Annotated in this window: 387 protein-coding genes, 1 tRNA gene and 1 pseudogene (2 of these 389 cut by a window edge); 203 read left to right on the top strand and 186 right to left on the bottom strand. The window is 39.2% G+C overall.

The window, feature by feature from the left end:
* Positions 1-138, top strand: partial view of a hypothetical protein gene (locus LV92_RS10395; protein WP_146613532.1) — the final stretch only. The gene continues 171 nt to the left of window position 1, outside the view; the window shows 138 of its 309 coding nt (coding positions 172-309); its start codon lies beyond the left edge, outside the window; its stop codon occupies positions 136-138.
* Between the two features lie 103 nt (positions 139-241).
* On the opposite strand, the gene LV92_RS10390 is transcribed toward LV92_RS10395, so the two are convergent.
* Both LV92_RS10390 and LV92_RS10385 read right to left on the bottom strand, forming a co-directional pair.
* Positions 242-544, bottom strand: a complete 303-nt coding sequence (locus LV92_RS10390) for an HPF/RaiA family ribosome-associated protein (RefSeq protein WP_111623557.1) — start codon at positions 542-544, stop codon at positions 242-244.
* Between the two features lie 107 nt (positions 545-651).
* Complete coding sequence (locus LV92_RS10385; protein WP_111623556.1) at positions 652-2,202, bottom strand: M20/M25/M40 family metallo-hydrolase; 1,551 nt, start codon at positions 2,200-2,202, stop codon at positions 652-654.
* 171 nt (positions 2,203-2,373) lie between these two features.
* Between LV92_RS10385 and LV92_RS10380 the strand changes: the two genes are divergently transcribed.
* The 4 genes from LV92_RS10380 to LV92_RS10365 all read left to right on the top strand — a co-directional run bounded on the left by LV92_RS10380 (position 2,374) and on the right by LV92_RS10365 (position 6,934).
* Positions 2,374-3,732, top strand: coding sequence for a DEAD/DEAH box helicase (locus LV92_RS10380; protein ID WP_111623634.1), 1,359 nt, complete (start codon positions 2,374-2,376; stop codon positions 3,730-3,732).
* A gap of 53 nt (positions 3,733-3,785) precedes the next feature.
* Entirely contained in the window at positions 3,786-4,001 is a 216-nt protein-coding gene (locus LV92_RS10375) for a VF530 family protein (protein ID WP_111623555.1), read from the top strand.
* 195 nt (positions 4,002-4,196) lie between these two features.
* On the top strand, positions 4,197-5,189 hold the full coding sequence (lpxD, locus tag LV92_RS10370) for a UDP-3-O-(3-hydroxymyristoyl)glucosamine N-acyltransferase (protein ID WP_111623554.1): 993 nt from the start codon (positions 4,197-4,199) through the stop codon (positions 5,187-5,189).
* A 185-nt stretch (positions 5,190-5,374) separates the two neighbouring features.
* Positions 5,375-6,934, top strand: a complete 1,560-nt coding sequence (locus tag LV92_RS10365) for a DEAD/DEAH box helicase (RefSeq protein WP_111623553.1) — start codon at positions 5,375-5,377, stop codon at positions 6,932-6,934.
* A 118-nt stretch (positions 6,935-7,052) separates the two neighbouring features.
* On the opposite strand, the gene LV92_RS10360 is transcribed toward LV92_RS10365, so the two are convergent.
* On the bottom strand, positions 7,053-8,525 hold the full coding sequence (locus LV92_RS10360; RefSeq protein ID WP_146613531.1) for a c-type cytochrome: 1,473 nt from the start codon (positions 8,523-8,525) through the stop codon (positions 7,053-7,055).
* 142 nt (positions 8,526-8,667) lie between these two features.
* Positions 8,668-9,378 (bottom strand): pirin family protein, encoded by a 711-nt coding sequence (locus LV92_RS10355; RefSeq protein WP_111623551.1) that lies wholly within the window; start codon positions 9,376-9,378, stop codon positions 8,668-8,670.
* Between the two features lie 238 nt (positions 9,379-9,616).
* Here LV92_RS10355 and LV92_RS10350 point away from each other — a divergent pair, with 238 nt between their 5' ends.
* The 4 genes from LV92_RS10350 (at position 9,617) to LV92_RS10335 (ending at position 14,395) form a co-directional block, all read left to right on the top strand.
* Positions 9,617-10,177 (top strand): LemA family protein, encoded by a 561-nt coding sequence (locus tag LV92_RS10350; protein ID WP_111623550.1) that lies wholly within the window; start codon positions 9,617-9,619, stop codon positions 10,175-10,177.
* Entirely contained in the window at positions 10,177-11,871 is a 1,695-nt protein-coding gene (locus LV92_RS10345; protein ID WP_111623549.1) for a DUF2207 domain-containing protein, read from the top strand. The genes LV92_RS10350 and LV92_RS10345 overlap by 1 nt, the downstream gene beginning before the upstream one ends.
* 215 nt (positions 11,872-12,086) lie before the next feature.
* Complete coding sequence (locus LV92_RS10340; RefSeq protein WP_111623548.1) at positions 12,087-13,025, top strand: EamA family transporter; 939 nt, start codon at positions 12,087-12,089, stop codon at positions 13,023-13,025.
* 950 nt (positions 13,026-13,975) lie between these two features.
* Positions 13,976-14,395: an OsmC family protein gene (locus tag LV92_RS10335; RefSeq protein ID WP_111623547.1), complete on the top strand. Its 420-nt coding sequence runs from the start codon at positions 13,976-13,978 to the stop codon at positions 14,393-14,395.
* 91 nt (positions 14,396-14,486) lie between these two features.
* On the opposite strand, the gene LV92_RS10330 is transcribed toward LV92_RS10335, so the two are convergent.
* Positions 14,487-17,345 carry a TonB-dependent receptor gene (locus tag LV92_RS10330; protein ID WP_111623546.1) on the bottom strand — a complete coding sequence of 953 codons (2,859 nt, stop codon included), beginning with the start codon at positions 17,343-17,345 and terminating at the stop codon, positions 14,487-14,489.
* A gap of 489 nt (positions 17,346-17,834) precedes the next feature.
* Here LV92_RS10330 and LV92_RS10325 point away from each other — a divergent pair, with 489 nt between their 5' ends.
* The 3 genes from LV92_RS10325 to LV92_RS10315 all read left to right on the top strand — a co-directional run bounded on the left by LV92_RS10325 (position 17,835) and on the right by LV92_RS10315 (position 20,372).
* Positions 17,835-18,290, top strand: coding sequence for a cold-shock protein (locus LV92_RS10325; RefSeq protein WP_085498044.1), 456 nt, complete (start codon positions 17,835-17,837; stop codon positions 18,288-18,290).
* Between the two features lie 209 nt (positions 18,291-18,499).
* Positions 18,500-19,783, top strand: coding sequence for a serine hydrolase domain-containing protein (locus tag LV92_RS10320; protein WP_111623545.1), 1,284 nt, complete (start codon positions 18,500-18,502; stop codon positions 19,781-19,783).
* A 160-nt stretch (positions 19,784-19,943) separates the two neighbouring features.
* Complete coding sequence (locus LV92_RS10315) at positions 19,944-20,372, top strand: FKBP-type peptidyl-prolyl cis-trans isomerase (protein WP_111623544.1); 429 nt, start codon at positions 19,944-19,946, stop codon at positions 20,370-20,372.
* A 168-nt stretch (positions 20,373-20,540) separates the two neighbouring features.
* On the opposite strand, the gene LV92_RS10310 is transcribed toward LV92_RS10315, so the two are convergent.
* On the bottom strand, positions 20,541-22,829 hold the full coding sequence (locus tag LV92_RS10310) for a DNA topoisomerase 3 (RefSeq protein WP_111623543.1): 2,289 nt from the start codon (positions 22,827-22,829) through the stop codon (positions 20,541-20,543).
* A gap of 243 nt (positions 22,830-23,072) precedes the next feature.
* Between LV92_RS10310 and LV92_RS10305 the strand changes: the two genes are divergently transcribed.
* Positions 23,073-23,768: a 3-keto-disaccharide hydrolase gene (locus LV92_RS10305; RefSeq protein WP_111623542.1), complete on the top strand. Its 696-nt coding sequence runs from the start codon at positions 23,073-23,075 to the stop codon at positions 23,766-23,768.
* Between the two features lie 166 nt (positions 23,769-23,934).
* Entirely contained in the window at positions 23,935-24,633 is a 699-nt protein-coding gene (locus LV92_RS10300) for a protein-L-isoaspartate(D-aspartate) O-methyltransferase (RefSeq protein ID WP_111623541.1), read from the top strand.
* A 28-nt stretch (positions 24,634-24,661) separates the two neighbouring features.
* Here LV92_RS10300 and LV92_RS10295 read toward each other — a convergent pair whose 3' ends face one another.
* Both LV92_RS10295 and LV92_RS10290 read right to left on the bottom strand, forming a co-directional pair.
* Positions 24,662-25,264, bottom strand: a complete 603-nt coding sequence (locus LV92_RS10295; RefSeq protein ID WP_111623540.1) for a pseudouridine synthase — start codon at positions 25,262-25,264, stop codon at positions 24,662-24,664.
* A gap of 67 nt (positions 25,265-25,331) precedes the next feature.
* On the bottom strand, positions 25,332-26,633 hold the full coding sequence (locus LV92_RS10290) for an alpha/beta hydrolase family protein (RefSeq protein WP_111623539.1): 1,302 nt from the start codon (positions 26,631-26,633) through the stop codon (positions 25,332-25,334).
* Between the two features lie 263 nt (positions 26,634-26,896).
* Between LV92_RS10290 and LV92_RS10285 the strand changes: the two genes are divergently transcribed.
* A complete protein-coding gene (locus tag LV92_RS10285) occupies positions 26,897-27,310 on the top strand; it encodes a Fur family transcriptional regulator (protein ID WP_111623538.1) in 414 nt (137 codons plus the stop codon).
* 53 nt (positions 27,311-27,363) lie between these two features.
* Positions 27,364-29,346: a heavy metal translocating P-type ATPase gene (locus LV92_RS10280; protein WP_111623537.1), complete on the top strand. Its 1,983-nt coding sequence runs from the start codon at positions 27,364-27,366 to the stop codon at positions 29,344-29,346.
* A gap of 139 nt (positions 29,347-29,485) precedes the next feature.
* Here LV92_RS10280 and LV92_RS10275 read toward each other — a convergent pair whose 3' ends face one another.
* Positions 29,486-30,325 (bottom strand): sugar phosphate isomerase/epimerase family protein, encoded by an 840-nt coding sequence (locus tag LV92_RS10275; protein WP_111623536.1) that lies wholly within the window; start codon positions 30,323-30,325, stop codon positions 29,486-29,488.
* A 393-nt stretch (positions 30,326-30,718) separates the two neighbouring features.
* On the opposite strand from LV92_RS10275, the gene LV92_RS10270 reads away from it, so the two are divergent.
* The 5 genes and pseudogenes from LV92_RS10270 (at position 30,719) to LV92_RS10250 (ending at position 37,501) form a co-directional block, all read left to right on the top strand.
* Positions 30,719-31,741 (top strand): metal-dependent transcriptional regulator, encoded by a 1,023-nt coding sequence (locus LV92_RS10270; protein ID WP_111623535.1) that lies wholly within the window; start codon positions 30,719-30,721, stop codon positions 31,739-31,741.
* Positions 31,742-31,744: 3 nt separating this feature from the next.
* Positions 31,745-33,938 (top strand): annotated as a pseudogene (feoB, locus tag LV92_RS10265) (ferrous iron transport protein B).
* A 160-nt stretch (positions 33,939-34,098) separates the two neighbouring features.
* Positions 34,099-35,205: a nickel-binding protein gene (locus LV92_RS10260; protein ID WP_111623534.1), complete on the top strand. Its 1,107-nt coding sequence runs from the start codon at positions 34,099-34,101 to the stop codon at positions 35,203-35,205.
* A 369-nt stretch (positions 35,206-35,574) separates the two neighbouring features.
* Positions 35,575-36,057 carry a cupin domain-containing protein gene (locus tag LV92_RS10255; protein WP_111623533.1) on the top strand — a complete coding sequence of 161 codons (483 nt, stop codon included), beginning with the start codon at positions 35,575-35,577 and terminating at the stop codon, positions 36,055-36,057.
* A gap of 55 nt (positions 36,058-36,112) precedes the next feature.
* Positions 36,113-37,501, top strand: coding sequence for an FAD-binding oxidoreductase (locus tag LV92_RS10250; RefSeq protein ID WP_111623532.1), 1,389 nt, complete (start codon positions 36,113-36,115; stop codon positions 37,499-37,501).
* Positions 37,502-37,575: 74 nt separating this feature from the next.
* Here LV92_RS10250 and LV92_RS10245 read toward each other — a convergent pair whose 3' ends face one another.
* Both LV92_RS10245 and LV92_RS10240 read right to left on the bottom strand, forming a co-directional pair.
* On the bottom strand, positions 37,576-38,316 hold the full coding sequence (locus LV92_RS10245) for a phytanoyl-CoA dioxygenase family protein (protein WP_111623531.1): 741 nt from the start codon (positions 38,314-38,316) through the stop codon (positions 37,576-37,578).
* A gap of 91 nt (positions 38,317-38,407) precedes the next feature.
* A complete protein-coding gene (locus LV92_RS10240; protein WP_245946335.1) occupies positions 38,408-38,851 on the bottom strand; it encodes a DUF2784 domain-containing protein in 444 nt (147 codons plus the stop codon).
* A gap of 111 nt (positions 38,852-38,962) precedes the next feature.
* Here LV92_RS10240 and LV92_RS10235 point away from each other — a divergent pair, with 111 nt between their 5' ends.
* The 3 genes from LV92_RS10235 to LV92_RS10225 all read left to right on the top strand — a co-directional run bounded on the left by LV92_RS10235 (position 38,963) and on the right by LV92_RS10225 (position 42,951).
* Positions 38,963-41,086 (top strand): M3 family metallopeptidase, encoded by a 2,124-nt coding sequence (locus LV92_RS10235; RefSeq protein WP_111623530.1) that lies wholly within the window; start codon positions 38,963-38,965, stop codon positions 41,084-41,086.
* 205 nt (positions 41,087-41,291) lie between these two features.
* On the top strand, positions 41,292-41,807 hold the full coding sequence (locus LV92_RS10230; RefSeq protein WP_111623529.1) for a nuclear transport factor 2 family protein: 516 nt from the start codon (positions 41,292-41,294) through the stop codon (positions 41,805-41,807).
* A gap of 250 nt (positions 41,808-42,057) precedes the next feature.
* Complete coding sequence (locus tag LV92_RS10225; RefSeq protein WP_111623528.1) at positions 42,058-42,951, top strand: DUF4382 domain-containing protein; 894 nt, start codon at positions 42,058-42,060, stop codon at positions 42,949-42,951.
* A gap of 223 nt (positions 42,952-43,174) precedes the next feature.
* On the opposite strand, the gene LV92_RS10220 is transcribed toward LV92_RS10225, so the two are convergent.
* Genes LV92_RS10220 through LV92_RS10210 form a run of 3 tightly spaced genes read right to left on the bottom strand, consistent with a single transcriptional unit; the run spans position 43,175 to position 45,499 of the window.
* Positions 43,175-43,852, bottom strand: a complete 678-nt coding sequence (locus tag LV92_RS10220) for a type 1 glutamine amidotransferase domain-containing protein (protein ID WP_111623527.1) — start codon at positions 43,850-43,852, stop codon at positions 43,175-43,177.
* A gap of 48 nt (positions 43,853-43,900) precedes the next feature.
* A complete protein-coding gene (locus LV92_RS10215; RefSeq protein WP_111623526.1) occupies positions 43,901-44,896 on the bottom strand; it encodes an NADP-dependent oxidoreductase in 996 nt (331 codons plus the stop codon).
* A 24-nt stretch (positions 44,897-44,920) separates the two neighbouring features.
* Positions 44,921-45,499 carry a TetR/AcrR family transcriptional regulator gene (locus LV92_RS10210; protein ID WP_111623525.1) on the bottom strand — a complete coding sequence of 193 codons (579 nt, stop codon included), beginning with the start codon at positions 45,497-45,499 and terminating at the stop codon, positions 44,921-44,923.
* Positions 45,500-45,918: 419 nt separating this feature from the next.
* Between LV92_RS10210 and LV92_RS10205 the strand changes: the two genes are divergently transcribed.
* Positions 45,919-46,728 (top strand): AraC family transcriptional regulator, encoded by an 810-nt coding sequence (locus LV92_RS10205; protein WP_111623524.1) that lies wholly within the window; start codon positions 45,919-45,921, stop codon positions 46,726-46,728.
* Positions 46,729-46,817: 89 nt separating this feature from the next.
* A complete protein-coding gene (locus LV92_RS10200) occupies positions 46,818-49,328 on the top strand; it encodes an outer membrane beta-barrel family protein (RefSeq protein WP_111623523.1) in 2,511 nt (836 codons plus the stop codon).
* 129 nt (positions 49,329-49,457) lie between these two features.
* Here LV92_RS10200 and LV92_RS10195 read toward each other — a convergent pair whose 3' ends face one another.
* Complete coding sequence (locus LV92_RS10195) at positions 49,458-50,156, bottom strand: dioxygenase family protein (RefSeq protein ID WP_111623632.1); 699 nt, start codon at positions 50,154-50,156, stop codon at positions 49,458-49,460.
* A 235-nt stretch (positions 50,157-50,391) separates the two neighbouring features.
* On the opposite strand from LV92_RS10195, the gene LV92_RS10190 reads away from it, so the two are divergent.
* The 5 genes from LV92_RS10190 to LV92_RS10170 all read left to right on the top strand — a co-directional run bounded on the left by LV92_RS10190 (position 50,392) and on the right by LV92_RS10170 (position 55,681).
* Positions 50,392-51,732 (top strand): DEAD/DEAH box helicase, encoded by a 1,341-nt coding sequence (locus tag LV92_RS10190; protein WP_111623522.1) that lies wholly within the window; start codon positions 50,392-50,394, stop codon positions 51,730-51,732.
* Positions 51,733-51,737: 5 nt separating this feature from the next.
* A complete protein-coding gene (locus tag LV92_RS10185; RefSeq protein WP_111623521.1) occupies positions 51,738-53,051 on the top strand; it encodes a DEAD/DEAH box helicase in 1,314 nt (437 codons plus the stop codon).
* Between the two features lie 47 nt (positions 53,052-53,098).
* On the top strand, positions 53,099-54,649 hold the full coding sequence (locus LV92_RS10180) for an SDR family oxidoreductase (RefSeq protein WP_111623520.1): 1,551 nt from the start codon (positions 53,099-53,101) through the stop codon (positions 54,647-54,649).
* A 271-nt stretch (positions 54,650-54,920) separates the two neighbouring features.
* Positions 54,921-55,115 (top strand): cold-shock protein, encoded by a 195-nt coding sequence (locus LV92_RS10175; RefSeq protein ID WP_031444295.1) that lies wholly within the window; start codon positions 54,921-54,923, stop codon positions 55,113-55,115.
* A 116-nt stretch (positions 55,116-55,231) separates the two neighbouring features.
* Positions 55,232-55,681, top strand: coding sequence for a KTSC domain-containing protein (locus tag LV92_RS10170; RefSeq protein ID WP_111623519.1), 450 nt, complete (start codon positions 55,232-55,234; stop codon positions 55,679-55,681).
* Positions 55,682-55,917: 236 nt separating this feature from the next.
* On the opposite strand, the gene LV92_RS10165 is transcribed toward LV92_RS10170, so the two are convergent.
* The gene (locus LV92_RS10165; protein ID WP_245946334.1) at positions 55,918-56,262 is read right to left on the bottom strand and encodes a DoxX family protein; all 345 of its coding nucleotides are present in this window, start codon (positions 56,260-56,262) and stop codon (positions 55,918-55,920) included.
* 258 nt (positions 56,263-56,520) lie between these two features.
* On the opposite strand from LV92_RS10165, the gene LV92_RS10160 reads away from it, so the two are divergent.
* The 9 genes from LV92_RS10160 (at position 56,521) to LV92_RS10120 (ending at position 64,164) form a co-directional block, all read left to right on the top strand.
* Positions 56,521-57,093, top strand: a complete 573-nt coding sequence (locus tag LV92_RS10160) for a TetR/AcrR family transcriptional regulator (protein ID WP_111623517.1) — start codon at positions 56,521-56,523, stop codon at positions 57,091-57,093.
* A gap of 101 nt (positions 57,094-57,194) precedes the next feature.
* Positions 57,195-58,295, top strand: coding sequence for an MBL fold metallo-hydrolase (locus tag LV92_RS10155; RefSeq protein ID WP_111623516.1), 1,101 nt, complete (start codon positions 57,195-57,197; stop codon positions 58,293-58,295).
* A 14-nt stretch (positions 58,296-58,309) separates the two neighbouring features.
* Positions 58,310-58,516 carry a hypothetical protein gene (locus tag LV92_RS10150; RefSeq protein WP_146613530.1) on the top strand — a complete coding sequence of 69 codons (207 nt, stop codon included), beginning with the start codon at positions 58,310-58,312 and terminating at the stop codon, positions 58,514-58,516.
* A 101-nt stretch (positions 58,517-58,617) separates the two neighbouring features.
* Positions 58,618-59,499 (top strand): carbon-nitrogen hydrolase, encoded by an 882-nt coding sequence (locus tag LV92_RS10145; protein ID WP_111623514.1) that lies wholly within the window; start codon positions 58,618-58,620, stop codon positions 59,497-59,499.
* A complete protein-coding gene (locus tag LV92_RS10140) occupies positions 59,500-60,528 on the top strand; it encodes an agmatine deiminase family protein (protein ID WP_111623513.1) in 1,029 nt (342 codons plus the stop codon). It abuts the gene before it with no gap.
* A 305-nt stretch (positions 60,529-60,833) separates the two neighbouring features.
* Positions 60,834-61,694, top strand: coding sequence for a helix-turn-helix domain-containing protein (locus LV92_RS10135; protein WP_111623512.1), 861 nt, complete (start codon positions 60,834-60,836; stop codon positions 61,692-61,694).
* A 66-nt stretch (positions 61,695-61,760) separates the two neighbouring features.
* Complete coding sequence (locus LV92_RS10130) at positions 61,761-62,309, top strand: carboxymuconolactone decarboxylase family protein (RefSeq protein ID WP_111623511.1); 549 nt, start codon at positions 61,761-61,763, stop codon at positions 62,307-62,309.
* Positions 62,310-62,376: 67 nt separating this feature from the next.
* Positions 62,377-62,799 carry an OsmC family protein gene (locus LV92_RS10125; protein WP_111623510.1) on the top strand — a complete coding sequence of 141 codons (423 nt, stop codon included), beginning with the start codon at positions 62,377-62,379 and terminating at the stop codon, positions 62,797-62,799.
* A gap of 261 nt (positions 62,800-63,060) precedes the next feature.
* The gene (locus tag LV92_RS10120; RefSeq protein ID WP_245946332.1) at positions 63,061-64,164 is read left to right on the top strand and encodes an acyltransferase family protein; all 1,104 of its coding nucleotides are present in this window, start codon (positions 63,061-63,063) and stop codon (positions 64,162-64,164) included.
* Positions 64,165-64,475: 311 nt separating this feature from the next.
* Here LV92_RS10120 and LV92_RS10115 read toward each other — a convergent pair whose 3' ends face one another.
* Positions 64,476-64,841 carry an arsenate reductase family protein gene (locus LV92_RS10115; RefSeq protein WP_111623509.1) on the bottom strand — a complete coding sequence of 122 codons (366 nt, stop codon included), beginning with the start codon at positions 64,839-64,841 and terminating at the stop codon, positions 64,476-64,478.
* Between the two features lie 20 nt (positions 64,842-64,861).
* Positions 64,862-65,077 carry a hypothetical protein gene (locus tag LV92_RS10110; RefSeq protein WP_111623508.1) on the bottom strand — a complete coding sequence of 72 codons (216 nt, stop codon included), beginning with the start codon at positions 65,075-65,077 and terminating at the stop codon, positions 64,862-64,864.
* A 396-nt stretch (positions 65,078-65,473) separates the two neighbouring features.
* On the opposite strand from LV92_RS10110, the gene LV92_RS10105 reads away from it, so the two are divergent.
* Both LV92_RS10105 and LV92_RS10100 read left to right on the top strand, forming a co-directional pair.
* Positions 65,474-66,487 (top strand): zinc-binding alcohol dehydrogenase family protein, encoded by a 1,014-nt coding sequence (locus tag LV92_RS10105; protein WP_111623507.1) that lies wholly within the window; start codon positions 65,474-65,476, stop codon positions 66,485-66,487.
* 12 nt (positions 66,488-66,499) lie between these two features.
* Entirely contained in the window at positions 66,500-66,970 is a 471-nt protein-coding gene (locus LV92_RS10100) for a RidA family protein (RefSeq protein WP_111623506.1), read from the top strand.
* A 66-nt stretch (positions 66,971-67,036) separates the two neighbouring features.
* On the opposite strand, the gene LV92_RS10095 is transcribed toward LV92_RS10100, so the two are convergent.
* Complete coding sequence (locus LV92_RS10095; RefSeq protein ID WP_111623505.1) at positions 67,037-68,143, bottom strand: Gfo/Idh/MocA family protein; 1,107 nt, start codon at positions 68,141-68,143, stop codon at positions 67,037-67,039.
* A gap of 191 nt (positions 68,144-68,334) precedes the next feature.
* Here LV92_RS10095 and LV92_RS10090 point away from each other — a divergent pair, with 191 nt between their 5' ends.
* Entirely contained in the window at positions 68,335-69,636 is a 1,302-nt protein-coding gene (locus tag LV92_RS10090) for an MFS transporter (protein ID WP_111623504.1), read from the top strand.
* Positions 69,637-69,680: 44 nt separating this feature from the next.
* On the opposite strand, the gene LV92_RS10085 is transcribed toward LV92_RS10090, so the two are convergent.
* Positions 69,681-70,565, bottom strand: a complete 885-nt coding sequence (locus LV92_RS10085) for an AraC family transcriptional regulator (RefSeq protein WP_111623630.1) — start codon at positions 70,563-70,565, stop codon at positions 69,681-69,683.
* 166 nt (positions 70,566-70,731) lie between these two features.
* Here LV92_RS10085 and LV92_RS10080 point away from each other — a divergent pair, with 166 nt between their 5' ends.
* The 4 genes from LV92_RS10080 (at position 70,732) to LV92_RS10065 (ending at position 74,425) form a co-directional block, all read left to right on the top strand.
* The gene (locus LV92_RS10080) at positions 70,732-71,406 is read left to right on the top strand and encodes an NAD(P)H-dependent oxidoreductase (protein ID WP_111623503.1); all 675 of its coding nucleotides are present in this window, start codon (positions 70,732-70,734) and stop codon (positions 71,404-71,406) included.
* 65 nt (positions 71,407-71,471) lie between these two features.
* Complete coding sequence (locus LV92_RS10075) at positions 71,472-72,326, top strand: DUF4437 domain-containing protein (protein WP_111623502.1); 855 nt, start codon at positions 71,472-71,474, stop codon at positions 72,324-72,326.
* Between the two features lie 303 nt (positions 72,327-72,629).
* Positions 72,630-73,607, top strand: a complete 978-nt coding sequence (locus LV92_RS10070) for an LLM class oxidoreductase (RefSeq protein ID WP_111623501.1) — start codon at positions 72,630-72,632, stop codon at positions 73,605-73,607.
* A complete protein-coding gene (locus LV92_RS10065; RefSeq protein ID WP_111623500.1) occupies positions 73,604-74,425 on the top strand; it encodes an SDR family NAD(P)-dependent oxidoreductase in 822 nt (273 codons plus the stop codon). The genes LV92_RS10070 and LV92_RS10065 overlap by 4 nt, the downstream gene beginning before the upstream one ends.
* 12 nt (positions 74,426-74,437) lie before the next feature.
* Here LV92_RS10065 and LV92_RS10060 read toward each other — a convergent pair whose 3' ends face one another.
* Positions 74,438-74,827, bottom strand: a complete 390-nt coding sequence (locus LV92_RS10060; RefSeq protein ID WP_111623499.1) for a DoxX family membrane protein — start codon at positions 74,825-74,827, stop codon at positions 74,438-74,440.
* A gap of 556 nt (positions 74,828-75,383) precedes the next feature.
* On the opposite strand from LV92_RS10060, the gene LV92_RS10050 reads away from it, so the two are divergent.
* The 8 genes from LV92_RS10050 to LV92_RS10015 all read left to right on the top strand — a co-directional run bounded on the left by LV92_RS10050 (position 75,384) and on the right by LV92_RS10015 (position 82,582).
* Complete coding sequence (locus tag LV92_RS10050) at positions 75,384-76,226, top strand: TIGR03571 family LLM class oxidoreductase (protein ID WP_211322958.1); 843 nt, start codon at positions 75,384-75,386, stop codon at positions 76,224-76,226.
* A gap of 442 nt (positions 76,227-76,668) precedes the next feature.
* Entirely contained in the window at positions 76,669-78,114 is a 1,446-nt protein-coding gene (locus LV92_RS10045; protein ID WP_245946330.1) for a CotH kinase family protein, read from the top strand.
* A gap of 163 nt (positions 78,115-78,277) precedes the next feature.
* On the top strand, positions 78,278-79,132 hold the full coding sequence (locus tag LV92_RS10040; protein WP_111623496.1) for a helix-turn-helix transcriptional regulator: 855 nt from the start codon (positions 78,278-78,280) through the stop codon (positions 79,130-79,132).
* A gap of 92 nt (positions 79,133-79,224) precedes the next feature.
* Complete coding sequence (locus tag LV92_RS10035; RefSeq protein WP_111623495.1) at positions 79,225-79,626, top strand: DUF5367 family protein; 402 nt, start codon at positions 79,225-79,227, stop codon at positions 79,624-79,626.
* A gap of 4 nt (positions 79,627-79,630) precedes the next feature.
* On the top strand, positions 79,631-80,140 hold the full coding sequence (locus tag LV92_RS10030) for an anthrone oxygenase family protein (RefSeq protein ID WP_111623494.1): 510 nt from the start codon (positions 79,631-79,633) through the stop codon (positions 80,138-80,140).
* 40 nt (positions 80,141-80,180) lie between these two features.
* Positions 80,181-81,026, top strand: coding sequence for an NmrA family NAD(P)-binding protein (locus LV92_RS10025; protein WP_111623493.1), 846 nt, complete (start codon positions 80,181-80,183; stop codon positions 81,024-81,026).
* A 9-nt stretch (positions 81,027-81,035) separates the two neighbouring features.
* Positions 81,036-82,061, top strand: coding sequence for a DUF4405 domain-containing protein (locus LV92_RS10020; protein WP_111623492.1), 1,026 nt, complete (start codon positions 81,036-81,038; stop codon positions 82,059-82,061).
* On the top strand, positions 82,061-82,582 hold the full coding sequence (locus LV92_RS10015; RefSeq protein ID WP_111623491.1) for a GNAT family N-acetyltransferase: 522 nt from the start codon (positions 82,061-82,063) through the stop codon (positions 82,580-82,582). The genes LV92_RS10020 and LV92_RS10015 overlap by 1 nt, the downstream gene beginning before the upstream one ends.
* A gap of 3 nt (positions 82,583-82,585) precedes the next feature.
* On the opposite strand, the gene LV92_RS10010 is transcribed toward LV92_RS10015, so the two are convergent.
* Entirely contained in the window at positions 82,586-83,479 is an 894-nt protein-coding gene (locus tag LV92_RS10010) for a LysR family transcriptional regulator (protein ID WP_111623490.1), read from the bottom strand.
* A 105-nt stretch (positions 83,480-83,584) separates the two neighbouring features.
* On the opposite strand from LV92_RS10010, the gene LV92_RS10005 reads away from it, so the two are divergent.
* The 12 genes from LV92_RS10005 (at position 83,585) to LV92_RS09950 (ending at position 98,723) form a co-directional block, all read left to right on the top strand.
* Complete coding sequence (locus LV92_RS10005; protein WP_111623489.1) at positions 83,585-84,088, top strand: lipocalin-like domain-containing protein; 504 nt, start codon at positions 83,585-83,587, stop codon at positions 84,086-84,088.
* Positions 84,089-84,135: 47 nt separating this feature from the next.
* Entirely contained in the window at positions 84,136-85,344 is a 1,209-nt protein-coding gene (locus tag LV92_RS10000; protein ID WP_111623488.1) for an MFS transporter, read from the top strand.
* A 102-nt stretch (positions 85,345-85,446) separates the two neighbouring features.
* Positions 85,447-85,803, top strand: coding sequence for a 5-carboxymethyl-2-hydroxymuconate Delta-isomerase (locus LV92_RS09995; RefSeq protein ID WP_111623487.1), 357 nt, complete (start codon positions 85,447-85,449; stop codon positions 85,801-85,803).
* Positions 85,796-86,089, top strand: a complete 294-nt coding sequence (locus LV92_RS09990) for a hypothetical protein (RefSeq protein WP_111623486.1) — start codon at positions 85,796-85,798, stop codon at positions 86,087-86,089. The genes LV92_RS09995 and LV92_RS09990 overlap by 8 nt, the downstream gene beginning before the upstream one ends.
* A 4-nt stretch (positions 86,090-86,093) precedes the next feature.
* Positions 86,094-86,513 (top strand): hypothetical protein, encoded by a 420-nt coding sequence (locus LV92_RS09985; RefSeq protein ID WP_111623485.1) that lies wholly within the window; start codon positions 86,094-86,096, stop codon positions 86,511-86,513.
* Positions 86,503-86,955 (top strand): GNAT family N-acetyltransferase, encoded by a 453-nt coding sequence (locus tag LV92_RS09980; protein ID WP_111623484.1) that lies wholly within the window; start codon positions 86,503-86,505, stop codon positions 86,953-86,955. The genes LV92_RS09985 and LV92_RS09980 overlap by 11 nt, the downstream gene beginning before the upstream one ends.
* Positions 86,956-87,104: 149 nt before the next feature.
* Positions 87,105-91,904 (top strand): BspA family leucine-rich repeat surface protein, encoded by a 4,800-nt coding sequence (locus LV92_RS09975; protein WP_111623483.1) that lies wholly within the window; start codon positions 87,105-87,107, stop codon positions 91,902-91,904.
* 2 nt (positions 91,905-91,906) lie between these two features.
* Entirely contained in the window at positions 91,907-92,605 is a 699-nt protein-coding gene (locus LV92_RS09970; protein WP_146613529.1) for a hypothetical protein, read from the top strand.
* Positions 92,606-93,020: 415 nt separating this feature from the next.
* Complete coding sequence (locus LV92_RS09965) at positions 93,021-93,617, top strand: DUF6515 family protein (protein WP_111623629.1); 597 nt, start codon at positions 93,021-93,023, stop codon at positions 93,615-93,617.
* Between the two features lie 337 nt (positions 93,618-93,954).
* On the top strand, positions 93,955-95,982 hold the full coding sequence (locus LV92_RS09960) for a M13 family metallopeptidase (protein ID WP_111623481.1): 2,028 nt from the start codon (positions 93,955-93,957) through the stop codon (positions 95,980-95,982).
* 126 nt (positions 95,983-96,108) lie between these two features.
* Positions 96,109-97,164, top strand: coding sequence for an NAD(P)-dependent alcohol dehydrogenase (locus LV92_RS09955; RefSeq protein ID WP_111623480.1), 1,056 nt, complete (start codon positions 96,109-96,111; stop codon positions 97,162-97,164).
* 263 nt (positions 97,165-97,427) lie between these two features.
* Positions 97,428-98,723 (top strand): transglutaminase-like domain-containing protein, encoded by a 1,296-nt coding sequence (locus LV92_RS09950; RefSeq protein ID WP_245946324.1) that lies wholly within the window; start codon positions 97,428-97,430, stop codon positions 98,721-98,723.
* Positions 98,724-98,741: 18 nt separating this feature from the next.
* Here the strand turns inward: LV92_RS09950 and LV92_RS09945 are convergent, their stop codons facing one another.
* Both LV92_RS09945 and LV92_RS09940 read right to left on the bottom strand, forming a co-directional pair.
* A complete protein-coding gene (locus LV92_RS09945) occupies positions 98,742-98,963 on the bottom strand; it encodes a hypothetical protein (protein WP_111623478.1) in 222 nt (73 codons plus the stop codon).
* 251 nt (positions 98,964-99,214) lie between these two features.
* Positions 99,215-100,075: a sigma-70 family RNA polymerase sigma factor gene (locus LV92_RS09940; RefSeq protein ID WP_111623477.1), complete on the bottom strand. Its 861-nt coding sequence runs from the start codon at positions 100,073-100,075 to the stop codon at positions 99,215-99,217.
* A gap of 352 nt (positions 100,076-100,427) precedes the next feature.
* Between LV92_RS09940 and LV92_RS21895 the strand changes: the two genes are divergently transcribed.
* Positions 100,428-101,219 carry a hypothetical protein gene (locus tag LV92_RS21895; RefSeq protein ID WP_111623476.1) on the top strand — a complete coding sequence of 264 codons (792 nt, stop codon included), beginning with the start codon at positions 100,428-100,430 and terminating at the stop codon, positions 101,217-101,219.
* A 237-nt stretch (positions 101,220-101,456) separates the two neighbouring features.
* Here the strand turns inward: LV92_RS21895 and LV92_RS09930 are convergent, their stop codons facing one another.
* Positions 101,457-103,484 (bottom strand): NADPH-dependent 2,4-dienoyl-CoA reductase, encoded by a 2,028-nt coding sequence (locus LV92_RS09930; protein WP_111623628.1) that lies wholly within the window; start codon positions 103,482-103,484, stop codon positions 101,457-101,459.
* A gap of 310 nt (positions 103,485-103,794) precedes the next feature.
* On the opposite strand from LV92_RS09930, the gene LV92_RS09925 reads away from it, so the two are divergent.
* From LV92_RS09925 to LV92_RS09890, 7 genes are all read left to right on the top strand, one after another.
* Entirely contained in the window at positions 103,795-104,376 is a 582-nt protein-coding gene (locus LV92_RS09925) for a DUF6515 family protein (RefSeq protein ID WP_111623475.1), read from the top strand.
* Positions 104,377-104,735: 359 nt separating this feature from the next.
* Positions 104,736-105,242: a hydrolase gene (locus LV92_RS09920; RefSeq protein ID WP_111623474.1), complete on the top strand. Its 507-nt coding sequence runs from the start codon at positions 104,736-104,738 to the stop codon at positions 105,240-105,242.
* Between the two features lie 408 nt (positions 105,243-105,650).
* Entirely contained in the window at positions 105,651-107,855 is a 2,205-nt protein-coding gene (locus LV92_RS09910) for a hypothetical protein (protein ID WP_111623472.1), read from the top strand.
* 358 nt (positions 107,856-108,213) lie between these two features.
* Positions 108,214-109,485, top strand: a complete 1,272-nt coding sequence (locus tag LV92_RS09905) for an aryl-sulfate sulfotransferase (protein ID WP_211322957.1) — start codon at positions 108,214-108,216, stop codon at positions 109,483-109,485.
* A gap of 574 nt (positions 109,486-110,059) precedes the next feature.
* Positions 110,060-111,793 (top strand): helix-turn-helix domain-containing protein, encoded by a 1,734-nt coding sequence (locus LV92_RS09900; protein WP_111623470.1) that lies wholly within the window; start codon positions 110,060-110,062, stop codon positions 111,791-111,793.
* A gap of 355 nt (positions 111,794-112,148) precedes the next feature.
* Entirely contained in the window at positions 112,149-112,568 is a 420-nt protein-coding gene (locus tag LV92_RS09895; protein ID WP_111623469.1) for a hypothetical protein, read from the top strand.
* A 23-nt stretch (positions 112,569-112,591) separates the two neighbouring features.
* Entirely contained in the window at positions 112,592-113,236 is a 645-nt protein-coding gene (locus tag LV92_RS09890; protein ID WP_111623468.1) for an SDR family oxidoreductase, read from the top strand.
* Here the strand turns inward: LV92_RS09890 and LV92_RS22170 are convergent.
* Positions 113,220-113,441, bottom strand: a complete 222-nt coding sequence (locus tag LV92_RS22170; protein WP_211322956.1) for an FAD-dependent oxidoreductase — start codon at positions 113,439-113,441, stop codon at positions 113,220-113,222. The genes LV92_RS09890 and LV92_RS22170 overlap by 17 nt on opposite strands.
* Complete coding sequence (locus LV92_RS21885) at positions 113,393-113,623, bottom strand: hypothetical protein (protein WP_211322955.1); 231 nt, start codon at positions 113,621-113,623, stop codon at positions 113,393-113,395. The genes LV92_RS22170 and LV92_RS21885 overlap by 49 nt, the downstream gene beginning before the upstream one ends.
* A 175-nt stretch (positions 113,624-113,798) precedes the next feature.
* Here LV92_RS21885 and LV92_RS09880 point away from each other — a divergent pair, with 175 nt between their 5' ends.
* The 6 genes from LV92_RS09880 (at position 113,799) to LV92_RS22065 (ending at position 120,722) form a co-directional block, all read left to right on the top strand.
* Positions 113,799-115,016, top strand: coding sequence for an efflux RND transporter periplasmic adaptor subunit (locus LV92_RS09880; RefSeq protein ID WP_111623467.1), 1,218 nt, complete (start codon positions 113,799-113,801; stop codon positions 115,014-115,016).
* 6 nt (positions 115,017-115,022) lie between these two features.
* Positions 115,023-115,766, top strand: a complete 744-nt coding sequence (locus tag LV92_RS09875) for an ABC transporter ATP-binding protein (RefSeq protein ID WP_111623466.1) — start codon at positions 115,023-115,025, stop codon at positions 115,764-115,766.
* Between the two features lie 9 nt (positions 115,767-115,775).
* A complete protein-coding gene (locus LV92_RS09870; RefSeq protein ID WP_111623465.1) occupies positions 115,776-116,993 on the top strand; it encodes an ABC transporter permease in 1,218 nt (405 codons plus the stop codon).
* Between the two features lie 415 nt (positions 116,994-117,408).
* Positions 117,409-118,506: a pyridoxal phosphate-dependent aminotransferase gene (locus LV92_RS09865; RefSeq protein WP_111623464.1), complete on the top strand. Its 1,098-nt coding sequence runs from the start codon at positions 117,409-117,411 to the stop codon at positions 118,504-118,506.
* Positions 118,507-118,543: 37 nt separating this feature from the next.
* A complete protein-coding gene (locus LV92_RS09860) occupies positions 118,544-119,380 on the top strand; it encodes a transporter substrate-binding domain-containing protein (protein WP_111623463.1) in 837 nt (278 codons plus the stop codon).
* A 541-nt stretch (positions 119,381-119,921) separates the two neighbouring features.
* The gene (locus tag LV92_RS22065) at positions 119,922-120,722 is read left to right on the top strand and encodes a collagen-like domain-containing protein (protein ID WP_111623462.1); all 801 of its coding nucleotides are present in this window, start codon (positions 119,922-119,924) and stop codon (positions 120,720-120,722) included.
* Positions 120,723-120,951: 229 nt separating this feature from the next.
* Here LV92_RS22065 and LV92_RS09850 read toward each other — a convergent pair whose 3' ends face one another.
* Complete coding sequence (locus LV92_RS09850; protein WP_317046763.1) at positions 120,952-121,269, bottom strand: hypothetical protein; 318 nt, start codon at positions 121,267-121,269, stop codon at positions 120,952-120,954.
* A 151-nt stretch (positions 121,270-121,420) separates the two neighbouring features.
* Here LV92_RS09850 and LV92_RS09845 point away from each other — a divergent pair, with 151 nt between their 5' ends.
* Positions 121,421-122,347: a carbohydrate-binding family 9-like protein gene (locus LV92_RS09845; RefSeq protein WP_111623627.1), complete on the top strand. Its 927-nt coding sequence runs from the start codon at positions 121,421-121,423 to the stop codon at positions 122,345-122,347.
* Positions 122,348-122,423: 76 nt separating this feature from the next.
* Positions 122,424-123,023: a DUF6642 family protein gene (locus LV92_RS09840; RefSeq protein ID WP_111623461.1), complete on the top strand. Its 600-nt coding sequence runs from the start codon at positions 122,424-122,426 to the stop codon at positions 123,021-123,023.
* A 758-nt stretch (positions 123,024-123,781) separates the two neighbouring features.
* Here the strand turns inward: LV92_RS09840 and LV92_RS09835 are convergent.
* From LV92_RS09835 to LV92_RS09825, 3 genes are all read right to left on the bottom strand, one after another.
* Positions 123,782-124,120 carry a hypothetical protein gene (locus LV92_RS09835; RefSeq protein WP_111623460.1) on the bottom strand — a complete coding sequence of 113 codons (339 nt, stop codon included), beginning with the start codon at positions 124,118-124,120 and terminating at the stop codon, positions 123,782-123,784.
* Between the two features lie 764 nt (positions 124,121-124,884).
* Positions 124,885-125,667 carry a hypothetical protein gene (locus LV92_RS09830; protein ID WP_111623459.1) on the bottom strand — a complete coding sequence of 261 codons (783 nt, stop codon included), beginning with the start codon at positions 125,665-125,667 and terminating at the stop codon, positions 124,885-124,887.
* 204 nt (positions 125,668-125,871) lie between these two features.
* The gene (locus LV92_RS09825; RefSeq protein ID WP_111623458.1) at positions 125,872-126,951 is read right to left on the bottom strand and encodes a metallophosphoesterase; all 1,080 of its coding nucleotides are present in this window, start codon (positions 126,949-126,951) and stop codon (positions 125,872-125,874) included.
* 172 nt (positions 126,952-127,123) lie between these two features.
* Between LV92_RS09825 and recQ the strand changes: the two genes are divergently transcribed.
* Positions 127,124-129,250 carry a DNA helicase RecQ gene (gene recQ, locus LV92_RS09820; RefSeq protein WP_111623457.1) on the top strand — a complete coding sequence of 709 codons (2,127 nt, stop codon included), beginning with the start codon at positions 127,124-127,126 and terminating at the stop codon, positions 129,248-129,250.
* Positions 129,251-129,568: 318 nt separating this feature from the next.
* Here the strand turns inward: recQ and LV92_RS09815 are convergent, their stop codons facing one another.
* Positions 129,569-131,797 carry a TonB-dependent receptor gene (locus tag LV92_RS09815; protein WP_111623626.1) on the bottom strand — a complete coding sequence of 743 codons (2,229 nt, stop codon included), beginning with the start codon at positions 131,795-131,797 and terminating at the stop codon, positions 129,569-129,571.
* Between the two features lie 214 nt (positions 131,798-132,011).
* Positions 132,012-132,557: a hypothetical protein gene (locus LV92_RS09810; RefSeq protein ID WP_111623456.1), complete on the bottom strand. Its 546-nt coding sequence runs from the start codon at positions 132,555-132,557 to the stop codon at positions 132,012-132,014.
* Positions 132,558-133,365: 808 nt separating this feature from the next.
* Between LV92_RS09810 and LV92_RS21780 the strand changes: the two genes are divergently transcribed.
* On the top strand, positions 133,366-133,506 hold the full coding sequence (locus LV92_RS21780; RefSeq protein WP_170126307.1) for a hypothetical protein: 141 nt from the start codon (positions 133,366-133,368) through the stop codon (positions 133,504-133,506).
* 19 nt (positions 133,507-133,525) lie between these two features.
* On the opposite strand, the gene LV92_RS09805 is transcribed toward LV92_RS21780, so the two are convergent.
* From LV92_RS09805 to LV92_RS09750, 12 genes are all read right to left on the bottom strand, one after another.
* Positions 133,526-134,620 (bottom strand): amidohydrolase family protein, encoded by a 1,095-nt coding sequence (locus tag LV92_RS09805; protein ID WP_111623455.1) that lies wholly within the window; start codon positions 134,618-134,620, stop codon positions 133,526-133,528.
* Positions 134,621-134,987: 367 nt separating this feature from the next.
* Complete coding sequence (locus LV92_RS09800; protein ID WP_111623454.1) at positions 134,988-135,593, bottom strand: nucleotidyltransferase family protein; 606 nt, start codon at positions 135,591-135,593, stop codon at positions 134,988-134,990.
* Positions 135,593-136,603 (bottom strand): XdhC family protein, encoded by a 1,011-nt coding sequence (locus LV92_RS09795; protein ID WP_111623453.1) that lies wholly within the window; start codon positions 136,601-136,603, stop codon positions 135,593-135,595. The genes LV92_RS09800 and LV92_RS09795 overlap by 1 nt, the downstream gene beginning before the upstream one ends.
* A 2-nt stretch (positions 136,604-136,605) precedes the next feature.
* A complete protein-coding gene (locus LV92_RS09790; RefSeq protein ID WP_111623452.1) occupies positions 136,606-137,805 on the bottom strand; it encodes a molybdopterin molybdotransferase MoeA in 1,200 nt (399 codons plus the stop codon).
* A gap of 31 nt (positions 137,806-137,836) precedes the next feature.
* A complete protein-coding gene (locus LV92_RS09785) occupies positions 137,837-138,703 on the bottom strand; it encodes a polysaccharide deacetylase family protein (protein ID WP_111623451.1) in 867 nt (288 codons plus the stop codon).
* Positions 138,704-138,749: 46 nt separating this feature from the next.
* Positions 138,750-139,826, bottom strand: coding sequence for a HesA/MoeB/ThiF family protein (locus tag LV92_RS09780; protein WP_111623450.1), 1,077 nt, complete (start codon positions 139,824-139,826; stop codon positions 138,750-138,752).
* A 47-nt stretch (positions 139,827-139,873) separates the two neighbouring features.
* Positions 139,874-140,470 (bottom strand): NTP transferase domain-containing protein, encoded by a 597-nt coding sequence (locus tag LV92_RS09775; RefSeq protein WP_111623449.1) that lies wholly within the window; start codon positions 140,468-140,470, stop codon positions 139,874-139,876.
* 67 nt (positions 140,471-140,537) lie between these two features.
* Positions 140,538-141,521 (bottom strand): GTP 3',8-cyclase MoaA, encoded by a 984-nt coding sequence (moaA, locus tag LV92_RS09770; RefSeq protein WP_111623448.1) that lies wholly within the window; start codon positions 141,519-141,521, stop codon positions 140,538-140,540.
* Positions 141,522-141,540: 19 nt separating this feature from the next.
* The gene (locus LV92_RS09765; RefSeq protein ID WP_111623447.1) at positions 141,541-141,795 is read right to left on the bottom strand and encodes a MoaD/ThiS family protein; all 255 of its coding nucleotides are present in this window, start codon (positions 141,793-141,795) and stop codon (positions 141,541-141,543) included.
* 1 nt (position 141,796) lies between these two features.
* Positions 141,797-144,025, bottom strand: a complete 2,229-nt coding sequence (locus tag LV92_RS09760) for a xanthine dehydrogenase family protein molybdopterin-binding subunit (protein WP_111623446.1) — start codon at positions 144,023-144,025, stop codon at positions 141,797-141,799.
* A 93-nt stretch (positions 144,026-144,118) separates the two neighbouring features.
* Positions 144,119-144,580: a (2Fe-2S)-binding protein gene (locus LV92_RS09755; protein WP_111623445.1), complete on the bottom strand. Its 462-nt coding sequence runs from the start codon at positions 144,578-144,580 to the stop codon at positions 144,119-144,121.
* A gap of 170 nt (positions 144,581-144,750) precedes the next feature.
* Entirely contained in the window at positions 144,751-145,461 is a 711-nt protein-coding gene (locus LV92_RS09750) for a galactosamine-6-phosphate isomerase (RefSeq protein ID WP_170126306.1), read from the bottom strand.
* A 342-nt stretch (positions 145,462-145,803) separates the two neighbouring features.
* Between LV92_RS09750 and LV92_RS09745 the strand changes: the two genes are divergently transcribed.
* Positions 145,804-146,895, top strand: coding sequence for a vWA domain-containing protein (locus tag LV92_RS09745; RefSeq protein ID WP_111623625.1), 1,092 nt, complete (start codon positions 145,804-145,806; stop codon positions 146,893-146,895).
* Positions 146,896-147,051: 156 nt separating this feature from the next.
* Entirely contained in the window at positions 147,052-147,879 is an 828-nt protein-coding gene (locus LV92_RS09740) for an OmpA/MotB family protein (RefSeq protein WP_111623443.1), read from the top strand.
* 100 nt (positions 147,880-147,979) lie between these two features.
* Here the strand turns inward: LV92_RS09740 and LV92_RS09735 are convergent, their stop codons facing one another.
* The gene (locus tag LV92_RS09735) at positions 147,980-149,794 is read right to left on the bottom strand and encodes an alkaline phosphatase (protein WP_111623442.1); all 1,815 of its coding nucleotides are present in this window, start codon (positions 149,792-149,794) and stop codon (positions 147,980-147,982) included.
* 351 nt (positions 149,795-150,145) lie between these two features.
* On the opposite strand from LV92_RS09735, the gene LV92_RS21775 reads away from it, so the two are divergent.
* Positions 150,146-150,313, top strand: a complete 168-nt coding sequence (locus LV92_RS21775) for a hypothetical protein (protein ID WP_170126305.1) — start codon at positions 150,146-150,148, stop codon at positions 150,311-150,313.
* 2 nt (positions 150,314-150,315) lie between these two features.
* Here the strand turns inward: LV92_RS21775 and LV92_RS09730 are convergent, their stop codons facing one another.
* The 5 genes from LV92_RS09730 to LV92_RS09710 form a co-directional block, all read right to left on the bottom strand.
* Positions 150,316-151,785 (bottom strand): M14 family metallopeptidase, encoded by a 1,470-nt coding sequence (locus tag LV92_RS09730; RefSeq protein ID WP_111623441.1) that lies wholly within the window; start codon positions 151,783-151,785, stop codon positions 150,316-150,318.
* A 4-nt stretch (positions 151,786-151,789) separates the two neighbouring features.
* Positions 151,790-152,449, bottom strand: coding sequence for an N-acetylmuramoyl-L-alanine amidase (locus LV92_RS09725; RefSeq protein ID WP_111623440.1), 660 nt, complete (start codon positions 152,447-152,449; stop codon positions 151,790-151,792).
* A 40-nt stretch (positions 152,450-152,489) separates the two neighbouring features.
* Positions 152,490-152,951, bottom strand: a complete 462-nt coding sequence (locus tag LV92_RS09720) for a 3D domain-containing protein (protein ID WP_245946322.1) — start codon at positions 152,949-152,951, stop codon at positions 152,490-152,492.
* 64 nt (positions 152,952-153,015) lie between these two features.
* Positions 153,016-153,828 carry an FRG domain-containing protein gene (locus tag LV92_RS09715; protein ID WP_111623439.1) on the bottom strand — a complete coding sequence of 271 codons (813 nt, stop codon included), beginning with the start codon at positions 153,826-153,828 and terminating at the stop codon, positions 153,016-153,018.
* Positions 153,829-153,944: 116 nt separating this feature from the next.
* Positions 153,945-154,397 carry a GNAT family N-acetyltransferase gene (locus LV92_RS09710; protein WP_245946321.1) on the bottom strand — a complete coding sequence of 151 codons (453 nt, stop codon included), beginning with the start codon at positions 154,395-154,397 and terminating at the stop codon, positions 153,945-153,947.
* A gap of 745 nt (positions 154,398-155,142) precedes the next feature.
* Between LV92_RS09710 and LV92_RS09705 the strand changes: the two genes are divergently transcribed.
* Positions 155,143-156,933: a carboxypeptidase-like regulatory domain-containing protein gene (locus LV92_RS09705; RefSeq protein WP_111623438.1), complete on the top strand. Its 1,791-nt coding sequence runs from the start codon at positions 155,143-155,145 to the stop codon at positions 156,931-156,933.
* Between the two features lie 42 nt (positions 156,934-156,975).
* Here the strand turns inward: LV92_RS09705 and LV92_RS09700 are convergent, their stop codons facing one another.
* From LV92_RS09700 to LV92_RS09675, 6 genes are all read right to left on the bottom strand, one after another.
* On the bottom strand, positions 156,976-157,842 hold the full coding sequence (locus tag LV92_RS09700; RefSeq protein ID WP_111623437.1) for a carboxypeptidase-like regulatory domain-containing protein: 867 nt from the start codon (positions 157,840-157,842) through the stop codon (positions 156,976-156,978).
* 593 nt (positions 157,843-158,435) lie between these two features.
* On the bottom strand, positions 158,436-159,053 hold the full coding sequence (locus LV92_RS09695; RefSeq protein ID WP_111623436.1) for a DEAD/DEAH box helicase: 618 nt from the start codon (positions 159,051-159,053) through the stop codon (positions 158,436-158,438).
* Positions 159,054-159,304: 251 nt separating this feature from the next.
* The gene (locus LV92_RS09690; protein ID WP_245946320.1) at positions 159,305-160,150 is read right to left on the bottom strand and encodes a 1,4-dihydroxy-2-naphthoyl-CoA synthase; all 846 of its coding nucleotides are present in this window, start codon (positions 160,148-160,150) and stop codon (positions 159,305-159,307) included.
* A 65-nt stretch (positions 160,151-160,215) separates the two neighbouring features.
* Positions 160,216-161,478: a glycosyltransferase gene (locus LV92_RS09685; RefSeq protein ID WP_111623435.1), complete on the bottom strand. Its 1,263-nt coding sequence runs from the start codon at positions 161,476-161,478 to the stop codon at positions 160,216-160,218.
* A 5-nt stretch (positions 161,479-161,483) separates the two neighbouring features.
* Positions 161,484-162,995 (bottom strand): DEAD/DEAH box helicase, encoded by a 1,512-nt coding sequence (locus LV92_RS09680; protein ID WP_111623434.1) that lies wholly within the window; start codon positions 162,993-162,995, stop codon positions 161,484-161,486.
* Positions 162,996-163,188: 193 nt separating this feature from the next.
* Entirely contained in the window at positions 163,189-163,698 is a 510-nt protein-coding gene (locus LV92_RS09675; RefSeq protein WP_111623433.1) for a DUF6155 family protein, read from the bottom strand.
* A 219-nt stretch (positions 163,699-163,917) separates the two neighbouring features.
* Between LV92_RS09675 and LV92_RS09670 the strand changes: the two genes are divergently transcribed.
* On the top strand, positions 163,918-164,781 hold the full coding sequence (locus LV92_RS09670) for a sigma-70 family RNA polymerase sigma factor (RefSeq protein ID WP_111623432.1): 864 nt from the start codon (positions 163,918-163,920) through the stop codon (positions 164,779-164,781).
* A gap of 647 nt (positions 164,782-165,428) precedes the next feature.
* Here the strand turns inward: LV92_RS09670 and LV92_RS09665 are convergent.
* Positions 165,429-167,234, bottom strand: a complete 1,806-nt coding sequence (locus LV92_RS09665) for a hypothetical protein (protein ID WP_111623431.1) — start codon at positions 167,232-167,234, stop codon at positions 165,429-165,431.
* A gap of 29 nt (positions 167,235-167,263) precedes the next feature.
* Positions 167,264-169,051 carry a response regulator gene (locus tag LV92_RS09660; protein ID WP_146613528.1) on the bottom strand — a complete coding sequence of 596 codons (1,788 nt, stop codon included), beginning with the start codon at positions 169,049-169,051 and terminating at the stop codon, positions 167,264-167,266.
* A gap of 126 nt (positions 169,052-169,177) precedes the next feature.
* Here LV92_RS09660 and LV92_RS09655 point away from each other — a divergent pair, with 126 nt between their 5' ends.
* Positions 169,178-170,467, top strand: coding sequence for a dipeptidase (locus tag LV92_RS09655; RefSeq protein ID WP_111623429.1), 1,290 nt, complete (start codon positions 169,178-169,180; stop codon positions 170,465-170,467).
* Here LV92_RS09655 and LV92_RS09650 read toward each other — a convergent pair.
* A complete protein-coding gene (locus tag LV92_RS09650) occupies positions 170,464-170,859 on the bottom strand; it encodes an acyl-CoA thioesterase (RefSeq protein WP_072861373.1) in 396 nt (131 codons plus the stop codon). The genes LV92_RS09655 and LV92_RS09650 overlap by 4 nt on opposite strands.
* A 360-nt stretch (positions 170,860-171,219) precedes the next feature.
* Here LV92_RS09650 and LV92_RS09645 point away from each other — a divergent pair, with 360 nt between their 5' ends.
* Positions 171,220-171,633: a glyoxalase gene (locus LV92_RS09645; protein WP_111623428.1), complete on the top strand. Its 414-nt coding sequence runs from the start codon at positions 171,220-171,222 to the stop codon at positions 171,631-171,633.
* A 5-nt stretch (positions 171,634-171,638) separates the two neighbouring features.
* On the opposite strand, the gene LV92_RS09640 is transcribed toward LV92_RS09645, so the two are convergent.
* The gene (locus LV92_RS09640) at positions 171,639-172,328 is read right to left on the bottom strand and encodes a DUF2461 domain-containing protein (RefSeq protein ID WP_245946319.1); all 690 of its coding nucleotides are present in this window, start codon (positions 172,326-172,328) and stop codon (positions 171,639-171,641) included.
* Positions 172,329-172,418: 90 nt separating this feature from the next.
* Here LV92_RS09640 and epsC point away from each other — a divergent pair, with 90 nt between their 5' ends.
* Both epsC and cysM read left to right on the top strand, forming a co-directional pair.
* Complete coding sequence (gene epsC / locus LV92_RS09635) at positions 172,419-173,213, top strand: serine O-acetyltransferase EpsC (protein WP_111623427.1); 795 nt, start codon at positions 172,419-172,421, stop codon at positions 173,211-173,213.
* A complete protein-coding gene (gene cysM, locus LV92_RS09630; RefSeq protein WP_111623426.1) occupies positions 173,203-174,087 on the top strand; it encodes a cysteine synthase CysM in 885 nt (294 codons plus the stop codon). The genes epsC and cysM overlap by 11 nt, the downstream gene beginning before the upstream one ends.
* A 21-nt stretch (positions 174,088-174,108) precedes the next feature.
* On the opposite strand, the gene corA is transcribed toward cysM, so the two are convergent.
* Both corA and truA read right to left on the bottom strand, forming a co-directional pair.
* On the bottom strand, positions 174,109-175,203 hold the full coding sequence (gene corA, locus LV92_RS09625; RefSeq protein WP_111623425.1) for a magnesium/cobalt transporter CorA: 1,095 nt from the start codon (positions 175,201-175,203) through the stop codon (positions 174,109-174,111).
* A gap of 139 nt (positions 175,204-175,342) precedes the next feature.
* Positions 175,343-176,128: a tRNA pseudouridine(38-40) synthase TruA gene (gene truA, locus LV92_RS09620; RefSeq protein ID WP_111623620.1), complete on the bottom strand. Its 786-nt coding sequence runs from the start codon at positions 176,126-176,128 to the stop codon at positions 175,343-175,345.
* A gap of 253 nt (positions 176,129-176,381) precedes the next feature.
* On the opposite strand from truA, the gene LV92_RS09615 reads away from it, so the two are divergent.
* Positions 176,382-176,864: a hypothetical protein gene (locus LV92_RS09615; protein ID WP_111623424.1), complete on the top strand. Its 483-nt coding sequence runs from the start codon at positions 176,382-176,384 to the stop codon at positions 176,862-176,864.
* A gap of 13 nt (positions 176,865-176,877) precedes the next feature.
* On the opposite strand, the gene LV92_RS09610 is transcribed toward LV92_RS09615, so the two are convergent.
* Both LV92_RS09610 and LV92_RS09605 read right to left on the bottom strand, forming a co-directional pair.
* Positions 176,878-178,347, bottom strand: coding sequence for a magnesium chelatase (locus LV92_RS09610; protein WP_111623423.1), 1,470 nt, complete (start codon positions 178,345-178,347; stop codon positions 176,878-176,880).
* 83 nt (positions 178,348-178,430) lie between these two features.
* Entirely contained in the window at positions 178,431-179,573 is a 1,143-nt protein-coding gene (locus LV92_RS09605) for a vWA domain-containing protein (protein ID WP_111623422.1), read from the bottom strand.
* Between the two features lie 77 nt (positions 179,574-179,650).
* On the opposite strand from LV92_RS09605, the gene LV92_RS09600 reads away from it, so the two are divergent.
* The gene (locus LV92_RS09600; RefSeq protein WP_111623421.1) at positions 179,651-180,466 is read left to right on the top strand and encodes a DUF1853 family protein; all 816 of its coding nucleotides are present in this window, start codon (positions 179,651-179,653) and stop codon (positions 180,464-180,466) included.
* A gap of 127 nt (positions 180,467-180,593) precedes the next feature.
* On the top strand, positions 180,594-180,983 hold the full coding sequence (locus LV92_RS09595) for a hypothetical protein (protein ID WP_111623420.1): 390 nt from the start codon (positions 180,594-180,596) through the stop codon (positions 180,981-180,983).
* Between the two features lie 116 nt (positions 180,984-181,099).
* Here LV92_RS09595 and LV92_RS09590 read toward each other — a convergent pair whose 3' ends face one another.
* From LV92_RS09590 to LV92_RS09495, 20 genes are all read right to left on the bottom strand, one after another.
* A complete protein-coding gene (locus tag LV92_RS09590; RefSeq protein WP_111623419.1) occupies positions 181,100-182,512 on the bottom strand; it encodes a Gfo/Idh/MocA family protein in 1,413 nt (470 codons plus the stop codon).
* Between the two features lie 128 nt (positions 182,513-182,640).
* A complete protein-coding gene (gene hisIE, locus LV92_RS09585; protein WP_111623619.1) occupies positions 182,641-183,261 on the bottom strand; it encodes a bifunctional phosphoribosyl-AMP cyclohydrolase/phosphoribosyl-ATP diphosphatase HisIE in 621 nt (206 codons plus the stop codon).
* Positions 183,262-183,282: 21 nt separating this feature from the next.
* Positions 183,283-184,038, bottom strand: coding sequence for an imidazole glycerol phosphate synthase subunit HisF (gene hisF, locus LV92_RS09580; protein WP_111623418.1), 756 nt, complete (start codon positions 184,036-184,038; stop codon positions 183,283-183,285).
* Between the two features lie 96 nt (positions 184,039-184,134).
* On the bottom strand, positions 184,135-184,863 hold the full coding sequence (gene hisA, locus LV92_RS09575) for a 1-(5-phosphoribosyl)-5-[(5-phosphoribosylamino)methylideneamino]imidazole-4-carboxamide isomerase (protein WP_111623417.1): 729 nt from the start codon (positions 184,861-184,863) through the stop codon (positions 184,135-184,137).
* Between the two features lie 33 nt (positions 184,864-184,896).
* Complete coding sequence (hisH, locus tag LV92_RS09570) at positions 184,897-185,493, bottom strand: imidazole glycerol phosphate synthase subunit HisH (protein WP_111623416.1); 597 nt, start codon at positions 185,491-185,493, stop codon at positions 184,897-184,899.
* Positions 185,494-185,524: 31 nt separating this feature from the next.
* Positions 185,525-186,703, bottom strand: coding sequence for a bifunctional histidinol-phosphatase/imidazoleglycerol-phosphate dehydratase HisB (gene hisB / locus LV92_RS09565; protein ID WP_111623415.1), 1,179 nt, complete (start codon positions 186,701-186,703; stop codon positions 185,525-185,527).
* A 4-nt stretch (positions 186,704-186,707) separates the two neighbouring features.
* Complete coding sequence (gene hisC / locus LV92_RS09560; RefSeq protein WP_111623618.1) at positions 186,708-187,766, bottom strand: histidinol-phosphate transaminase; 1,059 nt, start codon at positions 187,764-187,766, stop codon at positions 186,708-186,710.
* A 68-nt stretch (positions 187,767-187,834) separates the two neighbouring features.
* A complete protein-coding gene (gene hisD / locus LV92_RS09555) occupies positions 187,835-189,118 on the bottom strand; it encodes a histidinol dehydrogenase (RefSeq protein ID WP_111623414.1) in 1,284 nt (427 codons plus the stop codon).
* 2 nt (positions 189,119-189,120) lie between these two features.
* Entirely contained in the window at positions 189,121-189,552 is a 432-nt protein-coding gene (locus tag LV92_RS09550) for a GNAT family N-acetyltransferase (RefSeq protein WP_111623413.1), read from the bottom strand.
* A 7-nt stretch (positions 189,553-189,559) separates the two neighbouring features.
* Positions 189,560-190,417: an ATP phosphoribosyltransferase gene (gene hisG, locus LV92_RS09545; protein ID WP_111623412.1), complete on the bottom strand. Its 858-nt coding sequence runs from the start codon at positions 190,415-190,417 to the stop codon at positions 189,560-189,562.
* 241 nt (positions 190,418-190,658) lie between these two features.
* A complete protein-coding gene (locus LV92_RS09540; protein WP_111623411.1) occupies positions 190,659-191,474 on the bottom strand; it encodes a prohibitin family protein in 816 nt (271 codons plus the stop codon).
* A gap of 12 nt (positions 191,475-191,486) precedes the next feature.
* Complete coding sequence (locus LV92_RS09535; protein ID WP_245946318.1) at positions 191,487-193,523, bottom strand: vWA domain-containing protein; 2,037 nt, start codon at positions 193,521-193,523, stop codon at positions 191,487-191,489.
* A 144-nt stretch (positions 193,524-193,667) separates the two neighbouring features.
* Positions 193,668-194,417 (bottom strand): 3-oxoacyl-[acyl-carrier-protein] reductase, encoded by a 750-nt coding sequence (gene fabG, locus LV92_RS09530; RefSeq protein ID WP_111623409.1) that lies wholly within the window; start codon positions 194,415-194,417, stop codon positions 193,668-193,670.
* A gap of 189 nt (positions 194,418-194,606) precedes the next feature.
* Positions 194,607-195,479: a succinate--CoA ligase subunit alpha gene (gene sucD, locus LV92_RS09525; RefSeq protein ID WP_031444162.1), complete on the bottom strand. Its 873-nt coding sequence runs from the start codon at positions 195,477-195,479 to the stop codon at positions 194,607-194,609.
* A 73-nt stretch (positions 195,480-195,552) separates the two neighbouring features.
* A complete protein-coding gene (locus LV92_RS09520; RefSeq protein WP_111623408.1) occupies positions 195,553-196,485 on the bottom strand; it encodes a UDP-3-O-(3-hydroxymyristoyl)glucosamine N-acyltransferase in 933 nt (310 codons plus the stop codon).
* Positions 196,486-196,534: 49 nt separating this feature from the next.
* Entirely contained in the window at positions 196,535-197,101 is a 567-nt protein-coding gene (efp, locus tag LV92_RS09515) for an elongation factor P (protein WP_111623407.1), read from the bottom strand.
* Positions 197,102-197,107: 6 nt separating this feature from the next.
* Positions 197,108-197,893 (bottom strand): acyl-ACP--UDP-N-acetylglucosamine O-acyltransferase, encoded by a 786-nt coding sequence (lpxA, locus tag LV92_RS09510; protein WP_111623406.1) that lies wholly within the window; start codon positions 197,891-197,893, stop codon positions 197,108-197,110.
* A 5-nt stretch (positions 197,894-197,898) separates the two neighbouring features.
* A complete protein-coding gene (locus LV92_RS09505) occupies positions 197,899-199,299 on the bottom strand; it encodes a bifunctional UDP-3-O-[3-hydroxymyristoyl] N-acetylglucosamine deacetylase/3-hydroxyacyl-ACP dehydratase (protein ID WP_111623617.1) in 1,401 nt (466 codons plus the stop codon).
* Positions 199,300-199,301: 2 nt separating this feature from the next.
* Positions 199,302-200,318: a UDP-3-O-(3-hydroxymyristoyl)glucosamine N-acyltransferase gene (lpxD, locus tag LV92_RS09500; RefSeq protein WP_111623405.1), complete on the bottom strand. Its 1,017-nt coding sequence runs from the start codon at positions 200,316-200,318 to the stop codon at positions 199,302-199,304.
* A 23-nt stretch (positions 200,319-200,341) separates the two neighbouring features.
* A complete protein-coding gene (locus LV92_RS09495; protein ID WP_111623404.1) occupies positions 200,342-201,571 on the bottom strand; it encodes an HD domain-containing protein in 1,230 nt (409 codons plus the stop codon).
* Positions 201,572-201,608: 37 nt separating this feature from the next.
* Here LV92_RS09495 and porX point away from each other — a divergent pair, with 37 nt between their 5' ends.
* The 6 genes from porX to LV92_RS09465 all read left to right on the top strand — a co-directional run bounded on the left by porX (position 201,609) and on the right by LV92_RS09465 (position 206,340).
* Entirely contained in the window at positions 201,609-203,153 is a 1,545-nt protein-coding gene (gene porX / locus LV92_RS09490; RefSeq protein WP_111623403.1) for a T9SS response regulator signal transducer PorX, read from the top strand.
* Between the two features lie 84 nt (positions 203,154-203,237).
* Positions 203,238-203,648: a tRNA (adenosine(37)-N6)-threonylcarbamoyltransferase complex ATPase subunit type 1 TsaE gene (gene tsaE, locus LV92_RS09485; protein ID WP_111623402.1), complete on the top strand. Its 411-nt coding sequence runs from the start codon at positions 203,238-203,240 to the stop codon at positions 203,646-203,648.
* 213 nt (positions 203,649-203,861) lie between these two features.
* Positions 203,862-204,050 (top strand): hypothetical protein, encoded by a 189-nt coding sequence (locus LV92_RS09480; RefSeq protein WP_111623401.1) that lies wholly within the window; start codon positions 203,862-203,864, stop codon positions 204,048-204,050.
* 91 nt (positions 204,051-204,141) lie between these two features.
* On the top strand, positions 204,142-204,699 hold the full coding sequence (locus LV92_RS09475) for a hypothetical protein (protein ID WP_111623400.1): 558 nt from the start codon (positions 204,142-204,144) through the stop codon (positions 204,697-204,699).
* A 57-nt stretch (positions 204,700-204,756) separates the two neighbouring features.
* Positions 204,757-205,956 carry an alanine dehydrogenase gene (locus LV92_RS09470; RefSeq protein WP_111623399.1) on the top strand — a complete coding sequence of 400 codons (1,200 nt, stop codon included), beginning with the start codon at positions 204,757-204,759 and terminating at the stop codon, positions 205,954-205,956.
* 3 nt (positions 205,957-205,959) lie between these two features.
* Positions 205,960-206,340: a DUF4258 domain-containing protein gene (locus tag LV92_RS09465; protein WP_111623398.1), complete on the top strand. Its 381-nt coding sequence runs from the start codon at positions 205,960-205,962 to the stop codon at positions 206,338-206,340.
* Here the strand turns inward: LV92_RS09465 and LV92_RS09460 are convergent.
* Positions 206,337-207,503 (bottom strand): proline dehydrogenase family protein, encoded by a 1,167-nt coding sequence (locus LV92_RS09460; RefSeq protein WP_111623397.1) that lies wholly within the window; start codon positions 207,501-207,503, stop codon positions 206,337-206,339. The two genes, LV92_RS09465 and LV92_RS09460, sit on opposite strands and share 4 nt — an antisense overlap.
* 92 nt (positions 207,504-207,595) lie before the next feature.
* On the opposite strand from LV92_RS09460, the gene aroB reads away from it, so the two are divergent.
* Entirely contained in the window at positions 207,596-208,657 is a 1,062-nt protein-coding gene (aroB, locus tag LV92_RS09455; RefSeq protein WP_111623396.1) for a 3-dehydroquinate synthase, read from the top strand.
* Positions 208,658-208,774: 117 nt separating this feature from the next.
* Positions 208,775-209,101, top strand: a complete 327-nt coding sequence (locus tag LV92_RS09450) for a hypothetical protein (protein WP_111623395.1) — start codon at positions 208,775-208,777, stop codon at positions 209,099-209,101.
* 2 nt (positions 209,102-209,103) lie between these two features.
* Here the strand turns inward: LV92_RS09450 and LV92_RS09445 are convergent, their stop codons facing one another.
* The 3 genes from LV92_RS09445 to LV92_RS09435 form a co-directional block, all read right to left on the bottom strand.
* On the bottom strand, positions 209,104-209,619 hold the full coding sequence (locus LV92_RS09445) for a DinB family protein (RefSeq protein WP_111623394.1): 516 nt from the start codon (positions 209,617-209,619) through the stop codon (positions 209,104-209,106).
* 124 nt (positions 209,620-209,743) lie between these two features.
* Positions 209,744-210,223 (bottom strand): Lrp/AsnC family transcriptional regulator, encoded by a 480-nt coding sequence (locus tag LV92_RS09440; protein WP_031444145.1) that lies wholly within the window; start codon positions 210,221-210,223, stop codon positions 209,744-209,746.
* 85 nt (positions 210,224-210,308) lie between these two features.
* Positions 210,309-211,436 carry a M14 family metallopeptidase gene (locus tag LV92_RS09435; RefSeq protein WP_111623393.1) on the bottom strand — a complete coding sequence of 376 codons (1,128 nt, stop codon included), beginning with the start codon at positions 211,434-211,436 and terminating at the stop codon, positions 210,309-210,311.
* A 299-nt stretch (positions 211,437-211,735) separates the two neighbouring features.
* On the opposite strand from LV92_RS09435, the gene LV92_RS09430 reads away from it, so the two are divergent.
* Genes LV92_RS09430 through LV92_RS09420 form a run of 3 tightly spaced genes read left to right on the top strand, consistent with a single transcriptional unit; the run spans position 211,736 to position 213,359 of the window.
* Positions 211,736-212,116, top strand: coding sequence for a helix-turn-helix transcriptional regulator (locus LV92_RS09430; RefSeq protein WP_111623392.1), 381 nt, complete (start codon positions 211,736-211,738; stop codon positions 212,114-212,116).
* 50 nt (positions 212,117-212,166) lie between these two features.
* Positions 212,167-212,547, top strand: coding sequence for a DNA topoisomerase IV (locus tag LV92_RS09425; RefSeq protein ID WP_211322954.1), 381 nt, complete (start codon positions 212,167-212,169; stop codon positions 212,545-212,547).
* 2 nt (positions 212,548-212,549) lie between these two features.
* A complete protein-coding gene (locus LV92_RS09420; RefSeq protein WP_111623391.1) occupies positions 212,550-213,359 on the top strand; it encodes a TerC family protein in 810 nt (269 codons plus the stop codon).
* Between the two features lie 360 nt (positions 213,360-213,719).
* On the opposite strand, the gene LV92_RS09415 is transcribed toward LV92_RS09420, so the two are convergent.
* The 4 genes from LV92_RS09415 to ychF form a co-directional block, all read right to left on the bottom strand.
* Positions 213,720-214,676 carry a sterol desaturase family protein gene (locus tag LV92_RS09415; protein ID WP_111623390.1) on the bottom strand — a complete coding sequence of 319 codons (957 nt, stop codon included), beginning with the start codon at positions 214,674-214,676 and terminating at the stop codon, positions 213,720-213,722.
* Between the two features lie 136 nt (positions 214,677-214,812).
* Positions 214,813-217,494: a DNA gyrase/topoisomerase IV subunit A gene (locus tag LV92_RS09410; RefSeq protein WP_111623389.1), complete on the bottom strand. Its 2,682-nt coding sequence runs from the start codon at positions 217,492-217,494 to the stop codon at positions 214,813-214,815.
* A gap of 45 nt (positions 217,495-217,539) precedes the next feature.
* Complete coding sequence (locus LV92_RS09405) at positions 217,540-219,402, bottom strand: DNA topoisomerase IV subunit B (RefSeq protein WP_111623388.1); 1,863 nt, start codon at positions 219,400-219,402, stop codon at positions 217,540-217,542.
* A gap of 335 nt (positions 219,403-219,737) precedes the next feature.
* A complete protein-coding gene (gene ychF, locus LV92_RS09400) occupies positions 219,738-220,832 on the bottom strand; it encodes a redox-regulated ATPase YchF (protein ID WP_111623387.1) in 1,095 nt (364 codons plus the stop codon).
* A gap of 169 nt (positions 220,833-221,001) precedes the next feature.
* On the opposite strand from ychF, the gene LV92_RS09395 reads away from it, so the two are divergent.
* On the top strand, positions 221,002-223,677 hold the full coding sequence (locus LV92_RS09395) for a TonB-dependent receptor (protein WP_111623386.1): 2,676 nt from the start codon (positions 221,002-221,004) through the stop codon (positions 223,675-223,677).
* A gap of 160 nt (positions 223,678-223,837) precedes the next feature.
* On the opposite strand, the gene LV92_RS09390 is transcribed toward LV92_RS09395, so the two are convergent.
* Positions 223,838-224,188, bottom strand: a complete 351-nt coding sequence (locus tag LV92_RS09390; protein WP_111623385.1) for a 4Fe-4S dicluster domain-containing protein — start codon at positions 224,186-224,188, stop codon at positions 223,838-223,840.
* A gap of 86 nt (positions 224,189-224,274) precedes the next feature.
* Between LV92_RS09390 and LV92_RS09385 the strand changes: the two genes are divergently transcribed.
* From LV92_RS09385 to LV92_RS09350, 7 genes are all read left to right on the top strand, one after another.
* Positions 224,275-225,336: an acyl-CoA reductase gene (locus LV92_RS09385; RefSeq protein ID WP_111623384.1), complete on the top strand. Its 1,062-nt coding sequence runs from the start codon at positions 224,275-224,277 to the stop codon at positions 225,334-225,336.
* Between the two features lie 215 nt (positions 225,337-225,551).
* Positions 225,552-226,616, top strand: a complete 1,065-nt coding sequence (serC, locus tag LV92_RS09380) for a 3-phosphoserine/phosphohydroxythreonine transaminase (RefSeq protein ID WP_111623383.1) — start codon at positions 225,552-225,554, stop codon at positions 226,614-226,616.
* A gap of 153 nt (positions 226,617-226,769) precedes the next feature.
* Positions 226,770-227,720 carry a D-2-hydroxyacid dehydrogenase gene (locus LV92_RS09375; protein ID WP_111623382.1) on the top strand — a complete coding sequence of 317 codons (951 nt, stop codon included), beginning with the start codon at positions 226,770-226,772 and terminating at the stop codon, positions 227,718-227,720.
* Between the two features lie 82 nt (positions 227,721-227,802).
* Positions 227,803-228,435: a DUF937 domain-containing protein gene (locus tag LV92_RS09370; protein WP_111623381.1), complete on the top strand. Its 633-nt coding sequence runs from the start codon at positions 227,803-227,805 to the stop codon at positions 228,433-228,435.
* A 166-nt stretch (positions 228,436-228,601) separates the two neighbouring features.
* Complete coding sequence (locus LV92_RS09365; protein ID WP_111623380.1) at positions 228,602-229,057, top strand: DUF6146 family protein; 456 nt, start codon at positions 228,602-228,604, stop codon at positions 229,055-229,057.
* 30 nt (positions 229,058-229,087) lie between these two features.
* Positions 229,088-229,408, top strand: a complete 321-nt coding sequence (locus LV92_RS09360) for a DUF6787 family protein (RefSeq protein WP_111623379.1) — start codon at positions 229,088-229,090, stop codon at positions 229,406-229,408.
* Positions 229,409-230,014: 606 nt separating this feature from the next.
* Positions 230,015-232,294, top strand: a complete 2,280-nt coding sequence (locus tag LV92_RS09350; protein WP_111623377.1) for a TonB-dependent receptor — start codon at positions 230,015-230,017, stop codon at positions 232,292-232,294.
* A 69-nt stretch (positions 232,295-232,363) separates the two neighbouring features.
* Here LV92_RS09350 and LV92_RS09345 read toward each other — a convergent pair whose 3' ends face one another.
* The 5 genes from LV92_RS09345 to folE form a co-directional block, all read right to left on the bottom strand.
* A complete protein-coding gene (locus LV92_RS09345) occupies positions 232,364-233,239 on the bottom strand; it encodes a sterol desaturase family protein (protein WP_111623376.1) in 876 nt (291 codons plus the stop codon).
* Between the two features lie 33 nt (positions 233,240-233,272).
* Positions 233,273-233,755 carry a monoheme cytochrome C gene (locus LV92_RS09340; RefSeq protein ID WP_111623375.1) on the bottom strand — a complete coding sequence of 161 codons (483 nt, stop codon included), beginning with the start codon at positions 233,753-233,755 and terminating at the stop codon, positions 233,273-233,275.
* Positions 233,756-234,976 (bottom strand): sulfite oxidase, encoded by a 1,221-nt coding sequence (locus LV92_RS09335; RefSeq protein ID WP_111623374.1) that lies wholly within the window; start codon positions 234,974-234,976, stop codon positions 233,756-233,758.
* A gap of 117 nt (positions 234,977-235,093) precedes the next feature.
* Entirely contained in the window at positions 235,094-235,396 is a 303-nt protein-coding gene (locus LV92_RS09330) for a hypothetical protein (protein WP_111623373.1), read from the bottom strand.
* Between the two features lie 74 nt (positions 235,397-235,470).
* On the bottom strand, positions 235,471-236,070 hold the full coding sequence (folE, locus tag LV92_RS09325) for a GTP cyclohydrolase I FolE (protein ID WP_111623372.1): 600 nt from the start codon (positions 236,068-236,070) through the stop codon (positions 235,471-235,473).
* Positions 236,071-236,275: 205 nt separating this feature from the next.
* Between folE and LV92_RS09320 the strand changes: the two genes are divergently transcribed.
* The 3 genes from LV92_RS09320 to LV92_RS09310 are packed head-to-tail and all read left to right on the top strand — an operon-like array spanning position 236,276 to position 238,259.
* Positions 236,276-236,938, top strand: a complete 663-nt coding sequence (locus LV92_RS09320) for an ABC transporter ATP-binding protein (protein ID WP_111623371.1) — start codon at positions 236,276-236,278, stop codon at positions 236,936-236,938.
* Positions 236,935-237,498: a CPBP family intramembrane glutamic endopeptidase gene (locus LV92_RS09315; protein ID WP_111623370.1), complete on the top strand. Its 564-nt coding sequence runs from the start codon at positions 236,935-236,937 to the stop codon at positions 237,496-237,498. The genes LV92_RS09320 and LV92_RS09315 overlap by 4 nt, the downstream gene beginning before the upstream one ends.
* Positions 237,495-238,259 (top strand): TIGR02757 family protein, encoded by a 765-nt coding sequence (locus LV92_RS09310; protein ID WP_111623369.1) that lies wholly within the window; start codon positions 237,495-237,497, stop codon positions 238,257-238,259. The genes LV92_RS09315 and LV92_RS09310 overlap by 4 nt, the downstream gene beginning before the upstream one ends.
* 115 nt (positions 238,260-238,374) lie before the next feature.
* Here the strand turns inward: LV92_RS09310 and LV92_RS09305 are convergent, their stop codons facing one another.
* Positions 238,375-240,186, bottom strand: coding sequence for a glycoside hydrolase family 15 protein (locus tag LV92_RS09305; protein WP_111623368.1), 1,812 nt, complete (start codon positions 240,184-240,186; stop codon positions 238,375-238,377).
* A gap of 103 nt (positions 240,187-240,289) precedes the next feature.
* Between LV92_RS09305 and LV92_RS09300 the strand changes: the two genes are divergently transcribed.
* From LV92_RS09300 to LV92_RS09215, 18 genes are all read left to right on the top strand, one after another.
* A complete protein-coding gene (locus tag LV92_RS09300; protein WP_111623367.1) occupies positions 240,290-242,497 on the top strand; it encodes a bifunctional alpha,alpha-trehalose-phosphate synthase (UDP-forming)/trehalose-phosphatase in 2,208 nt (735 codons plus the stop codon).
* A gap of 66 nt (positions 242,498-242,563) precedes the next feature.
* The gene (locus LV92_RS09295) at positions 242,564-243,745 is read left to right on the top strand and encodes an MFS transporter (RefSeq protein ID WP_111623366.1); all 1,182 of its coding nucleotides are present in this window, start codon (positions 242,564-242,566) and stop codon (positions 243,743-243,745) included.
* Between the two features lie 70 nt (positions 243,746-243,815).
* Entirely contained in the window at positions 243,816-245,147 is a 1,332-nt protein-coding gene (locus LV92_RS09290) for a M28 family peptidase (RefSeq protein ID WP_111623365.1), read from the top strand.
* A 34-nt stretch (positions 245,148-245,181) separates the two neighbouring features.
* Positions 245,182-245,970 (top strand): dienelactone hydrolase family protein, encoded by a 789-nt coding sequence (locus LV92_RS09285; protein ID WP_111623364.1) that lies wholly within the window; start codon positions 245,182-245,184, stop codon positions 245,968-245,970.
* The gene (locus tag LV92_RS09280; protein ID WP_111623615.1) at positions 245,967-247,589 is read left to right on the top strand and encodes a M1 family metallopeptidase; all 1,623 of its coding nucleotides are present in this window, start codon (positions 245,967-245,969) and stop codon (positions 247,587-247,589) included. The genes LV92_RS09285 and LV92_RS09280 overlap by 4 nt, the downstream gene beginning before the upstream one ends.
* Before the next feature lie 3 nt (positions 247,590-247,592).
* Positions 247,593-248,165, top strand: a complete 573-nt coding sequence (locus LV92_RS09275) for a YdeI/OmpD-associated family protein (RefSeq protein WP_111623363.1) — start codon at positions 247,593-247,595, stop codon at positions 248,163-248,165.
* A 42-nt stretch (positions 248,166-248,207) separates the two neighbouring features.
* Positions 248,208-248,942 (top strand): NYN domain-containing protein, encoded by a 735-nt coding sequence (locus LV92_RS09270; RefSeq protein WP_111623362.1) that lies wholly within the window; start codon positions 248,208-248,210, stop codon positions 248,940-248,942.
* 120 nt (positions 248,943-249,062) lie between these two features.
* A complete protein-coding gene (locus LV92_RS09265; RefSeq protein ID WP_111623361.1) occupies positions 249,063-250,439 on the top strand; it encodes an amidohydrolase family protein in 1,377 nt (458 codons plus the stop codon).
* Between the two features lie 227 nt (positions 250,440-250,666).
* Complete coding sequence (locus LV92_RS09260; RefSeq protein WP_111623360.1) at positions 250,667-251,350, top strand: DUF2490 domain-containing protein; 684 nt, start codon at positions 250,667-250,669, stop codon at positions 251,348-251,350.
* 4 nt (positions 251,351-251,354) lie between these two features.
* Positions 251,355-252,572: a bifunctional alpha/beta hydrolase/OsmC family protein gene (locus LV92_RS09255; RefSeq protein ID WP_111623359.1), complete on the top strand. Its 1,218-nt coding sequence runs from the start codon at positions 251,355-251,357 to the stop codon at positions 252,570-252,572.
* Positions 252,573-252,694: 122 nt separating this feature from the next.
* Complete coding sequence (locus LV92_RS09250) at positions 252,695-253,336, top strand: YceI family protein (protein ID WP_111623358.1); 642 nt, start codon at positions 252,695-252,697, stop codon at positions 253,334-253,336.
* Positions 253,337-253,557: 221 nt separating this feature from the next.
* On the top strand, positions 253,558-254,145 hold the full coding sequence (locus LV92_RS09245) for a superoxide dismutase family protein (RefSeq protein WP_111623357.1): 588 nt from the start codon (positions 253,558-253,560) through the stop codon (positions 254,143-254,145).
* Positions 254,146-254,214: 69 nt separating this feature from the next.
* Entirely contained in the window at positions 254,215-254,748 is a 534-nt protein-coding gene (locus LV92_RS09240; RefSeq protein ID WP_111623356.1) for an RNA polymerase sigma factor, read from the top strand.
* 1 nt (position 254,749) lies between these two features.
* The gene (locus LV92_RS09235; RefSeq protein WP_111623355.1) at positions 254,750-255,538 is read left to right on the top strand and encodes an anti-sigma factor; all 789 of its coding nucleotides are present in this window, start codon (positions 254,750-254,752) and stop codon (positions 255,536-255,538) included.
* A gap of 232 nt (positions 255,539-255,770) precedes the next feature.
* Positions 255,771-256,145 carry a group I truncated hemoglobin gene (locus LV92_RS09230; protein WP_111623354.1) on the top strand — a complete coding sequence of 125 codons (375 nt, stop codon included), beginning with the start codon at positions 255,771-255,773 and terminating at the stop codon, positions 256,143-256,145.
* A 253-nt stretch (positions 256,146-256,398) separates the two neighbouring features.
* On the top strand, positions 256,399-257,679 hold the full coding sequence (locus LV92_RS09225) for a TolB-like translocation protein (protein ID WP_111623353.1): 1,281 nt from the start codon (positions 256,399-256,401) through the stop codon (positions 257,677-257,679).
* A 254-nt stretch (positions 257,680-257,933) separates the two neighbouring features.
* On the top strand, positions 257,934-259,919 hold the full coding sequence (locus LV92_RS09220; protein WP_111623352.1) for a PorP/SprF family type IX secretion system membrane protein: 1,986 nt from the start codon (positions 257,934-257,936) through the stop codon (positions 259,917-259,919).
* Positions 259,920-260,534: 615 nt separating this feature from the next.
* Positions 260,535-261,176: a response regulator transcription factor gene (locus LV92_RS09215; RefSeq protein WP_111623351.1), complete on the top strand. Its 642-nt coding sequence runs from the start codon at positions 260,535-260,537 to the stop codon at positions 261,174-261,176.
* Between the two features lie 254 nt (positions 261,177-261,430).
* Here the strand turns inward: LV92_RS09215 and LV92_RS09210 are convergent, their stop codons facing one another.
* The 8 genes from LV92_RS09210 to LV92_RS09175 all read right to left on the bottom strand — a co-directional run bounded on the left by LV92_RS09210 (position 261,431) and on the right by LV92_RS09175 (position 268,563).
* Positions 261,431-262,186: a LytR/AlgR family response regulator transcription factor gene (locus tag LV92_RS09210; RefSeq protein WP_111623350.1), complete on the bottom strand. Its 756-nt coding sequence runs from the start codon at positions 262,184-262,186 to the stop codon at positions 261,431-261,433.
* Between the two features lie 33 nt (positions 262,187-262,219).
* On the bottom strand, positions 262,220-263,128 hold the full coding sequence (gene menA, locus LV92_RS09205) for a 1,4-dihydroxy-2-naphthoate octaprenyltransferase (protein WP_111623349.1): 909 nt from the start codon (positions 263,126-263,128) through the stop codon (positions 262,220-262,222).
* Between the two features lies 1 nt (position 263,129).
* On the bottom strand, positions 263,130-263,741 hold the full coding sequence (locus LV92_RS09200) for an SPOR domain-containing protein (RefSeq protein ID WP_111623348.1): 612 nt from the start codon (positions 263,739-263,741) through the stop codon (positions 263,130-263,132).
* Positions 263,742-263,921: 180 nt separating this feature from the next.
* Entirely contained in the window at positions 263,922-264,752 is an 831-nt protein-coding gene (locus LV92_RS09195) for a CvfB family protein (protein ID WP_111623347.1), read from the bottom strand.
* Positions 264,753-264,839: 87 nt separating this feature from the next.
* Entirely contained in the window at positions 264,840-265,181 is a 342-nt protein-coding gene (locus LV92_RS09190; RefSeq protein WP_072861289.1) for a DUF2853 family protein, read from the bottom strand.
* 37 nt (positions 265,182-265,218) lie between these two features.
* Positions 265,219-266,973, bottom strand: coding sequence for a 2-succinyl-5-enolpyruvyl-6-hydroxy-3-cyclohexene-1-carboxylic-acid synthase (menD, locus tag LV92_RS09185; protein WP_111623346.1), 1,755 nt, complete (start codon positions 266,971-266,973; stop codon positions 265,219-265,221).
* 56 nt (positions 266,974-267,029) lie between these two features.
* Positions 267,030-268,139, bottom strand: coding sequence for a chorismate-binding protein (locus LV92_RS09180; RefSeq protein ID WP_111623345.1), 1,110 nt, complete (start codon positions 268,137-268,139; stop codon positions 267,030-267,032).
* 1 nt (position 268,140) lies between these two features.
* Positions 268,141-268,563, bottom strand: coding sequence for a PaaI family thioesterase (locus tag LV92_RS09175; RefSeq protein ID WP_111623344.1), 423 nt, complete (start codon positions 268,561-268,563; stop codon positions 268,141-268,143).
* Positions 268,564-268,635: 72 nt separating this feature from the next.
* On the opposite strand from LV92_RS09175, the gene LV92_RS09170 reads away from it, so the two are divergent.
* From LV92_RS09170 to LV92_RS09155, 4 genes are all read left to right on the top strand, one after another.
* Positions 268,636-269,283: an alpha/beta hydrolase gene (locus LV92_RS09170; RefSeq protein ID WP_111623343.1), complete on the top strand. Its 648-nt coding sequence runs from the start codon at positions 268,636-268,638 to the stop codon at positions 269,281-269,283.
* Positions 269,280-269,831, top strand: a complete 552-nt coding sequence (locus LV92_RS09165) for a GNAT family N-acetyltransferase (protein WP_111623342.1) — start codon at positions 269,280-269,282, stop codon at positions 269,829-269,831. Before LV92_RS09170 ends, LV92_RS09165 begins: the two co-directional genes overlap by 4 nt.
* Positions 269,832-270,030: 199 nt before the next feature.
* Positions 270,031-270,777 (top strand): Crp/Fnr family transcriptional regulator, encoded by a 747-nt coding sequence (locus LV92_RS09160; RefSeq protein ID WP_111623341.1) that lies wholly within the window; start codon positions 270,031-270,033, stop codon positions 270,775-270,777.
* A gap of 93 nt (positions 270,778-270,870) precedes the next feature.
* Entirely contained in the window at positions 270,871-271,383 is a 513-nt protein-coding gene (locus tag LV92_RS09155; protein WP_111623340.1) for a hypothetical protein, read from the top strand.
* Between the two features lie 122 nt (positions 271,384-271,505).
* On the opposite strand, the gene LV92_RS09150 is transcribed toward LV92_RS09155, so the two are convergent.
* From LV92_RS09150 to LV92_RS09140, 3 genes are all read right to left on the bottom strand, one after another.
* Complete coding sequence (locus tag LV92_RS09150) at positions 271,506-272,453, bottom strand: hypothetical protein (RefSeq protein ID WP_111623339.1); 948 nt, start codon at positions 272,451-272,453, stop codon at positions 271,506-271,508.
* 260 nt (positions 272,454-272,713) lie between these two features.
* Positions 272,714-273,109 carry an iron chaperone gene (locus tag LV92_RS09145; RefSeq protein WP_111623338.1) on the bottom strand — a complete coding sequence of 132 codons (396 nt, stop codon included), beginning with the start codon at positions 273,107-273,109 and terminating at the stop codon, positions 272,714-272,716.
* A 117-nt stretch (positions 273,110-273,226) separates the two neighbouring features.
* On the bottom strand, positions 273,227-273,655 hold the full coding sequence (locus LV92_RS09140; protein WP_211322953.1) for a VOC family protein: 429 nt from the start codon (positions 273,653-273,655) through the stop codon (positions 273,227-273,229).
* A gap of 592 nt (positions 273,656-274,247) precedes the next feature.
* Here LV92_RS09140 and LV92_RS09135 point away from each other — a divergent pair.
* The 4 genes from LV92_RS09135 (at position 274,248) to LV92_RS09120 (ending at position 281,005) form a co-directional block, all read left to right on the top strand.
* The gene (locus LV92_RS09135) at positions 274,248-274,952 is read left to right on the top strand and encodes a LytR/AlgR family response regulator transcription factor (protein WP_111623337.1); all 705 of its coding nucleotides are present in this window, start codon (positions 274,248-274,250) and stop codon (positions 274,950-274,952) included.
* A gap of 68 nt (positions 274,953-275,020) precedes the next feature.
* Positions 275,021-275,419 (top strand): hypothetical protein, encoded by a 399-nt coding sequence (locus LV92_RS09130; RefSeq protein WP_111623336.1) that lies wholly within the window; start codon positions 275,021-275,023, stop codon positions 275,417-275,419.
* A 71-nt stretch (positions 275,420-275,490) separates the two neighbouring features.
* A complete protein-coding gene (locus tag LV92_RS09125; protein WP_111623335.1) occupies positions 275,491-279,828 on the top strand; it encodes a CusA/CzcA family heavy metal efflux RND transporter in 4,338 nt (1,445 codons plus the stop codon).
* Positions 279,829-279,838: 10 nt separating this feature from the next.
* The gene (locus LV92_RS09120) at positions 279,839-281,005 is read left to right on the top strand and encodes an efflux RND transporter periplasmic adaptor subunit (protein WP_111623334.1); all 1,167 of its coding nucleotides are present in this window, start codon (positions 279,839-279,841) and stop codon (positions 281,003-281,005) included.
* A gap of 160 nt (positions 281,006-281,165) precedes the next feature.
* On the opposite strand, the gene LV92_RS09115 is transcribed toward LV92_RS09120, so the two are convergent.
* From LV92_RS09115 to LV92_RS09100, 4 genes are all read right to left on the bottom strand, one after another.
* On the bottom strand, positions 281,166-282,416 hold the full coding sequence (locus tag LV92_RS09115; protein WP_111623333.1) for an NAD(P)/FAD-dependent oxidoreductase: 1,251 nt from the start codon (positions 282,414-282,416) through the stop codon (positions 281,166-281,168).
* 4 nt (positions 282,417-282,420) lie between these two features.
* Positions 282,421-283,428, bottom strand: coding sequence for a 4-hydroxyproline epimerase (locus tag LV92_RS09110; protein ID WP_111623332.1), 1,008 nt, complete (start codon positions 283,426-283,428; stop codon positions 282,421-282,423).
* A 4-nt stretch (positions 283,429-283,432) separates the two neighbouring features.
* Positions 283,433-285,016, bottom strand: coding sequence for an aldehyde dehydrogenase (NADP(+)) (locus LV92_RS09105; RefSeq protein WP_111623331.1), 1,584 nt, complete (start codon positions 285,014-285,016; stop codon positions 283,433-283,435).
* A gap of 89 nt (positions 285,017-285,105) precedes the next feature.
* Positions 285,106-286,026, bottom strand: a complete 921-nt coding sequence (locus LV92_RS09100) for a dihydrodipicolinate synthase family protein (RefSeq protein WP_111623330.1) — start codon at positions 286,024-286,026, stop codon at positions 285,106-285,108.
* Between the two features lie 318 nt (positions 286,027-286,344).
* On the opposite strand from LV92_RS09100, the gene LV92_RS09095 reads away from it, so the two are divergent.
* The 5 genes from LV92_RS09095 (at position 286,345) to leuB (ending at position 293,149) form a co-directional block, all read left to right on the top strand.
* On the top strand, positions 286,345-287,907 hold the full coding sequence (locus LV92_RS09095) for a M28 family metallopeptidase (protein WP_111623329.1): 1,563 nt from the start codon (positions 286,345-286,347) through the stop codon (positions 287,905-287,907).
* A 324-nt stretch (positions 287,908-288,231) separates the two neighbouring features.
* Positions 288,232-289,641 carry a 3-isopropylmalate dehydratase large subunit gene (gene leuC / locus LV92_RS09090; RefSeq protein WP_111623328.1) on the top strand — a complete coding sequence of 470 codons (1,410 nt, stop codon included), beginning with the start codon at positions 288,232-288,234 and terminating at the stop codon, positions 289,639-289,641.
* A 147-nt stretch (positions 289,642-289,788) separates the two neighbouring features.
* Complete coding sequence (leuD, locus tag LV92_RS09085; RefSeq protein ID WP_111623327.1) at positions 289,789-290,385, top strand: 3-isopropylmalate dehydratase small subunit; 597 nt, start codon at positions 289,789-289,791, stop codon at positions 290,383-290,385.
* A 129-nt stretch (positions 290,386-290,514) separates the two neighbouring features.
* Positions 290,515-292,032 (top strand): alpha-isopropylmalate synthase regulatory domain-containing protein, encoded by a 1,518-nt coding sequence (locus LV92_RS09080; RefSeq protein WP_111623326.1) that lies wholly within the window; start codon positions 290,515-290,517, stop codon positions 292,030-292,032.
* A gap of 61 nt (positions 292,033-292,093) precedes the next feature.
* Positions 292,094-293,149 carry a 3-isopropylmalate dehydrogenase gene (leuB, locus tag LV92_RS09075; RefSeq protein ID WP_111623325.1) on the top strand — a complete coding sequence of 352 codons (1,056 nt, stop codon included), beginning with the start codon at positions 292,094-292,096 and terminating at the stop codon, positions 293,147-293,149.
* Positions 293,150-293,220: 71 nt separating this feature from the next.
* Here the strand turns inward: leuB and LV92_RS09070 are convergent, their stop codons facing one another.
* Positions 293,221-294,060, bottom strand: coding sequence for a DUF4493 domain-containing protein (locus tag LV92_RS09070; RefSeq protein ID WP_111623324.1), 840 nt, complete (start codon positions 294,058-294,060; stop codon positions 293,221-293,223).
* A 298-nt stretch (positions 294,061-294,358) separates the two neighbouring features.
* Positions 294,359-295,555, bottom strand: a complete 1,197-nt coding sequence (locus tag LV92_RS09065; protein WP_146613535.1) for an MFS transporter — start codon at positions 295,553-295,555, stop codon at positions 294,359-294,361.
* Between the two features lie 414 nt (positions 295,556-295,969).
* On the opposite strand from LV92_RS09065, the gene LV92_RS09060 reads away from it, so the two are divergent.
* Together LV92_RS09060 and LV92_RS09055 are read left to right on the top strand one after the other, a co-directional pair.
* Positions 295,970-297,097 (top strand): FIST signal transduction protein, encoded by a 1,128-nt coding sequence (locus LV92_RS09060; protein ID WP_111623322.1) that lies wholly within the window; start codon positions 295,970-295,972, stop codon positions 297,095-297,097.
* Positions 297,094-298,860, top strand: coding sequence for a PAS domain-containing hybrid sensor histidine kinase/response regulator (locus tag LV92_RS09055; protein WP_111623321.1), 1,767 nt, complete (start codon positions 297,094-297,096; stop codon positions 298,858-298,860). The genes LV92_RS09060 and LV92_RS09055 overlap by 4 nt, the downstream gene beginning before the upstream one ends.
* Before the next feature lie 103 nt (positions 298,861-298,963).
* Here the strand turns inward: LV92_RS09055 and LV92_RS09050 are convergent, their stop codons facing one another.
* The 11 genes from LV92_RS09050 to LV92_RS09000 all read right to left on the bottom strand — a co-directional run bounded on the left by LV92_RS09050 (position 298,964) and on the right by LV92_RS09000 (position 312,686).
* Complete coding sequence (locus LV92_RS09050; protein WP_111623320.1) at positions 298,964-300,550, bottom strand: NADP-dependent glyceraldehyde-3-phosphate dehydrogenase; 1,587 nt, start codon at positions 300,548-300,550, stop codon at positions 298,964-298,966.
* Positions 300,551-300,715: 165 nt separating this feature from the next.
* Complete coding sequence (gene ilvA / locus LV92_RS09045; RefSeq protein WP_111623319.1) at positions 300,716-301,969, bottom strand: threonine ammonia-lyase IlvA; 1,254 nt, start codon at positions 301,967-301,969, stop codon at positions 300,716-300,718.
* Between the two features lie 68 nt (positions 301,970-302,037).
* A complete protein-coding gene (gene ilvC, locus LV92_RS09040) occupies positions 302,038-303,513 on the bottom strand; it encodes a ketol-acid reductoisomerase (RefSeq protein ID WP_111623318.1) in 1,476 nt (491 codons plus the stop codon).
* Positions 303,514-303,559: 46 nt separating this feature from the next.
* The gene (gene ilvN, locus LV92_RS09035; RefSeq protein WP_111623613.1) at positions 303,560-304,084 is read right to left on the bottom strand and encodes an acetolactate synthase small subunit; all 525 of its coding nucleotides are present in this window, start codon (positions 304,082-304,084) and stop codon (positions 303,560-303,562) included.
* A 62-nt stretch (positions 304,085-304,146) separates the two neighbouring features.
* A complete protein-coding gene (gene ilvB, locus LV92_RS09030) occupies positions 304,147-305,880 on the bottom strand; it encodes a biosynthetic-type acetolactate synthase large subunit (RefSeq protein ID WP_111623317.1) in 1,734 nt (577 codons plus the stop codon).
* An 84-nt stretch (positions 305,881-305,964) separates the two neighbouring features.
* Positions 305,965-307,641, bottom strand: coding sequence for a dihydroxy-acid dehydratase (ilvD, locus tag LV92_RS09025; RefSeq protein ID WP_111623316.1), 1,677 nt, complete (start codon positions 307,639-307,641; stop codon positions 305,965-305,967).
* A 426-nt stretch (positions 307,642-308,067) separates the two neighbouring features.
* Entirely contained in the window at positions 308,068-308,907 is an 840-nt protein-coding gene (locus LV92_RS09020; protein WP_111623315.1) for a 5-oxoprolinase subunit C family protein, read from the bottom strand.
* Positions 308,900-309,637 (bottom strand): 5-oxoprolinase subunit PxpB, encoded by a 738-nt coding sequence (pxpB, locus tag LV92_RS09015; protein WP_111623314.1) that lies wholly within the window; start codon positions 309,635-309,637, stop codon positions 308,900-308,902. The genes LV92_RS09020 and pxpB overlap by 8 nt, the downstream gene beginning before the upstream one ends.
* Entirely contained in the window at positions 309,634-310,371 is a 738-nt protein-coding gene (gene pxpA / locus LV92_RS09010) for a 5-oxoprolinase subunit PxpA (protein WP_111623612.1), read from the bottom strand. The genes pxpB and pxpA overlap by 4 nt, the downstream gene beginning before the upstream one ends.
* Before the next feature lie 4 nt (positions 310,372-310,375).
* Complete coding sequence (locus tag LV92_RS09005) at positions 310,376-311,569, bottom strand: Nramp family divalent metal transporter (RefSeq protein ID WP_111623313.1); 1,194 nt, start codon at positions 311,567-311,569, stop codon at positions 310,376-310,378.
* 1 nt (position 311,570) lies between these two features.
* The gene (locus LV92_RS09000; protein ID WP_245946315.1) at positions 311,571-312,686 is read right to left on the bottom strand and encodes a DUF2891 domain-containing protein; all 1,116 of its coding nucleotides are present in this window, start codon (positions 312,684-312,686) and stop codon (positions 311,571-311,573) included.
* 216 nt (positions 312,687-312,902) lie between these two features.
* On the opposite strand from LV92_RS09000, the gene LV92_RS08995 reads away from it, so the two are divergent.
* From LV92_RS08995 to LV92_RS08985, 3 genes are all read left to right on the top strand, one after another.
* Entirely contained in the window at positions 312,903-313,346 is a 444-nt protein-coding gene (locus LV92_RS08995) for a hypothetical protein (RefSeq protein ID WP_111623311.1), read from the top strand.
* A 94-nt stretch (positions 313,347-313,440) separates the two neighbouring features.
* Positions 313,441-313,980 carry a hypothetical protein gene (locus LV92_RS08990; protein WP_111623310.1) on the top strand — a complete coding sequence of 180 codons (540 nt, stop codon included), beginning with the start codon at positions 313,441-313,443 and terminating at the stop codon, positions 313,978-313,980.
* A gap of 191 nt (positions 313,981-314,171) precedes the next feature.
* Positions 314,172-315,260, top strand: coding sequence for a Gfo/Idh/MocA family protein (locus LV92_RS08985; RefSeq protein WP_111623611.1), 1,089 nt, complete (start codon positions 314,172-314,174; stop codon positions 315,258-315,260).
* Positions 315,261-315,711: 451 nt separating this feature from the next.
* Here LV92_RS08985 and LV92_RS08980 read toward each other — a convergent pair whose 3' ends face one another.
* Positions 315,712-316,539, bottom strand: coding sequence for a sialate O-acetylesterase (locus LV92_RS08980; protein ID WP_111623309.1), 828 nt, complete (start codon positions 316,537-316,539; stop codon positions 315,712-315,714).
* Positions 316,540-316,900: 361 nt separating this feature from the next.
* Here LV92_RS08980 and LV92_RS08975 point away from each other — a divergent pair, with 361 nt between their 5' ends.
* On the top strand, positions 316,901-318,211 hold the full coding sequence (locus tag LV92_RS08975; RefSeq protein WP_111623308.1) for a serine hydrolase domain-containing protein: 1,311 nt from the start codon (positions 316,901-316,903) through the stop codon (positions 318,209-318,211).
* 117 nt (positions 318,212-318,328) lie between these two features.
* Here LV92_RS08975 and LV92_RS08970 read toward each other — a convergent pair whose 3' ends face one another.
* On the bottom strand, positions 318,329-318,922 hold the full coding sequence (locus LV92_RS08970) for a hypothetical protein (protein WP_146613527.1): 594 nt from the start codon (positions 318,920-318,922) through the stop codon (positions 318,329-318,331).
* Positions 318,923-319,253: 331 nt separating this feature from the next.
* Between LV92_RS08970 and LV92_RS08965 the strand changes: the two genes are divergently transcribed.
* Positions 319,254-320,558, top strand: coding sequence for a hypothetical protein (locus LV92_RS08965; RefSeq protein ID WP_111623306.1), 1,305 nt, complete (start codon positions 319,254-319,256; stop codon positions 320,556-320,558).
* A gap of 128 nt (positions 320,559-320,686) precedes the next feature.
* Here the strand turns inward: LV92_RS08965 and LV92_RS08960 are convergent, their stop codons facing one another.
* Positions 320,687-321,970 (bottom strand): agmatine deiminase family protein, encoded by a 1,284-nt coding sequence (locus LV92_RS08960; protein ID WP_111623305.1) that lies wholly within the window; start codon positions 321,968-321,970, stop codon positions 320,687-320,689.
* 227 nt (positions 321,971-322,197) lie between these two features.
* Here LV92_RS08960 and LV92_RS08955 point away from each other — a divergent pair, with 227 nt between their 5' ends.
* The gene (locus LV92_RS08955) at positions 322,198-323,331 is read left to right on the top strand and encodes a hypothetical protein (protein WP_111623304.1); all 1,134 of its coding nucleotides are present in this window, start codon (positions 322,198-322,200) and stop codon (positions 323,329-323,331) included.
* 259 nt (positions 323,332-323,590) lie between these two features.
* Here LV92_RS08955 and LV92_RS08950 read toward each other — a convergent pair whose 3' ends face one another.
* From LV92_RS08950 to LV92_RS08905, 9 genes are all read right to left on the bottom strand, one after another.
* Positions 323,591-325,144 (bottom strand): M20/M25/M40 family metallo-hydrolase, encoded by a 1,554-nt coding sequence (locus tag LV92_RS08950; protein WP_111623303.1) that lies wholly within the window; start codon positions 325,142-325,144, stop codon positions 323,591-323,593.
* Positions 325,145-325,197: 53 nt separating this feature from the next.
* Positions 325,198-326,733, bottom strand: a complete 1,536-nt coding sequence (locus LV92_RS08945) for a YifB family Mg chelatase-like AAA ATPase (RefSeq protein WP_111623302.1) — start codon at positions 326,731-326,733, stop codon at positions 325,198-325,200.
* Between the two features lie 457 nt (positions 326,734-327,190).
* Positions 327,191-329,587, bottom strand: coding sequence for a penicillin acylase family protein (locus LV92_RS08935; protein ID WP_111623300.1), 2,397 nt, complete (start codon positions 329,585-329,587; stop codon positions 327,191-327,193).
* A 91-nt stretch (positions 329,588-329,678) separates the two neighbouring features.
* Positions 329,679-331,559: a CocE/NonD family hydrolase gene (locus LV92_RS08930; protein ID WP_111623299.1), complete on the bottom strand. Its 1,881-nt coding sequence runs from the start codon at positions 331,557-331,559 to the stop codon at positions 329,679-329,681.
* 115 nt (positions 331,560-331,674) lie between these two features.
* Positions 331,675-333,657 (bottom strand): protein-disulfide reductase DsbD family protein, encoded by a 1,983-nt coding sequence (locus tag LV92_RS08925; protein WP_111623298.1) that lies wholly within the window; start codon positions 333,655-333,657, stop codon positions 331,675-331,677.
* On the bottom strand, positions 333,657-334,961 hold the full coding sequence (gene tilS, locus LV92_RS08920) for a tRNA lysidine(34) synthetase TilS (protein WP_111623297.1): 1,305 nt from the start codon (positions 334,959-334,961) through the stop codon (positions 333,657-333,659). The genes LV92_RS08925 and tilS overlap by 1 nt, the downstream gene beginning before the upstream one ends.
* A 32-nt stretch (positions 334,962-334,993) precedes the next feature.
* A complete protein-coding gene (locus tag LV92_RS08915; RefSeq protein WP_111623296.1) occupies positions 334,994-335,839 on the bottom strand; it encodes an alpha/beta hydrolase in 846 nt (281 codons plus the stop codon).
* 84 nt (positions 335,840-335,923) lie between these two features.
* Positions 335,924-337,222 carry an anthranilate synthase component I family protein gene (locus LV92_RS08910; RefSeq protein ID WP_111623295.1) on the bottom strand — a complete coding sequence of 433 codons (1,299 nt, stop codon included), beginning with the start codon at positions 337,220-337,222 and terminating at the stop codon, positions 335,924-335,926.
* Positions 337,223-337,228: 6 nt separating this feature from the next.
* The gene (locus tag LV92_RS08905) at positions 337,229-337,762 is read right to left on the bottom strand and encodes an NADPH-dependent FMN reductase (protein WP_111623294.1); all 534 of its coding nucleotides are present in this window, start codon (positions 337,760-337,762) and stop codon (positions 337,229-337,231) included.
* A gap of 116 nt (positions 337,763-337,878) precedes the next feature.
* Between LV92_RS08905 and LV92_RS08900 the strand changes: the two genes are divergently transcribed.
* Positions 337,879-339,096, top strand: coding sequence for a heparan-alpha-glucosaminide N-acetyltransferase domain-containing protein (locus tag LV92_RS08900; RefSeq protein WP_245946314.1), 1,218 nt, complete (start codon positions 337,879-337,881; stop codon positions 339,094-339,096).
* A gap of 53 nt (positions 339,097-339,149) precedes the next feature.
* Positions 339,150-339,386, top strand: a complete 237-nt coding sequence (locus LV92_RS08895; protein WP_111623292.1) for a CDGSH iron-sulfur domain-containing protein — start codon at positions 339,150-339,152, stop codon at positions 339,384-339,386.
* 108 nt (positions 339,387-339,494) lie between these two features.
* Here the strand turns inward: LV92_RS08895 and lpdA are convergent, their stop codons facing one another.
* Complete coding sequence (gene lpdA / locus LV92_RS08890; RefSeq protein WP_111623291.1) at positions 339,495-340,901, bottom strand: dihydrolipoyl dehydrogenase; 1,407 nt, start codon at positions 340,899-340,901, stop codon at positions 339,495-339,497.
* Between the two features lie 116 nt (positions 340,902-341,017).
* Complete coding sequence (locus LV92_RS08885) at positions 341,018-341,476, bottom strand: Lrp/AsnC family transcriptional regulator (protein ID WP_072861228.1); 459 nt, start codon at positions 341,474-341,476, stop codon at positions 341,018-341,020.
* Between the two features lie 156 nt (positions 341,477-341,632).
* Between LV92_RS08885 and LV92_RS08880 the strand changes: the two genes are divergently transcribed.
* The 11 genes from LV92_RS08880 (at position 341,633) to ribB (ending at position 352,966) form a co-directional block, all read left to right on the top strand.
* Positions 341,633-342,853 carry an aminotransferase class I/II-fold pyridoxal phosphate-dependent enzyme gene (locus tag LV92_RS08880; RefSeq protein WP_111623290.1) on the top strand — a complete coding sequence of 407 codons (1,221 nt, stop codon included), beginning with the start codon at positions 341,633-341,635 and terminating at the stop codon, positions 342,851-342,853.
* Between the two features lie 60 nt (positions 342,854-342,913).
* Positions 342,914-344,389, top strand: coding sequence for a Na+/H+ antiporter NhaC family protein (locus LV92_RS08875; protein ID WP_111623289.1), 1,476 nt, complete (start codon positions 342,914-342,916; stop codon positions 344,387-344,389).
* A gap of 440 nt (positions 344,390-344,829) precedes the next feature.
* Positions 344,830-345,474, top strand: a complete 645-nt coding sequence (locus LV92_RS08870; RefSeq protein ID WP_111623288.1) for a peroxiredoxin — start codon at positions 344,830-344,832, stop codon at positions 345,472-345,474.
* Positions 345,475-345,549: 75 nt separating this feature from the next.
* Entirely contained in the window at positions 345,550-345,864 is a 315-nt protein-coding gene (locus LV92_RS08865; RefSeq protein WP_111623287.1) for a thioredoxin family protein, read from the top strand.
* Positions 345,845-346,102, top strand: a complete 258-nt coding sequence (locus LV92_RS08860; protein ID WP_111623286.1) for a DUF6952 family protein — start codon at positions 345,845-345,847, stop codon at positions 346,100-346,102. Before LV92_RS08865 ends, LV92_RS08860 begins: the two co-directional genes overlap by 20 nt.
* A 186-nt stretch (positions 346,103-346,288) precedes the next feature.
* Entirely contained in the window at positions 346,289-346,795 is a 507-nt protein-coding gene (gene tpx, locus LV92_RS08855; RefSeq protein WP_111623285.1) for a thiol peroxidase, read from the top strand.
* Positions 346,788-347,153, top strand: a complete 366-nt coding sequence (locus LV92_RS08850; RefSeq protein ID WP_111623284.1) for a diacylglycerol kinase — start codon at positions 346,788-346,790, stop codon at positions 347,151-347,153. Before tpx ends, LV92_RS08850 begins: the two co-directional genes overlap by 8 nt.
* 128 nt (positions 347,154-347,281) lie before the next feature.
* Positions 347,282-349,663, top strand: a complete 2,382-nt coding sequence (locus LV92_RS08845; RefSeq protein ID WP_111623283.1) for an FtsK/SpoIIIE family DNA translocase — start codon at positions 347,282-347,284, stop codon at positions 349,661-349,663.
* A 31-nt stretch (positions 349,664-349,694) separates the two neighbouring features.
* Positions 349,695-350,339, top strand: coding sequence for a LolA family protein (locus tag LV92_RS08840; RefSeq protein WP_111623282.1), 645 nt, complete (start codon positions 349,695-349,697; stop codon positions 350,337-350,339).
* Positions 350,340-350,363: 24 nt separating this feature from the next.
* Positions 350,364-351,827 (top strand): LptF/LptG family permease, encoded by a 1,464-nt coding sequence (locus tag LV92_RS08835; protein ID WP_262511297.1) that lies wholly within the window; start codon positions 350,364-350,366, stop codon positions 351,825-351,827.
* Complete coding sequence (gene ribB, locus LV92_RS08830) at positions 351,824-352,966, top strand: 3,4-dihydroxy-2-butanone-4-phosphate synthase (RefSeq protein ID WP_111623280.1); 1,143 nt, start codon at positions 351,824-351,826, stop codon at positions 352,964-352,966. The genes LV92_RS08835 and ribB overlap by 4 nt, the downstream gene beginning before the upstream one ends.
* Positions 352,967-352,988: 22 nt before the next feature.
* Here the strand turns inward: ribB and LV92_RS08825 are convergent, their stop codons facing one another.
* The 8 genes from LV92_RS08825 to LV92_RS08780 form a co-directional block, all read right to left on the bottom strand.
* Positions 352,989-357,026, bottom strand: coding sequence for a hybrid sensor histidine kinase/response regulator transcription factor (locus LV92_RS08825; protein ID WP_111623279.1), 4,038 nt, complete (start codon positions 357,024-357,026; stop codon positions 352,989-352,991).
* Between the two features lie 153 nt (positions 357,027-357,179).
* Positions 357,180-359,501 carry a GH92 family glycosyl hydrolase gene (locus LV92_RS08820; protein WP_111623278.1) on the bottom strand — a complete coding sequence of 774 codons (2,322 nt, stop codon included), beginning with the start codon at positions 359,499-359,501 and terminating at the stop codon, positions 357,180-357,182.
* A gap of 353 nt (positions 359,502-359,854) precedes the next feature.
* Entirely contained in the window at positions 359,855-361,498 is a 1,644-nt protein-coding gene (locus LV92_RS08810) for a RagB/SusD family nutrient uptake outer membrane protein (protein WP_170126304.1), read from the bottom strand.
* Positions 361,499-361,515: 17 nt separating this feature from the next.
* Positions 361,516-364,593 carry a SusC/RagA family TonB-linked outer membrane protein gene (locus tag LV92_RS08805; protein ID WP_111623275.1) on the bottom strand — a complete coding sequence of 1,026 codons (3,078 nt, stop codon included), beginning with the start codon at positions 364,591-364,593 and terminating at the stop codon, positions 361,516-361,518.
* A 404-nt stretch (positions 364,594-364,997) separates the two neighbouring features.
* A complete protein-coding gene (locus LV92_RS08795) occupies positions 364,998-365,783 on the bottom strand; it encodes a 3-keto-disaccharide hydrolase (protein ID WP_111623273.1) in 786 nt (261 codons plus the stop codon).
* Between the two features lie 72 nt (positions 365,784-365,855).
* Positions 365,856-367,052, bottom strand: coding sequence for a DegT/DnrJ/EryC1/StrS family aminotransferase (locus LV92_RS08790; protein ID WP_111623272.1), 1,197 nt, complete (start codon positions 367,050-367,052; stop codon positions 365,856-365,858).
* A 50-nt stretch (positions 367,053-367,102) separates the two neighbouring features.
* Positions 367,103-367,735, bottom strand: coding sequence for a nitroreductase family protein (locus LV92_RS08785; protein WP_111623271.1), 633 nt, complete (start codon positions 367,733-367,735; stop codon positions 367,103-367,105).
* A 13-nt stretch (positions 367,736-367,748) separates the two neighbouring features.
* On the bottom strand, positions 367,749-368,507 hold the full coding sequence (locus tag LV92_RS08780; protein WP_111623270.1) for a sulfite exporter TauE/SafE family protein: 759 nt from the start codon (positions 368,505-368,507) through the stop codon (positions 367,749-367,751).
* Between the two features lie 109 nt (positions 368,508-368,616).
* Between LV92_RS08780 and LV92_RS08775 the strand changes: the two genes are divergently transcribed.
* Positions 368,617-368,701, top strand: a tRNA-Ser gene (locus LV92_RS08775).
* A 245-nt stretch (positions 368,702-368,946) separates the two neighbouring features.
* On the opposite strand, the gene LV92_RS08770 is transcribed toward LV92_RS08775, so the two are convergent.
* On the bottom strand, positions 368,947-369,327 hold the full coding sequence (locus LV92_RS08770; protein WP_111623269.1) for a hypothetical protein: 381 nt from the start codon (positions 369,325-369,327) through the stop codon (positions 368,947-368,949).
* 266 nt (positions 369,328-369,593) lie between these two features.
* Between LV92_RS08770 and ftsH the strand changes: the two genes are divergently transcribed.
* On the top strand, positions 369,594-371,546 hold the full coding sequence (gene ftsH, locus LV92_RS08765) for an ATP-dependent zinc metalloprotease FtsH (protein ID WP_111623268.1): 1,953 nt from the start codon (positions 369,594-369,596) through the stop codon (positions 371,544-371,546).
* Positions 371,547-371,567: 21 nt separating this feature from the next.
* Here the strand turns inward: ftsH and LV92_RS08760 are convergent, their stop codons facing one another.
* The 7 genes from LV92_RS08760 to LV92_RS08730 form a co-directional block, all read right to left on the bottom strand.
* Positions 371,568-373,016 carry an RtcB family protein gene (locus tag LV92_RS08760; protein ID WP_111623267.1) on the bottom strand — a complete coding sequence of 483 codons (1,449 nt, stop codon included), beginning with the start codon at positions 373,014-373,016 and terminating at the stop codon, positions 371,568-371,570.
* A 3-nt stretch (positions 373,017-373,019) separates the two neighbouring features.
* On the bottom strand, positions 373,020-373,433 hold the full coding sequence (locus tag LV92_RS08755; RefSeq protein ID WP_146613526.1) for an archease: 414 nt from the start codon (positions 373,431-373,433) through the stop codon (positions 373,020-373,022).
* Positions 373,430-374,068, bottom strand: a complete 639-nt coding sequence (locus LV92_RS08750) for a class I SAM-dependent methyltransferase (protein WP_111623265.1) — start codon at positions 374,066-374,068, stop codon at positions 373,430-373,432. The genes LV92_RS08755 and LV92_RS08750 overlap by 4 nt, the downstream gene beginning before the upstream one ends.
* 288 nt (positions 374,069-374,356) lie before the next feature.
* Positions 374,357-375,769, bottom strand: coding sequence for a S10 family peptidase (locus tag LV92_RS08745; protein ID WP_449371722.1), 1,413 nt, complete (start codon positions 375,767-375,769; stop codon positions 374,357-374,359).
* A gap of 264 nt (positions 375,770-376,033) precedes the next feature.
* On the bottom strand, positions 376,034-376,441 hold the full coding sequence (locus LV92_RS08740; RefSeq protein ID WP_111623263.1) for a DUF1398 domain-containing protein: 408 nt from the start codon (positions 376,439-376,441) through the stop codon (positions 376,034-376,036).
* Positions 376,442-376,512: 71 nt separating this feature from the next.
* Complete coding sequence (locus tag LV92_RS08735) at positions 376,513-377,325, bottom strand: helix-turn-helix domain-containing protein (protein WP_211322952.1); 813 nt, start codon at positions 377,323-377,325, stop codon at positions 376,513-376,515.
* Between the two features lie 314 nt (positions 377,326-377,639).
* On the bottom strand, positions 377,640-378,233 hold the full coding sequence (locus tag LV92_RS08730; RefSeq protein ID WP_245946310.1) for a YceI family protein: 594 nt from the start codon (positions 378,231-378,233) through the stop codon (positions 377,640-377,642).
* 374 nt (positions 378,234-378,607) lie between these two features.
* Between LV92_RS08730 and LV92_RS08725 the strand changes: the two genes are divergently transcribed.
* The 6 genes from LV92_RS08725 (at position 378,608) to LV92_RS08705 (ending at position 385,913) form a co-directional block, all read left to right on the top strand.
* Entirely contained in the window at positions 378,608-379,300 is a 693-nt protein-coding gene (locus tag LV92_RS08725; RefSeq protein ID WP_111623262.1) for a LytR/AlgR family response regulator transcription factor, read from the top strand.
* Between the two features lie 815 nt (positions 379,301-380,115).
* Entirely contained in the window at positions 380,116-382,545 is a 2,430-nt protein-coding gene (gene ppsA, locus LV92_RS08720; RefSeq protein WP_111623261.1) for a phosphoenolpyruvate synthase, read from the top strand.
* A gap of 3 nt (positions 382,546-382,548) precedes the next feature.
* Positions 382,549-382,704, top strand: coding sequence for a hypothetical protein (locus tag LV92_RS21770; protein ID WP_170126303.1), 156 nt, complete (start codon positions 382,549-382,551; stop codon positions 382,702-382,704).
* A 409-nt stretch (positions 382,705-383,113) separates the two neighbouring features.
* Positions 383,114-383,725: a flavin reductase gene (locus LV92_RS08715; protein WP_111623608.1), complete on the top strand. Its 612-nt coding sequence runs from the start codon at positions 383,114-383,116 to the stop codon at positions 383,723-383,725.
* Positions 383,722-384,891 carry a M20 family metallopeptidase gene (locus LV92_RS08710; RefSeq protein WP_111623260.1) on the top strand — a complete coding sequence of 390 codons (1,170 nt, stop codon included), beginning with the start codon at positions 383,722-383,724 and terminating at the stop codon, positions 384,889-384,891. The genes LV92_RS08715 and LV92_RS08710 overlap by 4 nt, the downstream gene beginning before the upstream one ends.
* Before the next feature lie 2 nt (positions 384,892-384,893).
* Positions 384,894-385,913, top strand: a complete 1,020-nt coding sequence (locus LV92_RS08705; RefSeq protein ID WP_111623259.1) for a hypothetical protein — start codon at positions 384,894-384,896, stop codon at positions 385,911-385,913.
* Between the two features lie 102 nt (positions 385,914-386,015).
* Here LV92_RS08705 and LV92_RS08700 read toward each other — a convergent pair whose 3' ends face one another.
* Positions 386,016-386,972 (bottom strand): helix-turn-helix transcriptional regulator, encoded by a 957-nt coding sequence (locus LV92_RS08700; protein ID WP_111623607.1) that lies wholly within the window; start codon positions 386,970-386,972, stop codon positions 386,016-386,018.
* Positions 386,973-387,296: 324 nt separating this feature from the next.
* On the opposite strand from LV92_RS08700, the gene LV92_RS08695 reads away from it, so the two are divergent.
* Complete coding sequence (locus LV92_RS08695) at positions 387,297-387,785, top strand: DinB family protein (protein ID WP_111623258.1); 489 nt, start codon at positions 387,297-387,299, stop codon at positions 387,783-387,785.
* A 12-nt stretch (positions 387,786-387,797) separates the two neighbouring features.
* On the top strand, positions 387,798-388,016 hold the full coding sequence (locus tag LV92_RS08690) for a hypothetical protein (protein ID WP_111623257.1): 219 nt from the start codon (positions 387,798-387,800) through the stop codon (positions 388,014-388,016).
* A gap of 326 nt (positions 388,017-388,342) precedes the next feature.
* On the opposite strand, the gene LV92_RS08685 is transcribed toward LV92_RS08690, so the two are convergent.
* Together LV92_RS08685 and LV92_RS08680 are read right to left on the bottom strand one after the other, a co-directional pair.
* On the bottom strand, positions 388,343-389,941 hold the full coding sequence (locus tag LV92_RS08685; protein ID WP_211322951.1) for an amidase: 1,599 nt from the start codon (positions 389,939-389,941) through the stop codon (positions 388,343-388,345).
* Positions 389,942-390,228: 287 nt separating this feature from the next.
* Positions 390,229-391,797 carry a sulfatase family protein gene (locus LV92_RS08680; RefSeq protein ID WP_245946336.1) on the bottom strand — a complete coding sequence of 523 codons (1,569 nt, stop codon included), beginning with the start codon at positions 391,795-391,797 and terminating at the stop codon, positions 390,229-390,231.
* 480 nt (positions 391,798-392,277) lie between these two features.
* Here LV92_RS08680 and LV92_RS08675 point away from each other — a divergent pair, with 480 nt between their 5' ends.
* The 3 genes from LV92_RS08675 (at position 392,278) to LV92_RS08665 (ending at position 395,847) form a co-directional block, all read left to right on the top strand.
* Positions 392,278-394,395, top strand: a complete 2,118-nt coding sequence (locus LV92_RS08675) for a PVC-type heme-binding CxxCH protein (RefSeq protein ID WP_449371721.1) — start codon at positions 392,278-392,280, stop codon at positions 394,393-394,395.
* Between the two features lie 50 nt (positions 394,396-394,445).
* On the top strand, positions 394,446-394,817 hold the full coding sequence (locus LV92_RS08670) for a high-potential iron-sulfur protein (RefSeq protein WP_111623254.1): 372 nt from the start codon (positions 394,446-394,448) through the stop codon (positions 394,815-394,817).
* A gap of 64 nt (positions 394,818-394,881) precedes the next feature.
* Positions 394,882-395,847 carry an amidohydrolase family protein gene (locus LV92_RS08665; RefSeq protein ID WP_111623253.1) on the top strand — a complete coding sequence of 322 codons (966 nt, stop codon included), beginning with the start codon at positions 394,882-394,884 and terminating at the stop codon, positions 395,845-395,847.
* Between the two features lie 150 nt (positions 395,848-395,997).
* Here the strand turns inward: LV92_RS08665 and LV92_RS08660 are convergent, their stop codons facing one another.
* The 3 genes from LV92_RS08660 to LV92_RS08650 all read right to left on the bottom strand — a co-directional run bounded on the left by LV92_RS08660 (position 395,998) and on the right by LV92_RS08650 (position 405,867).
* Entirely contained in the window at positions 395,998-396,984 is a 987-nt protein-coding gene (locus LV92_RS08660) for a family 43 glycosylhydrolase (protein ID WP_111623252.1), read from the bottom strand.
* 358 nt (positions 396,985-397,342) lie between these two features.
* Positions 397,343-398,341 (bottom strand): PorP/SprF family type IX secretion system membrane protein, encoded by a 999-nt coding sequence (locus LV92_RS08655; protein ID WP_111623251.1) that lies wholly within the window; start codon positions 398,339-398,341, stop codon positions 397,343-397,345.
* Positions 398,342-398,343: 2 nt separating this feature from the next.
* Positions 398,344-405,867, bottom strand: a complete 7,524-nt coding sequence (locus LV92_RS08650; RefSeq protein ID WP_111623250.1) for a T9SS type B sorting domain-containing protein — start codon at positions 405,865-405,867, stop codon at positions 398,344-398,346.
* Positions 405,868-406,341: 474 nt separating this feature from the next.
* On the opposite strand from LV92_RS08650, the gene LV92_RS08645 reads away from it, so the two are divergent.
* Positions 406,342-408,003, top strand: a complete 1,662-nt coding sequence (locus LV92_RS08645) for an ArnT family glycosyltransferase (RefSeq protein ID WP_245946308.1) — start codon at positions 406,342-406,344, stop codon at positions 408,001-408,003.
* 133 nt (positions 408,004-408,136) lie between these two features.
* On the opposite strand, the gene LV92_RS08640 is transcribed toward LV92_RS08645, so the two are convergent.
* The 6 genes from LV92_RS08640 to cobA form a co-directional block, all read right to left on the bottom strand.
* Positions 408,137-409,573 carry a rubredoxin gene (locus LV92_RS08640; RefSeq protein ID WP_111623249.1) on the bottom strand — a complete coding sequence of 479 codons (1,437 nt, stop codon included), beginning with the start codon at positions 409,571-409,573 and terminating at the stop codon, positions 408,137-408,139.
* A gap of 11 nt (positions 409,574-409,584) precedes the next feature.
* A complete protein-coding gene (locus LV92_RS08635; RefSeq protein WP_111623248.1) occupies positions 409,585-413,118 on the bottom strand; it encodes a nitrate reductase in 3,534 nt (1,177 codons plus the stop codon).
* A 206-nt stretch (positions 413,119-413,324) separates the two neighbouring features.
* Positions 413,325-413,996, bottom strand: coding sequence for a response regulator transcription factor (locus tag LV92_RS08630; protein WP_111623247.1), 672 nt, complete (start codon positions 413,994-413,996; stop codon positions 413,325-413,327).
* 167 nt (positions 413,997-414,163) lie between these two features.
* Positions 414,164-415,447 (bottom strand): alginate export family protein, encoded by a 1,284-nt coding sequence (locus LV92_RS08625; protein WP_111623246.1) that lies wholly within the window; start codon positions 415,445-415,447, stop codon positions 414,164-414,166.
* A 229-nt stretch (positions 415,448-415,676) separates the two neighbouring features.
* On the bottom strand, positions 415,677-417,095 hold the full coding sequence (locus LV92_RS08620) for an MFS transporter (protein ID WP_111623245.1): 1,419 nt from the start codon (positions 417,093-417,095) through the stop codon (positions 415,677-415,679).
* A 206-nt stretch (positions 417,096-417,301) separates the two neighbouring features.
* Positions 417,302-418,069, bottom strand: a complete 768-nt coding sequence (gene cobA, locus LV92_RS08615) for a uroporphyrinogen-III C-methyltransferase (protein WP_111623244.1) — start codon at positions 418,067-418,069, stop codon at positions 417,302-417,304.
* A 126-nt stretch (positions 418,070-418,195) separates the two neighbouring features.
* On the opposite strand from cobA, the gene nirB reads away from it, so the two are divergent.
* The 5 genes from nirB to LV92_RS08590 all read left to right on the top strand — a co-directional run bounded on the left by nirB (position 418,196) and on the right by LV92_RS08590 (position 424,146).
* Positions 418,196-420,712 (top strand): nitrite reductase large subunit NirB, encoded by a 2,517-nt coding sequence (gene nirB / locus LV92_RS08610; protein WP_111623243.1) that lies wholly within the window; start codon positions 418,196-418,198, stop codon positions 420,710-420,712.
* Positions 420,713-420,802: 90 nt separating this feature from the next.
* On the top strand, positions 420,803-421,180 hold the full coding sequence (gene nirD, locus LV92_RS08605; protein ID WP_111623242.1) for a nitrite reductase small subunit NirD: 378 nt from the start codon (positions 420,803-420,805) through the stop codon (positions 421,178-421,180).
* Positions 421,181-421,204: 24 nt separating this feature from the next.
* On the top strand, positions 421,205-421,792 hold the full coding sequence (locus LV92_RS08600) for a DUF4202 domain-containing protein (protein ID WP_111623241.1): 588 nt from the start codon (positions 421,205-421,207) through the stop codon (positions 421,790-421,792).
* 29 nt (positions 421,793-421,821) lie between these two features.
* A complete protein-coding gene (locus LV92_RS08595) occupies positions 421,822-423,669 on the top strand; it encodes a sensor histidine kinase (protein ID WP_111623240.1) in 1,848 nt (615 codons plus the stop codon).
* A 102-nt stretch (positions 423,670-423,771) separates the two neighbouring features.
* A complete protein-coding gene (locus LV92_RS08590) occupies positions 423,772-424,146 on the top strand; it encodes a DUF7009 family protein (protein WP_111623239.1) in 375 nt (124 codons plus the stop codon).
* Positions 424,147-424,281: 135 nt separating this feature from the next.
* Here LV92_RS08590 and LV92_RS08585 read toward each other — a convergent pair whose 3' ends face one another.
* The 6 genes from LV92_RS08585 to LV92_RS08560 form a co-directional block, all read right to left on the bottom strand.
* On the bottom strand, positions 424,282-425,745 hold the full coding sequence (locus LV92_RS08585; protein WP_111623238.1) for a potassium/proton antiporter: 1,464 nt from the start codon (positions 425,743-425,745) through the stop codon (positions 424,282-424,284).
* A 174-nt stretch (positions 425,746-425,919) separates the two neighbouring features.
* Positions 425,920-429,258 (bottom strand): PVC-type heme-binding CxxCH protein, encoded by a 3,339-nt coding sequence (locus LV92_RS08580; RefSeq protein WP_111623237.1) that lies wholly within the window; start codon positions 429,256-429,258, stop codon positions 425,920-425,922.
* A 79-nt stretch (positions 429,259-429,337) separates the two neighbouring features.
* Positions 429,338-429,748: a cupin domain-containing protein gene (locus LV92_RS08575; RefSeq protein WP_111623236.1), complete on the bottom strand. Its 411-nt coding sequence runs from the start codon at positions 429,746-429,748 to the stop codon at positions 429,338-429,340.
* Between the two features lie 7 nt (positions 429,749-429,755).
* On the bottom strand, positions 429,756-430,616 hold the full coding sequence (locus LV92_RS08570; RefSeq protein ID WP_111623235.1) for a phosphoenolpyruvate hydrolase family protein: 861 nt from the start codon (positions 430,614-430,616) through the stop codon (positions 429,756-429,758).
* A 71-nt stretch (positions 430,617-430,687) separates the two neighbouring features.
* A complete protein-coding gene (locus tag LV92_RS08565; RefSeq protein WP_111623234.1) occupies positions 430,688-431,827 on the bottom strand; it encodes a glycerate kinase in 1,140 nt (379 codons plus the stop codon).
* A 110-nt stretch (positions 431,828-431,937) separates the two neighbouring features.
* A complete protein-coding gene (locus LV92_RS08560; protein WP_111623233.1) occupies positions 431,938-432,756 on the bottom strand; it encodes an alpha/beta hydrolase in 819 nt (272 codons plus the stop codon).
* 675 nt (positions 432,757-433,431) lie between these two features.
* Between LV92_RS08560 and LV92_RS08555 the strand changes: the two genes are divergently transcribed.
* From LV92_RS08555 to LV92_RS08535, 5 genes are read left to right on the top strand one after another with little or no spacing between them, the layout of a single operon-like run.
* On the top strand, positions 433,432-434,397 hold the full coding sequence (locus LV92_RS08555) for a D-2-hydroxyacid dehydrogenase (protein WP_111623232.1): 966 nt from the start codon (positions 433,432-433,434) through the stop codon (positions 434,395-434,397).
* 38 nt (positions 434,398-434,435) lie between these two features.
* Positions 434,436-435,248, top strand: a complete 813-nt coding sequence (locus LV92_RS08550) for an HpcH/HpaI aldolase family protein (protein WP_111623231.1) — start codon at positions 434,436-434,438, stop codon at positions 435,246-435,248.
* 55 nt (positions 435,249-435,303) lie between these two features.
* On the top strand, positions 435,304-437,748 hold the full coding sequence (locus tag LV92_RS08545; RefSeq protein WP_111623230.1) for an alpha-glucuronidase family glycosyl hydrolase: 2,445 nt from the start codon (positions 435,304-435,306) through the stop codon (positions 437,746-437,748).
* Positions 437,749-437,751: 3 nt separating this feature from the next.
* The gene (locus LV92_RS08540; protein WP_111623229.1) at positions 437,752-438,714 is read left to right on the top strand and encodes a metallophosphoesterase family protein; all 963 of its coding nucleotides are present in this window, start codon (positions 437,752-437,754) and stop codon (positions 438,712-438,714) included.
* Between the two features lie 50 nt (positions 438,715-438,764).
* Positions 438,765-439,277: a MepB family protein gene (locus LV92_RS08535; RefSeq protein WP_111623228.1), complete on the top strand. Its 513-nt coding sequence runs from the start codon at positions 438,765-438,767 to the stop codon at positions 439,275-439,277.
* Between the two features lie 95 nt (positions 439,278-439,372).
* Here the strand turns inward: LV92_RS08535 and LV92_RS08530 are convergent, their stop codons facing one another.
* On the bottom strand, positions 439,373-441,871 hold the full coding sequence (locus tag LV92_RS08530; RefSeq protein ID WP_111623604.1) for an ABC transporter permease: 2,499 nt from the start codon (positions 441,869-441,871) through the stop codon (positions 439,373-439,375).
* A gap of 47 nt (positions 441,872-441,918) precedes the next feature.
* Complete coding sequence (locus LV92_RS08525) at positions 441,919-442,608, bottom strand: ABC transporter ATP-binding protein (RefSeq protein ID WP_111623227.1); 690 nt, start codon at positions 442,606-442,608, stop codon at positions 441,919-441,921.
* Between the two features lie 71 nt (positions 442,609-442,679).
* On the opposite strand from LV92_RS08525, the gene LV92_RS08520 reads away from it, so the two are divergent.
* The 4 genes from LV92_RS08520 (at position 442,680) to LV92_RS08505 (ending at position 449,437) form a co-directional block, all read left to right on the top strand.
* Entirely contained in the window at positions 442,680-443,369 is a 690-nt protein-coding gene (locus tag LV92_RS08520; RefSeq protein WP_111623603.1) for an arylesterase, read from the top strand.
* 202 nt (positions 443,370-443,571) lie between these two features.
* Positions 443,572-445,935: a DUF2339 domain-containing protein gene (locus tag LV92_RS08515; RefSeq protein ID WP_111623226.1), complete on the top strand. Its 2,364-nt coding sequence runs from the start codon at positions 443,572-443,574 to the stop codon at positions 445,933-445,935.
* On the top strand, positions 445,919-447,154 hold the full coding sequence (locus tag LV92_RS08510; protein ID WP_111623225.1) for a DUF3999 family protein: 1,236 nt from the start codon (positions 445,919-445,921) through the stop codon (positions 447,152-447,154). Before LV92_RS08515 ends, LV92_RS08510 begins: the two co-directional genes overlap by 17 nt.
* A gap of 432 nt (positions 447,155-447,586) precedes the next feature.
* On the top strand, positions 447,587-449,437 hold the full coding sequence (locus LV92_RS08505) for a Xaa-Pro dipeptidyl-peptidase (RefSeq protein WP_111623224.1): 1,851 nt from the start codon (positions 447,587-447,589) through the stop codon (positions 449,435-449,437).
* 196 nt (positions 449,438-449,633) lie between these two features.
* Here the strand turns inward: LV92_RS08505 and carB are convergent, their stop codons facing one another.
* Together carB and rpmH are read right to left on the bottom strand one after the other, a co-directional pair.
* Positions 449,634-452,486 carry a carbamoyl-phosphate synthase large subunit gene (gene carB / locus LV92_RS08500; RefSeq protein ID WP_111623223.1) on the bottom strand — a complete coding sequence of 951 codons (2,853 nt, stop codon included), beginning with the start codon at positions 452,484-452,486 and terminating at the stop codon, positions 449,634-449,636.
* A gap of 102 nt (positions 452,487-452,588) precedes the next feature.
* Entirely contained in the window at positions 452,589-452,750 is a 162-nt protein-coding gene (rpmH, locus tag LV92_RS08495) for a 50S ribosomal protein L34 (protein ID WP_026809253.1), read from the bottom strand.
* Between the two features lie 206 nt (positions 452,751-452,956).
* Between rpmH and LV92_RS08490 the strand changes: the two genes are divergently transcribed.
* Positions 452,957-453,841, top strand: coding sequence for a DUF6263 family protein (locus LV92_RS08490; RefSeq protein WP_111623222.1), 885 nt, complete (start codon positions 452,957-452,959; stop codon positions 453,839-453,841).
* 1 nt (position 453,842) lies between these two features.
* Positions 453,843-454,358 carry a DUF2892 domain-containing protein gene (locus LV92_RS08485; protein ID WP_111623221.1) on the top strand — a complete coding sequence of 172 codons (516 nt, stop codon included), beginning with the start codon at positions 453,843-453,845 and terminating at the stop codon, positions 454,356-454,358.
* A 48-nt stretch (positions 454,359-454,406) separates the two neighbouring features.
* Here the strand turns inward: LV92_RS08485 and cls are convergent, their stop codons facing one another.
* From cls to LV92_RS08470, 3 genes are all read right to left on the bottom strand, one after another.
* Positions 454,407-455,870, bottom strand: a complete 1,464-nt coding sequence (cls, locus tag LV92_RS08480) for a cardiolipin synthase (protein ID WP_111623220.1) — start codon at positions 455,868-455,870, stop codon at positions 454,407-454,409.
* Positions 455,870-456,826: a lytic transglycosylase domain-containing protein gene (locus LV92_RS08475; RefSeq protein WP_111623219.1), complete on the bottom strand. Its 957-nt coding sequence runs from the start codon at positions 456,824-456,826 to the stop codon at positions 455,870-455,872. Before LV92_RS08475 ends, cls begins: the two co-directional genes overlap by 1 nt.
* A 124-nt stretch (positions 456,827-456,950) precedes the next feature.
* Entirely contained in the window at positions 456,951-457,628 is a 678-nt protein-coding gene (locus LV92_RS08470) for an alpha/beta fold hydrolase (protein WP_111623218.1), read from the bottom strand.
* Positions 457,629-457,784: 156 nt separating this feature from the next.
* Here LV92_RS08470 and LV92_RS08465 point away from each other — a divergent pair, with 156 nt between their 5' ends.
* The gene (locus tag LV92_RS08465; protein ID WP_072861005.1) at positions 457,785-458,078 is read left to right on the top strand and encodes a GNAT family N-acetyltransferase; all 294 of its coding nucleotides are present in this window, start codon (positions 457,785-457,787) and stop codon (positions 458,076-458,078) included.
* 100 nt (positions 458,079-458,178) lie between these two features.
* Here LV92_RS08465 and mtaB read toward each other — a convergent pair whose 3' ends face one another.
* The 3 genes from mtaB to LV92_RS08450 form a co-directional block, all read right to left on the bottom strand.
* Positions 458,179-459,519, bottom strand: coding sequence for a tRNA (N(6)-L-threonylcarbamoyladenosine(37)-C(2))-methylthiotransferase MtaB (gene mtaB, locus LV92_RS08460; RefSeq protein WP_111623217.1), 1,341 nt, complete (start codon positions 459,517-459,519; stop codon positions 458,179-458,181).
* Between the two features lie 126 nt (positions 459,520-459,645).
* Complete coding sequence (locus LV92_RS08455; RefSeq protein WP_111623216.1) at positions 459,646-460,821, bottom strand: GlmU family protein; 1,176 nt, start codon at positions 460,819-460,821, stop codon at positions 459,646-459,648.
* Positions 460,822-460,888: 67 nt separating this feature from the next.
* Positions 460,889-461,140 carry a type B 50S ribosomal protein L31 gene (locus tag LV92_RS08450; protein ID WP_111623215.1) on the bottom strand — a complete coding sequence of 84 codons (252 nt, stop codon included), beginning with the start codon at positions 461,138-461,140 and terminating at the stop codon, positions 460,889-460,891.
* A 167-nt stretch (positions 461,141-461,307) separates the two neighbouring features.
* Between LV92_RS08450 and LV92_RS08445 the strand changes: the two genes are divergently transcribed.
* A protein-coding gene (locus LV92_RS08445; RefSeq protein ID WP_111623214.1) for a DUF4199 domain-containing protein crosses the window boundary here: on the top strand, positions 461,308-461,373 show its 5' end (the start). It continues 459 nt past the right edge of the window; 66 of the gene's 525 nt are visible here — the first part of the coding sequence; the start codon lies at positions 461,308-461,310; its stop codon lies off the right edge, out of view.

Genomic DNA, 461,373 nt, shown 5'->3' with positions numbered 1-461,373 from the left:
AGAAAGGGCATTTTGGATACTATGGATATTTCAGATCGCAAAAGAAAAAAACTAATGAGGGATTTGTATAAAAACCCGTTTTCGGATCGATTGATGAAAACTTTGGCGGATACTAAATTTGAAGATGAAGATGATTGAGCAATGTTAAGTGATGCCTATATTTCTAATATTGGTCAATAAAAATGCCCCAGAAGATTTCAACTCCTGGGGCATTTTTTGTATTCCTATTGCTGGAAATTGGTTAATGGGTTTTCATTTTGCCTTTTCTTTTTTCCAATTGTCGTTCAAGTTCTTCAACAGAAGCAGCAATGGACACTTCAAATTTAGCGTTGTTGGACTCTGCAAACAATCTAGGTCCAGGTGCACTCAGCCTTATATTGCAAATTAAACCGGTATTGGGCGTGGAAGTGTTCTCCTTTTTAAAGAAAACATCGGCACGCACTATAAAATCATATTTGTCTTCAAGTTTTTCCAACTTCTTGGTCGCCAATTCTTCTAAACGGGCACTGGCTTTTACATCATCATATACAAAATTGATATTCATATTTAATTGTTTTTAAGTTAACAGACCCAAGTAAGATCTGGTATAAATTCTGGAATTTAAGTTAGTCTTTATTTTTAATAAACCCAAGGGAAATTTATGGTAAATTCTTACAATCCTCCTTTCCTTTCTGGGGAACGTTGTTCAGGCCAAATGGTTTGTTCCCCAGTTTTAGGATTAACCGGTAATATTCTTTTTTCCCTAGAGGCCATTTCTGGATCTTCACTAGCCATATAGGTCAATATTGCGGTTAGAATTACATTGTTCTTTAAATCGTCAAAAACAATCTTATCATAGGTATCCCTATTGGTGTGCCAAGTGTAATTCCAATAGGACCAGTTTAAGGAGCTTAGCCCAAAAGCTGGGGCTCCCGCTGCTATGAAGGATGCGTTGTCCGACCCTCCACCAGCAGGCATTCCGGGAAATGTGGTCTCTATATGCTGGGTTATTTCTTCAGGAACGGCGGATAGCCATCTGGGAATGTAATCATAGGAATTGGCGAACCCGCCTCCTGAGATTTTAACAACTCTCCCTGTACCATTGTCCTGATTAAAAACAGCTTGTACTTTGCCCACTATTTCCGGGTGGTCTTCCACATAAGCCCTGGAGCCGTTCAATCCCTGCTCTTCGCTTCCCCAATGGCCAACCAAGATGGTTCTTTTGGGATTGGGATATAATTTTTTAAGAATGCGCATGGTTTCCATCATTACCAAGGTTCCTGTTCCGTTGTCCGTGGCCCCCGTTCCGCCATCCCAGGAATCAAAATGTGCTGATAGAATAACATATTCATCGGATTTTTCTGAACCTTTTATCTCTGCAATGGTGTTAAATGTTGGTACGGCACCGAGCTCCTTGGACTCCGCCAAAATTTTAATTTTGGGGCGATTGCCGTTCTCTACCAATCTGTAAAGCATGGTGTAGTCCTCCAATTCCAAGTCTATAAAAGGAATTTTTTCCGTATTCGCACCAAAAATCTTATTGGCACCAAAGCCCTTAGACCAATAGGAACTTACAATTCCCATTGCTCCTGCTTTTTCCAAGGCGAGTGGTAGTGACCACCTGTTATGCCCTATGAGTTGCATATTTTTTGACCATTCATTTTCTTGAACCTCCCTATTTTTTTTCATTCTATCGTAGGACTCCGGCGTTGCAAATTCTTCCCAGTTATAATCTGGTCTGCCGGTAGCTTCTTTCATTGAGATCATTACCAGCTTACCTTTAACGCCTGGCAGCCATTTGTTAAATTCAGCGGAATCGGCAACGGTGGGCAAGACCATTAATTCTGCTGTAATACCTTTACGTCCAGTGCTCGGGCTCCATGCCAATTGGGTTCCCTTTAAGGTTTGTATTCTTGGTGAGACCAAGTCTATATGTGTTATTCCCCGTTCCCAGCCTTTCCATTGGCCCCATTGTTCGTTTTTGGCAGCAATTCCCCAATTGCTGTATTGGGCCAGTGCCCAATCATGGGCCTGCTGCATCTGTGGTGTGCCAACCAGTCTAGGACCAATAACATCCAATAATTCGTGTGCCAAGATTTCCAGTTGTGAATTTACATGGACTTCGGATACTATTTGGGACACAATTTTATCTGTAGTCTGGGTAAAGCTGGTATGGGTAAAACAAATTAAATGTAGGGCCAATAGTAAGTAAGCTTTTTTCATATTTAGGATTTTGGATTATTCTGTGGGTTCAAAATAATAATTATCCCAAAGTTAAACTCGAGAATTAGGTTTTAATTAAGAATCTATTTTATCTACTGATTATGGTCAACTAAGGTCAGATCGGCAAATATGAAGATTATAAACTTTACCTTTGTTACAAAAATAAAGGTAATGAGCACTTTTGCGGATTTTAATATATCTAATCAATTACATTATGCCATAGAGGATTTGGGCTTTTCAGTCCCGACTCCCATTCAGCAGGAAGCCTTTTCCGTAATCATGTCAGGCAAAGATATAGTAGGGATTGCACAAACAGGTACGGGGAAAACTTTTGCTTATATGTTACCTCTATTGCAGGAGTTGAAATTTTCGAAACAAATCAATCCCAGAATATTGATATTGGTCCCAACAAGGGAACTGGTGTTGCAGGTGGTTGCCAATATTGAAGCTTATTCCAAATATATGACCGTTAGGGTTTGCGGTATTTATGGTGGGGCAAATATAAATACCCAGCGGCAGGCAGTGGCCCAAGGTTGTGATATTTTGGTGGCTACCCCTGGCAGATTGTATGATCTTACATTGGATAGGACCGTTAAGCTCAGGGACATCAAGAAATTGGTGATCGATGAAGTAGATGTTATGTTGGATCTTGGTTTTCGTTTTCAGATTACCAATATTTTTGAATTAATGCCACAGAGAAGACAGAATATCATGTTTTCGGCTACCATGACAGAGGAGGTTTCCACATTGATAGAGGACTTTTTTATTGCGCCGGCAAAAATATCGATTGCCGTTAGTGGAACCCCACTGGAAAATATTGAGCAAGTTGCCTATGCCGTTCAAAACTATTACACTAAAGTAAACCTGTTGACCTTTCTTTTGAAAGATAAAACCATTTATAAAAAGGTGTTGATTTTTGTTTCCAATAAGAGAAGTGCCGACAGATTATTTGAAGCCTTGAAAGGAGATTTTGGTGATGAGGCGGCTATAATCCATTCCAATAAAACACAGAATTATAGAATTAGGTCCATCAAGCAATTCGATGAAGGGAAAAATAGGATTCTGGTATCTACCGATGTAATGTCTAGGGGTTTGGACTTGGAACAAATTACCCATGTCATCAATTTTGATACCCCTACATATCCTGAGAACTATATGCACCGTATAGGTAGGACGGGAAGAGCGGAGAAAAAAGGGAACTCCTTGCTGTTATATACCGAGAAAGAGGAGGAGTTTAAAAACGCCATAGAGAAATTAATGGATTATCAAATTCCGTTGATGGAGTTTCCACGGGAGGTAAAAATATCGGAGGAATTGGCACCGGAGGAGCGCCCCAAAAATTTGGAACACAACAATCCCGTGAGTGCCGCCGAACTGGAGGCCCGTGGGGATGCCTTTCATGAAAAAGCGGAAAAAAATAAAAAGGTAAACCAAGGAGGATCCTATAAAAGGGTAATTGCTAAGAAATATAAAAAACCGATTACAAGGGGAGACAAGAAATTAGCTCAAAAAAATAAAAAAAGAAAATAGCAGTTTATTGTAGTTTATGTATATAGTCACTTTTATTTAATGTATTACTTTAAATGAATAACGATAAGAATCCTTTACATGGTATTACCTTGGCCGACATTTTGGACTCCTTGGTGGCCCAATATGGTTGGGAGGAAATGGGTGCTAGAATTAATATTCGATGCTTTAATCACGATCCTTCCATTAAATCCAGTTTAAAGTTTTTAAGGCGCACTCCTTGGGCACGGGAAAAGGTAGAACAATTGTATATAAGGTCGCAAAGGAAATAGCTGGTAAGGGATGAAAGCCATTGCTTAACAGGAGACTAAAAAATAAATGCCAACTCCTAAATTTTTCTTTAAATATAAATTTTGCGCCTGCTTCATTGAAAATTAACAATATAGTTTGATATTTAAAGCTATATTTAAATATTTGGCAGGATATTAATCAATGTTTTAGCAATAAAATAATAACGAAAGTATTAAATGAAATCATTTACCGTTGCAGAAATAAGTGAATTCTTGAATGGAGAGCTTATAGGGGAATATAACAAGCCAATCATTGGTGCCGAGCAAATAGACAGGGCCAAAGACCAGCAGATTACATTTATCTCCAGTAATAAATATGCGCGACAGTGGGAGTCTTGCGGTGCCAGTGCCGCCATAGTGTCCAATGCAGTAAAAATACTGCCAGGTGCGGATAGGGCTTTTATAAAGGTGGCAAATGCAGACTTGGCCATGGCCAAATTGCTGGAGGCTTTTCAGCCAGAACCACCTGAATTATTGGAAGAAATACATCCTAGGGCCGTAGTACACGAAACTGCAGTTTTGGGCAAAGGTTGTAAAATTGGAGCGGGTAGTTATGTGGGTAAAAATGTAGTTTTGGGAGATGGTGTAATCCTTTATCCCAACGTTACTATTTTTGATGAGAGTACTATTGGCCATCATACTGTAGTTTGGTCGGGTACCGTTATTAGGGAGCGCAGCATTATTGGGAATAATTGTATTTTTCATACCAATGTGAGTATTGGGGCGGACGGGTTTGGCTATCGGCCAAGTGAGGACGGTAGGGGTTTGGTGAAAATACCTCAAATAGGAAACGTGGTGATCGGCAATTATGTGGAAATAGGGGCCAATTCCTGTGTTGACCGTGGAAAATTTAGCTCCACAATCGTAGGTGATGGGTGTAAGATCGACAACTTGGTCCAAATAGCCCATAATTGTGTATTGGGAAGGTCTTGTATTATGGCAGGACACAGTGGTTTGGCAGGTTCTGTTACCCTGGGCGATGGTGTAATAATAGGAGGGAGTGCTTCCATTAAAGATCATACCACCATTAATTCAGGTGCCGTTGTAGGGGCTGGTTCCGGTGTAATGAGCGACGTTCTTCCTGGAAAAACCGTATTGGGCTATCCGGCTACGGATTCAAGGGAAATGCTCAAACAATGGGTGGCGCTTAGAAACCTGGCCAAGAACTAGCAATTCTAGGGTCACTTAGTTGAAATGTGGCCGGTTTTTAAATTTAAATTATCATAAAATGTATTCCAATAGTGGCCCTAATTGGCCCTGACAATGATATTTAAAAAAAATAATCCTTAAATTTTCTGAAAATATTCGTTAATCACCCAACAAAGGGCTTAGTTTTGCAATCCAAAAAAGAGATTATGTCGGAGACTTTGATTGCCAATGCTATTGTAGAAAGAAAAACGGATAAGGAGCTGTACAGCTATCAAAAAGGAGCTATTGACCAGATTTTTGATAAATTTGAAACTGCTCCGGATGATTATCATCTTTTGTATCAATTGCCTACTGGTGGTGGTAAAACCGTCATTTTTTCCGAAATAGTAAGGCAATATCTAAAGCACCACAACAAGAAGGTGCTGATTATGACCCACCGAATTGAGCTTTGCAAGCAAACTTCTACCATGCTGACCAGTTTTGGGGTCACCAATAAAGTGGTAGATAGTAAGGCTAATCTAGATGATCAGGAAGAATACAGTTGCTTTGTGGCCATGGTGGAGACATTGAACAACAGGCTTCAGGACGATAAATTGGATATTTCGGACGTTGGATTGGTAATTATTGATGAGGCGCATTATAATTCCTTTACAAAATTGTTCAAGTTTTTTGAGAATTCATTTGTTTTGGGCGTTACCGCAACCCCCTTGAGTTCCAACAAGGACTTGCCAATGAAAGATAATTATGATGAATTGATCGTTGGGGAAACAATAGAATCCCTTATTGAGAATGAGTTTTTGGCCCAGGCGGACTTCTATTCGTACAATATGGGGCTAACTTCTTTGGAGGTAGGTTCCAATGGGGATTATACAGTAAAATCTTCAGAGGATCTTTACAATAATAGTCAGATGCTAAGTAAGCTTTTGGAGGCTTATGAAAAACACTCCAAAGGTAAGAAGACCTTGATTTTCAATAATGGTATTAATACATCCCTGCATGTCTACGAGACTTTCAGGGCCGCTGGCTATCCAATAGCGCATTTGGACAATACCGCTACCAAGAAGCAGCGTAAGACCATTCTAAAGTGGTTTAATATGACGCCTAATGCTGTTTTAACCTCGGTAAGCATTTTGACCACCGGGTTCGACGAACCTACCATAGATACCATTATATTGAACCGTGCCACTAAATCCTTGACCCTGTATTACCAGATGATAGGTCGTGGTTCAAGGATTTTGAATAATAAATCTACCTTTTCGGTAATTGACTTGGGAAACAATTTCCATCGCTTTGGTCCTTGGGGGGCCGATTTGGACTGGCAGGCCATTTTTAAATCACCAAATTTTTATGCGGATAGGCTTTTAAGTGATGAAGAGCTGGAAAGCAATTTTAAATGGGAAATGCCCGAAGAATTGCGTGCAGAATTTGCCAAATCCGAGAAAGTCTATTTCGATATCAAGGAAACTTATGTGGATTCCATTAAAAATGGGGAAACATCAAAGGTGGTGTTAGAGAGATCGATAGCCCAACATGCCAGAATATGCGTGGAAAACAGTGAGGATGTTTATGATGCCCTTGCTCTCTCCAAAATGTTGGGTCCGGATATCGATGATAGAATACAGCGTTATGCAAAGTGTATTAGTAAAAGCACCTATAACTTTCTGAAGTGGTTAACGGATGATTATCATAAAAAACTAAGTACACATTTGCGTCAAAATTTTGATACTATTTACGAAGATATTCACGGTAGGCCACCGGAGGAATAGTAGTTTTCTGTAGTGTATGTGATTATGGAAAACACCAACGAATGTGCTCTGTAAATCTTCTTGCCGTTGTTTTTTAGGTTGTTTTTTTAAATCAAGTAAATAGATATATAGTATTTATTTATAGCGTTTTAAGATATTCTATTAAAGCGATTCTTTCTGAATTCGTCAACTGGTCACCAAAGGTGTGACCTGAATTTCCATATCCTTTTAAAGTAGTGTCGTAAGTGTTCTTGTCAACTTTGGTCTGTTCGATAGAGTAGATCCAACCCACTTTTGATTGATCGTAATCGGTATTGTCAAAAGACCTGCTCCATCTTGTAGGTCTGTTCTTGCTGTTCAAGACGTCTTCCAAGGTAGGTACGGATCCATTGTGGAAGTATGGGGCCGTGGCCCATATACCATCCAAGGGTGGGGCAATATAGCCGCCTTCAGCTTTTATCTGTAAATTATTCCCATAAGTACCAAACCACCCTGAATTGAACCATTCCATAAAATAATCGTTCATGGCGGAAGATTTTGTGTAATGATCGGATAATTCCGGGTCGGTCCCAACGGATTTTAAGGTCACAAGTAAATTTGGGTAGGTGGGGTTGTCCCCATAGGTGCCGTGACAGGTTGCGCATTTATTTTCAAATAATTGTTGGCCTTGTTGTACTAAATCTGAATCTACCGTAAACGGATATTCAGGGGCTTCCAAACTCTGAATATAGGCCAGTACATCTACCATTTTGGAGTCTATTTCAGCGGCCTTTGTTGCGTCACCTAGGGTGAGCAGGCTGGAACCAATAAAAGACTTGCAAAAATCAAGTCGACCAATGGCGTGGTAAAACATGGCATTCTTTTTCTTTAGCAGCCACCATGCAGGCACATCGGACGGGAATACCTCCTCTGGTATGTCTACCAAAGGTGTATCCTGCCATACCAAAGTACTTTTATCCCGGTGCGCTATTAACACTTGGGTAATTTTATCCGCGGGATTAGAACCTCTGGTTTCTGTCATTGTCCTAGGGCCAATGGCAACTATGCTCTTTCTAAATTGGTCGTATGCTTGCCATTCGGCGCTGTCTTCCCCACCATACAAGGCTCTGATACCAGAATTCAATAGGGCTATATTGCTTGCCCGGTTAACCGTAAAATCCGCGTCATGGCTCCCTAGGCCAATAATAAATTCATTGTTTATTGTGGAGGCGTGGCATGCCATGCAATTGGGAGCAACCACTCTTGCTCCATTGGAAGCCGTTATAGTGGTATAATCGTAAGACAGGTTTGCGTTGTCTCCTGTTCTGTTGAGACGGTTGTCAGGGTTTACACTGGTCCCCAGCAAAAATGCATCATAGGGAACTCCCGAACTCATATAATTGCCTGAAATTAAATATTCGTACCCGGCCGAGGCATCGCCCGATCTTTGGGGGTTGTCAGGGAGTGGACTGCTTTCTATCAAAGGTACTTCCGGTTCGGGCTCTTCTTCGGGTTGATCGGTAGGATTTTCATTGACCAAAATGTCTATAAGATCCTCCTTGCTTTCCTTGGAGCATGAAAAGACAAGGGGGAATAGCATGATGGTTACCAACAGAAGTTTAATTTTTTTCAAAATTTAGATTTTATGGAAAAAAAGTACCATTAATTTAGGGATAATATAGCATATATTGCCCTGTGCGCGTACTAAATTCGATAAACCACCGACCACCTCGCCAAAAGGCAGAAGGAAATGGATGGGTTAGTGGGGTTTGGGGTTATGTCATTGGAACTTCCATTAGCAGGACCTTGCTCGGTGTTGCTGCGGTAAGCGTAATTTGGCCGGTTTCCCATATTCCCAATCCGTCACGCCTTTTTAGAATTTGCTCTCCAATAGTAATTTCACCTTCCAATACAAATACATATAGACCATTACTAGGTTTATTTAAAGTATAAGTTGAAGTATTTTTTGTTTCAAAATCACCTAAAGAAAACCAAGCATCCTGATGTATCCAAACTCCCTGCTCCGTTTTTTCGGGAGAAAGGATTTGGTAAAAGGAATTTTTAACGGCCATATCAAGGGTAGAAATTTGATCGTATCTGGGGGTTACATTTTGTGTTTTTGGAAACACCCAGATTTGAAGAAATTTAACCTCTTCATTTTTATTCTTGTTATACTCGCTGTGAAAAACACCGGTTCCTGCACTCATAACCTGAACATCACCTTCTTTGATAATAGTGGTATTGCCCATACTGTCCTTGTGTTCCAAATCTCCTTTCAAGGGAATGGAAACGATTTCCATGTTCTTGTGGGGATGTTGTCCGAAGCCCTGCCCGCCAGAGACGGTATCGTCGTTCAGTACCCTAAGAACCCCAAAGTTCATACGCTCTGGGTTGTGATAATTGGCAAAACTAAAACTGTGGTATGAATTTAGCCAACCGTGATCCGCATGTCCTCTGCTCTCTGCTGTATGTAGTATAGTTTTCATGATATCTTTTTTGTTTGCCCAAAATTAGGACTCATATGTCATTTGCACATTGATCTATGTTAAGTAATTTTGCGTCTTTATGTTATTTGGCATTAAATGCTTTATAAAGACTGATACCAATAAGTTTTTAATTAAGATTTTCCAATCTGTCCCTTAATTTAATAACCGGCCTGCCTTGTGAACAAAAAAATAAAGTAACTTAGTGAAGCCATATTTATAACAACTAAAAAACAAAACCATGATTACGTTAATTATTTTTTTGGGAATCCTAGCTTTGATCGCATTTTTCTTAGTTAATGTTTTCAATCGCTTTGCCACACTTAGAAATCTTGTCAAGGATGCTTGGAGCAATATAGATGTGGCTCTAAAAAGAAGGTACGATCTTATACCAAATTTGGTGGAGACCGTAAAAGGATATGCCAAACATGAAAAATCTACCTTAGAGGCTGTAATAAATGCCCGTAATGCTGCTATGGCGGTCCCATCTGGAGATATCAATGCCCAGATAAAGGCAGAAAACCAGCTCCAGCAAAGTTTGAGAAGTATATTTGCCTTGGGGGAAGCTTATCCAGATCTTAAGGCCAACGCCAATTATTTGGATCTGCAACAAAAGTTAAATGAAATTGAAGAAAATCTGGAGCGTGCCAGAAGGTACTACAATGGTTCTGTGAGAGAAAACAACACTTATGGGGAAAGCGTACCAGGGGTGCTTGTGGCCAGTTTGTTTAAATATCAACATTTTAATTATTTTGAAGCAGAGGAGGCTAGTAGGGCGAATGTAAAAGTAGATTTCTCTTAATGAAAAATAGCTATTACTTACTTCTAATTCTTTTGGCCATAAATACGGGATTGGCCCAGGATTTTACGGTTCAAAATTACACTGTCAACATTACGGTTCATCAAGAAGGTTATTTTGATGTAGTGGAAAACTATGATCTTAACTTTGAAATCCCAAAACACGGTATTTATAGGACCATTCAAACAAAATATGACCTTGTTGATTCCAAGGGTAACGAATCTACCCGAAAGATCAGGATTAGTAAGATAAAGGTTCCCGATTATAAATTTGAAGCTCCGTTCGATTTTGTACAAAAGATGCAGGAAAACATGGAGATCAAAATTGGGGATAAGGATATTACCCTAGTGGGTCCCCAGCATTACGAAATAAAATATCGGGTCCATAATGCCTTTCTTTTTGAGGAATCGCAGATTCGGTTTTATTGGAACATTAAACCGGAGGATTGGCTGGCCGATTTTAATCAGGTCAGTTTTACCATTACACTTCCGGACAATGTATATCCCAGTAAGGAAAATAGCTTTGTGTACGCTGGGGATAGGGGTACTTCAACTACGACTGCGGACATGCAATTGTATTATACGGATAATGAATTTTCGGGAACAAGCAAGGCGGGCTTTGTATCCCATCCGGGACAAAGTGTTACCGTATTGATCAATCTTCCATTAGGATCGGTCAAGGAAGAGAAACCTTTTTGGCCTTTTTGGGATAGCTATGGTTGGGTATTCCTGATTGGGGTAATGCTTTTTGCATTTTTCAGGGTATGGTGGAAATTTGGCAAGGACAAACGTGTCATTGCTGCCACCAGTTATTATCCACCGGACAAATTAGATCCGGCCATGATAGGTTTTTTAATAAACGATAAGGATGACAATTCCGACTTAATAGCATTAATACCATATTGGGGCTCAAAAGGATTGATAAGACTGGAAGAAATTCCCAAAAAAGGCATTTTTGGATCAAAGGACACTAAAATTATACGGCTGCAGTCTTTGCCATTGGATTCACCCTCCTATGAATTGGAAATATTCAAGGGTCTGTTTGGTGACAATAACAACGTTGCTGGTACCGAAGTACTGGTGAGTAGTTTAAAGGATACTTTTTATACCAAGATGATCAAGGCACGCAGCCAGTTGAAGGAAAGTGCACAACCCTATTATGAAGCAGAGTCAAAAAAAATGCAGGGTATTATGTATGTGGCCTTGATTGTTTTGGCGATCGGACTTACTTTGGTGGGGTTGTTTTTCTGGGGCCCTGTGGCAGCAGTAGCAATAGTCGGTTTTTGTGTGATACTGATTTTTGTCAATCGATTTATGGTTAAAAAGAATGCAAAGGGAAATGAGTTGCTGTCGGAATTAAAGGGATTTAAAAGATTTATTAAGGTAGCGGAAGAAAACAGATTAAAAATGCTTTTGAAAGATGACCCGCATTATTTTGAAAATACCCTAGGTTATGCATTGGCCTTTGGTATGTTTGATCAATGGGCCAAAAAATTTCGGGATCTTAATATACCTCCCCCGGATTGGTATACATCCACTTCCAGTAGCAGCCTTACAATGAATCAGTTTTCCAAATCTTTTTCCAATGCCATGGCAAGCACTAAATCCAATATGGTGAGTTCCCCTTCCAGTAGTGGAAGTTCTGGTGGAGGTTCATCTGGTGGTGGCTTTGGCGGCGGCGGCGGCGGTAGCTGGTAAACAGGGGGTTACCCTAGAATTACGACGGAATTTATAAGGGAAGGCCTTGTCGTGGCCTATATTTTTATCTAACCACATATTTCCATAAATATTAAGCGCGTAACTTGGGGATCAGTCATAAAATTAGTGGATTATTAAAATAACATGGCTTCCTATATGGGTATATTTAATAAAAGTTATACTTACTTTTGTGGTTCATTGGAAAAGTTATTTTTATGTCCAAATCCCAGAATGCACTTATAATAGTACTCGCTTTTTTTGCCATATATGTGATTTGGGGATCTACCTATCTTATGAACAAGATTGCTGTTCATGAACTACCTCCCTTTATGTTGGCTTCTGTACGCTTTACGGTCGCTGGAATTTTAATATTTCTGCTATGTAAAATCATGGGCATTCCGCTGACCATCACAAAAAAACAACTATTAAATTCTATTATCGCGGGATTTCTATTCCTTGCTTTTGGAAACGGATTTGTAGTATGGGCACTTAAGTATGTAGACAGTGGTTTTGCAGCTTTGGAAATAGCGGCACAACCCTTGGTAATTCTATTGTTAATGCGGATTCTTGAAGGGAAAAAGATTCAGACCATGTCTGTTGTGGGGGTTATAATTGGCATATTGGGCATCTATTTATTGGTAAGTCAAAACCAAGTTATAAGTCAGGAGAACTCAGTCTTGGGGATGGTCATGATATTTTTCTGTATGGTTAGTTGGGCATATGGCAGTTTGTTTGTTGCCAAGGCGGACCTGCCCAAGAATTATTTTGTCAACACTGGATTTCAAATGTTTACCGCTGGAATGATACTAATGTTAGGAAGTTTGCTCATAGGGGAAACCTGGACCCTTCCTACCACTTGGAGCAGTCCGGTACAATATGCTATGCTGTTCCTAATCGTTCTGGGCAGTATTGTTGCTTTTACGGCATTTAATTATTTATTAAAAGTGGTTTCTCCGGAAAAGGTAGCTACTTCTACCTATGTAAACCCTATAATAGCGCTTTTACTGGGCTGGTTTTTCTTGGATGAACAGATAACCACTCAGTCCACAATTGCGGCTATAGTACTTTTAACCGGGGTCTATTTCATCAATACCAGAAAAAAATTGGTTTTGTTTTCCAGGTTTTCAAGCCGGTATTCGCCAAAAGGGGATTAAGCTGGGTATTGGTTCGGTCCATTTCTAAGGAAGGGGGGAAGGCTGGTATGCACAGATATAGAAAAAAGCAGGTGACTACCACATCAACTGCTTTTGAATATAGAACCTGATTGCCATTGAATAATGGGAATTAATTTAAATAGATTCTGCGCTCGGCCCAACGGTTTCTCTTTATACTTTTAAAATTTACCATTAGAATACTTTCCCCTGTCAACTGAAAATTTGTTGATTCTGATTGTGATTTATGAATGAATGATTTCATGTTAACCGTTTTAAATTTTTTTATTACCTGAAACGCCTCTTGGTGTTCCAAATGTTGCTTTTAGAGTTTTCAATTGTTTGCTTTACAAAGTGTTTGTTAACTGTTTCCATGATGTTGATTTTTAATTGATGTTTAAATTCTGTTTTTATTATTTTTGATTGATTGTGGACTGCTAATTGTATCTTCTTTTGCTATTCCAAATTCTACTTTTTGAAGATTCCAATGTTTGCTTTACCAGATGTTTGTTTAGAGTTTCCATGATATTTAGTTTTATAGTGATTAATTGATTTACTACTAGAAGACGACAGTTGGATACAATTGTTACAGTACTATGTATAAAATAGTACCGTTTTAAGCAATATTTAACATTGTTGCCCTGAATTTTGAAAAAATTTAAAGTGTATTTGATTGGTAATTAGGTATTTATGATAATTATGATTTTATCGACTTTTTTAAAAAAACTTCAGATTGTGTGAAATGAATGTGCAGTTGAAGGAATTGTGTGAATTTTAATGGATTATTATTACCTATTTAATATCTTAGAGGTTGGTGTCCTTAATTATATTTCAAACATATATAAAGTAGGATTTCCAAATTCCCTAACGAAAAGTGATTATGTTGGTCAAGTAAGGGCAGCACGGATCAATGTGGATAAAAAATAAATTGTATTAACTTAAAATTAATAGGTATGAAATTCACTAGAAATGCAAGTGCAAACTGGAAAGGTAGCGGAAAGGATGGTAAGGGTACCTTGAGTACGGAAAGTACCATCTTGAAGGACACCCAATATTCCTTTAAGTCAAGGTTCGAAGATGGTAAGGGTACCAACCCAGAGGAATTGGTAGGAGCGGCCCACGCCGGATGTTTTACTATGCAGCTCAGTTTTTTATTGGGAGAGGCCGGTTTTACTCCGACCAATTTAGATACAGCTGCCAAGGTAAACTTTGAGGATGGGAGTATAACGCAGATCACTTTAAGTCTTAGCGGTACGGTACCGGGAATCAAGTTGGAACAGTTTAAGGAAATAGCCCAAAAAGCGAAAGAAATTTGTCCCATTTCCAAATTGTTAAAAACAAATATAGTGTTGGAGGTAAGTTTAAAGGCATAGGAACCAAAGCTGTTATATCCATATGGGTATCAATAAAAAAAAGCCACTTTTAAAGTGGCTTTTCCCGTTTTTATGAATGTTATTTCAAGTCTTATTTAAGTGTAAAGCTCAGTCTGGCAAAAAGAAATCTACCTCCTATACCAAATTGTTGTGCTCTACGGGACCAATCGAAGCGTCCGTCGCTACGGTTGCCAAATTCATCCTTGGCTCTGTCCGGATATATATCGAACAAATTATTGGCCCCGAGGGTCAAAGTTAGGGCATCCGTTGCTTTATAACCTACAGATAGGTCCGTAACCAATTTTGAACCGAAGACCTGTTGATTGGCTAGCGTTGTTGTTGCTTCGGTTACCTCACCAAAGTATACATTTCTTAGGAAAATGATAAATTTATCAGAGGTAAGGCTGTTAGAAAGGTTTATCTTGGTTCTAGGTACCGCTTCTTCCAAATAAACCCTACTATCTTCAGGGAAATAAGTGTCGATCAACCCGGCATTCCTCAAAACGTCAGAGGCATTTATGTCCCCTACTTTTTTCGTTTTGGACAAAGTACCGGCAAGATCCGATTTTAATCTCCAATTGGCCCCTAGGTCGGTTTTATGGGTAACTACAATATCCAATCCCTTGGATTCGGTGTCTATGGCATTGGCGAAGAAGGAGGCTGCCGTGGCATTGGCTTGCCTTAATAAGTTGTCTAATTCGGTACCTGTTCCTGGGCCTGCAAACTGACCTGTATATACAACACGATCATTGATTTTTACAAAATAACCATCTACAGTCACTGTAATATTGGCATCCGGTATTTTGGCGGTAAGCCCCAAACTAATACTTTGGGAAGTTTCCTCCTTTAATTGTGGAATACCCAGGAGTTTTGCAGCTCTACTATCATTGGCAAAAGTCCCTACCTCCTGTGGATTGCCCTCGTTATCAAAAATAGTAGAGGTGGAATTAAAGTTGATTTGGTGCAGGGATGGCGCCCTAAATCCTGTGTTCAAGGCTGCTCGGATATTTAGATTATCCGTAGCCTTAAATCTTCCTGCCAATTTAAAATTGATGGTACCACCAAAGTCGCTGTAGTTTTCATATCGGGTTGCGAAACTGGCTAAAAAGGCTTCTGAAAAATCGGCCTCCACATCAAAATATCCGGCAACACTACTACGTCCGCGGGATAGTTCGTTTGAGGGAGCAAATCCGGGAAAAACTTGTGAGCCGCCCGGTCTGGAATTCCCGAAGAAATCCTGTGAAGGTTGTTGGGAAGCCAAGGTAATACGTTGACCGTTTGCGGTATATTGTGCATAGGAAGGTTCTTCTCCAGCCACAATGTCATAATTCTCTACCCTATACTCGGCACCAAAAGCAATGTTTAACCCTGACATCACATCCGCAAAGAATTGGGTGATGTCCAAATTGGAGGTGTTCTGCAGAAATGAAAACCCACCAGCATCGAAAAATGTTGGGGAGGAATTTTGCATGGAAGCATTAAAGGTGTTTCCTATGGTATACAAGAAGGAGTTTTTTCCGTAAGTATTACTTAGGTCAACACTCCAATCTCCCACCATACCTTTTATACCAATAGATAATGATTGATCCTTAATATTGGAATTGATCTCTGGTAAAAAGCCATCCATATAGGCCGGAGTGTAGGTCCTACTTTGGTTAGGCAGCCTATAAAATCCGGCGGAGTTACCTGTCCTGGAACTAATCCCGGCAAAGGAGTAAAGCGTAGTGCCTATATCATCTAAAGGCAATGAGAAATTGGCAAATAAGCGGCCGCCACGCAACGCTGATTGACCTACTCTCATATTATAATCGCTTCTTTGTTGTCCCCTGGCCGCCAATTCTGAAGTGGTTGCATCTGCACCGAGAATAGTTCTTAAATCTTCTTTAGTGGTTGCCCCATTTCGGTCAATTCCCGCTTGGTCAGTATATTGGATTACATCGGCCACATCGTCATCCAGAAGGTTGGCAATGTCATATCCATCTGCACCGGCTACTCTTTCAACGGTATTGTACAGATTAAAAATAGTACCTTCCCACTCATTCATTCGGCTATAATCCTCTCTAACGTCAAAATCTCCGGAGAGATTTATAAATCCGCCATTATCACCTAAAGGAATACCATAACTGGCAGATATGTTAGTGGTTGCTCCGTCCACACCACCTGTTTGGTCATTGGCATTTTTGGTAAAATTGGCCCCTGTGGTGACGGTTGTAGTGAGTTCATTAACACTTTTGTTCAATATGATATTAATAACCCCTGCTATGGCGTCTGAACCATATTGAGCGGCCGCACCGTCCCGTAACACTTCTATACGCTGTATGGCAGCTGCAGGGATCGCATTTAAATCTGTTCCTACACTTCCTCTACCAAATGTCCCGTTTACATTGATCAAAGAAGAGGTATGCCTTCTTTTGCCATTGATCAACACTAAAACCTGATCTGGTCCCAAGCCTCTAAGGGAGGCCGGATCAATATGATCTGTACCGTCCGAAATGGTCTGGGTATTGGAGGTAAAGGATGGTGCCACATAATTTAATATCTGGTTTAGATTTACCTGGGGAGCCACATTATTCAGTTCCTTCATGTCTATGACATCTACGGGAACCGTACTTTCAGTAGCAGTTCTATTGGGATTACGGGAGCCAACAATAATTACCTCCGACAAGGCTAGACCCGAAGTAAGACGTATGTCCATTACGGTATTGTTGACCGTGACCTGTAAGGTCTCGAATCCAATATATGAAACCACTAAAATGTCGCCCATGGAAGCCTCAATGGTAAAGTTCCCATCAAAATCCGTGGTTGCACCTGTTGTGGTTCCTTTAATTACTATGGATGCACCGGGCAATGGTGTTCCCTCTTCATCCAAAACTGATCCCGTTACTTGGGCGTTGGTAAAACCAACCATCCCAAAAATGAAAATCAAAGCAATAAAGTAATACTTTTTCATATGTGAGTTTTTTGAGTTAATATGCTTAGAAGTTAAGCAATTTTGAGGTGAATTGTAAGAAAAAATCCCAAAAAATGAAGCAAACACTTAGAAAAGAGGACTATATGAACGGGTTTATTACTGGAAGCAAGGGTATTGCTTTGTGATTTGAAGTAAGCGGTAGCTTATAGTATTGGTATTGGACGAGGTAATTTTAAAGAAGAATTAATACAGAAGTTGCAATTTCTTGTTTTTTATCCCAAAATCCTGAAAATCATGCTCATTTTTCTTTAATGGAGATAAAAAATTGGGGGACTAAATTAAAATATTTGAAATACTAGCCTTATATTTGTTGAAGTTTAAAGAGTTGCGCATTGACCTGTAATCACCATTGCTGCTACTAAATTCTTGGGTAGATAAAATTAGATTCATTTTTCTTTTTCAAACACTCGTTTAGTATTTCAACCGCTGCTCAGACGAGATTTACAATTTATAACCTTAAAAAAAACAATGGCAAAATCGCAACAAACGTATAGTAAAAGTGAAAAAGAAAAGAAGCGTCTAAAAAAGCGCGAGGAGAAACAAAAGAAAAAGGAGGCCCGTAAATTGGAGTCGAAGGAAAACGGACCGGGTATCCAATTTGCCTATGTTGATCACGACGGAAATTTAACGGATACTCCGCCAGATCCCTCTAAAAAAATAAAAATAGATGCTTCTACCATAGAAATAGGGGTACCTAAAAGGGATGATAGCGATGTTGAGGAATTCGATCCTGTTAGAAATGGAAAAGTATCTTTCTTTGATACTTCCAAGGGATTTGGATTTATAATCGACACCGAAAATCAAGAAAAGTATTTTACCCATGTTAGTGGGCTCATAGATGAGATTGCTGAAAATGACAAGGTTTCCTTTGAACTTGAAAAGGGGATGAAAGGTATGAATGCAGTACGTGTAAAGAAAATCTAATATTCAAGTCAATTTCTATAATGGACTTGGGTTATTGTAGATTTTAAGGGATAGTACATATTAATCCAAACGATTATTGGATTTATGTACTATTTTTTTTTGACCCAATTTGTACAAGTTTGTTCTGTTTAAATATGTTTTTTAAAACCAAAAAAAAGAATAACTTTTAGTCTTGTTTAAAAGAGTAACTAATCAAATTTTTAAAAACCATGGTAAAATTATTCAAAGGTCACATTCTATTGTTAGGATTTCTATTCTTGCTATCCTATTCCCAAGCTCAAAATTTAGCTACGGCCCTGCCAGAGGAGGTGGGGATGTCTTCGGAGAGGTTGGAGCGACTATCGACTACGTTGGAGCAGTATGTTAAAGACGGTAAAATGTCGGGAAATGTTGCGCTGGTTGCCAGAAAGGGCAAAGTGATTTATCATAAGGCGTTTGGGGAAAGCGATATGGAGGCAGGGAAAAAGATGACCAATGACGCCATATTTAGGATTGCATCACAAACAAAGGCCATTATAAGCGTTGCAGCCATGATCTTGCAGGAAGAAGGAAAACTATTGATTTCAGACCCAATAGGAAAATATTTGCCGGAATGGAATGAAACAACAGTAGCCAATGTGCGTGATGATGGCGGCTACGATGTGGTTAGGGCAAACCGTTCCATAACCATAAGGGATTTATTGACCCATACAGCTGGTATTGGGTACGGCAATGGTCCGGCAAAAAAAGAATGGGAAGAAGCAGGGATACAGAACTGGTATTTTGCCGACCGTAACGAGCCCATTGAACTGACCATTGCCCGAATGGCCAAATTACCTATGGATGCACAGCCCGGTGAACGGTTTGTATATGGCTACAATACAGATATTTTGGGTGTAATTGTTCAAAAAACCTCAGGTAAAACTTTGGATGAATTTATTAAAGAAAGAATTCTGGAACCCATAGGAATGACAGACACTTACTTTTATTTGCCAAAAAACAAAGCGGACAGGTTGGCAACTTCCTACATGGCTTATGAAGGAAAGCCTTTGGAAAGGTCTCCGGATCCCGGTTTGGGTATAGGCCAGGGCCACTACGTAAAAGGGCCCCGAAAAAGCTTTTCGGGCGGGGCCGGTCTTGTTTCAACTGCTATGGATTATGCCAAATTTTTACAAATGATGTTGAATGGAGGTGAATTTAACGGAAATAGGATATTGTCCCCGAAAACCGTTGAGTTAATGATTGCCGATCACGTTGACGTTCGGGGCATACCTTATGGCAGTAGAAATGGTTCGGGCTTTGGTCTCGGCTTCTCCATAACAAAAAACGTAGGTGAAAGGGGAGAGCCTGGTTCTGTAGGCACTTTTGAATGGGGCGGAGCATACGGGTCCACTTATTGGGCAGACCCCGTGGAAGAGCTTGTAGTTGTTTATTTTAAGCAACTTATACCCACCAACGGAATAGACGATCACGCTAAGCTTAGAAGTTTGGTATACCAGGCTATTTTGGAGTAAAGCACCCACTTCATATGGTTGAAAACAAATGATTTTTAAGAAAAAGTGTTAAGATATTGTAAATTTTAGCGGTTTTAGGTCAAACTATTCTTTTAGAAAATCTATATCCCATAGGTTTGCACCTTATTAGTCAGATTAAAAATTAGAGATACTGAATTTTATGAGTAGAGTTAAGGAAAATGACAAGGTAAAAGTACATTACACTGGAAAATTAAAAACCGGACAAATTTTCGACAGTTCTTTGGAAAGAGAACCTATTGAAGTTACTTTGGGTCAAGGACAACTTATTCCTGGTTTTGAGAAGGAATTGGTGAATATGGTAGTCAATGAAAAGAAGACTATAAACATTCCTAAAGAGGAAGCCTACGGAGATATCATGGAAGAATTGTTTCATGAAATTAAGAGGTCAGAGCTTCCAGAGGATATTAAACCTGAGATTGGAATGACATTAATTGCTCAGAATCCGGACGGAACCGAGAACCAATTGCGAATTACCGATGTTAAGGAAGAAAGCATTGTTATAGATGCCAATCACGTTTTGGCAGGACAAGACCTTACCTTTGATTTGGAATTGGTAGAAATTCTATAAAGTTAATAGTAGGGCATTGGTCCTCTTTTTATGAGGTTATATGCTGTGGGTACAATTAGACCGTCTATTTTGGACGGTCTTTTGCTTTTTATATTAATTGAGTTTCCGGTCCTAAGGGATAATAATGTGATGGCATACATTTCATTCTTGCCTTTCGAGAAGGAAATGTTAGTGATTGCCGCTCAAAATAGAAAGAACAAGAGCTTTGGTCAAGGGCTTATTGGTAGCTTTGGACTTAACATCGTCAAATGTAAATCTGAAATCGCAACCCTTAAGATGGTTGCTGCAACCATAGGCTGTTTTGCCTTTCACGATCTTTCCATCTTTGCATTTGGGACAGTTTGGAGTATTGGTTTCTGGTTTTTTCTTTGGTTCTAGAATCAATCCATATTGCTCATCAAATCGTATTAGGCCTTCAACATCCTCAGCACCATTGTAGCTAAACCCCTTTAAATTTAAAGTACAACCTTTTTGAATTAATCTTGTAAATTGATTTTCAGATATTTTTTTATGGTGAAAGACAAAGGGGAGTAAAAAATCGCAACCATTTTTATATGCACTACATCCATAGGCCGACTTCCCCTTTATTAGCGTCCCATTTTTACATTTTGGGCAGGTTTCCTCGGTTATTCCTCCAGTATTGCTTTTAGTTTTTTGGGTTTCTTTTTTTTGGGTTTCTTGGGTATGGGAGATATTGGCACGTTTGGTCTCACTTCTTACTTCATATACCAATTCGTCTACCATTCTCTTCATGTTGGCAATAAACATGCCGGCACTGAACAAACCTTTTTCTATGTCCTTTAATTGTTTTTCCCATAACCCGGTCAATTCCGCCGATTTCAGCAATTCATTTTGTATCGTGTCAATCAGTTGAATACCAGTTGGGGTTGGCAGTACCAGCTTCTTTTTTCTTTCTATATACTTTCGCTTAAATAAGGTCTCTATAATATTGGCACGTGTAGAAGGTCTACCAATTCCGTTCTCCTTCATGAGTTCCCGCATTTCGTCGTCATCAACTTGTTTTCCGGCCGTCTCCATGGCTCTTAGCAAGGTAGCTTCCGTAAATTGCTTTGGCGGGTTGGTCTGCTTTTCCAAAAATGAAGGCTCGTGAGGACCTTTTTCACCTTTCATAAAATTAGGTAATATTCCAGTTTCCTTTTTTTCTTTGGTACTGGCAGTCTCAAAAACAATTCGCCACCCTTTTTTAAGGATTTCCTTCCCGGTTGTTTTAAAAGAGATGTTGGATGCCTTGCCTATTACCGTTGTGTTTGAGACGTCACAGTCATCGTAAAAAACAGCTATAAATCGTTTAACGATGCTATCGTAGACCTGCTGCTGGGCTGCGCCTAACTTTATTTCAACGCCAGTGGGAATGATCGCATGGTGATCCGTTACTTTTTTGTCATTGAAAACCTTTGTGGATTTCCTGATCTTTTTTAACAGTAGGGTAGAGGTCAACTGTTCGTATTGGGTTAGATTGCGAAGTATTCCTGCTACTTTAGGGTAAACGTCATTAGGTAAAAAAGTGGTATCCACCCTAGGATAGGTAACTACTTTTTGTTCATATAATTTTTGGACAATCTTAAGGGTGTCATCTGCCGTAAATCCAAACTTTGTGTTGCAATACACTTGTAGGCCTGTTAGATCGAACAACTTGGGAGCGTATTCCTTGCCTTTCTTTTTGGTAATGCTGACAATTTCGAATTCGTGTTCCTTTACTTCTTTGGCAAGAACTTCCCCGTCCTCCATTTTCAGGAAACGGCCCTCTTCATAATTAAAAACCGTATCCCTATAAAGGGTCTGTAATTCCCAATAGGGTTGGGGTATAAAGTTTTCTATTTCCTTAAACCTATTAACCACCATAGCCAGGGTTGGGGTTTGGACCCGCCCAACAGATAACATTTGTTTATATCCCCCGTGTTTCACGGTATAGAGACGGGTGGCATTCATTCCTAAAAGCCAATCCCCAATGGCACGGGAAAATCCGGCATAATATAGATTGTCGTAGTCATGGGAGGATCTTAATTTGGTAAACCCCTCCTTTATGGCCTCCGTGGTTAGGGATGAAATCCATAATCGCTGTACTTCGCCCTTATAATCGGCTTGATGAAGCACCCAACGTTGTATAAGCTCTCCTTCCTGTCCGGCATCACCACAGTTGATTACCACTTCCGCCTTGTCAAATAGACTTTTTACAATATTGAACTGTTTTTGGATTCCGGCATTATCCACCACTTTGGTTTTAAACTTTTCCGGGAGCATGGGTAAATTATTCAAGTCCCAACTTTTCCAATGAGGCCTATAATCGCTTGGTTCAAATAAAGTGCAGAGATGTCCAAAGGTAAAGGTAACTGCGTAACCATTTCCTTCAAAATACCCGTCGTGTTTTGTATTTGCCCCCAAAACTTGAGCAATTTCCCGAGCAACACTAGGTTTTTCCGCAATACAGACCTTCACTTTTTTATTGTTTTGAATGGGTGCAAATTACTTAATTTATACTGAACCCGCACATTCGAAGTGTAAGGTATTTTCTTCAACATTTATGTTGGGAATAATAACTAATTGGGTTTTGGGGGATATTAGGAAAAATCCATTAAGACAATCTAGATAGATAATATGTCAATGGAAAATGATACATTTAAGGGATATTGGATTTGAAATTCTTCTATTTGGATAACTATAATCAATAAAAATGAACATATGAAAAGTATAGTGTTGGTCATTACCGCTTTTTTGACACTGATTAGTTGTACTTCCCAGTCCTCCAAAAGTCTTTTTAATGGGAAGGATTTGGAGGGTTGGCATGTAGATGTACCGGAAATGGACAATAATCCCGAGGCCATAAATCCTTTTATTGTAAGGGATGGTATGTTGGTGAGTTTGGGAGAACCACAGGGCCATCTTATTACGGATGCCATTTATGAAGATTTTCGATTGGAAGTGGAATATCGTTTTGCTGGGAAACCTGGTAACTGTGGTGTGTTGGTATTTGCTTCCACCCCTAGATCCCTATATGAAATGTTTCCCAAATCTATAGAGGTTCAAATGATGCATGAAAATGCCGGAGATTTTTGGTGTATTGTACAGGATATCACGACCGATAATATGTTGGAAAGGCGGGGACCTAAAGAAGAATGGGGAATAACCGAAGGTAAATTGCGAAGAATAAAGAATCTAACCGATGGTTCCGAAAAACCATTGGGTGAATGGAATTCCATGACCATTGAGTGCCTTAAAAACTCCATAAAGGTATGGGTAAATGGTGATTTGGTAAATCATGGCTATAATGCTACTGTGAGCAGTGGAAATATTGCATTGCAGGCAGAGGGTTCCGAAGTGGAATTTCGAAAAGTTCTGCTTACACCTATAACGAAGCTCAGTGAAACAGCGCCCTGATTTACAAGGCCTTATTTAATCCTGCCGTGATTCTAATTTTAGTTTTGTTCTATTATAAAATTGCAGCTTTAAAAGGAATATACTTTTAACTTCCAGGTTTAGAATGCCCAGCTTTTATTTTGTACCTTATTAGTTATTAATATGTTACACTTAAAAAGCAAGAGCAATGAATTATGGATCCTTCTTCATTTATAGTCTTACGCTTTGTTTCTCAAGTGTACTTATTGCCCAAAACGATCATGTCATAAAACGGGAGCAGATGGTAAAGACACAGCTTCAAGCCCGGGGAATAAAAGACCCTTTAACCTTATTTTCAATGCTAAATGTACCTAGGCATGAATTTGTGCCTAAAAACTTGGAAGAGCATGCTTATAGGGATGGGGCACTCCCAATAGGCGGCGGTCAGACTATTTCCCAACCTTATATTGTAGCATTTATGACAGAAACATTGAAATTGAAATCGACCGATAGAGTTCTGGAAATTGGAACAGGATCGGGATACCAGGCGGCGGTACTTGGTAAAATTGTGGATTCTGTTTATACTATCGAAATAATAAAAGAATTGGCCATTTCTGCCAAGAGCAGATTGGAAAACTTGGGGTATGATAATATTACTGTAAAGTGGGGCGATGGGTATCATGGATGGCCAGAAAAAGCACCTTTTGACGCTATTATGGTCACGGCAGGAGCAGAGTCGATTCCCCAGCCTTTGATAAACCAACTAAAGGATGGCGGACATATGGTTATCCCTGTTGGGCCAAGTGACAATGTTACCTATTTGGTTAGTGTGTTTAAAAAGAAGGATAGAATAATAACCAAAGATATGTTTCCTGTTCGTTTCGTTCCTTTCACTAGAAATGAGTAGTATTTTGGGATAGTAATTATTAGAAGGACTATTCATTGGTATTTAAAAAAGATAATTCGTTTATGGGGGTTACTCTGCCCGGAATTAATTCCTTCAAATTAATATTCCCAATGCGGATCCGGACCAACCTTAAGGTAGGGAAACCTACAGCAGCAGTCATTTTACGCACCTGACGAAACTTGCCTTCGGTTATAGTGATACTTATCCATGAAGTAGGCCTATGCCGTCCTATTCTCAATTTTTTGTCCGGTTCCGGTAGGGCAGGGAGGGTAGATAGTCTTTGGACGAGGGTAGATTTAGTTATATATTTCCTGCCATGGAATCCAATTTCCACTCCATTCTGTAGAAATTCTATGGCTTCATTGGTTATTTCCCCATCCAACTGCACATAGTATTCCTTTTCAATTCCCGAGCGGTTAACAAGATCGCTGAGTTTCCCATCGGTAGTAAGCAGGAGCAATCCTTCGGATTTTTCATCCAGACGCCCAATGGGCATAATCCCATCCGGAAAATTATAAAGTTCACTTAAGAAGCGTTTGTTGCGTGATTCCTTAGCATCATTGGAGTGCAACTGACTTAACATTTCAAAAGGTTTGTAAACTTTAAAGTGAAGATGTCCAGATTCAGACATTGATATTAGGTGTTTTTAATTAAACGGCATTTAGGCCATTGTTTCAAAAAGACCCTTAGTAAACTCTTTATGGAGTTGGTCTGGCATGGAGGAGCTCCATACCTGTTGAAGATCGCGGCTTAAATCCGGTCCAATCCTTTTCATTGGAATTCTCTTGTAACTCCAAAAATTTTGAATAATCCTTCTGTTTCAGATGAATACCTAAAAAGGCCGTTAAAAAATGTTGGTTTACATTATTAATCTTTCTCTCGTCCCAACTTGGTTCGGCGTACCTATAGTATTCGTCAATATGGAGGCCAGGTGCCAAAGCTTCCACTGGGGGCGGATTAGGGGCTACATTGTGCCTGGCATTTTTATAGGTAAGTAAATATCTGTCAGCATTAACAGCCCCTATGAAGATGGCCTTAATTCCCTTTTCGTACCCTGAGATATCATCCTGGCTCCCTGCTATTAAAAATGTAGGTACCTTTAGCCCTTTTAAGCCTTCGGCATCCCAAATACCCCGCTCCATGCCCCATGGAGCAAAGGCTACAACCGCTTTTATTCTAGGGTCTGCCTTAGGAAAGTCAGGATTGCTCATGGCAAGGTCGACTATTGCTTTGCTACCGCCGGACATGCCTGAAAAGAATCCTACAAGGCCGTCACTATATCCAGCTCCTGCTACATTCAAAACACCGTAACCTCCCATCGAATATCCTATGATGCCTATGTTTTCAGAATCGACCAAGCCCTCTAAAAAGTTTTTATCCCCAGCTCTGCCCAAGTTTACCGTTTGGTTTAGTACGAAGGAAATATCCTTGGCGCGGTTCACCAAAGTACTTGGAAAGGGTGATGCATCCTTAAAAGTAGAATCCGTATGGTCTATAGCCACCACCACGTATCCTTTGGAAGCCAAATTTTCAGTGAGATAGGTCATAAGATATCTAGAACCAACATACCCGTGTGACACTACTAAAAGGGGAAAAGAACCATTTGTTGTTAATGGGGCGGCATCGCGGAAGGCTCTACCTTTAAAAGTAAAGGGAGTCAACGGTCTTAAAGAATCATGGGCGGTTCCCATTACCTCATTGTAAATAACAGTTTCTTGTGCTCCCGTGGCCAACTGTGCTGGATACCAAACTTCAACTTTCAAAGGTCGATCATAAATAGGGTCTATCCCATTTTTTGAATTTAAAACATCTGCCTGCCCCTTATTCACAAAATCCAAAGTGCGTACGCCAACGGCATAGCTTCCACGCGCAGATAACTCGGGTGCGTCCGGAAGCACATCGCCATAAACAAAGGACCCGGTTTGGGCATTTAATGCAAGGTTGGAAATTAGAAAACAAAATATTATCTGGAGATGGGTAAAACGGTTTAAAAGTGGCATGATTTTGAGTTTTGGTTTAGTTTAAAAATACAACAATTAATTGCAATAATTAATTCTATCGGGGTTTTTGGAAAAATAAATTAGACTGTTTTGAACAATTTCATGTTAGGGGCTTAGCCTTTGTCCCTTTATCATTATTTTTAAAAAATAAAACCACCTTGGTCTGTATTTTAAGGCTGCAGTTGAAAATAATATCATTGGTGTCCAGGAGCCACCAATGGCCAATGGAGAAATAATAAAAAACAGGCCAACAGCAACAAATCATGGAAGAAACTGAAAAACAATTAAAGAGATTTGGTGTTAGGCCAACGGCCATGCGTATTTTGGTGCATCGGTTTATGGTTTCCCAGAATTCGGCCGTAAGCCTGAGTGTTGTGGAGGGGAATTTTGAAAAATCCGATAGAACTACCTTATATAGGACTTTAAAGACTTTTGAGGAAAAATGTATTGTCCATCAAATAGATGATGGCACAGGAATTCCCAAATACGCGCTCTGCGATCATGATAAAGGCTTGGCAAAACATTCGGACCTGCATTTGCACTTTCATTGTACTAAATGCAATAGGACTACCTGCTTAACGCAGCATAGAATACCACAAATTAATCTCCCGGACAAATTTATCCCTGAAGATGTGAATATGCTGGTAAAGGGAATTTGTGAGCACTGTAACCAATAAATGCACATACATTGCACTGGTAATAGGGTTAATTTTGCTTACAAATTATATTTATGGAACAGCAGCATGATCATAAAGATCACAATCACAATCATGACCATGGAGGAATTTTTGGCAAAAAAACGGAACTCTATTTCGCCATTTTATGTGGTGTGTTCTTTTTAATGGGATTGATTTTGGCAAGTTTAATGAAGGCAGCCCCATTGGTATCTCTGATCTGCTATATCTCGGCCTATTTTTTCGGAGGATATTTTACCCTGATCGAGGCGATAGACAAGATTAGGAAGGGGGAATTTGAAATAGATTTCCTGATGATAGTGGCCGCAATAGGAGCTGCCTATATAGATAGATGGGGAGAAGGTGCTCTATTATTGTTTTTATTTAGTTTAGGACATTCGTTGGAGCATTATGCAATGAACAAGGCCACAAAATCCATTAAGGCCCTGGGTGAACTTTCTCCAAAGACAGCATTGTTAAAAAATGGCGGGGATTTCAAGGAAGTTCCAGTTGAGGAATTAAAGGTGAACGATATTATTGTGGTAAAACCAAATACCAAAATATCGGCAGATGGGGTTATTATAAAGGGGAGTAGTAGTATTGATCAGTCACCTATAACTGGAGAAAGTATCCCGGTGGACAAAACGGCGATTCAGGAGCTTACCAATCTGCCCAAATTTGAGCAATTGGACCCGTCCCATGTAGTCTTTACGGGTACTATAAATGGGGATGCAATGTTGGAGGTCCAAGTATTAAAATTAAATGTAGATGCAACAATTTCGCGTTTGGTGCAAATGATAAACGAGGTGGAAACCAAAAAATCGCCCACACAGCTAACTACAAAGAAATTCGAAAAATGGTTTGTACCCACAGTAATAGTTTTGGTAGTAGGCCTATGTTTTCTCCACTTGTTTATAGATGAGACCGTTCATGAAAGCCTATACAGGGCCATAAGTGTTTTGGTAGCGTCCAGCCCTTGTGCCTTGGCTATTTCAACACCTAGTGCAGTAATAAGTGCCATAGCCAGGGCTGCCAAAAAAGGTGTGCTTATTAAGGGCGGGCGGGCCCTTGAAGATCTAGGCAGCCTTACTACCATTGCTTTTGACAAAACAGGCACCCTGACCGAAGGAAAACCGAGGTTGACCAATGTACTTCCTTTAAATGGATTTGATGAAAAGGAGTTTATGGAATTGGTCCTGGACGTTGAAAGCTTAAGCGACCATCCCTTGGCAAGGTCGATTACTAAAGATCTTAAGGACGAATATAAGATTGAAAACAATAATCGTTCCTCCAATATGGAGTCCATTCAAGGCAAGGGAGTAATGGCGCACTATAATGGTGGCCAAATTTATATCGGCAATGAACAACTCATGAAGGACGAGGGTGTCGTAATTTCAAGGGAAGTCCAAGACCAAATTGACCAATTGCAGAAAGATGGACAGACTATTATGATTGTAGGCTATAAACAAAAGACGATCGGATTGTTAAGTGTTATGGACTTGCCCAGAAAAACAGCCGCTACCACCTTGCAGCGCCTAAAGGATATTGGTATAAAACATATGGTTATGCTTACCGGGGACCATCAAGATGTGGGCGACTCCATTGCCAAGCAAATTGGACTTACCGAGGCAAAGGGGAATTTACTTCCCGAAGATAAGGTCAAGGCTATTGGGGAATATGTGAAAAAGGGGATTAAAATAGCTATGGTAGGGGACGGTGTAAACGATGCCCCGGCCATGGCGAGCAGCACTGTTGGTATAGCCATGGGAGCTGCCGGGAGCGATGTAGCTTTGGAAACTGCGGATGTAGCCTTAATGTCGGACAAGATAGAGAGTCTTCCCTTTGTGATCGGCCTGAGCAGAAAATCCAAAGCTATTATTAAACAGAACCTCTGGGTAAGCATGGGGATTGTAGCATTTTTAATTCCAGCAACGTTATTCGGATTTGCCAACATAGGTGTTGCCGTGGCCATTCATGAGGGTTCTACGATTTTGGTAGTAATCAATGCACTGAGACTGCTGCGTTATCATCTTGATTAAGGCTAGCACATAGTGTTAATTCATTTGGAGAGTTGAAAAACAAACGGCTGCCATGGATAGACCCTGGCAGCCGTTTAACTAATATGAAACCAACTCTTCATCAACACCAAATTTATGGGAAGTTGAAATGGTTGGATTCTTATTTAAATCCTATTTTGATCAGGCCTTTGTGGCTAATGTTTATGGCTTCCAAAGGTGTCATATCAAAAGTTTTATCTTGCTCTACCATATAATATTTCATCCCGGATAGCTTTTTATTGGCAAGGATTGCAGAAAAATTTATTTGCCCGTTACCCACGGGGGCAAATCTTCCCTGCTCGTCCATATCCTTCACATGCCACATAATAAATCGACCTGGATACTTTGTAAAATAGGCAACAGGGTCTTGATCTGCTTTGGTCACCCAATAAAGATCCATTTGAAAATTTACATATTTTGGATCGGTATTATCCAATAAATAATCAAGGGTTACTACGCCATCTTCCCCTTTCTTTAATTCAAAATCGTGATTGTGGTATAGTAGTTTCAATCCCGCTTTTTGGCATTTTTCTCCAAGGGTGCTCAAGACTGTAGCCAGTTGTTTATAGTCGTCCCTTAATCCCATGGGTGGTACCGGAATTACAAAGTATTTGAAACCGGCCGCTTTCACGTCAGCGATCATGGTGTCTGCATTCTCCAATGTAACTCCGCCCTGATGTGTGCTTATAGGGGTTAATCCTACTTCTTTTAATAGCTTATTAAAATCTTTAGGTGCCATATTATAAAACTTGCCATCCTTATACCCTGCGGCTTCAATATTTTTGTAACCTGCTTGGGCAACTGCCATCAATGTGGCTTTGGCATTAGTCTCCATATCGTCCCTTACAGTGTAGAGAGCCAGTCCACCAACTTTTTGTTGGGCATGGCCAATAAACATGCCGACCATTAGTAGGGGTAGAATCAATTTTTTCAATACAGGGGAAGACAATAACTTTTTCATAATATTTGTAAATAATGTTTTTCTAAAAGTAATACATGTTTTTATAAATATGCCAGAATTAATTTGATAATATATTTCAAATAAACAATGATATAACAACTGTCATATTGAAATGGGATAATCTTGAGCAAAAAAAATTAATGATTTTTAAAATCCAATAATCTATTTGTAATCCAGCTTTTTATACCATTATGTTGGCGTTTAGGTATTTAGATGGGCAAAAATTAGTATTTGGTTTAAATGTAGGCCATATGAAATATATTTTTAGGTTAATCTAAAAATTAATAATTATCTTTATATAAATTATAAAATATAGATTGATATGGGCCTCCACCAACATGGTAAATTTACTGGTACCGATAAGGAGGCTAAAAATATATTTACAACAATCCAATGAATACCTACAATCCTATAACTGCTCTAGCAGTGTTTTTTGCACTTTCCATTTTGGCATACTTACTATTCAGGCCAAATAAGGGATGGTTTTGGCTGATTAGAAATAATTCGGTTTCGAATGATAAAATTGTCGTGGAGGATGTTTTAAAATTGTTATATCATAATGAAAATGGGGATAAGCATCTCAATATCAATGATATTATTAGGACCTTAAAATACAATGACAGGCTCATACTGGAATGTATCAATAAAATGTCCGACCATGAGCTGATAGGTATAAAAGGAGATAGTGTAAAACTTACAAAATCTGGAAGTGATTATGCCTTACGTATTGTTAGGGCCCACAGGCTTTGGGAGAAATTTTTGGCCGAAAAGACTGGGTTCAAGGAAGCGGAATGGCACGAGAGGGCGGAAAGAATGGAACATGAACTCTCCAAGGTGGATACAGATATCCTGGCTTCCCAGCTAGGCAATCCTCAATTTGACCCTCATGGAGATCCTATACCAACAAATACTGGAAAGATTGCCAAGGTTAAGGGAATTCCAGTTTCAGAGCTTCCTATTGGAACAATTGGAAGAATTGTCCACATCAAGGATAAGCCAGAAATAATTTACAAACAGATTTTGGCAGAAAATATCCATATTGGATCTGTGATACGGATAATGGAAAAGACGTCTGCCCGAATTGAATTTCATTCTGAGGGGGAGGCATTTGTATTGGCTCCCATAATGGCGGGTAATATTACCGTATCAGTTTTGGAAAAGGACGTGGTATTTGAAGAAAATTTAGCCAGGTTGTCCATTTTAAAGGAAAATGAAACCGCTAAAATTATAGGAATATCCAAGGAAATTAGGGGAGATAGTCGGAGAAGGTTGCTCGATTTGGGCTTTGTGAAAGGAGCTGAGGTAAAAATAGATCTTCTGAATCCACTGGGCGATCCCAAAGCCTTTTTAATTAAAGGAACTAGTATTGCCCTACGGCAAAATCAAGCATCAAAAATTCTAATACAAAAAGATTAAATCATGGAAGTTAAACCTAAAAGCGCATGTGATACCTGTGCCCAGTTCAATGCGGACGGATTGAAAAAATTAGGGGTAAATACCTCCAATTTTGATTATGTAGTTGCCTTAGCGGGCAATCCGAATACTGGAAAAAGCACTGTTTTTAACGCCATGACCGGTTTGCGCCAACATACTGGAAATTGGCCGGGCAAAACGGTTACCAGGGCGGAAGGCGCTTTTGAGTACAATGGAGAGAAATTTAAGCTGGTTGACTTGCCAGGAACCTATTCTTTGCTCTCTACCTCGGAAGATGAGGAAGTTGCCAGGAATTTTATACTTTTTGGGAAACCCTCGGTGACAGTAATCGTAGTGGATGCAAGTAGGCTGGAAAGAAATCTAAATTTGGTATTACAGATTTTGGAAATTACCAACAACGCGGTCCTCTGTTTAAACTTAATGGATGAGGCCGAAAGAAATAATTTGGAAATAGATACCCGTACTCTGGCCAGGGATTTAGGTATTCCTGTGGTTCCCACCAGCGCTAGATATAATAGGGGAATTCCGGAATTGATACAGACCGTTAGTGAACTGGCCAATGGTAAAATTGTTTGCAAGCCCCATCGCATAAAAAACATACCAAAAAATATAGAGCAGGCCCTGGAAAAATTAAGCGCTGAAATAAAAGAAGTCTATCCTGATATACCCAATAGTAGGTGGATAGCATTGCGCTTGCTGGAAGGGGACAGAAATATTATTGAGACCCTTAAAACGGGTGAATTCGTTTAATTATAGCTTAATGAACACTAACAAAATAGATCATATTATTTCCCTCTCCAATGACCTTCGTTGGCAAATTGGCGATGAATTCCATGATAATCTGGCGGAAGGAATCTATGCTGACGCCGCAGAGATAGTAAAGGACTCTGTACATAAAAAGGACGAAAAAGGGGCATTCAGGGTAGACGCCAAAATAGATAAGATCATTACAAGCAAGGTATGGGGTTTCCCACTTATGTTTTTGATTTTAGCAGTAGTGCTTTGGCTGACGATCGTTGGGGCCAATTATCCGTCATCCATTTTGTCCGGATTGCTCTTGGATACGTTGCATCCGGCCTTAAAAGGATTCGCCTCTACCATTGGAATGCCATGGTGGTTGGACGGTTTTTTAATTGATGGGGTATATTTGGCGGTGGCTTGGGTCATCGCCGTAATGTTACCGCCAATGGCCATTTTCTTTCCATTATTTACATTATTGGAAGATTTTGGGTATTTACCTAGAGTAGCCTTTAATTTGGATCATTTGTTTAAATTATCCGGGGCGCACGGTAAACAAGCCTTGACCATGAGCATGGGCTTTGGTTGCAACGCCGCAGGTATTGTTGCTACGCGTATCATAGACAGTCCTAGGGAAAGATTGATTGCCATTATCACCAATAACTTTTCGCTTTGTAATGGACGTTGGCCTACACAGATTCTGATAGCCACTATATTTGTAGGAGCCCTAGTGCCTGCTTCTTATTCAGGAATTATGTCATTGGTGGCCGTTATAGGAATAGCTGTGTTGGGCATGGTGTTTATGTTTTTGGTTTCATGGGGGCTTTCCAAAACGGTGTTGAAAGGAGAAGTATCTACCTTTAACTTGGAATTACCACCCTACCGTCCTCCGCGATTCTGGAAAACCATCTATACGTCCATAATAGATAGGACTTTGATAGTGCTATGGCGTGCAATTGTTTTTGCTGCTCCCGCAGGAGCCGTAATTTGGCTTATTTCAAATATTTATATTGGGGATGCCAGTGTGGCCGCATGGTTGATAGATTCCTTGGATGGCTTTGGTTTCCTTTTGGGCCTTAACGGTGTTATTTTGGTGGCTTATATTGTGGCTATTCCGGCCAATGAAATTGTGATCCCCACTATTTTGATGTTGACCGTTCTAGTTACAGGAATTTCCGCAGGCGCAGGCGCAGGTGTTATGTTCGAATTGGATTCCGTAACGGCAACTGGGGATATTCTAAGAGCAGGGGGGTGGACATTGTTGACTGCCATTAACCTTATGTTGTTCAGTCTGTTGCACAATCCCTGTAGCACCACTATTTATACTATTTATAAGGAGACAAAAAGTGTTAAATGGACTCTTGTAGCCTCAATATTGCCTGTTATTATGGGATTTGTGGTGACTTTTTTGGTGGCACAGATTTGGAGACTGGGATCATAAACATGGCAATCCCAGAATAAATCTATATCCAGAGAGCTGAGGTAGGGATATAAAACAAAAATATATATACTTGGATAATAATGATATTAGGCTAAAACGAGCTAGGCAATCACTTCTGTAACTAGATTAAAATCACTAACTTGTATAAAATTTTACTGTTATGCCTATTTACATGGATCGTCACGAAATTCCTGAGGAGATCACCGCGGCGCATGTGGCACAAATGCACCGGGAGGATTTAAAAATTGAGCATCTTTACGGATGTAAGGGTATGACCTACTGGTGCGATGAAAAAAGGAGAACGGCCTTTTGTCTAATTCAGGCCCCCAATAAAAAGGCTATTCAGGACATGCACAATCATGCGCATGGAGAAGTTCCCCATAGAATTATTGAAGTGGAGAGTTCAATAGTTGAGTCCTTCTTGGGTAGAATAGAAGATCCCGAAAAATCACAAAAGACAGAATTAAATATTATTAACGACCCGGCTTTTAGAACCATAATGGTCATTGGTTTAAGAAAAGTATCTTTTTTGGGGGTTGATCCCAAACTGATGGACAGAGAATTCCACATTTATAACAAATCCATTTTACAATCCATAGAGAAATTTTTGGGGCGGATTGTAAGGCAGAAATCAGGTTATTTTTTGTTATCCTTTAATTCGGTAACCAACGCTGTACTTTGTGCTCAAGAGATCCATTCCAACATCAACGACACTTCCAAGGGGTTTAATTGGGATTATAAATTGAATATAGGGCTGCATGCCGGTGTTCCCGTAACCGAGAAGGATGGTATTTTTGAAGATACTATAAAAATGGCAGAACGGTTTTGTGAAATGGTTCATGGAAAAATTGTTATATCCCCTGAAGTTAGGGAATTGTATGAGAGTGAAAATATGAACGTTAAATTGAACCATAAGAATATAAAAACTCTTAGTGTTGGAGAGGAGAAATTTGTAAACCTATTAATGGATTACACCGAGAAGGAATGGACCAATGCTGCATTTAACTCCAATGATTTTAGCAAAAATCTGGGATTCAGTAAATCCCAGTTATACAGAAAAATGATAGGTCTTACCGGGAAGTCGCCCAATAATTTCATCAAGGATTACCGATTGGAAAAAGCCTTGCAATTATTGGATAAAAAAGCGAATAATATTTCTGAAATTGCTTTTGGAACGGGATTTAATAGTCCGGCCTATTTCTCAAAATGTTTTATGGATAATTTTGGAATACTTCCATCCAAATATATCCAAAATTATGCTGTATAAGCTATATAGTGTAATTGTACCCATGCTTGAATTTTGTGATTATTTGAATTAAATGTAGAGGTCATTGGGCCTTACTTACTTTAATTTTACTTCAAACAAAAGAAAGCTTCCGCAAATAGATGCTGTTTGTGGTCTAGTCATAAACCTGAGGTAAGTCAATGATCATATTTACTTAACACTTGCTTTAACCCCCTGGATTTAAGTATTTATTAACCAATCGCTCACTATTTCCCCTTTTCAAAATTTTCACCATATATGTGGTCAAAGTTTAAATTGGAAAAGGAATTGGTTAAGCTTTCAATGCCATATTTCTAGGAGGAATGCCTCTTATTTATTAGTAACAATTATTAATCTTAAATCATTTTAGTCATGAACAACACTCTAAAGTATTCCCAATTAAAAGTTGTCATTTTGATTTTGACATTTTTTACAAGTTTTTCCTTTTATGGCCAAGGTGACATTAAAGAAGCAGTGGAAACATCCATGGTAAGGACGCATGAGGATAAGGATCTGCAATGGGGCCCTTGCCCATCTTTTATGCCGGAGGGCTGTACAATATCTGTATTGCATGGTGATCCATCCAAAGCGAATGTAGATGTATTTTTTAAAGTACCCGCCAACTATGAAATACCTGAACACTGGCATAATTCCGCCGAGCGTATGATTCTTGTTTCTGGAGAATTGCGTGTTACCTACGAAGGCGAAAAGGAACAGATAATGAAAGTAGGCTCCTATGCCTTTGGCCCCTCCACAAAACCGCATACCGCAAAATGTGGGGATAAGGATCCCTGTGTAATATTCATTGCTTTTGAGGAACCTTTGGACGCTTTTCCAATGGTACTAAAACAATAATGGTAGATGCAGACCTTAAGGGAATTAGTTAAACAAACATTTAAAAATTAAAATTATGGAAATGGTTATTGGTATGGATGCCGGCCTTGTTGCATCCTTTAAAAAACAAATAAGGGGAGAAGTGGTTATGCCATCCGATGATAATTACAATCGCATGCGAAAGGTGTACAACGCCAATATTGACAAACATCCCGGGATGATTGTCAAGTGTGTGGATGTGGCAGATGTTATGGCTTCCGTAAACTTTGGAAGGGAAAACGATTTGTTGATCGCTGTAAGAGGAGGTGGACACAATGGCGGTGGTTTGGGAATCTGTAATGACGGAATGGTAATAGACCTATCCGGGATAAAATTTATCCGCGTAGACACTTCCAATAATACGGTCCGCGTTGGAGGGGGAAACCTTTGGGGCGAGGTAGATCATGCCACCCATGCCTTTGGACTGGCAATCCCTGCAGGAATAATTTCTACTACCGGGGTTGGGGGATTGACCCTAGGTGGTGGAGTAGGCTATCTCTCCAGGAAATATGGACTTACCATAGACAATTTGTTGGAGGCCGATATGGTTTTGGCCGATGGTTCCTTTGTTACGGTGAACGCAAAGCAAAATACCGACCTTTTCTGGGCCATTCGAGGTGGAGGAGGCAATTTTGGAATTGTAACCTCTTTTAAATTTCAAGCCCATCCTCTAAAAACTGTTATCGGTGGACCTACCTTATGGCCCATTGAGCAGACAGAAGAAATAATGGCCTGGTACGATGAATTTATTAATAAGGCTACGGAAGATTTAAATGGGTTTATCGCTACTTTGGTTATACCTGGACCTCCATTCCCGGAACACCTGCACAACAAACAATTTTGTGGCATAGTATGGTGTTATACAGGTAAGCCGGATAAGTTTGAAGAGATTTTTAAACCTGTCTTGGCTAAAAAACCGCTGTTCGAACATGTGGGCGAAATGCCATATCCGTCTGTACAAACACTGTTCGACGGACTCTTTCCACCAGGATTGCAATGGTATTGGAGAGCCGACTTCTTTAATAAATTAGGTCCTGAGGTGAGGGCTGGCCATTTAAAATACGGCTCTAAAATCCCTACACCACTCTCACAAATGCACTTATACCCTATTAGTGGCGCTGCCTCCAAAGTAGGTGCTACGGATACTCCCTGGGCCTATAGGGATGCAAAGTACGCAGGTGTTATAGTGGGGGTTGATCCAGATCCCAACAATACTGAAAAAGTCACTAATTGGTGCAAGGATTATTACAATGAATTGCACCCACATTCCTCAGGAGGGGCCTATTCCAATTTTATGATGGATGAGGGTCAGGAAAGGGTAATGGCAAGTTATAAGCATAACTACCAGCGTTTGGCCAAGATAAAAAAGCAGTATGATCCCAATAATCGGTTTCGGGTAAATCAAAATATCATGCCAGGTAATTAAGGCATGGCATAGTTTATTGGCTACTAAATGATTAGGACATATAGGGTTTGATTATTCAGGGGGTGATTATGCTATCACAATACATCCAATATTTTTTGGGCTTCCAACCCTATGCGTTGTTTGGTTTCCTCTGTTATATATTTTCTTTGGTCTATCTGTTGGGGTTGGTCAGAGGTACAAAAATAACTGTGGATACTTCTTCTTGGTTTTGTGGTGCGGTTTGTAGTTCCACCGTGCCACGCATGCGAGTTAAAGATAAATACGGATCCCGCAGGAGCCTGAATAATGACTTCATCAGGATGGGGTAGGCTGGGATCCTCCATTTTTTCATGAGGAGAAACTCCAAGTTTGTGGCTTCCGGGTACGATGCGGGTGGCGCCATTATTTTCGGTGAAGTCGTCCAATAACCATATGGAGTTGCAAACTTTATAGACACCTTGGACGGATTTATTTCCCCAATCTATGTGTAAATTCTGATGTCCTAGCCCGGGTTTTGCAGCCCTATAGTTCAGGGAAGATAATTTATAGGAAGGACCTAGAACGGCGGAAATACCGGCCAGAAGCCTAGGGTGGCTATAAAACACATCAAAAACGTCTCCCTTATTTACAAGGTCCGCCAAGCGATCGGCTCCTTCTTCCTTAGGGTGGCGTATATATTTTGACTCAGTCAATTCCGCCCCGGCAGCTTCACCTTCATTAAGCATTAGGCCATCGATCCTGTCGTTTATGGCTTTTACTTGGTCGTCGGTCAGAAGTTTGCCCAGAGATAAATAACCCTGACTTTCCAAAATTTCAATTTCCTCTTCGGTAAGCATGTTAAAGCAAATTTATAATTAATTCAAGAAATTTTTTGTTAAGCAAAAAAGGTACAATAATATTGTGATAACATTGAACAATATAATTGTACTAATATTGATTGGACTTTTTTTTGGATATAAAGTTTACCCAAAGCGAGCACACCAATGCCAAAATTGCCAGAGCCAGGGTCATTGTATTGGTAAGTCCAACACTAGGCAGCCAACCAGTTATCCTTTCCACCAAAAAAGCAATATAACTTGATGGTAGATTGGATTGTCCCAAGCGCTTAAGAACCTCATAATGCCAATCCGTTAAAAAGCAGTAGCCCCATCCTTTCCAAATTCCCAACAAAACCCAAGACCCAAAAGTTAAAAGTAAGGTGATAAGATTAATTTTTCGTATACGTGCAAACAACCACCCGAACAAATTAAAAATAATCAGAGCTGAATGGAAAACAAAGAAAAAAATATTGACTATCCTTAAAAATACATCGTCCATTAGGTACAAGGATTGGTTTTTCTGAAAAGATAGCAAATTTTTCTTGCGTACCATTTTTACGGAATTCGGAGAAAAGCATTATATAGCTTGGGCAAATTGCCCAAAGGAGATCAACTTTCCCAATCACACTGATTTCATTACTTTTACAGATTTAAAATGTTTTATATGAATAAAGTATTTTCTCTGTTCCTTATATCGGTTTTGATTTTTGCATGTAAGGACTCCAAGACAAATAACAATTTAACTTCCCAGAAAACTATGAATATTACCAATAACCCGTTACTTGTGGAAAGTACGCTACCTTATGGTGCTCCTGATTTCACTAAAATAGATAACAGCCATTTTAGGGAGGCTTTATTGAAGGGAATCGCTGAACAAAGGGCGGCAATAGATGAAATTGTGAACAGTACCGATCCGGCAACTTTTGACAATACCGTAATGGCAATGGAAAAGAGCGGCTTTCTTTTGGACCGGGTACGAAATGTATTTTCGGCATTGACCGGTGCCCATACCAATGATACCTTACAAGCTGTTCAAGAAGAAATGGCGCCTAAATTTTCGGAACTTCGGGATGCAATTTACCTCAATGATACATTGTTTCAGAGGGTAAAAACTTTGCACGATAAAAAACAAAGTCTTGATTTAGATGAAGAATCGGTAAAGCTTTTGGAGAATTATTTTGAGGATTTTGAAATCGCCGGAGCCAACTTGTCCCAAGAGAACAAGGAAATCTTAAAGTCTTACAACTCCAGATTGGCTACTTTGAGCAATACTTTCAATAAAACCTTGTTAGAGGCTAATAATGCTGGAGCAGTAATATTTACAGATAAGTCCGACCTCGCCGGACTCTCGGATGCCGAGTTGAAATCTTTGGAGATGGAAGATGGGAAAAGCTGGAAAATTGCGCTTCAAAATACCACCCAACAACCTTTATTGCAATCCTTGGAAAAAAGGGAAACCAGAGAGAAGTTATTTCAGGCTGCATGGTTGCGTGCCGATGGTACAGCTCATGACACCAAGGCCATTATTACCGAAATTGCCGAATTACGGGCTAAAAAGGGTGCGCTGTTGGGTTTTGCAAATTATGCGGAATGGAGTTTACAGAACACCATGGCCAAAGTGCCGGAAAATATATTTAAACTTTTTGAAGGACTTGTTCCTTCAGCTACGGCCAAGGCGGGGCAAGAAGCTAAGGAAATTCAGGAAATGATCCAGAAAACTGGAGGGGATTTTACCCTTGCCCCTTGGGATTGGAACCATTATGCCGAAATGGTGCGAAAAGTAAAATACGATCTGGACGAAAACCAGATAAAACCTTATTTTGAGTTAAAATCCGTACTTGAAAAAGGGGTTTTCTTTGCTGCCGAAAAATTATACGGAATTACTTATAAGGCCAGAACCGATATCCCAACCTATCACAAAGATGTTTTGGTATATGAGCTTTTTGAAGAGAACGGTGATCCATTGGGATTATTCTATGGCGATTTCTTTTCCCGGCCCAGTAAGCGGGGAGGGGCTTGGATGAGCAATTTTGTAGATCAATCCAAACTATACAATAAAAAACCTGTAATCTACAATGTCTGTAATTATCCGAAACCCGTAGCAGGTGAACCGGCACTACTGACCTATGATGAGGTAGAGACCATGTTCCATGAATTTGGCCATGCCCTTCACGGCTTTTTTGCCGACCAGCAATATCCGTCCCTATCAGGTACCTCGGTGGCGCGTGACTTTGTAGAGTTTCCTTCCCAGTTCAACGAAAATTGGGCCTTGTACCCTGAAATCTTGAAAAACTATGCCCGTCATTACCAAACGGGGGAACAGATACCGCAAACGCTTATCGATAAGATCAAGAAATCGGGGACTTTTAACCAAGGTTATAGCCTTACCGAAAATTTGGCGGCCTCCAACCTGGATATGCAGTGGCATACCATTGGTTCCGCTATCAAAATCGAGGATGCCAATGCTTTTGAAAAGGAAGCTTTGCACAGGACCAAATTGGATGTGGTTGCGGCTGTCCCACCACGCTATAGGTCCACGTATTTTGCCCATATCTTTGGCAGCGGCTATGCAGCTGGTTACTATTCCTATTTATGGACCGAAATGCTGCACCACGATGCCTATAATTGGTTTGAGACCCATGACGGACTTAATAGGGAAAACGGTCAGCGTTTGAGGGATATGATTCTTTCTCGTGGGAATACCCTGCCCTTGGAAAAAATGTATAAGGACTGGCGTGGTAGCGATCCAAAAATTGAACCTATGCTAAAAGCAAGAGGCCTACAGTAATTGTTGCTTTTCATAATCTTAGGATTAAATATTAAATAGGGGCCTGTTGTGGGTCTCTTTTTTATTTTGAGCAATTGTGGATAGTCCAATTTTTTCTTTCTTGAAAAAGGAAGCATAAACATGACACAATTCATTGAGAGTGGAATATTTTAGCAAAAGCTTAAGCTTATTATCTTTAGTGGATTAATCCTAAACATTGATTATTATGAAAACCGTTTCTTATGGCAGGATAGCAGTACTTTTTATCTACACATTATTATTTTTCAATACCGGGCAGGCACAAATGGAATCTTCGTCGGAGCTATACCGGACCATATTAAAATTGGACAGTACCTTGTTTGTAGATGGGTTTAATAATTGTGAGCTTAAGAAGATGGAGTACTTAATTGCCCCTGATTTGGAATTTTATCATGATCAAGCAGGACCAAGCACTTCCAAGGAGGAATTTTTTAAGGCTATTAAAGAAAATATTTGTGGTAATGCAGATAAGAAGCCAATTCGTAAAATGGTAGCGGAAAGTATGGAAGTATTTCCATTGTACAATAACGGAGTTTTGTATGGGGCCATACAAAACGGGGTCCACGAATTTTATATAAAGGAGGCCAATAAAGAACTTTACATAACCGGGATAGCCAAATTCTCCCATGTTTATATACTGCAGGATAGTATTTGGCAATTAAAAAGGGTATTGAGCTACGACCACCAATCACCCGAGGAATAAATTGGACCTTTTTGGGCAATGTTGCATAAAAGCAGTTGAAGCTCGGTTTAGAATGGATTCAATTAGCCACTTATTCCTTATGTTAATTTGCTGCTAATCTCCAGAAAATTAAATTTGGGATGCATTTCAACGAATAAATGGTTAAAAATTAAAAATATGGTAGGGTAAAGTCCATCTTTGATTGTTATTGTTTAAGGGCCCTTGATTATGGGGCTTAGCTGACATTTACTAATTTTTAAAATTTATAACTATGAAATTCAGATTGGTAACAATTGCATTATTTTTTGTTTTTATAGTTTTTACTTCTTGTACGGACAATGATGACAAGAATAGTGATTATGGCAGGCTTTCCGTTAACTTAACGGACGCACCTTTTCCACATGATCTGGTAGCAGAGGCAAACGTGACTATTTTTAAGATAGAAGCCCGTTACAAAGGGGATATGGATATTAATTCTGAGGTTGGTGACAATTCTGATTCTTCGATGGAAACAGAAGAAAAATCCTCTTTTATGGTATTAATGGAAGATGAAATGGAGGTAAACCTTTTGGATCTTACCAACGGAGTTACCAAAAATTTGGTCGACCTTGAAGTACCGGTTGGTACTTACGACCTTATAAGGGTCTACGTAAAAGGAGTAAATGTAGTACTAACGGATGGCTCCACATTTGATTTAAAAGTACCTAGCGGAGAGCAAAGTGGTATTAAAATTTTCATTAAGCCCGGACTTGTAGTTAATGGTGGACTAAGTGCTGATCTATTGTTGGACTTCGATGTAAGCAAATCCTTTGTAGCCAAAGGCGGAGGCAGTAACTTTGAAAATATAACCGGCTTTAATTTTAAACCAGTCATTAAAGCTTGCAATATGTCCACCGCTGGCACTTTGTCCGGTATGGTTACAACTCTTCAGGAAGAAGTTGCTGTAGGATTGGAAGGGGCACAAGTAGCCGTTTTTGCAGCCGACACTTTGAATACTACTACTTTTACGGATGCTGACGGAAAATATATGGTTATGGGGCTAATGGCCGGAGAATATGATGTTGAGGTAGAATTATCAACCTACTTAAAAGAAACAGTTACTGGCATAGATATAGTTGCAAGTAATAAGACCTCCCAAGATTTTATTTTGGTGGCAGGGGAATAAGAATATTTTATATGAAGTTAATAAGGTGGGTGTAATAGCCCACCTTTTTTTTGTAAAAGCTTTAAGATTGGCTAGATTTTCAAGACTAGAGGGGATCTAGTTTATGAAGTAATTAGAGATCATTGGTACTCAATTTAAATAAATACCAGACTTAGGCCTTTAACAAAAAAAAGCCGAACAACTATTGCAAGTTGTTCGGCTTTTATAGCCTAAAGATGATTCTCTAATTAAGAAACGCCAATAGTTTTTCCGCTACCAATTCTGAAGATGCCGGATTTTGTCCTGTAATCAAATTGCCATCCTGCACTGCATATGCCGCCCAATCCGCTTTTTTGGAGAAGATACCGCCATTTGTTTTGAGCATGTCTTCCACTAAAAATGGAACTACATCTGTAAGTTGCACAGCCTCCTCTTCCGAATTTGTAAACCCTGTTACTTTTTTACCCTTTACAAGAGGAGTTCCATCTTCGTTTTTAACACCCTTTAGTGCTGCCGGGGCATGACATACAAAGCCAATTGGTTTCTTCTGTTGGTTAAAAGTTTCAATGAGATTTATAGATGTGTTGTCATTGGACAAATCCCATAAGGGCCCGTGACCTCCAGGATAAAACACAGCATCATAATCATTAGGGTCTATTTTAGACAAAGCCAAAGTATTCTTTATTTTTTCCTGTGCCACTGCATCATTTTTAAATCGCTTCGTATCCTTGGTACTGGCTTCAGGGGTATCGCTGCTTGGGTCTATTGGTGCCACCCCGCCTTTTGGTGTAGCCAGGGTAATATCGGCCCCTTTGTCCAGTAAGGTATAATATGGGTTTGCGAATTCTTCGATCCAAAATCCTGTTTTCTTTCCTGTATCCCCCAATTTATCGTGGGATGTTAGTACAAATAATATGTTCATTTTAAGTATTTTTTTAATTAATTCTTAATTAGGGTCCTAATCCAAGCCTTAGACTTTCACGATCATTTTCCCTTTGTTTTTACCCTCAAACAAATCCAAAAATGCCTGGGGGGTATTTTCAAAACCGCTCACAACGGTTTCGGTATAGTTTAGCTTGCCTTCGGCCAACCAGGTGGATAAATGCTTCATGGCCTCTGGGAACTTCTCCGAATAATTGGAAACGATAAAACCTTGCATTAGAGCGCTATTTTTTACCAAAAAGGGCTGAACACTAATACTTTTGGGTATTTCTGTGTTATTGTATACCGAAATAGCACCACAAATGATCATTCTAGCAAATTTGTTGATATTAAATAGAACAGCATCAGAAATAGGACCGCCTACATTGTCAAAATAAATATCTATACCATCTGGACAAGCCGTTTTAAGGGCAGTTCCCATATCCTCAGTGTTATAGTTAATGGCGTGATCAAAGCCGAAATCGGAGGTTAACATTGAAACTTTTTCATCCGTTCCTGCAATACCCACGACATATAGTCCGAGTATTTTTCCAATCTGTCCTACTACGCTGCCCACGGCACCTGCAGCACCGGAAACTACTAGGGTTTCCCCGGCCTTGGGTGTGCCAATTTGGGTGAGCCCACAATAGGCGGTTAGTCCGGTCATACCCAAAATACCTAAATAAGCACTAAGCGGGGCTAGGTCCTTATTTATTTTTAACAGTCCTTCCCCTTTGGAAATTTGTTGGGTTTTCCAGTCCATCATCCCCGAAACGAAATCGCCCTCTTTAAATTTATCGTTCTTGGAAGCAATAACTTTGGCAACTACACCGGAAGTTATAGGTTTACCTACCTCAAAGGGCGGAACGTATGATTTGGCATCGCTCATTCTTCCCCTTAAATAGGGGTCTACGGAAATATAGGTGGTTTCCAAAAGTAATTCTCCTTCTTGGATGTTTAGATTTTTGTCCTCCTTTACAAATTCAAAATCTGATAATGTAGGTTTCCCTTTTGGTCGTTTTTTTAATAAAATTGTCTGTATCATAATGTGATATTAGTTTATCGAGTTTTATTTTTTAATACTGTTCCAGGCCGCTTGATAGGCATCCTCCAGGTGATCCTGGTTTAATTGAAAAACACCTCTTTGTTGCATTACCATTAAAAAAGAGAGAGGGTTTATAGAGTACGCATATAATAGGTAGGGCGACAAAGGTTTTATAATACCTTCCTTTTTCCCTTTTTCCCAAAGGTCAAGTAAAGGTTGAAGGTGTTTTAGGCCTTCCTGTCTACTTGCTTCATCTATTATTGGAGTATTGTCGCACTGGGCCAGAAACATAGCTTCTTCCACTTCTTTTAGTTTAAAATCGGCAATGCGTTTCCAGATTATTTCAAAACCTTTGGCTACAGGTATGTCGTTACTGTAGTTTTTGAAAGCATAAGCGGTATATGCTGCCTTAACTTCTATATACACTTTGTTTACCAGGTCTTGCTTATTGTCAAAATACAGGTAAATAGTGGCAGGTGAGACGTTCGCCATTTTTGCAATCTTGGACATGGGGGTGGCATGGAACCCATTGTTATTGACCAAGTTAATGGTTGCTTTTACCAAGGCATTTCGCTTTTCAATACTTTTTTGGAGTTTTGCCATAATCTTCTAAATGGAAATTTATAAGGTTGCTGTTCAAGGTTGAAAGACATATGAGTACAAAGATAATACTAAAAATGAATGTTCATTCTTTTTTATGGATCTTTAACATAAGTTTACAGGTATAAAAAATTCAAATAAAATGGGATATTGTTATTATAAGTTGATTATTTGGGCGTGATAGGGGATAGTGGTTAATTTGGGAGGACTATGATTAAGGCAAAATGTGAGGAAGATGTAATATGTCAAAATCGATGTATTTAACAAGGTATACCCTTTAGACACGCAATACAGAGAGCACTTTGGAAAGTAAGGTTAATTTAACTTTATTATAAATTTATCATAAAGTTAAGTTTCTAAAATTGAATTTAAAATGTAATATTTACATTTACTCTTATTATACTTCTTAACTGCAGATCATTTTGAACGATTCCATCAGCACATATAACAAAATAAACTCTGAAGTTGGTATAAAAATAGAACCCTTCGATGTCACTAAAAGGTATACCAAGCCTCACAAACACAATAAATATCTCGAAATAATCTATTTTATAAAAGGTAGCGGTTTTCATCATTTGGACATGGAAAGCCACAGTATAGAACCACCCTTGTTGTTTATTGTTAAAAAGGACGAGGTTCATCATTGGGAGATTACCACAAAACCCAAGGGTTATGTGATCATTATCAAGGAATCTTTTTTGGAAAAAACCTTGGACAAATACATCAATACACAATTGATAAAACTGAACAACTGCCAAAAAATAATGGTAGAACAAGACGATAAATCATTAAAGTCTTTGTTTAAGTCTTTGTGTTGGGAGATGGAACAAGGTAATTTGAACCAAGAAGCTGTGGAGGGGGGATTAAAGGCCCTATTGTCAAAAATGGTTAAATATGCCGCTGCCCAAGGTGGGGAAAATACGGATAAGACCATGCAATTTGTAAATCTATTGTCCGAAAATTTAAAAAATAATGTCTCCTTCTATGCGGAGGCATTAAATACTACTTCACAGAACCTCAATGCCGTATGTCATAAAGTGTTCAACAAAACCGCATCGGACGTTATTGCGGAACATATTATTATGGAGGTAAAAAGACAATTGGCATATACAAACAAATCAATCAGTGATATTGCCTATGATCTGGAATTTAAGGACAGCTCGCATTTTACCAAATATTTTAAGCGATACACACAACTTACCCCTTTGCAGTATAGAAAAAACCTAGTTTAAGTATTGGTACCAATCCTTTTTCAAATACACCATTTTAAGTTCTAGGACTAGTATATTTTTGTCAAAATTTTTAGAGATATCAGATATTTATGAATTATAAGTACATTATTATTGTTGTTATATCGTTGTTTGGTGTACAAGCTTCAACTGCTCAAATTTCAGGAAAAATTATTGACGCCACTGATAATTCGCCATTGGAATATGCTACGGCAGCCCTGTATAATCAAACAGACGGCTCCCTGATTACGGGAGTGGTTACTTCTCAGGATGGATCCTTTGTTATAGAAGGGGTAAAGCCCGGAACCTATTATATGGAAGCCTCCTTTATGGGATACCAAACCAAAACAATTGTGGATATTGCGATAGATAAAAGGCAACCCGCCAAAGATCTTACCGTAATTGGCCTATCCCTTGGCAACCAATTGGACGAAGTTGTCATTCAGGGTGAACGGGCTACAGTTCTTCATAAAATAGACCGTCAGGTATTTGATACCAAAAAGTTTCAAAGCAGTCAGGGCGGTAATGCCATTGATGTGGTAAGAAATTTGCCGTCGGTAACTGTTGATGCACAAGGCGGTATCAGTGTCAGGGGGAGTTCTGGATTTGCTGTCCTAATCAACGGGAAACCTACCCAAGGCGACGCCAGTGCCATATTGTCCCAATTACCGGCAAATGCATTGGAAACAGTGGAGCTGATTACCGCGCCTTCGGCCAAATATGATCCAGAGGGTAAAGGAGGTATTTTAAATATAATAACAAAAAAGGGAGCAACCAATGGCGTATATGCCCAAGTAAACCTGCGTGGAGGATTACCCTCAATAGAACCTTATGACACCAAGGTGGCTGCACAAAGATATGGAGTGGATGCCACTTTAAATAGAAGAACGGACAAATGGAACCTATCCTTTGGCACAAGTTACCAACGCAATGACAAAACTGGTAGGAGGGAAGGCGAATTGTTTGTCATTAATCAAGTTGAGGACAAGCAAACTTTTTTGCCTTCCGATGGGGAGAGGAGTTTTGATGATATAAGCTATAATGGACGTTTTGGTGTAGATTTTACACCTAATGATGCTGATATCTATTCTTTGGGTTTCTATGCAGGAAAACATACTGTAGATCGTTTAGCCGATATCGATTATTATGACAATCACGCCATTTCACCTATTGGCAGTGGCAATAGGGAATATACTTTTCAGTATTATAATCATAATTTAAGAACCAGAAAAGGCGATTTTGTACTAGGCAGTTTTGATTACGCCCATAAATTCAACAATGATTCCAGGTTGTCTACCTCCCTGTTGTATGAATACACTTTTTTGGGCGGTCCTACCTATAATGATAATTTGGGAATTACTGATCGCAACATTGTTTATCAGCAGGAATACAATACCAATGACAACCCGTTAAATGGGTATCGGGTAAATGTGGATTACCAATTTAAGCCTTTTTCCTTTGGTACCTTGGAAACGGGCTATCAATTTAGGGATATTGATCACACAGGTGAGTTTGTTTATGAGCGCGATGGCGTTTTGGTACCTGAATTTTCCAGTAATATAAGTCTGCAGCGTACTATCCATTCTGGGTATACCCAACTTACAGGCGCAAGTAATAAATGGGATTATGCCGGTGGCCTACGCTTGGAATCCATGGATCGCACTTATTCAGAGGACTTAAGGACAGCCGATCCCGAACGAACCTATAAATATGACTTTGTTAAGTTATTTCCATCTGCCTCCTTACAATATGCTGTGAGCGATGCTACCAAATTAAAGGCTGCCTATAGCAAAAGGGTAGAACGTACAACTACCCTAAAAATGAACAGTTTTGCAGAAAGGGAACACTCTGAGGTTTTTGAACAAGGGGATAATCAATTGAGACCAGAATTTATAGATTTGGTAGAATTGGGGGTCATCAAAAATTTTAAGGGTGGTAATTCGGTTAGTGCCACTGCCTATTACAGACATGTAGACAATGTAATAAACCGTGTAAATACTTTGGCTTATGAAGCCAATGGTGCGGTATTGGACAGTATTATTAACAGGGTTTATTCCAATGTGGGCAAAAGCAATGCCATTGGCCTTGAAATAGGGGCACAATTAAAACCAAGTCAAAATTGGAGCAATTATATTGGCGCTAATATATATTCCTATGATATTGAAGGTGCCTTTGTATTTAGGCATAGAGACGGTATTTCCAGAAATTACGATGTAAATAGTAGTGCCACCATATATTCTTTTAATGTAAATTCTACCTATTCTTTCTGGGAAAATGCTTCTTTGCAATTTACCTTTAATTATTTATCTGAAACAAATACTGCTCAAGGAGAAGACTCTAGGTTCTATTCCCCCAATCTTAGTTTCCGTAAGGCATTTTTTGACAATAAATTAACGGCAACCCTTCAATGGCAGAATATAGATATGGGAATTTTGGATACCAATGAACAGCGAATCACTACCTATAAAGCCAATGAATTTTACACTACTACCAATTATAGGTATGAGGTAGATATGATATCCATTAATTTATCATATACCTTTAATGCTATTAAAAATAAGGCCAAGTTTATAGAAAGTGAGTTTGGCAAAAAAGAATTCTAAATAGTCAGGTGAAGTAAATTAACACTAAAAAAAGGTCTGGCGATCATATATTGCTGGACCTTTTTTTTGTTCCAACAATTATCGCGGTATTCTGAAAATGGACCTTGTATTCCCGTAGTAGTAACAATTCTAAACAATAACAGTCTTTACCAAGGTGTAACCGTCCGTTGTATTTCCGATTAGCGAGTCTGCCATATTGCCATCCAGACTGTTTATGAAGACATTATCCCTATCATTTAAAGTATCCGCTTCACCTTCATATGAGGAAGTAGCATATACGGTATCACAAATGGACTTAGGAAAGGCAATTTGGGTTATTCTAATCGATTCTCCCATAGCATCCAAAACTTCAAGATGAATGTGAGGGGCCCTACCTTTGTACCAACCAGGGAAAATACTTATGAATGAAGCGTTGCCATTGGTGTCTGTAGTTTGTCGGCCCCTCAAAAAATGAGCGTTTGTAAAATCACTTTGTTGAAGCGCGTTATTCCCATATTCGGAGTAATACCCTTGGGCATCGCAATGCCAAACATCTACATAGACTCCGGAAAGCGGTTTGCATTCATCACTTAGATCAAGTACCTCAAGGGAAATTAGTAAGGCTACACCAGTTCTATCGGAGACAATATTAGCCTTCATTAGATCTGAAGGGGTTTTGATAGGGAAGGGTCCTGCTGTCTCACTAGGGGACAATTCGCATTCCTCCCTACCTACTTCGGTTTCTTTAGGGTCGCTATCCTTGGAGCAGGCATGAACTACCGTAGTAGGGACGGCAACGATTATTCCCATTCCCAAGGCTCCTTTTTTTAGAAAATCTTTTCTTTTCATTATTAATGGATTATAGACCTTACTAAAGTTATTCAAAAAGGAGGTCTTAATGAAGGAAATTGGAAGAATAGTGCAGGCAAGAGGAATATGGATTATTTTTTTTCTATACATTTTGTAAAGAATGCTGCAACCAGTAAAATAGACTTCCAGAGCACTAACCGTTAATATATTGGAATATAAACCAATTACGGGCATTCCCTAGAAAACTGTGGCTATCTTTGCCGAAAATTATTATATGTCAAAGCAGTTTTCTGATTTAGGAATTAACGAACACCTACTTCAAAGTTTAATAGACCAACAAATATCAGAGCCCACAGATATTCAGAAGAAGGTGATTCCTGTGATTTTGGAGCAAAACAAAGACGTGGTTGCTCTGGCAAAAACAGGAACAGGTAAAACGGCTGCTTTTGGTTTGCCGTTATTACAATTAATAGAAACTGAAAATACCAATATCCAAGGTGTAATATTGGCGCCTACACGGGAACTGGGGCAACAGATCTATGCTAATCTGGTTTCTTTTTCTACCCATAGTCCTTCTATTTCCATTGCTTCAATATGTGGAGGAATCCCTATTAAGCCTCAAATAGAACGTTTAAAGAGTGCCACCCATATTGTAGTAGCCACACCAGGTCGCCTAGTGGATTTGGTGAAGCGGGGAGCCATAAACATTAAAAACATCAAGTATTTGGTCTTGGATGAAGCCGATGAAATGGTAACTGCCTTAAAGGTGGATTTGGATAGTATTATTGCAGAAATCCCAAAAGCCAGAAAAACATTATTGTTTACGGCTACCATGCCGGGAGCCTTAAAACAATTGATCCAGAATTATATGTCCAAACATGTAGTTCAGATTGAAGCGGACATGGCTACAGTGGGGCATCAGGGAATAGAGCATAGGTATGTTGTAGTAGAACCCATTGAGAAATTGGACGTCCTGTTGCACTTTTTAAAGTCTAGGGAGGGAGAAAGAGGAATTATTTTTTGCAAGACGAAAGCGGCAGTAAATAAATTGGGAAAAAACTTGGCCATCAATAAATTCCGATCAGGTGCTATACATGGGAGTTTAACCCAGGGTATTCGAGATCGGGTGATGGGACAATTTAGAGAAGGGTTTATAGATATTATGGTGGCGACCGATTTGGCTGCCCGTGGTATTGATGTTAAGGAAATATCCTATGTAGTAAACTATCATTTGCCAGATACTTATGATACTTATGTTCACAGGAGTGGACGTACCGCCAGGGCAGGGGCAGAAGGATTTTCATTAACCGTTATCCAGAAAGAGGAAGTAGAGGATATTGCCGATTTCCAAAAGGAGTTGGGTATAGATTTTAAAGAATTTAAAAAAGCGGATGCCGAAAGTATTGAAGAAAATAACGCTTTGATTTGGGCCAACAAAATATTCAAGACCAAACCCAACCGAAATATTTCACAGGAATTTAGGGAAGAAATAAGAACAGTTTTCCATCATTTGACAAAAGAGGAACTTATAGATAAGATATTGGCGAATTACTTGGCGCAATCTACGGGTCACGGTCCAAAAGTAGAAGCGCCCAAAAAGAAAAAAAATAAATAATAGCCATGGCAAATAATATTAAAGACCAGGAGGATGTTTTAGCAAAACTAAATATCCAGCAGTTGAATCCCATGCAGGAGGAAGCTATTGCCGTAATTGGAAAAACGACCAACACTATTATTCTGTCACCAACGGGTACGGGCAAAACTTTGGCTTTTTTGTTGCCATTGATAGAAACTCTAGATCCCAATATTGACGAAGTACAGGCACTGATATTGGTGCCTACGCGTGAATTGGCTATACAAATTGAACAAGTGGTTAGAAATATGGGGACTGGTTATAAGGTAAATGCCGTTTATGGCGGACGCCCTATGTCCAAGGATAAGATTGAAATTAAACATAATCCTTCTATTTTAATAGGGACACCAGGGCGTATTTTGGATCATTTTGATAGTGACCGGTTCTCAAAGGAAAGTATTAAAACCTTAGTGCTGGATGAGTTCGACAAGTCTCTGGAAATAGGTTTTGAGGAGGAAATGGCGGGAATTCTAAGTGAATTGCCCAATATTAAAAAAAGGATCTTGACTTCCGCTACACAGGGAGTTGAGATTCCAAGTTTTGTAAAATTGGACCAGCCAGTACTTATCGATTATTTAGAGGAAGAAGTTGGTTCAAAATTAACAATTAAGATCGTGTTATCGCCTGCCAAGGATAAATTGCCAAGGCTATTGGAGTTGTTGCAACACTTGGGAAATCAGCCGGGAATCATTTTCTGTAATTTCAGGGATAGTATAGAAGAAGTGAGTTCTTTATTGGAGAAAAATAAAATAGGACACACTTGCTTTTCCGGAGGAATGGAACAAAAGGATAGGGAGCGCTCCCTTATCAAATTTAGAAACGGAACCAGTCAAATTTTAATCGCCACGGATTTGGCGGCGAGGGGAATAGATATCCCGGAGTTAAAATATATAATTCATTACGAGCTTCCACATTCTTCGGAGGAGTTTACCCATAGAAATGGGAGAACGGCAAGGGTAAATGCCAAAGGTACTGCCTACGTGTTAAAATGGGATAAGGAGCGATTGCCTGAGTTTATAAAGGATACTGGCGATATGGATATCTCCAAAAAAGGGGCACCTATGAAACAGTTTTGGGAAACCTTATTTATTTCCGGAGGAAGAAAGGACAAAATTTCCAAGGGTGATATTGCTGGGCTGTTTTTTAAACAAGGGAATATCAACAAGGACCAATTGGGAGAAATAGAGTTAAAACAGGACTGTGCCTTCGTTGCCGTTCCTTTGTCGATTGCCCATCAATTGGTGGAAAAATTGAACAATTCACGTTTGAAAAAGAAAAAAGTTCGGATTGCGATTCTTTAATTTATTAGAATAAAAACAAAATATTTATTCGTTGGAATTTATTAAAAATGAAAGAAGATCTAAAAGGGAATAAAGTTGCAATCACTCCAGAGGAGATCGATAATTGTATTGCACTCTTGCAGCAATTAGTGGACCACACAGATCAGATATTTGATATTCCAAAAGAAAAAAGAACCGCTTTAATAAAAGTATCGGGCCAATTTTCCAGACCCAATAGGGAAGAATTTTCCAGAAGAAAAAAGGACGGTAAGAAAAGTGCCCTTCGTAAAAAAGAAGCAAGGGACAGAAAGGCTCGGAAGGAAACAGGTATTAGAAATGCACGAGAGGCCCACATATTTGTTGCCCCTAAACTTTTGCCTACTGCAGAATTGGTCAATCATAAAAAACAGGAACTGGAGGTATCAAGAAACTGTTATGTTTGTAAAACGGAGTTTAGCGAATTACATCATTTTTATGATACCATGTGCATAAAATGTGGCGATTTCAATTATGCCAAGCGATTTCAAACTGCCGATGTAACAGGTCAGGTTGCCGTTGTAACGGGATCTAGATTAAAAATTGGATATCATATAACTTTAATGTTATTGCGAGGTGGGGCTACGGTGATTGCCACAACACGTTTTCCGGTTGATTCGGCCTTACGTTTTTCCAAGGAAGATGATTTTATGGAATGGGGACATCGATTAAAAATACACGGTCTTGATTTACGACATATCCCGAGTGTAGAAATATTTTGTAATTATATAGAACGGCAATATGAGCGATTGGATATTCTTATCAATAATGCTGCGCAGACGGTGCGAAGGCCTTCCGGGTTTTACCAGCATTTAATGTCCAACGAGGAAAGATCCATAACTTCACTTCCTTCATCAGCCCAAAAAGTTTTAAGTGATCATACCTCATGTTTGATGGAACTAAAAGAACTAAGGTCCGGGGTATCGCCAAATCAGAACATGCCGGTCACCTGGCACGGACCTGAAGCTGGTATCGGCTTAAGTGCTTCTGCCAAATTGTCCCAAATCCCATATAGTTTTGACAATGTCCTAGTGGCCAAGGAAGTATTTCCCGTAGGGGAATTGGATGCCGATTTACAACAGGTAGATTTGCGCAAAACCAATAGTTGGCGACTAAAACTAGGTGAAATTGAAACTACCGAAATGTTGGAAGTTCAATTGGTAAATGCCGTAGCTCCTTTTGTATTGTGCAACCGTTTGGCAGAATTAATGAAGAAGGAGAACACCGGTCAAAAACATATTATTAATGTTTCGGCAATGGAAGGTAAGTTTCATCGTAATTTTAAGGAATCGCGCCACCCACATACCAATATGGCAAAAGCAGCCTTAAATATGCTTACCCATACCGCTTCTGGGGATTTGGCCAAAGTAGGAATATTTATGAATGCAGTGGACACGGGCTGGGTTACGGATGAAGATCCCGCTGAACTATCCAAAATGAAACAGGAAGTCTACGATTTTCAACCTCCTTTGGATATAGTGGATGGTGGTGCCCGAGTGATGGATCCGTTAATAGACGGAATTAATACCGGGAAACATTGGTCAGGTAAATTTCTAAAAGATTACTTTCCTATCGATTGGTAATTTTACTCACTTTTGGGGGCTTATATTTATTTGTATTTTGACCTACATAGGGAATTTGCAGAAGATTTGATGAAAAAATTGATCAACAAGCGTTTAAAGAAGAAAAGGTACAGTTACCAGTCTTTAATTTAGGGTGTAATTCCAGTGGATATTGGAAAATAAAGGCCTGAAAAACAAAGCTTTTTAAATATAATTGAAGTAAATAGCTGTTTTTTAAATTATTAGCGCCATCTTTGCAGCTTAATATTATAATAAATTTAATTACATTACGATGAGTAGTAAAGGAACAGTAAAATTTTTCAACGACACAAAAGGTTTTGGTTTTATCACTGAAGAAGGTGTTGAAAAGGATCATTTTGTACACATTTCAGGTTTAATTGATGAAATTCGCGAAGGCGATGAAGTATCTTTTGACCTTAAAGAAGGTAACAAAGGTTTAAACGCAGTAAACGTACAAGTTATATAATATATACTTCCATGTTTAATGAAAAGCCCATCAAAACTGATGGGCTTTTTTTATTTGTTAAATACAGCGTGTTGTAAGAAATTAGGCGTAGTTTCGCGCCTTGTAAAAATATCATTATGAAGCGCATAAACGAATACAAGAAATTATTTGGAATAGAAAAGGAGATCGATCTAAAGGTACTTAAGAAAAGTTACCGCGATTTGGTAAAGGAATGGCATCCGGATAAATTTCAAGAAGCGGATAGTAAGCGTGAAGAGGCGGAGGTAAACAGTAGAAAGATTATAGATGGCTATCATTTTTTGGTGAGTATTGCTCCTGAAACCAAAGCGGCAAACTTGGAAGCCTATACGGAGACCATCAACAATTCAGGAATAGCGGATTATCAACATAAGGGAATGTTATTGGAAATCACCTTTATGGACGGGTCTACCTACGAATACTTTGGTGTTACCAAACAGATATACACCAAGATGGTTAATTCCAATACGGTGAATCGTTTTGCGAAACGTTCGATCTACCCGAATTACACCTATAGACAATCCAAAAAGCAGCTTCAAGAAGCTTAGAGTTTATAAATATTAAGAGAAACTTCCCAGGCAAAAGGTAAAATACCAAAGCTTAGGACAGATTATTAAAAAGTGAAAGCCACTTCGGCTTTCACTTTTTAATTTTATTTATAAACCATTACTGTTAGCGTTTTTACGATGCCCATATTGGACACACTTTCCCAGTCCAATTCCATGGATTCTACTTATTGAATAGTACTTGATTGTTTTAATTGGGACCAGTGCCCGACTTGGATCTATAAATCCGCCAATACCACTTCGCCAGCAACAATCCCTACCGAAAGTATAAATAAGATCAAGGCAGGAAAAGACTTGATACTGGGATCATCGGCCTTAAAATGCATGGCTATGGCACCCAGCATGAAAATTCCCATGGCGCCTGCCGCAGGGGTGCTTAGATCTTTTATCCAAATAGAGATCAACAACATTACGGCAAGGGAAACTTTAATTGTTCCAATGATATACATTATGGTAGGGGACAGACGATAGGTTTCGAATTCTTCCTTCATGGATTTGGAGTCACCTCCTCTCCATGGCGTGGGCTTGTTGAATCGGAAAAACCAAACATTTATAATACTCATAAAAATGATGATTTTAGCAGCTACGGTAAAGTAGAAAATAAGCATAGGTTACTAGATTATTTAAAATTGGTATGGGTTATCAATTCCTAAGATAAGGATTATCTCCTTGCACCTAGCTCTAGGTAATAAAATATTTAGATAGGACCAAAGAGGTTCTTGAAGTTTATATGCAGCCAAAAAATAATAGCAATAAAAAAATAAATTAGCAAAATCTACATAATCGAATATTTATTCGATTTTAAATTTTACATTTGCACCGTGAGGGTAAAAGATGAAACAAAACAATTGGCGATAGTAGAAAACACTTTGGATGTTGTTTTCGAAAGAGGGTTTGCAGGAATAAAGATGGCGGACCTAGCAAGTCGTGTTGGCCTTTCGGTATCTACACTGTACGTATATTACAGGAATAAGGAAGATTTAATAGTTTCCATTGCTATAGGGCTTATACAAAGGGAAACCCAGAGAAGTGAGCAGGAAATAACGGAGGACTTGCCCTATAAGCTAAAACTTAAAATGCTATGGCTATTTTGGATCAATTTCAGTATTAACAACAAAAAGGAAATGAGCTTTTTGGAGCAGTTGAAAAAATCGCCTTATTACGAAAAGGTACCTATATCCGTTAAGGAGACAAAAAGTAAAATGGCCATGAACCTTATTGAACTTGGGAAGAAGGAAGGCTTGCTCAAAAATATAGACAACAACATTCTAATGGGCATAATAGGGGCCTTAATGGGGGAAACCGTAAAATTAATTATGGATGGAAAAATGGAGTTGAACCAGAAAAATATCGACTTTATGTTCTCTATGGTTTGGGATGCCATTAGAAGCTAGTTTTTTTTGAATAATAACAGAATAAAAATTCGATAATAAATGTATTAAATGCGGCATTCGCTGCGAAAAGTAATTATCCATTGAAAAAAATAATAAAGAAAATGAGTATAGTAATTGGAAGCGGACTTCTATTCGTGATTGTAATAGGGGTTCTATTTTTGTATTTGAGCCCAGAGTTTGGTGGGGCACCTACCTTGGAGCAGAAAAGGATCTATGATAAATCCCCGAATTATATTAATGGGAAATTTATTAATAAGGGTAATGTTAAACTGGACATGAGTATGCGGGATATGGGAAAGAGTTTGGCAGGTTTCTTTGGCCCCACACCACTTACCAAACCTAGTAAGGATATTCCAGTGGCTAAATTGGATTCATTGAATATTGTTGAATATCAAGACAGTACACGGCTTATTTGGTTTGGTCATTCCGCTTTTCTATTGCAAATCAGCAACAAAACAATCTTGATAGACCCCATGTTCGGGAAGGTCCCTGCACCGCATCCCATGTTGGGCTCCAATCGTTTTAGTAAAGAGCTGCCGATCGAGGTGGAAAAACTTCCTAGAATCGATGCTGTTATAATTTCCCACGACCACTATGATCATTTGGATTACGGCTCTATTCAGAAATTAAAGAACAAGGTGAATATGTTTTACACTCCTTTAGGGGTAGGGGCACACTTGCAAAAATGGGGCGTTGAAAAAGAGCGTATTGTTGAGCTGGATTGGTGGCAGGAAGTTACCCATGAGGGATTGGTTTTTAAATGTACCCCAGCCCAGCATTTTTCTGGAAGGGGTTTTTCCGATAGGGCCAACACCTTGTGGAGTTCTTGGGTGATACAATCCGAAAAGGATAATGTTTTCTTTAGTGGCGACAGCGGTTATGGCCCACATTTTAAGGAGATAGGAGACAAGTATGGACCTTTCGATTTTGCGATGATAGAATGCGGACAATACAATGAGATGTGGCCCGATATACATATGTTTCCAGAACAGACGGCCCAGGCCGGATTGGACGTTAAGGCAAAACAAATAATGCCCATCCACTGGGGGGCCTTCAAGTTGGCAATGCATCCTTGGACAGAACCTGTAGAGCGGGTTACCAACAGGGCAAAGGAATTAAACTTGGATGTACTAACTCCAAGAATTGGCGAACCTATCAACCTTAATCGATTGGAAGAAACAACCTCCCATTGGTGGAAATAACCTTGATAAATCTAATGATTACAATTTTTAAGGCCAATATAAGTGAAGATCAGGAGTCCAGAGTCAGACAGTTTTTAAATCTGTTCAAGGAGATATTAAAAGTAGATTTCGATTTTGAGGATTGTGATAATATACTGCGTATTGAAACTGTTGGGAATATTACATCCAATATAGAAATAGTGTTAAATTCCAATGGTTATTTCTGTAAAGAACTACTGTAGATACTTGTTTTATTGTTGAGAAGTTCTTTTTGTGTTCAGCTAAAATGGGCGGAATATTATTTATTATATATTACTTTTGCAACATCTTTTATTATAACAGCATGAAGAAATACAAGATTGCAGTAGTACAGTTAAACCTCAACGATGTTGCTGAAAACAATTTGAAAAAATGCATCGCTTGGGTTAAAAAAGCAGCTGATCAAGGGGCAGAGGTTATATGTCTCCCGGAACTATATAGTAGCCATTACTTTTGTCAGAGTGAGGACACGGACAATTTTGCCTTGGCAGAGCCATTGTACGGTACCTCTTTTAAAGCCTTTAGTGCCTTGGCCAAGGAGCTGGGGGTGGTAATTATTGTGCCATTCTTTGAAAAGCGAATGGCTGGTATTTATCACAATAGTGCTTACATTATTGACACCGATGGCACCGAAGCCGGACTATACCGAAAAATGCACATTCCGGACGATCCTCATTTTTATGAAAAATTCTATTTTACTCCTGGGGATCTGGGCTTTAAGAACAATCCTACCAAAAAAGGGAATATAGGAACCCTAATATGTTGGGATCAATGGTATCCTGAAGCGGCACGGCTTACTGCTCTTAAAGGTGCTGAAGTTTTATTTTACCCAACGGCCATTGGCTGGCATCCACAAGAAAAGGAGCAATACGGGGAAAAGCAATACAATGCCTGGATGAACGTAATGAAAGGTCACGCCGTGGCTAACGGGATATTTGTGGCTGCCGCCAATAGAATTGGCTTGGAGCAATATCTCCCCAATACAGCGGGTATAGAATTTTGGGGAAAGTCGTTTATCGCAGGCCCTCAAGGTGAAATCTTGGCCGAGGCTTCCCACGATAAGGAAGAGATTCTTATAGCAGAGGTGGATCTGGATCTACAGGAAAATGTACGTCAGAATTGGCCATTCTTTAGAGATCGGCGTATAGATGCCTTTGCAGATATCACCAAAAGAGCTTTGGATTAAATGAGAGGGTTTCCTGCAGAATGGGAAAAACAACAGGGCATTTTGCTCTGTTTTCCCCATAACGGTAACGATTGGCCCGGTAAGTACGGTGCCATTCAATGGGCTTTTGTAGAATTCATTAAAAAGGTGGCTACCTATGAGCAGGTCTTTCTGGTAGTAGACAGTTCCCATCATAGGGCAAAGGTTACGGAAATGCTGGAAATGGCCACCGTAAACCTTAAAAAAGTCACATTTATAATTCAAAAGACCAACCGCAGTTGGATGCGCGATTCCGGGCCCATTATTGTTAAAAATGGTCAGAGCCGGGAAGCCTTAAATTTTAACTTTAATGGTTGGGCCAAATACTCCAATTATAAATTGGATAGAAAGGTGCCCAAGGCCATTTCGGAAGTCTTGAAAGTACCCTTGACGCAAGTGGTTTACAAAGGAAAACCCGTGGTTTTGGAAGGTGGGGCGTTGGAAGTGAATGGTAAGGGAACTCTGATCACTTCAGAGGAGTGTCTCTTGCACCCGAAGGTACAGGTTAGAAATGCTAACTTTACCAAAGCGGATTATGAAGCTATCTTTAAGGAATACCTAGGTATAACCAATACCATTTGGGTGGGGGATGGCATTATAGGGGATGATACCCATGGTCATATAGACGATTTGTGTAGGTTTGTGGATGAAGAGACTATTGTAACCGTTGCGGAATCGGACTTAAAGCACAAAAATTATAAGGCTCTCCAAGATAATTTGGAGCGCTTAAAAAAGGCTAAGTTGGAAGATGGTAGATCTCCAAAGATCATAACCTTGCCAATGCCTAAGGATATCTTGTTCGAAGGTTTGACCTTGCCGGCCAGTTACGCTAATTTCTTGATTTTAAACAATTGTGTTTTAGTTCCTACATTCAATGATGCAGCCGATAGAATTGCCTTGAATACCTTAGCTAGCTGCTTTCCCGATAGGGAGGTCATAGGTATTAGTGCCATTGATCTTATATGGGGCTTTGGGACGCTACATTGTTTGAGCCAACAGATACCTGTGTAATATTGTTAGCCTTCAAATAGGTTTCAACTGCGCTTCCTTAATCTGCAGGCACTTTGGACATGAGCCCAATTTCCGGACGTCTCGATAACCGATAGCTAGGAATAATCTCCGTACCGTGCATTCGGTGGCTGAGCGTAGTCGAAGCTACAAGTTCTTATTTGCCTTTTAACTTTTAGAATCTTACCTTTTAAAATGAAAGCCCTATTGTGTTCTTACGACCAACAGAAAGTAAGGAATACTAATTTCTGGCATTGTGGAGCAATCCAATTTGGTATAACAAGTATCTGAAAGACAAGGAGCATTTTATGAAATTTATTGGGCATACCGAAGAATATCTTTTTTTAGATACTATTGACAGTCATAGTTGTGATATCTTAAAGGAACAAATTGAAAGTAGCCTCACTATTTTGTGGTTTCAATCCGATACAAATATTCTTATTATTGATGGAAAGGAAGAAGTGTTTTCTAAAAACCAAATCATTTTTTTAACGGAGTTCCATCAGATTGTTCCTAAGAAAATAGGAGAAATAAGATTATTAAGGTTTAATAGACCCTTTTATTGTATTCTGGACCATGATAGCGAGGTAGGATGTAAGGGAATCCTATTTTTTGGCGCTTCCCAACTCCCGGTGATTGCCCTTGACCAGGAGGATCATGAAAAATTTGATACGCTCTGGAAAATGTTTATTATAGAAATGAAGTCCAATGATAATTTGCAGATAGATATGCTGCAAATGATGTTAAAAAGGTACCTTATATTGTGCGCCAGACTTTATAAAAATCAGGAAAACTATCCAGCGGAGCGCAATGAAACGGACCTTGTTCGGGAATTTAATTTTCTAGTAGAGCAGCATTTTAGACACAAACACAGCGTTGCGGATTATGCCGAATTGCTGCATAAATCTCCAAAAACCATATCCAACGTTTTTTCAAAAATGGATTCTAAATCGCCTTTGAAATATATACATGAACGTATAGCACTGGAAGCCAGACGGATGCTGTACTATACAGATAAGCCCGTCAAGGAAATAGCTTACCAATTGGGATTTGAGGACATCCAGGCTTTTAGTCGATTTTTTAAGAAACAAGAGGGCATTTCCCCTTCGGAATTTAAAGAAAAAGGGGATTTGGGAACAATTGCCAATTCTTCGGGAATTACTACCTAACAAAACCCTTCTTCCCGGTCGCATCTTTGCATTGTTAAATTAAGTACAACAATTAAATAAAAGACAATGGAAAGATTTCAAGTACCTAGTAGAGAAGAAGTATCTATCAACAATCAAGCAATTTTCGACAATTTACAAAAGGCCGTTGGGTTCGTCCCAAATTTGTATGCCTACTACGCAAAGAATGAGACTGCCTTAGGAGATTACCTAACATTACAGAATAGGAAAACAACCCTAAAAGCTAAGGAGAAGGAAGTTATTAATCTAGTGGTGAGTCAGTTTAATGGATGTAACTACTGTTTGTCCGCCCATACCCAAATTGGTAAAATGAACGGTTTTACCGAAGATCAAATTTTAGAGATTAGGACGGGTGCTGCCAGTTTTGACGGTAAACTGGATGCCTTGGCAAGGTTCGTATTGGATACGGTTGAAAATAAGGGAAGAGCCTCTGAAAAAATAAAAGAGGAATTCTTTGAAGCCGGATATTCGGAAGCCAATATGATCGATGCGGTAATTGTTATCGGAGACAAGACCATTAGTAACTTGATTCACAATTTGGCGGATTTTGAAATAGATTTTCCTTTAGTGGAAGAGCTACAGACCACAGCCATATAAATCAGAATTAGTCAATAAATTCCCCATTGTTGATTTTAACTTCGATGGGCATAAAACATGAAATAAAATGAGTACAAAAATAAACATCAAAAATTTACCGGTAGGCTATCAATCAGTTATAAGTAATGGAAAACATGCTATACTCGGGGACGAGCCAATCCCTTCCAAAGGTACCGATTTAGGGTTTTCTCCAGTGGAATTGGTATTGGCTGGGATCTCTATGTGCAAAGTGGCCACAATAAGAAATGTAGCCCGAAGAAAAGGCTGGGAAATTGGGGAGGTCGATGCCCAATTGGAACAAACGGCAGTGCGCCAACCCAATGGCAGCTTTAAAACCATAGTGGAATCCAACATCCAAATCCAGGGAAACCTCACCCAGGAACAAAGGGAGTTATTGATCAGTGAAGCCGATAACTGTTATGTTACACGCCTGGTCAGGGGAGAATGGGAATTTCAAGAATCAGCAAAACTGGAGCCCATACTGGCATAATTTAATATTACAACAGTTGTTCAGTTAAAGTAACCCCGGTGTTTTCATCGGGGTTATTTTTTAGGTTAGTTTAGGTAACAATTCATATTATGGTGTTTGCTGCAGGTTTTTATAAAGTAAACTAGAAGTTTATCCACACAATGTTTTCACATTTTGAGAGTCGTATATCGGAGATTTAATAAGAATCAATGAAAATGGGTAATTAATTTGGTAGAACAATAGTACTGTTTAACTTAGATGCCAAATAAAATGCAATTTATTATGAAAAGATTCAAGGCACTCGACGTGTTCCGCGGATTGACTATTTGCCTGATGATAGTCGTTAATACTCCGGGAGATTGGGAACTTACTTTCGCTCCGTTACTACATGCCAATTGGAATGGGTTTACTCCGACCGACTTGGTTTTTCCTTCTTTTCTTTTTGCGGTAGGAAATGCATTTGCATTTGTTAAGTCCAGATGGGGCGATAAACCCCCTTCGGAAGTTTTTCAGAAAATTATAAAAAGGACCTTAATTATCTTTCTATTGGGATATATGATGTATTGGTTTCCCTTTGTATCATGGACAGACTCAGGGGGTCTGGCCTTGGTTCCTTTTAGTGAAACGCGAATATTGGGAGTGTTGCAGCGAATAGCACTTTGTTATTTTATTGGAGCAACCATGATTTATTTTCTCACCAACCGCCAGCTCATTATCGCATCGGCAATTATCCTCTTGGGTTATTGGGGGTTGCTTAGTGCCTTTGGTGACTATACTTTGGAAGGCAACCTGGTTAGGACCCTGGATAGGTTTCTTCTCGGTGACAGCCACCTTTATGGGGGTGATGGGCTTCCATTCGATCCTGAAGGGCTGTTAAGCACCTTACCCGCTATCTGTAATGTAATAGCTGGATATGTCGTGGGACAGTATGTAATCCAAGGGGGTATTACTTATGAAAAATTGGCCAAAATGCTAATGGTAGCTGCAGGATTATTGGCCGTTGCGTATTTTTGGAATTTAAGCTTTCCTGTCAATAAAAAATTATGGACAAGTTCGTTTGTGATTCTTACAATTGGCCTCGACATCATTGTGCTTTCCATTTTGATTTATGCTATCGAATTTGTTAAAAGGCCCATAAACTTTAATTTTTTCGAAATCTTTGGAAAGAACTCCCTTTTCATATATCTATTGTCAGAATATTTGGCAATAACCTTGCTTTTTGTAAGGGTTAATGAAAATCAAAGTTTGTACAATTATATCTACGAAAAGGGATTCAGTTGGTTCGGACCTTATTACGGGTCTTTCATCTTCGCCTTGGTGTTTATGATGTTATGTTGGTTGATAGGACTTTGGTTGGACAAAAAGAAGATTTACATTAAGGTCTGATCCCTATCTTGTATGTGAACTGGCGAACATTTAAGGCAACTTGTAAAATCAACCTTATCAAAGAAGTTAAAATTAAGAGGCTTCCTTAAAGGACCGGTCTAGCGTAGTATAGGTTTGTCATGTTTAGCGCAGTCGAGGTATGTCAGGTCGAGCGCAGTCGAGACCTTATACTTATCAATGTTTTGAAAAACACTGACCACTCGACTGTGGAATAGGTTAAGAATTACAAATATATAGATGTTAAATGACTGATTTAAAGCAGGATATGAATATTTAGTTAATTTCTGTCATCTAAAGATAAATTAGGAATATTAAATTTTAATAATATCCGTAGGGGTTTCCACTAAAATGGTCATTTTGCCACGTATGGCAATAGGTTGCTTCATAATCTCCGGGTTGTGCCTAATCATTTTTATCCAATCGTCTGCAGAAAATTCGTGGGGATCAAAATGGGCTTTATAGGATGGATGTTCCTGGTTCACCAAATCCTTTACCTCAATACCTAACCTATCCGCCAATTCAGCAATTTGGGTCCCTGTTAAAGGGACTTTAAGGATATCAATTTCAAATATCGGCAATCCTTCAGCTTTGGCGTAGGCCAAGGTTTGCTTGGCTCTTGTGGATTTGGAACTGTAATATAGTGTTATCTGTCTTTCCGAGGTAGCTATTTCTCCCATAGGTTTATTTTAAAATTGTCTTACCCATTTTTTGTATGGGTCTCTAAATGATGTTTTATCAATTGTTTTAAACTCTCCAAATATTCCTTTAAATCTTCCTTGTTTACGTGGGGATGACTTTTTGAAGGAATAGTCAAAGGATTTTCATCCAAGGAACGATATAGCTCTGGATAATTGGTTTCAATATCCGCAGTGAGCTGTGAAATCTCGCCTAATACTTTTCTTAAATCATTCATGGTGAAAAATGTATTGATTGATACTATAAATATAAAGAAGTTTTTAGTTTTAAAACCTGATGACGGTCATGTAAATCGTATTCCTCCCCGGAAAAATTTCATGGAACAGATAGCCGGCCCAATAAAAAAATCTATATGGATTACCACCTATATCCCGTTCTTGGCGAACTAAAGTCTTAATACTTTTGTTTTAAAAGTAATTAAGGACTTATTGAACCTCCATATCGGGTTAATTTTTTGTAACCCTCTTTATTTGGAACAATTCAATTATATTTATGAATCAAGAAGCTTAGGTTGTACAGAAGCACAGGTATATGTTTTTAAATATATGACCGTTGTGCACAGTTGTTAGGGTACTACTAAGCGTTGGGGTAACTAAAAGGAAAATTAAAAATAATGAAAGCAATAGGATTTAAACAATCATTACCCATTTCGGAAAGGAATAGTTTTATAGCCTTTGAGGTAGAGAAACCAACACCATCAGGATATGATCTGTTAGTTAAAATATGGGCCGTATCCGTAAACCCGGTGGACTACAAAATCAGACAAAATGCAGCAAAAGATATGGTATTGGACACTCCCAAAATTATTGGATGGGATGCGGTAGGAATCGTGGAGGCCATAGGTGATAAAGCTACAAAGTTTAAGGTGGGAGACCAGGTGTATTATGCAGGTGATATTACCAGAAGTGGGAGCAATGCTGAATATCAGCTTATAGATGAACGTATTGTAGGTCACAAACCTGCAAACTTGAGTGTTCCCGAGGCCGCGGCAATGCCACTGACGAGCTTAACAGCTTATGAAGCATTGTTCGACCGCATTAGGATAGACCCTGAAAAGGACAAAGGAAAATCGGTTTTGATTATAGCGGGTGCCGGCGGGGTAGGCTCCATCGCCATTCAATTGGCCAAGAAATTGTGCAACCTAACGGTTATCGCCACGGCTTCCAGGGAGGATTCCATAACCTGGTGCAAAGATTTGGGAGCGGATCATGTAGTGAATCACTACAATTTAAAAGAGGAATTGGAGAAAATTGGCCATAGTCAGGTCAATTATATATTGGATTTCGTGGATCTGGAGGGGTATTGGGAATTGGCAGCGGATATAATTAAACCCCAAGGGCACATTGTTTCAATAACCGGAAGCAGTACTCCCTTAAACATCAATTTGTTAAAAAATAAAAGTGTTACCTTTTCATGGGAGTTTATGTACACCCGTTCCATGTTCAGCACGGAGGACATAGAGCGACAGCACGAAATTTTAAACCATATGGCACATTTGTTGGATGATGGTACTCTAAAAACTACGTTGACTACTACGCTTTACGGATTTACTGTTGAAAATTTAAAGGCAGCACATGAAATGCAAGAGTCCGGTAAAACCATCGGGAAAACCGTTATTTTATTTTAAAGGGTTAGACTTATGACCATTAAGGAAAAATTACAAAGTTTAGGGATTGTAGTTCCCAAAATGGCACCTAAAGGGGTGGGAAATTATGTTTCTTGGACAATTTCCAATAATATTCTTTATACTTCCGGTCAGTTGCCATGGAAAAACGGGGAATTCGGTGTTTTGGCGTACACAGGAAGGGTAGGGAGCGATCTAAATATAAAGGAAGGCTATGAATGTGCGCGTATTTGCGCCATTAATGCCATTGCCCAATTGATGGATGCAGTTAAAGATCTGGAAAGAGTAAAGAAAATTATCCGTTTGGATTGCCATATACAGGCCGCCGAGGGGTTCAAGGACCATTCGGATGTTTTGGATGGCGCTTCAGATGTAATGAATCAGGTGTTTGGGGTAAGGGGAATCCACACCCGGTCGGCAATCGGCATTTATCAATCACCATTGAATGTTCCGGTTATAGTCTATCTAATTGCCGAGATAGAATAAGTCAAGCTTCAAATAAGACTAGCCTATGGTTTTAAATGATAGGCTGCAATGCAATAGTCTAAAACATTATAAATCAACCCTCTTTCCAGTTTTTACCGCCTCGTAAATGGCATCTATAATCTTCAAATCCTTAAGACCCTCTTCCCCATCAACCGGAACTATGGGTTGAACCCCTTCAAAAATAAGCTGGGCCATACCATCCATCTGCAAGGTTTGGTGGGTTATATGTGGCTGAGTCAATTCACCTTTATGCGTTCTCCCTTCAATGGGGCCATATCCCGTTGATGGCTGCATTTCTGCGAATCCTTTTTCACCATTTAGGAAAAAACGGTCCAAATTTCTCATAGCATAGGTAGATAGGCATGAGGCTACCGCGCCACTCGGAAACCCCAATTGAAATTGTATGGTTTCATCCACTCCTTCCTTAAATTTAACGGGATCGGTCTTTGTTTCTTGGGCCGTTACCCAAATTGGTTCTTCCCCGAGCATATAGCGGGCACCATTAATGGAATAAATACCAATATCCATCATGGCCCCTCCACCTGCAAGTTCTTTGTTTAATCGCCATTGGGTAGGATCACCGATGGTAAATCCTGATAAGCCTTGAAAAAACTTAAGCTTCCCGAATTCTCCATTCTGGCGCATGCGGATTACTTCTACTGTTTTAGGCTCATAATGCATACGATAACCTACCAATAGTTTTACATTGGCCTTTTTACAGGCATCTACCATTTCCTGACCTTCCTTGGCATTGATGCCCATAGGCTTCTCGCAGATAACATGTTTTCCCGTCTTGGCCACCCTAATAACCTGATCTTTGTGTAATCCGTTGGGGGTTATTACATACACGGCATCTATGTCCGGATTATTTTCGATTTTATCAAAATTATCGTAGTTGTAACAATTCTTCTCTGGAATATTATACTTGGCTCTCCAATCGACTACTTTTGAAGGGGTTCCACTTATGAGTCCCACCAATTTTGCCCTCTTACAGGATTCCATTGCTTTGGCTACCCGCGTACCATAACCTCCAAGGCCCATAATGGCAACTCTTAAAACTGGTCCTTCATAAGGCTCACTGGTAGCAGCGAAAAGCTTAGCGGGACTGTACAAAATAGGTAAACTAATTGCTGAAATGCTCAATTTTTCCAAAAAATCTCTTCTAGAACCCATGCTTATTATATTTGTTTGTTCTAAAATAGTAAAAACGAACTTACATAGCCAACAGATCCTTGTATGTTTTAATATAATTAATGGGCAAGCTCTAGATTTGACCAATAAAAGGTTTTAGGTATTGGTATTTGGAAGGGCGAGGAAAGCTAATCCTATTTAAACCCTTATCTTTGCGGATTTTATTACAACGCATGTCAAACCCGCTTAAATTATCCTTAGTAAATCCCCAAAAGTTTCCTTTTTTTTATGGTTATATAGTGCTTCTTATTGGGAGCATAGGCATCTTGGCAAGTATTCCGGGCCAAACCATTGGGGTATCCGTTTTTACGGACCCGGTCAAGGATGCCTTGGGGTTGACAAGAAATCAATTTAGCAATGCCTATATGATAGGTACCTTGTTGAGTTCTGCCTTGGTGGCAAGGGCGGGCATTTGGTTCGATGCCTATGGAGCCAGATATGTGGCTTTCTTTGCTACCTTACTTTTGGGGGCATCCCTTTTGGTATTTTCTGTTTCCGTGGAAATCAGTGGGGCCATTAAGGCGCTTTTTAATTTTGATTCCTGGTTCATTCCGTTTTTATTGATCACATTTTTATTTTTTTTAATTAGGTTTAGCGGTCAGGGAGTGTTGACCATGGCTTCTAGGAACATGATCATGATGTGGTTTAAGAAAAACAGGGGTAAAATTAATTCCATAAGCAGTATTACAGTATCCTTGGGCTTTTCCAGTGCCCCGATTCTGTTGAATAGCCTTATTGACGAACATGGCTGGGCCAGCAGTTGGCAAATAATGGCCCTATCCCTTTTTATTTTTTGCCTCTGTATTTTACTGTTGTATAGAAATAGGCCGGAGGATTTCGATTTGCTTCCCGATGGACATGATAAGAAGGAAGTGGACCAAGAGGCTGAGGAAATCGAGACCGACTTTACCTTAAAAGAAGCTAAAAAAACCCGGGCCTTTTGGATGTTTGGACTGGTTTTGGCTTTCAATAGTTTTTATGTAACGGGATTTACATTTCATATCGTCTCTATTTTTGGAAGTCAGGATTACACAAAGGCCGAAGCCATCGCAATTTTTTTGCCCATGTCCATAATAGCAATATTCGTATCAACTACCTGCAACATTTTAAGTGATTACATTCAGCATAAAATCTATTTGTTCATTATGTTGGCAAGTGGGGTAGTGGCCTCGTTGGGACTATTGTTTCTCGCTTATCCTATAGGGGTATATTTGTTGGTCGGGGGGCTAGGGACCATGGGCGGTTTATTTGCAGTAATCAATGCAGTTACATGGCCCAGTTTTTTCGGTAGAAGGTATTTAGGTTCCATCTCAGGAAAAGTAATGAGCTTTTTGGTTATAGGTAGCGCCATAGCGCCAAGCTTATTCAGTTACTGCTTTACCGGCTTGGGTTCTTACCGTTATATGGGGTATGTTACGCTGGTCTTTTTATTGTTTTTGATCATTGGTTCACTTAAGGTGAAGAATCCACAATAATAAAATGTACACCTTAAACTACGGGAGTACAGTTGCAGCTAGGTTTATGCCGTACAGGCATTTCGCGTTAAAAGCCTATATTCTCCGTTGTTCTTGAACTCGCGAATGGAGGTGCCTACATACTTTTTAAAAGTTTTTGACAGATGGCTAACGTCCGTAAAGCCCAATTCCTGGGCAATTTCGGTGAGTGTAAAATCGGAATTCAATAAGCGGATTTCCACTAATTTCAACTTAGCCTTAATGATGTATTCCCGTAGGGGCATATTTACTTGCTTTTTAAAATATTCACTTACATAGGTGGTAGACAACATAAAGACATCTGCCAAGTTTTCTACTTTTAAAAGCTCTGTTTTATCAATATTCTCGTTAATATAGGTGAGCATCTTCGAGATTCTATCATCTGCATTGTGTTGTGGTCCCTCAAAATAGTTGGTTTTTTTGATGTTCCTGATCAGTATCTCCAAGATACTGGTCATTAAGCTTGTAATGAGGTTTACGGATTCCTGGCCATAATTCCTGGATTCCTGCAAAATCATGGCAATTAGACTTTCTATATGGCGTTTATCCAAATCGTTCCTAATGATATCTCCCGGTAACTGATTATAGTTGGATAGTATATAGGAAGCTTCCCTAAACCATTCATTTCTATCAATGGACATGCCCTTGGTATTTTTGAAAAAAGAATCCGAGAACTTTAAAAAGACAAAATTGGTTGGTTTTTCTATGGTAAACGAATGACATTTTAAAGGGGGCAGTAAAAATATGCTGCCCTTGCTATAGTTGTATTCGTTGTAGTTTATACACTGTATTCCTTCTCCTTCCCTTATTAGGACCAATTCAAAAAAATTGTTTTTAACGGGCCGTTGTTTCCATTCCGTTAATTCAATTTCTTGTATTTCAAAAGGTTTATAGGTCTGTAATACTTGCATTTTTAACTGTTTTAGGGTCAAAATTAAATAAAATAAGCGTAAGGAATCATTTTTAGGCGCCAATAACCTTTAAAAGTACATAAATACCCAATTGTTTTACCAAAAATAACAGGATAAGGGCAGTTAACTTTGTCCCATAATTTAATCGCAAACAAAAATTAAAAAAATGAATACACCAAACATTTCAAAAAAGGAGATCATAAACGCCTTTCAATTTAGACATGCAACCAAAGAATTTGATGCTAGCAAGAAAGTATCCGATAGCGATATGGATTTTATTTTGGAAACGGCTCATTTATCCCCTAGCTCTTTTGGTTTTGAACCCTGGCATTTTATTGTAGTACAGGATAAGGAGTTGAGGGAGGCCCTAAAGCCAGTGGCTTGGGGAGCACCTGTAAAGTTGGATACTGCCAGTCACTTTGTATTGGGCCTGAGCATGAAGGCACCCATGACCAAATGGGATTCGGATTACATTATGTCCATGATGAAGGATGTAAAACAATTGCCTGGAGAGGTAATAGAAATGTATTCTAAATTTTATAGGGAGTTCCAGGAGCGCGATTTTAACTTGGACGATGATAAAAAGTTGTTCGACTGGGCCTCTAAGCAGACCTATATTGCCTTGGGAAATATGATGACCTCAGCGGCATTGATCGGTATAGACAGTTGTCCTATTGAAGGCTTTCATCAAGAAAAGTCAGAGGCATTATTACAAGAAAAATTTGGTGTGGACACCACTAAATATGGGTTGTCGTATATGGCGGCATTTGGTTATAGGAAAAAAGAACCAGAGTTTGCCAAGTCCAGAAGAAACAAGGAGGATATAGTTACTTGGTTGTAGGTGCAAGGAGTTGAATATAAAAATAATAAGTCAGGGAAACCTGATCTTTAAATGAAGCCACTAATATGAAATTCATTATTTCACTTGTATTGGGAAGTACCCTAGTTTTTTTGGGGAGTGCACAAGAAACTCCAAAAACGGATGCTGCTAAATTCACTAACGAAGTAGTAACAGCAGACAAAGTAGAATGGGGTTCGTTAAATCCGTTGCGAGGCGATAAAAGTCCGGCTGCGGGAAAACTTTGGGGAGATCGTACCAAAAACGGACCAGCAGGATTTTTAGTAAAATTTAAAAAAGGATTTTCATCGCCACCACACATCCATAACATAACATATCGTGGTGTGGTAATAAAAGGGTTGTTGCACAATGATGATGAAAAAGCAAAAGAACAATGGTTACCAGCGGGATCCTTCTGGGTACAACCAGCAGGCGAAGCACATATTACAGCAGCAACAGGTGAAGCTAATTTGGCTTATATAGAAATTCAAGAAGGTCCGTATTTGGTAAGGCCCACAACTCAGGCTTTTGATAATGGTGAGCGTCCTTTAAATGTTGATAAATCGAACTTGGTTTGGTTAAATGCATCTGATATTACCTGGATAAAAGATAATAGTGGTGTGCAAACTGCTTTTTTATGGGGAAGTCATAAGGAGGACGAATTGAATGCTTCGCTCATAAAATTTCCGGCCGGATTTAAAGGTGAAATTATTAATAATAGTCCAAATCTAAGAGCAGTGATCATTCAAGGTAGCATAACACACCAAACTGCTAAAGATGATAAGGTTGATGTTCTAGATGCTGGATCCTATTTTGGTGCGGCGGAAAATTCAACTCATAAAATTTCTTCAGAAAAAGAAAGTATTGTTTACGTCAGAACAAATGGAAAATTTGAAGTTGCCTCTCGTACGCCTCTAGAATAGGTTATTCAGGTCCGATGAAATACTTTGGAGTATTTCATTATATCAACAAAAAGGCGGACAATGGTGTATGCTGGCATTTGGCTTAAGCTTGCCTTGTGCTAATAGACTTATTGGAAATTGCACTTGATTCACTTAAGCAGAAGGGGCATTGGTTGATTTTTTAATATTCAAGCTCTTTCAATTCACACCTTTGCAGTATTAATATTTAGATTCTGAGCATTGGAAGGTAAAGTAGCACCAGCTTTCAACAGGAGCAATAAGCTTTTTAACTAAAGAGGGACTTTGCAGACAAAATAATTTAAGATGAGAGAATTCGAACCCATTAACAATGCATACAACAGTGTATTCAAAGCTGAAGAACTGAGCATTGGAATAGTAGTGCCTATAGAGAACTACGATCAGGGGCTTCTGCCTACCATGGAGCATCACTTGGAGCGTGTAGAACTTATTGAAGATCTAGGCTTTAAATCATTGTGGGTTAGGGATGTACCTTTTAATGTGCCTTCCTTTGGCGATGCGGGTCAAATGTATGATCCATTTACTTATTTGGGATTTTTGGCGGGCAAGACGTCCAAAATAGCATTGGGTGTTTCCAGTATCGCTTTGCCCTTGCACCATCCGGTGCATGTGGCGAAATCCGCTGCCACCATAGATCAATTATCGGGCGGGAGGTTGCTTTTAGGGGTAGCTTCTGGTGATCGATTTGACGAATATCCCGCCATGGGTATAGATTATGATAATCGCGGGGAGTTATTTCGCGAAGCCTTCCATTACATTCGTAAGTCACAGCAGAGTTTTCCTGTATTGGAAACAAAAAACTTTGGCGAATTAAAAGGGCATATAGATATACTTCCAAAAGCCAAAAGCCATAAAATTCCCATGTTGATGACCGGTTTTAGCCAGCAAACCTTGGAGTGGAATGCAGAACAGGCGGATGGGTGGATGTACTATCCCAGGGATCCCAGACAACAGAAATACAGAATTGAGGAATGGCGGGCTTTGGTATCCGAGTCAAGTGAATTTGACAAGCCTTTTATGCAACCTTTATATGTGGATCTTCAGGAAGACGATAATTTTAGACCACAACCCATTCATTTGGGTTTTAGGACTGGTGTTAATTATTTGAATACCTATTTACATCATTTAAAAACTATTGGCGTAAACCATGTAAGTATAAATCTAAGGTTCAATTCAAATGATATGGAACTCACCTTAGAGCGATTAGCGGAAAAAGTATTACCGGAATTTCAATCGAATAAAAAAGAAATAACGTTCTCATGAAAAAAACCATTCTGATCACGGGAAGCACCGACGGCATAGGGAAACTGGCCGCAATACAATTGGCCAAGGAAGGTCACGAAATTTATCTACATGGAAGAAATTCCGTAAAACTTCTAAGTGTTATTTCGGAAATTAAAACCATATCTAAAAATGAAAAAATAAAAGGGTTTGTAGCCGATTTTTCAGATCTGGAGGCAGTTTCCAAAATGGCGGAAAAAGTTGTAAATGAAGTTTCCAAAATAGATGTTTTGATCAATAATGCCGGAATTTATATGAGCAAGACAGCTACCAATAATAACGGATTGGATATAAGAATAGTGGTCAATTATCTGGCACCCTATGTGTTGACCAAAGCCCTTCTTCCCCTATTAAAAAAATCGGAAACAGGACGTATTATTAATTTAAGTTCAGCTGCTCAATCTACTGTTTCAGAGTCGGTTATGATGGGGATGGAGAGGCAATCCGAAAATACGACGTATGGACAGAGCAAATTAGCATTGACCATGTGGAGTTTTGACCTGGCCGCCAGAGAACCGGACCTTACCGTAATTGCAGTGAATCCTGGTTCCTTGTTAAACACTAAAATGGCCAATGAAGCCTATGGGCAACATTGGGCCCCAGCTGAAAAAGGGGCAAATCTATTAGTGGACCTGGCCATTTCAGAAATGTATAATAACGATTCCGGAAAATATTTTAATAATGATAAGGGAGAAGACAGAGGAGTTTTTGCCTCGGCACATCCCGATGTTTATGACCAAGATAAAATAAGACAACTTATAGGAGTTACCAATAAAGTTTTAGGAAATCTAGTCTCCTAAATAATTGTCCGCTCATTTTAATTTGAGGTCCAATGCCCAGCTATTATCGTCAATATAATTCATCAGTGCTGCAAAAAAGACTACATGGAAAAGTTGTGACGGTAATATTGCCCAGTTCTCTATTAAAGTGGTTCCAAAGATCAACATGAGCATGATCAGCGCTCCCAAAAGAATCGCTTGCCTGGTAAATAGGCCTATAAGCAAAAGAAGGCCTGCACAAAGTTCAAGTACGGGAAGTGCATAACTAAAGGGTACAACAATGATCTCCGGTAACATGGAGCCCTCAAAACTTTTGACCATCCATTTACTAAAACCCGATAGTTTGGGCAAACGTACCAATCCGTGCCCAAACATGCTTAACCCTATCGCCAGGCGCAACATTAAATAACTAATATTGTTCATTACTTTTTTGTAGCAAATATATAAAAATGTGGGAGGGTGTATTTATATTGACAGTGTCAAGAACGTTTTTACCTCCTCTTTTAGCTTATGTGCAATTTATTGGTCAATTTTTATTCTTACTACCTTTAAAATTACTATAAAATTGGTTTTTAGTATCTTTGTAAAAAGTACGGCAGGATTGTTTTACACCATATGCTGTGATTTCCAATTAAAATTGGAACCTTTTAATGCTTTATATCCATAAAGGGCAAAAACCTTATACTCAAGTTCAATCAAGTAATTATACCGTTCAAGGCTGTGACTTAGGTAGATATGTGTTCTATAGGTCATTAATGGTTTGGGGTATACGATAGGCGTTCTATCAATATCCAGGAACGGTATGAAAATTGCACAGCAACTTGGAAACGCCTAAAACCCGGATAATAGTTCGCTAACTTATTTTTGGTAAGTGGTACTTTGGACAGCTTAGAAAGTAGGGTAGCTGGTGCCAGAGTAATAATGAAGCTGTAGGACAGATTCATAGAATTGAATAATTTAACCCCCGAAGGAAAAGCATATGAAGGATTTCGAGCCCATTAACAAAGCATACAATAGTGTATTCCGACCCGATGAACTGAGCATTGGAATTTCAATGCCAATAGAGAACTACGATCAAGGTTTAATGCCTACCATGGAGCATCATTTGGAACGTGTGGAATTATTGGAAGAATTGGGCTTCAAGGCCCTTTGGATTCGTGACGTACCCTTTAATGTACCCTCCTTTGGCGATTCGGGCCAAATGTACGATCCCTTTACTTATTTAGGATTTTTGGCGGCTAAAACTAAAAAAATTGCACTGGGTGTTTCCAGTATCGCTTTGCCATTGCACCATCCGGTACATGTAGTAAAATCCGCTGCCACCGTAGATCAATTATCAGGTGGGAGGTTGCTTTTAGGAGTGGCTTCAGGCGATAGATCTGAAGAATATCCCGCAATGGGAATCGAATATGAGAACCGTGGGGAATTGTTTCGGGAGGCCTTTGGATACATTCGTAAGTCACAGCAGAGTTACCCTAAATTGGAAACCAAAAATTATGGCGTTTTAAAAGGGGATATAGATATACTTCCAAAAGCCAAAAACCATAAAATTCCCTTATTGATGACCGGCTATAGTCAGCAGTCTTTGGAGTGGAATGCCAAAAACGCCAATGGGTGGATGTATTACCCCAGAGACCCAAGACAACAGAAATATAGAATTGAGGAGTGGCGGGCACTGGTTGCTGAAACATGTATTTTTGACAAGCCTTTTATGCAGCCTATGTATGTAGATCTTCAAGAAGACGATGATTTTAGGCCAGAACCCATTCATTTGGGCTTTAGGACGGGTGCTAATTATTTGAACACCTATTACATCATTTAAAAACTATTGGTGTAAACCATGTTAGTATAAATCTAAGGTTCAATTCCAATGATATGGAACGCACCTTGGAGCGACTGGCAGAAAAAGTATTGCCAGAATTTCAAAAGAATAAAAAGTCGGCAAAAATATAATGGGCAAAACTACTATTGGGAGAGGATAGCCTAATTATAGATGCAACCACCGTTTTGGCAAGTGCTTTGATTAGGGAATCCAGGGAGATGGAAGAATCCATTCTAAATCAAATTCCAATTAGGAGCAAGTATCCCTAAAACTCTTTTATAAATAGTACCACAACGTATCACTTTTCTGGAGATCCAATAATTTACTCACCCAATAAATATCCTTATTCACTTAAAAGAATAGGCCATTCACTGATTCCTTAAAATTCATGTTGTTCCAATCCACATCTTTGTAGGGTAATAATAGTCCTATAAAGTATATAATGATGAGAAAAGTAAACTTATTGTTTTTATTAATGATGCAATTATTGTTGGTGTTTTCCTGCTCCAACGATGCGGTAGAAAATACGGCAGTAGAGGAAGAGGGGGAAGTGGTAACAGAAAGTGAAACTTATGTAGAAACCTATTCCGACACCGATTTTGAAGCCGTGGACTGGACCGATGATACGCATAGCAAATCGGCCGATCCAAATTTTGATGAAGTTTTTGAGGATGAGGCTGTAAAGCGTATGGATATTGTCATCACAGAAGAGCGTTGGCAGAGTATGTTGGATGATATGACGTCACTATATGGGGCGTTTGGTGGTAGTGGAGGTCCTGGTGGAGGAGGATTGGTAGAGGTCGATGAGGATCCTATTTTTGTACCCGGAGAGGTGTTGTACAACGGCAAGGAATGGTACAGGGTTGGAGTGCGCTTTAAAGGCAACTCCAGTTTACAGTCTAGCTGGAGCAGTGGTATCCTAAAATTATCATTTAAGCTTGATTTTGATGAATTTGAAGATCAATATCCCCAAATAGACAATCAACGTTTTTATGGATTTAAGAAATTGAGTTTGAAAAATAACTACAATGACAAATCCATGCTAAGGGAAAAGGTGGCTACCGATGTTTTCAGGGATGCCGGTATAGCCAGTTCACACGCCGCATTTTATGCCGTTTACGTGGATCATGGCGATGGACCCCAATATTTTGGAGTATATACTTTGGTAGAAGAAGTGGATGACACGGTAATAGATACCCAGTTTTCGGATAATGATGGTAATTTATACAAACCTGATGGCACCGGTGCCAGTTTTGCACAGGGTACCTTCACCGAAGATGTATTTGTAAAGAAGACCAATGAAGATGAAGCCGATTTTAGCGATATACAAAGTGTCTTTACGGCTTTGCATGCAGCGGATAGAACAACGGATCCCGAAACCTGGCGTGCCAATTTGGAAAGTGTTTTTGACACTGATACCTTTTTGAAATATTTGGCTGTAAATACCGTAATTCAAAATTGGGATACTTATGGTAGAATGACGCATAATTATTATCTGTACAATAATCCCGATACGGAAAAATTATCATGGATTCCATGGGATAATAATGAGGCTTTGCAAAATGGTAATAGGGAAGGGGCATTGGCTTTGGATTTTTCAGATCTAAATCATACCCAATGGCCATTAATAGGATATTTGTATGAGGATGCCACCTATAGGGCACAATATGACGCATATGTAAGGGATGTGGTCGACAATGCCTTTAACGTGAGTACTATGCAATCCAAATATGCAACTTATTCGGCATTGGTAGAACCTTATGCCAACCTTGAAGTTTCCGGGTATTCATTTCTAAGTTCCAGTTCGGATTTTCAGGTGGCCATTAGTCAGTTAAATAGTCACGTTAGCGCTCGTGCTACAGCAGTAAATAATTATTTGAACGATTAGTTTTTATGTTGATGAACCGTCAGGTTGATTAATTTTGTTGTTCCCCCGACCGAAATCCGGCTACTTGCAAAAGTGGCTGGATTTTTTGTTTTTTTAAATTATTGGAATCTTACAGCAGTGAAAAATTCAAAATCTAAAATTTTGTAAATTCGCTAATAACTGTATGACAAGGGATATTATAGATATAAACGACTTTATTATTTTGGTAGAAGAAGCCAAAGTAAATGAGGCTACCATAGATTCATGCTCCTTTGAAGAGCCTTTGATCGCCGTTGCTTTTTATGGTTCTGGTAATGTTGATTTAAAGGTAAAATATGGGGACAAACAAAAAGACTTCAATCATACCAAGGGTTTGGCCCTTTCTTTTTTCGCGGATGATAAAGTAGAATTCATACATACTGTCTCCTCCGCCAAGCCATTGGAATGCTTGGTTATAGCCACCTCTATAAAAGCATTGGATAAACTTCCCAACCAAGAGGGGGAGTTATTCGGAGATATGTTGGGAGAGCTGGTCAATCCCTCCGATCATTATGTGGAAGGTCCCCATTTCATTATGACCCCGGAAATGCAAGCCATTGTAGATGGCTTATTCAATATTAAATATGAGGGAAAAACCAAAATGATGTTTTTCCGAAGTCAGATAACAACTTTGCTTTCCCATTTTTTTGGTCAATTGGCCAGCTTAAAAACAGAAAAAATAAATCCCCAGGAACGCAGTAAACTCAATTGGGCCAAAGATATCTTATTGGAAAATATTGATAACCCTCCTTCCCTAAGTGAACTTTCCAAACAAATAGGGTTAAACACCTTTAAATTAAAAAAAGACTTTAAAGCATATTTTGGCGTTCCCGTGTTCAAATACCTTCAAAACGAACGATTGACCTTGGCTCATAAGTTGATCCGCAATCAGGATGCTACGGTACAGGAAGCTGCCTGGCACGTAGGCTATGATAGTCTAAGTTCATTTTCCAACGCCTTCGCAAAAAAGTTTGGCTATAGACCTAGTCAGATCAAGTAAATTCCCTTTCGAACAAATCTTACTCCATTTGGGACAACCCGTCCTGAGCGCACTCCAATAATTTTGGCATGTAACTTTAAAAAATAAAAGTCATGAAAATTAAACGTGCACTACTTATTGGTATAGTCATTTGGATTATTGCCATCCTTTTTTATTCGGTTTCTTACTATGTACCCATCTTGGAAAATAAAGATGCACAGGCAAATCTTGTATTGTTTGTTGTGGTTATTCCACTGGTCTGGTTGGGCTGTACTTTCTACTACAAGAAGGACCTTCAAACCCATGGATATCTGGTGGGGCAAACCATGTTATTGACTGCTGTTATATTGGATGCCTTAATCACGGTCCCCTTCTTCATAATCCCAAAAGGAGGTAGTCATTTTAGCTTTTTTACCTCCTTGGGATTCTGGATCATAGCGGCCGAGTTTTTATTGGTATCAGTATTGTACTGGTATGCCCGTGTATACCCAAAAACTAAACTTCTAAAGAATTAAGGCCATGGATATTACACTTGAAACTATATTGATCAGCGTATTGATAATATTGACCGGTCTATCGGCAGGACTGTGCTTCACTTGGACCAATGCCATTACCCCTGGAATTGGAAGGTTGGATGACCAGGGTTATTTGATGTCCTTTCAACAAATGAACAGAACCATAATAAATCCCCTGTTCTTTGTGGTGTTCTTTGGTCCTTCCATACTAGGGTTTATCTCTTTGTATTGGTTCAAAGGAAGTCCGGGTACACTTATGTGGCTATTGGTTTTGGCCACGGCTACCTACTTCTTAGGGGTAGTGCTGGTCACCATTTTCGGGAACGTTCCTTTAAATGAGATGCTGGATAAAGTTAATTTGAATACGGCAAGCAGGAACGAATTGGGACAATTGAGGGAAAGCTTCGAACTAAAATGGAATCGTTTGCACCTTATAAGGACCATCACCTCGGTTATTTCCTTTCTCTTTCTTCTATTGGCATTAATACAGGCCGCTAAGAACAGTATTCAATAGATGTCCCCAAATTCTAAACAATAATTTTAAACAAATAAAAATGAAAAACAGGAGTAATATTTTAGTCATCGGCGGTACCGGAAAAACGGGCCGCAAAGTAGTAAATAGATTAATTAAGGCGGGCCATAAGGTCAGGATAGGTTCCAGATCGGCTTCCCCGGCCTTTGATTGGGAACAACCAGAAACATGGTCAGAGAGCTTGAAAGGGATAGACAAGGTTTATATCACCTTTCAACCAGACCTAGCAGTTCCGGGAGCTTTGGAGGCAATAGAGGAACTGATCAGAAAAGCCAAACAATCGGGCGTGAAAAAGGTAGTGCTCTTATCTGGAAAAGGGGAGCGCGAAGCTGAACTCTGTGAACAAGTGGTGATCCACTCTGGTCTGGATTATACTATTGTTAGGGCTAGTTGGTTTAATCAAAATTTTAGTGAAAGTTTTTTCCTGGAGCCTATTTTGGAGGGCTTTGTAGCCTTGCCACAGGCAGATGTTAAAGTTCCCTATGTGGATACGGATGACATTGCCGATGTGGCTGTAGCTGCCTTGCTGAACGAAAAGCACAATGGAGAGATTTACCAACTTACCGGTCCAAGACAACTTACCTTTAAAGAAGTGATCCAGGAAATTTCCGAAGCCACTGGAAGGGACATTGCATTTACGCCAATTGCCCTTTCGGCCTATACCCAAGTAATGCAACAACAGGGAGTCCCTGCCGATTATATTTGGCTGATAGAGTACTTGTTTACAGAGGTTCTGGGTAATCCGGACAATGCGGATATTACCCATGATATAGAGAAAGTATTGGGAAGAAAGCCAAAAGATTTCTCGGAATATGTAAAGGAAACTACAGATACAGGGATTTGGAATACTAAGGTTGGGACCCTTTAAAATTGGGTAATGGATAGACGTGTATTGGGCATAATTTTGCTAATTTCTTTATTTCTCTTAGCGGGGTCTGGTATATTGATGTATTTCAGACCCTTTGAGAAAAGTGTGGCGGCCATTCATACCTTTTTTGCCATACTATTCATTTTGGCCATGGTTTTTCATATGGTCAACAATAAGAAGCCTTTGAAGAATTACATTACGGCCAAGCGATTGTCAAAATTTAAAAAGCTACAAAGTCCGTTAATGTTGCTCATTGCAATAATCATTACTCTTGGACTGTATTTTGATTACCCGATATTGAACAATTTATATGCCTTTGGGAATGGGATACGCAATGAACAACTGGGAAAGAAAGAGGCCAACTTCGATTATCAGATTATTGATTTGGAAAATACTCTTGGAGATAGGTCTATAAGTGTGGAATTAAAAAAGGGAGAAGCATTTCAATATCCTTTATTTGCTATTTGGATCGAGGATATGTCGGGTAATTACGTCCAAACCCTATATATTTCAAGGGTCATAGCATCCAGTACCTTTGATTTTGGTGAAAAAATAAATAATGACTGGGAACCGGCAGTGTTACGGCGTCCTGAGTCTTTGCCGTATTGGGCACACAAACGGGGTATTAAGGCGGAGGACGGACTCTACATGCCCATGGGCAACTCGGCAGATATTGATGCCAATTCCGGAGCAACACCTACAGGCAATTTTATAATCCACGCCAATAGCGAAATAGCAAAGGGGAATTATAATATACTGATGGAGTTGAATCAATCCTATGATTGGAACGAGTTTTATACGAAGGACAAATTTCCTGAAGACGAAATTTATTCAGGCTCTGGACAGGTAGGTCAACCATCCTTAATATATGCCACCGAAATAGCTCCCAAGGATTTTGATGCAAAGACCTATAAATTGATGGAGCTCATAGGTCACGGCCATTATTCTGGAAAAAATGGTGGTTTATATGCAGACCTTTCGCAAATAACAACCGCAAAGCAAATTGCCGATCGGATTATAATAACTATACAATAATGAAATTTAACACGATTAAACTAGAGGAAATAGCCATTAGAACTGTAATCTATCCTGGAGATTTAGGTTATATAATATACAGACATGGAGCAATGTATGCCAAGGAATACAATCACGGGGTTTCTTTTGATGTCTATGTGGCAAAAGGAATCTGTGAGTTTTACCAAAATTATGATGCCAATAAAGACGGGGTTTGGCTATGTGAGCATAAGGGCAAGATCATTGGAAGTATTTTTCTGCAGCATAGAGAGAATAGAACAGCGCAGTTACGATTTTTCTATTTGGAAAGTAAGTATAGAGGATTGGGTCTTGGCAAATTATTAATGGGTCTTTTTATGGATTTCTATAGGGAATGTGGTTACACTTCTTCTTACCTCTGGACCACTGATGAATTGGATACTGCTGCAGGATTATACCAAAAGCACGGATATGTACTAGAACAAGAAGTAAAAACAAAGGTATTCGGAAAGTCATTAATAGAACGTAAGTATCAGTTGGGGCAGCTGCTGACAAATAATTAGGATTTAGGAAACGGGAGAGGGTGAGTTTGTATATTGGTCAATAATTTTATAAAATTCGCTTACAGCTCTTTTTTCATAGATGTCTTTGACGGAAATAATCATCCCCTTTCTCATCAAAGGGGGTTGAATAATAGGGACGGCTATTATTGAGTCGTAATCTTGAATAGTTGTTTTTGCTAAAATTGTATAGTATTTGCCTGTTTTTACCAGATCCAAAAGCATAGGGATATCGTTTACTTCTATAGAAATATTTAAATTTAAATTCTTATTTTTAAAAACGTCATCAATGTACTTTCGAGTACTGAATCCTTTGGCAGGTAAAGCCAACGGTAAATTCTCAATATCCTTTACTCTTATCTTTTTAACATTCTTTAAGTCAGATTCAGGGGAACCTATTAACACCATAGGGGAATCAAATAATGGCTGGTATTGGTGACTATTGTTTTTTTCGAACTCTTCAAAGGACAAAATAAAATCCAATTCAAAATTGTCTAATTTTTGTAGAAGTTCTTCAGAAGTACCATAAACAATATGCACCAAAATCTTTGGGTATAAAGCTAAAAATTGTTTTACCGTTGTAGCTATCACTTGCCTTAATGCAAAAGTGACCCCAATTTTCAGTTCGCCGGTTTCCATATTATTTAAATCCCTTAACATTTGAAAACCGTTGTTGGCACTAGTAACACTTTTTAAGGCATAGTCATGAAATAATTCCCCAGCTTCGGTAAGTTTTATTCTCTTTCCAATGCGTTCAAACAACGGAGTACTTAATTCAATTTCCAATTGTTTTATCTGCTGTGATAATGTACTTTGACTTATATGCAACTCTGATGCGGCTGCTGTGAAGTTCAACAATTCTTTAGCTCTTAAGAAATATTTTAGCTGTCTTAACTCCATTTTATTAATCGGTTTTATCGATTGATGTTATCGAAAAATAACGTTTTACAAATTTAGAACTTATCGTGAACTTTGTCTCAAATAAAAACATCTAATATTTAAAAAATGAAAGAAACAATTATTTTATGTCTCATATTCTTCCATGTAGGAGTATTTGGACAGAAAGTGGAGCCCGAAGTGGAAAATGAATTTATTGGCTCTTGGTCCCTCGTATCCATCACCAACATTTATGAAAATGGGAACAAGGTTGAGCCTTATGGTCAAAATCCTGATGGATTATTAATATTTGATGCAGACGGAAACTATGCCATTCAAATATTGAAGAAGAACAGACCACTAATAGCATCTGGCAACAAAAACACCAGTACGGCTGAAGAAAATGCTGCAATAGTTAAAGGTTTTAATGCCCACTACGGCAGATACTCCGTAGATCCCAGTACTGGAATAATAGCTTTTAATATTGTACATGCATCCTTTCCTAATTGGGAAAATAAGATTCAAAAAAGAGCTTTTAGCTGTCATAATCGAGTGCTGACATACAAGGTAACAAATACCACACAAGGCGACAATGCTGTAATAGCAGAGGTGGTTTGGAAAAAGAGAAATTAAAGACTATGGGGGTTCATGGAATACATCCCGAATTTTAATTAGGTATTATGATCAACAATCATTCAAAAGCTGCGTTTGGCATCCTTTATTTTATTGGTTTTGCTCACCTTATCAACGATTTAATTCAGGGTGTTATACCCTCCATTTATCCTTTATTAAAAGAAAAGTATCAGCTATCGTTCATACAAATTGGATTAATAACTTTTGCTTTTCAGTTTACTGCTTCCCTATTGCAACCATTAGTGGGTCGTTATACTGACAAACGCCCCAAAATATATGCGTTGATTTATGGATTGGGCTTATCTGCCTTTGGGGTTTTGTTGTTGTCTTATGCCAATAGCTTTTACGCGATACTTGCAGCCTGTATTTTAATGGGTGGGGGCTCGGCCATTTTTCATCCAGAATCCAGTCGAATTGCCAACCTGGCATCTGGCGGAAAGATAGGAGTGGCACAATCAATCTTTCAAATTGGAGGTAATTTAGGGACCGCACTAGCTCCTTTGATGGTAGCTCTTATTGTTTTACCGGATTCTCAGGATTTAATTATTGTATTTATGTTACCATTAATTTTGGGGTTGATGGTGCTTAAGGAAATTACTGTCTGGTATAAAAGGTATTTGGACGGTGTTAAATCAAGAAAAATAATTTCCCCATTGGTAAGTGTCGGCTTTTCCAAAAGAAAAACAAAATTGGTATTCGGTATACTGTTGGTAATAATTTTTTCAAAATTTATTTATGCGGCAAGCCTATCCAATTATTACACCTTCTATTTAATTGAAAAGTTTGACCTTACCATAGAGCAAGCTCAAATACATCTTTTTGTCTATTTATTTTCCTATATGTTGGGAACTGTCATTGGGGGACCAATTGGAGATAAATTTGGAAGGGTATATGCTATATGGTTTTCTGTTTTGGGGGCTATACCGTTTACATTGATGTTACCTTATGTGAATCTTATTTATACCGATATTTTTATGGTCATTATAGGGTTGATAATGGCCTCTGCATTCCCGGCAATTATTTCATATGCCCAAGAATTGATGCCAAACAAACTTGGGGTAGTTTCTGGTTTGTTTTACGGTTTTGCTTTTGGGGTCGCCGCTATTGGATCCGCAATAATTGGGGTTTTGGCAGACTACACCTCGATTTATTTTGTGTATCAAATTTGTTCTTTCCTGCCTTTAATAGGCGTTGTTTGCTATTTCTTGCCCAATTTAAATCCTAAAAAAGTAAGATTGCTCTCTTCAACTGCTTAGAAGAGATAACAATGCTTTTGGAACAAATAGTTCTCCCTCTAGAACAATATATTTTTACTTTTTAAAAGCATCTTTGCTACAGGAACTAAAAAAATAGAAGATATGCCACATTTTATAATAGATTGTTCGGAAAACATTGTTTCATTAAAATCACCTCAGGAGATTATGCAATATGTCTATGATGCCGCCGAGTCTACCGAACTTTTTGACCCTGGAGACATAAAGGTGAGGATCAATCCATTTAAGTATTACAATATAGGGAACTCTACCAATGATTTTGTTCACATTTTTGCCAATATTATGGAAGGGAGAACGGTACATCAAAAAGCTTTGTTATCAAAAACACTGGTAACCAAATTAAAGCAAATGTTTCCGGAAGTTCCGATTCTATCCATGAACATCCGAGATTTTGAAGAGGCAACTTATTTTAATAAATCGATGATTAAAAAAGATGACTAAAGAAGAAAAAATAAAAATATTGGATATTAGTTGGGAGTTGCATAGTCAAGTTGAAACTAGTTATTTGAATAATCCCGCGAATAAAGGTGATACGGAGTGGTTGGATAAACAGCGTATGCTTCTGGCGGATATGGCACTACATTTATTGCAGACAGCTATCAAACCAGGTGATATTGAATCAGATAGATTGCGTGATAATATGAATGCCATACTTACTATAGCAGATCAGTTTCTACCAAGTGCTGATCTAAAAAAGGCCACTGAAAAATTGTATGATAATTTATAATTACATGAGAAAATCAATAATTACCTTCAGTATCCTTCTTTATGCCATTGTGGTTCCTTTTTTGGAAATTAATGAAACCCATGTTTTCAATCCCAATTGGACTCCCCATGTTAGAATTCATGAGGTATGGCAATTAATTACAAATTCCGGAATAGGGTTGCTATGTCTGTGGTTGGTATGGGTTAAAAAGGAAACCAAGATTAGTGGTATTTTAAGTTTATTGGTAACAGGGGGCTTCTTATTGGCTTATGGCTTAAAGAATGCTTATGGTGGTTCCATGAAATATTTGGATGGAAGTGAAAAAACATTATTGGGAATTAATATTGGTGTTTTAGGATTTGGGATGGCCTTTATATTGGTTTTGTACATATTAATGGTAGAAAAGTTTAAAGAAACAGTTAATAGAAATAAAAATGAAATTTAGAAAAGCAACAGAGAACGATGTTATAGCAATCGTAGAAATGATTGCCGATGATGAGTTGGGAAAAACAAGGGAGAATTTCAAAACACCCCTGCCAGAGGAGTATTATAGAGCTTTTGCGAACATAAATAGCGATAACAACCAGGAACTTATAGTTGTGGAAAATGAAGTGGGGGAGGTGGTAGGCACCTTACAATTATCCTTTATCCAATACCTCACCTATCGTGGTGGTGTAAGAGCCCAGATCGAAGCTGTGAGAATTAGGAAGGATCAAAGGGGAACGGGCATTGGAACCAAAATGTTTAAATGGGCCATAAATAGAGCAAAAGAAAGAAATGCCCATATATTGCAGTTAACCACGGACAAGAAAAGGCCGTTGGCCATAGCTTTTTATACAAAACTTGGGTTTAGCGACAGCCATGAAGGGATGAAGATGCATTTCTGATTATATCATTACTAAAGCGAATCCAGACCTTATGATGTTGATTTATATTGTTGTACATAAGAACATTTAACAGGAAAAAGCAGACAGAATAACGAGAGGTCATTGAAATGTCAGAAACAAAATGTAAGTTGGTACCGTAATACCCTTGCATGAAAAAAATCTACTTTTTAGCTCTTTTGAGCTTTTTCCATTTTGCCGTTTCTGCACAATCGGAATTCATCACGACCTGGAAAACGAATAATCCAGGAATTTCAGAGGATAACCAGATTACAATTCCAACCTATCCCGGAGAAAACTATGATTATTCAGTGGACTGGGGAGATGGCACCTCGGATTTAAATGTTGTGGGGAATATTACCCACACCTATGCCAGTGCGGGAACCTATCAAGTTTCGATTACTGGGGTTTTTCCAAGAATTTATTTTAACTACGAGACGGGAAACCCAATTGCTGCCGATGAGAAGAAGTTACTTGCCATTGAGCAATGGGGTAACATAGTATGGTCTTCCATGTCAGGAGCATTTTATGGGTGTGCAAACATGGATGTCAATGCAACCGATGTGCCGAATTTGTCGAATGTCACCAGTGTCCAAGCTATGTTCCGTGAATGTAGTGATCTGGTAGGCAATTCTTCTTTTAATGACTGGGATGTGAGTAATGTTACGGACATGGGTACCATGTTCTTCGATGCCAAAGAATTCAATAGCCCATTGAATAATTGGAATGTCTCTAATGTACAATCTTTTAACTCCATGTTCAATGGTGCCACCAAGTTTAATCAGCCTTTAAACAATTGGATTCTAAGTTCGGCAACATTTATAGGTGGCATGTTTTCAAGGGCATCTTCATTCAATCAAGATATAGGAAATTGGGATGTGAGTTCTGTAACAAATATGGGGTATATGTTCAGTGGAGCAAGTTCTTTTGATCAAGAAATTGATAATTGGGACGTGTCCAAAGTAACTGATATGCGCAGTATGTTCCAGCAGAGTACATCATATAACCAAAATATGTCCTCATGGAATGTTGGCAAGGTGGAACGAATGGATGCCATGTTTAGATGGGCTACCAATTTTAATCAAAATATCAGTAATTGGAATGTACAGAGCGTAACATTAATGAATTCTATGTTCCGGGGCGCATCATCCTTTAATCAAAATATTTCAAATTGGGAAGTTGGCAATGTAACGAACATGTCGGAACTATTCATGGATGCCGTAGTTTTTGATCAGCCAATCGGGATTTGGGATGTTGGTAAGGTAACCAACATGGCCTCTATGTTTGATGGGGCAAGTAATTTTGACCGGGATTTGGGAAGTTGGAATATTGAAAATGTAGAAAATGTTAATAATATATTCACTGGGGTAAAATTATCTTCAAAAAATTACGATAGTTTAATTCAGGGATGGAGCAGTATACCATCATTAAAACCAAATTTGGTATTTGATGGAGGTAATAGTAGTTTTTGCAAGTCTTTTGCAGAAAGGCAAGCCTTAATATATACCAAGGGTTGGATAATTATCGATGCTGGGGAAGACTGCCCATTTATTAGTACCTGGAAGACCAACAACCCCGGTATTTCTGATAGTTACCAAGTCACTATTCCAACTTTTCCGGGTGAAACCTATAATTATACCATTGATTGGGGGGATGGGTCCTCTAATACCAATGTAACAGGGGACATAACACATTCCTATGCCGCAGTTGGTACTTATGAAATATCCATTACAGGTAACTTTCCACGAATGTATTTCAACTATTTTCCCGTTGATGAAATAAAGGACTATGAGAAGCTTATATCTATTGATCAATGGGGAGATATAAACTGGACTTCAATGGAAGATGCGTTTACAAAATGCTCAAATTTAGATATCCTAGCTACCGATACCCCAAATTTATCCAATGTCAGGAATATGGGTTACATGTTTAGAGGGTGTACCAAATTAATTGGCAATGCTAGTTTTTCCGAATGGGATGTAAGCAATATAACAGGGATGTTTGGTGTTTTTATTGACTGCCCTTTATTTAACCAGGATATAAGCAATTGGTATGTTGATAATGTTACGGACATGGGATCCATGTTTGCAGGAGCTTATTCTTTTAATCAAGATATTTCTTCATGGAATGTATCCAATGTTATTCGTATGTCGGGCTTATTTAACCGTGCCAGTTCATTTAACCAAGACATAGGAGATTGGAATGTATCTAAAGTCAATGATATGGGTTACATGTTCAATTCTGCCAATAGTTTTAATCAAGATATTTCAAATTGGGATGTTTCCAATGTTAAAAGAACTGAAGGAATGTTCTTGGGTAACCAAGCATTTAACCAAAGGCTAGATGGATGGGATGTTTCAAATGTCACTAGTATGGCCGTCATGTTTTATGACGCTCCCCTATTCAATCAAGACATAGGGGAATGGGATGTCTCAAGTGTCACCGATATGGCCAGGATGTTTGGAAGAGCTTTTTCTTTTGATCAAGATCTGGGAAATTGGGATGTAAGTAATGTTGTAGATATGACATCTATTTTATCCGGTGTTACTTTATCAACAAAAAACTATGATAGTCTATTAAAAGGTTGGAGCGCCTTAACCAATCTTCAAAATAATCTGGTTTTTGATGCTGGAAACAGCCAATATTGCAGCTCAGATTGGGCCCGACAAGCAATTATCGATACCTATGGCTGGACTATTTCCGATGCAGGTGCCAACACCGATTGTCATTTTGTAACTACTTGGAAGACAGATAACCCTGGTGCTACCAGTGATGATAGAATACGTATTCCTACAGCTCCAGGTGAAATCTACAATTACTCTGTAGATTGGGGCGATGGTAACACTGATAAAGGGATTACAGGAAATATAACTCACCAATATGCAGTACCTGGAACGTATACAGTATCCATATACGGGAAATTTCCTAGAATATACTTTAATGATTTTTATGGAACGACCCAAGATTCGGACAAAATTGTTTCCATAGACCAGTGGGGTTTAGGGGAATGGACTTCCATGGATAATGCTTTCACACACTGCTCTAATCTAGATGTATTGGCTACCGATATTCCAAATTTGGAAAAGGTTAGTTCTGCAATTGGGATGTTCAGGTTTTGTGAAGCCTTGGTAGGAAATGATTCCTTCTCCGATTGGAAGGTAGGCTCTATTACAAATTTCGGCAATATGTTCGATGGGGCAAGCCTGTTTAATCAGGATATAGGTGATTGGGATGTTTCCAATGCCACTTATTTATCATTCATGTTTTCCGATGCAATTAATTTTAATAGTGATATCTCCAATTGGGATATGGGTAATGTTGAATTCATAGACGGTATGTTTGTTGGTGCCAAAGCCTTTGATCAGCCAGTCGGGAAATGGGAAGTTGATCACCTAACATCAATGCATGCCTTGTTTGGAGGAGCTAGTTCCTTTAACCAGGATATTTCTTCTTGGAACGTTGGTAATGTGCAACATATGGGCGCTATGTTTTCGGGTGCAACGTCCTTTAATCAGGATATCGGAAATTGGGATGTTTCAAGCGTGACATCAATGAACGTAATGTTCGCAGGGGCAGAGGCGTTTAATCAGGATATATCGAGTTGGGATGTAAGTGCTGTTACGGATATGAGTGGAATGTTTGAAAGAGCAACTAGTTTTAATCAGCCTTTAAACATTTGGGATGTTTCCAGTGTAACTCAAATGGCTATAATGTTCGTCGAGGCTACTTCGTACAACAAGCCCTTGAACCAATGGGATGTATCAAATGTTACCGATATGAGCGGTATGTTTGGAAAAGCTACTTCTTTTAATCAAGATATTTCAGATTGGAATATGGGCAAAGTGACTTCTATTGGAGGAATGTTCAATGGGGCATCTTCCTTTGACCAGAACCTAGGAAAATGGGATGTAAGTATGGTTACAACGATGGATCATCTTTTCTCTGGTGGAGGACTATCATTAGAAAACTATGACAAAACCCTTATTGGTTGGAGCAATATACCGGCGTTACAAAGCAATGTTTTATTATTTATGAATAACAGCCAGTTTTGCGATGGAGAATTAGCAAGGCAAAGCCTTATTGATAATTATGGTTGGATCATAACAGATGGCGGTAAAGTTCCTTATTGTAACGAAGACAATGACTTGGATGGAGTTTTGGACCAGTATGATCTATGTTTGAGTACCCGACCAGGCATGGAAGTCAATAGTAATGGTTGTGATATTGTACCTTCAGACGGTGTTAAGGTTTATGCCCTAACGCCAAGTTGTACGGGCAGTAACGATGGGAGTATTGAAATATCTATGAATGAAACAGAATATTTGCTGGATATATCCATTTCGGGCGAAGGAATTTCCAATCAATTTAAAAGCGTTGCATCCCATGAACCCTTTAAAATTGATCAATTGCCTGTCGGTTCCTATACTGTTACCATTGCTATTCCTGAGATTCTCTTTCAACAAACTTATGGCGTTGCCATTAATGGGCTGACTTCTGTAAGTGGAAAAAGAGAAGCGTTGGACCTTACAGCAAGAACTGTTTCCTACAACGTTTCGGGTAGTAAAAAATATGAGGTACTGGTGAACGGACAGCTAATGAATTTCACTTTTGACGATCTTGGAGATCAAACCATATTTATAGACGGTCTATCTGGTAAAACAGATGTTTCCATTTTCGGAGAGAGCGATTGCCAAGGTCACATTACCGACAGTTTCTATATAGGTGACTCCATACAGGTCTTCCCAACGATTTCCTCGGATTACATTCACCTTTTAGGTAAAGGAAATTTCTTTAATGTAATGATTTACAGCTTAGAAGGGAAATTGATCAAAGTAATGGATTACCAACAACAGACAAATATTTTGGATATCTCTTCTTTGGAATCAGGTTTGTATATACTTAAAATAAGAACTGATAATACAGGGGAATCAATAAAGATCATTAAGAAATGAAAATGACAAAATCAATTATAATCAATGCGATTTTAGTTTTATCCTCTCTACTATTTTCCTGTAGTGGTGGCAGTGATAGTGCAAAAGAACCAATAGTCAAAGAAGTTAATCCTCCTACTAAAGCAATTGGAATTTTACCAGTAAACGGCGAGCCTTGTTCCGACTATGAAGCGGTTTCAGGGAACGACGCTCAAGTAAGTATTTCCTTTAGCTGGCAGGAAGCAGAATATGCCCAGAATTATGAATTGGTGGTGAACGAAGGTGGTAATGAGGTTTTTAGAAATATATTTAATGCATTGGTAGCTAAAGTGACACTGAATAGAGGCAAGGTATATACATGGAACATAATCTCAAAAAACAGTGACGGACAAACCAATAGTGATTCCATGTCTTTTGCCGCTCCAGGTACTCCTGTAGGTAATTATGTGCCCTATGCGGCCGAAATTGCCATTATATTTGATGTTACCACCGCCGATCTTAATACCTCATGGATTGGCAAAGATGAGGATGGTGATGTTTTGACATATGATGTTGTGGTGAAGGAAGAGGGAGAGACCATTGCGGAATTTACTGATTTAACTGTTGACACGCTGGATCCCATAGCAACTTCTCCAAATATGCTATATACCGTTCAAGTTATAAGTAAGGACGTTTCTGGGAATTATTCTATATCTGAATTCAGTGCCATATCTCCAGAATAGACGGGAAAGTATATCTAATTTGGATTTCCTAGGGGTAATTTCGTCTTGAGGTTCTTACCCAATAAATGGTATCTCCCTTAAAAAAATATTAAAAAGTTCTCATTACAAGGCTTTCCAAAGCTATTTCAGTTGGGAAGGAAAGGTCATAGTAATTAAAACCACTGATCTTTTAATTCTCTAACAGGAAGCGGTAAGTGAACACTACAACCAAACATTCTTGGTTTACAACTGGTAATACCAAACATTTACTAGTAGCCCTTTCCTTTTAATCTGTTAAATTTTAATATTCATAGATAGAAATCCAGCCATTGTCTATTTGCTTTCATATTTCTATAGCGTACGTATACCTTTGGTCTATCAATACGTTGCAATGACTACGTATTACCAACAATTGGAACCCAAAATCTTAGAGATTATGAAAGCATTTATCAGAATATACATTTTATCAGTTTTACTTGCCCTTGCTTTTATGGCGGAAGCTTCAGGACAATCGGTTGGAAACTCAAATTCCAGATCCACCAGTGTTACCAAGACTGCAACGTTCAAAAAAACGGTTAATAACAGAGTGCCCAGTACAAAAGTCACCTATAAAACTCCAATGCGAAAAGTAGTTTCAGTGCGTTCGGTGCCCGATAAAAAAGTTATTAAGTATAGTGGACAGGATTACTACTATGCCAATAACAAGTATTACACACAATCCAGGGGAAGGTATATTGTAATTGCTCCTAAAATAGGATTCAGGTTAAACAGCTTACCTTCAAATTATAAGCGGGTTAATTATAATAATTACAATTATTATAATGCCCAGGGGGTATTTTATGTTCAAACAAATAATGAATATGAAGTGGTAGAGCCAGAAATAGGCACCATAGTGTATGAGCTTCCAGAAGATTATGAAAAAGTAGCCATAGATGGAATGGAATATTATGAATATGCCAGCATCCTTTATGAGAAAATACAAGTAAATGGCACTAGGGCCTATGGAGTAGTAGGTATTATAGAAATGGAATAAAGATAGTTAGATTAGTTATTTAGTGAAAGGGAGGGTAATTATTTATTATCCTCCTTTTTTTGTGCGTTAGTGGGAGTGGAGTAACAACATCGATCACTTTTGTCACCTGTCTATGTTCCTTTAGGCTTTCGGAGAAAAGGAGGAGAGGTATCTGGGTTCTAGCAGAGGGAATACCTTTCGTTTAAATAACAGGCTTTAAAAAACCTATTCAAAGAGCTTCATCCGATTAAACAAAACCAACTGTTAGGCTTAAGAAGTTTTGTCGTCATCTATAACTTTCCTTTACTAATCAAATCATAAGAAAAACATATCTTAGAGTGCACAAAACAGTTCTGCTATGAAAACGCTATGTTATATCTCTTTGTTTTTTTGGATATGTATTTCCTGTAAAAATGAGACTTCCAATAAAAAGGATTTTCAAACCGATAATAAGGCTGTTGTCTTTGATGGAATTTCAGATTCTATTAAACCCGGGGATGATTTCTTTAACCATGTTAATAAAAAATGGTTCGATAAAGCTGTAATCGCAGAGGACCAGGTTGGAGTAGGGTCGTATCGATTTTTAAATATTCCACAGCAGGAACTGCTTAAAAATGTTTTGCAGGAAGTGTCCCAACGAGAACATCCCAAAGGAAGTATTGAACAAAAGGTGGGCGATTTTTATGCCTCTGGGATGGATACCCTTAGTATAGATTCAAGAGGAATTACACCCATACAACCCATATTGGATCAAATAGAGGCCATTAAGGATATTTCCGGTATGACGGATTTTGTAGCTATCCAGATCAAGTCAGGGGATTATTCCATGGTTGCGCCTTATGTGTCTCCAGATCAGGAGAATAGCTCCCTTAATATTTTACATGTTGCGCAGTCCGGATTGGGAATGCCCGATCGTGATTATTACTTTCAGGAAGATGCTTCAGTGAAAGCTATTCAGGAGGCTTACAAAACCTATCTGACTTCACTGTTCAAATTGGTAGGGGATAGGGATGCCGAAGCGCAGGCAGCTATCGTATTCGAAATTGAAAAACAACTGGCACAATCGCACAAGACACGTATAGAACGACGGGTCATTAAAGAAAACTATCACAAAATGTCCGTTTCCGAACTCGACCAAAAACATCCCAACTTGGGTTGGAAGGCACTATTCACAAATTTGGGAGCCGAGATAGATTCCTTGGATGTCTCACAGCCAAATTATTATGATACCTTGAACAAGTTACTGACGAAGGTACCATTGGCCCATTGGAAATTGTACCTGAAAGCTCACTCCGTGGATTCACATGCCAATATTTTAAGCACACCCTTTAGGGATGCTGCTTTTGAATACAGTAAAGTATTGTCCGGACAGGCCCAACAACAATCGCGGGCAAAGCAAATGGTACGTAGGGTTGATGACCAAATAGGCTTTGCCCTAGGACAATTGTATGTAAAGCGTTACTTTAAGGAGGATGCCAAAAAGCGGGCCCTTGATCTGGTGAATAATTTTCAGAAAGTATTGGAGAAACGTATCGACGACCTAGATTGGATGAGCGATAGCACCAAGCTAAAAGCCAAGGACAAGTTATATGCCATCAACAAAAAAATAGGCTATCCGGATGTGTGGAAAACCTATGATGTGGCTATAGATCGGGATAAATTCTTTGAAAATGCGGTGGCCTTGCAGCAAGATGAATATCAATACGAACTAAAGCTGCTTAATAAGGCCCCCAATCGGGACGAGTGGCATACAACCCCGTCTACGGTAACCGCTTATTACAACCCTGCGTTGAACGAAATTGTGTTTCCAGCCGGTATATTACAACCTCCATATTTTGATCTGTATGCGGATGATGCCGTGAATTACGGAGGTATTGGAATGGTAATAGGTCATGAGTTTACCCATGCCTTTGACGATCAAGGGGCACAATATGACAAAAATGGAAATGTTGCCAATTGGTGGACCGAGGACGATTATACACAGTTCAAGGCCAGAACCCAAAAAATTATTGATCAATATTCAGACTTTACGGTTTTGGATAGTATCCATTTAAAGGGGGCGTTGACGGTTGGGGAAAACACGGCCGATAACGCCGGGATTGCCATTGCCTATGATGCGTTTAAGCTAACCGCTCAGGGGCAGGACTCTACCAAAATTGGAGGCTATACCCCAGACCAACGTTTTTTTCTCTCCTTAGCCAATATTTGGCGGGTAAAAATGCGCGAGGAATTCTTGCGCAATTATGTGATGACCGACCCGCATTCGCCACCCATTTGGCGCGTAAATGGCCCATTAATGAACTTTACGCCATTTTATAACGCTTTTAATGTTGAGCCAGGGGATCGTAATTTCAAACCCGCGGAGGAAAGAATTAAGATATGGTAGGTACCTAAAAGTGATGGAAAAACCATTGTTATTCAAAATAAATGTAAGCCGCTAATTTTCAGATCCGAGTGGTTATGTTTTGTATATTTAATACACAATAATCAATCCTTCTAAGACAAAAATATCATGAGCGCAAAAACTGTTAAAGCATACGGAACAAAATCCGCTGAATCCGATTTGGAACAATTAAAGATCAACAGAAGATCGGTAACTGCAAAGGATGTAGAGATCGATATTCTTTTTTGTGGTGTCTGTCATTCCGATTTGCATTTTGCGCGAAATGATTGGGGCATGACACAATATCCTGTAGTACCCGGCCATGAAATTGTAGGAAGGGTAATCCAGGTTGGGTCTGGTGCCTCAAAGTATAAAGTGGGTGACCTGGTTGCAGTGGGATGTTTGGTAGATTCCTGTAGAACCTGTAGTAATTGTAAGGATGATTTGGAACAATATTGTCCACAATGGGTCGGCACCTATGGCGGTTACGATAAACATTTGGACTCACCTACGCATGGCGGTTATTCGGAGACTATTGTTGTAGATGAAGATTTTGTACTGCGCGTGCCCAAAAATTTGGATCAGGCAGGTATTGCACCGGTATTGTGCGCGGGCATCACGACTTGGTCACCTTTGAGACATTGGAAGGTTGGTAAGGGGAGTAAAGTTGCTGTAGTCGGTCTTGGCGGCTTGGGTCATATGGCCATTAAACTTGCCAATGCCCTTGGGGCGGATGTTACCTTGTTTTCAAGAAGTCCAAATAAGGTTCAGGATGGTTTGGATCTAGGCGCGCACCAAGTCGTTATATCAACGGACGAAAAACAGATGGAGAGCGTTATGAACCATTTTGATCTCATTATAGATACGGTTCCCTATGCACATGATTTGAATCCGTACATTGGTACTTTATCAACCAATGGCACCTTGGTAGTTGTTGGTTATTTAGGACCTCTGGATCCAATGCTGGTAACCGTGCCTATGATTATGGGACGTAGGGCAGTGGCAGGATCTTTAATTGGGGGAATTGCCGAAACGCAGGAATTGTTGGACTTTTGTGGAAAGCATAATATTACTTCGGATATCGAGATCATTAAAATGCAAGATATCAATGTTGCCTATGAGCGTATGCTGAAGAGCGATGTACACTATCGTTTTGTCATAGATATGAAATCGCTCAAGGAATAATTCCTATATAAGGCGACTTGAAGTGGCCTTTTTAATACATAGCACTTGCGGAATAGAGAGTGCACTAAGTGCATAATAAGATTTTTATCAGTTGAGCAAGCACTATTGGAAAGTTAGATCCTTATTGGAAGAACCATGGATTTGTTGTAAATTCATAGAAACCATTATGTTATCCCACCATGAAAGATTCTCGGACTATTTTGACATTGCTTTTTTGCGCACTTATGTCCTGCAATTCGGGCACAAAACAGAAAAAAGAGGAAATGCTGGCAGTAAAAAAAATACCCAAGGTAGTTACCTCGGATATAGAGGCGGGCATTAAGGACAATATTGCTAAAAAGGTAGAAGAAGGTGGCGGTTATTTTAACATGACAACAGAAGACAGGGATCTGCGGCTAAATTTGGTGCGGGTACATACGGAATACTTGTCCAATTTGGGCCCTCAACGGCATTTTGCATGTGTTGATCTGGCCGATATTAGTGGAGATGTCTATGATGTGGATTTTTTCTTGGACGGAGATCCAGGAAGTATGACCGTTACCGAAACCACCTTGCACAAGTTAAATGGCAAACCCTTTTATACCTGGAAACAGCGTGATGATAAGACGTGGTATAGAATGCCAATTTTAAATGCATCTTCAGATTTACTCGGTGTCATTGAGGGAGAAGATAGTTTTGAATTTCATTATGAGGTTACCCTGCCAAAAATTGAGGAGTCGGCAAGAATATGGATTCCCGTACCACAGAGTGATCGCTTTCAAACTGTTGCGCTGCAATCTATCGAGGCTCCCGTGGAACATCGGATACTTGAGGAAAAACAATTCGGTAATTCTATATTATATATGGAACTTTCGCCAGAACAAAGTGGAAAAAAAATGGAATTGGTTTACGATGTAGTTCGGCAAGAGAAAAAGCCCTATGAAGAAGATGCTTCCCCAACAAGATATTTGAACCCTAGTTTATTGATGCCTGTAGGGGACCGTTTTAAGATTCTTGCGGATTCCATTATAGCTCAAAAAAGTAGTGAAGGTAGTATCATGCAGGCACGTGCGCTGTACGATTATGTAATAGACAATATGCGTTACATAAAGGCGGGGAAATACGGTACAGGCGATGCCGTTTACGCTTGTGATGCGCTTAGTGGTAACTGTACGGAATTCCATTCTTTGTTTATTTCACTGGCTAGATCTGCGGGAATACCATCACGATTTGCTGTAGGGGCTGCTATACCATCTGATCGAGACGAAGGAGGTATAGATGGTTATCACTGTTGGGCAGAGTTTTACGCTGAGGGAAAATGGTGGCCGGTGGATATCAGTGAAGCCAATAAATACACGGCTCTCGCAACCTATTATTTTGGTAGGCATCCAGCGAATCGAATCGAATTTAGCCGAGGACGGGATCTTAAAATAGAACCCGGCCCACGTGCGGGAACGATCAACTTTTTGGCATATCCAGTTATGGAAATAGGAAAAAACCCAGCCTTCCCTAAAACATTTTTTTCTTTTTATAGGGAAGCTAAGCCAAAAACCTCAAAAAATATAGTAAATCTTTACTAATACAGAACCCTTAGTACCTTACTCGCTTTTTGGATGTTCGTCCTCTGTTTTTGGATGTTCGTCAGCGTCATTAGTAGGGTGTTCTTCGTGTACTTCCCCTTCTTCAGAAGGATGTTCTGCCTGTTGTTCTGTCTTGTCCTCTTTTTTTGTTTCCCTGCATGAGCTCAATGAAGCAGTTGCAACAAAACCAAATAGGAGCATTACCAAAGTAAGGTATTTTAGTTCTTTTAATCGGCCCATAATAGCTATTGATTTATTACTGATTAATTATGTAAAAAGGATGCTAAATAATTGATTGTCTTAAAGATAACCATTTTTGACCGAAAATTGATAAGTAGACTCATAATTATTGTGTTGAAAAAATTGAGAAAATGGGCATACAGTTTTAAGCCATGGAATATAGGGCGCAACAAGAATTAGAGCGAGGGCACAATAAATAAAGCCGACTTGTTAGAGTCGGCTTTAAATTATATGCTGCGGCTTATATATTTTTACAAATAAGCCTTTAATATTTGGTTACGGGATTTGTTTTGAAGGATCCGTAGTGCTTTTGCCCTAATTTGCCTTACACGTTCCCTGGTGATATCAAAGATTTCGCCAATTTGGCTGAGGCTCATTGGGTTTCGTTCTCCAATGCCATAGTACAGACGAATAATTTCACTTTCCCTGCTGGGAAGTGTTTTTAACACCATTTCAATATCCGTTCTAAGGGAGTCTTTCATCATTTTGGTATCTGGACTATTGGATTCTTGCGACTTTATAACATTGTATAAATTGGAAGATTCCCCTTCTTCAAAAGGTGCGTCCATAGACAAATGCTTGCCCGAATTTTTGATTGCCAATTTCACCTGTGTGGGACTCATATCTAGCTCCCTGGCAATCTCCACGGCGCTTGGGGGACGCTGAAAAGTCTGTTCCAAGGTAGAGAACACCTTGTTTATCTTACTAATTTCACCAATTTTATTCAGGGGCAATCGTACCATACGGGAATGTTCGGACATCGCTTGCAGGATAGATTGTCTGATCCACCAAACGGCATAGGAAATAAATTTAAAACCTCGGGTTTCGTCAAAACGTTGGGCTGCCTTGACCAAGCCAATATTTCCTTCGTTGATTAGATCGGAAAGGCGTAAGCCCTTACCTTGATATTGTTTTGCGGCAGAAACCACAAAACGTAAATTGGCATTTACTAATTTATTAAGGGCAATTTGATCTCCTTCACGAATTCTTTTGGCCAATTCCACCTCCTCATCTGGGGTAATCAATTCAATTCTTGATATTTCTTGAAAATACTTTTCTAAGGATCTGGTGTCTCTGTTGGTAATTTGTTTAGTGATCTTAAGTTGCCTCATATATTTGATTTAATTATTAGTTACATCTTATAATTTAACAATTTTTTGCATAATTCCTAATAAAATTGCAATTATTTTGAATTTTTTTTAAACAAAATGCGAATTACTCTTAAATAATGCTAAGAAACGTGAGTCGACCGATTTTTAGTAGATAATGAGTTATTTGAATTTCCTTTTGAATCGAACTTAGGTTTAGGAATGTTTTTAGTGCACTGATAAGATCTAAAAGAAGACTCACAGGAAATAATCCCTCATACACTCCAAACTAATCGCTATTCACAGAAAGTAGCAAAATCACCTTTTGTTATTCATTAGGTTTGTTCCCAATACTAATAAATAGAAGTCAAAAACAATGAGGTTTATTTTAAATAGGATTAGACTATCGCTTTGTGTTATAGGTTTGTTTGCATTTGTAAAAAGTAACGCTCAATCCCCAAAGGAAAATACCGAAGACCATATTGAATATAATAGTTCTATGGATACCGAAAACATTTATCTACAGCTTAGTACGGATGATCAGCCCACTATGCTTGCTATGTTGCGCCGTGGATTCTATGTTTATTTTGATGTCAAGGGGAAGAAAAAAAAGAAAGTGTCCGTTCAGTACCCTTTAGAAACGGAACAGCAACAGAGATCAGAAGGAAGAAATGATAGAGATGGGGGCAACTGCAGTGCAAAAGAAGACGATGACCATAAAGGGCCGGATATTTTGGTCATGTTGGATGCAATGCCTAAAAAAGCCAATTATATCAAGAATGATTACGAAGAAGAATTTCATTTAGATCTTAATAAATTGGGTATCTCCATTAGTTACAACTATGACGAAGAAGGTAAAATATTGCGATATGAACTTAAGATGCCAAAACAGAACATAGCCGATGCCGGTATTGATTTTTCAAAAATGTCGATTGGTGTGGTAACCCCAAAATTGGAAAAGAATACAGAAAACAAAGGTTCAAATATTAGCTTTGGAGGTGTAGGCCAAGGCGGTGGTCAAGGTGGTGGTCCCAGAGGAGGAGGCCAAGGCGGTGGTGGCCCTAGGGGAGGCCAAGGTGGCGGTCAGGGTGGCGGTTCGTCACAGCAGGATCAACGACCCGAAGAAGTAACGATCGACTTCTGGTTTAGCGCAAATTTGACCAAATAGTTCCTTTAGATTATAAAGCCAGCATTTTAAAAGGCCATAGGTGCATTGAAATGCAATAGACAAAAGAACCCCGCCTTTTGGTGGGGATTCTGTTTTATTGCCGTTTATTATTAGGTCCTCCGCTTAGGCTATGCTAGACAAGGTACTCAGAGCTTTGTGGTCAGCCTTGGTTCTTTTTGGGGCCATACAAAAAAGAACAGAACACCTTGAGATTAAAAGTTGCTTCTATTTAAAGGATTAAATTATGGCCGCCAGCCTACTGGCTTGATCTATAGCGCGTTTGGCATCCAACTCGGCTGCCACATCCGCCCCTCCAACTACATGCACCTTTAAACCTTGAGCCTCCAAGGGTTCCAACAAGTCCTTAAGTGGCAATTGGCCTGCACAAATGATAACGTTATCTACTGCCAACACTTTTTGCGCTCCATTTTGAATATAATGCAAGCCTTCATCATCAATTTTGGTGTATTGCACCTGGTTAATGAACTGTACTTTTTTGTTTTTCAAGCTGGTTCTATGTATCCAACCAGTGGTTTTGCCTAGACCACCGCCAAATTTCCCCTTGCTGCGCTTCAACATAAAAATTTCCCTGGGTGAGGGATGAACTTCTGCCCGTACCCCTTCAATTCCGCTGCGGGCCTTAATGGTTTTGTCAATTCCCCATTCCTTTAACCAGGCGTCAATATTTAAAGCGGTGCTTTCACCTTCGTGTGCCAAATATTCGGAGACATCAAAGCCAATTCCCCCTGCACCAATTACCGCAACACGTTTGCCAACAGTCTTCTTTAACTTTAAAACATCTATATAGCTCAGCACTTTGGGGTGATCTATCCCTTCAATCTTTGGGGTTCTTGGTTTTATTCCTGTGGCCAATATTACCTCATCAAAATTGCTGTTCTTTAAATCTTCGGTAGTTACCCGCGTATTTAATTTTACGGTTACATGGTGCAATTCCAATTGCTTATTAAAATACCGAATGGTTTCATAGAATTCTTCCTTCCCTGGAATTTGTTTTGCCATGTTAAATTGTCCCCCAGTTTCCTTGTCGGCATCAAATAGTGTTACATTATGTCCCCGTTGTGCTGCTATGGTTGCTGCAGCCAATCCTGCAGGACCTGCGCCTACAACGGCAATTTTTTTCTTTTGGTCTGCTGGAAGATAATTGAGTTCGGTTTCATGACATGCCCTTGGATTCACCAAACAACTGGCTACTTTTTGAATGAATACATGATCTAAACAGGCTTGATTACAGCCAATACAGGTATTTATTTCGTCAGACTGATTAGCTTCCGCCTTATTTACCCATTCAGGATCGGCTAAAAATGGCCGGGCCATCGAAATCATATCTGCGTGACCTTCCGCTAATATTTTTTCTGCAGTTTCCGGCATATTTATTCTATTGGAAGTTATTAAGGGAATGGAAAGTTCTTCCTTCATTTTTTTCGTTACCCAGCTAAAGGCAGCTCGTGGTACAGATGTTGCAATGGTGGGTATTCGTGCTTCGTGCCAACCAATTCCGGTATTTATAATAGTGGCACCGGCTTTTTCAATTTCCTTGCCCAAGGCCACCACTTCTTGCCAACTGCTTCCTTTTTCCACCAGATCCAACATGGATAAGCGGTAGATGATGATAAATTCCTTGCCCACCGCTTCACGGGTCTGTTTTACCAAAGCTATGGGTAAGCGCATTCTATTTTCGTAGGATCCCCCATAATCGTCGGTGCGTTTATTTGTTCTCTCCGCAATAAATTGGTTGATCAGATAACCTTCCGATCCCATAATTTCAACACCGTCATAACCTGCTAATTTTGCTAATTTGGCAGAATTCACAAAATCACGGATCGTACGTTTTACGCCTGATGGTTTTAGTTTAAATGGCTTAAAGGGAGTAATGGGCGATTTTATGGCCGAAGGAGCTACGGCAAATGGATGATAGCCGTAACGTCCGGAGTGCAAAATTTGCATACATATTTTACCACCTTCCCTATGCACTGCCTCTGTGATTACTTTATGGTGTTTTGCGTGTTTTTTGGTACTCATGCGTGCCGAAAAGGGCGCTGTCCAACCTTGTACGTTCGGGGCAATGCCACCGGAAACTATCAAACCAACACCACCTTTTGCCCGTTCGGCATAATAGGCCGCTATTTTTTCCATGCCATTTTTTTTCTCTTCCAGGCCTGTATGCATGGAACCCATTAGAATGCGGTTCTTAAGAGTTGTAAATCCCAAATCTAAGGGTTCAAAAATATGTTTATACTCGGTCATTTTTTTATAGTTTTTGCTATGCATGCATAATAACTGGTAAGTTACGGTTTTTTTGGTACCAACTCAACTTAAGCATAGGGCAGAGGTAGGGCATTCTTTTCTTCATAAGATAGTGTTACAGCTTTAAAGTAATGTAGCGAATTCAACAGAATCAATTTTTGTCTGGACAATTCATGTCCTCGTCGAAAGAAATCAACATTTTGTCCAATAATCCATAAATAGGCTTTAAAGTGATTAAACCAAAATTGAAAATATATGTCAAAGGAGTGAAAGTATAAATTAAAGATTAACCTTTTAAAATTTATGACCTATGAAAACAAATAGCAAAATATATTTCATCTTGTCCATATTACTTGTAGGATTTATGTACGTAGGTACGGCCCAGACCCGTACGCGCACCACAACCAAAACAACTAGAACGGTAACTAAAAAAACACCAAATAGGGTGTCCAGTAAAAGAGTGGTTTATAGAACCCCGACCAGAAAGGTTGTTTCTGTAAGAACCGTACCCAATAGAAAAGTGGTGAAATATCAAGGGCAAAATTATTACTATTCCAATAACAGATTTTATACCTATTCCAGAGGTAGATACATTGTAATCGCTCCCAAAATAGGATTTAGAATAAATACCTTACCTACAAATTATCGCAGAATTCATTTTAATAATTATATCTACTTTACTGTGGCAGGCACTTTCTATACACAGATAGGAAACGAATATGAAGTGGTAGAACCGGAAATAGGGACTATCATCTATGAACTTCCGGAGGATTATGAAAGAGTTACCATAGATGGACAGACCTATTACGAGTACGGCAATATTCTATATGAAAAAGTACAGGTTGATGGTACTAGGGCTTATGAAGTTGTTGGTATTATAGATTTGGAATAGGTTGTAGAAATAGCGGCCTTTCTAAAATTAAAAAGCGCTTATCATCCAATGGTAAGCGCTTTTTTGGTTTTGGTATATGGTGTTTTTGTTTTTTGATCTTCAAGGTTGGCGTAGTTGTTATACGGGACCACAGTAGGCGGGAAGTTCCAAGTTAAAACGTTTATTCCGGTATGATGTATATCATTGCCTATAACTGGTGTTAGGTCTATATTAATCTGTATATAACAATCAATCCCAAAAATGAACTGGCATATAGGTTGGATCTTATATCAAGCTGTAGGCAACATACTGTTAGTGCCATGGGGAATAAAGTCTTTGGGATTTTAAAAATTGAAATAGATCTATAAAATTAAAATAATATGAAAACCGTAGCTCCACAAAAAGTAGAGGAATGCTGCCCTACCTTTAATAATGAAAAATGGGATGAAAAAACCTTCAACTGGGATAACAAACCATTTATCAAGGCATCTGTACCCACTTTTTTTCATATTCCTTTTCCACCAATGATCGGCAAGCAGATTACTAGAATGAACAAAATTGCCGAGGATTCCAATCAACTAGATCCCAACAAGGAAGATATTTTGGTCCTGTTCGCAGATCCGCATCCGTTTAAATCTGAAATATATTTATCCGTAATGGCTAAGGTGCCCGAAGCAAAAAACACTTCCCTTACAGGAACATTCATGAGCAAGGTGTTCGATGGGGACTATAATGCCCTACCAAAGTTTATGAAGGAAATGGATGTCTATTTGGGCAGTAAAAATAAAAAGGCCAAGAGGTATTTTGTGCATTATGCCTATTGTCCTAAATGTGTTCAGGAAAAAGGACACAACTATATGGTGCTGTTTGCTGAAATTGACAACTAATCGTCGGTATGAGGTATTGAATATTCAAATTAAGCTAGTCGTTGTTGTTTGCCTAAGGTGATTCTATTTTAGCCCCTACGGCATGTTCCATTTAAATACATAGAATATTAGCCTACTTTCTGATAGACCTTTAATGCTTAAAGCAAAATCCCAATAATCAAAATCAATAGTTTCAGGATGACGATTTTCAGAGTAAACATACTCAATCCAATATATGCTTATATAATTTGGATTAAGCTGCTTTGTTTCCTTTTTTAAGATATTCTCCATCTAACGTTAAACTTTCATTTCAATTTTCTAATAATCAAAAACCCTATAGGTTAAAATTCTATAGGTATTCATCAAGAATAGTGATACTACTTCGCCAACATCTATTTATTTTTATAGATTCTTCAATTGATATATAAAATGAAAAAATTATTCTTAGGTTTTTGTTTACTAGTGGGTTTTGCAACCAAGGCACAAACGGTCGCCGATAAGCCGTTTCTTCAGGATAGGGCTAATAAATTCTCCTTGAAAGAGGGAGAGGAGAATGTGAATTTGCTTCAAGTTGGGAGTGATAGAAATAAGGCTATTAAAGTCCTTAGCAGTCAAGGACTCATGCTTCCACATGAAAAAAATCTTCGACAAGATGTACAATATCGACCTTTGCTCGATATGAATCTTGTGGCCTTAACCGAATACCAAGGTCAATTTGTTTATTTGACGGATAAGGCGGTTTTAAGTAATGCTTGGGCGGGCAAGTTATATATTAACCATAGTATAAAGGCTCCTAGAGCGATGGGCATAGGTCCCGATTTTTTGACCTTGATAGCAGGAGAAAACGATTTTGTTATTTTTAATAACAAACAAGAGGTTTGGAGGTCTTCCATTAACAAGCTAAATCCGATATCCGTCCAATACGACCCAAATTCCGGTCAGTTTTTACTTTTAACGGCAGAAGGACTCTACCAAGTGGATGGTAGTTTAAAGACGTCAAAAAAGGTATTTGATGGCAATAATTTAACGGCATTCAGTTTGTTTGAAGACACCATTGTTCTGGGTACTACCAATGGTATTCAGATTTTGGACCGTAAAACATTTGCCTTAAACAAACTGGATCAAAAACTACCTTGGACAGAAATTACCAGTGTAAAGAATATTCGCGGCAGTCTATGGTTAGGGTCCACCAAAGGAGCATTTAAACTACGTGAAGATGGCAAATACGATTATTACGCCTCAAAGCGATGGTTGTTAGACGATCAGGTGGTAGACATGGCAGAGGGACCGGACAAGAGTGTTCTGGTCTTGACCCAAAAAGGGATAAGCAAAATCGATTTTTTACCTATGACACTGGAGCAAAAGGCGGAATATTTCCAAGAAATTCAAAGGTTGCGACATATACGGTACGGTTTTACCTCCGATCTGGCCATGAGAACCCTGGGAGATCTTTCCACGGGCTATTTTCACGATACGGATAATGATGGACTATGGACTTCGATGTACCTGGCAGGGGAGTTGTTTAGGTATGCGGTAACCAAATCCGAAGATGCCAAGCAAAACGCCTATGAAGCCTTTGAGGCCATGGAGAGGTTAACGGCACTTCCCGATCTAAAAGGGTTTCCTGCAAGATCTTTTGAAAGGGATGGTTATGAAGTTGGGCTACACGCCAACGGATTTTCTGAAGAGTGGAGACAGCAATGGGAGAAAGAAAACGGACGGATATGGCAGTTGTCGGAGGATGAACTGTGGCGATGGAAGTCTACCACCAGCAGCGATGAATCTTGTGCGCATTTTTTCGTGTACGCACTATTTGCCGAATTGGCACCCGATAAGGAATGGCGGGACAGGGCCATACATCAAATAAAAATTGAGATGGACCATATTATGGATAACGATTGGTATTTAATGGACTGGAATGGAAAGCCGACCGCATGGGGAAAATGGAATCCAGAATATGTAAATAGCTTTCCTATCAATGTGGGGGATCGTCGACTGAATTCAACCCTTATTCTGTCTTTCCTTCAAACCGCCTATCATTTTACAAAAGACAAAAAATACAAGAAGGGGGCCGAAAAGCTGATAAAAAAATATGGATACGATGAAAATGCCAACCGCCCAGCTACGGTCATAGGTTTTGTAGAAGGAGAGGACTTAAGCAATAAATGGAACCATTCCGATGATGAAATGTATTTTTTGACCATTCCCGGATTTGTTAATTATTCCTTTTCGGATGAACAAAAAGAAGCACATTTTAATACGGTAAAAAGTCATTGGGAGGTAGAACGCTCTGAAAAAAATCCCTTATGGAATTATCTTTTTGCACTTTCCGGAGGGAAAAATATAGATAGTGAAGAATCCGCCTGGTGGTTGCGCGAGTTTCCAATGGATCTAATCGATTGGAAAATTGATAATGACCATAGAAAGGACCTAACTAAAATAGCACCTAATTTCCGAAGCCAGACATATACAGAGGTGTTGCCCGGTGATGAGAGAACGCTTCATTTGCACAATGGGGCTTATAGGAACAATGGCGGAAGTGATGGTAAACGGGAATACGCCCCCTATATCTATTTGTTGCCCTATTGGGCGGGCAGATATGTGGAAGCCATTAGTGCACCGCAGGCTGACTAAGAAAGGGATTAATACTTTAGAAAAAAGGGAAGACCATTGGTCTTCCCTTTTTTTTTGTGTAAAATGTTGGATATAAGGAGATCCGGGGCCTAGTTAAACTAAATGTCTTTACCCAAAGCAATCTAGCCATATTTGCGAGGTTTATGAAGATCTTAAAAAATACCATTGACCTTGTGCAACAAAGAGATGGTACTATTTCGCTGATAAAAACTATCCATTTACTGAAACTTCGGTATCATTCGCTGATAATCCACATGCCCATTTAAACTTCAGGTATAGTATGGTATCTAATGTCTAAACTCAACTAGGAACTAGTTGTACTTTCTAAAACAATGATAACATCTAAAAACAGTAAGAAATGAGAAGATCAGGATTTAAAATGAGATTTATACCACTTTGTATTGCAGCACTTGCCCTAACCGCTTGCAGTAGTGATGATACGGAAGCCGTAAATCTCACAGAGGAAACTAGTGACAGCGAAACCACAGGAGATGACAGTAGTGGTATTAATTTGGATTCTTACATTTTGGCAGTGGCTCCTGATGACGGGGTATTTTTAATAGACCACGAGGGGGATACCTTGTTCGAGTGGGATATGGATGGTGATAATTTGGGCAACGATGCAAAATTATATAGCGATGGTAGTTTGGTAACTACCATAAAGGTCAATAATCCGTCTATTGATTTTGGTGGCTATGGCGGTCAGTTTAGAAAGATTAATGCGGACCAGACTATAGAGTGGGAGGTAAGCTACTCCAGTTCTAGTTATATAGCCCACCATGACGTTAATTACCTATCCAATGGAAATATTATTTTTCCGGTCTGGGAAGAAGTAAGTTCCAGTGAAGCTGCTGACATGGGATTTTCGGGCAATTTTGATATCTATCCAGATGCCATAATAGAAATGAATCCCCTTACCCAAGAGGTGGTATGGGAATGGCATACCACAGATCATATTGTACAGGATTATGACAGTAGCAAAGCAAACTACGGCGTAGTGGCGGATAATCCGAATAAAATTGATATCAACTACAACAACGATCAGACCGATGGCGATATCACCCACTTTAACGGCATCACCTTGGATGAAACCAATGATCTAATATACGTTACGGTAAATTTTTATAGTGAAGTCTGGGTCATAGACCACAGTACCACTTCCCAGGAAGCGGCAACAAGCGTGGGTGGTAATTACGGCTTGGGCGGGGATTTGGTCTATCGTTTTGGAAACCCTTTGGCCTATGACAACGTAGGTGAAGTAACCTTGAACAGGGTACATTACCCCAATCTTTTTGACGGAAATAAGATGTTGGTATTTGCCAATAATAAGTATAATGGGCAATCTGCGGTTGTGGAGTATGAATTAAACCCTCCTTACTTATTGGTTGCCGGGCAGGATAATGAGCCATCGGTTACTTGGGAATTTACGGATTCCGATTTGTACAGCAACGGACTAGGCAGTGGTGTGCGAATGAGCAATGGTAATACCCTGATTTCTGAAGGGACAGGAACCCTATGGGAGGTAAGCGCTAGTGGAGAGGTGCTTTGGCAAAACAACGATTATAACAGGCCGTGGAGGGCTTATAATTTCCCTGTGGATGATCCGGCCATTAAGGCATTAGGCCTTTAAATAAGAATAAATAGTTTTTCATTTGGTTGATGTTGTAAAAGCTCTGGCTGCTGGGTTGGAGCTTTTATTTTATAAGGTAATCCATTAGGACGGCCTTTATATATGCGATAAATAGAAAATAAATGTTCTCAATATTACTATTGGCAATGTTCTTTCAATTTGTACGACCAAAGACAGGATCAACCGAGCAGCTTAAGTTTGTGCTATACCTTGTCTTTTGATCAAAAAAGATACAAACGATAAAAATGGATACCCTTAAATTAAGTATATTTTTATCATGTATATGGTAAATACCTATTATTGCAACAATTTTAGAAAGAATGAATTCAGAAGAGTAATTATATACTCGGGACATTAAAACCTTAAATTTTCGTAGAGGTATTCACATCTATTTGCTTCAATTTTTAATTCCAGTATCCCTATTCGGTACGGGCGGGCCTGCCTGTTCATCAGACAGGTGTGTGGAGTGGGTTCTTTGTGCAATTAATTTTAAGGATTTAATTTTATAGATTTGTTTTAGCAAATCAACACTTTGAACAATCAAAAATCAATAGCAGTTTTACCATTTGTTAATATGAGCAATGATATTGACAACGAATATTTCTGTGACGGAATCACTGAAGAAATTATAAACGCACTAACAAAAATTGACAAACTTAAGGTTATTGCCAGAACCTCATCATTTGCCTTTAAGGGAAAAGATATAGATATCAGAAAAATTGGGGGGCAACTAGGGGTAAGCACAATTCTTGAAGGAAGCATTAAGAAATCCCGGGAAAGGGTTAGGATTACGGCCCAATTAATAGACGTTGAAGATGGTACTCACTATTGGTCTAAAAAATTTGATAGGCAATTAATGGATATTTTTGATTTAGAAGATGAAATTAGTTTAGCAATAGCCGAAGAAGTTCGAAACAATTTTGGGCATTTTGAAATTCAAGAGCATTTAATAGAACAGCCAACAAGCAGCGTAGATGCCTATCAAATGTATTTGAAAGGACGTTCTTTTCAATTGAAATGGACACCAGAGGGCCTTAGCCAGGCCATACACTACTATAACAAGGCCATTGCATTGGATAAAAATTACGCCAAGGCCTATTATGCCAATTTACAATGCTATGGGTTATCGGCAATGTGGGGTTATATTCCTTATGAAGAAGCAATGGAGTCGGCCATAGACAATTTGCTTATGGCAAAAGAATTAGACGCCTCTTTACCTGAATATCCTTTGTCTTATGTCGGAAAGTTTTTTTGGGAAGAATGGGATTTTAAGAGTGCCTACATTCATATTAAGAAAGTCTTGGCCATTAACCCCAATCATGTTGATGGTTTAGAAGCCTTAACAGAGTTGTTCATAGCGCTTGGTTTTTTTGACATGGCCTTACGATATGCAAACAAACTTTTAGAGGTAGATCCGCTTTCTGCAAACAATCATTACACATTGGCCCATATTCACTATTTTCAAGGCCTATTTGACAAAGCCCTTGAAAATATCGATTACGCGTTAGCACTTAACCCTGAACTAGAATTAGCGCATCATTTAAAATGCTTTTGTTTAATATGGCTGAACAAAAAACAGCAGTTTCAAGAATTTATATGCAACACCTCATTAATAGAAGAGAAAAATCTATTGTTCAGACTTGTTAACGAAAAGCATATTGACGTTCCCCATCAAATTATTGAAAAATGGTCTAGTCTCAGTAAAGATAAAACCATGCTGGTACCTTATGACGTGTTTATTTTGGCCAACTCACATCAAACGGCGACGGCCTTTTCTCTCTTAAAGGAAATGATCGACCAAAGACGCGGTCAAATCATTAACTATAGGCAAGAACCATTCTTGAGGCCCCTGCATAAAATAAATGGTTTCACAGATCTGCACTGGTCAAATTTATCGTCTACGGATATCACATCTACCAAGAAAGATGAAGAGAAAGCAACAGCAAATGTTTTGGATAAAGACCAAATAAAGAAACTAAAAGGCAAATTACTTTCCTATTTTAAGGAAGAAGAACCTTTTTTAAATCCACAATTAAACTTAAATGTCGTTGCTCAGGTTTTGGAGCTGAACAACAATAAAATATCATTTCTGATCAATCAGGCGTTTGATGTTAATTTTAACGACTTTGTTAATTCTTATCGCCTCAAACACTTTAAATTAATAGCACTCGATGCTAATAATTCTCACCTTACCATCCTTGGGTTGGCTTATGATAGTGGTTTCAATTCTAAAACCGTATTCAACACCTATTTTAAAAAAATAGAAGGGGTAACCCCTAGGGCTTGGATGAAAGCCAACTCATTGTAAATCTCGCCTATTTCGTTTCAGATTATAATTTAGAACGATTTACCTAATAATCCGGTGAATCTTTGCTGCAAAATTAATAATCAAAAAACGATCAATTATGAATGCATCCATTTTAGGGCCCAAAACTTATTTAGGGAATATTCTAAATAGCTTTGATTGGCTTTGTGCCAGCACTCGATACCACAATTGTATTGCTGAGCAATCGGCAAGACGATACAGGCTCGCAACGCAATACCATTATCCGTCAATTATTAACGAAAGAATTTAATTAACAATAGAAAACGACCATTTAATCAATAAACATATGAAAAAGTTAGCGTCAATAGTCACATTACTTACATTGTCAGTAGTACATATGTATGGGCAAGAAACATCGAAACAAGTATTTGAGATCAAGGTCATTACAAGTGTAGAATCTATCATTCCGAGCGGGCTGGGACGATCACGTTTAATTTCGTCAAACGACGAAAGGGATTACAAACAATTTACCTCTAGTCGAACAGAAGAAAACAATACCAGAAACAAATCGAAAAGAAAAGATATTAGACTTAAAAATTTTGAAGAAACGAAATTATTGAACTTTTATAACCTAGGCGGAATCCGGTTTCAAAATATAGCCGCCAATGATGCCTTAATTTCTTCAAAATTAACCGAAATGCTTTCCGAAGGTTGGGACCTGATGTTCATAACCAGTGCCGTAGAAAGCGATGCGGGGAAAAACGATGACAACGGTATTTTTATTACCCGCTATATTCTTAAAAGAAAGTTCAACTAAACCGGCGTAATAAATTTACCTAAATGAAAGATACCAACATATTATTAGCGGGCGCCACAGGCTATTTGGGCAATTATATATTAAATGAACTGCTAGAGAAAAAAAATCAGGTAATCGCTATTGTACGCAATCCTGATAAGTTGCAAAATAGTAATGAAAACTATTTGGAGATAAAACAGGCCGAGGTCACAAAGCCTGAAACATTACGAGACATTTGTAAAGGAATAAACACGGTAATATCCACGGTCGGCATTACAAAACAAAAAGATGGTCTAACCTATATGGATGTAGATTATAGGGCCAATATGAATTTGCTCGAAGAAGCCAAAAAAAGTGGTGTAGCACACTTTGTATACGTTTCTGCCATTAATGGCGACAATTATCAGGATTTAAAGATTTTTGAAGCCAAAGAGAAGTTTGTCGCTGCTTTAAAATCTTCTGGGCTCAACTATACCATAGTGTGGCCAAACGGTTTCTTTTCAGATTTGGGCCACTTTTTACATATGGCCAAATCGGGTCGTGTGTTTTTGTTTGGATCTGGCAATCAAAAATTCAATCCTATTCATGGCGCGGACCTTGCAAGGGCCATTGTAGCTACCTTGGATGATTACAATAAGGAATTGACCATTGGAGGCCCCGATGTTCTGAGTCTTAAATTTTTGTCCTAGGGTAGGGCAGGACCGTAATGTTGAATTCCTTCAGGTATTCCCAATATCTTTCATAACCAGGTTTAACAATGTGATCCTGCCCAAAATCCCCATAAAGTCCGTCCGACAATTCATCCCGTGTGGTATATACATGTCCGCCATGTCTAACGGATGCCTCTAAAACAAGAACCTCATGTCCCTTTTCATAAGTTCGTAGGCACAGCACAGACCCCCAATACCTGTACCCCCGATAATTATTTTTTTTGAAGCTGTAGCGGGTTTTGGCCAATCGGACCCTAACTTTTCGCGCATATCATTCGCCGTTAATGAATTAATAGGTAGAACTGTGGCACCAACTCCTGCTGTGACCACATTTTTCATAAAGGTTCTTCTTTTCAGATGGCTCATACAATAAGGGTTTAGAAGATTATTTTGGTAGTATTGAATATACGAACTTTTATAAGGTTTAGGCATCTGTTTCCTCAAGTAGTGGCAGTTCTCCTGATGAATATCATATGTATTGTTGGCGATCCAAACTACTTTTATTCCTTTCTAATTCATAAGACAGGAAAAAGGATCAATTATGAAGCAATTAAAATGGATCATTCCAGGGATTTTAACAATAGCGGTAGTCGGCTACTTTATAATGAAGCCAAAATTGGATGCAAAAAACCTGGAGTACACTTACATCCCCTTGGAAAAAGGGCAGATTGAAGCAGTAGTTTCCAGTACCGGAGCATTGGAAGCCATCAATACCGTAGAAATAGGAACACAAATATCGGGTACCATTAAAAAAATCTATGTGGACTATAACGATGAGGTCACAGCGGGGCAGCTTTTGGCAGAAATGGACTTAAATCTATTGCAGACCAACCTTATAAGTGCCCAAGCAAATTTGGCCGTTGCCCAAGCCCAATTAAATCAAGTCCGAGATACCTACAATAGGAATCAGGTGTTATTTAAAAAATCGGTCATATCGGAACAGGAATATAAGGATTCCCAATATAGCTATGAACAAGCATTAAGCGCCAAAGAGGCATCATTGGCTGCTGTTAAGAATATTAAGGTCAGTATAGAATATGCACATATAAAATCGCCTATTAAAGGGACAGTAACGGAACGGAGTGTTGAGGAGGGTCAAACGGTGGCGGCCTCCTTTGCTACCCCAAAAATGTTCGTCATTGCTGAAGACTTAAAAAAAATGCAAATCTTGGCAGATGTGGATGAGAGTGATATAGGGTATATAAGCAATGGTCTCCAAGTGCGTTTTACGGTACAGACCTATCCTGAAAAAGTGTTTTATGGGAAAGTAAGTCAGATCAGATTACAGCCTATTCAGCTAAACAATGTCGTAAACTACCAGGTGATTGTAGATGTTGATAATCACGAAGGGCGTTTACTTCCGGGAATGACCGCAAGTCTCGAGTTTATAACCCAATCTGCCAAAGATGTTTTGCTGATCAATAATTCGGCCCTGCGTTTTAGGCCCAATGAACAAATGCTCAATGAAATTAGGCCCATCTTGGAACAAAAAGGGAAAATTATGCTTCCTGATTCCTTACAACAGGGTTTTATAAATGCCCTTAACAATGAGGAGCAATTTACCCCTGCCAATTTCAAGAAAAGTCTACCGAGCAATATCAATGGTTTTTTTTACAGGGATACTGCAGGGAAATTGGATTTCAACTTTATTGAAACAGGTATAAAAACAGGCATGCAGTCCCAAGTCATTGGATTTTTGGATGGTTCTCCGCTATCGGAAGGAATCAAGGCCATTAATGGCATTAAATCTAAAAAATAGAGAATTATGCCCTTAAAAAAAGTCATAGAAACCAGAAAATTAAATCGCGTCTTCAAAAATGGGGATATTGAGGTACATGCGTTGACGGAAATCGATTTGGTTATCGAGGAAGGTGAATTTGTTGCCATTATGGGGTCTTCCGGATCCGGAAAATCGACCCTTCTGCATATTTTGGGGTGCCTGGACAAGCCTTCTTCCGGCGAGTATTATTTGGATGGAGTGCATGTAAATAAATTGAACAAGAACCAATTGGCAGATATTCGAAATCAAAAAATAGGCTTCATTTTTCAAAGCTACAATTTACTGTCGCGCACCACGGCACTGGAGAATGTAGAGTTACCCTTGGTGTACGATAGAACGGGCAGGTTTACCAATTCCAAGGAACTCGCAAAAAAAGCATTGGAACAAGTTGGTCTGGAAGACCGTATTTACCATAAGACCAATGAGCTTTCTGGAGGACAACAACAACGGGTCGCCATTGCCAGGGCCCTCATCAATGACCCAGCGCTTATTTTGTCTGATGAAGCTACCGGAAACCTTGATAGTAGAACAAGCATAGACATAGCGGATTTGTTTGTGAGATTAAATAATGAGGGCAAAACCATTTTAATGATTACCCATGAACCCGAAATTGCCCAGTTCGCGAAACGGATGATTTATTTAAGGGATGGTCGTGTGCTTACGGACGAGCTTATAAAAAACAGAAGTACCAAAGAATCGGCCTTAAAAGCCTTGGAATTAATCACTTAATAGGAAAGTATGAAACAATTCCTTAAAACATTTAAGGTGGCTTTTCAAGCTATTTACAAGAATAGGACCCGAAGTTTACTTACGGCCTTGGGCATCATTATTGGTGTTGCCGCGGTGATTATGACCATTTCCGCAGGTCAGGGCGCCACACAGGAAGTACAAAGTCAGATTTCTGGTTTGGGTACCAATTTATTAATGATCAGTACCAAAACGGAACACAGAGGGGGTATGGATGTTAGAATGGGCAGGCCTATAGATGAAAAAGACCTGCTTATGTTACAAAAGAACTCCGTTTGGATGCCAAAACTGTCGCCATTGGTAGCAAATGGAGTAAGGGCTATTGGTCCACAGGGCAATAAATCTACCACCATTTATGGAGTTTCCTCGGATTACTTTGATATCCTAAATAGGGAAATAGTTTCAGGTGATGGTTTTACCGAAGAAGATGTGAAAACGGCCCGTAAGGTCTGTGTCATAGGTGAAACTATAAAGAAAGAACTATTTTCAAGCGCAGATCCAGTAGGACGACAAATTAGAATAGATAAGGTTCCCTTCACTATTGTTGGTATCTTAAAGGAGGAAGGCAAGGGTACAATGGGCCAGGATCAGGACGATATGCTTATTGCGCCCTACACCACCATACAGAATAGGTTGTACGGTAGGCGCAGGGGCTACAATATGATTATGGCCAGTGCCTTGAGCGAAGACCATATACAAGATGCGGAAATAGAGGCTACTGAACTTTTACGGGAAACGCACCGTATCTTGGAAGGGGAGGAGGACGATTTTGAAATTATGACCCAAGTGGAGCTCCAAGAAATAACCGGTAACGTAACAGGAATTTTGACCCTTATTTTAGGGGCTATAGCCAGTATATCCCTTATTGTGGGAGGCATTGGTATAATGAATATTATGCTGGTTTCGGTAACCGAACGTACCCGGGAAATTGGCACCCGACTGGCCATTGGGGCGCGGGAAAGCGATATTTTGACCCAATTTTTGATAGAGGCCATCGTACTGAGTCTTGCCGGAGGTATTTTAGGGATTATGCTGGGAATTCTTGGTAATCAAATTATTTATAAGACTACCAATTTTTATATACCTACCGCTATGGACTCCATTCTCATAGGCTTTGGTTTTTCGGTATTGGTAGGTATTGTTTTTGGTTATTTCCCTGCCAGAAAAGCTGCCAGATTAAACCCTATAGATGCCTTGCGGTACGAGTAGGGACTTTATTGGTAGGTTTATAGGCATTTCGAATGGGCAGAAGGGGAGGGACACCGAGCTTTTTCGTGAGGTGCATGAATTCTTTAATTTAAAATAACTAGCTATGAATAAATGCCCGCCCGAACGCCCGCCATGACCTTCGGGCAGGTATCCGTTTCGGTACGGGCGGGCCTGCCCGACCTTGTCATTCAGGCGGGCTTATTATGCGATCCAAAGCCTGTCCTGAGCGGAGTCGAAGGGATAGGAGGGAGGGCAATCTGCGTGGAAGTATCTTGTAATTTCAAGAATTAATCCAATAGCTATTCGCAATAATTAGGTGTCATATTTCAATAATAAATAAAAATTAAACTAAAGCATTTAACTGTTTTACCCCATATAAAAAAAATACGTAACTTATTTTCAAAATTGTTTGGAAATGAATAGAAGAAACTGGATATCAAAGGCAACACTCGGTTCAACGGGAGTGGTAATACTTCCACACTTAGGAATAGCTATGCCCAAGACCAACCTTGGTGATACCTATCTTAGATTAGCTTCCAATGAAAATCCATATGGGTGCTCGGAACAAGTAAAAAAGTCTTTTTTAACTTCTGCTACAGCTATTAATAGATATGCTTTTCCGGCGATACCTGAATTAAAAATAGCCCTGGCAAAACGTTTTCAACTTACAGCGGAAAACATATTATTGGGAGCTGGCTCCTCCGGTATCTTGGAAGCTGTGGCCCAGTTTATGCTACAAAGGGAAGGTGATGTAACCACCGCCACACCTACCTTTGATATATTGCCTTCAATGTTGGAAAAGTTTGGCAGAAAAACACACTATATTCTCTTAAAACAAGATCATACGCTTGATTTAGATGCTATGTTGGCCAAAACCAAAGAGCATCCGGGTTTGGTATATATTGTTAATCCCAATAATCCTATTGGTACGGTCGTAGCTTCTCAAGAGCTTAGGCAGTTTATTACTGAGGCCACTAAATATTCCCATGTCTTAATTGATGAGGCCTATCTTGAATTTTGCGATAACCCGGAATCGATGATAGATATGGTTATAAACCCAAGGGTCATGGTTATTAAAACATTCTCGAAAGTATATGGTTTGGCAGGACTACGTATTGGGTATGGTTTTGCACATAAAGAGTGGGCCAATGAATTGGAAAAATTTATGATTTTTGCCGGTCTCCCAATATCCTCTCCAGCCTTTTCTGTAGCTACGGCTGCCCTTGATGATCAAAATTTTGTGGATTTTGTGGTACAAAAAAACACAGAATCCAAAGCCATTGTGGTAGAGACTTTACGCAAATTGGAAATTGACTACATTCCGTCGCAGACTAGTTTTATTCTTTTTGATATTTCAAAATATCCAACGGAGTTTATGATGGATATGAAAAATAAGGGAATATTGATCGGGACCCGTGACTATTTGGGCAAGAAGTGGTGTAGATTGAGTATGGGAACGGTGGAAGAAATTAAAGAATTTACAAAAGTTCTTACGGAACTTTGGAAGGCATAAAATTATCGTGTTCAGGCACGTTTTTTAAAATTAGTCCATGTTAAAAATTAACTTCCGAATTAAAAATAGAATTCTTGTATTTGTATTAATTTTACTTACGGCCTGTAGTCCTAAATTTTCCAGTACCAACAAGTATTCTAATTCGGCTGCAGCTAATATATCACCAATAGTAAATACTATACTGGGAAGGGATACCATTAATATTGGTACTACAGGTGATTTTATGCCGTTTTCCTATAAAATAGACTCTAGTAACAACTATTTGGGAATAGATATAGCCATGGCCAAAGATTTAGCCAAGCACCTTGGAGTAAACCTTAAATTTATAGAAACCACCTGGCCTACATTAATGACAGATTTAATGGAGGGAAAGTTTGATGTTGGTATGAGTGGCATCACCATTACCCGTGCTAGAGAAAAACAAGCATTATTTAGCATTCCGGTGTATTCTAGCGGGAAGGTTGCTATAACTAGGGATGAAAATGTTTCTTTATACAATAGTATAGAAAGCATTAACAGAAAAGAGGTTAAGGTTATTTTTAATCCTGGTGGTACCAATGAATCTTTCGCCAGGGAAAATTTTCCAAAGGCCACACTGATATTGAATGAAGACAACATAACCATTTTTCAAAAACTGATAGACAAACAAGCAGATGTAATGGTTACGGATGCTATAGAAACCAGAATACAAGAACAAATACATAAAGAACTAGAAGCTGTTAACCTTAATAAACCCTTTAATTCTTTTGACTTTGGCTATCTGATCCAAAAAGACTCCGTTTTTAAAAGGCTTATTGATGAATGGCTTTTAGTAAAAAAGCAGGATAGTATAGTGGAAAAACTATTACAGCAGGAAATTGCCAAATTGGAATAATTTTTTGTGCAAGGCTATAAACGCTATTTGCTATCTTTCTTGATTTGGATAGCTGCCAACCCAATAATACGGCATAAAAATAGAAGGTCTTGCAGACCTTTTGTTTTTTGAGCGGGTTGGGGCGATAGCCTAGTTATTACTATAACGTACTTGCGCCTACTTGCCAAGGTTTTTTGCACTGGAGGGATATGTAACTTGAGCCTTGGTTACGTCCGAAAAACAAAGATAAGGTAGTGAAAGGGCCAATCAAAAACAGTAGACCTGCAATGAATAAATCGAGCAATTTTGCTAGATTCATGGACTCCTTTTCAAAATAATAAAACTTCGTTAATGAACTCTTTTTTAACTGCCCGCAAGTTGGCGTATAGGAGATTGCTATTTATACAAAAAAAAATAAAAAGCTAAGTATACATGTTTTCAGGGAATTAGCCTTTTACAACAACAATGTGGCATTTTTCTTACAATATAAACATGACTGATACGTTTTTTTCTTCAAGTAAATTTTGATAAAAATATAAACCAAACCAATCAAATCTATTTTATGAAAAAACATTTTAAAATTATTGCGAGTTGTGTATTGTTGTCGTCTATAGCATTGACCTCATGTAGTATAGATGATGGCGTAGATGGAGCTATGGGTCTTCAAGGCATTCAAGGAGAGCAGGGTATTCAAGGAGAGCAGGGACCTAAGGGAGACAATGGAGAAACTGGGGATACCGGAGCCGATGGCCAAAATGGAATTGACGGGGAAGATGGTCTGAACGGAACGGACGGCGTAGATGGAATCGATGGTGTTGATGGAATCGATGGCCAAGATGGTGCCGATGGTCAAGATGGTGTTGATGGTCAAGATGGTGCCGATGGTCAAGATGGTGCCGATGGTCAAGATGGTGCTGATGGTTTGGATGCAACAGTAGTTGCCAGTTCTTGGATCACCCTAACGGAAAGCGATTTCACAATTTCTTCAAAGACAGCGGGGTATGGGGATATGTATGACGTTAATTACAACACTTCCTTGTTAACGCAAGCGGCTTTGGATCAGGATGTTATTTTGGTATATCTTAAATTAAGTTCGGGCCAAATTGTTCAAATGCCCTATGTATATCATGCAGACGAGATGATGGCAGTTGCATATACCGCTATGCTATCATTGAATAGTCTAGGAATCAATGTAACGCCTTCCTATCGTCTAGAATATACCCATTTAACAGATCCGTTGGAAATCAAGGTTAGGTTTGTAATAATTCCGGCTACAACCTTGTCACCTACGGCTAAAGGCATCCAGAAGGATTTTAAGAAAATGAGTTATGAAGAAGTGATTTCTTATTTCGATTTACAATAGGAAAAGTTTATCGAAAAAAAAAGACGTTCTTTCCAACCGTGGGGAGAACGTCTTTTTATTTGTTTAATTTTCATATTGGTTTAAGGTTACTAAAGCCAACTGAGCGTTTTAAAGTCATAGAATTACATAGCCTTCTCCATCTTGGCACGTATTTCCTCTAAACACAAATTACCCAAACTACCCTCATGGGTGTGCTTAATGTCCCGTTTTGGTAAAAAAGCACCTTCGTTTAATTCCTTCCCCAATTTTTATAGGCATCCCGAAAGGGAATACCGCTTAGGACAAGTTCGTTTAGCGTGTCCACACTAAATAGGTAATCGTATTTTGGATCCTCCAAAATATCTGTTTTCACCCGAATTTCCCTTAGACCAAAGGTCGGTAGCTCCAACAATTCTTTGAGATATCGAATAGTGGGGGCGAAGACTTCCTTGACTAACTTTAAATCGCGGTAATAACCACTGGGTAGATGAGGATAGATTCCAATTTCCCGGTACCGGGAGCCCGGGTAAGCGCGTTCAAGTATTTTTTTGGCAGTAGTATAGACCAAGGATTTTTATTATATTGGCTATTGTTGTGGATTTATGCTGTTTATGGTTGAGGCTGGGTTTAATAAAGGTTTCAGCCACTGGTTCTGCGACGTATTTATGCTAAATTTAAATCGTAACAAAGCAAGGTGCTTTTATAAGTTTAAAAAATTCATGAATAAACTCATTCTTCTACCGGCATTATGTATTTTCTTTAGTTTTTGGTCTTCAGCCCAGGTGGTTGCTGGGGATGCCATCCAATACCCGCCCTGCATAGAGGAGGAAATACCGCACTACAATGCCTACAAGGTGAGTAATCCGCCACAGATCGATGGCCGTTTGGATGATTTGGTCTGGCAGACTGCACCAACGTCACCCAGATTTCGGGATCTGATTTCCGGTTCTAAAGCCATCCATGATACAAGGGCCGCAGTATTGTGGGATGATGAATATTTATATATCGCCTATTGGATAGAAGAACCTAATGTTCAGGCTACCTTGACGGAACGCGATGCCTTAATTTATAATGATAATGATGTAGAGCTTTTCATTGCAGGAAAAGATGCGTATTACGAATTTGAGATCAATTCTTTTGGAACCATCTATGAGGTGTTCTTTATATGGGAAGATTCGGATTCCTATAAAAACGGAGTCTATGATTCCATCCCTGAATTTAGTAGCGACCAACCAGGCAGGAAACCCTTTTCGGGAGTAGGTTATCAACCACATCCGCGAGGAAGCCGGATAGGGTATTGGAATTGGGACTTCCCGGAATTGAGAAGTGCTGTTCATATTGATGGGACAATCAATGATGATAGTGATCGGGACCGTGGCTGGACAGTAGAATTGGCAATTCCGTGGTCTGGCATGTCGGCATTGACTTTAGCTGATAACAGGAGTTTGCCACCCAAGGATGAGGATATCTGGCGAATGGACTTCTCACGGTTTAATCAGTATAAGGAAGCTGCCCCCGCAGAAGACAGCGGGGGATGGGTATGGAGTCCACATGGGGTTTGGGATTCCCATGTTCTTGAATGCTTTACTTACATCCACTTTTCACAGAAGGATGTCAGTCTTTTTAAAAGAGAAACTGATAAGTAATTTATATGAAAACTCCGAAAAACTAGAAGAGTTACAGTAATTTTGTATTTCATATACTTTACATAAATTCAGAAACTTGTTAGAGAAAAGACAACAATTACCCCAAGAACAATTTATAGATGCAGATTATTTCATTTATTGTTTAGAAGGGGTTGATGAAATAGAAACGGACAAGGTTACCGAAGCCCAAGAAAACTTGGAACAATTGGCCATGAAATATGGAATAGCAAGTATATATAAAACATGCGACACCATTGAAGGACTAGAAGATAGCCTAAATGCACTGATCTTGGATGATCATCATTTTAAAGACTATGAAATAATCTACTTGGTTATACCAGGTGAGGCAAATAGTATTTGTTTAAATGACTACTACTATAGCTTACAGGAATTTGCCGAAATTTTTGAAGGAAGGTTAAAAGGAAAAATTTTACATTTTTCAAATGCAAAAATTCTAGATTTAGACGAAGAGGAAGCACAATATTTTTTAGATATCACTGGCGCAAAAGGTGTTTCTGGCTATGGAAATGAATTTAATGGAATAAGCAGCTCAATTCTTGACATAGCATTCTTTAACTTGTTTAAGGAAGATGATAATATGTTGGATGTTGTAGAAGAATTGCATCAAAGACATTACAATGTCTGCAAATTACTTGATTTTAGATTGTATTATTAGTGAAACTCAATTCTGAGAAGTCAGTAAGACACACTGAAAATTGAAAGTTGAACTAATCCCGCTTTTTTCGGCGGGATCTAGGTTCAATACCTCGACACTTAGGTCGATTCCTATTATTGGGTTCAGGGCTTGCCCTGAGGATTAATACCTTTTATTAAATCCATATAGCGACTGATATTTAAAAAGAATCTAAAAGTTTTACTTTCCCGCAAGCTACATTCCAGTAAAACGGCTTGTACATACGCGATAAAAATTGCTTACCCTGTGGGTGATCATTTTTTTCGGTGTGCTGATGCGGCTGGCCTGGTGGGTAAAATTTTCTTTTACATAATACCAGATATGGTTCTAAAGAAACCATATCTGGTATTATGCAAAATAGCGGAGCTATACGAAAATTATGCATTTTGGGCAATTTACCAAAACGTCATTAAATGTTCTATAATTTACATTATGTAAAATAGAACTTTTATGGAAGTCCACTCTATCTTGTTCTATAACCTCAATTTTGTGCGAGATGGTGCGCTGGCCACAAATGCAATAAACATTATTTAAGTCGGCCCCTGTTCAAAGGAGACCTTTTAAAATCATTCAAGAATAATTCTAAAATATAATAATTGTATATCTACAGGCAACACTATACCAAAAAAAAAGCTCCGGATATTTTTATCCGGAGCTTTTCTTCCTAATTTTCTGATGCTGTTTTGGTCTTTAGGTGATTGTAGTTGTTTAAACAGTCACAGGAAAATTATAGGAATCTTTTAATACCTCAACATATTGCTGTATTCTTCAACTGACTTTTGTATTTCTAGATAGGAACGAATTTGAGCCATTGTTTTTTCAAAGAGTTCAATCTTTAAATCCTTTTCCCTCTTTAAGGCCTTGATCAATTCTGCATTCGTATTTTTCAGGCTACTTAAAGTTTGTCGGAGGGTTTCAGATTTAATAAACAACGTGTACGTGTTAGGTTCACATACATAAGAGGTCAATTTTCTTTCCAATTGGCACAAATCATTATTGGTACGCTCCAATTTTAGAATACATCCACTGTTGGAAGGCCTGCTAATTAAATTTCTACTAATTTTTGGGGTTGTTTCCATAGTGTAAGCTTTGTTTTTAGGGTTAACGGATTTTTTCTTGGTACACTCTTATATAATTTGATTTTTTTGATTTGAAAATAAAAGATACAACAAAATTCTGATTTTCATGTAAGTAAAACCCTCATTAACATTAGTTTAAACTAAAATTAACACAGGCCTATCCTCGACGAACCGAATAATTTCTCCGACAAACGGGTCAATTTCTCTGAAATCCTTGCTTTTCATTGGTCTCCTACCCTTATTCAAAGTGGTTGCTCCACCTCCACTCCCCTCCTGCCCCTGATCTTTAATTTAACACTAATCCCAATCCTCGTGCTGTAACCTGAGCTGAGCCGAAGGGTTATAGGTAAACATGACACCAATAAACTACCTATTTTCGATTTCGTCTAAATAAAATTGTCGGGGCTATCCTAATTCCCTTTTAGCAACCAATTTTCTATTAACGTGAGTTCGACTTGTATTTAATTGTTAATGAGTTATTTATGATAATTTTGTCCGGTCGAGCCTGCCTACCGCACAGGCAGGCGCATCCCGATGGTTATCGGGAGAGACCTCAATTTAAAGATATAACTGTCAAAAAAACCTCTCGACTCCGCTCGAGGGAACAGTAGCATTTTTTTTAATTTACACGAAATCAATGTCTTGCAATTATTTTTATGTCGAACTCACCTTCTATTATCAATGGAAAAGCTACCCATTTTGATCAAAAAAGAACCCCCGATGAATTTCATCGAGGGTTCAAAATATGATTATACTTTTTGTAACTACCAGCTAATCTCTTCAGATTCTCCATTGGGATAGGTAACAGTACCTGTCTGATCACAAGTGCCGGTACCGAAGTCCAAGGAAGCCGTCATATCGTTCACCTCCAACTGCATAACTCCAGAGGTAATAAAGGCGCATCCCAAGTTGGCGGATAATGGTTCTGTCACTGTAAATTCGTAAGTAATACCATCTACCGTAATGTCCCAATCACCTGTACAAGTAACATCGGCTCCTTCAGCATTGATCTGGTCAAAATGCCAGCTAAGTACTTTATTTCCTTTCCAGATAACAATGTCTCCATTGTCATCCTCAAAAGTGGCATCGGTAACTATCGTAAAGGTTGGACTATTGGAATCGGAAAAATCGAAAGCAAAAGTCTTGGTACCGTTCAGTAAATAGTCGTTGTAGGTGAAGTCGGTAAAAGACACTTCAAAACTACCCTTGGTACCATCTGTACTACCATTGTTTCCTGTCAATACGATAGTTCCACTTATGGTCTTTCCTTGAATGACACACTGATTGTATGCTACCGTAATACTATTTTCAGTAAATGCAAGCGTGGCACACTCAGTATTGGTCTTGTTGCTTTTTCCTGCTTTGTCGTTGATAAGTAGTTCTGAAACTAACTCGTCCAGTCCGTCCGAAACGGAATTGACCTGCATTTGGGATTTCACTTGTTCTGGAGTCATACTTTCATCATTTAAGCCGTTCATAGCATCATTGCTACAAGAAGCGATCAAAATAAATCCGAAAATCAAAACTAAATAATTAAATGTTTTCATTGTTTGAGGGGTTTAAAACATATTTAACTCGGCTAAAATAAGCCCTTATATAATATTATGTTAACAAAAACGTAAATTTTCGACTTACAGTATGTATTATTAAGAAATATCTTACCAGTTTTTTGGTTTTAGGGCATTTTTAGGCTTGTTTTTTGGATCTGGCTCATTAAAAAACTACTTGAATTGCAGCATGTTAGGCGGATATTAATCCAGTTGAAAGCTAAAATTGTTATAATCATCCTTCTGATAGGCCATTTTTTGTGTAGTCGGCGATATCGCGAAATAAGGTGAAAATGTTGTGGTAATCACGGTCTTTCCATCAGGTAAAAATTCCATAATCCTTAGCCAACCATCACCTCCATTACCATTCCAACCACCTCCCATGGCCTGGGCATTAAAAGTAATCTGGTTCACCTTTTTTCCGGCAGCGTTCCTATCCACCTTAAATGCGGTATGTGCCTTAAAATTATCAGGAGATCCAATATGGCCAGAAAAGACCATTTGTATGTTTTTGGATGGGGCCACCAGTTTTTCCCATATGGCCTTGCCATAGTTGGCATCCTCTATGGGATAGTTTTCATTTTCCTTATGCTCGTTTTGGGCATTTAGATAGGAATGGGTAAGCATTACCACAGTGTGATCTTTATAAAGCTCCTTGGAAATCTCATTGTTGGCCCATTGTAAAATAGTGTCCCTCGGCGCGAATTCCAAGTTCAGAAACAAAAATTTTCTTTGTTGGGGAGAAATCAGTTCATAGGTGGCATTTTCCACAGAAGGTAGGCCGTCTATGTTCTTACCGGCAGCCCGTAAGGCCTTGGCATTCAATATGTTTCTATGTACAGGAAAATACTGGCTATAATTGGATCTTCGGGTTTCCACATTTTTATAGCCAAAATCGTGGTTACCTGCCGCCAGGATATAAGGTACTTTCCCATCCAGACGCTCAAAGGCATGGGAAACGGCCCTCCATTGGTTCCTACTGGGCATATTTCCATTGATTTTGTCGGGGACCAAAAGTTCGTTCTGCTCTACCAAATCGCCAGTACACAGTACCATTTTTATATTTAGGGCATCTATATTTTCACTGATCCAGGCCGTCATGGTTTCCAAGGTACCATGGTTTCTTTCGAACTTCATGTAGGTCTGTGTATCGGGAACCAAAATAATGGACCAAGAATCCGGATTGGACAATTTGGGCGCAGTATAGGCTTCTTGTGCCCTTGATACTGTTGCAAATGTAAAAAGGGAGATAACGAAAAGGCAATGGCGGTATTTAAGTTTCATTTTGGTAGTCTTTTAAGGTTGTAGTGGATAAATTTAACCTTTTTAAGCCAAGACCAAAAAAGTCAATTGCTCTTATTTTTGATTTATTTCTTGGGATTTTAAGACCGTGAAAATTGTTATGGGACTCCAATTATGATTATTTTCGTCCCTTACAAAAGTTTTACCGATACCCATGCCCGATTTCCAGAACGAATTAGTTCCCAATTTAAAAAAGTATTTTGGTTTTGACCGCTTTAGACAACAACAAGAGGCCATTATCACTTCGATTTTAAATAAGGAGGATTGTTTGGTGATCATGCCTACCGGTGGAGGTAAATCCATTTGTTTCCAATTGCCTGCACTTTTGTTCAAGGGCACTACCCTAGTAATTTCGCCATTGATTGCCTTGATGAAAGATCAGGTAGATGGGCTTATTGCCAACGGTATCCCCGCAGCTTTTTTTAATAGTAGTCAGTCCGCAGAGGAACAGCGGGCCATATTGGACAGCACCCATAAAGGGGAATTAAAGTTGCTTTATGTGGCACCGGAAAGCCTGCAGGGCTTATCCCCTATTTTAAAAGAAGAGTTTGTTAGTTGTGTTGCTGTGGACGAGGCCCATTGTATTTCCTCCTGGGGGCACGATTTTAGGCCCTCTTACCAACAATTGGGATTTTTAAAGGCGTCCCTGCCCCATACGCCCATTATTGCTTTAACGGCAACGGCGGATAAGGCTACCCGACAAGATATCTTGGAGCAATTGCAGATTCCCAAGGCTAAGCAATTTTTGGCTTCCTTCGATAGAAAAAATATTTCATTGGAAGTAAGGGCCGCTCATGACCGGGTGTCCCAAATACTTCAATTTATAGAACAAAGGCCCAATGAATCGGGTATTATTTATTGTTTAAGTCGAAAATCCACCGAAACCCTAGTAGAAAAGATCCGCAATAACGGTATCAAGGCAGCAGCCTACCACGCTGGATTGGATTTTGATAGTCGAAACAAGGTACAGGAGGATTTTATTTTTGATAAGACCCAGATTGTGTGCGCCACCATTGCCTTTGGGATGGGAATAGACAAATCCAACGTACGCTGGGTGATACATTACAATATGCCCAAAAATATTGAGGGCTATTATCAGGAAATAGGTCGCTCCGGAAGGGACGGACTAGCGGCTCATGCCCTTTTGTTCCATAGTTATGCCGATGTAATCCAGTTGCAAAGATTTGCCTCTGGTGCCACCAATGAGGAGGTACAACTGGCCAAGTTGGAGCGGATGAAGCAGTTTTCGGAGGCATCCAGCTGTAGAAGAAAGATTTTGTTGAGTTATTTTGGGGAGTATTTGCAGGCCGATTGTGGCAATTGCGACGTTTGTCAAAATCCACCACAGTTTTTTGATGGTACGGTAATAGCGCAAAAGATTTTATCTACCATAGCTAGACTGAAAGAGACAGAGGCTACGGGCACAGTAATAGATGTGTTGAGGGGCGCGCAAAATGCCAACATTTTGGATAAAAATTATCAGGAAATAAAGACCTATGGTATCGGCAAGGATATTTCTTGGAACCATTGGCAGCATTATACCATACAGCTTATAAACCAAGGGCTCTGTGAGATTGCCTTCCATAAAAATAACATCTTACGATTGACCGATTTGGCCAAGGCGGTATTGTTCAATAACACCAAGGTACAATTGAGTCAACCCTTGTCCAAAGAAGAACTAATGGCGGTCCGTAAGGACAGTAAGTCCAAACCGGTTAATGAAAATTCCCTGTTTGAAAAACTTCGGCAATTGCGGTTTAAAATTTCCTTGGAGGAGAATATTCCTGCCTACCTGGTTTTTAACGATGCAACCCTTAAGGAAATGGAGTCCAAAAAGCCGGTGACCAGTGAAGCCTTCAAAGAGATTAACGGAGTTGGCCAGCGTAAATTGGAGGTTTATGGGGAGATGTTCATCAATGAAATCAAAACCTTTGTAGAAGAAAAAACCAAGAAGAAGAAAATAAAGACCAGAAAATCGGATACCGCTTTGGAAACCTATGAGCTGTTTACAACGGGAATAACCGTTGAAGAAATGGCGGAGATCAGGGGATTAAAGCCCAATACCATTTTGGCACATTTGGAAAAGTTGTACCATGACGGGAAGGACATTGACATATACCGACTAATATCTAAGGATGATGTAGTCAAAGTAGCCAAGGCCAAGAAAGAACTTCAAGACCCGGAAGGCCTAAAACCCTACTTTGAGCATTTTGAAGAAAAAGTTGAATATTCTACCATCCGATTGGCGCTAAGTGTTATTGAAAAAGAGGGGGTGTTATAAGAAATTATAAGGTTTAATGTTCAATGTTTAAAGTTTAGAGTTTGTCCATGGTCTAAACGTTAAACAGTAATCAGTAATCAGTTGGTAGTGAACAGTTTGAAGCTCGTCATTTCGAGGCCTTTTCGATACAATTTTGCTCTACTTCGTTATGCAAAATCACCTACCTGCCGGTAGGCAGGCTCGAAGTGATGTGCCAGTAGGCCTTTTGTATCGAGAACTCTAGTTGGGATTGAAAGCCCCTAATCAGAACGACACAAAAAAGCTCCTTCCCCTCAGAAGACTAAAGGGTAGGAGCTAAAAAAGTGGGTGCAATCTCAATTAAAAACTAACAGTAACCTTCCCCCTGGCTAAAAATGGTGTTCCAGGAGTAAAATGAATTTCTTCTACAGCCTCCGCTTCATTGAACAATCTACTGGTAGTGGCAAATTGGGTCTCGTTCCATTCAGTATCGAAAAGATTGTCTACAATGAGGCCAAAACTCCAATTCTTCCAGGAATAATTCAGATTGAAATCGGTTACAAAATATCCTTCGGCAATAATGGAATTATCTTCATTGGCCGGTCTATCCTTGATAAAGCGATAATTAACCCCTCCCGAGAAGTTCTTAAGTCCCTTAAAGGTAAGTCCGCCAGAGGAGGTCAGGTCGGGCGCCAAGGGAATATAATCCTCCCCACTGGGGTCGTCCGCGCTTCTAGCATAGGTGTAATTAACATCGCCATAGGCGTACAACCAATCCGTTAGCTGGTACCTCGCTCCTAGGTCTACCCCAAAACGTTTGGTTTTACCACTGGGTTCCACAATACCTGCATCTCCCACATATACAAACTCTTGCTCCAAAAATAAATGCCACAGGGCCATATTTAATACCAATCGGTTTTTTGGTTTGTATATGGTTCCTATATCAGCTCCGAAGGCCAATGGCAATGTTCTTTCCCCATTATTGGCTGTAACTACCCTGGTGTCATTGGAATGAAACCCTATTCCGGTTTTTGCATACAACTGAAGGTCCTTGGACGCTTGGTAAATGGCATTTAACTTGGGACTGACAACCAATTTGTTTTGACTCTTTTGGTCATAGGCCGTCGTCAATAAATTTTCATAATCAAATTTTAAATAGTCCAGACGAACACCGGGATTAATGTTCCACCTATTGATTTTGTAATTTATATTGAAGAACCCATGGGCGTTCAATTCATCTATGTTGCCCAACGTTAGTTGCTCCAAGGTGGTCTTTCTGTTCATGGTATGGGAAAGCTCTACCTCGTTAATGTCGTCGTATCTAAACCCTAAACCCGTATTGAATCTGAACTGTGAATTATTTTCTAAATGTATTGTTCTATCATAACTGGTCTCTCCCCCAATCAGGGTTCTATTTTCCTTTTGCTTTATTTGATCTCCATTAATGGGGTCTTCAAGGAAAAATGTAAAATTGGAATACAGCTCAAAATCATATTTGGAAATAAAGAACTTGGATTTAAACCGGCTATGCTGGTCCAATTGTTTGTCATGATTCAATAATAGATTGGTACGGCTGGTATTGCCCCCTTCGGTATCGTCTATGGCGCCAAACCTGCCAATGTTTCCATTATCAACGGCCCGTTGGGGAATTTGTCCCGAAGCATCCCATTTGCTCTGAAAATGGGAGGCGGTCAAATTTACTTCGTTGCCGGCATCGTCCTTATGGTTGTAACGCCCCATAATGTTTATTCTATTAAAATTCTGGGGAGATTCAAAAACGCCATCGGAAATTAAATATTCTGAAGCGATATAGGCATTATCATCATCGCTTTCCAATAGTTTTAGCATCCCCAAGCCCCTTAAGGTATTGTATTTTCCTACCTCCATGCTAACCACATTTTTATCCAATTTCTTTTTAGTGGTCAGGTCTACATAGCCGGCCGTATTAAAATTACCTTTATCGGCATAGTAAGGACCCTTTCCAAAATCTATTTTATCCATGGTTTCCGGAATTATGAAATGCATATCGGCATATCCTTGGCCGTGGGCATGGGATACCATGTTTACTGGTAAGCCATCCACATTTATAGCGACATCCGTTCCGTGATCTATATCAAAACCTCTAAGGAATATTTGTTCGGCCTTGCCTCCACCGGCATGCTGCCCAATGATGAGGCCAGGTACCTTCCTAAGAATTTCTTGGGAAGATTTAACGGGATCGGATTTAACGTCCACGTTTACAAAACTGCTCATGGCATTTATATTGGATACCAGTACCACCTGATCCAGGGAAACCGCAGCCTCTTCCAAGACAATTTCTAGCGTTGTATCCAACTGATTTTCGGTTATTAGCAGTTCTTTGTTCTTAAATCCAAGACTGTAAAAATAGATGCGATCATTTATGCTAACGTTTGCCAGGCTGAAGGCTCCGGAATTATTACTGTAGGTATAATGGCCAGTATTCTTATTGTACACCCCTACTCCACTAAGAGGCGTGTAGTCCTGGTTGGTTATTGTTCCACTTATGGTATGCGCATTTAAGGTGCCTGAGAGTAAAAGAATCAATAGGCCAAAGGTGTTTTTAATCATAGTATTAATTTTTATTCCGAATAGCTTGGTGCTATCCTTGATATATATATTTTGGGCATACCTATCCATGTAAAGCCACTGGCTTTGAACTGGAAGAAGTTGAATGCCTTTTCTTTAAAGTATCCTGGGATTGGACAATAATAATGGAAAAGCGAACCAAATAGATCCAGAATTGGATATTGGATTCCTTTCAAAAATTATTATGTTCCAAAAATTAACAAAGGGGTTTTGGAGGGGGTACTATTGAAAATTGAATTCCTCTGGAAGTGTTTTCCTGTGTATTGGAAAAATAGGATTTTTCAAATATCGTGATAGCTTGGTAAGTTCTGTAATTGGTAACCACTAGATGTTTGTCCAAATCGGATTGTACCTTAAACTTGTCATTGTCTTGATGGGTAGGGCTTGAATCACTGAATGCCATACTCATAAAATCTATAACCTCATGCTTATGAGGTTCCGAATTGGGTGAATGAGGGTGACTGTGAAAGCCTATTTCGTTTGACGCTATATGATCATGGGATTCTACTGAATAGGTTGATGCCATAGCCTGGGCTTTATCCTGCCCGTCATGGTCGTTATAATCATGGGTGTGGGAGGCAATGGAATGATGCCCTATTCCTTTATCAAGTGAATGGGATAAAAGATGCATGAGTTCCGTTAACTCCTGCTGCAAAGGGGCCACTAGATAGCAGATGCCAATAATGACAGCTACACTTCTAAACAACCACGGCCTAAAGCCTTTTACATTTTTCTGGGTCACGGATACCTTTTTAATACTCTACCTACGGAAAATTTATGTGATGGGTTTGATTTTCGCGGAAAAATATAAAATCGCAGGGATTTAACTGCTAAAATAGAGTGAAACATTCTATTGATTCTTCAAAGTAATTATCCAGAAGTGAGTATTGAGAAGTGGGAATATAGATTTAAATAAGGGTTGAATATTGAAAATAGGAAGTCATTTCCAACAGCGTGAGAAACCAAAGGTTATGCGTAGCTATAACTTTGGTTCACGAATACCCCTAAAACAGTTATATCATGAGCTAAATCACACTAGTAGCTCCTGCCTGTATATTTATGCACACAAGCCGCTTTTTCCTAGTATGTGCGACTTCTCTCCCGATAGCTATCGGGACGCCTGAAAAAGGCTTATGTCGAAGTGACTATTATGTCTGTCTGAAAGCAGTCGGAAAAACACAATTAACTCTTTGAAGAAGAGGAACATAACTATTTTTGAAACATTAATGTCAGCACCAAACAATTCCCCTCTTGAGCGGGGTTAGGGGTGTGTGAGTTATAGTTAAAGTAGAAAGTTCTAACGGAATAGGAATATGGGCCATTAGATTGCATGTGCGACCAATTATTTATGAAATACTACTTAATAATTTGATTTTTAGTATTTTATGATTTTAAATGCCAATTGTAAAACATATGAAAATCCTTGTTGGGATTGTCAAGGAAGTGTTATAGCCGTAGATAACAAGCAAAAAATTTAACAATTAAACAACAATTTAATTCCAATCGCGTTCTTAAAAAAAGGTAATTTTATATCACAAAAAAAGTTAGATATGTCATTTTTATCACCACAGATTGAAGCTTTGGCCAAAAGAAAAAAAGAACAATCCCTTGTTAAAAAACCCGACTCTTGTGGTATTTTTCAGGAATATGGGAAATTGGAAAAGATTCAAAGCCCCGGGGAAAGTAAATAGTCCAATCTTTTGGGTACTGCTATTCCTTTGGAAATAAGCTCTTGTCCAATCCAGGAATGAGTTTTAAGGCGTTCCTGTAATATAACTTTTTAAGTACCTCATCCGGTAAGTCCATTCCGTACATAGCCCAGAAAGCGTGGTATTTTTTATGGTATGGAAAATATTCATCATCGGATTCCAGCACCCTAAAATAGGTTGGAAATTCTTCCGGTTTCCAACTATCCTTACCAAATAGGACTCGGTCCTGATATTTCACAAAAAATTTATGTGCATTTTTCGGTTGTCGGCCCAATTCTGCAATAATGGCCCCTATACCTACATACATATTGGGTATTTCGTCCATTAAACTTGCCAAAGTACCCAGATCATTGGCATACCATCCCATATGGGCATTTATAAAGTTGGTTTTTGGATGCTTTTTAAACATTCTGTGCTGCTCTCCAATAATCTGTTCCCAAGAGGCTGGGTCCGTGGCCGAGCGCTTTCTCCTAGGGTGTGTCTTTAGTTCCAGCCATCTTTCGTTGTCCGAATTTACCTCGTCCCAGAAGGGTTTCGGGTCTGCCGAGTGAATGAGGACCGGCACGCCCAATTCCCCACATTTTTCCCAAATGGCACTTAAACGTTCATCATCCACGGCCAAGCGTTTTCCAGAGGAATCCGTATCCCGCAGCCCTAGACTTTTGTATACCTTAAGTCCTTTGGCACCGTTCTTAATATCGGCTTCCAATTGTGTTACGGCCTTCTCTGACCAGCCCGGTTTACCAACTCCATCAAAATCCACATTAGCAAAAACCGCAAATCTGTTGGGATAATGGTTCTTTATATTTTCTAGGGATTGTTTTATTCTTTCTCCCGATCCACCACTGAGGTTGACCATGATCGCCAAATTGAGTTTATCCATATCGGCGATTAAAGGGGACAGATCCTGTGTTGGCATTTGATACTGATGGCCGTGCACATCTATAAATGGGAATTTGGCCCTATGTATTTCCTTTCCAGGGACCCTAAGGGTAGAAACCGGATTGTATTCCTCGAAACTCATGTTCTGGGAAAAAGCTTCATTGGAGAAGGTTAATAGTAAAATACAGAGGGGGGCTAAATTCTTTAAAGTCATTTCGTCATTAAATTAGATTCTAAATTTATGCTATAATCCGGACAACCTAAAGTTTGAAGCAAAAAAAATAGCAGAACATGAATTCTATGGCAGAAGTTTAGTAACTGTTGTTTTGAGTTTGTCTTTTTCTTTATCCCAGTTCTTACCCACCTTGAACGGTAATAATCACCATTTATTGACGTCATTTCGAGCAAGGCTACCACCAGGTAGACGTAGCGTGGCAATCTGTTTGTTAATGGAGAGATTATCTCTTTGCCGCTGCCCACTTATTAGGAAAAAGATTGCGTCTTCGCCCTAGCTCATCGCAATGACGTATTTGGTTTTGGCTAACGCATTTTAGACCTTGAACCTGCCAACTGCGAACCGATCACTGTTCACCCTTTCTCACCCTTTCATACTCCTCCTTGGTGTCAATATCCAGCGCTTTTCCGTCAGCGGATATTCCTAAAACATCGTTTGGATGTGCTTTGATAATTTCCCTAGCCCCATAATCCGAATTCAATTCCTGGAGGGCCTTAAAATGGATTTTTCCAAAAATGGCGGGCACTCCTACCCTATTGTCATATTTGGTAGCCACAATGCTTTGTTTGGAATTCGAAAAATTATCGATCAGCGTATTTAAATATGGTCCATCTATGAAGGGTTGGTCGGTCAGCATCACCAAAATGCCATCATACTCTTGGTCCTGCTTCAGAAGATGTTTGGTGCCGTAGGCAATGGAATTCCCCAATCCCATTTTCCAATTCGGGTTAAGGATTGATTCCGTACCGGAAAAATCAGTTACTTTTTTTATTTCTTGGGCATAGGCCCCTAAAACGGTCAACGCGTAAGCAGCCTTGGAACTTTGTGCATTTCTTAGGGCATTGCCTATAAAAGTGCTGTCGCCCCAGGGCAACAATTGCTTAATGGCTTTCATGCGGGAGGAAGTGCCGGCCGCCATGATCAAAATCGCTATTTTTAATTTTTTGGGCATCAATCGTGAATCCCGGTTTCTTTATTCTTCAAGAGCATGGGTTCCTTTTTCCTAATGACCGATAAAATTTCAGCAATTATGGAAATGGCAATTTCTTGAGGGGTCTCTGCGCCAATGTTGAGTCCGGCCGGACCGTGGATTCCGTCCAGAAAGTCGTACGAGATCTCCGGGCTTAGTTCCATTAGTTCGTTAAAAAGTTTTTCCCGTCTTCTATATGGACCCAAAAGTCCTAAATATATGGGTTTTGAATCCTTTAATATCAACAAATACTTTAAGTCCTTGGAATAGCTGTGGTTCATTAGAATAATGGCGGTATGTCGGTCTACTTCGGCCAACGGAAAGCTTTCTGGTAAGATTCCCAGAAAGTCATGGGCACCTTCAAAATCCAAAATATTCTTTTCTTCGGACGGGTCGGCTACTATGGTAACTTCCCAGCCTGCCATGGCGGCAAAGCTACATAACTGCACCGTATCATGCTCGGCGCCAATAATAAATAGCTTAAAACAGGGTTTCATACTTTGCTCAAATACCTCAAGCTTTTCGTGGGCATGGAACCCTGGAAGCAGTGGCAATTGCTCTTGGCCAAATAGGACCATTGAGCCGTAATCGGCATTGGGGCCTTCTTTTTTTTCAAAAAAGGATCGTATTCTAAAATGCTGTCTTGATGCTATGGTTTGTTCAAAGGTTTCCACGAATAGCTTATCCGGTCTAAAGGCTTCCAATAAAATATAAAGAATACCCTCGCAACCTAGTCGATATCGACCGTTATAGGTCATTACCTTGGATATTTCATCTGCAAAAACAGACTGTGCCTGTCTTACTACTTCCTTTTCAACACATCCACCACTTACTGCGCCTATCATGTGTCCGTCTTCCAATATCAACATTCTTACTCCGGGTCTTCTGTAGGAGGAGCCGTCCAGTGCCACTACAGTGGCCAAAACACATTTTAGGCCCTTTGAAGTGGCCGACTGATATTCCCTTATAATTTTCTTTAGTTCGTGTGTCATAATTACAATAAATCTCTGGTAGGGACAAAGGGGACCAACTCCCCTACTTCATAAGCATCAATTTTAGGTTCGAGCACTATAAATCCATCCGTATTCACCAAGCTGCACAGGTCACCAGAGCCATTCTCTTTTACCAAGGAAGCTACCAAATGACCTCGGTTAAACATTATTTTAACCCTTAACAACAATGTTAAATCCCCCTTTACGGCAACGGCTTCCTTTAAAATTACATCAATTTTTGGTAGAGGAAGGCCCAAGGAACGTTTTAACCAATCCTTAAAGTAGACATTATAGTTTGCAAAGGTGGATACCGGGTTACCAGGAAAGGAAAAAACCACTGTTTTTGTTTCTCGTTGAATTCCGAACCAAAACGGTTTTCCCGGGCGTTGGTATACCCCGTGAAATATCTTTTCCACGCCCAATTCTTCCAATACTTGTGGAAGGAAGTCGAACTTGCCTTTGGACACCCCACCGCTTAAAAGGACGGCGTTATGCTCCTTTAAAGTATTATCAAGTGCTTTTTTAATACTGGCTTTTTCATCTGGTAGATGGAGCTTGGTTGGGACAATACCTTCTTCTGACAATGCCGCGTATAGGGTATGGATGTTGGATTTGCGTATTTGGTGGGGTAAGGGGACTTCTTCTACCTCCACCAATTCGTTCCCGGTGGAAACAATGGCCACTTTGGGTAGTGTAAGTACCTTGATGGATGCTTTGCCCACAGCTGCCAAGACCCCTATTTCCGCGGCTGATAAAATACAGTGTTTTTCCAAAACCAATTCCCCTTTTTTCTGATCACTTCCGTCCAAGTGAATGTCCTGTCCCCTGTTTGGGTTTTTGGTAAGGGTTGCCGATCCGTTTTCAATAATTAGATGTTCGTACATTACCACTGTGTCTGCATTGTCGGGAACTACGGCCCCGGTCATTATTTCAAGACAATTGGAAGTGTCCAACAAAAGTTGGGAAGGCATACCTGCAGCCAATACCCCTTCTATTTTAAAAGAGGTCCGGCCTTTTTCAATGGTATCGTAATTTAGGGCAATGCCATCTTTGGTGGCCCTATTAAAAGGAGGGAAATTTCTATCGGCAACAATATCTTCTGCTAGTACTCTACCCATAGCAGTTTCCAAGGAAACCTGTTCATGGCCAAAGTCCTGATAAAGGGCCAAAACTTTTTGATAAGCGTCTTTAAAGGAAGTCATGGAACACAAGTTACAAATAATGGGAGTTTTGTTAAAGGCTTATCTTTTGAATTTCTCTCCAAGTTATAGGTTTAATGTTTCTTTCCTTAAGTAAGCTTGCTGTATTGGGGTCGGTGAAAAAATCAAAATCCATTTGTCGCCATTGGGAACCAAAATTGGGATGGTCCACACAGACCTGTTTCATTTCCATATTGTCAAAAGCTGGATGGATCAAAATTACATTGAATCCCGCTTTTAGGTTTTTTAGTTGTTGAGTATACAATTCATCCAAACCTGTACTTTCCATCGCCTTAAAATTGCCTATATGTACTGCATTTACTACGTTGTCCCCTTCTTGTAGCGAGTCAGGATTATCTACCTCTCTCAGCAGCTGATCGCTTAAAAAAATTGGCAGTTGGTATTCCCTTCCCAATTCCCTGTATACGGCTAGAAGTTCGTTGGAGAGGCCCAGAGTGTACATATGGGAGTCCAAGTGAGTAGGTTTAATTCCAGCTGCCAATGCCCTAACAATTTGCGCTTGAAGCTCTTTTTTAACCTCTTGGGGTTTGGCCAATTTCTTAACTTGCTCCCTTTTGGCATGGAAAAAACCTTGATTGTCCACCAGGCTGGGTACCTCGGAATAGGGCAGCACAGGTCCAAATTTATACTGCTTCCATTCGCAGGTCAATGTTAAATGGATTCCACAGTCGTATTGCGGGTGGTGTTTGGCGAAATGGGCCATATCCCAGAACCATGGACATGGGACCATAATACTATAGGAATTTACAATGCCCGTTTCCAAGGCTTCTATGGTAGCCGCATTTTCGGAACATGATAGTCCAGCGTCATCAGCATGTACCATTAAAAGGATATCCTCTTTCTGGTATCCCAATCGCTCTAGGTCGTAATGCTTCGCCATATTGTTTAGTGTTGTGGATATTTATAGCAATTACAAAAAAATGGGTTTAATTGTGAAGGGCAAGGAATCGATCCACTCCCCCTACAATATTATAAAGTTCAAGTTCAGGATTTAATTCTTCCAATATTCTTACTGCCATATCACTTCTAGTTCCAGATTGGCAGAGGAGATAGATCGGACTTTGGGAGTTCAGTTCCTTTATTCGGCCTTTCAATTCGTTCACGGGAATATTGAGCGCTTTCACTTGGGGCAATGAAAAATTTATAAATTCTTCTTTCGTTCTCACATCGATTATTTGAACAAGCTCTTGACCTTTCAATATTTTTTCCAATTCTTGTACGCTGATGCTTTGGTGTATTTCACATACCTCTGAACCATAAGATTTTAGAAGTTTTTTTATGGCCGTATTCTTAGGTTGAAGATTGAAATTAATAGTTTGATAAGACTGTTGTAATCCATTGAACAACAATAGTTTGCCATTAAGAACATCTCCTACTCCTGTAATTGCTTTTACCGCTTCCAAGGCCTGAAGATTTCCTATGATACCCGGAATTACCCCCAATACCCCGTTCTCGTTGCAATTCGGAATTTCTTCATGAGTAGGCATGTTGGGAAACAAACACCTATAGGTAGGACCGCCTTGATAATTAAAGACACTAAGTTGTCCCTCGAAGCCTTGAATGGCACCGGAAACAAATGGTTTTTTTAGAATTACACAGGCATCGTTGATCAAATATCGAGTTGGGAAATTATCGGAACCATCCACCACAAGATCAAATTGAGCAATGATTTCCAAGGCGTTGTGCCTGGTAAGAAAGGTATCAAAAGTCTTAAAGTTAGTGCTTGAATTTTGTTGTTTTAATCGTTTCAGTACCACCTCAATTTTTGGCTTTCCAAGATCACCTTCCGTATACAGTACCTGGCGTTGAAGGTTGGTAATTTCAATATTATCCTGTTCTACTATGCCTATGGTACCAACCCCCATGGCATTCAGATATAAAAGCGCAGGAATTCCCAAACCCCCTGCACCAACCACCAAGACACTGGAGTCTTTCAGCTTTTGTTGGGCTTCTGGTCCAAAATCCTTTAAAACGGTCTGTCTTTGATATCTATTGAAGTCCATCTGTAAATAACAATCTTAATTTTATTCCTTCTATAACCCTTCGGCCATTATTGATTGGGCGTTAACTTTAGCAACACCTTTTCATAATCCTCCTTAAAGTTGGCATTCCACAATACTTCTTCGTTCTCGGGAAATACCAATTTAATATCCTCATTGATCAAGAATTTCCGGGGACATGTACCTGGCCCGTTTTCCAGATAATCCAATGATTTTTTTAAACCTGAAGGTTCCCAGATGGCACAAAGGGGTTCTGGTAAACCGCTTTCCCTAGTAGCAAAGGCAGTGGCCAATTTATCCGGATTTCTCAGGTAGATCAGCTGTTCCAGGGCATTCTCGTCCATCAAGGGCAAATCACAGGCCAATACCAACCACGCCACCTCGGGGTTAAAATTGTGGGCACTCAAAAGTCCGTTGTAAGGACCTTTAAATTGGTTTTCATCAATAATAAGTTGGTGATCGGGTGAGAATTCCTGGGCCTGTTCCTCTCGGATACTCATAAAGGTGTTGTCGCATACCGTCTGTAGCAGTTGATATAGATATTCGCGTTGTGCTACGCCGTGGTATTCTATCAATCCCTTGTCGGTTCCCATTCTGGTACTTTTTCCACCGGTAAGTACTAGACCATATATTTTAGAGGAGCTCATTATCTGTAGTTGTTTTTTTAATTTCCATACCAGGAACAAGTTTGTTCCGGACGTTGGACCTATGGAATTACCCTCCTATGGAGGTCATTGAATTTTCAAATATTCCATCATATTTTTCCTGTTCCTCAAAACCAGTTTTGGATCTGCTGCCAATGGCTTTAAGGATATGCTCTTTGATTTTGGATTCCACATTGTCCCCTCTCATCACATCCCTTAAATTCATTCTGGGTTTGCCGTATAGGCAAGTGATTACATCGCCCGTGGCCGATATCCTTAGTCGATTACAACTTCCGCAAAAGGTTCGGGTAAAGGAGGGAATAAGTCCAAAAGTTCCTTTGTGACCTTTAATCTTATAATTTATGGAGGTAGAGGTCTTGGGAGATTCCAGCTTTGTTATTTCAGAATATTCCGATTGGATATGGTCCAGTATTTTTTTGTAATCCCAAGTTATGGTATTAAAGGATTTAGAGCCGCCGTTGAATGGCATTTCCTCCAAAAATCGTACGGAAACAGGGTAATGCTTCATGACCTCGAGTATGGGTATTATATCTTGGGTATTCTGATTCTCGAGGGCAATAAAATTGACACGGACGTTGAAACCTTCCGCTATCAATCGTATTAGATTGTTATATACGGTATCATATTGATTACGTCTCGTGATCCGTTCAAAGGTGTTTTTGTCAATGGCATCCAAACTTACATTGATGTTTTTGATGCCCAAGGTTTTTAATTCTTGAATATAGGGGCCTATCAAAGTGGCATTGGTGGTAATGGAAATATCGTTCAAGCCTTCTAAAGTCGAAAGTTTGCGCAATAATACCATTAGGTCCTTTCTAACAAAAGGTTCCCCGCCGGTAATCCTTATCTTGTCTATCCCCTGGCCTACCATAATTTCGCTCAATTTACAGAGTTCCTCTATGGTAAAAAGGGAGTCTTTTTCTGCAAAATTTATCCCTTCCGAAGGCATACAATAGTTGCAGCGCAGGTTACAGCGATCGGTAACCGCCAACCGTAGATAATTTATTTTCCTATTGTGATTGTCTATCAGCATTAATCCTCTTGTTTTTTACTTATCCCCCGCTTACTGGTGGAATTAGTGCAATTTCATCAAAATTATCGATTATGGTATCATCATTAGCATAAGAATTGTTCACAGCGACAGCCAAAGATGATAATTTTTTGAGTTCAGGGTACATTTTGCCCAAATACTCCTTAAGCTCCTTAACGGTCTTGGATTTTTTCGATCCAAATTCGCTGGAGCTGGGCATGGACAATGTAGCACAGCCTATGATATCTTTTGTTACGCCAAATAATAGTATGGTCATATTATCCTATAATAGCCTTTGTTGGGACTTGCATTAGTTCTGGGTATTTTGAAAATGGCTGTTGGGTAAATCTATTTCCAGTAGCGGCTTTTAAAGCGTTTGCCACTGCTGCTCCCGCGGGAGGCAATGTGGGTTCGCCCAATCCCGTTGGTGCCAGGTCATTTTGTATCAGGTGGGATTCCACTACTGGAATTTCCCCCATCCGGATCAATCGGTATTTATCATAGTTCTGCGATTGAGGTTGTCCATCCATAAAGGTAAAATCACCGTACATGGCATGGCCCACTCCATCTATAACACCACCTTCTATTTGGTTTTTGGCGCCCAAAGGATTCACTACAATTCCGCAATCCACTACACAGGTAACTTTTTTTACGACAGGCATTCCATTTTCAATCTCAACATCGGCCACCTCAGCAACATGGGAATTGTGGCAATAATAAGCGGCAAATCCTTGAAATACTCCATCACGCTTTTTACCCCATCCGGATTTGTCTACGGCCACTTTAATAACATTTTGCATGCGCTCCGGGGAATACTGGATGCGCTCATCCGTAGTTCCCTTAACTTTTTCCAATAGATCAAGGCGTAATTGTATGCGATCTACTTCCATGGTCTCTGCCAGTTCATCAAAGAAGCTTTGTTCGGCAAAGGCCAAGAAATTGGTATAGGGAGCTCTCCAAGCCCCTGTGGTAATATTACTTTGATAGTTGGCCACATCCACTTGATAGTTTTCTATTGCCCCGGCAGGGAAGAAATTAGGTATCAATCCATACATGTTGCCTCCAATGGCAGCTTCTTTTAATTGATAGCCGGTTACTTGACCATTCTTTATGGAGGCTTTGATTCTATATTTTATTGCCGGTCTATAGGTACCGGCCGTCATATCGTCCTCTCTGGAAAATACCAGCTTCACCGGTTTTTTTATAGCATCGGCAATTTCAGCAACTTCGTATACAAAATCCCCGTAAAGTCGCCTTCCAAAACCTCCTCCCATGCGGGTCATTTCCAAATGAACGTCCTTTACGTCCCTACCCAACATACCCGCTACCGCAGTGGCAGCGAATTCGGGGGTCTGTACAGGTCCGACCAAATGGATTTTTTCGTCGGTAATATTGGCGAAAAAATTCATAGGCTCCATGCAGTTATGTGGCAGAAAGGGCGACTCATAGGTGCGCTCCAAAATTTTATCGGCCTGGGAAAATGCTTTAATTATATCCCCGTCCTTTCTTAGTGTCTGGAACTCTTTTCCATCCAAAAGTCCGAGTAATTGCTTATCCTGAAATTCTGTGCTTTCCAAAGTGCTGTCATCTACCCAAGTAGCGGAGAGGGCTTCTTTTGCCTTTAGGGCTTCCCAAGTTGTTTTGGCAATGACCACCACTTTATCGCTTTTACCCATGGCCACGGTCCAGTTGCCTACCCCTTCTTTTGAAAGTTCCTTGGCCTTCTCCCCTATTCTGATTACATCCAAAACACCCGGCATGGCCTTGGCTTTGGTATCGTCATAAGAATCCAATATTTTACCAAAGGCGGGAGGGCGTAAAACACTGGCGTATACCATTCCCTCAACCTTATAATCCAGACCGAAAAGTGGTTTTCCAGTTATTATTTTATCAATATCAACATTGGGCGCATCGGTCCCGATAACTTTAAAATTCTTGGGTTCTTTGAGAGTTACGTTTTCCGGCACCTCCAAGGCTGCTGCTTCCCTAACCACATCGCCATAGCCCAAAGTTTCTCCTTTGGCATTGGTGATTACCCCTTCCGAGGTAGTACATTCAGATGGATCTACACCCCATTTGGCTGCAGCTGCATTAACCAGCATTTGTCGGGCCGTAGCCCCAGTTTGTCGCAAAGGCTCCCAGCCCAAACGGATGGACTGACTCCCCCCGGCTAGCTGTCTGGTATAATTCTCAGTATCCAAAATTCCCTGCTGCACATAAACATTTTTCCATGCCACGTCCAATTCTTCGGCAATCAACATAGGCATGGCTGTTTTAACACCCTGCCCTATTTCAGGATTGGGTGAGAAAAGGGTTACCGCACCATTATCTGCAATTTTAATAAAGGCATTGAAATCATTAAAATTTAACTGGGAAATATCTACAGGGGGTTGCACTTTAGGTTTACAGGCCGTAAAAAGATTAAAGCCAATGAGGAGTCCACCACTAGCTAGGGATGATGTCCTAATGAATGCCCGTCTGTTGAATGTTATTGATGATGTTGACATAATTTATTTAGTTTTTTATTCCTCAATACTCCGAGGATTTATTTTTTTAGAGGTAAGCGAATATGGTAGCCGAAATTTCCAAATGGGAATGGCCTACCCTATTTTGGTAGCAGCAATTTCTACGGCCTTGTGAATTCTGGTGTAGGAAGCACATCTGCAGATGTTGCCGTGCATGGCCGTTTTTATTTCGTCCGATGTTGGATTTGGATTATTGTCCAAGAAAGCGGAGGCTGTCATTATTTGACCGGCCTGACAATAACCGCACTGGGGAACATCTACTTCTTTCCACGCCAGCTGTACAGGATGGTCGCCATTTTCAGAAAGTCCTTCAATTGTGGTAATCTGCTGTCCTCCTACCGAAGCAATGGGTAAAGAACAACTTCTTACCGCAATGCCGTCCAAATGAACCGTGCAGGCGCCACACTGGGCTATACCACAGCCATACTTTGTTCCAACCAAATCCAAATGATCACGAAGTACCCATAATAAAGGGGTGTCTTCGGCAACATCTACATTTTTGGAAACTCCATTTACATTGATTTCGTATTTTGGCATAGTTGATGTTTTTAGGTTGATAAAATTAATACTCTACAAGTTACCAAATTTAAGGAAAGCATATGTCATTTTAACAGTTTGTTAAGGGGTGTTTCCCTCTAATCAGGGCCTTTTGTTTTATAGTTTAAAATAAATTCTAAAAAAAATGGTAAAAACAGTATCCACTTAATCTAAAGGGAGCTTTTATCCAAATAACATTCCACATTGGGATGCAACCATAAAAGGGAAGCTGGCAAGAAAGTGGTTATTTCCCTGCTCAACAATTTTTTTATGGCTTTTTTCTTGCTCGGTCCGGTTACCAGGAGAATAATTTTCTTTGATTTTAGAATGTTGGCCATGCCCAAGGTTAAGCCATAAGTGGGTGGGGTCTTCATTTTATTGGCCATGGGATGTTTTAAGGAAGACTCACTTAAATCCGCAATATGGCAATCCGGGGAAAGGGTTTTGGAAGGTTCGTTGAAACCTAAATGCCCATTTTTTCCCAAACCGAGGATACAGATGTCTATTGGACCGTGTTCCTGGATTTCGTTTTCCATACGATCGCATTCCTTTTTCGCGTCCGTTGGACTACTATCGAATGACAAATAATTGGATTTTGAAATTTGTAAGGGCTCCAAGAGTTTTTCGTGAAGATAAAAGTCGCTGGTATTGGGATAATCTCCATTGGTACCACCCCATTCATCCAGTTTTATAATTTTTATATCCTTAAAAATCTTTGGGGCGCTTTGGTAGGATTCCGCCAATTTCTCGTAAAGTCTAGCGGGAGAATAACCTGTGGCCGTACAGATTAATTGCTGTGGTTTTGCTTTTAAATTGGTCAATAAGGAATCAAAAGCCATTTGGCTCATACCTTCATAATCTGAACAGTAGTGTATATTCATAACAAGCCCAAGCATTATTTTTCGAAGGGATATGTAAAGTACAAAAATTTAGCATTGGTCTTGCACATGGTTCAAAGTTTTCATTCCCCACTATGCTATTTATTGGGGCCTCTGTGTTGTTTGCGGTTTAGGAGTATTATAAATTATTGAAGAAGAACATATGTTTATTGGGATAGCTCCATGGAGAGAAATGCCTTTCGTTCTAATTTAAGAACACCTTATGAAGGAGCTACTAAAAAATGTGAATAAAGTCTTTAACAAATATTAACATCTATTTTTAATTGAATTATAATTTTAAATAGTTTTGAACGTTCTGCTAGGTGAACGTTAAAAATTATGAAAATGAAATTATATATTAAGTTGGCGGCTATCTGTTTCAGTTTGGCCTTATTTGTATCTTGTGGAAATGCGGATGACGATGTGGAATTTGGCGTAAATGGCGGCGGCGATCTAGGTCTTGGAAAACCTGTGGACGACTGTCTAAATTTAGGCGATGGCGAATTGGTATTGTCCATTCAGGATCAATATACAACCCTACCAGGAAAGGTATCAATATTTTTTAAGGTGTCTGATACGGACGGAGATCCGGTCCCAGGATTGACGGCAAATCAATTTACCATTTATGAGCAAGGTAGAAATGATGCCTGTTTCAGTACCATTTCTACTACGGAGTCTTTTGCCAGGATCTCCCCCAATTCACAAATTTTCAATAACAACACTATTTTGGTGCTGGATTTAAGTAACAGTGTCCTAAGCAGTAGTATGGAAGAATTGAAAACTGCTTCCGCAAGTTTTGTGAACAACGTTATGCCGGCATCCGATACGGAATCCTTTAAGATGGCCATTTATTGGTTTGATGGTGAGGATAAGTTGCATGTGCTTAACGAGTTGACCTATGTAAAACAGGAACTCTTAACTTCTATTGATGGGATCAATGCCAATATTAGCAACGATCCGTCTACAGATTTATATGGGGCAGTGATCAAAGCTACCGATAAGGCGGAAAAATTATTGGCAGCAAGTACTACCAATGACCGTATTGGAGCTGCTTCGGTGGTTATTTTTACCGATGGTACCGATCAGGCTTCCCGTTATACCCAATCTGCAGCCTTGAAAAAAGTGGATAATGCCAATAAGAACATTGCCTTCTTCAGTATAGGTTTAGGAGCGGAAATTGATACCGATGTTTTGGGAAAAATTGGAAAGACCTTTAGCGTGTTTGCTGGGAATAAGGAGCAATTGGAAACAACATTTAACGATATCTCCTTCCGCGTTTCGGAACAGGCCAATAGTTTTTACCTTTTTGAATACTGTAGCCCAAAGCGTGATGGAAGTGGTGAAAACAACCTTGCCATTCAAGTCAAGGAAGGCAACAGACAGGGTGCTGTACAAACTAAATTTAACGCAAAAGGGTTTACGGGAGGTTGTGAATAATCTGGGTTAAACTTCTTTAAATCATAGGATTAGGGCATCAAATTAATTTGATGCTCTTTTTTTTTGTTAATTTTTATTCAAGGCGAAACGTCTTTTTCTGCGATATGACCGTATAACCCTACAGAAAACTATTTGTAAATTTTTAACAATAAAGAAATGAAAAAAGTAATGTTAGTTGGTTTGATGGGAATGGTAGTTTTAGCCTCCTGTGTATCGAAGAAAAAATATGTAGCCCTTGAAGGGGATTTGTCCAATACCAAAAGTATGTTGACAAAAACCCAAGTGGAGAAAGAGGAATTGGAATCCAAAGTCTCCAAAATTGAGGCAAGAGTTGCAGAATACAACGAAAAAATAAATTCCTTGCAGGAAATAAATGATTCCCAATATGCTTCTATTGGTGATGTTGCCGTAATGAGCAACAACACAAAGGAAAAAATGAGGGCTACTTTGGCAAAAATTGATCCAAGTGAATTAGCCAAGGCCCAAACCTTGGAAGATTCCATGAACCTAGCTATTTCTTACAATTTGAAGAAATCCATTTCTGATGAGGACGATGATGTTATTGTTGATATCAACAAAACTGTTGTGATGATCAATATTTCTGATAAATTATTGTTTAATTCCGGGAGTTACAGAGTAAGTAACAAAGCGAACTCTATATTGGCCAAATTGGCCGAAGTTATCAACTCCGAGCCTAGTATGGAAGTTATGGTAGAAGGTCATACCGATTCCAAAACTATCAGCACCGAAATGTTTCAAGACAACTGGGATTTAAGTGTTAAAAGAGCAACATCAATAGTTCGTCTTTTGCAGAATAAGTACAATGTTGATCCTGCTAATTTGATAGCTTCAGGTAGAAGCAGCTATTTGCCTTTGGTTGAAAACGACAGCAAGGAAAATATGGCCATAAACAGACGTACTAGAATCGTAATTATTCCAAATTTGGATAAGTTTTTTGCTCTTTTGGATGCTGAATCATTATAGAACACTACCATTACTATAATTATTGTTTTAGCTAAAAACCCCGATGCATTCATCGGGGTTTTTTATTACTCTGGTTTTGGGAATATCAGGTAAGGTTATACTATTTCCCGGATTCCTTTATATTCAGCACTTTTAGAATTTTGTGAAAGACCTCACTGTTTTCATAAACACCTTGAAACTCCTGTGAATGGGGCCCATACGCAAAAATAGGAACCATGGTGGCAGTATGGTCATCGGTAGTGAAGTCGCCCTCCACCATGCTCTTTTCCATATTCCCCTGTGGCATGGTAAATCCGGATGTTTCATGGTCTGCTGTTATGACCACCAATGTGTTTCCTGTTTTATCGGCGAATTTTATTGCCTCCGCTATGGCCACGTCAAAATCTATCCCCTCCGTGACTATACCGGCTACTTCGTTCCTATGACCGTAAGAATCTATCTGTGCCGCTTCCACCATTAAAAAGAATGGCTTTTTTTTGGTATTTAAGAACTGCAGCCCATTTTTAGTGGCTTCGGCAAGTATATTTCCTCTACCTTCCAAAAAGCTGGGAACGTCATTTTCCGAGATGAACAATCCTATCTTATCTTTTTTGCTGGCTGCCAGTTCTTCAACATCCTTCAAAATAGAAAAATTGTTCCCCTGTAATTCCGCTGTATTAAAACTGGATCCCCCTCCCCCAACAAAAAGTGAGAGCTTACTCTTCAATAAATCTTTAGCAATACCATCGGTATCGTCCCTGTCCTTTTGATGGGCATAAAATGAACTTGGGGTAGCTCCTACAATTTTATCGGTGGTGATACATCCTGTAACAAATTGATGTTTATCCAGCAATTCGGTTATATTTATTAGGGGTTGCCCATTAGGAGACATTCCAATAGACCTGTTGTAGGTTTTTGTGCCAGTGGCCAAAGCAGTACCTGCAGCAGCTGAATCTGTTGTAAAATCGTCCGAAGATTGGGTTTTAATAAACCCTATACTTTTCAACTGCGTCAGGGTAAGACTGCCCCCATTGGCCAAAACCGATGAAGAAATTTGGGTCAGCCCATTGCCATCGCCAATGAGCAAAATCACATTTTTAACAGACTTTTTAGTTTGGTCAGACTTGTAGGTGGGCGTATATACATCAGATTTAGCCTTGTTATAATATACCCTACTCCCCAAGCTTTCTAAATATACAGATGCCTTGTCCGGCATATCCGTATTTATATAATCCACTCCTAAATCATGCATGGCTTTCCATGCGGTCTTGGAGTCCGGAGTGGCCCAAAAACGGAAGGGCCTATGGTAAGAGTGCGCTTTGTCTATGGTGGACTTTACCTTTTGTAAATCCTCCGCTGTTAATCTTCCTTTTCCGTTCCATCTGGTAAACTTATGAAATGGCAAGCTTATCAAGGCTACCTTATCCCAAGCTTCCTTGTTTGGTATATCCTCCAAAGTCTGATAATCGAACTTAATGAAGGAAGGATAATTCTTGTATTCCTCTGGTTTGGGCCTGTTTCCGGATATGACCATGGTAATATTGGGATTGTTGATGATGTTGGGATAATTTTCCAAAACAGCTACTATCTTCTCCAGGGTCGAGTAGGTTTCCGATTTTATATCTATTAATAACTGTAACTCCTGGTGCTTGCCCAGTTGCAATTCTATCACCTTTTTCATAGGTTCCAGATACAAGCTTTCTATAGTGTGGCTTGCTATAATGTCTACCTCGTCATGGGTGGCATATAAAGTGTCGTTTTTAAGAAATACATCTACCTCAATGGAGTTGGCCCCGTGTGCATAGGCATCCCAAAACGGTGCAGTTTGTAGATAATCATTATGGGAATGTATTTTAAACGAATTTGTTTGCTGTCCCAATACGATTTGAAGGGACAGTAAAAAAAGCAGTAAAAAAAAGCGAATGGATTTAAACATTGAAATTGATTTATATGACTATCGATATTAAATTTTGCGGTGCAAAAAACTTTATTGCCCATTAAATTACCGGAGAAATAAAATGGACAGGACCAATTTAAACAAAACTAAATAATTTTTTCTGCAGAAATTGCTACATAAAGATAACTTAACCAAGAAATAAACTGTCCCGAATAGAGCTCCTTTATAAAAGATGCATGTAAAGACCTTCAGAGAAGGTAAATCGTAAAAAATACAAAGTAAGGTAGGGTTTTTGGCTAGATAATTGTTTTAATAACAACAACCCCTATCAACCTAAGTTCATAATGAATGCTAATAACTAAATTTTGTATCACTTAAAAAAAGAATATCATGGTTGTAATCAACGACATTTTTAAGTATAGCGCTATCAGCGAGCTATCCAATGGGTTTAAGGGCCTTGCCATAACTATTTTCACCTGTATTGTAAGCATTCTTTTTATAATGCTTTACTGGATACTAGCCTACGGCGATAGTATGCGTATTTCTTTTGGATATTAGAACTATCGTAAGATCAATGCATTTTTAAAATTCCCTTCCCCTGACTTTAGGTCGATCAGAAATCCATTGATAACGGCATAGCGGGGTTTACCCTTTTCTTGCAGTATAAAGTTCGGAATAACGCCTACCCTCATTTTAAATTCCGGAACTTTATAGTCCTTTCCTATAATATTGATGGGAAAGGTCACATAGTTTTCGCCCTTTGGAATGTTCTCCACTCGCACGTAAGTGAAGCCCGATCTCAGCAGATCCAACGGCTTTAATTGTGAAACCTCTTTGGTGGAAGCTAGGATTTTTGGGTATACCTTTCCTCCTACCATGGAGAAGCCTTTTCCTTCCAAAGTTTCATATCCATAATAGGTGGACAGATCACCCTGGTCAACTACCCTGCTGCTGTTATAATAGGTTTTGTTGGATGTGCCATCAATTTCCAATTGGTGTATGCCCACATCCAAAGTGTAATTTTTGCCCAATAAATTATAGGTGAGGTTATTTAGTTTTAGATCAAATAGTTTTCTATCATTTTCGGGAATTTTGTCATAGTCAGAAATGGGAATATTCTTATAGTTTCCATTGGCGATACTGTAGATGGCCGATAGAATGGAGACATAGTTCAATTTTCTGATTTCTTGTTTTTCAGGATCGCTTTTATAACCGCCAGATTCTATTAAAATGGCACTTGTGCCCCATTTTTGAATATTGTCCCCAAACGCCCTGGGCTCAAAATCGTCATTATAGCGGCCTACCTGTCCCGGAGCATATTTCTGAATTATTTTATTCATATAAACAATGACCTTCATGGCATTGGCGCGCACCTCATTGATATCTTTTTCATAATTAAAGGCCGGTGCCAAATAGGAGATGGTAGCGGGCTTATCCGTTCTTTCCGCGTTGTAATAAGTGCTCTGATCGTGAAGATTGAAACCGAAATCTGCATCCAAACTATCCCGTACCCTTTTTAAGGTCCTTCCCTCGGGGGATTGCAATGCAAGCGCATCCCTATTGATATCTATTCCCAAGGTATTTCTCCTTTGATATACTTCTGCCCCATCCGGATTGAGCATAGGCAAAAAGTGTAACTTTAAATTTTTTAAAATGTTTTCCTTTTCAGTTTTGAAATCGCCACTTGTCAAAAAATTGAAAATATCAAATATAGCCTGGGTGGCCGTAGGTTCGTCCCCGTGCATTTGCGACCATAAAAAAACATCTGTAGCACCAGTTCCAATACTTATGAGGGAAAGGTTACGCCCTTCGATGGATTTACCAACAACCGTAACCTTAAATTTGGGGTTGGCAGATAATTTGTTAATCAGTGGCTGAATCTCATTGTGTTTTATCCTTCTTTTGTCCAAAGAAGGCTCCTTGTATTTTCCATATGTTGAGTACAGGTTGGAAGTAAAATCCTTTTCCTGCCCATAGCCCGAAAATACTATCAGCAAACAAAGAATAAGGGCCAATTTATGTGATGTCATAGTATTATTTTGCAATTGGTGTAGGTTTAAAATTAAGTTTTTTGGTAGCTCTTTTTACTCTTTTTAAAAATTTTTCACCGGGATCGGTCTTAACGGTCCTGTAGCCTTGATCTTTCTCCAACCACAATTCGTGATCTTCAAAATGGGTATATTCATAGTGACCTATCACGTAATCTATATCGTATTTGGATTTTAAATATTTAACCAACCATTTGTTGGACCTTAATTGTGCCCTAGTGAGTTTGGTATCCCCGGTTCCTCCAACATTTTCAATTCCGATAGCACAATGGTTTAGACCTATTACGTGTCTTGCCATTGTAGTTTCCGGCAATAACCTATAAATTGTACCATCTTGATCTACAAGGAATTGGGAAGATACATTTAAACCACTGGCCGAGCTTATCTCCGGCCTCCAATCGGGCAGGGTGGGCAGCTCAAAAGCTTGGTACGATTTTTCCAAGGTAGGAATTACGGTCCAGTGCAGTACTATCATCTTGGGTACTATAAGGGGTTCGTCTTGGATAAGGTCGTAATGGTCCGACAGATATTCCAGAGTGAGATCTTTTCGCTCTTCATTAAAAATGATGGGTTTGTCTATTATTTCACGGTTTACGGAACATGAAATGGTCATAAATAATGAACACAAAAGTACTATCTTCTTCATTTTTTTTTAGCATATATACTTAGGCGATAAAGATACAATATCATTTTATTTCTGTAGAATCCCTTTTTACCCTATAGTGGATAGTTATTTTTTTACGTCCCCATTGCAAAGCTTTCTCCTTGTCCTCCCCCATATAGATGTCGATCCTATTCTTCCATTTGGAATGCATTTTATCCTTCACCAAATAAATACTGGTATCCCCCTTTATTTTTACGTGGGTATTGTAATCCAATCCCAAGGGAGTCAAATCTTTGGAAACAGCAATTATTTTCATCCCAGGTTTAAGCGAATCGCCCCAAGCGGTAATTCCTGGATGGATTTTAGAGGTTTGCGAAGGAAATGAATTATAGGCTGTGGCCGTTACCCTAAGTTTTTTCCAAATATAACCATCATCCACAACTTTTTCCTTGCAGGTGGCCAAGGAAAAAAGGATACCTGGCAAAACTATCCAGAGTGTTAGATGCCGACTATTTAAACCGAATTTGCCTATATATTTATTCACACCAATTATTTAGATTATTAAACTAACAAAATAGAGATTTTGGTATTAAGTAATTAGAAAACTATTAGATTTTGTTTTTATCGCTATACCATCTTTTTAGCCATTTGGAAATTCCCTCTAAGCCGGGATAAATGATTCTTTCAGTAATGTTGGCCTGATCTAGCTTATCCCTTATTTCCCATTTTAATTCTGATGGAATAATTACCTTTTTTAAATATTTGGGATGATTTTTAAGCCACTCCAATGGACTGGAATCCGGATCTAGCATAAATGAAAAAAGTGCAAATTGGTTAATTATGCGATCATCAAGAGAGGGTGGCTCGAAAAATATCATTGTATTGGCGTTTCGACTTGAAAAATCATATAGTTCTTCTAAGGAATTACCTATTGTTTGTTTTAGCTCCATTGAACTAAAATAGAAAATATCTTTGCTTAAAATGGGTGTTTTGAGCTCATCCGGCAGATGCTCTCTTAGTGCTACATAGTTTACCATCCAGATAGCCCCATCCAAATTATAAGTGCCCATATCCTCTGTTAAAAAATGTAATGCAACGTTTGGAGAGTGAGTCCAGTCAATTAGTCTTGTAGGAAGTCCGTGGTGTTGTCCCAACGAGATCCAGTTCCAGAGGTTGTTATAATCATCGATCAAAGTGTTAATAGGCGAGTACTTCCTAAAGTTTCTGATCATTGTGGCTTCTACCTTTGACGGTATTCTTCCCAATCTTTGAAGACTTGTCTCTAATCCAAATTGGGCATTATAGACACCCCTATACGCATACGGAGATCGAAATCTATCGATCTTATCGTCTTTTTCATTAAACAAATAAGCTTGAAGCTCCAACCAACTCTTAGGTTCAAATAATTCAAAATCTGCCATTTATCTGAATAATTTAAGTGCGGATCCAAATTGAATCCTAATTATACTATCTATATTCTGTAAACCAATTAAGTGATTTGCACTAGCCTTGTATGGGGCCGATGCATACTTAATTCTTAAATTTTTTTTGCGAAACACAGGCAATCCTTGATTTTGGCTGCAGCGCCGTAATTAAGGATTCTTCCATATCCGTTCTTACGATAAAATGCGTTTGCCTCCGGTTGGTTGGTTCCCGTTACCAATATAGCACTTGAATAGGATAGTTCCTTTGCCCATTTTTCGAGTTCGGTCAGGATTCTAGTGGCAACTCCTTTTCCCCTGCATACGGGAGGAACATATACCCTCTTTAACTCAATATCTTCCTTGTTGTATTCGCTCATCGCCCCGCAGCCCAACGGTTTTTGATTTTCATAGGCCATGACTACATATTTAATGCCATCGATATCATTGAACCTGGCCAAGGGATGGTCGTGCCCGTCCCTTTCGGCGAGATCCAAATTAAGTAGTTTCACAAGTTCTTTAAACTCCGTATTCTCGGAATTGGTTCTTACAATGGTTGTCATATTCATATATGTAGATTTCTATCCCAAATAGGAACCTTTGGAAGCATAATTCAACCCTTTATATAGGAATTACTTGAGGATTCAAAATAACGCAGCCAAAGCAGCCATTTGTTTTTCTCAGGCAATTCCTTGGAAGAAGTTTCTTTATCAAAGAACATTATCTCTGTCTTTTCTAGATTCACTTTAATAAAACAAGTTATAATTAGTTCTATTCCGTACATTTAGAGATAAGAAGTCCTTTTAAATATACTGAACAGAAAAACATTTGAATAGAGTTTGGCTAAATTTTTGTTTCATTCTGAAAAAATTATAAACATCTATCCCGTATAATGGCCGTTTGGTATAGCTGACTTTAACGAATAGTAAAGCCCTTTAAAAGGTTCTTTTTGTGAAACTTTATTTTTCTAAGACCTTACTCTCATTTTAGATTATTTAATCCAAAGTGCGATAGACACGGTTGTTCAATTTCAATCCCCTCTTTACTGTCAATATGGAGATTCTGTGAACTGAACGTGAGATTCTTGCATTAAATACTCCTTTATAGGTTTTCACTGAATCCTTGCCTTAGCATCGTGTTCGTTTTATACTAATAATGTACTTCGAATAAGGTAACTAAGGTAAATCAATCATAACAAAATCTGCGCAAATTCTTTAAAATAAAGGCTTTTCAGTAAACTAAAAATGAAACAAGTTCCTAAAAATAAAACGGTTAACTTAGTGTGATAATTCTTTTAGGGGAGAAATAGGCGGTATGAAAAAAATCATTTCCCTTTTGATAATCTTTACTTGTACGACAAGTTTGGCGCAGTCTAAAATAGAAGGCTTTATTTATGACGGGATGTCAAATGACCCATTGCCCTACTGTACTATAAGGATTTACGGCACAAAAGCATATTCTACTATAACAAACGAGGATGGCAAGTTCGCGTTAGATAGTATTTACTCTAAGGATTCTTTAGAAGTAAGGCACTTGGGATTTAAAACGAAAAAAACATTGGTATCCTATTTTGAAAAGGAATCCAAACTTAAATTGGAAATGGATGTTTCCGTTTTGGACGAAGTTGTGCTGACCGCTGGGCAAGACAAGGAGTACCCATATAAACTATTGGACAGAATTATAGGTGTGTACCGAAAAAGTGAAAATGTAACTGTCAGCAAGGCCTTTCTGACCATGATTTCCTCTACAAGAAATATTCCGATCGAGCAAGTAGAAGGCTTCTACAACAGCGAGCAAAATTTAGAAAAAGGTATTTTGGACCTTAGGGTCAAAAGTGGACGATTTGGCCAAAATAGATCATTCCCCTACTATAGCTTGGACAACACTAAAATTTTAAGTGACTTTCAACTTTTTGGGACCTCCAAACAAATATTGCCGGATTATCCCGGGAATTTGAGCTACAATGCCATCGAAAGAATTTACGATGTTAAAATTGAGGATTGCATCGCTTGTAGCCAAGGGGAAGTTTCCATTTCGTTTTCCCCCAAAGTGGCCAGTGGTAAATTGTTCTATGGAAAAATGTTGGTAGACCCTCAACTGTTAATGATAAAAAAAATAGAACTTTGGGCCAAAGATCCCATTACAAATGCATTGGCTTCTATTAACCAAGATGTTGTCCTGACCCCTAAGGAAATTGAACTCAATATTGTATTTAACCCTATGGAACCAGATAAGATCCAGTATTTGGAACTTCATTTTCAGATGGGTTACAGATCTAAAAATATTTCGGAAATTATCGATTCCCGCACTTTTCTATATTTCTTTGATTACGATACATTTTTTGAAGACCCCTATTTTTCCAAGACCATACCTTTTAACAACGATTATGACAAAATGATCGCCTTGCAGGCATCCGATGATTTTTGGGAGACCAACTACCAATTTCCCAAAAGTATCAATGAAAATAAATCGATGGATTTCATGAAAAAAAATGGATTCCTGATTAATTTTAATAATTATATCCCCTTGGACGACCTAAAATACACCAGACCCACTGTGCTTTCATGGCAGCAGGGAAGAAGGTTGAATTGGGAACATTTGCATAGATTAACTACCGAAGAATATGAGAGCGACACCATGGGCTATAACCGGGGATTAAATGTGTCAACTGGCAAAGCTTATGATACCCCGTTTCAACATCTGCAAAGCAAAGCTTCCCGAAATGACAAAGACAATATCAATATCTGCTATATGGTGGATAGTTATAAAGGTGAAAATGGGATTACAAAAATAGTGAGCCGAACATTGTTGGATATCGATTCCTCTCAATTCAGTCATGAGCGCACAAAAAATAAGCTGGTATATTTCAATATTATTTTTGATATCTATGAAGTTTACAGACAATTGGCCGCCTCTCGGATTATGGAGAATACGACCTTTGAAGAGGCAAAATTAATTTATAATGAAATGTACAAGGCGGCTTCAACCGAAGTGAAAAAAATGGAGAAGGAAACGCGCAATGTTAGTGACTACGAGGGCTTGGTTAAATGGAACAACCGGATAAAAGCAAAATTGAACATTGACAATTTAGCTTCGATTAAATAAGCACTTACTAATTTATAAGGAAATCTTCCAAAAAGTTTTTATTTAATCATGTGGAATTGGAGTATTCCGACTTTCATCTATAAACAGTTCATTTAGACTATCCCGTAACGCGGAATTATCATACCTTTTAACATTTCCACTGTCATCCATTTGGGTCGTGGCTTTGGTGTTAATTACAATGACCCCTCCAACTCCCATAGGCCCATATCTGGAAATCGCAGCATTACGCTCCAGAATAGCAACACGGTCTATATCATGTGAGGATAGATACGTAGGTGCGGTTTCATGTATAAATCCATCCACATCAAAAATGGCTTTCGGAGGTGTTCCGATGGAATCATAAATGGAATAAGCTATTCTACGCAAATACACCTTTACTTCAGGCACTCGAACAACCCTCATGCTAGGACTATAATTCATCAGAGAGGTTAAAAAATCTGGTCCTGTTGCCACCAAATCCTTACCATTAATAACCTGAAAGGACGATGAAGAACGGTCCTTATTTAAAACGCCCCTTGAGGTCTTGACAAGATTTGTGTTATTGGGAAATTCGGCCAATATGTCTTTTTGGGTTTTTCGTTTCCTTTTAGTTAAGGTCACTTCGTCCAAGTCGGTTACCATTGGGGATAGGACTATTTTAAGTTCCTCTCCCGTTTCTGGAACAGCACTTTCATAACTACCATAGCCAAGGGAGGAGAACACTAAAACCTCATTGGCATTTGCATTTAAGGAGAACAATCCCTCTGCATCCGTTTGTGTTCCACGCTGAGTACCTTTGAGAAGAATATTAACGTTTGGAATAGGAGTATCCCATACATCGGTCACCCTTCCCAAAATGGTCGTTTCAGTAGTTTGCGAGTAAAATGGCAATACAAACCATAATACTAAAAACGTCAACCCATTTTTCATACGCTGTAGATAATTCAACCTGTTTTAAAAAATCCAATCCGGAGATAACTTGTATTAAAGATAATTCAATAAAAGCAAAAAGTGTTTGTTTGTACTTATAAAACAGTTGTCATGGAACACTTTGGAAAGGCAATTACGTTTTTGACTCAATTCCTTTTTTTAAGAGTTTTTCTAAGATTTTCTATTTTGGAATCCCGTAGCATTAGGTATCTAGAGAAGAGTTTATGAATATAATAAGGTTAAAAGGTGCATACAAATGAAAAGTATGATTTCCCCCGGCAATTTTATGACCCTCAAAAACTATAGGTATTAAGTATCACGCCCTGTTTGTGGAAGAGGTAAATTTTCAAAATATCATAAAAAGCCGCTTTCACCACATAATAGGCCTATTTCCCAACATTAATTTCTTTCAACCGTACAACCATTATACTTTAGCAGTGTAATAAAGAACGAATTAATAATTTTTTCATTTTCATATAGTGTTCTCGTAAAAGAGCTTTGTCCTAAAAGACAAGGCTCTTTTTAGTTTTAGGCCTTTTGGGATTGCTAAAAGATAAGGAGCAATTGTTTTATTATAGCATTGGTACATTAAATCACTCCCCTACCTCAACAATCTGTGCATTGGCCATAAACAAATCCTGCATCCGTTCCATGCGGCTATCGAACTTAGTGGAAAAAATGGCATACTGACATCTGTCCAAACTTTCAGGGATTCGGATGACATCGGAAAAAGGGCTGGGTTTGGATAGGAACTCCGCATCGTCCACAATAAATAACTTTAATTTTCCTAGATTGATACCGTTGAGGTAAAAGATCTTGTTCAATCTTTTTGGCGTGGCAATAACAATATCCACTCCTTCAAAAATTTCATTTTTCTGGGCCTCAAAATTGTGTTCCTCGTACACTGGGTAAATGCGCAGATCCATTCTTCGTGTAAAGCGTTCAAATTCACTTTGCAGGGCCAATGCCGCTTCTTTGTCCTTAACGAAGATCAAGGCTCTTGGAGCCTCCTCAAAAGCTGCGCAATTTAATTTTTGAAGCGTACTGATTATAATGGAGGTAGTTTTGCCTGCACCGTCGGGCGCTATGCCAAAAACACTGGACCCCCCTTTTAATTTTGAGAGGATTGCTTTTTGAAATGGAAGCGGTTCCTTAATTCCCTGCTTCTCCAACGCCTCCTTTAACTGTTCCTGTATTTTTTTGAATGCCATATTTTAGTGTTAACTACTCCAATTCTTATTTTTTTATTTTAATAAATAACAAGTTTCCCTTGCCAAACCACAACTTTTGATCACTTCACAACAATAGTTTCGGCATCATGGTTTTCTAGACTACTTTGGCTACGTAATAAAGTAATAAAAGATTTTTCATTTTCATATAGTGTTCTCGTAAAAGAGCCTTGATCCAAAAGACAAGGCTCTTTTTAGTTTCCAAGGTTTTGGAAACTTTTATGGCTAATTGGTTAAGGAATCCAATTGTTCTTGCCGAAATTTGGTTTTCGTTTTTCCAAAAAAGCATTCCTTCCTTCTTTTGCTTCTTCTGTCATATAGGCCAATCTTGTTGCTTCCCCGGCAAATACCTGCTGCCCTACCATGCCGTCGTCGGTAAGGTTCATTGCGAATTTTAGCATTTTTATGGAGGTTGGCGATTTTTCAAGTATTTCCTGGGCCCAATCGTAAGCTGTATCTTCCAGTTCCTCATGGGGAATAACCGCATTAACCATCCCCATTTCCAAAGCGTCTTGGGCCGAATAATTCCTGCCTAGGAAAAATATCTCCCTGGCCTTCTTTTGTCCCACCATCTTTGCCAGGTAGGCCGATCCGTACCCACCGTCAAAACTGGTCACATCCGCATCTGTCTGTTTAAAGATTGCATGTTCCTTGCTTGCTAAGGTAAGATCGCAGATCACATGTAAGCTATGGCCACCTCCAACGGCCCATCCTGGAACCACGGCAATGACAACCTTGGGCATAAACCTTATTAGTCGTTGTACTTCCAAAATATTTAGGCGATGCATCCCATCTTCCCCAACATAGCCCTTATGACCCCTAGCCTTTTGATCGCCTCCACTACAAAACGAATACACTCCATCCTTGGTTGAGGGGCCTTCGGCAGAAAGTAGCACAACACCTATACTTGTATCTTCTTGGGCATCGTAAAACGCTTGATATAGTTCACTTGTGGTCTTGGGCCTAAAGGCATTTCTAACGTTGGGCCTGTTAAAGGCAATTCTAGCAACGCCATCACATTTCTTATAAGTGATATCCTCAAATTCCTTAACTACTTTCCAATCAATTTTTTTACTCATTTCAAAAACGGTTTAACAGTTATCAAAGATAATACTCTTTATTTTGGCAAGCTTCGACCATTTGTTTATTCCAATTGTGGTTTGCTATTTTTTTCTGAGATCCATTTGGACATAAATTTGGTACTGGCCAAGCTATGGTGCAAGAGCATGGCACCTATAAAATTGCTAGCTCTATGTTCATCCAGGTTCTTGGTGAGCAGCTCAATTTTATCCCTTAATTTTATTTGCAAAACGGCTTTGTTATAAAAGCTGTTTATAATGTCTGTTCCATGCTGTCTGGCAATAGACCATTTATCTTCATTTTGGTACAGGAGAATGGCAGCCTTGGAAAAAGTCTCCATATCATTGGCAATCATTCCGTTCCATGGCAAGTTTTCGCAGATGCCCTCAGCACCAATTTCTGTCGTAATACTGGGGGTGCCGTTTAGCATACCGCTCAGCAGTTTGCCTTTTATTCCCGCTCCAAAGTTTAATGGCGCCAGATTTAATCTAGCCTGGGATATAACCTCATTCGCATTATTGGCATGTCCCATAATACAAAACCCTTTTTTTGGACTGTTCAATTGTTTAATACTTTCAGGCATATAAGCTCCGTAAATAAATAGATTGGCCAGGGGCAATTCCTTTCGGATCAAGGGCCAAATATCTTTTTTAAGGGTTTGGACGGCGTCTATATTTGGTGCATGTTTCCCATTGCCTATACATACAAAATCCTTTTTTTGATCAAAATGGAGCCAATCGTTTTGTTTTTCTTCATCAATGGCATCATACATCATTGGTAAATGCAAGAGTAGATTGGGGTCAAGTTTCACCGTCTTGGTCAGTAGCTCCATTTCATGTAAGGAAATGATCAAACTAAGATCACATCTATAAATACTGGCCATTTCCCTTTTAGTCTGGTCTTGGTCCAACCAAAATTGTTCGGTACAGGGAATGGATTTTTTATAAGCCAACTGTCTAGCAATCCTAAGGGAGTGTAAATCTTCGGTGTCCAAAATACGCAGGGCATTTGGAGCATTTTCCACAACGCGCCATCCAAATTGTTCTTCTGTCATAAAACGATCAAAAAGAACTATCTCCGGATCTAAATCCTTTAAAAAAGTATCAAAACTGGAATTGTTGAGGAGAATGGCTTTTTTAAGAACCCCAAGGCTGTCTAGATTAAAGGAGAATTCGCTTTCTGCCGCAGTACTGGCAAAGGTTATCCGGTAATCCTGCGCTAAAAAAAAATGGATCAATTGTAGCATCCTTCCTCCAGCTGCCGTTGTTTTGGGCTCCGGCCATACATAGCCAATGATCAATATTTTTTTGTCCGTTTTTGGAGGCATGTGTTCTATAAACGCTTGGCGAATTTCTGGCTAATTTTGGAGCGTAGTTTGCGCTCATAATCTTCCTCCAACCATTCCTTGTAGTTTTTGGTATTGTTCATTATGCAATAGGAATATTGGCGCACCCTGTAAGCAATCTCTTCCTTTAATTTCTTGGCCAGAATACGGGCGTCAAATACATCCTCACTGTTTTCCACGCATATGGTAGCGTGTTGTTCAATACTATTCTCCAGAACGGTTTTGGATTTAAGTCCCTGGGCAAAAACTTTTTTGTATTCTGCTTTGATGTCGAATTCGATATTTTTGGACTTGCTGAACAACGCCTTGAGGTCGGCCGGCATCTCGTACACAAAATCCCGTTCTATATCTTCATCATTTTTTATACTCTCCAAAAAGAAATCCGGGAAATGAAAAATCTCCTGCCAATCTATGGGAGCGTTCCAAAGACCAAATCGGGCTACATTGTTCCCAAGATCCACCACTGTAAACTCATTCTTATTGGGCAATATCCTAGAACCCCGTCCTATCATCTGAAAGTAAAGGGTCAGGGATTTGGTAGCCCTATTTAAAATAATGGTTTCCACAGTGGGTTCGTCGAATCCAGTGGTCAATATACTCACCGAGGTGAGAATGGCATCCGGGGTTTTTGAAAACCATTTTAAAATATCCTTACGCTCGGAAGCACTGTTCTTATTATCTAAATGCCGAATGTTGTAGCCTGCTTTTTTAAAGGTGTCATAAACATATAAAGAGGTATTGATACCATTGTTAAAAATAAGGGTTTTTGTGCCTTTTGCAATCTCTTCATAGGCATTTACCAATTTGGTAAGCATGTTCTGGTTGCCATATAGTTCGTCAGATGATTTCACCGTATAATCCCCACTAATGCCCAATTTCAAACTTTTAAGGCTTACATCGTAATTGTACATATTGGCATTGGCCAAAAAATTCTTGTCTATAAGCGATGATATGGATTCGCCCACGATCAATTTTTGATAGTGGTCCTTCATCGGGAGTTTTATATTGGAACTTAAGGGCGTTGCGGTAACACCGAGGATAATGGACTTTTTAAAGTATTTGAATAATTTTCTAAAGGAATTGTAATGTGCTTCATCAATAATAACAAGGCCAATATCATTTATCTTTACCTTATCATCCTGAAGTCTATTGTTGAGGGTTTCTACCATGGCCACGAAGCACATATATTGGTCCTGGTCCTGTAATTCCTTTACCTCGCTATTGATTATTTTGTTTTTAACGCCAAATCCCTTTAACATCTTGGAGGTTTGGCTGCTCAATTCAATTCTATGGGTAAGAACTACTACCTTCTTATTGGTTTTATGAATATATCTTTTGGCAATTTCCGAGAAAACAACCGTTTTACCTCCGCCTGTGGGTAATTGGTATAAAAGGTTCATATCGTCCGGGGATTCCTCCAAACACTTAAAAATGGTGTTCAGGTCTTCCTCTTGATAATCATAAAGCGTTTTTTCTGTACTTTCTTTAGGTAGCTCCAAATGGGAAATGAAATTTTTTAAAATTAAGAAAAATCAAACCTTACAAAATTAAGAGTTTTTTGTGCCGGTTTCAAATTTATAAGGTAAAAACATGAAATTTGGAATTGTTTATGGGGCACATTTAAGAGGATAGCTCACAAGGGCACGGGATGTCAAAAGCGTTTAAATATGATAAAACGAAGCTAGCTAGTGGTTAGTCTATGATGTCCAAAGACTTTGAGAAGTCCTCTCTGTTGGGCCAATCGTGATTCTGGGTAAATGTATAACAGGTAACAATTCTGTCCTTAAAATCGCTTAAAAGGCCATTTAATGAAACAAATTGGACCAGTTCGTTAAAGGAGTTGCCCATACTTTTATAGAAAGTCTCCGGGACATTTTTCTCCAGTGAAAAAGATTGGGCTACTTCCAAGTTGTACAACATAAGATCTGCTGTTAAGTGTGGGTCTACTCCCAATTTCACAAAGTGTTTTATGTATTTTTGGGCAACGGACCTTCTGGCCTTGGGCCTTTTTCTTTTTAAAGGAAAGTATTCATTGGAAATCTTTATTTTTGCATCCTGCACCAGCTTATCTTCCTTAGGGTTGAAAACAAAATCGTAATATTCCTTTACTACTGGAAATTTGTGATATAAGTCTATTAATTGCTCTTCTAGCTCCTTTTTTTTTAGTTCCGATAAATATTTTACCAATGCCCTTTTACTCATTCTCCAAATTAATTCGATTTGAACTTAAGAATTGCAATTACTTATTAAAAAACCAAAATATAGCACAAGAGGGTAAATTAATATTTTAATATTTGGATTAAACAATGAATATCATAAACTTCTCATAAATTATGTATAAGTAATACCGCTTCCCTTGGAAAAGACGCAAAAAAAAGGTATAATGAGAGATTAACACTTCAAAATCCAAATAAAAAATATATGAGGCAACTAAAGATTATCAAGCAGGTTACGAATAGGGAATCCAAATCACTAGACAAATATCTGCAGGATATCAGTAAAATAGAGTTGATCACCGCTAATGAAGAGGTTGAATTGGCTCAAAAAATTAGGGATGGGGATCAAATTGCCTTGGAAAAACTTACCACAGCGAATTTAAGATTTGTGGTTTCTGTTGCCAAACAATATCAAAATCAAGGTTTGAAGCTCCCTGATTTAATCAATGAAGGAAATGTTGGATTGGTCAAAGCGGCCAAGCGTTTTGATGAAACAAGAGGGTTTAAATTTATATCGTACGCAGTTTGGTGGATACGTCAAGCTATATTACAGGCGCTGGCAGAACAGTCTAGGGTTGTGCGCTTACCGCTCAACAAAATAGGCTCAATAAATAAAATAAAAAAAACCTTTTCATATTTGGAGCAAGCCCATCAAAGGCCACCATCACCCGAGGAGATAGCCACAGAATTGGAAATGTCTGTTAGCGAGGTAAAACAATCGTTAAAAAATTCAGGTAGACACGTTTCCATGGATGCGCCATTAAAGGAGGGAGAGGATTCCAATCTGTACGATGTAATTCGTTCCGGAGAGTCCCCAAGACCGGATATGTTTCTTTTACAGCAGTCCTTAAATACTGAGATCAATAGGGCTTTGGATACGCTTTCCCAAAGGGAGGCAGATGTTGTTAAATTGTATTACGGTATTGGCGATCAACAATCCATGACCTTGGCAGAAATTGGACTCACTTTTGACCTTACAAGGGAACGGGTAAGGCAGATAAGGGAAAAAGCTATTAGAAAGCTTCGCCATAACTCTAGGAGTAAATTGCTCAAAACCTATTTGGGATAGATGACCCAGAACAAAGAGGCCGAATAAAATAGCATTTTATTCGGCCTCTTTGTTTCTAAAGTTATGGGTTTAAGAATAACTTAATTTACTGATATTGAAATCGATTAGAATTTCATTTAAATCTTCAATGAAGTTTAAATAAGCTGCGTTGTCTGGATTTTGTTTTGCCATCTCAATAGGGGTTTTTAGATTCTGAATTCTGGGCCGAACTACATGTAGTCCAACTCAGCCAATTCGTTTAAACTCAAAATTTCATTTAAATCTTGTAGGAATGCTAGGTATTCCTCTCCGTAGGTGTCGTATAACATAGTAAGACTTGGTTTAGGTTATTATTGTTTGGGTCAATAATTATACTGTAAACATATTTAATATCTCTTTTTGAGCCAATAAAATGTTGTGTATAAGTGTTTTTTAGTTGTAAAATGTACAGTTCATAAAGTTTAATCCTTTTACGGGTAAATAATTTGATTATTCCGGTTGCATTATTTGCTAAACCTTAATCCTTGCAACCCGTATTTAAAAAGCTGTGGTTAATTGAAATGAGTCAGTTGTACGAACACCGATTTTTTGACTGGGTAATGGTGCAATACCTCCTGCCCTTGTGGTGGTCTCCTTTAGGGTGCCTTGGCTTACCCTAGGGTTTGAATCTATTTATTCTTGAAAATTTTGTTAGTGAGGTCCTTTAATTGATCCAAGAATTTTATTTCCTCCAATTCTTCCAAACTCTCCTCCCCTTTCTGGTAGCTATTATTGTAAAACGTAATATGCTCTGAGGTTGTAATATCAAAATCGATGTTGAACAGGTCATTATAACCTAAAGTCTCCTCCTCCTTATCTTTCTGTGCAACAAAATGACCCAAGGATGCCGCCTTATCATTTTCCTGGGTCTCCCTCTTGGATGAGGCCGTAGATATAAAGCCCGATTTTCCTACTTCAAAAGTAATCGAAGGGTCCAAATGCAACTTTGAGGGTTCATTGATTTGCTTTTTTAAATCCCGGCTGTCTCCTGAAAGGATTTCTATGCTGCTGGTTGGTATATCCGGAATTTTCGCTTCCATATAAAAGGAAACCAATTTTGCCTTTTCTCTTATAGCTTTATCAGAATGATTGTGGAGGGTTTCCAAAAAATATAGATCACTTAGGTCCCCTATTTGTTGTATCTCTTGCAGTAATAGCAGTTGTGATTCCCTATCCAAGGCGCTGAATAAATGATTGAACACATAATTCTCCCCGAAATCTACGAGATTGTTGTCCTTGAACTCCTCATCGATATCCATGGGATACTCGGAAAGGAACCTGAAAATTATTTCTTTAATGAGATTGCCAATGGATTCGTTTTCTTCCTCATCCAACATTTCATTTAATAGGGGTACCTCCCGTATATCTCCCATTTCCTCTATGGAATGTAGTAATTTAACTTTTTTAAATTCCCAATCTGTGTAGAATTTGGCGGCAGGAAGATCCATTTCTCCTAGATCCAATAAATTATCATCTTCCTCTATGGCCACTACCCTTCTTTGTTCTTCTACATGGGACTTTAATATATCACTGATCTGTTTTTTAAACTGCGGATCTAAAACCACCTCGTATTCCACTTCAAGCTCATTAATGTTGGTGATGGGTTCTTGTATCTCTTCTTCAATTTCCGTTATCAAGGGCAAGAAATCTATGTTTAAAAAAGAAAAGTCTTTCCCCTTTGGTTTGTTTGGGGAGAGAATTATATTTTCCCCATAAATTTCCTCGAATATCGCCTCATAAGGGTTTCTTTCAAAACTTTCATTACCTAGGCATTCCGTTAGGAATTCCAAATCGTTGCTAATCATCAGAACTTCCTGTACTTCCGGACTGCTAACGCTATTTGTATCTTCATTATTGGTTATCAAAGGAACGAAACTAAGGTCTAGCTCCTCCCCCATTAATACATCGGTTTTGGTATCCAGCTTATTGGTATTGTTATTCGATGGTTGATTCATTTTGGGTGCTTCCATTATTGTTTCTGTATATGGTAAATGGTCTACATTGCCAGCTTTATTCTGTGGCGTATTATTCCCATTGGTACCAATGTCTAAATTTTCAAAGGCATTTATTTGCAGGCCAAATTCTTTGGAAAGTCTTGAAATTATATGTTGTGCCCCATCATCGAGATCGTTGTTCATCTCCATCAAAATCTTGGACATAATGCGTTTGTTGCTGGACTGCCTTAAAAGCTTCCACAATTCCACTTTTAGGTCAATGAGTTCTCTTTCTGGCATTTTTAGTTTTCCTTGCTCATAAAGCAATAGCTCACATAGTATTCCACGTAAATGTTTCTTTTTTTCTTCCCTATTGTTCCACTTTAACAGTGTGTTGGTTTTTCTTAAAAAGAATAGGATGGTCAAATATCCTATGGTCAAAAGCAGGAACAAGGCCGTTAAATCCCATATCAGGTTGGTATGTATTTGAGGTATATTCACTTATTCGCACATTCAATTTTATTCAACGTTTACTTTCCCTTGCTTTTTAATATCATCAGTTCCCTATCAATGGCTTTCTCTACCATGGGATATGCCAATAGTAATTGATCATATAGCCGTCCTATTTGAGGAAGATTCCTATGGGTCTTACATTCTACCGTAATTTTATCTACAAGGGAATAAAGGTGATCCGCTTTCATCATGGAAAGTCCCGATTTAACCTTATGTGCAGCAAACCCCAAACGATTAAAATTACCTTCTGGGATATAGACATTGGCCCTACCGATGAAATCCAGCATATTTTGTTTAAATAAACCGATTAGCTCCTCCAATAGGTCTATTTCCCCCATACACTCTTCCAGTATCTCTGTTAAGCTAACCTCCCAAAATTCTTTTTTTGTTGAAAATTGGGCAAGATCTTTAATGGGATCTAATACGGGCTTGGACCCTATATCTCTTTTGTATTTATATAAAGTGGTCAGTAATTCATCAGGGGTATAAGGTTTTAGGATATAATCATCTATTCCCAGTGCATTACATTTAATTTTATCATTAATCGTAAAATCGCCCGTTAAGGCTATAATGGGTATGCTTTTGACGTGATTATTGCTGGATTCTCGAATTATTTGGGTAATTTGAAAACCATTCATTACCGGCATTCTAAGGTCCATCAATACCAGGTCTACCCTATGTTTTAATAAATAATCCATTCCAACTAGACCATTATCCGTTACCTGAACGGTACATCCCCAATTCTTTAAGCGCTGTTCAATTAATTTTTGAATTAGAATATTGTCCTCAAAAACTAGTATATGGAGACCTTCTATAATTTTATCGGTTGTACCTGTATTGTTGGAATCTAATTGGTAACCTGAGGTTCTGATCTGTTTACCTTTTTTATAGGGGATAGTGAACTTATAAGAACAACCATCATCCAAGGTGGCCATTGTTGCCAAGGAACCGTTTAAGATTTCCAATATTCCCTTGACCATGGCAAAACCAATTCCCAAATCATTTGTATTGGGTTCTATATTTTCAGTTGGCACATTGGCACCTAAGTCGTTATTTAATGCTCCTGTACGCAAATCCCTTATTTCAAAATCTAGCACAAAGTAATTGTTGTGCTGCCTTCTTAATTTAATTTTGAGAAGGATGCTTCCTTCATCAATAAGTTTTATCGAATTCCCCAAGAGGGTAAGAAGAATTTGGGACAACTTGGATGGATCACCCAATAGAACTTCGGGAATTTCCGTATCCAAATCTACTTCTAAGGTAACATCTTTGTTGATTATTAGGGTATTGCATAGATACATGGTATCCCTAACAATACTGTAAAAATTAAAATCGATGCTTTCAAATTTTTCCCTTCCCGAAGTAAGCTTGGTATATTCCAACAGCTCGTTAATGATATCCAAAAGGTTGTTGGAGGTAGCCGTTATGGAATTAAGTTGCGCTAATTGTTCAGCATTTATGTTGCCTTCTTTTAGTAGATCTACAGACTCTATTATTCCATTGATTGGGGTTCTAATTTCATCCCCTATTTTGGCAAGAAGCTTACCTTCTTCCCGGTTCGGTTTGTTTTTTATCGGATTCGCCAATTCTTTGTTCCCTATGGCCGATTCAAAATCCTTGTTGTGTGAATTGGAGTTGGAAACTTTAGGTTTTGGCCCCAATACTTTTTCCTCCAGACGATATTTAAAGGTCATAAAGGATTTTTTTAATAAAGAAGCTTCCTCCGAGGTTAATTCCTCAAATGAAAAATGATTTAGTTGACCTTCAAGATTTGTCAGATGGGATAGTAGGTTGTTGGATTTCAATTTAAAATAGTTTGGGTTCTGAGGTCTAAAACTCACCTTTTAAAGTGCGGTTTACAATTAAATGTTATCAAGGCTTCATTTTATGTTGTCAAATGCCGTTATTTGTATGTATCAAAACCTATAAGCATGAAGCATTTTATCGGATTTATATGTCTTTTATCGATTATGGCCTGTAAGGAAAAAGAAGAAAAATTGGCGGAGTCGGTCGAAGAAAAAGCTGTTCGTATACACAAGGAGGTTATTACTATTGATACCCATGTAGATATTAATGTGACCAATTTTACGGATACCATAAACTATACCCAGAAATTGGACAATCAGGTAAATCTCCCAAAACTTAAAAGTGGAGGCTTGGATGTTCCTTGGTTAATAGTCTATACCGGCCAGGGCGAATTAACCGAAGAAGGCTATGCCAAAGCCAAGGAGAATGCCATGGCAAAGTTTGATGCCATTCATAGATTGTGCGAGAAAATAGCGCCCGAAGAGATAGATCTGGCCTATAGCTCCAAGGATGTCCGCCAAATTGTGGGCTCCGGTAAAAAAGTGGCCATGATAGGCGTTGAAAATGCCTACCCAATAGGCGAAGATCTTTCGGAATTTGAAAACTATTATAATCTAGGGGCAAGATATATTTCCCTCTCCCACAACGGGCATAGCCAGTTTTGTGATTCCAATACTGGTGAGGCCGATGGGGTGTGGTTGCATAACGGGCTGAGCGAGCTCGGTAAAATGGCCGTCAAGGAAATGAATAGGTTGGGGATAATGATCGATGTATCCCATGTTTCCAAAGAATCCATGAAGCAAATGATAGCCTTGTCCAAAGCTCCAATTATTGCCTCCCATTCCTCTGCGCGGGCACTGTGTGACCATAGCCGGAATTTGGACGATGAACAACTGTTGCTTATGAAGGAAAATGGAGGCGTTGTGCAAACTGTTGCCTTTAGTTCTTATTTGAATACTAAAAAGGATGAGGTCCACACCGCTTATTTAAAAAATTTCTATAGAAAGGTGGCCGATTCTTTAGGGATAGATTGGTATTCCTTTGATGAGCTTGCCGATCTTTCAGAGGCAAAGAAGAATACTTTTATGGAGAATTATTCCAAAGTAGTGGGTTTGGCCAAAGCTAAGGCAAATAAGAGGAAAGATCAGCCACAGGCCGTAGATGTGGCCGACTTTGTAGACCACATTGACTATATGGTAAATTTAATAGGGATCGATCACGTGGGGATCAGTTCAGATTTTGATGGAGGCGGAGGCATTGCCGGGTGGACAGACGCTTCCGAAACCCCTAATGTAACCCTGGAGCTGGTCAAAAGAGGTTATACCGAGGAGGAAATTGCGCAACTCTGGGGAGGCAATTTACTACGGGTATTGGATGAGGTGCAGGGAGTGGCGAAAACTTATGCCGTAAACTAAACTTCCGAAGCCAGACGGTCCCTTACAAATTCTATTTTGGTTTTTCCATGTGGTTTGGGTTTTCCATCCGCACCTAGATTTACCATTATAATATTGTCTACCGTTACAATGGTTTCTCTGGTCATTTTGTTCCGAACCTCACAGTTGAGTGTCAAGGAGGTCTTTCCAAATTTTACCACGTCTATACCTATTTCAACAATGTCACCTTTTAAGGCGGTGCTCATAAAGTTTATTTCGGACATATACTTGGTAACTACCCTTTTGTTTTCCAATTGTATAATGCTATATAGTGCGGCTTCCTCGTCTATCCATGCCAGCAACTTGCCTCCAAATAGAGTGCCATTGGCGTTTAAATCTTCTGGTTTCACCCATTTTCTTGTATGAAATCTCATAGTATCTAAAATTTTACTGCAAAATTAGTAAAGAAATTTGCCCTAAAATACTCTTAAGGTATAAATGTCAACCGATTTAGGTAAATCTAAATTACATCATAATTTTTTGTTCAATTTGGGAATTAATAGGGGTAATAATAATTAGATTCCCATAATCCACGGGCAGTATATTAGTAGGATTATTCCTAAATATGTTGTAGTCTATTTTATAAAACAAAAAGTTGAACTTTTTGTTTCCTCAGAAAATTAAGGCTTTTTTCCGAACGAAAAATAACAATGTTCATAACCTCGTTAAAAACTATATAGAATTACCGAATTAGGAAAAACCCTAATACCTACCTTTATAAAAACACCAATGATATGAGCGATAGGTCCCATAGTCTTTTGGAAATTCGTCCTATAATCCCTTCAGCCAAAGTAACGGAAAATATGAGCAGTGATGAGAAGTTTCAAAACCATACCTTACGTCCTGTAATTAAAATGCAAAACTCCTTATTGCTTTTGGTTTTTCAGAATTACATCACTAAACATAAAAATAGTTTTTATGAACTTGGGATGAACAAACGCCTGATTTTTATAGAAAATGCGATCCAAAAGGACATTAAGTTTAGAAATTCACTAAAAGGAATTATCATAGGCCAATTTACCACGGAGGAGTATGAATTATACATACTTAATTCGTCTTCTTTGAATAAACGCATGATGCAGATGGTCATTGAGCGTATTAAAGATCAGGTTCAATTTTTTGAAAAAGCATCGCTTCAGCCGGTATAGACTTCTTAATCCAAAAGTGATTCCCCATTGAGATTAGTGGTGAGTATATCGCTCATAAGGTTAAAATAAGGTCGTATTGCTTGGAACGCAAGGTCTACATTCGTCATAAAATCTGGCGACATGACTTCCTCATCTGAAAAGTTTTTCACAAAAATGAATTGTTTTCTTTTGATCAGATCGATGTTGGGGTGCTCCTTGTTGAATCCGGAGGGAGCAGTTTTTAATTCATCACCCTGCATTTCGCCCCATACCTCATTGAAACTATTCTTATTCATTATGGCACGTATTTCTGAGGCATCGGTTTCAAATTCCTTCCTTATTCTTAAGAGGTCTTCTTTATTAGGCTCCCAGAATCCGGCGGCAATAAAGGTTTCATTGGGTTTTAGCCTTAAATAGTATCCTCCTCGCAATCGCTGTCCGGACCTGGAAAAGGAACCTGCAAAATGGGTCTTATAGGGAGTTTTGTCTTTGGAGAAACGTATATCCCTATAAATGCGGAACATTTTTAATTTTTCAATATCATCATGAGCTTTTAATTTATTCAGTAAGGCAGAATAAAAACTTTTGACCCCAGTTTCCAGCTCCTTGAATTCAGTTTTGTGCTCCGTAAACCATTCTCTAGAGTTGTTTTTTTTAAGCTTTTCTAAAAATTGAAATACATCTTTCGTAATTAGCTGCTGTTGTATACGACTCATAACACATTATCTTTGTGCTAAAGTTAACCAATTTAGCATAAGCTGATTTTGAAATAATGGTTAATTTTGAATGTATAATCAAAAGTGCAAATGGATAAAGCATCTATAATAAAGAATATTAAGGAACATAAAAATCAGCCCAACCTGAGGTTCGAACTTAAGGAAAGAACTGAATCATTTACCAACCGTTTGTTTTATACCCTGTTCGATATAGATACTCCGGTCGATGAAAATCTGGATCTATTGGAACAGGAATTTGATGCATTGGTAAATTTGGCCTGTTGGCAGGTAGACAAACCTTGCCAAAGGGTTTGGGCGAATTTTGTAGTGCGCCTGCCAGAAATTCTTGAAAAATTGAATTTGGATGCCGAGGCCATTGTAAATTGCGATCCTGCTTCCCTATCTATAGAAGAGGTGTACATGGCCTACCCTGGTTTTTATGCCATTGCTATCTACAGGCTTGCCCATGAACTTTATAAAGATGGCTTTCCTTTGGTTCCCAGATTAATGACGGAATATGCACATAGACAGACGGGTGTGGACATTAACCCGGGGGCCCAAATAGGAAAATCCTTTTTCATTGATCATGCCACAGGTGTGGTCATTGGTGAAACCGCAGTAATTAAAAATAATGTAAAAATCTATCAAGGGGTAACCTTGGGAGCTTTATATGTTGCCAAAAAACTGCAAAAAACAAAGCGTCACCCCACCATTGAAAACAATGTTACCATATATGCCAATGCCACTATCCTTGGAGGGGATACCGTGATCGGGGAAAATTCCATAATTGGCGGAAATGCATGGATCACAGAATCTGTGCCTGCCAATTCCACCGTTTATCATTCTCCAATAATTAAAATAAAAACCTTACCGCATGTCTCATAGTATTTTGGATATTATAGGGAACACTCCCTTGGTAATATCAAAAGCAATCAACACCAATCCCAAGGTTAAACTTTTTTTTAAGTTGGAAGGAAATAATCCCGGAGGAAGCGTAAAGGATCGTGCAGCCCTTAATATGATAAAAGGCGGTTTGGAAAGGGGTGATTTTGATGCCAACTCCAAATTGATAGAGGCTACCAGTGGAAATACTGGTATTGCTTTGGCCATGATAGCAGGAATTTATGGGTTGGATATAGAACTGGTAATGCCCGAAAATTCCACAAAGGAAAGAGTACAGACCATGAAGGCCTATGGGGCCAAGGTAACCCTTACCCCTGCCGATGTAGGTATTGAGGGAGCTAGGGACTATGCCGAACTAAAGGTGAAAGAAGAAGGTTACATCATGATCAACCAATTTTCCAATGATGATAACTGGAAGGCACATTATATAAGTACCGGTCCGGAGATTTGGAAGGATACCCAAGGGGAAATTACCCATTTTGTGTCGTCTATGGGTACCACTGGGACTATAATGGGTACATCCACTTTTTTGAAGGAAACGAATTCCAAGATTCAAATTGTTGGGGTGCAACCAGCCGATGAGGCCAAAATTCCAGGTATTCGCAAATGGCCCCAAGAATACCTCCCTAAAATTTTTAATCCCAAGAAAGTGGACACTGTTATGGAGGTTACCGAGCAGGAAGCTAGGGATATGGCCAAGCGATTGGCGAAAGAAGAAGGTATTTTTGCAGGTATGAGCAGTGGTGGCGCTGCCGCTGCCGCAGTGAAATTGGCCGAAAGTTTGGAGGAGGGTGTTATTGTTTCTATTGTATGCGATCGTGGGGACCGTTATCTTTCCTCGGATCTGTTCGATTAATTGTATCCATTTAGTTCGAAACTACAGCCACCCCTTCTTTTTAAAATAAAATAGAAGGCCGATAAAGATTGCTATCATGAGCCCCCAAACATAGAAGTATCCATTCGGGTATTTCAATTCTGGGATATATTCAAAATTCATTCCATATACCCCAACAATAAAGGTGAGAGGGATGAAAATAGTGGCCATAATGGTCAGTACTTTCATTACCTCGTTCATTTTATTGCTAATGTTGCTCATGTACATCTCCATGAGGCTCATGGACATTTCCCTTAAAATATTTAGGCTTTCGTTTATTTCTATACAATGGTCCAAGGCATCCCTTAAAAATAATTTGGTGTCTTTCGTTATTAGGTCATGTTCACTATCTATTAATTTGTGGACCAACTCCTTCATAGGATAGATATACCTTCTAATCCTTAGGACTTCCTTTTTCAGGTCTTGGATGGCATGGGCCGTTTTGGGACTTGGGTTTTCATATACTTCTTCCTCCAGAAGGTCTATTTTGTGATTAATATTTTCGAGCACCACAAAATAATTATCTATTATGGCGTCCAGAAGTGTAAAAAATAGGTAGTCGGCGGGCTTGCTTCTTATTCGCCCAGTTTTGGCCCTTACCCTTTCCCTAATACTATTGAAAACATCATCAGGCATTTCCTGAAAAACAAGAACAGTATTTTTCATTAAAACAATGGCCACATGTTCCGCAACCAATTCATTGTTCTCATCCAAATAGAGCATTTTAAATGCCCCAAAAATATAGTCACTGTATTCGTCTATTTTTGCCCGTTGATGTGTGTTTACAGCATCCTCAATAGTCAGGGGGTTAAGAGAAAAGGCCCTGCCTAGATTTTCTATAAATTTCTCGTCACTTATTCCGATTACATTGATCCAGGAAATTGAAGGAGAAGCTTGGAAGGCAACGATTTTATCAAAGTTCTCTGAAGTGTATACATCAAAGCCCGATTCTATTACCCCATTTTCATCATACTCTAGAACATTGATCGTACTCTTGGCTCCTTCCCTATTTCCTAGGTAGGTTACTGTTCCGGGAGCCTTCCCGGTTTTGGCGAGTCTTTTTGATTGTCTTCTGTGTGTGGATTTTTTTTTGGCCATTGGTTGGAATCTTAAGAATACTCTTGCTTTAATTCTGTTATTTGCACTAATTTATACATTCCAGACCGTCCAAGAATCAACTCCTGGAAAATTTATGTTATTTTTTTTGAATTTTTACTCATAGGTAATGGGATTGCTACTATTGGAACTGTAGATGATTTAGCAATAGCCCAGAGCCTGGGGCAACATATGTCAATACAGTATTGTTTTCCTTTTTCAATGATTCTTTAATGTCCATTACTGTAAGTTCTCCCTTGCCCACTTGAATCAAAGCCCCCATTATCATCCTAATCTGATATCTCATAAAGCCTTCTCCCGTAATATGCAGGGCGTAACTTACTTCCGGAAAAAAATTAGCCGTCAATATTTCGTTTCTTTTTATTTCACATGATTCTATAGTCCTGAGCACTTTTGTATTGGGCTGAAGTCGCGCCGTATAGGATGAAAAATCATGGGTGCCAATAAAAAGTCGGGCACAATTAGTCATTAAATCGACATCTAATTCGTCTATGATGTTTGCCAAAAACGGCGCGCAAAAGGGGTGGTTTTTTTGACCAAAGGAAAAAAGATATACGTATTCCTTCAGTTTGCTTTCTTGTATGATATTGAAGTTTTCATTGACCTGATCTATACTGATGATACGAATATCCGGGGGTAGGTTTGCATTAAAATCGCGCATAAATACCTGAAGGTCTTCTAGAGGTTCCTTATCCACAAATAATTCGAAGGCCGTGTTTAAGGCAGATACTTTAGCATCTGTACGTCCGGCTCCCAGGATCTTGAATTTGGAATTGGGCAAAACAAATTTTAAGGTCTTTACCAGCATACCCTCCACCGTTTTTTGATTTGGTTGCTTTTGCCAGCCGCTATAGCGAAAGCCCAAAAATTGAACATGAATTAAATAGTAAAAACGAGGTGTTTGCATCTGGTTTATATTTTTTATCATTAAATCCGAACAAACCCTAAACTAAGCAAGTATAGGGAAGGTCGGATTTATGTTTGGTCCTAGAACGTATTTTAAAATGGGATTGTTATAAGTTCATCGTGCTTTTAGGTACTTCGTCCAAGCCGCCTTTTTTCTATCTTATATTTCTATATATTCAACGAAAATTTCACCGAGGTTCAAGAATTAAGTTGTAATTATGTTGAAAATTGTCCTATAATCTTAAACCGTAATTATGGAAAATTCCGTTAAAAGAACCACTCCTAAACTTATTATTGTCCTTACCATTGTATCAATGCTATCCTTAATAATCCTTGGTTTTTATAGCATGTATGGAAATACCTTTATATTCAATAGGTTCGAGAGTTATATTTTTCCATTTTTGACAATGATCCACTTTCTTTATTTGTATGTACTATGGTTTAAGATAACGGAAATGGAATATCCTGATATGATCATGAAAAATATTGAGTATGTCATGTACGCTATCTTATTGGTTTATGGATATAATATTTATGAAACTTTTTTAATACTTGGTTCCCAAAATGAATTTCAGGACCATGTTATTCCAAGTTCTTTCGTTCCCATGGGTATCTTGATTATTGCGCTACAAACCTTATTGGTCCTACTAACTGTTTGGTCCTTTGTCATTAGAAAACGGATAGTAGGCATATATGATTTTGATTACTTAAATAATCACATTGATGCCTGGGAGTAAAAAAAGCTATATTTTACAATCCTCTTATAAAACTGCCGTAAACGTCTTTTATCTGATACCCTGTAGTATATCGCTGCTTACTTAATTTTTTATGGGCAACAAGTCCCCACAACAGCAATTCCTTTAGAAAATAAGTGTCTTCCTTTTTAATATCAGGTTGGTGTTTTACCACCAATTGTTGAAGTGGGATAATACTATCCAGCTTTTCCTTATATTCCTTGTCGGTAGCATCATCCAACAAATCAAAGCCTTCCCCATCAAAAAACCAACTTACCAATTCATCATAAGGACCTTCGGCATCCTTGCGTTCCAATTTATCTATCTTTGGGAAATAATTTAGGAAGAGGGACTTCACTGCATCTTCTATCAATATCTCTGCAACACTGCCGGAACCTTCCTGTTCCCCTTCATAAACCAATTCTATCTTACCGATAATAGAGGGAATAACCCCCATAAAATCGCTCAGTCTTATCATTGTTGTTTCTTGACCATTCTTCAGCACCCTTCGCTCAGCGGTACTCATTAGATTTTCGAATGAAGTTATACTCATCCTGGCGCTAATACCACTTTTGGCATCTACATATTCACTTTCCCTTGCTTCCCTGCTTATTTGTTCCAAAAGATCTTTTGCCAAATCCGGGACATAAATGGCCTCAGTTTGGCGTTTGTCCAATTTGGATTCCTGTTCAGTAATTTTACGCGCGGTTTCAATGTCCTCGGGATAGTGCGTTAAAATCTGGGACCCTATCCTATCTTTTAATGGGGTTACAATACTACCCCTATTGGTATAATCTTCAGGGTTCGCTGTAAATACAAATTGTAGGTCCAAAGGCAATCGAAGCTTAAAACCCCTGATTTGAATGTCCCCTTCCTGTAAGATATTAAAAAGGGAGACTTGTATCCTTGCTTGTAGATCCGGTAGTTCATTGATTACAAAAATACAACGGTTGGCACGGGGGATCATTCCAAAGTGTATAACCCTGTCATCTGCATAGGACAGCTTTAGGTTTGCAGCTTTGATAGGATCAACATCACCAATTAAATCGGCTACCGTAACATCCGGTGTAGCCAATTTTTCATAGAATCGATCACTTCTGTGCAGCCAGGAAATGGGTGTTAGGTCACCGTGTTCCTTAATGGTTTCTATAGCAAAGCGTGAGATTGGGCTTAAGGGGTCATCATTTATTTCCGAACCGGTGACTATTGGAATATACTCGTCCAATAAATTTACCATTAGCCTTGCCAAACGCGTTTTAGCTTGGCCCCTAAGCCCCAGTAGATTAATGTTGTGCCTGGATAATATAGCTCTTTCCAGTTCCGGCACTACAGAATTTTCGTAGCCCCAAACCCCGGGAAATGTAATTTCATCCGACTTTATTTTGTCAATAAGATTTGCCCTTAACTCATCCTTTATTTTTATTGTTTTGTATCCTGCCTTTCTAAGTTCCCCTAGATTGGTAATTTCCTTATGATTCAATTTCATCTGTAAATATTTATATTTTGGTCTCCCTGTTTATATAGTTTATCAGGGAATGGTGCCTAACAGCTTGTGCCTTTTTTTGTTATTTATCCCTTTAATCTTTTTCTCCTATTTTGTTCGTAATCCTCAAAAATCATTTCACCAAGTCCCTTTAAGCCGGTAAAGAAGGCCTTTCCCTTATTGGCTTCCGTAAAATGCCTCACAAATTGCGTTAAATACGGGTCCTTGGCAATCATAAAAGTGGTTATTGGGATATGGAGCTTTCTGGCCTGTCTGGCCATGTTGTAGCATTTCTCTACGATATAATCATCCAAGCCCACACTATTTTTATAATAGGTGCCATCAGCCAATCTAATACAACTGGGTTTGCCATCGGTTATCATAAAAATCTGTTTGTTCGTATTTCGCTTTCTACGGAGCATGTCCATTGCCAATTGCAATCCGGCAACGGTATTGGTATGATAGGGCCCTACTTTTAGATAAGGCAGATCCTTTATTGGAATGGGCCAGGCATCGTTGCCAAAAACCAGAATCTCCAAAGTGTCTTTCGGATATCGGGTGGTAATAAGTTCTGCCAAGGCCATAGCTACCTTTTTGGCAGGCGTAATGCGGTCCTCACCATAGAGTATCATACTATGGCTAATATCGATCATTAAGACCGTGCTCATTTGAGCTTTGAATTGGGTGTCCTCTACCACCAAATCCTCTTCGCTTAAATGGAAATTACCGATTCCATGGTTTATCTGGGCATTTTTTAAACTCTCGGTCATGGAAATTCGCTCTAAACTATCGCCAAATCTATATTCCCTGAATTCTCCCATATGTTCATCCCCCCTGCCCGATAAGCCGGTTTTATGATTGCCCGAACCACTGCGCTTTATCTTGCCGAAAATTTGATTCAGGGCCGCTTGCCTAATAATCCGTTCCATTTTGGCAGTTATGGACAAATCCGCCTTTTGTCCGCCGGAACCATCACTATCACCTTCTTTTGGTTCCTCTCTCAGAAACCCTTTGGCTTTAAGATCTTCTATAAAATCATCAATGGTATAATTCTCATCAGTAAGTTCGTACTCCTTGTCCAACTCCCTTAACCAATCCAAAGCCTCATCCACATCTCCCGAAGTATGCGTAATCAGTTCCTTGAAAATATCAAAAAGCTTTTCGAAAGGAGTTTGCTCGGGGGCTTCATAGTTGGAAAATCGAAACCCTTTTCTTTTATTAATAGCCATACTATAAAATTACTTAATTTGGTCTAGACCATTTCCATTTTAAAGAAAACTTAACGCTTTACCTATCTTAGTACCGTTTGGATCATAAAAACCTTTCATATTACAACGCATTTTTTAAAACTCCTTCACTTTGGACCGGGGAATTGGACGGTTTGAAGCAATTTGTATTTCCAGAAATATATTTTGAAAATTTGGATATGGGGTCCATACCCTCAAATGTACGGTTAGGACATAAAATAGAGCATATTTTTCTAAAGCTGATCCAACATTCAAGGCAATACAAAGTTATAGCGCACAACATTCCCATAAGGAAAGAAAAAGTAAGTTTAGGAGAAATAGATTTCTTATTGCAAGATATTGATAGTAAACGATTTATACATATTGAACTTACCTATAAGTTTTATGTAATATCTGAGGAGGCAACAAATATTGCGAGCCAATTGATAGGCCCCAACCAACGCGATTCTTTTCAAGCCAAGAAGAAAAGGATTATAAATCATCAAATTCCACTTTTAAAGACACCTGAAGCCTCAACTGTATTACAAGGGTTTAATATAACGCCTTCGGAACTATTGCATCAGGTCTGTTTTAAATCCCAATTATTTGTCCCTTTTATGAAGCAGAATATGGATCTGGCCCCTTTTAATTCCAATTGTATTAGTGGCAGGTGGATGCCTTTCCGAAAATTTAAGTCCCCTTTGTTTTTTGAAAACCAATATTATTTACCGACCAAGCAGGAATGGCTTCTAGAGCCACATCATAGGGTTAATTGGCTAGGCCATAATGATATACTAGATTTGATTTCGATTGGATTGGAAAATAAAAACTCGCCATTATTATGGATGAAATCATCTGATTTTACCATTGAAAAACTTTTCATTGTTTGGTGGTAAAACCTATGAAAATTTGAAGGAAATAAGGGAGGCTATAACCTGTGTAAAAATAATAGAAATGAAATAGGCCAGCAATATTGGGATTAAAGTTTCGTTTTCTTTAAACAAATCTAAAAATCCCGCACCTATGAAAAAAGTTTATTTGTTGTTCTTTTCATTGTTTGTTTATTCCATAGCCCAGGCAAAGGACGATTGTGAATTAGTTTATTCTACCGCTTCCTATGCCCTTAATCATGCCAAAAGCGCATTGAAGGCGAATAACTATGATCATCAGAAATTCTATTCAGGTAAGGCCTTGGAGTCCTATGAAAAACTTTTTAAGCTATTGGAAGGCAGTCAATGTGAAGGCCTTTCGGAAAAAGTGCAGGACATTATAGCCGATGCCTTAAAGGCTGCGGACCCTGCGGATTGGGATAGAGGACGTTATTACAGTAAAAAAGTATTCACAAGTACCCAGGACCTGATCAGCTATATGGATGGTAGGACCGAGGTTGCAGGAATAGACAGTACAGAGTAACTTTTTGGGTCTAGTACCCCTCCCTATATCAATGAAAAAGTCATTGTATACTTGGACCAAATAATATTGGGTTGATCTGGTATAGAATGACTTTTTATTATTATTCTGAAGTGCTTTTAGCTGACAATATCCAAAGGCGCAGTGGTTTTCCAATTGCCCCTGGTAAAATCCGGAAACTCTTGAGGAGCACCGTTTTGAGCTACGGATACCTCGCTCAAAGTACCTACAGCACTCCAATAACAACCTTCGTATACGTTCTGATCTAATGGTAGGCCATTGCGTAGGCACTCGATGATTCGGTACCTCATTATAAAGTCCATTCCACCATGTCCGCCCATTTTGGTAGCCAATTCTCCCAAGCGCACGTACAATGGATGTTCGTATTTTTCATAAATCTTTTGCAATTGCTCGCCTTCTGCCCATTCGTGGTGGCTATCCGGACCGCCTTCTACCCCGCCTTCCAAGGCAATTCTGGTCGGGAAACCTGCCAGAATTCCTTTTGTTCCTTGAATCATATTGTGTCTGGTATAGGGTCTGGGGCTTGTTTCGTCCCATTGTACCATAATAGTCCTACCCATGTTTGTTTTTACAATGGATGTATTTATATCCCCTCCTTTAAAGTCCAACTTATTCCATTTGTGGTCTGCTGGAAAATTCTTGGCGGCGTATAGATTTCGTCCTTTGCCAGGAGAAGAAAAGGAGTTTATGAATTTAAAATTATCTTCTCCTCTGGCTAAATTCATATACTGGGCAACCGGTCCCAATCCATGTGTAGGATATAGATTGCCATCGCGGTTTGCATAATGATAGGTGCGCCATGAACCCGTGCCACGCTCAACTTCGTTCATTTGCCCTCTTAACTCATGTATATAGGACGCTTCCCCGTGCAGCAACTCCCCAATAACACCTTTTCGGCACATATTTAGGTAGAGTAGTTCTTCCCTGCCGTAGTTGACGTTTTCCATCATCATACAATGCTTTTGGGTTTTTTCGGAGGTATCCACAATATCCCACATTTCCTGGATGGTAAGTGCCAGAGGAACTTCAACAAAAACATGGGCCCCGCTATTCATAGCTTCAATGGCCATAGGCGCATGCAATTTCCATGGGGTACAAACAAAAACGGCATCTGGCTTTTCCTTTTTCAACATCTTTTTCCAGTCGTTCTCCCCCTCGGTGTACAGGTTTATCTTCTTATGTCTAGTACCCCCACCGTTCTCCTTGCATATATTTGCCGATTTTTCGGCGAGATCTTGGTACAAATCACTGATTGCTACTACTTCTGTTCCCTCAATGGCCGCAATCTGTTGTGCATGCCCAGACCCCCGGGCACCTACACCAATGAAAGCGCATTTTACAGTCTCCAATTTAGGAGCAGAAAATCCGCCCATATAGTTGGCGTTAGATAAAGGTGCTAGAATATTATGCGGGTTGTTGCCAATGATTGAATTTGACCATGCCGGGGTCATTGCCAAACCCATACCAGCAATGGATGTTTTTCTCAGAAAATCTCTCCTATTTGATTTCATAGCCTATGCTCTTATTAATGTTAATTGATTAATCCTTGTGATTTTTGAAGATAAGTTAATTTTTTTTACAAAAAAAAACCAATTTGGAAATTACACAAATTTTAAGGCATATGAAAAATATCCGTAAATCAATGCCGAGACTTCAGAACATTAACAATGTCCTGAAGTTTAAATCCCTTGGCCTGCAGCAATATTAGGTAATGGAACAAAAGATCGGCGCTTTCATCCTTAAACAGCTGGTCGTTATCGTCTTTGGCTTCAATTACGACCTCTACGGCCTCTTCCCCTACTTTCTGGGCAACTTTATTGATGCCGCTCTTAAATAGAGAGGAAACATAGCTAGGTTTTGTTCCTTCTGGAATCTCTATTTTTCCCTCAGCTTGTTCTTTTCTGTTTTGAATAATATTTTCCAATTCAGAAATAAACCCAAAGGAAGTATTGTTATCTTCGCCCCAACAGGTATCGGTTCCTTTGTGGCATGTTGGCCCAACAGGATTTACCATGATCAATAGGGTGTCATTGTCACAATCGAGTTTAATATCCACTAGATTCAAAAAATTTCCGCTTTCCTCCCCTTTGGTCCATAATCTTTCTTTAGTGCGACTAAAGAAGGTTACTTTACGGCTATCTAATGTTTTTTGATAAGCTTCTTGGTTCATATACCCGAGCATTAGTACATTTTTGGTAATTGCATCCTGTACTATGGCCGGGACAAGGTCATCGTTATTTTTATTAAAGTCTATGTTCATAATTTTGGATTCCATAAGGTTTTATAATCTAACCGGTATATTATTTCTTTTTAACTCTTCTTTCAAGTCTTTAATTTCGATTTCCTTAAAGTGAAAAACGCTTGCCGCCAAAGCAGCGTCTGCCTTGCCTTCTATAAATGTATCCGTGAAATGTTGCATATTTCCTGCTCCGCCCGATGCTATTATTGGAATATTCAATTCGGTGGATAATTTGGCCAAAGCTTCGTTGGCAAATCCGTCCTTAGTGCCATCATGGTTCATGGAAGTAAACAGGATTTCTCCTGCCCCTCGAGTTTCCACTTCCTTTGCCCAGGTAAAAAGATTTAGTTCTGTGGGGACCTTCCCTCCTACCAAATGTACTATCCATTCCCCATCTATTTGTTTGGCATCTATGGCTACAACTATACATTGGGAGCCAAATTTGGCTACGAGGTCATTGATCAATTGAGGATTTTTTACAGCCGATGAATTTATGGATACTTTATCCGCTCCGTTGTGTAGCAAAATATCTACATCTTCCACGGAAGAAATACCACCTCCTACAGTAAACGGAATATTGACTTTTTCAGCAACGCGCAGCACTAAATCGGCCAATGTTCTCCTCCTCTCCTCGGTAGCGGAAATATCAAGGAAAACAAGCTCGTCAGCTCCGGTTTTGGCATAGATTTCTGCTAGTTCCACAGGGTCTCCTGCATCTCGCAGATCTACGAAGTTTATCCCTTTTACCGTTCTACCGTTTTTAATATCCAAACAAGGGATTATTCTTTTTGTTAACATTGGGTACTTTTATTTGTGTCTTTGGAGATGAATCCAGTTAATATCTTCAATGCTATTACTAGCTTGTCCCCATTATACTACAACAGGATTTATTGGTTAAATATCGAGAATAAATTTTTCCAACTGTTTTAAACTAATTCTATTTTCATAAATGGCCTTCCCAATTATGGTTCCCTCACAACCCAACTCGGCCAATTTAGGGAGTTCCTCAAAAGTTGAAATACCGCCACTGGCAATCAACAATAATTTAGGCCCGCATTCTTCTAAAATTTTACGGTACAAATTAAAGGAAGGGCCTTCCAACATACCATCTTTGCTGATATCGGTACAGATAACCCCTCTGATTCCTTCTTTTTGATACCCTTGGATAAAGGGAACCAGCTCCTCCTTGGATTCTTCCATCCAACCGGATACAGCCACCATCTCATCCTTGGCATCTGCTCCTAGAATAATTTTCTCCGGACCGTATTTGTTGATCCAAGAGATAAAGGTTTCCCTGTCTTTTACAGCAATACTTCCTCCTGTAATTTGATTGGCTCCACTTTCAAACGCTATCCTTAGATCTACATCGGTCTTAAGTCCACCCCCGAAATCAATTTTTAAGTTGGTATTGGAGGCTATTTTTTCCAGCACTTTATGATTTACAATGTGCTTGGATTTGGCACCGTCCAAATCTACTAAATGTAGGTATTCTATCCCATGGGCTTCAAACTCCTTTGCCACCTCCAAGGGATTCTCATTGTAAATCTTCTTGGTATCGTAATCTCCCTTGGAAAGTCTAACACATTTTCCTTCAATGATATCTATTGCAGGTATTATTCTCATTTTTGTTTTTATTAAATACCAATTGGTATTTATTTATACTGGGGTCTCTATAGTTTCGATAAAATTTCTAAGAATCTGCTCCCCTACCTCACTGCTCTTTTCCGGGTGGAATTGAGTTCCATAAAAATTATCTTTTTTTAAAGCGGCACTATATCCCAAACCATATTCTGCTTCGGCTATGGTCTCTTCGCATAATGGGGCATAAAAACTGTGCACTAAATAAATATGCTCTTTTTCTTTGACGTTCTTGAATAAATCGGATTTCAAATTGGTAATTTGATTCCATCCAATTTGTGGAACTTTTACCTCTTTGGAAAATTTAATCACATCTACATCAAAAATACCAAGGCCCTGTGTATCTCCTTCTTCCGAGGAATGACACATTAATTGCATCCCGAGGCAAATTCCCAATACCGGCTGTGTTAATTTGGGTATGATTTGGTCCAATTTACTTTCGCGTAATTTTTTCATGGCACTGCTGGCTTCTCCCACACCCGGAAAAATAACTTTATCCGCTGCCATGATCTCATCTGCAGCCTTGCTCAAGATAGCTTCGTATCCCAAGCGTTGAAAGGCAAATTTAATGCTCTGTATATTTCCAGCTCCGTAATCTATAATTACTATTTTCATTTTCTTTGTCCCTAGGATTTATTTATTTCTTCTATAATACACCTTTGGTACTTGGCAGCACCATTTTTTCTACATCGCGTTTAACGGCCATCTTAATGGCCTTGGCAAACGCCTTGAAAATGGCCTCGATCTTATGGTGTTCGTTCTGGCCTTCGGCCTTGATATTTAGGTTGGCCTTTGCCCCATCTGTAAACGATTTAAAAAAATGATAAAACATTTCCGTAGGCATTTTACCTATCATTTCCCTTTTAAATTCTGTTTCCCATACCAACCAGTTGCGCCCGCCGAAATCAATAGCTGCCTGTGCCAGACAGTCGTCCATAGGCAAACAGAAACCGTACCTTTCTATCCCCAATTTGTTGCCCAAGGCTTTATGGAATACCTCTCCCAGCGCTATGGCTGTATCCTCAATGGTATGGTGTTCATCCACTTCCAGATCTCCTTTAACCTTTATTTCCAGGTCCATTTGGCCATGACGTGCCAATTGATCCAACATATGATTAAAGAAGTCCAATCCGGTGCTGATATCACTTTTGCCGGTACCGTCTAAATTGAGTTTTATAAAAATATCGGTTTCATTGGTTTTGCGAGTTATTTCAGATAACCGGTCGTTCAGTTTTAGAAACTCATAAATTTTCTCCCAGTCATTGCTTTCAAGGGCTATATAATTATCCAGTTCCTCCCTTTTAACGGATATTTCCCCGGTCCCTAAATTGGTATTGTCATTGATAAAGATTCCTTTGGCCCCTAAATTCTTTGCGAGTTCCACATCGGTCAAACGGTCGCCTATTACAAAGGAATTGGCCAGGTCGTATTCTTCTGAAAAATACTCGGTAAGCAATCCAGTTCCCGGTTTTCGGGTATTGGCATTTTCGTGGGGAAATGTCCTGTCAAGAAATACCTTGTCAAAAACTACACCCTCATTTTCGAACGATTTCAATATAAAATTATGTACCGGCCAAAAGGTATGCTCAGGAAAAATATCGGTCCCCAATCCATCCTGATTGGTAATCATCACTAATTCATAATCCAATTCCTTGGCTATTTTACCTAAAAAAGTAAAGGCCTTGGGATAGAACACCATTTTTTCAAAAGAATCGATTTGTTCATCTACGGTTTCCTTGATAATAGTGCCGTCCCTGTCTATAAAGAGCACTTTTTTCCCCTTTTGCTTCCCTTGTGGGGAATTTATATTTGTATCCGGACTCATAGTATTATATGGTTGTTATATTCTGCAATGCACTTATTAATATCTTATTTTCCTCCTTGGTACCTACAGTAAATCTCAAGGTGTTTTCACAAAGGGGTTGGGTTGTTCTGTTGCGGACAACGATACCTTTTTTTAGCAATTGATTATATCTTTTGGTAGCATCATCCACCTTGGCCAATACAAAATTGGCATCGGAAGGGTATATCTTGTCCACGAAGTCTACTTGACCCAATACATTGACAAGAGCTTCCCGTTCCGTTAAAATATCCGATACCTCCAAATTAACTGCATTTGCGTCCAAAACCCTTTCCAGCGCTCTTTGCTGTGTCAATTCATTTACGTTGTATGGAGGTTTAATTTTATTCAATATCGAGATAATTTCTTCAGAAGCGTAACATGTTCCCAATCGTATTCCGGCCATTCCATAGGCTTTGGATAAGGTTTGGGTAACCACCAGATTGGGATAGTTGGATAATTCCGTAATCCAGCTTTTTTCACTTGAAAAGTCGACATAAGCCTCATCTACTACTACCAATCCATTAAAATTGTCCAACAACTCCCTAACGCTGCTACTGGAAAAGCTATTTCCGGTGGGATTGTTTGGCGAGCAGAGAAATAGTAATTTACTCTTACCATCAGCTACTTTCAGTATTTCTGCTACATTGGGTTCAAATTCCTTTGTCAATAATACCTCTCTATTCTCCACATTGTTTATTCCTGCAAGTACCTTATACATACCGTATGTGGGTGGTAAGGAGATAATATTGTCCTCTTTGGGTTCGCAAAAGGCCCGAAAAATTAAATCCAACACCTCATCACTACCATTCCCTAAAAGAAGTTGTTGTGTGGAAACTCCCTTTTTTTCTGCCAAGACTTCTTTTAAGCGTCTTTGATGTGGATCCGGATATCTATTTACACCAGTTTCGAAAGGGTTTTCATTGGCATCCAAAAAAACCATCTTGGAACCGTCCGAAACATATTCGTCCCTTGCAGAAGAATAGGGACTCAACCCCTTTACGTTTTCCCGTACTATATTGTTGATATTGAATATTTTCGTTTTCATTTTTTTTATGCTTTTCGCCATTTGGTATCAAGGGTTTAACGGTGTTTTACCTCAATACACGGATCCCATTATTTTAAACTGTCCAATCTAAGGGTAACTGCATTTTTATGCGCCTGTAGCCCTTCGGCTTCGGCCATCAATTCTATGGTCCTACCAATTTCCTGGATTCCTTTTTTAGATATTTTTTGAAAGGTCATGCTCTTCATAAAACTATCCAGGTTTACGCCACTATACTGTTTCGCATATCCATTGGTCGGTAGCGTATGATTGGTTCCAGATGCGTAATCCCCTGCACTTTCCGGAGTGTAATTCCCAATAAAAACAGAACCGGCATTATAGGTTTGTCTTAGGAAAAATTCTTCATTTTTAACACATAGAATGTAATGTTCCGGACCGTACTCATTGATTAAATCTACAGCCGTCTGTTGGCTATCCACGTAAATTAATTTACTATTGGCTATAGCCTTTTCGGCTATTTCTTTTCTCGGCAAATCCTTAATTTGCTCAGCTACCTCCGCTTCAACGGCATCTATAAAATTTTTGGAAGTGGATACTAAAATAACCTGACTGTCCACACCATGTTCTGCCTGGCTCAAGAGATCAGAGGCTACAAATGCTGCATTGGCGGTATCATCGGCCATCACCAAAAGTTCACTGGGACCTGCAGGCATGTCAATGGCTACACCATATTTTGTGGCTATTTGTTTGGCAACGGTTACAAATTGATTTCCTGGCCCAAATATTTTATAGACGGGAGGAATGGTTTCTGTTCCAAAAGTCATACTGGCAATAGCTTGGATACCTCCCACCTTAAATATTTTGGTAACCCCGCATAGGTTGGCTGCATATAATATGGCCGGGTGTACTTTCCCTTCCTTATTGGGAGGGGTACAAAGAATAATCTCCTTACATCCAGCAATATTGGCAGGAATGGCCAACATTAAAATGGTCGAAAACAAAGGGGCGGTACCTCCTGGAATATATAATCCTACTTTCTGTATAGGCCTTTTTTCTTGCCAGCAAAGTACGCCATCTGCAGTCTCTACCGTAATTTTTTCGGTTTTTTGGGCCTTGTGAAATTTTTCAATATTGTTTTTAGCTTGTTGAATAGCCGATTTTAAATCATTGGAAATCAATTTAATGGATTCCTCTATCTCCTTGGATGATACCAAAGCTTCCTGCAAGACCACACCATCAAATTTTTTGGTGTAATTGCTCACCACGCTATCCCCACCAGCCTTAATTTCACTAAAAACGGCATTGACAATATCCTCGACATCGGAGACAGATTGTGTTGGCCGTTTTAAAACGGCCTTCCATTGTGATCTTTCCGGATTGTATATCTTGTTCATTACTATAATACTTTTTGCATGTGGTAACCTATGGTCTTGTATCCTTGGTTGTTCCAAAACTGAATTCCTTTCGTATTATTTATATAGCAGTTGATCTCAGTGGCATTGCATCCAATTTCCAACGCATAGTTCAAAACATGGTCCAACATTAATTTTCCAACCCCAGCACTTCTATATTCCGGCAATACGAATACATTGTCCGGTTCCAGATGTTTGCCTACATATAATTTATTTAAAACCCAAATACCACAAATACCGATTAATTCTTCTTTTTTATAAGCGCCCAAACATTGATATCCGTCCAATAGCATATCCTGCAATCGTTTTTTAAGGGTTTCGACAGGAACTTTATAGTTGTTGAGCATTTGTACCAAAGGCAAAATTTCATTCATATTCTCCTTTGGAATAAACCCTATTTGAATTTCATTGACCATAGCACTATTACAATACCATTTTTTCTATAGGGCAAACCAGTATTCCCTCTGCTCCTGCTTTTTTGAGCTCCTGGATTACTTCCCAAAACTTGTCCTTATTAATTACGGTATGTACGGAACTCCAGCCTTCTTCGGCCAAAGGAAGTACGGTTGGACTCCTCATACCCGGCAATAGTCCAATAATCTCGTTTAGCTTTTCGTTTGGTGCGTTTAAAAGCACATATTTGGACTGTCTGGCACGTAATACGGACTGGATCCTAAATCTTAAGTCTTCCAATAAGACCGTTCTTTCTTGGGAAATTTGTGGAGAAACGGCCAGTACGGCTTCACTGGTCAACATTACTTCAACTTCCTTTAAATTGTTTTTGAACAGCGTACTGCCGCTGGAAACAATATCGCATATGGCATCTGCCAATCCAATATTTGGGGCAATTTCTACAGAACCGTTTATAATGTGAAGATCTGCTTTTACGCCCTTGCTATCCAAATAATTCTTTACGGTATTGGGATAGGAAGTAGCAATCCTTTTACCTTCAAAATCTGCCACCGATTTGTACTTGACCGATTTGGGTACCGCCAAGGATACTTTGCATTTGGAAAAACCCAGTTTCTCGGCAATGGAAATATCCTCACCTTTTTCTATGAGGACATTTTCGCCAATAATGGCAATATCTACGACCCCATCCCTAAGATATTGGGGGATATCTCCATTTCTAAGATAGAAAACCTCTAAAGGAAAATTTCTGGAAGAAGCCTTAAGCTGGTCTTTTCCATTGTCTATGGAAATACCACAGTCTTTTAATATTTGAAGTGAGTCTTCGTTTAATCGGCCGCTTTTTTGGATCGCAATTCTAATTTTTTTCATTTTTGGTATTTTGTTTTTGGCCTGAACAAATCTAACAGGTTGTTAAATACAAAACCCGTTTGATTGCTCAAACGGGTTAGAATATAGTTTAGATACAACAATACATTCCTAGCTCGCTTGATTGCAAGTGAAGAAATGATGATGATGTGTCCTGTTATTTTTCATGATAAGGCAAAATTAAAACTATTTTTCAACCTTGGAAAATTTATACGGAACAATTTATTTTAAAATTGTTAAATTATTATTGATTCCCTAGTATAATCGGCATTCCTGATTCCCCACTTCCAATAACGATTACCTTGGCATTGGGAGATTCCGACAATTTAATGGTAGCATCAATACCTTTATCCCTTAATATCTTATCGGTCAAAGAGGCACTTAGTATGGTGTTGGCATCTGCCTTACCCTGAGCCTCTATAATTACTTTCTGGGCTTCCTTCTGTGCAGTAACCAATCGAAATTCATATTCCAAGGATTCCTGTTCCTGCTTAAGTTTTCGCTCTATAGCCTCCTTAATGGTAGCTGGCAGGGTTACATCCCTAACCAATATTTCGTTGAGTTGAATATACTGCCCATCTACAATTTTTTGGGTCTCTTCAAAAATTTCTTGCTGTATGGCATCCCTTTTACTGGAATACAGTTGTTCCGGGGTATATCTTCCTACAACACTACGAGCAGCAGATCTAATGGTAGGCAATAATACACGTTGAATATATTCCGTGCCTTTTTCCTGGTGCAATTTTCCTATAAATTCTCGTTTAGGCTCAAACCAGGCAGAAGCTTCCAATTTAATCTCAAGTCCGTTGGAGGACAATACCTGCATTTTTTCCAAGACTTCTTGCTGTCTAACCTCATATATAAAAACCTTGTTCCAAGGCGCTACAAGATGGAATCCTTCACCTAAAGGAGGTTCATCTGTCACCACACCGCCAGCAAAAGTTTTATATAACACTCCGGCTTCACCTGAGCCAATGGTAACGGCCGATTTTGAAATTAATATTACAAGAACTATTAAGCCGAATATGGCCGGTAATGCAATTTTTGGTAATTTATCCATTTATTATATTTATTAAGTTAATCCGTTATACTTTCTGATAAACCATTCCAGCGATAGCGCTGCAATGATAATACCCAAAAGAAATTTAAAATCGATTAAAGGTACGACAATTTGTTTGCTTTTTTGAACAGGTACAAACTTAGGATTGGTTTCCAATGCCTTTACCAAGGAGTCCATTTGATCCGGAAAGTAAAGTTTTCCTGCTGTATTGTTTGCCAAACGATTCAGTTTGCCATAATTGCTGGAAGAAAATTGTTTTTCGGCATCAAAATCCAATATGGTAAAGCTACCTGACCTGCTCAGGTTCTCTTTGGTAGCAGTAGCGACAAAATCATATTTCCCTGGGGATATATTGCTTAGGTCAGCCTCGTAGTAGCCGTCTTTTAAAAGCATTGGAACTTCTATGGAGGTATTGGCGGATTTATTCCCCACTTTTATGTTGATGGACGCATTGGAATCAAAAGCAAAAGCCTCATCAAAATAATTGGCCTTTATTTTTGTTTCGCTACTGTTATTGTATATAGTTCTATAATCCAATACAAATCTATTTTTACCTCTGGTGGTCGAAAGGTAAAGAATCAGTTTTCCTAGAAAAGCATCAAAATTCTTAAATGTTTGATCGTTCCGGTAATTTTGAACCCTCCATTTCCATATGTTTTCCCCAACCAGGATGGAATGTTTTGCCGTCTCCTCCTCTACAGTGGTTAAAAGGGGTTGATCCATATCCACCCCTTTGATACGGACTTTTAACAAGGGTTCCCCCCTGCTCAAAATATTCACTGGCCCTGCATCGGATACAAGGGGCGGAAAACCCTCCAGGTCGAAATCTGAAATATCGAATTTTGAAAATGCGGCATTAGGGCTGGCAAATAATTCCTGCACAGGATAACCTGTTTCTATTAAGAAGTTATTTTGAATTTTGTTTACGAAATTCAGGTCGGTATAAGTGCCTAAGATGGTAAAGGAATTGGAATTTCGCAATTGAATTTGTTTGTAAACCTTATCAAAGGATGCATCGGGTTGATAAAGTACATAAACGTCAACCTCCTGCAATTTACTTAAATCGGTGTCGGGTCTATAAATGGAGACCAATCTTTGCTCGTTACTCTCAATAGCTTTCTTAAGAGCTCCAATGTCCGGGTGTTGGACAGTGGAAATGATAGCCACATTTGTTTTTTCATCCAATACTTCCACGGCCAATAGTTTTTCATTGTTAGCCTTATTTTTTTCATTTGGTAGTGGAGCAATAATCACCTTAATATTTTTAATCCCTACGGTACTGGCCTCTATGTGTGTGCTGACAATCTTAGCGTTGGAAATATTGGACAGCGCAACTTTTTCCTTGTATAACAACTTTTCGTCCACAAAAACTTGTAATTCCGAAGAGACATCTTTCTTGCCGTCATAAGAAATAAAAACTTCCAAGGGGAATTTGTTCTTTAAAAAGGCATATCTATTGGCATTTATTTGGCTTATTAATATATCATCATATTTGGTGGTATCCCCCACAACTACAGGGTAAATAGGTAACTTTTGTCGTTTCCCATAAAATTCATAATCTTCCCCTATGGTCTGATTGCCATCGGTAAACAGCACTACTGCCGTATTGGTGCCGGTCAATATTTCGTTTAAACCAGCCAGGGCCTTAGAAATATTGGTGCTTTTTTCTGTGAAAGCTAGACTATCGGAATTGGATAAATCCGCTCCAAATCTGTAATTGAGTATGTTGAAACTTTCCGATGAGGATTCAATTTTATTCTTCAATGAAGACAAGTCGGAGATTACTTGAAGCTTATCCTCTGACTTCATTGAAGATGAATTGTCTGCCAGCAGCACCAAATTGGTCTTTTCCAGGGAGTATTCGTGCTTGGTGAATTTTGGATTTATAATAAGCAAAAGGGTTCCGAATATGGCCAAAAAACGCAAAAAGGAAAGGATTACCTGAAGTTTTCCCTTCCTTTTGCTTTTATAGTAATACTGAAACAGTACTAGTGCCAGTGCCACAATGGCTGCGAGCAATATAAAGAGTACTGTTTGTATTTGCATCATTTAAGATCGTTGGAATTATTGCTTTGAACTATATACTTGAGAACTTGGTATGCAGCGTGGCGCTTGTTCAGCTACGTGCCATGCCGTAACCTATAATTAGTATTTTTACAGCTAGTTCAAGGCCTATCTGGCCAAAAATTACACCTAGGTGAGCATTCCGCCATCAACATTTAAAACTTGTCCCGTAATATAGGCCGAGAGGTCCGAAGCTAAAAACAGACAGGCATTGGCAACATCTTCTGGTTGACCCCCTCTTTTTAATGGAATTCCATCTCTCCATCCCTGTACTACTTTGGCATCCAACTTATCTGTCATTTCTGTTTCAATGAAGCCTGGTGCAATAGCATTGCATCTTATATTTCTAGAACCAAGTTCCAAGGCAATGGATTTTGTAAACCCGATCATTCCGGCTTTGGACGCAGCATAGTTAGCCTGGCCCGCGTTACCTTTTACCCCTACCACACTGCTCATATTTATGATAGAGCCATTTCTTTGTTTGAGCATGGTTCGCTGAACGGCCTTTGTCATATTAAAAACCGATTTTAAATTTATTTCTATGACAGAATCAAAATCATCTTCGCTCATTCTCATTAATAGATTGTCTTTGGTAATACCGGCATTATTGATCAGAATATCGATTACACCTCCAAAATCTTCCAATACTTGGGATACCAATTTTTCTGAATCCTCAAAACTGGCCGCATTACTTTTATATGCCTTAGCTTTTATTCCATAGGCACTCAACTCTTTTTCCAAGGCCAAAGCCGGGGCTTCACTGGAACTATATGTAAAGGCAACATTGGCACCGTGTTTTGCAAAAACTTGCGCTATTCCGGTTCCTATTCCCCTGCTTGCTCCGGTGATTATTGCATTTTTTCCTTCTAGTAACTTCATCTGTTTTTAGTTTCTTAGTTGATAATCAAATATAAGTTATGTTTTAGCTGTTTTAAAATTTTTACCCTAAATGCTGGTATAAAATTTTAAGATCGTGCTAATTCGAGGCAAAAAAAATCCCGCTTATCCTGAAAAATTCCGAGCTAATCGGCACAGTATAAACGGAATTAAATTTATTGAATGTGGGGGTTATCCCAATACTTGTTTTACTTTTAAACCAATTTCGGCAGGAGAATCAACAACGTGGATACCACATTCCCTCATAATTCTTTTTTTGGCTTGGGCCGTATCATCACTACCACCCACTATAGCACCGGCATGCCCCATAGTTCTTCCTGCTGGAGCTGTTTCACCTGCAATAAATCCAACGATTGGTTTCTTGCTTCCGCTTGCCTTATACCATTGAGCGGCATCAGCTTCCAATTGTCCACCTATTTCACCGATCATTACCACACATGTGGTTTCCGGATCATTGATCAATAACTCCACAGCTTCTTTTGTAGTAGTGCCAATTATTGGATCCCCACCAATTCCGATAGCAGTGGTAATCCCAAGACCCTGGCGTACGACCTGATCTGCGGCCTCATAGGTTAAAGTTCCTGATTTGGAAACAATTCCTACAGTTCCCTTTTTAAAGACGAAGCCTGGCATAATACCTACCTTGGCTTCTCCTGGAGTAATTACTCCTGGACAGTTTGGACCTACCAATCGGCAGTCCATATGTTTAATATAGTCATATACCTTCACCATATCGGCTACGGGAATACCTTCTGTAATTGTAATTATTACCTTGATTCCAGCGCTAGCAGCTTCCATAATTGCATCTGCAGCAAAAGCTGGTGGTACAAAAATGATGGTGGTATCGGCCCCAACTTTTTGAACGGCTTCTTCAACTGTATTGAATACAGGTTTTCCCAAATGCTCTTGCCCACCTTTTCCCGGTGTTACCCCACCAACCACATTGGTGCCGTATTCGATCATCTGTTCAGCATGAAAAGTACCTTCGCTACCTGTAAAACCTTGAACAATAATTTTGGAATCTTTATTTACTAAAACGCTCATTATATATTTGGTTTAAATGATTCTTGCAAAAATAAAGTTTTGAAAAGGAATTCTAAACTATTCTCCTGCATATTTATTTTTCTAATTTTTTTAATATGAAAGGGATTTGCTTAACATAAGCCAGCTCTTTCAATTTTTCCCTCATTTCCTCCGCCGGGCTACCAAAATATTTTTTTCCTCCTTCGAGCGATTTTGAAACTCCTGATTGTGCACTAACCATTGCATTTTTTCCAATGGTAGCAGCACTTGTTACGCCAACTTGTCCCCATAAGGTAACTTCATCTTCGATGATGACGCAACCCGCAATACCGGTTTGGGAGGCTATTAGGCATTTCTCCCCAATTACCGTATCATGGCCCACTTGCACTTGGTTGTCCAACTTTGTACCTTTTTTTATAGTGGTATCGCCTGTAACACCCTTATCTATAGTGCAAAGAGCACCTATGTCCACGTTGTCTTCAATAACGACCCTTCCGCCAGAGATCAATTTGTCATATCCTTCAGGTCTTTTTTTATAATAAAAGGCGTCCGACCCCAATACCGATCCGGAATGAATGGTAACATAGTTTCCTATTACACAATTGTCGTAAATGGATACGTTAGAATGAATAAGACAGTTATCCCCTATTACTACGTTGTTTCCAATAAAGCAATTGGGTTGTACTATAGTATCCTTACCAATTTTGGCCGAACTGGAAATGTTGTTTTGGGCCTTTAAAAAAGGCTTGAAAAAAAGAGTGAGGATGTTAAAATCTCTAAATGGGTCGTCTGAAATTAATAAAGCCTTCCCCTCAGGGCAGTCCACTTTTTTATTGATCAAAACAATGGAAGCTGCACAACTTAGAGCTTTATCGTAGTATTTGGGATGATCTACAAAAACGATATCACCTGGCTCCACAACATGGATTTCGTTCATGCCCAACACAGGAAAATCATCGTGACCCACATATTTAGCGTTGATTATGGTCGCAATCTGGTTAAGCGTATAAGGAGATGGAAATTTCATAATAAGAATCTTATGCCATTAAGCAGCTAAAAGCGTATTGTAAACTGTATTATTCCTTTACACGCTCCATATAAGCGCCTTTTTCCGTGTCAATTTTTATTTTATCGCCTTCATTGATAAACAAAGGAACGTTTATAGTGGCTCCTGTTTCAACTTTGGCAGGTTTGGTTGCATTGGTCGCCGTATTGCCTTTTACTCCTGGTTCGGCATAAGTAACCTCTAAAATAACACTTGCGGGCATATCTACAGAAAGTGGCATGCTGTCCTCTGTGTTGAAAAGTATGGTCACCACTTCGCCCTCCTTCAATAAATCTGGCGCGTCCAAAGAGCTTTCTTGAAGTGTAATTTGGTTATAGTCGTCCGTGTTCATAAAGTGGTAGTTTTCGCCCTCCGCATACAAAAACTGATAGGAGCGGGTTTCTACGCGTACATCCTCAATTTTTGATCCTCCGGAAAATGTATTGTCCAGTACTTTGCCAGAACTTACACTTTTAAGTTTGGTCCTTACGAAAGCAGGACCCTTTCCCGGTTTTACATGTAGAAATTCAATTATTTTGTAAATGTCGTTATTGTACCTAATGCACAATCCTTTTCTAATATCTGATGTTGATGCCATAAAATTCTAATTAGTACTGAAATAACCTTTCATGATTCCTCTTTGGGAATCCCTTATAAATTGTAAAATTTCATCCCTTTCAGGAGTAGCCTCCATTTCTGCTTCAATAATTTGAACAGCCTGGGTATTATTATAATTCTTTTGATATAGTATTCGATAAATATTCTGTATCTCCCGGATTTTATCGGAATCAAAGTTTCTTCTTCTCAATCCTACGGAATTTATACCTACGTAAGATAAGGGTTCCCGCGCCGCTTTTACAAATGGAGGTACATCTTTCCTTACCAAAGAACCGCCAGTTACAAAGGCGTGGCGACCAATGGATACAAATTGATGTACGGCTACCAAGCCGGCCAATATTACATTATCCCCAATGGTTACGTGTCCGGCCAAAGTGGAATTGTTGGAAAAAATGCAATTGTTGCCTACCAGACAATCATGCGCAACATGACAATAAGCCATTATAAGACAATTATCCCCAATTACCGTTTTCATCCTATCGGATGTGCCCTTGTGTATGGTAGCGCATTCCCTTATAGTGGTGTTGTTACCGATTATGACCGTGGTTTCTTCGCCTTCATACTTTAGGTCCTGAGGTGGTGCAGATATGACGGCGCCCGGGAAAATATTACAATTTTTTCCTATACGTGCCCCTTCCATAATGGTAACATTGGAACCTATCCATGTACCATCTCCAATTACTACGTTATTGTGAATAGTTGTAAATGGTTCTACTACAACATTTTTGGAAATTTTAGCTCCAGGGTGAATGTAAGCCAGTGGTTGATTCATCCTTCTTATTTCTTTTTAACTATTTGAGCCATCATTTCAGCTTCGCATACCAATTTACTATTGGCGTAGGCATAGGCCTGCATGTGACATATACCTCTTCTAATAGGTGTAATTAAACTACAGTGGAAAATTAGGGTATCTCCGGGAAGTACCTTTTGCTTAAACTTTACATTATCAATTTTCATGAAAAGTGTAAGGTAATTTTCGGGATCTGGAACGGTACTCAGAACCAATATACCTCCAGTTTGCGCCATTGCTTCAACCTGAAGTACTCCGGGCATAACAGGAGCTCCGGGGAAGTGACCCACAAAAAATGGTTCGTTCATGGTCACATTCTTCATTCCTACCACATGTTGGTCGGACAGTTCCAATATCCTGTCTATAAGCAAGAAAGGAGGTCTGTGGGGCAACATGTCCATAATTTGATGGATATCCATCAGAGGCGGTTTGTTTAAATCATATTGAGGTACATGGTTCCTCTTTTCCATTTTAATGATTTTGGACAATTTTTTGGCGAACTGTGTATTCACAAAATGTCCAGGCTTATTGGCAATTACCTTCCCTCTTATCCTTGTTCCGGTCAAGGCAAGATCACCAATAACATCCAATAGCTTATGTCTGGCAGCTTCATTGGGCTGGTGCAACGTTAGGTTGTCCAATATTCCGTTGGGCTTTACCGATAATTTCTTCTTGTTAAAAGCCTTTTCCAACTTTTTCATAGTTGAATCGGAAATCTCTTTGTCCACATAGACAATTGCGTTATTTAAATCGCCACCTTTTATCAAGCCGTTTTCCAACAACATTTCAAGTTCGTGTAAAAAACTAAAAGTTCTGGCGTCCGCTATTTCCGACTTAAACTCGCTTAAATTCTCCAAAGTGGCATTTTGGGTGCCAAGCACTTTGGTGCCAAAATCTACCATGGTAGTTATCTGGTAGGTATCCGATGGGATAATAGTGATTTCACTACCGGTTTCCTCATCTTTGTATGATATAACGTCCTTTACTACAAACTCATCCCGCAAGGCGTTCTGCTCAACGATTCCTGCCTCTTCAAGTGCTGCTACGAAATACTTGGATGACCCGTCCATAATTGGAGGTTCAGGGGCATTCAACTCTATAAGGACATTGTCTATTTCCAAGCCTACCAAGGCGGCCAAGACATGCTCTGAGGTTTGAATCTTTACCCCGCGTTTTTCCAGATTGGTACCCCGTTGGGTATTTACTACATAATTGGCATCTGCTTCTATGATGGGTTCACCTTCCAGATCCACACGCTTAAAAGCATAACCAAAATTTTCAGGGGCAGGAACAAACTTCAATGTTACATTTTCCCCTGTATGCAATCCTACACCTTTTAGTGTAATTTCCTTTGCAATTGTCCGTTGTTTTGTAGTTGTATTACTCACCGTCAATCCTTTTTTTCAATGTGTTCTAATCTATTTACTATTTTGGGCAGATTTTTAAAATGTACATAGGATTTATTGTAATCCCCATAATTCAATGCTGGGGAGCCCTGCAATATTTCATCATCCTTAACATTTCTTCCAATACCGGACTGGGCCTGTATTTTCACCCTGTCCCCTATTATAATATGACCAACAATACCTACTTGTCCCCCTATTTTGCAGTACTTTCCAATTTTAGTGGATCCGGCTATCCCGGTCTGCGCGGCAATTACGGTATGTTCCCCGATTTCTACATTGTGGGCTATCTGAATTTGATTGTCCAATTTTACTCCTTTCCTCAAAATGGTAGAGCCCAAGGTGGCACGATCAATGGTGGTACCCGCCCCTATATCTACATTGTCTTCAAGAATCACGTTTCCTGTCTGTGGAACAGTTATATATTCTCCATTTTCTGAAGGAGCAAATCCAAATCCATCTGCTCCCAAAACAACTCCACTATGAACCACACAATTGTTGCCGATAAGGGTTTCGGAATATATTTTGGCCCCTGCAAAGATGACCACATTATTGCCTATGGAAACGTTGTCACCTATATAGACATTGGGATATATTTTTACATTGTCCCCAATCTTCACGTTATTGCCCAAATAGGAAAAGGCTCCTAAATAAAAATCAGTGCCGTGTGTAGCGGTATCCGATCTAAAAACAGGTTCCTCAATGCCGACTTTGTTATTTTTAACTTGATTGTAATATTCCAAAAGTTTGGAAAAGGACTTGTAGGCATCATCCACTTTTATCAAGGTGGTTTCCAAATGATGATCAGGAACAAAGTCCCTGTTTACAATGGTTATAGATGCTTTTGTAGTATAAATAAACGAGGTGTATTTTGGGTTGGCCAGAAACGTAAGTGCTCCTTTTTCACCTTCTTCTATCTTCGCTAATTTATGTACAGCTATCTCTGGATTGCCCTCAACATCCCCTTCCAATATACCCGCGATTTGGCTTGCTGTAAATATCATGTGGACAAAAGTAAGAAAAATAGTTAAACGGAAACTTTAGGATAGCACATATAATATTTGGTAACGGTCTTGGACAGCGTTTTCAAATATTGTTGATCGGAGGCCTTGGCTACATCCGTAATTCTACCATTACCACGCAGAATGTTTATATTCTGACTTTTGGAGTTATACGCCTGGTTTTTAATCTCCCCGGAAAACACAAAATAGGCCGTTTCTTCATCCGTTAATTGATGTTTGTTTTTGAAGCTTAAAAAGTGTCTGTTCAGTTTATCTTTATTAATAGGCTTGTTCTTCAGTTTTACGTGTAGCAACCTACGATTAATGATCATTTTACATAGTTTTGACAACACAAAATCGTCATGATCTTGCCAACTTTTGATGGCCCATAAAATATCTACATCATCCAATTGGGCAAACAATTCCAGCTTATCCTGGGAAAATTCTTCTTTAGGAATTTTATTTTCCATAAAGAACTTGAGGGCACCGTTAAATTGAACATTTTCACCCTTGGCCAACAATTCTTTGGCCCTTTGCAATATTTTTATCAAAAGCTGTTCAGCTACCAATCCGGTTTTGTGCAAATAAACTTGCCAATACATAAAGCGTCTCGCCATCAGGAATTTTTCGACCGAATATATCCCCTTCTCCTCTATCACCAACTCTCCATTTAGAACATTTAACATGGTAAGGAGCCTTTCTGAATTTATATTACCTTCGGCAACGCCAGTGTAGAAACTATCCCTTTTTAAATAATCCATCCTGTCCATATCGAGTTGACTGGAGACCAATTGGTTTAAAAATTTCCTTGGATATTGCCCTTTAAAAATGTCAATGGCCGTATTTAATTTTCCTTTATATTTTTTGTTGAGGGCCTCCATGAACAGTAAGGATATATGTTCATGATTAACTCCTTCCACAATGCTGTGCTCCATGGCGTGTGAAAAAGGGCCGTGTCCAATATCATGCAATAATATGGCACACAAGAGTCCGTCCTCCTCTTCCCTTGTGATTTCGATGGATTTAAAGCGCAGGACCTGAATGGCCTGTTGCATTAGGTGCATGCTTCCCAAAGCATGGTGGAAACGGGTATGGTGGGCACCTGGATAAACTAAATAGGATAACCCCATTTGGGAGATTCTCCTTAAGCGCTGAAAATAGGGTTCAGCAATTAGATTAAAGATTAGTGCATTGGGTATTCCGATAAATCCGTAAATTGGATCATTGAAAATTTTGAGCTTATTTGATTTTATCAAAACCAGAATTCTTTACGCAGGCAAATATAAGGACTAAATGAACAAGATAACAATACTTTGGGTAGATGATGAAATAGATTTATTAAAACCCCACATCTTATTTTTAGAAGGCAAGAATTATAAAGTTATTACATGTCTAAGTGGCCGGGAGGCTTTGGATGAATTAAAGGAAACACATGTAGATATTGTTTTTTTGGATGAAAACATGCCCGGCATTTCCGGCTTGGAAACATTGAACGAAATAAAGGTGATCAATAATTCGCTTCCAGTGGTTATGATAACCAAAAGTGAGGAGGAGTTGATTATGGAGGAGGCAATTGGTTCCAAAATAGCGGATTATTTAATTAAGCCGGTAAATCCCAATCAAATTCTACTTTCCCTAAAAAAGAACCTGGACCATTCTCGACTGGTCTCAGAAAAGACTACCGCCAACTATCAGCAGGAATTCCGGAAAATTGCCATGGAATTATCTATGGTAAACAGCTATGAGGAATGGGCGGAACTATATAAAAAGCTTATCTCCTGGGAATTGAGATTGGAGGAAATAGAGGATTCCGGAATGTTTGAAATATTGGAGTCACAAAAAACGGAGGCGAACCAGCAGTTTGGAAAATTTGTGGAAAAAAATTATCCCAGTTGGTTTATCGATAAAGATGGTCCCATTATGTCCCACACCCTCTTTGGGCAATTGGTTAAACCAGAATTGAAGGATAACAAAACATTATTGGTGGTCATAGACAATTTGCGATACGATCAGTGGTTAGCTTTTGAAGACACCTTAAATTCTTTTTATAGGAAACGCAAAGAAGTGCCGTATTTCAGTATTTTGCCTACGGCTACCCAATATGCAAGGAATGCCATCTTCTCAGGGCTTACGCCATTGGATATGGAAAAAAAATATCCACAATGGTGGAGAAATGATACCGAGGAAGGCGGCAAGAATCTTTTTGAAGCGGAGTTCCTAGAGGCCCAGCTAAAGCGGTTGGGGCTGGAATTGAAATGGGAATACCATAAAATTAGCAGCTTGAAACAAGGGAAACACCTTTCCCAAAATTTCAGGTCCCAGAAGGACAACGATCTTACGGTAATAGTTTACAATTTTGTGGACATGCTTTCCCACTCCAAAACGGAAATGGATGTGGTTAAGGAATTGGCGGCCAATGATAAGGCCTACCGTTCCCTTACACAGAGTTGGTTTAAAAACTCTCCCTTACTGGAAATTATACAGCAAGCACAGGGGCTGGGATTAAAATTGATCATTACTACAGACCACGGCACCATTAATGTTAAACAGCCTTCCAAGGTAATCGGTGATAAGGAAACGAGTCTAAATCTCCGTTACAAAACGGGACGGAGCCTGACTTATGAGGAAAAGGATGTGCTGGAAGCAAAAGATCCAAAGAAAATATTCTTGCCCAATATAAATGTTAGTAGTTCATATATATTTGCTAAAAATGATCTGTTCTTTGCCTATCCCAACAATTATAACCACTATGTTAGTTATTATAGGAATACCTATCAGCACGGTGGGGTGTCAATGGAGGAAATGATAATTCCTTTTGTGGTTTTGGAACCAAGGTAATCGTAGTTTCCAAGACACAAATAGAACTTCTATTTTAATAAATGGGGAATAGGATTTAACTTGCGCAAATTTTAATTTTTTAAAATGACTATTTCCTATAACATTTCCCAAATATCCAATGTGGCCCAACAGTTGATTGCCAAGGTTCCTTCAAAAACACTTTGTTTTTATGGGGAGATGGGGGCAGGTAAGACTACATTGATTAAAGCCTTGGTGAAAGAATTGGAAGGTGGTGGCTCAACAAGCAGTCCAACTTTTGGTATTGTAAACGAATACCATAGGGAGAATGGGGAGTTGTTGGGGTATCATTTCGACTTTTACCGTTTAAATGACGAATCCGAAGCCTGGGATATTGGCTTGGAAGAATACCTTAGTAGTGATAAATGGATTTTTATGGAATGGCCAGAAAAAATAGAAGGATTACTTCCTGCTAATAGAACTGAAATTAGAATAGAAATCCTGGACGAAAAAACCCGCCAACTATCACTTATATAGTTGCTATTTAGTATGGTTTTTCAACCTTAGGAACTATAGTCAAGGTAAATTCCACATTGCTGTTGACCCACTTGTATACATAGGACAAAGGAGCAAATCTGATCGGTTCCGATAAAATGCGTGATTTCATCGATGTAATGCATGCTATGTGGTTTTTTTTTATATTTTTGTTTTTATAGTAAACCCCTTTATCGAACTTAAAATTTAAAAACCATGAAGATTAAAAAAGTTACCCTAGGCTTTGCCCTTGCGGCAAGTATTTCATTAATGAGTTTCTCCTGTACCCCTAACAGCACTGCTGAAGACGATTCATTATACGAACAAAATATCGACATATTAAAAATTAAGGTACCAGCGAACGGTATAGACATTTTGAAGGTAAAAGTGCCTAAGAACGGTTAAGGCATATTTTGCATATTTAGAAGGGCATCTATATACTAGAAGCCCTTTTTTTTTGTTATAATAGGAGTAAACAATTACCCAATTGACCAAAATGTTCAAACCGTTCCGCAAACTCGACCAAAGCAACAAAACTAAAAAGTCGAGAAGTCTTCTGATTGGAAGTATTGTGGCGGTTATCGTTGCCTTGACCCCCTTAATATTTTATTCCTATAAGTTCTTCCCTTCCGGTAGTACATTGAATCTTTATTTTTACACGTATGAAAGTAAATATCAGTTAAGTATTATTACCGTAATGTGGCTGTTTATGGCCAAATTTGTACCCCTATTGCTCTTGGTCTTATGGTTTTTTACCTGTAAACACTGGTGGTATCACGTGTTGTTGATTCCAATAGCCATGTATGTTTTTCAGGTTGTGTCCCTTATTTATGAAGATCGGTTTATAGACGAGGTAGAAATATTTTGGTTGCTGCCTATAATGATTGTCATAATGCCCTTTGTTTATTTTATTCGTCTAAAGTTGTTTGACAAGCATGTTCTAGGTATTGATTTGGAGGCCATGGACCGTGAATTAAAGGCTTATAAGGAAAAAGAACTTAAAGAAAAAGAGCGTCTACAAAAAGACGAAATGGCAAAAGAAAAATTATTGTAATTTTGATTTTAGATAGCTTCGATACATATCGGTATATATCTGACAGATTTACAGCATATGAGCCAACATTCCTCACCGTTTAGCAAGCAGCAATTACTGCCCCAAGAAGAGACTTTGGAAATCCTAAGACAAAAAGGAGAGCTTTTTATTGGGATTCCAAAAGAAAACCAATACCAGGAAAAGAGAATTTGTCTTACCCCTGACGCCGTAAATGCAATTACGGCCAATGGGCACAGGATTCTAATTGAATCCGGAGCTGGTGATGGTGCCAATTATTCCGATGTGGATTATACTAATGCCGGGGGCGAAATAACAAGGGATACCAAGAAAGTTTTTGCCTGTCCAATTATTTTAAAGGTAGAGCCTGCAACCTTGCAGGAAATCCAGTTTATCAATCCGCAATCGACCATCATTTCCGCCCTGCAGATCAAGACCCAAAGTAAGAAGTATTTTGAGGAACTGGCCAAAAAGAGGATTACTGCCATTGCTTTCGAATATATTAGGGACGACGATGGTAAATATCCAGCGGTGCGCTCATTGAGTGAAATAGCGGGGATATCTTCAGTTTTGATCGCTGCTGAAATTATGGCTGCCACCAACAATGGCAATGGACTTATGTTTGGAAATATAAGTGGTGTTCCCCCGGTGGAGGTGGTGATTATTGGAGCTGGCACTGTGGGTGAATTTGCGGCCAGATCAGCTATAGGACTAGGGGCCAATGTAAAGGTTTTTGATAATTCCATTACCAAATTACGAAGTATCCAGACCAATTTAAGACAGACCGTTTACACCTCTACCATACAGCCCAAAAATTTATTGAAGGCATTGAAGCGTTGCGATGTGGCCATTGGCGCTACCCGCGGCAAAGATCGGTCCCCAGTTGTAGTAAGTACTACTATGATGGAGCAAATGAAGAAAGGGGCAGTAATTATCGACGTGAGTATCGATATGGGCGGGTGTTTTGAATCCAGTGAGGTTACAACCCATGATAAACCTATATTGATTAAGAATGGGGTATTGCATTACGGAGTGCCCAATATTCCTTCAAGATATCCAAAAACAGCATCCATTTCCATAAGTAATATTTTTACTCCGTATTTGTTAAAGATTGGGGAAGATGGCGGTTTTGAAAATGCTTTGCGATTTGATAAGGGTCTGCGCAATGGTCTATATCTATATCATGGTATCCTGACCAATAAATCTGTTGGAGAGTGGTTCGATCTCTCTTACAGCGATATTAATTTTCTTATTTTTTAGTTTATGGCATTTATAAAGCGCTTGGGCTTCTTTTTAGTGGGATTGTCTATAGGACTAGTTTTTTTAACAATTTTTTTAAAGAAAAAATCTCAGGAAACGGGTACCGAATTCTGTTATTTCCCAAATTGTAGGACGCTAAAGGATATTAGGTCCAAGCAAATTTCCTATTCGGACGCCATTGGCCAACTAATCCGCCAAAAGGAATTGGACAGTACCGATATAAATGGTTTTTTATATAACGGAGAGGTGGACTTTGGCAAGAGCGAAACCAAGACCACGCCTTGTAAAACTTATTATATTGAGGGTATGGTGAAAGATAAAGCAGCGATTTTGAAAGTGAAAAATTGTTCTGAAAAGGCTGTCATAGAGACTGTGGCTTTTTAAATTTTTCTTCGCTTCCGTTCTTTTTTCAACAAGGTGAGTTCCCTACTGGTTTGACCCGCCACCGAGGTATTCTCCTCCGCCCGTCTTATTAGATAGGGCATAACGTCCTTGACCGGCCCAAAAGGCAGGTATTTCGCTACATTGTATCCCTCTTTTGCCAGATTAAATGATATATGGTCACTCATGCCATAAAGTTGTCCAAACCAAATTCTAGGGTCGTTGTGCTGAATATTTCCGGCCTCCATTTGTTCCATTAAACGGTAGCTACTTATCTCATTGTGGGTTCCCGCGAACAGGGACATGGTATCCAAATTATCCACCATATAGGCCACTACATTGTCAAAATTTTCGTCGGTGTCTTTTTTGGATGCACAGATCGGGGATGGATAACCCTTTTCCTCGGCCCTGTCGTTTTCTTTTTCCATATAGGCCCCTCGGACTACTTTCATCCCAATAAAATAATTGTTTTCTATGGCGTCCTTATGGAGTCTTTTTAGATAGTCCAACCGATCCCATCTATAGGTTTGTAAGGTGTTGAAAACAATGGCTTTCTTTTGGTTGTATTTCCGCATCATTGCTTCGACCAGTTTATCTGCTGCTCCCTGCATCCAGCTTTCCTCACCATCGATCAAAATAGATACTTCCAGGTCATGAGCTTTTTTGCAGACCTTGTCGTACCTATTCACAACGCGTGCCCATTCTTCTTTTTCATCTTTATTAAGGCTCTGGCCTTCCGTTATCTTTTGATAAAGTTTAAAACGTCCAAAACCGGTGGGTTTAAATACAATGAAAGGTATAGCGGCATTTTCTTTAATAAAATCCAAGGTTTTCAAGGCTTTTTCATAACAGGAATCCAGTTGATTCTCCACTTCTTGCCCTTCCACGGAATAATCCAAAATAGTGCTTACCCCCTTTTTGAACATTTTGTCGGCTACCACCAAACACTCTTCCTCGTTTACCCCGCCACAGAAATGATCAAAAACACTGGCCCGGATAAGTTTTTCAACAGGTAAGTGTGCCTTAATGGCAAAGTTGGTTACAGCAGTACCTATTTTAACCAGGGGTTCGTTTGCTATAAGTTTGAATAAAAAATATGCCCTTTCTAATTCTGAGTCGGTTTTAAGTGCAAATGCGGTTGCCGTATCCTCAAAAATTTCCTTCATTCCTATGAATTTATTAAGGAATCAAATATAAGTACAGATTTTATATTCTTATCATATAAAATAATGTTTATTTTGCCGTAAATAAATCAATAATGAATTCTATTACGACACCCACCTACTCTGTTCATTTTAATGAAAAGGCCTATGTAGCCCTTAATAGTCATTTGGCAAAATCGAATTACTCCAAAATATTTATACTGGTAGATCAAAATACCCATAATTGCTGTCTGCCTATTTTTATGTCGAAAATTGAAGGTGAATATGATTTTGAGATTATAGAAATAGAACAGGGTGAAATCAATAAAAATATAGCCACCTGTACACAGGTCTGGGAAGTTTTGTCCGAATTGGATGCGGACCGAAAAAGTGCAATGATAAACCTTGGTGGTGGTGTAGTTACGGATCTTGGAGGCTTTGTAGCATCCTGTTTTAAAAGAGGGATAGATTTTATCAACGTACCCACTACCCTCTTGTCCATGGTTGATGCCTCCGTTGGGGGGAAAACCGGAGTTGATCTTGGCCCCTTGAAGAATCAGGTAGGAGTTATTAATCAACCCCAAATAGTAGTGGTGGATACCGATTTTCTAGATACATTGGACCAAAGACAATTGAACAGTGGTTATGCCGAAATGCTCAAGCATGGCCTTATTACCGATGCAGCCTATTGGGAGATCTTAAAAGGTCTTACAGGTTTTGACAATTTGGATGAATATATCCTTAGATCTGTGGCCATTAAAAATGAAGTTGTACAACAGGACCCCACAGAACAACATCTAAGAAAAATCCTAAATTACGGACATACCTTAGGACATGCCGTAGAATCATATTTCTTGGAAAGCAAGGAACATGAGCTGCTATTGCATGGTGAGGCTATTGCCGTTGGAATGATATTGGAAGGCTATCTTTCCCATAAATTGACTGGGCTAAGCAAGAATGACTTGGAGGATATTAAGGCAACCTTTCTAGGGAGGTACAAAAAAGTAGATTTTGAAAAGAAGGATATCGATACCATTCTCACCTTATTGAAATTTGACAAGAAAAACTCTCACGGTAATGTCAATTTTGTTTTGTTGAAAAAAATAGGTGAACCGGCGATAGACATAAAAGTAAGCCCGGATTTACTGGAACAAGCCTTTGCTTACTACGCTGAATAAAGGATACGTATACTAATATTACCGCTTTTACAACTCTTTATAGGGTTGGTAGAGAATATTATATAGTTTAGGTAGTGTAAATAACCGCCCTATTTTTTTGGGGATAAACCACCTGCTATGTTACGTAAACTTGTAGATTACAAAAAACTGAGTCATGAAGTGGCTGCACGCCTAATAGAAATGTATCCCTATGGCTATGGCGATGAGGATATTATTATGTTTAAGAACGTCCATGGAGAAATTATTGAAGCCGTGGAAGTAAAAACAGAGGATACTATATACCTTGTAAAGATCAGTAAAAGTCTGGCCAGTTTTATTTCAAATTTTGAGGATAATATGGAAAAGGAATTGGATGATCAGCCGGAAACCGAAACATTCGAATCTCCTTCAGGTGAAATGGAACTGGAATTAAACCACGAAGAAGAAGAATCTAAATTGGATTAAGCTTACAGATATCTAGTGGCAATAATCTGTTGATGGTGTTTTAGATGTCCACAGATTACCAATCCAAGTGTTCCTACGGTCCATTCAATATTGCTGGCTGTTCCGGTACGGTTAAGATCTTCATTCTCCAAATTATGGAATAGGGTGATAGATGTCTCTCTAACTGCATTAAATTCGGCAATTAGGCTATCCTTGGTCCTAGAATTCGCATTGGAATGCTTAACAAATAAGTCTTGGTCAAAACCAGGCAAAGGTGTTTTGTCATTTCGCAGGAAGCGCAGGGCCCTATATTGAAAAACGCGCTCAGCATCAATAATATGTAAAATTACTTCTGCAATGGTCCATTTACCTATTTCGTAGGTACTATGTAATTTTTCTTCCGGAATATTTTTAATGAACTCTGCAAACTCCGTTTTTCCAGTCGCCAATAGGACCTTTAATTCCCTATCGTCCAATACGGATAAATAAGTTACATAAAACTCGTCGTACGCCTCTTTGGGTAAATTGGATTTTTTCATTTAATAAATTATAAAAGTTTGCAATAGGCAAAATAAGTTTTGCTTGTTTTTATCCGTTTAAAAACAAAAAGTCCCAAACAAAAACTGCTTGGGACTTTTTACATTTCTTGTGTTTAAAAAACAATTACATTTCGTTGAAGATGGTGTGCATAAGACGTTTTTTGTCGTTGATGCTTTCTTCCAATGAAATCATGGTCTCTGTCCTATCGATACCATCAATATCATCTATTTTAAAAATAATATTTTTAGCATGATTGGTGTCCTTTGCCCGTATTTTACAGAAGATATTAAATTTCCCTGTGGTAATATGGGCTACAGTAACATTTGGAATTTGATTTAATCGCTCCAACACAAACTTCGTCTGATGCGTTTTTTCCAAAAATATTCCAACGTAGGCTATAAAGGCATACCCAAGTTTAACATAATCCAATGTTAGTGATGATCCCTTGATAATGCCAGCTTCCTCCATTTTCTTTACACGAACATGAACAGTTCCTGCGGATATCAGAAGCTTTTTTGCTATATCGGTAAACGGTGTTCTGGTATTGTCAATTAACATGTCCAGAATTTGGTGGTCTATTTCGTCTAATTTTACTTTACCCATTAGTGTTTAATTTAAATGCAAAAATAATAAAATATCGAATTAAATGTAATGAATCTATCATTTTTTTATGAAAACCGTAACTTTTTTAGATTTTTTGAAAAAATATTCCAGTAGCTCGGAGTAGGTCCATCAGGTAGGAATTGTTTTTAAGCTCCTTTAAGTCCTTAGAATATAGGCAATTATACGATTTGTGACCAAATTTGCCTCCTACATTCCCTATTTCTTCCAATTTGCCTTTAAATTCAATCTTCCCATTAACCAAAGTTTCTACAAATTGGATAGCTGCACTATTGCCCAGCTCATACTTGGAATCAAGAAGGTGGATATTCCTTATTATTATATCAAAAAATAATTTGTTGTTGTCAGGAATATCAAAATAGGAATCCCTGTTGTATTGGTCAATGGTTCGCTTTGAAATTACCTCAATGGCTTTGAGCATAGCAGTAAAAATATATTTTCTTGTTTCTTCCCTGTCATAATCTCCAGGAAAATGACCCGACTCAAATAATATGGTGGGTATATTCAACATTTGAAATGTATCGCCAACGCAGTTGCTGTTAAACCCGTCATCATATCTCCCTACCTGGCCCGGAATGAACTTTTGCAATTCTTCGTTCATTGCCACAATCAACTGCATGCTAATTCCTCTGGTTTTGGAGATACTTCTTTCAGGGTCATGGGCAGGAGCCAAAAAAGAAACTGTTGCGGGTTTTGGGGTATTTCCCACATTAAAAATAGTACGTTGGTCATGTAGGTTGAAACAATAATCGGGTTTAAAATCTTCGTATATTTTTCTTAACACCATGCTTTCGGGTTGGGTTCGATCCTGAGCATCCCTGTTTAAATCTACGCCGTTTGCATTGACCCTAGTGTATGCCATAGCTCCATCCGGATTTAATAAGGGGACAATTTTAAGGGTGCACTCCATTAAGATGAACCTGGCCAGATCTGAATCCGATTTTAAATAATTTATTAAATCCAAAACAGCTTTTGTAGTAGTGGATTCGTTCCCGTGCATTTGGGACCACATCAAAATTTTCAATTCCCCTTTACCCAGTACTATACTTTTTATAGATAGTCCTTTTACCGATAATCCTTCGGATTGAATTGTAAAATCTTTGGCCACATTATTTAGAAATGGGTCAATGTCCTTATCGGTAACGTATCTGCCTTTTATCGTTAATTCCTTTATATCCTTATAATTTAATGGCATGCGCAAGACTCTAGTTTTGTTTGAACCGTGCAAAGGTAACTTCAAAATAAATTACATTTGTAAATTATATAATTTACAAATGTAAACAATGATAAGTTGTTTATAACAGTAGATTATGGAAAGGTTTTGGGCATTTGACCGTGAAATATGCTTTGTCTATTATGAAATTACATTTTACTACCAGTCAATTTATATACTATAGTTATTTAAAGTTTTAGATTAATATATATTGCAATTATAGTTGATGTTTATGTTTAGAATCTTGCGTAAAATAATTACTTTTGTAATTAAAATTTACAATTGTGAACACTGCTGATTTTATAAATAGAATAGATCAAATTTTGAAGTTCCATGATTTATCCGCTTCTGTGTTTGCGGATACAATAGGTGTTCAGCGATCTAGTATCTCCCATCTTTTAGCCGGCAGAAACAAACCCAGTTTGGAATTTGTACTTAAGGTTGTTGCCTCCTTTCCTGAGGTTGATCTGTATTGGCTGTTGTTTGGTAAGGGTTCTTTTCCTAAGAAGGCCAAGGTCTCCCCTGACATGCAGGTGGAGTCCAAAGTAGTGGTCAAGAGTGAAGTGCCTGGTGATACCATACCACGGACTCAGGCCATAGATAAAGTTATTATATTTTATTCTGACGGAAGTTTTAAATCTTATTCGGAAAAAGGAAGTTGAATTATTTGTTTTTTGAGTGATTTCAGCATCAAATTTCTTTATTTTGTGGCATGACAAAAAACATGACTTTTGGGGTAATACTGCTCATGCTGGTGGTATGCTCTTGTTATCAACCTGAACGCAATTGCGCCGATTTTAAAACCGGAAAATTTTCCTTTAATGCGCAGATCAACGGGGAAGAACTAACTACAACATTTGTTAGGAACGACAGTATTGAATTGGACTATTTCCAAGAGAAAGTGGATACCTCTTCAGTTAGGTGGATAAATGATTGCGAGTATATCGTTAAGAAACTACATCCCAAGAACATGGCAGAAGAAAAATCAATTCATATGAAGATTTTGTTCACTAGCGATAATTCGTATACATTTGAATATAACGTTGTGGGCAGTACCAAAAAATCCACAGGAACCGCAATTAAAATACAGTAACTATGTTTGAAATCTTATCGACTCCGGATGCATGGGTGGCTTTGATTACCCTAACTTTTTTGGAAATTGTCCTCGGAATAGACAACATTATCTTTATATCCATAATTGCCAACAAGCTGCCGCGAAAATTACAGGCAAAAGCAACTAATCTGGGGCTGCTTTTGGCTATGGTGCAAAGGATTATATTGTTGTTTGCCGTTTCCTTCTTAATCGGACTTAAAAATCCGTTTTTCTATATAGAGAGCTCCTGGGTTTACATGGGGATTAGTGGTCAAGCCTTGATCTTGTTCTTTGGGGGACTTTTCCTGTTGTATAAAAGTACTTCCGAGATTCATGAAAAAATAGAAATGCCCGACCATGATGAGAATCAAGTTAGTGCTAAGGGGATTACCAGCTTGTCCAGTGCTATTGTACAGATTATCCTGATCGACTTTATTTTCTCTATAGATTCCATCCTAACTGCGGTGGGTATGACCAATGGTATAGGCAACAAGCCAGGGGATGCATTATTGCTAATGATCATAGCTGTTGTTATTTCTATTATTATCATGATGGTCTTTGCTAATCCAATACGACAATTTATTAGTGCCCACCCATCTATGCAGATTCTGGCACTTTCTTTTTTGATTCTTATCGGGTTTATGTTAATTATGGAGTCAGCGCATTTAAGTCACGCTAAATTCTTCGGCAATGAAGTGGGTGCTATTCCTAAAGGCTACCTTTATTTTGCCATTGCCTTCTCCTTATTTGTGGAATTTCTCAATATCCGAATGCAAAAGAACAAGGTTAAGCCTTCGGAAGTAAAGGAATAAGGGACTTGTTTCTGGTGGATTCTTTTTTTAGTGATGTTGTTTCATTTGTAGATCGATGAAAAAAAGAAACACGTAGAATTTGGTCTTTACCGTTTAGAAAAGAGTAAATACTGGTATTGAAATTATTATTGTAACGGAGGTATTTGAAGGGGTGGAATGATCCGATAAGTTGTGCTAGAAGACTTATTTGTTATTGAACAAGATTACACTAGTATTGGGAAATGTTTCCTTAGTTGCTCAACACGTTTTGATGATAAGGTTTGTATTCTTGCTCTTAAAATCAATTATAGGCGTGCATTAGTGCCATTAATCAAATGGTTGAACGCGGTTTGTCCGTGAGGTGTAATGATGTAATATGTGTTAATTGGGTCGACTAAAGGCTACTTCAGGATTTGCAGTCTTTTGCTTCTTAAACAGCCGCTGTTGCTGTTTTACAGTAAGAGTGCTTCCGTCAGGACTCCATCCTGGAGGGCCAAAAATATACATTAAGGCGTGTGATAGTTTTTTCGATTTCTTAACATCCTTATAGATATCCTTGAACTCGTGGGTTAGGATAACTACCGGATTGTGAGAGTTGGGTGCGTGAATAACCCCGTATTTCACATCGACATCATCATCCAGTTCTTTCCAGGTTCCAAATATTTTATCGAAAATATTCAAAAATCCACCGTGATTTTTGTCCAGATATTCCACATTTTGAGCGTGGTGTACTTGGTGCATAGTGTGGGTGTTGAATATTTTTTCAATGAATCCCATCTTTGGGATATAGACCGAATGTAATTGAAATTGCCACAAAGCTTCGATTCCCAAACATACAACGACCATTTCTGGGGGGAAACCTATGGCGGGAAGCCACATATAAAAGAGGGGCTTGTATAAAATAGTGAACCACCCGTTACGTACGGCAGTCCCTAAATTAAAATTGTCAGAGGAATGGTGTACAATATGGGCAGCCCATAAAATACGTACTTCATGATTGGCCCTGTGAAACCAATAATATGTAAAATCGTCCGCTAGTTGGCAAAGAAGCCAAACATACCATGCATATCCAAAAGATTCGTATCCAAGAATGTTGGTTCTAACCCCGTCTGTAATCGGGTTGAACAATTCATAGGTAAATTCAAATATTACAATGGCGGATACTACCTTGATCAAAGGTGCAATAATGGCGGAGCCAACACCCATAAAGCCGCTTGCGGCCAAATCTTTCCAATCATATAGATGATCGTCGCCATGTGTCTTGCTATAAGTAAGTTCCAATAGAATAAAGGCTATAAAACAAGGAACTCCGTATACCAGGGGGTTGGTAAAATCCATAAAAAATAATCAATTTGTGCAAATATAGGCTATTCTTGGAGTAATCCCTTAGGGAATTATCCCAATTAACCATTAATTAATACATTTTAAAAAGTATATCAGTTTTTTATTATGCTGCAGATACCCTAGTAAAGTCTTAAAAAAGCGTTGTTTGTGTTTCGTCATCCCCTTTCTCCGGGTTTTTCCCTTTTTTGGATTCTTGATCGCCTGTTTCTGTTTTTGGCGAATCTGTATCTAGGGGTTCTTTGACCTCTATGTTCTCTTCGTCTACCACTTCAATTTCACTGGCTTCGTTTTCTTTGGGTTCTTCAAAAGGGAGCGGTTCCAGGGCATTTATATTTTTCACCTTGTCCGAGGTGAGTTGATTACCTAAAGCTTTTATTCCTTTAACCGATATAAAATCCTCTAAATCAATAATTTGATTAGGTTTCACGTCTTTACCCCTTGGTTTTGTAAATTCAATTTCGACTACTGGTCGCCAATCGGTAGAAACGAGTTCCAAGAATGATTTTGGGTGTTCTGAAATAAACAGTTCCTCCTTGTTTTCGTTCTCGATCATAAAACGTTTTACATAGTAGCGGTCTTTTTCTCCTTCAAAGTAAATGGCAGACAATGGCTTGTTTGGATTCCATTTTTCCAAAACAACCATATCTTCATCGAAATGGGTTGAAAGGTTGGGGATAAAAGTTTTTGCTACACCTTTTTGGGTGACGACCAAAAGCATATCGTCTCCCTTAAATTCTCCAAGTAGTTCCCCGCGGCCATCAACATTAAGTCTTCTAACTATTTCGTCGAACCATATTTTTCTTGGCTTAAGGGTAGAAACCCCTTTTTCTTTTAACTCTATTCGTTTTACCGAGTATTTGGTGACAATATTTCCTTTGGAAGCCCTTCCTTTTATCAGTACGTCGGCGAAATCTATATCCCACTTCAGCTTCTTAACGCTGCCCACTTGTCTTAAAAGAACGGTGATTACTTCGGCTTCCCCATTGGGATTGGCAGAAAAATAAAGTACTTCAGACTGTGGTTTTCCGGTAGTAAGGTCGTAAGGTTTGTCCCTGGTAACTCCTGTTACGTTAAATCTTTTAATGTAGCTGGCTCCACCTTTGCCGTCTTTGTAGATCATGTTGTAAATGGTCCGCTTGTCTTTTTTCTTGAAAACGGCGACATGAATAATGTTCTTGCCTACAAAAATTTTGGAGTCCACCTTGGCAATCATCATTTTTCCTTCATTGGTAAAAACAATAATATCGTCTATATCGCTGCAATCGGTAACATATTCATCCCGTTTTAAGGAGGTGCCAACAAAACCCTCCTCACGGTTTACGTATAATTTTGTATTTCTTATAACTACCTTGGTAGCCTCAATATCGTCAAAAATTCGGATTTCGGATTTACGTTCCCTTCCCTTTCCGTATTTTTCCTTTAGGGACTTGAAATAGTTGATCGCAAATTCGATCAGATTGGCTAAATTGTGTTTTACCTCGGCAATCCTTTCTTCGAGACTATCTAAATATTGTTGGGCTTTGTCTAAATCGAACTTTGAGATTCTTTTGATCCTAATCTCTGTAAGTCTAACAATATCGTCTTCGGTAACCTTTCTTTTTAAATGGGTCGTATATGGGGCGAGACCTTTGTCTATGGCGGCAATAACGCCTTCCCAGGTTTCTTCCTCCTCAATGTCCCGGTAAATTCTATTTTCAATAAAGATGCGCTCAAGGGAGGCAAAATGCCATTGTTCCTCCAGTTCTCCCAGTTGTATTTCCAATTCGGCCTTTAAAAGTTCCACAGTATATTCCGTGGAGCGTTGTAGCATCTCGGTAACACCTATAAACAGAGGTTTGTTGTCTTCGATAATACAGCCCAATGGGGATATGGATGATTCACAGGAGGTAAAGGCGTACAGGGCATCTATAGTTTTGTCAGGCGAAAGTCCTGGCGGCAGATGTATCAAAATTTCTACTTCCGCAGCGGTATTGTCTTCGATTTTTTTGATTTTTATCTTCCCTTTATCGTTGGCTTTTAGAATAGAATCTATTAAAGAAGAGGTATTGGTTCCGTATGGTATTTCCTTGATTACCAATGTGTTCTTGTCTTGCTGATGTATCTTGGCCCTAACCCTGATCTTACCCCCTCTTAAGCCGTCGTTATAATTGCTTATGTCTATGATGCCGGAGGTAGGAAAGTCCGGGTAAATGGTGAATTTCTGCCCTTTGAGATGTTTTATAGAGGCATCTATAAGCTCAATAAAATTGTGGGGCAGCACCTTGGTGGAGAGTCCCACCGCGATGCCCTCTGCGCCCTGAGCCAGTAAAAGCGGAAATTTAACCGGGAGATTTACAGGTTCTTTTTTTCTTCCGTCATAGGAGAGCTGCCACTCTGTAATTTTTGGGCTAAATACGACTTCAAGGGCAAACTTTGTTAATCGGGCCTCTATATAACGGGATGCAGCTGCACTATCACCGGTTAAGATGTTTCCCCAGTTACCTTGGGTGTCGATCAAAAGGTCTTTTTGTCCAATTTGGACCATGGCGTCCGCAATACTCGCATCACCGTGAGGGTGGTACTGCATGGTATGGCCCACAACATTGGCTACTTTGTTGTATCGGCCGTCGTCCAACTCCTTTAATGCGTGCATTATCCTCCGCTGAACAGGTTTGAATCCGTCCTCTATAGCGGGTACTGCACGCTCCAAAATAACATAGGAAGCGTAATCTAAAAACCAGTCTTTGTACATCCCGGTAACCTTGGTAAGGGTGTCCTGGGTATCTTCTTGATTTTCTTTAGGTACTTCGTTCAGTTCTTCATTCTCTTCCATAAAGAAAGATTCGTATTAGTTTGGCCTGCCTGCGGGCAGGCAGGTTTATAATTGGTTTTCCTCTATTAGGTCTACCTCTACTTTAAGGTTGTTTATTATAAATTCCTGACGGTCAGGGGTGTTTTTGCCCATATAAAACTCCAATAAGTTTTCTATAGACATTGCTTTGTCCAGCATTACCGGTTCCAATCTAATGTCTTCGCCAATAAAATGTTGAAACTCATCTGGTGAGATTTCACCCAATCCCTTAAATCGGGTTATTTCGGGTTTTCCCGATAACTTTTCAATGGCCTGTAATTTTTCTTCATGGCTGTAACAGTAATAGGTATCCTTTTTGTTACGGACCCGGAATAGCGGTGTCTGAAGTATATATAGGTGATTCTCTTTTATTAGTTCCGGGAAAAATTGCAGGAAAAAAGTAATCAATAAAAGTCGAATGTGCATTCCATCAACATCCGCATCCGTAGCAATTACTATCTTGTTGTACCTTAAATCCTCCATGGATTCCTCGATGTTCAATGCAGCTTGGAGAAGGTTGAATTCCTCATTTTCGTACACTATTTTCTTGGACATGCCATAGGAGTTCAAAGGTTTCCCCCTTAAGCTAAATACGGCCTGGGTGTTTACGTCCCTCGATTTGGTAATGGACCCTGAAGCCGAATCACCCTCTGTGATAAACAAAGTGCTTTCCAAACAGCGATCATTTTTGGAATCTGCCAAATGTACCCTGCAATCCCTTAATTTTTTATTGTGGAGGTTGGCTTTTTTAGCCCTGTCCTTTGCCAATTTTCTAATCCCGGAGAGTTCCTTTCGCTCCCGCTCTGCCTGCATAATTTTGCGCTGAAGCTTTTCTGCGGTATCTGGATTTTTGTGAAGGTAATTGTTAAGCTGGGTACCTACAAAATCGTTGATATAGGTTCGTACCGTTGGTAGATCGCCACCCATATCCGTAGACCCTAATTTAGTCTTTGTCTGACTTTCGAAAACTGGTTCCATTACCTTTATGGCTATGGCGGAAATAATAGATTTCCTAACATCGGATGGATCATAATTTTTCCCGTAGAAATCCCGGATGGTTTTTACGATGGCCTCCCGAAATGCTGTCTGATGTGTTCCTCCCTGGGTGGTGTTTTGTCCGTTAACAAACGAATGGTATTCTTCGCTATACTGTGTTTTGCTGTGCGTTAAGGCAATTTCGATATCGTTACCCTTTAGGTGAATAATAGGGTAAGTCATATCCTCAATATTATTATTGTCCTCCAATAGGTCTTTAAGTCCGTTCTCGGAATGGAATTTCTCGCCATTGTAAATAATGGTAAGACCAGGATTGAGGTATACATAATTTTTGAGCATGCGTTCCACATACTCGTTCCTGTACTTGTATTTCTTAAAGATAATTTCGTCCGGAGTAAAGGATACCTTGGTTCCTTTTCGCTTTGAGGTGTCTTCCGGGCCCACTTCCGAAACTAAATTTCCTTGTTGAAATTCTGCGGTTTTAAGCATATTATCCCTGGAGGACTGCACTTTGAAAAAACTGGATAAGGCATTTACCGCTTTGGTACCAACCCCGTTAAGACCAACGGATTTTTTAAAGGCCCTTGAGTCGTACTTACCACCAGTGTTCATTTTGGACACTACGTCCACAACCTTGCCCAAAGGAATTCCCCGGCCATAATCCCTCACATTTACCACATTATCTTTGATAACAATATCTATGGTCTTTCCGGCACCCATTACAAACTCATCTATACAGTTGTCAATAACCTCTTTTAAAAGGATATAGATTCCGTCATCGGCAGAGGATCCATCGCCCAATTTGCCAATATACATTCCCGGACGCATACGGATATGTTCTTTCCAGTCTAATGATCGAATGTTGTCTTCTGTATATTGGGTGTTATCTGACATGGTCTAGGGCTTTATCCAAAGTGTTGCTAATATAGCAAGTGTTATAAAAAGATGAAACCCCTATGCGTTAAAGTAATTAACAAAGGAAACCAACGATTTGTTGATAGTAAGGGGTATTAAGCAATATATATTCTTAGTTATAAGAATAATATTAATTGTAAAAGTATAAAAATTTATTGATTCTTTGCGGCAACAAAAAATCATGTCCAAGCCTGTCCCGCTTTCAGGAGTCTTTTGGTCCTAGAGATTCAATATGCCCTGTTCCTGATCAAAGGACCGCATGGAGCCTACCAAGGTTTATTGGCAACCGGTTATTGGTTAAGCCTTGTGTTGTCCTAGACGTTAAACCTAAAATGCATTACATCGCCATCCTTAACGATGTATTCTTTTCCTTCCACTCGCATTTTTCCGGCTTCCTTGACCTTTGCCTCACTTCCATAAGAGACAAAATCATTATAGGCAATAACTTCTGCTCTAATAAAACCTTTTTCAAAATCAGTATGGATTACTCCTGCAGCCTGAGGTGCCGTGGCTCCCACAGGAATGGTCCATGCCCTTACTTCCTTTACCCCAGCGGTAAAATAAGTCTCCAAATCCAATAGCCTGTAAGCTCCCCTGATCAATATGGCAGAACCGGGTTCGGTCAGTCCTAAATCTTCCAAGAACATTTGTCGTTCCTCATAACTCTCCAATTCCGTTATATCGGCTTCGGTCCCTACGGCCAAAAAGATTACTTCTGCATTTTCGTTGGCAACAGCAGCCTTAACTTGCTCCACGTATGTGTTGCCAGTGGTAGCTGAGTCTTCATCCACATTGCAGACATACATTACCGGTTTATCCGTAATGAATTGTAAAGGCTTAACAAATTCTGCGCGATCTTCCTTGTTGATATCCAGGGCACGTACAGAGGTACCTGTTTCAAGGCCTTGTTTTATCTTCAATAGAACCGCTTCCTCTTTTTGAGCTTCCTTGTTTCCAGTTTTGGCCGCCCGCTTCACTTTTTCAAGTTTTTTATCCACGGTCTCCAAATCCTTTAATTGAAGCTCAATGTCGATGGTCTCCTTATCCCTAACCGGATTTACAGAACCATCTACATGTACAATGTTATCGTTGTCAAAACAGCGTAGCACATGTAAAATTGCATCTGTCTCGCGAATATTACCCAAAAACTGGTTGCCCAGGCCTTCACCTTTACTGGCTCCCTTTACCAATCCTGCGATATCCACAATTTCTACTGTTGCAGGCAATACCCGTTCAGGATTTACAAGTTCTTCCAATTTTTGTAATCGTGTATCCGGAACATTTACCACGCCAATATTCGGTTCAATGGTACAAAAAGGAAAATTGGCACTTTGTGCCTTTGCGTTGGACAAACAATTAAAAAGTGTGGACTTTCCTACATTGGGCAATCCTACAATACCTGCTTTCATGGTCGAGATCTATATTAAACGGGAAACATAAACTCAAGTCTATTTCCCAGCTTTTTTTTAACAGCTGCAAAGATACTATTTATGTACGTTTATGAACACACATTGACAATCTTAATTATGTAAAAATAAAATACCTAAATTAGAAGGCTAAACACTTAAAATCATTAATATGAAAAAAATCATCTTATTGACAGCTTTTATGCTGGGCAATTTTGCCTTAACAGTTGCCCAAAACTCGGTGTCCGGGAACATTACGGATGATAGTGGCGAACCCTTAGTTGGGGTAAACATTGTGGAAAAAGGCACTACCAACGGTACCACGACCGATTTTGATGGGAATTATCAAATTTCGGTAATGGATAATGCAATCCTTGTCTTTAGCTATATAGGATATGATACCAAGGAGGAAAATGCTTCCGGAAAATCGGTTATCAATGTTACCCTGACAGGTGGAATGATGCTGGACGAGGTGCAATTAGTGGGGTCCAGAAGTCCAAAACGCACCTCTACCGACACCGCGGTTCCAGTAGATGTTATAGATATTGCGGAAGTCTCTACCCAAACTGGACGTGTGGAAGTAAATGAATTGTTGCAATATGCTGCACCCTCATTCAATGCCAATAAACAGTCAGGATCGGATGGTGCCGACCATATAGATCCCGCTACCCTAAGAGGTCTTGGCCCTGATCAAACCTTGGTGCTTATCAATGGTAAAAGAAGGCATCAGTCTTCCCTGATCAATATTTTCGGAACCAGGGGACGTGGCAACACGGGTACCGATTTAAATGCCATTCCGGCATCAGCCATTAAACGAATAGAAATATTGCGTGATGGCGCTGCAGCACAATATGGTTCCGATGCCATTGCAGGGGTAATCAATATTGTTTTGAAAAACCAAACGGATAAGGTATCCGGATTTATTAATTACGGGGCCTACAACACCAATGCAAAAGGAGATTTTCCATCAGGAACACCCAACACAGATGGCAATCGTTTGGACACGGAGAAGGACGGAAACGCCATAGGTAGTGATAAGAATTTTGATGGAGGTTCTCTAAAAGCTGGAGTTAATTTTGGTGCAGCTATCGGTAATGATGGTGGTTTCGTAAATGTTACTACAGAATATATCAGCAAGAACAAAACTTTAAGACCTGGGTTCGATTTCAGGAGAGGTTTCGGAGAGGCGGCCATTGACGGATTTAATTTAATGTTGAATGCTTCCGTTCCCTTATCCGATAAATCGGAATTATATGCTTTTGGTGGTAGGAATTATAGGGATACGGATGCCTACGCCTTTACAAGAAACGGAGGAAACAGGGTAATCCCTTCCATATACCCAAATGGTTTTACCCCAAGGATTACCTCCAATATTATTGATAATTCCTTCTCGGCGGGTTTTAGAACTGAATTGGATAGTGGCTGGAAACTGGATATCAGCAATACTTATGGCAAGAATAATTTTCATTATTACATAAAAGGCACCCTTAACGCTTCATTGGAAGATGTATCCCCTACCGATTTTGATGCGGGCGGACATAGTCTGACACAGAATACGGTGAATTTGGATTTTTCCAAGTATTATGAGGATGTTTTGGAGGGTATGAACTTGGCTTTTGGTGCCGAATATAGAACGGAAAACTTTATCATTTTTGCCGGTGAGGAGGGGTCTTGGGGCACCTATGACGTAAATGGCCTATTGATTACTGATCCGGCCAATCAAACCCAGCCCATTGATCCGGATTCGGGCGATCCGCGTCCTGGTGGCTCCCAAGGTTTTCCCGGATACAGTCCCAAGAACGAAGTGGATAGAAGCAGGAGTAATTTTTCCCTGTATGCAGACGGGGAGTTTGATCTAACCGAAACCTTTCTTTTAAGTGCTGCTGCTCGTTTTGAGAATTTCAGTGATTTTGGAAGTACCTTGAACGGCAAATTGGCCGCTAGGTTAAAAGCATCGGATAATGTTAATATAAGAGGTTCTGTAAGTACAGGTTTTAGAGCTCCTTCCTTGGCACAAAAATATTATAATCTACAGTTTACGAATTTTGTGGGTGGGGCAGCCTTGGAATCCTTGCTGTCTCCCAATAACAGTCCGGTAACGGCTTCCTTTGGAATAGATCAGTTAACCGAGGAAAAAGCCCTTAATGCTGGTCTTGGTTTTACGGCAACTTTCGGAGATTTTACAGCAACTGTGGACGGGTACTATATTAAGGTGGACGATCGTATAGTGCTTACCGGAAATTTTGATGCACCCCAAATTCCCAACGTTGAGGCGGCTCAATTCTTTGTTAATGGTGTGGACACCAAGACTACTGGTTTGGATATTGTTCTGGCTTGGAAGAAAAGTTTTGACGACAATAGGTTATCCGCCACTTTTACCGGTAATATAAATGATATGAAAATAGATAAGGTAAACAATGGCAGTTTGGATGAGCAAACCTTCTTTGGAGAAAGGGATAAGGGGTTTTTATTGGCCTCGGCCCCAAAAAGCAAATTTACCCTGAATATGAATTACAGCAGGGACAAGTTTGATGCCGGCCTGGCATTCACCCATTTCAGTAAGGTGGAACTATTGGATTACCAAATGTATGAGCCCACCTCTGATTATGCCAGTTTTGAGGACCAGATCAATCAGGCAACGGATACCTATGACGCCCGGCTCGTAACCGATCTGGTTTTTGGTTATCAATTAAGTGATGGCCTTAAATTAAACATAGGTGCCAATAACCTGTTTAACGTATACCCGGACCAACAGGACGATTGGGTAGAAGGAGGTGGTTATTGGGACTCCGTGCAAATGGGTTTTGGTGGAGCCTATTACTACGCCAAAATAGGATTTACATTTTAAAGGATATTAAGCAAATAGAAAAAGGCTGCTCTAGGGCAGCCTTTTTTATATTGAAATATTGGCGAGGACCTTTGTCAGGAACTGGAATAGCCATAAAATAATTTAGAGTACCTCCAATTAAATTTGAATTGGGGAATGACCATCAGTGCTAATGCATGATCTATTCAGGATGCATAAACCGTTGCTTGCCTAAAAGAACTTCTTCAGATTCAACATGTTCATCGTCGGGTACGCAGCAGTCTACCGGACATACGGCAGCACACTGCGGTTCATCATGGAATCCTTTACATTCCGTACACTTATCCGGGACAATAAAATATATTTCGTCACTTACGGGCTCCTGTGATTCCTCGGCATTAACTGCTTTGCCATTGGGCAGTACAACATCACCTTTTAAAAGGGTTCCGTCGCTATAGCGCCAATCATCCGCACCTTCATAAATTGCAGTATTTGGGCATTCAGGTTCACAAGCTCCACAATTTATGCACTCATCTGTTATTATAATTGCCATATTTTATATTTCTTTTATGCTGATTTAATTTCAGTATCAATACTTTTGTACAAAGGTAAAGCCTAATAAAATCTTTTACAAATATAATGACTGACCTTAGACATAGACTTAATGCTTTTGTTAAACTTGGTAGTTTTTTTAAAGAATATTGCAAATATGCAAAAAACAAAACTCAAATAGATGATATTCAGTATGCATGGTTTGTAAAATTCGATGAAATACTTGTCCTGGCCGGACATCATAATGGCTGGTTTACTCTTGAAAATATTTTATTTAGCTTAGAAAGTTGGGCGGAATTACTTACGCCATCAGAACTGGAGCGTTGGCTTTCCGCCTATGATTTAAATAACAACAAGCCAAAGACCGTAGCCTTGATCATGGCAGGTAATATCCCTTTGGTGGGGTTCCACGACTTTATAAGTACCCTGATAACGGGAAATAAAGTCTTGGTAAAACTATCTTCCAATGACAAAATTTTACTACCCTTTATTGCTGAGTATTTAATTGAAGCAGAACCTTTGCTAAAAGATCAAATTTCATTTTCAGAAGGGAAACTGGAAGATTTTGATGCCGTTATTGCCACGGGAAGCGACAATACATCTCGCTATTTTGAACATTATTTTGGAAAAAAGCCCAATATAATTAGAAGAAATAGGAATTCGGTGGCCATCCTTAGCGGGAATGAAACCAATGAAGAACTGGCCGCTCTGGGTGAGGATATTTTTAGGTATTACGGATTGGGCTGTAGAAGTGTTTCAAAATTGTTTGTTCCAATAAATTATAAATTCGATACTCTTTTTGAGGCCCTCTACCCATTTAATAGCATTATTGATCAACATAAGTATGCCAACAATTATGACTATAACAAGGCAGTTTACCTAATGAGTTTATTTAAAATTTTGGAAAATGGTTTCCTTATGTTAAAGGAGGATAAAAATTATGCCTCCCCAATTGCCACCGTTTTTTATGAGTTTTATGAATCCCCCGAGGAATTGAAAATTAGGTTAACCAATGAAAAGGATAGGATTCAATGTTTGGTGGCCAATGGATTTATGGCTGATGAGGTGCCATTTGGACAAACCCAAAAACCATCATTAACGGATTATGCCGATAATATTGATACTGTTGATTTTTTGTTGAAAACATAATGCAATAATTTTGGTAGGCACTACCCTACTTCCTAAAATATTTATGACCTTTAACCTTTGTAAAAAGTATAACTGAATTTGAAAATAACTCAATAACAGCAGAAGTACGGACAAATTAAAAAAAGTATTTAAGTTTTTTGTTAGCTGCAAATTGCATTATTTTTTAACTACTCATAGATGTAATATAATCTATGAATAACCCTAATTAGTGATAAATGAAAAAACATAATTTTAGTGCTGGCCCTTGTATCCTGCCACAGGAAGTAATCATAAAAGCTTCTGAGGCCGTGTTGGATTTTAATGGATTGGGACTTTCCCTGATCGAAATTTCACACAGAAGTAAGGATTTTGTCGCTGTAATGGACAAGGCAAGGTCCCTGGCCTTGGAGCTATTGGATTTGGAAGGAAAGGGCTATCAGGCTTTATTCCTACAAGGAGGTGCTAGCATGGAGTTTTTAATGGTAGCCTATAACTTATTGGAAAAGAAAGCCGGTTATCTTAATACAGGTACTTGGGCAGATAAAGCGCTAAAAGAGGCTAAGCTTTTTGGAGAGGTCATTGAAGTGGGATCATCCAAAGACGAAAATTTTAGCTATATTCCCAAGGGTTACACTATTCCAAGCGACCTGGATTACTTGCACCTAACTTCCAATAATACCATTTTTGGAACCCAGATAAAGAAATTTCCAAAAACAGAAGCTACTTTGGTCTGTGACATGAGTTCCGATATATTTTCCAGACAAATGGATTTTTCACAATTCGACCTTATCTACGCCGGTGCCCAAAAGAACATGGGTCCTGCAGGGACCACTTTGGTAGTGGTGAAAGAGGAAATTCTGGGCAGGGTAAGCAGAAAAATTCCGTCTATGTTGGATTACAAGGTTCACATAGAGAAGGAAAGTATGTTCAATACCCCAGCTGTGTTTCCAGTTTACGTTTCCATGCTTACGCTGGAGTGGCTTCAAAAGTTGGGAGGAATTGCTGCCATTGAAGAGATAAATGAAAAGAAAGCCCAGCTATTGTATTCAGAGATAGATTTGAACCCATTGTTCAACGGCTATGCCCATAAGGAAGACCGTTCTAATATGAATGCAACCTTTACCCTAGCGGAGGAAAAGCTGAAAGATGTATTTGAGGGAATGTGCAAAGAAGCTGGAATAAGTGGAATAAACGGACATCGTTCTGTGGGAGGATATAGGGCTTCTATGTATAATGCACTGCCTTTGGAGAGTGTAGGTACCTTGGTCGATGTAATGAGCGAATTGGAGCGAAAGGCTTAAATTTTCAGTTTTGGTAGTAAGGCCAGCTGAAATTGCACGGCATATTGCCTAAGCAAAGAACTATGGCAATTCATCAAAATATTATCTTAACTGGTCTAGTTTGATGCCAACATTTAATTTTTAAAGTATAATAACTAACATTTAGCATTTAGTATGAAAATTTTAGCAAACGACGGAATATCAAAAAGTGGCGTACAGACCTTGGAAAATGCCGGTTTTGAAATTTTGGCGGTGAATGTGGCACAAGAACAGCTTGTATCTTACATAAATCAAAATAAGGTTTCGGTATTACTGGTAAGAAGTGCAACTAAAGTTTTTAAGGATGTAATAGATGGTTGCCCTGGCTTGAAAATCATAGGCCGGGGTGGCGTGGGAATGGACAATATAGATGTGGATTATGCCAAATCCAAGGGCATTCACGTTATCAATACTCCGGAAGCTTCATCTTCCTCGGTGGCTGAACTGGTATTTGCCCATTTGTTCAGTGGAGTAAGATTTTTGCACGATGCCAATAGGAATATGCCATTGGAAGGCGATAGTAATTTTAAGAAACTTAAAAATGCCTACGCCAAGGGTATTGAACTAAGAGGTAAGACTTTAGGGATTATTGGGTTTGGGAGAATTGGTGTTGCAACCGCCAGAATAGCTTTGGGAATTGGGATGAAGGTTATTTTCACCGACCCTTTTCTGGATGAAGCCACGGTGACGGTTCCATTTTTTGACAACAGATCAATTTCTTTTGAACTTACAAGTACTCCTTTGGAAAACTTGTTGAAAACCGCAGATTTTATTAGCCTTCACGTACCTGCTCAAAAATCCTACCTTATTGGCAAAAGGGAATTTGGTTTAATGAAAGACGGCGTTGGCATAGTAAACGCTGCCCGTGGGGGTATTTTGGATGAGGTAGCCCTTGTAGATGCATTGGAAAGTGGGAAAGTGGCCTTTGCAGGATTGGATGTTTATGAGTCCGAACCAATCCCGGAAATACGAATTTTAATGCATCCTGATATTTCTCTTAGTCCACATATTGGAGCTGCTACAGAGGAAGCCCAGGATAGGATCGGAATGGAACTGGCATCGCAAATTATTGACCTTTATAAATAGAGGAAGTAAGAATAATGTGGAGCTATTCAAACTCTTTTTGTATCTTATTGCATATTAATTACTAATCATAACACGAATAAAAATGTCAGGATTATTAGATCTTTTAAACAGCCCAATGGGCAAACAATTAATTAGCGGGGTTGCAGGTCAAACTGGACAACCGGAAAACAAAACAGCGGATGTTTTGAGCATGGCTATGCCCCTTTTATTAGGCGCCATGAAGAAGAATGTATCTTCTCCACAAGGGGCTGAAGGTCTAATGAATGCCCTTTCTTCCAAACACGATGGTGGGTTGTTGGATAATCTTGGCGGTCTGTTTGGCGGTGGAGTTGATCAATCCGTTATAAATGATGGAGCTGGTATTTTAGGTCATGTTTTTGGAGGAAAGCAAGCCAATGTGGAAAATGCTTTAAGTCAGAAATCGGGATTGGATGCAGGATCTGTTGCCCAAATCCTTAAAATTGCCGCACCTTTGGTAATGGCCTACTTGGGTAAACAAAAAGCGCAAAGCAATGTAAATGATGCCAATGGACTAAATAGCTTATTGGGAAGTATGCTTGGTGGGCAACCAGAACAAAACCAGAGCTTGATTACAACTTTATTGGATGCTGACGGAGATGGCAGTGTATTGGACGATGTTGCCGGGATGGTCATGGGAACAAGCAAAAAGAAAAGTGGATTGGGAGGCTTGCTTGGCGGGCTTTTTGGAAAATAACAGTTTTAACATAATATAAGGAAAGCCATTTGTAACATAAATGGCTTTTTTTGTATCTTATAGGTAGGAAGTAGAGGATATGTAAGCACAGTGAATATCAGTTATTAAACCTGTAAAATCTGTGCTGTCACATATTTTATCTATGACTTTTGAAAATATATAAGCGATGAGAAAGATTATTTTTACCTTAGGACTTGCAATCCTTTTTGTTTTATCCTTGTACAATTGTAATAGTGCCAAGCAAGCTATTTCGGTTACGGACGAAGAGAAGGCAGCTTTCTCCCAAACGGAGGGAGACACTATTACCATCAAGGATGATAAAACGGAATACGAAATTATTATAATAGAGCCCGGCTTCGATTTTTGGCTTCAAAGTATTGCCAGGCCTGAAGGATATTATTCCCAGTCCTATCTGGAAAATAGGAATAGAATTATGGTAATAGAATGGAACCAAAGGGTAATGCAACCCTATAGATATAATTCCAATCTTTATGAGCTCCGAATCGATTACGACCCTAATATAGATTATGGGTATGAGGTAAATTATAAATTATACAACTACTTTATTTATTTTCAACGCAAATACAATCAAAGATTGGGACCATTTGTTCCCCGCGTTTAAAAAGTTATCTTTGTAATGATTTTTTAAGGTATGAAGAAATTAAAACAACGTTGGGGAGTAAGCTCCAATTTGCAGCTCGCTATAATTTTTATAGTATTCTCCATTACTGGATCATCTGCGGTCTTTGCTGCAAAGCCGTTTCTAAATTGGATAGGACTGAATAGGGAAAATTTTTCTCCTGATTTTCTATGGGGAGGCCTTATTTATTTAACTTTTAGAATATTGCTGATTTTTCCCATTTATCAATTCCTTTTGGTTATTTACGGATGGCTGTTCGGTCAGTTCAAATTCTTTTGGGAATTCGAAAAAAAGATGTTGAGCCGTATGGGCTTAGGGTTCATCTTAAAATAATTATACATTTCTTAACAATCATTTTGTTGGGATACCACTAGATTTGAATGGTGAAGATTTATTTGAGAAATATAACCTTTTCTTTTATTGCCGTCCTCTTGGTCGGTTTAATAATCCTTCCTTCCGTTTTAAAACTAAAACATGCCATCTTTGAGCACCATACCTTTATTTGTAAAGAAAAAGGTAAGTTGCATATACACGAAGTAGAATTGGATTGTGATTACCATAAATTCAACCTTACGCATTATTATACACATTTTCAACAGGAGTTTACCACATTTACAGTCATAGCAAAATCAAAAAAAATTATAAACTTTTATAATTTTTTAAGTAAATATCAGAAACTTCATTTCTCCAGAAGGGGACCTCCGTCCACTATATAACACGGGACTTATATAATTCTTGAACATGCTTAGAGTGTGCTCATGAGGCACTATAAAGAGGCGGCACAGTATATATTTTGATGTAGACAAGCCCATTCTGTAAGATACCTAGGCCTCTTGGAGGTTTTAAAGCCGCGGTATATAAGTAACAAGAAATTTTAAACAATACTTTGGAGGTGAATTGCCATTAGGTAGTTCTCGCCGTTACCTATAAAAAAAATAAATGAGAAATGTAATTCTGTCAATGCTCTGCATTTTGACATATATATCAGTAAATTCCCAAAATACCTTATCAGGGAAAATAATAAATAAAGAGAATCAGGAAGGTTTGGAACAGGTCTCCATATATTTTCCACAAATGGAAAAGGGTGGTATTACCGATAGTGACGGGAGGTACAAAATTGAAGCTTTACCAACGGGGACCTATAAAATAGTAGCCTCCTATATAGGTTTTCAAACTTTTTCTAGCAATATCACCATAGTGAAAGGCAGCAATACCTTGGAAATTTCATTGCTTCCAAGTGCCATTGAAATGGAAGAAGTTATTGTTTCCACCCCGTTCCATAAATTACAACGTGAAAACGTTATGAAGGTTGAGTTTGCAAAGATATCAGCCCTTAAGACCCAGGGAGCCCCTACCCTTGTGGAGGGTATAGGGACTATTCCCGGGGTGGATGTAGTTTCTACCGGTGTGGGAATAGGCAAACCAGTAATCAGAGGGCTTACTTCTAACCGTGTTTTGGTTTATACACAGGGTATTCGGTTAGAAAACCAGCAATTTGGGGCTGAACATGGTCTAGGGGTAAACGAAGCGGGAATAGAAAGTGTTGAAGTAATCAAGGGCCCTGCTTCATTATTATATGGATCTGACGCCATGGGGGGAGTACTTTATCTAAACCCGGAAAAATTTGCGGTGCCCAACAGCACTGAGGGCGATATAAACCTTAACTACAATAGCAATACCCAAGGTATAAGCAGTGGAGCTGGTATAAGAACTTCAGGGGAAAGATTTAAATATCTTTTACGTTTGGCAACCAATAACCACGTGGATTATTTGGGTGGAGATGGCAATAGGGTTACCAATTCCAGATTCAACGAAAAAGATTTAAAAGCGGGATTGGGTTACCAGGCAACCTCCTTTAAAAGTGAATTTAGGTATAATTACAACCAATCCAATATAGGGATTCCGGAAGAGGTAGGATTGCAGACCACCTCCAGGACACCCGATTTACCTTATCAGAAGTTGGACAATCATATTTTGAGTTCCAATACCAAAATATTCTTTAACAACTCCAATTTGGACATCACCTTGGGCTACATTGGAAATAATCGTAAGGAATTTGAAGACCACCATCACGAGGAAGACGAAGAAGATCATGAAGAAGAGGAAGAAGACCATGAAGAGGAAGGAGATGAAGAAGCTGCCTTGGACATGAAGCTCAATACCTTTAATTATAACCTGCTGTACCATCTCCCTAAATCGGGCAAGTTCGAAACTGTTGTTGGCTTACAGGGAATTTATCAAACCAATAAAAATTTTGGGGAAGAGATTTTAATTCCTGATGCAACAACCCAAGATATGGGGTTTTTGGGAACCACACATTTTCACCTCAACCAAAATAACGATTTTCAAGTGGGATTGCGCTATGACCACAGGCAAATAGACAGTGAGGCCTATGGTATTAGTGGGGAAGAAGGATATATTGCCCCTTTAAAACGAAACTTTAATAGCATTAATGGTGCCTTTGGATATAAAAACAATTTTTCGGAGCAATTCACCGGTAGAATCAATGTTGCTACAGGGTTCCGGGCTCCCAATTTGGCAGAACTCACCTCCTATGGTACACATGAGGGTACCAATCGGTTTGAAATAGGAAATTCAGACCTCAAGAACGAACAAAACCTTCAAGTTGATCTGTCATTGGAATTTCAAAATGAACATTATGAATTTTTTATAAATGGTTTTCACAACAGTATAAGGGATTATATTTTCATAGCACCCAGTGGAACCTTTATGGATGAAACCCCTGTTTACAACTATCTGCAACAAGATGCCACACTTTATGGAGGGGAAATTGGATTTCATCTGCATCCCCATCCGTACGATTGGCTGCATATAGAAAGTAGTTACCAGACGGTGTTCGGTGAATTGCAGACCGGTGACCCCTTACCTTTGATACCTGCCAATAAGTTGACAAATACTTTGAGGGTAGAGTTTAACAATGCTCAAGGATGGTTGCTTAGTTCCAATGCGTTTGTTTCCTTGAATACCACGTTTAAGCAGGGAAAAGTAAGCACTTTTGAAACAGTTACCCCTGGATACTCCCTTTTAAATGCCGGTTTAGGTGGGGATATTAAATTTCTAAAAAAATCGATGAATATCACTCTTAGCGCCAATAACCTACTGGACAAAAAATATATAGCTCATCTGTCCCGTCTAAAAAGTGAAGGTATTTTGAATATGGGTAGATCGGTTGTTGTGGGCCTAAACATTCTATTGTAAAAAACGTTTGCCAAAGAGGAGTCTTTATTCCAAATTGGGCGTAACAATTATTCCAATTATAAGAAATACCTACGGCTTAGGTCTTTTTAAGCCGTAGGTTAATTGTTTCCAAAATGAATTTGGGATTTTTTCATCCCCTGGAAAGCCCAGTTCAATAGTGCCACTATCCTCGGGTATATAATTGGTTTTAAAAATATAATCCCATAGACTTAGGCTAATTCCAAAATTAACCCCATATTTTCCAGCTGGTAAATCATGGGCATGATGATATAGATGCATTACCGGGTTGTTTAAAAAGTACTTTAAAGGACCCCAGGTTATTTTAATATTCGCGTGGTTGAAATGCCCAATGGCTATGGCAAAGAAATGGACAATATAGGCCTGTTCGGGTTCAAAACCGCCCAAGATCATTACCCCGAAAGTCTTTAAGGGTTTATAGAATACATTTTCCATCCAATGATACCTAAGATGAGCAGCAAAGCCCATCTCCTTTACACTGTGGTGTATTTGATGAAATTTCCACAAAAATGGATATTTGTGAAGCAAAATATGGGTAAACCACTGTACAAAATCCAAAATAAGAAAAAAGGTCAATAATTGAAGCCAACTGGGAAATTGTGACATATCAATAAGGGCTAGGCTACTTTGTCTAATTCCCAAATCGCTGAAAAGAAGGCCCAATAACTTGTAAAAACCACTTATGGCAATGGCGAAAAGGAAAAAATTGAAAAACATATAAAAACCATCCAACCAAAAATCCCTTCTGAAAATGGATTGATCCTTGCGCCAAGGAAACAAAATTTCTAGCATCCACACCACTAGAGAAATAATTATCAGCCCCCAAAAATAATTGGTATACCAGGGAACCTCGAATATTATGGATTTCCATGTCCAGTTCGCAGTTCCTACAATCGCATTGATGAAACCTTCAAAATATTTTTCCACGATCTCTTTCCTTTATATTTTACCCATGGTCCATTACTCCTCCAATGGAAACCACTCTATATTAGTCAGCGCTTCCCTCCTTCCCTTACTTTTGGGTGGGTAATTAGTGACCAAATAATTAACAATGATTTTTTCATTGGGTCCCAAATCCCATAAATTCTGTGTTTTTTGCATCCAGCGAATGGTCTCTATCCAACGCTCCTCGCTCATTCTGTTCTGAATGACCAATTGGGCGGAATGACAATTGGTGCAATTGTTGACTACCGTCATTAAACCCTCTCCATCCTTAAATCCGGTTCTTAGGTGGATACCATTTTCTATTTTGTCCCAGTCATCATCTTCCCGAGTCGTGCTAATTACTTCAGAATTGGGGGTATCCCCTTTAAAAGAAAAAGCCGATGGATCCATCATATAGGTAATTCCCAATACCCCTATAATTAATACTAGGACGAAAGAAACCACTATAACATTATAAAAGGACTTGACCTGCTGTCTAAATTTATCCTGTTTGCTCATTTAACTTACTTTTATGGCAATTCTATGGCATGCGTTATTCAAGTATCCTTTAGGGTTCCATCCCGGTAACAACATAGGCTGACTTACTCCATTGGAATCAGTGGCCCGCGCCCATACTTCGTAATATCCGGATTTTGGAAAACCTATGCTCGCCTTAAAATGTTGCCAAGCTAGGCGGTTTGCAGGTTTTTCCAACAAACATTCGGACCAGGTAGCTCCGAAGTCGATGGAATAGGATACTTTGGAAATTTCCAATTCCCCGGCCCAGGCATGCCCCCTTATATTAAGTTTCTTTCCCTTTGGGATCATGGCTCCGGATTTTGGGTAGGTTATTAAGGATTTCACGGGCATGGATTCTATAATGCACATGTCTTCATCCTTAACTTCTTCCCCAGGAGCAATAGGATTACAGGGCACCTTATAGGAGGTTCCCGTCATTTTTTCCCCATCATGGACTATGTTTCGCACGCTGATCCTATTTACCCATTTGCCCGAAGTGGACGCCGGCCATCCCCCACATACCAAGCGCAGGGGATAGCCATGTACCAAAGGAATATCCTCTCCATTCATTTTAAAGGCCAACAGGGTTTCATCCATCATAGCTTTGGAAATGGGAACCCCCCTTGAGATAGGTTCTTTGTTGGGATCTCTACTTAGGTGTTGGTCTGCGGCATGATAACCTATATACACGGCATCATCTTTAATGCCAACATCTTTAAGCACATCTTTTAATCGAACCCCTGTCCATGTTGCACAACCTATAGCCCCTATAGTCCATTGGTTTCCCTTGGCAGGCGGGTCGAATTCGCTCCTGCCATTGCCTCCGCATTCTATTGTAAGTTGATAGGTGTGATGGGCGAATTTTGATTTTAATTCTTCCAAGGTGAAAGTTTTCTTTTCTTTTATAGATTCACCATCAAAAGTTATTGTCCATTCCTTTACGTCAATATTTTCCGGAACCAGTCCATTGTTGCGGATAAACATATATTTGCTGGGAGTTATCCTATCGTCCAACAAATGGGCCACCGCCTCCATATTCCATGGTTTGCTGTTTAAGACTACCATTTCCTTATCCTTATGGAACATTTGGAATGGGTCTGGATCCTGAAGTCCCAGCAGGGTATAGTTTTCCGGAATTTTAGCCCCATATACAATATCTAGACCCAGTATTCCTGCCAAAGAACCTAAGCTGGTTTTTTTGACAAAATTTCTTCTTTTCATTTACTTTATATTATAATACTAGATAAATCTAAGAAAGATATAGGAAAACTTGAGTAACATTGGTCACTTAATAAATTTATACGGGTCTTACGGCACTTTAAAAACTTGATAATCATATTACTTGGCCGATATAAATTCTTCTTTTTTAACTGACTTAACAACATAAGTATAAAACCACATGATGGTAAAGGTTGGAACAATGTCCAGGCCAGGTAGCATTTCTTCAATAAAGGTTATTACCCCGGCCGCGCGTCCTATCTTGCCTTTGTACAATCTGGTCATTAGCCAACCGGCAACGGGAGCCCAGATGACGTCTGAAAACTCGCCGATTCCGGGAATAACAAAGGAGAGCATTCCTATTCCGTCAAAAAGCAATCCTAAAAATAGATTTCTTAATTTATGGTCTTTTAATGTAGACATATTTACAAATTAATTTACAGCTCTCTCGAATCAAATAAGATGCCAAAATCCTGAACCTTATATAGGGCATGGTCCTAAGATAATTTTGAACTTATCAATTTCAAAAATTCGTTCCTCGTTTCTATTTTCTCAAACTGTCCCCTAAAGCCCGAGGTAGTGGTTACCGAATTTTGTTTTTGTACCCCTCTCATCATCATGCACATATGCGAAGCCTCTATGACCACAGCTACACCTTGCGGTTTTAAGGTGTTGTTAATACACTCTAGGATATCATTGGTGAGTCTTTCCTGCACCTGTAATCGTCTTGCAAACACATCAACCACCCTAGGTATTTTGCTTAGGCCAACGATATGGCCATTGGGAATATAGGCTATATGGGCTTTGCCAAAAAATGGAAGCATATGGTGTTCGCACAAAGAATACACTTCAATATCTTTAATGATTACCATTTCATCATAAGATTCCTTAAACATGGCCCCTTTCAGAATTTCTACAGCATCCTGCTTGTAACCTTGGGTTAAAAAAAGCATGGCCTTCGCCGCTCTTTCCGGAGTTTTTATAAGTCCGTCCCTATTGAGGTCCTCCCCTATTTCCTTAATGATAGATGAGTATCTGGATTTGACCTCATCGGTAACTTCCAGATTGTATTCTTCCAAATTTCTATATTGTGTCATAAAAGTCTTATCCTAAAATTATCTCATTGTCGCCATCACAATATAATCATTACCATATTATAATAAAAAGAATATCATATCAGAATTTTTTCTACGGTCTTGTTTTTATTGCCTCCCATTAAAATGTATAATTATAGGTCTACTACAGAATAACTATTTTGTATTCTTCTTGGTAATGTTTACTTTCAACCCATAATTAAAAATGATGATCAAGGCTACGAATATCAATAAGTTTTACGGCAATCTCCAAGTGCTCAAAGGAGTTGATTTGCACATAAAAAAAGGAGAAGTGGTGTCTATTGTAGGCCCCTCTGGAGCTGGAAAAACTACACTCTTGCAAATACTTGGTACTTTGGATACCTTAAGCAATAAGAATGACAGCAGCTTGCTAATTAATGATGAAGACGTAACTAAATTATCGGATAAGGCTATGGCCAAATTTCGAAATAGCCATATCGGTTTTATTTTTCAATTTCATCAATTGTTGCCAGAGTTTACGGCCTTGGAAAACGTATGTATTCCGGCATTTATTAAAGGAACAAAAAAGGAAAAGGCAGAATTACGGGCTGCAGAACTTTTGGAGTTTCTGGGACTTTCCCATAGGTTGCAGCATAAGCCCAATGAACTCTCGGGGGGAGAGCAGCAGCGGGTAGCAGTAGCAAGGGCCTTGGTGAATAACCCTTCCGTAATTTTTGCGGACGAACCCAGTGGAAATCTGGATTCGGAAAGTGCTGATAATCTTCATAAATTGTTCTTTGATCTTCGGGATGCCTTTGGGCAAACTTTTGTCATTGTAACCCATAATGAGGAACTTGCCAATATGGCCGATAGAAAGCTAACCATGGTGGATGGTTCCATTTTGCGATGAAAATACTTGCCAAGCTCTGGAAATTTACAAAAGCTCCAGCTTATAGACGCTTGGACCATGCCCCCAATCCCTTAAAATTAAAGATTGTATTGGCCCTTCTGCAATGGGGTATTATAATTGGTGTATCTGTCGGTATATTTAATCAATGGTTGATAGGACTTCTGAAAATTGATCTTGGGGAACATGCCATTGAAAAATTTCTCGAGAATTATTTCCTAGTTCCGCTTTTCCTTATGGCAGTAGTTTTTGCTCCGGCAGTCGAGGAAATTTTGTTTCGAGGCCCGTTGATCTGGTTTAAGAATAAGAAATATTTCAAATATTGTTTTTATGCTTCTGTTTTATTATTCGCGGTCGTGCATATGTCCAATTTTGAACTTACTGGAGAGGTATATTATATTGCACCACTTTTAGTGGCACCACAATTGATCTTAGGCGTATTTTTGGGGTACGTTCGTGTTAAATTGGGACTTCTATGGTCTATTTGTTTGCATGCCATGTATAATGCGGTACTGATTACTCCCATACTTCTTTATAAATTTTTAAATTTCCCTTTGGAATGACGCAGGAAGAACTGAAAGAATTTTTGGATGCTAAGGTAGAACAATACAATCGCCCGGATTTTTTATCTACAGACCCTCTCCGGATACCACATAGATTTACAAAAAAAGAAGATATTGAGATTAGTGGATTCTTAACCGCTACTATTGCTTGGGGCAATAGAAAAAGTATCATCAACAATTCGGAGAGAATGATGGAACTGTTGGAGAATTCCCCTTTCGACTTTATAATGAACCATCAAGAGAAGGATCTGGAAAAACTTCAAGGATTTGTACATAGGACTTTTAATGGGGAAGACCTAACGTATTTTATACGTAGTCTAAACAATATTTATAAGCAACATGGTGGATTGGAGAAGACATTCGCCTTGCAAGGGGATATAACTTCCCTGCAAATGTCCATCTCGAAATTCAAGACCATATTCTTTGAATTGGACCATCAGCAAAGAACCACCAAACATGTTTCCGACCCACAAAAGGGATCTGCGGCCAAACGAATCAATATGTTCTTGCGCTGGATGGTAAGAAATAATAGCAGCGGTGTAGATTTTGGAATTTGGGATAGGATTTCACCTTCGCAACTGTCTTGCCCCTTAGATGTCCATTCGGGCAATGTAGCCCGTAAACTGGGCCTGATCCAGCGAAAACAGAACGACGGCAAGGCCTTGGCGGAATTGGACGCCAATCTAAGAAAATTGGATCCCCTTGATCCGGTAAAGTACGATTTTGCCTTATTTGGTCTGGGTGTTTTTGAGAAATTCTAAAGTCGATCAATTGTACTTGTACTCCCCAGCAAAGGTTTGTATAGCTGCAAGAATTCAAAAATTTCCAACCAATCCCTCACTGGATATTAATATTGTACTTATTTAACCAACTGCATCACTTTTCATGGTCCTGAAGTGATTCCAAAATTTCCATTTCACTGTGTTTTTTGGAGAAATTCATGGCACATTCTATCAGTGCCAAGTGCGAATAGGCCTGCGGGAAGTTCCCCAGAAGCCTTTTGGTCTTAAAATCTATATCCTCACTGAACAGGCCCAAATGGTTGCTGTAGCTTAACAATTGATCAAAATGTTTCATAGCCTTCTGTTCATGACCTATCTTAAACAGGCTATTGATGAACCAAAAGGTACAAATGGTAAAGGATGAGGAAGGCAGTCCAAAATCATCCTCATTTTTATACCTATATAACAAACCGTCATTGCAAAGTTCTTTTTCAATGGCCAGAACCGTGCTTACATATTTTGGATCTTTGGGATCAATAAAGCCGTAGGATTCCATCAATAAGACCGAGGCGTCCAAATGAGGTGAGCCATAGGACTGTGTAAATGCCTGTTTTTCTTCGTTCCAGGCGTGCTGATGGATATCTTCCCTGATCTGTTTTTCCAGAGTACGCCATTTATCCACTTTTCGCTTCTTACCAAAAAGTTCGGCCACTTTAATGGCCCTATCAATAGCCGTCCAACATAGAATTTTTGAAAATGTAAAATGCCTATCTTCGGTACGGAATTCCCATATCCCCTTATCGGCCTCTTGCCAATGCTTATTTACGATCCACACAATACCCTTGGTAATGCCCCAAAGCTCTTCCCCGTTTTCTATTTCCGTGTCAAATTTTTCCAATTGGGTATAAATGACATCCATAAGGATACCATAAATATCATTCTGTCGCTGCTTGTAAGCAGCATTACCAATTCTCACTGGTTTGGAACCCTTGTACCCTTTTAAATGGTCCAAAGTTTCTTCGGTCAACTTTTTTTCTTTGTTGATGCCGTACATGATCTGCAATTTCTCATCCTTGTCGGGGATAAGGTCAATTATAAATTGCAAATAGCGTTTGGCTATATTCTTATGTCCTAATTGGCCAACTACCTTTATAACCATGGAAGCATCCCTGATCCAGCAAAAGCGATAGTCCCAATTTCTGACCTCCCCTATGGTTTCCGGGAGAGAGGTGGTTGCAGCGGCGAGAACTGCCCCCGACTTGTCGTAACTCAACATCTTTAGGGTTAGGGCACTTCTTTTTATCTCGGCATCATATTTCTTGTAAGTTGGTGTCTTGCTGGACCAATTCAACCAGTAGACTTTGGTGCGCTCCAGTTCCAGATAAACCCTTTCCAAGGTTGGTTCCAATATCTTTTCATTATAACCTAGAAGAAAATAGCCATCGCTTTCCAGAACTATTTCCTTTTGCGACATGATATCCTCCTTGTTGAACGAAGTGTATAGAAAAAAGGTGTCAAATTTTACTTCATGGGTTAAACTGGCAATAAAACTTTCTTTGACATAGGTATTTGTTTTCCCCATGGCGTACTCCAATTTGGGATCGTACAATACCTTGAATACGGGATTACCGGAAATGTGTTTTATATAACGGATAATTTCCGGCGGTGCATTATAGCCTCCACCCGGCTTGTAATAGCGGGGCATAAAATCCTGTATTTCAAAACTATTTTCACCATCTGAAAATTTAGTAACCAAGATTGCGGTAAGGGGAATATACTTTTGTTCTATGGTGTAAGTATCATCCACTAGGATTTCAAAACTCCCTCCAATTTCGTCATCAAGAATTTTTGCAAATATGGAAGAAGAATCAAATTCCGGTAAACAACACCAATCCAATGAGCCCTTCTTAGAAATCAAAGCAGCACTTCTACAATTTCCTATTATACCGTAATCTAAATTATCCATATATCATTTTATTCTTTAAAAAACCTTTATTAGTAGGTTTTACACATCATTTTACCGAAATTTAAGGAAATTTAATGCGAATAACACTTAAAAAAAACAAATTATGGACAAAACTATCATAATCTCAAATAGACTACCCGTACAATTACAAATTGACAATGGAAGCATCACTGCAATTCCAAGTGTAGGTGGGTTGGCAACGGGTATGAAATCTGTTCATACGGGGGGTGATAGTTTATGGATTGGTTGGAGTGGATTGACGGATGAAGAGATTCCGGAAGGACTTGCTCCTGAGATTGACAAGGCATTGGCAAAACATGGTTCGTCCAAAGTAAATCTAACTTCAGAGGAGGTAGATGGTTTTTATTATGGGTTTAGTAACCGTACCATATGGCCTCTTTTTCATTATTTTTTGGAATATTCAGAGTTTGAGCTGGAAAGCTGGGAAACCTACAAAACGGTTAATCAAAAATTTGCGGATGCCATTTTGAAAGAGGCTGGGGAAAACGATACCATTTGGGTACATGACTATCAATTAATGCTGGTACCACAAATGGTTAGGGAAAAACGCCCAAATATTTCCATTGGTTTCTTTTTGCATATTCCCTTTCCATCCTACGAGATATTTAGAACCCTGCCTTGGCGTAAGGAAGTTCTTATGGGGTTGTTGGGTTCGGATTTGGTAGGTTTCCATACCTATGATTATGAACGGCATTTTTTAAGTTCTGTACGGAGGTTATTGGGGCTTGAGGTTAGTTTTAACGATATCTATTTAGAGGACAGGGTCATTAAAGTAGATTCTTTTCCAATGGGAATCGATTACAAGAAATTTAGCGAAGCCGCAAAAAAACATGATGAAAACAAAACCGGGGAACGATCAGAATTACAGCGCAGGCTGGATATGCACAAGGAATCGGACCCTGAGGCCAAATTCTTTTTATCTATAGACCGATTGGATTATTCCAAGGGGATTGCGAAAAGACTTAATGCCTTTGAATATTTTTTAAACAAATACCCTCAGTACAAGGAAAAGGTTAGACTTATTGTACTAGCGGTGCCATCAAGATCAAATGTGCCACAATATCAATTACTTAAAAAAGAAATAGACGAATTGGTCGGGAGGATCAATGGTGAATTCTCTACGGTAAGCTGGACGCCCATATGGTATTTCTACCGCTCCATGCCGTTCGAGAACCTAATTGATCTATATACGTCCAGCGATATTGCCTGGCTCACCCCTATCCGGGATGGGATGAACCTTGTAGCCAAAGAATATATTGCAACAAGAACCGATAAGACCGGCGTTCTTATCCTGAGTGAAATGGCTGGTTCTGCCAATGAAATGAATGAAGCCCTGCTCATAAATCCCAATAATTTTGAAGAAATTGCGGATACCCTGTACGAGGCCATCAATATGCCGGTAGAAGAACAACAGGCGAGAAATGCCATTTTACAAAAAAGATTGGAAAGGTATAATGTTGAAAAATGGGCCAATGATTTTATGACCTCTTTGCAAAATCAGAAACTAATAGACCATTCCTATAAGTCGCGCAGATTGTCCAATGATATTTTGGATGTCATAAAAAAGGATTATTTAAAAGCTAAAAAAAGATTAATGTTTCTGGACTATGACGGCACTTTAGCAGGATTTCACGGCGATCCCCAAAAGGCGAACCCGGATGAGGCATTATACAGTTTGTTGGATCGCATGTCCGCATTGGAAAACACGGATGTCTATTTAATTAGTGGTCGTGATAAGGACACCTTTACCAAATGGTTTTTGCCAAAGAAGTATAATATGATCGTGGAACATGGGGTGTGGATCTCTGAAAACGGGGAAGCTTTTAGAATGTTGGAGAATGTAAAAAAAGACTGGATGGAAAAAATTCACCCAGTATTGGAATCCTTTGTGGATAGGACCCCGGGTAGTTTCATTGAAGAAAAAAACTATTCCCTGGCATGGCACTACCGTAAGACCGATCCAGATTTTGGTCAAAAACGGGCCACCGAACTCAATACGGTACTAACAAGTCTGATAGCCAATGACGATTTGAGTATTCTTAACGGAAACAAGGTCATAGAAATTAAGAGCAGCAATGTAAACAAAGGTAGGGCAGCTATGCGCGTATTTTCACAAGAGGATTACGATTTTGTATTTGCTATAGGTGATGACTGGACCGATGAATTTATGTTTCAGGAATTACCGGAAAGCGCCATTACCGTAAAGGTGGGTCGGCAAAAAACCCAGGCCACTTATTATGTGGATAGCATTAAAAATGTCCGTGGACTTTTGGAGCATTTTATTGATTAAAAAAATAAAATCTTGCGTAATCAAATGTAGGTTGTTGCGACTATTTTTGATCATATCTGTTCTTACATGCCCTTTGTGAAGCCCAATAACAAACTGAAGTCGGGGTCGTATATACTCCCCATCATTATTGTTTCGCAATTTGCGTGTACCTCTTTGTGGTTTGCAGGGAACGCCGTTTTGGATGACCTTATCTTAAGTACTGGGTTGGGAACGGAAATTATTGGCTATGTGCTGTCTTCGGTTCAAATAGGTTTTATTTTGGGCACCTTGGTGTTTGCTATTTTTATGATTGCTGATCGCTATTCCCCTTCCAAAGTCTTTATGTTCAGTGCCTTCTCGGCTGCAATATGTAATATGGTGCTTCTGTTTCAGGACATTTCCAATACAACACTTTTTATGGCAAGATTAGGTGCCGGTTTTTTCCTTTCGGGCATATACCCTGTAGGGATGAAGATCGCGGCTGATTACTATGAAAAAGGCCTGGGCAAGGCCCTGGGATATTTGGTAGGTGCCTTGGTGTTGGGTACGGCATTTCCACATTTGCTACAAGGTTTGAAATTGAGCGAAGATTATACCATTGTCATTAAAATAACCACCTTCTTGACTATTCTAGGTGGGGCAACCATTTATTTTATGATCCCCGATGGTCCATTTAGAAAACCTAGTAAGGTGTTGCAACTAAAGGCTGGAATAGCACTTTTTAAGATTCCTGCCTTCAAGAAAGCGGCAATAGGCTACTTTGGGCATATGTGGGAACTATATGCCTTCTGGGCCTTCATTCCTTTTGCGATTAAAACTTACAATTCCACTCATAATAACCATCTTCCATTTTCCTTGTGGACATTTTCCATTATTGGTCTGGGCGGTATTTCATGTGCCATTGGCGGAAATTTTGCACTTAGATGGGGAAGTAGGAAAATAGCCGTAATTTCATTGATGCTTTCTGGCTTACTATGTGTGATCTCCCCATTATTTTTTCTAATGCCCTCGTACCTATTCTTATTGGCATTTTGCCTTTGGGGAATGTTTGTTGTTTCAGATTCGCCCCAATTCTCCACCTTGGTTGCGTCTGCAGTACCTTTGGAGTTAAAGGGTACAGCTCTTACCCTGGTAAACTGCATTGGTTTCTCCATAAGTATAATCAGCATACAATTGCTAACTTACTGGATGGAAGTTGTAGATTCCAGCTATATTTTTACTATTCTGGGCATAGGTCCTATCCTAGGAATATGGGCAATGCGAAAATGAGGACTTAACAAATAATTAAGAAGCTAATTTTACGGATAAACGTAAATTACCAAGTTAAAAACCAAGACGAATGCACAAATTTGCTATAGCTTGTATATTTCTATTCTCTTTTTGCTTAATTGGGCAAACAGACCAGCGCATCTATGATATAATGAGCAAGGTTTCGGCCGAAAGAATTAAAAAAGATGTCACCACTATGGTGAATTTTGGTACACGCCATACCTTGAGTGATACAATTTCCTATACCAGGGGAATAGGAGCAGCAAGACGATGGGTCAAAAGTGAGTTCGATAGAATTTCCAATAACTGCAATAATTGCCTTGAAGTAAGCTATCAAAGGGACCTGGTTAAAAAGGAAGAAAGCACTCGGATACCTAAGGATGTCTGGGTAGTTAATGTTATGGCCATTCAAAGGGGCACCACATATCCGGATCGCTATATTATTATGAGTGGGGATATTGATTCACGTGTCAGCGATGCCAATAATTACATTTCCGATTCGCCGGGCGCCAATGATAATGCCAGTGGAATGGCGGGGACTATAGAGGCCGCAAGGGTACTATCAAATTATAAATTTGAGAACAGTATAATATATCTAGGACTTTCAGGAGAGGAACAAGGTCTTTTTGGAGGCCAGGGCCTGGTAAAAAGTGCCAAGGAAAAGGGATGGGATATTATTGGAATATTCAATAACGATATGATAGGCAATATTAAGGGGGGAGATGGAATTATTAGCAATACCGATTTTAGGATTTTTTCCGAACCTGTGCCCCCTACAGAGACGGAAAGGGAAAGAAATATGCGCAGGTTTTATGGAGGGGAAGTGGACGGAATTTCCAGACAATTGGCTCGTTATGTTTATATGAACGTGAAAACCTATATGCCCGAAATGAACCCAATGATGATTTATAGATTGGATAGGTTTGGACGTGGTGGCCACCACCGCCCTTTTAATGATGCGGGCTATGCCGGAATAAGGATAATGGAGGCACATGAAAATTACACCCAACAGCATCAAGATATTCGGGTAGAAAATGGAATAGCTTATGGAGATGTTTTAGAACATGTAAATTTTGACTATGCCAAAAAATTGACATCAGTGAACGCCATTAATCTGGCTTCGTTGGCATGGGCACCCCCAGCTCCCAAAGAGGTAAGTATTGGGGGTATTGTAGAACCATCGGCAAAGTTTCAATGGAGCAAGGTGCCTGGCGTAACCGGATATAAAATTTATTGGAGGGATACCACTTCCTCTACTTGGGACCATAGCAGATTTGTTGGTGATGTTTCGGAATATACCTTGGAAGGTGTAGTGCTCGACAATTTTTTCTTTGGGGTGTCTGCAGTTGGGAAAAACGGTTTTGAAAGTGTAGTGGTGTTTCCCAATGCAATTTTAAAGTAAAAAAGGTAAAATAGGACAATTAGAACTAAATTTTATGAAATTAAATTTGAAATTATTTGTCCTCATGTTGGGCTTTAGTGGGATTTTAACGGCCCAAGGATCAAAGCAGCTTTCCGAAATCCCCATACATCAGGAATGGGTAGATTTCGAAAGGGATAACGGCAGCGTATTAAAGGCTTTGGTTGTACATCCTGAAAGCGGTACAGCTACCAACGCTGTCATAATAATTCACGAAAATTTGGGATTGAATGAATGGATTATGGCCTTTTCCAAGAAGGTGGCAGGCCAGGGATTTTTGGTAATTGCCCCAGATCTAATATCCAACAGCGTTGAGGGTGTTGAAAAAACGACCGATTTTGAGAATATAGATAAAGTGAGGGATGCCATTTATGCCCTGGACCAAGAGCAAGTAACAAAAGATTTGAACTTGGTCTATAATTACGTTAAAAATGACCCTTCCGTCAATGGGAAAATTTCGGTAGTTGGATTTGGTTGGGGAGGATCTCAGAGTTTTAGTTATGCGGCCCAAAACCCGGATCTGGAAAGTGTGATGGTTTATTACGGCACGGCCCCAAAGGATTTAACTACCTTAAAAAACATTAAATCTCCAGTCTACGGTTTTTATGGTGCGGCCGATAATAGGGTAAATGGGACAATTCCGGACACTGAAAAAACTATGAAGGATTATGGTAACCTTTATTCTTTTGACATATATGAAGACGCAGGCCATGCTTTTATGAGCAGGGGTGCCGAAGAAGCTTATGGACCAAATAATATGGCTTACGAGAAGTCATGGAAGAAATTAATAACTCTTTTAAAATGAAAAAAATAACAACAACATTGTTGTTGGCTATTGGACTTTCCGCCTATGCGCAACAACCAAATTATACTGAACAGGACTCACTAAGAGGTAGTATTACCTTGGAGCGCTCTTGGTGGGACCTTAATTTTTATAATTTGAGTGTTGAGGTGAAACCGGAGGATAAATTCATTTCGGGGAGTAATATAATTCGCTATACTGTATTGGAAGAAAAGCAGTTGCTGCAGGTAGACCTTCAACCACCTTTAATTATTGAAAAGGTCACACAAGATGGAGAAAATTTAAAATGGGAATCTAATGGGAATGCCCATTTTGTCACCCTTAAGAAGCCACAATTGAAAGGGGACATTAATGAAATAAAAGTGTATTACTCTGGTCATCCCAAAGAGGCGGTCCGAGCCCCATGGGACGGAGGTTTTTCATGGAAAAAAGATAACAATGGCAAACACTTTGTAGCCACTTCCTGTCAAGGTCTGGGAGCCAGTGTTTGGTGGCCAAATAAGGACCATATGTACGACGAGGTAGATAGCATGGCCATAAACATCACAACTCCAAAAGACTTGATGGATGTCTCCAATGGCAGGCTTCTAAAAGTGGAGGAAAAAAAAGATAGCAATACCTATCATTGGTATGTGGCCAATCCCATCAACAATTATGGGGTAAATATTAATATGGGCGATTATGTCCATTTTGGCGAAATCTATCATGGGGAAAAGGGAAAATTGGCGATGGACTATTATGTGCTTCGGGACAATGAGGAAAAAGCAAAAGAGCAGTTTAAACAGGCTCCAATGATGATGGAGGCCCTAGAGCATTGGTTTGGCCCCTACCCTTTTTACGAAGACGGCTATAAGTTGGTGGAAGTACCATACCTGGGGATGGAACATCAAAGTTCGGTTACCTACGGTAATCAGTTCAAGAATGGATATTTGGGCAGCGACGTTTCAAAAACGGGTTGGGGCCTAAAATTCGATTTTATACTTATCCATGAATCGGGTCATGAATGGTTTGCCAATAATATAACTTACAAGGATATAGCAGACATGTGGGTCCATGAGGGCTTTACCGCTTATTCGGAAAATTTGTATGTGGATTACCACTTTGGTAAAGAAGCCGCATCGGACTATGTTATTGGTACTAGGAACAACATTCAAAACGACAAGCCAATCATTGGTATCTATGACGTTAATCAAAAAGGTTCTGGGGACATGTACTCCAAGGGTGCCAATATGCTGCATACCATAAGGCAACTGGTGGACAATGATGAAAAATGGCGGATCATTTTGCGAGGTCTCAATTCGGAGTTCTACCATAAGACAGTAACTACAAAACAGATAGAAGAATATATCAGTAGGACTTCTGGTATAGACCTTGCCCAATTTTTTGACCAATATCTACGTACCGCTAAGTTACCAGTGCTGGAATACCAGGTAAAAGGAAAACAACTGAGTTATAGATATACCAACATTGTAAATGGTTTTGATATGCCTCTAAAAATCAATGTAAACGGTACTGAAGACTGGTTTTATCCCACCTCCGATTGGAAATCCAAATCTTTTAAAAAGGATGTACTATCGGTAAATGTGAATAGGAACTTTTATGTTGAACATAAGAAAATTTAATTCTTGAAAGAAATTGAACAATTTTATTTTAAATCGGACGTCGAATGGCGCGCTTGGTTAGAGACCAATCACGCCAACAGTAATGGTGTACATCTCATTTTTTACAAAGTAGCCCATGAAAAGGATAGTATGCGTTGGGAAGATGCTGTAAAGGTTGCCCTGTGTTTTGGATGGATAGACAGTACGGTCAAAAGCCTTGGGGAAGGAAAACGACGGCAATATTTTTGCCCCAGAAAGCCAAAAAGTGTTTGGAGTAAACTAAACAAAACCTATATTAAAGAACTCAAAACTCAGGGAGAAATGCATTCAAGTGGAGTGGCGAAAATTAAGGAGGCAAAAGTGGATGGTTCCTGGAATGCTATGGACGATGTTGAAAATGGCGTTATCCCAGAGGATTTGCAACTTGCATTCGATGTGGAGCCGACAGCCTATGTTAACTATCAGGGTTTTGCCGTCAGTTATAGAAAAAGCTATCTTTATTGGCTTTACCAAGCCAAGCGGGAAGAAACAAGGCAGAATCGGATAAGGGACATTATATCGCTTTGCAAAAAAAATAAAAAGGCGCGCGACCAATAAATGGTTAGCTTCGTAAAAATCTAAAAACAATAATTCATTAAAATGGACATAAATCTAGCAGTATTAATAGACGGTGACAATATTCCCTCTGCCTATGTAAAGGAGATGATGGAGGAAATTGCCAAATATGGCAACCCCACCATAAAAAGAATATATGGTGACTGGACCAATCCCAAATTGTCCAAATGGAAGAATTTGTTGTTGGAAAATGCCATAACCCCAATTCAACAATATGCTTATACCACGGGCAAAAATGCTACCGACTCTGCTATGATCATTGATGCCATGGATATTTTGTATTCCAATAAGGTCAGTGGTTTTTGTATTGTTTCCAGCGATAGCGATTTTACCCGATTGGCCACTAGGTTAAGGGAAGCCGGTATGAACGTGATCGGAATTGGGGAAAAGAAAACCCCGAACCCCTTTATTGTAGCATGTGATAAATTTATTTATATTGAAATCCTGAAAAACCAAACAGAGGAAAGTTCCTCTGAAACTACAGATAGCAAAAGGGCTAAGAAAGACAATGTGGACAAAATTACCCAAAAGGAAATTAAGCTTATTGCTTCCACTATTTCCGATCTTGCCGATGATGATGGTTGGGCTTTCTTGGGAGATGTTGGTAGTCTTCTTCAAAAAAAGCAGCCCAATTTTGATTCGCGAAATTATGGTTTTCAAAAATTGACGCCATTGATAAAGTCCATTAAAAACTTTGAAATAGACCAACGCGAAAATGTTAAGGGACGGTTTAAATTAATTTACGTTAGAAACAGGTAGATCCCTTATTTTTCAGACTAGGTTAAATAATTAATTCTGGACAAAACAACTTGTCCAGATTGGTTAATTCCCCCTGCCACCAATAACGGCAATACGTATTAACTTTAAACCTATATCCACATGAAAAAAATTAGTTTACTCATTTGTTTTGTAACTTTTCTTTCCTGTTCCCAAAAAAAGGAAAGTATTAGCCCAACAGCCATATTGATAACAGATGTCAATATTGTTGATGTTAGCAACGGTGATATCCTGCAGAATAGGCAGGTAGTAATAGACTCCGGAAAAATCAAGAAAATAGTCGAATCGTTAGAGAACGCTGAGGATTATCCTAATAAAATTGAAGCTAGGGATAAATACCTTATTCCCGGACTGGCAGAAATGCACGCGCACATTCCACAGCCCCCTACCAGCAACACCCGTATAGAGGAAACTTTATATCTCTACCTTTCCAATGGCATTACCACCATTAGGGGAATGTTGGGTCACCCTACCCATCTGGATTTAAGGGAAAAGGCATTAAAAGGGGAAGTTTTGAGTCCCCGGATTTTTACGTCCAGTCCTTCTTTTAATGGCAATTCCGTTACCACTAAGGAAGAGGCTGTAGAGAAAGTTACCGCTTATAAGAACGAGGGATACGATTTTCTTAAAATACACCCGGGTATGCAGTTGGAGGTTTTTGATCAAATGGTGGAAACGGCCAATGAACTCAACATTCCTTTTGCCGGCCATGTGCCCGTAATGGTTGGTATACGCCACGCCCTGGAAAGTAAATATGCTTCCATAGACCATGTAGATGGCTATTTGGAAGGACTTGTACCTGAATCAGAAGGCGTTGATCCTTCTGCCAATGGGTTTTTCGGTTACTCCTTTACCTCTCTTGCCGATACTTCCAAAATTGATGAATTGGTGACGCTGTCCAAGAAGAATCAGGTTTGGGTGGTACCCACACAGAGTTTATTTGAGAGGTGGTTTGCCCCAGTCAGTTCTGACGAATTGTTGAAGCAACCGGAAATGAAGTACATGCCCGTTTCCACTTTGGAGGATTGGAAGAGAAGAAAGGATGCATCCACAAAACCTGAAACCGGTTTTAACGAAGAGCAATGGACTAAGTTTACAGCTGTAAGAAGACAGTTGATCCGAAAGCTACAAGAGAATGGACATGGTATGTTATTGGGTTCAGATGCGCCCCAATTGTTCAACGTTCCCGGCTTTTCCATTCATCATGAGGTTGAAGGGATGATAGAGGCTGGACTCACTTCTTTGGAGATTTTACAATCCGGCACCATTAACCCGGCCATTTTCTTCGGGATGGAAGATATCTTTGGAAGTGTAAAGGAAGGTTTGGATGCAGATTTGGTATTATTAAATTCCAATCCCTTATTGGATATTTCGGCGCTAAAAGATATTTCAGGTGTCATGGTAAGGGGAAAATGGTTGTCCAAGGAATCCATAGCGGAGAAGTTGGAGCAAATAGCCAATAATGCAAAAAACAATTGATATGCCTTATTCCTTTAAAATACCATTATTTCGATATTGAAAATTGATTCATGATTTAAGATACCTGCATCGAGTCTGGAATCAGGACTAAATGGGATGCAATTTACTGGATTTCCCAAAAAACAGGAATTTCCGTAGAAAATGTATTTTTGGGCCGATAGTAACATAGATTAGATAAAAAGATAATTAATAGATATAAACACAGAAGAAAGAAACGAGTAAACAATATGAGAAAAATTTTAGGCTTGCTGATGCTAATTTCAGCGTTCACGTTAAAGGCACAGGTAAATGGGGAAAACAAGTTGGGATCTTGGCATATGTATTTCGGTACTAACAAGATTAGCGACAAATTAAGTATCCACACAGAAGCACAACTCCGTTATTATGAACAGGCCAAAAATTTTAATCAATTGCTTTTGAGAACGGGTTTAAACTATCATATTGATGCCAATACTTGGACTACTTTAGGATATGGCTATATTATAACCGATTCAACTTTTAGAGAGTTTTCCAATGAAACACATCTTTATGAGCACCGCATTTTTGAACGGTTTTTTCTGAAAAATAAGGTGTGGGAATTTAACTTTGAACACAGATATACCTTGGAACAAAGATTTATGGATTTCGGTATTCTTAAGGATATTCAGCATAGGATACGTTATCGCCTACAGCTCACCCTACCTTTGACCAATACCTTTTTCCTTAATTTTTACGATGAAATCTTTATCAACCTACAAGATGATTTTTTTGGTCAAAATCGCCTTTATGCAGCAATAGGAATTAACGTGACCGATAATACTAGTATACAATTGGGGTACTTAAAAAATCAATTTTCTGACTTAAATTATGACCGACTTCAGATAGGTGTTACCTATAATCCCGACTTAAGGGGTGTACTCAAGAAAAAATAGTATTATGAACCATCAAAAAGTAAGTTTTAAAAATGTGGGCGGAGAAACCTTGGTAGGGCGTTTATCCCTTCCTGCAAACCAACACCCACATAATTTTGTGCTTTTTGCGCATTGTTTTACCTGTAATAAAAACTTTACCGCTATTAGGAATATTAGTAGGGCCCTAACTGCTGAAGGCTTTGGGGTTTTGCGATTCGATTTCACTGGTCTTGGTGAAAGTGAAGGGGAATTTTCGGATTCCAATTTCTCTGGAAATGTGGAGGATTTATTGGAAGCGGCCAAATATTTAGAAGAGCATTACACTTCACCAACATTGATCATTGGCCATTCCTTGGGAGGGGCCGCAGCTATTCTTGCCGCGCAAAAAATATCCTCCATAAGGGCCGTTGTAACTATAGGAGCGCCGTCCAATCCTGTACATGTGAAACATATTTTCAAAAATGATATCGAATCCATTAATGATAAAGGAACTGCCGAGGTAAATATTGGAGGAAGAAGCTTTACCATAAAAAAGCAGTTCTTGGAAGATTTAAAATCGCATTCCTTTCAGGAAACTTTAAAGAATATCCGAAAATCTATTTTGATTCTTCACTCTCCTCAGGACAATGTTGTGGAAATAAAAAATGCTGAGGAGATTTACATTGCCGTACACCATCCAAAAAGCTTTGTTTCCCTTGACGGAGCAGACCATTTGTTAAGCAACCCCAATGACGCTTCCTATGCCGGAGAAATAATTGGAAAATGGTCTAAAAGGTATTTGGAGATGCCCGGGGCCATAGCCTTGGAAACGGAAAAAGAAGTGGTAGCCAGTTTGGATAGTACTGATGGATTTACGACACAAATGAAAGTGGGTAGTCATTATATCACCGCGGATGAGCCTGTTTCCTATGGAGGCAATAATTTTGGTCCCTCACCTTACGAATTGGTATCGGCCGGCCTGTCCGCCTGTACGGTAATGACCATACAGATGTATGCCAAAAGAAAGAAATGGCCTTTAGAAAATGTGGAAGTGCATACCTCCTATCAAAAATTACATGCTGACGATTGTCATAACTGTGATTCGAGCGAGGCAAAAATAGATACATTTCAGAGGGCCATCAAACTTACGGGCAGCTTGGACGATAAGCAAATAACTCGAATCATGGAAATTGCGGATAAATGCCCGGTCCACAGAACGTTGAAAAGCGAAATAAAAATCACCACTACTTTATTGAACAATTAGAATTGCTAATGCACCCTCCCAGATAGTAGAGCTTTATTAAAATATGATTAATTCATTTTAAAGAATTGTTCGACAACATTTTTTATGCTTAACTTTATCGCTAATATTTCAAATAAAATATCATGAAAAAAATCGCTTTTGCATGCTTAAGTTTACTTTTAATTACTGGAATAAGCTGTAAGGATGCCAAAAAAGGGCAAGATGGTGGTGCCGTAGAATTGGAGGCAGCCTCTTCTGAAAAATTTAGCCTGGTCAAAGATTCTACCAAAGTAAGTTTTACGGCCTATAAGACCACAGATAAATTACCTGTTGGTGGGAAGTTTACCAAAATTAATATTACAAATACCACGGAAGGCAGTACAGCTATGGAGGCCCTGAACGGTACCACTTTTAACATTCCCGTGAGCAGTCTGTTTACGAATGATGCTACCGGTACCAGAGATCCCAAGATTTTGGAATTCTTTTTCGGTGTTATGGATAATACAGAACTTATTTCAGGGGTATTTAAAGTATCAGGGGAGGATAATTGTTCTATTGACGTTACACTAAACGGAAAAACTGCCAATATTCCACTAGATCATGAAATGTCCGGAGATAACAGCTATTCCTTTAGCGGTGTAATGAATTTGGAGAATTGGGATGCCTTAAATGCAGTGGCATCCATAAACAAAGCCTGTGAAGTATTGCATACGGGCAAGGACGGTGTTAGTAAGACTTGGAGCGAGGTTGCCGTTCATGCCGATGTCCTTTTGCAAGAAAAATAATTCTTTACTATTCAGGAAGGGGCATTGTCTAAATTCTCTTCCTTTGAGATAAAAAAGGTTTTATAGATAATCCCCGTATTTGTTTTGTACAAATACGGGGATTATTAATATATGTAGATCAATTTTTGACTCAATTAAGTTATAAAATAACGCGTATCCCTTCTTGGCTTGACATCTTTTCCCAAAATTGGTATTTTTAGGAGAACCTAAAAAAAAGAAAGATGAAAAATATAATATTATTGACATTGGTATTACTTTTCCTCGGTTCCTACAGTTGTAAGGAGGCAAAGAAGGAAACCAAAGACACCATGGAAAATGTTGAAGCAATGACCGAGGAAATAAAAGAGGAAGTCATGGTTAAGACCCTTAAGTTCTCATTGGAACCTAAAAGTGATAGTAATGTTAAAGGCGAGGTAAGCTTTACCGAAGAAAACGGAACGGTAAGTATGAATGCCAACTTATCCGGACTGACCCCCGGGGAGCACGCGATTCATATCCATGAAAAAGCAGACTGTTCTTCGGCCGATGGAAAATCTACCGGTGGACATTGGAATCCGACATTTGCCCCTCATGGTGAATGGGGTTCCACAGAAGGCTATCACAGGGGAGATATTGGAAATTTCACAGCAGATGCGGAAGGAAATGCAACTGTGGAGTTCTCTACTGATGAATGGTGCATAGGATGTGGGGACGAGACCAAAAATCTAATCGGAAAAGGAATAATAGTACATGAAGGGGAAGATGATTTTGTTACCCAACCTACTGGGGATGCGGGAGGCAGGATAAGTTGTGCCGGAATTATAGAATAGTGATCAATTTGGAAAAAATTATTAAGCTGCTTTTTGGGCAGCTTTTTTTATCTTTAAAAAAATTCTTGAATGGAATTAGAAATAATTGTAGAACAATTTCAAAAAAAGGATGCTGGTGCTTTTCAAAAGCTTTACAATATGTATTCCGAAAATATATGTGGGGTAATAAATACTATTGTAAAGAATAACAATGTTGCCGAAGAGATTTGTCAGGATGTTTTTATGAAGGCATGGAACAATGCCGAGAGCTACAATGCCTCCAAAGGGCGGTTCTTTACCTGGATATTAAATATTGCGAGGAATGCGGCTATCGATGAATTACGTAGTAAGGCGCATAAAAATAGTAAAAAGAACTTTTCCGCTGATTACTTCGTAGGTATTTTGGAAAGTATGACGGATAGTGAAGATGGCAAGGAAGATATCATTGGGTTAAAAAAACTAATGGTAAATTTAAAGGACAAGTGTATCGAGATCATAGAGTTACTTTATTTTAAAGGGCTTACACAGAAAGAAGTATCAAAAGAATTGGACATTCCATTGGGAACGGTAAAGACAAGAAATAGAAGTTGTATTTCCCAAATAAGGACGAATATGGCATTATAATATGGATACAAAGGAATACATAACATCAGGTATATTGGAACTTTATGTTGCAGGTACCCTTTCCGAATTAGAAAATTTGGAGGTGTATCTAAATGCGGAGAAGTACCCTGAGATAAAAAAGGAAATTGAGGACATTGAAGCTTCCGTTTTGTCATTGACCAAGTCCGTTTCCCCTGGAACAAAAGGATTTAGTGATATCCAGAATAGAATGGCCAAGGCGGGTATTGTCAAAACTGAGCCGATTAGGAATAAGGTAAGTTGGACGGCCTATTTGGGCTGGGCCGCATCCTTATTATTTTTGGGAGGTTCAATATGGCTCTATCAACAGAACGATCAATTGAAATTAGATCTAGAAGTAGTTTCAAGGGAGAATGATGTTATGGAACAGCAGATTGCCGATTCCGAAAATTCTTTGGCCAAAACCGAAGATTTATTGAATACCATTCGTGACAAGAATATAACGGTAGTAGCACTGGGAGGACAGACCGTCTCCCCTACCTCTTACGCTAAAGCTTATTGGAACAAGGAGGAAAAGAAGGTGTATATAGATGCGCAAGGCCTACCCGATCCTCCAAATGGATTTGTTTACCAAGTATGGTCCCTGAAATTAAATCCGTTGACACCAACCAGCATGGGGCTGTTGGAGGATTTTGTTGATGATGACAATAAGGTGTTTGCCTTGGCCAACCCCAACGAGTCAGAGGCATTCGGAATTACTTTGGAACCTGCAGGCGGTAGTGAATCTCCCAATTTGGAACAGCTCTATACTTTAGGTGTGGCCACATCTTAGCAATTGGGAAATAGCCATGGAAATAATAAGTAAGAAGGGTTTGTGCTGGAATTAATCCCCACAGACCCTTTCTTTTCTGAAAATTTGTCTTATTCAGCTTTACCTTTTTAAAATGGGTCTTTTAGGTAATAAATGAACTAAAAATCTACTTTTTTGAATGAATTGAACAATTGCCTTTTCAGAAAAGAGCCTAAACTTGATGTAATTACTTTAATCATCAAAATAAAACATTATGGCAAGGACACTTTACAACAGATTGGGAGAATTAAAAGGGATTACAAAACTAGTGGATGACGTGGTTGATCTACACATGAGTAATCCGACCGTTAGTCCACGGTTTGTACCGTATATGGACCAACCGGACCGACTCAAGCTTATAAAGCATCATACGGTACACTTCTTTTGTGCCGGTGCAGGTGGCCCCCAGGAGTATAAGGGAAGGGATATGGTTACAACTCATAAGGGAATGAATATTTCAGAGCAGGAGTATTTGGCCGTTATGGACGACATTCTGGAAGCCATGGACAAAAACAAATATGGAGATGAAGAAAAAAAAGACGTTCTCGCAATTCTATATTCCCTTAAAGGAGGAGTTATTCGGCTATAGTTGGAATTGTAGCCATGGCTTATGGCACATAAATGTATAAGCAATTGATCATTAATTTTTTAAATGGCCTCGATTTTATTGGGGTCATTTTTTTATACAACCTTAATAGGATAAAGCCTACCACCTACCCCAGTAAATCCAAATTGGATGAAGAAAGATTTAAATAAAAACAAAAACCTATGAAATTTTACTAATAATTATTCCTACAAATTAATAGACCTTTGTCTAGTTTAACACCCCAATATCTAATAATATGAACCTATCCAATAGCTTTAAAGGGATACTCGGCTGCATTATTACGTTATTCTTCTGTTCTTTGTCCGCCCAAGAATCCACTGTTACCACCAACAGCAAGTCCAATGATTACCAAAACAGCAAAAGAGCTGACAAGTATCAACAACTTCTAAAACTAGGTTATAAGGAAAACGAAATATTCGAGGACCTTGGCAACGCCAACTTTTTGGTCGAAAATTATGAGGAAGCTATATTTTGGTATAAAAAGTTAATTGATATAAACTCCAGTTCTTCGGCAAAGGCAAGTTATTATGAGCGGTATCTTTTCGCACTAAAAAAAATTAGATCTACGGTGGTGGAAAGTACTTCCATCGATAAGGATTGGTTGGCCCAAATTAAAGGGGACTATCAAATAAACGGTACCCCAGGAGAAAAAAACAATCATCCTAAAAAAGTGAATAAATATAAGGATTTCAATTTTCAACAACCGCAAGAGCAGGTGGTATCCAAGGAATTGACTCTGGAGGATCTGGGTTTGGAAAATGAGTTGGTATCTGACATTGAGGATAAGGAAAAGTTTAAATTTGCCTATAATGCGCCAATTGCGATCACCGAAGATGGTAGCACTGCCTTTTTTAGTAAGGCCGTATATACCAAACCTTTGTATGGGGTCCTATCAAAAAAGGAATTGGTACACAGAATATTCAAAGCCAATAAAGTAAACGGGGAATGGCAGAACATAAAAGAAGTTGCATTGGCGCCCAAGTATTATTCTGCTATTCATCCTACCGTTTCACCGGACGGAAAAAGATTGTTCTTTGCCTCCAATATGCCCGGTACGTTTGGGAAATATGATATCTATGTAGCAGACATTCAAAACGACGGTTCTTTTAGTATAGCAAAAAATTTAGGTGAAAAAGTGAACACTGACGATAACGATCTTTATCCAAAAATAATAGGGGGTACTTCTCTGGTCTTTGCTTCGGAAGGTAGAAAAGGTTTAGGAGGACTAGACGTATACATGGTTCAGGTTGATCAAAGGAAAGTGGGGACTTCCGTTAACCTTGGAACCGACATAAATAGTGTTGAAGATGACTTTTCAATTTTACTAACAGGTAAAAACGGAATGGGGTATGTTATGTCCAATAGAGGTGAAAGTAAAAGTAATCCTCAAATGGTAGCGTTCACTTATTCCAAAGAGAAAAGGGACAGGTTATTGGAGAAAAAGCAATTCAATATTATGGAAAGTATTGATGACAAGGCGCAAATTAATTACACAAATACTGTTTTTGAGGAGTAAGGCTTTCATCAATTATTATACATCGGATAAAATGCACCGGCGTAATACTATGATAAATTCATAGTAAGAATTTACTTACATATTTATAATTTGGTCCTCTATATTTTTTTGGACCATTTCAACAAAATTTTTCTAAAGCCCCGACCAGGTTTGCGGTCCTTTTAAGATGAATGATCCAAGTTAAGCGAGAGACACGCACTATATGATTATAAGTAACAATTTATAATCGGAATAACAATAATTTTTCCCCTTGGATGAACTGCAGAGGTGCCATTTTTAAGAAGGTATTACTCCTAACATTGTTTTGCATTGTACTCTGCAATGATGCTGTGTTTTGTCAAGAAACCAATTCTGATTTCAACTCTTCTACCTCCTATCACAACCAATTGGTCTACAATAGGTTTTTAATCCATCCCGCTTTTTCACTGGTGAGGGAAAACAAATCCTATGTAAATATTCTACACCAAAATCAATACGCCACCTTTAACGACAATAATCAAAACTATTTTCTGGGATTTGGCAACAAATTGAACGATAATACCGCCATGGGAATAGGTATCTATACCAATCGGGCAGGTGTTATGCAGGAATTTGGAATAAACGCTAATTATGCCACTTCTGTACAATTGGGTCGGAATAGTAATTTAAGTTTCGGAACCAATATCACCTATCTAAACGCAGGAATAGATAAAAACAGGATTATAGCTTCGGAAAACGATCCGGAAATATTGGATGCCAGAAAAGAGACCAGGTTGGCCCTTCAGCCCGGAGCGGTGCTCTCCATTGGTCAGGTGGATTTTGGTCTGTATGCACAAGATCTTATCAGCTATAATCAAACGACCAACAGTGTTATCACCGATTTTAGCGACAAAACCCTAAAAGCCTCGCTCCAATATACGCACGAGCTCGACGCTAGGAGAGGCTTGTTTACCAATGGTAGAATTTTGCCTTTGTTACAGGTCCACAGGGATGAGGAGGAGAATTTTTCAATAGCCGGATCGGTTTTATTGGACTTACCAGATTATGGTTGGCTGCAGTCTACCTTTGATGATAGGTATGGCTTGTCTATGGGGCTCGGATTTAATCTTGGTAAAAAGATGACCCTTGGATATGTATTTGAAAAGAATTTTTTAAAATACGGCGCTAGCCTAGGTTGGAACCACGAACTATCCTTGGCCTACACCTTTAAAAATGACTTTGGGGATACCAGGAGACCAATTGTAAATTCGACCTATAGAAAACCCACCTCGACCAAAAAGAAAAAACCGGACCCCCTAGTAAAGAACTATGAGAAAGAAATAAAGAAATTGAAAGCTGAAATACAGCGAAGGGATCAAGACATAAAATTAAATAATCAACAATATTCAGAAGTAATTGATGAATATACTGATAACGAGGGCTCTGGGAATGATATGTTAAGATTAGCTTCTAGTAATGATACCGGTAGCACAAGCAATTGCGAATGTCAAAGTTCGTTGGCCTACCAAAATCACTTGCTTTTAAAAGAGTTGCTTAAAAATCAATACGCCAAAAATGACGACTCCAAAGATCATATAATAAACCTTACTGTAAACACTGCTAATGCCGACAAATCTGACAAAAATGATGCGTGCCAAAATACCCTTGCTTATGAAAATCGTTTAATATTGGACGGACTTATACTAAGACAGGACTCGTTGGAGACAGCAAATAAGCGGGAGATAGATAAGAGGTTCGATATGTTAGTGCGAATACTGAAAGACGAAATAAAACAGAACATGAAAACCGACCTTCAGAAAATAAATAGTGAACAATACGAAACAGCTGTTGCCGATATACAGGAAAAAACCATATACAGCATAAATAATGCTGACAATAAAGATTACACCAAACTACCAAAAGAGAATAAAGATTACGCCAAATTACCAATAAGGATGGAGCAGCAATCGGGCATTGCCGGGGTAAAAACAGGCTATTATTTGATAGCCAACGTTTATAAGAATAAAGAAAATGTAGATTCCTTTATAAGCGACCTAGAACACAAGGGGATTAGTGCCAAGCAATTTTTCAATAAGGAGAATGGTTTGTATTATGTGTATTTGGCAGATTACAATAAGAAGAACGAGGCGGAAATGGCTTATACCACAGATTTGGATGGTAAATATCTAAATGAAAAATGGATTATGAAGGTCAATAACAACGCGGCGACCGCCGAGAACTTATATGAAGACGGGGATGAGCTAATTGACCGCTTTGAATAACTCACATTGGTATTTGTAGGACCGTGTATATTATGTTCAATAGTCCATGACAAATTTTGAATTTAATCGGTCTCCAATTTTAATAATATGACTTATTGATTTGGCTCTGAGTTGCATACATTTTCAATTATAATAATTCAGCGAAAGAGGTTAATTTTTATCAATAATTCATAATAGCCCTTACAATTTTATTTTGTAGGAAAATACATCGTTTTTTTATGGAAGTTCAAGATTTTATATCTATATTTAAATTTTATTAACATAATTTTAAGCTTTAAAAACAAGAATCGGAAGATATAGCATATCGTTTAAGATTTACCTACGGTCTTAATATGAAGTTTAGCAGTGTGTTCCTTATTGTCCAATAATAGAGTTAAACAGAAATAGCATAAATAATATTTACATCCCAAATCACCAAAGCATGAAAACCTACACTTACCTATTCAGAAAACAAAGGAATTATAACGGCATTGCAGCCAACAACATATTTCTTTTCCACCTCTTGGAACAGTAGTTCTTAACTCGGATCAAGTAGTTATCAATTTTAAGTATAATACTTGATTATTATTGGCATAAAAACATTAAGAAACCCCCAAACCCCAAACCCCCATAGATATGAAATCTAACGTTCTAAAAATTATTGTAATAGACAATGACCTATCGTTCCATGAAACCTACAAATACTATTTTGAAACTTATAAGGAATATTCACTTGTAGGGATATATGTTTCGGTAAAGGAAGCGCTGTTGGATTATGATAATGTATTACCCGATATTATTGCTTCTGAAGTTACTATGCCGGATGGCTGTGGTATAGAAGGTATTGGGCATTTTCGTAAAAAAGATCCTGAAGTTAAAATTATTATGATCAGTGGCCAAAGTGATTTTGGGATCGTTAAAAAAGCCTTTAAAAACATGGCAAATGGTTATCTTTCCAAGCCTGTTGGTTTAAATAGTTTGTACCATGCCCTGAATGCAATCAAGTATGAAGGTGCTACCATAAGCAACGATATAGCCAAGAAAATAATTTCTATGTTCCAAAGAAAATCGTATACCTCTTTTTCTGAGAGGGAAAATCAGATTATTGATTATTTATGTCAGGGAGCTACCTATAAGACAATTGCTGATAATTTATTTGTTACCCCGAGTACTGTTAATTTTCATATACAGAATATATATCTGAAGTTAAATGTAAACTCAAAATCGGAAGCTTTGTCCAAATTGAGGGCAATGGAATATTCAGCCCATTTAATTTAATTCAAAAGGTATTGTATGATAAAATAACTACTTTAAATTTTACTCTTTAGACCCGTATTTCCAAAGCCGCAGGCTGGTAGAAATGGGAAAGTATTACAACCCCGCGTTTCTGTCGGGTTTTTCGGATAATACCCGGACACCAATACAGAAGTAACTTCTAGTTGAGTTGTAACATTAAATTGCTGAATATGCTGGTTCCAGTAAACAATAAAGGTGCCTTGAAGCACCTTTATATCCTTAAGTAAAATTATGCGTTACGAATTCATTGCTGAAATTATAAATTCCTTGAATTCCTTAGAAATAGGGATAAGTGTATTGTTAATCAAAATATCCTTGGAGTTAATGGCATCAATATGATCCACGTTAACAATATAGGATTTATGTGCCCTATAGAATTTTTGTTGCGGTAGTTTCTCCAAATAATCCTTGAGCGGAGATCGGACCAAAAACTTTTTATCTATGGTATTTACCTCTAAATAAACGTTATCCGCTTTAATAAACTGTATATCCCCAAATTGGATTCGATAATACAAATGTTGTTTTTTAACGAAAATGGAATCCTTTAATACCTTGTTGGACATTAGCCTATCATCTTCCTCTTCCTGACTTTCAGATGCTCCATTGTTCTTTACGGAAGTAAAGTTAGATAGTGCAATTTCAATGGAGGTGTATAAATCCTGCTGCTCAAATGGTTTGACCAAATAGCCGTTGGGCTTTACGGTCTTCGCATTTTCAACAGTGGCCCGATCGGAATTGGATGTTACAAATATAAAGGGGATGTTGTAGTTTTCCCTAATATGCTTGCCCAAATCAATTCCGGTTTTATCGGAGGCTAAGATAATATCGATCAACACAAGGTCAACTTCCTTGTTCTTTAAGACTTCAACTGCCTGCTCGTAAACAATAACATTGTCTACGATTTCGTATCCAATCTCTTCCAACATAGATTGCATATCATCTGCAATTATCACGTTGTCCTCTACAATAAGAATTCTAATTGGTTGTTCCAAAGTGTATTTATTTGATTGGTTATTATCTCAAAATTACGAAAAATTATTAAAACTAAAATAAAACAGAATCGACAATAAAAAAGTGCTCAATGCCAACTTTTTCAATTCGGGATCCAACAGAACCGTATTCTTAAGTTTCCACATTTTATTTAGATGTATAAATATAGGTACAAATGCTACCAAATGGATAGTATTTTTCCAATTTTCATAATGTATAAAGGTAAAGGCTAACATACTTATAAAACTAATTATGATTAGGAAAACATGGTATATTTTTCCGTTTTTAATGCCCATCTTCACTATCAGGGTGTTTTTATTGGAAGTCTTATCGGACTCATAGTCCCTTAAATTGTTAAGATTAAGTACCCCCGTACTCAAAAGGCCTATTGTTATTGCAGGAAAAATGGCCATCGTGTATAGCGTTTTGGTATAGAGAAACATGGAACCCATTACCCCCAGCAGGCCAAAAAATAGAAATACGAACAAATCCCCCAGGCCTTTATATCCATAGGCCGATATTCCAACGGTATATTTTATGGCCGCCCATATGCTTAGAATTCCGAGTGCTCCGAAAATTAGGGTAAAAAGAAGGTTCTTGGTGCCAAATGATAAATATAAAAGGGCTACTGTTAAAAAGACACATATTATAATTGAAATTATAATCCCTATTTTAAGTTCGTGTCTGGATAATTGTCCGCTTTGCAGGGCGCGCATGGGTCCTACCCTATTTTCATTGTCTGTGCCTTTAACACCATCGCCATAATCATTGGCAAAATTTGAAGTAATCTGGAAAGCGACCGTGGTCAATAGCGCAAATAAAAAAATACCCCAATGTAATTGACTGTACATGCTTCCAAGTGCTGTACCCACAATTATGCCGGACAGCGAAAGAGGGAGTGTCCTCAAACGGGCAGCACTAATCCATGCTTTAATTTTAGGCAATTTAATATGGGTCTTCTATTTCTAAACGCTTTCCTTCTTTGTAAGAAGCCACAAAAGCATCTTCAAAACCCATTTTCACCAATTGAAACCTAAAAGATCTGGCCTCTTCCAAGGTTTCGAAATTTCCCAATGAGTAGGAATAAAAGGGATTGGTTTTTACAAAAATTGTATTGTTAAGAGATTCAGAAGCAAGTGTTATATTGTTGTCTACAAAGGACTTAACCTGAACGGAATATATCTTTTCTTTATCCAAAAACTTTTTGGCCAAATAAAATTCCTTTACCAAGCTTAGTTCTTCATTCTGTTCCTTAAGATTATCTATTCTTGCCTTAATGACCTCCAAACTATCTATGGATACCAACAGGTTATTGCCAATGTTATTTCTGTTCTCATAATTGGAAGACCTGATAAATCCTGCATTGTACGAAAAAATAGCCAGAGTGCCAATCAAAAATAGCACTGTAATACTGCCAAATAGATTCCGTTGTATCTTACTGCGCTTTAATTCCTTGTTCTTGTATTTTATCTGATCCAATAGACGCTCATTTATGATTTGGGCCTTGTCTATGTCTTTATGCAATTCCAATAAATCACTTTCTTCTATGAATGGCATAGTCTTAATTGTTTAGGGGATGAGTACTAAAATTAGTGAAAATAAATCGACTATTTCGGTTTTTAAACTTGGTTGTTGTAAAAGTAATGGTTTTTGTTGCAAAACGACAAATAATTGAAACTAAAATCCATAAATAATTGGACACCATTATTTTAAAGTCCGTTATATAAAGCAAGTTGGTTACAGCAACTTTATACTATCTGGCTTAATTTCTATTTTACGTTCCTTGTACAGAGTTCCTATTCCCTTTTTAAAAGTTTTCTTGCTCATCTGTAACATTCTTTTAATATCCTCGGGGTCGGATTTGTCGTGTAAATTTAAGACCCCACCATTGGAAACAAGTTTGTCATAAATTAGGTTTGCCGCTGGCTCTAAACTTTTATATCCTATGGGTTGTAGGCTAACATCTAACTTGTTATCGTCTCTAATTGTCTTGATATATCCTTTTAATTTATCCCCTATGGCTACTTTTTTGAACACTTCGTTTGCATAAACCAAACCTTTGTGCTTATGGTTTATGATTACTTCCCATCCCAAATCGGTTAGCCTGGTAACCACAAGGTCTACCTCGTCCCATGCATTCACCGTTAGGTCATCATTGGACAAAAACCGGTCTAATTTATTGGATGCAACCAATCTATCTGTTTTTTCATCCAAATAACAGTATACAACGTACCATTGTCCTTCTTGCATTTTATTGCGCTGTTCCCTGAAAGGAACCAACAAATGCTTTTCCAATCCCCAGTCCATAAACGCCCCGTATTCATTTACTTCTGCAACCTGGAGCAATTGAAACTGATCCACAGTCACAAAAGGCACCAATGTGGTTGCCACAATTCGCTCTTCATGGTCCAGATAGCAAAACACATCCAGGTAGTCTCCGATCTCAAATTCCTCCGGTACATACTTATTTGGGAGTAATACATCATTACCTTCATCATCTCCCAAAAAGAGACCTACAGTAGTATCCCTAAGTATTTCTAAATTGTTATATTTTCCAAGTGCTATCATTGGGCAAAAATACGTTTAAAAAGAATCTCCATAAAAAAAAGCCGCTCTTTTTAAAGACGGCTCATATATATTATACTGCAGAAGCTATTATTTATAGACGGACTCCTTTTTAAAGTGTTTCGCCAACATGTAATAAACTACGGCCCTGTGCTTACTCTTCACGGAACTGCCGTATTTGTCTGTCACACTTTTAATAGCATCCATTAATTGAGGGCTATCTTTTAAACCCAGTTTTTTAATCAGGAAGTTATTTTTAACCGTTTGCAATTCTTTATCATCCGATCCTGAAACTTTAGAGGCATCCATGTTATATATTGAAGGCCCTAATCCTATGGTAACTTTCTTCAATAAATCCATATTTGGAGTTTCACCAAATTTGTCCTTGATGTCTGCTGCATATTTTTCGATTAATTCATCTCTTTTGCTCATAATAATAAATATTCTTAATGATTAGATTAATATCCTTCTAAGATATGAAATCAAAATAACTAAGCAAAATATTGTTATTTAATATTCTTGGGGTTTTTATTTCCAGAATTCTTGGTTTTTCGGACTTTTTATAAAAATTATCCAAGGCCTTAATTAAGTCGATTTTATTGGAAACGGACTCAAATTCAAAATTATACATGTCAGCTATGGATTGGATTTTAAGATTATGTGTAGTCTCAAAGAAGGTATTGAAATTGTCGGTTTCCTCCATGCCCGGTAATATCCTAAAAATACCACCGCCGCCATTATTGATTACTATTATTCTAAAATTGGGCTTAATGTAATTGTTCCATAGACCGTTACTGTCATAGAGAAAACTTAAATCGCCCGTAAGTAGCAGCGTTGGATTTGTATCATAAATAGAAGCTCCTATGGCTGTTGAAGTGCTGCCGTCTATACCACTGGCACCCCTATTACAAAAAACACGGATAGAGTGCTCCAAATCGAATAATTGGGCATATCTCACAGTAGAACTATTGGACAGTTGCAGTTGATAATTATTTGGTATGCTTTCCAAGGCCTTATGAAATACCCACATGTCCGAAAATGGTATTTCCAGCAAGTACTGTTCCCGTCTTAACTTGTAATGATCTTTCCTTTTTGCCCAATAGTCATAATAGTTACCTTCTTGGTTCGAGGTGTCTGCCAAAAGATTTTTAAATAGTGCATTGGGACTTATTTTAAAATGTTTTGTTAGAGAAAAAAAGGTGTTGTACGCCTTTTTTTGATTTACATGCCAATGCTTTAAAGGGGGATAATCCCTTAAAAAGGCTTTTATTTTTTTCGAAACTATAAGTCCCCCAAATGTTAGGACAATTTCGGGACGTAGCATTTTAAACAATTCATCCCTGTTGGCTGATTTCTCAATGGGAGCTATGATACTGTCTATACTGGGGAAAAAGTTGGGATGAAATAAATTGGAGGTACATTCGGTCATTACCACAACCGTTGGGTCTTTTGCCAATATTTCCAAATATATTTGTTCAACCTCGTTAGGTGGATTTACCCCGACCAATACCATTTTTCGCGAAGCATTTCGCCAGCTATAAACATATTCCTGCCATTCTTCTTGGCCATTTTCTCCTTCATCCTTCAATAACTCAATCTTTGGCAGCAGTGAGAATTCCTCCACTGTTTCATACAAAGGCTCTTCGAACGGAACATTTATGTGTACGGGAGTATTATCGGTAAAGGCTATATTTAGCGCCTCGTTAATTGCGTTATCATTATACTTTTGAACCAGAGTTTGGCAATGGTCAATATTATCGTCCTCCAGTTGATCGGGGTCATATTTCCGAACTTTATGGGTAGCATGACTAACATCCTGTTTAAGGTTTGCGGAATAACCAATATGACTCTCAAACACATTTGCCTGCCTTATGGTCTGTCCGTCCCCAATATCCACTTTATAAGAGGGCCTATCCGCTGATATAACAATAATTGGTATATCGCTATAGAAAGCTTCCGCAATGGCGGGATAATAATTTAGCAATGCGCTGCCGGAGGTACATAAAATTACTGTAGGTTGCTTTAGTTGTTGTGCAATGCCCAGAGCAAAAAATGCAGCGCAGCGCTCGTCAACGATACTATAACAATTAAAAAACGGGTCCTCAGAAAAACTAATGGTCAAAGGCGCATTTCTTGATCCTGGAGAAATAATTATATTTTTAATGTCCCTTGTTTTGCAATGATGAACAAGGGACTGTGCGGTGGGAATATTGGAATATTTCATTATTGCAAAATTACAACTCAGGTATTTCTAAAACCAATTCAACGCTGCTTTTAGGTTTATTTTAAAACTATTTTTAACATGGTACTACTTTTATCCTTCGTCTCTTGCCATTCTTTTTCGGGGACGGACCTGCTGGTTATACCGCCGCCAACATACACACTGACCGTATTTCCCAATATCTGCATACATCTTAAATTCACAAATAATGAGGTCTTGTTCTTTATGGTCCTATAGGCCCTGTTTTCCTGATTTCTTCTTGTGGACGGTCTGCTGATATCTTCCTTAAAATTTAACTCCCCTAAAAATCCGGTATAAAATTGCCGATCATAATTCTCATTTTCCAAAATAAACTCTTTAGCTGCTTTTTTTGGTAGCCCACATACGGCGGGAGTCGGGTGTAAGGCTCCTATAATTTCTTCAAGTCGTGAATTGTTCATATTCCCTGAAACGGATGTTTTTATATGCCAAAGATTACCTGCTTTAAAAGACGTGGCCCTAGATACCTCTAGAGAAGAAACCTTATCCTCTAGAGCACTTTGGATAAATTGAGTCACCATTTCCTGCTCTTCAAGTTCTTTTTCTTTCCAAATCGGCGTTTCACCAACCCTGTGCAATTGGGTGCCTGCCAAGGACATAGTCCTTAATGTATTGTTTTCCGTTTCCAAAAATATTTCGGGAGTGGCTCCCAACCACAGTCCAATTTTAGGGTGGAACCAGATATAACAAAAAGCCTTTGGATATTGGTTCAGGAGATCGCTGAACATAACAAAAGGTGTCTTGGTAGTCTCTACTTCTATGCTTCTGGATAATACCACCTTTTTTAAATTTCCCGAATCAATTCTTTTGATTGCCTGTTCCGTTAATTTGAGGTAAAGCTCCTTATCGGAGTCCTGATCCAATGCAGGAATTATTGGATTTTCGGCATATTCGGGTTCAAATTCAAAGGCTTCAGCAAAAGCTTCGTCCTTTCTAATTAACACTGCAGGCCCTCTCTCATCAAAGGGTGCAAAAACAAAGCCGCTCTCGGTATAGTCGGTTACCTTATGTAGTTCGAGGTCATTTTGAAAAATTACCTTTATTTCACCTTCATTGGGTTTCCTATAGGCAACAAATGGCAGACCTTTACGGAACTGTACTTTAATTTGATCCAAAAAACCTAGGGACATACTATTTTTTTGATAAGGCAATGGTGGTAAGTTTGCAAATTGAAATTAGGTTCCCGTCTTTATCAGTTACTTTAATATCCCAGATTTGTGTTGTACGACCTTTATGTACCACCTCTGCCCTAGCGTAAACGTCCCCCTCCCGGATGCTCTTGACATGATTGGCCGAAATTTCCAATCCACGAACAAAAAACTCCTTGGTATCCAAAAAAATATGGGAAGCCATACTTCCTACACTTTCTGCCAATGCAACCGTTGCCCCTCCATGTAAAACTCCATCTGGTTGATGAACCTGTGAGGTTACGGGCATTTTGGCCACCAAATAATTCTCTCCCACATCAATATATTCTATATTCAAGGTTTCCATTAAGGTGGCCTTGTTGGATTCATTACAAATTTTTAGAATTTTCTCTTGGTATTCGTTCATGAATTATTTTTTTGTAAAATTAAGCATTAGAAATTCAACAATTGTGTTACTTTATTTCTTATCCCAAAATTTATGGAACCCAAAGAAAAGCAAATTTCATACACAACGGCCAATACCTACAGTACCATCAATGTGTTAAATGAAAAAACCAGGAATGTTTGGATAGTATTTCACGGTATTGGGTTTTTGAGCAGATATTTTATTAAATATTTTAATGATCTGCCCAAGGAGGAGAATTATATTATTGCTCCACAAGCCCCCTCAAAATATTATTTGAACAAGGATTTTAAGTATGTAGGGGCTAGTTGGCTTACAAAGGAGAACACGGTTTTGGAAACGACGAATGTTCTAAATTATATGGATAATTTGTTTGCCTCGGAAAAAATACCCGCCCATTGCCAGCTAATTGTATTGGGCTTTTCCCAGGGGGTATCCATAGCCACTCGTTGGACCGCGAAAAGTAAAATAAGCCTTGATCAATTGATATTATATGCAGGCGGTATTCCAGAGGAACTTACTCCTGAGGATTTTAAATTTTTACTTGCCAAAAATGCCAAGATAAAATTGGTGTTGGGCAATAAGGATGAATTTATATCGGAATCCCGTCTCGAAAAAGAGAAGGAAAAGTTGGAATCGCTATTTAGCGGAAAAGCCGAATTGATTAAATTTGATGGTGGACATGAAATAAAAAAGGATATTTTAATAAGTCTAATTCAATGAAAAGCTTTACCCCAATTCTGGAAAACGATTTTGTGAAACTGGCGCCTTTATCACTAAGCAACTACCATCATTTACTGCCTATTGCCGGTCAGGAAAAACTTGTTCAATATTCCCCTTCGGATATTGAGACTCCCGAAGCTCTAAAAAAATATGTGGAGCAAGTCCTGGAGAAAGAAAGAGTTTTTTTGGCGAGGCCTTTCATTATCTATGACAAAAGGAGTGAAAAGTATGCGGGAAGTACCCGATTTATGAATATTGATATAAAAAATAAGGTTCTTGAAATAGGTTCCACATGGATAGGAAGGGAATTTCAAGGTACTGGCCTAAATGGTCAGGCGAAACTTCTAATGCTCAATTACGCTTTTAATGAAATGCATTTTGAAAAAGTTGAATTTAGAATTGATGAGCGTAATGTTCAGTCCCGCAAAGCAGTTGAAAAATTGGGAGCGAAATTGGAAGGCATTTTGCGTAAAAACGTTTATCTGCTGGATGGACATAAAAGAAATACCTGCTGCTATGGCCTTCTAAAGGAGGAATGGAGTTATTAGGTATTTGGGAGCTACCATTTTAGGACTCCAATTATTTTGTCAATGAAATCATTTTTAAGTGAAAAGTAAAAGAATTTTCTCGTAATTTTATTTTACTTTTTAATACTAATGAAGTAGTTTAACTCAATGGCTACTGCTTGCTTTTAAAGAATTTCATAATTCCCTCCTTGTCAATTCGTATAAAGTTAAATCTAGTTTTATGAACCAAGGATTATTACAATATGGATGCTATTTCGAAACTTTAAGGGAAAACATTCTGTTTGCCGACCTTCCAAATGACTCCCTAAAGACCCTCCTCGAAATTTCAAAGAATCAAATATGGCCCAAAAAAACATGTATTTTGGACAGCGACCATACCTTACATAGATTTTACATTGTAATTTCTGGAAAAATAAAGGAATATCAGTATGAAATTAACCAGAACAAGGAACTCATTCAAAACATTTTGATAAAGAATGATTTTTTTAATATATGCACCCTTTTGAAAGGTCATGCGAGCCGTTTGTTCTATGAAGTTTTGTCGTCCTCAGAATTAATTTACATTTCCATGGAGGATATGCGACTATGGATGGACGAAAATCCAAAAATTATTGGACCTATAGTGAACTATTTGGTCAAAAAGACCGAGAAATTAGAGGACAGGGTATTTGACCTTTGCTCAATGGATACTTCTTCCCGCTTAGCGAAATTATTGATAGAAAATTTTAATATAAAGACGAACAAAATAGAACTGATCAACGGTCTTTCCAACAGCATCCTAGCAGGTTTAATAGGTACTACAAGGGCTGTTTTAAACCGTCACCTACAAGATTTTAAGGCAATTGGAATATTGAACATTGAAGGAGGTAATATAGAAATGATAAACTTGCCCTTACTATTTCATAAACTTCAAGTCCTTTCAGAGAAACCCCCTCATGAAAAAGAATTTTTACCCAACCTGTCATAAAGCTTTGTTAAATATCCTGAGCTGCTACCCAGGTAGCAGCTCAGGATATTTAGATGGTCTAAATTTAAAGTGAAACTTTAAAATTCAACCATCATGAACAAATTATCGATTATTGCTGTTATTCTGTGCTTTACGTATTCTGGGTATACCCAACAAGAGATTAAGGCCGTTAAACTGGAAGAAGTAACTATCTCACCCATCTTAAACCATTCCTATCGTAATATGGTACTTGCCGAGACCTCTCCAGATTATGTCCAAAACCTACAGTCCGAAGCTGCCACCTATGATATACGGAAAGACCCGGATTACAAAAAGGACTTTGAGGTTTATCAAGTTATTTTTTCCCAAACCAATGGCAGTATAATAGCCACTTATGATGCCACAGGACACGTTTTATCTACTTTGGAAAAGTTTAAGGACGTAACACCGCCCCAACCTGTACGAAATAGCATTCAAATGAAATACCCCGATTGGACAATCCATAAAGATCTTTATAGGGTTACTTACTATCATGGCAAAGGTGCTACCAAAGTCTATCAATTACAACTGAGAAAAAACAATTCGAAAAAAAATCTAAAAATTGATTCCGATGGCAGGATTTTATGAACGGAGACAAAAGTCTGGTGGTTTTTCATCTAATTCCCAAACTTTTTTCAGAGGTAAAAATGTATAGTTTTTTTTATAAGGCCTTATTTTGAAGTATATCAATACGATGAAACCTGAAGTATTTACGATTTCACTTCCTGTAAGGGTTCCTTTTCGTAGTATTTAATCTTTCTGGTTTTATAAGTGTTATCAGGGGTAATGATCTGTTTTATCCAATTGCCGGAATCATGGCTATCATATTGGTAAATAAATTCTTGGACGGTTACTGATTTGCCTTTTATCGTTTTTAGTGAAGTAAGCATCCCCTTGTCGTTGTAAGAGTAGATAATACTCTCGGTGGGAATAAATGTTTTTTGACCATCGTTGTAAATAAACTTTTTTTCCGATACCAACCTGTTATTGCTATCATAAGTTTGTTCCACGGCCTTTTGAGGTAGACCTTCCAAAAATTCCTTGGTCAGAATTAATTTATGGATGGTATTGTCTTTACCCTTTATTTTTGAGGTTCTAATGGATTTGAAAATAATATCGTTCAAATAATAAGTCTTGGTAAGCTCACCTTTGTAGACTTCATATTTTAGGGCAGTTTCGTCAATACCGCTGTCATTGGTACGCTTTATGGTGGAGAGCTTCCCTTCCTCTCCATAGCTGTATTCATATTGATCCAAAAACTCCTTATTGTATGAAATTATTTTTTCGGTAATCTTTTTGCCATCTGTGGTATCCAATTCGTATAAATTGGCAATGGAGGTGTTCTTGACGAAAACACCGTCCCTGTAATTTTCTAGCCGTTTTTCCAAAAGTTCCGAGCCATCCAACTTATAAATTGTGATGTCATAATCTGTATCGCTATAACGGGTAACGGCCTTTGTTAGAAGACCATCTTCATTAAAGTCATATTCTTCCTTTCCGTAATCGGTTGCCACCAAACAAGATTTGACCGGTCCGTTTAAATCAAAATCTTGTACGGAAAACACCTTAATTTCTTGGGCAGATAGGCCTGTAGGGAAAACAACGCCTAGAACAATGCAAATACACAAAAGAAAATGGGCCAAGTAGTTTTTCATCATATGCCAAAATTAGTCTTTAAAAAGTCATAATAAAAACAAAATGGAAGATAACAAAACCGCAGCATTGGGCTATGGGCTAATATGTTCCTCTTTTATATTTTGGGTTTAATCATTAAATGTAGCCACTAAGGTAGGAAATTGAAAATTTTTATTGAAAATGAAGTGGGTTTGAATTCAGGTACCAACAATTTTTTTGTGGTTTAGGGCCTATTTTTTAAGGGTTTGCCCCTTTGGGTGTATTTCATCCAATAACTAAAAATTTACTTTTTACTGTTCTCCTTATTTTTAAAGTTGGCCAGGTTTTCCTGTGCTCTAAATTTTACAATTTTGGAAATTAATGGTAAGGGCAAGGGTTGGTTTAATGGAAATTGAACCGAGCCTTTACCTTGTTTATACGGTGCCAATTCTTTTTCAAATTCTGTATGACCTGTGGGCGTGGCATAGAATCCGATATGATTTTTGAAGGCAGCGAAGTACACCAACATACCATGGTATTTATAGGCTGGCATCTTGTAACTTATCATTTCTTCTGCCTCGGGAGCAGCTTCTCGGATGGTACTTCGCAATTTTTCCAAAACATCCTGTACCATTACCGGACAGTTGGCAATGTATGAGCTAACTTCTTTTGCGGAACTGTTTAATTTTATATGGGGCATAACATATTTTATTAAATTGAAAGGTTACTGTAATTGTTTTAATAAGTTGATTTACAACTATGTATGTATTTAAAGGTAAAGGTCTTACTGGAGCTCCAAAATCCTTAAGTAAATGACTTATACAGACTGTTCTTCGTTGAAACTGATCATCCATCGAATGCCGAACTTGTCAATGAAACTTCCAAAATAATCGCCCCAGAACATATCGTCCATTGCCATTTCAACACTACCTCCTTTGGAAAGTCCATTGAATAAACTATCCGCTTCCTGTCTGCTTTCTGTAGTCAACATGAGGTAGGTCTGGCTACCTGGTTGTAAAACCTGTCCGGCCGAAGGCAATAAATCCGAAGCCATTAAAACAGTGTCCTTCCCAATTGGTAATGAAATATGCATGGTAAGGTTTTGTTCTTTCTTAGAGAGTTTGTCGCCCTCAGGGACTTCTGACATTTTTATATAGGCCAGAAACTCGCCTCCAAAAACAGATTTATAGAAATTAAAAGCTTCCTCTGCCCTACCATCAAAATTTAAATAAGGATGTACTTTCATAATAATGAGATTTAGGGTTACAATTATGATTAATTTTTCAAAATCTTTTCTATGATTGCTAAGTTTGGATTCGGGGAAAGATATCATAAAGATAATTCAAAAAAAACATATTCAAAGGGTGTATGTAAATCATTATCAGTGCTTTATTGGTATATTTTACTTTATCCTTAAATAGTACATTAATAGGCGGTAGAGAAAACAGATATTCCTCACATATTTTCAATATGGTAACTGAAATATACTTGATTTAAACACCATAAGTTTTTTTATCGCGCTGCAATATAAAATGGTTGCTTTTTTGGGTTGATGTTTCATTTATCGAACCTCAAAAACCATTTTTTTGATTCGCCTATTTAAGCATTTTATTGTGTTAGGCCTTATTATATTTGGGCTGAGAGATTTATAATAATTTAGAATTATTTTTAGTATAACATACTGTATATTTGTTCCTTATAAAATGCCAAACACTAACCCTGGGCATTAAAGTTGTTAATATTCCTGTTACAGACGGTAGCGGGAAATTTGGACTGCACCCTATTCTTGGGCATTGGTCAACTTTAATACTTTGTGGTAGTTTAATTAAATTTCGACCATGAAAAACACCAAATTAAAATGCATTTTAATAGACGACTCTACCGTGCAACGACGTGCTGTTGCCAAGATTATAAAGGAACATTCCAAGCTGGATCTTATAAATGAATACGATAATGGTTTAGATGCCAAAAAGGACATTGGCAATAATACTGTTGATTTAATTTTTCTGGACATTGAAATGCCGGGCTTTAACGGATTTGATTTCTTGGAATCTATGGAGCACAAACCTCAGGTTATAGTTGTTTCGGGAAGCCCCAATTATGCTATGAAGGCGTTCGATTATGATGTAACCGACTATTTACAGAAGCCATTGGATAAAACCCGATTCGATGTTTCCATTAGAAAGGCAATCAGCAAATTTGAACTTGAAAATGCAGAGGAGATCGAGCTTGAGTATATATATGTAAATAGTAATCTTAAGAAAACGAAATTATTTCTGAACGAGATTTTATGGATAGAAGCTTATGGCGATTATGTAAAAGTTATCTCTATTGAGAAAAAGACTTTAATACTCTCTACCATGAAGGCCTTTGCCAAACAATTGCCCAAGGAAAAGTTTCTTAGAATCCATAAATCCTATACCGTTAATCTGGAAAAAATTGAAAATTTTAACGGTTCAACGGTAGAAATAAACGAACAGGTTATTCCTTTGAGCAGGCATAAAAAAGAGGCCTTGATCAAAGCTTTGGTAGTCATTGAATAACATTTAGCAAAAAGTTAATTAACAGCTTTTATTTGTAGCGCTAATTATTTTGTATCTTTACTTTGTAAATGAGCAAATTATTTTCCATAACGTTGTCTATTTTATTATTGTTCCAAAGTTTTAATTTGGATATGGTAGATGTTGCCCAATTGGATGATTTCTTGACCCATGCCCAGTTCCACAAGCAAAAATACGGGGACAACTTGTTTGTTTTTATTTCCAAACATTATGGGGAACTTAAAACCCAGCACGATTTGGAACATAGGGAAGAACAGAAGGACCATGAAGAATTGCCCTTCAATCATCAAACCTGCTCACATTATTCCAACGCGTTTGTACTGAACGGAGCGGATTTTATGGTACCTAAAACGCCTCAAGTGGCAGATACTAGTTCAAACTTTTTTTATCAAGAGTCTTACGGCCAACTAGAGAATTCCGATATTTTCCAACCCCCCAAGACTACATAATTCATTACTGATTTAAATCATTATTTAACAAGCTGTTTTGCAATAGCTTGCAATCTTTTTATCAATGAATTATGTTATCTAAAATTATACAATTCAGTGTAAAGAACAAATTAATTGTCTTTTTACTCACATTATTTATTATAGGTTTTGGACTGTATTCCTTAACCCAGATACCCATTGGTGCTGTTCCCGATGTCACCAACAATCAGGTACAGGTAATAACCACCTCCCAAAATTTGTCCACCCAGGATATGGAGCAATTCATAACCTATCCAGTGGAACTGGAAATGGCCAATTTGCCTGGCGTTGTTGAAATACGTTCGGTGTCAAAATTTGGACTCTCGGTGGTTACCATTGTCTTTGAAGACAATATGGGAACCTATTTGCCCCGTCAGTTAATTTCCGAAAAATTAATTTCGGCCTCAGAGAAAATCCCTGCAGGTTTCGGTACTCCCCAAATGGGCCCGATCACAACTGGTCTTGGCGAAATTTATCAGTACATCCTGGATACCAAGCCTGGGTACAAGGACAAGTATTCGGCTATGGACCTGCGTACCATTCAGGATTGGGTGGTAAAGAGGCAACTTTCTGGAATTCCGGGGGTGGTTGAAGTGAATACTTGGGGCGGCTATTTAAAACAATATGAAGTAGCCATTAATACCCAAAAGTTGAACGCTATGAATATAACCACTGCCGATATTTTTACGGCCTTGGAGAAAAATAACAGCGTTTCAGGAGGAGGTTATATTGAAAAAGTAAACCAGGCCTACTTTATTCGGGGCGAAGGTCTTATTACTTCACTTAAGGATATTGAAAACATTGTGGTTAAATCAACGAACAATCTCCCTATTTATATTAAGGATATAGCGGAGGTTGGTTTCGGTAGTGCCACCCGCTTTGGCGCCATTACTGGAAATGGTGAAGGAGAAAAGGTTTTAGGGCAGGTAATGATGCTTAAGGATGCCAATTCCAAAAAGGTTATTGATGCCGTTCATGAACGAATAGACGCTATTTCCAAGACCTTGCCCGAAGGTGTTTTTATAAATGGATTTTTGGAACGTAGCGAGCTTATTGGCAAAACAACTTTTACCGTTGCTGAAAACTTGATTCTAGGTTGTTTGATCGTTATTTTTGTAGTCGTCTTATTACTCGGAAATCTACGATCCGGTTTGGTAGTGGCTTCCGTAATTCCTCTTTGTTTACTATTTGCGCTCTCCTTAATGTATATTTTTGGGGTAGATGCCAACCTTATGAGCTTAGGGGCCATAGACTTTGGGATTATTATAGATGGAGCAGTTATTATTGTTGAGTTCATAGCTTTTCAAATAACCGCTAAGAAGGGAGAATTGCAACTGTTGGGTACAAAGGACCGACAGCTACTAAAAAATGAAATCACTTTTAATGGTGCTTCCAAAATGATGAACTCCGCCATTTTTGGCCAGCTGATCATATTAATAGTGTTTATTCCAATTCTATCATTGAGCGGTGTTGAAGGAAAAATGTTTAAACCCATGGCCCTAACATTTAGTTTTGCTTTAATAGGTGCCATGATCCTATGTTTTACCTATGTTCCGGTGGCCGCCTCCATATTTATAAAACCTTCTACCTCTTCCCCTAAAAATATTTCGGTACGACTGATGAATTTTCTTAATAGGTCTTATGATCCCATTATTCGTTGGGCACTTAAAAAGAAAAAATTGGTGTTGGCCATTTCCGTGTTGCTATTGGGGGGGTCCATATACCTGTTCACCACAATGGGCGGAGAATTTGTGCCTACCCTGGATGAGGGTGACTTTGTGATACAGCCCGTTTTAAAAACAGGAACCTCTTTGAGCGAAACTGTTGCAATTACCACCAAGATAGAACGGATTCTCCTGGATAATTTCCCGGAGGTAAAACAAGTGGTTACCAGAATTGGTGCGGCAGAAGTACCTACAGACCCTATGTCTATGGAGGAGAGTGATGTAATCATTATCCTAAAATCCAAAAAGGAATGGGTTTCTGCAGAGAGCAAGGATGAATTGGCAGATAAATTTAAGGAGGCCTTGGCAGTGATCCCAGGTATGGAGGTAGAATTTACCCAGCCCATTGAAATGCGCTTTAACGAGCTTATTACGGGGGTCCGTGCGGATATTGCCATTAAAGTTTTCGGTGATGACCTGGAAATCTTGAATAAAAAAGGAAATGAAATAAGAAACCTTATTCAGAATGTGGAGGGTGCGGCAGACATAACGGTAGAGAAAATTGCAGGACTTCCGCAAATGAACGTAAAATTCGACAGAGCAAAAATTGCCAGATATGGTCTTAATATTGCCGATTTGAACGGTCTTATTTCCATGGGGTTTGCCGGGACCAATCTAGGGAGCGTCTTTGAAGGAGAAAAGCGATTTGACCTAACCCTGAGGCTGGATCAAAAAAGTAGACAGGATATTTCCAATCTGAAGAATTTGTATGTGGACACCCCGTCGGCCGGTAAGGTTCCTTTAGGGGAGTTGGCCCAAATCTCCTATACGACCGGAGCGGCCAAAATCTCAAGGGACGATACCAAACGCAGGATAGTAGTGGGTATCAATGTTAGAAATAGGGACCTTCAGTCGGTAGTGGATGATGTTCAAAAGCTGATCGAAACGAATGTAAAACTACCTACCGGCTACACCATCACCTACGGGGGGCAATTCGAAAATTTACAAAGTGCCAAAGACCGACTAAAAATTGCAGTTCCAGTGGCGTTGGTACTCATTCTAATATTGCTCTATTTTGCATTTAGTTCCATAAGGGAGGCATTGATTATTTACTCGGCCATTCCTTTGGCGGCCGTAGGTGGAATACTTCTATTGTTTGTACGGGACATGCCATTTAGTATCTCTGCCGGCGTTGGTTTTATAGCCCTTTTCGGGATTGCCGTTCTTAATGGAATTGTATTGATAGAACATTTTAAAGAATTAAAACATGCAGGTATGGAAGATTCGGACGAACTTATTATACAAGGATCAAAAGATCGGCTAAGAGCAGTTTTGCTGACCGCTTCCGCTGCCGCACTGGGATTCCTTCCAATGGCTATTTCCACTAACGTAGGCGCAGAGGTGCAGAGGCCACTTGCTACAGTGGTTATTGGAGGGCTTATTACCGCCACTATATTAACCTTGGTGGTATTGCCCATACTCTACTCTATTTTTCATTTAAAAGATAAAAAGGAGACGCTCAATTCCAATAACAGTGTTAAGGTTCTAAGTTTGGCAATACTCTTCTTCGTTGGTGTCAGTGGTGTTCAGGCACAGGAGACTGGACTCAATTTTGATGAAATTCACACCTTGGCCTTAAGTAACAATTCTGGACTAAGGGCATCGAAACTTAAGGTGGATGAATCCAAAGCACTTATTGGTAGTGCCTTTAATTTTGATAAGACAGACCTATATTATCATTACGATCAAAATAATATTGCCATCAATAACAAACCCTTGGAGGTATTTGGCATTCAGCAGAACTTCCTGTTTCCAACCGTTTATTTTGCGGAAAAAGGAGTCAATAAGGCCAATTACCATATTGAAAGTAGTGGCTATGAACGGAAAAAGCGAATCCTGGAACAGGAATTAGCTTCCAATTATCACGGATTGCAATACGCAAGGCAAAAGGAAAAGACCTATAGTGAACTAAATGATCTGTATGAACGCTTTTCCTATTCCGCCCAACGAAGGTTTGAACTTGGTGAAAGTAATTATTTGGAAAAAATAACGGCACAGGCCAAGCAAAGAGAACTTCAGACACTATACAAAAAAGCAGTTGAAGATGCCAATTTGGCGTATCAAGAACTCATTAAAACGGTGCAACCAGATTCTACCCTTTTGGTTATGACGATGCCCATGGAAAAACTTCAGAAAATGGATGTGAATATCGAAAATAATGCAGGGATGTCGTTTTTTGAAAATAGAACAAAAATGTTCCAAGCAAAAAGTACTCTGGAGCAACAATATTTATTACCGGATCTGAACTTCAATTATTTCCAAGGAACCAATTCCACTTTGGGAGAGAACCTTTATGGTTTTCAAGTGGGGATTAAAATTCCGTTGTTTTTTAGTGGTAATGCCTCCAAAATTAAGGCGGCTAAAATAGCCAAGGAGGTATCCCGGGCAGAAGCCGAGGATTATACTGTTCAGCTAAGGACCAAATACCAGTCACTAATGGGACAATTAAAAAAGTATCAAGAAGTACTTGCCTATTATGAGACTGAAGGGCAAGGTCTTGCCGATGAAATTATAAAAACAGCGACCCTGAGCTATCAGAGCGGGGAAATAGACTTTTTTCAATACATACTGAGTATGGAAAATGGGTACAATATTACCCTAACTTATCTGGAGAATCTTAATGCCTATAATCAAACGGTCATTGCTATCAATTATTTAAACTTATAAAATAAATACTATGTCACGATTACTATATATAATTCCTGTAACAATCCTTTTCTTCAATTTGTCTGCTTGTGGGGATTCAAGCGAAAAGAATAACGGTACTAGCAATAGTGCTGAAAGTGAACAATCGGCAAACAAAATAAACATTTCCAAAGCCCAGTTTGACGGAGAGAATATGGAATTGGGGCGCCTTAGTCAACAGAACTTTCCAGTGGAGGTAGAGGTTACTGGAACTATAGACGTTCCTCCTCAAAACAAAGCGATAGTAAGTGCCTTTGCCGGAGGTTATATAAAAAGAACTCCCCTTCTGATCGGAAATAAGGTAAAAAAAGGACAGCCATTACTTACATTGGAAAATCCCGAATTTGTTCAAATGCAACAGGAATATCAGGAAAGCTTTGAACAGCTTAATTTTCTTAAATCCGAGTTTGAGCGTCAAAAAAGTCTTGTTGCCGAGCAGATAACTTCACAAAAGAATTTCTTAAAGGCAGAGAGCGAATACAAACGCAATCTCGCTAGGTACAACGGTTTACGGCAAAAACTAAAAATGTTAAATATATCTCCCGAAAATGTTGAAAAGGGAATTTTGGCATCAGAGACAACCATTTTTGCCCCAATAGATGGTAGCATAACCAAAGTAAATGTTAGTAAGGGGATGTATGTTTCCCCTGCCGATGAGATTATGGAAATTGTAAACACAGACCATATCCACCTGGAGTTGTCCGTCTTCGAAAAGGATATCATGAAAGTCAAAAAAGGCCAAATAATACGATTTAAGATTTCGGAGGCCTCACAGGAGTATTATGAGGCCGAGGTATATTTGGTGGGTACTTCCATTGATTCGGATAGCAGAACGGTACAAGTACACGGTCATTTGCACGATGATGAAAACCATAATTTTGCTGTTGGCATGTTTGTGGAAGCAGCTATTATTACCTCTAATCAGAGTAGTAATGCTTTGCCCAATGAGAGTTTTGTTGTTCAGGATAATAACCAATACGTTTTGTCCCTGGTCTCGGAAGGGAATGAGGGGTATGTTTTTGAGAATAAAGCTGTTGTTATAGGAGATAGCTATAATGGATATACGGCCATTACGGAAATGGGTGATTTAAAGGATAGCGATCAGGTCATAATTAAAGGAGGATTTAATTTACTGAGTGAGACCGGGGGAAGTGAATAGTAAACAATGGTCTACCTTTTAAAAGGTAAAGTTTTAAATATCAATATTCCAAATCATGAAAACGGACATAATTATGATCGTTTTCATGATTTGGATTTTTTTTGAATTGTGAAATGGCGGCGGATTCTTTAAGTTGAGACCATTTTTTGGGTTCTAAAGACTAGAATCGTCTATTGGGGGAAAAACCGTTTATATCCATTGATGTTTTTTTATCCGATATTATTTCCGAAACCAATTTTCCGGTCACAGGGCCAAGACTCCAACCCATCATGGCATGCCCTGTTGCAACCGTTAAATTTTTAAAAGCGCTACTCTTGCCAATATAGGGCAATCCGTCTGGCGAAACCGGGCGTAATCCACTCTTGGCGTCAGCTTTTTCTACCTCATTTATTTTTATTTCCGGATAGAATTCGGTGGTGGCTTTCGCTATGGCTTCAACCCGTTCTTTTCTAATAACATCGTTGATTCCCGAAAATTCCATGGTGCCGGCAAAACGGGTATATTCCGTCATTGGTGTTACCGCTACCTTGGCTTCCATCAATATGGCCGGAATGGTGATCCCTATAGGTCTAGGTACATTTATCCGGTAGCCCTTCCCTGCCTGTATAGGAAGTTTAATTTTCAATTTCTTTGATAAATTATCGCTCCAAGACCCTGCTGCCAAGACAACTTCTTCAGGGGAATAGATATTCTTATTGGTAGTTACCTTTGTTATTCGGCCATTTTCAGTGGATAAGTCAATGACCTCTTCATTCGTCTTAACAATTACCCCGCTCCTCTTCAAGTAATCCAGCATTTTTTTCATGAACTCCGTTGGAGTGGTATGTCCGTCGCATTCATAATGTACAGCTCCTTTGACGTCCATGGTAACGTTAGGTTGAAGTAAATCCAGTTTTTTTTTGTTCAATGAGCTAACCTCAAGGCCTAAAAACGAAGCCTTTTCGGCAACCTGCATTTCATGTTCACCTTCCTTTTCGGTTTTATAAAGCATAAGTAAACCCTTGCGTTCCAGTTGAAAATCCTCAAGATCCCCACTGTTCTTTATCGAGGTAAAAAGTTCCCTGCTAATAATATTTATTTCCTTGATCAAGGGTATTGCCAAGGCTACTTTTTCTTTAGTGGAGGATTTATGGAAATACCATGACCATTTAAAAAAATCGGTATCCCAGCGGGGTTGCATATAAAATGGACTGGACGAATTGAACATCCATTTAATTCCTTTTGAAATCATTCCTGGAGAGGCCAAAGGAATAATATGGCTTGGGGTAATATATCCAGCGTTGACAAAAGACGCACCGGAAGTAATATCGGATTTGTCCAATACAGTAACCTTATGACCCTCTTTTTGTAAAAAATAGGCAGAACAGAGTCCAACAATTCCCCCACCTATGATCAAAACATCTTTTTCCATGATATTAAATTACTTGAAAACCGTGGGCATAGGGATCATCATCATCAATGATGATATTGTTGTAGCCATAAACCTGTGCCCATCCTTTAATACTGGGGATGATGGCCTTTATTCCAGCCAAAGTAGTTTCTTCTTCCACTTTCCCAATAAATTGTGATCCAATAAAGCTTTCATGGATAAACTCATCCCCTACTTTTAACTTACCCTTGGCGTGCCATTGTGCCATTCGGGCAGAGGTGCCAGTGCCGCAGGGAGACCTATCTATAGCCTTGTCCCCATAGAAAACAGCATTTCTTGCAGTGGCCTCCGGTGATATGGTGTTGCCGGTCCATTCGATATGACTAACACTATTGATGGTAGGGTTCTCTGGATGGATAAACTTGTTGGGATATTTAAGATTTATTTTCTCCCTTATTTCTTGACTGTACTGTACCAACTTGCCTGCGGAGTAATCCTGAATGCCCTTAAAATTCTTTTGGGGGTCAATAATAGCATAATAGTTGCCCCCATAGGAGACATCAAAAACAAGTTCACCTAAATCAGAACAAATCACAGTAAGATCGGATGCGGCCAGGTATGATTTAACATTCGTTAATTTTACCCAATCCACCTTTTTACCAGTTTGCTGATATTGAATATTTACCAAGCCAGCAGGAGTTTCCATTCTTATTTTTCCGGGTTCCATTGGGGATAAAAGACCTTCCTCTATCCCTATGGTAATAGCCCCTATGGTGCCATGACCGCACATGGGGAGACAGCCACTGGTTTCTATAAATAGAATGCCAAAATCGTTGGAAGGATCTGAAGGCGGGTAAAAAATGCTTCCACTCATCATGTCATGTCCGCGTGGTTCGAACATTAGCCCTTTACGAATCCAGTCGAAATCCTTTAAAAAATGTTGACGTTTTTCGCTCATGTCCAGACCTAGGAGATTTGGTCCTCCCCCGGCAACAACCCTAACAGGATTACCGCAGGTATGGGCATCCACACAAAAAAATGTTTTTCTGCCCATTTTGCTAGAACTTCTGTTTGGTGTGCTCACCGTTTACTAGCCTCATAATGTCCAAGGGATTATTATTTTTTAGGGCATCAGGTAATAATTCTTCAGGCCAACTTTGGAAAGACACTGGCCTTACCCATCGTCTAATGGCCGATGTTCCAACGGAGGTAAATCTGCTGTCCGTTGTGGACGGAAATGGGCCTCCATGCATCATGGACGGGCACACTTCCACTCCGGTGGGCACACCATTAAAAATGATACGCCCTACCCTATTTACCAAAGCATTGACTACCTCTGGACTGGTTTTTATTTCGTTCTCCGTCCCTAGAATAGTTCCTGTCAATTGTCCTTCCAAATTTTGGATTACGGTAACCAATTCGGCTTTGTCCTGACATTGGACAAGAATTGAAAACGGACCAAAAACCTCCCTATGTAGCACAGGATTCTCCAAAAAGTCTTTCGCAGCAACCGTTAATATTTTTTGTTCGGCAAAATTAGGGGCAACTTCACCTTTAAAAGAAGCTACTTCTGATGTTTTGGGCTGGGAGGATAATTCCTTTTTTCCTTTTTCGTAACCTTCGTAAATGTTGGGGTGCAACATACAAGTAGGTTCCAATTTTTCTATTTCATTGCCCAAGTTGGTTATAAAACCATCCAAGGCCTGTCCTTTAATACCTATTATAAGTCCTGGGTTAGTGCAAAATTGTCCAGCTCCCAGTACAATGGACCCTGCGTATTGAGCAGCCCATTCGGACCCTTTTTGCTCCAAGGCAGAAGGTAGCACCACTACTGGATTAATACTGCCCATCTCGGCAAAAACCGGGATTGGCTCTTTTCTTTGAGAGGCCAATTTATAGAGTGCCATTCCTCCATTGGTACTACCTGTAAAACCAACACCTTTCACTTTTGGGTGCAAGGTCAATAATTGCCCTACATCCGAATCCCTACTATTTAGGTTGGAGAAAACGCCGTCGGGCATACCTGTTTTTTTTGCTGCTTTGGCAATAGCCGAGGCGACCAACTCTCCTGTGCCGGCATGCATTGGGTGACTTTTGACAATTACAGGGCAGCCTGCGGCCAAAGCACTGGCGGTATCTCCCCCTGCTGTTGAAAACGCCAATGGGAAATTACTGGCGCCAAATACGGCAATGGGACCAATGGGAAGCAACATTTTTCTAATATCTACTTTTGGCAATGGCTCCCTATCCGGCTGTGCGGTATCTATAGTGGCCTCTACCCAAGAGCCCTCCTCCAATAAGGTGGCAAAAGCCCGCAGTTGCCCCATAGTTCTTCCCCGTTCTCCTTTTGCCCTGCCTTCGGGTAATCCCGATTCCTGGACATAAACCGAAATCAATTCATCGCCCAAGGCTTCAATTTCACTGGCAATAGCTTTTAAAAATTCGGCTTTTTTGCTGTCTGGGAATTTGCGATAGGTTTCAAATGCAATTGCTGCCTTTTCTACTGCGGCATTAACCTCTTCTTGGGAAGCCTCATGGAAAACCCATTCCGTCGGTTTATTTAATTTTGGATTGAAAGTTGAATATATTCTACTGTTTTTGGCCGATGTATCTACTCCAATATAGTTTTTCCCTGTAATCATTATGAATTTGTTATAATTATAAGCTCTAATGAGCTTGGATTTCCTTGACTAAAGTAACACTTTAGAAGGTTATTTATGTTATAATTAGGTTAAACCAGTTCTGGTTTATACTCAGGAAGGGTTGGCCTTGTCTTCATCCCTTCTTCAATAATTTTCAAGACCCTTTTTCTTTCCTCTCCTTGTAGAGGTAGTCTTGGGGCTCTAACTAGCTCTGTTCCAATACCGGTAGCTACTTCGGCCAATTTTATATTTTGTACCAACTGGGGGTTGATGTCCAGTTCCAATAAAGGTAAAAACCATCTGTAAATAGCCAATGCTTCCTGAATTCTTCCAGCTTTTGCCAAGCTATATATGGCTACTGTTTCTGCAGGAAAGGCACAGACCAGGCCGGCTACCCAGCCGTCCGCTCCCATAAGTACGCTTTCCAATCCTAAAGTGTCAACGCCTGTCAACACCTTCAAACGGTCGCCAAACCTATTTTTAATTCGTGTGATGTTCGATATGTCTCTGGTAGATTCCTTTACGGCTAGTATGTTGGGCATGGTCAATAATTCTTCGAACATATCCAAAGTCACTTCTATACCGTAATCTACAGGATTATTGTATATCATTATAGGTAAATCTGTGCTCTTGGCTACTTCTTTAAAGTAGGTTACCGTTTCAAAATCATTCGCCTTATAGCGCATAGGAGGAAGCATCATTAAACCACTAGCTCCATATTTTTTGGCTTTATAAGCTGCTTCTATGGCACCCTTGGTGGTTTGTTCAGCTATGTTTATGATTACGGGGATTTTACCATTAACAATTCTCACAGTCTCTTGGATCAATATCTTCTTTTCATCATCTGTTAGGGTGCTGGCTTCCCCTAGGGTACCGCCCAGGATAATAGCGCTGACCCCAGCTTCCAGCTGAGCTTGAATATTAAGTTCGAACATTTCGAGGTCCAAGGTGTCCTCTTTTGTGAATTTGGTGGTAACTGCTGGCATTACGCCTTCCCATTTTATTTGCATAACAATGATTTTTATAATGAATTACAAATTTAATACAACCACAAACCTTAAAATAGAGAAATATTAGCCGAATTTGAGAGAATATTAACTGATTGGGCCTTCATTTGGGAAAAACAGCTCAAATAACCATGAGGGTATTACATAATCCAAAATAAATGGAATGCTAACGGGTCTTGATCAAAGTCATTAATTTTTGGTTTTTCTGCTGCTTATGGAACACCAACGATAAAAGTCCAAATAGTTTTATAAAAATATAAAGATTCTTTCTTTAAGATTTCCCTATTTTTGGAAAATTCTGAATTAATTAAAAATAACTGAATGAAAAAGATACTGTTTGTTGCGTTAGGACTTTCCTTGGCCTGCAACTCATCGCAAAAAACCATTTCCCAGCAAATTGAACCAGTAAAATCCAGTATAGACCCCATGGTTTATGCCCAAACCATTACAGAAGCCGAATTAAAGGAACATCTCTATACGTACGCTTCAGACGAATTTGAAGGTCGGGATACCGGAGAACCGGGACAAAAATTGGCGGTTGAATATCTTAAGTCGGAATATGTTGAGCTCGGCATTCCTGCTGCCCAGACCGATGGGAATTACTTTCAAAATGTTCCATTGGTCATAAGTAAATTGCCTAAGGGAGCTGTTACCATAAATGGGAAGGAATACCAAAATGGAGAAGGATTATTGACATTTACAGCTGCCACGGGTAGTTATGATAATATAGTATATGTAAACTATGGTATTGAAGAAGAGGATTACTCGGATTATGCCGGCTTGGATGTAAAGGGAAAATTAGTTTTGATGAAAGCTGGGGAGCCTATAAACGCTGACGGAACCTATACACTTTCAGGCTCCAAGGAGGCGTCTGTTTGGAGCAATATGTCAGAATCTATTGGAAAAAGAATGGAATTGGCCGCGAGCAAAGGTGCCATTGGGGTAATGTATTTTGATCCAGCCAACTTCGGTCGCTTTAAAAATAGGTTTAATTTTATGCAAGGTAGCGAGAGCGGCAGTATGGGCTTAAAAGATGAAGTCCAAGATGATTTTTACAGCTTTTTTATTGATGCCGATGTAGCAAATGCTATTCTTCCCAATATTAAATCTGAAAATACTTCAAAAAACGTTTCCACCAAATTGATCCTGAATATTCAAAGTGATAGTAAAGATGTGGAATCCGAGAATGTAGTAGCCGTAATTAAAGGTTCGGAAAAACCTGATGAGTATGTTATAATTTCAGCCCATCTCGATCACGTTGGAGTAAACAATGAGGGAGAAATTTATAATGGCGCTGACGACGATGGCTCTGGAACCGTTGGACTTTTGGAGATTGCGGAGGCATTTAAAAAGGCAGCTGATGAAGGTTATGGTCCAAAAAGATCTGTCGTTTTTCTTCATGTTACAGGAGAGGAAAAAGGACTGTTGGGATCAAAATATTACGCTGATCACGACCCTATTTTTCCTTTGTCCCAAACGGTGGCCGATTTAAATATTGATATGATAGGGAGAATAGACCCGAACCGTAAGGGGGAAAGGAATTATATTTATTTAATTGGTTCGGATAAGTTGAGTACGGAACTTCATAATCTATCGGAGGAGGTCAACAAGAAATATATGAATATTGAATTGGACTACACTTTTAACGATGAAAATGATCCCAACCGTTTCTACTACAGAAGTGATCATTACAATTTTGCAAAAAATAATATTCCTATCATATTCTACTTTAATGGAACTCACGCCGACTATCACCAACCTGGAGATACACCGGACAAAATAAATTATGACCTATTGGAAAACAGAACCAGACTGGTTTTTCTTACTGCATGGGAAATAGCCAATAGGGATGCCCGTCTAAAAGTGGATAAAGCTACTAGGTAAAAAAACACTAATAAGTACATTTTAAAAAGGTGATTCAACTAGTTTGTCCACCTTTTTTTTGTTCTAAATAATTGGGTGCTTTTGTGCTCCTGCCCTACTCTAAATTATTGTACCCAAATGTAAGATAGTGGGCTAAATGCCATATCGAAAAAAGAATGGGTTATATTCCAAACAATCGGCAACTTTTATGTTGAACATCGTAATTATTCCTATATTAATTTCAATGATTTACAAGATAGTCTTAATTTTGCATGCTAGTAAAAAAGTAGGCAAAGTGCCTCGTTACTAATATTTATTTAAGATCATAAATTATAACCCTATAAAATGAAGAAAACGTTATTTGATAAAGTATGGGATTCCCATGTTGTTCATAAGATTGAAAATGGGCCGGATGTCCTGTTCATAGACCGTCACATGGTTCATGAAGTTACTAGTCCGGTAGCATTTCTAGGTATAAAAAGTAGGGGTATTCCAGTAATGTATCCAGGGCGTACATTTGCTACTGCGGATCATAATACTCCTACCATTAACCAGCATTTGCCGGTTAAAGATCCGCTTTCTGCCAATCAGCTAAAGGCGTTGGAGGAAAACTCCAATGCTCACGGTATTTCATATTGGGGACTTGGGCATGAAAAAAATGGAATTGTGCACGTGGTAGGTCCGGAATACGGAATTACCCAACCTGGCGCTACCATTGTATGTGGTGATTCGCATACGTCTACCCATGGCGCATTCGGAGCTATTGCATTTGGTATTGGAACTTCCGAAGTGGAAATGGTATTGGCTACCCAGTGTATTATGCAGCAGAAGGCTAAATCTATGCGTATCAATGTAAATGGAAAACTTAGTAAGGGCGTTACCCCAAAAGATGTGGCCTTATATATTATTTCCAAATTGACGACCTCAGGTGCAACGGGATACTTTGTGGAGTATGCAGGTGATGTTTTTAGGAACATGACCATGGAAGGTAGGATGACCGTCTGTAATCTAAGTATTGAAATGGGTGCCCGTGGAGGGATGATCGCCCCGGACGAAAAGACTTTTGAATATATCAAAGGACGGGAATTTACTCCTGTAGGTGCTGATTGGGACAAGGCCATGGAATATTGGAATACTCTTAAAACGGATGAAGGTGCCACTTTTGACAAAGAAATAACTTTTGATGCTGCCGATATAGAACCTATGATTACCTATGGAACCAATCCAGGGATGGGTATCGGAATTTCCAATGGTATTCCAACGGCTGAATCTGTGGAGGGTGGTGTTGCCACGTATAAAAAATCACTGCAATATATGGCCTTCAATGAGGGCGATAATATGATTGGAAAGCCAATCGATTTTGTGTTTTTGGGAAGCTGTACCAATGGCCGTATTGAAGACTTTAGAGCCTTTGCTTCCATAGTTAAGGGCAGAAAAAAAGCCGATAATGTTACGGCTTGGTTAGTGCCTGGATCCCATAAAGTGGAATCCGCAATTAAGGAAGAAGGAATTTTGGACATTTTGCACGAAGCTGGTTTTGAGTTACGTGAACCAGGATGCTCTGCATGTTTGGCCATGAACGATGATAAGGTTCCTGCTGGGAAATATGCCGTTAGTACCTCGAATAGAAATTTTGAAGGTAGACAAGGTCCCGGGTCAAGAACACTTTTGGCAAGTCCGTTGGTGGCAGCTGCAGCAGCCGTAACCGGAAAGGTAACCGATCCAAGGGAGTTGATGCACGAGGAATTGGTTTAAAACCTCAATACATTTTTGGCAAAACCTAAAGCATTCCTTATAAATTATAGCTTCCGGAGGGTTTTATTCAGGTCATTATAATTTTGTGATAAAATAAAGTTTAATTTTCGTTTAGCGCTGGGCGCTGAGCACCTAAGTTTAAATAAGATGGCATACGATAAATTTAATATACTTAAAACAACAGCAGTTCCGCTTCCTATTGAAAATGTGGATACAGATCAAATAATACCTGCCCGTTTTCTTAAGGCGACCGAACGTAAAGGTTTTGGGGACAATTTGTTCAGGGATTGGCGCTACAATCCCGATAATAGTCCCAAAGAGGATTTTGTTTTAAACAATCCTACCTTCAGTGGTAAAATATTGGTGGGGGGAAAAAACTTTGGATCCGGTTCTTCTAGAGAACATGCCGCTTGGGCAGTTTACGATTACGGATTTAGGTGTGTGGTTTCCAGTTTTTTTGCAGATATTTTTAAGAACAACTGTTTAAACATTGGGGTATTGCCAGTTCAGGTGAGTGCTCCGTTTTTAGAAAAAATATTTGAGGCCATCTATGCGGATCCCAAAGCAGAATTGGTGGTGAATTTACCGGAACAGACCATTACATTGACAACTACTGGCGAATCCGAAAGTTTTGACATCAATCATTACAAAAAAGATAATATGCTTAACGGCTTCGACGATATTGATTATCTTTTGAATATAAAGGAGAATATTAGGGAATTTGCCGAAGATACTCCATTGTAAAATATGGCGTTGCATTAAATGTACCTTAATCTTGAGTGGAGGTTTTTTTTCATCTTAATGGGCTGCAAGGACATTTTACTGCTTTTTAAGTTATTGGACAATAGAGATACGGTTACTAGTTCTGCATAAATGAAACGAAGAATAATTGAAATAATGGACACCACCCTTCGGGATGGGGAACAGACCTCAGGGGTGTCCTTTTCGGCATCCGAAAAACTTACCTTGGCTAAGTTATTGTTGGATGAGTTGAATGTGGATAGAATTGAAGTAGCTTCCGCCCGGGTATCGGAAGGAGAACTTTCTGCGGTACAACAGATTACCGAATGGGCCAATACCAAAGGGTATATAAACCGTGTTGAAGTTCTGACTTTTGTGGATGGGGGTGTTTCTATCGATTGGATGAAAAAATCCGGTGCCAAGGTCCAGAATCTTTTAACTAAAGGTTCTATGAACCACCTAACGCACCAACTTAAAAAAACTCCGCAACAACATTTTAAGGAAATAGAAAATGCAATTGCCGAAGCGGCCAAGGAAGGCATTTCTACCAATGTATATTTGGAGGACTGGAGCAATGGAATGCGAAATTCAAAGGAATACGTGTTCCAATTTATAGATTTCCTGTCCACACAACCTATCAAAAGGGTTCTGTTGCCGGATACATTGGGAATTCTGACCTATACCGAAACACACCAATTTATATCGGAAATAGTACAACGTTACCCCAAGATGCATTTCGATTTTCATGGACATAACGATTATGATCTAAGTGTTTCCAATGTAATGGAGGCGATAAAAGCAGGTTGCCATGGGCTTCACTTAACCGTAAACGGTATGGGTGAAAGAGCAGGTAACGCCCCTATGGCAAGTGCCATTGCGGTAATCAACGATTTTATGCCCGAAATAGAGGTCACGGTGAACGAATCTTCCCTTTATAAGGTGAGCAAGCTGGTATCTGCCTTTACTGGATTTGGAATTCCTGCCAATAAGCCGATCGTTGGTGACAATGTTTTTACTCAAACTGCTGGAATCCATGCAGATGGGGACAGCAAAAAGAATTTGTACTTTAACGATTTAATGCCTGAACGATTTGGTAGAAAACGTAAATATGCATTAGGTAAAACCTCGGGAAAGGCCAATATTCAAAAGAACTTACAGGAGCTGGGCCTAACGCTCAATGACGATGAATTAAAAAAGGTTACGGCCCGTATTATTGAGTTGGGAGATAAAAAGGAAAAGGTAACCAAGGAGGACCTGCCCTATATTATTTCCGATGTTTTGGATAGTGATACCTATCAGCAAAAGGTATTTGTTAAATCGTACGTACTTACACATTCCAAAGGCTTAAAGCCCTCCACTACCCTAGCCCTCGAAATTAATGGTGAGCTAATAGAGGAACACGCTCAGGGTGACGGACAATACGATGCCTTTATGAATGCTTTGAGAAAAGTATACAAATCCAAAAAAATGGAATTGCCCACATTGGTGGATTACGCAGTGCGAATTCCGCCAGGTAGTAATTCCGATGCACTCTGCGAAACCATTATTACCTGGAAATGGAGTGACAAGGAATTTATATCCAGAGGCTTGGATTCCGATCAAACTGTCTCAGCCATAAAAGCGACCGAGAAAATGTTGAACATAATCTAGGAAAAACACAAACAATTATAACCATGCCAGACGCAAAACGAATGGCAAAAAGCAAGAATAAATGAAATTAAAAATTGCCCTTTTAGCAGGAGATGGAATAGGTCCTGAAGTAATTGATCAAGCGGTAAAAGTATCAAACGCAATTGCCAAAAAATACAATCATGAGATTAATTGGACTCCGGCCTTAACTGGTGCTGCGGCAATTGATGCGGTTGGTGAACCTTATCCAGATGAAACCCATGCCGTTTGTGAGGCAGCGGATGCTGTTTTGTTTGGCGCCATAGGGCATCCAAGATTCGACAATGACCCCTCTGCTAAGGTTCGTCCGGAACAAGGATTGTTGAAAATGAGACAAAAATTGGGTTTGTTTGCCAATGTGAGACCTACTTTTACTTTCCCTTCGCTTATAGATAAATCCCCCTTAAAACGTGAGCGTATAGAAGGAACGGATTTAATTATTCTCAGAGAATTAACGGGCGGCGTGTATTTTGGAGAACGTGGGCGTAAGGATAATGGGAATACTGCCTTTGACACTATGACCTATACCCGTGCCGAAATACAACGTTTGGCCAAAAAAGGTTTTGAAATGGCCATGACTCGATCCAAAAGACTTTGTTGTGTTGATAAGGCAAATGTTTTGGAATCTTCACGTCTATGGCGTGAAACAGTTCAAGCAATGGAAAAGGATTACCCAGAAGTAACCGTTTCCTATGAATTTGTTGATGCAGTGGCAATGAGATTAGTGCAATGGCCAAAAGGGTATGATGTAATAATTACTGAAAATCTTTTTGGGGATATTTTAACGGACGAGGCGTCAGTAATATCTGGGTCTATGGGGTTAATGCCGTCGGCTTCCGTTGGAAGCAAAGTCAGATTATATGAGCCTATTCATGGTTCATATCCACAGGCTGCAGGAAAGGATATTGCGAATCCATTGGCCACGGTACTATCAGCTGCCATGATGTTCGAAGATTTTGACTTGAAGGAAGAGGCACAGGCCATTCGTGATGTCGTAAACAAATCGCTCGCAGAAGGTTATGTTACGGAAGATCTTTCCGAAGGTGGAAAATCTTATAAGACCAGTGAAGTTGGCGATTGGTTGGCCAAGAATATCTAAAATTTGTTACATAAGTATTATAAAGCCCCTCGAAAAAGGGGCTTTATTGCTTCTATAGAAAATTGTAAGTGTTAATTTGGAAAAATAATAATGTCTTCAATGATCACTTCATCATCCAAAGTGACTAATAGATTTAATCCGGTCGTAATTTCATTTTGCTCTATTGAAATGTTATACTGCTCGTTCGCACTTATGCCCATATACCATTTTGAAGCATTGACCAGCAAACCTGAACTATTGGTGGCAGTAATGGAAATTTCCAAATCCCCACCGAGATCTCCCAAAGTACCCATAATCCAATCCCCATACCAGGTTGAAAAATAGCCAGTTTGTCCGCTCTGAGCCGTAGTCCAGGTCATTGCCACGTTTTCATAACCTCCATTAATATTGGTCCATTTCCTTACATCTACCTCAATATCAGGGTAGGAATTGGCCACTTCCGTCGAAATAGTAATGGTAGCTGCCATATCCAACAAAGCCAGATTGGCGTTTATCGTAGTAATTGCTCCTGAACTAATAAATACGCTGGAATTATAATAGCCATATCTCCCATTATCAAATCGAGTATCAAACTCGGAGTAAGAACCATAACCAGCTATTAGAAGATTATAAAAACCGGCAGGCAAATCAATAGTTTCAGGGGATTCATTGTATGGACGATTATATATTTGTTGAAATCCATCACTAATATATATCCTCATTTCTGCTAGAACATCTTCCAGCGGGGGCTTTCCAGTAGTAATTTGGACAATCTCTTTTACAGTGGTCTTAAGGGATAGGAATCCTGGTTCGGTCTTTTCAATAGGGTCTATAGCGGTGGGTTCATCTATGACCTCTAAGACATTATCCTTGTCGCAGCCGAAAAAGAATAGCCCAAGGATCAAAATGCCAAAAATAAGTTTTGCTTTCATAATCAAAATATTTAGTGGTTAATACTATTGTTTATGATTTAATGTCTTAAGCAATAAGAGGTTAACAGATGTCTATGAATTTATTTTGAATAGGGCCATCCAAACTCACCGGACTTGGTTTGGTGGAAGCTTAAAAGATAGAAATAGGCAGGTTGGTCAGTTTGAAACAATTAATTCCCAACCAGTAGTTTAATATTTGTAGTAAAAGATATCAATTAATCGCATAAAAAAATCCCCAATAATGACTGCCATTATTAGGGATTTTTATTTTAAACAGATTTTTTCTTGATTTCTTTGATTAAGAGTTGAACGCCATTTTACGTTTGGTACTGACGGCTCTATTTTTAGAAAACACCAAGATCAATACAGCAATGGTTATCCCGGTACCGGCCATTAGGGCCCCAACCAAACTTGCGGAGGTAAATCCAAATCCCATGGCTATAGGCAATCCGGCAAAGAACGCTCCAGAGGCATTGCCCATATTGAAGGCACTCTGATTCATGGAAGATCCTAACATCTCAGATCCCTTGGATGCCTTTATAATGGCCAATTGAATTGGTGTTCCTACCATAAAGGAAACAATTCCTATAATGAAGGTTAAAATTAATATCGCTACTGGATTTGCGGCCACTAAGAAGTTTATCAGCAGTACCATTACCATTAAGGACAAGCTAATGATAACTGCTTTCAGCGGGCTAAATATCTCTGCCATTTTAGCGCCAATAAAATTACCGAACACCATCCCTAAACCAGCCAAAATCATGGCATAACTCACCATGCTTTCAGAATGTCCCGATACGTTGGTCAACAAAGGGGCAATATAGCTATACCAGGCAAAGAATCCCCCTGTCCCGATTGTGGTAAGTAAAATGAGGAGCCAAATTTCCACTCTTTTAAAAACCTTCAAATCTTTGAAGAATCCCTCAGATGAGGATTTTTCCATTTTTGGGATCCAAAGGTAAATACTTACCATTGCAACAATACCAACAATACCCACCAATAAAAACGATAAGTTCCAGTTGTAATGATGCCCTAGGTAAGTACCAATTGGTACGCCTATTACGTTGGCTATGGTAAGTCCCGCAAACATGGTGGCAATGGCCTGGGCTGCTTTTCCTTCTTTAGCCAACTTTCCTGCCACTACCGCACCAATTCCAAAAAATGCTCCATGTGGCAATCCAGACAAGAATCTGGCAACCATTAAAGTAGCATAGTCCGTTGAAAATGCTGAAAGGGTGTTGAAAACCGTAAACCATATCATAAGATATAACAACACTTTATGTGCTGGCCACTTTCCGCTCAAAGCCGTTAAAGTGGGGGCACCTATTACCACCCCCAAGGCATAGGCCGATATAAAATGACCCGCTTGAGGTATGCTTATTTGAAGAGAATTGGCCACGTCCGGAAGAATACCCATTATTACAAACTCGGTCATCCCTATACCAAAGCCTCCTACCCCTAGGGCAAGCAGCGCTTTTTTATTCGATTTGTCCATACTCATAATACTATTATTTAAGACATTAATACAGGTACAATATTACTACAAGGTATTTTCGTATTGCTATGGATAATTATCCTATTTATATTCATTTATATCCTGTAAAAAAGTGGCAAAAGTAATACTCTTTACCCGAATTGTGCGTGTTTATAGTAGTTTTCGCGTTTTTTTAGGAAACATTTAATACTTGTTGAGTGCGACTTATTTACAGCGTCTTGGGTCTAAATGTTTTATCAATACAAGCCAAATGGACTAAATGGTACTTTGAGGGTAAGGGAATTTTTGGCATTAAATCACAAATGCATAGGCCTAGTGGTATCCCCTTTTAAATTTCAAGATCTATACGATTTATGAATATTGAACGTTGATACCATATATAAAAGAAGGTTTTTTCTTACAAAAATTAGTTTCATGAAAATATATCAGCATAAAATACTTCATCTTGAGGACCTTGATCATTTGGATTTGGATTTCGTTCCTGATGTATTTTTCCTCTTCGCATCTCCTACCTTTATAGGTACGGAAGAATTTGTAAGCAAACTGGCACGCAAATTTGAAAATACTAATTTAATAGGATGTTCCACTGCCGGAGAAATCTTGGGCAATGAGGTATTGGATTCAACAATTGCCTTGACGGCCGTTAAGTTTGAAAAGACCAAACTGAGAATCGAGGAAGTTGATCTTATTTCCTGCAGCCTGGATAGTTTTGAAGCAGGGAAGGCTATTAGTGCCAAACTTAAGGGGCCAGATTTGAGACATATTTTCGTGCTAAGCGATGGACTTATTGTAAATGGGGCAGAACTGGTAAAGGGGCTGCATGCCGATTTGGATAAGTCTGTAAGTATCACCGGTGGTTTGGCCGGGGATTGCTCGAACTTTGAGAATACCTTTGTCATTTCCGGGAATAAAGTTGCTTCCAAAAAGATTGTGGCCCTAGGTTTATATGGCCCGGAGCTAAGTATAGGATTTGCATCCAAGGGAGGTTGGGACAGTTTTGGTATTGAAAGATTGGTAACGAAATCTACCAATAATGTGCTCTATGAATTGGACGGGCAACCGGCATTGGAGCTTTATAAATCATTTTTGGGAGACATGGCAAAGGATTTGCCAGGTTCGGGTCTATTGTTTCCTTTGAGCATGAGGGATGAGGATAACCAAATACCAGTGGTAAGGACTATTTTGTCCGTAGATGAAAAAAATGGAAGTCTCACATTTGCGGGAAACATTCCCCAAGGTTCCTATGTAAGATTGATGAAGGCCAATATTGATAGAATTATTGGAGGAGCTGAACAATCGGCAATAACTGCCAAGAATAGTACAGAAGATCAACATCAATTGGCTTTCTTGATAAGCTGTGTAGGACGGAGATTGGTCATGAAACAGTTGGTGGAGGAAGAAGTAGAAGCAGTAAATGAAGTATTTGGCAATGATATCTATACCACGGGCTTCTATTCGTACGGGGAAATTGCTCCCTTTGATAAGTTTTCGCCATGTACACTGCACAATCAAACAATGACGATAACAACATTTTCTGAATGATCAATAATTACCATAGACTACTCAAAAGACAGTTAAAAAAGATAGATTTGGACGATGGTACTCTGGATCTTATCGCCCCCTTATTGCATCAAGTGGATGAAGCATATAAGGCTTATGATTGTGATTTGGAACAGGTGGAGAATGTTTTGGAGAAAAGTTCGCAAGAGTTGTTCCAGACCAACCAGCAGTTAAAAAACAGTGTGGAATCTATTTCCGGGCAATTGTCCAAAGTAGCTGGAAACATCAAGGATGTTATTTTTGAAATGGATCTGAATGGCAATTGGTCTTATCTGAACCCTGCTTGGAGAAAGTTGACAGGTTATAAGGTTAAAAATTGTTTAGGGAAACCCTACTTTCAATTCTTAAAAGATGACCAAGGAAACGATTTCAGAAATCTTATCGACCTTAAAACGCCCAATTTTAAAACTATAAGCAAATCGTTTAAGTCCCAAATTATTACCGGGGAATATAAATGGTTGGATTTTTCCTTGAAGGTCATTATGTCCGAAGACGGAAATATTGAAGGTTATATTGGTGCTATAGTGGATATCAGCAAAGTAAAAGAAACGGAATTGGCTCTAATTGAGGCAAAGGAAAAGGAATCTATGGCCAATAAGGCCAAGGACGAGTTTTTGACCACTATGTCCCATGAGATAAGAACTCCGTTGAACGCAGTCATAGGTATAAGCCACTTGCTTCTGTTGGAAAATCCTAAACCGGAGCAGTTGGAAAACCTAAGTACTTTGAAGCACTCCTCGGAACATTTACTGTGTTTGGTAAATGATATTTTGGATTTTAACAAAATTGCCTCTGGACAATTGGAATTGGAAGAAAGGGATTTTAGTTTAAATCAGGTGCTTAACGGTTTGCGGAGTATATTCCACAATACGGCAAAAGAAAAGGACATTAGGTTGCTTATCAAGAAAGACACCTCCCTCCCCAAAACATTTATCGGGGATAGTACCAGATTATCACAAATTCTGACCAATCTAGTTAGCAACGCCATTAAGTTTACAGAAGAAGGTAAGGTTATGGTAGATATAGAAGTACTGGAGGTAGAGGAGGATTTCTACGTTTTGGAATTTGTAATAGCCGATACGGGAATTGGAATTCCTGAAGATAAAAAGGACAAAATATTTCTTTCATTTGCACAAGCCAATTCCGATACCACAAGAAAGTATGGAGGTACAGGCTTAGGTCTGGCCATCTGTAAGCGATTGTTGGAAATTATGGACAGCGATTTAAAATTGGAGAGCCAAGTAGGAATAGGATCCACCTTTAGTTTTAAGCTAAGACTACAAAAGAGCAGCATGACTGATTATCAGGAGGATATGGATACCTTTGATGCCAAGTCAATTCATGATCAGGATAATCTAAAAGGGGCCAGAATTCTTGTGGCCGAGGATAATAAGGTGAACATTATGGTCATTGAAAAATTTCTCTCCAAATGGCAGGTAGATTTTGATATAGCTGAAAATGGACTAATAGCCCTTAATAAGGCCATGGAAAACACCTATGATATGATTTTGATGGACCTTCAAATGCCTGTAATGAATGGTTTTGAGGCCAGCAAGGCAATTAGGGAATCAAATAATCCACTCAACAAGGTAATGCCCATCTATGCACTTTCAGCTTCCACTGGAATGGATATTAAGAACCAGTTAGGGGAATACGGAATAGATGGTCTTATATGCAAACCTTTTAATCCAACGGAATTATTCAAAACATTGACATCCATTCTGCAGCAAAAGTATATTCAGTAGTCATCTGTCCAGATATAAAATTAAAAAATTAAAGCCCACGGGATAAATATCCAGTTGGGCTTTAATTTTCAGTAAATTTTCAGGATCCTAAAATAAATATGGGCTATAGAATATAGTCGGTACTAATAAAATTGGACAGTTTGGATTCCAACAACTGTTCTACGGTTTCATTATTAAGTTCGTTGTCCTTAAAGGCCACAAAGGTCCTTATAGAGAAGGAACGTAATGCATCATAGACACTTAGGGTAGCTTGGGCAGAATCCTTTCGCCCTGTAAATGGATAAACATCCGGGCCACGTTGACATGAGCTATTAAGGTTTACCCTACATACCAAGTTCACCAAGGTATCTATTAACGGAGCTATGGCGTATACATCCTTTCCGAACAAACTTACCTGTTGTCCATAATTGGATTCGGCCATATCGTCCAAAGGTTCTTCAATATCCTTAAAGGTCACGATTGGAATTACCGGACCAAATTGCTCTTCCTGATAGACCCGCATTTCTTTGTTAACGGGATATAGTACCGCTGGCCAAATATAATTGTCGGAATGTGTGCCCCCTTTTTTATTCAAAATCTTGGCACCTTTTTCCCTGGCGTCATCTATCAATTCCTGTATATAGGCAGGCTTACCTGGTTCGGGCAAAGGAGTTAACTTAACGCCGTCTTCCCATGGGTTTCCAAATTTTAGGGCATCTACCCTTTCGGAAAATCGTTTATTAAATTCGCTCGCGATATCCTCGTGTACATAGATTATTTTTAGCGCGGTGCAACGTTGTCCGTTAAAGGACAATGTACCGGCAATGCATTCGTCTATGGTTAAATCCAAATCTGCGTCCGGTAGTATTATGGCCGGATTTTTGGCTTCTAATCCAAGTACTAAACGCAGTCTGTTGCTTTTAGGGTGTTGGTTTTGTAGGGCATTTGCCGATTTACTATTGCCAATCAAGGCCAAGACATCTACTTTCCCTGTCTTCATTATTGGGGCGGCTACTGCCCTTCCCCTGCCAAATACAATATTCACTACACCTTTTGGGAAACTGGATTGAAAAGCCTCCAGCAATGGCGTGATCAATAATACACCGTGCTTCGCTGGCTTAAAAATGGTGGTATTCCCCATTATTATAGCAGGAATTAGCAAGGCGAAAGTTTCGTTCAAAGGATAGTTGTAAGGGCCTAAACAGAGTACGACCCCAAGAGGTCCCCTTCTAATATGTGCATAAACACCGTCATTCTTTTCAAATTTGGCGTTATCCCGGTCAAGTTGCTTGTAATCCTCAATGGTATCGTTAATATACTCTACGGTTCTGTCGAACTCCTTCTGGGAGTCCGGAAGCGATTTTCCAATTTCCCACATCAGAAGTTTCACAATCTCATCCCTCTTGGTCTGCATTTTCTTTACAAAAATCTCCATGCAGTCTATGCGTTCCTTGACCCTCATGGTAGGCCAGATGCCCTTACCTTTGTTATAGGCCTGCAGGGCGGCATCAAGAGCTTCCATGGCTTCCTTTTCCTCCATGTCCGGAATACTGCCCAATAATGTTGGTGCGTATTTTTCTGTGCTGGATATGGTGGAGTACACCTCGGAGGTTTTTCCCTCCCAAGCCTTTAATTCACCATTGATAAGATAAGTTCTTTGATGAATAACCTCGTTTATAATGTATTCTGAAGGTATGCCCGATTTGCCCATAAGTGATTTTGTATTGAAAAATGAAACTATTGAAATTAAACTATCAGACCACTAAATTAATAAAACGATAATTTTAATTCCCTATAAATCTGATAGAATATTTGAAGGAAAGTCACGAAAAGGATTTCGCATTTTGCAATATCATAAAAATTACCACAAATGTTATTAAATTAAATACTGAAACAAATCCGGCTTATCGTTAATGTAGTCGCCAAAAAAATTGTTATCCTTCATCCTTTTAATTAGGGGAGCCAAATCATCTGGACTTTTTAATTCAATTCCCACAACGGCTGGAGCATTCTCCCGACTCGATTTTTTTGAATATTCAAAATGGGTAATATCATCCGTTGGACCTAAAATATCCACAACGAATTCCTTCAATGCACCCGGTCTTTGAGGAAAGCGTATAATAAAATAATGCTTTAATTTGCCGTATAGCAAGGCACGTTCCTTTATCTCGGCCGTACGTGTAATATCGTTGTTACTCCCGCTTACAATGCAGACTACATTTTTGCCTTTTATTTCTTCTTTAAAATCGTCCAAAACAGTGATTGTGAGGGCTCCGGCCGGTTCCACAACAATGGCGTCCCTATTGTAAAGATCCAAAATGGTCTGGCAAACCTTGCCTTCCGGAACGGTTACCATATCGTAGAGGCAGTCCTTGCATATATTAAACGTAAGGTTTCCTACTCGTTTTACGGCCGCGCCGTCAATAAATTTGTCTATATGTTCCAATTCGGTGTTGACTCCCTTTTCTATAGAAGTTTTCATAGATGGGGCTCCTTTCGGTTCCACACCAATAATTTTTGTTTGTGGCGATAATGTCTTGAATACGGCACAGAGACCCGAGGCCAATCCGCCTCCACCAACAGCCACAAAGATATAGTCTATTGGTTTTTTCGTCTGTTCCAGTATTTCCAAACCAACCGTTGCCTGCCCCTCAATTATTTTGGGGTCATCAAAAGGATGGATATAGGTCTTTTTTTCAGCAGCACAGAATTTTTTGGCCGCATCAGAAGAATCATCAAAGGTATCTCCTTCAAGAACCACGGTTACCCAATCCCCTCCAAATAATTTTGTTTGTTCAACCTTTTGTTTAGGGGTCACCGATGGCATATATATGGTACCTTTTATTCCTAAGTGATTACAGGCAAAAGCAACACCTTGGGCGTGGTTTCCGGCGCTGGCACATACGACCCCGTTCACCGTTTCTTCTTTGGTTAGGGAGCTGATCTTGTTGAACGCCCCCCTTATTTTATAACTTCTTACCCTATGTAAATCTTCCCTTTTTAAAAGAATATTGGCATCATAGGTCTTGGAATACCTGATGCTCTGCATCAACGGGGTAATATCCGCTACCTGCCTAATGGTTTCGGCAGCCTTCCGGATGTCCTTTATTTTGGGAAAATATGGTTCCATTAATAGGTATATAAACAAAGGCCTGCCCAGTAATAAACTCGGCAGGCCTCATAATTAGTTAATTATAATTATACTATAGGTTTCATAGCCGTCATGGATGCACGCAACCTTGCTCCTACAATCTCTACAGGATGCTCACGTAAAGCTTTGTTTACAGCAATTAGTTTTGCATTATCCACACTTAGATGTTTTTGGTCGGCAAAATGTTTTCCAATGACATCCGTATCTATGGTTTTCATGAAATCTGCCAATAACGGCTTACAAGCATGATCAAACAAATAGCAACCGTATTCAGCTGTATCGGATATAACCCTGTTCATTTCAAACAATTTTTTTCTAGCAATGGTATTGGCGATCAATGGAGTTTCATGTAGCGACTCGTAGTAAGCAGATTCGGCAATAATTCCGGATTCGGTCATGGACTCAAAAGCCAATTCCACACCTGCTCTTACCATAGCTACCATTAGCACTCCGTGATCATAAAATTCCTGTTCAGAAATTTTTACAGATCCAGCAGGAGTTTTTTCGAAAGCGGTCTCTCCGGTTGCTGCTCTCCAGGTCAATAGATTTTTATCATCATTGGCCCAGTCTTCCATCATAGTTTTTGAAAAATGTCCGCTCATGATATCGTCCATATGCTTATGGAAAAGAGGACGCATTATATCCTTTAATTCTTCCGATAGTTCAAAAGCCTTGATCTTAGCAGGGTTGGACAAACGATCCATCATATGGGTGATACCTCCATATTTAAGACCTTCTGTTATGGTTTCCCATCCGTACTGAATTAACTTGGAAGCATATCCTGCGTCAATTCCTTTTTCAATCATTTTATTAAAACAAAGAATAGAACCGGTTTGCAACAAGCCACAAAGTATGGTCTGTTCTCCCATTAAATCGGATTTTACTTCGGCAACAAAAGAAGACTCCAGAACACCGGCCTTATGTCCGCCAGTGGCAACTGCATAGGCTTTTGCCTGGGCCAAACCTTTATCTTGAGGGTCGTTGTTGGGGTGTACTGCAATAAGGGTAGGTACACCAAAACCTCTTTTATATTCTTCACGTACTTCCGATCCTGGGCATTTTGGCGCCACCATAATAACGGTTAGGTCCTCACGGATCTGCATTCCTTCCTCCACAATATTAAAACCGTGTGAGTAGGATAATGTAGCTCCTTTTTTCATTAAGGGCATAACTGCAGAAACCACACTGGTGTGCTGTTTGTCTGGAGTTAGGTTGATAACTACATCGGCCGTTGGGATAAGTTCCTCGTAAGTCCCTACCTTAAAGCCATTTTCACTTGCGTTTATAAAAGACTGTCTTTTTTCCTTTATTGCTGCACCCCTTAGAGTGTATGAAATGTCCAATCCCGAATCGCGCATATTCAGACCTTGGTTAAGTCCTTGTGCACCACAACCTACGATTACAATTTTCTTCCCTTTTAAAGCGGATACACCATCAGAAAATTCCGTAGATTCCATAAATCTACATTTCCCTAATTGAGTAAGTTGTTCCCTTAATGATAGTGTATTAAAGTAATTTGCCATTTTTTAAACTCGATTTTATGTCCCGATCAGTCTCGGGGTTGATTATTTATTGATTAAACTCTTTTAATAATGATGAAATTTTCATTTCCGATTTTGAAACAGCAATCCTTCCCGACCGAACAAATTGCATAATGCCATAGGGCTTCAATTGTTGGTACATTTCATCGATTTCATTTCTTCTTCCTGTCTTTGACAAAACAAAGAAATCACGGGACACCGTAACAATTTGCGAATTACTATCCTTTATAATGTTTTGGATATTTCGCTCATCGAACAATAAGGTAGAAGCTACTTTGAATAATGCCGATTCCTGATAAATGGTTTCTTCGTCAGTATGGTAGAACGCCTTGATTACTTCAATTTGTTTTTCCACTTGTCCCACAATATTACGTACCCAATCTTCTGTCGTGTATACCACAATGGTAAATTTAGACACGTGGTCTATTTCCGATTTTGAAACATTTAAACTCTCAATGTTTATGTGACGTTTTAAAAATATCCCTGAAATTCTGTTCAGTAGTCCCACGCTATTCTCGGAGTACACTGAAATTGTAAACCATTTTTTTTCCATCTCCTTATCCCAATCCTCCATCAAAAATATGAAGTTATGGGTAATTTTAATTAATAATTAATTTATTTCAATCGTATATCCGATACTGATGCCCCCGAAGGAATCATAGGGAAAACATTGTCCTCTTTTTCTACTTTGACTTCCAAAAAGTAAGCATCCTTGGAGGCTAACATTTCTTGAATGGTGGCCTTTAAATCCTTTCTCTCGCTTATGCGCTTGGATTGTATATGGTAACCTTCCGCAATTTTTACAAAGTCAGGATTTACCATTACGGTAGAGGCATATCTACTTTCAAAGAACAGTTCCTGCCACTGGCGTACCATTCCCAAATGATCATTATTGAGTACCACGATCTTAACAGGAGTCTTGTTCTGGAAGATTGTCCCCAATTCCTGAATGGTCATTTGATATCCCCCATCGCCAATAATGGCAACTACTTCTCTGTCCATGGCTCCCATTTTGGCTCCGATAGCCGCTGGTAAGGCAAAGCCCATAGTTCCCAATCCACCAGAGGTAACATTACTTTTGGTCTGTTTGAATTTGGCATATCTGCAGGCAATCATTTGATGCTGCCCAACGTCTGACACTATTATGGCTTTATGGCCACTGGCTATATTGATTTCCTCAATAACTTCTGCCATGGTAAGTCTATCCTTGGTAGGATAAACATCATTTTTAATGATCTGGTCAAACTCTATCTCATATTTCTTCTTAAACTCATTGTGCCAAGAATCATGACTGTTGGTTTTGATCATTGGTAGCAACAGGTCCAAGGTAACCTTGGAATCGCCCAATACCGCTACATCTGCCTTAACGTTTTTGTTTATTTCAGCAGGATCTATATCGAAATGGATAATTTTTGCCTGTTTGGCATAAGTATCCAAACTTCCGGTTACCCTATCGTCAAAACGCATACCAATGGCAATGAGTACATCGCACTCATTGGTCAATAAATTAGGTCCGTAATTACCGTGCATCCCTACCATTCCAACATTTAATGGGTGGTCCGTATCCATGGCGGAAAGCCCAAGTATGGTCCAGGCAGCAGGAATACCTGCCTTCTCTACCAAGGTTTTTAGTTGTTCCTCGGCTTCCCCTAAAATTACTCCCTGTCCAAAAACTATGAAAGGCTTTTTGGCAGCATTGATTAAATTGGCCGCTTCCTTAATGGCTTTTATATCTGGTTTAGGGTACGGATTATAACTGCGAACCCCTTTACAATGCTCATATGAAAAGTCGAACTCATCTATTTGTGCATTTTTGGTGATATCCACTAATACCGGTCCTGGTCTGCCCGATCTGGCAATATAGAACGCCTTGGCCAAGACTTCAGGGATTTCAGAAGCTTTGGTAACCTGACAGTTCCATTTGGTTACAGGTGTGGAAATTCCGATAATATCGGTTTCCTGAAAAGCGTCGGAACCCAACAAATGTCTGGCTACTTGGCCTGTAATGCAGACCATGGGTGTTGAATCTATCTGGGCGTCGGCAATACCGGTAATCAAATTGGTGGCCCCTGGACCTGAAGTGGCCACTGCCACACCTACTTTTCCGGTTACCCTGGCATAGCCTTGTGCAGCATGGGTGGCTCCCTGCTCATGTCTTGTTAGAATATGGGTAAGTTTATCCTGAAATTTGTATAATTCGTCATACAGAGGCATAATGGCCCCTCCAGGATATCCATAAATCAAGTCTACGCCCTCAGCCAATAGGCAATGGATTATAGCCTCCGCACCACTTATCCTCTTTGTGCTCTGTTTTGTTGATGCTGTTTTTTCCTTTTTCAGTGTTTCCATAATTGTAGACCTAATCGGTTAACATACTTGGTGTAAAATCCTTTATTTTTTTGGGCAGATGCTTTATTTTTATAGCCCTAAATACTATATTTCATCGGTTACACAACCTTGTGAGGCCGAGGATACCGTTTTTGCATATTTGTACAAACTTCCCTTTTTAACCTTAAGGGGCGGTTGTACCCAGTTTGCCCTTCGCGTTTTGATCTCTTCCTCTGACAAGGCTACGGAAATACTATTTTTTTCCGCGTCAATGGTAATGACATCCCCATCTTTCAAGAGGGCGATGGTTCCACCGTCCTGGGCTTCGGGGCATACGTGTCCAACAACAAAACCGTGTGTACCTCCGGAAAAGCGTCCATCGGTAATCAAGGCTACATCTTTCCCTAGTCCGGCACCCATAATGGCAGCTGTAGGCTTCAACATCTCCGGCATACCTGGGCCACCTTTTGGACCTTCGTACCTAATAACTACAACATCACCTTTTTTCACCAATCCTTTGCCTATCCCGGCATTGGCCAAAAACTCATCATTAAAAACTTTTGCAGGACCAGAAAAGTGCAATCCTTCTTTTCCGGTAATCTTAGCTACGGCACCTTCTTCAGCAAGGTTTCCGTATAAGATTCTTAAGTGTCCGGACTCCTTGATCGGAGCGTTCAAAGGCTTAATAATTTGCTGACCTTCTTTTAAACCTGAAACCTCTGCAAGGTTTTCTGCAACGGTTTTACCGGTAATGGTCATGCAATCGCCGTGCAGCATACCATTTTCCAACATAAACTTCATCACTGCCGGTGTACCACCAGCACGATGTAGATCTTCCATTAGGTATTTGCCACTAGGTTTCAAATCTGCCAAGAACGGGGTACTGTCACTAATTTTCTGAAAGTCGTCCAAAGTAAAATCAACATCTGCTGCTTTTGCTATGGCCAAAAAGTGTAGGACAGCGTTGGTGGATCCTCCCAAGAGGGTAAGCAAGCGCACAGCGTTTTCAAAAGATTTTCTTGTAATAATATCGCTGGGCTTAATATCGTTTTCCAATAGATGTCTTAATGCAAAACCAGCGCTAATGGCATCTTGCTTCTTTTCCTTGCCAATAGCGGGGTTTGAGGAATTGTAAGGCAAGGCCATTCCCAAAGCTTCGATAGCGGAAGCCATGGTATTGGCTGTGTACATACCACCACATGCGCCTGCTCCTGGACATGCATGTTGAATTACTCCTTTGTAATCCTCCTCGCTCATTGTTCCAGCAACCTTTTCGCCCCATGCCTCAAATGCAGAAACGATATCCAATTTTTTGTCCTTAAAGCAGCCAGAGGCAATTGTGCCACCATAAACCATAACAGAGGGTCTGTCTAATCTAATCATGGCCATAAGGGCGCCAGGCATATTTTTGTCGCAACCTACAACAGTTACCAGTCCGTCATAGTTCATAGCTTGTACCACAGTTTCCATAGAATCTGCAATGATATCCCTAGAAGGCAATGAGTATCTCATACCATAAGTACCCATTGAAATACCATCACTAACACCTATAGTATTGAACACAAGTCCAACCAAGCCGCCTTTTTCAGTACCAAGTTTTACTTCCTGTGCTAGATCATTTAAGTGCATATTACAAGGATTGCCCTCATAACCTGTACTACCAATTCCGATCAAAGGTTTTTTTAGATCCTCTTCTTCCAGTCCTATGGCGTATAACATAGCCTGTGCGGCAGGTTGAGTGGGGTCCTGGGTAACGTTTTTGCTAAATTTATTTAATTCCATTAATTTGTATTCTTTGTATTTTAATACTGTTCTATATAAACTACGACTACCAAAGATAAAAGTTTAAATACCCTTAGATTTTTAACATAAAAATTTGATTTAAATTCAATAATAACGATTTAATTTTAACTATTTGATAATCAGTCATCTAAATGCATAAACCATATCATATCCAGTAGGTTTTTATTCTTTGATAAACCTTTTTCTGGCTACTTAAAAAAGAACATAATTCCAAATTATAGTTCGGTAAAACCTAAAAAAAAGCCTGTATCAAATATATCTGATACAGGCTTTTTAAATAAATAGAAATCCGTATCATCCCATTTGTGGGACGACAATGACCAATTTGATTATGCTTCTATTTATTTTCATTACTGTAAAATTAGGTATTAAAATTTAATTGACAAAGAAATAAATTTCCGTCGCCTATTTTAGCTTAAAACTTATATGGTCTCCAGATCTTTTTTGGGCCAAAATGGACATGGCCATGTCCGACAACTGTAAAATTCTTGGATAGCCACCTGTGGTCTGACCATCTTTCATTAAAATGATCAATTTTCCCGCAGGAGTCAGCTGTATTGTTCCAGGCAGGGTTGCCGAGGTCAACATGGATACCTTATTGCCCTCAATTAGCTCGTTAAGCTGATATGCCATACGGTTATTTTCGTTTGCCACCGTAAATTCCCTGTAAAATAGTTGGGCCAATTGGTTATCTGTCAGCAGCTTATATTCCGGCCCCTTATAAACATCCAATTTGGTTTTGTCCAAAACGGAGTCTACTTTGAGTTTCGAAATTTTGGGACTGAAAAGTTTACACTTTGTGTACGGAAGACTGGACATTTTCTTAATGGAATCCTTCTCGGTAATTGGTTTAAAATAGGATCTACTGCCCAATACCAATGCAGTGTTGAATCCGTCCTTAATCCCCAAGTATGCCCTGAATCCTTTTAATAATTTGCCGTAGGTTAAGATGTCACCTGCATTGACTTTATATACTTTGTAATTTTCTATGATAATATCGTTAAGTGTTACCGCCATTTCTGCCCCTCCCAGAACAATATAGGAATCTTGTTCAAATTCCAATGTTGGTCCCGTCATGGTTATTTCCAATACGGCACTGTTTTCATCGTTTTCCAACAAAGTATTTATCTTAGAGACAGAGAAAGAGTCCATAACTCCTGAAACTGGAACACCCTTATCCCTGTACCCATATCTACCGGTATCCTGCACTGTAGTGAAAAAGCCCGATTTTATTATGTTAAGCATCCAGCACTTTTTTTTCTAAGTTATAAATCCCTACCTCACCTTCAATTTTGTGCAATTGGTACTCTGCCATCGAAATAGGGTAAAATTGTATTTTATCCCCCACTTTAACAAAACAGGGATTTTCCTTTTTTACGTCGAACATAGGTACGGGACTTTTCCCAATTATGTTCCATCCTCCTGGCGAATCCTGGGGGTATATTCCGGTTTGTTTTCCAGCTAGACCAACGGAGCCTTTAAGCACCTTAGGTCTAGGGGTAGATTTGCGTGGAACCTCCAGAACCTCCGGCACGCCGCCCAAATACATAAACCCTGGCAAGAATCCTATACCATAGACCGTATAAATACTTTGGGAGTGCAATTCTATGATGCGTTCTACGGACATGCCCAATTCTCCGGATATCTCCTCGAGATCCAGCCCGAATTCCAGATCATAACTTACAGGTAATCGCCAAAGGTATCTGGTAGCAGGTTCTATTTTTCCTTTTACGGCATACCATTCCTTTATTTTCGGTTTTAAATAATCGAAATCTAGTACGGTGTCCTTGCATATCAAAGTAAGTGAATTATAGGCAGGTATAAACTCCCATTCCTTTTCGTCTAGGTGATTTTTTTTTAAGTACTGAATGAATTGGAGAATCTCGTCCAATATAGATTCTTCCACCCTATTGGGCCACTCCACCAATATGGCGTGGACACCAAATTGCCTTACAGATATTTTGAAACTACTCACTTTTTTATTAAGATTTGGTTTTCTGGTAAATGTTTGGAAAGATACGCTAATATTTGTAATGTTGAAGGAGAATCGCCGTGAAGACAATAGGTGTCTACTTCGATTTTTACAGCCTTCCCGGAAAGGGTCAAAACGGCACCTTTTGTCACCATATATAGTAAATGGTCCATGACTGCTTTGGGATCCTGTATCAAGGCCATAGGGACTTTTCTGGACACTAGGGAGAGGTCTTCATTATAATTGCGATCGGCAAAGGCCTCATATTTTATTCGAAATCCTGAACGCAGGGCCTCCTCGGCTATTTTTGAATCATAAGGAACATACAAAAATACCTCCCTTTTATATTTCTCAATAGTATCCAAAAATACCAATGCTAATTCCCTGTCCTTGGCCACGTCATTGTATAGTGCACCATGGGGTTTAATATGGTTCAGCGAAATACCCAAAGTTTTGAGGACAGTGTTTAAATCCTCAATTTGGGCAAGAATACTTTTTTTCAAATCATCCTTAGCCATTTTGATACTTGTTCTTCCAAAATTCGCCCTATCCGGATATGATGGATGCGCCCCAATCAGCACCCTGTGTTCTTTGGCCAATAAGGTTGACTTCATCATGGTATCGGCATCCCCGGCATGGCCGCCACAGGCAATATTACAGGAGGTAATTAAGGGCAATAGCTCTTCTTCATTGCCTACGCCCTCACCTATGTCACAATTTATATCGATGTTGATCATGTCCTTAAAATAGCCCAAAAACGGTTAATATACTTTTTGCCCCAAGAATAACAGACAAAATTATGATGATAATACCCAATATATTTTGAAATATGGTATTTTGATATTCCAGCATTACTGTTTTCCGATTAACGATCCATAGCAGAAAAATAGCGATAATTGGTAAAAGCATTCCGTTGGTTACCTGGGCAAATTTAATAATCTCTAACGGTTTTATTCCTACGGACATAAACAGGACACCTAACAATAAAATGATCATCCAGACCAATTTGAACCTTATGCTATCCATAGTCGTATTCCATCCAAAACAGCTATTGGCCACATAGGCGGCGGCTAAGGGTGCGGTAATGGCAGAGGTTATCCCGGCTGCAAAAAGTCCGATTCCCATAAAATATTTGGCACTTTCCCCATATAGTGGTTCCAGGCCTTTGGTCATATCCATAATATTGGTTATTTCGTTGGATGGAATGGCAGTTGCGGTTACCACTATGGCCATGGATACCATACCTCCCAGTAAAATGGATAAGACGGTATCCCTTCGGGCTTCCTTCAAATTTTCCTTGGATTTCCATTTTTCACTTACCAATGAGGTATGTAAAAATAAATTATAGGGTACTACCGTGGTGCCTACCAGAGCAATAATAGTCAAAATACTTCCATCTGGAATTTTAGGGATAAAAAGACCTTGTATTATGGCCGAAATATCCGGTTTTGTAATTATGGCCGTCAATAGGAAAGATATGCTCATGACCACTACCAAGGAAATCAGTACCTTTTCCAAAACCTCATAATTACCAAAAAACAAAAGTAGAAATGCAAAAAATCCTACTACCCAAGGATAAAAACTTATATATTCTTGCCCAAATATAGCCTCCAAGCCCAAGGAAGCACCACCAATATTACCGCCTTCATAAGCTGCATTCCCTATGACTATTGCTGATAAGATAAGGCCCAGCACCAAAATCTTTATCCAGCGGACACCTATCTCTACTTTTATTACGTGGGCCAATCCCTTTTGGGTGACAATTCCCAATCTCGCTGCCATTTCCTGTAATATTACGGTTGCCACCACGGAAAGCAACAGGGCCCAAAGAAGCAAATATCCATATTGTACACCGGCAATGGAGCAAACAGCAACGGTACCAGGACCTATAAAGGCTGCTGCTACCAAAACTCCTGGCCCCATTTTCCATTTCATTCTATTGGGCTGTATTTAAGGCGTATAATGCAAAACTTCCCAACCAATGGGTACCACTGTAATTGTCATCAACAATACTGGGGAGGGAGTAATTAATATGCTCGGTGGCAATTTGTTTTAAATGGGAGTATTGGGGAAGTGTCTCTGCAATTCCGTACAAACACCAGGCCCTACTAAAATTGAGACCATCCAAATGCACTAATTTCCCATCTGTTCTGTCCGATACTTTTCCCGGTTCCAGATTAAATTGAGGATCTGCCAATTGGGGCAGGAATTTATCCAACCATTTTTTAAACTTGTCGGGGCTATAAATTTTTCTCACCAGATTGGCTTCTTCCAGGCAGGGCGATAAAAAATCGAATCCGCTAGGTTCCCAGATCATAGGACAAGCTGTGTCATTTTCATAAAAACTTGCAACACTGGAAGTAATGGCATTTTTTAAGGCCTCGTCCTCAAGGACAACCGCATAATCCCAAGCCAAGGAAAGTCCGAATGCGGTGTTGGTATGTTCCCCAACTCTAATGGGATAATTCAATTTTGGTAAAAATTCTATGTAGGCCTCCACTATATAGTTTGTCAACGGCTGTAAATTAACCTCTAGGTCACGGGCCAAAGGGTCCTGCCATGTATGAAGTTCTTCGGCCAATTTCAGGATCCAGGCCCACCCATAAGTCCGTTCATATGACCTATTTCCTTCCATGTTAAAGTAGTCCACTTCTGCCATTATATTTTCCTTGGAAATATTTTCCACCAGTTTATTGCGAATTGTGGAAGCCTGATTTAAACTTGGGAACTGTTTTAGTAGGGAAACTAAGGACCAGTGACCGTGAACAGAGGAGTGCCAATCGTAACAACCATAAAATGCAGGGTGCAATTGTTTAGGTCCGCCCAAATGGGTCGAATCCTGAAGTGACTGATTTAATTTGTTGGGATATTCCGTTTGTAGGCAATCCAATGGCAGGCGAACCAGCCGATTGGCTTCATTAAAGTTCAGTTCCGGCAGTGCCAAGGCTGATGCATCTTTAGGCTTTGTAATTTGTTGGTCCCTACAGCCAAAAAGAATTACAATAAATATAAAGGTCGGTACTATTGTTTTAAACATTGTTCTATGGTCCATTACTTAGGTTTAAAATGGCAATTATGTAAATATATATGGATATTCCAAAATGCGGAAGAATATTTGTTTTTTAAAGGCCATATGGTTTGAAAAGTAGGTCGTTCATCTAAAAAGTTGCAGTTCGTCTAAAAGATGGCCTTTTTGGATAACCCACATATAATAATCCAAAAATATTACGGTTATAATAGTCCCAAATCAAATTTTTAACCTACTTGAATGACATGTTTAGATTGTAACAAAGAGCTTGATTATCTTGACCACAAAAGTGCGATGGACCTCTTAGGATTAGAGCTTTGTGCCAAGCATAAAGGCCGCATGGAAAAGCTGATCAAACTCAAAAGAACCCCCAAGGAAGCCATACAATTATATTATGGTTTAAAAAATGCAGGTGTAAATCCAATGCTGGAATGGTGGGATGGAAAAAAATCAGTGGATATTGCTATATCTAGGGTAAAACTTAATATAGAAATCGACACGGAATACCATTCTATAACCCATGAACAAGCCATCAACGATTTGGAAGAAGCTATGCATTCTTTTAGAAATGGATTTACCACCATTCGTATTCCCCACGTACTCATTAAATATTATTTAAAGGAAACGGTAGATAATATTTTAGGAATAATGGAAGGACTAAAGGCCAATATCAAAGTGCTTTAGATAGTGACACCATAGGGAAATGTCTTTTGAAGTAAGGACAAAGGCAATTCAGTAAAACCAAAACTGAAATGCAATGAATCTTAAAAACAATTTTATGGAAACAGAAAAGAAGATTTTGAGAACACCTTTAAGAATTGCCATTTCCCTCCTTGTTGTAGGCTTTCTTTGTAAAATTTTACATTTTACGACCGTCGCAAATCCCATAATATTAATTTCTCTTGTCGCCATTGGTGTATTGTATGCCTGGCGATTTTGGAAAAAAACAAAAAAAGGATTTCTGCAATACAACAAATTAATTTTAGTCACTTCATGGTCCCTAAATGGAATTTTCAAAATTCTGGACATATCCCACAATGATTTTTTTCAGGTCATAGGCAGCTTGGCGTTTATTATTTGGATCATCATGGAAGGCACAACATATCTCATTGACGACAAGGATGACGATAGGAGTGACATTGCGTATTTTATGTGGAATACAATGATGATCATTGGCATATTGGCCATAATCATTGGAAGCCTTACCAAAATATTGGAATGGGAATACGCTACCCCAACCCTGATAACCGGCTTTATTCTTGTTGCGGCATATGTTTTAAAGGATCTATTGGTCCAAAACCTTCAGAAAAAGGAATAAGGTTACTTTTATCTTTCCGTTTTTATAAGTACTGCGAAATTCTATGGCCCATTCATTAAGGAATTTAAACTTTTTGGAAAAAGGGTTTACAGTCTTTGAAATATTCTAGTACTTTCTATGCTTCAAAGGCTTCACAAATTTTCATGGAATTTTCAATTTTTTGTGGTATTTTCTACCCTCAAATTGGGACCATGGAAAAACAAAGGCGAATATTTATTCAAAAAGTGGGATTAATTGCAGCAGCAAGCGCATTTACACCTCAAATATTAATGTCCTCGACCGGGGCACAAAAGAAAAAATTAGGGGTAGCCCTTGTTGGATTGGGGTACTATAGTACGGATCTTCTTGCCCCTGCCCTACAATTGACCAACAACTGTGAATTAAGGGGCATTGTCACCGGTAGTCCTGAAAAAATTCCTGTTTGGCAAGAAAAATATGGTATAAAGGACCAGAGCATATACAATTACAAGAATTTTGATACTATTGCCAATAACCCGGATATTGACGTGGTATATGTGGTTCTGCCACCTTCCATGCACGCAGAGTATACCATAAGGGCTGCCAAGGCGGGTAAACATGTTTGGTGCGAAAAGCCAATGGCACCATCTGTAGCCGATTGTGAGGCAATGATCAAAGCATGTAAGGACAACAAGGTAAAATTGGCTATCGGGTACCGTTGTCAGCACGACCCCAATATTCAGGCGTATATGAAAGTGGGCAAGGAAAGGCCTTTTGGGAAAGTACGGATGGTGACTTCTGCCGCTGGATATTTTGACGGCCGGACCAACCATTGGAAGCAAAACAAAAAATTAGGTGGTGGTGCAATGGGTGATATGGGCGTTTACGCATTACAAGGTGCCCGATTGGCTACCGGCGAAGAACCGATTTCGGTATTGGCGCAGGCCTCCACAACCAGACCTGAAATTTATCACGAAGTAGAGGAAACCATGATGTTTCATCTGGAATTTCCCAGCGGAGCCAGAGCGTCCTGCCAGACCAGTTTTGGTATAAATATGAACCATCTTCAAGTAAACTATGAAAAAGGATGGTTGAAGATGGAACCACACAGCTCCTACAATGGCAATAATGGTAGTATGTCCGATGGGACGATCATAAAATTTTCCATCCCCAGTCAGCAGGCCAAACAAATGGATGAAGATGCCATGGCCATTATGGACAAAACCGACTTAATTGTTCCTGGGGAAGAAGGACTAAGGGATATTCGTGTTGTTGAGGCTATCTACAAATCGGCCGCACAGAATTGTGTGGTAAAATTGTAGTTTTTCTAAGGTTTTGGACCAATAAATCATCGGTAAACCGTTGTCTTTCTTGGTTTTATGGTTTTGTAGGATTTTACTTTCATAGATGATTTTGACCCTTCATCCGAATTGGGGTCAGGTCGTCGAAATTTTGTTCCATACATGGAGACGAAAATCCTTTTCCTTTGTTTATGGGGTTTTATATATAAACCCGATCTTATGAAGGAAAATACTACATTAAACGAATTTTTATTTTATCTCTATTGTGCCTTTTGCTTTGCGTGGGCCATTTATGTGCTGACCTCATAATTTAGGTTGCACATATTTGAGGTTAAAACGTAGGCCATGGTTAAGTTGACCCATATTGGTTTTTGGTCATGCCATACGCGAGTAGAACTAATGCAGTGTAAATCACAGTATATCTAGTACCCGTATATTATGATTAACACAGTAACGCATATGCAATATATGGCTAGTGCTGTAATATAATAAATTCATTGGCAAATCTTTCACCCATGAGCCGCTGTGCTTCGGAATTGAAGTGCACCTTATCCCCTTTGTCATTTAAGTCCTGGGTATTGATCATCCCAGAATTTGGATCGGTGGATACATAATATTTTATGTGATCATTAATTTTCGACCACAGGGGATTGGTCGAATAACTGCCCAGTTGTCCTATTAAAACAGTTGTCTCTTGGTTCCCAATTATCTTTCTGAATTGATAGAACAACTCCGATAATTTGATTTGGTACATTGGAGCCTCCTTGGTTTTGGCATCACTTTCGCCCTGATGCCAAAGAATGCCTTTTACTGTCCCATAACGCATACCCAATTCTGCTTTTTGTTTGAAGTTGGAGAATAGTTTAACATCCCTGTGGATGGAATCGTTTAGCCATTGTGAAATTGAGCTTCCACCAACCGCAGTAGGAATTAAAAGTACCGAAATACTGTCAGGAATTTGCCTGATCAAGGCCTTGCCAAATGAAAGTCCGCTGTCCAACCCGGCCATTGAGGGTTCATAAAAATGTAGGGGCTCTTTGGCAAAGATGATTTTGCCCTGTTTGTTTAGGGTATATACTCTTTTGTTGGGAACGGTATCCTGAGGTTCTACTAATCCTCTACCAGCCATATTGGATTGACCTGCGAGTATAAAAACCCATAAATTCTCTTTATTTGGAACATTTAATACAGAAAGTTCAATCTTCGGAAAAAATTTAGTCCTTTCGTCCTTGTCTTGTCCGTTGCACCACGATATTACTGAAAATGTCAGTATAGTTACGAGAATTATTCTTTTAGTCATATTAGGTCTAACGGTATTAAGTTGAAATACAGTTTAGGGATTGTTTAAACTGACTACAATATATCAATTTATTTAGGCTTGTGCCCGAGCTTTAAGCTTTTTTAATCCCGATCAGTCTGATTTTTTGATTCAATTTCATTGATCCTAAGCCGTAAATCTAGAGTCGATTATCTTGTACTATAGACCGTAGCGCTGTAAGGGCATGTAATGTACAGTACTTTTTAGACTATGCCCGGAAAAACCATTTGGAATTTAGTGTTAAAAATATAAGGATGTAAATAAGAAATTGTGTATTTCATCCGTTATTTAAGTATATCATCCTATATTTAGAAAATATTTCATTATATAAAACGCACCCCTTATGAAGAGAAGCAAAACCTTAATAGGAATTTCGCTTTTAATCCTTACACTAGTAGCCCTTGTTTTAAACGCCTTTAAGTCGGTCCCAGATCAAGGGACCAAAGTAGCCGTTACAAGTATTGATCATTTAAAGGATGCATTGAATGCCAAAGAGGAGCTACTTTATAAAAGACATCAGGATGAATTGAGAATTGCCATAAATGCCTATTTTGATAAAGCTATCTCGGCAGGGGATATTGTAGGAGCAGGAGTGAGTATTGTAAAAGATGATTCTATTATACTTTCGGATGGTTATGGTAAAAGGAATATCAACCGTGATGATCGCGTGGATGGTGGGACTATTTTTAGACTTGGATCTCTTTCCAAAGGATTTGCCGGGGTATTGGCTGCCGAATTAAAAGATGAAGGCAAATTACATTGGGAGGATAAGGTAAGCGATTTTATACCAGAGTTTAAATTTGGAGACAGGAACAATACCGATAAAATTACCCTGGCCAATATTTTATCGCATACCGCTGGTACACCATATCATAGTTACACCAATCTAGTGGAGGCCGGACTGCCCTTACATACCATTGCCGAACGCTTTAAGGAGATTACACCCATCAGTGAACCTGGATCTGTTTACAGTTACCAGAATGCCATGTTTGCCCTATGTGGGGAAATGATACACAAGGCAACCGGACAGGATATAAGCGAGGTGTTGACCAATACTTTTTTCAATCCCTTGGGCATGTGCTCTACTACCATGGATTATGAAACCTTGGCGCATATGGAAAATGTGGCCATGCCACACTCCAAAAGAAGAAACGGCTGGAGAACATTGCCACTTTCAAATAATTATTACAATGCCATTGCAGCGGGGGGTATTAGTGCCAGCTCTGTTGACATGGCCAAATGGATGCGGTTTTTACTAGGGCACAACCCGGAATTAATGAGCAAATCTGCGTTAGCTGAAACATTCTCCCCTTTTATAGAAATTAAAGGAGAAAGCAAGTATTATCAACATTGGCCGGGACATAAAACATCTTACTACGGCTATGGTTGGAGAATACATAAATTCATGGAGAAGGGCTCGGACCAAGAAAAAACTATTTGGCATCATGGAGGAAGTGTCAACAACTACAGAAATGAAATTGCCGTTTATCCAGAGGCTGATCTGGGTATCTGTGTACTATTGAGCAACAACAGTAAAATTGCCAAAACCGTAATCCCCGATCTATATGCAATAGTGAAGGAAATTTACGGACAGACTATCCCTTATAACAAACTGAATACCGGTAAAGATCTGGTGCAGTTGCATTTGGAATAAGTATTTAAAGGTCTAAGTTCAAGGTTTAATGTTTGCTGACCGCTCCGCGAAATCTTATCTTTTCAATACATTTACACACCTTAAGTTGAAAACCCTTATGGTTTTTCAATGACCCAGTTAGTACTTTTCATATTTTCCGATCAGTTTCTTTGCTCCTTTCAACATTATCATATGGGAACTGGGATTAATAGAGGGACGTTGTTTACTATCTGGAAAAATCGCATCCTGTTGTTCCGTTTTGCCATAAACCTGTGATGAAGAGATCAATGCCTCGGCATTTAAGTCGTAAATGGTTATCGACACAGCTGCACTATTGCTCGAATTTTCATTTTGATCGGAAAATGACAATGTACCCAAGCCGTCACTAATCGCATTTCCTCCAATATTGATGATGTAGTCACAGTCCGTATCTCTTTTCAACTCTTTTAAATCCGATTCCGACAACTGGAACTTTATTTTTGGAGCAACCAGTTTGGTACTCCTTAAATCGTTCATTTCTATTAAGGAGTCGCCCATAATTTTTTTAAATCCTTTAAGTGAAGTATCATAGAGTTCAGTATCGAATATTCTTGAATTTGATTGGGTACTGTTCAATATCCACTTTCCATGGCTGAAGTCGAGTTGCTTCCCAGTATCAAAAAAATAATTGTATTTAGCACTTCCACACGAGTAAAGTGCAGATATCATGAAAATCAGGAATATTTTTTTCACTGGTATTTATGAATTTTTAAAGGATAGGTTATAAAAAATTGTCATTGAAATTGGAATCCAAATATAGCCTTATTTCAATCTCGAAAATAGTTGCTGTGAAAATATTGGAAATCCACTGGAGGATGATTACTTTATCAGTTGGTCTTTAGCTTGCAGGCACTATCGGGAGGCTCTGTGTCCACTTACCAGGCTTACGTCATCGGTGAGGGTACGCTTATTGGGCCAATTATTCTAATTATCGATTTATATTCATTAATTTAAATGATTATAAGGATGCTTTTAAGGTTATCAATGATAATAGGATTTTGCAATTAATTTCTAATGAATAATTATGGACAGACGAAAATTCATTAAATCCAATGTTTTCACTGCAATGACCGCAGGAGGAATATCCTTGCTGCCCGATTTTCTATTTGGGCGCTCCAAGATAGGTGATAAGAAGTCGTATGCTGAATACCTAAGAAATAGTGCCGTTCCCAAGGATGAATTGGATATTTTCTTGAATCAGGATAGTTGGGCCCAGTTTGATCCAGAGGTAGGGTATATTTTGGGAAATTATATGCCACATGACGGGATAGATAACAGCTATACGCTATCTACTGTAATGAAAGACGGTAAAAGGACCAACAGCGTATATGCCGATAAACCATGCCGGATCAATACCTATGGCAATAGTTTTACCCATTGTCACCAGGTAAGCGATGCCGAAACTTGGCAGGAGTATCTTGCCGGTCATCTAGGGGAACCGATTAATAATTTCGGAATGGGAGGTTTTGGAGTATACCAGGCTTATAGAAGGCTATTGAGGCGGGAAAAAGAGGACAAAGACTCCAAATACGTTATTCTTTATATGTGGGGAGACGATTATGTAAGAAGTGTTTTTAGATGTCGCTACGCCTCTTATTATACCCGTTGGAACGATTATGGCGGGTATATGTTCCATGGTAATTTCTGGTCCAATATTGAAATGGATATCCATACAGGAAAACTGGTAGAAATGGAAAACAGGATAAACTCTAAAGAGGATATGTATAAAATGTCCGACCCCGAATTTATGTACAGTAATCTGAAAGATGATTTAATGTTGCAGCTTTATTTACTGAGTTATGATATGGTAAATTCTGATGTGGATGCGGAAGGGCTTAATAAACTTGCCCATATCTTGGAGTTGCCTGAGGTAGATTTTTCCAGTATAGAAAGGATGAAGAGCAGCGCTACCGCTTTAAAAAACAAATACTCCTTTGAAGCCACGAAATACATTTTAAAAAAAACCGATGAGTTTTGTAAAGCTCAACGCAAGCAGCTTTTGTTGGTGCATTTTGACCCGACAAATGTGTTTAAGGAAATGGTCAACGGGAAAAAGCGCTATGATCAAGAGATTATCGATTTTATTAATAATTATGGTTACCAGTATTTTGATATGAATGAGGTACACCTCAACGATTTCAAAAAATTCAATCTCACTTTGGATGAATATATGGACCGGTATTTTATTGGTCATTATACCCCTTCAGGGAATCACTTCTTTGCCTACGCCATAAAAGATAAAATAGTGGAATGGTTAGATCCCAAACCCATTACCTATCAGCAAAGTGATGATAAATTGATCAGGTTTAAAGGATATTTACCAAAATAATACCACCGCTAGAGCAAGCCTCTCTAATGGTTTTCAGTCTTCAAGCCTGTCTGCCGAGAGGCAGGTTCGTAATGGCTAGGTGGATATTATTGTAATGTTTTCCCTGTTGTGCTCAACAATAATTACCTCTAATTGAAAGAAAACAACGGCTGGTGCATACTGATGCAATGGATGCCACCACCTCCTAAATTGACCGCAAGGGCATCGATCATGACTATTTTTCGGTCGGGAAAAACGGATTGCAAAATCTGAGCAGCATTTTCATCCTTTAGTTTCAACTCGTTAGACATGCCTTCCCTCCAACAACGCTGTCCAATGACCACCTTATTGGTTATAATGAAATTAAGGTAGCTGAGTGCCGCCATGACTTTTATGGGCTCTCCATTAGGAAAGGTACTTCCGTTGGTATAGTCCAGTGTTTTAATGTACTCGTAAACATAATCCCCTGGACTCATGGTTGAAAAAATAGTTCCGGGAAGCGGCATTCTGATAATGGTAAATGGATTGCCATCCTGATCCGTAGCACCCGACAATATTTTGTAATTCTCTTCCATTCGCTTATGGTTTTCCCAAGCAATGGGATCGTTAAATTCAACGCTATCAACCTTTGCCATTAGGATGGTGGAATCATTTACAAATCGGGCAAATTCATCAACATGACCATTGGTAGTAACTACAGTGTAGGCATTTTGTCCGTCCAAAGTGGTTATCGGGCCAAGGAATGTATGATCATCTTCCACCAAACCCTGCTTCAACCAGATAATCTTCTTAACACCCAGGAGCCTTTTGTATTCACTCTCCATCTCGGCCTTGGTCATATGCGGATTTCTGTCCATTTCAACGGCTTCTGTGGTAATTAGCGTACCTCTTCCATTTACTTCCCTATTTCCGCCTTCGCTGATCATGGCACTCGAAATCACAGGCAGATTAAAACGTTTTGCCACCCTTTCATCATATAATTCCTCTGTTTTGGTATCTATGTTCAAAGTATCGGAATAGCCCCAGGAATTAAAATTAAAATCGGCAATGGCCAAAGTATTTTGATCGGTCTCTACGAATATTGGTCCCATGTCCCGTGCCCAGATCTCAATTGAGGGGAATTCCAGAAGTTTAAGTTTTGGCAATTCCCCAAAATACTTTTTTAGGGTGTCTTTGGCATGGGCCAAAAGTTCTTTGTCCTTGCAAGTTATCACTATATCTATATTCCCTAATAAAGATTCTACAATGGCAAGGGATACTTGTTCTACGGATTCTCCTTCCTTATGGTCGGTGGATGGCCATATTAGCCAAATCGCCTCTTGGGGTTCGAACTCGGCAGGTTGATTTACCACTAGTATTTGTTCAGTTTTCGCGGGGGAGGAACACGAAAGAATCAACATTGAAAATAAAATGCTATTTAAAATTAACTTCATGCCACCGCATTTTATGGGTTTATACACTTAAATAAATATAGGCACAACCATCATGATCCTATTACTATTTTAAAGCATTTTGAAATTGTTCCATAAAGGCCGTAAAGAAATAGTCAGGATCTGAAAAGCTCCCCTTTGCCGCAAGCGGGACAAAGTTTTTAACACCCCCTAAATATATAAGTAAAATTGATTATTTTTAGTTAACGGACCTATAAAAGTTTCTTATTATGAAAACCAACTGTTTGTTACTGTTGATATTAGTATTGAGTTTTGTAAGCTGTAAGCAAAATGGCACTATAGATCCCGGAAATAATACCGAGTCTTATAATTCGGATAATACTGATAATTCTGAAAGTAGGCCGGTTGTAAAAAACAAAGAAGTTACTTCTAATGGGTATTGGGAAAAAATGGAAATGAAAAAGAATATAGACGCAAATGGAAGCGTTTCTTCAATACTTCCCATGCCGGCTTTGTGGAATTTAAGAGTGGATGGTATTACAGGACCCCGTGGCTTAAAAATAACATATTTTCCGCTTCAAAATTTTATGGCCAATTTTGATCCAAATCTGCAATATGCCTACTCCCAAAGTGGACAACGAATGCGACAGATGCCAGGTATTGAACAATTGATGCAACAGGATTTTATTCCTTGGGGAAATAGTAATGGATTGCAATATGTAAAGTATTATGAAATCCCTGAAATAACCAAAATGGATAAATGGTACTGGGATCAATTATTTAAGGCCATGCCCAGCCGTTCGGACGTCGCAGTTTATGGTATTGATTGGAAAATGCAGAATGGTAATTCCTATTTTACCATAGTACATTTAAACGTAAGCACTTCCCAATCCATGCAAAATTGGTTCTATATAGCAGCGGGATTGGAGGCGGAGCCTTCCTATTTTGAAACAGCAAAAAAGCAATATATATTTAGTCTGGCCAATACCCGCTATAACTTGGAGCCCATCATGGCTTACAATAAGGAGGAAGCGCAACGGGTGGGGGCAAATTGGGCGGCATTTAACGCGAGAATGGCCCAAAATCAACGGTCTTTTGAAGAAAGTCAGCGGCAATTTGTGAATAAAAGTAATGCCATCAATGATGCCATAATGAGTGGTTGGAAAGCCAGTAATGCCGCAAGTGACAAAAATCAGGAGCAGTTTATTGATGCTATGTACGAACGTATCAATGTTGCGGATGTTTCTACTGGTAAGACCTATAAGGTAGACGAAGGTGCCAATCAGTATTGGATGAACAATAATGGCGAATATATTGGCACCCAACTTCAAGGTTATGATCCCAATTTTGATGATAACATGAACGAGTTAAAATGGCAGGAATTAAAAAGGATAGACCAATAGCATATATTATGCTTAAGATATAAAAAATTCTGCCCCCTAGCTGGGCGAGAGACTATTAGCATATGGATAAATAGGCTCCTGCTTACTACATATTGCCCCCGCTGGCGCAAGCGTCACGCTAGTGCCCTATTGCAATCCTTGGCAGCTACACTGTTCATATTTATTTCCACACTAATGAGAGCATCATGCTTTAACTATTTCCACTACAACCCTGCTACGCAGGGTCTCGTGATTTTGCACTATATTGGGAAAACAGCCTTTAATCCTCTCTAGGCAAACGGGAATTCAGTTCCGCAATTTGATAAACCAGCGCTGCAATTACGGTGGCATTGATCATCATATCGCGTTCCGGTACATATTCCAAAGCATCTAAATTGGTGTGATGTGTTACAGTACTATAGTTTAGCTTATCCTGAATTATCTGAAATCCTGGAATCTTGTAATAATCAAAAACATCATGATCGGTAAAATTGGTGTTTTGAATGGTTAGATTGTTCACATCCAAATACTCATAAGGGGCCAACATTTCTTCAAAAATGGGTTTTACGGCTTCGTTTCCCTGTAAATAAATTCCTCGCATTTGTCCAGCACCGTTATCCATATTTATATAGGCCGAAATTTTTTCGACCTCTTTCTTTCTATTCTTATCCTTTACTTTTCCATAGTGCTTTTCAGCATAGGCCATAGAACCTAAATACCCTTGCTCCTCGCCTCCCCAAAGTGCCATTCTAATAGTTCGTTTTGGTTTTAATCCGGTTGCTTTTATTATTCGCATCACTTCCATCATGACTGCCGACCCGGCTCCATTATCCGTTGCTCCAGATGCTGGGTGCCAAGAATCAAAATGTGCCCCTATCATAACCACTTCGTCTTTCAATTTTGGATCTGAACCGCTAATCTCCGCTATAATGTTTACATTATTTTCAGGTTTTAAATAAAGCTCGGAATCTAAATGGAATTTAATTTTCGGATTGATTTCCCTATCTATTAAGCGTTTTAATTTTCCGAAACTTTCAGGTGAAATAGCGAAATATGGAACCGATTTTACATGACCTTCTTTATAGTTATAAGTACCACTTGGATGAACAATACCTGGATAAAAAGGCGTAGTTCTTAAAATACTTAAGGCCCCTTCTGCTTTTAAAAAAGCAAAAAAAGCATCGTCCTTTCTCATGAAACTGTTGAATATTACTTCTAAATCTTCAATTAAATTCAAATCACCGGCAGTTGGCCCTAAAGGGTTGCTTGGGGCAGGGACAATTGATTTTTCAGCTTCTTCAATTTGGTCTTCAGTAAATCTTGTTGAAAGTGCATCGAATAACATATTTTGTTCTGGAGCAGAACCTATGAGTATGGTCTTTCCTTTTAATTTTCCGCTCCATTGGCTTTTTACATTTTCTAAATCGGTATGACTTTCTATCCAAATTAAATCGCCTATTTGGACACCATTGGAGCTTTCTGTCCAGGCATAGGGATAGGCCTGTATTTTCATATAAGCAGGTGCTGTCATTTCTACATTAAAGGATTTTACTTCCCAACCCATACAATCATTACAGTAATTTTCGAAATAAACCTTGTCTGCTCCCCAATTTTCCATGGTCTTCTTTGCCCATTCTGCTGCTGTATAATATTTATTTGTTCCTGTTAGCCGAGGGCCGTAAACATCTGAAAGGTCGCCGATTAGGCTCATAACTTGGGATTTCTGAAAACCTTCTGTATTAATTTTGGCAAGTGCTATTGATTTTGTTTGACTTAATGCCGTGAATCCTACTAATAAGAAAGCTGTGATTAGAATTTTAGAATGAATTTTCATAATGCGAATAGTGGTTATCTGTTATGGTGTAATTAGTTAAAAATATGTCTGGCTTACCCCAACCAGCCTTCACGGTCCAAACTACGGTATTGAATGGCTTCGCCAATGTGATTTCCGCTTACATCCGTGGCATTTTCTAGATCTGCGATCGTTCTTGCTACTTTCAGGATTCGGTCATAGGCCCGCGCAGAAAGATTCAATCGTTCCATGGCATTTTTCAACAGCTCTTTGGAAGGGTCGTCCATCTTACAATATTTACGTATGTGCTTGGTATTCATTTGGGCATTGTAATGTACGTTCTCAATTTCTTCAAAGCGTTGGGTCTGTATTTCCCTGGCGGTAGTAACGCGCTTTCTGATTTTTACACTACCTTCTCCTTTGCGTTCCTCTGACAGCTTTTCAAATGGTACCGGGGTAACTTCTATGTGGATATCGATTCGGTCCAGCAACGGCCCTGAAATCTTGCTCAAATAGCGTTGCATCTCCGCCGGCGAAGAGGTCACAGGGGCATCGGGGTCATTAAAATAGCCTCCCGGGCTTGGATTCATACTGGCCACCAACATAAAACTACTGGGATAGGTTACCGTAAATCGTGCTCTGGAGATGGTCACTTCCCTGTCCTCCAAGGGTTGACGCATTACCTCCAGTACGCCCCGTTTAAACTCGGGCAGTTCATCCAAAAACAAGACTCCGTTATGGGACAAGGATATTTCCCCTGGTTGGGGATAGGCTCCTCCGCCTACAAGGGCGACGTCCGAAATAGTGTGATGGGGACTTCGAAACGGCCTTTGGTTCATTAGTCCCATATTCTTGATCTTCCCCACTACAGAGTGAATTTTGGTAGTCTCCAAGGCTTCGTGCAAGGTCATGGGCGGCAAAATGGAAGGCAAACGTTTGGCCAACATGGTCTTTCCCGCACCCGGGGGACCAATTAAGATAATATTATGTCCGCCGGCAGCGGCGATTTCCATACAACGCTTTATGCTCTCCTGTCCTTTAACATCCGAAAAATCGAATTCAGGGAAATCCAGGCTTTTATAAAATTCTTCTTTAGTGTCAATAATTGTTTGGGTCAGGGGAATATCCTTGTCAAAGAAATCTATCACCTCTTTTATATTGTCTATGCCATATACCTCCAAATCATCTACTATAGCTGCTTCCCGAGCATTATCTTTTGGCAATATAAAGCCTTTAAAACCTTCCTCTTTGGCCTTAATGGCTATGGGCAAGGCTCCTTTTATGGGTTGCATACCTCCATCCAAGGAAAGCTCGCCCATGATAATGTACTTTTCTATGGATTCCGATTTAATCTGATTGGAGGCGGCCAGAATACCCAAAGCCAGGGTAAGGTCGTAGGCCGAACCTTCTTTGCGAAGATCGGCAGGTGCCATATTGATGGTGATTTTTTTTCCTGGAATTTTGTAGCCATTGTTCTGTAGTGCAGCGGCTATACGGTAATTACTCTCTTTTATAGCATTATCTGGCAGACCTACTAAATGGTATCCGATGCCTTTATCGATATTTACTTCAACGGTGATGGTCGTAGCTTCTACCCCAAAAACCGCACTACCATAAACTTTTGTAAGCATTTACTTGTTATTTGTCTTAAATGTAAACAAATAAAATAAATTTACAGTATAGCCAATGTGGTAATTTATAGAGGATTATGATGGATTAACTGTGGAATTTTTTTAGAATATTTTTCAAGGCCGTCTAATTACTAAAACAATTTTATTGTGCCATTCCGTTTAAAAACCGCTCGAAGTGAAGAATTGATAAAGACCTGGGTTTCATATCCTCTTTGGGTCTTGCGACCCCTTACGCCTTCTCCTTCGTCGAAGCCACCTCTTGCATTTTCAATTTTACTTTGTTCACAGTAGCAAAAGCCTTTTTGGTATACTTGGATACCCACTGCGAACTGCCACTGTCAACTTTTTTTTGAACCTTAAACCTTAAACCTTGAACCTTGAACCTTGAACCTTGAACATGCCACTGCCAACCGCTCACTGATAATTACACCATCAAATAGCCACTGCAACATATAAATCACTTTTTAGGCTCAAAGATCAATAGGGACTCCTGGGTTTTAATGATTTCCTCCCTGTTCATCATCATTTTTCGAAATTTGCCCTGATTGTACATTTCGGCCTGATCTTCATAATGTTCACTGAAAGGATTCCCGGACTGCCCTGTTGGTAGTATACTGGTGCTATTTTCAATATCGGAAAAATCAATTACCCGTCTTGTAGAGGGACCTGAAGTTGCCGGGTATAAGCCGGTGTCATCATATTTAAAGTACATATTATTGATTACCTCCCTAGTTCCTGAAACGGGGAAGGGACCAACATTAAAAAATGATCTAAGTGCATTGATCTGTCCTATGGGATGTCCATGTTCCAAAGTGTGTACCTTATCCCATGTCCATTTGTTCGGGTCTTCGCCAAAATCTTCCTCCAAAGACTGAAATGCTTGTCTAAACGAGAGGTTTACCCTGTCATTTTTTGTTTCTACACTATCGGTGGTGTTTACATCGTCCCACCAAACGGAATTATCTTTAGCGGCCATTGGCGCTATAAGCCGTTTGTGGAAATGGGTGTCTAACATTTGTTGGAACATTTGGGTTCCCAATTCGTCTTCGAACGTATTTTTTAGTAAGAAATAGATCCAACGGTGATAAACCGTAGGTTCTATTTGCTGTAGTTGACTGTTGCCATCCCAAACATTCATTTTGTCCAAGACGCTAATCTGTGCCTTGGTCATTTCCTTTACTTCTATGCTTTTGGCCAAGTTGGTTACCACCTTGGCATTTACACCGGAAGTAGCATCCAATAACATTTCCTGTACCGCATCCCTGTCCCAGTCATTTTTCGGTTCTAAAAGTGTAACGATCCTTTTTGCCCTATTCTCTGGCAAGTAATATCCAGGGTAAAATTTTCCGTTGATGGAATCTGGCTGATTGTTAGCGGAATACACATAATTCCAAGAGGGATTAATAGCTATGGGGTTTTCGGTAAAGTCCAAATAACGAACGGGTTCATCCTTTCCGGTACTACCTTCCAAAATAAACTTGGTATTGGTACTATCCGGCATTTGATAAAGTTTAGCTGTTGCAAACCACCCCACATTGCCCACGGCATCGCCGTACATAATATTTAATCCCGGGGCATGAATATCCGGCAGGGCTTTTTTGAATTCCGATAAATTTTGGGCGTGAGACATGCCATAAAGGGCATCCATTACCTTATTTTCCAATTTGGTGTAGATCCAGGACATGGCTATTGGGCGCTGATCTATTACCTGATCGGCAATTCCATTAAGAATGGGACCATGATGGGTTTTCTTAAAGGTAAAATTAAGGTCGTCTTCCCCTTTCACCTTTATAGTTTTGGTGACCAGTTCATATTTTTTCCACCCCGCACTGGTCTTGTAGAAGCTACTGTCATTTGGTTTCTCCTCCTCATAGTAAAAATCAATATCATCGTTTTCGAACATGGTAAGTCCGTAGGCTAACTTTCGGTCATGTCCCAATAAAGGAAAAGGTACTCCTGCCAAATGATAACCGTATTTTTCATAGTTAGGGGCATTTACATGGGCTTCATACCACACTGAGGGTTGTGCAAAACCAATATGGGGATCATTGGCCAAAATAACCTTGCCGTTTTTTGTCTTACCGGGCGCTATTACCCAACTATTGCTCCCTTCGAACTGAGGGACAGGAAAATCTTTCAATACCTCTGAAACCAAGCCGGCAATTTCATTTTTGATGGAATCGCGAATGCTGGGTTTATAGTTTTTGATCAAAGTACTTTTAGGATCAACACCTATTTCCAAATCGGTTAAATAGGCTGGCCCCAATTGGTTCTTAATATTCGTTAGTAAGGGGTCGGTTTTATGGGCCATCGCAAAACTAAAGGCCATATATCCCACGGTATTATAGATGTCCTTAAGTGTAAAAGGAGTTTTTTCCAAACTGGTGAGATGAAATTCAATGGGAGTTGGCCCTTCTGCTATGAATTGATTGATTCCATCCAAATATGCCTGGCTAAGCACGACCATGGGGCTATCTTTGGAAACATTTTCCACCGTTTTTTGCGAGGCATCATCTATTCCCAAGGACAGAAAGAATTTGTCCGTCTTAATCATATCCTCACCAAAAACCTCGGAAAGTCCCCCTATTGAAATCCTACGAAGCAACTCCATTTGCCATAATCTGTCCTGGGCATGGACATAACCCAGCACTCTTAGGGCATCTTCTTCTTTTTCGCCGTAGATATGGGGTATGCCATAGGTGTCAAAGTAAACTTCTACCTTATTACTTAATTTATCCGTTTCAATGTTGCCGACATATTCCGGGGTATGGGTGTACACATAAATGGCACTACTCAGTGCCATTATTGCGACAATACCCAAAACTATCCAGAGCAGCTTCTTAAATACTTTCACACTTATGCATTTTAGATTAAAGGTAGGGCAATTCAGGATATAAAAAAAGTACTCCTAAGAGTACTTTTGTTTCTTTAAAGCGATAATAAAATCAAGGTTTTAGGACGGTAAATTCTATTAAAGAAGTGTTGTACACACGATGTGTTTGTTTTTGAAAGTCTTCGGGTTTAGCTTGAAAAATATTTTCTACATAGGTTTGGGGATTAATATCTATATAGGGAAACATTGTACTTTGTACCTGTACCTGAATTTTATGGCCCTTCTTAAACGTATGGAAAACATCCTGAAGTTGAATGTTAACCTGAGTTACCTCTTCAGGAACAAAAGGCTCGGGTTTTGAAAAATCTTTTCTAAAACGGCCACGCATCACCTCACTACGAACCATTTGATGATAGTTGCCCATTTTTAAATAGGCCTGGGTCTCCTCGTAATCCTTGTGGTCCGGGGGGTATACGTCTATGACCTTAACAATCCAATCCGCGTCCGTACCAGTGGTGGAAACGTTAAGTTTCGCCATTATATCACCGGCAAGAGTGAGTGGCGTTTCCAAGGGTTCGGTTTCAAAAATTAAAACATCGGGTCTACGGGCCGCAAAACGCTGGTCATCTGTCATGAATTTACGGGGGGTAAACACCATTTTTATATCTTCGGAATAAGGGACAGGTTTTTTTGGGTCGCTTATAAATTCCTGAAAGGAGTATTCCCTGGTTGCAATCTGTCCTAAATGTTCATTGCGCTGTAAGGAGTAGGTTTCCTTGGAGGTGTTCTGGGGAGGCCAGGTATCAAAAGTCTTCCATTCCTTGGTACCTGTATCAAAAACATAGGCCTCGGGTAAATTGGTGGTCTTTCCCTCTCCTTTTAAAAAGTGATTGAAAAATCGTGTTTCGATGTTTTCCTGATAGAATTTTGAGATATCATCCCCAAAATAGACATTGCCAATGGCTTGCCGTTTTGTTGCCTTGGACCAATCGCCGTGGCTCCAAGGCCCCATTACAAGAGTATTATAGTTGGAGCTGTTCCTTTCAATATGCCCATAGGTATTGAGCGGACCATAAAGGTCTTCGGCATCAAACCAACCTCCTACGGTCATCACTGCAGGTTTAATATTTTTCAAATGTTGGATTATACCACGTTGCTGCCAAAATTCATCATAATTGGGGTGTTCCTTTAATTGCTGCCAAAAAACATTGTCTTCTTTGTAATATTTGTCCAAGTTGGACAATGGACCGGCATCCAAAAAAAACTGGTATTGGTCTTCAGTGCCCAGTTCGGGAAAAGAATACCATTCTTCGGTGGTAGGTTGGTCCTTTATATAACCAAATACGGCAGTAGCTCTCCAATAACTCAATAAATAGGCACCATTATGATGAAAATCGTCAAAAAAGAAATCCCCTATCGGGGCTTGTGGAGAAACGGCCTTGAGGGCTGGGTGGGCATCCAATAAGGAATAGGTAGCATAAAATCCTGGATAGGAAATTCCCCAGACCCCAACATTGCCATTGTGGTTTTCAACATTGTCTATAAGCCATTCTATAGTATCATATGTGTCCGAGGCCTCATCTACTTCTCCATCCTTTTTATTGGGAATATAAGCCCTCATATTGTCATAGACACCTTCACTGTTCCACCTGCCCCTAACATCTTGGTATACTACGATATTTCCCTCCTTCATCATTTTTCTATTGGGAGAAATCAAGGCTTTGTATTCGTTGGATCCATATGGTCTGGAACTATATGGTGTTCTTGACATGAGAATGGGATATTTCTTGGAAGTATCCTTGGGGGAATAGATGGTGGTATGTAATTTTATCCCATCACGCATAGGAATAACGACCTCTTTCTTGTTGTAAAAATCCCTGGGGTTATAGGTGTCGACTACTCCGGTATTGGTTTTGTTGGTGGTGGTCTGTATTCCCGTTCTTCCACAGGATACCAAGAAGATGGCCGATAAGAGGATTAAAATTTTGTTCATAGCGTAGGAATTTGCTTTTACTGTATATGTATAATATTAAACCTAGTTACTAGAAATGTTTTCCATTAAAATATTTATTAGAAGAATACATCTCAAAGAATTCATATATGTTGGCCTACTTTAACTGGCCCAATTCCTTAAAATTACTCACCCCTTTTTTTAACCATTCCTTATAGGTATCCCGATCTGTATATTGGACGGCAGTATTTAAAATTTCCAGATCAGGGGACATTATTACATAGTATGGTTGCGAGGCGGCATTAAAGTTCAAAGTTTGGAAAGTGCCCCATTTTTCACCCACGGTATTAATATTTTTTACGCGTCCGGATTCGTATTTAAAATCGAATTGTTCTTCGGAAGGCAGTTCCTTTCGGTCATCTATGTAGAGCGATATCAAAACGTATTCATCCTTAAGGATAGGATAAATATCCGGCTCGCTCCAGACCGTTTCCTCCATTTTTCTACAATTTACACAGGCCCATCCTGTAAAATCCAACAGTACCGGTTTGTTTACCTTTTTGGCATGGGCAATGCCTTTGTCAAAATCCTTGAAACAATCTATCCCCAAAGGACAATCACTTTCTGTTTCAAAAATGCTATAGAAATGGGGTGGCGGAAAACCGCTCAATAATTTTAAATCGGTTATTTTGGATAGCCCCAATATTAGGTAGATGGCAAAAGCTGTGCTTAGGACAGCGGTAATCTTCCTTCCGACAGACAATCGTTGTTTTGGTCCGTCGTGCGGAAATCTAAATATCCCAAATAAATAAAGGGAAAGCAAGACAAACAGCAATATCCAAATCCCCAAGAAAATTTCCCTTTTAAAGATTCCCCAGTTCCCCACTAAATCTGCATTGGAAAGAAATTTAAATGCCAATACCAGTTCCAAGAAACCAAGGGTAACCTTTACCGTAGTCATCCATCCTCCAGATTTAGGCAGGGAATTAAGCCATGTAGGGAATAATGCAAAAAGGCCAAAGGGCAACGCCAGTGCCACTCCAAATCCAGTCATTCCCATGGACAGGTTGGTAGCCACATCCCCTTCTGCCAAAGCAGTACTTCCCAACAATCCGCCCAAAATTGGACCGGTACAGGAAAAGGACACTATGGCCAAGGTAACTGCCATAAAAAATATTCCAAAAGCCCCGCCCACCTTGGAGGAGGCCGAGTCCATTTTATTGGCCCATGAACTAGGAAGCGTCAATTCATAATAACCGAAAAAGGAGAAAGCGAAAAATATAAAAATGAGAAAGAAAAACAGGTTGAGCCATACATTGGTGGCAATCGTATTCAATATTTGTGAATCCACTGAATCAAACAAATGAAATGGTAAACTCAACAGAAAATAGATTAATACTATAAAAAAACCATAAAGCAAGGCATTTGCAATCCCTTTGGATCTGTTGGCCCCTTGTTTGGTAAAAAAGGATACTGTTAATGGTATCATAGGAAATACACAGGGAGTTAGAAGCGCAATTAAGCCGCCCAAAAAGCCTAAAACGAAAATGGTCCAAAGACCAGATTTTTCATTCACGGCATTTTTATCCCCGTTAACCAACAATTCCTTGTTCTTAAGGTCCAGCATTAAGGCAGCACTCATATCCAGGCTTCGCTGGTCCACATTCTGTTCCGCAACAACTATTTCCTCTCCGGTCAGGGAAATATGGAATATTTCATCTTTTGGGATGCAGACCTCCTTGCAGATTTGATAGAACAAATCAACGGTAACCTGTTTAACCTCCGGATTCAATAATTTTATTTTTTGGGTAAAGACAGCCTTTTCCTTGAAGAAAGTTTCATCTACCTCAAAAATATCGGAGTATTCGGTAAGGGTTTCACTTTCTGTAGTGGTTCCTACCAATTCATAGTCCTCACCTGCCTTTTCAAATGTAAATTCACTTGGCAAAGAACCATTTTCATCCGTAAACTGGGAATAGATATGCCAGCCTTCATATATATCGGCCTTAAAGATAAGCTTGTACTCGGTGTCCGATATTTTTTCTGCTTCATAAGTCCATATGGCTGGATCATTATCCGACTGGGAAAACCCCAAGAAAAAACTGAACACCATTAAAATCAATCCCAGTATATGTTTCATTATTCTAATGTAATCTTTAAAATTTCTTTAGTCCTATCCGTAATTTTATAACGGTCGTCGGCGCGTTTTCCTATTATCCAGACAGTATTATTGCCAGAACACAATAACCATTGGTTTTCCTTGGCAAAAATATCCATTTTTTCGTCCTTGAAATATTTGGATATTTTTTTCTTGCCGGACATTCCAAGGGGGTAAAAATAATCTCCTTTTTGGCATTTACGGACTGTTAATGGGTACTTTAACGTTTCTTTATCTACATAAATTATCTTTGAAGAGGTCTCCCCAATGGCTTTGACGGTATTAAATTTTAAGGATATATGTTCTGATACCGCCTCTTGACCCTCTTCAATATTAAAAACCTCGGAATTTTTAAGTGCTTTGGGTTTTAACAATAAAAAGTCCCTGTCCTTCAGTAATCTATGGGTGTTGGAATGCACTTCTTTTCCGCTGTTGGCGCTTAGAAGTCCATAAATGTCATCCCATTGTGTAAATCCGTACTCCCGAAAGAAATGAAAAAGATAGGCTTTGGTAGGATTAAGTGCCAACAGTGAGGCTACTTTTACCTTTTCAATCTTGTCCACTTTTGAAAAAAGTTGCTTTCTTAATTGGACTATATGGTAATTCGATATTTCTTGGGTTTGCCCAAGATATTCTTGGGTCTTTAAAAAATTTTCTAAAAAATTGGGATTGAGTTCCTTGAGCTTTGGAATAATATTATGCCTAATGTTATTCCTTAAATATTTGGTATTTTCATTACTGGCATCTTCTCTCCAATGAATAGCATTGGTTTCTGCATATGTTTTGATCTCGGCTCTTGAAAATTGCAATAAAGGTCTGGAGATGGTGTTGGTATGCGATGGTATTCCGGTGAGCCCTTCGATTCCTGTTCCTCTGGACAAGTTGATAAGAAAGGTTTCCAAACTGTCGTCGGCGTGATGGGCCGTGACAAGGGTTTTAATATTATGAATTGCCATTATTTGTGAGAACCAATTATACCGGAGTTCCCGTGCAGCAATTTGCAAGTTGGTTTTATGTTGGGCCATATACCCGTGAGTATCAAAACTGGTCACAAAAATTTCCGTGCCCAGATCCTTTGCCAATTCCCTAACCAGGTCTTCATCCTTATCACTTTCCGCACCGCGCAATTTGAAGTTGCAATGAGCTATTGAGAAATCCAACTTATAGGAAGCACACAAATGGGCCAGAACAACACTGTCTACACCTCCGCTACAGGCCAATATAAATTTACCTTCTTTGAGATGGGGAAAGTGTAGATCTATGTGATTCGTAAAATTTTCTAACACACGGCTAATTTACATAAGAAAAATGATAGCAACTACATTTGGCTATAGAAGTGGTCCAAGCTGTTCCTTAACCAAATGCCGATGATATCCAAAGTGTTTTTACTTCCAACATCCTTGTGCAATTCGTGATAGCCGCCTTCAATTAAATGTAGTTCGGTACAACTGGAGTTTTTGTGTAATTTTTCGGTAGCCCTATAATCTATAATTTTATCTCCGGTACCGTGCAGCAAAAGGGTTTTGGTCTTTAGTTTGTTGGCATTGTGTACAGCCCACTCCCCTGCTTCCATTATAGGAAAAGAATACATGGGGCTTACTCTATCATGAACCAAAGGGTCTGCCATGTACTTTTCCACCTCTTGGTCTATTCTGGAAATATGTTGCGGATTCAGACCAGAGGACATTGTAATTGCAGGAAATATTTTCAACATAAATTTACCCAAAATCATTTTCCATTTAGGGGGTTGAAAAGCCAATTTAAGGTATGGACTCGACGCCACTATCCCGGCCAAATCCGATTTTATTCTCAAGTCATAGTTTAATACCAAATTTCCTCCCATACTATGACCGTAAAGGAATATGGGTTTATTGGGATTCAGCAATCTGGCCTTGGCGATAACATTGTCCAATAGTTCCAACAATGCCATATAACTAGGGCAATGTCCCCGTTTTCCACCAGATTTTCCATGACCTATATTGTCATAACAGAAGACGGCCAAATTTTCCTCCAAAAGTCTAGGAATCACAGCTTCCATATAGCGCCCCGAATGTTCGCCAAATCCATGGACAAGAACAGTAGCTCCTCTAACAATTTTGGGTCTGGCATACCATGCATTAATGGGGATGTTCTTATATTGAAGATCAAGCATTCTTACATCCATAGTTTTTAAATATAGAATATTAGGTATACCTAAATTTATAAACGCTTAAGGTATATTGAAAATTGATTATAACCAAATGACCTATTAATTTTCAAGCACCTGTCTCATGGCCTTGGCCTTAAGGAGGCATTCCTCATATTCCTTTTCTGGAACTGCCATGGCGGTTATGGCACTTCCCACGGAAAAAGAGACATATTGGGCCGTTTTGTTATAGAGAATACTTCGGATGACCACGTTAAAATCGAAATCGTTTTCTGGGGTAAAGTAACCTACGGTCCCGGAGTAGAGGCCTCTTTTGGAAGCCTCCAGCTCCTCTATTATTCGCATGGCAGATACTTTTGGAGCCCCGGTCATACTACCCATGGGAAAAGTTTCCTTGATAATATCCACCGGATTTTTGGTACTGGAAACCTCCGCTGTTACAGTAGAGATCATTTGGTGCACTTGATCAAAAGAATATACCTTGCAAAGTTCCTCAACTTCAACAGAACCTTTCAAAGCGCTCTTGGATAGATCGTTCCTTACCAAATCCACGATCATAATATTTTCGGCCCTCTCCTTTTCGTCCTTTTCCAAGGCTGTTACTAATAGCTGGTCTTCGATGGTATTCAGCGATCGTTTTGCAGTGCCCTTAATGGGTTGGGATATAACCTTGTTCCCCATTTTTTTAACATAGCGCTCCGGGGAAGAGGATAATAGGTATTTATCGTTTATTTTTAAAAAGGCTGAAAACGGTGCCCTGGTTATGGAATTCAGTTTTAGATAAGTCTTTAAAGCGTCTATTTCAGTGTTCTCCGCATAAAACTCCTGACAGAAGTTGGCTTCATAAATATCCCCTCTATGGATATGGTTCAACATTTTATTTACGCGACTAAAATATTCGTCCTTAAATATTCTAAGTTTAATTTTGATATCGGATCTATGTTCCAATTCCGGTGCAAATGGTGCAGGTGCTTCCAGGATATTCTTCAAATCTTCTTCAATTTCATCCGCTACCATATTTAGGTAATGGAAGGTAACCACTGTTCCCTCTATTTCTATTAATTTTTTGGGCTGAAAGAAATACAGAGCAGGAAAGTTCAGACTATCGGCATTGGAAGAAGAAAGTAGTTCCGTATCATTTTTTAAGTCATAGGACAGGTAGCCAAAAATCCAATCTTTAGTGTTGGATTGGTAATCGCTTAAATCCTTAAATGCGTTTTGGGTATCCGTTACTATGGACGTAAGTGCATCAACAGCTAGTAGGCCATCAAATGAGCTATACTTGCTTCTATGCCCGTTACTGTCCAGCCAAACAACCTCATAATATTGTTGGGACCAATGCAGTAGGGATTGCTTAAAACTTACAATGTCCGGAACTGTTAATGAAACCTTTTTTCGCAAAGACTTTTAAATTTGTGATAAGAATATTTCCAAAGCTTTTTTATGGCTTTTGGCAAGCTCAGGGTCGGTTATACCCTTCGTCTTGTCAAAGGTATGATTAAAGGATGGTAAAGAAAAGGTAGCTGTAACTTCACCTCCAAATCGAGGTAAAATTCCCTTGACAACCTCCAAGGAGCCAGTTCCGCCCCTTCTTCCTCCAGAGCAGGACATTAATAAAATCTTTGTGTCCGCCAAGAAATTCCTATCCACCCGGGACAACCAATCCAGCACATTCTTGAAATAAGCGGAAGGATTGCTGTTATGTTCGTTTACGGAAATAATCAGGGCATTGGCATGGACTATCTTATCTTTTAGTCCTCTCAATAAATCTGAATAACCCTCTTCCCTTTCCAAATCCTCACTAAAGACTGGAAAATTATAGTCGACCATATTAATAAGTTCAACCTCATGATTCCTAATAAGGAACGTGGTGTATTTTACTAATTTGTAATTGATGGAGGTGCTGGAATTACTTCCGGCAAATGCCAGTATACGGGACATCTTGATTATTTAAATGTTTGCACAACGAAAATACCGTAAAATAGATTGAATTGCGAAGAAATTGCATAATTTTGCACGCGAAAACATCCAAAGCCACTGTTTTACAAGTATATAGGATGTACATAAAAGTTAATATGGGGAATAACAACCTGAGATTGTATTTTATTGATGCTATGAGGGCATGGGCTATCCTTATGATGTTACAGGGACATTTCGTGGATGGATTGCTGGATAATGCATTTAGGGATAATTCCAATGCGGTTTATTCTGTTTGGAAATATTTCAGGGGGGTTACGGCACCAGTCTTTTTTACGGTTTCTGGATTTATATTTACCTATCTCCTCATTAAAGGGAATGAGATCGGGTTTAATAACCCAAGGGTAAAAAAAGGGATTAAAAGGGGATTGCAATTATTGGCCATAGGCTACTTGCTTAGATTAAACTTTTTTGGATTGCTAAAGGGCCAGATTTATGGTTCATTTTATTTGGTAGATGTTCTGCACTGTATTGGTCTTTCTATTTTGGGCATTATCGGGATTTATCTTCTTACCATCTCTAGAAATAAATATTTGTTCCCTGGAGTTTTATTGGCCACTACCCTAGTTTTATTTGTACTGGAACCAAATTATAAACAATACGCCCATTATTATTTACCTGAGATGATGGCCAATTACCTGACCAAGGCCAATGGATCTGTATTTACAATAATACCTTGGTTCGGGTATGCTGCTATTGGGGCTTTTATGTCCGTGCTTTTCAATAGATTCAAGAATTTTAAATATTTATATCCTGCTGCCATTGCCAGTTTTACCATTGTGGGCATAGGTCTATTGTTTTACTCCTCGGGCTTCTTTTTAAAGCTGTATAACTGGACCGGAATGCTAATATTTTCTAAAGTATATTTTAATAACTATCTGTTCATCCGATTGGGCGATGTCTCCTTGGTTTTTGCCGTATTTATGCTGTTTAGAAAATTTATGAGCAATAGTAGTGTACTTAAAATAGGGCAAAGTACCCTATCTATCTATGTGATCCATTATATTATTTTGTACGGAAGTTTCACAGGTTTGGGGCTATACTATTTTTTGAACCACAGTCTGTCCCCTACGATCGTAATTCCGGGAGCTCTGGCCTTTATGTTTACAACTACTTTGTTGGCACTACAATACGAAAGGAACAAAGTTTATCTAAAAATGCAATTATCAACAGCTGTTAAGTCAGTTCAACAGAAGGGAGAGGCCTGGTTGAACGAGGAAGGTCAGCCCTTGTTAAAGGCATTCGTGATTAAATCCAAGCTATCATTGGTACGCTTATTTAGAATGGTAAAAAATTAGTAGTTCTATCTTTTACTACTTGTGTTTCGCTTATTTTCGCACAAAAAATATAGATGAGCGAGATGAACAGTAAATTTTCACCAATTGCGGTGGAATTGGAGAAGGACAAAAAATATAAGTGGTGTACATGTAGCCATAGTAATGTTCAACCTTTTTGTGATGGTTCCCATAAGGCGGAAAATGCTTCCCCTCCTATGGTCTTTATAGCCGAAGAGGATAAAAGGGCCCATTTGTGTACCTGTAAATTAACCAAAAACCCACCTTATTGTGACGGTACCCACAAGTTGTAAATGCAATTTGTATCCCAATAGTCAATATTGAGGGAAATACTTATAGTAGAAGAGCCCCGTTAGATTTTGTCTAACGGGGCTCTTGTATTATCAACTTGTTTTAATTGTTTAAACATGTAGGGCTCTATTGTCGGTTGCAGCCAAAGCCGCCTCTTTTACAGCCTCTGCAAAGGTTGGGTGTGCGTGGCTCATTCTGGAGATATCCTCGGCGGATGCTCTAAATTCCATTGCTGTAACCGCTTCGGCAATTAAATCGGCCATTCGGGCTCCGATCATATGTACTCCCAAAACTTCATCGGTCTCTTTATCTGCCAATATTTTGACAAAACCGTCCAAATCCATACTGGCTCTGGCCCGTCCCAAGGCACGCATTGGAAACTGACCTACTTTATAGGAGACACCGGCCTCCGTGAGTTCCTCTTCGGTTTTTCCTACCGCCGCAACTTCAGGCCAAGTATATACCACACCAGGAATTAAGTTATAATCTATATGTGGCTTTTGTCCTGCCAATATTTCGGCTACAAAGGTTCCTTCTTCTTCTGCCTTATGCGCCAACATGGCTCCCCTTACCACATCACCTAGAGCATAAATATTGGATATATTGGTCTGTAAATGGTCATTTACGGCAATGGTGCCGTTCTTTTCCAATTTCACACCAGAGGCTTCAATGTTTAATCCATCGGTATAAGGTTTTCTTCCTACAGAAACCAGGCAATAGTCTCCTTTAAAAGTTATTTCTTCCCCTTTTTTATCCTCTGCTATAACAATTACTTCCTTGCCTTTGGCCTCTACCGACTTAACTTTATGGGACAAATTAAATTTTACTTTTTGCTTCTTCATTACTTTCAACAATTCTTTTGAAAGTGCTCCATCCATTCCAGGAATAATGCGGTCCATGTATTCTATTACCGTTACCTCGGCCCCCAATCTTTTGTAGACCTGTCCCAATTCCAATCCTATTACCCCACCGCCAATTACAATAAGGTGTTTGGGTATTTCCTTAAGTTTTAGGGCTTCTGTTGATGTAATAACGCGCTCCTTGTCCAATTTGATAAAGGGTAGGTTGGATGGCTTTGATCCTGTGGCAATAATTATGTTTTTTGCCTCAATGGTCTCTGTTTTGCCATCGTTCTTTTTTATGTTGATGTGGGTTGCATCCTTAAAACTCCCTATACCTTCATAAACCTCAATTTTATTCTTGTCCATAAGGAACTTTACCCCAGCACAGGTCTGATCTACCACCGCCTGTTTCCTAGCTATCATTTTCTCCAGGTTGATCTTGATTTCTCCAGGAATTTCAATTCCATGATCTTCAAAATGCTTTACGGCATCTTCGTAATGATGGGAAGAGTCCAATAATGCTTTGGAAGGAATACATCCTACATTAAGACATGTACCGCCCAAAGTTGAATATTTTTCTATTATCGCAGTCTTCATTCCTAACTGGGCACAACGGATTGCTGCAACATATCCACCAGGACCTGAGCCTATAATGGCTACATCGTATTGGGTCATATTATTATTGTATTGAAAAGATTAGTTTCATTAATGTGAATACAAAAATACGAATGTTTTATTGTTGGACAACATTCATATTACATGGGATATTAATGTATTAGGTAATGTTTTTGTTAAATAAACACTTCCGTGGTACTTTTTACTTCGTTGATAACAAAAGAACTTTGAGTACTTCCAATGTGGTTTATGGCCGTGAGTTTGGTAATCATGAACTCCCTATACTCTTCCATGTCCGCCACATATATTTTAAGGATATAATCATAATCCCCACTGGTGTGATAACATTCCGCAACCTCGTTCAGTTTAAGCACCTCCCGCTCAAACTGCAGCACATATTCTTTAATATGTTGTACCAATTTAACATGGCACAACACCGTAAAGGCCTTGTTTACTTTCTTTTTGTCTACCAAGGCCACATAATTGGTTATTACACCCAGTTTTTCCAGCCTTTTTATACGCTCGTAAACTGCGGTGACGGATAGATTTAGCTGGAGGGCATATTCCTTGGTGGTCCTTTTGCTGTCGTTTTGTAACAGTCCCAACAATTTAATATCGATTTCATCAAACTTCATACTGACATATTTTCTATAGTCTACCTTAAATCGGTTAACTGATATAAAAATAAACTATATATAGGTAAAAATATAGTTTTATAATCTAATATTACTGATATAGGTTGATTAATTATTGTAATAACTTTATCTTTATAGTAAATTAAATATGATATTATGGACTTTAAAGCAGCTGATAATTTACAGGATTTACAATATTTTGGAGAATATGGGGGTGTTAATCCCTCTATATCGGACTCTTCCACCTATACTTTTTTATCGGCAAAAACCATGTTCGATACTTTTGAGGGTAATACCGAAGGCTGCTATTTGTACAGTAGGCACTCCTCGCCTTCCAACCTTTATTTGGGAGAGGCATTGGCCGCTTTGGAGGGTACGGAAACTGCCAATGTAACTGCCAGTGGTATGGGAGCTATTAGTGCTGTGATATTGCAGTTGTGCAATGCTGGCGACCATATTGTTAGTAGTAGGACCATCTATGGAGGTACTTACGCACTCATGAAGAACTTTTTAAAGAAATTCAATATTGGAATTTCCTTTGTGGACACCACTAATTTGGACGCCGTGGCCATGGCCATAACCCCAAAAACTAAAATGCTCTATTGTGAGTCGGTCAGTAATCCATTATTGGAAGTGGCCGATATAGAGGCGCTTTCCAAACTCGCTAAAAAAAATAACATCCCCTTGGTGGTCGACAATACTTTTTCGCCCCTATCCATTTCCCCCGCAAAATTGGGAGCCGATATTGTTATCCATAGTTTAACAAAATTTATAAACGGCACCAGTGATTGCGTGGCGGGTGTGGTTTGCGGGACCAAAGATTTTTGTTTGGGCCTCAAGGATGTAAATAACGGAGCTGGTATGTTATTGGGCAGTACTTTGGATAGTTTAAGGGCATCTTCCATATTGAAGAATATGAGGACCCTACATATAAGGATGAAGAAACATAGTGAAAATGCGATGTACCTGGCCAAAAATTTTGAAAAGGACGGATTGCGGGTAGTATATCCTGGATTAAAATCGCATGTGGGCCACAAGGTGATGAAAAAACAATACAATATGGAATATGGTTTTGGTGGCCTAATGACTTTGGATGTGGGGTCTCTGGAGAAGGCCAATGCCTTGATGGAGTTAATGCAAAAGAAACATTTGGGCTATTTAGCGGTTAGTTTGGGCTTTTATAAAACCTTATTTAGTGCTCCGGGAACATCTACTTCTTCGGAAATTCCGTTGGAAGAGCAGTTGGAGATGGGCCTGTCCAATGGTTTAATTAGATTTTCCATAGGGTTGGATGACCATATTGATAGGACCTATATGGCCATGAAGGACTGTTTAATAAAATTGGATATTTTAAAACCTTTAAGTATTAAGGTGTAATATTGGTTTGCAGAAGAGATATCAAAATCGTAATATTACGAAGAAACAAATAGCTTCTAAATGCAGAACCTGAGTACCAATCCCGCTGGACCCGAAAATGAACATATTGTAGAAAACAAGGAATTGAATATCTGGGAAGCCCTTATCCCAGTAGTTCTTTTGATGATGATGTTGGCCTATAATATTTTCTATGCGGAAGGAGAATGGTTCGGGGAATATTCCAATCAGATTATTTTATTATTGGGAGGTGCCATTAGTGCCATTGTTGGGTTTTTTAATAAGACTTCCATAAAAACTATGGGACTTGAAGTCTTGGAAAACCTTAAAAGTGTTCTTGTCCCAATAATGATTTTGTTTTTAGTGGGGGCATTGGCGGGTACCTGGTTGGTGAGTGGGGTTATCCCTGCAATGGTTTATTACGGTTTGCAAGTTTTGAATCCCTCCATTTTTTTACCCGCTTCAGTTGTTATCGCCGCTATCATCTCAGTGGCTACAGGAAGTTCGTGGACTACCTCCGCAACTGTGGGGATAGCTCTTGTTGGGATTGGGACCGCCTTGGGCATTTATCCAGGAATGATAGCTGGTGCTGTGATTTCGGGGGCCTATTTCGGGGATAAGATGTCTCCCTTGAGCGATACTACTAATCTGGCACCTGCTATGGCAGGGACAGACCTATTTACACATATCAAATACATGACTATAACCACAGTCCCTACAATTGTAATAACATTGGCGGTTTTTGCTGTGATAAGTTTAAATATAGAGACTTCTGGGAGCGCAGATGTAAGTGCTCTCTTGGTTACTATAGATGAAACCTTTAATATAAACCCATATTTGTTTATTGTGCCCGGCGTAGTTATTGCGCTAATACTTTTAAAAACGAAACCATTGATTGCCCTTGGTTCAGGGGTAGCCTTGGCCGGGGTATTTGCCCTGTTTTTTCAAACTGAAGTATTAAAAACCCTATCGGATTCCAATGTAACGGCAATTTTCAACGCCATTTTTACGGATACCGCCATAGTCACGGAAAACGAAAAGTTGAACGATCTGTTCAGTGCCGGAGGTATGCAAGGTATGATATGGACCATCTTGCTTATATGCTGCGCTATGGTATTTGGGGGTATTATGGACGGTATTGGGGCCTTGGCACGAATTACAAAATCGTTATTGTCCATTGCAAGTTCCGTATTTGGATTGTTTGCCAGTACTGTAATGAGCTGCATTGGTCTAAATGCTATAGCCAGTGATCAATACCTGGCTATTGTTATCCCTGGTAAAATGTTTAAGAAAGCCTTTCAGGATAAGGGATTGGCCCCGGAAAATTTGAGTAGGACCCTTGAAGATTCAGGAACGGTAACTTCGGTATTGATTCCGTGGAATACCTGTGGAGCTTATCAGTCGGGCGTATTGGGCGTTGGGGTTGCCGAATATTTTGTGTATGCCATATTCAATTGGTTAAGTCCTTTTACGACCCTCTTCTTTGCTGCCTTGCATTTAAAGATAAGACAGCTTAAAACATCCAAGGTGGCTGGTTAATAAAATAATCTTCAGCCAAGAATTTCTTTGCTAAATTTGTGTGATGCAGGCAATTATCTTAGCTTTTGCTAAATAACTTGCCCATATGCCTATTGCAATTCCTCGATTTTTCCCGGCACTACCAATATCGATCAAGACATTTTAATAGGAATAAAAACAAACTTCCGTAAGAGGCAAAGTGGGTTGTTTTTTAAGAAATCAAATTATTTTATCAGTCACTTATTTTATCCAAAAATGGACTTGATAATTTTAAGCCATTTGCATTGTGAAATCAAGAAATTCAAGGTGTATATTTTTTCAATTTCACAAGCAAATACTATAATCGGCATAGGTATATACAATAGTTATATTGGCATAAGTTTTTTAAATCCATATTACTACAAACCCCTATAATTAGGTGTAATTTTACATCAGAAATTAATTGTATAAATTTTATAAATATGACTTTAGTAGGTAAAAAATTTCCAAATCTTAGCGTTAATGCAATGAACGATTTAGGCGATACTTTCAAATTGAACGTATTGGAAGAAGCTCAAAAAAATAATAAGAAGGTAATCTTATTTTGGTACCCAAAAGATTTCACTTTTGTATGTCCAACAGAATTACATGCTTTTCAAGCGGCCTTGGGTGAATTTGAAAAAAGAAACACCTTGGTTATTGGAGCTTCTTGTGATACTGCCGAAGTTCATTTTGCTTGGTTGAATACAGCTAAGGACAATGGAGGTATTGAGGGGGTTACCTACCCTATTCTTGCAGATAGCAACAGAAACTTGGCCTCTACTTTAGGTATATTGGATATCACCAATGAGCAGTATAATGAGGAAACCGGTGTTATTATGGTAGATGGCGACAATGTAACTTACAGAGCCACCTATTTAATAGATGAGGAAGGTACCGTCTTCCATGAAGGAATTAATCATATGCCTTTGGGGAGGAATGTAAACGAGTATTTACGTTTGATCGATGCCTATACCCACGTTCAAGAAAAAGGAGAAGTTTGTCCTGCCAACTGGGAAGAAGGTAAAGATGCAATGACTGCTGATAGGAATGGCGTTGCCAGTTATTTGTCCGCACACGCAAACTAAATTCAGGAATTAAATATAAGGAGTCAATTGATAATTTGAATTGACTCCTTTTTTATAAAATTAAATTTAGAATTTATGATAGTTGAATTGGAAAATGATAATCTAAAAGAGATTATTGATCAAAATAAAAATGTGGTTGTTCAATATTCGGCTACCTGGTGTGGCAACTGTAGAATAATGAAGCCCAAGTTTAAGAAAGAGGCATCCACTAATGAGGATATTACCTTTGTTCTTGCAGATGCAGAAAAATTTCCTGAATCCAGAAAGTTGGCCAATGTGGACAATCTTCCCACTTTTGCCATTTTTAGCGATGGTGAATTCAAGAATCAGGTACAGACCAATAAGTATGAAGTTTTAAAAGAATTGATCAGTGAAATTACCAGTAATTAAACACCTTACGAGCTTTATAGCTGAAAACGATGAGGATTATGTATTGGAAACCATAGAAACCTTGGAGTCCATCACCGAAGTTTCTTCATTAAAAGATGAGGAATTGGATGTTATTGGCGAATTGATTTCCAATCTATACGGAGCTTTGGAGGTACAAAAATCTATTAAGGAAGGTAAGCCTCAAAAAGAGGCCTTAAACGAATTTATGCAAAGGGTGATTGGTTCCATAGACAAATAATTGGATTAGAATCTATCTCCCCATAATGGCAAATACCTCTATTTTTATGTTACTACATAGGATAGAGGTATTTTTTGATTATTTATGTAAATAGGCAAGTCTAATTATTGTCCTACTTTTTATCCCATATTCCTTATTTATCAATCATATATTTTTTATTTTCACGCAAAATTTAAAAAAATAATCATGGCTATAGTAACACTTAAAGGAAATCCGTTAAATACTTTAGGAACACTACCTAAAGCAGGAAGTAAGGCCCCTGGATTTTCTTTGACCAAGGGAGACTTGTCCAATATACATTTGGACGATTACAAAGGTGCAAAAGTGGTATTAAATATTTTTCCCAGTGTAGATACCGGTACTTGTGCCCAATCTGTAAGACAATTTAATAGGGAAGCTGCCGAATTGAAAAACACTAAGGTTTTATGTGTTTCCAAAGACCTTCCTTTTGCCCAAGCTCGTTTCTGTGGAGCGGAAGGTATAAAGAATGTAGAAATGTTGTCCGATTTCAGGGACGGTAACTTCGGAAAGGCCTTTGGCTTGGAGTTTGTAGACGGACCACTAAAATCCCTTCACTCTAGAGCGGTGATTGTGTTGGACGAGGAAGGAAAGGTTGTTTATACGGAGCAGGTTGCGGAAACCGTTGACGAGCCCAATTACAAAGCGGCCTTAGAAGTATTGATGGATGCCTAAGGAAAGCTTTTTAGTGAATCGAATAAAGAGTGTTGGCTTCGCTTTAAAGGGAGCATTACTCTTAATAAGAACGGAATCCAGTATCAAGATACAGGTTTTTATCACCTTGGTGATGACTGCTGCTGGATTCTATTTTGAAATCTCCAATACGGAATGGATTCTTCAAATTCTGGCAATTGGATTGGTCCTTGGCGTTGAGGGATTAAACACGGCCGTGGAAAAAATAGCGGATTTTGTCCAACCGGAATTTGATGAAAAAATTGGGTTCATTAAGGATATTTCTGCCGGTGCGGTTATGTTAGTGTCCATTGCTGCATCCATTATAGGCCTTATCATCTATATTCCCAAAATCTTTTAAAATCCATTAGTTATTCAATATTCCCAATCTAGCTTGTAACGAGTTTCCGTAAAATGCTATTTCAATAGGAAAAGTTCCGATGAGTTCATCAGTAAATTTGTAATTTAGCCACCAGAATTTAAGATTTAATGGCAAAAAAGGTAAAAAAACCAAAGTCAACACCCAATAAAAAAGGCTTTTCCTTAAAACTATCGCAACAGAACAAAATCATTTTTGGGGGGTTGTTAATGCTTTTAAGTATTGCCCTGTTCTTTTCTTTTGTCTCCTTTTATTTTACTTGGCAAGACGATCAAAGCTTGTTGACAGAATTTGCAAACAGGAATGAACAGGCCAGAAATTTATTGAACAAATTTGGAGCCAACGTAAGTCATATTGTGCTTTATAAGGGATTTGGTGTTTCTTCCATCATATTTACCTTTCTACTGTTTATAACGGGGCTGTACCTATTTTTGAGTATGCAAAAACAAGGGCTGCTGCGAAAATGGATATGGGGCTTGGTATTTATAATCTGGTTCTCCCTTGCTCTTGGCTTTTTTGTGTCAGGAAAACCGTTGTTGGGCGGAATGGTTGGGTACGAGATGAACGATTTTCTTCAAGATTATGGAGGGAAAGTTGGGGTCTTTCTCTTATTGCTTTTTGGTCTGATAGTTATTTTGGTAAGGTTGTTCCAATTTTCGCCGGATAAAGCAGTTGCCTATTTAAACGATAAAGGAAAATCTTTGGCTACCGAATTTAAAAACGGTAAGGCTGCCAAGATTGATGACAGCGACAGGGAGAACGATATTTTATATACAAATGAAAAGGAAGAAACACCTGTGGTTATAGACACCTACACCCATAAGAAAGATATTCCCGTTTTGGCAAAAGAGGACGATGAGGAGGAATTTGAAGTAAAGGTGGGTCAAGAAGAGGAAACTATTGCCATGGAAGTGGAGAAAATTAAGGAAGAGAAAGAGGAGTCGGACAATATTTCCGACAAACTGGTGGAGGATTTCGGTGAATTTGACCCTACCCTTGAATTGGGCAATTTTAAGTTTCCCCCATTGGATCTTTTGGATCCGCACGGTGCCAGCGGTGGTATTACCATCAACCAGGAAGAACTGGAGGAAAATAAGAATAAGATTGTTGAGACCTTAAAGAACTATAAAATTGGTATAGCACAAATTAAGGCTACTATTGGTCCCACAGTCACCCTATATGAGATTGTGCCTGATGCAGGGGTGCGAATTTCAAAAATTAAGAACCTAGAGGATGATATTGCCCTGTCCTTGGCGGCCCTTGGTATTAGAATTATAGCTCCTATACCCGGAAAGGGAACCATTGGTATTGAAGTGCCCAATAAAAATGCTACCATCGTATCCATGCGTTCCGTTATTGCCTCCAGTAAATTTCAGAAGGCGGAAATGCAATTGCCCATTGCCTTTGGAAAGACCATTAGCAATGAAACGTTTGTGGTGGATTTGGCTAAAATGCCCCATTTGTTGATGGCTGGGGCCACCGGCCAAGGAAAATCTGTTGGTCTAAATGCAGTATTGACCTCCTTGCTCTATAAAAAGCATCCTGCAGAGGTAAAGTTTGTACTTATAGATCCCAAAAAAGTGGAACTTACCTTATTCAACAAGATTGAAAGGCATTATTTGGCCAAATTACCGGATTCCGAGGAAGCTATTATCACGGATAACAATAAGGTAATCAATACCTTAAATTCGCTTTGTATTGAAATGGACAACCGTTACGAGCTATTAAAGTTGGCCATGGTTCGTAATATAAAGGAATACAACGCCAAGTTTAAGGCGCGGAAACTGAACCCCAATGACGGGCATATGTTCTTACCTTATATTGTATTGGTAATAGATGAGTTTGCCGATCTTATTATGACTGCCGGTAAGGAAGTAGAAACCCCTATTGCCAGATTGGCACAATTGGCCAGGGCTATTGGGATACACTTGATCATTGCAACTCAAAGACCTTCGGTTAACGTAATTACAGGGATTATCAAAGCCAACTTCCCGGCTAGGATAGCTTTTAGGGTGACCTCAAAAATAGATTCAAGGACCATTTTGGATAGCCAAGGGGCAGATCAATTAATTGGGCGTGGGGATATGTTGTTTACACAGGGCAATGATGTTACCAGAATTCAGTGTGCTTTTGTGGATACCCCAGAGGTTGCTAAAATTACTGAATTTATAGGTTCCCAAAGGGCTTATCCAGATGCACATTTACTTCCGGAATACTCAGGAAATGATGATTCTGGCACAAGTATTGATTATAATATATCCGACCGTGATGCCATGTTCAGGGAAGCGGCAGAAGTAATTGTAATAGCACAACAGGGTTCGGCCTCCTTGATACAACGAAAGTTGAAATTGGGATACAATAGGGCCGGGAGAATTGTAGATCAGTTGGAAGCGGCAGGTATTGTTGGTCCTTTTGAGGGTAGTAAGGCTCGTCAGGTACTTGTGCCAGATATTTATGCCTTGGATCAACTTTTGAGCAATGAAAGTGCATAGAAGGCACCGTTAAAAATTTAAATAGAAGAAAATGAAAATTAAATTATCTATTATATTATTGGTATTATCTACTTCAGTATCTATGGCCCAAAACTCTGCAAAGGCCAAAACTTTGTTAGATGAAGTATATAATAAAGTAAAAAGTTACGACAATATTTTTGTAGACTTTAAATACAGCCTTAATAACGAGGAGGCCAATATAAATACGGAAACGCGAGGGGATGTAACCATGCAGGGCGATAAGTATTTATTCAATTATTTGGGTTCCAAGCAAGTGTATGATGGAAAAAAGGTATATACCGTTGTTCCAGAAAATGAAGAGGTGACCATTGAAGAGAAATTGGATGATGAAAACACCATTACACCATCTAAAATGCTTACCTTCTATAAGCAGGGGCACAACTATGACTGGGACATTTTGCAAAATATCCAAGGAAGGAAAATACAGTTTGTGAAGTTGACACCGATCGATACCAACTCAGAGATCAAATCTATTTTGTTGGGCATAGATGTGGAGACCAAACATATCTATAAACTTATTGAAACAGGGAAGAACGGTACAAAAACGACCATTACTGTTAATTCTTTTAAAATAGACCAGCCCTTGTCCAAAACCTTATTTACTTTTGACGAGAACAAGTATAAAAATGATGGGTATTACATTATAAGAAATTAGACATTGAGAATTCTAGACCGATATATATTATCGAGGTTCCTTTTTAATTTTCTCAGTTCGTTCGTAATACTGATGTTTATCTTCGTATTTCAGACGATCTGGTTGTTTATTGATGATTTTGCAGGAAAGGGATTGGATATTTTCATAATCGGAAAATTCCTGTTTTACCTTATGCCCAACCTAATGGAACGGGTAATTCCCTTAACAGTATTACTTTCTTCCATACTAACCTTTGGATCCTTTGCGGAAAATTATGAATTTGCAGCTATGAAGGCCTCTGGTATTTCCCTACAGAGGGCCATGTTGCCACTTATTGTTTTTGTTACGTTTTTGGGAGGGGTCACTTTTTATTTCGCCAACAATATTATTCCTATCTCTGAACAAAAAATATATAATTTAAGAAGGAACATTGCCAAGGTCAAACCTGCGGCAATAATTTCTGAGGGGGTTTTTAGTGATTTGGAAGGTACGGAAATGAATATGAAGGTGGACCGTAAATATGGGGAAAATGATCGATTCTTGGAAAATGTCATCATTCATGAAAAATCTAAAACAAAAGTCAATACCACTGTAATCAAGGCCAAATCAGGAGAACTAATCAGCAGTGAGGATTCGGATATCTTACAGTTGGTATTAAAGGACGGGCATTATTACTTGGACGTGTCCACTAAAAATAATAAGGAGAAGAAGAAAAATCCTTTTACCAAGGCCAATTTTAAGACTTATACCATCAACAAGGATCTTTCAGATCTTAATGATGTTGATTTGGAAGAGGAGAGAGATGTAAGCACGGATAAGATGAAAAATATTTCCCGCTTAACCAAGGATATAGATTCCCTAAAGGACGACAATGTAAAACTGGTAACTGCTTTTTCCAAGAATATTGTAGGTAGAATGGGCGCTTTCGTACCTTTGAAAAAGCCTGATTCTTTAGCCCAAATTACAATCGATAAAAAAAAGAAAGAAATGGATTCTTTGGGTACCAAGATGGATACTGATAGTATATTGGCCATCTATCCTTCATGGCACCAGACACAGATTTTAAGCTCTGCAAAAAGTGCCACTTCAAATATTATAACAAGTATTCAAGGAAAGAAAAATGAGCTTCAAATAAAATACAAGATATATCGTCTTCACATTTTATCGCTACACAAAAAATATGCCTTGGCTTTATCCTGTATTATTTTATTCTTTGTTGGGGCCCCTTTGGGTGCTATCATCAGAAAAGGTGGTTTAGGTTTGCCTATGGTTATCGCAATTGTTCTATTTCTAACTTATTATTTTATTGGTGTATTTGCCGGAAATTATGCCAAGGAAGGAAATATAAATCCTATTATAGGGGCATGGCTTTCTACATTTATAATGTTACCTTTAGGTGTTTTCCTTACCAGAAGGGCAACGGCGGACAAGGGATTAATGTCCTTTGGGAGTATTTTTGATTATTTTAAGGCCGTATTTAAGAAGAAAGAAAAAATTGCTGTAACATGACAACAAAAGTTGAAAAGACTATTACGCTAAATACCATTGAGGAGGCTATTGACGATATAAGGCGGGGCAAGGTAATTATTGTAGTGGATGATGAAAATAGGGAAAATGAAGGGGATTTTTTGGCAGCCGCAGAATTGGCAACTCCAGAATTGATCAACTTTATGGCTACCCATGGTAGAGGACTTATCTGTGCACCACTCACCGAAGGCAGGTGCAAGGAATTGGGTCTGCACATGATGGTTCACAATAACACTGATCCTATGGAAACCGCGTTCACAGTTTCTGTAGATTTAAGGGGCAATGGTGTTACCACAGGTATTTCTGCAGGAGATCGAGCAAGTACCGTTAAAGCGTTGACAGATGCAAATATCAAGGCCCATGATTTGGGTAGGCCTGGACATATATTTCCCCTTGTTGCCAAAGAAGGTGGTGTATTAAGAAGAACCGGACATACCGAAGCTGCTATCGATTTTGCCCGTTTGGCCGGACTAAAACCTGCCGGGGTCATCGTTGAGATCATGAACGAGGATGGGTCTATGGCCAGATTGCCCCAATTGGTAAAAGTAGCCAAGACATTTGATCTAAAAATTGTGTCTATCGAAGCCTTGATCGCTTATCGCATGGAACATGATAGTCTTATCCGTAAAAAGGAAGATTTTAATATAGTTACCAGATTTGGAGAATTTAGATTGAGGGCGTACCAACAGACCACCAATAATCAGGTGCATTTGGCGCTGACCAAAGGAACTTGGCAAAAAGATGAAAAGGTCCTGACCAGAATAAATTCTACCTTGATCAACAATGACATTTTAGGTACCCTTACCAACAATCCGGATAAAAAATTGGAGGACATGTTCAATGCCATCAACGAAGAAGGCAAAGGGGCTATAGTCTTTATAAATCAGGAAACCGAATCCTTGAACCTATTGGTCCGTTTAGGCGAACTTAAGGAATTGCAAAAACAAGGAATATACAAGGCCCCCAAGGTGGATATGGATGCCAAGGATTTTGGTGTTGGAGCTCAAATATTGCACGATTTGGATATTGCCAAAATTAGGTTATTGAGCAATTCTAGTCACACCAAAAGAGTGGGGCTTGTAGGTTACGGACTGGAAATTGTGGATTACGTAAACTATTAAGGTGGGTTCACTTTTGTAGCTACTATTTGATCACATTGCTTGGAGGATATCCGAACTGTTTTTTAAAACAGCGGCTAAAATAGTAAGGGTCGTTGAATCCAACCATAGTTGATACTTCGGAAACATTGTACTTTTTGGTATTTAACAATTGAGCTGCTTTTTTTAACCGAATCGTTCTTATAAATTCATTTGGAGCCAGATCTGTAAGTTCCTTTATTTTTCTGTACAATTTGGAGGAACTCATTCCCAATTCCTGGCATAGGTATGCAGTATTTATTTCCAAGTTGTCTATATCTACCTCTATCAATTTAATGAGTTTTTCCATGAATTTCTCATCAATGGGAGAGTGTGTTAAGGTTGTTACGTCGCTTTCTGCCTCCCCGGAAAATTTACCTTTCAGATCCATTCGCGATTGGATAATATTTTCGATCCTCGTTTTTAATAGGGAGGGATCAAATGGTTTTACCAAATACCCATCGGCTCCAGAACTATAGCCCCTAATCTTATCGTCATTATCGGATAGCGCCGTTAGAAGTATTACTGGTATATGGCTTATATCCCCATCATTTTTTAGCGCTTTACAGAATTCAAGTCCATCCAATACGGGCATCATTATATCGGCAACGCAGAGTGCGGGTTTTATTTGCCTACATATCTCTAATCCCTTTTCTCCATTTTCTGCCTCAAAGACCTTGTAGTAGTCCGATAAAAAGTCTACCAAATAGTTACGCAATTCGGCATTGTCCTCAATAATGAGTATTCTTTCCTTTAAATGGGCACTCTGGTTTATTTTTTTACTGGGAATTAAATGGGGCGAATGTTCTATAACCGGACTCTGACCATACTCGAATACTTCACTTTCTTCATAAGCCTCGTAATCTATGGGGATTTTGATGGTAAATACACTACCCTTATCGGCCTGACTTTGCACAGCAATGGTTCCTTTGTGAAGTTGTACCAATACCTGAACAAGGGAGAGCCCTATTCCAGACCCGGTATTGTTTATCTTACTGTTGGGCGCTTGATAAAAACGCGTAAATATTTTTTCTTGACTTTCCAAAGGAATCCCAATACCGTCATCACTTATTTCAACTACCAATTCCGTTCTACCATGTACCGATTGGGTTCCCACAAAAACGTCAACATGGCCATATTTATGGGTGAATTTTAAGGCATTGGACAACAAATTGTACAGTATTTTATCATACTTGTCACGGTCTACATAGCCTTCGATCATTTCACTTTCACAAATAAGGCTAAACTCAATTTTTTTGTCGTCCGCCAGCTCCTCAAAAGAGCGAAATGTATTTCTGGTGTGCAATAAAATGTCCGTATGGGTAACTTTTAAACTCAATTCGCCAGACTGTGCCCTTCTAAAATCCAACACCTGATTCACTAGGTTTAGCAGCCGGTTGGCATTTTGTAGAATCATTTGGTATCGGCTCAATTGAAACTGGTTACCACTAGTTTCACCATCTTCTATAAGTTGCTTGGTAGGTCCTAGTATAAGGGTTAAGGGGGTTCTAAGCTCGTGTGAAATATTGGTAAAAAACCTTAATTTTTCGTTGCTCAATTTTTCATCACGTTCCCTTTTTACTTTCTCCAACAACAATTGGTGCTTTAACCCAAGTCGAGCTTTCATCTGTTTGCGTACCACATAGAATATAAGAAACAGCAGTAGAATAAGAATGATCAAGGACTGGTAGGTAAACCAAAAAGGCGGAAGGATCTTTATTTGGTAAGAAGAGACATCGCTCCATACCCCGTGACTGTTCATAGCCTTTACCTCAAAGGTATAATCGCCAAAAAACAGGTTGGTGTACTGCACCGTACGCTGTCGTATATCGACCGTATTCCATCCCTTGTCAAATCCTACTAATCTATAGCTGTACTTATTGAAGCGTTCACTGGTGTAGGAAGGACTGGAAAAAGTAAGTGAAAAATTCTTGTTGACATTTTCCAAAACCAATTCGCGACTTAAATTTATGTCGGAAGTAAGTATTTGTTGATCGTTTAAAATACTTCCCACTTCCAAATCGGTATTCTGAATTTTGATATTCGTGATCAGGGGAGCCGGTGATATATCATTGTCTTTGATGTCTGATGGTGAAAAGGAAATAATTTCATTTTTGCCTCCCAAATAGATGTGGGAATCATCGGCGTAGTAAAACCCCGTTAAGCTAAATACGTCCAACCTATTACCACTATCGGTATAATATATTTTTAGTTCGTTGGATAGCTTTTTGTATTGGGCAATACGATTATTGTTCATATTTAGCCATAGGCTGCCGTTGGTATCGGATACCACATCGGTAATCCAACTGCTTTTTAATTCCGCCGGCTCCATAATTGGGACAAAATTATCCAAATCGGGATCGTAGTAATCCAACCCCATCCGTGTCGCTGCCCAAATTTTCCCTGACGGATCAATGGTGATATCACTGACGTTTTCATGTGACAAACTAATGTTTTCGTCTAAATCGGCGTCATATACATGCGTATTTCCACTTACTGGGTCAAATTGAATAACCCCTGTTTGGGAGGCGAACCAAATAGTGCCATTATTATCCACCACACATTTATTAATGGGACGTGAAGGCAATAATATTCCCGTTCCCTTTACAGGTGACAAGGTTTCTGTATTGATAATTACCGCCCCCTCTCCATGAGCGCCAACCACCATCTTTTTGTTACCTAAATCTGCGAAAGCAAGAATTGGAGACCTACTAAAGCCAACATCAAATACGGACGCTTTACCACTGCTGTAATCGTAACGTAAAATATGACCTTCCCATAGTCCACAGTAGAATATGTTGCCATCCATGGTAAAAATACTGGCTATGTCCTTTTGGTTATTGAACAAGGGTCTATAATGGCCATTGTCCGAAATAAAGAGGCCATTATGTCTTGTAGCCACTATGATCTTATTGTCTTTGGTTTTTGCAAATCCACGAATACGGGGTACCTGATTCCCAATATATTGGGAAATATCCGAGTTATAATTAAATTGATTATTATAAGGATCGTATTTCTCCAGGCCGTCTTCCGTGCCAATCCATAGCACGCCTGAGGTATCAAAATACAGTGCTGCCACCAAATTATCCGCCAAGGAATCATCATCCGATAATTCCGAGTAATACCATCGGTATTCTTGAAGTACAATGTCCTCCAGTTCGTCTACCACTAGGATTCCGCCTAGGGTTCCCAGCCAATATTCACCGTTGGGCGCCCTGGCTATCGAAATAAAGTATGGCCCCAATTTATCCCTGACCTTAGAATCTTTTAAATACAAATTTCTAAAAGAATCGGTCTGCGCTTCCAATTTATATAGTCCTCTCCTACTCCCCACAAATATATCCGATTTGTGATCCTCATAGATAAAATTGACATATGGGTTTGTTTCGGTCGACTCCGAAACTTCCAAGGTGTATTCCCTTATTTGCCCGATGTTACCTGTATTGTCCAGGGAAATTTTGGCAATGCCCGCAGTGCCATAACTTGCAATCCATATATATCCCTTGGAATCTTCAAATATGTCCTTGACGTAATTATAGCCTTCTAGTTCTACTTTCTTAAAATACTGGGTTTCGGGATTATAGATAAAAAGTCCTTTATCCTTGGTTCCCACCCACACTTGCTTGAAACGATCTATATGTACAGACCTGATCTCCCCATCTTGCAAAGCGTTTGGATCATTAACATTAGGAAGGAAGGTTCGGAAGGTGTGGGTGTCCAACTTATAAAGTACAAGTCCCTTTCTTGTGCCGATCCATAATTGATTGGATTCCCTATCCAATTCCAAGTCCGTAATATCATCGTCCGGGATGGTATTGTTAATTTCGGACGAGCTGGTAAAAGTTTTAAACTCATAACCGTCAAAACGATTCAATCCTGAAAAAGTACCCAACCACAAAAAACCCCGGTCGTCCTGAATAATATGTCTTACGGAATTATGGGATAGACCATTGTGGTCATTATAATGTTCAAACTTTATTGTCTGGGCATGCAGGTTCCAAATGGAGACCATAAATACCAGCAGAAATTGAAGTTTGTTTCCCATAAAGTAATTATCACTAACTTTTTAATAGGCAATATAAGGAGCCTTGGATGCTATAGTTTAAACACCTCAAATAAATTAGCCATAGTGAACTAGTATATTTGAGGTGTTTTATTTGTTGTTCCTGTAAAACCCTAATGCATCACTTTATCCTTATTATTCCTGTGAATTCATGGAAGGTACGGACCCCATGGTAAAATCCAAAGTGGTCCCTTTTAAAATATCGGAATGACTAATGTAATTTTGGTCCGATACCATTCCATTTATTTTTATTGCATTTAAATAAGGCTTATCCGAAGCTGTACCTGGGGCATTGATGACCAATTCCTTGCCATTTGCCAAACTTATGGTGATTTTATCAAAAATGGGGCTGCCAAATTCGTATATAGGATTGTCCTCGGTACCCCCGTTCATTTGAAAAAGTCCTATTTTCATCAATACGGCCAAACTACCCATTAGTCCTTGGTCCTCATCCCCGTTGTATCCGGTAGCTGGAGACAAACCGCTAAAAGCTCTATCCACTACTTTTCTGGACCAAAACTGCGTTAAATCCGGCCTTCCCAATTTATTAAATACAAAGGCTGTTTGCATGGAAGGCTGATTTCCATAATTGATCGGTATTTTTCTATATTCGGGATGCAATTCCAGGGCATGTGAATTACCAGAAGTAAATCCTAGTTTTTCCGCCGTTTGGAATTGAAGGTTTAGTTTTTCCACAGCTTTTTCATTGCCTCCCATAAGATTAGCCAGACCGCTAAGATCGTGCGGTACAAACCAAGTGGCTTGGGCCCCGTTGGATTCTACAAATCCGTGCTGATGTTGGTACGGATCAAAGTTTTTGGTCCATACACCATCTACATCTTTTGGTCTCATCCAACCCACAGTCTTATCAAACACATTTTTGTAATTTAAGGAGCGCTCCATGAAATAGTTGTAATCCTCTTCATTTCCTATTTTTTTGGCCAATTGTGCCAAAGTCCAGTCCTGATAGGCATATTCCATGGTTACACCTGCACCTTCCTGATGGCCACCAAATTTTCCTTCTGGAATGGGATAAGGTACGTAACCATCCCTAATATAGTATTTTAATCCACCCCCAAGTGCGGTATTATGTTCATATCCAGCTCTTTCCATAATTCCGCCTGGCATATGATTTATCTTTAACGCCTCATATATGTCCTCTAAATTTTGTGTAACTATACCTTTCTGTATGGAGCTGACAATAAATGGTGTGGATGAGGCCCCGGTCATTACATAGGTATAATTACCGCCCGAAGGCCCACGGGGAACCAATCCCCCATCCATTTGGTACTGCAATAAGGATTGAACAAACTCTTCCATAATTTCAGGATACACTAAGCCCCAAAGTGTGTTTATGGTCCATTGGGCACCCCAGAAGGAATCGGAATTATAGTGGTTGAATTTTGGTTTTCCGGCTGCATCCAAAGGTATTTGCCCTATTCTGAAGAGCTCCCCTGTATTATCGGGATAGGCCCCGTTAACATCGCTTATAACCCTTCTACCTTGCAAGGCATGCCATAGATCCGTATAAAACCTTTTTTGGGAGGTTTCCGTGCCGCCCGCGATTTTTATTCTACCTAAGGCATTGTTCCATTCTTCCTTGGATTCCTTTACAATCCTTTCGAAATCCCAATGGGACAGTTCCGCATCTATATTGGCTTTGGCATTTTCTGCAGAAGTATATGAAATGCCAACTTTCATCAAAAGCTGGTCGGAGTCATTGCCCAATCCGATCAAATAGTTTCCGGTTTCTTCATCCTTGTTTACCCCACCAACTTCTCTATCCAAAATAATATGGAAAAATAATTTTACCGGTTTTGGCCTTCTATGGGTCGGTGCCATGACAAGCTCACCTGTAAGATTCTTAGCATTTACTTTAATTAGTTTGCCATCTAAATTTTTACAAGGCCCCAACATGCCATTAAGGTTAAAAAGAATAGCCGCATCCTTATTTTTTGGATAGACATATTTATGAAAACCAACCCTTTTGGTGCTAGTGAGCTCTACATTAATTCCATATTTTTCCAAAGCTAAAGAATGATAACCCGGCGACACTTTTTCATGGTCATGACTGAATTTGGATTTAAAATCCTTAAAAATGGACTTGTTGTTATCTTCGGATATGGTTACCGGAAGTACGGATAGTCCTGAAAGTTGCCAGGCATGGATATGGCTAAAACCTTGAATGGTATCTACCTTATATCTATATCCGCTTCCCCACGCCCCGTCCACTTCCGTATCCGGACTTAGATTTACCATCCCGAAAGGGCGACTTGCCGATGAAAAGAAAAACCATCGTGAATTTTCGGTATCCAATTGTGGGTATACCAGTTCTACAGGACTTTTTGCCGTGGTTTCATTAGTTTGTTCAACTTTATTTTCTTTGCAGGAATTAAGGAACGTTGCTAGTAGCACGGTGCCGAGAATAGCCGACAAGGATACTTTGACTAATTTCATTTATTAATTGATTTATGGTTCAGTTCTAAATTTAATGGATTGGAGTCCAATATTTCAAAAGTAGGAAATCCATTCTTGTGTCTTAGAGATTTAGGGTAATAACTATTTAGATGTTTGGTATTTTTAATTATATGTGCTCTATGATGATAGGTTATTGGTCCAGATTTATTTAATGTGATTTGTATTGCTTCTGGCTGGGCCTTTATAATCATCCCTTATTCTTCTATAGATTGTATTGTACATGCTTGGATGAAATGATTTTCGGCTTAAAAAATATGGACAGGGATAAACGAACCCCCGTCCATAATTCTAACTAAACTAACTCAAACAAAAATTTCTAAAATCATTTCCTATTAATAATTAGGGTTTTGCACCATCGTGTTTGGAGATAGGGCAATCTCCCTAGTGGGTATTGGTCGTAATAAATGTTTTGAGGAATCAAAAGCACCATGATCTATGACATGTGGGTTATATGAATTGATTCTTTCTTCCAATTTCCCCATACGCTTTAAGACGGCCCATCTATTATCCTCCCCAGCAAGTTCCAAGGCGTTCTCGACAAGTATGTCATCCAAATCTATGGTTGAATAATGATCAGCTACACCTGTTGCCCGTTCCCTCACACGATTTAGGTGAAAGAGGCCCTGAGCAGTGTTTCCAGCGCCTAAGAATGCTTCTGCCGCCAATAAATGAGTTCCTGCAACCCTAAAGATAAAAGTGTCACGTGCACCACCGTTTTGATCAAAATAAACCTCATCATCAAATTTTTTCATGATCGGGAAGTGTGTAAAAAGGCCGGTAGAATATAAATAGTTTACCCCTGTAATATCAGCTGGTTTACCGTACAGGTATTGATCTGGTTGATATACCCAGTATCTCTCCAATTTATCGGTAAGTTCTGTTAAATCAAGTGCTTGTTTTGGGAAATATACAACAGTATCTCCAGGCACAATTGTGTCGTCTCCCCAAGCAGCATCTTCGTCCGCATAAAGCACTCGGTGTATAGTGGCATCTTCTCGAGTGTCGTTATCCTCAAATAAGGAATAGAAATAAGGAGTCATCATTTGACTTCCATCCGATACACCATATTGATTGGCTCTACTTACACCAGGTAATTCCTGTACTCCATACATAAATAAGGAATGCTTGTTATTATTTCTATCTTCCGTAAATTCATTATTTTCCCATTGGGCAGCAAAAAGTATTTCAGGGTTTACCTGGTTGTCATAGTCAAATACCTGAGCGAAAGACTGGCTTCTAATATCGTAGGAACCTATGGCCTGTACGGCCAAATCTGCCGCTGTTTGAAAATCGTTACTACCGGCAAAAGATTTGTAAGCCCTAGTCAAATAAACTTCCGACAACAAATGTTGTGCTGCCCTTTTTGAAAATCGTCCTGTTTCCGGTTCATCCTCAAGGTTTGGTATGGCAGCTTCCAACTCACTTATTATCAATGAATAAGTAGCTTCTTCTGTAGAACGGGTATAATCGTTACGTATGCTTAAAGGTTCTTCAAGTCCTAGATCTACACCACCGTATTGTACGGTTAAATTAAAAAATGCCAACGCTCGCAACGCACGTGCTTGAGCTATACCATACGCTTTAGCGTCCAAATTATTATCACTCCAACTAATTTGGTTTTCAAAACGGTTGATTGCCGTATTAGCTTTTGCAACCACATTGTAATTACTGCTCCATACACCATTGGTTTCAGGTGCTACAAAATTGGTGTAATCGTTGGTACTGTTAAACGAAAACAATTCATTTTTAGCAGTAAAAATGTCTGTACCTTCAAATTTATAACTGTGATTTCTGTAAGTTGCCCTTGTAGCCGTATAAACTCCAACCACTAATTGATCGGCATTATCTTCATTAAGAAAGGTTTCACTGGTTACATCTGAATAGGCATCCTCTTGTATATATTCATTACAGGAATTCAATACTATTGAAAAAACCAGTAATGTTATACCTTGTTTTATGTTTTTATTTATTTTCATCTTTAACATTTTTAAAATTAATACGACAACTTAAGTCCGAATAATACTGTTTTTATCATATAACCTGCGTTGTATGTATTATTTAATCCGGTTTCAGGGTCTGGACCAGCATAATCGGTAAACGTAAAAGGATTTTGAAAATCTAGAGTTAATCTTAAGCTAGACATTTTTAGCTTGTCCAACAATGCTTCTGAAGCATTATAACCTAGACCGATGTTCCCGATTTTTACAAAATCATAACTTGTGTAATAATTATCTCCTGTTGAAGCATAATACGCTGCGGGGTATTTTGCATCTGGATTGTTAGGCGTCCAATAATCCAGATTTACCTTATTAAATTTTGCTCGGTCGTTTTGCCAAGGTGCAAAGTTGTTATAAAACTCAGAGTGTCCGTAAGTGCCTTGTCTGGTGTACATTTGTAGGGACAAATCCAAATTCTTATAGGCAAAAGTATTTGTCATACCTCCAATCCAATCGGGTGATATGGATCCAATTACAGTGTTGTCATCTTGATTTAAAACACCATCGTTATTAAGGTCCGCATACTTCCATTGACCGGGAAAAGCATTGTAGCTATGTGCTTCAGCAGCTTCATCCAATTGCCAAATACCTGTTATTTTGTAACTGTATATGGCATCTACAGGTTCTCCTATTTGGCGTACTCCATGATTTCCGTATGGAAGTTTGTCTATACCACCATCAAGCTCTAAAATTTCATTTTTGTTCCGTGCATAGTTTAAACTTGTAGTCCATTTAAAATTTTGTGTCTGGACATTGGTGGTATTTAGGGTTATTTCAACACCTTTGTTACTAACAGATCCGTAATTACCAATTGCAGTGCTATATCCTGTTATTGCCGATAAGGTTTTGCCTAAAATAGCATCCACAGTTTTTTTATTGTAAACTTCCAGTCCTAAGCGTACTCTATTGTTGAGTATACCTAAATCTAAACCAAAGTTATACTCCTTAGAGCGTTCCCATGTTAAATCATAGTTGGCCAGTCCTGCTACTTGCACACCGTTTAAATGGTCACTTCCATAAACATAGTCGGCTCCATTTAAAAACGCCAGTGACTGGTATGGTTGAGCCACATTGTCATTACCTGACTCACCATAACTTAAACGTAATTTAAGATTACTTAACCAATCTACATCTTGTAAAAAGTTTTCCTCGCTGGCTTTCCAAGCAAATGCGGCCGATGGGAAGAATGCCCACTCATGTCCAACAGCTAGTTTGGAAGATCCATCATACCTACCTGTAAAGGTGAATAAATATTTATCATCTATACTATAGTTTAACCTACCAGCAAAAGACGACAGGGTTTCTTTTTCATAGTCAGTGGCGTAATTATATACATCCAGTCCGGCAGCAGTATTATAAAATTTATAGGCATCGGTATCAAAGTTCCGAGTTTCAATTTTACTGCTTTCATCTTGTCTATAATATACGGAAGAAATTAGGGTAGTTTTTAGGTTATGACCTTCAGCAATATCAAAATTTAGATCTACAATATTATCCCAGGAATAAGAAGTATTAAAAAACGCATCATAATATTGGCGTGTTCGAGGTGCTTCATTTCTTGCCGATTTTGTAAGCAAGCCGAATTGCTGCCCATGTCTTATAGTTCTTAAATTAGGCGCGAACTGTGTTTTAAAGCTTATCCATTTTGTAGGTTGATACTGCAAAAATACATTGGCAATTACGTCCAGAGTTCTTGTGTTATTTAACCATGCATCTTCATAAGCTTCATAATACGGGTTTGTAAAACGTCCATCCTGATCGTCAGGAAATAGAATGAGATTGCCATCCGGGTCACGAGGATTTACTGTAGGTGACAAACGCAAGGTGCTTCTAAACAATTCATTACTACCGGTTTCACGTTCTGATAGTGATAAATAAGCCTTTAAACCTACCGTGAATTTATCGGATACTTTTTTGGTTATAGAAGTATTTAAGTTATAACGATCGAATTTCTCAATTCCCATGACCCCTTCATTGCTCAAGTAACCTATAGATCCATTATATGTCAATCCATTACGACCACCCGACATACCTAAATTGTGACTGGTTTGAATACCAGTTTTTAGATAATCGTTTTGCCAATCGGTATAGCGGCGGTTGGCCACATTATCGGCTTCTTCATTTGACGATCTAAATTCGTCTGAAAAATCTACAGGTGTATTGTTGTAATCGTCTACCGTTGGGTAATACGGTGTGTTAAAATCAAAAAGGCCTTGCCAGTTTCTACTTCTTATAACATCTTCAACAAAACCCACAAACTCATCTCCATTATACATATCCGGTTTATTGGCTACTGAGTTGATACCTACAGTAGTCTCGTATGTGAAAACCGTTCTTCCTTCAACACCATTTTTAGTAGTAATAATTACCACACCATTGGCACCTCTAGATCCATAAATTGCCGTGGCCGAAGCATCCTTTAAAATGTCTATTTGTTGGATGTCAGCTGGGTTTAAGATGTTTATGTCATCAAAAAACACCCCATCTACCACATATAATGGACTGGAAAGGTCGGTTGCCAGGTCATCATTTAGTCCATCGCGTGTTTCATTAGTATTCTGTATAACGGTATTACCCCTAATATCTATTGATATTGGTGCCCCGGGCTTGTTATTATTGGCCCTCACATCAACACCAGCAACACGCCCTTGCAGTGCCTGACTAATATCAGTTTTTTTCTGCTCGGTAATTGCCTGTGCATCCAAAGAAGCTACCGCTCCTGTTAAATCGGTTCTTTTAACAGATCCGTAGCCAATAACAACTACTTCTTCAAGACCTGTAGCATCTTCTACTAGTGTAATGGTGTAGGAAGAGGAACCGTCCAATTTTACTTCCTTGCCCACATATCCTATATAGGATATTACTAACACCGCATTGGTGTTGCTTACCGATATGGAAAAATTTCCATCAAAGTCCGTCACTACCCCATTGGTGGTGTTTTTTACCACTACGTTGGCTCCGGGGAGCGGAACATTTTGTTCATCCAATACCGTTCCTGTCACAGTGGTTTGTGCCCAGGAAACCGTTGATACGCCCATCAATAAGACAAGCAATAAAGATTTCAGTTTGTTCATATTACATTAGTTTGTTAATTATTAAGGGCTAAGCTAATGTTAAGAAAACGTGAAGGGATGGACATATTTCCCAAAAACATGGATAGAATTGTCAAAGCCCCGTATAATGGGGTGTTAGCAGCCTATGTATATTGGAAAATAGGTTGCTATTGGTTTGAAAATAGACCAATTACGGTGTTACATAGGTGGCATACAACCCACTTTTTAAGAATAATTGGAAATATAAATCGGTAAAAGAAGGTGCCTTTTGCCATTACTTTAAATCCCGTTTTAAGACAAAAAAATACCTCCAAGCCAAATTGCTTAGAGGTATTTTGTATCATTATTTTGTTAGGATGAATTATATAACCCTGCTAAAAGAGGTTAAATAGATACTCCAATTGGCATGGACTAACTTTAGGGGTCTATAATTTTCTTAACCAAATATTTCTGAACTGTGTTTTATTCCCGTGATCTTGGAGGGATATTACATCATCTCCATGGGCCGAAGGATAGTTGTGTAGTCCAATATAGTAGGTTATTCCATTAATCACCGTATTGTTCTGGACCAAAACACCATTATGCAATACGGTTATTCTAGCTTTGGCATCCAAACGACCGTCTTCCTTAAATCGGGGCGCCGTATAAATAATGTCGTAGGTATTCCATTCCAACGGACTTTTCATAGCATTCACCAATGGAGCCTCGTCCTTATAGATACTTGCTGCCTGTCCGTTACGGTAAGTTCTGTTGTTGTAGGAGTCCAAAATTTGAAGTTCGTACCTATTTTGCAAAAACAATCCACTATTGCCCCTACCCTGGCTTTCTCCTTCAACCACATCCGGAGCACTAAACTCCAAATGTATCTGACAATCCCCGAATTTCATTTTTGTACTTATACCACCAGACCCTGGCACTACTTCCATATGGTTATTGTCAACAATTTTCCATGGTGCCGGCTTTGAATTATCTTTTTGACTTGTCCATTGATCCAAATTTGTGCCGTCAAATAATATAATGGCATCAGACGGGGCATCCCCTAATTTTTTTGCTGGTACCACAACTTCAACTTCCGGCTCCCATATTTCTGTCATTTCAGCTTTCATAGGCATTGGGGATACTTCTGGAGGGGTACCACCTTTGTTTTGAGCTATCACTTGCATGGATAACACTGCCGCAAATAGGCATAGGAAAGAAGTCTTTGTATTCATGATCTTTTGGTATTTTGATTTTGGTTTAATAGTTATAATAAAAAATAAATATAGGCATAATGCTTCATTTTATCAGGAAAGTTGATTCTTTATGATTTCAGCCATTTTGTTGGCACGGACCGCAACTTCATCTTCCGACCAGCCCAACTTGATTAAACAGGATATATTTCTACTGACCCAATGATCGGACTTGGAGAAATCCGAAGCTTCATAATTTGGAAGCCCGTTTTTAATTTCCTTGGAAAAACTATTCAAGCCATTCAAATCCTTCAAATGATTCCATTTTCGGTAATAATGCCAGTTATTGTCGAACCAATAAAAACAGGCATCCACACCATTTTCAGAAAAAGCCTTGATCGTCTTTCGAGCCGTTTCTTCCGTTGGAAGATAGAAACTTAGAAAGGAATAGTTTTCAACACCGTTTTTAGGAACTCTTCTGAAGCTAACTCCAGGAATTTTTTCCAAAGTTGAACGTAAGATGGAATAATTTTTTTTCTGGGTCGCAATAAAATCGTCCAAACGTTCAATTTGTGCAAGGCCTACGGCTGCATGTAATTCGGAAATCCTATAGTTATATCCAAGGATGGGATGGTCCTCTGCTCCCCTATCCTTACCAATATGGTCATGTCCATGATCGGAATATTGGTCGGCACTTTTATAATATTCTGAGCTATTGGTAATGATGGCTCCACCTTCCCCACAGGTTATGGTTTTAACATAATCGAACGAAAAACATCCCAAATCCCCATAACTTCCCAAGGGTTTGCCTTCATAGCTGCCACCTATAGCCTGACAGGCATCTTCCAGTAGAATTAGGTCATGCTTGTCACATATACTTTTTAATGCTGCCAAGTCCGCCATGGATCCGCACATATGTACAGGCATCACTACTTTGGTTTTACTGGTAATGGCTTTATCAACAGCAATTGGATCTAAGGTAAGGGTGTCGTCCACATCCACTAGGATGGGAATAGCTCCAACCGAGAGGACTGCTTCGAAGCTTGCCACAAATGTAAATGTCGGCAATATAACCTCATCTCCTGCGCCTACTTTGGCACAGGCCAATGCCACTGTTAAGGCAGCAGTACCACTGCTCACCAATTGTGCGTGGTTTACTTGCATGCGTTTTTGCAAGGCCTGTTCCAATTCCTTGGCTTTCCAATGGCCATTCCTCATGCCATCAAATCCATACCTCATCAATACTCCTGAATCCAAAACGTCATTCACCTGTTTACGTTCCTTATCTCCAAAAAGTTCAAATCCTGGCATATCTTATTCTTAATTATTAGCTTATTAAATCGATTTTTTTTTTGATGGGATCAGGGTATATGAATGATGCTTTCATCCAAATCCCTCCGTACTTTTTTTAAGGTAGCAAACATATCGTCTGTTGCCCTATAGCCAACGGGAAGTACCAATACCGAAGTAAGCCTTAGTTTATCCAGCCCCAACAACTCGTCATAGGACGTTGGCTGAAAGCCTTCCATGGGGCAGGCATCAATCTCTTCCAGAGCACAAACGGTAAGCAGCGTCCCTAATGCCAGATAGGCTTGATTGGTGGCCCATACCCTGACCTCTTCCCTTTCCTTTTTAGAGAAGCTTTCGACCAGTGCACCCTTAAATGGATCAAGTATTTCATCTGAAGTATTTCTAATTTGCTGTACCCTGGCAAAATAGTCGTGGATAAATTTTTGGTCAATTTGCTTTTCAATGCAAATAACAAAAACGTGCGATGCTTGAGCCACCTGCTTTTGGCCATAAGAAAACTTTACCAACTCTTTTTGTAGCTCCTTATTTTGAACCACCAATAATTTGATGGGTTGTAACCCGTAGGAAGTGGCCGTTAAGTTAAAGGCTTGCTTTAATTTATCCAGTTTATCCTCCATCAACATCTTATCGGCATTGAACTTCTTTACAGCATAGCGCCATTCCAATTTCTTGATAATATCCAAAATTTATTTTCTTTTAATTAAAAAACCATAGTTTAATGGACATGAAAATAACCACAATGATGAGAAGTATTTTCACAATCCTGTCCCCTTTGTCCACGGACCATCTGCTGGTTAACCAGCCCCCGAGCGTCTGTCCAGAGGCCAAAGTTAAGCCTATTTCCCAATTCAGCTTGCCGTTCAACCCAAAAAGTATTAAAGCAGCACTGGTGTACACCACCATCACCACGGCCTTAATGACGTTGGATTTCATTAATGTAAGGTGATTGATCGTCGATAATACCAATAAAACAAAAATACCGGTTCCGGCTTGTATAAAGCCTCCATAAATGCCAATAAAGAAAAAGGAGACTATGGCCCAAAATTGTCGTTTTCCCGTAATTAATTCCTCAAAATTGTCAATGCGTATTCTTGGTTGTACTAGCATTACAATAACTATAAGGACCATTACAATAGCCAATATCTTATTAAAAGCAGTTTCATTGATGTCTATGGCCAATTTGGAACCAATTAGCGTACCTATGGTGGCTATTATGGAAAGGTACAAAATAAACGGACTTGCAATTGCCTTGCCCTTGCTCTTATAACCAGCAACATTGGCAATACCTTGGGTAAGTACGGCTATCCTATTGGTACCGTTGGCTACACTGGCTGGTAGCCCTATAAAAATGAGGATGGGTAAGGTGAGTAGGGAACCGCCTGCAGCCAAGGTATTGAGTGCTCCAACCACCAGACCCAACAAGGCCAAAAGCACATAATGGTACCATTCTTCCATAAGGCAAAAATAAGGTCTTGGAGAGAATCTATCATTATCAAAATAATTAAATAAAATTCCCCTTTTCTTTTAAAAAGAAAAAAAAGGTTTCTATATTTGCACCCGCTAAGGAGAAATGGCAGAGTGGTCGAATGCGGCAGTCTTGAAAACTGTTGAGGGTCACACCTCCGGGGGTTCGAATCCCTCTTTCTCCGCAAAAGGAAACCCACAACTTTGGTTGTGGGTTTTTTGTTTCCTGCATCCACATAAGTTTTATGTAAATAAGCGGAAGGACTATTTGATTGATCTTATGCTTTGAAGGCCCCATTAATATGTAGAAATTACCTGGCACTGGCAAATAGATCCTATATTTTCAAATTCAATTGTTGGAAGCTAGTTTGCTTCCCCACAATTTTTAACTTTTTCATTGATCACTTTGGTCAATTCCCCTGTTGATTTTTTAACCGCTTCGATTGCTCCTGCCCCTATTTGCATTATGTTCCTCATGATAACTGCGGATATCATCTTTTTGATACCCCTTGATTCTCTCGTACCTCGTACGCCTTAGGTCCAAATGGCTATATCTAGGTGGTAATACCTTACGCCGTACCCAAACATTTCCTTCCAAATAGATATAAGTACGGGCCGATAGGTCATAGTAAAAACGATAGTTTGGAAAATATACGTAGCGAACCACCTCTAACCGGTTTGGATAGAACCAAGGCGGGGGTGGTAGGTTTGCCTCTGTGGTGAAGACCATTGGGCCACAGCTGGTTACGGCCATGAATATTGATAATAGGGGAATTAATACTCTTGCTCTAAACAATATTTTTGTTTTCATGTCTATAAGAACTTTGAAAACAAAATAAAGTCTTATAAACAAGTCAAGAAATGATCTACATCATGCTGATATTAATTCTAATAATAAAATTGGATAAACCTAGACAGCTAAGGTACTTATAGGTAGGGAAAGCGTTATAAGGTATTGGTAAATTTAAATAGGATAGGTTCCCTATGACCGAAATCATTTTAAGACCTATTCACAAGAGATATCTTTGGATTTGGGTATTGGTTAGGACCTTATATTATTTAGAATTTTAAGTAAAAATGGACAAACAGGTTAAGAAAAAATCGGATTCAGATCCGTCGGAAAAGAAAAATCCAAAATCGCCTTATGGGGGATATGGATATGGTTTGATTTATCTTCTTTTGTTGGCCCTACTACTGGTATTTTCACTTTTCACTAATCCAGTGACCGGTACCAAAGAGATAACCTGGTCGTTTCTCCAAGATTCCCTATTGGTAAAGAAGCAGGTCCACAATATTGTTGTTGTTAATAAGGAAGTAGCTGAAATATACATTAAAAATGGGCATCCAGGAGAGGACACCCAAGTGCCATTTTCCAAAAAGCTATTTAGTACGGCAGAGACACCAAAATTCTATTTGAATATTGGTACGGTAGATATTTTTGAACAAAAATTAGAAAAGGCACAGCAGAATTTTCCTCCGGAAGATAGGATTGAAGTCCAATATCAGAACCGTACCAGTTGGGTGAGCATTCTTTCCTGGCTGTTACCTTTTGGGTTTATTATTTTGTTTTGGTTTTATGTAATTAGGAGAACGGGCGCTGGTTCTAGTGGCAGTTCCCTCTTTAATTTCGGGAAATCCAATGCCAGACTTATGGAAAAGGGAAGCAAGAGTTCAGCCACATTTAATGACATTGCTGGCCTTAAAGAGGCCAAGACCGAGATTATGGAGGTGGTAGATTTTCTCAAGAACCCTGAAACATATACCAAATTGGGTGCTAAAATTCCTAAGGGCGTTATGCTTGTAGGGCCTCCCGGAACTGGAAAAACCTTGATGGCCAAGGCAGTTGCCGGGGAAGCCGGCGTGCCCTTTTTCTCTATGTCGGGGTCGGAATTTGTGGAAATGTTTGTAGGGGTTGGTGCCTCAAGGGTTCGAGATTTGTTTAAGCGCGCCAAGGAAAAGGCCCCCAGTATTATTTTTATTGATGAAATTGATGCCGTGGGACGTTCCAGGGGAAAACTAAACGCCTTTCAGGCCAACGATGAACGTGAAAGTACCTTAAACCAGTTGCTTACCGAACTGGACGGGTTCGGCCCCAATACCGGGGTAATTGTGCTGGCCGCCACCAACCGCCCCGATGTGCTTGACAAGGCATTGCTTCGACCAGGAAGGTTTGATCGTCATATTTATCTGGAATTACCGACGAAAGAAGAACGCATAGAGATTTTTGGAGTTCATTTACGGCCATTAAAACTTTCAAAAAATGTTGATGTAGAGCTCCTTGCGAAATTGAGTCCTGGCTTTTCGGGTGCGGATATAGCCAATATCTGCAATGAAGCCGCATTGATCGCTGCCCGTAAAAAAAAGAAGGTTGTGGAACAATCGGATTTTATGGAGGCAAGGGATCGAATCATTGGGGGCATGGAAAGGAAAAGCAAGATAATTTCACCACAAGAAAAGCAGATTGTTGCCCACCATGAAGCAGGTCACGCTGTGGTAAGCTGGTATTTAAAGAATGTAGATTCCTTGGTCAAGGTATCTATTATACCGAGGGGTAAATCTTTGGGTGCCGCTTGGTATTTGCCCCAAGAACGGCAAATTGTGACCAAATCACAATTCTTGGACCAGATTTGTGCTTCCCTTGGAGGCCGTGCCGCCGAGGAAATTATTTTTAATGAAATCTCGTCCGGTGCCCTGGACGATTTGGAAAAAGTAACCAAACAGGCTTATACCATGGTTGCGTATTACGGATTGGATGAGGAAATAGGCCCGATCAGCTTCTATGATTCCACAGGTCAGAATGAACGAATGTTCGGAAAACCATACAGTGAAAATATGGCCCAAAAAATTGATAAAGAGGTGCAGGATTTGGTAAACACCTCTTATGAAAGAACCAAAGGAATACTAAGGAAGCACAGAACCGAATTGGAAAAACTCGCACAACTTTTATTGGAACAAGAGGTCGTAGAAAAAGACGAGCTAGAAAGAATCCTGGGCAAGCGGGAAATGGAACAACTGTTGGAGGATAAATAGTACGTTAGTAGCTTAATAAAACTATCCTTTTACAACTGCCATTGGCCTTAATTTTGCCACCTTTTTGGCAATTCCGGAGTTTTGAATGGTTTCCACCACTTCATCAACATCCTTATAGGCAATAGGCGCCTCCTCTGCTATACCCTTAAAGGAACCTGCCTGTACATAGATGCCTATTTCCTTGAGTTTTTCTTTGAGTACCGGGGCATTCACCTGTTTTTTGGCAGCCGTTCTGGACAATTTTCTTCCAGCTCCATGGCAACAAGATCCAAAGGAAATTTTTTCGCTCCTATTGGCACCTGCCAATATATAAGAGCTGGTACCCATACTACCTGGGATTATGACGGGTTGTCCTATGTGTTTATACTCCTTGGGTAGGTCTTCAAACCCTGGTCCAAAGGCACGGGTGGCTCCTTTTCGGTGAACCAAAACCTTCAATTTTTCCCCATCAACCTGATGTGTTTCAATTTTGGCAATATTGTGGGCCACGTCATACATTAGCTTTAACGGGTCTACATCAGCACCAAAAACATTTTTCCAGGCCTTTCTCACCTCCCATGAGATGATCTCCCTGTTGCACCATGCAAAATTGGCCGCTGCACACATGGCTTTAAAATAATTTTCTCCTTCTTGGGAATTGAATGGTACACAGGCCAGCTCCCTATCGGGCACCTTGATTCCGTAATTGGGCATTGCAGCCATTATTTCGCGAATATAATCCGTTGCCACTTGGTGTCCTAGCCCTCTGGATCCGGTGTGTATCAGTACCACAACCTGTCCTTTTGAGAGGCCATAAGCCTCGGCAGCTATGGGATCGTAAATCTCATCTACATAATCTACCTCAACAAAGTGGTTCCCGGATCCAATGGTCCCCAACTGATCTGAGCCCCTTTTTTTTGCCATTTCCGAAACCATTGCTGGATCCGCATTATCCAACCTACCATTACTTTCCATATAAGCCAAATCCTCCTTATCGGCATAACCATTATCCACAGCCCATTCCGCGCCCTTGGTCAACACCTCGTCCATTTCTTTGGGATTAAGGTTTATTTGTCCGCCTTTACCCATTCCGGAAGGGATTTGTGCATACATTTCTTTGGATAATTCTTCCAATTTAAATTTTATTTCCTCTGCATTTTGTTGCGAAGTAAGTAGACGTACACCACAGTTTATATCATATCCAATCCCTCCTGGTGAAATGGCCCCATTGGGATATAGTGTCGCTGCCACGCCACCAATGGGAAAGCCATAACCCTCGTGAACATCTGGCATTACAAGTGAGGCGCCTATTAAACCGGGCAAGGAAGCCACATTGACCAATTGTACCAGAGATCTATCCTCCATAATGGCATCCAATAAGGTCTCTGAGGCAATTACCCTTGCGGGAACCAGCATTTGAGGTCTAAAGGTTTGAGGTATTTCCCATAGAAAATCCTCTTTCTTAATAATATCCTGTTTGTTTATTTTCATTTTTCAAATATCAAAAATTATGAATGTTTCCCATGTATTTCCTCTTGTTTTAACTACTTCTGCCTCGTGGTAGGTAACGGCTTTTATTTCTTCATCAAAACCTATTGTTTTTTTTCCATAAATATCCGCAATGACATCCGTGGCCGTAAGTTTTATAAAGATCACTTTGCAATAAATCGACTTTTCCAAATAGGAGTGGGACAGTACTTCGGATAAGAAATCGATCAAAAGACAGGTCGGATCTGTGGCCTTTAGTGCAATATTGGATTTTATATCAAAAGAGTCCTCCGTATCACATATATCCTCTTTTAATATGTTGGCCATACCCAATACCCCGGCCACCATAAGTTCCTTAAAACTATTGCCTTCCACTTTCATACGAATGTCGGCCGTATGGGCAAAATATTGGAACTTCACTTTTTGGTCGCCTTAGCCACAACAAACGAACCTTCGCCAAAACCTGGTCTGGGTATTTGAACCTTGTTTATGGTATCCAAATCACCGAAAAGGGTCTGATTGTATTCTATATTTTTAAATCCAATCTGGCTCAACAGTTTTGAGATATGATCAACGGAATAAAAATGGGCGTCCTTATAAAAATAGCTTCGGTTCCTTTTTTGTTCGTATTCCTTGGCTACCGATCCATCTTTATCCAAAAAGCCTATAATTACTGCACCATTTGGTTTTAGAACCCTGTGTGCCTGGCGAAAGGCTCTTTTCACATCTTTTAAAAAACATATAGTAACGAACAGGACAAAATCGAAGGTCATATCACCATACGGTAATCGTTCTGCAGTACCATCCATAATCTCGATTCCTCTTTTTATGGCCAATTTGGCCATTTCCTTGGAAGGTTCAATACCTTCCTTAATGCCTAGGGGTTCCGCAAACCTTCCAGTGCCAATACCTATTTCTATACCATGAAGATTTTGTGGTAATTTTTGAAATTGTTCCTTCAATGCTAAAATTTCGGACTCATATACTTCTGGATGGTCTTTATACCATTGCTCATATTCCGATACGTGGGTATCAAATGTTTCTATTGTTCCCATAAGATTACTTTTTTACTAAAGTTGGATAAAAAGAATAGCCTGTACAATGACCTAAGTCAATTGCATCTGGGCTTCGGGAAATCAATATCAAAAAAAGGTAAGCCATTATAGGCTAAGGAAGCACACAAGTATATAAACTTTTGCATGTTGCCATTGCCGATTACTATATAAGCCGACAAAAGACCACTATACCTTAGCTGGCCTTGGTGTTTAACGGGTGTGTAAAATTAGATTGTCCATATAGGAAATGTGCATGTCCTAAAATAGTTTCTATCCAAAAAAAAGCAATTAATATTTAGCTGATTGCCCATTTGGCAAACTTTTTTTGATAAACTCCCTTATATCATCATTCGCGGTTTTTAGATCTGCCTTACGTAAATACATCATATGTCCACTTCTATACCCTTTAAAACTTAAACGATCTTTCATTTTTCCGCTTGGGTCTATTTGCCACATGGTATATTTGGAGGTGAAATATGTGGTAGCACCGTCAAAATAACCTGTCTGAAACAGCACATTGAGATATGGGTTAACGGCCATTGCTTTTCTTAAGTTCTCCCTGGTATTATTGTTTTTATCGTCCCTAGGGTGTAGAGGTCCAAACATATTGTATTTTATGTCGGTTTTGAATTTTAAGTTCTCCCGAATGTAAAAATTGATGGCCGGTGTAAAGGAGTGCAACCATGAGGTAAGTTCCGCATTGTAATCGGGCTCTGTGCCAGCCTCTGCCCTATCCAGACCTAAATAGCGCGAGTCCAATCTACCAATAGTGTTGCCAGTTTTATCCCGTAACAATTCTTTCCAGAAAAAATTTGTTGGTACATCTAGATTGTGCTGCAATATGGATTTTTCAGAAAGACCTGAGTAGTAGGCCATCTTTGTCGCTATTTTTTGTTTTTCGGCTATAGGTAGAGAACCTCCCCTGGCCAATGCTGGCATTAAGGTGTTTAAAGTAAATTCTTCGGCTTCGGGCAATATATCCAATAGGTCCTTTTGTTGTAGGGCAACCGGAAGAGCTTTATGGTACCATGCGGCCGCTGTAAAATACGGCAGATTAAAAGATGATGAAATTGGGCTGTCAGATTTAAATACCTTATAATCTGCAGGAGAAACCATTATTACACCGTTGAGATACATCCATTGTTTTTCCTGTAATTCCAATGCCAGTCCGGCTACTCTGGTACCACCATAACTTTCTCCTATAAGATATTTAGGGGAAGTCCATCGTTCATTTCGGGTAATGAAAGTGTTCAACCATTCGGCCAAATATTTTATATCTGCATTTATCCCAAAAAACTTATCTCTTTTTACTTCATCCCCGCTAATTGGAATTGTTCTGGAATACCCGGTGTTTACTGGATTTACATAGACTATGTCCGCAACATCCAAAATGGAATAGGGGTTTTCACGAACCCCGTAAGGTTGAACGGGGTATCCTTCGTCATCGATATTCAACACTTTTGGACCAGTGTAGGCAATATGCATCCAAACAGAAGCTGAACCGGGCCCTCCATTGAATGAAATTAATAAAGGACGGCGATCAAGGTTTTCGCTGGTCGTTTTTTTGTAATAAGTATAGAAAAGCGTAGCGATTGGTTTTCCTGATTCATCCCAAACGGGCTGCATCCCTGTTGTTGCAGTATATGCTATTTTAGCGCCATTAATTGTTGCGGTGTGGGCAGTTATTACAGTGGTGTCCACAGCAATATTTCTATCCTGCGCATTTACTGTAAGAGTTCAAAGCAATAATCCGACAATTAAAAAAGTAACATTTTTCATAGTATCTAATTCTCTTTCTATAAAGGTTAACAGTGTTTTGGTCATCCTTGATGCCAAGGAGTGTAAAAGATTGGTTACAAATTTTATATTGTTTCCTTACCATTAGGGACTGCCCGTAAATATAAAAAAGCGACTTTGAAAAAGTACCAAAGCCGCTTTTATTTTTATAAAATGTTGTTACCGGTTTTATTTCGGAATTTGCTCTACCAATATTCTATTACCTGCTTTATCGTAATATGTACAGGTCATTTTGGTTATATGGACAGCCCATTTTTTAATACCCGATTCTGCACAGTCTTTGCAAAAAGTTGGATAATCTGTTTTACCTTCCTGATGAAGTTTTAAGTCCGTTTGAAATTGCTTTTTATTTGATGTTTCTGTAATGGGTAAGTTTGAGTACTTAGGGGCAGATGTTATTTTGTGGCCATTGTAGCCAAAATAATCCGTATGTCCGTCATGCACAAATGTTTCATAATGGGTAACCCCTAATTCTTTTAGATCCTGAATGTATGCAGGAAAGTCTGCACCCGATTTTACTTTGCTATGTGCTCCACTAATTTGATCTCCTGTAAAAAGAAGTTGTTGATTTCTCATTGTCATTAAATTAAGATTACAGTTCAAAGGTGCAACGACCAAAATCAATGTAATTGTAAAAAATCGTTTATCTACAAGAATCGCTTAAAGTTTACAGGAGTATCCCCAGTAAATTGCTTAAAATTTTTGATGAAATGGGCTTGATCAAAAAAATTATTTTCATAACAGATTTTAGTAAGCGATTCGGTTTTTTCAAGACTTTCAAGTACAGTATTGAAACGCACTATGGAAGTAAATTTTTTTGGTGTCGTTCCAACTACTTTTCTGAAACGTTTTTCAAATGGGCTTTGACTAATAAATAGTCTTTGGTTTAAGTCCTTTATTCTGATTATTCCTTTACTCTGGTAAATAATTTTGACCGCTTCTTCTATAAGTAGGTCTCTTTTAATGTCCTTCAGTTGGGATAACAAAAATTCCTCAACGATTTGGACACGTTGTATATCCGTTGTAGCAAGGACCAATTTTTCCATAACTTCCATTGTCTTGTTCTTATCAAAAACATCCTCGAGCGGAAGGCTTAAGTTGAACAATTCGTTTGCCGGATGTGAATTAAAATGACAAAATCCAAATTCGGTGAAATACACCAAAACTGTTCCTATATCCGCGGAATTCTTAAAGGTTTTATAGCTATCCGAAATTCCCGTTATTCCCGCGCTACGGAGTTTGTTTTCCACATTTTCCTTTAGCGTTGAAAGAAGTCCTTTATATTGAAATCCGACGACTAAACCAGTAGACGGAAAAACTTTATATGCGCTTGGCAAATCATTTTCTGATATTACGTAACGTAGGATAAAGGGTTTTAAAATATCCATCGGTGAATATATATCGAACTTCATGGCTATACCGTCTATTGAGGTTTTTTGTCTTGATGCTAGTAATGGCATATGATTACTTCCATGCTATGACAAAGAATAATAAATACTTTAAAAGGATATTGTACATACTAATAAACCTAATGCTTGCAATTTCCTAAAATGGACCTATATCTTATGGCCCAAATTAGGTTCAGGATATGCTGTGGAGGAAGTAACTGTAAAGATAATTAATATTTTGCCTATAGTTTTGGAATTAATTCACAATAACTGGGATGCACTCCATGAATCTTTGAGTAATCCCATAATTGAAAAGTCCCTTAAAGCAAACGGACTGAAATTATTCCAGCTATTTTAGGCCATTGTTTGGTTCATATATATGAATTTTACTTTTCCTTTAGAACAGCATCCACACTTAAGTCATGTTCGTCATTAACTTGTATAAAGACTATGCTTGGGCGCTCTAAACCATAGTCGGTAATTAACAATGACCAGGAAGCTTTTAATTGAATTGTACCTTCAGAAACAAGTACTAATTCTAAAGGAACGGTTATTTGTCTAGTAGTTCCGGCTAGGGTGAAATCGCCCCTGACCTTGACCGTCTGATTACCCTTTTTATCAAAGTTAAATTCATCGATTAGTTTCCCATCAAAAAGTACATTGGGATTTTTTTCCGCCTCCAGCAGCTCGTACATGTGTTCATCACGTTTGTCCTTATCTGTCTTAATGGATTTTACAGGCAGCTTAAATGCAACTTTTCCAGTTTCGAAATTGATGCTACCCTGTAATTGGTCCGACTTGCCCATATAGGTGTTAAGGGGCATTTTTGCCTGGAAATTGGCGAGACCATCTGTGGTGGAGTATACCTGTGCATTGGAGGTATTGTTACTCAAGAAAAGTAGTAGGATAGATACTTGATAAATCAGGTTTTTGTATTGAAAAAAAATCCCTTCACTTTCAACTTTCATAAATTTCTTCATAAGACTAAGTTTTACTTTCAACTGTTTTTTAATCCCAACCTATGGCCAATACATATTAATTGGACTGGTTGCACGTCTTCATAGAGATTATGAGCCCCTGCTACCCTTCTGCGACTGTTTAAGGGCGATGTTAACCTATGTTTTCTAGTTCATAAATCCTTATTGAACAAATTGGTATAAGAACCCCAAAGGTTTTTGGCCAATACGCACCTGAATCTGAATTGGCCGTTTTATATGTAGCAAATTGAACCAAATGCCTAGACCACAAATATCACCATTTACACAACATCTAAAGTGGTGTTCACATCATTTTTGAGGGTTTGGAAGGCTATTTGAGTATTTTCAACTCGATTTAAACCCACGAGACACACATTATGAAATTAAGAAGCATTATTGTAGACGATTCGTCTATGCAGCGCATGGCCGTAGCCCAATTAGTGAACAAACATCCGAACCTGGCATTGGTAGCCCAATACAGCAATGCCATTGAAGCCAATAACGGGATCAAAAATAATGACATTGATCTTATTTTTCTTGATGTGGAAATGCCAATAATAAATGGCTTTGATCTTTTGGAATCCTTGGAAAATCCACCGCAGGTAATTTTGATTACCGGTAAACCCGATTATGCCCTAAAAGCATTTGATTATGATGTAACCGATTACCTATATAAGCCTATTTCCTCGGCCCGTTTTGAAGCTTCCATAAAAAGAGCCGTGTCCAGACATGAGCAATCCCAGAACCTTACCGCGGAAGAAGAGTATATCTTCGTAAAAAGCAATCTAAAAAAGCGTAAAGTTGTTTTAAATGACATAAAATGGGTAGAAGCTCTTGGCGACTATATTAAAGTGGTGACGAATGAAGGTAATATCGTTATTCTTTCTACCATGAAATCTTTTGAAAAACAGTTGCCCGAGGATAAATTCTTAAGGATACACAAATCCTATATCGTGAATCTGGAAAAAGTAGAAAAGTTCAATAGTAAAAATATTGAAGTAGAAGGAAGACAGGTACCGTTGAGCAGAAACAAGAAAAACGAATTGATGGAGGCGCTTTCCAACGTTTAGCGATTGCACCTATCATTTACCCCCCTCTATTAGGCTGTATTTTTCGTGGTTATCGGGCATTTCCTTTGAATGTGGCAAAGCTTGCCATTGAGTGTCCATGCACAATTTCAAAATCTTCTTTTGCCCAAGTGGCAGTAGGAATTGTATTTATTATCGATAATTTTTCGTTTTCAGAAAATATGTGATAAAATACCAATTCGGCCCATGATAGCCTTAATTACCTAGGTCTAAAGAAATTATTTTAAAATCTTTCAGGGACATATATTGTGAATTTTGAAAGGGGTATATAATCCATTTTGCTTTTAGAAGGTATTCATATTATAGTATCAACTTATCCTTAACACTGGTTATTTCGGAATTCTGCTTCCGTACTAATTATTACTGCTCTATTGATAATGGTGTGGTATGGTTAAATTATAATATGCTTCCTTAGTGTAGCAACTATATTTTTCATCCATATATTTTGGGAAAATCTAAATGTATGGTTAAGAGATTAATAATTCTTAAAAGCTTTTGATTTATGATTATCACTCTTTAAAGGCTGTAACCCTACTAATTTTATTTCCTAAAAAAACCTAATTATTTTAGAACTTGTTGATTTGTGCTTGGGTCAAAAAAAGCTTACATCAAAAACACATGTTGGTACTAAAATTTCAACAACACATAAAAATACTATATTAAGGCATAAAAAGTATTATAAATTGAATTAATATTGGTTGTACACATGGGATAATTGATGAAATTTTGTAGTGTAATAATTTTTTTTGCCAATCTACGAAAACGATTGCGTAAAAATCACTAACCAGCATAGTGTCATGAAAAATAAAAAAGAGTACATCCAAAAATTAAGTGAAGTTGGAATGGATGATCTACCGAGAGTTGGGGGCAAGAATGCCTCACTCGGCGAAATGATCCAGAACCTTACTTCCCAGAACATCAAAGTGCCCAATGGTTTTGCCGTTACCGTGGACGCCTATGATGCGTTTATTGAGGAAAACCATTTAAAGGAAAAGATCAGTGCGGCCTTGGAAGGATTGGACACGACCGACATTATCCAACTGCGCAAAACCGGTTCCAATATCCGGAAACTTATTTCCAACGGAAAATTTCCCGTATCCGTTGAAAAGGCCATATTGGAATATTATTATGTCCTATCCGAAGAGTACGGTCAGGACGCCACCGATGTTGCGGTACGTTCTTCCGCAACGGCAGAGGATCTGCCGGACGCTTCCTTTGCGGGACAGCAATCCACTTATTTGAATATTCGTGGAGGGGAAATGCTCTTGACGGCTATAAGGAGCTGTTTTGCCTCCTTGTATACGGACAGGGCCATCTCATACCGTTCCTCAAGGAACTTTGACCATTTTATCATTAAACTATCGGTCTGTGTACAAAAAATGGTACGCTCCGATCTGGGCTCTTCCGGAGTTGCTTTTTCATTGGATACGGAAAGCGGTTTTAAGGATGTGGTGCTGATCAATGGTGCCTATGGATTGGGAGAGCTCGTTGTGGGAGGGGAAATTTCCCCGGATGAGTTCATAGTGTTCAAACCCACCTTGGAACAGGGGTTCAATGCCATTATAGATAAAAAACTCGGCAAGAAGACACATAAAATGGTGTATGGCAATAAACCCTTTGAAACGGTAAAACAGGTACCTGTAGATCAAAAGATCCAAGATACTTTTTGCTTAAAGGATCCACAGATCATACAATTGGCGCAATGGGTACAAAAAATAGAAAACTACTACAGCTCTGTCCGGGGGTCCTGGTGCCCCATGGATATAGAATGGGCCATAGACGGACTTTCCAATGAACTGTATATTGTTCAGGCCCGTCCGGAGACGATCCATTCCCAGGAACAGACAGAGAGTATAAAGGAATATGAAATTGAGGACGCGGAGCACTTGGCGGACAAACTTCTTCTGGAAGGGGTTGCCGTAGGCGACAAGATCGGTAACGGCAAGGTATATCGGATCTTTACCTTGGATGGAAGGGATGGCAGTGCCGATGAGATAGATTTTAAGGAGGGCGATGTTCTGGTGACCGAAATGACCGATCCGGATTGGGAACCTTTAATGAAGAAGGCCTCGGCCATTATTACCGAAAAAGGGGGAAGAACCTGCCATGCCGCTATTGTGGCGCGTGAAATTGGCGTCCCTGCCATAGTGGGCGCTGCCAATGCCACTACCCTATTGGAAAATGGACAGGACATTACCGTGTCCTGCGCAGAGGGCAATGTTGGAAAGGTGTACCAGGGAAAAATAAAATACAAGCTCCACGAAACCGCATACACGGAATTTCCGAAGACCAGAACCCCCGTCCTAATGAATATCGGTTCTCCGGAACTGGCATTTCAATATAGGAAAATTCCAAATGCCGGAGTTGGTCTGGCACGGGAAGAATTTATCATCAACAATTACATAAAAGTACACCCCTTGGCCTTGTTGAAGCACAAGACCTTGAACGATCCGGCCCTTTCGGCTTCCATAGCCGAATTGATCAAGGGATATGAATCGGAGGAGGCTTTCTTTATCAATAAACTGGCACAGGGCATCGGCAAGATCGGGGCAGCCTTTTATCCCAATCGGGTGATTACCAGGTTATCCGACTTCAAGACCAATGAGTATTTCAACCTGTTGGGAGGGAACCATTTTGAGCCCAAGGAGGAAAACCCGATGATCGGATGGAGGGGAGCTTCTCGTTATTATTCGGAAACCTTTAAGGAAGCTTTTGTAATGGAATGTAAGGCCCTTAAAAAAGTAAGGGACGAATTCGGTCTGGAAAATATTACCATCATGATCCCATTTTGTAGGACCCCACAGGAATTGATCAAAGTACTGAAGATCATGGAAGAAAATGGGCTTAAGAGAGGTGAAAGGGGACTGGAAATTTATTTGATGGCAGAATTGCCTTCCAATGTAATATTAGCTGAGGAGTTCGCCCCAATGATAGATGGTTTTTCCATTGGCTCCAATGATCTTACCCAATTGGTCCTGGGTCTGGATAGGGACTCCAGCTTGGTGGCCCATTTGTACGACGAGCGTAATTGTGCTGTAAAAAGTATGATCAAATCCTTGATATCCTCGGCCAAAAAACATAAGACCAAAGTGGGAATTTGTGGTCAGGGACCATCGGATTTTCCAGATTTCTCGCAATTCCTGATAGAGGAAGGTATAGATACCATTTCGGTAACCCCCGATTCCATGTTAAAAACATTAAAAGTAATTCAAGAAATAGAAAACTAGATTATGAGCAATACTATAGAGGATATCCTTTTGGATGCACACAAGCACAACAAAAGAGAAGAATTATTGGCCTTTTTGGAAAAGATCCGTCAGAAGAATCCGCATAAGGAATTAACAGATCTGTACCAGATGGCCTATGAAAAGATAATTAAGCCCTAAGATTGATATATGGTAATTAGCGGATAGGTCCCTCCCCTTTCCGCTAAAACTATATATGGCAAATTTGTCTTGTAGTTATACAGCCGTTATTAAAAATGATTATGGATTCATTGGTCATCAATAATATTGAACGGCTAAAATTTCTGTACCAGGTCTAATTCCTTATTAGTGATACCCGTATTTCAAAAGCCTTAGGCTCCTTGAAAAACAATAGTCCAACGCACCCAGCCGTTTTAGTGGGGTTTCTTGTGGAAGCCGCAAATCATACGGAATTACCAATAGATGTTTCCGAACAACATTTTGGCCCATATAACACGATAAAGGCATGGTTTAAGGATGTCCTTATGACCAATGTCAGTTAAATTTCCCACTGTCCTTTGTAAATTTGGTAGGAACCTTAGGTATTACCATGGAAAAGCAGTTACACGATAATTATGTGCGGATATCGACCAATTCGTCTATTTGGGATTATTTCTTTACGGTTGCTCCCTTAATTATTGTCGGTACCAAAGAAGGCAATGGGTATGACATGGCCCCTAAACATATGGCTACACCCTTGGGACCATCCAATTATTTTGGTTTTCAATGTACACCAAAACATTCCACTTATCACAACATAAAAGAAAAGAAGGAATTTGCTGTAAGCTTTCCTATTCCCGATCAAGTTTTGTTAGCATCATTGGGTGCTTCCCCAAGAAACCCTGACTTGGAAAAATCGGTACAAATTGTAGAAGCATTACCAACAGTTAAGGCTACTACAATAGATGCGCTATTTGTTGAAAATTCCTATTTATATCTTGAATGCGAGTTGTTCAAAATTATAGATGGTTTCGATGACTATAGTTTTATAACGGGCAAAATCAAGACTGCCTTTGTACATAAAGACTATTTAAGGGTTTCCGAGATGGATGAACAGGGACAAATAAATGAATATCCCTTACTGGCTTACCTAGCCCCTGGAAGGTTCTCCTCTATTGCCCAGACCTATAATTTTCCATTTCCCAAAGGTTTCAAAAAATGATAGAGCACAAAGAAATAGCGAATCATATAAGGGAGTTCTTAGAGGCCCATCACGAAAAGATAATTCAGTTTCTAAAAGATCTGGTTGCTTTGGAATCGCCTTCTAGGGAAAAAGAAAAGCAACATATAATCCTCGATTTTTTAAAAGAAAAATTTGAAAATATTGGTTATCAGGTGATTAAGGTTCCGGGCAATAATACTGGTGGTTACCTTTATGCTAGGCCCGTTGACAGGGATAGGAGTCTACCTTTACAGCTTATAATAGGACATTGCGATACAGTTTGGCCAACGGATACAATAAAGACTATGCCAATATCTTATGAAAATGGCATGATCAAAGGACCTGGAATCTATGACATGAAGGCAGGCCTTACACAATTGTATTTTTCATTAATGGCTCTGAAGGATATACCGGTTCCCTTAAAGGTAACACCAATCATACTTATAAATTCGGACGAGGAAATAGGGAGTAGGGAATCTACCAATTCCATTAAAAGATTGGCCAAAATATCAAATCGGGCCTATGTACTGGAACCTCCACTTGGCCTAGATGGAAAGCTCAAGACGGCTAGGAAGGGTTTGGGGCGTTTTACTTTGACCGTTACTGGAAAAGCGGCACATGCAGGTTTGGATCCTGAAAAGGGGATCAATGCCATAGTGGAGCTGTCCCATCAGGTACAGCAACTATATGCGATGAACGATTTTGAAAAAGGAATTACCGTTAATGTCGGAATGATCGAGGGTGGTATTTCACCCAATGTGGTAGCCCCGGAAAGTAAAGCAGTGGTGGATGTACGCGTTTTGAACGATGCCGATGGAAAACTGATTACCAATAAAATAATGGGATTGAAACCTTTCTTGCCCAATGTACAATTGACCATTGAAGGTGGCATTGGACGACCTCCCATGGAAAAGACGCCTCGTAACCAAGAGCTGTGGAAAATAGCCGAACAACACGGGCGAGAACTAGGCATCTATTTGGAGCAAGCTACTTCTGGAGGGGGCTCCGATGCCAATACTACCAGTATTTTTACCGCTACCTTGGACGGACTGGGCACCCCGGGAGACGGGGCGCATGCCCCTCATGAGTATGTTTTTGAAAACAAGTTAATTGAACGCACGTCTTTATTGACGCTATTGCTCCTGACAGAACCATTAAACAGATAAGCATGAAAAATCTATTTATATATACTTCCCTTACCCGGATTTCCGATTTGGAGGAAAAAGATTTTAATGTTAAAGCTCTACCCAAGGAACAATGGCAGACTGGGGATTATGTGGTCTGCAAAATTTTGGACCCTGGAAGTAGCTCCCTGCTTTTGGAGCTTTCCAATGGGAGGATGCGTGGTGTAATCGGAGGAGAGTCAATAGTTGGTGCCTTGGGCGAACGCTATGCAACGCTGGAGGCTACCGGTACCTGGCGAAAAGTTGGGGAAGACCTTAAAATGAATGTACTTACAGGGGCAGGACTCCTTGGTAAATTGACCTCCAAATCTGCTTTTATGCCCAATATGATGGAGTTGGAATATATAGGTCACGCCCATAGGAACGGTAAGGCGTTAAACATGCAGGATTTTGTTAAGCCTTCTGTAAATATTCCTTTTACTACCCCGGTCGTTCTTTTTGTGGGTACTTCTATGTCTGCTGGAAAGACTACTTCTGCCCGAATTGTTACCAATCTGTTTAAAGCGGCAGGCCACAAAGTAGTTGGTGCAAAACTAACTGGAGCCGGACGTTATAAGGATATATTGGCGATTAAGGATGTTGGTGCAGATGCAGTGATGGATTTTGTTGACGTAGGCCTCCCCTCTTCCATCTATCCCAAGGATGCCTTTAAGAATAAATTGCAGCAGCTGTTGAGTAAAATGGAACATCAAATGGCAGATGTAGCCATTGTTGAAATTGGAGCTTCACCCTTGGAGCCTTACAATGGGGATATTGCTATAGATGCCATTAGGGAACAAATTAAATGTATCATATTAGCGGCCTCCGATCCCTACGCCGTTTATGGCCTAATGAAGGCTTTTGACCTAAAACCCGATATAGTAACGGGTATTGCCTCCAATACGATGGCCGGTAAGGAAATGGTAGAGAAACTTTGTAAAGTAAAGGCAATGAACATTATAGATGCTTCCACTACAGAAGAACTTAAAAGTATTCTATCCGAAAAAACGGGCTTTGCGTTATAGGCCAAGTGGCCGTTCAATAAAGGACATTTGACCTTTCCAGATCCCGACCATCCTCATTTACTAGAAAAGACTAAAGAGTTGCCCATACTATACGGAAACTTCTTAAAGATTGGATGCCGTTTTTTCCAAGATGGCCCTAACGCGATGTCTTAGTACTTCGGGCTCTATAATCTCGGCATAATCTCCAAACATGAGATACCACCTAGGAAATCCATGTTCTAGATCCGATGTCATAAATGTCATTTCCACTTTGTTGCCCTTCACTTTTTCAGAAACAAAGCCGTAATGTTTCCTATTGCTGTTAATAAACCTAGCAATGTTCTTATCCACCAATATTCTTACCTTGGTTTTTTGAACATTAACGTCTTTGCTCAAATGCTCATCCAAACTCCCATGTTCTCCGGTAAAGGAAAGAGAGGTTCTTCCAATGCCCAACATCCTGTCCGTTCTAAATTGTCTGTAATCACTTCTATAGTGACAATATCCCAGAACATACCAAAAATTATTTTCATGAAATAGTCCTACAGGTTCAATATGCCGATCTGAAGGGTGCTCGCTCTGCATGGAGTGATATCTTAAATATACCTGCTTTTTTTCAGCTATACTTTCAAAAAGTATTTCAAGTGCATTGGGCAGGTCTTCATTGAACAACTGTTGTGATGGGTCTACGGATATTTGGGACTCCAGGGCAGAAATCCAGTCTTTTTCACTTCCCCTTAAAATCGACTTCAGCTTGAACATTGCGGATTGATGATAGCTGCCAAGCGACTTGTCCACAAACTTCTGCATTAATTTTTCGGCAGCCACAAAGCTGCCTACTTCCTCACGGGTAAACATGACCGGCGGTAGCCGATAGCCTTCCATAATGGAATAGCCAACACCCGCTTCACTTATTATGGGGACACCAGAGGCTTCCAGGGTTCTAATATCCCTATAAATAGTTCGTAAACTTACCTCAAATCGGTCTGCCAACTCTTGCGCCTTTACAATACGCTTTGATTGTAATTGCACCAAGATCGCCACTATACGATCAAAACGATTTACCGTATCTCTACCCATAATTGACTGACATATATCCCAAAGATAGGATTTCAAATAAAAGTATAATTCAAAAATTGACTTTGTTTTGTCCATATGGTTAAAGGATTAACGATGCTAAACTTTCACGTACCGATACTTTTAAAATCAGTTTACAAATAAAAGGAGTCTAGGTGACAACCTTATGTCAACATTGGTCTTCTGATTTGTACGAATGACTGTAATGGTTTGATAATAAGATTCTTAAATAATTTTTTGTAAATATTTTTTTACTACTGACACAGGGCTGTCACTACCCATATTTAATTTTGATCATGAAATATTAACCAATAAAAATTTAGAACTATGCACACTACATTGAACAAGACCCCACAAGTTATTTCATCACAAGAATTGCTGGATCATTGGCAAGGACATAGGGCGCTTACACGTAGGACTATTGAAGTTTTTCCCGAAGAGGCCTTTTTTAGCCATACTATTGGGGGTATGCGCACATTCGCCGAAATGGTTATGGAGCTGTTGGGAATTGCCGGACCCGGTATAAAGGAAATTGCCACTGGTAAGTCAGCTACCCTTAACGAGCATTTGGATCACGGTAATAAAAAAGACAGACTGCTGGAACTTTGGGATGAGGCTACCATGGAAATCAATACTTATTGGGCCCAGATCAAGGAGGAGCAATTTCAACAGAACATCAAAATCTTTGGTCAATATGAAGGTACGGTAAGGTCTTCCATCTTTTACTTTATAGACAATGAAATTCACCATCGGGGACAGGCTTACGTTTATCTAAGGTCTTTGGGAATAGAACCACCAGCATTTTACGAACGCTAATTGAATTGAAACATGAAAGAAGTTTTGGTATTTAAGACATCAATTAACAGTAAACGGGAAGTGAAAGTCTTGAAACCGGATTTGAACAAATTAATTGCCAATAATGGCTATTGGAATTTTGACCTGGAGGATTGCGACAATATCCTCCGGGTCGAAACCCAGATGGTCACGGCAACCACTATAACAAGTTTGTTGAAAAATCATGGTTTTTTCTGTGAGGAATTGTATTGATTAAGGGGGGGGATTTGTTTTTAATTGTTAATGAGTTGTTTCGGGTTGTGTAGGCAGATCGATAGAGTACCCTTTCTGGTTTCCGATATTGCTATCGGGAGAGAAGTCACAAATATTAGGCGTGCAGTTCAGTAATGGTAATCCTTTATCTTTGCAATTTTAGAGACCTGGTACATTACCTACAGAGTTTCGTTGAGCAACAAGTTTAATTTAGCTCATGACATATTTATTTTACTGGTATTCACGAACCTTCGGTTTAGCTTCGCTGAATCTTCGATTTCTCTAGTTTTCTCTCGTTGGTCGAAATGACCGGCTTTAATCCAAAATTACTCTGGAGTAAGAAACTTAGGGGCTTTACGATGTTTAGTTCCTTGTTCGTAGGCATAGGCTATTTCCAATAAAACGGGCTCACTCCAGGCGCGGCCAAAAAAAGATATACCAACAGGTAACTCATCAACGTAGCCCATAGGCACCGTTATATTGGGGTATCCAGCTCTTGCTGCTGGAGAAGAACTTCCCAACTGAAAGCTATCTCCGTTTATCAGATCAGTTTTCCAGGCAGGGCTTCCAGTGGGTGCTATTATGGCATCCAGATGATGTAAATTCATAATCCTGTCTATTCCTTCTTCCCTACTCCATTTTAGCATGTTGGCCAAAGCTTCCAAGTAAGCTCCATCAGTTAGGTCTCCCTTTTCCTGGGCCATCTCCAGGTATCTCTGATTATAAAATTTTAATTCTATGGAATCCTTTCGATTAAATGCGATCAGCTCTTCTAAACTTTTGATAGCTGCATTTGGTCCCAGAGATCGAAAATATTTGTTCAATCCGTCTTTGTATTCATATAACATAACTTGAAATGAATAACCACCAACGTCGGCACTTGATATCTCATTTATATCAATGATTTCTGCGCCCTGACGCTTCATAAAAGCTACCGCTTTAGACATCAAGGTATCCACTTTATAATTTTTACCTAGCGGTATTTGGTATAGCCCAATTCTCTTGCCCCTTAATCCGTCCTCTTTTAGGAATTGTGTATAATCCTTATAAAATTTCTCTTGGCCTGCCAATGTTTTTTCATCGGCCGGGTCAATCCCTGTCAGTACTCCCAAACAAATGGCAGCGTCCAACACGGTCCGTGCCATAGGTCCGGGGGTATCTTGGGTATAGGAGATGGGAATTACTCCAGAGCGGCTAACAAGGCCTACAGTTGGCTTGATGCCCACGATACCATTGCTATTAGAAGGACAGACAATGGAGCCATTGGTTTCAGTGCCTATCGCCAACATGCTTAGATTGGCAGAAACGGCAACGGCAGAACCAGAGCTAGAGCCACATGGATTACGATCTAAAACGTACGGATTTTTGGTTTGTCCCCCAACACCACTCCAACCACTTGAAGATAATTCACCTCGGAAATTTGCCCACTCGCTCAAATTGGCTTTTCCAATGATAATGGCTCCCCCTTCTTTCAATTGTTTGGCAACATGGCTATCCCGTAAGGGGTAAGAATTTAGCAGGGCCCTAGAACCTGTAGTTGTCGCCATTTTATCATGGGTATCTATATTATCCTTTAGTAAGATGGGGATTCCATGTAGTGGTCCTCTGATGTTTCCCTGAGCCATCTCCAAATCTAACTGTTCCGCATTTTTAATGGCGTCAGGATTTATTTGAATTATAGAATTAAGCGAGGGGCCACTTCTATCGATCTCCTCAATCCTTTGTAAATAGGCTTCCACCACCTCCTTGATGGTGTAGTTACCGTCCTTAAATCCCTGTTGTAATTCATCTATGCCTAGTTCCATAAATCTGAAATTATCAGTTTCAGCTGACTGTTTTTTTTCAGAGGAAACCTGACAGGAGAGTTGTAATAGCAAGAGTATGAAAAAGACCTTTTTGAACTTATTGAAGAAGATATTACTCATATTATTCATTTTTGGTTAATGTCCGATGCTACTACAGTACAGGAGCAAACTAGCGTTTGCTTTAAGCTAAGCACATAGTGAAATCTTTTGCTTTTGTTTTTTCATTTTTACAGTCCAACCTTTTAAGGCTTTAATGTAATCTGTACCAAGCCGCTAATTAAGGCAGCAAGGTGCTATGGGGAACCTTACAAAAGCCTTGAATGTCATAGATGCCTCAACTAGGTAGAAATTACATAGTATATTTCTCTAAAAACACACTTTACACTTTAATACCAATAGCCAAATTTTCAATCATTCCAATGCGCATCAATTACTTTTTGGATGTGCGGATAATTCACATCGGTCTCGTTGAGATCTTCCCGCAACGTGATCAGCTGTTCCTTTAAGTCCTCGATTATATCTTTATAATTGGGGTCATTATAGGCATTGTTCATTTCCTTCGGATCTTGTTTAAGATCATAAAACTCCCAAGCCACAGGCGTATGGTTGGAAAAGTCATTGCCCCAACTATCCTTGTTCCATACAGCATTTGGATCCTCGGTATCTACCCAGTATTTACCATAGAAAAATATTAATTTATGGTCCTTGGTCCTAATACCAAAGTGGGCGGGGTTTTGATGGCGGTGGGCCATATGCATCCAATAACGATAGTAGGTGGCCTGTTGCCAACCTTCAGGCTCCTGTCCCGTTTCCAAAATAGTTTTAAAACTGTGGCCCTGCATATAATCAGGGGTCTTCCCCCCTGCCAATTCAATTAAAGTCGGAGCAAAATCTGTGTTGTTGATAATAGCATCGGTACGTGTTCCTGCTGCAATGGATTTAGGATATCTCACAAAAAATGGCATGCGCATGGATTCTTCGTACATCCATCTTTTGTCTATGTAATCGTGTTCGCCCAACATAAAACCTTGATCCCCGGTATAGACAATAATGGTATTGTCCAAAAGATTTTCCGCTTCTAAATAATCCAACAACCGCTTTACATTATCGTCCACACCCTTAACACATCTCAGGTATTTCTTTAAATAATCCTGGTAGACTTTACTGGTATAGTCTTTTTCTTCCGCTGTCATTTCCCACTTTACATATTCCGATGGGGCAATATCTCTTGCATTCCTATATTTTTTATAAACAGTGGTATCGTTCCAATATATATTGTTGGCCTGATGGCGAATTAGGTTACGGTGTGAAACGGAGGATCCTATTATCCTGGTAAGGGAATCGTTTTTGCCCCTGGTAGCTATTGATCCATTATTGCCATTATTGTATAGACTTTCCGGTTCGGGAATAAAAGTATCGGCCAAATATTCCTCATATCGGGGTGCATATTCAAAATCGTCATGTGGAGCTTTAAAATGGTGCATCAAGAAAAAAGGTTTGCTGGGATCCCTTTTATTTTTTAGATAATCCAAGGTAATATCCATGATGTTATCCGAGGAATGCCCTTTTGTCTTTACCACATTATCAGGCCATGATTTTTCACCCCTCACTAGAAATTCTGGATCAAAATAGTCACCTTGTCCGGGCAATACCTTATAGTAATCAAAAGCTGCCGGCTCGTCATGTAAATGCCATTTACCAACAATAGCCGTTTGATACCCCAATATTTTCAACTCTTTAGGCAGATATTGTCTTTCAATCCCTATAATACCTTCTAGGTCCAAAACTCCATTGGTCTGCGGGTATTGTCCAGAAATAATAGAAGCCCTACTCGGAGTACATATGGAATTGTTTACAAAACAATTGTCAAAAATTATTCCTTCGTTGGCAATCTTGTCCAAGTTTGGGGTCGGATTTAATCCGGCCAGCCTACTCCCATAAATACCAAAGCCCTGGGTAGTATGGTCATCGGACATGATGTATATTATATTGGGTTTTGTTATTTCCTGTTCTGCGGTCTTGTCCCCACACGAGAAAAGTGACAAGGCAACTAATACAAATAATAAGGCGGTTGGAGTATTTGGTTTTTTCAAAATAATAATTTTTGGTTCGGATTATAAAAATAATCCTTTTAAGCTTTAGTAAGTTTACAGATGTTTAAATAAATACCGATTAAGTTTTTTTGACCATTAGGGAGTCTGTTGTATTAATGGAGGCCCAAAACTATATAATAAGGCAATAACATGGCCTTTTTCACTACTTTAGATTTTCCTCGGACAACAATAATTCCGAATGCACTTTTTTTTAGTATTTTAGGATATTGATCACCTAATTTTATGCTATAAGGATAATATTAACCTTTCAAATAATTAATTCTGAAAAAAGGAAAAACCATAAATTTCTCTCACAAGAAAATAAGGCAGAACAAAAATAAGTGTAGCAGGTTAATCGGGTACTTGGCTATTAATGTACAATTCCTAATATTAATATTGATCATCTTGGTTTCTTGTGAGGGAAAGCCTCTGTATGAAGGACCACTGAGTCCGGAAGAGTCCATGAAAACTTTTCAGTTGGCAGAAAACTTTAAGGTGGAAATATTCGCATCGGAACCATTGGTCATAGACCCTGTGTCCATGCAATATGATGGAGATGGCAATGCTTACGTTGTCGGCATGCTGGATGCCTACAAGGACGATTCTGTAAAAGGAAAAGGAAAAATCGTTATGTTAAAGGACACTAATGGCGATGGAAGGGCCGACACGTCTACAGTTTTTGTAGACAGCCTTAGGGAGGCAACAAGTATATTGCCTTGGAAGGGCGGCCTTCTGGTATGTGCAGCTCCCAATATCACATATTATAAGGATACTGATGGAGATGGACGTTCAGATTTAAAAGAGATTCTTTTTGGCGGCTTTTTTAATAAGAATGAAGAAGTGCAAATCACCGATCTTCGTTTTGGTATTGATAACTGGATCTATGCAAACAATGGTGGGCAGGCAGGTGAAATAAGTTTTAGCCGCCGACCCGATGCACCCCGGCTAAATGTGCAGGGTGCCGATTTTCGCTTCCGGCTAGACCGCAATGAATTTGAACGCAGTACAGGCCCAGGTCAGTTTGGCCTTGCCATTGACGATTGGGGCCATCGGTTTTTTACAGCGAATTCCTTACACATCCGCGAGGTAGTAGTTCCTTTGAGATACCTGGAAAGAAACCCTTATCTGCCAGCTTCAGCTAAAAGCACGATTCAAAATATTTCGGACCATGATCCGCTTATGCACCAGTTAAGTGAAACGCCGTACTGGAGACAGGAACGTACTGACCGTCGTAATAAGAATTACCAGGAAAATAACCTTGACAGGGTAGAATATGCAAGGGGTCATTTTACAGGGGCTTCAGGTGGTACGTACTACGATGGCGATAAGTTTCCAAAAGAATATTATGGCAATATATTCACAGGCGATGTTGCAGGCAGCTTGGTGCACAGGGATATTCTTTCTGTTGTTGATAGTTTACCTTATATGGTAGCAAAGCGTGGAGAAAAGGAAAAAGACAAAGAATTTATGGCAACTACGGATTCATGGTTTCGTCCTGCAAATTTTTCAGTAGGCCCTGATGGTTATCTGTATATTATGGACATGTACCGGCAGCATATTGAGACTCCAATGTCTATTCCTGAAGACTTACAAGAGACCATGGATTTCGATGCGGGGAATGAATATGGGCGTATTTACAGAATTGTACCTAAGGATGTTGGTCCTTATAAGCCAGTGTACCCCAATCTCACTAAAGTATCTTCTTCCGAGCTGGTTAAAGCGTTGCAGCATGAAAATCGTTGGTGGAATCTTACAGCTCAAAGGCTTCTTTTAGAGCGCCAGGATAAAAGTGTAATACCCGAAGTAAGAGCCTTGTTTGCCCAAAGCGAAAATCCAAGATTCAGATTACATGCCTTATATGTTTTAGAAGGAATGGATGCTCTGGATGCTGTTACTGTGATGATTGCAATGAAAGACCCTTCAGCAGGAGTGAGAGAAAATGCTGCGATACTTTCCGAACGCTTTCCCGATTGTTTATCCCAGTTGGCGGAAATGATCAATGACCCTTCGATCAGGGTCGCTTTCCAAGCTACTTTGAGTTTAGGCCAATTCAAAGATAAAGCGGTGATACCCGCACTGGCAAAAGCCTTGGAGCTAAATGGTCAGAGTTCATGGTTCAGGACTGCAGTGTTGAGCTCAGAAGCTGGTTCGGGTATAGACCTTTTAAAAATCTTGGAGAGGAATTCTTTTTTTATGGACGCCTCATCGTGGAGAGTGAATTTTATTGAAACTTGTTCCAATGTAATTGGTGCACGTAATGATAAAAACCAGGTCTCAGGGTTATTAAGCTTGCTGGCCCAATCCTCACTTTCAAATACAGCAGGCTTGCAGTCGGCAAGTATTAAGGGATTGGTGGAAGGAATTGAAAAATCAGCTGGCTTGGAAAATTCATTAAAAGAAAAATTAAAATCTATTTCATCGGAAGCAGAGGGCAATGCCCCTAAAGCAATCCAGGATTTAATAGAATTGTATGCTATATGAACAGTTGCTAATAACATCTAAATATATCTATTAAATAAACAGTTTTAAAAATGGGCATAAAGAACAATTCCAGAAGGAATTTTATAAATAAATGTTTTAGTAGCGGTTGTTTATTTTTAGGGGGTATGCTACTTTTTAACTGTCGCGGTAAAAATGAATCATCCGGTGATGAAAGTGAGACCATGATACAAAGCAATTTAAATGACCCTTGTAACGACCTAACAGATGTAAGTGACGGGGAAATTAAAAAGCGCGAAAGCTTGGGGTATGTAAAACAATCTGCCGTTCCTAATAATTCATGTGGTAATTGCGCGCTCTATATTCCTGCGAAGCCAGATAAGAAATGTGGGGGATGCATCCTATTTAAAGGACCCGTTTATGTCGAGGGTCATTGTATTCAATGGGCGGCCGTAACTAATTAATTGAAAAAGTTCAAAAATAAAAAGTAGAAAATGTTTTAACCACTCCCCTATTAATTTAGTTCTTATGTCACAGTCAAAAAAAAGTTTTTCCCGTCGAGAATTTATTGCAGGTACTAGTTTGTTTGCACTTGGTACCTCTTTAAAACTAAACGCGTTTAATGGAATTTCAAGCATCAAAAAAGAACCAATAATTGACATTCATCAGCATACTCATTATGTGCAACGTACAGATGAACAGCTGCTGGCACATCAAAGGACAATGGGCATTACTACTACTATTCTTTTACCATCAGGGCGTCCAGTGAATTCGCCATCAACTCACCAGGGCGTAGCCAATGGATTGCAGGCAGAAGCAGGAGGGAATGCAGAGTGTTACTTATTTGCAAGCCAACATAAGAAGGAATTCCGCTTTGGGGCATGTGCTGTTCCGGATATGAAAGATGGTCTTTATGAGATTGAAAAATATTTAAAATTGGGTGCGGTGGTTATTGGGGAATTAAAATTTGGCGTTAACTGTGATTCGACCGAGATGCAAAAAATTTACCAATTGGCTGAAAACTACAATGTACCGGTACTCATGCATTGGCAGCATGAAATGTATAATTATGGCTTCGAACGCTTTTATAAAATGCTGGAGAAATATCCGAAAGTAAATTTCATCGGCCATGCGCAAACCTGGTGGGCCAATATTGACAAAAATCATATGGATCAATCAGTCCTATATCCTAAAAACCCTGTTACACCAGGAGGAATTACAGACCGGTATCTTAGCGATTACCCGAACATGTATGGCGATCTATCTGCGGGCTCAGGTCTTAATGCGCTTACAAGAGATGAAGGCCATGCGATAGCTTTTTTAGAAAGACACCAAGACAAATTATTGTATGGAAGCGATTGTGCAGACCCAACAGGTTCTGATATAGAAAGTTGCTCCGGCACCCTAGATATTGCAGAAATCCGTAAACTAGTATCTAAGCAGACCGAACGTAAAATATTATATGAAAATGCTAAGAAATTATTCCGTCTTTAATTATACTATTTCATCTTCATTTAACCTACGTTCAAGTAAACCATAGTTAATAAAACCTGCTGTAGTCCGATCTTCTACGCTCCTTAAATCGAGAGATATCAAAGACCAAAAACAATTCAGTAGGCACTCTTATACATTTATTGATGGAATTTACTGTTGTTTCATCCATACAAGTTTATCAATACTTACCCCTCTCTTAGGCCACTCTGCACTGGAAATATACCACTGTCCATCCTCTCCCTGAAAGATTTCAGGGGCATGCGAATTTAGAATAGTAATTTCTTTTTCATTATCAGTGCCAAAATCGGTCAGGTCATCCGAGTTATATACATATGCCTTATGGGTATAGGCCCCCTGAATATCCCTGCCATCCCAATCATCTTCCCATGCACATACAAACAGGTAAAAAGTGTTGTTGTGAAAAATTAATGTGGGTGATTCAGGGTCGAACTTATTGGTTTTAAGAATAGTCATAGGTGTACTCCAATGTATCAAATCTTTTGAAGTAACCATTCGCACACTTTTAATGGAACAATAAGTTAAATAGTATGTTCCGTTATATAATAATAAATTAGGATCGCGGGCTCCATCCGGATCTGCAAATAGTTCCCCTTTGGTTTCCCAATCGTACAAGTTGGATGACACCGCCAATCGAATTGGACTGTGGCCGTAGACCATTTGATAAAGTCCATCCTTTCTAATAATATAAGGTGCATGGTTTTGGGGTATTTCACCAGGTCGATCTTTTGGTGTTAGTATTTTGGGCAAATCATTGTAGTGGTGCTCCTTGATCGATCCTTTAAAATTAGTGGTAGATGAAACCGCATGAAAGGACGCATATTCCCCTTCGTGAATACCTTTGTTCAGCGGTTTGGTTTTTACTATCGGATGTGTAATTCCAAAAATGTGCCAATTGCCGTCATCGGCCTTCACAAAAGTATGGTCGTTGGGTACCCATTCATCATACCATTTCCCTTGCTTTAAGTTGGGGGTATTGGGCCCAAAAAAATAGTCCCCGTCCGGTTTATACACAAGTACATATTCATTGGCCTGAATTGGCACCAAGAGGTCCTTTTGGCCATAAAATTGTGTTTGTACAATTAAAACAAATATTGATACAAGGAATTTGAATTTCATATAGGAATCTTGGTTAATGCTACATACTTGTATGTAAAGCAGGTTGAATAGGCCTTACTTTTTAATAATGGAATTTATCAAGTTAATAAAATAAACCTTGCTCCATGACTAGGAAGTAGTTTGTTCATTAACTATTACCAATTCTTATTTTTTGTTGAAGTTAATACTTTATGGTATTCATCGAGTATTCTACAAAGTTTTTAAGTTGAAAACCCGCAATATTCCATAAGGACTACATTTATTAACCATCTATCCTCAAGTTTAGGAAGTGTTAATTTACAATCCATTTATGCGTTTTGCTAACAAAAATAAAACCCCCAACTTTTGTTGAGGGTTTTGCAATATTATTAGGTATCAGTTAATAAAACTTACTGTAGTCAGATCTACCTCGCTCTTTAAATCGAGATATATCAAAGACCAAAAATAATTCCAAGGAGTTGGGAATATATTGTTTGGCTTCCCCTCCAAAGGGTAATCTATAGTTCAACCCAAATTCAAATGTTTCCAAGGTAAGGCTTGTAGCAAATCCTATTTCGGAAAAAGATGCATTCTCCAAATAGCTAAGATGCTCATTTACCCCTATACTAAAGTTGCCCAACGTAACATCCTGATAGAAATCCAATCTAGTATTCGGACCTTGCAAGGACACTGCATTAAATAGATATAAATAGGAATGCTCCGGCAATTTGGCCTGCCCATATTTATTGATGTCCAATTCATAACCAAACTGCCCTGAAATGAGCATGTTTAAATTCACATTATTTTCGCTTTGCCTGGAAGATATTCGTGGTTGATTCAAATGTTTAAGGGATAGCCCAAAAAGTGTATTTATATCGTTATGTATTAAAACGGATGCCCCCATATCCAAATAGCCAACATTTTCAGAGGCTGTAATGGGATCTATGGTATTGGCACTAATTTGGCCCGTAAAGATGTTTATCTGGTCCTGAAAGGTAAGATTGTTAAAATCGTATCGGTAATTGCTATACGCCGCAGTAATTCCGGGATATAGGATCCAATCGTTCTTTAAAACCAATTTGTACATATAGCTCAATGCAGCAGAAGTATAATTAAATCCTGAATTGTTCAGGTTATTGTTAAACAGATCTACGCCCAGTTGAAAATTGTATTCTTCAAAGGCCGTTGAGCCAAAGGCATATTTATGCTGGGATTGGTTTCCCTGACTTTGGCTGGCAAATTCGGCCAAGACGCCTATCCTGGTCTTATCTTTAAAAGCATGAAAACTAGGGTTCAAGGAAGCCGGCACCTTGCTTAGGTTGTTCACAAATTTTTCCTGAGCGTTGGCCCCCAACGTAATAAGAACTATTAGTAGGGTTATTAGATTAAGTTTCTTCATCTCTATCTTAATATTGAGGCTTCGCCAGTTTTGGTTATTTGGTTGTTGTCTTTCGTTGTTCCTACAAACAGATATCTGAAGGAAGTGTTTTTATAAGGTTTTCCCGAACTGTAATTGCCGTTCCAACCCCAATTTACGGGCATTGAATCAAAGTCATAGGCCACGCTAAACACCAATGAGCCCCACATATCATAAATTTGAAAGGTAAACGAGGCTATACCGGTAAATTCGCCTTGGAAATAATCGTTTATTCCATCCGCATTGGCAGAGAATACATTAGGGAACATTACGTCATAGCCGTTACCCACCTGCACGTCCTGTTGAACAGTTTTACTACAACCTTCCTCATTATATAAAGTTAGGGTGGTAGTAAAAATACCAGGATAACTATATATATGTGTGGTCATAACACCGTCTACTTCCGGATCAACGTTAATTACGGGACTTCCATCTCCAAAATCCCAGGAAGCATTGCCATATCCCGCCTCACTGGTTATACTGAAGCGAATATCTTCCTTGGCCATCAATAGACCTGTAATTTCAAATTCGTCCGAACTAAAGGCAAACGAAGGGTCTGTTACCCCAGAACTTATAGGCATTGTAATTCCACATCCTTGGTCATTTACAACACTAAGGGTGGCGTTATCCAATGGATTTCCAATTTGAACAGAATAAGTATTGGTACCTGTTTTTACGGATGGCACTAGGGCACCTTCATAGTAAAAGCTTAGGTTGCCTGGTTGACTATTGAAAACCGATACCGAAATACTTCCGGGATTGCCCAAACAAAGTGACTGATCCAAATAAGGTCCGTCTATTAGCTGAAGCGATTCCGCTTTATTAATGGTAATAATTTCCCTATAATAATAGGCTGGATCGGCATTGGTACAACCATTAATATTACTGGTAATGGTAAGTCTTAACCTTCCTTCTTCCAATCCGCTCAATTGCGTTATGTTTTGACCGAAAGGCGTAAACACTGGATCAGGATTATTCGCTGTACCGGCCGTTTCTTTTTCCCATGTAATACTATACGGTCTTAAACCACCGCTTACGGTAATGGAAATGGCTCCGTCGTTGGTAGCTCCACAGCTTACCGGAGTTATTGTCCTGTTTACAACAATAGGTGTATAGGTAGTATTAAAGGTAAACTCAATTTCTTCGGAAGAACAGTCATTACTATCGGTTATGGTCAACCAATATGAGCCTGGCACCGCATCAAAACTAGTAATGTCCTGGGCCACAAAATTATTGGGACCTCTCCAATCATAAAAATAGTATGGGTTGTTACTTCCGTCTACAAAAGGTTTTCCACCAGTAATTAAATTGGTATTCAGGCTAAATGCATAATCAGCTTCACAAGGTGGAATAGTGTAAGATTTCGCGCCGGTATAATCCATGGCCTCATAACTATCCATGGTAAACGTTTGTACAACACATTGGTTGGCATCGGTTACCTCTATAACATGACTGTCATTGGAAAGTGCGCTAATTGTGGTTTGGGTACTACTGAAGATAACAGGAGTCCCTCCGTCCAAAGTATATTGAAAAGGTGATGTACCTCCCTGAACCCTAAAAGTAAAATCCCTTCCGGTACTGGCATCCACACAAGTTGTGTTACCACTAGTTACCTCTGTAGCACTAAATACTGTTGGAGCCGTAATGACAAATGTCTGTCTAACGGTACATGGTGTATTTGCATCACTATTGGTATCGATAATTACCACTTCGTAGCTACCTCCACTCAGATTGGTAAGACTGGTGTTGTTGGTAGAATAACTTGTTCCGTTTTTGTACCAGTTTATTTGTAACTGACTGCTAGGATCAGAACTTATTTGTATACTTATTTCGGCATTGGCATCACCAGCACATTGTAACTGCTGGTTGATAACCTGCACGCTACTGATTTCCAATTGTGCTTTTGAAGCCACATTCGCAGTATAAGTTGCTGAACAACCAAGTTGGTCAGTTACGGATAGTACATATACCCCCGGTGCCAAGTTGGTAATATTTTCTGTGGTAAAGTTGGCATTATTGGGGCCTGTCCAACTAAAGTTATAAGGAGGATAGCCTCCGGTTACAGTTGTAGCTCCAATGTTTAAGCTAATGCTACCATCATTTTGGCCATAACAAGTGGCATTATCCACTACTACGGAAGCTTGATTAAATTGCAGTCCCATTGGCAAGGTGACGGATTGCGATTCCTGTATTCCGCAAGAGGCATCCTGTACACTTATGTTGTAAATAGCTCCACCGGTTAAATTGGTATAGGTAATATTTGGATTGTTGGATGTCTGTACCAGGGTTGTTCCGTTGGGCCTTGTGAGCGTAAAGGTGAAAGGCGCAATACCTCCAGTGCTATAAGCTGTAATGGCCGTATTACAGGTATCCCCAATATTCAATGTCAATACCTCGGGTTCAGATACTATAAACGGAGACGACGTGGTTCCGCAGAATTCATTGTAAACCGTTAATTGGTATGCTCCGGCAGTAAGATTGCTTATGCTTAAGGTAGAGGCCGTAAAGCTGTTATCACCTATTTTGGACCATACATAAGTATTTGCAACCGAATTTGGTTGAGTAATTACGTTGGATGAACTGACATTTGGGTCGGATCCAGTACTAACATATGCCGTAAACCCAATACCAGCAACTTTGGCGGTCAAGGCAATTTCATTGAAACTGCTTGTGGCCACGACAGAGCTCAAATTGGGTCCTGTTGCCGTATTGATTTTCTGAACTAGTGCGGCGGCCACCTCATTATTATCCTGTGGCTGATTAATGCCGTTCAAGGTAACTTGGTGATCATAGACCTTCCCATCAATTAGTATACTATAGGTATTGCCTAAAGTTGGAGTGCCAAAAAGGGAAATGGTATTGATTTGCTTCTGGGCCGTATTACCTCCAGTGATTCTGGAGTTGGGTATTACAATACTTCCATCATTTCCTCCATTACAGCTCACATTGCTAATATCATTGGCAATAATGGCATCATTATTTATGATGGCATAAGGTATTACGGTTACAATTTTTGGCGAAGTTTCATCCGCACAGGCCATACCGTTCACCGTACTGGTAACTACTCTTTTAAAGTAGGTGGAGGTAGTGAGGTTACTTGGGGGAGTATAATTTGGCTGTGTGGCACCGGCTACGGCAGTATAAGTTTGATTGTCAGGGGAAGACCACCACTGATAGGTCAGTACTCCTGCACCTGTGGCCGATTCCTGTTCCACGATGGCTAAAGGCTGAGTTCCCTCGCAAACCGATTGATTGTCCGTTATTTTACCGGCATAAACATCATTAAGGGTAACTTTTATAGGGTTGGTCTCCACTATACAAGTCTGGTCTACCAAACTGGTTCTTGTAATAGTCCGCTTATAATACATGGTAGTTGTTGGGACCGGAGGTGTATAGGAGGCACTATGCACAGCGATATCTGTCCAGGTTGTACCATTTGGCGAGGAATACCAGTCATAGGTCTGGTCTACATAGGTACTGCCACCGGTTACGGTCAAGGCTCCCGGCACAAAACCTTCGCATATGGTCTGGTCGTTCACAAGGGTTCCGGGCAACAATTGCTCTGTAACCTGTACAACTATAGTATTACTATCTTCCGTACAGACTACACTGTTAAGGGTTGAAGATGCCGTCCTCTTAAAGTAGGTCGTTGGAAAATTACCGGCCTGTGGGTCATAAGTGCTGTTTACAGCTCCATTAATCATACCCCAGTTACTGTTATCCACTGAAGAGTACCATTGATATTTTAATACTCCCTCCGCAGTTCCGTCTACGGTATTTCCCAAGATAGCGGGATCATCCCCGAAACAAATTTTTTGTTCGCCTGAAATAGTACCTCCGTCCACATCATTGACAAAAATTCTGATTACATTACTTGGAGCATAGGGTGCGCATACAACAAAGTCCACTGTAGCTTGATAATCCCTCCTATAATATTTATCGGCGGTTAATGCCGCTGCAGGAGTATATGTTGCATTTGTTGCACCAATTATTTCAGTAAAGGTAGCGCCATCATTTGATTCGTACCATTTAAAAGCCAAATAGGGCAATCCTTCTATGGCGCTAGGGTTGCCCAATGTTGGGGCCATGGTATTATAACAGATGGTGATATTGTTTCCAAGATTGTCAGCTTGGGGTACCAAAACCGTTACAGGGTTACTATCCACTACACATTCCACCCCGGAAATATCCGTGCTGGTAGTAGTTCTAATATAGGTTGTAGTTGAAGATATATTGGTTGGGTCATAACTAATTCCTGTAGCTCCACCTATCGCAACGCCATTGGCATACCATTGGTAGGTCAATGTTTGTCCGGTAGAGGGCGTTAGTTCCTCAATTAGGCTTGGATCGTCCCCCTTACAAATTACTTCTACATTGGTGCTGGGAGATACACCATTAGGATTGGTAGTGCCAATAGTACCACCAGTGGCATTCCCTCCATTTATGATGGTCAGTACATTACTGGTTACACTGCAGGAGAGACCATTTAAGGTAGAAGTAGTAATTCTTCTATAGTAATTGTCCTGTGTTACGGCAGGTGGATCATAGCTAACCGAGGTAGCTCCTGCAATATCTGAAAATGATATGTTATCACTGGAAATCTGCCATTGGTAGCTTACCGTTCCAGAGGCAATCAACGGAAAATTAGTACTAAATGGCTGTGGATCTCCACCATTACATACCTCCGTAGTTCCAGTTGCGCCAGATGAAAAAGTGATATTATGGCCAGCAGCATTGTCGAATTTATTTACGTAAACTATAACCGCTGTGGTTATGGCCTCGCAAGTGATACTTTGTAATGTTGAACTTGCCTTTCTTCTATAATAGGTTTGTAAATCTCCATTATTTACAGGAGTGTAAGTAGCTTGATTGGTATTGGCAATATCGGCCCAAGTGTTTCCATCCGGAGAACTCTGCCATGTATAGATTATAGTTCCATTGGAAGTAGCATTGGCCGTACTTGTAATTGGAGCCACAAGGCTAGAGCCACAAACCGTCTGGGTTTGTGAAATAGATCCTTCAGTTAAGGTAATTAGGGTAACAAAGGTGGGAAGGCTGGAAGCCTCACAAGTATTGCCATTGTTGGTGTTGGTAACATTTCGCCTAAAATAGGTCGATGTTGCCAATCCTGTGGAAAAATTAAGGCTTTCCCCAGTTTCCCCGCTCATCAAGGTGTAATTGACATTATCGGTAGACGAATACCACTGGAAATTAATCCCTGTACCTGCAGGAGTGCCGTTGGAAACTGTAATGGTCGCTGGATTCTCGCCTTCACAAATTGCTTGGTTCGCAGAACCCTCTCCACCTGAAATAGCGCCAGCTACAATTATGGCGACTTCATTGGTGTAGCCAGTACACACCTTTCCGTTTAGGGTAGTGGTATCCAGTCTTCTATATTTGGTAGACGTTGCTAGTACTCCAGGGGTATATGTAGAACCTGTGGCAGAAGCTATTGGGCTCCAGCTTGTCCCATTATCGGTCGAGGCTTCCCATGCATAGGTTAGGTTACCAGCGGCTGTAGTATTTCCTACATTAATAATGGTGCTGGGTGCTTGTCCTGCACAAACATTTTGATTATTACCAATTGTTCCCAAATTAAGGCTGTTTACAAAAACAGTACTTACAGTAGAATTCTGGAAACAGACTTTGGCGTTATTGGAAATTATGGTTTGTCTTCTATACCTAGTGGTAGCTGCAGGTGCTACGGAAAAATTATAAACAGCATTGGTTTCCCCACTAATATTTGTAAAACTACCAGTGGTAGCCGATTGCCATTGATAAGTTATGTTGGGCCCTGCTGCTGTAGCGTTGCTTATAGAAATAGAATTGGGTACTTCCCCTGCACAGATAGTCTGATCCGCGCTGGCTGTTCCTCCGCTGATTTGACCGAGTACAGTGATCTCAATTTCATTGGTATAATCCGAACAGGTGTAACCGTTTAAGAGTATGTTATCCTGCCTTCTAAAGGCAGTTGTCTGGGTTAAGGCAGTTGGCTGGTAATCTGCATTACTGGCGCTAGAAATTGTGGTCCAGGAACTTCCGTTAAATCGTTCCCATTTATAGGAGATAGTGCCACTTCCTGTGGCATTGGTGTCCGATGTAATGGTATTTGGCGCTTGATTGTAACAAACAGTTTCAGCACCTGTAATACTTCCTACGGTAAAATTGGTATAGGTAATCGTAGCAACAGAACTCACTCCTTGACAACTTGCCCCAGAAATGGTAGTGACCCTTCTAAACTCTTCTACTCCGGGATTTAGGTTGGCACTGGCGTTGTAGTTGCTTTGTGTGGCACCACTTATGTTTACCCAATTGGTTCCGCTGCGTTTTTGCCATTGATAGGTACCATTGTCCCCATTATTTACAGTTAACAATTGTAATTCGCTTAGCGAACATATATTCTGATTGGTGGCAGTACCGCCCAACACGGCAGAATTTACAATTATGGAAACTGCCGGTGTTTCCTTATAACAACTAAATCCGTTTAAAACGTTGGTTACCCTTCTTTTAAAAGAAGTAGTTTTGGATAAAGGGCTAGGCTGATAAAAATTGTCCGTTGCTCCTGAAATTATATCCCATGGGCCAGAATCGTTTTTGTACCATTGATAGGTTGTGGTTCCTGAAGGGGTCACCGCAACATCGCCAGAGGTACTTAATTGTGCAGGTATTTGGGTAGCACAAACGTTTTGACCGGTCCCATCAGTGATACTTCCGGCATATATTTCATTTACGGTAATGGTTGCAGTGGTGCTGATCTGGGTACATGATTCCCCATTGACCATAAAGGTGGTTAATCTGCGATATCTACTAATCCCATTTGGGAATGATGGCTTGTCCACTACTAAAATTTCCGTATTGGAATTGGCAATGGCCGTCCAGGTTCCGTTATTATCCTTTTCCCATTCAAAAGTTCTTGTTTGGGTAATATTGGAACCTGTTATGCTGATATTCTGTACATCGTTGATGGCACATACCTGTTGATTAACTCCTGTTCCTCCTGTGAGTGCGGTAAAAGAAATGTTTGCAAGCGTCTGGTAGTTTGCAAGTCCGTTTATCTTGTTGGGGTTACCTCCCAATAAATATTTTATAGTACCGTTTGTGGTTGTTGAACCGGGTATAAGTTTAATTCTTACATTTTCTATTGTAAATACATCCAAGGAACCTTGGCCGTTAGTGGTTATGGTAACTATTAATCTGGAGGTATTGCCCGAGTCTTGGGCTACGGATGCACTGCTAATGTCTGTACCTGTTTCGGTAAAGGCAGTTGCCCTAATTTCAAAATTGGAGGGAGCCTCAATGTAGAAGGTAAAGGTTCCCGCACCGAAATCCGTGGCCAGGGTTTCTGACAGCACCAGGTTTCCTAAATTTAGTTCGGTCTGTGGTAGGTTGCTACCACAGGAATTGAAATTGGTATTCTGCACACTGGTAGTAACCTGAGCGGTACTATACCAAGCATTAAAACTAAACAACAAGATTAGCAGCAGTAGTTTTTTGGTCGATTTTATCATGATTTTGCCCCTTATATTATATTCCAAGTGATTTTATCCACTTTGTAGGAAAGACCCTATAACGGGACAACGCTTAGATATATTGCGGTTATTTATACCCTTTAATACCTACATAAATGGATTTGTTGTGAAAAGGCATTTTATTGTGGTGTACAGTAAGTTTGGACTATCATTGGATCGGGAAATTTAGTCTGGAAATTGGCACTTAACAAGAGAGCTTTTATTGCTTCCGATCGGCGTTTGACAAACCCATGTCGGCGCAGGTTTTTTTTACAATCGATAATGAAAATCAATTGTGTCCATAATGAATTATATTAATTGCAATTCTTGATAAAATATTACTTTCAGAATAAGATCAAATTTTCCTGAAGTCTCAACGGTATTACTCTTTTCAAAGTCTTTTCACAGATTTAATTTATTATTATGATAGTATAAAGAATTCCTTATTTAAGATTCGTATTTTTAATATTCAAAATGGGAATAATGTTATCCAAAGTGGTCACCAATAAACATTATCTTTTTTTCTTGGTTGTTGCATTGGCTATATTGCTGGCAGGTGTTGGTTCTTATGGATTTACGGAGACCAGTGAAGCTAGATACGCCGAAATCAGTAAGGAAATGCTAAGCTCCAAGGACTATCTCAATCCAAAACTTCTCGGTATTTTTCATTTTCATAAGCCACCCATAACCTATTATGTCACCACTTTGGGCTATCGTATTTTTGGGGTCAATGAGTTTGGTGCAAGGTTCTTTCTTCAAATCGCGATTGTATTTCAATTGGCTTTGGTATATGGTATGGCATACTTGCTCTACAAAGACAGAAGAATAGCCTTTACCTCCGGTCTCGTGTATTTTGCTTTGCCCCTAGTACTGATTTCTAGTCGTAACTTAACAACAGATGCCTACCTAACTACTTTTATATTAGGGTCTCTGTTTTGCTGGCAATACTATACTTCAAAAGGAAAAACTGTAGCCCTTTATTTGTTTTATTTATTGGTGGCCATGGCCTTACTTACCAAGGGACCTGTAGCCCTTTTGTTTATTCTGACCTATATTATAGTTTATAAGACAATATTCAAGCGAAATTCAAAAATCAGCCTACATCATATCCTGGGATTTGTGCTTTGTCTTCTTCTTGCTTCAAGCTGGTATATTTTGGTAGTTATAAACAATCCTGGCTTATGGGATTATTTTGTAACGGATCAACTTATATCACGGATAACATCGCATTCCTTTAATCGATCCAAGCCGTTTTGGTTTTATATTCCTTTAATTATTGGTCTGACACTCCCTTGGTGGTGGATTATTTTACGAAATTTTAAAATAAAGGCAAGTACATTCCTGAATATTGGAAGGGAAGAACGGTTATTGTTGATTTCAAGTGTTTTTCTTTTCTTGATTTTTTCGGTCTTCAGAACTAAAATGGTGCTGTATATTCTTCCCATGTTTTGGATGTTGGCTATATTAATTGCTGTACAATTGTATAAGGTTAGCGTATCTATTCTCAATACCTTGAACCTGGCCTATACAATTTTGATGAGTTGTTTGTTCTTGGGGATAATTGGATTTTGGCTCTGGAAGCCGCAATTTATCCAGATTTCCAATGCAACATTAGTAATTGGTATTGTTTTGGTGATCCTCTTTGTATCCTTATTTTTTTACGTAGATAATGGTGTGCCTGAAAAACCGGCTATTTTGGGAGCAAGTTTTGGTGCGGCCTTAGTTTTATTATCAACTTCTATAATGGCCCACAACGGTTCAACTTTCAACTCTACCAAAGAAATGATCGGTTTTATCAATAATGTCACTCTAAAAGAAAACAAGACTATTGTTGTTTATGATTATCTTTTATCTTCCATACCCATGTATTCTGGGGACAATCCGATCACTTTAAAATTAAGGAACAACACCACAAATCGGGAAGTACAGTTTCAAAAGGATGAAGAATGGAAAGATGACCTTTGGGATATAAATGATGAGGTAATGGTCTCACGTCTGGATTCGCTCTCCTATAGTCCCAACACGTATCTAATTATTAATAAAAAAAGAGGTTTTAAGGACGACCTAAAATATTTGGAACCTCATTTCAAGAACCGGCAGGAATTTGTAAAATGGTTGGTATTATACAATAAATAATTGGCTGTAAATCCAAGTGTGACTACGCGGCACTAGCAAGTAACCACTCTAGTAGGTTAGACCCAATAATATTTCCTCAATATACTAACCAACTTTTAATATTGTCAACTCACATATGATGGCTTTGGAGGCATTACAATATTTGTAGTTTCATTTTTTCAAATCCTGATTTGGGGGCAGAACAAACCGGACAGCAGTAATCCTCACTAAGGTCTGCAAATGAAGTTCCAACAGCGACCTGCGATTTTGCATCACCGTAGGTTTCGTCATAAACTGTGAAACAAGAGCTACATTGATAAACTTCTTTCAAAATATCAACATTTGCATTCTTGGGGGTTTCTTTTTTGGCGACGGCCCTTCCCAATTGATCAAAATAATGTTTACTCAGTTCCATTAACAGACCTGGTAACTCTATCTTATCTACATCTTGGGCGTAAACTTGATATTCTTGTGTATTGGGATCGAAATTTTTAAAATGCAAAACGTTGTAAGTTGGCCTTACGGCAAAATCCTTTACAATAGTGGGTTGGGTGTTCTTTTCAATTATTACAGATGAGAAATGTGTTCTCTTCCCCGTTTCATTGCTTATGCCAAAGGTCAGTCCATAGGTGCTGATATCGTTCTGATCAAAACTTAGCACCAAGAATTTTTTCAATTCCAGTGCCTCCATATCATCTACCGGTAGGTGCCAGTTCATTTCCAATTGGGAGTGACGAATATTGATTCCTTTTTGTCCTAGAAAGCGTTCCAGTTCGGGCCTGCTGGAACTTTTAATTCCTTTTATAATAAATGACTTCCACGGCGTGATGCATATTTTCCCAATGCTGTTGTCCAGACAAAAGCCACATAATTTTTTTAGAAAATCAAGATCGTATCTATTGTTTCGCCAATAAAGTCCCAACCAGTATTGATCCAGCCCCATTCTATTCATTCCTTCGTAATAAGGAAATTTAATATAGGGAACCACCAGCTCCCGTTCCATGGTTCTATTATTGGTATCCAATTTTTTATTGAGAATAAAAAATAGTTCGTCTATATCCGCTACGTCCTGATATATTTCCTCAATAGCCTTGGCCACGGTATGGATGTCCCAACTATAAATTAAGACAGGGTAGTACACGGATTTCGTCCAGTGCGGAAGTTTAATGTTCAGGTACCAATAATCCTCACTATCCGAAGCAATAAAGTTAAGGTTGCCATTAAAAATAGGTACCAAGCGTTGCTTGGGGTCGGTGATGTTTATTTTTAATTTGGGCAGATAATCAAAACCTTCCAAAATATACAGATAAGTGGACCCTTTGAGCCAGTTGGTCATATCAAAAATATCGGCGGACACATATGAAGTTACTATATTTTGGTAACTTCTTTCGCTAACGATATCGGTGTTGAATTTTGATATTTGTTCCAATTGTTCCTCTTTGGCATTTTGCAATGGGAACAACAAATCTTGCCGCGATCCAAAAAATACCTCTTTCAGCCCGCCAGCTTCCAACATGGCAATGATATCCTTTAATTCCCCTGGAGAAGTTACTCCTCCCTTGATCAATATTCGGTGTAAATCATCATTCATAACGATATATTTTATGAGGTAACTGTTTGTAATTCTTTTCGCAAAATATCCTGTATTTCGGGTTTACAACTTCCACAGCCAAGCCCCGCTCCAGTTTCTGAGCACAGTTTTGAGAAGTCTTCACATCCCCCATTAATTGTTTCAATTAGATTGCCTTCTCCTACCTGACTGCATGAGCATACCAATTTTCCTTTCAAAGGAACAGAATTTGATTGCCCTCTAAGTAGCTCGTTCCGCTTTTCGGATAGTTCAATTTCTTCCTCAATTAATCTTTTAAATTCGGCGAACTCGTTTTTGTCCCCCATAAGGATGGCACCTTTTAGGGTATCGTCTTTTACGATACATTTTTTGTAGTATTTCTTTGTGACATCCATTAGGATAATTTCCTCATAACTGTTGTCATCCAAGGGGGCATTTACCATACCCAGACTACAGAGGTCCAGATTTTCGAACTTTAAAATGTTCATAAGGATAGATCCATTATAGATACTGCTAAAATCGCCCATGATATATTTTGCAGCGGTATCGGCCTGTTGCTCGGCGGCCGACGTTATGCCAAAAAGGGCATTTCTAAATTCGGCAATCTCCCCAAGCGCAAAGATATTGGGATCGCTGGTCTGCAAATATTCATTGACTACCACTCCCCTCCCTGTCTTAAGATCTGAATGCTTTGCCAACTCAATATTGGGACGGGTACCAATGGCATAAACGATGGCATTGCATTTAACCGTCCTTCCCGTTTTTAAGGTAATTGAAAGGGAGTTCTTGTCATCCCTTTCCTCGAATACGGTACTTACCTCATTATCATAATAAACCTTAATTCCCCTATCACTCACATCCTCGGCCAACAGTCGACTCGCAATTCTATCCAACTGTCTTTCCATTAATCTAGGGGCACGTTGAATGATACTGATATTTACATTTCTGTTCTTAAGCGCTGCCGCCAGCTCCAGTCCCAGAAGTCCACCTCCAACGATTACCACATGTTGTTCTTCTGAGGGCAGGCCGGTATCTTCCAAATATTTACGTAATTTATCGGCATCCCCGCGTTCTCTCATAGTAAAACGACCTGGCATGTTTATTTGTACCTCACTAGGAACAAAGGCCCTACTCCCTGTTGCCATTACAAGTATATCGTAGGCGTGTTCAAAACCGTTGTCGTCCAGCACGGTTTTATTTTTCCTATCTATTTGAGTTACTCCTAAACCTTGATGTAGTGTAATATCCAATTTTTCAAGTTCTCCTTTTTTTAGTTTTTCGAGAGCTTCCCATGAGAGTTCCTCACTTACATATTCAGGGAGTAATACCCTATTGTAAAAAGGATCTTTTTCCTTGGAGAAAACGTGGAGTTGATCTGTTTCATTTTTTTCCCTATAGGTCTGGATAAATCTATAGGCCGCAGCTCCAGCTCCTATAATCACAATCTTCTGTTTGGGTTTTACATACTTTGCCACTTCTACGGCACAATACTTAAAATCAGGCTCCTTGGATACTGGATCAATTAGGTCATTGGTCAAGTTATTTGCCCTGCCAAAATCATTATTCAGCACTTTGCCCCAATGCATAGGGAGAAAGACTACCTTTTCACGAATGTCAAAACTCACCTTAACTTTAACCTGTACTGTTCCTCTCCTACTTTTTATCACCGCTATATCCCCATCCTTTAATTTTCTCAAATAGGCATCCACTTTGTTCATTTCCAAATACGGATCTGGAATATGGGTAAGCAGACGTTTTACCTTTCCGGTTTTGGTGCGGGTATGCCATTGGTCCCTTACCCTACCTGTATTGAGAATTAAGGGATATTCAGGTGTTGTTATTTCCGATTTATTGTAAAGTGATTGGGGGGCGTTGAAGTGCGATTTCTTATCATTGGTAAAGAATTGATAGTCCGTAAACAGTCTGGGTGTACCCATATGTGTAGCGTGGGGTACCGGCCATTGAAAGCTGCCTTCGTTCTTTAGTCGATCATAGGATAAACCGGATATATCTATTTCGGTACCTTTTGTTAAAAGGCAGTGTTCGTCATATACTTCACTGGCATTTTTATAGTCAAATCCATGATACCCCATTTTTTGTGCAAACTTCCATAATATTTCTGCGTCCGGTAAAGCCTCTCCCGGCGCATCAATTACTTTGGGAAGGTAACTAATGCGCCTTTCTGAATTGGTCATAGTCCCTTCCTTTTCCAGCCAGCCTGCAGCCGGTAATAAGAGGTCAGCAAATTTAGTTGTCTCGGAATTATGTGAAATATCCTGAACGACCACAAAGTTGGCATTTTTTAATGCCTTTTCCGCTTTATGTACATTGGGCATGCTCACTATTGGATTGGTACAGATAATCCACACCGCCTTCATTTTGCCATTTTCCAATGCGTCGAACATCTCTGTGGCGGTATAGCCAGGTTCGGATTTTATTTCTTTTCCACCCCAAAAATCAGATACTTCCTTGCGGTGTTTGGGATTGCCCAATTCCCTATGGGCCGCAAGCAAGCTGGCCATACCACCTACTTCCCTACCCCCCATGGCGTTGGGTTGTCCGGTAAGCGAAAATGGTCCTGCACCGGGCTTCCCGATTTGTCCAGTAAGCAGTGACAGGTTCATTAATGCGACATTTTTGGAAACACCAATGACACTTTGGTTTAGGCCCATGGTCCACATACTTATAAAAGCATTGGCATTGCCTATATACATTGCCGCCTTCTTGATGTCCTCTACAGGAATTCCACAAAGTTCGGCTGCTTTTTTCATTGAAAGTTGAAAGGCACTCTCTTTAACCGCATCAAAATTTACCGTATGCTTTTTAATGAAGTTTCTATCCGTTTTTTTCTTTTCTATCAACCAGCGGGCTATGGCATTAAATAGAATAACATCCGTTCCCGGTAATATTTGTAAATGAAGATCTGCCGCAGCACAGGTCTGTGTTTTCCTAGGGTCTACTACTATTATTTTTACATCCGGATTGTTCTCCTTGTGATTTTCTATTCTTCTAAACAGGATGGGGTGACACCAGGCAGGATTTGCCCCGGCGATAAGGAAACAATCTGATAACTCTATGTCATCATAAGAAATGGGCACGGAATCCTCTCCCAACATTTTTTTATAACCCACAACGGCAGAACTCATGCAGAGCCTGGAATTGGTATCAATATTATTGGTGCCTATAAAACCTTTGGTCAATTTATTAACCAAATAATATTCTTCAGTAAGGCACTGGCCAGAAACATAGAACCCTACACTGTCCGGACCATGCTTTTCGATAATGCTTTTGAATACGGCAACGGCTCTATCAAAGGCCGTATCCCACGAAACTTTTTGTAAAGGGTGATTTCTGCTCCATCTCATTTCCGGATATAAGATCCGGTCACTTACATCCTGGGCCACATAGTTAAGATTCTTCCCTTTGGAACAAAGCATACCTTTGTTTACAGGATAATCTTGATCTCCTTCAACACTAATATTGCCCTTGGAGTCCTGTTCCACCACAATGCCACACCCCACCCCACAGTAGGAGCAAATAGTCTTATGTTCGTTCTTTTTCTGCATAAAATCCTTGTATTAAAAGAAACCAATTAAATATGATCTAAAATTACCAAATTAAGTATAAATACGTAGTAATTTATTGATAATAGTTGGGCGGATTATTGACGAAAAGACAATAAAATTGCTTTTTCATTGGATATTACAGAATATACCATGGATCTAAAACATGATAAACCGCTGTAAATCAATAAAAAACCAAATATGACAAGTTAAATCAGTTTATATTCCTGTGCCTTTCTGGCCAGGTCCATAAGGTTATTTACGCCCATTTTTCGCATTAGATTAAAGCGATGTGTTTCAATGGTACGTTTGCTTTTTTGAAGTTTTTCAGAAATTTGTTTATTGGTAAGCCCTGAAAGGACGAGTTCCAGGATTTGCAATTCCTTGCTTGTAATCCCAAAGGAGTTATTTCCATTTTTTGAGGGATGCTTGCTTTCCGGCTTTGTCTGTCCCTGACTCAACAGATTGTTTACCAAAACATTGGAAATATCACCACTAAAATATTTTCCACCTTGTTCAACGGTAGAAATAGCCTTAAGAAATTCAGTTTTTCCGGTATCCTTCAAGAGATAACCACTAGCTCCAGCATTTACCGATTTAAGGATGTATTCTTCGGAATCGTGCATGGAAAGTATAATAGATTTGGTTGTTGAAGAATGTTTTTTGAGTTCTTCAACGGCCTCTATACCATTCATTTCGGGCATTCGGATATCAATGATCAAGAGATCGGGTTTTTTATCCAATACCATTTGAACGGCCTCCTTGCCATTGGAGACCTCACCGATCACCACATAATTATCATCTTCTTCCAATAAGGCTCTAATACCATCCCTTACCAGAGAATGGTCATCGGCCAATACAATACGCGTTGTTTTATCCACAATAGTCTATTCTTTCCAAACAAATATAGGATAAAATTAAAACTAAGTATTCATACGGTGAAAATAGATACTAAAATTATGATAATTGACCTTGATTGTAATATCGTTTGACCTAGAGTTTTATTATTTTGCCACGTTTTATAAACAAAACTCCAATGATAACTGGATTATTTGGAAGTATTCAAAAATTTGGGTTTGATGACCAGCATGGCCCAAGCCCAGTTTTGGCTACTGGCCGAAGCATCTTCAGTAATGCCTTTTAATTCGTACATACCATCATTGGCAAACATTTGGGAATAACCCAACTGAAGGGAATAACCATTGAATGCCTGTGAGAACACAAGATCCAATTCGGTCCCCAACGATTTTTCCCTGCTAGGCAATTCTTGCTCTCCACTAAAGTTAAGTGCCTTGACCATTAAACTTGATTTCTCCCCAAGCTTGAAATTGGCACTCACATGAACATCCAATAATCCAACGGAATTGGCGTGATTGCCTACGTAGAAATAATCCATAAATCCATTGAATTTATGATTGGTACCATAAAGGGGGAAAAAGGCCTCTGTTTTATCAGTGGTACCGGCATCATTACCACTAATGATTTCCATACCGGCGACAAGACTTATTTTTGCAGAAGCATTATAGTTGAAATCAAGTCCCAACAAATAAGCACCTCCTACATCAACTGCACCTTGTCTTTCCCCGGTTTGAAGAAAAGCGTTCAAAGCAGCCCCAAAACTTCCTTTTTTATAATCTAAATGTGTGCCTAGGGTCTGTAAATTACTTATACCGTCAGGCGTTGTACCATCAACTTCAAAATTCTGGAAGCCATTGTTCAACAGTAATAGGCTCACGCTTAAGTTTTTCCAATTCTCCTTCAAATAAAGGTATTGCATGGTTTTATAAGAGAAGAACCCAGTAGTGTTATAAGCCGTGCCAACTGATTGAAAGCCACTGGGATTATCATAATCCTGGCTGTAGGCCAATCCCAGATCCAACTGAAAACGCTCTTTGGCGTATTTTAAAATAGCGGCGTCATGATTACGTGCCTGTTGTGTCCAACCAACACTGCCCAATATGCGTTCATCGTCGTAATCCAAGGTCTGTCTTCCCAATTTGGCTGAAAAATTACTTCCAAAATTTATATCTGCCCAGGCTTCAAAGACAGCGAAGGAATTATTCTCATCATCCGGTAGAAGCTGCCTATTTTCGCCCCATACAATAACATCTTGAAGGCTTACATAAAATGTGTAGGCATCTATAGTGTAGCCCGCATTTAAACGCAAACGGGTTGAAACACCAAAACCGGCATCTGCATCATCGGTAATTAGACTGCCAAAACCGTGACGTAATTCGGTACGAGGTCTAAATTCTCCATCCAATGTAAACTGTGCATTGGCAATTGATCCATAGAGGACTGTAACGATAAATAAAAAATATATTCTTTTCATCTGTTGATAGGTATTTATTTTTTAGGAGTATAACCTGTAAACATAAGGAGTAATTTGCCATTAATCGCACAGGTTCATGTGAAAAATTATTATGGCTTATTTCATATTTTGATCAGAATTACGGAATAAAATAATTGCAATTATCCATTCCGTATTCCGATTTCAATTTCAGTAGCTTGGTATGTTTGGATAAAAGTGCCAAAATGGGCACAGCAGTTTATTTCTTCCCCTATTTATCGACTCCTGATAATAAAAGTTCGGCCTTGGTTTCATCTATAACAGCCATTTCCTCGGCAGTTGCAAACCTAATGGCAAGGGATAGAAGGGCTGCAATTACTATAAATCCTCCTATGACAAAAAATCCACTGGATACTGCCGAAGCTGCCGCAGTCGTCTGGGCGGCCTTTATAGCCTGCTCTCCTAATTCGCTGTTGGCGGCAATGGCAGCACTCTCGGCCACGGCCGATTTGGATTTTAATAACATGGCAGCCATAAAGGCCCCTACGTTTCCTCCTGCCCCAACAATACCGGAAATGGATCCTATGGCTTTTTTATTAATAAATGGCACAACAGAGAAAGTGGCACCTTCCGCCATTTGAACGGTGAGACTAAAAGCGATCAAAAATATCATACCAAATACCAGACTAGTGGTCACGGAAAAGATGGAAAGCATTAGTCCTTCCGTAGCCAAGATCAGCGCAAGAAAAACTACCCTGCCGCGCAGGCCACGGAACTTACCGAACAGGTCTCCGAAATAGCCACCTAAAGTTCTGGCAAAAATATTCATAAGGGCAAACGACAATACTAAATTTCCTGCGGTAGAACGATCCAGACCAAATCTATTTTGAAGATAATCGTCCATAGTACCATACACTGTTAATTCTATTCCAAAACAAGCCGCATAAACTAAAAACAAGATCCAGACCCTGTAATCTTTTAAGGTACTCAAGAAGGATACTTCATCTTTCTTTAAATTAGGCATTTTACCTTCTTCCTTAAGTTCCTTGAAATTGCCTTCGGGGGTATCTTTGGTAAAGAAGTAATATATAAGTCCCATAGCAAAGCAAATAACACCGGCAATGACCATGGAATATCTCCAGGCTACTTCATCGGCAATTCCAAAACTAACAACTCCTGCTGCGATCAATGGCATTCCCAATCGGTTGGCCCCTCCTCCAAGGTTACCCCAGCCAGCGGAAGTGGCATTTGCTGTACCCACTATATTTGGAGCAAACATTATGGAAGTATGGAATTGGGTTATTACGAACGAAGCACCTATAAAACCAATGAACAACCTACAAATTAGAAATTGAAGCGGTGTTTGTACAAAACCTAGAAGTATAACAGGGATGGATCCGAGTATCAATAAATAAGTATAACACAGTCTAGGACCATACTTGTCACATAACTTGCCGATTAACAATCTGGCGAATACTGTTCCTGAAACCGCCAATATTATGGAGTTCCACTTTTGGGTAGGTGTCAATCCCAAGTCTTTGACCACGTCGGGCATAAAAGGAACAATTCCGAACCAGGCAAAGAAACAAATGAAAAAGGCGATGGAGGTAATCCAAAACGTACGTATTGGTACACTCCTCAAGTTTAAAAGTTCTAATTTAGTAGCTTTAGCAGAGACAAATTCTTTCATAACTGAATTGTTTATAGGATTAGTTGTTTCGTTTAACAATTCAAAAATACGTATTTCTACGTATTATTACTTATTATTTTTATGTAATACCGAAAATAAGTAGTGTTTTTATGAAGGTGGGAAAATATTAAGCCTGCGATTATGAAATTGCAATTAATCAGGTAGTCCTATTGCAATATTGTAAATGTGTTGTATTAGGTGGGTACCTAATAGTAAAGTGCCCGTTGAATTTCCTCTTCAAAAAAGGACGGATGTTCGGTTACTACTTCCCCAACCACTATTATTCCGGGTTGTGTAATATCTATTTGCTCAACAAGTGAGCCAGCATCTTTTAGAAGTCCTGTTATACAAGTTTCATTTTTAATGGTTCCATTTTGTATAATTGCAAATGGGGTTAGTCCATTTCTATGTTGAACAATTTCACCAGCAATTTCCAAAAATCTACGTACGCCCATTAATATGACCATTGTGGCCGATGACTTGGCTGCCAGTTCCAGATCTTCGGAAAAGGAACCATCGCGTTTTGTGGCTGTCATCACCCAGAAACTACTGCTAATTCCCCGTCTGGTTACCGGGATTCCTTGACTAGCCGGAACGGCTATCGCACTGGTTACCCCTGGAACGACCGTAACCGGTATTCCGAAAGATTCAACGTATTCCAATTCTTCACTGGCCCTACCGAATACAAAAGGATCCCCACCCTTTAAACGCACAACATGTCCGTAGTTAAAGGCTTTTTCCACGATTAATTTATTAATATCTTCTTGGGTAAGGGAATGCTCCCCACATCTTTTCCCTACGTAGACTTTGGGGATATCCGGATTTAGATCCTGTAGCAAATCCGTGCTTATTAGAGCATCATATAAGATTACATCGGCATCCTCCAATGTTCTGTATCCTCTTATGGTAATAAGGTCGCTACTTCCCGGACCAGCACCTACTAAACTAACTTTTGGGTCTTTGGATATGCTCATGATTTCTACTTTTTTAGATATGCAATTAAGAATTTCGCAACAAAAATACGTATTTATTTTCATAAAAACATATATTAATTACGTAATTATACGTAATATTGCTACGTAACATTTAATAGTATACGTATGAAGACCGTAATTGTAGTTGGAAATGGAATGGTTGGATACAAATTCTGTGAGAAATTTGTGTCCAAAGTAGACCAAGCCTCCTTTAAACTGATTGTTTTTGGAGAAGAACCAAGAGTTGCCTATGATAGGGTACATTTAAGTGAGTATTTTGAAAATGGTGATGCGGAACGTTTATCCATGGCTCCCAGAGAATGGTACCAGGAAAATAACATTGAACTTTATATCAATGAGAGGGTAACGGATATTCATAGAAATTCAAAAACAATAACCACTCTTAGCGAAAAGACCTTTAATTATGATTATTTGGTGTTGGCAACCGGCTCCAGTCCGTTTGTGCCTCAAATAAATGGAGTAGATAAGGAAGGAGTGTTCGTGTATAGGACTATAGAGGACTTGGAAGATACCTTGGCCTATGCCGACAAAATAAAGAAAACTGTAGAAAAACCAAAGGCGGCCATCTTGGGGGGTGGACTATTAGGTCTTGAGGCGGCCAAGGCCGTGATGGATATGGGTATGGAGCCACATGTTGTGGAATTTGCCCCTAAATTAATGCCTAGACAGTTGGATACTAGAAGTAGTAAGGTACTACAGGTGAAGTTGGAATCTATGGGAATCAATATTCATTTGAGCAAAGCTACAAATCAGATTTTAGGTAATGGTCATGTCATAGGGATGGAATTTGGGGAAGACGATGTCCTGAATGTAGATATGTTGGTGATTTCGGCAGGAATAAGGCCTAGGGACGAATTGGGAAAAAGTTGCGGCCTTAAAATGGGTACCAGAGGAGGCATAGTAGTGGATAATAAAATGAGAACTTCAGATCCCAATATTTTCGCTATTGGGGAAATAGCCCTTTACAACCAAATGATCTATGGTCTGGTTGCTCCCGGATATGAAATGGCGGGTGTTGCGGTAGATCAGATTCTGGGTATGGAGGAGACTGTTATGGCAGCAGAGATAGATATGTCTACCAAACTTAAACTTATAGGGGTGGACGTTGCCAGTTTTGGGATTCCCTTTATGCCGGCGGAAAAAGGGCACTCTATTATTTTTGAAAACAAAACGGAGAGTCTTTATAAAAGGATCAATGTAAGCCATGATGGCAAACGGCTTCTGGGCGGAATCTTGGTAGGTGATGCCCAAGATTACAATATGCTCTTGCAGATGTATCTTAACGAAATGCCATTGCCCAAAAATCCTGAAAATCTTATTTTAGGAAGTCGCGGTGGTCAGGATATGTCATTTGGCAGTGCTATGGACCTACCGGATACGGCTGTGATATGTTCCTGTGAAGCAGTTACCAAAGGACAAATATGTTGCTCTGTAAAAGATGATGGCAACGAAAGCGTAAAAGCAATTTCCAAAGCTACCAAGGCAACAACTGGTTGTGGAGGGTGCAAACCAATGGTCGACGATTTGGTAAAGGAAACCCTTAAATCCTTAGGAAAAGTAATTAAGGAGTCCATTTGCGAGCATTTTGAATATTCCAGACAGGAACTGTACGATATTGTAAAACTTAGAAAAATTGAGGACTACAATTCGCTGTTGGACGAGGTTGGAAAAGGACATGGATGTGAAGTTTGTAAGCCCGCAGTGGCCTCTATTTTCGCCAGTATTTACAATGAAACAGCCAATAGGCAGGCAACCATACAGGACACGAACGATCGATATTTGGCCAATATTCAAAGGAACGGGACCTATTCGGTAGTACCTAGGGTCGCAGCCGGAGAAATTACCCCAAAACAGCTTTTGGCCATTGGTAAAATAGCGCAAAAATATGATTTGTATACTAAAATTACAGGTGGACAGCGTATTGACATGTTCGGGGCACAATTGCACGAACTACCACTTATATGGGAGGAATTAATTGCGGAAGGTTTTGAAACGGGTCAAGCTTATGGTAAATCGCTACGGACCGTTAAAAGTTGTGTAGGTTCTACATGGTGTAGATATGGGATGGATGAAAGTGTGACATTTGCCATCGATATAGAGAACCGCTATAAGGGCATACGTTCCCCGCATAAAATTAAGGGTGGTGTTTCCGGATGTATTAGGGAATGTGCAGAGGCCAGGAATAAGGATTTCGGTTTTATAGCCGTTGAAGGTGGTTGGAATGTATATATATGTGGAAATGGCGGGGCCAATCCACAGCATGCACAATTGCTTGCTGAAAAGGTAGACAAGATAACAGCTACCAAATATGTAGACCGATTTTTAATGTACTATATACAGACTGCTCCCCCCCTAACCCGAACAGCTGCTTGGTTGGATAAACTTGACGGGGGTATAGATTATGTGAAAGATGTTGTCATTAATGATTGCCTAGGTATTGCGGATCAGTTGGACAGCGAAATGCAGTATTTGGTAGATACCTATAAATGTGAGTGGAAAGAGGCTGTAGAAAATCCAGAAATAAGGGCAAGGTATACTCATTTTGTGAATGCCGAAGACACTGACGACACCATTGAATTTGTTTCCTTAAGGGAACAAAAAATGCCTAAGGCGTGGGTCTAGTTATATGGTTGGATCCAAATTTTTATAACCAATTTAAAATATGTTCAATAATGGGTCAACCAGCATTACGACCTTTAAAAATATAGACAGATGATTTCAATTTTAAACACTTACGAAGCAGTGGAGACAGAAAAAGTGAGTCTTTGGTTTAAGGCGGCCCCTGTACAAAAATTTCCAGAAAACGGGGGTGCTTGTGTAAAATATAAGGGAATGCAAATTGCAGTTTTTAATTTTACAAGGGAAGGGACGTGGTATGCCTGCCAGAATTTATGCCCCCATAAAATGGAAATGGTCCTTTCACGGGGAATGATAGGAGAAGATCAAGGTGAACCCAAGGTAGCCTGTCCGCTACATAAAAACTCCTTTTCCCTAAAAACGGGAATGCATCTTAATGGGGATTTGAATAGCATAGCAACATATCCGGTTAAAATAGAGAACGACTTTGTTTATATTGGTTTTTCTGAATAGCTTTGGAAAAAACCAAAGTGAATTATGGCCTCAGAAAAATTGAAAAGTGCCTTTCGCCTATTTGATGTAGCAAATGCCAATGACCCTAATGTAGAAGTATGGCAGGGCAAGGAGTATCCCAAGGAGTTGTTGTATGCCATGAGAATGACAGAGAAGTTAAGAACATTTGATCCCGAGGCACCGGAATCTTTACAGCTTACGTCCAGGTGTCAGCATATCCGCAGATGGGAGATTCCAAGGGAATCCTATGAAATGAACAGGACGGGCTATTTAAAATGGAGGCAGGACCTGAAAAAATTTCATGCAGAGAAGGCCGGTGCCATTCTCAGGGAAGTGGGCTATGATCAAGAAATGATAGATAAGGTAGCTTTTTTATTGGAAAAGAAGCAACTTAAAAAAAATGCAGAGACACAGACTTTGGAAGATGTAATTTGCCTAGTATTCCTTGAATTCTATTTTGAGCCATTTTCACATAAATATCCGGAGGAAAAACTAATTGATATTCTTCAAAAAACATGGCGAAAAATGTCCAAAAAAGGTCATGATGCGGCCTTAAAACTACCCTTATCAAAGGAATCGCTAGAGTTGATAGGTAAAGCACTTAAGGGATAGGGTCTAAATTTGAGCAACACTTTTGGGAAATGAACGACGATAAATACCATGCACCCCTGGATACTACCACCTTTCAAAGGATCCGGAAGTGGTATTTGTTTGCATTGGCCGCTATTGCCTTAAGTATCATTGTGGCCCAAATCTTGATTCAACATCATTTAAATTCCCAACTGGACGATTCAAAAGTGATCAATGTTGCGGGCAGACAAAGGGCCTATAGTCAAAAATTGACTAAGGAAGTATTGCTATTAAAGGAATTGTCCGATCCCGAACAGCGAAATCAAATATTTGCAGAATTAAGGGAAACCCTAGCCGTTTGGAAAGAATCCCATCAAGCGTTACAACACAGTGATGTGGCCATGGGTATTTCAGAGGAGGAGAATGAGGAAGTCCAAGAGCTTTTCCAGAAAATAAACCCGCATTACAATGCAATGGTAGCTGCCGTGGAAAATATCTTGGCCGATTTTAAGGATACAGGGAAATCAATTCCCCACCAATTGTATGTTGATATTCTTTTAGAAAATGAGCGTACTTTTTTGAAGATGATGGACACCATCGTCAATAAGTATGATGTCCTTAGTAAAACACATTTACAGAATTTAAAATTTAAGGAATATCTATTATTGGCCATATCGCTCCTCATATTGATTTTGGAGATATTTTTCATCTTTAAACCTCTTTCACTACAAATTAGAAACACGATCAAGAATTTAATTGTCGCGCACAAAAAATCGGATGAAAGCACCAAGGAGATTAAAAAACTCTTCCAAGAAAAGGAAAAATCCTTACAGGAACTACAGGAGCTTAATTTTGTGATAGATAATGCCGCCCTTTTCGCAAGCACCAAGCAAGATGGAAATGTTGTTTTTATCAGTAAAAAATTCAATGAACTTTTAGGGCGTAACGATCAAGATTTAAATAGGCCGTTATACGAAATATTGACAACGGATGAAGGGCAACAACAATATCTGGCGGAAGTATTAAAAAGCAATAGGAAAAATATCAGGACCGAAGAGATAAAGATCAAGACTGCCAAAGGGGATTCGCTCTGGTTGGATATGTCCATTATCCCAATGCACCAATCCAGTGCCCAACAATCCATTCTAATATTGTGTTCCAATATAACGGAACGCAAACAGAATGAGCTAAAAGTAGCACAGTTGACCCAAGCCAATTACGAAGAGACCATGAGGCAAAAGCAGTTGCAGGCCAGCCAGATTGTTGAAGGTCAGGAAGAGGAGCGCAAAAGAATTGCCAAGGATATCCACGATGGCATTGGACAAATGTTGACCGCTTTGAAATTTAATATAGAATCGATCAATCTTAGCAATAAGGAAAAAACTGCCGAAAAAATAGAATACATTAAAAGCCTTGCCAGTGATTTGATCAAAGGAGTGCGCACTGCCACCTTTAACCTGACCCCTCCAGAACTTAGTGATCATGGAATATTTCCCGCACTTCACAAAATGACCCATGAACTCTCCAAACTTACCGGTAAAAATATACTCTTCGAAAATAAGACCGAAGAGAACATTCGTTTTAATTCCTTGGCGGAAACCAATATTTATCGCGTTGTACAGGAAGCGGTAAATAATGCCATAAAGTATTCCGAGGCCAATTTTATTTTGGTAACCATTAACTTTAATGACAATGTTTTAAGTGTAGTCATCGATGATGATGGCAAGGGTTTTGACGATTCTATCTTGGGAAAGGTTCCCAAAAATACCAGCGAAGGAGGAATGGGACTTTTCTTTATGAAAGAGAGAATGAACTATATCAACGGACGTCTTTTTATTAACTCCATTCCTGGAAAGGGTACCAGGGTAACCATTAACTATAAAACGGATAGCAGGGAATTAATGGCTACTGAGGAATAATTTTTGTCCAATTCCGGATTTTTCATGGGTTGTAATGACTTCACAACTAAGGGAAAGCGACACAATCTATGAATGGGAAGTAGTTTTTAACTCAAATTAAGTATGAAAATAAGAATAAAAGGAAACTCAGTACGCTATAGACTTACCAAGACAGAGGTTGAAGCCTTTTGTAAAGTGGGATTTTATGAGGAGCAGACAGAGTTTAAGCACCATATCTTTCGATATGAATTGCGGAGCAGGGAAAATATTTCCCATCTGGAAGCTGATTTTAAAAACGATACCATCATCATGTACCTGCCTGAAAAGGATAAAATGGTCTGGGCCAATAGCGATCGTGTTGGATTTAAACATACCATTGCCATGGGAAAAGGCAAGGAACTTTTTCTACTGTTGGAAAAAGATTTTGTTTGTTTGGATGAAACCATTGAAGATCAATCCGATAATTACCCCAATCCTTTATTGGAAAAAAAGGAATAGTACTAGCTATTTAGCACAGAGTAAAAACTAAAAATATTCTGGAATCGAATAGCTGAGTACAGCTTATCTTGTTATGCTGTTGATTGTAACAAAACGGACCATCAGGGGAGCATGAAAGAAAATAAAAAATTTAGGCTATTCTATCCTCAATGTTTTATAAACTTCGTCTATAATTCTTTGTTGGTCAGCAAGAACAATCAAGGTATCATCACTTTCAATTTCCGTGGATCCGTTTGGGGTAATATACTTGTCCCCTCTTTTAATCATGGCAATTATCGCATTCTTAGGGAAACCCAAATCAACAATCTTTTTGTTTGCCGCATAGCAATCAGCGCCTACAGCAATTTCTCTCATAATAGTCTTGGGATTTTCAGAAAATAACAGATCTGTTGTTGTTAATTTCTTTGCTTTTTCAGGGATGGCAACGCCTAACCATTTAGCTACAATGGAGAGTGTGGTTCCTTGAATTAGAATAGAGGTTACCGAGATAAAGAATACAATATTAAAAATCATATTCGCCTTGTCTATTCCCGCTAAAAGTGGGTAAGTAGCAAATACGATTGGCACTGCTCCACGTAAACCGACCCATGAAATATAAAATCGCCTTTTCATTCGCATTTTGAAAAAGATCAGACTTAGAAATACACTGAGAGGTCTGGCGACTATAATGAGGAATAACGAAATAAGTAAACCTATTCCTATATACGGAATAATTTGTGAAGGAAATACCAGCAAGCCTAGGGTTAGGAAGAGTACAATTTGCATTAACCAAGCCAGACCATCGAACATTTTTAGAATGGTTTTCTTGTGTATCAAATCCTGATTGCCAAGATATACAGCACATATGTAGATGGCCAGAAATCCATTACCACCAACAAAGTCGGTTGCAGAAAATGTAATAAACATTAGAGCTATTGCCAATACGGGATAAAGGCCTTCAAAGTCGAGTTTAATATTATTGATAATATATTTACTCAGTTTTCCAAAACCGAAACCTGCAGCTCCACCCAAAATCATTTGTTGTAAAAATAACGGTATGATGGAAAAAATGCTTTGGTCCTGATGAATTACCAGGGTCAAGAAAGCAAGGGTCAATACATAGGCCATTGGGTCGTTACTACCACTTTCCAATTCCAAGGTTGGTCTAAGATTGGTTTTTAAGGCCAGACTTTTGGATCGCAAAATGGAAAAAACGGCAGCGGCGTCCGTGGAGGATACAATGGAACCCAGTAGCATACTTTCGTAAACGGTGAAGTCGGTAATAAACCAAACAAAGGTACCTAAGGTAAGGGCAGTCAATAAAACACCCAAGGTAGAAAGTACCAGGCCTTCCTTGATAATGGGCTTGACTGCTTCCCAGTTGGTATCCAATCCCCCGGAGAACAAAATAAAATTAAGGGATACGATTCCAATAAATTGGGCAATTTTGGGGTCGTCAAAACGTATTCCCCCAATGCCATCTGAACCAGCCAACATTCCTATGGCCAAAAAGAGCAACAGGGTGGGCACCCCAAATTTATAGGAAGTCTTACCTACAACGATACTTATAAAAAGTAGTATTGAACCGACTAAGACTATATTTTCTATGGTTAAATTCATTATGTAGGACTAAATTGTATTTCCGTAAAAATAAGAGTTCTTATTTAAGATTGTAATTAAAATCGGATATTGATTTAATTCCACTGTATAATGAATTTTACCTAAAATATTCTTCCATACTCTTGACCCCTACTTCAGTCACTGATTATGTCCGAATGACTATATTACGCTACATTATTTTTCTACCCAATCCAGACTGTTTTTTAAAATGGCTTGGTAGGCCTTGTGTCCATGTGCCCTTTCATCGTGCCCTAAAGTATTCCCGACAATTTTCACTTTTGGATGTTTTACGATCCATACGGTGGGATATTCTTCTCCGGATTTTAGGCCCCTACTTACCGCTAGAACCTCTATTTCCGCTTCAGGGTCCTTTTCCCATCGGTACAATTCGTCCACGATTCTGAATTTGGAGGGAACGCCTTTCATTATGGGATGATCTGGCTTAAGAACCCTTACTTCAAATTCCTGTAGATCTTCATGGGACCTGGATCCTCCCCCAACCAGGGTTTTATTGTATTCCGGCCAGTCCTCCCAATTGTACCAAGTACTTGGATGGTAGATAAGCATATTCATATCCCCTGAGTTTACACGGGATATAATAGCATTTCGGGTATTTTTGTCCAAAGGTTTGTTGTTACTTAATAATAGCACATCGGTAGTTGGAAGCAAGGTTCCCAATTCCATTGAATTTTCTGTGTAGATCACTGTGTTCTTCCCGCCATTACTAAGGATTTTACCATCCGCAACGCCAAAAAATTTAAGGAAGTCATGGGATCCACCACCGCCCATGGCCGAGATTTTCAGAGCTTCCTTATCCTCGGAAATGTATGATCCAGGAGCAGTTACTATAATTACCCCCTGCATCATTCGCCAATGCCCTGGAAAAGTGCAGACGTATGGATAAATACCCGGAGTATCTGGAAGTTTAAACACTACAGACCCCGTAACTCCCGGTGTCAACATATCCGTTGCCCCCAGCACATATCTCGATTTTGGAACATATCCCATTTTTTCGGCTTCAGGATTCTTTAGAAATCCATCTACCATGGCCCCGAAAGTTTCCACACTTCCTGGTTGAATGACCACCAAATTATGGGACATTTGATCCTTATTGTTCAATACTATTTCCACGGTCTGCCCAGCCGTGGCGTGAAGTGTCTTTTTATCATAAGCCATTTCTTGGTTTACGGTATTGAGTATAAAGGTTACATCGGCCTTTATTCTACCCACCTTACCTATGCCCATATCAATGTGCTGATTTCCTCCGGTATTAACACAGTGAACGGCGATTAGATTCTTGCCTTTTTTGAACAATTCGCCTTTCTCCTTGTCCAGTTTTATGTACTTATAAACTTCACTGGATCCGGTTTCCGACATCAAAAGCTGGCCATTGACATATATTTCATAGTCGTCATCATGGGCTATTTTGATAACAGGTTCAGTAATTTCATCAGAAACAACCACTTCTTGACGCATCCAAATATCCGAACTGCTCCATGGGGTGTTCACCTGTTTCATTTTATCGCCTCCAAACTTGGCAGCACCCTTTTTCCAATCGGAGTCATCGAATTCCAATTTAGTCCAGTTATCGGCAGGTTTGTCAGTAGTGTAATTCCAAGTGGTTTTTTTTTCTTCTGCCGAGGGTATTACCATAACTACGGTTGAAGGGTCTACTTCTTGAAAGTTCAATTCTCTGAAATAAATTTTTATGGCGGCATTGAGCCATTTGTCAGAAGTGCTGGCATCGTCCTTGGACAATTTTTCTATTTCTAGATATAATGCGCTGGATTCCGGTAATTCCCCTGCGCGCAATACTGCAGCAAGCCTCATATGTAGATCTGTACTGCTCAATAGGCCGGATTGCGCCAAGACTTCACTACTTTCTTTTGTTGCAGGCAATAAAGCGAGTGCGGCCCGTTTTACTCCATAGGAGCTACTTGCCAATGCTTTTTTGACCACTTCGTTGGCGGCCGTATTGGAATCGTTAAGTGCTCCCAGGCCTTTTAAAGTCCACAGTGCGTGCAAGGCACTGGCATTGAGACCGCTATAATCAATATCATTGTTCCCGGCCATATTGATCAAGCCCGGAATTAATGACACCTTCTTGTTCTCCACTATCAGGCGCTGCGCGGTGGTGCGCCAGAACATATTATCACTTCCGAGGGCCTCCAAAAGTGCTTTATCATCCTCGGGATCCAAGGAAGTGATATCCGAGTCATCAGCGTCCTCATGGGTAATTACGTATATCCTACCATGGCCATAATCGCGCAGTTTATTTAAATGGGCGTTGCCTTCTCCCTTATCCGCGTTCCAAATTTGATTGTCCATCCCGCGTTTGTCCGGATTATGCTGAATTACGGGGTTGTACCAATCTGCGACCCATAAATTTCCATCTGGTCCGGTTTCTGCGAAAACTGGTGCAGTCCAAGCATCGGTACTCGCAAAGATATTTCCACCGTCGACCTCCTTATACCCTGCCCCATCCTTGACAATTTTTGCAATATGCACCAAATGTCCGGTAGGTTCGCATACATACATTTGATTTTGGTAGGCCTCTGGATAGTTTCGCGCGGTATAGAAATTGGCCCCGGCAGCTGCGGTATAACCTCCACGAACATCTACCTGTTGCAACGGAATGGTATCTACAGGAGTAATTTCATAGTGTCCTTGGATAAAATCGGCATTGACAGCCCAGGAAGGCAGTTTATTTAAATAATCGTAGTGGTTTAGGGGAATACCAACATAACAACAATGGTTGTTGTTGGCCGTAGAACCAAATATTTCAAAATTCTCGTTAAAACCAAGGCCCCAGGTATTGTTGTTAAATTGACCTACAGGTTCAAAATAGGAACCATCCTTGGCAAATTTGTAGACGCCCATTTTAAATTCCACAGGCTTGCCCTGAAACTGATTTTCGAAACCCGAATACCCAACGGAACCCCATATCATATTATCGACGCCATAGCGCAGATTTGATGGTCCGGCATGAGTGTCCCAGGTTCCAAAACCTTCGAATAAAACGGTACGCTTGTCCATTTTGTCGTCCCCATCGGTATCTTCCAAAAAAACCATATTGGGAGCTTGCGACACAATAGCCCCTCCATTTACCAAAGTAATTCCCGTTGTTAGATTTTGCTCGGTGGCATAATCGGTAAATTTATCGGCCTTGCCATCCCCGTTGGTATCTTCACAGATAGTAATTCTATCACCACCAACATCATTGGCCAGCCCATGCGGGTAATCCTGGGACTGTACCACCCATAGCCTGCCCCTTTCATCCCAAGTGAAGGCTATTGGGTTTATAATATTGGGCTCGGCGGCATAGAGCTCCACTTTGAAGCCTTCCGGAAGCTGAATATGTTTTTGGGAATCCTCTGGACTTAAAGGATCCTGAACCCTAGGGTTCTCTCCAGTATAGGTCAATGGCGGGGGGGGCTCTTTTTCCCCGGAGCAGCTGGATAAAACGACCATTCCACAAAATAACAAAGAAAGGTAAGCGGTTACATTTTTCATTTTCTAAATTTTATATTATAAATAACTACAGCCAAGCGTAATTGAAATAACTTTAAGAAGAAGGCAATATTTTAGATCATTATATTCGAGGACGATATTCCGAATAAGGGGCACTTTCACTTACATCCACAGTACCCGCTTCCCATCCTTCCGGAGGGGATAGGATCGCCAAAAACTCCAATTCCCCTTGTCCGGCATTAAAAGTACCGTGTGCTACATTGGCACCTATATAAACGGAGTCGCCCGCCTCCAGTAGCTGCATTTCATCTTCTATCCATTGTTCCGCAGTACCTTTGAGTACGTAAAGAATTTCATGCATTTCGGGGTGAACATGAAAATTATGTCCACCGCCTTCCGGCATAACCACCTTCACCATATAGGAGTCGGCCTGTTTTATAATTTCGGGATGATAATGCCAATGATGATCCCGCCCGAAGGCCGTTTCGAACATTTGGTCTTTTTCCTTGACGAATTTCCAGTTCCTTTCCATAGACAAACTATAGGGTCAATGCTTTGAATTCCTTGGTCAGATTGGTCAATGACTGTTCTATCCCCATTCTTTCCAAAGACGATGCCCCTACAAAGCCATGCAGACCCTTGCAATGTTCCAATACGTATTTTACGTCGGCGGGGGTATTTATTGGTCCACCATGGGCCAATAAAAATGCGTTGGGATTTGCCTTTTTAACGGCGTCGACAATTTTTTGGGTACGCTCCAGTGCATCATCCATAGATGCAGAAGCATTGGTAACTCCAATAGATCCCCCAACAGTTGTCCCTACATGCGCAATTATGGCATCTGCACCCACATCGGCCATTTTTACGGCCTCTTCCGGTTTGCCAACATATACGATAGAAAAAAGGTCCATTTTAGTGGCCAGATCTACCATATCCACTTCTTTTTGAAAACTCATTCCCGTTTCTTCTAGAACATTTCTAAAATGACCATCAATAATGGAATGTGTTGGAAAATTATTGACCCCGGAGAATCCCATATCCTTTACTTTTCCCAAAAAATGCCACATCCTTCTTCTTGGGTCACTTCCGTGCACACCACAGATAACAGGAATTTCCTCTACCACGGGCAAAACCTCGAATTCCCCAATTTCCATAGCTACGGCGTTGGCATCCCCATAGGCCATCATACCTGCTGTTGAACCATGTCCGGACATTCTGAACCTGCCCGAGTTGTAGATGATGATCAAATCCGCCCCACCTTTTTCTATAAATTTAGCACTGATCCCAGTACCGGCTCCGGCCGCAATAATGGCTTTTTTTTGATTTACTACTGCTTGTAATCTGTCTCTAACTTCTTGTTTAGTGTAGGGGTTTCCTTTCCCCGTCCATGGATTCGGCATAATTGATTTTCTATTTAGTTTATTTGATTTTTTTTTTGGACTTTGATATCTCTATTATAAATCCGTTGATATTAATCGCTATTAAAACACATTATGGTGGCCATTACATTTTTAGTACAGTCCTGAATTAATACAGGAGCCTGTTCTATAGCCGCCTTTAACTCCATAGGTTGACTTACTATGGAGAACACCGCACTGACACCAATGCTGTATATTTCCTCAATTCCCTCCCCTATTTTTCCAGTAAGCACGATTACCGGTACTTCATATTTTTTTGCCATGGCAGCAACTCCGGAAATAGTTTTGCCATGTAGGGTTTGCCCGTCTATTTTTCCTTCACCGGTAAAGACCAGGTCAGCTTGTTTTATGAATTCTTCTATTTTAATGGTCTGTAGAATTAATTCTATTCCATTTACCAGTGTGCCCTTCAAAAAGGCCATTAATCCGGCACCAGTTCCACCAGCTGCTCCTGCTCCGGGAATCTGTGAAACATCTATAGCAAGGGCGGCCTTAATTTTATTGGCATAGTGGGTAAGGTTCCTATCCAAAATTTCCAAATCTTCCGAACTACCACCTTTTTGGGCTCCATAAACCATGGAGGCACCATTGGCACCAGTAAGTGGATTGGATACATCACAGGCCACAATTACCTCGCAATTTTCAATTCTTTTATCAAAATTGGACAAATCTATGCTCTTCAACCTATCCAGGCTTCCACCTCCTTCGGGGATCTCTTGACCCTTATCATCCAAGAATTTAGCTCCAAGTGCCCTGACCATTCCAACTCCCCCATCATTGGTGGCGCTTCCGCCAATACCGATAATAATCTTATCGCAACCCTTATTTAATGCATCCTTGATCAATTGTCCCGTACCAAAGGTTGTAGTTGTTAGAGGGTTCTTTTCAACTTCTTGGAGCAATTCCAATCCGGAGGCCTTGGCCATCTCTATAACGGCGGTTTTTCCATCCTTTAAAATACCGTATTCAGCATTTACTTGGCGCATAAGGGGATCCAGTACGGAAACAGATATTCTACGGCCACCAACCCCATTTATAAGCGCTTCAAGTACGCCTTCACCTCCATCCGATATAGGAATTTCGAAGATTTCTGCCGTAGGGGCTATCTTTCGTATGGCTATAGCTATATTGCTGGCCACTTCCTGCGCTGATAAACATTCCTTAAAAGAATCAGGGGCTATTACGATTTTCATTATATATTGATTGGCTCCAGGTTATTTTTTTGACTTATAAATACAAGGGAATAATGTACAAAATATTGGCACGTTAAAAATCATATCCATTTTTTAAATATTAAGTCTTACTACTCCACTTTCGATTTGGATTTTACAAAATCAACCAATAAGGGAAATGCCGGGTGGGTCATGTTATGTCCATAACCGTCCATTTCGTATAGGGTAATATCCTGATGTCCAGCAACTTTCATCATCCTATAGAAATAAGCATTTTCCTCATAACGTCCCAACATCTCTTTTTCCCTGTCCCCGGTAATCAATAAGGTAGGTGGGGCATTTTTTCTAACATGGTACAAGGGAGCCAACCTATCAACAATTGGTTGTTCCCCAGGGATACCCTGTTCCTTTCTTATCGTAAAATGGGTAATGGTATGTCCACTAAAAGGCACTAGACCTGCGACTAGATCGGAATCCAAATTATATTTTTGGAGCCAGCTTTTGTCCAAAACGGCCATTAAGGCCAAATAGCCTCCTGCTGAATGTCCCGAGACAAATATTTGGTTGGGATCGCCATTATAACGATCAATGTTCTTAAACACCCAAGCAATGGCTGCAGTAGCATCGGCAATACAGGTTTCGGCCTTTATATTTGGAGAAAGTCTATACCCTACTCCAACTACACAAAATCCTTTATCCTTTAATGCAGATGGAATTTCTTTTTGACCAGCCGTTAGACCTCCACCATGAAACCAGATAACCACTGGTACTTTATGATCCCCTTCCGGATAATAGATGTCCAAAAGATTTTTTTCTTTCATATAAGTAGTCGGTTCGACTGCTTGGGAATCGTAATAATATACATTGTCTATGGTCTTATAACTAAGGGCCTGACCGTTGGCATATAGTGGCAATACTGCCAAAAACATGTATAAGACTAGCTTTTTCATGGCTTAACTCTAATTTAGGTTGGTAATAAGGCTGTGAATATTCCTCTAATATCATAAAAACAGATTAAAAAAATTATCCTTTTCCCCGTAAATGATAGAAATAGATTAAAAACTGATGCCTTTTGGAGCAGGAATGAATTATTTTATAGAAAATAAGTCTTGTATTGTCCTCTTCCAATTGAAATATTAGAAATTATAAAATAGGGCAACGTTTATAGGCAATATCGATTATAAAACGGGAAAGTCAATATTTAATCTGAATTCGATAAAATATAGGCTAGTAAACCCTTGGGATATATTTTATATTTGTAGGAAACACAAAATGGTCTTTGGCAGGTTTATTGGATTGAGAAAGCCTAAATATGGCTAAATATAGATAAAAGTTAGTGCTGCCAACACTTGAATCTCCCTAGGTCTTTGGTTGCATGTTTTATAAGACAAGTGGTAGGCGTTGCAGTAAATGCGCTTGTGGTTTACAAAAAACAAACTATTTGATAAAATATTTAACAACCAGTTGATTGGTGTTATTTACTTAAATGTATAGTTTATATATAAATTGGTAGTTTCAGGAAAATAAAAATTAATTTCTCCAGTAACTTTAGCTCCAATAAAAATGCCATGTTTCCATTTTTGTGAAGTAATATTTACCCATATATATTAATAAGAGAATAAAATATGAAAATTGTTATTCTAGACGGATACACATTAAACCCTGGAGATCTTAGCTGGGAGAGACTTAATAAATTTGGTGAACTTACCATCTATGATCGAACTGAATATGACAACGATAAGATTATAGATGCCATAGGCGAGGCAGGGATAATTTTTACAAATAAGACACCTCTGCCCAAAGAGGTTTTGGACAAAATACCTGTACTAAAATATATAGGGGTGTTGGCCACAGGCTACAATGTAGTGGATGTGGATGCCGCTAATGATTTAGGTATAGTGGTGACCAATGTGCCCGGCTATGGAACTACTGCCGTGGCACAGATGACCATGGCCCTCCTTTTGGAAATGTGCCATCATGTTGGAGAACACAATCGTGCCGTTAAGGAGGGAGAATGGTCCAATAGCAAGGATTTTTGTTTTTGGAACTACCCCCTTATAGAATTGGACGGTAAAACTATGGGCATTATCGGTTTTGGGAGAATTGGACAAGCTACCGCCAAACTGGCCCAGGCATTTGGTATGAATATATTGACTTCAGGGAGTAGAAGGAAACCTGAACTGGAGAGCAACACTTGTAAACAAGTTGATTTGGAGGAACTATTGGCCAAATCGGATGTAATAAGTTTACATTGTCCACTTACTCCGGAAACCGAAGGTATTATAAATGCTTCCAATATTTCCAAAATGAAGGATGGAGCCATGATTATAAATACCTCTCGCGGACAATTGATCGTGGAGCAAGATTTGAAGGAGGCTTTGGACAATGGAAAATTAGCAGGTGCCGCACTGGATGTAGTATCCAAAGAGCCTATTGATAAAGACAATCCATTATTAAAAGCCAATAATTGTATCATAACCCCTCACATCGCCTGGGCTTCAAAAGAGTCTAGAAATAGATTGATGAATACGGCTCTTGAAAATTTAGAAGCTTTTTTAAACGGTAAGCCGACTAATGTGGTAAATAATTAATCCTATATCCTTTTACGAGGAATTCAAAATACTAACCAATGGCACTTAACCTTAAACAAAAACTAAGCGGCAACCAAAATATTTACGGGACCTGTATTTTATCTACCTCCCCTATTTGGTCCAAGGTAGTAAAGGGCACTGGCTTGGATTTTGTTTTTCTGGATACGGAACATGTTCCTTTGGATAGAACGGAACTAACCTTTTTATGTCAGATTTATAACGCTCATGGGATGTCTCCAATTGTTCGCATACCAAGTCCAGACCCCTATGCGGCATGTATGGCCAAAGATGCTGGGGCTGTGGGGGTACTGGCGCCTTATATTGAAAATATAGGTCAAGTACAGCAAATGGTGGGTGCCACCAAATATAGACCCTTGAAGGGAGAGCGACTTCAAAATGTAATAACCGGAAGGGAAGAATTATCACCGGTATTAAAGACTTATTTGGACAACTTCAATCAGGACAGTTTGTGTTTGATAAATATAGAGAGTACCATAGCGGTACAGAGATTGGACGAGCTTCTTAGTGTTTCTGGCTTGGACGGCATCGTCATAGGCCCTCACGACCTTTCCATAAATATGGGCCTGCCGGAACAATATGACCACCCCAATTTTGAAAAGGCGGTTAAAGAAATAATAAACAAGGCAAGGGCAAAAGGGCTTGCCGCAGGAATACATTTTCCCGCCCATCCAGAATACCAAATAAAGTGGGTAAAGGAAGGTGCCAATATTGTATTGCACAGTTCGGATATGCGACTTTTTAGTCAAAAACTTTCAGAAGATCTAAGTAATATTAAAAAGGCGGTAGGCGATAGCCAAAATTTGTCCACCGGCAGCGAGTTGGCAATTTAACAATAAAGGATAGGCGTCTTAAATAACTCATTATTAGATAATTAAATTAATTTATATGAACAGAATTATTAAACTATCCTTAATCTTTGTTCTGTTTGTTTTCATTAATCCATCTGCCCTTTTAGGACAAATAATCGATTTGAGTCAGGCTAAAATAATCAGCTTGAAAAAACAGGATCCACTGGTCTTAAATGCCATTAACATTTTACAGGAGGAAATAAGTAAAAGGAGTAACATTACACTCACTAAAGGGAGCAAATTTCCAAATCGATCCCAAAGGGCTATAGTTATTGGACTCGAAAATGGACTTGATAAATTTCCATTGGAATACAGGCAGTTCTTGGCCACAATGCCAGATATAAAAGCGGAAGGTTACAAAATAGCAGTAATTCCCAAAAAAAATGTAGTCCTCGTAGTGGGGAACGATTCTAGGGGGGTACTATATGGGATCGGAAAACTTTTAAGGAAATTGGAACTGTCCCAGGGGCAAATTTTACTACCAAGTGATCTGAATATTGCTTCCAGTCCGGCCTATCCCATACGGGGTCACCAATTGGGGTACCGACCAAAGACCAATTCCTATGACGCATTTTCCGTGGAGCAATTTGATAATTATATTCGGGATCTGGTAATTTTTGGGGCCAATAGTATTGAAATAATGCCTCCCCGTACGGATGATGATTTCACCAGTGTTCATATGAAGCTTCCGGCCATTGAAATGATTGTTGAACAATCCAAAATATGTGACAAATATGGCATGGACGTTTGGATGTGGTATCCCAATTTGGGGTCCGACTATACAAGTTCCGACTCATTGAAGTTGGAAATTGAGGAGCGTCGTAAGGTATTCAAAGCTGTGCCCAGATTGGATGCACTATTTGTCCCAGGTGGAGATCCAGGGGATTTGGAGCCGGATGAATTGTTCAGCTGGTTGGAAAAGGAAGCAGAAGTGCTGCATGAATACCATCCTAACGCCAAAATATGGGTTTCCCCTCAGGTTTTTAGGCCCACAAATGCCTGGTTCGAAACTTTTTATGAACATGTAAACAAAGAGTACCCGTGGTTTGGTGGCATTGTATTTGGACCTTGGATAAAAACGCCGATTAAAGAAATTAGGGAACGCCTTAATCCAGGAATTCCGATACGAAGGTACCCGGATATAACCCATAGTCTTAGCAGCCAATATCCCATTCCACATTGGGATCTGGCCTATGCCATTACCTTGGGGAGGGAGTGTATAAATCCTAGGCCCAATGACCAGAAAATAATTCATAACGCCTTTGACCAATATGCCCAGGGGAGTATAAGTTATTCCGAAGGCACCAATGACGATGTTAATAAAATGATATGGAGCGATCAGGATTGGGATCCAAAAACACCCGTTATGGAAACCTTGCGGGATTATGCTCGCTATTTTATTGGCCCTAATTATAAAGAGACAGTTTCCCATGGATTAATGGCCTTGGAAAAAAACCTTCAAGGTCCATTACTTACCAACGATGGGGTAATTAGAACCTTGCAGCAGTGGCAGAATCTGGAAAAGAATGCGACAAAGGAAGTTTTAGGTAATTTCCGTTTTCAAATGGGACTCATAAGAGCCTATTTCGACGCTTATCAATATAGACGAATGATTTATGAGACGGAATTGGAGCAGCAGGCAAGGGAAATATTGTCGACGGCCAAAGTTATAGGTACAATTGATGCTATAGAAAAAGCTATGAAAACCTTATATAAGGCCAAACAGCAACCAATTATGTCCGAATGGAAAAACAGATGTTATGCCTTGGCCAATGATCTGTTTGAAAGTATAGGTGCCCAATTAACCGTGGGAAAACACTTTGCGGCTGCTGGGCGAGGAAATTTTATAGATAATATTGATGTGCCTTTGAATGACGGTATGTGGCTGATAGACCAACTTTCCTTAATCGAAAAAAATGGAGATGAAGCTGATAAATTGAAGGCAATAGCCAATTTATTGGAGCGGAACAACCCGGGTCCCGGTGGATATTATGATAATTTTGGGACACCAGCAAGTTGGAGCAGGGTAGTTTCCAATTATAGTTATGAAGAAGATCCAGGTGGATTAAAATCGCCAAGGGTCAGTTTTGGGGTAGGTCTCAGAGGTGAAGAATGGGTACATGAGATAACGGCTGTAGGCTTTGACGGCCATACAACGCCATTATCTTGGATGAACCAAGTTACGGCCTTATATGATGAACCTTTAAAAATGGTGTATCCTGATTTGGATCCCAAAGGCTCCTATTTAATTAGGGTGGGTTATACAGGGCGATTTCGTTCAAAAATTAGATTGATGGCAGAGAATATTATGATACACGATTTCATTACTACAGGTGACCGGCCCATATACGAGTTTAAAGTTCCTGCCAATGCTTTAGAGGACGGAATTCTGGAACTGGAATGGAGCTGTGGTGAGGGAGAACGGGGGTCCCAAGTTTCCGAGATTTGGATTATAAACCAAGATGAATTAAATAAAAAATAAGGCATGGAGAACGAAAAAAAAGACATAGGCGGCAGAAGAAAGTTTTTGCTTCAATCGGGTTTGGCAGCTGTAGCCATACCATTTACGCAAATTTCCTGTCAAAATTCAAACGAAAAGGAAGCAACAGAAGAAAATGGGGATTCTTTTGAATTCGCATTTCTAACGGATATACACATAAAACCGGAAATGAATGCGCCCAAGGGGTTTCAGATGGCCATAGATAAGGTTAATGAATTGAATCCCGATTTTGTAATTACCGGAGGGGACCTTGCTTTTGATACCATGCGCGGTAACTATGAACAAAGTGAATCCCTGTTTACCCTCTATAAAGACATGAGCAAGGGCTTTAACATGCCGGTCCATAATTGCATCGGTAATCACGACCTATTTGCCATCTATGAAGAAAGTCCAGAATCTGAAGATCATCCCGATTATAAATACGGTATGTGGGAAAGACATTTTGGGGACACTTACTATTCTTTTGATCATAAAGGTTGGCATTTTATAACCCTGAACTCCTTGGATGTAACCGAAAACAAAAGATATCAGGGTATCTTTCATGAAAAACAATTGGAATGGCTAAAGGAGGATATTGCAAAGGTGGATAAAAGCACTCCCATTATCATTACCACCCATATTCCCATGATTTGCACCTATTCCCAATTAAACGGTAGCGAAGGTAGTAGAACGGTCAAGAATGCTTCCGATGTATTTAAGATCTTGGAAGACCATAATTTAAAGCTTGTTCTACAGGGACATATTCATTGGAAGGAATATGGATTCATCAACGATCGATTTCATTTTTTAACGGGAGGCTCCATTGCAGGTAACGGTTGGAAAGGAAGAAGGCATAATACTAAGGAGGGCTTTGTTAAAATTAAGATAAACGGAAATGATTTTTCATGGGAATATGTGGACCATGGTTGGGAAGCAGAAAGACTTAAATTAGCCGAAAACAATATTTAGTATTTTAAAATGCTTGCTAATTTAGTTGCATTTTGAAGTAAATTATTAAAATGAAGTTGATATCTAACACAGATTTTTCTACTATTCTTGAAGAAGTCTATACGTCTTGTGGCCTAACGGTATCAAACTATGTGCTGGATAAGGAAAGTAAAGAATATGAAGCCTCTTCATTTCAATTGAATGCCTTATATGTTGTGGCAAGAAAGGCTAAAATCACTCCAAAAAAAATAGGACAATTCGTAACCTTGTGGAAAAGAAATGAAAATGGCCAAACCACGCCATATGATGAATCCGACAAGGTAGATTTATTCGTAATAAATATCCAAGAGGGACCACATATAGGACAATTTGTATTTCCTAAAGCCGCCCTAATCGAAAAAGGAATAGTATCCTATAACAAAAAAGAAGGGAAACGAGGTTTTAGGGTTTATCCCCCTTGGTCCCAACCTACCAATATAACAGCTCAATCTACCCAAAAATGGCAATTGGAATATTTTTTGGAGATTGGGCAACACTCAAAAACGGACCTTCCCAAAGCAAAAGCCCTTTATCTGCTTAACTAAAAATAATTAAGGGATAAACTGGTTGTTGTTTTCCGTAGTTCTCGTTATCCTAATTTGTTGGATTATAAAAAAAACATAGATCGCTCAGATCTTGGTTATCTAGCTTCCTTCCGCAATACTTCCAACGGTGGACTTTTAATAACACTTCTACTATTCGTTAACCCTATCAGTAAGACCAATAAAGTAATTCCTGGGAACAGTACCAAAAATGGAAATAACGAAGGTGTAAAAGCTGATTCAAATACGAAAAAAGCCAGTAACTGACTACTTACCAAGGATAGCAAAATTCCCGATAAACCTCCCAAAACACCCAAATAAAGGTACTCCAAGGCCACTATTTTAAGTATTTGGTTACTCTTGGCACCAATGGTCCTTAGAAGCACACTTTCACGTATTCGCTGATATTTACTGGTCCTTACGGCACCCATTAGCACTATTATTCCAGTAAGGATGCTAAAAAATGCCATAAAATTAATAATCCATGAAATTTTGTTCAACAAGCCCTCAATTACCACCAAGATTTGCCTTATATCCAGAATGGATACATTGGGAAATACCCTAACCAATTCCTTCTGCAACTTTGCCGATGCATTTTCATCGGGTACATTGGTGGTAAGCACTGTAAATTGCGGAGCCTCTTCCAAAATACCCAAGGGAAATACAATGGAAAAGTTTAGTTGCATCCTGCCCCAATCCACCGTTCTTATGCTGGCTACAACGGCATTCATAATTACACCCTGTACATTAAAGCTCATCTCGTCCCCCACTTCCACCTTGGCATCCCTTGCAAAATTATCACTCACGGAAATAGGTATTTTCTCCTTGGAAGTTACTTTGTTGACCCATTCTCCAAATTCCAATTTTTCCGAGGAAATAAGGCTATCCCTATAGGTTACCCTAAACTCATGGTTCAATATCCACTGATTAACCGTGGAAGTTGTATCTTTTCTGATGTCGTTTACAGACTTTCCCTCTATGCTATTTACCCTCATAGTAACAATTGGGATATCCGTCAACACGGGATGACCATCGAGCTTTATGGTATTGGCTACGGCTTCTTTCTGTTCCGTTTGAATATCCAGAAGAATTATATTGGGGCTATTGTCATCTGTTCCCATGGAAGATTTTGCCAGTAAGAAGTCTTTGGTGAAATATAGGGTACTGATCAAAAAGGTACCTATACCAATAGCCAAGACCAAGGTCAAGGTTTGGTTCTGTGGCCTAAAAAGGTTCGATAAACTATGACGGGCAGTAAAACCCCAAGAAGTTGGAAAGTATTTTTTTATAGCCTTCATAGCCAATGCGGACAAGCCGGCCATTATGGCAAAGGTAACTACAATACCAGCAACAAATGACAAGGAATATTTCCAATCCTTTAATAACCAATATGAAAAAAGGAACAAGAAGCTCAAAATTGCCAAAGAGACCAATATAAGTCCCCTTCTAGACCTAGACCTATCCACTTCCTGTACTCTCAAAGCTTGAAGTGGCGAGACATACAAGGTGCCCATTAAAGGGTATAAGGCGAAAAGGACAGACATGAAGAGACCCAATAGAAGTCCCATGGCTATAGCCTTCGGTGCCAAGGACAATTGTACATCCACAGGTAAAAGGTCTCCCAAAAGTAACGGGAATATTTGTTGTAGAATTATACCGAATACGGTACCTATAGCTCCCCCAATTAAACCAAGCACTGCAATTTGCAGTAGAAAAATAAGAAAAGTTTGTTTTTTGGTTGCTCCCAGGCACTTTAATACGGCTACCGATCTTAATTTTTCCTTTATATAAATATTAATGGCACTGGCAATTCCAATGCAGCCAAGAAGGAGGGCAATAAAAGCAACTAGATTAAGAAATTTTCCGAAATTCCCATATCTACGACCCAAATTGGCACTAGTGGAGGTATGGGTATCCAAATCGGCACCTTCGGCATCCAATATGGGATCCAACTTTTTATCCAGTGCTTCCAGATCTGTATCTGGTTGGAAGAAATAGAACTCGTAATCCAGCCTACTGCCCTTCTGTATCAATCCAGTTTCTTTGATAAATCTGTAGGGAATCACCACGGGAGGTGCCACAGAACTGAACAGCCCGGAGCTACCGGGTATCGATTTTAGGGATCCGGAAATTGGAAAGGTTACTTCCCCAATTTTAATACTATCTCCGGCTTGCAGGTTATACTGAAGCATGACTGTGGCATCTACCAAAGCTCCACCATTTTGTTGGTAGTTATCTGCTGCTGCTAAGGGTATGGTCTCCGGTATACCATAAAAAGGAAAACCGCCTTCAATTCCACGAACTTGTACCAATTTGGAAGCTCCTGTTTTTGGGAAAGCAGCCATGGAAGGAAAATTTATTTCTTTGGCATTGGCCCCGCCAAGGGAATCCATTATTCCCAGAACCTTTTCATTTGGTGGATTCCTACTATCGATTATAAAATCGGCACCCATTAGGGATTTGGATTGCAAGGAGATATTTTTTTTAAGATTATCCCCAAAAGACTGGATAGAGACTACTGCGGCAATCCCCATAATAATCGAAGCCATAAAAAGAAAAAGTTTCCTTTTACTCGCCTTTCCATCCCGCCATGCCATTTTTAGAAGCCATTGGAATCCGGACTTTGAAGTGCTGTTATGTTCGTTCACAATGCCGTTGTTTCTTGGTTGGCAATTATTCTACCACCTTTTAACCTTAATATGTGTTTTGTCTTGGCTGCCAATTCCAAATCGTGGGTAACTATTACTAAAGTAGTGCCTGCATCTGCATTTAACTGAAAAAGTAATTGTATCACCTTTTCACCTGTTTCCGCATCCAAATTTCCGGTAGGCTCATCGGCTAATAATATGGAAGGATTGTTGGAGAATGCTCTTGCCAAGGCAACGCGCTGTTGTTCCCCACCCGATAGTTGGGATGGATAATGATGGAATCGATTTTGAAGACCTACCTTGTCCAGAAGTTCCATACCGTTCTTCATGGCGGTTTTATCCCCCCTTAATTCCAACGGAATGGCCACATTCTCTAAAGCAGTAAGTGTTGGTAGTAATTGAAAATCCTGAAACACAAATCCTACATTCTTATTGCGCAGTACGGCCCTCTCATCTTCGTTTAAACTCCCTAATTCAGTTCCGCAAAGGGTCACCATACCCGAATCCGGTTGGTCCAGACCCGCACATATACCAAGTAATGTAGTTTTTCCGCTTCCAGAAGGGCCCACAATGGAAAAAGTATCCCCTTCCTCAACGTCAAAAGTAATATCTTGCAACACCGTAAGTTTTTTAGAGCCACTAGTATAGATTTTCCCTAAATTGTTTACGTTTAATATCTTTGCCATATAATTTTTATTTCATGATTTTCCCAAGTAGGCAAAATACTGAAATGATTTTGATTTTAATCCAATATCCTATGCGAACCTTGTTAAGATTTTCTTATTTATTAATCATTTTTATTACTTCTTGCGGAAATATGGCCACCAAGAAGTCGGATGCAGCAGGAAAAGAAGAAAATGCCATTGAAAACAAGCTTGAGACCAAGAGTACAAGCAAGGTAATATTGTTTTTTGGGAATAGTCTTACTGCGGGTATGGGCCTTGATCCCAATGAAGCTTTTCCCGCTTTGATCCAAGAGAAGGTAGATTCCCTACAGCTGTCCTATAAAGTTGTGAACGCCGGTTTAAGTGGGGAAACTACGGCAAGTGGCAAAAATAGGCTTGGATGGGTGCTTAATGCCGATATAGAGATTTTTGTTCTGGAACTTGGGGCCAATGATGGTCTACGGGGCATATCATTGGAAGAAACCCGTAGTAATTTACAGGAAATTATAGATGTGGTGCAGCAAAAAAATCCGAATACGACAATTATTCTGGCCGGAATGCAAATTCCTCCCAATATGGGTCAGGATTATACCCGCGAATTCAGGGATATATTTCCAGATCTTGCCAAAAAGAATAAGCTAGGCCTTATTCCATTCCTTTTGGAGGATGTGGCAGGCAATCCAGAACTAAATCAACCCGATGGAATACATCCCACAGCCGAAGGGCAAAAAATTATAGCCAATAATATATGGCCCATTATTGCCAACGCTATTAAACAATGAGGTTTATCCATTATTAATGATCAGCATTTGAAGTTGATTAATAACAAGGAAAATTGCAGAGCTTTGCAAATTGTTGTCTGCTTGGTTAAAATACATTGGCATAAATGGCGTTTGTATTCATTAATCTATTGAGATGGTAAATATTTATTATTTTTCAGCCAAGGATATTATGAACTCTACCCATTAAGTTATCCAACCAATAATGACAGACTCCCAGGACCAAATTAATTTACTCTTAGAAAGGCTCGAGCTATTGTTAAAAAGACAGGACGAGTTTTCCAAGGAAATAAATATACTCCGTAAAGACATCAATCTCTTAAGGGAAACCCAAGTTGACACCAGTCTTTCCGACACAATTTCTACGACAGCCCCATTACAGGCCAAAGAATCCACTGAAAAGGTAGTACAGGATTCGGTAATTGGCACCCAGCCTGCGAAAACCCAAGTTGAAAAAGAACTTTCAGGAATAAAAAAAACACCAATATTAAAGCTGGATATCGAAAAGTTTATTGGCGAGAACCTAATTAATAAAATTGGAATTGTTATTACGGTCATCGGGGTGGCCATAGGGGCAAAATACTCCATAGAGCATGAGCTGATTAGTCCGCTCACAAGGATAATTTTGGGCTATTTGGCAGGTGCCGGACTTTTGGGATTTGGTATAAAATTAAAGCAAAAATTCGAAAACTACAGTGCTGTATTGGTAAGTGGCGCCATGGCCATTTTCTATTTTATAACCTTTGCAGCCTTTAGTTTCTATAATCTTTTTCCCCAGGGAATGGCCTTTGCTCTTATGGTTGTTTTTACCGTTTTTACAGTGGTAGCTGCAATTAATTATAACAGGCAGGTGATTGCGCTTATCGGACTGGTGGGCGCCTATGCCATCCCATTTTTACTGAGTGAAGGTTCTAATGAAGTAATGGTATTATTTAGTTACATGGCAATTATAAATATTGGTATCCTTATCATCGCCTTTAAGAAATATTGGAAACCACTTTATTATTCCTCTTTTGGATTAACTTGGTTGATGTTTTTTGTTTGGTTCATATCAAAGTATGAAACGGAACAACATTTCGGAATGGCTATGACTTTTCTGAGCCTGTTTTTTCTTATATTCTATATGGCTTTTCTGGGCTACAAACTTCTACAAAAGGAAAAATTTGGAATTACAGATGTGATACTCCTTTTGTTTAATTCCATGATCTTTTTTGGATTAGGATATAGCATACTGCATAATCAAGAGGCAGGGAAACAACTTCTGGGATTATTTACCCTTATAAATGCTCTGATTCACTTTGTGGTAGGATTTATAATATATCGTCAGAAACTGGCAGACGTAAATTTATTTTATTTTATTATCGGTTTGGTCCTGGTTTTTATAACCATTGCTATCCCTGTTCAATTGAACGGAAACTGGGTAACTCTTTTATGGGCCGGGGAAGCCACTTTACTGTTTTGGCTTGGGCGATCCAAACATGTGACTATTTATGAAAAGCTTTCCTATCCCCTGATGTTATTGGCCGTATTTAGTATTTTTGAAGATTGGTCCTGGGTGTATGGTGGCTACGATCCTGCAGATAGTGGAACTAAGATTACACCTTTATTAAATTTAAATTTTCTTACTTCACTTTTAACTATCTGCGCTTTTGGATATATGTATTGGATAGATTTAAGGGAAAGGAACTCCCCTAACAATAAAGAACCCAGAAACTCTTACCAAACATTAATCTCTTATTCCATTCCCGTAGTTTTGGTATTGATAATATATTTTGCCTTAAGGATAGAGTTGGTCACCTATTGGGACCAATTGTATTTGGATTCCGCACTAGTTATCACGCCAGAGGGCCACGATCAACCCAGTTATTTTTGGGATTACAATATTAGAAGTATAAGGGACATTTGGACCATTAACTACACCTTGTTATTTGTGTCGGCATTCTCTTTAATCAATATTAAAAAGTTAAAAAGTCATCAATTAGGTGTTTTTAGTATAGTTATAAATTGTTTGGTTATTGCTTTCTTTTTATTTGTCGGCCTTTATGAACTTAGCGAACTCAGGGAAAGTTATTTGGACCGTAACAACAGCCAATATTATCACATTGGTACATGGAATATAATAATGCGATACGTCTCTTATATTTTTGTTGGAATTACTTTACTGGCCACTTATTGGTACAATAAGCAGGAATTTTTAAAGCTGCGTTTTAACATTGGATATGATCTTTTATTATATATTTCATTGCTCTGGATTTCGAGTAGTGAATTGATCAATTGGATGGATATATTGGAATTTGCACAGTCCTATAAGTTGGGACTTAGTATATTGTGGGGCGTATATGCGCTACTTCTAATAGTTTTGGGGATATGGAAAAACAAGAAACATCTGCGGATAATGGCCTTTGCCCTGTTTGGAGTTACCCTAATAAAACTTTTCCTATATGATATATCACATTTGGATACTCTAGCAAAGACTATCGTCTTTGTTTCCTTGGGAGTTCTATTATTGATTATTTCCTTTTTGTACAATAAATACAAACACATCATAACCAATGAAACGAAGGAATAAATGTATCACCTTTATAATTCTATTGGCCTGTTCACTTTCTTATGGTCAAATGGAACAATATCAATACAAGAGGTTGATTACAGGGGTAAATAACCAATGGCATACGGTACCCCTGCCCGATTCTATGTTTGGAAAGGTCTCAAACAATTTATCAGATTTAAGGATATATGGCTTAGAGGGCAACAAGGATACTATAGAAGTTCCCTACCTACTCCGTATTAATTCCGAAAAAATAAATAGTACGGCGATCAATTTCAATATAGTTAATACCTCACATAACCATAATGGTTACTATTACACTTTTGAAGTGGCAACCGAAGCAGTTATAGACCAAATAAAATTAGACTTTGAGGAGAGGAATTTCGATTGGAAAATAGAATTACAAGGTAGTCAGCAACAAGAGGAATGGTTTACTCTGGTAAATGATTATCGTATTTTATCCGTTAAAAATGAATTGACAGATTACCAATTTACGACCATCGCCCTCCCAAGTTCTAAGTATCGCTTTTTTAGGTTATTGATTAAAAGTGATAAAAAGCCAAACTTAATAACTGCCCAAATTTCCATTAATGAAATCTTAGAAGGGAAATTTATAAACTATCCTGTTAAAGCAAAAAATATTCAGGGGAATAAATCTGAAAGAACTACGGAAATAACATTGGATCTGGCCAAAGCGGTGCCTATTAGTTCTATTTCCCTTGGGGTGCAAGAAGAATATGATTATTACAGACCAATTACCATATCCCATGTAACGGATAGTATCAAAACCGAAAGGGGCTGGAATTATAATTATAACAACTTGTTATCCGGAACATTGAGTTCGTTGGAAGAAAGTAGTTTTGATTTTCCCAGTACGATTGTACAGAAAATGAAAATCACGGTCTACAATGGGGATAATCAACCACTCAACTTTGAAAATATAGAAGTTAAGGGCTTTTTACATGAGTTGGTTGCCCGGTTTACCACAGAAGCAACCTATTATCTTACTTATGGGAATAATCATGTAGCAATGCCCAACTACGACATTGCACAATTTTCCAAAAATATCCCTAAGATCCTTACTCCCTTAAAAGTGGGGAGTGAACAGGAATTGAAGAAACTGCAATTATTGGAAAAAGAGCCTATTTTTAAAAACAAGGCCTGGTTATGGGGAATAATTGTCCTTATCGTGATCGTTTTGGGATGGTTCTCGCTTACAATGATCAAGAAGAAGGATTGATTACCAAAGATTATTTCTAAAAGTTATTGCGAAACAATTAGGGCTTAGAACAGTTTCTAGCTGAGCTATAATTGAATTTTCAGTCTACTTATTACATCTATAGGAAGTAATAAAATCATATAGATTGGCTAACTTAATTGAAACCTTGTACTGCAATTATTGGTTATATTCGTCCTATATAATTGCTATTTATTGCGAATCTACATGAGGGTCATAAATTCTTTTCCATTCAAATTATCAGTTACTTTAGGCCTAGGTGCATATCTAACCAGTGCATTATATGGTATAGGCACTGAAGCGTCCAATGAATTGCCAGCCCAAAAACATGTATTGGAATCAATTTTATTTCAAACCTTATATTGGTCTTGAATCAACGAGTTAGCCTCTCAGATAAAATAAACCTAAATTTTAAATATTAATTTAAAGTCGATTATGATAAAAAACAAAATAGCATTTCTATGCACATTTTTATTTGGAGTACTAACCATTGTTAGCGCCCAGAAAAGTGAAGTTTTATTAGAAAATAAATCTGCTCCAATTTTTGAGAACGGTGAAGCACAGGTTGTTCCCGGTTTTAGTGACGAATCTGCATGGATAACACATGACCTCTGGGTAGAAACAGAGTTTGATACTGACGGGGATGGTAAGAAAGATAGAATGCATGTCTCGGTCACTAGGCCTGGCCAAACTGAAACGGAGGGACTTAAATTACCCGTTATTTACATCAGTAGTCCTTATTTTGCCGGTGTGGCTTCCAATTTGAATGAGATTTTTTGGGATGTACGGCATGAATTAGGGGAAAGTCCCAAAGAGCGTTTGCACCCAGAGGTGGTCAGGACTGGGGAAAGACCATATATTTCTAAGTCACATATACAGACCTGGGTTCCCCGTGGTTATATTGTGGTACACTCCTCCTCCCCTGGCACAGGCTTATCCCAAGGTTCCCCTACCGTAGGTGGGGACAATGAGTCCTTGGCCCCAAAAGCGGTCATAGATTGGTTATGTGGTAGGGCTAAAGGCTACACGGAGCCGTATGGCAAAGAAAAGGTAAAGGCCTATTGGTCTACGGGAAAAGTAGGTATGACCGGGACATCTTATAATGGTACCATACCACTGGCGGCAGCTACCACAGGAGTTAAGGGGTTGGAGGCTATTATCCCGATTGCTCCCAATACTTCCTATTATCACTACTATAGGTCCAATGGCCTTGTACGTTCTCCAGGGGGGTACTTAGGTGAAGATATTGATGTGCTTTACGACTTTATACACAGCGGGGACGAGTCCAAACGAGCCCATAACAATAAGGTGGTTAGGGATACCGAAATGAAAAACGGTATGGATAGGATCACTGGTGATTATAACGATTTTTGGGCCGGGCGTGACTATTTAAATGATATGGAGCCTATGAAGGCCGCTTTATTGATGGCACATGGATTTAACGATTGGAACGTAATGCCGGAACATAGCTATAGAATTTATAAGGCAGTCAAGGATAAAGGCTTGCCTGCCCAAATTTATTATCACCAGAACGGGCATGGAGGGGAGCCTCCTCTAGCAATGATGAACAAGTGGTTCACCCGTTATCTACATGGAGTTGAAAATGGTGTGGAAGAAGATGCCAAGGCCTGGATCGTTCGCGAGAATGACGACAAGCAAAGTCCTACACCCTATAAAGATTATCCCAATCCTCAAGCAGCAGATGTAACTTTATATCTTGGGGGAGGTGCACCTGAGAAAGGTGGTCTAAGTACTGAAAAGAAGCCTAATCAAGGGGTGGAAACTTTGGTGGATAATTTCTCCTTTTCTGGAGAAACATTGGCCAAGGCAGAGAATACAAATCATCGACTGCTTTATATTACGCCAACCCTTACCAAGGATATCCACCTCTCTGGAACCCCTAAAATCAGTATTTCTGTGGCGAGCAACAAAGCTGCTGCCAATTTATCGGTTTGGTTGGTTTCCATGCCTTGGAATGATGGTAAGAATGTAAAAATAACGGAAAACATCATAACCCGTGGTTGGGCAGACCCACAAAACCATAGCTCCATTACAGAAGGGGAACCTTTGGTGCCAGGACAGTTCTACAATGTAACTTTTAATTTGATGCCGGACGACCAGGTTATACCCAAAGGCCAACAAATAGCACTCATGATTTTCTCAAGTGACAGGGAATTTACGCTTCTGCCCCATCCTGGAACAGAATTATCGGTTGACTTGGATGTTACAACATTAACAATTCCTGTTGTTGGGGGCGTAGAAGCCTTTAAAAGTGCTACTGAATAATTTAATCCTTAGCAAGATTAATTAGGCTAGTTTGGTCTTCGTAGATCGGTTATTATGTGGTCAACTTCAGATGTTTTATACTGACTCTCACTTGTCAACAATAAAAAAAAGAAAACTCCTTTTTCTAACTTAATAGAAAAAGGAGTTTTTTATTTCCTTGGAAGTGAATTTCTTGCAATATTCATAATCCTAGGGATTATTTGCTCAAGTACATCTTACGCCTGGAATACAGGTTGTAGAATTCGTCGTCCTTGAGACTGTCTATAAACAAAATGCTCTCCCCAGTACTCTTCATTTCAGGGCCTAAGTTCTTATTTACGTTAGGGAATTTATTAAAGGAGAATACCGGTTGCTTTATGGCATATCCCTCTAATTGTGGGTTAAAATTAAAGTCCTTTACCTTTTTTTCTCCCAACATCACCTTGGTTGCATAATTTACGTATGGCTCCTTGTAGGCCTTGGCAATAAATGGTACCGTTCTGGACGCCCTAGGGTTGGCCTCTATTATGTATACAATATCATCCTTTATGGCGAATTGAATATTGATCAATCCTACAGTATTAAGGGCCAAGGCAATTTTCTTGGTGTGGTCCTTTATTTGTTGCATGACAAATTCGCCCAAATTAAAGGGAGGTAAGGTGGCGTTGGAATCCCCGGAGTGAATTCCACACGGCTCTATATGCTCCATAATTCCGATGATGTAAACATCTTCCCCATCGCAAATTGCATCGGCCTCTGCCTCAATGGCGCCATCCAAATAATGGTCCAACAACAATTTGTTATTAGGTATTTTTCTCAGAAGGTCTACCACATGCTCTTCCAATTCTTCTTTGTTGATTACAATCTTCATTCCCTGTCCACCCAAAACATATGACGGTCTAACTAAGAGTGGAAAGTCCAACTCGTCTGAAAGGGCCAAGGCTTCATCGGCCGTTTCGGCAACACCAAACTGGGGGAAAGGAATATTGTTCTCGGCCAATAAATTAGAAAAACTTCCTCTGTCCTCCGCCAAATCCAATGCTTTGAAACTGGTGCCTATTATTTTGATACCGTATTTATCAAGCTTTTCTGCCAACTTAAGGGCTGTTTGGCCTCCAAGTTGAACAATAACGCCTTCTGGTTTTTCATGTCTAATAATATCATAAATGTGTTCCCAAAATACCGGCTCAAAATAAAGCTTGTCCGAGATATCGAAATCCGTGGAAACCGTTTCGGGATTACAGTTGATCATGATGGTCTCATAGCCACATTCCGAAGCGGCCAATACCCCATGTACACAGCAGTAGTCAAATTCGATACCCTGTCCAATTCGGTTAGGCCCTGAGCCCAAGACCACAATTTTTTTCTTGTCGCTTACAATACTGTCGTTCTCTACATATCTCTTACCGTCAGGAGTTTCTATTTCCGCCTCAAAAGTAGAATAATAGTAAGGGGTCATGGCCTTGAACTCGGCAGCACAGGTATCGACCAGTTTATAAATCCTGTTAATATTCAGGGCAACACGTTTATTATACACTTCACTCTCATAACAATCCAGCATATGGGCAATCTGTCTGTCGGCGAACCCTTTTTGCTTGGCTTCCAAAAGCAGGTCCTTGGAAAGTGTTTCTATGCTGAAGTTGGAAATTTCCTTTTCCAGTTGATATAGCTCCTCGTATTGCTTTAAGAACCACATGTCAATTTTAGTGATTTCATGGATCCTGCTCAATGGAATCCCTAATTGTATGGCATCATAAATTACAAAGACACGGTCCCAACTTGGGATGGTGAGTTTGCTTATAATCTCATCATAATTGGTATATCCTTTACCATCAGCTCCAAGTCCGTTCCTCTTAATTTCCAAGGACTGTGTGGCTTTGTGCAAGGCTTCCTGAAAGGATCGGCCAATGCCCATTACCTCTCCTACAGATTTCATCTGAAGTCCCAAAGTTCTATCCGAGCCCTCAAATTTATCAAAATTCCATCGTGGTATTTTTACGATTACATAATCTAGGGTAGGTTCAAATAAGGCGGAGGTAGATTTTGTAATCTGATTGCTCAGCTCATTTAAATTATACCCTATGGCTAGTTTTGCGGCTATCTTGGCAATAGGATAACCAGTAGCTTTTGACGCTAATGCTGAGGATCGGGAAACCCTGGGATTAATCTCAATAGCGATAATGTCTTCTTTTTCATCAGGGCTAACAGCGAACTGAACGTTACATCCACCCGCAAAATCCCCGATACTGCGCATCATATGAATTGCCATATCGCGCATTCTCTGGAAGGTAGTGTCAGATAGGGTCATAGCCGGGGCTACCGTAATGGAATCTCCGGTATGGATTCCCATGGGGTCCATATTTTCAATGGTACAAATAATAACTACGTTATCATTTTTATCCCTTAGCAATTCCAGTTCATATTCTTTCCACCCCATTAAGGCTTTGTCTATCATGACCTCGTGAATTGGGGAAACTTCCAATCCAAGACTAAGAAGTTCGTCGAAATCCTCCGCTTTGTACACTATAGAAGCTCCGGCACCACCAAGGGTATAGGAGGCCCTGATAACCAATGGAAATCCAAATTCTTGGGCAATTTCCTTTCCTTTTAGAAAGGATGTAGCAGTTGCCTGAGGCGCCATGCCAATGCCAATTTTAAGCATAAGCTCACGGAATTTCTCTCTGTCTTCGGTAATATTGATGGCGTCAATATCTACACCTATGATCTTTACACCGTAATCTTCCCAAATTCCTTTAGTATCCGCTTCTATACAAAGATTTAAAGCTGTTTGACCACCCATTGTAGGTAAGACTGCATCTATATTGGGATGTTTTTCCAAAATCTCCCTAATGGATTTTGTAGTCAGTGGTTTTAAGTATACATGATCGGCCATGGTTGGGTCCGTCATGATCGTTGCTGGGTTACTGTTGATGAGGATTGTTTCTATGCCATCTTCTCTTAAAGATCTCAATGCCTGTGTACCTGAATAATCAAATTCACACGCTTGACCAATAACGATGGGTCCGGAACCAATAATTAAAATAGAATTTAAATCTTTTCTTTTGGGCATTTTACTAGTTATTTATATATATGAAAAAAGGGAATTGGACAAAAAAAAGGTGCTACTTCGGAAAAAGTAACACCTTGTTATTTTAAAAAAACAATTCTATCATTATTTTTTGTGCTTCAGCTCCGAGGATACAGATAATTTCTTTCTTCCTTTAGCTCTTCTTCTAGCAAGAACTTTTCTACCATTGGCAGTAGCCATACGTTCCCTAAAACCATGTTTGTTTTTTCTCTTTCTTTTTGATGGTTGAAATGTTCTTTTGCTCATCGTAGCGTATTTTTTATAGTATGCTTAAATTTCTTTTTGACAATCTTAAATTTTGCTTCATCGACAGCAAAATCCGGCTGCAAATATACAAAGAGTTTTTTCATTGGCAAATCTAATTAAAAAAATATTTTTTTTAGTATTGCCCACTATAAGGCCCACAGGATTTTACTACTTTTGCAACGGCTTAACCAGTATGACAATTTAACATGAAGCGCTTTATTTTTTTAATGGTTTGCATCCTATGCAATATGGGTGTTTATGCACAAACCACATTGCAATATCACTTAAAAAAGGGAGATGTTTTTAAGGTAAAGCAGGATGCCGAGCAGATTATAACCCAGGAATTGGACGGTGCAACCCATGAAATAACGAACCACATTAATGGAATATTGGAATTTAAAGTGCTGGGGGAGCTGAATAATGGCTATGAGGTTGCATTGACATTCAAGGATTTAAACCTAAAAATGACTTCTAGTATCCAAGGGGAATTAATGAATGTCAAGGCCAAAGAGGTTATTGATGCGGATATGCAATCCAAAGTATTCAATACCATATTGAACAATCCGGTTAAAATGGTTTTGGCAAAGACAGGAGATATTTTAAAGGTTCAAGGTGGAGATAGTCTGGTTTCCAAAATGGCAAGGGCTTCTGGTCTAGAAGATGAATTCTCGATCAATATGATGAAGAAATCCTTGGAAAATGAATTTGGTTCTGAGGCTTTGTCCAATAGTTATAAGCAAATGACCTTCATTTATCCTGATAAGAAAGTTAATGTTAACGATATATGGGAGAATGTCTATAATGGAAAATTAAAGACAACCAATGTGTGGACCCTTAAGAGTATTGAAGACAATAAGGCCAAGATTAGTGGTAAAGCTGCGGTGTTGATGGATGTTACGGATGCCAATACCGTAATGAAACTTAGCGGTACACAAACCACAACCTTGACTGCGGATACCAATACTGGTTTCATAATACATATGCTTGTAGAGGGAATTTCTACGGGGATATCCACAATGACACAAATGGGCGGACAAGAAATTCCGACCACTATCAAATCTAAAATAACGTACCAATTAATCAATAAGTAATATGTTCAATAAAAATTTAAAACTAGTTATAGCCGCATTAATAATAGCTTATGCGGTATATCAATTTGTAGAAGGTAATATTGGTAATGGGATTTCCTTGATTCTCCTTTCCTCTATTTTTGTATTTCTATATTTTAGGAATGAAATTATTTTATTGGCTTTTCTAAGAATGAGGAAGCAAGATTTGGCCGGAACAAAAAAATGGCTCGATAAAATTAAAAATCCGGAGGCTGCCCTAACCAAAAAGCAAAATGGCTACTACAATTACCTGAATGGTATCATTTTCTCACAGACCAACCTTACCCAGGCCGAAAAATACTTTAAAAAAGCATTGAAATTTGGTCTAAATATGGATTATGATGTGGCAATGGCCAAATTGAGCCTTGCCGGTATAGCCATGCAAAAACGTAGAAAAAGGGAAGCTACCACCCTATTAAATGAAGCGAAAAAGCTGGACAAACAAAATATGCTTGCAGAACAGATCAAGATGATGCAACAGCAATTGAAAAAAATCTAGCTTAAGTCGCGTTTACCAATTTTGGTATCCTATTCTAAACAGGAAGATCTAAAGCAAGGGAGCAAAAAGTCGGCTAAATGACTCTTTTAGCCTTCTGCCTATATTTCTGTTTTCCCAACGGTCCAAGGTAACTTCCTCACAGTCCTGAAGGTCCAAATGGAATTGCTTCCGCATTTGTTGGTTAACCTCCTTATTATATAACAAGGCGTTTATTTCAAAATTCATGGAGAAACTCCGGTAATCCATATTGGCTGTTCCAATACTGGAAAACATGTCGTCTATTACTAAGGTCTTGGCATGTATAAACCCTTTTTTATAGCGATTTATGGAGATGCCGGAATGTAGACATTCATCAATATAGGAATCGGTAGCATACTGCGCCACCAGTGAATCCGATTCGTAGGGTACCATAATTTTCACCTCCACCCCACTCCTCGCTGCTGTGGTCAATGCCGTTAGAATTGCCGAATTGGGCATAAAATAAGGCGTTGTGATCAATATACTTTCATGTGCAGAATTGATGGCGCAAAACATGGCTTCCATTATATTGGCCCAATCACTGTCTGGACCACTTGCCGCAATTTGTACTGCTACAGGCTTTTGGGGAGCGGACTTTTGTTCAGGAAGTAGAATTTTCTCGATTTCCATCGTATCCTTGGCAGCAAAATTCCAACTTAAAACAAAAGAGGATTGAAGAGCACCTACAGCTCCTCCCCTAATACGTAAATGAGTATCTCTCCAGTATCTATCATTATCAAATGTGTTATCGTATTTCTGATCTAAATTAATACCCCCAACATATCCAATATTACCATCTATTACCACTATTTTCCTATGGTCCCTGTAATTAAGCTTGCTGGTAGAATTGGAGAACAGAACAGGCATGAATGGAAAATGCTTCACGCCACTATCTGTAAGCTTCTTTTTGTAGGCATTGGATATATTGCTTCCTACGTCGTCATAAATAAGTCTTACACTTATTCCCTCGCTAGCCTTTTTGCATAGAATTTCTATAATTTCACTTCCTAGACCCTTATCGAACAACACAAAATACTCCAGATGGATGTGGTGTTTGGCCTTTTCCAGGTCTTCTCTTAGATATTTAAACTTTTTTTCCCCATTTATCAGTATATCCACCTCGTTATCAAAGGTGAGTACGGCCCTTTCGTTATTCCGCATTAACCGGTATATCTTAAAAATACCTTCTCCCAAAAACTCCTTTAAATCCTCCCTTTCCGAACGGTCGAGACTGAAGCTATTGCGCCATTTTTTTAAACGGTCATTATCCTGGACATATTTTTTTTCGAAAATCTTGTCCTTTCTGTAATCCTGTCCAAAAAAATAATAGACCAGTAGTCCAATAAATGGCAATGTTGCCAAAACAAATATATAAGATAAGGTCTTAACCGGATTCCTGTTTTTAAGAACGATTAAGACCGAAAATATAATAACCAACAAATAATTAATTCCTAAAAGTACTGACCAAATATTATCTTTTAGGAAAGAAACCATTATTTGGAAATCTTGTAGTATCCTTTATTTGGGATTTCTACCGTATAAGTCTTTTTGGAAGAATTATTTAAATGTGGCTCCCTCAACCATGGGTTGTGTCTCTTTAAAATTTTGTAGTTGATCTCATACTGGTTCGCAAAATCGGCAAAATTGCTCACTGGTTCATTAATTTCAACATTAAAAGTTGGAACCGCGGTATACATATCCTCTTTTTCAAGATGAAATCCGTATTTCTCAGGATTGGAAAGAATTTCCTTAATGGCCAATATTCGAAATACATAGCGACCTGTTTCTTCGCCTAAGAGAAGATCATAGTAGCCATCTGCCTTCTGTATTCCCATGTACTTTTGGATTCCCCCTGCCCCCGCGTTGTATGCAGCTGCGGCCAAGGTCCAACTACCAAATTTCTCTTTAGACTTTTTTAGGTATCTACAGGCAACTTCGGTCGATTTTTCAACGTGGTACCTTTCATCTACATTGCCGTTGATTTCCAGGCCGTATTCTTTTCCTGTGGCACTCATTATCTGCCAAAAACCTGTGGCCCCTGCAGGAGAAACCACGTTTTGAAGCCCACTTTCTGCCAAGGCCAAGTATTTAAAGTCGTCGGGAATTCCGTTTTTCGCCAAGATAGGCTCTATAATGGGGAAAAATTTATTGGCTCTTTTCATAAGCAAAAGGGCGTTGGACTGCCAGTACGTATTCACCAAAAACTCACGGTCTACGCGCTCCATTATTTCTGGATCGTCAAAAGGAACCGGTTCCCCGGAGAAGTTTAAATCTTCGGGTATCTCGATTGCCGTTATACGATAGCCCGTTTCCTCTCCATCATTTGTTTTGGGCTGCGACTCCTCGACCAGCATAGCAGTTTCATTGTACTGATTTTGCACAGCAAAAATTAAGGTGCTTCCTACGAAAAAAACTCCCAAAATCATTAAAATATTCTTTATAACCTTCATCTGTTCAATTTTTTAAATTTGTAAATCTTCTTAGTGTCTTACTACATTAAATTGGCAGTTCAACTACCTGGGTAGTATATGCTAAATACCTATTTCTATCTCAAAGATATTAAATAGAACTGCCTTATTGCAAAATAATTGTAGGTAAGTGTTCATTAAACCATTTTGACCGGTGAATAATCATAGTATGGGTCCCATTTTTAACCGTAATGCAATTTTTTATATGACCTATGGGAAAGACAGGGTCTTTTTCACCATGAATATGAATTATATTTTCCGTGCATTGGGTTTGTTTCCAATTTACTATAGCATCTATGGACCAATCCAGGTAATATTTATCTCGGAAGGACAAATACTGTTCATAAAGTGCCAGACGTTTGGGGACAGTTTCGCCAAAGGCATATTTTGCCAATAACTCCATGTTGTTTACCAGACCAGTGGGCAATAGCTTGTGGGCTTTTGTATACTTGGCAAAAATCATTCTTTTAGGCAGTTCGGAATTGCTTTTGACACTCGAAATAATAATGACCTTAGCTACTTTAATGTGCTTTGCCATCTCCTGGACCAGAATACCACCGAAGGAAACCCCGATCAGGATTGCATCCTCATGTTTAATGAGACTGGACATTTTTAAGGCATAGTCCTCCAGGCTAATATTCTTTTCAGGAACTGACCAATCCAGGAAATGTTTTTCGAAAGTTTCCGCTGGCAAGTTTATGTTGTCAAAAATGGAGGGGTTGGCTGCCATGCCGGGCATGAAATAAACATGTTTTTTATTTTGGACCGTTTGGTTTTCTAGCATACTATTTTAATAGGATAATAACTATTTTTTCACTAACTTTGTTTTCTTGGCTTTTTCGTCCCTGCTTATGTGTTTATTTAGTTTATGAGCCTAGATTGTAATTTGAGAACGTTATGATCATAATTCAAAATTAGTCATTATTTAAAATCAAACTATATGAATGAAGTAGAAATTAAGGACAATGGTTTCTTGAGACAATTTGAAGCCAGGGTTGACGGCCACTTGGCTAAAATTGAGTATTCTTCCCAAGAGCGCAAAGTTTTTTTAACAAAACTTGTAATTCCTGAGGAAATAACAAAGGAAGGTTTTAAAGAAGAGTTCATTAAAAGTGTCTTGAGCCATATCCAAGAACAAAATTTAAGAGTGGTGCCTACTAGCCCTCAAATTGCAGGTTTCTTGAGAAAGAATCGACAATACAAAGAAATGCTTCCCGTAGGAATTAGAATATAACGATAAAAAAACCTCTCATAATCGAGAGGTTTTTTTTGTTTTTTGTTTGTTTTAGTGTTTGATTCCTACTGAAAATAGTTGATCATATCAATGGAGGTGCTTAATTGTAGGACTGGGCAGATACCATGCTGCCAACTTCTACACCTCTTACCATACCATCATCATCAATTTCCGTAAGTTTTATTTCGTGCAAGGTATTCACCAAGCTTGGATTCCATGGTGTTTTTATTTTTACGTAATTTTCCGTAAATCCGTGGATATAGCCCTCCTTGTTTTCGGCTTCGTATAATACCGTTCTTGTAGAGCCCAACTGTCCTTCATAAAATGCCCTTCTTTTTTTAACAGAGAGCCCCCTCAGCATTTTACTTCTCTTATTCCTTACTTTTTTGGGAACTACTCCGGTTAATTCCGTTGCCTTGGTGTTATCCCTTTCAGAATAAGTAAATACATGCAGATAGGAAATATCCAGTTCATTAAGGAAATTATAGGTTTCCAAAAAATGTTCTTCGGTTTCCCCGGGAAATCCTACTATGACATCGACTCCAATACAGGCGTCTGGCATAACTTCCCTTATTTTTTTAACCCGATCCACATACAAATTGGTGAGGTATCTTCTGCTCATCAATTTTAAAATGGCATCACTACCGCTCTGAAGTGGAATATGGAAATGGGGAACAAAGGAATTGCTTTGCGCCACAAAATCTATAGTTTCATTTTTTAATAAATTTGGTTCAATGGAGGAAATTCGTAAGCGGTGTATGCCTTCTACCCTATCCAGTGCTTTTACCAGATCCAAAAAAGTATGCTCATGTTTTTTATTCCCAAATTCTCCCTTTCCATAATCGCCGATATTAACCCCGGTAAGTACAATTTCCTTAATGCCCTTTGATGAGATTTCGGCGGCATTGTTTAATACATTCTGAAGGGTATCACTTCTTGAAATCCCCCTGGCCAAAGGAATGGTGCAATAGGTGCATTTATAATCACAGCCATCCTGTACTTTTAAAAATGCCCTAGTGCGATCGCCAATGGCATAACTGCCCACATAAAAGTCGGCCTCTTCTATTTCACAGGAATGTACCTCACCAAAATCGTTTTTGGAGAGATCATTGACATAATCCGCAATCTTGAATTTTTCCGTAGCTCCCAAAACAAGATCAACACCGTCTACCGCCGCCAATTCTTGTGGTTTAAGCTGTGCATAGCAACCTATGGCAGCAACAAAAGCATTTGGATTGCTTTTTTGAGCTTGTTTGACGATCGATTTAAATCGCTTATCGGCATTTTCCGTTACGGAACAGGTATTGATAATATACATATCCGCATTTTCAGAAAAATCCACACGCTCAAAGCCTTCCTCTACCAAATCCCTAGCTATGGTTGAAGTTTCTGAAAAATTGAGCTTGCAGCCCAAGGTATAGAAAGCGACCTTTTTCTTCATCATTGTTCTTCTTGTACCGAATATAATCCGGTTTCTTATACATTAATCCAAAACGTTTGCAAATATACCAATAATTGGGAACCCATGGGGTATAGCCATGGGAATGGTTAATTTATTAAGTAGAAGTTACTCTTTACGCCACCGTTTGGTTTCCTCAAAAACGTGGTTTAATATCTTGGCATCCATTTCATTGAATTCCACACCCCTGCGTGCCATCATAACCTTTGCGGCTTCAAAAGCTTTTTGGGGTTGGTATGTAGTGAACCCGGAGGCACCTCCCCAACTAAAACTGGGAACAAAATTCCTAGGAAACCCAGGCACATAAATATTGCAGTTTACCCCTATTACGGTTCCGGTATTGAACATGGTATTTATAGCCGTTTTACTATGGTCGCCCATCATTAATCCACAGAATTGCAGTCCGGTCTGTTCAAATTTCTCAGTATCATAATTCCATAGGCGCACCTTTGCGTAATTGTTCTTTAAATTGGAATTATTGGAATCGGCACCTATGTTACACCATTCCCCTAGTACCGAATTACCGAGATAGCCTTCATGGCCCTTACTGGAATATCCTATGAGTACAGAATTGGAAATTTCGCCACATACTTTACTGTAAGGGCCAACGGTAGTGGGGCCGTAGATTCTAGCACCCATTTTTACCACTGCCTTTTCGCAGAGGGCGAAACCACCTCTAATAAGGTTGCCTTCCCAAACTTCGGAATTTTTGCCAAGGTAAATGGGTCCTTCGGAAGCATTTAATATACTGTATTCAACGCTGGCACCTTCCTCCAAAAATATATTTTCCGGGTTTACCAAACTATTGGTCTTGGAAATAGGAGCACTTTTTCTGCCCTTGGTCAACAGGTCAAAATCTGCCTGCATAGCCTCTCCATTTTTTGAAAAGATATCCCAGGTATTTTCAATTCGTAGTACGGGACCTTCATATTCAATTTGCTTGTAGGTTGAAAAATCGACATCATCCTGAGTCTCCTTAGTATAAAAGGCTATAACCTCCTCCCCGTAAAATACAGCTTCTTTTTCATTTAAGTTGACTACTAGGTCCACTAATTCTGCATTGGGACAAAAGGAAGCGTTTATAAGCACGTTCGCGTCCATTTCCACCATAGGAAATCTTTCCGAAAGATAATCCTCGGTTATAGTTGTAATGGTGTTTCCTAGGTAATTTTCCCACTTTTCCCTTATGGTGAGAATTCCGATCCTAATATCTGCAACTGGTCTTGTAAAGGTAAACGGCAACAAGGCCCTCCTTACCGTACCGTCAAAAAGAATATAGTTCATACAACTAAATTATAACAAAAAAAGTCACGCAACTGCGTGACTTAATAACTCTTTTGTAAAGAAAATATTATTTTTTGAACTTGTCGTATTTGCTCTTAAATTTATCGATACGTCCTGCAGTATCCAAAAATTTGGCCTTACCAGTATAGAATGGATGTGAAGTTCTAGAAATTTCCAATTTAACCAATGGATATTCAACTCCTTCAACATCTAAAGTTTCTTTGGTATCGGCTGTGGATTTAGTAATAAAAACCTCTTCATTGGACATGTCCTTAAAGGCTACCAATCTATAATTCCCTGGATGTATATCTTTTTTCATTGTAAAAACGTTTGTTCCTGCTTAATTTCGAGGTGCAAATTTAAATATTTTTCTGAAAAGAACAACTTAAAACCTCAAAAAAGAAAAATAAAAATTAGTTATCTTTAAATGTAACAAATTTAACCCTGCTGACACTAACTGTAAAAACTATTAAATATATAATCAACATGGAAGAAACCAAACCAAAAACAGGAAAGTATGCGTTAACCTATGGCCTTATCCTAGGCGCCATA

It is taken from the genome of Arenibacter echinorum (genome assembly GCF_003259375.1).
Lineage (GTDB): Bacteria > Bacteroidota > Bacteroidia > Flavobacteriales > Flavobacteriaceae > Arenibacter > Arenibacter echinorum.
The sequence above is the reverse complement of the archived record's forward strand: the minus strand, read 5'-3'. Positions and strand labels throughout refer to the sequence as shown.

Coding starts and splice junctions, on each gene's coding strand:
- LV92_RS10390 (WP_111623557.1), bottom strand. CDS start 544: ATGAATATCAATTTTGTATATGATGATGTAAAAGCCAGTGCCCGTTTA.
- LV92_RS10385 (WP_111623556.1), bottom strand. CDS start 2,202: ATGAAAAAAGCTTACTTACTATTGGCCCTACATTTAATTTGTTTTACC.
- LV92_RS10380 (WP_111623634.1), top strand. CDS start 2,374: ATGAGCACTTTTGCGGATTTTAATATATCTAATCAATTACATTATGCC.
- LV92_RS10375 (WP_111623555.1), top strand. CDS start 3,786: ATGAATAACGATAAGAATCCTTTACATGGTATTACCTTGGCCGACATT.
- lpxD (WP_111623554.1), top strand. CDS start 4,197: ATGAAATCATTTACCGTTGCAGAAATAAGTGAATTCTTGAATGGAGAG.
- LV92_RS10365 (WP_111623553.1), top strand. CDS start 5,375: ATGTCGGAGACTTTGATTGCCAATGCTATTGTAGAAAGAAAAACGGAT.
- LV92_RS10355 (WP_111623551.1), bottom strand. CDS start 9,378: ATGAAAACTATACTACATACAGCAGAGAGCAGAGGACATGCGGATCAC.
- LV92_RS10350 (WP_111623550.1), top strand. CDS start 9,617: ATGATTACGTTAATTATTTTTTTGGGAATCCTAGCTTTGATCGCATTT.
- LV92_RS10345 (WP_111623549.1), top strand. CDS start 10,177: ATGAAAAATAGCTATTACTTACTTCTAATTCTTTTGGCCATAAATACG.
- LV92_RS10340 (WP_111623548.1), top strand. CDS start 12,087: ATGTCCAAATCCCAGAATGCACTTATAATAGTACTCGCTTTTTTTGCC.
- LV92_RS10335 (WP_111623547.1), top strand. CDS start 13,976: ATGAAATTCACTAGAAATGCAAGTGCAAACTGGAAAGGTAGCGGAAAG.
- LV92_RS10330 (WP_111623546.1), bottom strand. CDS start 17,345: ATGAAAAAGTATTACTTTATTGCTTTGATTTTCATTTTTGGGATGGTT.
- LV92_RS10325 (WP_085498044.1), top strand. CDS start 17,835: ATGGCAAAATCGCAACAAACGTATAGTAAAAGTGAAAAAGAAAAGAAG.
- LV92_RS10320 (WP_111623545.1), top strand. CDS start 18,500: ATGGTAAAATTATTCAAAGGTCACATTCTATTGTTAGGATTTCTATTC.
- LV92_RS10315 (WP_111623544.1), top strand. CDS start 19,944: ATGAGTAGAGTTAAGGAAAATGACAAGGTAAAAGTACATTACACTGGA.
- LV92_RS10305 (WP_111623542.1), top strand. CDS start 23,073: ATGAAAAGTATAGTGTTGGTCATTACCGCTTTTTTGACACTGATTAGT.
- LV92_RS10300 (WP_111623541.1), top strand. CDS start 23,935: ATGAATTATGGATCCTTCTTCATTTATAGTCTTACGCTTTGTTTCTCA.
- LV92_RS10295 (WP_111623540.1), bottom strand. CDS start 25,264: ATGTCTGAATCTGGACATCTTCACTTTAAAGTTTACAAACCTTTTGAA.
- LV92_RS10290 (WP_111623539.1), bottom strand. CDS start 26,633: ATGCCACTTTTAAACCGTTTTACCCATCTCCAGATAATATTTTGTTTT.
- LV92_RS10285 (WP_111623538.1), top strand. CDS start 26,897: ATGGAAGAAACTGAAAAACAATTAAAGAGATTTGGTGTTAGGCCAACG.
- LV92_RS10280 (WP_111623537.1), top strand. CDS start 27,364: ATGGAACAGCAGCATGATCATAAAGATCACAATCACAATCATGACCAT.
- LV92_RS10275 (WP_111623536.1), bottom strand. CDS start 30,325: ATGAAAAAGTTATTGTCTTCCCCTGTATTGAAAAAATTGATTCTACCC.
- LV92_RS10270 (WP_111623535.1), top strand. CDS start 30,719: ATGAATACCTACAATCCTATAACTGCTCTAGCAGTGTTTTTTGCACTT.
- LV92_RS10260 (WP_111623534.1), top strand. CDS start 34,099: ATGCCTATTTACATGGATCGTCACGAAATTCCTGAGGAGATCACCGCG.
- LV92_RS10255 (WP_111623533.1), top strand. CDS start 35,575: ATGAACAACACTCTAAAGTATTCCCAATTAAAAGTTGTCATTTTGATT.
- LV92_RS10250 (WP_111623532.1), top strand. CDS start 36,113: ATGGAAATGGTTATTGGTATGGATGCCGGCCTTGTTGCATCCTTTAAA.
- LV92_RS10245 (WP_111623531.1), bottom strand. CDS start 38,316: ATGCTTACCGAAGAGGAAATTGAAATTTTGGAAAGTCAGGGTTATTTA.
- LV92_RS10240 (WP_245946335.1), bottom strand. CDS start 38,851: ATGGTACGCAAGAAAAATTTGCTATCTTTTCAGAAAAACCAATCCTTG.
- LV92_RS10235 (WP_111623530.1), top strand. CDS start 38,963: ATGAATAAAGTATTTTCTCTGTTCCTTATATCGGTTTTGATTTTTGCA.
- LV92_RS10230 (WP_111623529.1), top strand. CDS start 41,292: ATGAAAACCGTTTCTTATGGCAGGATAGCAGTACTTTTTATCTACACA.
- LV92_RS10225 (WP_111623528.1), top strand. CDS start 42,058: ATGAAATTCAGATTGGTAACAATTGCATTATTTTTTGTTTTTATAGTT.
- LV92_RS10220 (WP_111623527.1), bottom strand. CDS start 43,852: ATGAACATATTATTTGTACTAACATCCCACGATAAATTGGGGGATACA.
- LV92_RS10215 (WP_111623526.1), bottom strand. CDS start 44,896: ATGATACAGACAATTTTATTAAAAAAACGACCAAAAGGGAAACCTACA.
- LV92_RS10210 (WP_111623525.1), bottom strand. CDS start 45,499: ATGGCAAAACTCCAAAAAAGTATTGAAAAGCGAAATGCCTTGGTAAAA.
- LV92_RS10200 (WP_111623523.1), top strand. CDS start 46,818: ATGAATTATAAGTACATTATTATTGTTGTTATATCGTTGTTTGGTGTA.
- LV92_RS10195 (WP_111623632.1), bottom strand. CDS start 50,156: ATGAAAAGAAAAGATTTTCTAAAAAAAGGAGCCTTGGGAATGGGAATA.
- LV92_RS10190 (WP_111623522.1), top strand. CDS start 50,392: ATGTCAAAGCAGTTTTCTGATTTAGGAATTAACGAACACCTACTTCAA.
- LV92_RS10185 (WP_111623521.1), top strand. CDS start 51,738: ATGGCAAATAATATTAAAGACCAGGAGGATGTTTTAGCAAAACTAAAT.
- LV92_RS10180 (WP_111623520.1), top strand. CDS start 53,099: ATGAAAGAAGATCTAAAAGGGAATAAAGTTGCAATCACTCCAGAGGAG.
- LV92_RS10175 (WP_031444295.1), top strand. CDS start 54,921: ATGAGTAGTAAAGGAACAGTAAAATTTTTCAACGACACAAAAGGTTTT.
- LV92_RS10170 (WP_111623519.1), top strand. CDS start 55,232: ATGAAGCGCATAAACGAATACAAGAAATTATTTGGAATAGAAAAGGAG.
- LV92_RS10165 (WP_245946334.1), bottom strand. CDS start 56,262: ATGAGTATTATAAATGTTTGGTTTTTCCGATTCAACAAGCCCACGCCA.
- LV92_RS10155 (WP_111623516.1), top strand. CDS start 57,195: ATGAGTATAGTAATTGGAAGCGGACTTCTATTCGTGATTGTAATAGGG.
- LV92_RS10150 (WP_146613530.1), top strand. CDS start 58,310: ATGATTACAATTTTTAAGGCCAATATAAGTGAAGATCAGGAGTCCAGA.
- LV92_RS10145 (WP_111623514.1), top strand. CDS start 58,618: ATGAAGAAATACAAGATTGCAGTAGTACAGTTAAACCTCAACGATGTT.
- LV92_RS10140 (WP_111623513.1), top strand. CDS start 59,500: ATGAGAGGGTTTCCTGCAGAATGGGAAAAACAACAGGGCATTTTGCTC.
- LV92_RS10135 (WP_111623512.1), top strand. CDS start 60,834: ATGAAATTTATTGGGCATACCGAAGAATATCTTTTTTTAGATACTATT.
- LV92_RS10130 (WP_111623511.1), top strand. CDS start 61,761: ATGGAAAGATTTCAAGTACCTAGTAGAGAAGAAGTATCTATCAACAAT.
- LV92_RS10125 (WP_111623510.1), top strand. CDS start 62,377: ATGAGTACAAAAATAAACATCAAAAATTTACCGGTAGGCTATCAATCA.
- LV92_RS10120 (WP_245946332.1), top strand. CDS start 63,061: ATGAAAAGATTCAAGGCACTCGACGTGTTCCGCGGATTGACTATTTGC.
- LV92_RS10115 (WP_111623509.1), bottom strand. CDS start 64,841: ATGGGAGAAATAGCTACCTCGGAAAGACAGATAACACTATATTACAGT.
- LV92_RS10110 (WP_111623508.1), bottom strand. CDS start 65,077: ATGAATGATTTAAGAAAAGTATTAGGCGAGATTTCACAGCTCACTGCG.
- LV92_RS10105 (WP_111623507.1), top strand. CDS start 65,474: ATGAAAGCAATAGGATTTAAACAATCATTACCCATTTCGGAAAGGAAT.
- LV92_RS10100 (WP_111623506.1), top strand. CDS start 66,500: ATGACCATTAAGGAAAAATTACAAAGTTTAGGGATTGTAGTTCCCAAA.
- LV92_RS10095 (WP_111623505.1), bottom strand. CDS start 68,143: ATGGGTTCTAGAAGAGATTTTTTGGAAAAATTGAGCATTTCAGCAATT.
- LV92_RS10090 (WP_111623504.1), top strand. CDS start 68,335: ATGTCAAACCCGCTTAAATTATCCTTAGTAAATCCCCAAAAGTTTCCT.
- LV92_RS10085 (WP_111623630.1), bottom strand. CDS start 70,565: ATGCAAGTATTACAGACCTATAAACCTTTTGAAATACAAGAAATTGAA.
- LV92_RS10080 (WP_111623503.1), top strand. CDS start 70,732: ATGAATACACCAAACATTTCAAAAAAGGAGATCATAAACGCCTTTCAA.
- LV92_RS10075 (WP_111623502.1), top strand. CDS start 71,472: ATGAAATTCATTATTTCACTTGTATTGGGAAGTACCCTAGTTTTTTTG.
- LV92_RS10070 (WP_111623501.1), top strand. CDS start 72,630: ATGAGAGAATTCGAACCCATTAACAATGCATACAACAGTGTATTCAAA.
- LV92_RS10065 (WP_111623500.1), top strand. CDS start 73,604: ATGAAAAAAACCATTCTGATCACGGGAAGCACCGACGGCATAGGGAAA.
- LV92_RS10060 (WP_111623499.1), bottom strand. CDS start 74,827: ATGAACAATATTAGTTATTTAATGTTGCGCCTGGCGATAGGGTTAAGC.
- LV92_RS10050 (WP_211322958.1), top strand. CDS start 75,384: ATGAAGGATTTCGAGCCCATTAACAAAGCATACAATAGTGTATTCCGA.
- LV92_RS10045 (WP_245946330.1), top strand. CDS start 76,669: ATGATGAGAAAAGTAAACTTATTGTTTTTATTAATGATGCAATTATTG.
- LV92_RS10040 (WP_111623496.1), top strand. CDS start 78,278: ATGACAAGGGATATTATAGATATAAACGACTTTATTATTTTGGTAGAA.
- LV92_RS10035 (WP_111623495.1), top strand. CDS start 79,225: ATGAAAATTAAACGTGCACTACTTATTGGTATAGTCATTTGGATTATT.
- LV92_RS10030 (WP_111623494.1), top strand. CDS start 79,631: ATGGATATTACACTTGAAACTATATTGATCAGCGTATTGATAATATTG.
- LV92_RS10025 (WP_111623493.1), top strand. CDS start 80,181: ATGAAAAACAGGAGTAATATTTTAGTCATCGGCGGTACCGGAAAAACG.
- LV92_RS10020 (WP_111623492.1), top strand. CDS start 81,036: ATGGATAGACGTGTATTGGGCATAATTTTGCTAATTTCTTTATTTCTC.
- LV92_RS10015 (WP_111623491.1), top strand. CDS start 82,061: ATGAAATTTAACACGATTAAACTAGAGGAAATAGCCATTAGAACTGTA.
- LV92_RS10010 (WP_111623490.1), bottom strand. CDS start 83,479: ATGGAGTTAAGACAGCTAAAATATTTCTTAAGAGCTAAAGAATTGTTG.
- LV92_RS10005 (WP_111623489.1), top strand. CDS start 83,585: ATGAAAGAAACAATTATTTTATGTCTCATATTCTTCCATGTAGGAGTA.
- LV92_RS10000 (WP_111623488.1), top strand. CDS start 84,136: ATGATCAACAATCATTCAAAAGCTGCGTTTGGCATCCTTTATTTTATT.
- LV92_RS09995 (WP_111623487.1), top strand. CDS start 85,447: ATGCCACATTTTATAATAGATTGTTCGGAAAACATTGTTTCATTAAAA.
- LV92_RS09990 (WP_111623486.1), top strand. CDS start 85,796: ATGACTAAAGAAGAAAAAATAAAAATATTGGATATTAGTTGGGAGTTG.
- LV92_RS09985 (WP_111623485.1), top strand. CDS start 86,094: ATGAGAAAATCAATAATTACCTTCAGTATCCTTCTTTATGCCATTGTG.
- LV92_RS09980 (WP_111623484.1), top strand. CDS start 86,503: ATGAAATTTAGAAAAGCAACAGAGAACGATGTTATAGCAATCGTAGAA.
- LV92_RS09975 (WP_111623483.1), top strand. CDS start 87,105: ATGAAAAAAATCTACTTTTTAGCTCTTTTGAGCTTTTTCCATTTTGCC.
- LV92_RS09970 (WP_146613529.1), top strand. CDS start 91,907: ATGACAAAATCAATTATAATCAATGCGATTTTAGTTTTATCCTCTCTA.
- LV92_RS09965 (WP_111623629.1), top strand. CDS start 93,021: ATGAAAGCATTTATCAGAATATACATTTTATCAGTTTTACTTGCCCTT.
- LV92_RS09960 (WP_111623481.1), top strand. CDS start 93,955: ATGAAAACGCTATGTTATATCTCTTTGTTTTTTTGGATATGTATTTCC.
- LV92_RS09955 (WP_111623480.1), top strand. CDS start 96,109: ATGAGCGCAAAAACTGTTAAAGCATACGGAACAAAATCCGCTGAATCC.
- LV92_RS09950 (WP_245946324.1), top strand. CDS start 97,428: ATGCTGGCAGTAAAAAAAATACCCAAGGTAGTTACCTCGGATATAGAG.
- LV92_RS09945 (WP_111623478.1), bottom strand. CDS start 98,963: ATGGGCCGATTAAAAGAACTAAAATACCTTACTTTGGTAATGCTCCTA.
- LV92_RS09940 (WP_111623477.1), bottom strand. CDS start 100,075: ATGAGGCAACTTAAGATCACTAAACAAATTACCAACAGAGACACCAGA.
- LV92_RS21895 (WP_111623476.1), top strand. CDS start 100,428: ATGAGGTTTATTTTAAATAGGATTAGACTATCGCTTTGTGTTATAGGT.
- LV92_RS09930 (WP_111623628.1), bottom strand. CDS start 103,484: ATGACCGAGTATAAACATATTTTTGAACCCTTAGATTTGGGATTTACA.
- LV92_RS09925 (WP_111623475.1), top strand. CDS start 103,795: ATGAAAACAAATAGCAAAATATATTTCATCTTGTCCATATTACTTGTA.
- LV92_RS09920 (WP_111623474.1), top strand. CDS start 104,736: ATGAAAACCGTAGCTCCACAAAAAGTAGAGGAATGCTGCCCTACCTTT.
- LV92_RS09910 (WP_111623472.1), top strand. CDS start 105,651: ATGAAAAAATTATTCTTAGGTTTTTGTTTACTAGTGGGTTTTGCAACC.
- LV92_RS09905 (WP_211322957.1), top strand. CDS start 108,214: ATGAGAAGATCAGGATTTAAAATGAGATTTATACCACTTTGTATTGCA.
- LV92_RS09900 (WP_111623470.1), top strand. CDS start 110,060: ATGAGCAATGATATTGACAACGAATATTTCTGTGACGGAATCACTGAA.
- LV92_RS09895 (WP_111623469.1), top strand. CDS start 112,149: ATGTATGGGCAAGAAACATCGAAACAAGTATTTGAGATCAAGGTCATT.
- LV92_RS09890 (WP_111623468.1), top strand. CDS start 112,592: ATGAAAGATACCAACATATTATTAGCGGGCGCCACAGGCTATTTGGGC.
- LV92_RS21885 (WP_211322955.1), bottom strand. CDS start 113,623: ATGAGCCATCTGAAAAGAAGAACCTTTATGAAAAATGTGGTCACAGCA.
- LV92_RS09880 (WP_111623467.1), top strand. CDS start 113,799: ATGAAGCAATTAAAATGGATCATTCCAGGGATTTTAACAATAGCGGTA.
- LV92_RS09875 (WP_111623466.1), top strand. CDS start 115,023: ATGCCCTTAAAAAAAGTCATAGAAACCAGAAAATTAAATCGCGTCTTC.
- LV92_RS09870 (WP_111623465.1), top strand. CDS start 115,776: ATGAAACAATTCCTTAAAACATTTAAGGTGGCTTTTCAAGCTATTTAC.
- LV92_RS09865 (WP_111623464.1), top strand. CDS start 117,409: ATGAATAGAAGAAACTGGATATCAAAGGCAACACTCGGTTCAACGGGA.
- LV92_RS09860 (WP_111623463.1), top strand. CDS start 118,544: ATGTTAAAAATTAACTTCCGAATTAAAAATAGAATTCTTGTATTTGTA.
- LV92_RS22065 (WP_111623462.1), top strand. CDS start 119,922: ATGAAAAAACATTTTAAAATTATTGCGAGTTGTGTATTGTTGTCGTCT.
- LV92_RS09845 (WP_111623627.1), top strand. CDS start 121,421: ATGAATAAACTCATTCTTCTACCGGCATTATGTATTTTCTTTAGTTTT.
- LV92_RS09835 (WP_111623460.1), bottom strand. CDS start 124,120: ATGGAAACAACCCCAAAAATTAGTAGAAATTTAATTAGCAGGCCTTCC.
- LV92_RS09830 (WP_111623459.1), bottom strand. CDS start 125,667: ATGAAAACATTTAATTATTTAGTTTTGATTTTCGGATTTATTTTGATC.
- LV92_RS09825 (WP_111623458.1), bottom strand. CDS start 126,951: ATGAAACTTAAATACCGCCATTGCCTTTTCGTTATCTCCCTTTTTACA.
- recQ (WP_111623457.1), top strand. CDS start 127,124: ATGCCCGATTTCCAGAACGAATTAGTTCCCAATTTAAAAAAGTATTTT.
- LV92_RS09815 (WP_111623626.1), bottom strand. CDS start 131,797: ATGATTAAAAACACCTTTGGCCTATTGATTCTTTTACTCTCAGGCACC.
- LV92_RS21780 (WP_170126307.1), top strand. CDS start 133,366: ATGTCATTTTTATCACCACAGATTGAAGCTTTGGCCAAAAGAAAAAAA.
- LV92_RS09805 (WP_111623455.1), bottom strand. CDS start 134,620: ATGACTTTAAAGAATTTAGCCCCCCTCTGTATTTTACTATTAACCTTC.
- LV92_RS09800 (WP_111623454.1), bottom strand. CDS start 135,593: ATGCCCAAAAAATTAAAAATAGCGATTTTGATCATGGCGGCCGGCACT.
- LV92_RS09795 (WP_111623453.1), bottom strand. CDS start 136,603: ATGACACACGAACTAAAGAAAATTATAAGGGAATATCAGTCGGCCACT.
- LV92_RS09790 (WP_111623452.1), bottom strand. CDS start 137,805: ATGACTTCCTTTAAAGACGCTTATCAAAAAGTTTTGGCCCTTTATCAG.
- LV92_RS09785 (WP_111623451.1), bottom strand. CDS start 138,703: ATGGCGAAGCATTACGACCTAGAGCGATTGGGATACCAGAAAGAGGAT.
- LV92_RS09780 (WP_111623450.1), bottom strand. CDS start 139,826: ATGGACTTCAATAGATATCAAAGACAGACCGTTTTAAAGGATTTTGGA.
- LV92_RS09775 (WP_111623449.1), bottom strand. CDS start 140,470: ATGAGCTCCTCTAAAATATATGGTCTAGTACTTACCGGTGGAAAAAGT.
- moaA (WP_111623448.1), bottom strand. CDS start 141,521: ATGCTGATAGACAATCACAATAGGAAAATAAATTATCTACGGTTGGCG.
- LV92_RS09765 (WP_111623447.1), bottom strand. CDS start 141,795: ATGACCATACTATTATTTGGCGTAACAAAAGATATCATAGGCTGTGCT.
- LV92_RS09760 (WP_111623446.1), bottom strand. CDS start 144,025: ATGTCAACATCATCAATAACATTCAACAGACGGGCATTCATTAGGACA.
- LV92_RS09755 (WP_111623445.1), bottom strand. CDS start 144,580: ATGCCAAAATACGAAATCAATGTAAATGGAGTTTCCAAAAATGTAGAT.
- LV92_RS09750 (WP_170126306.1), bottom strand. CDS start 145,461: ATGAATATACACTACTGTTCAGATTATGAAGGTATGAGCCAAATGGCT.
- LV92_RS09745 (WP_111623625.1), top strand. CDS start 145,804: ATGAAATTATATATTAAGTTGGCGGCTATCTGTTTCAGTTTGGCCTTA.
- LV92_RS09740 (WP_111623443.1), top strand. CDS start 147,052: ATGAAAAAAGTAATGTTAGTTGGTTTGATGGGAATGGTAGTTTTAGCC.
- LV92_RS09735 (WP_111623442.1), bottom strand. CDS start 149,794: ATGTTTAAATCCATTCGCTTTTTTTTACTGCTTTTTTTACTGTCCCTT.
- LV92_RS21775 (WP_170126305.1), top strand. CDS start 150,146: ATGGTTGTAATCAACGACATTTTTAAGTATAGCGCTATCAGCGAGCTA.
- LV92_RS09730 (WP_111623441.1), bottom strand. CDS start 151,785: ATGACATCACATAAATTGGCCCTTATTCTTTGTTTGCTGATAGTATTT.
- LV92_RS09725 (WP_111623440.1), bottom strand. CDS start 152,449: ATGAAGAAGATAGTACTTTTGTGTTCATTATTTATGACCATTTCATGT.
- LV92_RS09715 (WP_111623439.1), bottom strand. CDS start 153,828: ATGGCAGATTTTGAATTATTTGAACCTAAGAGTTGGTTGGAGCTTCAA.
- LV92_RS09710 (WP_245946321.1), bottom strand. CDS start 154,397: ATGAATATGACAACCATTGTAAGAACCAATTCCGAGAATACGGAGTTT.
- LV92_RS09705 (WP_111623438.1), top strand. CDS start 155,143: ATGAAAAAAATCATTTCCCTTTTGATAATCTTTACTTGTACGACAAGT.
- LV92_RS09700 (WP_111623437.1), bottom strand. CDS start 157,842: ATGAAAAATGGGTTGACGTTTTTAGTATTATGGTTTGTATTGCCATTT.
- LV92_RS09695 (WP_111623436.1), bottom strand. CDS start 159,053: ATGGCATTCAAAAAAATACAGGAACAGTTAAAGGAGGCGTTGGAGAAG.
- LV92_RS09690 (WP_245946320.1), bottom strand. CDS start 160,150: ATGAGTAAAAAAATTGATTGGAAAGTAGTTAAGGAATTTGAGGATATC.
- LV92_RS09685 (WP_111623435.1), bottom strand. CDS start 161,478: ATGCCTCCAAAAACGGACAAAAAAATATTGATCATTGGCTATGTATGG.
- LV92_RS09675 (WP_111623433.1), bottom strand. CDS start 163,698: ATGAGTAAAAGGGCATTGGTAAAATATTTATCGGAACTAAAAAAAAAG.
- LV92_RS09670 (WP_111623432.1), top strand. CDS start 163,918: ATGAGGCAACTAAAGATTATCAAGCAGGTTACGAATAGGGAATCCAAA.
- LV92_RS09655 (WP_111623429.1), top strand. CDS start 169,178: ATGAAGCATTTTATCGGATTTATATGTCTTTTATCGATTATGGCCTGT.
- LV92_RS09650 (WP_072861373.1), bottom strand. CDS start 170,859: ATGAGATTTCATACAAGAAAATGGGTGAAACCAGAAGATTTAAACGCC.
- LV92_RS09645 (WP_111623428.1), top strand. CDS start 171,220: ATGAGCGATAGGTCCCATAGTCTTTTGGAAATTCGTCCTATAATCCCT.
- LV92_RS09640 (WP_245946319.1), bottom strand. CDS start 172,328: ATGAGTCGTATACAACAGCAGCTAATTACGAAAGATGTATTTCAATTT.
- epsC (WP_111623427.1), top strand. CDS start 172,419: ATGGATAAAGCATCTATAATAAAGAATATTAAGGAACATAAAAATCAG.
- cysM (WP_111623426.1), top strand. CDS start 173,203: ATGTCTCATAGTATTTTGGATATTATAGGGAACACTCCCTTGGTAATA.
- corA (WP_111623425.1), bottom strand. CDS start 175,203: ATGGCCAAAAAAAAATCCACACACAGAAGACAATCAAAAAGACTCGCC.
- truA (WP_111623620.1), bottom strand. CDS start 176,128: ATGCAAACACCTCGTTTTTACTATTTAATTCATGTTCAATTTTTGGGC.
- LV92_RS09615 (WP_111623424.1), top strand. CDS start 176,382: ATGGAAAATTCCGTTAAAAGAACCACTCCTAAACTTATTATTGTCCTT.
- LV92_RS09610 (WP_111623423.1), bottom strand. CDS start 178,347: ATGAAATTGAATCATAAGGAAATTACCAATCTAGGGGAACTTAGAAAG.
- LV92_RS09605 (WP_111623422.1), bottom strand. CDS start 179,573: ATGGCTATTAATAAAAGAAAAGGGTTTCGATTTTCCAACTATGAAGCC.
- LV92_RS09595 (WP_111623420.1), top strand. CDS start 180,594: ATGAAAAAAGTTTATTTGTTGTTCTTTTCATTGTTTGTTTATTCCATA.
- LV92_RS09590 (WP_111623419.1), bottom strand. CDS start 182,512: ATGAAATCAAATAGGAGAGATTTTCTGAGAAAAACATCCATTGCTGGT.
- hisIE (WP_111623619.1), bottom strand. CDS start 183,261: ATGAACATAGACTTTAATAAAAATAACGATGACCTTGTCCCGGCCATA.
- hisF (WP_111623418.1), bottom strand. CDS start 184,038: ATGTTAACAAAAAGAATAATCCCTTGTTTGGATATTAAAAACGGTAGA.
- hisA (WP_111623417.1), bottom strand. CDS start 184,863: ATGAGAATAATACCTGCAATAGATATCATTGAAGGAAAATGTGTTAGA.
- hisH (WP_111623416.1), bottom strand. CDS start 185,493: ATGAAAATAGTAATTATAGATTACGGAGCTGGAAATATACAGAGCATT.
- hisB (WP_111623415.1), bottom strand. CDS start 186,703: ATGAGTCCGGATACAAATATAAATTCCCCACAAGGGAAGCAAAAGGGG.
- hisC (WP_111623618.1), bottom strand. CDS start 187,766: ATGAAAACGAAAATATTCAATATCAACAATATAGTACGGGAAAACGTA.
- hisD (WP_111623414.1), bottom strand. CDS start 189,118: ATGAACAAGATATACAATCCGGAAAGATCACAATGGAAGGCCGTTTTA.
- LV92_RS09550 (WP_111623413.1), bottom strand. CDS start 189,552: ATGGTCAATGAAATTCAAATAGGGTTTATTCCAAAGGAGAATATGAAT.
- hisG (WP_111623412.1), bottom strand. CDS start 190,417: ATGAAAAAAATTAGAATTGCGATCCAAAAAAGCGGCCGATTAAACGAA.
- LV92_RS09540 (WP_111623411.1), bottom strand. CDS start 191,474: ATGGATAAATTACCAAAAATTGCATTACCGGCCATATTCGGCTTAATA.
- LV92_RS09535 (WP_245946318.1), bottom strand. CDS start 193,523: ATGATGCAAATACAAACAGTACTCTTTATATTGCTCGCAGCCATTGTG.
- fabG (WP_111623409.1), bottom strand. CDS start 194,417: ATGAAGTTACTAGAAGGAAAAAATGCAATAATCACCGGAGCAAGCAGG.
- sucD (WP_031444162.1), bottom strand. CDS start 195,479: ATGAGCGTTTTAGTAAATAAAGATTCCAAAATTATTGTTCAAGGTTTT.
- LV92_RS09520 (WP_111623408.1), bottom strand. CDS start 196,485: ATGAAATTTCCATCTCCTTATACGCTTAACCAGATTGCGACCATAATC.
- efp (WP_111623407.1), bottom strand. CDS start 197,101: ATGGCATCAACATCAGATATTAGAAAAGGATTGTGCATTAGGTACAAT.
- lpxA (WP_111623406.1), bottom strand. CDS start 197,893: ATGAATCAACCACTGGCTTACATTCACCCTGGAGCTAAAATTTCCAAA.
- lpxD (WP_111623405.1), bottom strand. CDS start 200,318: ATGATATTTACAGCAAGCCAAATCGCGGGTATATTGGAAGGGGATGTT.
- porX (WP_111623403.1), top strand. CDS start 201,609: ATGAACAAGATAACAATACTTTGGGTAGATGATGAAATAGATTTATTA.
- tsaE (WP_111623402.1), top strand. CDS start 203,238: ATGACTATTTCCTATAACATTTCCCAAATATCCAATGTGGCCCAACAG.
- LV92_RS09480 (WP_111623401.1), top strand. CDS start 203,862: ATGAAGATTAAAAAAGTTACCCTAGGCTTTGCCCTTGCGGCAAGTATT.
- LV92_RS09475 (WP_111623400.1), top strand. CDS start 204,142: ATGTTCAAACCGTTCCGCAAACTCGACCAAAGCAACAAAACTAAAAAG.
- LV92_RS09470 (WP_111623399.1), top strand. CDS start 204,757: ATGAGCCAACATTCCTCACCGTTTAGCAAGCAGCAATTACTGCCCCAA.
- LV92_RS09465 (WP_111623398.1), top strand. CDS start 205,960: ATGGCATTTATAAAGCGCTTGGGCTTCTTTTTAGTGGGATTGTCTATA.
- LV92_RS09460 (WP_111623397.1), bottom strand. CDS start 207,503: ATGAAGGAAATTTTTGAGGATACGGCAACCGCATTTGCACTTAAAACC.
- aroB (WP_111623396.1), top strand. CDS start 207,596: ATGAATTCTATTACGACACCCACCTACTCTGTTCATTTTAATGAAAAG.
- LV92_RS09450 (WP_111623395.1), top strand. CDS start 208,775: ATGTTACGTAAACTTGTAGATTACAAAAAACTGAGTCATGAAGTGGCT.
- LV92_RS09445 (WP_111623394.1), bottom strand. CDS start 209,619: ATGAAAAAATCCAATTTACCCAAAGAGGCGTACGACGAGTTTTATGTA.
- LV92_RS09440 (WP_031444145.1), bottom strand. CDS start 210,223: ATGGGTAAAGTAAAATTAGACGAAATAGACCACCAAATTCTGGACATG.
- LV92_RS09435 (WP_111623393.1), bottom strand. CDS start 211,436: ATGCCATTAAATTATAAGGATATAAAGGAATTAACGATAAAAGGCAGA.
- LV92_RS09425 (WP_211322954.1), top strand. CDS start 212,167: ATGACAAAAAACATGACTTTTGGGGTAATACTGCTCATGCTGGTGGTA.
- LV92_RS09420 (WP_111623391.1), top strand. CDS start 212,550: ATGTTTGAAATCTTATCGACTCCGGATGCATGGGTGGCTTTGATTACC.
- LV92_RS09415 (WP_111623390.1), bottom strand. CDS start 214,676: ATGGATTTTACCAACCCCCTGGTATACGGAGTTCCTTGTTTTATAGCC.
- LV92_RS09410 (WP_111623389.1), bottom strand. CDS start 217,494: ATGGAAGAGAATGAAGAACTGAACGAAGTACCTAAAGAAAATCAAGAA.
- LV92_RS09405 (WP_111623388.1), bottom strand. CDS start 219,402: ATGTCAGATAACACCCAATATACAGAAGACAACATTCGATCATTAGAC.
- ychF (WP_111623387.1), bottom strand. CDS start 220,832: ATGAAAGCAGGTATTGTAGGATTGCCCAATGTAGGAAAGTCCACACTT.
- LV92_RS09395 (WP_111623386.1), top strand. CDS start 221,002: ATGAAAAAAATCATCTTATTGACAGCTTTTATGCTGGGCAATTTTGCC.
- LV92_RS09390 (WP_111623385.1), bottom strand. CDS start 224,188: ATGGCAATTATAATAACAGATGAGTGCATAAATTGTGGAGCTTGTGAA.
- LV92_RS09385 (WP_111623384.1), top strand. CDS start 224,275: ATGACTGACCTTAGACATAGACTTAATGCTTTTGTTAAACTTGGTAGT.
- serC (WP_111623383.1), top strand. CDS start 225,552: ATGAAAAAACATAATTTTAGTGCTGGCCCTTGTATCCTGCCACAGGAA.
- LV92_RS09375 (WP_111623382.1), top strand. CDS start 226,770: ATGAAAATTTTAGCAAACGACGGAATATCAAAAAGTGGCGTACAGACC.
- LV92_RS09370 (WP_111623381.1), top strand. CDS start 227,803: ATGTCAGGATTATTAGATCTTTTAAACAGCCCAATGGGCAAACAATTA.
- LV92_RS09365 (WP_111623380.1), top strand. CDS start 228,602: ATGAGAAAGATTATTTTTACCTTAGGACTTGCAATCCTTTTTGTTTTA.
- LV92_RS09360 (WP_111623379.1), top strand. CDS start 229,088: ATGAAGAAATTAAAACAACGTTGGGGAGTAAGCTCCAATTTGCAGCTC.
- LV92_RS09350 (WP_111623377.1), top strand. CDS start 230,015: ATGAGAAATGTAATTCTGTCAATGCTCTGCATTTTGACATATATATCA.
- LV92_RS09340 (WP_111623375.1), bottom strand. CDS start 233,755: ATGAGCAAACAGGATAAATTTAGACAGCAGGTCAAGTCCTTTTATAAT.
- LV92_RS09335 (WP_111623374.1), bottom strand. CDS start 234,976: ATGAAAAGAAGAAATTTTGTCAAAAAAACCAGCTTAGGTTCTTTGGCA.
- LV92_RS09330 (WP_111623373.1), bottom strand. CDS start 235,396: ATGTCTACATTAAAAGACCATAAATTAAGAAATCTATTTTTAGGATTG.
- folE (WP_111623372.1), bottom strand. CDS start 236,070: ATGACACAATATAGAAATTTGGAAGAATACAATCTGGAAGTTACCGAT.
- LV92_RS09320 (WP_111623371.1), top strand. CDS start 236,276: ATGATCAAGGCTACGAATATCAATAAGTTTTACGGCAATCTCCAAGTG.
- LV92_RS09315 (WP_111623370.1), top strand. CDS start 236,935: ATGAAAATACTTGCCAAGCTCTGGAAATTTACAAAAGCTCCAGCTTAT.
- LV92_RS09310 (WP_111623369.1), top strand. CDS start 237,495: ATGACGCAGGAAGAACTGAAAGAATTTTTGGATGCTAAGGTAGAACAA.
- LV92_RS09305 (WP_111623368.1), bottom strand. CDS start 240,186: ATGGATAATTTAGATTACGGTATAATAGGAAATTGTAGAAGTGCTGCT.
- LV92_RS09300 (WP_111623367.1), top strand. CDS start 240,290: ATGGACAAAACTATCATAATCTCAAATAGACTACCCGTACAATTACAA.
- LV92_RS09295 (WP_111623366.1), top strand. CDS start 242,564: ATGCCCTTTGTGAAGCCCAATAACAAACTGAAGTCGGGGTCGTATATA.
- LV92_RS09290 (WP_111623365.1), top strand. CDS start 243,816: ATGCACAAATTTGCTATAGCTTGTATATTTCTATTCTCTTTTTGCTTA.
- LV92_RS09285 (WP_111623364.1), top strand. CDS start 245,182: ATGAAATTAAATTTGAAATTATTTGTCCTCATGTTGGGCTTTAGTGGG.
- LV92_RS09280 (WP_111623615.1), top strand. CDS start 245,967: ATGAAAAAAATAACAACAACATTGTTGTTGGCTATTGGACTTTCCGCC.
- LV92_RS09270 (WP_111623362.1), top strand. CDS start 248,208: ATGGACATAAATCTAGCAGTATTAATAGACGGTGACAATATTCCCTCT.
- LV92_RS09265 (WP_111623361.1), top strand. CDS start 249,063: ATGAAAAAAATTAGTTTACTCATTTGTTTTGTAACTTTTCTTTCCTGT.
- LV92_RS09260 (WP_111623360.1), top strand. CDS start 250,667: ATGAGAAAAATTTTAGGCTTGCTGATGCTAATTTCAGCGTTCACGTTA.
- LV92_RS09255 (WP_111623359.1), top strand. CDS start 251,355: ATGAACCATCAAAAAGTAAGTTTTAAAAATGTGGGCGGAGAAACCTTG.
- LV92_RS09250 (WP_111623358.1), top strand. CDS start 252,695: ATGAAAAAAATCGCTTTTGCATGCTTAAGTTTACTTTTAATTACTGGA.
- LV92_RS09245 (WP_111623357.1), top strand. CDS start 253,558: ATGAAAAATATAATATTATTGACATTGGTATTACTTTTCCTCGGTTCC.
- LV92_RS09240 (WP_111623356.1), top strand. CDS start 254,215: ATGGAATTAGAAATAATTGTAGAACAATTTCAAAAAAAGGATGCTGGT.
- LV92_RS09235 (WP_111623355.1), top strand. CDS start 254,750: ATGGATACAAAGGAATACATAACATCAGGTATATTGGAACTTTATGTT.
- LV92_RS09230 (WP_111623354.1), top strand. CDS start 255,771: ATGGCAAGGACACTTTACAACAGATTGGGAGAATTAAAAGGGATTACA.
- LV92_RS09225 (WP_111623353.1), top strand. CDS start 256,399: ATGAACCTATCCAATAGCTTTAAAGGGATACTCGGCTGCATTATTACG.
- LV92_RS09220 (WP_111623352.1), top strand. CDS start 257,934: ATGAACTGCAGAGGTGCCATTTTTAAGAAGGTATTACTCCTAACATTG.
- LV92_RS09215 (WP_111623351.1), top strand. CDS start 260,535: ATGAAATCTAACGTTCTAAAAATTATTGTAATAGACAATGACCTATCG.
- LV92_RS09200 (WP_111623348.1), bottom strand. CDS start 263,741: ATGCCATTCATAGAAGAAAGTGATTTATTGGAATTGCATAAAGACATA.
- LV92_RS09195 (WP_111623347.1), bottom strand. CDS start 264,752: ATGATAGCACTTGGAAAATATAACAATTTAGAAATACTTAGGGATACT.
- LV92_RS09190 (WP_072861289.1), bottom strand. CDS start 265,181: ATGAGCAAAAGAGATGAATTAATCGAAAAATATGCAGCAGACATCAAG.
- menD (WP_111623346.1), bottom strand. CDS start 266,973: ATGAAATATTCCAATATTCCCACCGCACAGTCCCTTGTTCATCATTGC.
- LV92_RS09180 (WP_111623345.1), bottom strand. CDS start 268,139: ATGTCCCTAGGTTTTTTGGATCAAATTAAAGTACAGTTCCGTAAAGGT.
- LV92_RS09175 (WP_111623344.1), bottom strand. CDS start 268,563: ATGAACGAATACCAAGAGAAAATTCTAAAAATTTGTAATGAATCCAAC.
- LV92_RS09170 (WP_111623343.1), top strand. CDS start 268,636: ATGGAACCCAAAGAAAAGCAAATTTCATACACAACGGCCAATACCTAC.
- LV92_RS09165 (WP_111623342.1), top strand. CDS start 269,280: ATGAAAAGCTTTACCCCAATTCTGGAAAACGATTTTGTGAAACTGGCG.
- LV92_RS09160 (WP_111623341.1), top strand. CDS start 270,031: ATGAACCAAGGATTATTACAATATGGATGCTATTTCGAAACTTTAAGG.
- LV92_RS09155 (WP_111623340.1), top strand. CDS start 270,871: ATGAACAAATTATCGATTATTGCTGTTATTCTGTGCTTTACGTATTCT.
- LV92_RS09150 (WP_111623339.1), bottom strand. CDS start 272,453: ATGATGAAAAACTACTTGGCCCATTTTCTTTTGTGTATTTGCATTGTT.
- LV92_RS09145 (WP_111623338.1), bottom strand. CDS start 273,109: ATGCCCCATATAAAATTAAACAGTTCCGCAAAAGAAGTTAGCTCATAC.
- LV92_RS09140 (WP_211322953.1), bottom strand. CDS start 273,655: ATGAAAGTACATCCTTATTTAAATTTTGATGGTAGGGCAGAGGAAGCT.
- LV92_RS09135 (WP_111623337.1), top strand. CDS start 274,248: ATGAAAAACACCAAATTAAAATGCATTTTAATAGACGACTCTACCGTG.
- LV92_RS09130 (WP_111623336.1), top strand. CDS start 275,021: ATGAGCAAATTATTTTCCATAACGTTGTCTATTTTATTATTGTTCCAA.
- LV92_RS09125 (WP_111623335.1), top strand. CDS start 275,491: ATGTTATCTAAAATTATACAATTCAGTGTAAAGAACAAATTAATTGTC.
- LV92_RS09120 (WP_111623334.1), top strand. CDS start 279,839: ATGTCACGATTACTATATATAATTCCTGTAACAATCCTTTTCTTCAAT.
- LV92_RS09115 (WP_111623333.1), bottom strand. CDS start 282,416: ATGGAAAAAGATGTTTTGATCATAGGTGGGGGAATTGTTGGACTCTGT.
- LV92_RS09110 (WP_111623332.1), bottom strand. CDS start 283,428: ATGGGCAGAAAAACATTTTTTTGTGTGGATGCCCATACCTGCGGTAAT.
- LV92_RS09105 (WP_111623331.1), bottom strand. CDS start 285,016: ATGATTACAGGGAAAAACTATATTGGAGTAGATACATCGGCCAAAAAC.
- LV92_RS09100 (WP_111623330.1), bottom strand. CDS start 286,026: ATGCAAATAAAATGGGAAGGCGTAATGCCAGCAGTTACCACCAAATTC.
- LV92_RS09095 (WP_111623329.1), top strand. CDS start 286,345: ATGAAAAAGATACTGTTTGTTGCGTTAGGACTTTCCTTGGCCTGCAAC.
- leuC (WP_111623328.1), top strand. CDS start 288,232: ATGAAGAAAACGTTATTTGATAAAGTATGGGATTCCCATGTTGTTCAT.
- leuD (WP_111623327.1), top strand. CDS start 289,789: ATGGCATACGATAAATTTAATATACTTAAAACAACAGCAGTTCCGCTT.
- LV92_RS09080 (WP_111623326.1), top strand. CDS start 290,515: ATGAAACGAAGAATAATTGAAATAATGGACACCACCCTTCGGGATGGG.
- leuB (WP_111623325.1), top strand. CDS start 292,094: ATGAAATTAAAAATTGCCCTTTTAGCAGGAGATGGAATAGGTCCTGAA.
- LV92_RS09070 (WP_111623324.1), bottom strand. CDS start 294,060: ATGAAAGCAAAACTTATTTTTGGCATTTTGATCCTTGGGCTATTCTTT.
- LV92_RS09065 (WP_146613535.1), bottom strand. CDS start 295,555: ATGGACAAATCGAATAAAAAAGCGCTGCTTGCCCTAGGGGTAGGAGGC.
- LV92_RS09060 (WP_111623322.1), top strand. CDS start 295,970: ATGAAAATATATCAGCATAAAATACTTCATCTTGAGGACCTTGATCAT.
- LV92_RS09055 (WP_111623321.1), top strand. CDS start 297,094: ATGATCAATAATTACCATAGACTACTCAAAAGACAGTTAAAAAAGATA.
- LV92_RS09050 (WP_111623320.1), bottom strand. CDS start 300,550: ATGGGCAAATCGGGCATACCTTCAGAATACATTATAAACGAGGTTATT.
- ilvA (WP_111623319.1), bottom strand. CDS start 301,969: ATGGAACCATATTTTCCCAAAATAAAGGACATCCGGAAGGCTGCCGAA.
- ilvC (WP_111623318.1), bottom strand. CDS start 303,513: ATGGCAAATTACTTTAATACACTATCATTAAGGGAACAACTTACTCAA.
- ilvN (WP_111623613.1), bottom strand. CDS start 304,084: ATGGAAAAAAAATGGTTTACAATTTCAGTGTACTCCGAGAATAGCGTG.
- ilvB (WP_111623317.1), bottom strand. CDS start 305,880: ATGGAAACACTGAAAAAGGAAAAAACAGCATCAACAAAACAGAGCACA.
- ilvD (WP_111623316.1), bottom strand. CDS start 307,641: ATGGAATTAAATAAATTTAGCAAAAACGTTACCCAGGACCCCACTCAA.
- LV92_RS09020 (WP_111623315.1), bottom strand. CDS start 308,907: ATGCTTAACATAATAAAATCGGGCTTTTTCACTACAGTGCAGGATACC.
- pxpA (WP_111623612.1), bottom strand. CDS start 310,371: ATGATCAACATCGATATAAATTGTGACATAGGTGAGGGCGTAGGCAAT.
- LV92_RS09005 (WP_111623313.1), bottom strand. CDS start 311,569: ATGAAATGGAAAATGGGGCCAGGAGTTTTGGTAGCAGCAGCCTTTATA.
- LV92_RS09000 (WP_245946315.1), bottom strand. CDS start 312,686: ATGGACCATAGAACAATGTTTAAAACAATAGTACCGACCTTTATATTT.
- LV92_RS08995 (WP_111623311.1), top strand. CDS start 312,903: ATGACATGTTTAGATTGTAACAAAGAGCTTGATTATCTTGACCACAAA.
- LV92_RS08990 (WP_111623310.1), top strand. CDS start 313,441: ATGGAAACAGAAAAGAAGATTTTGAGAACACCTTTAAGAATTGCCATT.
- LV92_RS08985 (WP_111623611.1), top strand. CDS start 314,172: ATGGAAAAACAAAGGCGAATATTTATTCAAAAAGTGGGATTAATTGCA.
- LV92_RS08980 (WP_111623309.1), bottom strand. CDS start 316,539: ATGACTAAAAGAATAATTCTCGTAACTATACTGACATTTTCAGTAATA.
- LV92_RS08975 (WP_111623308.1), top strand. CDS start 316,901: ATGAAGAGAAGCAAAACCTTAATAGGAATTTCGCTTTTAATCCTTACA.
- LV92_RS08965 (WP_111623306.1), top strand. CDS start 319,254: ATGGACAGACGAAAATTCATTAAATCCAATGTTTTCACTGCAATGACC.
- LV92_RS08960 (WP_111623305.1), bottom strand. CDS start 321,970: ATGAAGTTAATTTTAAATAGCATTTTATTTTCAATGTTGATTCTTTCG.
- LV92_RS08955 (WP_111623304.1), top strand. CDS start 322,198: ATGAAAACCAACTGTTTGTTACTGTTGATATTAGTATTGAGTTTTGTA.
- LV92_RS08950 (WP_111623303.1), bottom strand. CDS start 325,144: ATGAAAATTCATTCTAAAATTCTAATCACAGCTTTCTTATTAGTAGGA.
- LV92_RS08945 (WP_111623302.1), bottom strand. CDS start 326,733: ATGCTTACAAAAGTTTATGGTAGTGCGGTTTTTGGGGTAGAAGCTACG.
- LV92_RS08930 (WP_111623299.1), bottom strand. CDS start 331,559: ATGAACAAAATTTTAATCCTCTTATCGGCCATCTTCTTGGTATCCTGT.
- LV92_RS08925 (WP_111623298.1), bottom strand. CDS start 333,657: ATGAAACATATACTGGGATTGATTTTAATGGTGTTCAGTTTTTTCTTG.
- LV92_RS08915 (WP_111623296.1), bottom strand. CDS start 335,839: ATGGATGTAAGAATGCTTGATCTTCAATATAAGAACATCCCCATTAAT.
- LV92_RS08905 (WP_111623294.1), bottom strand. CDS start 337,762: ATGTCCCGTATACTGGCATTTGCCGGAAGTAATTCCAGCACCTCCATC.
- LV92_RS08900 (WP_245946314.1), top strand. CDS start 337,879: ATGTACATAAAAGTTAATATGGGGAATAACAACCTGAGATTGTATTTT.
- LV92_RS08895 (WP_111623292.1), top strand. CDS start 339,150: ATGAGCGAGATGAACAGTAAATTTTCACCAATTGCGGTGGAATTGGAG.
- lpdA (WP_111623291.1), bottom strand. CDS start 340,901: ATGACCCAATACGATGTAGCCATTATAGGCTCAGGTCCTGGTGGATAT.
- LV92_RS08885 (WP_072861228.1), bottom strand. CDS start 341,476: ATGAAGTTTGATGAAATCGATATTAAATTGTTGGGACTGTTACAAAAC.
- LV92_RS08880 (WP_111623290.1), top strand. CDS start 341,633: ATGGACTTTAAAGCAGCTGATAATTTACAGGATTTACAATATTTTGGA.
- LV92_RS08875 (WP_111623289.1), top strand. CDS start 342,914: ATGCAGAACCTGAGTACCAATCCCGCTGGACCCGAAAATGAACATATT.
- LV92_RS08870 (WP_111623288.1), top strand. CDS start 344,830: ATGACTTTAGTAGGTAAAAAATTTCCAAATCTTAGCGTTAATGCAATG.
- LV92_RS08865 (WP_111623287.1), top strand. CDS start 345,550: ATGATAGTTGAATTGGAAAATGATAATCTAAAAGAGATTATTGATCAA.
- tpx (WP_111623285.1), top strand. CDS start 346,289: ATGGCTATAGTAACACTTAAAGGAAATCCGTTAAATACTTTAGGAACA.
- LV92_RS08850 (WP_111623284.1), top strand. CDS start 346,788: ATGCCTAAGGAAAGCTTTTTAGTGAATCGAATAAAGAGTGTTGGCTTC.
- LV92_RS08845 (WP_111623283.1), top strand. CDS start 347,282: ATGGCAAAAAAGGTAAAAAAACCAAAGTCAACACCCAATAAAAAAGGC.
- LV92_RS08840 (WP_111623282.1), top strand. CDS start 349,695: ATGAAAATTAAATTATCTATTATATTATTGGTATTATCTACTTCAGTA.
- ribB (WP_111623280.1), top strand. CDS start 351,824: ATGACAACAAAAGTTGAAAAGACTATTACGCTAAATACCATTGAGGAG.
- LV92_RS08825 (WP_111623279.1), bottom strand. CDS start 357,026: ATGGGAAACAAACTTCAATTTCTGCTGGTATTTATGGTCTCCATTTGG.
- LV92_RS08820 (WP_111623278.1), bottom strand. CDS start 359,501: ATGAAATTAGTCAAAGTATCCTTGTCGGCTATTCTCGGCACCGTGCTA.
- LV92_RS08810 (WP_170126304.1), bottom strand. CDS start 361,498: ATGAAAATAAATAAAAACATAAAACAAGGTATAACATTACTGGTTTTT.
- LV92_RS08805 (WP_111623275.1), bottom strand. CDS start 364,593: ATGAACAAACTGAAATCTTTATTGCTTGTCTTATTGATGGGCGTATCA.
- LV92_RS08795 (WP_111623273.1), bottom strand. CDS start 365,783: ATGAATACAAAGACTTCTTTCCTATGCCTATTTGCGGCAGTGTTATCC.
- LV92_RS08790 (WP_111623272.1), bottom strand. CDS start 367,052: ATGCCAGGATTTGAACTTTTTGGAGATAAGGAACGTAAACAGGTGAAT.
- LV92_RS08780 (WP_111623270.1), bottom strand. CDS start 368,507: ATGGAAGAATGGTACCATTATGTGCTTTTGGCCTTGTTGGGTCTGGTG.
- LV92_RS08770 (WP_111623269.1), bottom strand. CDS start 369,327: ATGAAAACAAAAATATTGTTTAGAGCAAGAGTATTAATTCCCCTATTA.
- ftsH (WP_111623268.1), top strand. CDS start 369,594: ATGGACAAACAGGTTAAGAAAAAATCGGATTCAGATCCGTCGGAAAAG.
- LV92_RS08760 (WP_111623267.1), bottom strand. CDS start 373,016: ATGAAAATAAACAAACAGGATATTATTAAGAAAGAGGATTTTCTATGG.
- LV92_RS08750 (WP_111623265.1), bottom strand. CDS start 374,068: ATGGGAACAATAGAAACATTTGATACCCACGTATCGGAATATGAGCAA.
- LV92_RS08740 (WP_111623263.1), bottom strand. CDS start 376,441: ATGAGAAATCAACAACTTCTTTTTACAGGAGATCAAATTAGTGGAGCA.
- LV92_RS08735 (WP_211322952.1), bottom strand. CDS start 377,325: ATGCCATTACTAGCATCAAGACAAAAAACCTCAATAGACGGTATAGCC.
- LV92_RS08730 (WP_245946310.1), bottom strand. CDS start 378,233: ATGAAGAAATTTATGAAAGTTGAAAGTGAAGGGATTTTTTTTCAATAC.
- LV92_RS08725 (WP_111623262.1), top strand. CDS start 378,608: ATGAAATTAAGAAGCATTATTGTAGACGATTCGTCTATGCAGCGCATG.
- ppsA (WP_111623261.1), top strand. CDS start 380,116: ATGAAAAATAAAAAAGAGTACATCCAAAAATTAAGTGAAGTTGGAATG.
- LV92_RS21770 (WP_170126303.1), top strand. CDS start 382,549: ATGAGCAATACTATAGAGGATATCCTTTTGGATGCACACAAGCACAAC.
- LV92_RS08715 (WP_111623608.1), top strand. CDS start 383,114: ATGGAAAAGCAGTTACACGATAATTATGTGCGGATATCGACCAATTCG.
- LV92_RS08710 (WP_111623260.1), top strand. CDS start 383,722: ATGATAGAGCACAAAGAAATAGCGAATCATATAAGGGAGTTCTTAGAG.
- LV92_RS08705 (WP_111623259.1), top strand. CDS start 384,894: ATGAAAAATCTATTTATATATACTTCCCTTACCCGGATTTCCGATTTG.
- LV92_RS08700 (WP_111623607.1), bottom strand. CDS start 386,972: ATGGGTAGAGATACGGTAAATCGTTTTGATCGTATAGTGGCGATCTTG.
- LV92_RS08695 (WP_111623258.1), top strand. CDS start 387,297: ATGCACACTACATTGAACAAGACCCCACAAGTTATTTCATCACAAGAA.
- LV92_RS08690 (WP_111623257.1), top strand. CDS start 387,798: ATGAAAGAAGTTTTGGTATTTAAGACATCAATTAACAGTAAACGGGAA.
- LV92_RS08685 (WP_211322951.1), bottom strand. CDS start 389,941: ATGAGTAATATCTTCTTCAATAAGTTCAAAAAGGTCTTTTTCATACTC.
- LV92_RS08680 (WP_245946336.1), bottom strand. CDS start 391,797: ATGTCCGATGACCATACTACCCAGGGCTTTGGTATTTATGGGAGTAGG.
- LV92_RS08670 (WP_111623254.1), top strand. CDS start 394,446: ATGGGCATAAAGAACAATTCCAGAAGGAATTTTATAAATAAATGTTTT.
- LV92_RS08665 (WP_111623253.1), top strand. CDS start 394,882: ATGTCACAGTCAAAAAAAAGTTTTTCCCGTCGAGAATTTATTGCAGGT.
- LV92_RS08660 (WP_111623252.1), bottom strand. CDS start 396,984: ATGAAATTCAAATTCCTTGTATCAATATTTGTTTTAATTGTACAAACA.
- LV92_RS08655 (WP_111623251.1), bottom strand. CDS start 398,341: ATGAAGAAACTTAATCTAATAACCCTACTAATAGTTCTTATTACGTTG.
- LV92_RS08650 (WP_111623250.1), bottom strand. CDS start 405,867: ATGATAAAATCGACCAAAAAACTACTGCTGCTAATCTTGTTGTTTAGT.
- LV92_RS08645 (WP_245946308.1), top strand. CDS start 406,342: ATGGGAATAATGTTATCCAAAGTGGTCACCAATAAACATTATCTTTTT.
- LV92_RS08640 (WP_111623249.1), bottom strand. CDS start 409,573: ATGAATGATGATTTACACCGAATATTGATCAAGGGAGGAGTAACTTCT.
- LV92_RS08635 (WP_111623248.1), bottom strand. CDS start 413,118: ATGCAGAAAAAGAACGAACATAAGACTATTTGCTCCTACTGTGGGGTG.
- LV92_RS08625 (WP_111623246.1), bottom strand. CDS start 415,447: ATGAAAAGAATATATTTTTTATTTATCGTTACAGTCCTCTATGGATCA.
- LV92_RS08620 (WP_111623245.1), bottom strand. CDS start 417,095: ATGAAAGAATTTGTCTCTGCTAAAGCTACTAAATTAGAACTTTTAAAC.
- cobA (WP_111623244.1), bottom strand. CDS start 418,069: ATGAGCATATCCAAAGACCCAAAAGTTAGTTTAGTAGGTGCTGGTCCG.
- nirB (WP_111623243.1), top strand. CDS start 418,196: ATGAAGACCGTAATTGTAGTTGGAAATGGAATGGTTGGATACAAATTC.
- nirD (WP_111623242.1), top strand. CDS start 420,803: ATGATTTCAATTTTAAACACTTACGAAGCAGTGGAGACAGAAAAAGTG.
- LV92_RS08600 (WP_111623241.1), top strand. CDS start 421,205: ATGGCCTCAGAAAAATTGAAAAGTGCCTTTCGCCTATTTGATGTAGCA.
- LV92_RS08595 (WP_111623240.1), top strand. CDS start 421,822: ATGAACGACGATAAATACCATGCACCCCTGGATACTACCACCTTTCAA.
- LV92_RS08590 (WP_111623239.1), top strand. CDS start 423,772: ATGAAAATAAGAATAAAAGGAAACTCAGTACGCTATAGACTTACCAAG.
- LV92_RS08585 (WP_111623238.1), bottom strand. CDS start 425,745: ATGAATTTAACCATAGAAAATATAGTCTTAGTCGGTTCAATACTACTT.
- LV92_RS08580 (WP_111623237.1), bottom strand. CDS start 429,258: ATGAAAAATGTAACCGCTTACCTTTCTTTGTTATTTTGTGGAATGGTC.
- LV92_RS08575 (WP_111623236.1), bottom strand. CDS start 429,748: ATGGAAAGGAACTGGAAATTCGTCAAGGAAAAAGACCAAATGTTCGAA.
- LV92_RS08570 (WP_111623235.1), bottom strand. CDS start 430,616: ATGCCGAATCCATGGACGGGGAAAGGAAACCCCTACACTAAACAAGAA.
- LV92_RS08565 (WP_111623234.1), bottom strand. CDS start 431,827: ATGAAAATCGTAATAGCCCCTGATTCTTTTAAGGAATGTTTATCAGCG.
- LV92_RS08560 (WP_111623233.1), bottom strand. CDS start 432,756: ATGAAAAAGCTAGTCTTATACATGTTTTTGGCAGTATTGCCACTATAT.
- LV92_RS08555 (WP_111623232.1), top strand. CDS start 433,432: ATGAAAATTGTTATTCTAGACGGATACACATTAAACCCTGGAGATCTT.
- LV92_RS08550 (WP_111623231.1), top strand. CDS start 434,436: ATGGCACTTAACCTTAAACAAAAACTAAGCGGCAACCAAAATATTTAC.
- LV92_RS08545 (WP_111623230.1), top strand. CDS start 435,304: ATGAACAGAATTATTAAACTATCCTTAATCTTTGTTCTGTTTGTTTTC.
- LV92_RS08540 (WP_111623229.1), top strand. CDS start 437,752: ATGGAGAACGAAAAAAAAGACATAGGCGGCAGAAGAAAGTTTTTGCTT.
- LV92_RS08535 (WP_111623228.1), top strand. CDS start 438,765: ATGAAGTTGATATCTAACACAGATTTTTCTACTATTCTTGAAGAAGTC.
- LV92_RS08530 (WP_111623604.1), bottom strand. CDS start 441,871: ATGGCATGGCGGGATGGAAAGGCGAGTAAAAGGAAACTTTTTCTTTTT.
- LV92_RS08525 (WP_111623227.1), bottom strand. CDS start 442,608: ATGGCAAAGATATTAAACGTAAACAATTTAGGGAAAATCTATACTAGT.
- LV92_RS08520 (WP_111623603.1), top strand. CDS start 442,680: ATGCGAACCTTGTTAAGATTTTCTTATTTATTAATCATTTTTATTACT.
- LV92_RS08515 (WP_111623226.1), top strand. CDS start 443,572: ATGACAGACTCCCAGGACCAAATTAATTTACTCTTAGAAAGGCTCGAG.
- LV92_RS08510 (WP_111623225.1), top strand. CDS start 445,919: ATGAAACGAAGGAATAAATGTATCACCTTTATAATTCTATTGGCCTGT.
- LV92_RS08505 (WP_111623224.1), top strand. CDS start 447,587: ATGATAAAAAACAAAATAGCATTTCTATGCACATTTTTATTTGGAGTA.
- carB (WP_111623223.1), bottom strand. CDS start 452,486: ATGCCCAAAAGAAAAGATTTAAATTCTATTTTAATTATTGGTTCCGGA.
- rpmH (WP_026809253.1), bottom strand. CDS start 452,750: ATGAGCAAAAGAACATTTCAACCATCAAAAAGAAAGAGAAAAAACAAA.
- LV92_RS08490 (WP_111623222.1), top strand. CDS start 452,957: ATGAAGCGCTTTATTTTTTTAATGGTTTGCATCCTATGCAATATGGGT.
- LV92_RS08485 (WP_111623221.1), top strand. CDS start 453,843: ATGTTCAATAAAAATTTAAAACTAGTTATAGCCGCATTAATAATAGCT.
- cls (WP_111623220.1), bottom strand. CDS start 455,870: ATGGTTTCTTTCCTAAAAGATAATATTTGGTCAGTACTTTTAGGAATT.
- LV92_RS08475 (WP_111623219.1), bottom strand. CDS start 456,826: ATGAAGGTTATAAAGAATATTTTAATGATTTTGGGAGTTTTTTTCGTA.
- LV92_RS08470 (WP_111623218.1), bottom strand. CDS start 457,628: ATGCTAGAAAACCAAACGGTCCAAAATAAAAAACATGTTTATTTCATG.
- LV92_RS08465 (WP_072861005.1), top strand. CDS start 457,785: ATGAATGAAGTAGAAATTAAGGACAATGGTTTCTTGAGACAATTTGAA.
- mtaB (WP_111623217.1), bottom strand. CDS start 459,519: ATGAAGAAAAAGGTCGCTTTCTATACCTTGGGCTGCAAGCTCAATTTT.
- LV92_RS08455 (WP_111623216.1), bottom strand. CDS start 460,821: ATGAACTATATTCTTTTTGACGGTACGGTAAGGAGGGCCTTGTTGCCG.
- LV92_RS08450 (WP_111623215.1), bottom strand. CDS start 461,140: ATGAAAAAAGATATACATCCAGGGAATTATAGATTGGTAGCCTTTAAG.